Origin of the sequence: Psychrobacter raelei, assembly GCF_022631235.3 — a bacterium.
GTDB classification, from domain to species: domain Bacteria; phylum Pseudomonadota; class Gammaproteobacteria; order Pseudomonadales; family Moraxellaceae; genus Psychrobacter; species Psychrobacter raelei.
In genome coordinates this window covers 57,672-519,044 of sequence record NZ_CP093310.2, presented here as the reverse complement: position 1 = coordinate 519,044, position 461,373 = coordinate 57,672, and the positions used below count along the sequence as shown (strand labels likewise).

At 45.1% G+C, this 461,373-nt stretch carries 361 protein-coding genes, 10 tRNA genes, 1 other RNA gene, 7 pseudogenes and 2 other annotated features; of the genes and pseudogenes, 178 read left to right on the top strand and 201 right to left on the bottom strand.

Annotated features, from left to right (window positions below):
- Positions 1 to 79: 79 nt before the first annotated feature.
- The 3 genes and pseudogenes from topA to MN210_RS02115 all read right to left on the bottom strand — a co-directional run.
- The gene (gene topA / locus MN210_RS02125) at positions 80 to 2,734 is read right to left on the bottom strand and encodes a type I DNA topoisomerase (protein WP_110816081.1); all 2,655 of its coding nucleotides are present in this window, start codon (positions 2,732 to 2,734) and stop codon (positions 80 to 82) included.
- Positions 2,735 to 2,934: 200 nt separating this feature from the next.
- Positions 2,935 to 3,498, bottom strand: coding sequence for a hypothetical protein (locus MN210_RS02120; RefSeq protein ID WP_011959680.1), 564 nt, complete (start codon positions 3,496 to 3,498; stop codon positions 2,935 to 2,937).
- 213 nt (positions 3,499 to 3,711) lie between these two features.
- Positions 3,712 to 4,353: pseudogene (locus MN210_RS02115) on the bottom strand (ParA family protein); the annotation flags it as partial.
- 501 nt (positions 4,354 to 4,854) lie between these two features.
- On the opposite strand from MN210_RS02115, the gene MN210_RS02110 reads away from it, so the two are divergent.
- Together MN210_RS02110 and MN210_RS02105 are read left to right on the top strand one after the other, a co-directional pair.
- Entirely contained in the window at positions 4,855 to 5,961 is a 1,107-nt protein-coding gene (locus MN210_RS02110; protein WP_338412473.1) for an RNA-guided endonuclease InsQ/TnpB family protein, read from the top strand.
- Positions 5,962 to 6,065: 104 nt separating this feature from the next.
- Positions 6,066 to 6,557 carry a DUF2799 domain-containing protein gene (locus tag MN210_RS02105; RefSeq protein ID WP_241879059.1) on the top strand — a complete coding sequence of 164 codons (492 nt, stop codon included), beginning with the start codon at positions 6,066 to 6,068 and terminating at the stop codon, positions 6,555 to 6,557.
- Positions 6,558 to 6,735: 178 nt separating this feature from the next.
- Here the strand turns inward: MN210_RS02105 and MN210_RS02100 are convergent, their stop codons facing one another.
- From MN210_RS02100 to MN210_RS02090, 3 genes are all read right to left on the bottom strand, one after another.
- Complete coding sequence (locus tag MN210_RS02100; RefSeq protein WP_110816079.1) at positions 6,736 to 7,950, bottom strand: multidrug effflux MFS transporter; 1,215 nt, start codon at positions 7,948 to 7,950, stop codon at positions 6,736 to 6,738.
- Between the two features lie 317 nt (positions 7,951 to 8,267).
- Positions 8,268 to 9,095 (bottom strand): crotonase/enoyl-CoA hydratase family protein, encoded by an 828-nt coding sequence (locus MN210_RS02095; protein WP_338412472.1) that lies wholly within the window; start codon positions 9,093 to 9,095, stop codon positions 8,268 to 8,270.
- Between the two features lie 52 nt (positions 9,096 to 9,147).
- On the bottom strand, positions 9,148 to 12,621 hold the full coding sequence (locus tag MN210_RS02090; RefSeq protein ID WP_338412471.1) for a histidine kinase dimerization/phospho-acceptor domain-containing protein: 3,474 nt from the start codon (positions 12,619 to 12,621) through the stop codon (positions 9,148 to 9,150).
- 179 nt (positions 12,622 to 12,800) lie between these two features.
- On the opposite strand from MN210_RS02090, the gene cysM reads away from it, so the two are divergent.
- The 5 genes from cysM (at position 12,801) to mutM (ending at position 20,344) form a co-directional block, all read left to right on the top strand.
- Complete coding sequence (cysM, locus tag MN210_RS02085) at positions 12,801 to 13,748, top strand: cysteine synthase CysM (protein ID WP_110816076.1); 948 nt, start codon at positions 12,801 to 12,803, stop codon at positions 13,746 to 13,748.
- 121 nt (positions 13,749 to 13,869) lie between these two features.
- Entirely contained in the window at positions 13,870 to 14,679 is an 810-nt protein-coding gene (locus MN210_RS02080; protein ID WP_338412470.1) for a 3'-5' exonuclease, read from the top strand.
- Between the two features lie 251 nt (positions 14,680 to 14,930).
- Complete coding sequence (rlmD, locus tag MN210_RS02075) at positions 14,931 to 16,481, top strand: 23S rRNA (uracil(1939)-C(5))-methyltransferase RlmD (protein ID WP_241879057.1); 1,551 nt, start codon at positions 14,931 to 14,933, stop codon at positions 16,479 to 16,481.
- A 243-nt stretch (positions 16,482 to 16,724) separates the two neighbouring features.
- A complete protein-coding gene (locus MN210_RS02070; RefSeq protein WP_413775365.1) occupies positions 16,725 to 19,418 on the top strand; it encodes a RelA/SpoT family protein in 2,694 nt (897 codons plus the stop codon).
- Positions 19,419 to 19,420: 2 nt separating this feature from the next.
- Positions 19,421 to 20,344: a bifunctional DNA-formamidopyrimidine glycosylase/DNA-(apurinic or apyrimidinic site) lyase gene (gene mutM / locus MN210_RS02065; RefSeq protein ID WP_338412469.1), complete on the top strand. Its 924-nt coding sequence runs from the start codon at positions 19,421 to 19,423 to the stop codon at positions 20,342 to 20,344.
- A gap of 102 nt (positions 20,345 to 20,446) precedes the next feature.
- On the opposite strand, the gene mscL is transcribed toward mutM, so the two are convergent.
- The 3 genes from mscL to MN210_RS02050 form a co-directional block, all read right to left on the bottom strand.
- Positions 20,447 to 20,878, bottom strand: coding sequence for a large conductance mechanosensitive channel protein MscL (mscL, locus tag MN210_RS02060; RefSeq protein WP_011959669.1), 432 nt, complete (start codon positions 20,876 to 20,878; stop codon positions 20,447 to 20,449).
- Between the two features lie 340 nt (positions 20,879 to 21,218).
- Positions 21,219 to 23,066 (bottom strand): translational GTPase TypA, encoded by a 1,848-nt coding sequence (typA, locus tag MN210_RS02055; RefSeq protein ID WP_011959668.1) that lies wholly within the window; start codon positions 23,064 to 23,066, stop codon positions 21,219 to 21,221.
- A 200-nt stretch (positions 23,067 to 23,266) separates the two neighbouring features.
- Entirely contained in the window at positions 23,267 to 24,478 is a 1,212-nt protein-coding gene (locus MN210_RS02050; RefSeq protein WP_241879054.1) for an OmpA family protein, read from the bottom strand.
- 485 nt (positions 24,479 to 24,963) lie between these two features.
- Here MN210_RS02050 and MN210_RS02045 point away from each other — a divergent pair, with 485 nt between their 5' ends.
- A complete protein-coding gene (locus tag MN210_RS02045) occupies positions 24,964 to 25,563 on the top strand; it encodes a pilus assembly FimT family protein (protein ID WP_241879053.1) in 600 nt (199 codons plus the stop codon).
- Positions 25,564 to 25,616: 53 nt separating this feature from the next.
- Here the strand turns inward: MN210_RS02045 and pdxJ are convergent, their stop codons facing one another.
- From pdxJ to nhaA, 11 genes are all read right to left on the bottom strand, one after another.
- Entirely contained in the window at positions 25,617 to 26,384 is a 768-nt protein-coding gene (gene pdxJ, locus MN210_RS02040) for a pyridoxine 5'-phosphate synthase (protein WP_241879052.1), read from the bottom strand.
- 100 nt (positions 26,385 to 26,484) lie between these two features.
- The gene (gene recO, locus MN210_RS02035) at positions 26,485 to 27,192 is read right to left on the bottom strand and encodes a DNA repair protein RecO (RefSeq protein ID WP_338412468.1); all 708 of its coding nucleotides are present in this window, start codon (positions 27,190 to 27,192) and stop codon (positions 26,485 to 26,487) included.
- Between the two features lie 87 nt (positions 27,193 to 27,279).
- Positions 27,280 to 28,299: a GTPase Era gene (era, locus tag MN210_RS02030; protein WP_011959663.1), complete on the bottom strand. Its 1,020-nt coding sequence runs from the start codon at positions 28,297 to 28,299 to the stop codon at positions 27,280 to 27,282.
- Positions 28,300 to 28,436: 137 nt separating this feature from the next.
- Positions 28,437 to 29,258, bottom strand: a complete 822-nt coding sequence (rnc, locus tag MN210_RS02025) for a ribonuclease III (RefSeq protein WP_110816069.1) — start codon at positions 29,256 to 29,258, stop codon at positions 28,437 to 28,439.
- Between the two features lie 146 nt (positions 29,259 to 29,404).
- Positions 29,405 to 30,550, bottom strand: a complete 1,146-nt coding sequence (gene lepB, locus MN210_RS02020; RefSeq protein ID WP_110816068.1) for a signal peptidase I — start codon at positions 30,548 to 30,550, stop codon at positions 29,405 to 29,407.
- A gap of 158 nt (positions 30,551 to 30,708) precedes the next feature.
- Positions 30,709 to 32,511 (bottom strand): translation elongation factor 4, encoded by a 1,803-nt coding sequence (lepA, locus tag MN210_RS02010; RefSeq protein ID WP_011959660.1) that lies wholly within the window; start codon positions 32,509 to 32,511, stop codon positions 30,709 to 30,711.
- 344 nt (positions 32,512 to 32,855) lie between these two features.
- Positions 32,856 to 32,932 (bottom strand) — tRNA-Met (locus MN210_RS02005).
- Positions 32,933 to 33,070: 138 nt separating this feature from the next.
- Positions 33,071 to 33,474: RNase P RNA component class A (gene rnpB, locus MN210_RS02000), an RNA gene on the bottom strand.
- 92 nt (positions 33,475 to 33,566) lie between these two features.
- Entirely contained in the window at positions 33,567 to 33,956 is a 390-nt protein-coding gene (locus MN210_RS01995) for an MliC family protein (protein ID WP_011959659.1), read from the bottom strand.
- Positions 33,957 to 34,253: 297 nt separating this feature from the next.
- Positions 34,254 to 34,826, bottom strand: coding sequence for a DUF2799 domain-containing protein (locus MN210_RS01990; protein ID WP_227535396.1), 573 nt, complete (start codon positions 34,824 to 34,826; stop codon positions 34,254 to 34,256).
- A 141-nt stretch (positions 34,827 to 34,967) separates the two neighbouring features.
- Positions 34,968 to 36,167: a Na+/H+ antiporter NhaA gene (gene nhaA / locus MN210_RS01985; RefSeq protein WP_011959657.1), complete on the bottom strand. Its 1,200-nt coding sequence runs from the start codon at positions 36,165 to 36,167 to the stop codon at positions 34,968 to 34,970.
- Positions 36,168 to 36,567: 400 nt separating this feature from the next.
- Here nhaA and MN210_RS01980 point away from each other — a divergent pair, with 400 nt between their 5' ends.
- Positions 36,568 to 37,323 carry a TSUP family transporter gene (locus tag MN210_RS01980; protein WP_338412467.1) on the top strand — a complete coding sequence of 252 codons (756 nt, stop codon included), beginning with the start codon at positions 36,568 to 36,570 and terminating at the stop codon, positions 37,321 to 37,323.
- 93 nt (positions 37,324 to 37,416) lie between these two features.
- On the opposite strand, the gene MN210_RS01975 is transcribed toward MN210_RS01980, so the two are convergent.
- On the bottom strand, positions 37,417 to 38,790 hold the full coding sequence (locus MN210_RS01975; RefSeq protein ID WP_110816064.1) for a dicarboxylate/amino acid:cation symporter: 1,374 nt from the start codon (positions 38,788 to 38,790) through the stop codon (positions 37,417 to 37,419).
- 514 nt (positions 38,791 to 39,304) lie between these two features.
- Between MN210_RS01975 and MN210_RS01970 the strand changes: the two genes are divergently transcribed.
- On the top strand, positions 39,305 to 40,264 hold the full coding sequence (locus MN210_RS01970) for a LysR family transcriptional regulator (protein ID WP_011959653.1): 960 nt from the start codon (positions 39,305 to 39,307) through the stop codon (positions 40,262 to 40,264).
- Between the two features lie 18 nt (positions 40,265 to 40,282).
- Here the strand turns inward: MN210_RS01970 and crcB are convergent, their stop codons facing one another.
- The 4 genes from crcB to MN210_RS01950 all read right to left on the bottom strand — a co-directional run bounded on the left by crcB (position 40,283) and on the right by MN210_RS01950 (position 43,177).
- Positions 40,283 to 40,654 carry a fluoride efflux transporter CrcB gene (gene crcB / locus MN210_RS01965; RefSeq protein WP_011959652.1) on the bottom strand — a complete coding sequence of 124 codons (372 nt, stop codon included), beginning with the start codon at positions 40,652 to 40,654 and terminating at the stop codon, positions 40,283 to 40,285.
- 13 nt (positions 40,655 to 40,667) lie between these two features.
- Positions 40,668 to 41,711, bottom strand: a complete 1,044-nt coding sequence (gene tsaD / locus MN210_RS01960) for a tRNA (adenosine(37)-N6)-threonylcarbamoyltransferase complex transferase subunit TsaD (protein WP_338412466.1) — start codon at positions 41,709 to 41,711, stop codon at positions 40,668 to 40,670.
- Between the two features lie 292 nt (positions 41,712 to 42,003).
- The gene (locus tag MN210_RS01955; RefSeq protein WP_241879046.1) at positions 42,004 to 42,591 is read right to left on the bottom strand and encodes a c-type cytochrome; all 588 of its coding nucleotides are present in this window, start codon (positions 42,589 to 42,591) and stop codon (positions 42,004 to 42,006) included.
- 160 nt (positions 42,592 to 42,751) lie between these two features.
- A complete protein-coding gene (locus MN210_RS01950) occupies positions 42,752 to 43,177 on the bottom strand; it encodes a hypothetical protein (RefSeq protein ID WP_241879045.1) in 426 nt (141 codons plus the stop codon).
- Between the two features lie 665 nt (positions 43,178 to 43,842).
- On the opposite strand from MN210_RS01950, the gene rpsU reads away from it, so the two are divergent.
- A complete protein-coding gene (rpsU, locus tag MN210_RS01945; RefSeq protein ID WP_007394316.1) occupies positions 43,843 to 44,058 on the top strand; it encodes a 30S ribosomal protein S21 in 216 nt (71 codons plus the stop codon).
- Between the two features lie 284 nt (positions 44,059 to 44,342).
- Complete coding sequence (locus MN210_RS01940; protein ID WP_011959648.1) at positions 44,343 to 44,792, top strand: GatB/YqeY domain-containing protein; 450 nt, start codon at positions 44,343 to 44,345, stop codon at positions 44,790 to 44,792.
- Between the two features lie 35 nt (positions 44,793 to 44,827).
- Here MN210_RS01940 and MN210_RS01935 read toward each other — a convergent pair whose 3' ends face one another.
- Positions 44,828 to 46,429: a M48 family metalloprotease gene (locus MN210_RS01935; RefSeq protein ID WP_011959647.1), complete on the bottom strand. Its 1,602-nt coding sequence runs from the start codon at positions 46,427 to 46,429 to the stop codon at positions 44,828 to 44,830.
- Between the two features lie 444 nt (positions 46,430 to 46,873).
- Here MN210_RS01935 and MN210_RS01930 point away from each other — a divergent pair, with 444 nt between their 5' ends.
- The 4 genes from MN210_RS01930 to thiS all read left to right on the top strand — a co-directional run bounded on the left by MN210_RS01930 (position 46,874) and on the right by thiS (position 49,207).
- Positions 46,874 to 47,248 (top strand): sulfurtransferase TusA family protein, encoded by a 375-nt coding sequence (locus MN210_RS01930; RefSeq protein ID WP_241879042.1) that lies wholly within the window; start codon positions 46,874 to 46,876, stop codon positions 47,246 to 47,248.
- Positions 47,249 to 47,556: 308 nt separating this feature from the next.
- A complete protein-coding gene (gene rpoH / locus MN210_RS01925) occupies positions 47,557 to 48,423 on the top strand; it encodes an RNA polymerase sigma factor RpoH (protein ID WP_197708920.1) in 867 nt (288 codons plus the stop codon).
- Between the two features lie 167 nt (positions 48,424 to 48,590).
- Positions 48,591 to 48,956 carry a DUF423 domain-containing protein gene (locus tag MN210_RS01920; protein WP_241879041.1) on the top strand — a complete coding sequence of 122 codons (366 nt, stop codon included), beginning with the start codon at positions 48,591 to 48,593 and terminating at the stop codon, positions 48,954 to 48,956.
- A gap of 50 nt (positions 48,957 to 49,006) precedes the next feature.
- On the top strand, positions 49,007 to 49,207 hold the full coding sequence (thiS, locus tag MN210_RS01915; protein ID WP_011959643.1) for a sulfur carrier protein ThiS: 201 nt from the start codon (positions 49,007 to 49,009) through the stop codon (positions 49,205 to 49,207).
- A 236-nt stretch (positions 49,208 to 49,443) separates the two neighbouring features.
- Here the strand turns inward: thiS and hpf are convergent, their stop codons facing one another.
- Positions 49,444 to 49,842 carry a ribosome hibernation-promoting factor, HPF/YfiA family gene (gene hpf, locus MN210_RS01910; protein WP_155586646.1) on the bottom strand — a complete coding sequence of 133 codons (399 nt, stop codon included), beginning with the start codon at positions 49,840 to 49,842 and terminating at the stop codon, positions 49,444 to 49,446.
- Between the two features lie 494 nt (positions 49,843 to 50,336).
- The gene (rpoN, locus tag MN210_RS01905) at positions 50,337 to 52,082 is read right to left on the bottom strand and encodes an RNA polymerase factor sigma-54 (RefSeq protein ID WP_338412465.1); all 1,746 of its coding nucleotides are present in this window, start codon (positions 52,080 to 52,082) and stop codon (positions 50,337 to 50,339) included.
- Between the two features lie 506 nt (positions 52,083 to 52,588).
- Here rpoN and MN210_RS01900 point away from each other — a divergent pair.
- Positions 52,589 to 53,473 carry a nitrilase-related carbon-nitrogen hydrolase gene (locus tag MN210_RS01900; protein WP_338412464.1) on the top strand — a complete coding sequence of 295 codons (885 nt, stop codon included), beginning with the start codon at positions 52,589 to 52,591 and terminating at the stop codon, positions 53,471 to 53,473.
- 106 nt (positions 53,474 to 53,579) lie between these two features.
- On the opposite strand, the gene MN210_RS01895 is transcribed toward MN210_RS01900, so the two are convergent.
- The 4 genes from MN210_RS01895 to lptM all read right to left on the bottom strand — a co-directional run bounded on the left by MN210_RS01895 (position 53,580) and on the right by lptM (position 57,569).
- Entirely contained in the window at positions 53,580 to 54,587 is a 1,008-nt protein-coding gene (locus tag MN210_RS01895) for a tyrosine recombinase XerC (protein ID WP_338412463.1), read from the bottom strand.
- A gap of 29 nt (positions 54,588 to 54,616) precedes the next feature.
- Positions 54,617 to 55,498 carry a diaminopimelate epimerase gene (gene dapF, locus MN210_RS01890; protein WP_241879039.1) on the bottom strand — a complete coding sequence of 294 codons (882 nt, stop codon included), beginning with the start codon at positions 55,496 to 55,498 and terminating at the stop codon, positions 54,617 to 54,619.
- A gap of 281 nt (positions 55,499 to 55,779) precedes the next feature.
- On the bottom strand, positions 55,780 to 57,117 hold the full coding sequence (gene lysA, locus MN210_RS01885; RefSeq protein ID WP_110816054.1) for a diaminopimelate decarboxylase: 1,338 nt from the start codon (positions 57,115 to 57,117) through the stop codon (positions 55,780 to 55,782).
- 107 nt (positions 57,118 to 57,224) lie between these two features.
- Complete coding sequence (gene lptM / locus MN210_RS01880; RefSeq protein ID WP_338412462.1) at positions 57,225 to 57,569, bottom strand: LPS translocon maturation chaperone LptM; 345 nt, start codon at positions 57,567 to 57,569, stop codon at positions 57,225 to 57,227.
- Positions 57,570 to 57,993: 424 nt separating this feature from the next.
- Between lptM and MN210_RS01875 the strand changes: the two genes are divergently transcribed.
- From MN210_RS01875 to MN210_RS01855, 5 genes are all read left to right on the top strand, one after another.
- Positions 57,994 to 59,196 carry an acetate/propionate family kinase gene (locus MN210_RS01875; protein WP_011959635.1) on the top strand — a complete coding sequence of 401 codons (1,203 nt, stop codon included), beginning with the start codon at positions 57,994 to 57,996 and terminating at the stop codon, positions 59,194 to 59,196.
- 124 nt (positions 59,197 to 59,320) lie between these two features.
- Positions 59,321 to 61,468 (top strand): phosphate acetyltransferase, encoded by a 2,148-nt coding sequence (gene pta, locus MN210_RS01870; protein WP_011959634.1) that lies wholly within the window; start codon positions 59,321 to 59,323, stop codon positions 61,466 to 61,468.
- A gap of 277 nt (positions 61,469 to 61,745) precedes the next feature.
- The gene (gene nadD / locus MN210_RS01865; RefSeq protein WP_338412461.1) at positions 61,746 to 62,561 is read left to right on the top strand and encodes a nicotinate (nicotinamide) nucleotide adenylyltransferase; all 816 of its coding nucleotides are present in this window, start codon (positions 61,746 to 61,748) and stop codon (positions 62,559 to 62,561) included.
- 195 nt (positions 62,562 to 62,756) lie between these two features.
- On the top strand, positions 62,757 to 63,131 hold the full coding sequence (gene rsfS, locus MN210_RS01860; protein ID WP_413775364.1) for a ribosome silencing factor: 375 nt from the start codon (positions 62,757 to 62,759) through the stop codon (positions 63,129 to 63,131).
- Between the two features lie 227 nt (positions 63,132 to 63,358).
- Positions 63,359 to 64,096: a pantothenate kinase gene (locus MN210_RS01855; protein WP_011959631.1), complete on the top strand. Its 738-nt coding sequence runs from the start codon at positions 63,359 to 63,361 to the stop codon at positions 64,094 to 64,096.
- Between the two features lie 118 nt (positions 64,097 to 64,214).
- Here the strand turns inward: MN210_RS01855 and MN210_RS01850 are convergent, their stop codons facing one another.
- The 19 genes from MN210_RS01850 to MN210_RS01760 all read right to left on the bottom strand — a co-directional run bounded on the left by MN210_RS01850 (position 64,215) and on the right by MN210_RS01760 (position 84,007).
- Entirely contained in the window at positions 64,215 to 65,315 is a 1,101-nt protein-coding gene (locus tag MN210_RS01850) for an alkene reductase (RefSeq protein ID WP_011959630.1), read from the bottom strand.
- A gap of 302 nt (positions 65,316 to 65,617) precedes the next feature.
- A complete protein-coding gene (locus MN210_RS01845) occupies positions 65,618 to 66,097 on the bottom strand; it encodes a hemerythrin domain-containing protein (protein ID WP_338412460.1) in 480 nt (159 codons plus the stop codon).
- 237 nt (positions 66,098 to 66,334) lie between these two features.
- Positions 66,335 to 66,997: an RDD family protein gene (locus tag MN210_RS01840; RefSeq protein WP_338412459.1), complete on the bottom strand. Its 663-nt coding sequence runs from the start codon at positions 66,995 to 66,997 to the stop codon at positions 66,335 to 66,337.
- Between the two features lie 232 nt (positions 66,998 to 67,229).
- Positions 67,230 to 67,306, bottom strand: a tRNA-Arg gene (locus MN210_RS01835).
- A gap of 139 nt (positions 67,307 to 67,445) precedes the next feature.
- Positions 67,446 to 67,535 (bottom strand) — tRNA-Ser (locus MN210_RS01830).
- 236 nt (positions 67,536 to 67,771) lie between these two features.
- Positions 67,772 to 68,338 carry a YggT family protein gene (locus tag MN210_RS01825; protein WP_011959627.1) on the bottom strand — a complete coding sequence of 189 codons (567 nt, stop codon included), beginning with the start codon at positions 68,336 to 68,338 and terminating at the stop codon, positions 67,772 to 67,774.
- A 113-nt stretch (positions 68,339 to 68,451) separates the two neighbouring features.
- On the bottom strand, positions 68,452 to 69,300 hold the full coding sequence (proC, locus tag MN210_RS01820) for a pyrroline-5-carboxylate reductase (RefSeq protein ID WP_241879035.1): 849 nt from the start codon (positions 69,298 to 69,300) through the stop codon (positions 68,452 to 68,454).
- Between the two features lie 296 nt (positions 69,301 to 69,596).
- Positions 69,597 to 71,174: a tRNA lysidine(34) synthetase TilS gene (gene tilS, locus MN210_RS01815; protein ID WP_338412458.1), complete on the bottom strand. Its 1,578-nt coding sequence runs from the start codon at positions 71,172 to 71,174 to the stop codon at positions 69,597 to 69,599.
- 112 nt (positions 71,175 to 71,286) lie between these two features.
- Positions 71,287 to 72,426 (bottom strand): formate dehydrogenase accessory sulfurtransferase FdhD, encoded by a 1,140-nt coding sequence (locus tag MN210_RS01810; RefSeq protein WP_338412457.1) that lies wholly within the window; start codon positions 72,424 to 72,426, stop codon positions 71,287 to 71,289.
- Positions 72,427 to 72,457: 31 nt separating this feature from the next.
- Positions 72,458 to 74,794, bottom strand: a complete 2,337-nt coding sequence (locus tag MN210_RS01805) for an FdhF/YdeP family oxidoreductase (RefSeq protein ID WP_338412456.1) — start codon at positions 74,792 to 74,794, stop codon at positions 72,458 to 72,460.
- 325 nt (positions 74,795 to 75,119) lie between these two features.
- Positions 75,120 to 75,329, bottom strand: coding sequence for a cold-shock protein (locus MN210_RS01800; protein WP_011959622.1), 210 nt, complete (start codon positions 75,327 to 75,329; stop codon positions 75,120 to 75,122).
- 257 nt (positions 75,330 to 75,586) lie between these two features.
- The gene (locus MN210_RS01795) at positions 75,587 to 76,099 is read right to left on the bottom strand and encodes an IS630 family transposase (protein WP_303623974.1); all 513 of its coding nucleotides are present in this window, start codon (positions 76,097 to 76,099) and stop codon (positions 75,587 to 75,589) included.
- 41 nt (positions 76,100 to 76,140) lie between these two features.
- Complete coding sequence (locus MN210_RS01790) at positions 76,141 to 76,644, bottom strand: winged helix-turn-helix domain-containing protein (RefSeq protein ID WP_241879271.1); 504 nt, start codon at positions 76,642 to 76,644, stop codon at positions 76,141 to 76,143.
- 236 nt (positions 76,645 to 76,880) lie between these two features.
- Positions 76,881 to 77,687 (bottom strand): acetyl-CoA carboxylase carboxyltransferase subunit alpha, encoded by an 807-nt coding sequence (locus MN210_RS01785; RefSeq protein WP_011959621.1) that lies wholly within the window; start codon positions 77,685 to 77,687, stop codon positions 76,881 to 76,883.
- Positions 77,688 to 77,739: 52 nt separating this feature from the next.
- The gene (gene ppx, locus MN210_RS01780) at positions 77,740 to 79,260 is read right to left on the bottom strand and encodes an exopolyphosphatase (RefSeq protein ID WP_110816046.1); all 1,521 of its coding nucleotides are present in this window, start codon (positions 79,258 to 79,260) and stop codon (positions 77,740 to 77,742) included.
- A 319-nt stretch (positions 79,261 to 79,579) separates the two neighbouring features.
- Positions 79,580 to 80,884: a glutamate-1-semialdehyde 2,1-aminomutase gene (gene hemL, locus MN210_RS01775; protein ID WP_338412455.1), complete on the bottom strand. Its 1,305-nt coding sequence runs from the start codon at positions 80,882 to 80,884 to the stop codon at positions 79,580 to 79,582.
- Between the two features lie 213 nt (positions 80,885 to 81,097).
- Positions 81,098 to 81,253, bottom strand: coding sequence for a cytochrome bd-I oxidase subunit CydX (gene cydX / locus MN210_RS01770; protein WP_011959618.1), 156 nt, complete (start codon positions 81,251 to 81,253; stop codon positions 81,098 to 81,100).
- 26 nt (positions 81,254 to 81,279) lie between these two features.
- The gene (gene cydB / locus MN210_RS01765; protein ID WP_110816044.1) at positions 81,280 to 82,419 is read right to left on the bottom strand and encodes a cytochrome d ubiquinol oxidase subunit II; all 1,140 of its coding nucleotides are present in this window, start codon (positions 82,417 to 82,419) and stop codon (positions 81,280 to 81,282) included.
- Complete coding sequence (locus MN210_RS01760; RefSeq protein WP_011959616.1) at positions 82,409 to 84,007, bottom strand: cytochrome ubiquinol oxidase subunit I; 1,599 nt, start codon at positions 84,005 to 84,007, stop codon at positions 82,409 to 82,411. Before MN210_RS01760 ends, cydB begins: the two co-directional genes overlap by 11 nt.
- A gap of 657 nt (positions 84,008 to 84,664) precedes the next feature.
- Here MN210_RS01760 and cydD point away from each other — a divergent pair.
- A complete protein-coding gene (cydD, locus tag MN210_RS01755) occupies positions 84,665 to 86,503 on the top strand; it encodes a thiol reductant ABC exporter subunit CydD (protein WP_338412454.1) in 1,839 nt (612 codons plus the stop codon).
- Entirely contained in the window at positions 86,496 to 88,313 is a 1,818-nt protein-coding gene (locus MN210_RS01750) for an amino acid ABC transporter ATP-binding/permease protein (protein WP_338412453.1), read from the top strand. The genes cydD and MN210_RS01750 overlap by 8 nt, the downstream gene beginning before the upstream one ends.
- A 144-nt stretch (positions 88,314 to 88,457) precedes the next feature.
- Here MN210_RS01750 and ppk2 read toward each other — a convergent pair whose 3' ends face one another.
- The gene (ppk2, locus tag MN210_RS01745) at positions 88,458 to 89,567 is read right to left on the bottom strand and encodes a polyphosphate kinase 2 (RefSeq protein ID WP_011959613.1); all 1,110 of its coding nucleotides are present in this window, start codon (positions 89,565 to 89,567) and stop codon (positions 88,458 to 88,460) included.
- Positions 89,568 to 89,892: 325 nt separating this feature from the next.
- On the opposite strand from ppk2, the gene MN210_RS01740 reads away from it, so the two are divergent.
- On the top strand, positions 89,893 to 90,777 hold the full coding sequence (locus MN210_RS01740) for a DegV family protein (protein ID WP_155586659.1): 885 nt from the start codon (positions 89,893 to 89,895) through the stop codon (positions 90,775 to 90,777).
- A gap of 151 nt (positions 90,778 to 90,928) precedes the next feature.
- Here the strand turns inward: MN210_RS01740 and MN210_RS01735 are convergent, their stop codons facing one another.
- On the bottom strand, positions 90,929 to 91,279 hold the full coding sequence (locus MN210_RS01735; RefSeq protein WP_110816040.1) for a zinc ribbon domain-containing protein YjdM: 351 nt from the start codon (positions 91,277 to 91,279) through the stop codon (positions 90,929 to 90,931).
- Positions 91,280 to 91,524: 245 nt separating this feature from the next.
- Here MN210_RS01735 and ygfZ point away from each other — a divergent pair, with 245 nt between their 5' ends.
- Positions 91,525 to 92,268, top strand: coding sequence for a CAF17-like 4Fe-4S cluster assembly/insertion protein YgfZ (ygfZ, locus tag MN210_RS01730; RefSeq protein WP_110816039.1), 744 nt, complete (start codon positions 91,525 to 91,527; stop codon positions 92,266 to 92,268).
- A gap of 152 nt (positions 92,269 to 92,420) precedes the next feature.
- On the opposite strand, the gene MN210_RS01725 is transcribed toward ygfZ, so the two are convergent.
- A complete protein-coding gene (locus MN210_RS01725) occupies positions 92,421 to 92,978 on the bottom strand; it encodes a Spy/CpxP family protein refolding chaperone (RefSeq protein ID WP_110816038.1) in 558 nt (185 codons plus the stop codon).
- Positions 92,979 to 93,324: 346 nt separating this feature from the next.
- Between MN210_RS01725 and MN210_RS01720 the strand changes: the two genes are divergently transcribed.
- The 4 genes from MN210_RS01720 (at position 93,325) to MN210_RS01705 (ending at position 98,141) form a co-directional block, all read left to right on the top strand.
- The gene (locus tag MN210_RS01720; protein ID WP_338412452.1) at positions 93,325 to 93,996 is read left to right on the top strand and encodes a response regulator; all 672 of its coding nucleotides are present in this window, start codon (positions 93,325 to 93,327) and stop codon (positions 93,994 to 93,996) included.
- Positions 93,997 to 94,109: 113 nt separating this feature from the next.
- Positions 94,110 to 95,756: a sensor histidine kinase gene (locus MN210_RS01715; RefSeq protein WP_338412451.1), complete on the top strand. Its 1,647-nt coding sequence runs from the start codon at positions 94,110 to 94,112 to the stop codon at positions 95,754 to 95,756.
- 1,381 nt (positions 95,757 to 97,137) lie between these two features.
- Positions 97,138 to 97,890 carry an IS5 family transposase gene (locus MN210_RS01710; protein WP_011959606.1) on the top strand — a complete coding sequence of 251 codons (753 nt, stop codon included), beginning with the start codon at positions 97,138 to 97,140 and terminating at the stop codon, positions 97,888 to 97,890.
- A gap of 47 nt (positions 97,891 to 97,937) precedes the next feature.
- Entirely contained in the window at positions 97,938 to 98,141 is a 204-nt protein-coding gene (locus MN210_RS01705) for a CsbD family protein (RefSeq protein ID WP_011959605.1), read from the top strand.
- A gap of 870 nt (positions 98,142 to 99,011) precedes the next feature.
- Here the strand turns inward: MN210_RS01705 and MN210_RS01700 are convergent.
- A complete protein-coding gene (locus MN210_RS01700; protein ID WP_110816035.1) occupies positions 99,012 to 101,219 on the bottom strand; it encodes a carboxy terminal-processing peptidase in 2,208 nt (735 codons plus the stop codon).
- A gap of 230 nt (positions 101,220 to 101,449) precedes the next feature.
- Here MN210_RS01700 and nagZ point away from each other — a divergent pair, with 230 nt between their 5' ends.
- Complete coding sequence (gene nagZ / locus MN210_RS01695; protein ID WP_338412450.1) at positions 101,450 to 102,520, top strand: beta-N-acetylhexosaminidase; 1,071 nt, start codon at positions 101,450 to 101,452, stop codon at positions 102,518 to 102,520.
- A 164-nt stretch (positions 102,521 to 102,684) separates the two neighbouring features.
- Here nagZ and MN210_RS01690 read toward each other — a convergent pair whose 3' ends face one another.
- Positions 102,685 to 104,298, bottom strand: coding sequence for an OmpA family protein (locus MN210_RS01690; protein ID WP_338412449.1), 1,614 nt, complete (start codon positions 104,296 to 104,298; stop codon positions 102,685 to 102,687).
- A gap of 445 nt (positions 104,299 to 104,743) precedes the next feature.
- Here MN210_RS01690 and MN210_RS01685 point away from each other — a divergent pair, with 445 nt between their 5' ends.
- Positions 104,744 to 105,364 carry a rhomboid family intramembrane serine protease gene (locus MN210_RS01685; RefSeq protein ID WP_241879019.1) on the top strand — a complete coding sequence of 207 codons (621 nt, stop codon included), beginning with the start codon at positions 104,744 to 104,746 and terminating at the stop codon, positions 105,362 to 105,364.
- Between the two features lie 186 nt (positions 105,365 to 105,550).
- On the opposite strand, the gene hemA is transcribed toward MN210_RS01685, so the two are convergent.
- Positions 105,551 to 106,906, bottom strand: a complete 1,356-nt coding sequence (gene hemA, locus MN210_RS01680) for a glutamyl-tRNA reductase (RefSeq protein ID WP_011959600.1) — start codon at positions 106,904 to 106,906, stop codon at positions 105,551 to 105,553.
- Between the two features lie 345 nt (positions 106,907 to 107,251).
- On the opposite strand from hemA, the gene MN210_RS01675 reads away from it, so the two are divergent.
- Positions 107,252 to 108,091 (top strand): DUF72 domain-containing protein, encoded by an 840-nt coding sequence (locus MN210_RS01675; RefSeq protein WP_338412448.1) that lies wholly within the window; start codon positions 107,252 to 107,254, stop codon positions 108,089 to 108,091.
- 98 nt (positions 108,092 to 108,189) lie between these two features.
- On the opposite strand, the gene MN210_RS01670 is transcribed toward MN210_RS01675, so the two are convergent.
- Positions 108,190 to 108,819 (bottom strand): superoxide dismutase SodB, encoded by a 630-nt coding sequence (locus MN210_RS01670; RefSeq protein WP_011959598.1) that lies wholly within the window; start codon positions 108,817 to 108,819, stop codon positions 108,190 to 108,192.
- Positions 108,820 to 109,508: 689 nt separating this feature from the next.
- On the opposite strand from MN210_RS01670, the gene rdgB reads away from it, so the two are divergent.
- The 13 genes from rdgB (at position 109,509) to mmsB (ending at position 127,380) form a co-directional block, all read left to right on the top strand.
- Positions 109,509 to 110,153: an RdgB/HAM1 family non-canonical purine NTP pyrophosphatase gene (gene rdgB, locus MN210_RS01665; protein ID WP_241879017.1), complete on the top strand. Its 645-nt coding sequence runs from the start codon at positions 109,509 to 109,511 to the stop codon at positions 110,151 to 110,153.
- A gap of 399 nt (positions 110,154 to 110,552) precedes the next feature.
- Positions 110,553 to 111,890, top strand: coding sequence for a trigger factor (gene tig, locus MN210_RS01660; RefSeq protein WP_011959596.1), 1,338 nt, complete (start codon positions 110,553 to 110,555; stop codon positions 111,888 to 111,890).
- A 558-nt stretch (positions 111,891 to 112,448) separates the two neighbouring features.
- Entirely contained in the window at positions 112,449 to 113,075 is a 627-nt protein-coding gene (gene clpP, locus MN210_RS01655; RefSeq protein WP_041773439.1) for an ATP-dependent Clp endopeptidase proteolytic subunit ClpP, read from the top strand.
- A 204-nt stretch (positions 113,076 to 113,279) separates the two neighbouring features.
- Positions 113,280 to 114,557 (top strand): ATP-dependent protease ATP-binding subunit ClpX, encoded by a 1,278-nt coding sequence (gene clpX, locus MN210_RS01650; protein ID WP_011959594.1) that lies wholly within the window; start codon positions 113,280 to 113,282, stop codon positions 114,555 to 114,557.
- 358 nt (positions 114,558 to 114,915) lie between these two features.
- Positions 114,916 to 115,845 (top strand): SDR family NAD(P)-dependent oxidoreductase, encoded by a 930-nt coding sequence (locus tag MN210_RS01645; protein WP_338412859.1) that lies wholly within the window; start codon positions 114,916 to 114,918, stop codon positions 115,843 to 115,845.
- A 198-nt stretch (positions 115,846 to 116,043) separates the two neighbouring features.
- Entirely contained in the window at positions 116,044 to 117,252 is a 1,209-nt protein-coding gene (locus tag MN210_RS01640) for an MFS transporter (protein WP_193564690.1), read from the top strand.
- Between the two features lie 225 nt (positions 117,253 to 117,477).
- Complete coding sequence (locus MN210_RS01635) at positions 117,478 to 119,490, top strand: propionate--CoA ligase (RefSeq protein WP_338412447.1); 2,013 nt, start codon at positions 117,478 to 117,480, stop codon at positions 119,488 to 119,490.
- 127 nt (positions 119,491 to 119,617) lie between these two features.
- Positions 119,618 to 121,006, top strand: coding sequence for a GntP family permease (locus MN210_RS01630; RefSeq protein WP_110816025.1), 1,389 nt, complete (start codon positions 119,618 to 119,620; stop codon positions 121,004 to 121,006).
- 150 nt (positions 121,007 to 121,156) lie between these two features.
- Entirely contained in the window at positions 121,157 to 122,644 is a 1,488-nt protein-coding gene (locus MN210_RS01625; RefSeq protein ID WP_241879014.1) for a CoA-acylating methylmalonate-semialdehyde dehydrogenase, read from the top strand.
- Positions 122,645 to 122,860: 216 nt separating this feature from the next.
- Entirely contained in the window at positions 122,861 to 124,027 is a 1,167-nt protein-coding gene (locus MN210_RS01620) for an acyl-CoA dehydrogenase family protein (RefSeq protein ID WP_338412446.1), read from the top strand.
- Between the two features lie 206 nt (positions 124,028 to 124,233).
- A complete protein-coding gene (locus MN210_RS01615; RefSeq protein WP_241879010.1) occupies positions 124,234 to 125,016 on the top strand; it encodes an enoyl-CoA hydratase in 783 nt (260 codons plus the stop codon).
- Positions 125,017 to 125,065: 49 nt separating this feature from the next.
- Complete coding sequence (locus MN210_RS01610; protein WP_338412445.1) at positions 125,066 to 126,349, top strand: enoyl-CoA hydratase/isomerase family protein; 1,284 nt, start codon at positions 125,066 to 125,068, stop codon at positions 126,347 to 126,349.
- An 89-nt stretch (positions 126,350 to 126,438) separates the two neighbouring features.
- Entirely contained in the window at positions 126,439 to 127,380 is a 942-nt protein-coding gene (gene mmsB, locus MN210_RS01605) for a 3-hydroxyisobutyrate dehydrogenase (protein WP_338412444.1), read from the top strand.
- Positions 127,381 to 127,473: 93 nt separating this feature from the next.
- On the opposite strand, the gene MN210_RS01600 is transcribed toward mmsB, so the two are convergent.
- The 3 genes from MN210_RS01600 to argS all read right to left on the bottom strand — a co-directional run bounded on the left by MN210_RS01600 (position 127,474) and on the right by argS (position 131,124).
- Positions 127,474 to 128,232 (bottom strand): IclR family transcriptional regulator, encoded by a 759-nt coding sequence (locus MN210_RS01600; RefSeq protein WP_338412443.1) that lies wholly within the window; start codon positions 128,230 to 128,232, stop codon positions 127,474 to 127,476.
- 87 nt (positions 128,233 to 128,319) lie between these two features.
- A complete protein-coding gene (locus MN210_RS01595; protein ID WP_241879009.1) occupies positions 128,320 to 129,147 on the bottom strand; it encodes an SPOR domain-containing protein in 828 nt (275 codons plus the stop codon).
- 147 nt (positions 129,148 to 129,294) lie between these two features.
- The gene (gene argS / locus MN210_RS01590; RefSeq protein ID WP_338412442.1) at positions 129,295 to 131,124 is read right to left on the bottom strand and encodes an arginine--tRNA ligase; all 1,830 of its coding nucleotides are present in this window, start codon (positions 131,122 to 131,124) and stop codon (positions 129,295 to 129,297) included.
- A 284-nt stretch (positions 131,125 to 131,408) separates the two neighbouring features.
- On the opposite strand from argS, the gene MN210_RS01585 reads away from it, so the two are divergent.
- Entirely contained in the window at positions 131,409 to 131,639 is a 231-nt protein-coding gene (locus MN210_RS01585) for a DUF2788 domain-containing protein (RefSeq protein WP_011959582.1), read from the top strand.
- 34 nt (positions 131,640 to 131,673) lie between these two features.
- Here the strand turns inward: MN210_RS01585 and MN210_RS01580 are convergent, their stop codons facing one another.
- The 5 genes from MN210_RS01580 to cmoA all read right to left on the bottom strand — a co-directional run bounded on the left by MN210_RS01580 (position 131,674) and on the right by cmoA (position 136,210).
- On the bottom strand, positions 131,674 to 132,846 hold the full coding sequence (locus MN210_RS01580; RefSeq protein WP_241879008.1) for a DUF1176 domain-containing protein: 1,173 nt from the start codon (positions 132,844 to 132,846) through the stop codon (positions 131,674 to 131,676).
- A 127-nt stretch (positions 132,847 to 132,973) separates the two neighbouring features.
- Complete coding sequence (gene cmoB, locus MN210_RS01575) at positions 132,974 to 134,035, bottom strand: tRNA 5-methoxyuridine(34)/uridine 5-oxyacetic acid(34) synthase CmoB (RefSeq protein WP_241879007.1); 1,062 nt, start codon at positions 134,033 to 134,035, stop codon at positions 132,974 to 132,976.
- Positions 134,036 to 134,205: 170 nt separating this feature from the next.
- Positions 134,206 to 134,781, bottom strand: coding sequence for a hypothetical protein (locus MN210_RS01570; RefSeq protein ID WP_241879006.1), 576 nt, complete (start codon positions 134,779 to 134,781; stop codon positions 134,206 to 134,208).
- A 25-nt stretch (positions 134,782 to 134,806) separates the two neighbouring features.
- Complete coding sequence (locus MN210_RS01565) at positions 134,807 to 135,373, bottom strand: bifunctional adenosylcobinamide kinase/adenosylcobinamide-phosphate guanylyltransferase (protein WP_241879005.1); 567 nt, start codon at positions 135,371 to 135,373, stop codon at positions 134,807 to 134,809.
- Positions 135,374 to 135,385: 12 nt separating this feature from the next.
- Positions 135,386 to 136,210: a carboxy-S-adenosyl-L-methionine synthase CmoA gene (gene cmoA, locus MN210_RS01560; protein WP_338412441.1), complete on the bottom strand. Its 825-nt coding sequence runs from the start codon at positions 136,208 to 136,210 to the stop codon at positions 135,386 to 135,388.
- Positions 136,211 to 136,348: 138 nt separating this feature from the next.
- Here cmoA and msrA point away from each other — a divergent pair, with 138 nt between their 5' ends.
- From msrA to MN210_RS01540, 4 genes are all read left to right on the top strand, one after another.
- The gene (gene msrA / locus MN210_RS01555) at positions 136,349 to 136,876 is read left to right on the top strand and encodes a peptide-methionine (S)-S-oxide reductase MsrA (RefSeq protein ID WP_011959578.1); all 528 of its coding nucleotides are present in this window, start codon (positions 136,349 to 136,351) and stop codon (positions 136,874 to 136,876) included.
- 156 nt (positions 136,877 to 137,032) lie between these two features.
- Positions 137,033 to 137,725 (top strand): class I SAM-dependent methyltransferase, encoded by a 693-nt coding sequence (locus tag MN210_RS01550; protein ID WP_338412440.1) that lies wholly within the window; start codon positions 137,033 to 137,035, stop codon positions 137,723 to 137,725.
- Positions 137,726 to 137,795: 70 nt separating this feature from the next.
- On the top strand, positions 137,796 to 138,761 hold the full coding sequence (locus MN210_RS01545) for a D-hexose-6-phosphate mutarotase (protein ID WP_241879003.1): 966 nt from the start codon (positions 137,796 to 137,798) through the stop codon (positions 138,759 to 138,761).
- 308 nt (positions 138,762 to 139,069) lie between these two features.
- Positions 139,070 to 140,494, top strand: a complete 1,425-nt coding sequence (locus MN210_RS01540) for a lytic murein transglycosylase (RefSeq protein ID WP_110816011.1) — start codon at positions 139,070 to 139,072, stop codon at positions 140,492 to 140,494.
- Between the two features lie 99 nt (positions 140,495 to 140,593).
- Here the strand turns inward: MN210_RS01540 and MN210_RS01535 are convergent, their stop codons facing one another.
- The 3 genes from MN210_RS01535 to MN210_RS01525 form a co-directional block, all read right to left on the bottom strand.
- Positions 140,594 to 140,884, bottom strand: coding sequence for a hypothetical protein (locus MN210_RS01535; protein ID WP_241879002.1), 291 nt, complete (start codon positions 140,882 to 140,884; stop codon positions 140,594 to 140,596).
- A 203-nt stretch (positions 140,885 to 141,087) separates the two neighbouring features.
- Positions 141,088 to 142,110: a glutamate racemase gene (gene murI, locus MN210_RS01530; protein ID WP_338412439.1), complete on the bottom strand. Its 1,023-nt coding sequence runs from the start codon at positions 142,108 to 142,110 to the stop codon at positions 141,088 to 141,090.
- A 72-nt stretch (positions 142,111 to 142,182) separates the two neighbouring features.
- Positions 142,183 to 142,833: a DUF1285 domain-containing protein gene (locus MN210_RS01525; protein ID WP_338412438.1), complete on the bottom strand. Its 651-nt coding sequence runs from the start codon at positions 142,831 to 142,833 to the stop codon at positions 142,183 to 142,185.
- A gap of 464 nt (positions 142,834 to 143,297) precedes the next feature.
- On the opposite strand from MN210_RS01525, the gene MN210_RS01520 reads away from it, so the two are divergent.
- Positions 143,298 to 144,965, top strand: coding sequence for an electron transfer flavoprotein-ubiquinone oxidoreductase (locus tag MN210_RS01520; RefSeq protein ID WP_011959571.1), 1,668 nt, complete (start codon positions 143,298 to 143,300; stop codon positions 144,963 to 144,965).
- A 109-nt stretch (positions 144,966 to 145,074) separates the two neighbouring features.
- On the opposite strand, the gene MN210_RS01515 is transcribed toward MN210_RS01520, so the two are convergent.
- A complete protein-coding gene (locus tag MN210_RS01515; protein ID WP_155586682.1) occupies positions 145,075 to 146,583 on the bottom strand; it encodes an alanine/glycine:cation symporter family protein in 1,509 nt (502 codons plus the stop codon).
- 636 nt (positions 146,584 to 147,219) lie between these two features.
- Here MN210_RS01515 and MN210_RS01510 point away from each other — a divergent pair.
- From MN210_RS01510 to MN210_RS01500, 3 genes and pseudogenes are all read left to right on the top strand, one after another.
- Positions 147,220 to 147,462: pseudogene (locus MN210_RS01510) on the top strand (DUF4212 domain-containing protein); the annotation flags it as partial.
- A gap of 4 nt (positions 147,463 to 147,466) precedes the next feature.
- Positions 147,467 to 149,335, top strand: coding sequence for a sodium:solute symporter family protein (locus MN210_RS01505; RefSeq protein WP_338412437.1), 1,869 nt, complete (start codon positions 147,467 to 147,469; stop codon positions 149,333 to 149,335).
- A gap of 222 nt (positions 149,336 to 149,557) precedes the next feature.
- On the top strand, positions 149,558 to 150,088 hold the full coding sequence (locus MN210_RS01500; RefSeq protein WP_241878997.1) for a hypothetical protein: 531 nt from the start codon (positions 149,558 to 149,560) through the stop codon (positions 150,086 to 150,088).
- A 103-nt stretch (positions 150,089 to 150,191) separates the two neighbouring features.
- On the opposite strand, the gene MN210_RS01495 is transcribed toward MN210_RS01500, so the two are convergent.
- Together MN210_RS01495 and mazG are read right to left on the bottom strand one after the other, a co-directional pair.
- Positions 150,192 to 150,503 carry a ComEA family DNA-binding protein gene (locus tag MN210_RS01495; RefSeq protein ID WP_241878996.1) on the bottom strand — a complete coding sequence of 104 codons (312 nt, stop codon included), beginning with the start codon at positions 150,501 to 150,503 and terminating at the stop codon, positions 150,192 to 150,194.
- A gap of 34 nt (positions 150,504 to 150,537) precedes the next feature.
- Positions 150,538 to 151,407 carry a nucleoside triphosphate pyrophosphohydrolase gene (mazG, locus tag MN210_RS01490; RefSeq protein ID WP_338412436.1) on the bottom strand — a complete coding sequence of 290 codons (870 nt, stop codon included), beginning with the start codon at positions 151,405 to 151,407 and terminating at the stop codon, positions 150,538 to 150,540.
- Positions 151,408 to 151,568: 161 nt separating this feature from the next.
- On the opposite strand from mazG, the gene MN210_RS01485 reads away from it, so the two are divergent.
- Both MN210_RS01485 and MN210_RS01480 read left to right on the top strand, forming a co-directional pair.
- Positions 151,569 to 152,837, top strand: coding sequence for a nucleotide sugar dehydrogenase (locus tag MN210_RS01485; RefSeq protein ID WP_338412435.1), 1,269 nt, complete (start codon positions 151,569 to 151,571; stop codon positions 152,835 to 152,837).
- Between the two features lie 91 nt (positions 152,838 to 152,928).
- Positions 152,929 to 154,392: a phosphohexomutase domain-containing protein gene (locus tag MN210_RS01480; protein ID WP_338412434.1), complete on the top strand. Its 1,464-nt coding sequence runs from the start codon at positions 152,929 to 152,931 to the stop codon at positions 154,390 to 154,392.
- Positions 154,393 to 154,520: 128 nt separating this feature from the next.
- On the opposite strand, the gene MN210_RS01475 is transcribed toward MN210_RS01480, so the two are convergent.
- The 12 genes from MN210_RS01475 to sdhC form a co-directional block, all read right to left on the bottom strand.
- Positions 154,521 to 155,861: a UDP-glucose/GDP-mannose dehydrogenase family protein gene (locus MN210_RS01475; protein WP_241878994.1), complete on the bottom strand. Its 1,341-nt coding sequence runs from the start codon at positions 155,859 to 155,861 to the stop codon at positions 154,521 to 154,523.
- A gap of 92 nt (positions 155,862 to 155,953) precedes the next feature.
- Positions 155,954 to 157,645 carry a glucose-6-phosphate isomerase gene (pgi, locus tag MN210_RS01470; protein ID WP_338412433.1) on the bottom strand — a complete coding sequence of 564 codons (1,692 nt, stop codon included), beginning with the start codon at positions 157,643 to 157,645 and terminating at the stop codon, positions 155,954 to 155,956.
- Between the two features lie 136 nt (positions 157,646 to 157,781).
- Positions 157,782 to 158,660: a UTP--glucose-1-phosphate uridylyltransferase gene (locus MN210_RS01465; RefSeq protein WP_425605626.1), complete on the bottom strand. Its 879-nt coding sequence runs from the start codon at positions 158,658 to 158,660 to the stop codon at positions 157,782 to 157,784.
- Between the two features lie 206 nt (positions 158,661 to 158,866).
- Positions 158,867 to 159,742: a succinate--CoA ligase subunit alpha gene (sucD, locus tag MN210_RS01460; protein WP_011959559.1), complete on the bottom strand. Its 876-nt coding sequence runs from the start codon at positions 159,740 to 159,742 to the stop codon at positions 158,867 to 158,869.
- A 57-nt stretch (positions 159,743 to 159,799) separates the two neighbouring features.
- Entirely contained in the window at positions 159,800 to 160,969 is a 1,170-nt protein-coding gene (gene sucC / locus MN210_RS01455) for an ADP-forming succinate--CoA ligase subunit beta (RefSeq protein ID WP_011959558.1), read from the bottom strand.
- 215 nt (positions 160,970 to 161,184) lie between these two features.
- A complete protein-coding gene (gene lpdA / locus MN210_RS01450; RefSeq protein WP_011959557.1) occupies positions 161,185 to 162,642 on the bottom strand; it encodes a dihydrolipoyl dehydrogenase in 1,458 nt (485 codons plus the stop codon).
- A gap of 221 nt (positions 162,643 to 162,863) precedes the next feature.
- Complete coding sequence (gene odhB, locus MN210_RS01445; protein ID WP_011959556.1) at positions 162,864 to 164,093, bottom strand: 2-oxoglutarate dehydrogenase complex dihydrolipoyllysine-residue succinyltransferase; 1,230 nt, start codon at positions 164,091 to 164,093, stop codon at positions 162,864 to 162,866.
- Positions 164,094 to 164,300: 207 nt separating this feature from the next.
- Positions 164,301 to 167,177, bottom strand: a complete 2,877-nt coding sequence (locus MN210_RS01440) for a 2-oxoglutarate dehydrogenase E1 component (RefSeq protein ID WP_338412431.1) — start codon at positions 167,175 to 167,177, stop codon at positions 164,301 to 164,303.
- Between the two features lie 760 nt (positions 167,178 to 167,937).
- Positions 167,938 to 168,648: a succinate dehydrogenase iron-sulfur subunit gene (locus MN210_RS01435; RefSeq protein WP_011959553.1), complete on the bottom strand. Its 711-nt coding sequence runs from the start codon at positions 168,646 to 168,648 to the stop codon at positions 167,938 to 167,940.
- 128 nt (positions 168,649 to 168,776) lie between these two features.
- Positions 168,777 to 170,627 carry a succinate dehydrogenase flavoprotein subunit gene (gene sdhA, locus MN210_RS01430; RefSeq protein WP_241878993.1) on the bottom strand — a complete coding sequence of 617 codons (1,851 nt, stop codon included), beginning with the start codon at positions 170,625 to 170,627 and terminating at the stop codon, positions 168,777 to 168,779.
- A gap of 206 nt (positions 170,628 to 170,833) precedes the next feature.
- Positions 170,834 to 171,217: a succinate dehydrogenase, hydrophobic membrane anchor protein gene (sdhD, locus tag MN210_RS01425; RefSeq protein WP_011959551.1), complete on the bottom strand. Its 384-nt coding sequence runs from the start codon at positions 171,215 to 171,217 to the stop codon at positions 170,834 to 170,836.
- Complete coding sequence (sdhC, locus tag MN210_RS01420) at positions 171,217 to 171,594, bottom strand: succinate dehydrogenase, cytochrome b556 subunit (RefSeq protein ID WP_011959550.1); 378 nt, start codon at positions 171,592 to 171,594, stop codon at positions 171,217 to 171,219. Before sdhC ends, sdhD begins: the two co-directional genes overlap by 1 nt.
- Positions 171,595 to 173,122: 1,528 nt before the next feature.
- Between sdhC and gltA the strand changes: the two genes are divergently transcribed.
- On the top strand, positions 173,123 to 174,403 hold the full coding sequence (gene gltA, locus MN210_RS01415) for a citrate synthase (protein WP_110815995.1): 1,281 nt from the start codon (positions 173,123 to 173,125) through the stop codon (positions 174,401 to 174,403).
- Between the two features lie 213 nt (positions 174,404 to 174,616).
- Here gltA and MN210_RS01410 read toward each other — a convergent pair whose 3' ends face one another.
- Positions 174,617 to 175,576, bottom strand: a complete 960-nt coding sequence (locus tag MN210_RS01410) for a hypothetical protein (protein ID WP_338412430.1) — start codon at positions 175,574 to 175,576, stop codon at positions 174,617 to 174,619.
- On the bottom strand, positions 175,573 to 176,247 hold the full coding sequence (locus MN210_RS13280) for a hypothetical protein (RefSeq protein WP_425605625.1): 675 nt from the start codon (positions 176,245 to 176,247) through the stop codon (positions 175,573 to 175,575). Before MN210_RS13280 ends, MN210_RS01410 begins: the two co-directional genes overlap by 4 nt.
- Before the next feature lie 411 nt (positions 176,248 to 176,658).
- Here MN210_RS13280 and MN210_RS01400 point away from each other — a divergent pair, with 411 nt between their 5' ends.
- From MN210_RS01400 to MN210_RS01290, 23 genes are all read left to right on the top strand, one after another.
- Entirely contained in the window at positions 176,659 to 177,978 is a 1,320-nt protein-coding gene (locus tag MN210_RS01400; protein ID WP_338412429.1) for a replication-associated recombination protein A, read from the top strand.
- A gap of 220 nt (positions 177,979 to 178,198) precedes the next feature.
- Complete coding sequence (ribBA, locus tag MN210_RS01395; protein WP_011959545.1) at positions 178,199 to 179,317, top strand: bifunctional 3,4-dihydroxy-2-butanone-4-phosphate synthase/GTP cyclohydrolase II; 1,119 nt, start codon at positions 178,199 to 178,201, stop codon at positions 179,315 to 179,317.
- Positions 179,274 to 180,557, top strand: coding sequence for an alpha/beta fold hydrolase (locus tag MN210_RS01390; protein WP_338412428.1), 1,284 nt, complete (start codon positions 179,274 to 179,276; stop codon positions 180,555 to 180,557). The genes ribBA and MN210_RS01390 overlap by 44 nt, the downstream gene beginning before the upstream one ends.
- Positions 180,558 to 180,634: 77 nt before the next feature.
- Positions 180,635 to 182,863, top strand: a complete 2,229-nt coding sequence (locus tag MN210_RS01385) for an ATP-dependent helicase (protein ID WP_338412427.1) — start codon at positions 180,635 to 180,637, stop codon at positions 182,861 to 182,863.
- A gap of 214 nt (positions 182,864 to 183,077) precedes the next feature.
- The gene (locus tag MN210_RS01380; protein WP_241878988.1) at positions 183,078 to 184,181 is read left to right on the top strand and encodes a polysaccharide biosynthesis/export family protein; all 1,104 of its coding nucleotides are present in this window, start codon (positions 183,078 to 183,080) and stop codon (positions 184,179 to 184,181) included.
- A 56-nt stretch (positions 184,182 to 184,237) separates the two neighbouring features.
- Entirely contained in the window at positions 184,238 to 184,669 is a 432-nt protein-coding gene (locus MN210_RS01375) for a low molecular weight protein-tyrosine-phosphatase (protein ID WP_338412426.1), read from the top strand.
- 77 nt (positions 184,670 to 184,746) lie between these two features.
- Positions 184,747 to 187,005: a polysaccharide biosynthesis tyrosine autokinase gene (locus tag MN210_RS01370; RefSeq protein ID WP_338412425.1), complete on the top strand. Its 2,259-nt coding sequence runs from the start codon at positions 184,747 to 184,749 to the stop codon at positions 187,003 to 187,005.
- A gap of 59 nt (positions 187,006 to 187,064) precedes the next feature.
- A complete protein-coding gene (locus MN210_RS01365) occupies positions 187,065 to 189,047 on the top strand; it encodes a polysaccharide biosynthesis protein (protein ID WP_338412424.1) in 1,983 nt (660 codons plus the stop codon).
- A 40-nt stretch (positions 189,048 to 189,087) separates the two neighbouring features.
- Positions 189,088 to 190,374: a Vi polysaccharide biosynthesis UDP-N-acetylglucosamine C-6 dehydrogenase TviB gene (gene tviB, locus MN210_RS01360; protein WP_241878981.1), complete on the top strand. Its 1,287-nt coding sequence runs from the start codon at positions 189,088 to 189,090 to the stop codon at positions 190,372 to 190,374.
- A 73-nt stretch (positions 190,375 to 190,447) separates the two neighbouring features.
- The gene (locus MN210_RS01355) at positions 190,448 to 191,473 is read left to right on the top strand and encodes an NAD-dependent epimerase/dehydratase family protein (protein ID WP_338412423.1); all 1,026 of its coding nucleotides are present in this window, start codon (positions 190,448 to 190,450) and stop codon (positions 191,471 to 191,473) included.
- Between the two features lie 9 nt (positions 191,474 to 191,482).
- Positions 191,483 to 192,778, top strand: coding sequence for an oligosaccharide flippase family protein (locus MN210_RS01350; protein ID WP_338412422.1), 1,296 nt, complete (start codon positions 191,483 to 191,485; stop codon positions 192,776 to 192,778).
- Between the two features lie 42 nt (positions 192,779 to 192,820).
- Complete coding sequence (locus MN210_RS01345) at positions 192,821 to 193,918, top strand: glycosyltransferase (RefSeq protein ID WP_338412421.1); 1,098 nt, start codon at positions 192,821 to 192,823, stop codon at positions 193,916 to 193,918.
- Between the two features lie 51 nt (positions 193,919 to 193,969).
- Positions 193,970 to 195,937 (top strand): asparagine synthase (glutamine-hydrolyzing), encoded by a 1,968-nt coding sequence (gene asnB / locus MN210_RS01340; protein ID WP_338412420.1) that lies wholly within the window; start codon positions 193,970 to 193,972, stop codon positions 195,935 to 195,937.
- A gap of 198 nt (positions 195,938 to 196,135) precedes the next feature.
- Entirely contained in the window at positions 196,136 to 197,494 is a 1,359-nt protein-coding gene (locus MN210_RS01335) for a phenylacetate--CoA ligase family protein (RefSeq protein ID WP_338412419.1), read from the top strand.
- Positions 197,487 to 198,623 (top strand): EpsG family protein, encoded by a 1,137-nt coding sequence (locus tag MN210_RS01330; RefSeq protein ID WP_338412418.1) that lies wholly within the window; start codon positions 197,487 to 197,489, stop codon positions 198,621 to 198,623. The genes MN210_RS01335 and MN210_RS01330 overlap by 8 nt, the downstream gene beginning before the upstream one ends.
- A gap of 53 nt (positions 198,624 to 198,676) precedes the next feature.
- Positions 198,677 to 199,819, top strand: coding sequence for a glycosyltransferase (locus tag MN210_RS01325; RefSeq protein WP_338412417.1), 1,143 nt, complete (start codon positions 198,677 to 198,679; stop codon positions 199,817 to 199,819).
- Positions 199,816 to 200,745: a polysaccharide deacetylase family protein gene (locus tag MN210_RS01320; protein ID WP_338412416.1), complete on the top strand. Its 930-nt coding sequence runs from the start codon at positions 199,816 to 199,818 to the stop codon at positions 200,743 to 200,745. The genes MN210_RS01325 and MN210_RS01320 overlap by 4 nt, the downstream gene beginning before the upstream one ends.
- Positions 200,738 to 201,784 carry a GNAT family N-acetyltransferase gene (locus tag MN210_RS01315; protein WP_338412415.1) on the top strand — a complete coding sequence of 349 codons (1,047 nt, stop codon included), beginning with the start codon at positions 200,738 to 200,740 and terminating at the stop codon, positions 201,782 to 201,784. Before MN210_RS01320 ends, MN210_RS01315 begins: the two co-directional genes overlap by 8 nt.
- A gap of 12 nt (positions 201,785 to 201,796) precedes the next feature.
- The gene (locus MN210_RS01310) at positions 201,797 to 202,936 is read left to right on the top strand and encodes a glycosyltransferase family 4 protein (protein WP_338412414.1); all 1,140 of its coding nucleotides are present in this window, start codon (positions 201,797 to 201,799) and stop codon (positions 202,934 to 202,936) included.
- 17 nt (positions 202,937 to 202,953) lie between these two features.
- Entirely contained in the window at positions 202,954 to 203,568 is a 615-nt protein-coding gene (locus MN210_RS01305) for a sugar transferase (RefSeq protein ID WP_241878966.1), read from the top strand.
- Positions 203,569 to 203,571: 3 nt separating this feature from the next.
- Entirely contained in the window at positions 203,572 to 204,231 is a 660-nt protein-coding gene (locus MN210_RS01300) for an acetyltransferase (protein ID WP_241878965.1), read from the top strand.
- 95 nt (positions 204,232 to 204,326) lie between these two features.
- Positions 204,327 to 205,535, top strand: a complete 1,209-nt coding sequence (locus MN210_RS01295; RefSeq protein ID WP_338412413.1) for a DegT/DnrJ/EryC1/StrS family aminotransferase — start codon at positions 204,327 to 204,329, stop codon at positions 205,533 to 205,535.
- 105 nt (positions 205,536 to 205,640) lie between these two features.
- The gene (locus MN210_RS01290; RefSeq protein ID WP_338412412.1) at positions 205,641 to 207,101 is read left to right on the top strand and encodes a capsule assembly Wzi family protein; all 1,461 of its coding nucleotides are present in this window, start codon (positions 205,641 to 205,643) and stop codon (positions 207,099 to 207,101) included.
- An 88-nt stretch (positions 207,102 to 207,189) separates the two neighbouring features.
- Here MN210_RS01290 and MN210_RS01285 read toward each other — a convergent pair whose 3' ends face one another.
- Positions 207,190 to 208,533, bottom strand: coding sequence for a Na+/H+ antiporter NhaC family protein (locus MN210_RS01285; protein ID WP_338412857.1), 1,344 nt, complete (start codon positions 208,531 to 208,533; stop codon positions 207,190 to 207,192).
- 331 nt (positions 208,534 to 208,864) lie between these two features.
- Here MN210_RS01285 and MN210_RS01280 point away from each other — a divergent pair, with 331 nt between their 5' ends.
- The 3 genes from MN210_RS01280 to modB all read left to right on the top strand — a co-directional run bounded on the left by MN210_RS01280 (position 208,865) and on the right by modB (position 212,108).
- The gene (locus tag MN210_RS01280; RefSeq protein ID WP_241878964.1) at positions 208,865 to 210,061 is read left to right on the top strand and encodes an amino acid aminotransferase; all 1,197 of its coding nucleotides are present in this window, start codon (positions 208,865 to 208,867) and stop codon (positions 210,059 to 210,061) included.
- A gap of 173 nt (positions 210,062 to 210,234) precedes the next feature.
- Entirely contained in the window at positions 210,235 to 211,161 is a 927-nt protein-coding gene (gene modA / locus MN210_RS01275) for a molybdate ABC transporter substrate-binding protein (protein WP_241878963.1), read from the top strand.
- Positions 211,162 to 211,361: 200 nt separating this feature from the next.
- A complete protein-coding gene (modB, locus tag MN210_RS01270) occupies positions 211,362 to 212,108 on the top strand; it encodes a molybdate ABC transporter permease subunit (RefSeq protein ID WP_241878962.1) in 747 nt (248 codons plus the stop codon).
- A gap of 155 nt (positions 212,109 to 212,263) precedes the next feature.
- Here modB and MN210_RS01265 read toward each other — a convergent pair whose 3' ends face one another.
- The 11 genes from MN210_RS01265 to MN210_RS01215 form a co-directional block, all read right to left on the bottom strand.
- Positions 212,264 to 212,779, bottom strand: coding sequence for a molybdenum cofactor biosynthesis protein MoaE (locus MN210_RS01265; protein ID WP_241878961.1), 516 nt, complete (start codon positions 212,777 to 212,779; stop codon positions 212,264 to 212,266).
- A gap of 31 nt (positions 212,780 to 212,810) precedes the next feature.
- Positions 212,811 to 213,053: a molybdopterin converting factor subunit 1 gene (gene moaD / locus MN210_RS01260; protein WP_011959514.1), complete on the bottom strand. Its 243-nt coding sequence runs from the start codon at positions 213,051 to 213,053 to the stop codon at positions 212,811 to 212,813.
- Between the two features lie 223 nt (positions 213,054 to 213,276).
- Complete coding sequence (moaC, locus tag MN210_RS01255; protein ID WP_255016751.1) at positions 213,277 to 213,855, bottom strand: cyclic pyranopterin monophosphate synthase MoaC; 579 nt, start codon at positions 213,853 to 213,855, stop codon at positions 213,277 to 213,279.
- Between the two features lie 224 nt (positions 213,856 to 214,079).
- Positions 214,080 to 214,895: a molybdenum cofactor guanylyltransferase gene (gene mobA / locus MN210_RS01250; protein ID WP_338412411.1), complete on the bottom strand. Its 816-nt coding sequence runs from the start codon at positions 214,893 to 214,895 to the stop codon at positions 214,080 to 214,082.
- Between the two features lie 4 nt (positions 214,896 to 214,899).
- Positions 214,900 to 215,427, bottom strand: a complete 528-nt coding sequence (gene moaB / locus MN210_RS01245) for a molybdenum cofactor biosynthesis protein B (protein WP_011959511.1) — start codon at positions 215,425 to 215,427, stop codon at positions 214,900 to 214,902.
- Positions 215,428 to 215,512: 85 nt separating this feature from the next.
- Entirely contained in the window at positions 215,513 to 216,808 is a 1,296-nt protein-coding gene (gene moaA / locus MN210_RS01240) for a GTP 3',8-cyclase MoaA (protein ID WP_425605624.1), read from the bottom strand.
- A gap of 316 nt (positions 216,809 to 217,124) precedes the next feature.
- A complete protein-coding gene (locus MN210_RS01235; RefSeq protein ID WP_338412409.1) occupies positions 217,125 to 218,435 on the bottom strand; it encodes a molybdopterin molybdotransferase MoeA in 1,311 nt (436 codons plus the stop codon).
- A 66-nt stretch (positions 218,436 to 218,501) separates the two neighbouring features.
- Positions 218,502 to 219,167, bottom strand: coding sequence for a molecular chaperone TorD (gene torD, locus MN210_RS01230; protein ID WP_338412408.1), 666 nt, complete (start codon positions 219,165 to 219,167; stop codon positions 218,502 to 218,504).
- A gap of 120 nt (positions 219,168 to 219,287) precedes the next feature.
- The gene (gene torA / locus MN210_RS01225; RefSeq protein WP_338412407.1) at positions 219,288 to 221,810 is read right to left on the bottom strand and encodes a trimethylamine-N-oxide reductase TorA; all 2,523 of its coding nucleotides are present in this window, start codon (positions 221,808 to 221,810) and stop codon (positions 219,288 to 219,290) included.
- A gap of 56 nt (positions 221,811 to 221,866) precedes the next feature.
- Complete coding sequence (torC, locus tag MN210_RS01220) at positions 221,867 to 223,102, bottom strand: pentaheme c-type cytochrome TorC (protein ID WP_201544371.1); 1,236 nt, start codon at positions 223,100 to 223,102, stop codon at positions 221,867 to 221,869.
- A 154-nt stretch (positions 223,103 to 223,256) separates the two neighbouring features.
- Entirely contained in the window at positions 223,257 to 223,409 is a 153-nt protein-coding gene (locus MN210_RS01215) for a periplasmic nitrate reductase, NapE protein (RefSeq protein WP_083757354.1), read from the bottom strand.
- Positions 223,410 to 224,615: 1,206 nt separating this feature from the next.
- Here MN210_RS01215 and MN210_RS01210 point away from each other — a divergent pair.
- From MN210_RS01210 to MN210_RS01200, 3 genes are read left to right on the top strand one after another with little or no spacing between them, the layout of a single operon-like run.
- A complete protein-coding gene (locus MN210_RS01210) occupies positions 224,616 to 225,173 on the top strand; it encodes a hypothetical protein (protein ID WP_028859618.1) in 558 nt (185 codons plus the stop codon).
- Complete coding sequence (locus MN210_RS01205; RefSeq protein WP_338412406.1) at positions 225,160 to 227,406, top strand: hypothetical protein; 2,247 nt, start codon at positions 225,160 to 225,162, stop codon at positions 227,404 to 227,406. The genes MN210_RS01210 and MN210_RS01205 overlap by 14 nt, the downstream gene beginning before the upstream one ends.
- On the top strand, positions 227,403 to 230,534 hold the full coding sequence (locus tag MN210_RS01200) for a tyrosine-type recombinase/integrase (RefSeq protein WP_338412405.1): 3,132 nt from the start codon (positions 227,403 to 227,405) through the stop codon (positions 230,532 to 230,534). Before MN210_RS01205 ends, MN210_RS01200 begins: the two co-directional genes overlap by 4 nt.
- On the opposite strand, the gene MN210_RS01195 is transcribed toward MN210_RS01200, so the two are convergent.
- Both MN210_RS01195 and MN210_RS01190 read right to left on the bottom strand, forming a co-directional pair.
- Complete coding sequence (locus MN210_RS01195) at positions 230,523 to 230,864, bottom strand: transposase (RefSeq protein WP_081794455.1); 342 nt, start codon at positions 230,862 to 230,864, stop codon at positions 230,523 to 230,525. The genes MN210_RS01200 and MN210_RS01195 overlap by 12 nt on opposite strands.
- Positions 230,861 to 231,172, bottom strand: a complete 312-nt coding sequence (locus MN210_RS01190) for a transposase family protein (RefSeq protein WP_081794454.1) — start codon at positions 231,170 to 231,172, stop codon at positions 230,861 to 230,863. Before MN210_RS01190 ends, MN210_RS01195 begins: the two co-directional genes overlap by 4 nt.
- Before the next feature lie 135 nt (positions 231,173 to 231,307).
- Between MN210_RS01190 and MN210_RS01185 the strand changes: the two are divergent.
- A pseudogene (locus MN210_RS01185) lies at positions 231,308 to 231,509 on the top strand (transposase); the annotation flags it as partial.
- An 88-nt stretch (positions 231,510 to 231,597) separates the two neighbouring features.
- On the opposite strand, the gene MN210_RS01180 reads toward MN210_RS01185, so the two are convergent.
- From MN210_RS01180 to tnpA, 7 genes are all read right to left on the bottom strand, one after another.
- A protein-coding gene (locus MN210_RS01180) for an IS3 family transposase (protein ID WP_406947902.1) occupies positions 231,598 to 232,817 on the bottom strand; the annotation gives its coding sequence in 2 pieces (ribosomal slippage) (positions 231,598 to 232,541 and positions 232,541 to 232,817; 1,221 coding nt in all).
- Positions 232,426 to 232,542, bottom strand: a sequence feature (AL1L pseudoknot). Its footprint overlaps the gene before it by 117 nt.
- A gap of 244 nt (positions 232,818 to 233,061) precedes the next feature.
- Positions 233,062 to 233,370, bottom strand: a complete 309-nt coding sequence (locus tag MN210_RS01175) for a hypothetical protein (RefSeq protein WP_028859934.1) — start codon at positions 233,368 to 233,370, stop codon at positions 233,062 to 233,064.
- 244 nt (positions 233,371 to 233,614) lie between these two features.
- Positions 233,615 to 256,261, bottom strand: coding sequence for a GA-like domain-containing protein (locus MN210_RS01170; protein WP_338412404.1), 22,647 nt, complete (start codon positions 256,259 to 256,261; stop codon positions 233,615 to 233,617).
- A 111-nt stretch (positions 256,262 to 256,372) separates the two neighbouring features.
- Positions 256,373 to 257,110 carry an OmpA family protein gene (locus MN210_RS01165; RefSeq protein ID WP_338412403.1) on the bottom strand — a complete coding sequence of 246 codons (738 nt, stop codon included), beginning with the start codon at positions 257,108 to 257,110 and terminating at the stop codon, positions 256,373 to 256,375.
- A gap of 520 nt (positions 257,111 to 257,630) precedes the next feature.
- Positions 257,631 to 259,388, bottom strand: coding sequence for an IS66 family transposase (tnpC, locus tag MN210_RS01160; protein WP_338412402.1), 1,758 nt, complete (start codon positions 259,386 to 259,388; stop codon positions 257,631 to 257,633).
- Between the two features lie 42 nt (positions 259,389 to 259,430).
- Positions 259,431 to 259,775, bottom strand: coding sequence for an IS66 family insertion sequence element accessory protein TnpB (gene tnpB / locus MN210_RS01155; protein WP_115342990.1), 345 nt, complete (start codon positions 259,773 to 259,775; stop codon positions 259,431 to 259,433).
- Positions 259,772 to 260,167, bottom strand: coding sequence for an IS66-like element accessory protein TnpA (tnpA, locus tag MN210_RS01150; protein ID WP_172462162.1), 396 nt, complete (start codon positions 260,165 to 260,167; stop codon positions 259,772 to 259,774). The genes tnpB and tnpA overlap by 4 nt, the downstream gene beginning before the upstream one ends.
- Positions 260,168 to 260,240: 73 nt before the next feature.
- Here tnpA and MN210_RS01145 point away from each other — a divergent pair, with 73 nt between their 5' ends.
- Together MN210_RS01145 and MN210_RS01140 are read left to right on the top strand one after the other, a co-directional pair.
- The gene (locus tag MN210_RS01145) at positions 260,241 to 260,798 is read left to right on the top strand and encodes a hypothetical protein (RefSeq protein WP_115342992.1); all 558 of its coding nucleotides are present in this window, start codon (positions 260,241 to 260,243) and stop codon (positions 260,796 to 260,798) included.
- A 73-nt stretch (positions 260,799 to 260,871) separates the two neighbouring features.
- A protein-coding gene (locus MN210_RS01140; RefSeq protein ID WP_115342982.1) for an IS3-like element ISPpy1 family transposase occupies positions 260,872 to 262,037 on the top strand; the annotation gives its coding sequence in 2 pieces (ribosomal slippage) (positions 260,872 to 261,145 and positions 261,145 to 262,037; 1,167 coding nt in all).
- A 114-nt stretch (positions 262,038 to 262,151) separates the two neighbouring features.
- On the opposite strand, the gene MN210_RS01135 is transcribed toward MN210_RS01140, so the two are convergent.
- Positions 262,152 to 262,625, bottom strand: a complete 474-nt coding sequence (locus MN210_RS01135) for an SMI1/KNR4 family protein (RefSeq protein WP_028859983.1) — start codon at positions 262,623 to 262,625, stop codon at positions 262,152 to 262,154.
- Between the two features lie 205 nt (positions 262,626 to 262,830).
- Between MN210_RS01135 and MN210_RS01130 the strand changes: the two genes are divergently transcribed.
- Positions 262,831 to 263,826, top strand: a complete 996-nt coding sequence (locus tag MN210_RS01130; protein ID WP_338412830.1) for an IS4 family transposase — start codon at positions 262,831 to 262,833, stop codon at positions 263,824 to 263,826.
- A gap of 460 nt (positions 263,827 to 264,286) precedes the next feature.
- On the opposite strand, the gene MN210_RS01125 is transcribed toward MN210_RS01130, so the two are convergent.
- The 3 genes and pseudogenes from MN210_RS01125 to MN210_RS01115 form a co-directional block, all read right to left on the bottom strand.
- Complete coding sequence (locus tag MN210_RS01125) at positions 264,287 to 264,574, bottom strand: hypothetical protein (protein WP_028859325.1); 288 nt, start codon at positions 264,572 to 264,574, stop codon at positions 264,287 to 264,289.
- A 304-nt stretch (positions 264,575 to 264,878) separates the two neighbouring features.
- Positions 264,879 to 266,027: pseudogene (locus MN210_RS01120) on the bottom strand (Arm DNA-binding domain-containing protein); the annotation flags it as partial.
- Positions 266,028 to 266,044: 17 nt separating this feature from the next.
- Entirely contained in the window at positions 266,045 to 266,260 is a 216-nt protein-coding gene (locus MN210_RS01115; protein WP_028859326.1) for a hypothetical protein, read from the bottom strand.
- Between the two features lie 195 nt (positions 266,261 to 266,455).
- Between MN210_RS01115 and MN210_RS01110 the strand changes: the two genes are divergently transcribed.
- Positions 266,456 to 266,698, top strand: a complete 243-nt coding sequence (locus MN210_RS01110) for a helix-turn-helix domain-containing protein (RefSeq protein ID WP_028859327.1) — start codon at positions 266,456 to 266,458, stop codon at positions 266,696 to 266,698.
- 400 nt (positions 266,699 to 267,098) lie between these two features.
- Here the strand turns inward: MN210_RS01110 and MN210_RS01105 are convergent.
- Together MN210_RS01105 and MN210_RS01100 are read right to left on the bottom strand one after the other, a co-directional pair.
- Positions 267,099 to 267,174: transfer RNA gene (locus MN210_RS01105), tRNA-Gly, on the bottom strand.
- Between the two features lie 136 nt (positions 267,175 to 267,310).
- Positions 267,311 to 267,386, bottom strand: a tRNA-Gly gene (locus tag MN210_RS01100).
- Positions 267,387 to 267,671: 285 nt separating this feature from the next.
- Between MN210_RS01100 and MN210_RS01095 the strand changes: the two genes are divergently transcribed.
- From MN210_RS01095 to MN210_RS01070, 6 genes are all read left to right on the top strand, one after another.
- Positions 267,672 to 268,475, top strand: coding sequence for a M48 family metallopeptidase (locus MN210_RS01095; RefSeq protein WP_110815962.1), 804 nt, complete (start codon positions 267,672 to 267,674; stop codon positions 268,473 to 268,475).
- A gap of 221 nt (positions 268,476 to 268,696) precedes the next feature.
- Positions 268,697 to 269,029: a BolA family protein gene (locus MN210_RS01090; RefSeq protein ID WP_241878932.1), complete on the top strand. Its 333-nt coding sequence runs from the start codon at positions 268,697 to 268,699 to the stop codon at positions 269,027 to 269,029.
- A gap of 64 nt (positions 269,030 to 269,093) precedes the next feature.
- Positions 269,094 to 269,453, top strand: coding sequence for a SirB2 family protein (locus tag MN210_RS01085; RefSeq protein WP_338412401.1), 360 nt, complete (start codon positions 269,094 to 269,096; stop codon positions 269,451 to 269,453).
- A 70-nt stretch (positions 269,454 to 269,523) separates the two neighbouring features.
- Positions 269,524 to 269,934 (top strand): hypothetical protein, encoded by a 411-nt coding sequence (locus tag MN210_RS01080; RefSeq protein ID WP_110815960.1) that lies wholly within the window; start codon positions 269,524 to 269,526, stop codon positions 269,932 to 269,934.
- Between the two features lie 72 nt (positions 269,935 to 270,006).
- Complete coding sequence (fabF, locus tag MN210_RS01075; protein WP_338412400.1) at positions 270,007 to 271,338, top strand: beta-ketoacyl-ACP synthase II; 1,332 nt, start codon at positions 270,007 to 270,009, stop codon at positions 271,336 to 271,338.
- A gap of 68 nt (positions 271,339 to 271,406) precedes the next feature.
- On the top strand, positions 271,407 to 272,228 hold the full coding sequence (locus MN210_RS01070) for a hypothetical protein (RefSeq protein ID WP_241878929.1): 822 nt from the start codon (positions 271,407 to 271,409) through the stop codon (positions 272,226 to 272,228).
- A gap of 82 nt (positions 272,229 to 272,310) precedes the next feature.
- On the opposite strand, the gene uvrC is transcribed toward MN210_RS01070, so the two are convergent.
- The 6 genes from uvrC to rpsP all read right to left on the bottom strand — a co-directional run bounded on the left by uvrC (position 272,311) and on the right by rpsP (position 278,526).
- Entirely contained in the window at positions 272,311 to 274,155 is a 1,845-nt protein-coding gene (uvrC, locus tag MN210_RS01065; protein ID WP_110815958.1) for an excinuclease ABC subunit UvrC, read from the bottom strand.
- A 143-nt stretch (positions 274,156 to 274,298) separates the two neighbouring features.
- Positions 274,299 to 275,813, bottom strand: coding sequence for a DUF3360 family protein (locus MN210_RS01060; protein ID WP_011959497.1), 1,515 nt, complete (start codon positions 275,811 to 275,813; stop codon positions 274,299 to 274,301).
- A gap of 287 nt (positions 275,814 to 276,100) precedes the next feature.
- Positions 276,101 to 276,517 carry a 50S ribosomal protein L19 gene (gene rplS, locus MN210_RS01055; protein WP_241878927.1) on the bottom strand — a complete coding sequence of 139 codons (417 nt, stop codon included), beginning with the start codon at positions 276,515 to 276,517 and terminating at the stop codon, positions 276,101 to 276,103.
- A gap of 273 nt (positions 276,518 to 276,790) precedes the next feature.
- Positions 276,791 to 277,552: a tRNA (guanosine(37)-N1)-methyltransferase TrmD gene (trmD, locus tag MN210_RS01050; RefSeq protein ID WP_011959495.1), complete on the bottom strand. Its 762-nt coding sequence runs from the start codon at positions 277,550 to 277,552 to the stop codon at positions 276,791 to 276,793.
- Between the two features lie 90 nt (positions 277,553 to 277,642).
- A complete protein-coding gene (gene rimM / locus MN210_RS01045; RefSeq protein ID WP_110815957.1) occupies positions 277,643 to 278,173 on the bottom strand; it encodes a ribosome maturation factor RimM in 531 nt (176 codons plus the stop codon).
- A gap of 89 nt (positions 278,174 to 278,262) precedes the next feature.
- A complete protein-coding gene (rpsP, locus tag MN210_RS01040) occupies positions 278,263 to 278,526 on the bottom strand; it encodes a 30S ribosomal protein S16 (RefSeq protein ID WP_011959493.1) in 264 nt (87 codons plus the stop codon).
- A gap of 121 nt (positions 278,527 to 278,647) precedes the next feature.
- Here rpsP and MN210_RS01035 point away from each other — a divergent pair, with 121 nt between their 5' ends.
- Positions 278,648 to 280,108, top strand: a complete 1,461-nt coding sequence (locus MN210_RS01035) for an ATP-binding protein (protein ID WP_110815956.1) — start codon at positions 278,648 to 278,650, stop codon at positions 280,106 to 280,108.
- 71 nt (positions 280,109 to 280,179) lie between these two features.
- On the opposite strand, the gene MN210_RS01030 is transcribed toward MN210_RS01035, so the two are convergent.
- The 13 genes from MN210_RS01030 to MN210_RS00970 form a co-directional block, all read right to left on the bottom strand.
- Entirely contained in the window at positions 280,180 to 281,871 is a 1,692-nt protein-coding gene (locus tag MN210_RS01030) for an ATP-binding protein (RefSeq protein WP_338412399.1), read from the bottom strand.
- A 490-nt stretch (positions 281,872 to 282,361) separates the two neighbouring features.
- On the bottom strand, positions 282,362 to 283,078 hold the full coding sequence (locus MN210_RS01025; RefSeq protein ID WP_110815954.1) for a response regulator: 717 nt from the start codon (positions 283,076 to 283,078) through the stop codon (positions 282,362 to 282,364).
- A 175-nt stretch (positions 283,079 to 283,253) separates the two neighbouring features.
- Positions 283,254 to 283,670: a F0F1 ATP synthase subunit epsilon gene (locus tag MN210_RS01020; RefSeq protein WP_011959487.1), complete on the bottom strand. Its 417-nt coding sequence runs from the start codon at positions 283,668 to 283,670 to the stop codon at positions 283,254 to 283,256.
- 130 nt (positions 283,671 to 283,800) lie between these two features.
- On the bottom strand, positions 283,801 to 285,228 hold the full coding sequence (atpD, locus tag MN210_RS01015) for a F0F1 ATP synthase subunit beta (protein ID WP_011959486.1): 1,428 nt from the start codon (positions 285,226 to 285,228) through the stop codon (positions 283,801 to 283,803).
- Between the two features lie 38 nt (positions 285,229 to 285,266).
- Complete coding sequence (gene atpG / locus MN210_RS01010) at positions 285,267 to 286,148, bottom strand: F0F1 ATP synthase subunit gamma (RefSeq protein ID WP_011959485.1); 882 nt, start codon at positions 286,146 to 286,148, stop codon at positions 285,267 to 285,269.
- Positions 286,149 to 286,243: 95 nt separating this feature from the next.
- A complete protein-coding gene (gene atpA / locus MN210_RS01005; RefSeq protein ID WP_011959484.1) occupies positions 286,244 to 287,788 on the bottom strand; it encodes a F0F1 ATP synthase subunit alpha in 1,545 nt (514 codons plus the stop codon).
- A 163-nt stretch (positions 287,789 to 287,951) separates the two neighbouring features.
- Complete coding sequence (locus tag MN210_RS01000; protein ID WP_110815953.1) at positions 287,952 to 288,581, bottom strand: F0F1 ATP synthase subunit delta; 630 nt, start codon at positions 288,579 to 288,581, stop codon at positions 287,952 to 287,954.
- Positions 288,582 to 288,795: 214 nt separating this feature from the next.
- On the bottom strand, positions 288,796 to 289,266 hold the full coding sequence (locus MN210_RS00995) for a F0F1 ATP synthase subunit B (protein ID WP_011959482.1): 471 nt from the start codon (positions 289,264 to 289,266) through the stop codon (positions 288,796 to 288,798).
- A 104-nt stretch (positions 289,267 to 289,370) separates the two neighbouring features.
- Entirely contained in the window at positions 289,371 to 289,616 is a 246-nt protein-coding gene (gene atpE / locus MN210_RS00990) for a F0F1 ATP synthase subunit C (protein WP_007394515.1), read from the bottom strand.
- Between the two features lie 34 nt (positions 289,617 to 289,650).
- Positions 289,651 to 290,517 (bottom strand): F0F1 ATP synthase subunit A, encoded by an 867-nt coding sequence (atpB, locus tag MN210_RS00985; RefSeq protein WP_241878926.1) that lies wholly within the window; start codon positions 290,515 to 290,517, stop codon positions 289,651 to 289,653.
- Between the two features lie 355 nt (positions 290,518 to 290,872).
- Positions 290,873 to 291,322 carry an ATP synthase subunit I gene (locus tag MN210_RS00980; RefSeq protein ID WP_338412398.1) on the bottom strand — a complete coding sequence of 150 codons (450 nt, stop codon included), beginning with the start codon at positions 291,320 to 291,322 and terminating at the stop codon, positions 290,873 to 290,875.
- Between the two features lie 105 nt (positions 291,323 to 291,427).
- On the bottom strand, positions 291,428 to 292,078 hold the full coding sequence (locus MN210_RS00975; protein WP_007394843.1) for an IS1595-like element ISPssp3 family transposase: 651 nt from the start codon (positions 292,076 to 292,078) through the stop codon (positions 291,428 to 291,430).
- A 118-nt stretch (positions 292,079 to 292,196) separates the two neighbouring features.
- Entirely contained in the window at positions 292,197 to 293,174 is a 978-nt protein-coding gene (locus MN210_RS00970; protein ID WP_241878924.1) for a metal ABC transporter substrate-binding protein, read from the bottom strand.
- Between the two features lie 195 nt (positions 293,175 to 293,369).
- Between MN210_RS00970 and MN210_RS00965 the strand changes: the two genes are divergently transcribed.
- From MN210_RS00965 to gluQRS, 6 genes are all read left to right on the top strand, one after another.
- On the top strand, positions 293,370 to 293,948 hold the full coding sequence (locus tag MN210_RS00965; RefSeq protein WP_227535356.1) for a transcriptional repressor: 579 nt from the start codon (positions 293,370 to 293,372) through the stop codon (positions 293,946 to 293,948).
- A gap of 117 nt (positions 293,949 to 294,065) precedes the next feature.
- A complete protein-coding gene (locus MN210_RS00960) occupies positions 294,066 to 294,899 on the top strand; it encodes a metal ABC transporter ATP-binding protein (protein WP_338412856.1) in 834 nt (277 codons plus the stop codon).
- A 113-nt stretch (positions 294,900 to 295,012) separates the two neighbouring features.
- Complete coding sequence (locus tag MN210_RS00955; protein ID WP_011959476.1) at positions 295,013 to 295,807, top strand: metal ABC transporter permease; 795 nt, start codon at positions 295,013 to 295,015, stop codon at positions 295,805 to 295,807.
- 39 nt (positions 295,808 to 295,846) lie between these two features.
- Positions 295,847 to 296,869: a metallophosphoesterase gene (locus tag MN210_RS00950; protein ID WP_338412397.1), complete on the top strand. Its 1,023-nt coding sequence runs from the start codon at positions 295,847 to 295,849 to the stop codon at positions 296,867 to 296,869.
- 163 nt (positions 296,870 to 297,032) lie between these two features.
- Positions 297,033 to 297,467: an RNA polymerase-binding protein DksA gene (dksA, locus tag MN210_RS00945; protein WP_011959474.1), complete on the top strand. Its 435-nt coding sequence runs from the start codon at positions 297,033 to 297,035 to the stop codon at positions 297,465 to 297,467.
- 31 nt (positions 297,468 to 297,498) lie between these two features.
- The gene (gene gluQRS, locus MN210_RS00940) at positions 297,499 to 298,440 is read left to right on the top strand and encodes a tRNA glutamyl-Q(34) synthetase GluQRS (protein ID WP_338412396.1); all 942 of its coding nucleotides are present in this window, start codon (positions 297,499 to 297,501) and stop codon (positions 298,438 to 298,440) included.
- Between the two features lie 206 nt (positions 298,441 to 298,646).
- Here gluQRS and ftsW read toward each other — a convergent pair whose 3' ends face one another.
- A complete protein-coding gene (gene ftsW, locus MN210_RS00935; protein WP_110815947.1) occupies positions 298,647 to 299,855 on the bottom strand; it encodes a putative lipid II flippase FtsW in 1,209 nt (402 codons plus the stop codon).
- 121 nt (positions 299,856 to 299,976) lie between these two features.
- Positions 299,977 to 301,539: a UDP-N-acetylmuramoyl-L-alanine--D-glutamate ligase gene (murD, locus tag MN210_RS00930; protein WP_338412395.1), complete on the bottom strand. Its 1,563-nt coding sequence runs from the start codon at positions 301,537 to 301,539 to the stop codon at positions 299,977 to 299,979.
- A gap of 574 nt (positions 301,540 to 302,113) precedes the next feature.
- Here murD and MN210_RS00925 point away from each other — a divergent pair.
- The 4 genes from MN210_RS00925 (at position 302,114) to MN210_RS00910 (ending at position 306,708) form a co-directional block, all read left to right on the top strand.
- Entirely contained in the window at positions 302,114 to 303,616 is a 1,503-nt protein-coding gene (locus MN210_RS00925) for a SulP family inorganic anion transporter (RefSeq protein ID WP_110815946.1), read from the top strand.
- A gap of 144 nt (positions 303,617 to 303,760) precedes the next feature.
- Positions 303,761 to 304,621 (top strand): universal stress protein, encoded by an 861-nt coding sequence (locus MN210_RS00920; protein ID WP_011959468.1) that lies wholly within the window; start codon positions 303,761 to 303,763, stop codon positions 304,619 to 304,621.
- Between the two features lie 386 nt (positions 304,622 to 305,007).
- A complete protein-coding gene (locus tag MN210_RS00915) occupies positions 305,008 to 305,346 on the top strand; it encodes a P-II family nitrogen regulator (protein ID WP_007394533.1) in 339 nt (112 codons plus the stop codon).
- Positions 305,347 to 305,454: 108 nt separating this feature from the next.
- Positions 305,455 to 306,708: an ammonium transporter gene (locus MN210_RS00910; protein ID WP_011959467.1), complete on the top strand. Its 1,254-nt coding sequence runs from the start codon at positions 305,455 to 305,457 to the stop codon at positions 306,706 to 306,708.
- 157 nt (positions 306,709 to 306,865) lie between these two features.
- Here the strand turns inward: MN210_RS00910 and MN210_RS00905 are convergent, their stop codons facing one another.
- Complete coding sequence (locus tag MN210_RS00905; RefSeq protein WP_011959466.1) at positions 306,866 to 307,342, bottom strand: YcgN family cysteine cluster protein; 477 nt, start codon at positions 307,340 to 307,342, stop codon at positions 306,866 to 306,868.
- A 269-nt stretch (positions 307,343 to 307,611) separates the two neighbouring features.
- On the opposite strand from MN210_RS00905, the gene MN210_RS00900 reads away from it, so the two are divergent.
- From MN210_RS00900 to MN210_RS00885, 4 genes are all read left to right on the top strand, one after another.
- On the top strand, positions 307,612 to 308,352 hold the full coding sequence (locus tag MN210_RS00900) for a dienelactone hydrolase family protein (protein ID WP_338412394.1): 741 nt from the start codon (positions 307,612 to 307,614) through the stop codon (positions 308,350 to 308,352).
- Between the two features lie 222 nt (positions 308,353 to 308,574).
- On the top strand, positions 308,575 to 309,546 hold the full coding sequence (ylqF, locus tag MN210_RS00895) for a ribosome biogenesis GTPase YlqF (RefSeq protein WP_011959464.1): 972 nt from the start codon (positions 308,575 to 308,577) through the stop codon (positions 309,544 to 309,546).
- A 129-nt stretch (positions 309,547 to 309,675) separates the two neighbouring features.
- Positions 309,676 to 310,950: an A/G-specific adenine glycosylase gene (mutY, locus tag MN210_RS00890; protein WP_338412393.1), complete on the top strand. Its 1,275-nt coding sequence runs from the start codon at positions 309,676 to 309,678 to the stop codon at positions 310,948 to 310,950.
- 162 nt (positions 310,951 to 311,112) lie between these two features.
- Complete coding sequence (locus MN210_RS00885; RefSeq protein WP_011959462.1) at positions 311,113 to 312,450, top strand: lytic murein transglycosylase; 1,338 nt, start codon at positions 311,113 to 311,115, stop codon at positions 312,448 to 312,450.
- A gap of 152 nt (positions 312,451 to 312,602) precedes the next feature.
- Here MN210_RS00885 and MN210_RS00880 read toward each other — a convergent pair whose 3' ends face one another.
- A complete protein-coding gene (locus tag MN210_RS00880) occupies positions 312,603 to 313,496 on the bottom strand; it encodes an acyl-CoA thioesterase (RefSeq protein ID WP_011959461.1) in 894 nt (297 codons plus the stop codon).
- A gap of 587 nt (positions 313,497 to 314,083) precedes the next feature.
- Here MN210_RS00880 and plsB point away from each other — a divergent pair.
- A complete protein-coding gene (gene plsB / locus MN210_RS00875) occupies positions 314,084 to 316,936 on the top strand; it encodes a glycerol-3-phosphate 1-O-acyltransferase PlsB (RefSeq protein WP_338412392.1) in 2,853 nt (950 codons plus the stop codon).
- Positions 316,937 to 317,270: 334 nt separating this feature from the next.
- Here plsB and pnp read toward each other — a convergent pair whose 3' ends face one another.
- From pnp to tpiA, 14 genes are all read right to left on the bottom strand, one after another.
- Entirely contained in the window at positions 317,271 to 319,385 is a 2,115-nt protein-coding gene (gene pnp / locus MN210_RS00870) for a polyribonucleotide nucleotidyltransferase (protein WP_338412391.1), read from the bottom strand.
- Positions 319,386 to 319,805: 420 nt separating this feature from the next.
- Positions 319,806 to 320,072, bottom strand: coding sequence for a 30S ribosomal protein S15 (rpsO, locus tag MN210_RS00865; RefSeq protein WP_011959458.1), 267 nt, complete (start codon positions 320,070 to 320,072; stop codon positions 319,806 to 319,808).
- Positions 320,073 to 320,227: 155 nt separating this feature from the next.
- Positions 320,228 to 320,389 (bottom strand): hypothetical protein, encoded by a 162-nt coding sequence (locus tag MN210_RS00860; protein WP_338412390.1) that lies wholly within the window; start codon positions 320,387 to 320,389, stop codon positions 320,228 to 320,230.
- Positions 320,390 to 320,427: 38 nt separating this feature from the next.
- Complete coding sequence (locus MN210_RS00855; protein ID WP_162853835.1) at positions 320,428 to 320,592, bottom strand: hypothetical protein; 165 nt, start codon at positions 320,590 to 320,592, stop codon at positions 320,428 to 320,430.
- A gap of 93 nt (positions 320,593 to 320,685) precedes the next feature.
- Positions 320,686 to 321,213 (bottom strand): type 1 glutamine amidotransferase domain-containing protein, encoded by a 528-nt coding sequence (locus MN210_RS00850; protein ID WP_241878917.1) that lies wholly within the window; start codon positions 321,211 to 321,213, stop codon positions 320,686 to 320,688.
- A 702-nt stretch (positions 321,214 to 321,915) separates the two neighbouring features.
- Complete coding sequence (gene truB, locus MN210_RS00845) at positions 321,916 to 322,950, bottom strand: tRNA pseudouridine(55) synthase TruB (protein ID WP_338412389.1); 1,035 nt, start codon at positions 322,948 to 322,950, stop codon at positions 321,916 to 321,918.
- Positions 322,951 to 322,972: 22 nt separating this feature from the next.
- Positions 322,973 to 323,395 (bottom strand): ribosome-binding factor A, encoded by a 423-nt coding sequence (locus MN210_RS00840; protein ID WP_011959453.1) that lies wholly within the window; start codon positions 323,393 to 323,395, stop codon positions 322,973 to 322,975.
- A 196-nt stretch (positions 323,396 to 323,591) separates the two neighbouring features.
- Positions 323,592 to 326,309 carry a translation initiation factor IF-2 gene (infB, locus tag MN210_RS00835; RefSeq protein ID WP_011959452.1) on the bottom strand — a complete coding sequence of 906 codons (2,718 nt, stop codon included), beginning with the start codon at positions 326,307 to 326,309 and terminating at the stop codon, positions 323,592 to 323,594.
- Positions 326,310 to 326,326: 17 nt separating this feature from the next.
- Positions 326,327 to 327,814 (bottom strand): transcription termination factor NusA, encoded by a 1,488-nt coding sequence (gene nusA / locus MN210_RS00830; protein ID WP_011959451.1) that lies wholly within the window; start codon positions 327,812 to 327,814, stop codon positions 326,327 to 326,329.
- A 291-nt stretch (positions 327,815 to 328,105) separates the two neighbouring features.
- Entirely contained in the window at positions 328,106 to 328,606 is a 501-nt protein-coding gene (gene rimP / locus MN210_RS00825) for a ribosome maturation factor RimP (RefSeq protein WP_241878916.1), read from the bottom strand.
- Between the two features lie 143 nt (positions 328,607 to 328,749).
- A tRNA-Met gene (locus MN210_RS00820) sits at positions 328,750 to 328,826 on the bottom strand.
- Between the two features lie 373 nt (positions 328,827 to 329,199).
- Positions 329,200 to 329,284, bottom strand: a tRNA-Leu gene (locus tag MN210_RS00815).
- A gap of 278 nt (positions 329,285 to 329,562) precedes the next feature.
- Positions 329,563 to 329,880, bottom strand: coding sequence for a preprotein translocase subunit SecG (gene secG / locus MN210_RS00810; RefSeq protein ID WP_011959449.1), 318 nt, complete (start codon positions 329,878 to 329,880; stop codon positions 329,563 to 329,565).
- A gap of 165 nt (positions 329,881 to 330,045) precedes the next feature.
- Positions 330,046 to 330,843 carry a triose-phosphate isomerase gene (tpiA, locus tag MN210_RS00805; protein WP_201545875.1) on the bottom strand — a complete coding sequence of 266 codons (798 nt, stop codon included), beginning with the start codon at positions 330,841 to 330,843 and terminating at the stop codon, positions 330,046 to 330,048.
- Between the two features lie 335 nt (positions 330,844 to 331,178).
- Between tpiA and MN210_RS00800 the strand changes: the two genes are divergently transcribed.
- From MN210_RS00800 to coaE, 4 genes are all read left to right on the top strand, one after another.
- A complete protein-coding gene (locus tag MN210_RS00800) occupies positions 331,179 to 332,441 on the top strand; it encodes an ATPase, T2SS/T4P/T4SS family (RefSeq protein WP_338412388.1) in 1,263 nt (420 codons plus the stop codon).
- 70 nt (positions 332,442 to 332,511) lie between these two features.
- Positions 332,512 to 333,744 (top strand): type II secretion system F family protein, encoded by a 1,233-nt coding sequence (locus MN210_RS00795; RefSeq protein ID WP_425605623.1) that lies wholly within the window; start codon positions 332,512 to 332,514, stop codon positions 333,742 to 333,744.
- A gap of 83 nt (positions 333,745 to 333,827) precedes the next feature.
- On the top strand, positions 333,828 to 334,748 hold the full coding sequence (locus MN210_RS00790) for a prepilin peptidase (protein ID WP_338412387.1): 921 nt from the start codon (positions 333,828 to 333,830) through the stop codon (positions 334,746 to 334,748).
- Positions 334,749 to 335,287: 539 nt separating this feature from the next.
- Positions 335,288 to 335,995 carry a dephospho-CoA kinase gene (coaE, locus tag MN210_RS00785; RefSeq protein WP_083757352.1) on the top strand — a complete coding sequence of 236 codons (708 nt, stop codon included), beginning with the start codon at positions 335,288 to 335,290 and terminating at the stop codon, positions 335,993 to 335,995.
- Between the two features lie 103 nt (positions 335,996 to 336,098).
- Here coaE and rlmB read toward each other — a convergent pair whose 3' ends face one another.
- Together rlmB and MN210_RS00775 are read right to left on the bottom strand one after the other, a co-directional pair.
- Positions 336,099 to 336,884, bottom strand: coding sequence for a 23S rRNA (guanosine(2251)-2'-O)-methyltransferase RlmB (rlmB, locus tag MN210_RS00780; RefSeq protein ID WP_338412386.1), 786 nt, complete (start codon positions 336,882 to 336,884; stop codon positions 336,099 to 336,101).
- Between the two features lie 202 nt (positions 336,885 to 337,086).
- Positions 337,087 to 337,419 (bottom strand): pyrimidine/purine nucleoside phosphorylase, encoded by a 333-nt coding sequence (locus MN210_RS00775; protein WP_011959442.1) that lies wholly within the window; start codon positions 337,417 to 337,419, stop codon positions 337,087 to 337,089.
- Between the two features lie 648 nt (positions 337,420 to 338,067).
- Here MN210_RS00775 and MN210_RS00770 point away from each other — a divergent pair.
- The 6 genes from MN210_RS00770 (at position 338,068) to xerD (ending at position 343,141) form a co-directional block, all read left to right on the top strand.
- The gene (locus tag MN210_RS00770) at positions 338,068 to 339,879 is read left to right on the top strand and encodes a DNA repair protein RecN (protein WP_011959441.1); all 1,812 of its coding nucleotides are present in this window, start codon (positions 338,068 to 338,070) and stop codon (positions 339,877 to 339,879) included.
- A 123-nt stretch (positions 339,880 to 340,002) separates the two neighbouring features.
- Positions 340,003 to 340,569, top strand: coding sequence for a YqgE/AlgH family protein (locus MN210_RS00765; protein WP_011959440.1), 567 nt, complete (start codon positions 340,003 to 340,005; stop codon positions 340,567 to 340,569).
- Positions 340,570 to 340,706: 137 nt separating this feature from the next.
- Positions 340,707 to 341,240 carry a Holliday junction resolvase RuvX gene (gene ruvX, locus MN210_RS00760; protein ID WP_338412854.1) on the top strand — a complete coding sequence of 178 codons (534 nt, stop codon included), beginning with the start codon at positions 340,707 to 340,709 and terminating at the stop codon, positions 341,238 to 341,240.
- A gap of 89 nt (positions 341,241 to 341,329) precedes the next feature.
- A complete protein-coding gene (locus tag MN210_RS00755; protein WP_338412385.1) occupies positions 341,330 to 341,815 on the top strand; it encodes a hypothetical protein in 486 nt (161 codons plus the stop codon).
- A gap of 53 nt (positions 341,816 to 341,868) precedes the next feature.
- Entirely contained in the window at positions 341,869 to 342,162 is a 294-nt protein-coding gene (gene tusA / locus MN210_RS00750; protein ID WP_110815933.1) for a sulfurtransferase TusA, read from the top strand.
- A gap of 40 nt (positions 342,163 to 342,202) precedes the next feature.
- Positions 342,203 to 343,141: a site-specific tyrosine recombinase XerD gene (gene xerD / locus MN210_RS00745; RefSeq protein WP_110815932.1), complete on the top strand. Its 939-nt coding sequence runs from the start codon at positions 342,203 to 342,205 to the stop codon at positions 343,139 to 343,141.
- Between the two features lie 100 nt (positions 343,142 to 343,241).
- Here the strand turns inward: xerD and MN210_RS00740 are convergent, their stop codons facing one another.
- From MN210_RS00740 to rsmH, 7 genes are all read right to left on the bottom strand, one after another.
- Entirely contained in the window at positions 343,242 to 344,204 is a 963-nt protein-coding gene (locus MN210_RS00740) for a putative RNA methyltransferase (RefSeq protein ID WP_241878909.1), read from the bottom strand.
- 175 nt (positions 344,205 to 344,379) lie between these two features.
- Positions 344,380 to 345,501, bottom strand: a complete 1,122-nt coding sequence (gene mraY / locus MN210_RS00735) for a phospho-N-acetylmuramoyl-pentapeptide-transferase (protein ID WP_011959433.1) — start codon at positions 345,499 to 345,501, stop codon at positions 344,380 to 344,382.
- Between the two features lie 315 nt (positions 345,502 to 345,816).
- Positions 345,817 to 347,334, bottom strand: a complete 1,518-nt coding sequence (locus MN210_RS00730) for a UDP-N-acetylmuramoyl-tripeptide--D-alanyl-D-alanine ligase (RefSeq protein WP_241878908.1) — start codon at positions 347,332 to 347,334, stop codon at positions 345,817 to 345,819.
- 57 nt (positions 347,335 to 347,391) lie between these two features.
- Positions 347,392 to 349,101: a UDP-N-acetylmuramoyl-L-alanyl-D-glutamate--2,6-diaminopimelate ligase gene (locus MN210_RS00725; protein WP_338412384.1), complete on the bottom strand. Its 1,710-nt coding sequence runs from the start codon at positions 349,099 to 349,101 to the stop codon at positions 347,392 to 347,394.
- Between the two features lie 104 nt (positions 349,102 to 349,205).
- Positions 349,206 to 351,308, bottom strand: a complete 2,103-nt coding sequence (locus tag MN210_RS00720; protein WP_155586747.1) for a peptidoglycan D,D-transpeptidase FtsI family protein — start codon at positions 351,306 to 351,308, stop codon at positions 349,206 to 349,208.
- The gene (ftsL, locus tag MN210_RS00715) at positions 351,301 to 351,759 is read right to left on the bottom strand and encodes a cell division protein FtsL (protein ID WP_110815927.1); all 459 of its coding nucleotides are present in this window, start codon (positions 351,757 to 351,759) and stop codon (positions 351,301 to 351,303) included. The genes MN210_RS00720 and ftsL overlap by 8 nt, the downstream gene beginning before the upstream one ends.
- 153 nt (positions 351,760 to 351,912) lie before the next feature.
- Positions 351,913 to 352,932 (bottom strand): 16S rRNA (cytosine(1402)-N(4))-methyltransferase RsmH, encoded by a 1,020-nt coding sequence (gene rsmH, locus MN210_RS00710; RefSeq protein WP_338412383.1) that lies wholly within the window; start codon positions 352,930 to 352,932, stop codon positions 351,913 to 351,915.
- Between the two features lie 444 nt (positions 352,933 to 353,376).
- On the opposite strand from rsmH, the gene gltX reads away from it, so the two are divergent.
- A complete protein-coding gene (gene gltX, locus MN210_RS00705) occupies positions 353,377 to 354,894 on the top strand; it encodes a glutamate--tRNA ligase (RefSeq protein WP_338412382.1) in 1,518 nt (505 codons plus the stop codon).
- A gap of 126 nt (positions 354,895 to 355,020) precedes the next feature.
- Here gltX and MN210_RS00700 read toward each other — a convergent pair whose 3' ends face one another.
- On the bottom strand, positions 355,021 to 355,527 hold the full coding sequence (locus tag MN210_RS00700; protein WP_338412381.1) for a YgjP-like metallopeptidase domain-containing protein: 507 nt from the start codon (positions 355,525 to 355,527) through the stop codon (positions 355,021 to 355,023).
- Between the two features lie 206 nt (positions 355,528 to 355,733).
- On the opposite strand from MN210_RS00700, the gene MN210_RS00695 reads away from it, so the two are divergent.
- From MN210_RS00695 to MN210_RS00685, 3 genes are all read left to right on the top strand, one after another.
- Positions 355,734 to 356,618 carry a pirin family protein gene (locus MN210_RS00695; RefSeq protein WP_241878899.1) on the top strand — a complete coding sequence of 295 codons (885 nt, stop codon included), beginning with the start codon at positions 355,734 to 355,736 and terminating at the stop codon, positions 356,616 to 356,618.
- A gap of 146 nt (positions 356,619 to 356,764) precedes the next feature.
- Positions 356,765 to 356,840 (top strand) — tRNA-Ala (locus MN210_RS00690).
- Between the two features lie 132 nt (positions 356,841 to 356,972).
- A tRNA-Glu gene (locus MN210_RS00685) sits at positions 356,973 to 357,048 on the top strand.
- A gap of 207 nt (positions 357,049 to 357,255) precedes the next feature.
- Here the strand turns inward: MN210_RS00685 and MN210_RS00680 are convergent.
- Entirely contained in the window at positions 357,256 to 358,794 is a 1,539-nt protein-coding gene (locus MN210_RS00680) for a Do family serine endopeptidase (protein ID WP_338412380.1), read from the bottom strand.
- Between the two features lie 704 nt (positions 358,795 to 359,498).
- On the opposite strand from MN210_RS00680, the gene MN210_RS00675 reads away from it, so the two are divergent.
- Positions 359,499 to 361,781, top strand: a complete 2,283-nt coding sequence (locus MN210_RS00675) for a cation:proton antiporter domain-containing protein (RefSeq protein ID WP_201544530.1) — start codon at positions 359,499 to 359,501, stop codon at positions 361,779 to 361,781.
- A gap of 144 nt (positions 361,782 to 361,925) precedes the next feature.
- Here the strand turns inward: MN210_RS00675 and tmk are convergent, their stop codons facing one another.
- A complete protein-coding gene (gene tmk, locus MN210_RS00670; protein ID WP_201544529.1) occupies positions 361,926 to 362,552 on the bottom strand; it encodes a dTMP kinase in 627 nt (208 codons plus the stop codon).
- A 96-nt stretch (positions 362,553 to 362,648) separates the two neighbouring features.
- Positions 362,649 to 363,830 (bottom strand): endolytic transglycosylase MltG, encoded by a 1,182-nt coding sequence (gene mltG, locus MN210_RS00665; protein ID WP_011959421.1) that lies wholly within the window; start codon positions 363,828 to 363,830, stop codon positions 362,649 to 362,651.
- Between the two features lie 184 nt (positions 363,831 to 364,014).
- On the opposite strand from mltG, the gene MN210_RS00660 reads away from it, so the two are divergent.
- The gene (locus tag MN210_RS00660) at positions 364,015 to 364,914 is read left to right on the top strand and encodes a DNA adenine methylase (RefSeq protein WP_338412379.1); all 900 of its coding nucleotides are present in this window, start codon (positions 364,015 to 364,017) and stop codon (positions 364,912 to 364,914) included.
- Here the strand turns inward: MN210_RS00660 and MN210_RS00655 are convergent.
- Positions 364,911 to 365,591 carry a hypothetical protein gene (locus MN210_RS00655; RefSeq protein WP_241878895.1) on the bottom strand — a complete coding sequence of 227 codons (681 nt, stop codon included), beginning with the start codon at positions 365,589 to 365,591 and terminating at the stop codon, positions 364,911 to 364,913. The genes MN210_RS00660 and MN210_RS00655 overlap by 4 nt on opposite strands.
- A 2-nt stretch (positions 365,592 to 365,593) precedes the next feature.
- Positions 365,594 to 365,815, bottom strand: coding sequence for a helix-turn-helix domain-containing protein (locus MN210_RS00650; RefSeq protein WP_241878894.1), 222 nt, complete (start codon positions 365,813 to 365,815; stop codon positions 365,594 to 365,596).
- Between the two features lie 90 nt (positions 365,816 to 365,905).
- Between MN210_RS00650 and MN210_RS00645 the strand changes: the two genes are divergently transcribed.
- Together MN210_RS00645 and MN210_RS00640 are read left to right on the top strand one after the other, a co-directional pair.
- The gene (locus tag MN210_RS00645; RefSeq protein WP_201544525.1) at positions 365,906 to 366,160 is read left to right on the top strand and encodes a hypothetical protein; all 255 of its coding nucleotides are present in this window, start codon (positions 365,906 to 365,908) and stop codon (positions 366,158 to 366,160) included.
- A gap of 3 nt (positions 366,161 to 366,163) precedes the next feature.
- Positions 366,164 to 366,985 carry a DNA-methyltransferase gene (locus tag MN210_RS00640; RefSeq protein WP_338412378.1) on the top strand — a complete coding sequence of 274 codons (822 nt, stop codon included), beginning with the start codon at positions 366,164 to 366,166 and terminating at the stop codon, positions 366,983 to 366,985.
- On the opposite strand, the gene MN210_RS00635 is transcribed toward MN210_RS00640, so the two are convergent.
- Both MN210_RS00635 and MN210_RS00630 read right to left on the bottom strand, forming a co-directional pair.
- Complete coding sequence (locus tag MN210_RS00635) at positions 366,957 to 367,928, bottom strand: aminotransferase class IV (RefSeq protein ID WP_338412377.1); 972 nt, start codon at positions 367,926 to 367,928, stop codon at positions 366,957 to 366,959. The two genes, MN210_RS00640 and MN210_RS00635, sit on opposite strands and share 29 nt — an antisense overlap.
- Before the next feature lie 83 nt (positions 367,929 to 368,011).
- A complete protein-coding gene (locus MN210_RS00630) occupies positions 368,012 to 368,707 on the bottom strand; it encodes a hypothetical protein (RefSeq protein ID WP_011959416.1) in 696 nt (231 codons plus the stop codon).
- A gap of 572 nt (positions 368,708 to 369,279) precedes the next feature.
- Here MN210_RS00630 and aroE point away from each other — a divergent pair.
- Positions 369,280 to 370,077, top strand: coding sequence for a shikimate dehydrogenase (aroE, locus tag MN210_RS00625; RefSeq protein ID WP_241879764.1), 798 nt, complete (start codon positions 369,280 to 369,282; stop codon positions 370,075 to 370,077).
- 72 nt (positions 370,078 to 370,149) lie between these two features.
- On the opposite strand, the gene MN210_RS00620 is transcribed toward aroE, so the two are convergent.
- On the bottom strand, positions 370,150 to 371,253 hold the full coding sequence (locus MN210_RS00620; protein ID WP_338412376.1) for an FUSC family protein: 1,104 nt from the start codon (positions 371,251 to 371,253) through the stop codon (positions 370,150 to 370,152).
- A gap of 483 nt (positions 371,254 to 371,736) precedes the next feature.
- Between MN210_RS00620 and MN210_RS00615 the strand changes: the two genes are divergently transcribed.
- Both MN210_RS00615 and MN210_RS00610 read left to right on the top strand, forming a co-directional pair.
- Complete coding sequence (locus tag MN210_RS00615) at positions 371,737 to 373,557, top strand: acyl-CoA dehydrogenase C-terminal domain-containing protein (protein WP_338412375.1); 1,821 nt, start codon at positions 371,737 to 371,739, stop codon at positions 373,555 to 373,557.
- A gap of 166 nt (positions 373,558 to 373,723) precedes the next feature.
- Positions 373,724 to 374,212, top strand: a complete 489-nt coding sequence (locus MN210_RS00610) for a hypothetical protein (RefSeq protein WP_241878888.1) — start codon at positions 373,724 to 373,726, stop codon at positions 374,210 to 374,212.
- A 4-nt stretch (positions 374,213 to 374,216) separates the two neighbouring features.
- Here MN210_RS00610 and MN210_RS00605 read toward each other — a convergent pair whose 3' ends face one another.
- The 3 genes from MN210_RS00605 to rapA all read right to left on the bottom strand — a co-directional run bounded on the left by MN210_RS00605 (position 374,217) and on the right by rapA (position 378,149).
- A complete protein-coding gene (locus MN210_RS00605; protein ID WP_241878887.1) occupies positions 374,217 to 374,591 on the bottom strand; it encodes a 5-carboxymethyl-2-hydroxymuconate Delta-isomerase in 375 nt (124 codons plus the stop codon).
- Between the two features lie 65 nt (positions 374,592 to 374,656).
- The gene (gene ybaK / locus MN210_RS00600) at positions 374,657 to 375,124 is read right to left on the bottom strand and encodes a Cys-tRNA(Pro) deacylase (protein ID WP_011959409.1); all 468 of its coding nucleotides are present in this window, start codon (positions 375,122 to 375,124) and stop codon (positions 374,657 to 374,659) included.
- Positions 375,125 to 375,266: 142 nt separating this feature from the next.
- On the bottom strand, positions 375,267 to 378,149 hold the full coding sequence (gene rapA / locus MN210_RS00595) for an RNA polymerase-associated protein RapA (RefSeq protein WP_110815916.1): 2,883 nt from the start codon (positions 378,147 to 378,149) through the stop codon (positions 375,267 to 375,269).
- Positions 378,150 to 378,756: 607 nt separating this feature from the next.
- Between rapA and MN210_RS00590 the strand changes: the two genes are divergently transcribed.
- Positions 378,757 to 379,722, top strand: coding sequence for a D-2-hydroxyacid dehydrogenase (locus tag MN210_RS00590; protein WP_338412374.1), 966 nt, complete (start codon positions 378,757 to 378,759; stop codon positions 379,720 to 379,722).
- Positions 379,723 to 379,795: 73 nt separating this feature from the next.
- On the opposite strand, the pseudogene MN210_RS13275 reads toward MN210_RS00590, so the two are convergent.
- Positions 379,796 to 379,864, bottom strand: a pseudogene (locus tag MN210_RS13275) (IS3 family transposase); the annotation flags it as partial.
- Between the two features lie 59 nt (positions 379,865 to 379,923).
- The gene (locus tag MN210_RS00585; RefSeq protein WP_338412373.1) at positions 379,924 to 380,808 is read right to left on the bottom strand and encodes an EamA/RhaT family transporter; all 885 of its coding nucleotides are present in this window, start codon (positions 380,806 to 380,808) and stop codon (positions 379,924 to 379,926) included.
- Between the two features lie 486 nt (positions 380,809 to 381,294).
- Between MN210_RS00585 and MN210_RS00580 the strand changes: the two genes are divergently transcribed.
- The 3 genes from MN210_RS00580 to MN210_RS00570 all read left to right on the top strand — a co-directional run bounded on the left by MN210_RS00580 (position 381,295) and on the right by MN210_RS00570 (position 384,992).
- Complete coding sequence (locus MN210_RS00580; RefSeq protein WP_110815912.1) at positions 381,295 to 383,205, top strand: ABC transporter ATP-binding protein; 1,911 nt, start codon at positions 381,295 to 381,297, stop codon at positions 383,203 to 383,205.
- A gap of 173 nt (positions 383,206 to 383,378) precedes the next feature.
- The gene (locus MN210_RS00575) at positions 383,379 to 384,326 is read left to right on the top strand and encodes an alpha/beta fold hydrolase (RefSeq protein ID WP_338412372.1); all 948 of its coding nucleotides are present in this window, start codon (positions 383,379 to 383,381) and stop codon (positions 384,324 to 384,326) included.
- Positions 384,327 to 384,353: 27 nt separating this feature from the next.
- Positions 384,354 to 384,992 (top strand): alpha-ketoglutarate-dependent dioxygenase AlkB family protein, encoded by a 639-nt coding sequence (locus MN210_RS00570; RefSeq protein WP_011959402.1) that lies wholly within the window; start codon positions 384,354 to 384,356, stop codon positions 384,990 to 384,992.
- Between the two features lie 63 nt (positions 384,993 to 385,055).
- Here the strand turns inward: MN210_RS00570 and MN210_RS00565 are convergent, their stop codons facing one another.
- The 3 genes from MN210_RS00565 to MN210_RS00555 form a co-directional block, all read right to left on the bottom strand.
- Positions 385,056 to 386,045 (bottom strand): NADP-dependent oxidoreductase, encoded by a 990-nt coding sequence (locus tag MN210_RS00565; RefSeq protein WP_338412371.1) that lies wholly within the window; start codon positions 386,043 to 386,045, stop codon positions 385,056 to 385,058.
- Between the two features lie 142 nt (positions 386,046 to 386,187).
- Positions 386,188 to 387,492 carry a hypothetical protein gene (locus MN210_RS00560; RefSeq protein WP_241878880.1) on the bottom strand — a complete coding sequence of 435 codons (1,305 nt, stop codon included), beginning with the start codon at positions 387,490 to 387,492 and terminating at the stop codon, positions 386,188 to 386,190.
- A gap of 402 nt (positions 387,493 to 387,894) precedes the next feature.
- Positions 387,895 to 388,848 carry an MBL fold metallo-hydrolase gene (locus MN210_RS00555; protein WP_110815909.1) on the bottom strand — a complete coding sequence of 318 codons (954 nt, stop codon included), beginning with the start codon at positions 388,846 to 388,848 and terminating at the stop codon, positions 387,895 to 387,897.
- Positions 388,849 to 389,363: 515 nt separating this feature from the next.
- On the opposite strand from MN210_RS00555, the gene MN210_RS00550 reads away from it, so the two are divergent.
- The gene (locus MN210_RS00550; RefSeq protein ID WP_338412370.1) at positions 389,364 to 390,632 is read left to right on the top strand and encodes an alpha-hydroxy-acid oxidizing protein; all 1,269 of its coding nucleotides are present in this window, start codon (positions 389,364 to 389,366) and stop codon (positions 390,630 to 390,632) included.
- A 152-nt stretch (positions 390,633 to 390,784) separates the two neighbouring features.
- Here the strand turns inward: MN210_RS00550 and MN210_RS00545 are convergent, their stop codons facing one another.
- Both MN210_RS00545 and hisA read right to left on the bottom strand, forming a co-directional pair.
- Entirely contained in the window at positions 390,785 to 392,398 is a 1,614-nt protein-coding gene (locus tag MN210_RS00545) for a mechanosensitive ion channel domain-containing protein (RefSeq protein ID WP_338412853.1), read from the bottom strand.
- 172 nt (positions 392,399 to 392,570) lie between these two features.
- A complete protein-coding gene (gene hisA, locus MN210_RS00540; RefSeq protein WP_011959397.1) occupies positions 392,571 to 393,350 on the bottom strand; it encodes a 1-(5-phosphoribosyl)-5-[(5-phosphoribosylamino)methylideneamino]imidazole-4-carboxamide isomerase in 780 nt (259 codons plus the stop codon).
- A gap of 389 nt (positions 393,351 to 393,739) precedes the next feature.
- On the opposite strand from hisA, the gene MN210_RS00535 reads away from it, so the two are divergent.
- The 14 genes from MN210_RS00535 to MN210_RS00470 all read left to right on the top strand — a co-directional run bounded on the left by MN210_RS00535 (position 393,740) and on the right by MN210_RS00470 (position 407,831).
- The gene (locus MN210_RS00535; protein ID WP_155586763.1) at positions 393,740 to 395,104 is read left to right on the top strand and encodes a Na(+)-translocating NADH-quinone reductase subunit A; all 1,365 of its coding nucleotides are present in this window, start codon (positions 393,740 to 393,742) and stop codon (positions 395,102 to 395,104) included.
- Between the two features lie 5 nt (positions 395,105 to 395,109).
- Positions 395,110 to 396,342 (top strand): NADH:ubiquinone reductase (Na(+)-transporting) subunit B, encoded by a 1,233-nt coding sequence (locus MN210_RS00530; protein ID WP_011959395.1) that lies wholly within the window; start codon positions 395,110 to 395,112, stop codon positions 396,340 to 396,342.
- Positions 396,326 to 397,189 carry a Na(+)-translocating NADH-quinone reductase subunit C gene (locus MN210_RS00525; protein ID WP_155586764.1) on the top strand — a complete coding sequence of 288 codons (864 nt, stop codon included), beginning with the start codon at positions 396,326 to 396,328 and terminating at the stop codon, positions 397,187 to 397,189. The genes MN210_RS00530 and MN210_RS00525 overlap by 17 nt, the downstream gene beginning before the upstream one ends.
- Before the next feature lies 1 nt (position 397,190).
- Positions 397,191 to 397,865, top strand: coding sequence for an NADH:ubiquinone reductase (Na(+)-transporting) subunit D (locus MN210_RS00520; RefSeq protein ID WP_011959393.1), 675 nt, complete (start codon positions 397,191 to 397,193; stop codon positions 397,863 to 397,865).
- Positions 397,865 to 398,473 (top strand): NADH:ubiquinone reductase (Na(+)-transporting) subunit E, encoded by a 609-nt coding sequence (gene nqrE, locus MN210_RS00515; RefSeq protein WP_011959392.1) that lies wholly within the window; start codon positions 397,865 to 397,867, stop codon positions 398,471 to 398,473. Before MN210_RS00520 ends, nqrE begins: the two co-directional genes overlap by 1 nt.
- A 64-nt stretch (positions 398,474 to 398,537) precedes the next feature.
- Positions 398,538 to 399,776 carry an NADH:ubiquinone reductase (Na(+)-transporting) subunit F gene (gene nqrF, locus MN210_RS00510; RefSeq protein ID WP_011959391.1) on the top strand — a complete coding sequence of 413 codons (1,239 nt, stop codon included), beginning with the start codon at positions 398,538 to 398,540 and terminating at the stop codon, positions 399,774 to 399,776.
- Positions 399,777 to 399,924: 148 nt separating this feature from the next.
- Entirely contained in the window at positions 399,925 to 400,725 is an 801-nt protein-coding gene (locus tag MN210_RS00505; protein WP_011959389.1) for an SDR family NAD(P)-dependent oxidoreductase, read from the top strand.
- A 208-nt stretch (positions 400,726 to 400,933) separates the two neighbouring features.
- A complete protein-coding gene (locus tag MN210_RS00500; protein ID WP_425605622.1) occupies positions 400,934 to 402,025 on the top strand; it encodes an FAD:protein FMN transferase in 1,092 nt (363 codons plus the stop codon).
- A 139-nt stretch (positions 402,026 to 402,164) separates the two neighbouring features.
- The gene (nqrM, locus tag MN210_RS00495) at positions 402,165 to 402,509 is read left to right on the top strand and encodes a (Na+)-NQR maturation NqrM (RefSeq protein ID WP_425605621.1); all 345 of its coding nucleotides are present in this window, start codon (positions 402,165 to 402,167) and stop codon (positions 402,507 to 402,509) included.
- 200 nt (positions 402,510 to 402,709) lie between these two features.
- Positions 402,710 to 403,999, top strand: a complete 1,290-nt coding sequence (locus MN210_RS00490; RefSeq protein ID WP_338412369.1) for an MFS transporter — start codon at positions 402,710 to 402,712, stop codon at positions 403,997 to 403,999.
- Between the two features lie 60 nt (positions 404,000 to 404,059).
- A complete protein-coding gene (locus MN210_RS00485) occupies positions 404,060 to 405,364 on the top strand; it encodes a valine--pyruvate transaminase (protein ID WP_338412368.1) in 1,305 nt (434 codons plus the stop codon).
- 105 nt (positions 405,365 to 405,469) lie between these two features.
- Positions 405,470 to 406,087, top strand: coding sequence for a GNAT family N-acetyltransferase (locus MN210_RS00480; RefSeq protein WP_241878874.1), 618 nt, complete (start codon positions 405,470 to 405,472; stop codon positions 406,085 to 406,087).
- A gap of 136 nt (positions 406,088 to 406,223) precedes the next feature.
- Complete coding sequence (locus MN210_RS00475; protein ID WP_241878873.1) at positions 406,224 to 407,024, top strand: arylesterase; 801 nt, start codon at positions 406,224 to 406,226, stop codon at positions 407,022 to 407,024.
- Positions 407,025 to 407,129: 105 nt separating this feature from the next.
- Positions 407,130 to 407,831: an ABC transporter ATP-binding protein gene (locus MN210_RS00470; protein ID WP_241878872.1), complete on the top strand. Its 702-nt coding sequence runs from the start codon at positions 407,130 to 407,132 to the stop codon at positions 407,829 to 407,831.
- Positions 407,832 to 407,856: 25 nt separating this feature from the next.
- On the opposite strand, the gene MN210_RS00465 is transcribed toward MN210_RS00470, so the two are convergent.
- The 5 genes from MN210_RS00465 to MN210_RS00445 form a co-directional block, all read right to left on the bottom strand.
- The gene (locus MN210_RS00465) at positions 407,857 to 408,957 is read right to left on the bottom strand and encodes an HpcH/HpaI aldolase/citrate lyase family protein (protein WP_425605620.1); all 1,101 of its coding nucleotides are present in this window, start codon (positions 408,955 to 408,957) and stop codon (positions 407,857 to 407,859) included.
- A gap of 84 nt (positions 408,958 to 409,041) precedes the next feature.
- Positions 409,042 to 410,241, bottom strand: a complete 1,200-nt coding sequence (locus MN210_RS00460; RefSeq protein ID WP_338412367.1) for a cysteine protease StiP family protein — start codon at positions 410,239 to 410,241, stop codon at positions 409,042 to 409,044.
- A gap of 118 nt (positions 410,242 to 410,359) precedes the next feature.
- Positions 410,360 to 411,214 (bottom strand): HAD hydrolase family protein, encoded by an 855-nt coding sequence (locus tag MN210_RS00455; RefSeq protein WP_338412366.1) that lies wholly within the window; start codon positions 411,212 to 411,214, stop codon positions 410,360 to 410,362.
- Positions 411,215 to 411,216: 2 nt separating this feature from the next.
- Entirely contained in the window at positions 411,217 to 412,497 is a 1,281-nt protein-coding gene (locus MN210_RS00450) for a phosphoribosyltransferase domain-containing protein (protein WP_338412365.1), read from the bottom strand.
- Between the two features lie 141 nt (positions 412,498 to 412,638).
- Positions 412,639 to 413,757: an ATP-grasp domain-containing protein gene (locus MN210_RS00445; RefSeq protein WP_338412364.1), complete on the bottom strand. Its 1,119-nt coding sequence runs from the start codon at positions 413,755 to 413,757 to the stop codon at positions 412,639 to 412,641.
- 312 nt (positions 413,758 to 414,069) lie between these two features.
- Between MN210_RS00445 and MN210_RS00440 the strand changes: the two genes are divergently transcribed.
- Positions 414,070 to 415,308: a TerD family protein gene (locus tag MN210_RS00440; RefSeq protein WP_110815895.1), complete on the top strand. Its 1,239-nt coding sequence runs from the start codon at positions 414,070 to 414,072 to the stop codon at positions 415,306 to 415,308.
- Between the two features lie 143 nt (positions 415,309 to 415,451).
- Here the strand turns inward: MN210_RS00440 and MN210_RS00435 are convergent, their stop codons facing one another.
- The 5 genes from MN210_RS00435 to MN210_RS00415 form a co-directional block, all read right to left on the bottom strand.
- Complete coding sequence (locus MN210_RS00435) at positions 415,452 to 416,069, bottom strand: TerD family protein (RefSeq protein WP_338412363.1); 618 nt, start codon at positions 416,067 to 416,069, stop codon at positions 415,452 to 415,454.
- Between the two features lie 56 nt (positions 416,070 to 416,125).
- Positions 416,126 to 416,878, bottom strand: coding sequence for a TIGR00266 family protein (locus MN210_RS00430; protein WP_011959374.1), 753 nt, complete (start codon positions 416,876 to 416,878; stop codon positions 416,126 to 416,128).
- A gap of 89 nt (positions 416,879 to 416,967) precedes the next feature.
- Complete coding sequence (locus tag MN210_RS00425) at positions 416,968 to 417,543, bottom strand: TerD family protein (RefSeq protein WP_011959373.1); 576 nt, start codon at positions 417,541 to 417,543, stop codon at positions 416,968 to 416,970.
- Positions 417,544 to 417,843: 300 nt separating this feature from the next.
- Entirely contained in the window at positions 417,844 to 418,932 is a 1,089-nt protein-coding gene (locus MN210_RS00420) for a DUF475 domain-containing protein (RefSeq protein ID WP_011959372.1), read from the bottom strand.
- A 154-nt stretch (positions 418,933 to 419,086) separates the two neighbouring features.
- On the bottom strand, positions 419,087 to 419,662 hold the full coding sequence (locus tag MN210_RS00415) for a TerD family protein (RefSeq protein ID WP_241878868.1): 576 nt from the start codon (positions 419,660 to 419,662) through the stop codon (positions 419,087 to 419,089).
- 347 nt (positions 419,663 to 420,009) lie between these two features.
- Here MN210_RS00415 and MN210_RS00410 point away from each other — a divergent pair, with 347 nt between their 5' ends.
- From MN210_RS00410 to MN210_RS00400, 3 genes are all read left to right on the top strand, one after another.
- Positions 420,010 to 420,759: an SDR family oxidoreductase gene (locus MN210_RS00410; protein ID WP_338412362.1), complete on the top strand. Its 750-nt coding sequence runs from the start codon at positions 420,010 to 420,012 to the stop codon at positions 420,757 to 420,759.
- A 204-nt stretch (positions 420,760 to 420,963) separates the two neighbouring features.
- Positions 420,964 to 423,618 carry an ABC transporter permease gene (locus tag MN210_RS00405; RefSeq protein ID WP_338412361.1) on the top strand — a complete coding sequence of 885 codons (2,655 nt, stop codon included), beginning with the start codon at positions 420,964 to 420,966 and terminating at the stop codon, positions 423,616 to 423,618.
- A gap of 472 nt (positions 423,619 to 424,090) precedes the next feature.
- On the top strand, positions 424,091 to 424,681 hold the full coding sequence (locus MN210_RS00400; protein ID WP_011959368.1) for a cytochrome b: 591 nt from the start codon (positions 424,091 to 424,093) through the stop codon (positions 424,679 to 424,681).
- Between the two features lie 239 nt (positions 424,682 to 424,920).
- On the opposite strand, the gene MN210_RS00395 is transcribed toward MN210_RS00400, so the two are convergent.
- The 3 genes from MN210_RS00395 to MN210_RS00385 all read right to left on the bottom strand — a co-directional run bounded on the left by MN210_RS00395 (position 424,921) and on the right by MN210_RS00385 (position 428,069).
- Positions 424,921 to 425,304, bottom strand: coding sequence for a hypothetical protein (locus tag MN210_RS00395; protein ID WP_338412360.1), 384 nt, complete (start codon positions 425,302 to 425,304; stop codon positions 424,921 to 424,923).
- A 118-nt stretch (positions 425,305 to 425,422) separates the two neighbouring features.
- On the bottom strand, positions 425,423 to 426,442 hold the full coding sequence (gene lplA / locus MN210_RS00390) for a lipoate--protein ligase (protein ID WP_041773394.1): 1,020 nt from the start codon (positions 426,440 to 426,442) through the stop codon (positions 425,423 to 425,425).
- A gap of 22 nt (positions 426,443 to 426,464) precedes the next feature.
- Positions 426,465 to 428,069 (bottom strand): GMC oxidoreductase, encoded by a 1,605-nt coding sequence (locus tag MN210_RS00385; protein ID WP_110815887.1) that lies wholly within the window; start codon positions 428,067 to 428,069, stop codon positions 426,465 to 426,467.
- A 270-nt stretch (positions 428,070 to 428,339) separates the two neighbouring features.
- Here MN210_RS00385 and MN210_RS00380 point away from each other — a divergent pair, with 270 nt between their 5' ends.
- The 5 genes from MN210_RS00380 to acnA all read left to right on the top strand — a co-directional run bounded on the left by MN210_RS00380 (position 428,340) and on the right by acnA (position 436,684).
- The gene (locus MN210_RS00380; protein WP_338412359.1) at positions 428,340 to 429,233 is read left to right on the top strand and encodes an alpha/beta fold hydrolase; all 894 of its coding nucleotides are present in this window, start codon (positions 428,340 to 428,342) and stop codon (positions 429,231 to 429,233) included.
- A gap of 506 nt (positions 429,234 to 429,739) precedes the next feature.
- Entirely contained in the window at positions 429,740 to 430,810 is a 1,071-nt protein-coding gene (locus MN210_RS00375; RefSeq protein WP_011959363.1) for a Cj0069 family protein, read from the top strand.
- A 282-nt stretch (positions 430,811 to 431,092) separates the two neighbouring features.
- Positions 431,093 to 432,949 carry an amidohydrolase gene (locus MN210_RS00370; protein ID WP_338412358.1) on the top strand — a complete coding sequence of 619 codons (1,857 nt, stop codon included), beginning with the start codon at positions 431,093 to 431,095 and terminating at the stop codon, positions 432,947 to 432,949.
- A gap of 89 nt (positions 432,950 to 433,038) precedes the next feature.
- Positions 433,039 to 433,398 (top strand): DUF1622 domain-containing protein, encoded by a 360-nt coding sequence (locus MN210_RS00365; protein WP_011959361.1) that lies wholly within the window; start codon positions 433,039 to 433,041, stop codon positions 433,396 to 433,398.
- Positions 433,399 to 433,903: 505 nt separating this feature from the next.
- Positions 433,904 to 436,684, top strand: coding sequence for an aconitate hydratase AcnA (gene acnA, locus MN210_RS00360; RefSeq protein ID WP_338412357.1), 2,781 nt, complete (start codon positions 433,904 to 433,906; stop codon positions 436,682 to 436,684).
- 66 nt (positions 436,685 to 436,750) lie between these two features.
- Here the strand turns inward: acnA and MN210_RS00355 are convergent, their stop codons facing one another.
- The 4 genes from MN210_RS00355 to hisB form a co-directional block, all read right to left on the bottom strand.
- The gene (locus MN210_RS00355) at positions 436,751 to 437,194 is read right to left on the bottom strand and encodes a PACE efflux transporter (RefSeq protein WP_011959359.1); all 444 of its coding nucleotides are present in this window, start codon (positions 437,192 to 437,194) and stop codon (positions 436,751 to 436,753) included.
- Between the two features lie 91 nt (positions 437,195 to 437,285).
- Entirely contained in the window at positions 437,286 to 437,621 is a 336-nt protein-coding gene (locus MN210_RS00350; RefSeq protein WP_227535337.1) for a hypothetical protein, read from the bottom strand.
- A 358-nt stretch (positions 437,622 to 437,979) separates the two neighbouring features.
- The gene (gene hisH / locus MN210_RS00345; RefSeq protein WP_011959357.1) at positions 437,980 to 438,615 is read right to left on the bottom strand and encodes an imidazole glycerol phosphate synthase subunit HisH; all 636 of its coding nucleotides are present in this window, start codon (positions 438,613 to 438,615) and stop codon (positions 437,980 to 437,982) included.
- A gap of 4 nt (positions 438,616 to 438,619) precedes the next feature.
- Positions 438,620 to 439,246, bottom strand: coding sequence for an imidazoleglycerol-phosphate dehydratase HisB (gene hisB, locus MN210_RS00340; RefSeq protein ID WP_241878852.1), 627 nt, complete (start codon positions 439,244 to 439,246; stop codon positions 438,620 to 438,622).
- 237 nt (positions 439,247 to 439,483) lie between these two features.
- Between hisB and MN210_RS00335 the strand changes: the two genes are divergently transcribed.
- From MN210_RS00335 to MN210_RS00315, 5 genes are all read left to right on the top strand, one after another.
- Positions 439,484 to 439,918, top strand: coding sequence for a hypothetical protein (locus MN210_RS00335; RefSeq protein WP_241878851.1), 435 nt, complete (start codon positions 439,484 to 439,486; stop codon positions 439,916 to 439,918).
- Positions 439,919 to 440,012: 94 nt separating this feature from the next.
- Positions 440,013 to 440,088: transfer RNA gene (locus MN210_RS00330), tRNA-Phe, on the top strand.
- Between the two features lie 127 nt (positions 440,089 to 440,215).
- Complete coding sequence (locus MN210_RS00325; protein ID WP_110815881.1) at positions 440,216 to 440,710, top strand: DUF4385 domain-containing protein; 495 nt, start codon at positions 440,216 to 440,218, stop codon at positions 440,708 to 440,710.
- A 36-nt stretch (positions 440,711 to 440,746) separates the two neighbouring features.
- The gene (locus MN210_RS00320; RefSeq protein ID WP_413775362.1) at positions 440,747 to 441,439 is read left to right on the top strand and encodes a phosphoglycolate phosphatase; all 693 of its coding nucleotides are present in this window, start codon (positions 440,747 to 440,749) and stop codon (positions 441,437 to 441,439) included.
- Between the two features lie 89 nt (positions 441,440 to 441,528).
- The gene (locus tag MN210_RS00315; RefSeq protein ID WP_011959352.1) at positions 441,529 to 442,137 is read left to right on the top strand and encodes a class I SAM-dependent methyltransferase; all 609 of its coding nucleotides are present in this window, start codon (positions 441,529 to 441,531) and stop codon (positions 442,135 to 442,137) included.
- A gap of 190 nt (positions 442,138 to 442,327) precedes the next feature.
- Here MN210_RS00315 and MN210_RS00310 read toward each other — a convergent pair whose 3' ends face one another.
- Both MN210_RS00310 and MN210_RS00305 read right to left on the bottom strand, forming a co-directional pair.
- Positions 442,328 to 443,677, bottom strand: coding sequence for an LptF/LptG family permease (locus tag MN210_RS00310; RefSeq protein WP_338412356.1), 1,350 nt, complete (start codon positions 443,675 to 443,677; stop codon positions 442,328 to 442,330).
- A complete protein-coding gene (locus MN210_RS00305; protein ID WP_338412355.1) occupies positions 443,674 to 445,074 on the bottom strand; it encodes an LptF/LptG family permease in 1,401 nt (466 codons plus the stop codon). Before MN210_RS00305 ends, MN210_RS00310 begins: the two co-directional genes overlap by 4 nt.
- A 530-nt stretch (positions 445,075 to 445,604) precedes the next feature.
- Between MN210_RS00305 and MN210_RS00300 the strand changes: the two genes are divergently transcribed.
- From MN210_RS00300 to MN210_RS00285, 4 genes and pseudogenes are all read left to right on the top strand, one after another.
- Positions 445,605 to 447,251: a leucyl aminopeptidase gene (locus tag MN210_RS00300; RefSeq protein ID WP_110815878.1), complete on the top strand. Its 1,647-nt coding sequence runs from the start codon at positions 445,605 to 445,607 to the stop codon at positions 447,249 to 447,251.
- Between the two features lie 15 nt (positions 447,252 to 447,266).
- Positions 447,267 to 447,767: a DNA polymerase III subunit chi gene (locus MN210_RS00295; protein WP_338412354.1), complete on the top strand. Its 501-nt coding sequence runs from the start codon at positions 447,267 to 447,269 to the stop codon at positions 447,765 to 447,767.
- Positions 447,768 to 448,307: 540 nt separating this feature from the next.
- Positions 448,308 to 449,528, top strand: a complete 1,221-nt coding sequence (gene sstT, locus MN210_RS00290) for a serine/threonine transporter SstT (protein WP_011959347.1) — start codon at positions 448,308 to 448,310, stop codon at positions 449,526 to 449,528.
- A gap of 195 nt (positions 449,529 to 449,723) precedes the next feature.
- A pseudogene (locus tag MN210_RS00285) lies at positions 449,724 to 450,107 on the top strand (RNA-guided endonuclease InsQ/TnpB family protein); the annotation flags it as partial.
- A 40-nt stretch (positions 450,108 to 450,147) separates the two neighbouring features.
- On the opposite strand, the gene MN210_RS00280 reads toward MN210_RS00285, so the two are convergent.
- A protein-coding gene (locus tag MN210_RS00280) for an IS3 family transposase (protein WP_406947902.1) occupies positions 450,148 to 451,367 on the bottom strand; the annotation gives its coding sequence in 2 pieces (ribosomal slippage) (positions 450,148 to 451,091 and positions 451,091 to 451,367; 1,221 coding nt in all).
- Positions 450,976 to 451,092 (bottom strand) — a sequence feature (AL1L pseudoknot). (Overlaps the previous gene by 117 nt.)
- A 49-nt stretch (positions 451,368 to 451,416) precedes the next feature.
- On the opposite strand from MN210_RS00280, the pseudogene MN210_RS00275 reads away from it, so the two are divergent.
- Positions 451,417 to 452,142: pseudogene (locus tag MN210_RS00275) on the top strand (RNA-guided endonuclease InsQ/TnpB family protein); the annotation flags it as partial.
- 44 nt (positions 452,143 to 452,186) lie between these two features.
- Here MN210_RS00275 and MN210_RS00270 read toward each other — a convergent pair.
- From MN210_RS00270 to MN210_RS00260, 3 genes are all read right to left on the bottom strand, one after another.
- Positions 452,187 to 452,516 (bottom strand): chaperone modulator CbpM, encoded by a 330-nt coding sequence (locus MN210_RS00270; protein WP_338412353.1) that lies wholly within the window; start codon positions 452,514 to 452,516, stop codon positions 452,187 to 452,189.
- Between the two features lie 39 nt (positions 452,517 to 452,555).
- Entirely contained in the window at positions 452,556 to 453,575 is a 1,020-nt protein-coding gene (locus MN210_RS00265; RefSeq protein WP_110815874.1) for a DnaJ C-terminal domain-containing protein, read from the bottom strand.
- A gap of 231 nt (positions 453,576 to 453,806) precedes the next feature.
- Positions 453,807 to 455,801, bottom strand: a complete 1,995-nt coding sequence (locus MN210_RS00260) for an ABC-F family ATP-binding cassette domain-containing protein (protein ID WP_155586783.1) — start codon at positions 455,799 to 455,801, stop codon at positions 453,807 to 453,809.
- Positions 455,802 to 456,060: 259 nt separating this feature from the next.
- Between MN210_RS00260 and erpA the strand changes: the two genes are divergently transcribed.
- From erpA to MN210_RS00235, 5 genes are all read left to right on the top strand, one after another.
- Positions 456,061 to 456,390 carry an iron-sulfur cluster insertion protein ErpA gene (gene erpA / locus MN210_RS00255; protein WP_011959343.1) on the top strand — a complete coding sequence of 110 codons (330 nt, stop codon included), beginning with the start codon at positions 456,061 to 456,063 and terminating at the stop codon, positions 456,388 to 456,390.
- Between the two features lie 421 nt (positions 456,391 to 456,811).
- Positions 456,812 to 458,392 carry a glutamate--cysteine ligase gene (gshA, locus tag MN210_RS00250; RefSeq protein ID WP_241878844.1) on the top strand — a complete coding sequence of 527 codons (1,581 nt, stop codon included), beginning with the start codon at positions 456,812 to 456,814 and terminating at the stop codon, positions 458,390 to 458,392.
- A 235-nt stretch (positions 458,393 to 458,627) separates the two neighbouring features.
- On the top strand, positions 458,628 to 459,143 hold the full coding sequence (locus MN210_RS00245) for a disulfide bond formation protein B (protein ID WP_011959341.1): 516 nt from the start codon (positions 458,628 to 458,630) through the stop codon (positions 459,141 to 459,143).
- Positions 459,144 to 459,201: 58 nt separating this feature from the next.
- A complete protein-coding gene (mpl, locus tag MN210_RS00240) occupies positions 459,202 to 460,713 on the top strand; it encodes a UDP-N-acetylmuramate:L-alanyl-gamma-D-glutamyl-meso-diaminopimelate ligase (protein ID WP_110815871.1) in 1,512 nt (503 codons plus the stop codon).
- Between the two features lie 339 nt (positions 460,714 to 461,052).
- On the top strand, positions 461,053 to 461,301 hold the full coding sequence (locus tag MN210_RS00235; protein ID WP_110815870.1) for a GlsB/YeaQ/YmgE family stress response membrane protein: 249 nt from the start codon (positions 461,053 to 461,055) through the stop codon (positions 461,299 to 461,301).
- Positions 461,302 to 461,373: the final 72 nt, after the last annotated feature.

The following is a 461,373-nucleotide window of genomic DNA, read 5'->3' as shown; positions in this document are numbered from 1 at the left end:
TTGTTATCTAACAGCGCTATCATTTGACATAAAAAATCCCAGTCAATTGACTGGGATTTTTTATGGCTGTGGCTAAAGGCTACTCCTCTACCCACTCGCCTTTACGCCAGTAAACGCCCCAACGCGTGGCCTTGCCTGTTTTTAAGCTCTCAGAGCCAATGTACTGCTCTTTTTGCTTACGTGACCAGCGCAAAATGGTAGGGTTGCCCTCCGGATCTTGATCTGGACCATCAAACAAATACTGGAACTTATCATCCATCTTGTCCTTAATGGTGCGCAGCTCAGACAGCTTAGGGGGACGCGTCTCGCGCACTTTAGGGAACTTAGAGGCCGCTAAGAATAGACCGGCAGCCCCCTCTCGTAAGATAAAGTGATCCTCATGCTTGGTCGACTTAAGCTCTGGCATATCAATAGGATCCATGCGCGGCGGTGCAGGCTCACCATTTTTGAGCACTTTGCGGGTATTATCACACTTATTACAAGCAAAATAAGGACCAAAGCGGCCGGTCTTAAGCTCCATCTGACCATCACATTTATTACAGTCAATGGTCGGCGCATCAGAGCCTGGCACCTCGAACATACCTTCTTCTAATAAATAGCCATCACAGTCTGGGTTGTTACCACAGATATGCAGCTTGAGGCCACCATCCACAATATAGCCATCCATCGCTGTGCTACACTTAGGACAACGTTTTTTCTCCATCAACTCTTTGACTTCAGCGCTTTCATCGATTTCGCTGTCATCTAAGTTGGCAAAGGCTTCTACCGGCATTAGGTTTTTGGTACCCTTACAGCGCTCTTTGGGTGGCAAGTTGTAGCCAGTACAGCCTAAGAATACACCGGTTGAGCCATTACGCAGCTGCATTGGTCGGCCACATAAATCGCAATGCACGTCGGGTACATCGGTGGGGTCATTCGGGCGCATACCGTCTTTATCTTTGGCATGCTCAAGCTTAGTCTTAAAGTCCCCATAAAAGTCATCTAACACCGCTTTCCAATCTTGATCGCCTTGTGCCACATGATCAAGCTCATCTTCAAGCCCCGCAGTAAAGGTATAATCCATCAGCTCAGGGAAGCTTTCGGTTAGACGGTCGGTGACAATATCACCCATCTTCTCAGCATACAGACGCTTGTTTTCTAAGCGAACATACCCTCTGTCTTGAATGGTTGAGATGATAGAGGCATAAGTTGATGGACGGCCGATGCCTTTTTTCTCAAGCTCTTTAACTAAGCTTGCTTCCGTATAACGCGCTGGCGGCTTAGTGAAGTGCTGACTGGGATCTAGTTTTATTAAATTAAGCTCATCGCCTTGTTTGACATCAGGCAATAAGGTGTCATCGGTTTTGGCAGGTGGCATAACCTTGGTAAAGCCGTCAAAGGTCATGGTGCGACCGCGGGCTTTTAGCTCAACATCGCCCGCCTCTACCAATAGATTAACCGACTTATATTTTGCCGGTAGCATCTGACAGGCCACAAACTGACGCCAAATCAGCTCATATAAGCGAATGGCATCACGATCCACCCCTTTGAGCTGGGTAGATTTTAAATTGGCATTGGTCGGACGAATGGCTTCGTGAGCCTCTTGTGCGTTTTGTTTGCTGCCATAAAAATTAGGCTTTTCTGGCAAGTATTTAGAGCCGTAATTCTCTTCAATAAAGCCGCGCACACTGGCCAAGGCATCATTGGATAAGAAGGTTGAATCGGTACGCATATAAGTAATGTGACCAGCTTCGTACAAGCGCTGAGCTAGCATCATGGTCTTTTTGACAGGAAAGCCCAAACGTGTGCTGGCCGCTTGCTGTAAAGTAGAGGTAATAAAAGGCGCACTCGGCTTAGATTGAGTGGGCTTCTCTTCACGCTCTTTGACCACGAAGGTGGCCGGTTTTAATACGGCCAGTACGGCATCAGTCTGCGCTTTGTTGCCAAGCTTGAGTACTTTGCCTGCCTGTTTGACGGCCTCTAAGCGAATGGGAGTATCTGCAGCCACATTGGCATTATCGCTACCTTTCATGGTGGTATCGGCGTGAATTTGCCAATACTCTTCTGGAATAAAGGCACGGATTTCACGTTCACGCTCGACCACAAGCCGAGTGGCTACTGACTGTACTCGCCCAGCCGATAAGCCACGGGCAATTTTTTGCCACAGTAGCGGCGAGACCATAAACCCAACCACTCTGTCTAAGAAGCGGCGTGCTTGCTGCGCATTCACCCGGTCAATATCAAGCTTACCGGGCTCTTTAAATGCATTTTGAATGGCCGATTTGGTAATCTCGTTAAACACCACACGCTGATACTTGCTGTCATCTCCGCCGATAACCTCACGCAAATGCCAAGCAATCGCTTCCCCTTCTCTATCCAAATCCGTTGCCAGATAAATCTTATCGGCATCTTTGGCCAAGGCTTTAAGCTCTTTAATCACTTTGGTTTTATTAGGCAGCACTTCATACACAGCTTTCCAGCCGTGCTCAGGGTCAATACCCATTCTACGTACCAAAGCCTGCTGCGCTTTGTCTTCTTTGCTTAGCTTTTCATCCGTCTTGGTCGCTTTTTTCTTAACGCCACTGCTGGTGGGCAAGTCACGCACATGACCAATACTTGAGCGTACAATAAAGTCATCACCCAAATATTTGTTGATGGTTTTTGCTTTGGCAGGAGACTCCACAATGACCAGTGATTTGCCTTTTGCACTGGCCGCGGGGGTCGAGGTTGTTTTTTTAGCTGTGGTTTTAGCCATTGATATCAAAGTCCTAATTAAACTTTCTTATAAATTATATTTTTTATAGTCTGGTGAGCTCAGCCAAAGATCTGCTTTAAATGTCTGGCTTTGGCCTAAATCTGCATTGACGTTACACTGCTAACAGTTGCGCTGTCAACAAGGTTTTTCAAGAGCAAGCAGTAACTAAAGTGTCAATTGACTGGATTTATGAGCTTATATCAGCCTTTATTAGCCAGCTTTTGCGCCCATTGATACATGGCGGCTTTGAGCGCTAATAAATCTGGCTCAATGTGCTGCGGATCATAATTGGGATTGGTATTGGGCTTCACATAACCGCTGTCCTCCCAAAATACCACCAAGCTATTGGCCTTGGTATAAACGGCTTTTACAAGCGGGGTGATGCTGGCTGGCAAATTGAGCGGTTCATGGTCTAAGCGATAAGTCACATCCTGCGTACCAGCGTTACCCTGCGCGCCATCATTAACCTCTATTTGTGTACCACTGGTACTGTCCGGACGCAGCTCACCGTCTATGACTTGATAACGGGTTTCAGGGAATTTCATGTCATCTAGAATTAAGGCATACTGCCCCATCATCCCCTTGCCATACTCATTATTGCGGCCCCGAATCCAATCAGGGCAGGCAACGAGTTTGGGGTTTAGTTCCAAGCGGCGCGCCGTCATCCGCAGCTTATCCAAGCGCACATCGACGCCACTAGGCTTTAAGGCCATAATGCTGCCTAATACAAATAATCCAATAGCAATCGCTACCCAAGTTCCCATATTTTTTCCGTAAGTTGTAAGAAGTAACAAATAGCGCGCTAGTTTATTAGGTTTTTGCTTTTATTCATACCACGTTGAGTTATCCTTGGTTTTTTTTGACGATTTTCCGGCCTTGTGCATACCTGTGTTGCTTTTTGCTTGGGGCAGTTTTTCCAGACTAGCGGGAATCTCACTGCCTGCCAATACCTCTTCGTACTTAGTAGCCACTTTGGGCATCAGCGCATCCATCACCGGCTGCCACTGTGCTTGAATGTCTCGGTAGCGTTTTTGAGTATGATCAAAAATGGCCAATCCTTGCTCAGCCAACTGTGGATATAAGCTTCTTTCACTAATCCAGGCTAAGGGCGGCTGGCCTATATTTTCAAAAAATCTCTGCAATGTTAAATTGGTGCTACTTTGTGACCGCACTCGGTTGGCTAGCAGATGAATATCGACCTTACCTTTACGGATACGCTTGATATCTTGAATGGATTTTAAAAACTGCTTGGTACTGTCAGCATCGAAGATAGACGGTAACACTGGAATCAAAATAGCACGGGCTTCACTGATTAGCGACTCTGCGCGATCGCCACTTAAAGAGCCTGGCGCATCGATAATCAGCCAGTCTTTTTTACCTAAGGTTTTGGCCACTTTTTTGGGCAAGTCACCAATATCTTCTTCATCGCACCAATCTACTGCATAAATTTTTGCGGCGGTATCGGGTCGCTGCTTTAGCCAACGTAGGCTTGATCTTTGGGGGTCGGCATCAGCTAAGGCGACGGTCTGACCTTGATTGGCCAATGCCGCAGCTAGCGTAATGGCGACAGAGGTTTTACCACAGCCACCTTTTTGATTTGCTATTAATACAGTTTTCATAATCGTTGCTCATTTTATTTTTTATCTGTCGTTTTAATCTGCTGTTCTCAGCGCTTTTGTTAAAGTCATACTGTTTTACTGTCCTATCCCTATTTATATCTGTTTTTTATAAGGGTGTCGACTTGTTATCTCTTAATTTCGCGCCCGTGCCCTGTCGCCTTATTATGTCATGACCTAATAGCGGCTTAAGTCATTGATAATACCTTATTTCTATCGCTTATCTTGCTAGCACAACTTTAGAGTATAACTTGATAGCGTGTTAAGATTTTTTGCCACTTACACAATTCTACCGGTATTCGCTCAAAGCTCAAGTAAATATCAACAACGCTTTTATGGCATCAGCAGCAATACACCGCAATACATGAGCTGTGTTGACAGCTTGGTTTATCACCGGTCGCCGTAAAACTACCCACTTCAGGGGGTGGATATAAGGCGACACACACTGTCGTGATCAGTATTTAAAGTATTGCAAGTTAAAATTAACCTCGCCATACTAACCCTATGAAAACACTCAAGCTACGCATCAAAGACAAACACGTAAACCAGCTAAACAAAATAGCTGGTAGTGTTAACTATGCGTGGAACTATGTTAATGACGTAAGTTACAAACACCTACAAAAGACTGGTAAATTCTTTTCAGCCTACGACCTTAATGAATACACCAAAGGTAGTGGTGAGTATTTAGGCTTGCACTCGCAAACGTTGCAAGCCATTAACGAAACTCACGCCAAATCTCGTAAGCAATTTAAAAAAGCCAAACTAAATTGGCGAACCAATCGTCCCGATGCCAAGCGAAAAAGTTTAGGCTGGATTCCTTTTAAAAAATCTGCCATCAAGTATCTACATACCAGACAAACGGGGAAGAAAACACTTAAATCAACCATACAGCTATCGCTCTGTAAAGGTCAAAAGGTAATCATAGACGTATTTGATAGCTATAATCTAAGTCTATATCAAATCAACACGCTTGAGATAGTGCAAGACAGCCGTAATCGTTGGTATGCCTGTATTACCGTCAAAGATTTTCCTAGACAAGTAAGTGGCAAAGGCAGCGTTGGTATTGACTTAGGCTTAAAGGAATCTGCTACCACATCAAACGGTGATAAGCTGACAACTAAACAAACGCAAAAGTGGGCGAATAAATTAGCAGTAGCCCAGCGTGCTAATAATAAAAAACGTGTCAAAGCAATCCACGCCAAAATCAAAAACACAAGATTAGACTTAACTCATAAATTCACCACCAAGCTTGTGCAGGGCAATGCTTTGATAGTGGTTGGTGATGTTAAATCACGCTCATTTACCAATTCGATGATCAAACTGGCTAAATCGACATACGATGCAGGTTGGTTTGAACTCAAAAGACAACTGGAATACAAATGCAAGCATGCAGGTTGTCAGTTTGAGATGGTAAATGAGAGTTACACTACCCAGACCTGCTCGTGCTGCCTTAAAATAAGTGACAGTAGCTTAAGCGGTAGAGCAGGTCTTGGAATAAGAGGATGGAGGTGTGCTGAGTGTGGCACATGGCATGATAGAGATATCAATGCTGCTAAAAACATCCTTGCGGTCGGGCTTGACCGTCTTGTAGAAGGAATCCCCTCACTTTAGGGAGGGGAGGAAGTCAACATCATCTTTATAATAACAGAAGCACAATAGCCGATAAGTGAATAACGTGGCACTATAAGTAATGGCTTTTTTTAAGGAGCAATAAGATGACTTTTTTGCAAACCACGTTACTGACCACCGTATTCGGTACGGCTATGGTTGTGCTGTCTGGTTGCGCGACTACCCAAGCACTATCGCCGCAGCAGTGTCAGGCAGGCAACTGGCAAGATATTGGCTATGCTGACGGGCTGGCTGGTCGCTCGGGCGCCTATTTCGGTAGGCATATTGAAAACTGTAGTCCGGTGGCCAATAGTGCACCAAACCGCGAGTTGTGGGAGCAAGGTCGTCAGCAAGGCTTAAAGCAGTTTTGTACCGAGCTTAATGCTTATAAGCTTGGCCGTGAGGGTTATGCTTGGCAGCCTGTTTGTCCGCTTGAGAACATAGAAAAACTAGAAGAGGCTTATAATCAGGGTCGCTACTATTATCTGCGTCAACGGGATATGGAGTACTTGAGTGCGCCTTATCCTTGGGGCTACGGGCGTTATGGCTACGCTTCACCTTATAGCTGGCGCAGTCCTTTTTGGCGTCCAGGCTGGTGATACGTCAACGCACTGTTGATGCGTACTCTGGGCAACTCCCACCAAGCCAAACGGTGATGGTGGGTAGTCTTTGCGGCCCATAGTACCGCCAATTTAGGCGCTATCTACAAAACGTATTTTTTGCGTCAAAGCAGCTGCTGATGGCTGCATGTTGCTGGCGTGACCCCGTGTCTTACCTCTACTCTAGGTTTAAATTCTTATCCATGCGATAAATCAAAAAGGTGCCCAAACACATTAAGATTGACATGGTGGCCCCAAGCTTAAACACAGGGTTTACCGGAAATAAGTTGAGCAATAAGCCGCCAAAAATACCCACACAAAACATTAATGAGCCTTGTAAGGCACTGGCCATACCGGCGCGGTGTTTTTGAAACGCCAAGGCAATTGCTGAGGCATTCGGCTGAGTTAACCCCAAACCGGCAATACAGAAGAAAATACAGATAAGTACCAATGGCAACCAAGCCTCTGCACCATAAATCACACCTAACAACAACAGTCCTATCGCAGCAACTGCCTGCATAACTGCCCCAAAACGCAGTAAGCTAATCAGACGAAACCTATTGGTTAAAAACTGGTTCACCTGAGTGAGTGCCACAAAACCTGCGGCATTCATACCAAATATTAAACTAAACTGGCTCTCCGTTAGCCCATAGCCATCCATTAATAGCTCGGGCGCTGCACTGATATAAACAAACATTGAGCCCATTAATAGACCGGCACCAATAGCCGGAAACCCAAAAGAGGGATCTTTTAGTAAGTCTAGATATTGACTTAAAATGGTATTCAAAGGTTTGTAATTTCGGTTTTCTTCAGTCAAGGTTTCTTTAAAAAAGAACTTGGTCAGCAGCAAGTTTAGTACCCCAAAACCTGCCAAGAACCAAAAAATCACATGCCAATCAAAAAAGCGTAAAAATGCGGCACCCAGTGAAGGCGCTAAAATTGGCGCCAGTCCCATCACCAATACCATAATAGAGAAGGCTTTGGCCATTTGTTTGGGCGGCAAGGTATCACGAATGGCGGCTCGGGTAACCACCGCCCCAACACACGCCCCTAAAGCTTGCAAGGTGCGCGCTGCAAACAGCACATATTGACTGTCGGTGGTGGCACAAATCAGCGAAGCAATGACATACAAGGTCATACCAAAATACAGCGGCTTGACTCGGCCAACGCGGTCACTTAACGGCCCATATATCAGCTGGCCGAAGACCAAGCCGGCAAAATATGCCGGTACTGAGTTTGAAATCTGAGCGGTACTGACCCCAAAATCCTCAGCCATTGTTGGCAGCGCAGGTAGGTACATGTCGATAGATAATGGGCCGATGGCCACGATAAGCCCCAGCATCATAATCCATGCTACAGGCAGTTTTGGCGTAGAATTTTGAGTATTTGACATAAATCTCACACAGAGCTAAAGGTTTAATATAGGTATTACCTATTTATTTTATTGTGATGTTATTAATACACTTGATATCACCAATATCAAAAAGCAACCTTATGATGATACCCAATTTAACACAGGTAGCCTACTCTTATCCTTTATATAGTCAACGAAATTTACGCATGCTTACCGAACTACAAAGTGATGTTCACCCCCGCTGTAAAATTAACCTTTAAAAACCAAAAAGCCCAGTAGGTTTTATCGCTTACTGGGCTCATGACTGGGCTTTTATTTTAAAAATAACGCAGTGCTCACTACCGGCTATGTCGCCCCTAACTAAATTGACGCTTTAAAAACTGCACACTATTGTCTTTGGCTTTTTTTATCGCTAATTTACGGTTTTTGCCCCCGCCCATCAGCTTAAGTTGCCACATTTTTTCTTGATACAAAGCACAAAAGCTTTGTTTGGTCATCTGATTAATGACCCGTTTACTGGCCAATACGGCATCAGGTGAACGGGTGGCAATCTCTGTGGCCAAAGCGTGCGCACGCTCATAAGGAGTATCGTCAATGTGAGTGACTAAGTGCAGCTGCTCAGCTTGATTGGCATCAATTAAGCGCGCGGTCATGGTCAGCTCTTTTAGGACATCTACTGGCAACACATGAAGGGCTGACTGAGTCAATCCCATGTCGGGCACTAAGCCCCATTTGGCCTCCATAATTGCAAACTGACAATCGGGGGTGGAGATACGAAAATCACAGGCTAAAGCCAGTTGCATGCCTGCCCCAATACAATAACCTTGGGTAACCACAATCACCGGCACTGGCACTTCACGCCATATTAAACATACTCTTTGAAAGATACTTTGGGTAGGCTTTAGCAGCTCATACAAGCCCATCATGGCATTTTTGGGATTGTTTAAGTCACTAAGATCAATCCCAGCACAAAAGCTATCACCTGCCCCGTTGATAATCACTGAACGGATGCTACGGTCTTTTTTTAGGCGCTCAGCCACATCGATAAGCTCACGCATCATACGCAGGCTCATGGCGTTTTTTTTGTCCGGGCGATTGAGCGAGACGGTCAACACCTCATCGGCCTCACTTAACGCCAATGTGGTGTATTTTTCATTTAATTTTTGACTGAATAAAGATGACATATTAGCTCTCTGCTTAGGATTAGTTAAGGTCAGTTCCGTTAACTTTATAGGGTTAGATCATTTTCCAAGTCATATCATTTTCACTTAATGCTTTCTCATCACTTTCTTGCATCTGCTGAGTAATATAAGCATCTAAATCCAAAGCTTGCAACATTTTTAGGCTAGAAATAAGGACTGTATAGTACTCCTCAAGCATTGCAAATTGCGACGGTATGGTATGCTGCACATTAAGCAGGCATTTGTCTTCTAAATCTTGGCTAGCTTGACGGATTTGCGGTACCCCAGAGTAACGACTGGCGCCTAAGATACGATGGGCAATCTGTGCCAATTGCTCACGGTCTCTATCTTCCCACGCTTGCTGCAAGGCTTGTAGCTCATCGGCGACAGAATCTTGCATCATATGTAGCAGCTGCTTGGCCAAGTCCGGCTTATTGGCCGAGCGCATGAGCGCATCCTTCCAGTCCACAATAAGTAACTCATCTTGCACCTGCTCATGCTCATCTTGCTTTTGTTTTTGTGCCAAGTTAGGCTCAGGCTTTAAGGCCGGATTTGCGGCCTCAGCACCCCGCCCCAGCCAGCGCTGCAGAATTTGTAATAGCTGCGGGCGACTAATGGGCTTGCCCACATAATCATCAATACCAGCGGCAATAAACTTGTCTTTACCATCGGCCAAGCCATGCGCCGTTAGCGCAATAATAGGCAAGCGTTTGTGGTAATTTTTATGCTCTTTTTGCGCATCGGCCTCCAACTGACGAATCTTTTTTGCTGCCTCATCGCCTGACATGCGCGGCATTTGTACATCCATAAATACCAAATCAATGGTAGTAGGCTGTACGGGCAAGCTTGAGCTTTGAGCGTCTTTTGGGGTTGCGCCTGTCGCCTTATCCTCTAAGGCGGCTGCCTGCTTACTGTCGTAAGTGTCATACATGAGCTGCTTGCCAATAATCTCTACGGCATCATAACCACTGTTGGCGGTAATCACCTTAATACCCAGCTCGCTTAACAAGGCATCTAATACCAGTAAATTGGGCAGATGATCGTCGACAGCCAAGATGGTCACTCCTTGCCAAGTTGGAGGGGCCACCAAGGTTGAGACATTGGTAGTGCGGGTGTCTAACATGCTATATAACTGGCGCTTATCTAGCGGCTGATACAGCCCCATCGCCTTGTAACGCTCAAGCAACGTGGCATCTAGCGCCACTTGATAGCCATAAATGGCCAGCTTACCTTGATAATGCAGACGGATTTGCTTTAATAATGCGGCCCGATCTTCACGAGTTTCACTCTCACCGCCATCAATCACCACCCAATCCCAGCGGTTGCCCTCCTCTTTTAACTTCTCAAGAGCACCGGCCAAAGAGCGTGCCATGGTCACATTGATATTGAGCGGCCGCACTGCCGCCATAAACACTTGAATACTAGAAGGATGGTTAATCCATACCAGCATATCAAAGGGTTTGTCATCATCACCTTGAGTTTGTGCGAACGGGCGTAACATGGGGAGCTGGAGCTGCTCATCGGTCAATTCTTGCTCATAGCCGACGCCAAACTCTTGGTCAGATAACTCATCTATATCGACATAAGAGGGAATACTAAACCAGAAGGTTGCGCCGGTTCTCATCGGGTTCTTATTCACCGATCCTGCCGATAAACCTGGCTCAGGTAGCACCAATTGCGACTGGGCGGCATTGTTATCATTGTCATAAAAACCAATTTTACCGCCCATAAGCTTGGTTAATTGTTTGGAAATCACCAGCCCTAGACCCGTGCCGCCATATTGACGGGTAATGGATGGGTCGCCTTGGCTAAAGCTTTTGAACAACTGGCTTTTGGCTTTTTCAGATAATCCATGTCCAGTGTCTTGTATCGCAATATGTATCATGCTACCGCTGTTGTCTTTGTCAGTGGCCACTTTGGCATGATGACTCTTGGCCTCGTCTTCTGCCTGTCCACTGGCTTCAATCACGCTGGCATCTTCAATCTCATCGATGCCGACTCGCACCACCACTTCACCCACATCAGTGAATTTAATAGCGTTACCCACTAAGTTGGTTAGTACCTGCTTGACCCGTAGTGCATCCCCAATGATGGTATTGGGTACATCATTGTAGTAGAGCACTGCCATGCGCAGGCCTTTTTCAGCAGCCAGCGGCGAGAGCATATCCATCACATCATAAATGGCAGAATATAAGCTAAACTCATGTTTATCTAGCACCAGCTTGCCGGCCTCAATCTTTGAGAAATCTAAGACATCATTCACGAGTGCCAATAGATGTGCAGAGGATTTACGAATGGTCTGCACATACAAATCCTGCTCAGCCGTCAGATCGCCATGTCGAGCCAATAGGTTAATAAAGCCATCAATACTGTTGAGCGGCGTGCGCAGCTCATGGCTAATATTGGCCAAAAACGCCGATTTGGCTTGGCTACTGGAGATGGCCTGATCGCGTGCTTCACGAATAAAGATGTTTTGCATTTCCATCTCATCAAAGGCATCTCGTAAGTCATCTTCAGTCTGATCTGAGTGATCCTTGAGCTCTTGAAAGTCGCCATATAAGCGGCGCAATGTCTTGAGCAGATCTTGTTGCAACTGGTTGAGCTCGCCACTTGACTGGGTATTGACTGGCAGATACATGTTCTCAGGAGTGATTTGCTGCAAATGCAGTCTTAAATCATAAATAGGGGCAATCCAGCGCTTGGCATAGATATTTAAGCTCAGCAGCAGCATTAATAAAGTGAATAATCCGGTAATACCCAGCCCTAGCCACACCTTCAGCCGAGCAATGGTCAAGGGCTCATTGTCCATATCAACAAATAGCCAATACTGCATGCCTTCATAATTGCCCAGTGAGCGGCCGTACGCTGTGCCAATCTCAGTCGGGATACCTGAAATAAAGCCTTGCTGATCGGCCTTGTATTGCTGACTCATCTGCTCCCAAGAGGTGGTGCTGATATCGCCCGACGCTGCCAACACCTTGCCATTAGAATCAATGATTGCCACACGCTGCACGTGCTGATTGTTATTCATAGAAGATAAAATAAAGCCAATCCGCTTTTTTACATCATCTAGTGATTTTAGGCTTTGCTCAACCTCAGGCTCATCGGCCATGGCTTTCGCATCAATCAGCTCATCGGGCAAAGTCATCTTAACGACAGCATCCGCGGCCCTATCCCCTGTGCTTTGTATTTGCGCCGCCGGCTTTGGCAGCACTTTGTCAGAAGCAGCTTCCGTATCCACTTGCCAAGTAGATGGCCCCTCATTGGCTTGACGGCTTGAATGTTGAGGGGCTACTTGCTGCTCAGTTAGGCTTTGATTGCTAAGAATAACTGGCAGCAGTTGTTTTACCATGGGTTCATAGCGAATTAAAGCGGCAGTCGCCAGTGTGTGCTGCTCAGATTTAATGGCTTTGCTGGACTCTTTTTGGACTAAATACGCCCCCACCGCAGCAAGAATAACTATCGGCAAAAACACCAGCAAAATAAGCTGAGCATAAGCACTGCTAAAATCGATTATTTTTTTTCGCATAAAGAATAAGGCTATTTTGAGGGCAATAAACCAAGAAAGAATAAGCGCCAAGAGCGCCGCTAGATTAAGTGTAACAGGTTTTCAACGTATTGCAGATAACCTGAGAGGGCGCAAAATGTTATAATCTTTTGCACTTATCATCATACAATACCTACCGCCAATTTGTACTGAGGGCCTTTATGTCAAATACGTCGCAAAATTCTGTGAACTTTATCCAACAAGTCACCACTTTATCAGACTGCTTAGGCAACACGCCTTTAGTTGCACTACAGCGTCTACCCAAGCTTGAAGGGATAGATACTTCGGTACAAGTTTTGGCCAAGCTTGAAGGCAACAACCCTGCCAGCTCAGTAAAAGACCGCCCTGCCTTTAATATGATTTTACAGGCCGAAAAACGTGGTGAAATTAAGCCAGGTGATACGTTAATTGAGGCCACCAGTGGCAATACTGGTATTGCTTTGGCGATGGTAGCTGCCATGCGTGGCTATAAAATGATTTTGTTGATGCCCACCAACTCCACCCAAGAGCGCAAAGATGCCATGGCCGCTTATGGCGCCACTTTAATTGAAGTGGACGAAGGTATTGAAGCCGCTCGTGACCAAGCTTTGCAGCTACAGGCTGAGGGCAAAGGCATCGTCTTAAACCAATTCGCCAACCCAGATAACAGCGCTGCTCACTACCAAACCACAGGACCTGAGCTGTGGCGTCAAACTGGCGGACGTATCACCCACTTTATCAGCTCAATGGGTACCACAGGAACCATATCAGGCACCGGTAAATATCTCAAAGAGCAAAACCCAGATATCCAAGTTATTGGTTTACAGCCCGATGCAGACTCTGCCATTGCCGGTATTCGCCGCTGGCCTGAGGAATACAGACCAGCCATCTATGACCCCACAGTGATTGATCGCACCATAGACATCAGCCAACATACTGCAGAAGAGTACATGCGCAAATTAGCACGCACCGAAGGCATTCTAGCTGGGGTTTCTTCAGGTGCAGCCGCTTGGGCAGCGCTACAAGTGGCCAAAGAGATTAAAGACACTCAGCCAGACGCTGTGATTGCCTTCATCGTCTGTGACCGTGGTGATCGATACTTATCTACTGGGTTATTTACCGCCCAATAGCTGTGGTTTATATTGCTTTAGCTTATTGTGCTTTAGCCACTTTCATATCATCTTTGCTCGATGTGCCCTTGTATATCAAAGACAGCTTGAACGGCTCTCTTAAAAAAATAGGTGAACTGCCATGCCCGACTTTTCTAAAACCCCCGTTTTGGTGTTTGATATTGAAACTGTGGCAGATATTGAAGGGGCACGCCGGGTGTATCCGCAGCTGGCCAAACTCAATGATGACGATACCTTAACAGCGCTCACCAGCCTACGACTCCAAGAAGCAGGACATGACTTTATGCGCCTGCCGCTTCAAAAAATTGTCTGTATCTCTGTGTTGTATATCAAAGATGGCCAGTTCTCTTTGTTTTCATTGACCGCAGATACTTTAAGCGAAAAAGAGATTATATCCACCTTCTTTCGTGCTTTTAAAGACCTAAATAGCTTGCCACAACTGGTGAGCTGGAATGGTTCAGCTTTTGATATTCCTGTACTCATTTATCGGGCCATGCAATATGACTTAAGCGTACCGCTGTTGTTCGAAGAAGGTCATCGCATCACTAATATGCGTTATGATAATTACGTCAATCGCTTTCACACTCGGCATTTGGACTTGATGGACCGCTTTAGTCAATATGGTGGCAGTCGCCGAGAGTCCATGACTATTGTTACTAGCCTATATGGTCTACCAGGAAAAATGGCCGTAAAAGCCAGCCAAGTGGCGCAAATGGTCGCTGATAGTCAGTGGCGTGAGCTGAGCCTGTACTGTGAGTCTGATTTGCTAAATACTTGGCTTATTTATCTGCGCTGGCTGCGCTTAACTGGTGTCTTATCCTCTAGCGACTTTGATATGTGGCAGGCGCAGACTCGGGATTATCTGACCAAAAAGCTCGATGATAACAATCAGGTTCAGCATCAGCTGTTTTTGGATCACTGGCAACGGTAACTCTTCTTAGTTGTTAATTATCTATCGTAAAACTAAGCTCATTTCTACACTGACAGCGCATGGCTAAATGACGTTTTATGCCCTGAGTGCTGACTTTTTAATCATTGTTAAGCGCTTTTTCGTTCTATGCGAGGTAAACACAGTTGTGATTATTGATAATACTGCGGCCTCGGGTTATGCGTTTATGTGTTAAAATCACCCCCACAGTTCACCCCCTTATTTTTCAGCACATTTAACAGATAGGCAGGTTTATGCAGCCCACCGATACCAACAACATTTCTTCTAAAGCCAACAGTAGCGCTGACCATGCGTCATTGGCCGCAGCACCGAGCAAGAAGCTCTCTAAGCCCAGCTCGCGTGTGCGTCGTCGCCTAAAAGATGCGCCACCTCTTGCCTTCAAAATTGACGGCTTATCCCATGACGGACGTGGTGTGGCTATTTATGGCAATGAGTTTGGCGTAGAAGATGGCCACAGTGAAGACAAACATGGCAAAAAGGTGTTCGTAAGCTTCGCCCTGCCCGATGAGTCAGTCAAGGTACGCTTGACCAACAGCCGCAAAAGCTTTGAAGAAGGCGATGCGGTTGAGCTTATCGCTAACCCTCATCCTGAGCGCCAAACCCCGCCTTGCCCACACTTTGGGACCTGTGGCGGCTGTAGCTTGCAGCACTGGCAACCTGAGGGCCAAATTGCCTTTAAACAGACGGTATTGGCTGAGCTACTTGAACACCAAGCCAATATCCAGCCCGATAACTGGCTGCAGCCAGTGGTGGCTGATCGCCTAGGCTATCGTACCAAAGCGCGTATGGGTGTGCGTTATGTGGCCAAAAAAGATACCGCCTTGGTCGGCTTTCGCGAACGTAATAGCAACTTCTTAGCCGAGCTAAACGAGTGTCACATTCTTGATAAGCGCATTGGCTTTGAGCTTGAGAATCTCAAGAGCTTAATCAGCAGTTTAGAGGCGCGGGCGCACATTGCCCAGATTGAATTGGCGATGGGTGAAGCCATCCCTGAGCTTAAAGATGGCAATCAACCTGTGGCCTTAATTTTACGTCATTTAGAGCCGCTATCTAAAAGTGATATTGATCAGCTAAAGGCGTTCTTTAAAGCACGCAATTGGCAGCTATATTTGCAGTCTAAAGGCCCGGAGAGTATTGAACGTATTGCTCTACATGACACAGACGATGTCAGTGAGCAGTTTGGCCGCTTGTATTATCAATTACCTGAATTTAACTTAACTTATGAGTTTATTCCAACCGACTTTACCCAAGTTAACTTATCGGTTAATCGCAAGATGACCAAGCTGGCTTGCGACTTGTTGGATTTAAAACCTGGTGAGCGTGTGCTTGATTTATTCAGTGGTCTAGGCAATTTTAGTCTGCCTTTAGCCCGTTTGGTGGGCGGTGAAGATGGCTCACAAGGTCTGGCCATTGGGGTAGAAGGCTCAGATGCTATGACAGCACGTGCCGCTGATAATGCCAAACGCAACGGCATTAACAACACTGAGTTTTATAATCAAGACTTAACTCAAGACTTTAGCGAGCAGCCTTGGGCGCAGCAAGGTTTTGATGCCATCTTGATTGACCCGCCTCGCTCAGGTGCTTGGGAGGTTATGCAGTATCTACCCCGCTTTAACGCCTCACGCATTGTTTATGTGTCTTGTAATCCTGCCACTTTAGCACGGGATACCAAGGCGTTACTTGAGCAAGGCTACCGTTTAACAGATGCCGGCGTAATGGACATGTTCTGTCATACAGGTCATGTAGAATCTATTGCACGTTTTGAAAAATTACAAACCGTTTAGCGTTTAGAACTTTCAACCTAATCTTATATGACAAATGCGCCTAAGCTAAGGCATTAAAACCTTTATTATCAAATTGGGTTTTGCCTTAGTATGGGCCGCGCTCATGTTACCTTTAGTTCACAACAGTTCACACAGCTAAGCTTGAATTTTTATCTGTAAATAAGATAATAATAAATAAGAGTTAGGTAACAGTAAGCGCATGGTCATTGGAAGTGGGCGACATTGTGTCAGCCCCGGTGTGGTGTGCTAAGGGAGGATTACTTGGTAAAAGTTCGTGAAGGGTTGCCCCTTATTGACGGTCAGACAACAACAGAAGATAGTGCCTCCCTAGCTGCACAAATGATTGCTCAGCAGCAGCACGGCTATTACAATCCCAGCCGCTTATCTTTTGAGATGCTCAACGAAGATCTAAAAAAACAGTTAGCAACCTCAAAGCTGACGACGGCTATGGATCGCTCAATACAAGCGGATTATTTGCCTCTAAATGATGCCGCCTTAGTCAAGCGACTTCAGCTTGATACCCTCACCTATTGTCATAATGACAGCAATAATAACAATGCTACCAATGAGATAGGCATACCCGGTAGTATGTCAACTCAGCACAGCCCTGCCAAAAATGAAGCCCCCACAACTGATGAGCCAAGCAAAGATAAGAAGCTGGCTGATAATACGATTATTGATCTGCCCGCTTGGCTAAAAGCGGTGTCTTTACGGGTTAATATTCCTGAACTTCCTCATTTGGCCAAAGCCTGTGATTTAATCGGCACAAAGTCTAGCCTAGGAGAAGAGGACAACCGCTCTAGTGCCTATATGACAGGTATCGGCATGACCGATATCTTAACCTACCTCTACCAAGATGAAGATGCGCTCACCGCAGCCATGTTATATCGAGCGGCTCGTACCCAGCTGATTTCTCATGAGCGTATTCAAGAGATATTCGGCAATGAAGTCGCCACACTCGTCAGAGATGCACTGGCCTTGGGACAGTTGTCAGAAACCATAGAAAGCAACAAACGCTTAGAGGATCACTTCGCTAATAATCAGCGTGAGCAGCTGTCAAATATTTACAGCATGCTTATTTCAATGACCAATGATGTGCGTGTGGTGCTCATTAAACTTGCAGAACGTACCTTTGCTATGCGTGAGCTGTCCTATGCCAGTGAAGAGCGTCGACAGCGTGTGGCACGGGAAGTTATGACCATCTATGCCCCTTTGGCACATCGCTTAGGTATTGCTCAGATTAAATGGGAGCTTGAGGACTTAGCCTTCCGTTATTTGGCGCCTGAGCGCTATAAAGAAATTGCCAAATTACTGTCCGAAAAACGCAGTGAGCGTGAAGAATACATTGAGCGAGTCCAAGCTCAGCTAGAAGCGGCTTTGGCTGAAGCTGGCATTAAAGGTGAGGTTTCAGGCCGCGTTAAGCACATTTACTCCATCTATCGCAAAATGAAATTAAAAGGCTTGTCGTTTCATCAGCTTTATGACATCCGTGCATTGCGCGTTTTGGTCGACACGCAAGCTGAGTGTTACCATACTTTAGGCCTAGTACATGGCATGTGGCGTCATATTCCTGAGCAATTTGACGACTATATTACCAACCCTAAAGCCAATGGTTATCGCTCGCTACACACAGCCGTGATTGCCGAAAACAAATCACTAGAGATTCAAATACGTACCCATCAGATGCACTTTGAAGCTGAGCTGGGTATGTGCGCCCATGTCAATTACAAAGAGGGCGGCAAAAACAAGCAAGATGCTTATTTGAGTCAAAAAATCAACTCACTACGCCAGCTGTTACTGGCTGGCAGTGATACCACCAATAAAAATTTAATCCAAGACGGGATTAACAAAGGGCCACATGAGGGCTTAACTGACGAGTTTGACCATGAGCTTGATGAAGAAGAGCAATTGGTTGACTTTGGTGAGCTTGAGCATATTTATGTGTTTAGCCGAGATGGGGACATTACTGAGCTGCCTAAAGGCGCTACCGTGCTTGATTTTGCCTACTATGTGCATACCCAAGTGGGTAACCGTGCTCAGGCAGCACGGGTTAACCAGCGCTATGTACCACTCACCTATCAGCTCAAAACCGGTGAGCAGGTGGAGATTATTACCAAGTCTTCCCGTGAGCCCAATCGGGATTGGTTAGTGCCCTCACTTGGCTATATCCAAACCAGTCGTGCCCGCTCAAAACTGCGCCAGTGGTTTAACAAACAAGACCGTGACAAAAACATCGATATTGGTAAGCAAATGCTGGCCAAAGAGCTGACTCGTCTGTCAGTACACCCCAACAGCATTAGCCTAAAAGATTACGTTAAACATTTTAATAACGTCAACTCCCCCGATGATATCTTGGTAGGATTGGTTACCGGAGAAATTGGCCTACACCAGTTAACAGGTCATATCTCCCGTGAGCTTGATCTGGTTATTGATAATGAAGAGCAAGACTATGCGCCCAGCGTACATCCTAAAGTCACCGGTAAGCTCGATGCGTATAAGATCAATATTGATGGGCTAGATAATATCGAAATGCGCTTTGCCAATTGCTGCCAGCCAGTATATGGCGAGCCTATTGCCGGCTTTATTACCCAAAGTAGTGGCGTCTCTATTCATAACCGCGGCTGTGCAGAATATGCCCGCTTAATTGAACGTGAGCCTGAACGTCAGATTTCAGCGTCCTGGGTCTCTCAGCAGACCAGCTATCAGCCGGTTGAGATTATTATCGAAGCTTACGACAGACGGGGCTTACTGAGAGATTTGACCCAAGTGATTGACAAAGAGAATGTCAATATTCGCGGCGTGGATACCAATAGCGATGATGACAACGTGGCACATCTAAAATTTCGCTTAGAGGTCACCGGCTTATCTCAGTTATCAAAGCTACTGGCCAAGCTTGAGCAGCAGCCTGGAATTTTACACGCCAGAAGAGCAATCTAGTTATGCCTGAATTACCTGAAGTCGAAACCACTAAAACCAGCCTTAAGCCTTTGCTCAAGAAACAAGTGGCGCAGGTTGACGTGTATCAGCCCAAATTGCGCTGGCCGGTACCAGATGATATTCATCGCTTACAGGGCTATACTTTGCAGCAAGTAGAGCGCCGTGCTAAGTATTTAATTTTACAATTTCAACGCCTCCCCTCTCAAAGTGGCGCTAAAACAGCTAATATGCCTGATACCAAGTCGATAATCATCCACCTAGGTATGTCAGGCAGTCTGCAACAATTCCCAGTTGGCACGGACAAGCGCAAACACGATCATTTAATTATGCAATATAAAGCGGATGATACAGAGCCAGCCATACAGCTGCACTATCATGACCCTCGCCGCTTTGGGGCAATTTTATGGTTCGATGACTATGCCGAAAAACTGTTTGATCATCTAGGTATAGAGCCCTTAGATGACCAATTTTCAGGCGCCTACCTGTTTGATAAGATTCATAGAGTCGCTGAGAATGCCATCCGCAGTTGTCATAACAAACCGCTGTTAAAGCCCATTAGTCGGCCTATCAAAGCGGTGATTATGGATCAAGAAGTTGTGGTCGGAGTCGGTAATATTTATGCCACAGAGAGTTTGTTTTTATCAGGCATCCATCCTATCACCCCTGCCGATCAGCTGAGTAAAGTGCAGTTAGCTGAACTGGTAAAATACATCAAAGAGATTTTAAAACGGTCAATCACTCAAGGTGGCTCAACTTTAAAAGACTTTACCGTAGCCAGTGGTACAACCGGATACTTTCAGCAAACACTGTTGGTCTATGGCAAATATAAATCACCTTGCCCGACTTGTGGTGCTGGTATTGATAAGGTAGTGATAACCGGCCGCGCCAGTACCTTTTGTCCCACTTGTCAGCCTGAGCCATCTTAATCTCGCTTACAGTCACCTAACATTAAAAAAAGAGACTAACCTAGGTTAGTCTCTTTTTATGTGGCATCTAACTTGTATCAAGTTACGATAGCTACAAGCGTGCTATTTGCTTAGTTTCTGGCTAATTTCACGTAGCAATAACACTTCTTCTGATGGAGTCTCTTCAACCACCTCTTCCACTTCATTCTTACGACGCATTTTGTTCATGCCTTTAACCATCATGAAGATAATGAAGGCTAAGATTAAGAAGTTAATCAATACTGTGATGAAGCTACCGTAGGCCAATAAGGGAACACCGGCTTCTTTTAGCGCATCATAAGTCATGGCCACGCCTTCAGGCGCATCACCTAATAAGATAAACATGTTCTTGAAGTTTAGTTCACCACCGGCGATAAATGCAACGATCGGCATGATGATGTCTTCAACCAGTGAATTTGTGATGCCTGAAAAAGCACCCCCAATGATCACACCCACTGCCAAATCCATGACATTACCCTTTAGGGCAAACTCTTTAAACTCTGACATCATACTCATAAATTTTCTCCAAAAATATAAAGCAAACAAAATAGCACCGACTAATATAGTAAGCACACTTAACGTGCTTAGCGCTTAAAAGCAGTACTTAAATAGGGATTAAAACTGAATAGAAACCCATCAAGACAGACGGAGTTATCTTACTGGTTACTGTTATATGTTAAGGTTTATTAATACATAATAAAAAAAGGTTAACATAGACATTGCGCCTATATTAACCTTTTGAAAATGCGGTTCAGTAGTCAAAATGTAAAATTTTTCTTCATTTTTATCGCAAAAAATAAAACCAAATCACACTTTTATACTAATGCATTTTTAATAACCCAGATAAGTTACTGAATTATTTCTCTTTTTTACGGCCGTGACGCTTACGCTCACTTTCAGACAAATATTTCTTACGTAAACGAATAGACTTTGGCGTTACTTCAACCAATTCATCATCTTCAATAAACTCAAGTGCTTGCTCTAAGGTAAACTTAATAGCAGGTACCAAAGTCAATGCTTCGTCAGTACCACTGGCACGTACGTTGGTTAACTGTTTAGCCGTGGTTGGGTTTACTACCATGTCATCACTGCGTGAGTTTAAACCAACAATCATACCTTCATAAACTTCAAGCTGAGGTTCAGCAAATAGTTTACCGCGTTTTTGTAGGTTAAATAGTGCGTAACCTAAGCAAACACCGTTCGCCATTGAAACCAGTACACCGTTAGTGCGGCCACCCACTTCACCGATCTTTTGTGGACCGTAATGTGAGAAACTTGAGGTGAGAATACCTGTACCTGAAGTCAAGGTTAAGAACTCTGAGCGGAAGCCAATTAGGCCACGAGCAGGCATAACTGCTTCAATACGCATACGACCTTTGCCGTCTAATTGCATGTCAGTCATTTCGCCCTTACGTAGACCTACTTGCTCCATGATAGCACCTTGATGCTGTTCTTCTACATCAAAAATAACGTTTTCATAGGGCTCTTGTAGTTTACCGTCTACTTCTTTTACGATAACTTCTGGACGAGACACACCAAGCTCAAAACCTTCACGGCGCATGTTTTCAATCAATACAGATAAATGAAGCTCACCACGACCAGAAACTTTAAACTTCTCAGCTGATTCAGTATCTTCCACACGTAATGCTACGTTATGAATCAACTCACGCTCTAAACGCTCACGAATATTACGTGAGGTCACAAATTTACCTTCACGACCGGCAAATGGAGAGTTGTTGACTTGGAAAGTCATAGAAACTGTAGGCTCATCCACGGTTAATGGTGGTAATGCTTCTACATGGCTAGGATCACAGATGGTATCTGAGATGTTTAACGCGTCAATACCTGTAATACATACGATATCACCAGCTTGAGCATCATCAACATCAATACGATCTAGACCATGGTAGCCCATGATTTTTAGAATACGACCGTTACGAGTATTGCCGTCTTTATCAACCACAGTAACTGGTGTGTTGGTTGAAATACGACCACGCTCAATACGACCAATACCAATTACACCAACGAAGCTGTTGTAATCAAGGCTTGAGATTTGCATACGAAATGGTGCGTCAGCATCCACTTGAGGTGGCTCTACCACATCAACAATGGTCTCAAATAATGGCGTCATGTCATCAGCAAGGTTATCAGGACTTAAACCAGCGATACCATTTAGTGCTGAGGCATAAACCACATGGAAATCTAACTGTTCGTCAGTGGCACCTAGATTGTCAAACAAATCGAATATTTGATCCATTACCCAATCAGGACGTGAGCCTGGACGGTCAATTTTATTAATTACAACGATTGGCTTCAAACCTTGTTCGAATGCCTTTTGAGTTACGAAGCGAGTTTGTGGCATAGGGCCATCGATAGCATCTACTACCAATAGTACACAGTCAACCATAGACATAACACGCTCAACTTCACCACCGAAATCGGCGTGACCTGGGGTATCTACAATATTAATGCGGTATTCAATACCATTTGTGGGATGCTGCCATTTAATGGCTGTGTTCTTGGCAAGAATCGTAATACCACGTTCTTGCTCAATTGCGCCTGAATCCATTGCGCGTTCCGCAATATTTGCACGGTCACCAAAAGTACCAGATTGATGTAATAGTTTATCAACTAAGGTAGTTTTACCATGATCGACGTGCGCTATGATAGCGATATTGCGTAAGTTTTGTATTTCGTTAGACATATTTTAAAGACTCAATATTTTTCGGGTAATAACCAGTAACTCTTTTTCACCGCTGCAGTATAGCATTATTATATAACAGTTAATAAACTGATTTTAAAAATGCTTTAAGAAAAATGAAGAGGTTACTCATAATATAAAACAAAAAAAGCCACCAATGTGGCAGCTTTTTTTTAAATAACTACTAAAACATAGACAAGATTCTATTGAACGTTCATGTCTTTAGTTTGATCAACAGTCATGGTTTTGTTACCAGTGATAACAGCATATACACGACGGTTCATTGCACGACCTTCTTCAGTGTCGTTTGGTGCGATTGGACGGTCATAACCGTAACCAACTGTGCTTAGACGGTTAGGAGCAACACCAAATTCGTTGGTTAGCATTGTCTTAACAGCGATAGCACGGGCTTCAGATAGACGCTGGTTGTAGCGAGCTGATGGGCCAGTTTTTGAAGCGTGACCTTCGATGCTAGCTGATGAGTTTGGATACTCACGCATTTTTTCAGCTACTTTAGCGATTTCTGGTTTGTACTGCTCTTTGATAACTGATTTGTCGTTATCGAAGAATACACGTAGTTCCATTTTCAGTTCGTCGTCGATCTGAACTTGTACTGGGCAGCCGTTTTCGTCAACAACGGTGTTAACTGGCGTGTTAGGGCACTGATCTAGTCTGTCGATTACGCCATCATTGTCGCTGTCTTGGTCTGCTTCAACAACGATAACTGGAGTTGGTTCAACGGTGGCTTGTGGTGGTGCTACTACTGCAGGTGCTAAGTGACCGCCTAGAACAACTTCTAGACCAGCAAGAGCCATACCTTCCCACCAGTTGTTGTCGAAGTTATGAATCGCACGCGCTTCACCACGTAGGCTTAATGCGTCATTGATGCGATACATAGCACCTAGACCTAGGTTACCGATAGTGTCTTTGGTTTCTGCTTTACGGTTGCTGTTGTCGCTGTCATATTTAAGTTTAGACTGACCAGCACCAATTAGAGCGTATGGACGGAAAGCTGTGTCACGGTAGCCTGTGAACTGATCAAAGCCCACTAGGAAGTTACCAGAGATCATTTCTTGTTCCATATCGCCAACTTTGGTGTCGCCGATTTGTGCATCAGTGTTAGAAACACCGTATTCAACTTGGAACTGAGTAGAAGGGGTTAGTTCGATACCAATAGCGGCACCAGTGTATAAACCGTCTTCTTGAGCTACGCCACCTTTGGTGTCGTCAGCATTTTTAAAATCACCGGCGTTACCTTGTGCGCCGAACAACTCACCTTGTTTTTCTTGAGTTTTGTTAGCTTCACTGTAGTGATAACCCAGTAATAGTGGACTTACAGTTACACCAGCAGTAGCCATAACTGGTGCAGCAACAGCAGCAGCTAGGATTGCTAGATTAATTTTGTTAAGTTTCATAAACTTCCTCCAAAGGGACGGTTTGTGTGCAAAAAACACTTAATATCTCTAATATATATACCCTAACTTATCAAAGAAAAGCCGGATACTAATTTATACTTTCGCATAATAGCTTATATATAAATTAAATAAGTTACAACATATTTTTGTGACCCAGCCATCTAGTACACATGATAATCACACAAAAAAACGCACCGTTACATTGTAATTTTTTCTAAAAAATACTGCTAAAAGAAAATGATAATTACTTAACTAAACGTTCTAGTGATGTGATTAAATGATATGTAATTAGATACAACTAAATGTGATACACAATTCATTGAAACCAATTCTAATACATTAAGTGCGAGAGTTCTATCCTAAACGCTAAGTTTTTCACCAAATGTAACAAAATTTGACAATAGGATATATTCTATTACCTTAGCATTATAATGGACTTAAATTATGATTGGCTCAAAACTCAATATATTAAAGGGCTAAGCCATATGAGCCATCTTAAGAATGCTTCGATAAATGGCTTTGATCATGTTATAAAAGCTTCAAATAATCTGCCTATTTATCAATCCGGCTTCACGTTAATTGAGGCCATAATTTCAGTGCTCATATTAGCCACTATCAGCTCAATAGCCCTACCCTCCTTTGTTACCGCTCAGCAAAGATGGGAAGCACATAAGATACGATCTGATATTATCAATACTTTTCGTGTTGCTAAAGCTCACAGCTTCACCCAGCGCACCAATACAGTGATGTGTTTGGCCGATATTCATCAAGTGTGTCACAAACAAGCCGCTCACTATTTACTGGTCTTTAGCGACAGTGATGACAATCATAAATTTGACTTGCAAGCAGATCAGCTCTTGTTAAAGCAAGCTTTGAATTTAAATTATGGGCGGGTGTATCTTAATGCAGGGCGGCGTCACTATATTAAGTTCTTTGGTGATAGCGGATTACCACGCGGACATTTTGGTCACATAAAGTACTGTCCTAATAATGGTAATAAGCAAAACATGTATCAGATATCAATAAACCAACAAGGCAACCATCGATTCAAGCCTTATCGCTTTAAAAAGACTGGCTGCCCATAAAGGATCGCTCTTTTTTTGTCTACTTTTGTCTTAGTCCATTCTTACTGTACTGTTCATTTATGACCGGCTTCTATGGCCTGCTTCATGGCTTTGACAGCGCTCTCAAGCCCCATAAATACGCTGTCTGCAATTAGGGCATGACCTATGTTCAACTCGTAAATACCGTCAATGGCAGCAATAGGACCCACGTTATCTCGCGTCAAGCCATGGCCTGCGTTAACAATTAATTTATCATTAGCGGCTAAAGCATAAGCTGTGGCTTGCTGAATTCTCAGCAACTCTTTTTGGGTTGACGGCTCACTCGTAAGCGTGGCTTCTGAATACTGGCCAGTATGCAGCTCAATGGCATCAGCGCCACAAGCAATAGCTGCATCAATTTGAATGGGCTCAGGGTCTATAAACAAAGACACTTTTGTGCCATTTTGTTGCAAAGACGCCACATAATGCTTTAGGCCATCTACTTGAGCGGCGACATCTAGGCCACCTTCTGTCGTCAGCTCTTCACGCTTTTCAGGTACCAAACAGACCCATTGCGGCTTGACCTCTAACGCAATGCTTAGCATCTCTTGGGTAGTGGCCATCTCTAAATTCATGCGTGTGGTTAACAAAGGTCTCATGCGGTAAACATCGGCATCTTGAATGTGACGTCTGTCTTCTCGCAAATGCAAGGTAATACCATCAGCACCTGCTTTTTCACACAATAAAGCAGCTTCAACAGGATCAGGATAAGCCACGCCGCGTGCTTGACGCAAAGTGGCCACATGATCAATATTAACGCCTAATAAAGGTCGAGATGCCGTAGATTGAGTACGAGTAGTCATAAGATATCACCCTATAAAAAAAGCAATAAGTGGCTGTAATATGCCTTTATTGCCTAACACTTACCCTTTTGCAAGTACAGGCAATATGAGAAACTGTGACTTATTGATAACGAAAAAACTGCTGCCAAAGTATACGACTTTGCAGCGGCTGATAGTCAAAAAGGTGGTCAATTAATTGGCGATGGATTTGTGACCAATCATTGACAGTATGGGTGGTTATTCCTGAGCGCATGGCGATAATAGATCGCCCTAGCAGTGCAGATGATGCCTTGATATGAGCGCAGTCTAAGTTTTCATCAGACTCAAGCTGCTTGACCCACCCCCTGTCTGGGGCAAAACGGTATAGCGGCTCAGCCTCAATGGGGTATTGATCACAGTCTTGATCCAAATCAATGGCAAAGCCTAGCTCATTAAATAAAACCTGCTCGTAGGCGCGCAGCACCATCTTTAAGTCATCTCTACTAAGTACACCCTGTAATTGCCGCATGGTCTGGCTATATTGCTCATAAATAATCGGCACACTGTCTTCAACGGGCAAGAGCTTAAGGGTAATCTCATTCACATACAAAGCAGCATATTGCTGCTGACCCATGAGACTTGGCACAGACTCAGCAATGTGTACTTGCTGCAGGGTTTTTAAGGATTTTTTTCCGCTAGCAAAGAGCGTTAAAGGCACAAACTGCGGGATACCCTTTTTGGCCACCCCATGCAAAACACCATGCTCTTTTGTCAACAGATAATAAATGCTGCGTTTTTCTTGAAAGGGCCGCTGATGTAAGCTATACGCTTGTAGGGGTTCATTACGCATGGCTGTCATCCTCAAAAAACTGACTAACTAAGCACACCCTTAACGCACCTGTCTTGATAGTGATCGCCACTTGGCTCAGGCTCAGTATTAGTACCCTAAGCTGCTGAGCGCACGCGCATCATCTGACCAGCCTTGCTTCACTTTTACCCACAAGTTAAGCATAATTTTGCGCTCAAACAAAGCTTCCATATCTTCACGAGCGGCTGTACCCACTTGTTTAATGCGGCTGCCTTTATCACCAATGATAATGGCTTTTTGGCCATTACGTTCAACAAAAATAGTGGCATCAATAAAGGTTACCGCTTTGCGCTTACGGCCAGTTTTTGGATCAATGTGCGCCGGCTCATCTTTGAATTCGTCAATTTGTACCGTTAAATCATAAGGTACTTCATCACCTGACTGACGCATGATTTTTTCACGAATGATTTCGCTGGCCAAAAAGCGCTCACTGCGATCGGTGATTTGCTCAGTGTCATAAATGGGTGCGCCTTGAGGCAGATGTGAGCGGATCACTTGCTGCAAACGCTCTAGGTTTTGGTTCTTTAAGGCAGAAACCGGAACAATATCTGCAAAATCAAAGTTTTCATGATAGGTTTCAATAAGTGGCAGAATTGAGCCTTTATCTTTAATGGTATCCGCCTTGTTAATCACCAGTACCACAGGCGTATCGGTCTCACCAATCTTCTCTAAGGTCAATAAGTCATCTTCACGCCACTGATCACCATCTACCACGAACAATACTAAGTCAACGTCCACCAACGCAGAAAAAGCAGCTTTATTCATACGCTCATTAATCAAGCGGACTTCATTGCTGTGAATACCTGGAGTATCGACAAACACCGCTTGCATATCTTCATGAGATAAGATGCCATGAATACGATGACGGGTTGTTTGCGGCTTACGCGAAGTAATAGATAGCTTTTGACCCAACATGTGGTTCATTAGCGTTGATTTGCCGACGTTTGGACGGCCCACGATGGCCACATAGCCTGCGCGGTAATCTTCTGGCAGGGCATTGTCGTCGCCAAAAAAGCTGTCTAGTAAGTTATCTGTCCCCAAATTTGTTTCAGGAGTGATGTCTTGATTGTCTTGTGGTGCATTTGCCATATATCTGTTTATCCGATGTCGTTATATAAAAGCGCTATATTAGTGGCGCTTTGAATGTGAGTTGATTTATAAAAAATAAAAGATTTATAAAAAATAAAATTAGGAAGAATAGAGGATTTTTATCAAGTCAGCCTAAGCTAAGCTTTGACTTTAATAATGCGGTCGTTAACCAATTTATTGAGCTGATTAATCATTTTTTCAGCCGTCTTTTGTTCCGCAATTCGGCGGCTTTCACCAGACTCTACAATGGGCGTAGTGTGCGGTACATCTACCTCACAGCGCACAATAAATACTTGGTTGGGCGCATTGCCTTGCGTCTCGAGCAAGTCATAATTGGGCAGCTCAAACTTATAGCCTTGTAACCATTCTTGTAGCCGGCTTTTGGCATCTTTTAGCACGCGTTGATCATTGACGTTGTCTATCAGCTCCGCAAACCAATCTAGCACACAGGCTTTGACCGTATCCACGCTTTGACTGTCTAAATAAATGGCGCCAATTAAAGACTCCACCGTATCTGCCAAAATTGAGGCACGCTCTCGGCCACCGCCTTTTCGCTCACCCACACCCAATATCAAATACGACGATAAGTTAAGCTTTTGTGCCACGACTACCAAGGATTCTTGGCGCACCAAAGTGGCACGCATGCGAGTCAAACGGCCTTCATCTTGTTTGGGGTACTGATAGTACAAAGCTTCACCGATAATCATCCCTAACAGGGCATCGCCTAAAAACTCCAAACGCTCGTAGTTTATTTTGCCATCAAAAGAGCGGTGCGTCAGTGCAAGCTTAGCCAAACTGGTGTCGTTAAAGCTATAACCGAGCTGTTTTTGTAAGCTTAGCAGTCCCAGCTCAAAGCTGGTATAGCGCTGTTTGGGCGACTGCTTGCTCGTATGGGCTATTTCAGCCGTTTCTGTCATCTTACTGTTATCACCACTGGCTTTTCTAAAAACTTTTGGCATATTAATTAGGCACGTTAGCCGCCGTTATTCTCTCAAGCTTTTATATAAACTTATAAAAATTTGGATTAAATACAGCAGCACTTGTTGAATAAAGTGAAAAAATAAATTAAAAATCAGTCGCTCTATCGATCAACCTCTAGACTTGATTAATCAATAGAACGGTTATGACTAAAGGTAGGTAGATTACTTAGACCCGGCTTTTTATGCATCCACACGTAGACCGCTTTACCCGCTAGGTTTTCATCAGGGACAAAGCCCCAATAGCGACCATCTTCACTGCGATCTGAGTTATCTCCCATCACAAAATAGTTGCCTTCAGGCACCTTGACTTGCCAACTGCCTTCATGAGTAATGGGCTGTTGTAAAAAGTTAGAATATTCTGAACCAAGTAAATTAGGCGCTAAGTAGCGGCGCAAATAACGATGCTCACCCAACTTTTCTTGAAAATAACGGGCACCCTGCTCTTCATTGCGCGCCACCGCCACCGCATCTTGTGGTGACAAATCCCACTCACGGCTTGGGTCACTGCCTTTCACCGGTGTATAAAGTTGATCAACCATAGCTTCATCAGCCGTAAAGCTAACCGGCTCACTCGGCACTACCTGGCCATTTACTGAAAGCTTGCCTTGGCTAAAGCTGACCTCATCACCTGGCAAGCCAATGATACGCTTGATGTAATAAATCTTCGGGTTTTGTGGATAGCGAAACACCACCACATCACCATGCTCAGGCTCACCCACATCAATAACTTTATTATAAGTGAGCGGCAGACGAATACCATAAGCGTATTTGTTCACCGCAACAAAGTCACCGGTATATAAGGTCGGTACCATAGAAGATGACGGAATATTAAAAGGCTCAACAATAAAAGAGCGCACAATCAATACTGCAGCCAACACCGGAAAATAATCATATGCCCAGCGTACCAAGAAATTCTCATTTTTTGACTGCTTTGGCAAATTGGCTGTGGTTGCGATACTGGCCTGACGCTTGGCTTCGCGGTATTCTCTATGTGCCTGTTTAACGGGCATAGGGGCATCATCGATATCAATATTATCAACATCTACCGTGCTGTTATCCTTAGGCACAAGATTATGCTCAGCCAAAGCGGTCAAATAAGCGTGCTTCTTTGTGGCAAGGTTGGCTTGGGCAGCTTGGCTTTCTTTACTATGAACGCCGCCTGCCAGACCACCGCCACGCTTATGTTGCTTTAGCCATAGCTTATCGAGCAGCCATACCACCCCTAAAATTAAGGTTATTGGCACTAAAATCACATTAAAATCAAAGTCCATACTGCTGCCTTAACCGCTTCATTATCATCCTAAGCCTACGTTGCAATTTGTCACACGTTCTAACGACAGGCTTGTGCTGATGCTTCTTACTGTGTTGATATTAAGATAGCAGTGCCTACAACCTAGGCTCTGCCCCTATTCATTTTGTGTTAAAAAGCTTATTGGTTGTCCACCTGTAGTACCGCTAAGAAGGCTTCTTGTGGAATCTCCACACTGCCCACCTGCTTCATGCGTTTCTTACCTTCTTTCTGCTTCGATAGTAGTTTCTTCTTACGAGAAACGTCACCACCATAACATTTGGCAAGTACGTCTTTGCGCATGGCTTTTACTGTACTACGCGCAATAATCTGGCTGCCAATGGCCGCTTGGATAGCGACATCGAACATCTGACGCGGAATCAGTTCTTTCATTTTTTCGACCAATTGACCACCGCGGTAACGGGCCTGTTCTTGGTGACAAATCATGGCCAAAGCATCCACCTTGTCGCCGTTGATTAACACATCTACTTTAACCAGCTTATCGACTTCATAACGATCAAACTCATAGTCTAAGGAGGCAAAACCACGAGAAACAGATTTTAAGCGGTCAAAGAAATCCATAACCACTTCACCTAGTGGAATATCAAAAATCAATTGAACTTGTTTGCCCATAAAGCGCATATCAACTTGCGTACCACGGCGCTCCATACACAAGGTCATGACGTTGCCTAGATAATCTTGCGGCACCAGAATATGGCAGCGAGCGATAGGCTCACGGAACTCTTCAACAAAGCCTGGATCAGGCAGTCTTGATGGGTTGTCAATCAGCAAAATCTCGCCATTTTTCTTTTTGATCTCGTAGATCACAGAAGGCGCTGTGGTAATCAAATCAAGGTTGTACTCACGCTCTAGACGCTCTTGAATGATTTCCATGTGCAGCATACCTAAGAAGCCGCAGCGAAAACCAAAACCTAGTGCATCTGAGGTATCTGGCTCAAAGAACAAGGCAGAGTCGTTAATCTGCAGCTTTTGTAGCGCTTCACGGAACTTCTCAAAATCACTTGAATCTACCGGGAATAGACCGGCATACACCTGCGGGGTAATCTGTTTAAAACCTGGAATTAAGTCCACATCGGGTGTTTTGGCATGGGTCATGGTATCACCCACAGGCGCGCCATGAATGTCTTTAATACCAGCAATCACAAAGCCCACTTCGCCAGCTTCTAATTTACCTGTCTCTAGCGGCTTTGGTGTAAATACCCCAATTGAGGTGACCAAGTGTGAATCCATCGTAGATTTAATTAAAATCTTATCGCCTTTACTGAGGCTACCTTGACGCACACGTACCAAGGACACAACGCCTAAGTAGTTGTCAAACCAAGAGTCAATAATCAAGGCTTGTAGCGGCGCATCACGGTCACCGGTCGGTGCAGGAATACGCTCAACCAACGCTTCTAACAGCTCATCGACACCCAAACCTGATTTGGCAGATACCCGAGGTGCATCATCGGCCTCAATACCGATAATATCTTCAATCTCTTGAATAACACGTTCAGGCTCTACTTGCGGCAAGTCAATTTTATTGAGCACAGGCAATACTTCAAGGCCCAAATCTACCGCGGTATAGCAGTTGGCTACTGACTGCGCCTCAACGCCTTGTGCAGCATCCACTACCAACAGCGCCCCTTCACAAGCCGCCAAAGAACGTGACACCTCATAAGAGAAGTCAACGTGGCCTGGGGTATCAATGAAGTTTAGCTGATAGCGCTCACCATTGGGGTGATCATAATACAAAGTCACCGATTGCGCTTTAATGGTAATACCACGCTCACGCTCAATGTCCATTGAATCTAAGACTTGGGCCTGCATTTCACGATCCTGCAGCGCACCACAAGTCTGAATAAAGCGATCGGCCAAGGTGGATTTACCATGGTCAATATGGGCGATGATTGAGAAATTTCGAATATTTGATAATGCGGTCACGTCTTGCGGCTACCTAGTTGTTGGGTTCATTAATAAAATAAAAAATGAAGTAAAAAATATAGTAAGGTTAGCTATTCTAGCAGCTTTAACTCAGCTTGTAAGTGATAGAAATGCAATGCTGAGTGACAGAAGTCAAAAAAGATTGGTTTTGTGGCCTAAGCTGAGAGTTACCACCCATGATAGTACCTAAGATTTTTTATGGTCAGGCATTCTGGCGGTGAGAATTAAAGAGCCTATGCGGCAAAAACTGAGTGACTAACAAAACGATGAGACATAAAAAAAGCCAACTACTTAGCTTAATATGGCAAAGTAATCGGCTATTTTAGGCACGGTGGCCAAATATATGGTGGCGATGAAGAGACTTGAACTCTTGACCTCACGATTATGAGTCGTGCGCTCTAACCAGCTGAGCTACATCGCCATTTGAGGGCAGTATTATCCCTAAAACATTGTTAGCCGTCAACCCCTAAATTAAAAATATTTTCAATTTAGAGAATAATCTCTGCTACTTCGTTAGCTAGCCGCTATTATATACACTTTTTTTAGGGAAAATATAAAATATTTTGGTAAACCGATAAGCCGGGTTCTGTCGTGAACGATCATTCATCTAGGCGCACCGTTGCCAGTACGCTCGAGCAACCTACCCGTGTCCCCTGCAGGCGACAAGTAATGGACACCTATTTGGTCTTGCTACGCGTGGAGTTTACCTTGCCATGAACTGTTGCCAGCCACGCGGTGCGCTCTTACCGCACCCTTTCACCCTTACCTCACCACTTTACAGCTAGGCTGTAGAGCTTAAATTGAGGCGGTCTGCTCTCTGTTGCACTTGTCGTCGGGTTACCCCGCCCAGCCGTTAGCTGGCACGCTGCCTTATGTAGCCCGGACTTTCCTCCCTTTTGTCTTAAATAATCACACTTAACGCATCAATATTTAACTTAAAACGGCGATCGTCTGGTTTACCAAGCGGCAGAGTATAACAGAGCCCAAAAAAAACAGCCACTACTTTAATTAAATAGTGGCTGTTTACAAGCGGATTTATTTTAAAATCTAGCTAATTATCTACGCTCACATTGTACAGCGTATTCATTACCATCTGCCCATTTTAGGCTCATAATGCCATAGTCTGCTTTGGTGTGCCAATCATAAGTCACATTTGGACTATCACTGTTTACATAGCGAGCGCCTGACCCTGAGGTAGCAATATTCATGGTTAAGGTCTGGTTGTTCCAGTTGGCTTTAGGTAGGCTTGCATTGATCATCGCTTGTTCACCATCCATTGAGTACTTAGCTTGGACAGTAGCATTATCTTCACAAACAAACTGCTCTGGCGCCATACGGTCATAAGCTTTGTTGGTGGTCTGCTGAGTTGTAGTCGTGGTGGTTGGGCTAGTCGCACAAGCGGCCATAACTAAGCTTAGAGGTAATAAAGTTAATAACTTTTTCATAAACGAACTCCAGTAGCGGTTGTTATCAATTAAGGTAACGAAATAAAAAATACAACAATTAGCATCAATATCTTGCTATGTTCAAAACCAATTATTCAAAAGCCAATGACACAAATAATAGGCAATAAGATAATTAATCTGCTTTCTATTATATCCACACTAAAAGCTGTGTCTGTTACCTCTTGTCAGCTCTGTTAGTGTTCTCTTCATGATTTTGATTAAGTTATGTAACAAAATAATTAATCTGCTTTAACTGTTGAGTTTTTTGTGTCCTCTAAAGGCTGATCTGTATACGTCTCAATAACCATATTTGAGCTGTAACTGCGCCAGTGATTGCTTGATATTTTCGATACGCTGATTGACCTGACTTGCCTTATTAGGCAGCTCTACCAAATAAGTACGCGCTTGTTTTTCAGTAGCAAAATTAAGATTGTCACCACCACGCAGCTTTTCATACTCTTTTTGATAGTTATGCAGTCTGTCCTCCTCGATACTCAGCTGTTTATTTAAGGAGTAATAGTGGCGGCCGTCGGCATTAATACGCTCCAAGTTGGCGGTCACATTGGCTGGGCAGACTGCATTCATCTGTGCACCTCTACGGCCGATTTGGTAAGCATTGGTCGCCGTACAATATTGGGTCAAACCCTCTTTTCGGCCCTGCGCCCACGCCTCGTAATCTGTGGCCACCCCTGCTTTGGCACAAGCTTTGTTGTGATTGTTCAAATAATCAGCAGAGCGCCCTGCTGCCCCATCGGCGTAACCGATAGCCTGCCAATTGCCCGTGCGGCACTCTTGCTCTGATAACGTTGCACAGCCTGTCAGCACTGACATCCCAACAGCCATGCTTAGCAGTAGATATCCTTTTTTCACAATATTTTACTCCCTTATAAAAGCGGCCAACAAAGGCGTATGCCCTTGCCGGCCGGCTGTGTTGGCTTGTATGAATACAAATAACACCGTTATCTGCTACCACTGACCGAATCTTGGGTCAGCAACCTTAGCTTATGGCTGCTATCGAGTTAAATCCAGTGCAGTGATGCCAGTGGCAGTGTCTTCTTTTAAAGTACGCTTTAGCAGCATGTAGCCGGCAATGCCTGAGATGATAGAGCCTAGGATAATACCCAAGCGCGGATCGAAACCTTCGGTAACGCCGCCAAAGGCTAGGCCACTGATAAACAAGCTCATGGTAAAGCCCACACCGCACAGCAAAGAAACACCATAGATTTGCTTAAAGTTGGTGCCATTAGGCAATGAGGCTAGGCCTGCTTTAATAATGCTCCAAGTCATCAGCATAATACCCACCTGTTTCCCGATAAATAAACCGGCCGCAATGCCAAAGGGCACTGAGTGTAACAGCTGACCAAATCCAGCACCTTGCAATGAGATACCAGCGTTTGCAAAGGCAAATAGCGGTAAAATCGCAAAGGCTACCGTGCCATGTAGGTCGTGCTCTAAGTCTTCAAGGGGCGAGTGCTCAGGGTCATCTGTATTCACCATAGGGATAAATAGCGCTAGGATGACCCCCGCCAAAGTGGCATGAATACCGGATTTTAATACCGCAATCCACATGATAATCCCAAAAAATAAATAGGGGGTAATTGCCGTGACATTACGGCGATTGAGCAGGTATAAAAACGGCAAGCACAATCCTGCTATCAATAAAGATAACAACGACAAGTCACTGGTATAAAACAAAGCGATAATTAAAATGGCGCCAATGTCATCAAAGATGGCAATTGACACTAAAAATATCTTTAACGAGTTCGGTACACGGCTACCAAGCAAACTTAAGATACCAATGGCAAAAGCGATGTCTGTGGCAGCAGGAATTGCCCAGCCTGCCAAGTACTCGGGGTGGCTGGCATTAAAAGCGACGTAGACCAAAGCTGGCGCTATCATGCCCCCGACGGCCGCCGCCGCAGGCAGGACAATTTGATTGATATTAGATAATTCACCAATCAATACCTCGCGCTTAAGCTCTAAGCCGACTAAGAAGAAGAACACCGCCATCAAACCATCATTAATCCAATGATGCGCATCTTTGCTGATAATTAGCTCGCCCACCTGAACCACCACAGGGGCGTGAATAAAAGACTCATACCAATCATGTAAGGGAGAGTTGGCAACGATCATGGCTGCGATGGCTGCCAGTGCCAGCACAATGCCTCCTGCCGCCTCATACTCAAAGAATTTTTTTAGTTTCTGGTACACCGTATATCCTCACTTTCTTACCAATGGGCAAACTCTATCGGCCCATCAAATGATTTAGTTTATTGTTTTAACGAATAAGTTAGTTGCAATTATGGTAGCAGAAAAGTGGCCAGCAACGAGATAAAATTTAAGTACAGCTTTAAATACGCTTATGGTTACTTATGACAAAGCTACTCGGCATTTATCTTGAATAGATAGGCAGCTCGGCGCCTAACTGACCTGATTGGCGTGCTATAATTTGCTGCATTTTTTGGGCCCATTTATCAAAATAGGTCGCTAAAAATTTTCGTTTAGTATCCTCTTAGCACCCTTTTAGCACCCTTAGCTAACGACCTTTGTTATAGGTCTTAGCTGTAATGCTGTTGATTTTTTTTGTCTACCCCACTTGTGGATGTCATGTATGGACTTTTCCTTAACCCTTGAAGTAATTTTAATGTTAACTGCCGTAGCAGCCGTGGCAGGATTTATTGATGCCATAGCCGGTGGCGGCGGACTGCTCACCATTCCCGCTATGTTATTGGCCAATATCCCCCCAGTTATGACTTTGGGCACCAACAAGCTTCAGGCCGCCTCTGGGGCGCTGACCGCCTCCATTACTATGATAAAAAAAGGCGTGGTGAAGCCAGCCACTATGAAAATGGCCATTGCCGGCGCTTTTTTTGGCTCGGTATTGGGCACCATCGCTGTGCAGATGTCACCACCGGATATGCTTGAAAAGATCATTCCATTTTTGATTGCCGCTATTGGGATTTATACCTTATTTGCGCCAAGCTTGGGGGATGTGGAGGCTGAGCCTAGAATTAAGGAGACCACGTGGCAGCGTGTGGTGGCACCCTTGATAGGCTTTTATGATGGCTATGTCGGCCCGGGCACCGGTATGTTTTTTGCGCTAGGTAATGTGGCACTGCGGGGTAGAGCCATTATTGCGGCCACAGGAACTGCCAAAGTGCTTAATTTATCGACCAACATTGCCTCGCTGATTTTCTTTATCTTAGGCGGTAATGTGCTGTGGAAAGTGGGTCTGGCGATGATGGTGGGTCAAACCATAGGCGCTTATGCTGGCTCTCACATGGTGGTCAAAGGCGGTAGCAAGCTGATTCGGCCGGTTATTGTACTGGTCTGTCTGGCCATGGTGACTAAGTATGTTATAGGATAAAGGCTATCTGCTTGAATTTTAGGTAGCCGCTAAATCAGACCAGACATAAAAAAAGCCCCAATTGGGGCTTTTTTTATGAGTTACCGTGAGTGCTTAGCCTTTTTTTAGGTCATCATACTCGCTGCCCATAATGCCATCACTCATCACATTAGCAAACTCTTGCTCGCTTTCTGGATCAATGTGGCCATCGAATACCTCTTTAGTACCCGCTTCAGGATCGTTATACACATCAATGTCCATCTTGCCTTCTGCTTTTGCCACAATGGCAGTCACAGCCGCATCACCACCGACGTTTACTGCAGTACGTAACATATCAAGCAGACGGTCTACACCTAAGATAAGACCGATACCTTCGATAGGCAGACCCACTTGAGCAAACACCATCGATAGCATGATCAGGCCCACACCAGGTACCCCAGCTGTCCCGACTGAAGCCAGTACTGACATTAGGATAACCATCAAATACTGGCCCGCACTTAAATCAATACCATATAAATTGGCGATAAAGATAGTGGCGGTACCCTGCATAATGGCCGTACCATCCATGTTGATGGTCGCACCAAAAGGAATGGTAAATGACGCCACCGAGTTATCCACACCCATACGCTTGGTCACTGTGCGTAAGCTAACGGGGATGGTGGCGTTTGAGCTTGACGTACTAAAGGCAAAGATCTGCACTTCGCGCATTTTTGATAAAAAGGTTCTCACCGATAATCCGGAGGTAAGCTTTAGGATAATCATCATGGTGACGAAGAAGTGGAACGCCAAAGAGCCAACCAACACGGCGACGTAACCAAATAACGAGAGCATCAAGTCTAAGCCTAAATCAGACATGGCTTGGACCAACAAGGCAAACACCCCGTAAGGCGCTAGGTTCATAATGATGGTTACCATTTTCAAGATAACTTCATTAATAAGCTCTAGGCTTTGTACCAGACCTTTGGCCGGCTTGCCCACCATCAAAATACTCACCCCAATTAAGATGGCGAAGAAAATGATAGACAGCATATCGCCATTGGCCATGGCACTGATTGGGTTAGAGGGAATAATATTTGAGAAAACATCAATCAATGGTGGTGCATCTTTGGCTTCAAAGGCATTCTCAGGCTTTAGGTTCATGCCTTTACCGATACCAAAGATTGAGCCGAGGCCAATAGCAGTTGCGATAGCAATAGCTGTGGTGACCATATAAATAAAGAAGGTTTTGGTACCGATACGGCCCAATAGACGGATGTCGCCAATACCACATACCCCACAAATAAGTGAGATAAGAACCAAGGGTACCACCAACATTTTTAGTGAGTTTACAAACAGCTTACCGACAATACTAAACAAGCCATTTACTAGATAGGTATTAACAAACCCACCTTCGGCATTCAATCCTGTATAGTTAAAAATCAACCCTAGGATGATACCCAATAACATAGCCACCAGAATCTTACTGGTTAAACCCATATTTTTCCACATAACTTTGTCCTTAAAGCAAGACCTGTCTAGCAAGTTGTTTGACCATCATTAAAACACAATAACTTATCAATCCCTTACTAATCATGGTCTGCCGAATAAATTCATAAGTACAACAAGCAATGTTGTACCGAAACATCCGCGATAACTCGCCTTATCATCCCTATAGAGTTAAAGACAGTTGCAGGCCACACTCCTTGTGTCTATCAAGCCACCTACTTTTTAATAATCAGATTAGGGCACTTCAAATAGTCTTTATAGGCGCCAATGCAGCGTTCTATAAATAGTTACCCTAATGTAAAGTAATGTGTCTCGACCGTATGCCGCCAATATAAAGTAAAAGTTACCCTTATCGCAAGTTATTTTTATAATACACACCCATACACATTCTAAGAAGTGATAACTTATCGCCCGTCTTATTAAATGGTACAGGCCAAGTCAATAGATTAAGCGGATGAATATACAGGGGGGAATGCGGTAGAATAGAGACCACTCTAATAACAATGATTTAACCCTTATGCTTGAGCTTCGTCATCTACAAACACTAACTGCCTTACGTGCCCACGGTTCACTTGCCGCTGCCGCCGATGAGCTGCACGTTACCGCGTCTGCAGTCTCGCACCAATTAAAAGAGCTGGAGAACTATTATGGGGTAAAACTGGTCAATCGCCGTACTCGCCCCTTAACCTTCACGCCGGCAGGAAAAGTAGTGCTAAAGCTGGCAGACAGCATATTACCTCAAGTCACTCGTACCAAAAACAACCTAAAAAGACTGGCACATGGGCAAGCCGGCCGATTGCGACTGGCTTCTGAATGCCACAGCTGCTTTGATTGGCTGATGCCGATTTTGAATCAGTTCCGGCGCGAATGGTCAGATGTGGAGCTAGATTTTGCCACAGGCTTTGAGCCTGAGCCGCATCATCTGCTCAGTGAAGGCGATATCGATTTGCTGATTACCACCAGTGATTTGGATATTGAAGGGATTTGTTATCAGCCGCTTTTTAGTTACGAAAGCCGATTGGTATTGTCGCCGACGCATCCTTTGGCCAGCAAAACAAGTATCGTACCTGATGACTTGGTTGATCAAACCTTGATTGCCTATCCGGTAGAAACCAAAAGGCTGGATGTGATTGCTAAGTTTATGGCGCCTGCTGAGGCCAGCTTTGCCAAAATTCGTACCACTGAACTGACAGCCATGCTGATTCAGTTGGTAGCAAGTGAGCGCGGCGTGGCTGCTCTACCTGACTGGGTAGCTGCAGAATATGAGAAAAAAGGATGGGTGGTCACTCGACCTTTTGTGGCGCCTGAAGGCTCAGATAATAGGCTTAACCCCATCACACATCCCAGCAGTCGAGCACACTCTTTGCCAAAAACTGGGATTTATTGTCAGTTATTTGCCGCCACCCGCCAAAGCAGCCAAGACACCGCTTACATGCAAGGCTTTGCCAAATTACTTGAGGAATTGGTTAAGCCTTAAGGCTGCAATCAACTACTTTTAGAAGCATAAACGGGTGAGGTAATAGCCCATGGCGGTCGCGGTTAATGTCAACAACACATGCACTGCGATCAGTACCAATCCAGCCATAACCTTACCACTATTAAGCAGTGCAAACACCTCACTGCTAAAGGTACTAAAGGTTGTAAGACCGCCTAAAAAACCGGTCATCACAAACAGCTTAACATTGGGATGCCACAGCTGGCCCGCTTTCATAAATACCACCATGGCCATCCCAATTAATAGCCCGCCAAGCACATTAGCGCCCAGCGTGCCCAGTGGAATCCAGGCATGCAAAGGATTAAGTCGGCCCAGCAGTGCCCGCAAACAAGCCCCAAACGCTGCGCCCATACCGATGGCTATCCACTGCATCTGGCCTCTCCTGTTATTGAGCTAAAGCGGGCAAATCACTAATGTTCCAGCGGGGTACACAGCTGACAGACAGCGCATCTTGTTGACCTGCTTGCAATCTTTGATAGCCGGCATAGGCAATCATTGCCCCATTATCGGTACACAGCTCTAACGGCGCATAATGTACTGTGGCACCAATTTTGGCAAGCTGCTGCTCCAAAGTTTGACGCAGATGCAAATTGGCACTCACCCCGCCAGCGATAACCAGTTGCTTCATACCAGTCTGCTTTAAGGCTTTGACGCATTTTTTGACTAAGGTATCGACCACTGCGTGTTGGAAGCTTGCGGCAATATCGGCTCTGACTTGCTCGTCATTATCTGAGCCTGGGGTATCTTTAACCAGATTGTGCACCGCCGTTTTCATGCCGCTAAATGAAAAGTCCAGTCCTCGGTGCAACATAGGTCGGGGCAGCTCATATTTTAGAGGGTCACCTTGTTCTGCCAGACGCGCCACATTTGGGCCACCTGGGTAAGGCAATCCTAGCATCTTGGCAGCTTTGTCAAAACACTCACCGGCGGCATCATCGATACTTTCACCTAATATTTCATACTCACCGATACCATGTGCGGCCACTAATAGCGTATGCCCCCCTGATACCAACAAAGACACAAAAGGGAACTTTGGCGGATTAGGCCCCAATAAAGGCGATAATAAATGCCCCTCCATATGATGAATACCAATGGCTGGCACGTCTAAGCCATAAGCTAGGCTACGACCAAATAATGCCCCAGTCATTAAGGCGCCAATCAGACCTGGGCCTTTGGTATAAGCAATGGCGTCAATCTCATCTTTACTGATATCACACTGCGCCAACAGCTCATCAAGTAGTGGCACCAATTTACGAATATGGTCACGACTGGCAAGCTCAGGCACCACGCCACCATAGGTAGCATGCAGCTCAATTTGTGAATACAGTACTTGACCCAGTAGGCCATTTTTGCCCTCAGCCAATAGCTCGCTATCAAAGATAGCCAAGCCTGTCTCGTCACAGGAAGTCTCTAAACCTAATACTTTCAATTAGCACCTACTTGTTAAGTGATTAAAGGGTATATTCTGAAGCGGCTTGTGCTTATCTTTATCACTTATTAACGGTCTGGTTGCGTCTAACCCTCTTACTATTAATAAATGATTTATGCCACTATTTAATTTATGCCACTATTTAATCAGTGATAAAAAACCGCCATGGTGAATACACAATGGCGGTAGTTTATCAGATTATCAAGGCGATTTTTACCGCCGAACGTTGCCGATCAGCAGGTCATGGCTTCTTAGGCGGTGCGCAATAATGCCTCTACCCTCAAACGGCCATTTAGCTGGCGTGCTCAACCATATAATCTACAGCAGCATGCACCTCTTCGACACTTGCCGTACCGTCTGCTTGGGCTGGCATGGCTTTAAATCCTTCAGCAGAATGCTTATATAGCACCTCTTTACCTTGCGCAATACGCGGCGCCCAGTCCGCATTATTACCAAACTTAGGTGCATTTAATAACCCCGGCTCATGGCATTGCTTACATTTTACTTCATACAATTTTTGGCCGGCATCTGCAGCTAAAGGCGCAGACTGTGCTGGTGCAGCTGCTGTTGTCTCCTCAGCAGGTTTAGCTTCTGAGCCCTCACTGTCAGCAGTAGGTGCTTGCTCAGTAGACTCTGAAGACTCTATCGTCTCAGAAGCTTCTGCTTCAGGTGCCTCGCTTTGGGTGGCTGCAGGATCAGCAGGAATGCTTTCACTCGCACTAGGCTCAGCTTGGTTCTGTGCCTCGGTATCATTACCGCCACTACAGCCCACAGCCAAGCCTAAAGTTAGGGCGCTAATAAGAAGCCAGCCACTTTTGGCTGAATAAAGCTTGGGTGCCACTTTTGATTGAGCGTTGTTTTGATTGTTAATGGTTAGCATGAGAAACCTCGCCTTTGCTAAATCTGGTTAAAAGTCCATGTTACATCTATAGTAGCGTCCGTGATGGCGCCCTATTTAATCTTTAATACCACATCCTGTCACGCCAAAACCACTCATCTACTGCGCCCGCTTTAGCACTTATTAGCACTCGCCTATTGTGCTATTTAGCCTCAGGTGCCATGTCAGCAGCAGGAGCCGCGGCATCGGCTGTAGTATCTGTAGTAGCAGGCGCTGTCGCACTGTCAGTCGTCGCAGTAGCATCTGTTGTGGTAGTGGCTGCACCTTCAGCCGTAGGCGCAGCAGCATCAGTACCTGCAGCATCAGCGGTAGCCGTACCTTCGGCAGCATCAGTGGCAGCTGGGGCTGAAGAAGCTGGCGCAATATCTTCAGGTTTTAATGGCTCAGGCTTAGGCGCATTGGCTTTAGCCATTTCCGCCGCCTCGTCTAGTTTATCAACCGCTTTGGCTTCATGTTCACCGCCACCACAGGCTGTCAAAGTTACTGCGGCACTTAACATAATAGAAGCCAGTGCGGTCACACGAAAAGTGGCTGATTTTTTTGGGGTTTGCTGAGCAATTAATGACATTACGAACTCCTAAAAGGATTGTAGATACGCTAAGCGCAAGTTATGTTAATAAAGCTGTCTTATTTAAGTTAAAACAGTCAAGCTAGGACATAAGCGTTAAGTATCTAGATGCATCGGTTGATTAAAATAAGGACAGTAGCCTAATGATATCAGGCATAAAGGTCTGCTAAATCGACTCTGCAATAATATCACAACCGCTGGCCTCTCACTATCACCCAGCTAAGATTTTAGCGCATTGACTACAATAATTTGTCCGATCTCACTACCCAAGCGGTCGCCAAAAATCAGTTACTTCTATGAGGACATATCAAAAAACAATTATAATCATTCATTATAAATGAATGTTTTATCGCATTATAAACTGTTTAAATATTTGCTTCAAACCTATTTATTGTAAATGGCCTGTCTTTTTTTTGCCAAGCCTAGAAAAAATAAAGCCTATAAAGCAGTCACCCTATGAGCATTGGCGGCTGCAGCACATTGACACAAGGCACATTTTTTAGTATAATCTCGCTCTTAATCTAATATACGTATTGAGATTATTAAGTTTTTATCCTAGTAATAGCTGATGCCGCATCCTTTTGAGACACTGCGGCTAATACCAACCACACAGCATTACTAATGCCCTTAGTCTCTTATTTCCACTACTTATTTAAGGAGTCTGCATGCCTTCAGTTAAGGTTAAAGAAAACGAACCTGTTGATATCGCTATCCGTCGCTTCAAGCGTGCCTGCGAAAAAGCTGGTGTTTTATCTGATGTACGTAAGCGCGAGTTTTACGAAAAGCCAACGCAAGAGCGTAAGCGTAAAAAGGCAGCAGCCGTAAAACGCTACAAAAAGAAATTACAGCGCGAGTCTATCCGTACCACTCGTATGTACTAATCAGTAGCCATTAAAGCTTATTGCTTTAAATACTGATTAAAAAACCACCTTATTTTGTCGCCCACTTGCATGCATTGCTAATGGCGCCATAATATAGGTGGTTTTTTTGTGCTAAGATTTTGGCAAATAGCTTGTTTATGCCCTTATGTTTTTGTCTACTTTTCTTACAAGAGCCCACTAGACAGCTTTGCGCCTATGGGCTTAATCTAGCATGACTGTCTGTCAACATTTACTAAAGTTAAGGCAATCACGCCCTTTTATAATCATAACAATAGGACACTATTATGAGCGCGTTAAAAGACACCATTACCGAACAAGTCAAAACCTCTATGAAAGCTCGTGAGCTTGAAAAAGTAAAAGTACTGCGTAATGTTCAATCAGTCATCAAACAAATTGAAATTGATCGCAAAGTTGACTTAGATGATGCAGGGGTATTAGAGATTTTACAAAAGCAGCTCAAGCAGCGCCAAGAGTCATTGCATGTCTTCCAAGATAATGGCCGTGATGATTTGGCTCAAAAAGAGCAGTTTGAAATTGATATTATCAATCAGTTTATGCCGCAGCAGATGAGTGATGAAGAATTAGCAGCACTTATCAATCAAGAAATCGCAGCCCAAGGCGCAAGCTCAATGCAGGACATGGGTAAGGTTATGGGCGCCTTAAAAACCAAAACTGCTGGGCGTGCTGATGCGGCGGTCATGTCACAGCTGGTCAAAAAAGCATTAATGGGCTAGTACTAACAGCGACCTAAAGCTATCATCAATAACAGCTAAGGACGAACCTCCTTGGCTGTTTTTACTTGGGCAACTTCGCTATCAATACTGGCCAGCAGTGGACGGCTATTAAAGCCTGAGCTTGAGCCGGAGGCTTTACTAAAGCTCTGCACCAATGTTTTAGCCTGCTGCAATGACACCAAGGCATCGTTATACTCTCCTTGCCACAGCTCACCTTTGGCTCTATAGCGCAAAGCATTGACGGCTGAGATTTGACTCAACGTGGTATTAGACTGCCGGTTGCTAGTGGCCAGTAGCTCATAGGCTCTTTGCATTCTAAATAAGGCTTCAACATCATATTCACGGCTTTGAACCAATGGCTTCATTAAGCTGATCACCTCATTATATTTACCCAATTGCAGCCAAGCATCTGCCAATAACATCTTGGTATCACGGCGCTCAGGATACAGATTATAATAAGGAGTAATCAGTGACTCTGTACGTTGCCAATTGCCCTGCATGCCGGCCACTTGGCCTTGACTGATAGCAAGCAGCACGTCAAATGCCATTTTGTCTTTGGTCGAGCTGATAGCCGTATTCTTCAGCTTTGAGAATTGAGCCGCCGCCTCATTATAGCGCCCCTGCTTACCATACCAAAAAGCCAGCGCCATCGTGGCACCTGTACTTTGCTTTGCAGCCGCCAATAAATCGCCTTCAGTCACTTGATTACTCAACACCTTTAAACGCCACTTTAAAAGATCAAAGGTCAGCGGATCACTTTGGTTGTGCAGGCCAACTGTGGCATAGCTATTAGCACGGCTTTGTGCTTCACTTAATCGCTCAGAGCTTAGCGGATGGGTCATGATAAAACTGGGCAAATAGGCGTTTTTGACCATATTTAATTGCGTTTTTTGATTTAAGGTGGCAAAAAATCGCGGCATGGCTCTAGGGTCATAGCCGGCTTTGGCCATAAGCTGCATACCGATGCGATCTGCCTCACGCTCATTACTACGACTAAAGGCCATTTGCGCATTTAACGCGGCGGTCTGACTGCCCATCATCACCGCCGCCGCTGCATCTCCATCAGCGGCAGAGGCAGCGATTGCAGCCAATAAACCGCCAATTTGCATCATTAACGCTTTTCGACTGGCCTCATCTCTATGCTCATAATGGCGCTGACTTAAATGCGCCACCTCGTGGGCAATCACACTGGCCACCTCATCCATACTATTGGCATCAATAACGGTGCCAGTATGAATACCCATGACTCCGCCGGGAATGGCAAAGGCATTAATACTGGCATTGTTAATAACCATCAAAGCAAGTGGCGCTTGGCTACGTGCTTGGGCATTAATCTGCCAAGCCAAGCTCTCTAGCTGCTCCTGTGACCACGGATCATTTAACAAGGGTGCACTTTTGCCAAGCTGCTGTAGCGACCACTCGCCCAGCACTTTGTGCTGATTGGCTTCAATAAAGCGTCCACCCCCACTGCCCAGTTCAGGCAGGCTAAAATTTGGATTATCAAAGCCTATCGCTGAAGCGGAGGTGGCATTGATAGCTGCAGTTGGCGCCGCCGTGGCCATCAGCGGCAAACCAAGCAGTAATAAAGGGACAGCGGCTGTGCAGTAACAGCGATAAGTAACTTTTACAAATCGCACGGCTGCCCCGCTTTGCTGACTGTCACGCTGATGAGAAGTGACAAAACGTCTAAAACCTGACGGTAAGTTCAATAGATTCAACCTCTATTTGTTATCCTTGCTAATAGTGATCATACGCTTGTCTGCCTGTAACTTTAGCAAACAAAGCGCTGCGGCTGCTTGAATTTTAGCGCTTTTATTATTATCTATAGCCATTAACGATGCAGTTATATTGAGCTATTGTCAATATCTTATGACCTACATCCCGTCTATAACCGCTAACCTCGTATGCACTTATTATAGTAAAAGGTGATTTTCCTTTGATGATAACATCATAACCGGTTAACCTTATGCCATCGTCTCTGGGATGTAATTTTTTATAATACCCTGCCCTTTTCAGCGCAGTGTATAACCCCTTTATAACAACCCACAACTTCTTTTATTCATTAGTGAAACTACTTATTTATGATAAATAATACTTTAAATCCGCAACTTGAACAGCTTTTGAGCGAGCAAATGACGCCTTTATCTAGCGCCGATCAGAACACCATCGCTGAGGTTAGCCAAGCGGCGCCCATTAGCGCCTTGGTCGATGGTCGCGGCCTTGCCTGCCCGATGCCGCTACTAAAAACCAAGGTTGCCTTACGCAGTATGCAGCCTGGGCAGAGCATCTATGTTCTGGCCACCGATCCAAATTCACAACATGATTTGGCCGCTTTTTGTGACCATGCCAATTTGCAATTAGCCCTGAATACCAGTAGTGTTCAAGGGTCAGTCGATAGTTTAGAAAAACTCGATACAATCTTTCACCTCATCATTACCAAAACCAATGGTAACTAGGGTGCGCTATCCTTTACAATAGATCTCAATAAAGTTATTACTTTGAAGGTCAAAACATGGCTACTCCAAAAAAAACCAAAACAACTAAAAAAGAGACGGCTAAAAGCAGCCCACCTACAGCGGTCACCTCTGAATTAGATCCAATCGATTTAGATATCGATGCGGATTTAGATGACGATGATCTGGCTCTAGATTATGACGAGCTTGATGATGGGATAGACGATGATCTGCTGACCCCCGAGCTTGCCAAAGCCGATGACTGGGTAAGCGACTATCCCAACACCAGCACGCGCGACTTAGTGCCTGCGATGCCGGTGAACCTATCAGCACCCGGTATCAACTTGGGTGCTTATATGAATTCTGTGCATCAGATACCTATCTTGACCACAGAGCAAGAGCAAGAATTGGCGCATCGTTATTACGACGATGGCGATGTGGAGGCAGCGCGTATCTTGGTTATGTCACACTTACGCTTTGTGATTCATATTGCGCGCAGTTATTCAGGCTATGGCTTGCCGCAAGCAGACTTAATCCAAGAGGGCAATTTAGGCTTAATGAAAGCAGTAAAACGCTTTGACCCCAATAAAGGCGTGCGTCTGGTGTCTTTTGCTGTGCACTGGATCAAGGCTGAAATCCATGAGTTTGTGATTCGTAACTGGCGTATTGTCAAAGTGGCCACCACCAAGGCACACCGTAAGCTGTTCTTTAACTTACGCAGTCTAAAAAAGACCAACAATCAGCTGACTTTAGAGGAGGCCGATGCCATTGCCGCAGACTTAAACGTCACCCGCAAGCAAGTGCTGGAGATGGAGTCGCGTCTGACCTCTTATGATGCATCATTTGAAGCACAGTCCACTGATGATGAAGACGGCCACTATGCGCCTCAGCTTTTCTTGGAAGATGGCGTTGATCCGGCAGAGATGGTGGAAGATGCTGACTGGGAAGAGAACAACACCAATGCCTTGATGGATGCTATGGATACTTTAGATGAGCGCTCTCGTGATATCGTTGAACAGCGCTGGTTGTCCGAACAAAAATCCACCTTGCATGAGTTGGCAGCGGTGTACAATATCTCAGCTGAGCGCGTGCGCCAAATCGAAAAAAATGCCATGGATAAAATCCGTGAGGCCATGACCATCGACAGCGTCATTATGCCAAGCGATGATGCTTATTAAGCAGATACAGCATTTATGCAATAAAGGCTTTTACTGGTGAGACAGTGAGAGCCTTTGGCATATCTGGGATATCCCCTTATCATTGTCAATTAGACTTAATTTTCTTAATTTTATAAGGCATTTATAAGATTAATCAGACTTAATATCTCAATAACAGGGCACATATTATGAACTGGATTGCTATTGCAGCCATTAACTTGGCAATGGCGGTTGCATTAGGCGCTTTTGGCGCTCATGGCATTAAGGCCATAGCATCAGCAGAACAGCTGGCGTGGTGGCACACAGGTGCCCAGTATTTGTTTTATCATGCGCTAGGCTTGTTACTGGTCGGTCTGCTTATCAAGCTGGGTTATACCACTCAGACTACAGCATGGCTATTACAAATTGGGATTATTATCTTTGCAGGCAGTCTATTTGCGATGACCTTGGGGGCACCACGTTGGTTTGGTGCGATTACACCTATTGGCGGCAGTTTAATGATTATTGGCTGGGTGTGGCTGGCCATCACCGCCTTTAGGTTGGTACCTCGCTAAATAACAACATCTTAAACTTGGACAGTTATCACTAAAGACAGGGATTAACCATGTACACCATTACCGTCAACGGGCAAATAATTAGCACTGAGCAAGACAACGTAAAAGCTGTATTAGATGAGCTTGAGCTTACCCAAGGTCGTTATGCAGTAGAGATTGATGGGGCGCTTATCCCTAAGTCTGAGCTTATGGCCACTGTGTTAGTGCAAAATATGAGTATTGAAGTGGTACAAGCTGTCGGCGGCGGCTAAATTGGGGACTGAGCACTTTTTATAGATCTAGTTATATCTCAAGTCGTATACCAATCCAAACACACCTTTAAGCTATCAATAAAGCCCCTACTCTTTCGAATAGGGGCTTTATTAGTTATAACTTGTCCTGTTTATGACCTATTTTTACTTTTTTAACCGCTTTTAGGGGTATCAGTCTTAAGATTATCAAGCTTAAGGTTATCAAATAATCCTAAGCTATCACCCTAAGCTAGAACCTAATAAGCAAAAGACTCTTCGGCGGCGGGCTCTACTACCGGTAGGCTAGCAACCAAGCGCTCTCTACGTTTAGAAGAGCGGGTCTTACGGTCAATACGTGTTTTATATTTACGCACTTGCCGGTCTAATTTATCTGCCATTTCATGGATGGCCTTATACATATCATCATCATACGACTGTACAAACATTTCTTGACCCGCTACCCGCATCAGCGCTTCTGCTTTGTGGTTATTTTTACCACTGTGGCTGGCATCTGTACGATGATTGTCCAGCGAAAGAATCACTTTAATGCTTTGAATTTGATCGAAATGGCGTTCAACTTTTGAAAGCTTGTCCATAACCATGTCTTTCATAGCGTCAGTAATAGTGATGTGATGGCCAGTAATTGAAATGTTCATAATGCTTACATCCTTTTTTGATTTGAGCAGCTACCGCTGACTCAAGGAGACTTTTTTATAATGACCGATTCAATGGCATTTTTTTAGTAAATGGCATTTTTCCTGTCTAAGTCATTGTGTAAACCTTTGTATTATCTAAGCTTTTTAAAAAACCTATAAGATAGCACTCCAGCATTATTGGTTGTAGCGTCTTCTAAAATCCGTATTAGAATCGCTTGCCCGCAACTTAGGTTAAGTTAAACATTTGTTGGGACAGCTTTAATTTGACATGAAAAACACATTTGCACAAGAACAATTATTGTAAATAAATGTAAATAAATAAGGTTATTTTCTCCATATCATTTATAATCTGAAATTTTTTTATTTTTTAAATAACGGCTATTGCTTGTCTAATGGGGCTTTGTGACGATTTGATGAGGTCTACGCCTCGGTTATGTTTAGGCTAAAACAGCAAAAACTTATTTTCAAAAAAACTCACCACTAAGCGCTAACGACTAGAACTTTAACTTGCGCTGTGTAGAAGAGCCAATATTCATGGCTTCTCGATATTTGGCCACTGTGCGCCGAGCAATATCTATACCTTGCTGCTGTAAATGCTGCTTAATGGCACTGTCCGACAACGGCTTTTTGGGGTCTTCAGCGTCAATTAATGCCTCAATCATGGCACTAATGGCTGTGGAGGAGACGTCACCTTGATCACTTGAGACGTGGGAGGAGAAAAAGTGCTTGAGAGAGAACAGCCCTTGCGGGGTTAAAATGCTTTTACTGGTGGTCAACCGTGATACGGTAGACTCATGCAGACCTACCTCTTCAGCGACTTCCTTTAAAATCAATGGCTTCATGGCAGTGGCACCTTGTAATAAAAAATCTTGCTGCATTTTTATAATGCAGGTGGCCACTTTAAGTAGGTTGTGATTGCGCTCTTCGATGCTTCGGATAAATAAGCGGGCATCCATTAGATTATCACGCAGATACACGTTGTCTGGGCTGTCATCCCCGCGCTTAACCAAGCTTGCATATTGCTGATTGATTCTTAGCTTAGGCAGGGTCTCTGGATTCAGCTCTACCTTCCACACCGCCTCACCGCCGCCTTGGTTATGCACCAGTTGTACAATCACATCAGGGATATCATACACCTCAGGAGTACTGCCATAATCTGGCTGCGCTTTAGAAAAAGCCAATCCTGGCGCGGCATTCAGGGTACGAATCAATTCGAGTGCGGGGCTGATTTCATTGTTTTTTAGACCCGTGCGACTCATCAATTCTTTAATATTGTTACTCACAAGCAGTTGATGCTCATCTAGCAGACGCAGCGCTTGACGCATATAAGGGGTATTCTCATCCAGTGCACGCAGCTGAATTTGTAATGATTCGGCCAAATTGCGCGCCCCCACTCCCAATGGCTCACAGCTTTGAATCAGCTCGATGACCTGTTGGATATGTTCTAACTCTATTTTTTGCTGCCACTGATAGAAGCTGGCCATTTCATCAAAGCTGTCTTTTAGCTCAGCCATGTCTATTTGAATAAAACCGTGATCATCCAAAGCATCAATCAAATAATCAGCGATAAGCGACTGCACTGAGGACAGCTTGCTAAAAGTGAGCTGCCAGCGAATGTGGTCTTGTAAACTGACGGAGGTTGCACCTTGATAATCGCTCATGCCTTGGGTGTCTGGTGCGGCAAGTCCAGTGGGGCTATGGGTATAGATATCATCCCACTCAGTGTCTATCGGCAGCTCACCGAGACTGGTGTCTAGGTTTGATGCTTCAGCCTTAAGATCGTTATCTGCTGTGGTGGTGATACTGATTAAAGCTTGGTTTTGCTCTATATCCCCCTCCGCTTTATTTGTGTCATCCAGCGCGTTCTCGTTTAAGTCGTTTAAGTCATTTAAGTCACCTAAATTACCTAAGCCATCGCCATCTAACTCGCTAAATACATCCTCAGTCGCCCCTTCTTGATACTCTAAGCCATAGTCGTCATTATAAGGGTCATACACCTCCTTTTGTGCTTCGGCATCAAGCTCCAACCGAGTCAGCTCCTCAATACTGTTAAAATCCTCAGCATCAATATCATCATCCTCTACCCGCTCTAATAAAGGATTGCTATCAAGCTTCATCTGCACCTCTTGCTCAAGCTCAAGGCTCGATAACTGCAACAGCTTAATGGCTTGCTGCATCTGAGGTGTCAGCTTTTGGGTGGTGGATAGATTAAAGCCTAAATTAAAGGAAGTGCTTATCATAAGGGTATTTATCTCAATTAGGGAGGAGTGCTGGCCGACTCAGGCCGGACACGCCGCTTTATTAGTAGCACATATTATTTAGAAAATCACGAAAATTAGTTAGTTGTAATAAACGCATTAACACAAACTGCTGCCATAAATCAGCGGTAATATCTGGGCGATGGGCTTTTTAAAAAATACCTTAAGTCTTTGTTTTAGTAAACAAGCTTATTGATTATTTATGGTTGTTTTTTTGGTCAAGCTAGCCTACTAATGTTTGGGGGCTTGACATGGATAACCCGTGGCTTTGCTCTACAAACACACCGTTTAATGCCAGCGGTTCTAGATAGATTCTAACCAGCGAACATGCTACTCTAAATACAATATTGAACCAAAAAACAAATAAGCTGGCCGTGAGTTTTTAAGGTAACTATTGCTAGTTAAACTACAAATTGCTAGTTAAACTACAAATTGCTAGTTAAGCCACAGGCTATTTGAACCACAGATAAAAGGACAAGGCGATTATAATGGACCCTATCATTGGATGTGTGCAGCTGAGCAGTCAGTTTGATATCGAGACCAATTTAGCGAATATACAACGTGCTGTAATCGCCGCTAAGCAGCAAGATGTCCACCTATTGGTGCTGCCTGAGAATGCTTGCCGGATGGGGGGACAGCAGCAGCTTGCCGAGCGCTTCGATGAGCTGTCTCAGTGGTATGCCACATTGGCCTTCGAGCATCAGATGTTCATTGTCGCTGGCAGTTTGCCTTGTGCGTATCGTCCTGATGGTACGCCAGTACCTGGTGAACGCTTGCGCCAAGTCAGTCAATTATTCTCGCCTGAGGGCAAGCGAGTGGCACGTTATGACAAGATTCATTTATTTAAAGCGCAAGTGGCCGATAACACCGGAAGCTATGATGAGGGCAGAACTTTTGAGCCTGGTGATACCACGGTAGTCGCACAGTGCGATATGGACAACCTGCTTGGCCAATCAGCTCAGACTCAGCCTCTGTCTGTGGGGATGATGGTGTGCTTTGATCTGCGCTTTCCCGCCTTAGCGCAAAAGCTGCGGCAATCAGGCGCCGAGATTCTAACCGCACCATCCGCCTTTACTTATCAAACGGGTAAGGCGCATTGGCAGTTGTTATTACAAGCACGTGCCTTGGATGCTCAGTGCTTGGTGGTAGGCTCAGCTCAAGGCGGCACGCACGATATCCCCAGTGGGCAGCGGCAGACTTGGGGGCACAGTAGCATCATGAATGCTAATGGTGAGCAGCTGGTCGGCACCAATCAGACCAAGCTTATGCAGCCTGAGCAGGGATTTGAATTAATTACTGCTCCCTTTGAGCGCACAAAGCAGCAAAATTGGCGCCAAAACATGCCCATCCATCACTGTCATCGCTTGGCATAAACCCTAAATAACAAAGCCAGATGGCAGGTGGCTATCTGGCTTTGTTATGGGTAAGTACTGGGTTATGGGTAAGTACTGGCGGTATGTTAGCCACGTTGGTTAAGCGTTAACGAGGCGTTTTTTTCTCCTGCGAGGCTCGAGGATGCGCTTTATCATACACTTGAGTCAGTCTATCAAAGTCTACATGGGTATAAATCTGCGTGGTGCTGATATCACTGTGGCCAAGCATCTCTTGCACTGCCCGCAAATCGCCACTGCCTGACAGCATGTGCGAGGCAAAACAGTGGCGCAGCAAATGCGGATACATATTTTGGGCAATACCAGCTCGGGCAGCGGCAACTTTTAGGCGCTGCTGCACCGCTCGTGTGGTCAATCGAGTACCATGTTTTTCACTGATAAATAAAGCTCTATCACCACGCTCTTCCCACAGATTGCGATGTGGCAGATACCTATTAATGGCCTTTAATGCTTGGCGCCCCACTGGCACTAAGCGGGTTTTATTACCTTTACCTGTCACCCGCACCTCGCCACGCTCCCCTTTGGCATCGATACGCAGATCAGCCACATTCAGCCCGACCAGCTCCCCCACACGTAGGCCACTACTGTAGAGCAGCTCAAACATCGCTTTATCCCGTATCCACAGCCGAGCCTGCTCTGGTGTATCTGGCATGGGCTGCTCAAGTAGCTGAGCAATTAAGTCGCCATCAGCAATACTGGGCAGCGGCCGAGGCGCACGCTTGAGCTGATAACCGGTGGTGGGATTGATGCGGGCTTGGCCTTGCTCAATAAGCCAGCTATAAAAGTGGCGAATGGCCGACAGCTCTTGCTGCACGCTAGAGATGGCCAGCGCATCAGTATCTAAGCGCTTAGCGATATATTTGGCCAATTGCCGTTTATCACAGCGGGTCCAGTTGAGCTGGGCCTGCGCCAAAAAGCAGGCCAGTTGATACAGGCCTGCATAATAGGCATCAATGGTATGCGCTGACATCTGACGCACCGACAGCTCGCTTAACCACTGCTCCACTGGTGGCAATAAGGCCTCTAGCTCAGCAAAAACAGGTTTGGTGACCAAAGAATCCTCTAGCTGCTGCTGCTCCAGCACTTTATTTGTCATGACTGTGGTTGACCTGACCTTGCTTGCACCTAGCTTAATGGCTTAAGACCGGCCTGCGCCATAATACCATCAGGACTAAACACACCCTCATAGACGAAAGCGGTCGGGCCGGTCATCATCACAGAATAGCCAGGTGACCAGCGAATCAGTAAACTGCCGCCATAAAGCTGCGCTCTAATCTCCTCGCCCTCATCTAGCCAGCCTTCGCGAATGCCTGTAGCGACCGCCGCACAAGCACCTGTACCACAGGCTTGGGTCTCGCCCACACCGCGCTCATAGACACGCAGACGAATGTGACGCTGGTTCATCACCTGCATAAAGCCAACATTGACCCGCTCAGGAAATGCCGGATGCGACTCAATGGCTTTGCCAAGCTTCTCAACATCGGCCGTCAAGATATCATCGACCTTAATAACCGCATGTGGGTTGCCCATATTGGCCACATACAATTGTACCGGCGTCCCCTCGACATCTAGGTGATAAGCGTTTTGTATTTTAGTAATGGCTTTGGGCGTAAAAGGAATCTCTGCCGGCTCAAAGCGCGGCTTGCCCATATCCACCTCTACCCAGCCGTAATTATCAGTCGATAACGTCAAAATACCTGACTTGGTTTCAACCCGAATACGCTGCTTGAATGACAGTTTGCGCGCCTGTACAAACCGGGCAAAACAGCGTGCCCCATTACCACATTGCTCCACCTCACTACCATCTGAATTAAAGATGCGGTAGCGAAAATCAACATCTGGACGCATGGGTGGCTCAACCACCAACAGCTGATCGAAGCCAATACCTAAGTTGCGATCAGCCAATAATGTAATCAGCTCTGGTGTCAGCTCCAAACGCTGAGTGACCAAGTCAATGACCATAAAGTCATTGCCCAGCCCATGCATTTTTGTAAACTCCATAAGCATATTTTATATTCCTTAGATTCTATTTATGGCTTATCTTAACATGCACAATATCACAATGATAATGCCTAACTGTGCTGTATTGGCAATTGGCTTATCTGCCCTTAAGTTTTGCTTAGCGATACAGCACACAGCAGTTATTAGATTGCCAATGAATACAAGGGCGGCGCTGAATGATGCGCCAAAAAATAAAAAAACCTGCACAGTAAATGCAGGTTTTTTTGTCAATTATCAATGCACGTTGAGCAGATAATTATGATTAATTTTTTTAATGCGTTGATGGCTTAATCTATATCAAACGTTGATTCCGCCTCAAATAACTGTGCTACGGTCTCACGGGCGCGTACCACTTGGTGCTTATCCCCTGACACCATAACCTCAGCAGGACGTGGGCGCGAATTGTAGTTGCTACTCATCACAAAGCCATAAGCGCCAGCACCGGTAATGGCCAAGATATCGCCAACTGCTAGGCTTAACAGACGTTTTTTGGCCAAAAAGTCGCCGGTTTCGCACACAGCGCCGACAATATCCCAGCTCTTCTGTGATGCTTGCGACGCTGTTTGTACCGGAATGACCGCCATTTCGGCTTGATACAGCGCTGGACGAATTAAATCATTCATAGCCGCATCAACAATAGCAAAGTCTCTATGCTCAGTGGGTTTTAACACCTCAACCTTGGTAACCAGCATGCCAGCGTTGGCAACAATACTGCGGCCCGGCTCAAAAAATACTTTTAACCCAAGCTCTTGTAGTTTTGGTAATAAAGCGGCGGCAAACTCACTGACCTTAGCCACCTCTTCATCAATATAGATAACGCCCAAACCACCGCCCAAATCAATGTGCTGTAGCTCAATGCCTACTTGTTTGAGCGCTTCAATCAGCTCACACACCTTATCCAAAGCGGCCACAAACGGATCAATTTCGGTCAACTGTGAGCCAATATGGCAGTCGATACCGACAATCTGTAAGTGCTCTAGGCTTGCGGCATGTTGATATGCTGCCACAGCGATGTCATGACTGATACCAAATTTATTGTCTTTTAGGCCGGTTGAAATATAAGGATGGGTTTTGGCATCGACATCTGGGTTGACCCGAATGGAGATCGGCGCCTTAACATTCAGCTCTGCTGCCACCGCATTTAGCGTATCAAGCTCACTTAATGACTCTACGTTAAAGCAGCCAATACCTGCTTTAAGCGCCGCTGTGAGTTCAGTGACGGTTTTGCCCACACCTGAGAATACAATTTTACTGGGGTCAGCGCCCACGGCCAGTACTCGAGCCAGCTCCCCTGAGGACACCAAATCAAAGCCTGCACCGGCTTTGGCCAATACCGACAACACCGCTAAGTTTGAGTTGGCTTTGACCGCATAGCAGACCTGATGGTCAATGGCTGCAAAACTGGTAGTGTATGCCGTATAAGCATCCAAAATTGCCTGCTTTGAATACACATACAAAGGCGTACCATACTGCTCAGCCAACTGCTGTACAGAGGCTTGCTCCACAAACAAGGTCCCTTGCTGATAGCTTAAAGTGGGCAGTTTTTTGACAAAGACTTCAGGATTGATGCGTAGACCAGATTCGCTATGTTGTACGGCGGCTTGAGATAAGTCGGGGTTGCTCATAATATAAAGGTGTCCAAGTCAGAGAGTATAAATCAACAAAAAAGCAGTTTAATCAACTTATTAAACCATTAATGTCAAAACAGGTAAAGCGGTGCACCCAAAGCAAATTAATAATCTTCAGGATCCTGCTCAGCCGCTTGTTCAACTTGCTCGCGGGTTTGTGCCTCTTTTACCTTATTAGCCTCACTCTTATTGCCTTTATAAATCATAAAATCAGTATTGCTAGGCGCCTCTTCGGGCAAATATAACGCCCCTTTTTGACCACAGCCGGTTAACATCAGCGTCCCCAACATCATAACCATAGTTATAATAGGGGTATTGGGTTTTTTACGCGCCTTTTTTTGTGCATTTTTACCGCTCATTTGAGCACCATTATTGTCAAAATATAGGCGCTCACAGACTAAATCAGTTAAGCTTGAGTTAAATAAAATTTTTGAGTAACGGTTTGCCATGAGCAGCTTCCTATGGGGGCCCAACTAGGCCTATATTGCTAAATTAAGTGTAGGCTATGGTACCAAACTTCTGAAAATTTGCCTAAAGGGTTTTGATGGTTTTTCATAAGCCCTCTAAAGAAAGTTTTTATTTTTAAGCACTTACCCGCTGTTTTTAAAATTAATCTGAGCTATACTTAATATAGGCGCATACCATAAGTCGCTCATAGCTGTATTTAGGGCACTCTCCAACTCAGTTATATTTTATTTCGTGTAGAAATTATAATAAATTTGGCTTGGCCAAATATAAAGCCACACCCAATAGGATGTTATGTGTTGGTAGAAGATAATGTAGGGCGTTATGCGCCTATGGCTTAAAGAGCACACCTCTTGTGGTGTATTTTTTTGCTTACTTTCTTTTCACTTTTTAATGTAAGGACACAAAATGAGCAATACCATTATCAGTAACCCAACGTTAGTCGTTAACTGCGGATCCTCTTCGATCAAATATGCTTTAATTAGTGAAGACAATCAGCACAGAATCACCGGCTTAGCCGAAAACCTAGGGTTAGATAATGCCCGTATTGTTCACAAATGCCTTGAAGGTAAAAAAACTGAGGTGACCATTCCAGGTGCCAACCACCAAGCGGCTTTGGTGCGTATCATGGATTTGTTGGGCGACCAATCTCCTATCGCAGTAGGTCACCGTGTGGTGCATGGGGGACGCGAGTTTAGCCATGCCGAAAAAGTTACCCCGCACGTTATCGAAGAAGTCAAACGCCTAAAAGCTCTAGCACCGCTACACAACCCTGCCAACGCCATTGGTATTGAAGCGGTTCAAGCCATCCATCCTGAGCTGCCCCAAGTAGTGGTATTCGATACCGCTTTCCACCAAACCATGCCGCCCAAAGCCTTCCGCTATGCCATTCCAAAAGAGATGTATGAAAAAGACTTCATTCGTCGTTATGGCTTCCATGGCACTTCACACGCTTATCTGTCTCACCGTGCAAGCGAGTTAACCACACAATCAGGGCCACACGGCTGGCTGATCGCTCACTTAGGTAATGGCAGCTCGGAAACAGCGGTCTATGATGGCAAAAGCTTAGACACCAGCATGGGTCTTACCCCACTTGAGGGGTTAATGATGGGAACCCGCTGCGGCGATGTCGACCCAAGCTTACACATTCACCTCAAGCGCACGTTGGGGCTAAACCTAGAGCAAATCGACACTATTTTGAACAAAGAAAGTGGGCTACTTGGCATCTCTGGTGTCTCAAACGACATGCGTACTGTTGAATCCATCGCTAATGATGACTCACATCCCAACCAACAAGACGCCAAATTAGCGGTAGAGATGTTCTGCTACCGCGCTGGTAAATATTTAGCGTCATTGTCTTGCGCCCTACCTGATATGACGGGTATTGTATTCTCAGGCGGTATCGGTGAGAACTCAGCCACCATCCGTGCCGGTATCTTAAATGTGATGCGTCATTTTGGTCTAGATATAGATCAACAAAAAAATGCTGAGTTATATGGCGGAGAAGAAGGCAGTTTTCATACCGCTGACAGCCGCTATGAATTATGGGTCATTCCAACTGATGAAGAGTATCAAATCGCTGAAGAGACTCGAGCCGTATTGGGACTATAAGCATAAACCTGCCTAGCGATGGGCGGGCAGGTTTATATCACAAAGCTGATTTTTGGCTTGATGCACTTTTTGAAAACAACTCATTTAAAAATAACTCATTTAAAAAATAACTAAGGATTGATTGATGCAAACTATTTTGCTGGTCCCTACCGGTCGTGGTATTGGCCTTACATCTGCAGGTCTTGGTCTGATTAAAGCGTTCGATTACTTGGGCATAAAAGCTGGCTTTATGAAGCCATTTTTGCAAGATGACTCGTATGATTCACAGCACACCTTAGACAGCTCAAGTGAGCTTGCGCACAAAGCTTTTGGCTTAACACCGCCTGAGTCTATCCCCCGTGAGCGTGTTGAGCGCATGATGAATGCGGGCAATGTTGATGACTTAATGGAAGATGTGGTTACCAATTTTCATAAGTTAGATGACGGCTACGGCGTGGTGGTCTGTGAAGGCTTGGTGCCCACAGAGGAAGTCAATTACGCCTCGCAAGTCAACTATGCGTTGGCCACTGCGCTTGATGCCAAGGTTATTTTTGTGAGCATGGCTGACCTTGAAAACCCCAAGCAATTGGCGGATAAATTAGACTTACACGCGCGTGCGTTCGGCGGCTTAACCGGTGAGCGTACTTTGGGCAGTATCTTAATGCGTGCCAATAACGTACCCAATACCTTTGATACGCAGCCAGTCGCACCAGGTGAGGCCACACTTGAGCTGGATGCTGAATTTATCGAAGCGATGCAAAAGTACTCTCCAAACTTTGCCACCGAAAAATATCATCTCATTGGTGTGGTACCGTTTAGCAACAGCTTGTCTGTGCCGCGCACATGGGACATCGCCCAGCAGTTAAATGCCACTTGGCTTAACCAAGGTGAGGCAAAACAGCGCCGTGTGTTAAAAACCAGCCTAGCGGCGCGTACCATCTCGCGTGTGGGTGAAATCTTCAACCGCGGCACCTTGATTGTGACCCCAGGCGACCGTGATGACTTGTTATTGGCCACAGCCATGGCTGCCATGAACGGTATCCCCATGGCCGGTATCGTATTAACCGGTGGTATCATCCCCAACGATACTGTATTTGAGCTGTGTCAGCCTGCGCTAAAAACCGGCTTGCCCATTATGAGCGTACCGACCAATAGCTTAGAGACAGTGACCAACTTATTTAACATCAGTAATGAGATTCCACGAGATGATGTGGAGCGTGCTGAGACTGTGACCCGCTTCGTGGCTGCGCACTTAGATTTAAATTGGCTGAAGTCTTACTTTGAGCGCGACTATAAGCCTCGCTTGTCTCCCTCAGCGTTTCGTCATCAAGTGGTCAAAAAAGCACAACAAGCCAAAATGCGTGTGGTGCTCCCTGAAGGCGAAGAGCCACGCACCATCGAAGCGGCCGCCATCTGTCAAAGCCGCGGCATTGCCCAGTGTGTGCTTATCGGTAACTCTGATGAGATTGCCCAAGTGGCCAAAAACCGCGGCGTAGATCTGCCAAAAGACATCGAAATCATCGATCCGGCCACCCTCAATTTAGACAAATACGTTGCCGCTTTTGTTGAGCGCCGTAAAGGCAAAGCCTCTCCAGAGCAGGCCGCTGAACAGCTAAAAGACACCGTGGTATTGGGCACCACCATGCTGCATATGGATGAGGTGGATGGTCTGGTGTCGGGTGCTATTCATACCACTGCCAATACCGTACGTCCGGCTTTCCAGTTAATTAAGACAGCCCCTCAGTACTCTCTTGTCTCCTCTATCTTCTTTATGTTATTGCCTGAACAAGTGGTGGTCTATGGCGACTGTGCCATTAACCCAGACCCCAATGCTGAGCAGCTAGCAGAGATTGCCATTCAGTCGGCCGCCTCTGCCAAAGCCTTTGGTATTGAGCCCAAAGTGGCGATGATTAGCTACTCAACCGGCGCCTCTGGTACCGGCGACGATGTAGAAAAAGTCAAACAAGCCACTCAAATTGTACGTGAACGTGCGCCTGATTTAATGGTAGATGGCCCACTACAGTATGATGCAGCCTCTGTGCTTAGCGTGGGCAAACAAAAAGCGCCTGACTCACCTGTAGCGGGTCAAGCTAACGTGTTTATCTTCCCTGACTTAAACACCGGCAACACCACTTACAAAGCGGTACAGCGCAGTGCCAACGTCGTCAGCGTCGGCCCGATGCTACAGGGCTTAAACAAGCCTGTTAACGACTTATCACGCGGCGCTTTGGTTGATGATATCGTGTACACCATCGCCTTAACCGCCATTCAAGCCAGCAGCTCTGAGATTTAATCACTGTTGGTATCGCTAATAGCTACAGGCATTTTAATGGCAACTGCCAGAGAGATAACCTGATAGCCTAAAAATAGCCGGCGCTTTGCCGGCTATTTTTATTGATACTATTACATATTAGCCAAGCGGTTTGGCAGACAAGCGACACCCCATCTTACCCTATGGATTTTTTTGCTTTAACCTTTTTTGCTTTAACATAGAGGCGCTGTGATAAGCTACTGTGTCTGTTGATGGCCAAATTGGTCTTACTATCGCTAGATTTTCGACTGGATATGTCATGCCTGCCCCTACTCTTGCAACCACAAACACAACCACAACTACAACCCCAGCCTCTAGCCCTTCATCTTGTCGTCATTTAGAGACGGATGCTTATCCGCGCCATGCTTGCGCCACCCGGCCCATCCAAATTTATTTGGGCGGCTCATTTGATCCGGTGCATAACAGCCATTTGGCTCTGCTTGCCCATGTTTATCAGCATCTACACACAGCCAAGCCCTCCTCAAAGCTGAGTGCCTATTTTATGCCCACCTCACGCTCACCGCTCAAAGACAACAGCAGTCGTCCTGAGCATCGTATGGCCATGTTACAGCTGGCTATTGATGAGATGACTGCAGCTAAAGCGCAGGCGGCAATCAGTCCCGCTGACTTTGGAATCTGTGACCACGAAATTTGGCAAACCCCGCCCACCTATAGCATTGATACGCTCAGAGCATTGCGTCAGGCCAATCCTGAGGCCAGCTTGGTGTTTGTCATTGGCGCCGATAATGTCCAAAGCCTGCCCCAATGGCGAGATGGCGACCGGCTTATTGAGTTTGCTCATCTGTGGGTAATCCCCCGTGATCACTTACAAACGCACCAACACATTGCTAATTTACTGCCAAATAAACTAAAATCTGCGCTCACTGAACATATTGAGGACTTGAAATACGCCGCAAAGGGCCATATATACATAGATTCGCACCGTGTTGACCCCATTTCTAGTAGCGCCATACGCCAAGCTATAACTGAGGGCAGCTTTGATATTGCAAAATCTGCTTTGCCACGCTCTGTTTATTCGTATATTATGAAAAATAATTTATATCATTCTTACTGAGTTAATGGCTGTTACAACACCTCTACGTGCAAACCTTATACCCTCTTAATGACCTAAATTTTCAACCCAAGCTTGTATAACTTTCTTTTAGCCTAGTCTGCTTTAGCCGAGCGCTTTTGGCAGCAAGCGGATATAAGAAAACCCAAAATAATTTATAGGATAGCTATGACATTAGACGCAACCCAAAGAACCCCCATGAGTGACGAGAGACTACAGTTTTGTCTAAACATGGTTCAAGAAACTTTAGATGACCTAAAAGCTAAGAACATCACCGTACTGCATGTGGCCGATTTAACTGACGTCACCGATTATATGGTTATCGCAGATGCCACCTCGAAGCGCCACGTCAGCGCCTTGGCAGATGAAGTGGGCGCCACCGCAAAAAAATCAGGCTTTATGCCACTAGGCCGTGAAGGTGAGAAAGACAGCGACTGGACCTTAGTAGATTTAGGCGGTGTTATCGTACATATCATGACTCGCCAAGCACGTGAGTTTTATGATTTAGAAGGTCTATGGTCTTCACCAGAAGAGCTTAAGAAGTTAGTAGCGCGTGATTTAAGCGAGCGCTAGAGCATCTATTCAGCGACGCCCAAGTCGTTATTGTGTTATGAAAGGCGCCTTATGGCGTCTTTTTTTGTCTTCGCTTTGCCTCATTTAAGCATAAACTGCTATTATTGGCCTCTTTTTAAAAGCTTGTTCGTCTCTTATTGCTCCCTTGTTTATTTAAGGGGGCTATTTCAGGACTTTTTGTGGCCACACATGCCCTGTCAGGCGAACAAAACCGTAAGGATGCAATTATGGCAAAGCTATGGCTTGACTTGGGAAACACCCGATTAAAATACTGGCTCACGGATGATGTGGGACAAATCATCACCTCAGATGCCAAGCAACATTTGCAGGCGCCCGCTGAGCTGTTAATCGGTCTAACTGACCGCTTTGCCAATTTGGCACCTGAGTTTATTGGTGTGTCCTCGGTACTTGGTAACGAGGTGAACGCGCAAGTGGCTCAGTCGCTGTCTACGCTCGATATTGCTTTTGAATTTGTGCATGTGGATGCCTGCCACCCACTGCTCAGTAGTGATTATGATGCCAGTCAATTGGGGGTGGACCGCTGGTTGCAGATTTTGGGCGCGGTAGACAATAAAAAACGCCAATGTATCGTAGGCTGCGGTACGGCTTTGACCATAGATTTGACCGATCATGCCCATCATTTGGGCGGCTATATTTTCCCCAGTATTTATCTGCAACGTGAAGCTTTATTCTCTGGCACCAAGCAAATTAGCATTGTTGAGGGCACTTTTAATAGCATCAGTGAGGGCACCACGACCTCAGATGCTGTGCACCGCGGGATTTTGTTGTCCATTGTTGGTGCCATTAATGAGATTGCACGCCGCAGCCCCAACTATGAGTTTATCTTGACAGGAGGAGATGCGCCTATTTTAGCTCAGCACCTCACCGTCCCCATTCATATCCGTGAAAGCCTATTGCTAAACGGGTTAATGCGTTATTTTGATGAGCCAAGCCGCCAAAACTAATCGTCAAAAATCAAATACTTAGCCAAAAAAATCCCCAGCCTATAAGCCTAGACTGGGGATTTTTTATGTGCGCTGCTATTTAATATAGACCGCTATTAAGAGCGCGTCTATGACACGCTTATTGGCTCATAAATGGATAGTCAATATAGCCTTGTAGACCACCACCATAGAAGGTTTGAGGATGCTGCTCGTTTAACGCGGCATCTTTTTGGAGACGCTCTGCTAAATCTGGGTTGGCAATATAATCACGACCAAAGGCCACCGCATCAATATAGCCCGCTTCAATTAAATCCTGCGCTTTTTGGGCGCTATAGCCACCAGCGGCCACGATAGGGTTGTTAAAAGCCGCCCGTAGTTTTTGTCTAAACGCTTCTGAGTAAGGCGTGCCACCGGCCCAGTCTGGCTCAGACATATGCAGATACATAAGGTTACGGCTGTTGATTTGCTCAACCAACCAAATCGCCTCATCTTCGTTATAACCCACATCAACGTTGTTAAAGCTGCCCAGTGGCGAGATGCGAATGCCCACATGATCTTGGTCCCAAGCAGCCACACAAGCATCGATAACCTCAAGCATTAAGCGGGCGCGGTTTTCACGGCTACCACCATAGTTGTCTGTACGCTTGTTGGTATGCTCCGCCCAGAATTGATGTAATAAATAACCGTGGGCACCGTGGATCTCTATACCATCAAAGCCGGCTTGCTTGGCATATTGGGTCGCTTGAGCGAAATCTGCGACGACTTGTTTAATCTCCTCTAAGCTTGCCATACGAGGCGTTGTGGCCTCAACACGGATAGGAGCACCTTGGTCATCACGTAAGGTAGTACGGACACCAACATCAACATCAGAGGCTGAAATAGGCGCCTTATTATCAGGCTGTACGCTGTTGTGTGATACCAGGCCGGTGTGCCACAGCTGCACCACAATTTTGCCGCCTTTGGCATGTACAGCATCGGTAATGACTTTCCATGCTGCTACCTGCTCCTCGTTATGCAGACCTGGTGCACCTGCGTAGCCTTTGGCCTGCAACGACACTTGAGTGGCCTCTGTAATAATCAGACCTGAGCCTGCACGCTGTGAGTAGTATTCAGCGGCTAATATGGTGGGCATATCACTGGGCTCAATAGAGCGCAGACGGGTCAAAGGCGCCATAAATACACGGTTTTTAAAGGTTTGGTTGCCCATCTTAATGGGGTTAAATAACGGGGCGTATGCCATGCGACTTCCTTTTTAGTTATTCATAAAGTTTCACTGTCTTACTGCACTAAACCTATCGGTTTATGAATTGGATAATTTAGCGCCATAATGGCTCATAGTTAACACAAAAGCCATCACTATTAAGGCTTAATAGCTAATGGCAACCGTATAAGGGCAGAAAGATGAGCGGGAGTGGCTGCTATTATGGCGGTTATCTTTTTAAATTTAAAGCAGATTAGACCGGTCGTTACAATTTATTTGTATACTGACCATAAAAAACCCACTAAAAAGTGGGTTTTTGAACTTGCTTTGGGCACACAAGCTTAATCATTGGCATGGATTTTTTCAAATTCATCATGCTCTACTTGATACAATGCCCCCAGACGCTGCTGCAAGTCGCTATCCAAGATTTTGCGGGCTTGTTTAAAGAATTTTTGTTCTTCTTCAGTTAGGTGATGGCGTACTTTTTCAATTAAGTCAGCACAGGTGGTGTCCCAAGTCTCTTGACTGATACGACCATCGTCTAGCGTTTCCATCATCTCGTCCATCTCATGATGCTCGGTGATGGCATGACGTGATAAATCTAGGCCTTCATCGTGCTGCATTACCGGAATATACAGATGGCGCTCTTCAGCCGCCGCATGCGCTTGCAGCTCAAGTTTCAGCTCTTGATAGAGTGCTTTGCGCTTATCGTTATCGCTTTGTTTTTCTAATTGATCACACAGATCGCGCTGAATGTCATGCTTAGCAATTAACGCAGCAAAAATATCTTGATCAAAGTCCACACCACTACTGTTACTCATCGCTCTCTCCAAAATTTATCCATAAATGCTTCAAATTAGCCCAGCTGGCTATAACCTAAAAACCTATATTATAACCAGCGGCTTATCAAATTATTATAGACATAACAGGTGCCAATTGCTGTCTTAGTTAGACTAAGTTTTGTGTGGGCGTGTGACTAATGAAAGCCATTCTTATTTATGCCGTATTCACCACCCAAAACCTGGCGTGATTTTGGCCAAAACAGGATAAACAAAAGGCTATTTTTTCTTTCTAAGCGATTTAAATAAGCCCTCGTGATGGATTTTAGGCATTTTTAGGGTCACAGTACCAGAGAGCATGTCATGTACCGCCAACCCACCTCGATTAAACAGGCAAAACAAGTAATTAAACATCAGACCAAAAAAGGCACTAAACAGCATCGCTGAACGTGAATTATGAAAAGCATAGCCAATCATGCCGCATATCACAGGTACTACGCAGGCTGCTAAAATACGCTTCACCGTTTTAGACCAAGTCAGCAGTTGGCCTTGGCTATCGACCGTCTTTAAGCGCCACGTCTGCATGCCTAGCGTCTGCCCTGCTCTACGCCAAAATAGCCCATAAAAGCCAATTAAGGTCACAATAAAGGCTGGCGTTAGCACCAGATTGCGATACCACGCAGGCAAAGTCTGCGCCTGATCTGAGGTCACCCCCGTCTCCATCGTCATCATAGTGCCAAGCACCGTCAATACCGTCCCCACCAAAAACAACAAGGCCAAGATCAACATGCCATCATAGACAATGGCAATAACACGAATGGCTGCTTTGGCGATTTCAGGCTCACCTGAGACGCTAACTCCCTCAATGCCTGTAGGACGTAACCCCTTTTCAGAGGATGCTGTGGGAGGTTTAGACAGGTTAGAACGACGTTGTTTTGACATGGTTGTACAGACCACCCGATATTTATAAGTGACAAAAGAAGCAAAGCCGCTATTGTAGCGTATTTTACACAAACTGGTAGTGGCGATACACCCAGCTGTTTTTTCAATAAGGAGACGGTTAGGTAGACAAAGAAAAGAGAGAGGAGAGAAAAGAGAAAGACTGCGCTGCTGAAAAACCAACAGGCATAAAAAAATCGCCAAACAAGGGCGATTGATTTAAGGTAATGTTAGATGGTGCGCCTGGAGAGATTCGAACTCCCGACCCCTTAGTTCGTAGCCAAGTGCTCTATCCAACTGAGCTACAGGCGCATATTTATCTAACTTACTGTGCTAGCAACTGTTGGTGTGTTACCACTCGTTGTTAACAGGATGGCTATTATAGCCAGTTTTTTTTAGTAGTCAACCTTTTTTTGAATTTTTTTTAAAAATTTAAATCTTTCAAAAAAAATGGCGGTGAAGGAGGGATTCGAACCCTCGATACGCGTTAACGTATACACCCTTAGCAGGGGTGCGGTTTCAGCCACTCACCCACTTCACCGAAACTGCTAAAACGACAACATTTGATCATTGGCTAACTTAACCAGTTACCTCATGTTGTGGGCGAGTATTATAACAAACTAAATCGACTTTGCAAGCCAGATTTCAAAGTTTCTGCAAACTTTATGCAAATAAAGCCCATATCGTCTCATTTATTGCCCTACTCGCCCTATTTTATTGCCTTTTCATTTCTTCCCCATCACAAATAGCATTTAGGGAAGAGAGGTGTGTTGGCAATTAGCCAATCATCGGCAACAAGTTGTTGGCAATGATCTGAACGAAAATCTCAATCAACAGTAAACCAAAAATAGCTATCATAGGCGATAGATCTAACATACCTAAGCTTGGTGTGATGCGGCGAAAAGGCGCTAAGATGGGCTCAGCCATTTGCATAATCAGCTCAAAGATAGGGTGCATCTTTTGGGTAAATACCACTATCCAGCTAATAATAATTGAGCCAATAATCAAATAACGTGCCACACTCAAGAAGCTTAGAATTAACTGCAGTGTGCCCTCAAAGAACAAACGAATGGGCGTGTAACTGTGACCCACAATCGCTGCATTGCCTGAGATGTCAATGAGCTTTAATAAAAATAGCAGCATCACCGCCGCTAAGTTCACCCGTCCTGCACCAACGGTAGGGAAGATACGACCAAACAGATCCACAATTTGAGTGGCTTTATACGCAGGCTCAACATAAGGATGATTGCGCTCAAGACCTGCAAATTGCAGCATAAAGCGGATAAAAACCAGTAGCATGGCAAAGTTTACAACCATGTTAAATAGGGCATACGAAAGACTCATTCAGCGTACTCTTACTCATTCGTTATATAAAGGGGCGACGACCAGGTTTATTTAGTTGCTTAAACAATAACTGTGCGCTTAAAGCAAAGCGGTAAAAAATTAGCGCTATATCATTAGTCGGCCAGCTCTTGGCTAATCTGTTCACTACGCGTGTAACAAGCCTGCATCGCTTTTTTAATGATACCGGCAAAATCATCTTGCTGTAGTGACTCAATAGCCGCTTGCGTAGTGCCGTTTGGAGAGGTCACTTTACGGCGCAGTTCAGCGGGTGCTTCGCCGCTGGTGATGGCCATTTGAGCGGCACCCAAAGCAGTTTGCATCGCCAAAGCAGCCGCCTGCTTTCTATCTAGTCCCTGCTCCACACCTGCTTCAATCATCGACTCAATCATATAAAAGAAATAAGCCGGCGCTGAGCCAGATACGGCCGTTACGGCATGCAGCTGCTCTTCTTGTTCTACCCAGCTGACCAAGCCTGAAGCGGCCATAAGTGTCGCGGCAAGCTGCTTGTCGGTCTCACTAATGCTGTCATTGGCATAAAGACCGGTTGCGCCTTTTTGAATCATAGCTGGGGTATTGGGCATAGCGCGGACAATGTTCTGATAGCCACCAAGCATTTTACTTAAACTGTCGGTAGACAAACCTGCCGCCACAGAAATAACCAATTGTCTGTCCAAGACGTCAGCAAAATCAGCCACCACTTTATCCATAACTTGAGGCTTAACTGCCAGCACAATCACATCCGCTGTTTTTGCAGCAATTTGGGGATTGTTGGTATCGGTCGTGCCTGTCGGATCTACGGTGTTTATCTTTTGGCTTTTTAAGGCATCGCGAATATCTTGTGAAGGGTCGGCTACGGTAATATCGTTTGGCTTAATGCCTCTTGCTAATAAACCACTAATAAGGGCTTGGGCCATATTGCCGCCACCGATGAAGCTGATTTTTTTACCTTTAAGCTCTGACATGATTGCTCCTGTTGGTTTCACGCACCCTAATTTTTTGGGCAAAATTAGACTTCCGGTCTAACACTACGCGTCACATCTGTGTGTTTATTTTGGCGCACAAAATTTGTACTGATATGGCTGCTAGTGTATCACATCACTTTACAGATTATAGTATTGACGCAGCAGGCAAATGCTCGCGGCGCTTTTCTTAAGATTTTAATGAATAGATATGGTTATGATTTCGCACTTAAGTTAGGCGGATATGATTTTATTTAAGCACTTAAAACTTTGACGTTTAGACATCAGCTATTTAGACATTAACACTCTAAAATCTGAGTGCTTAGAACCTCAGTGGCCAAAAGCTGATTAATTAAAGCGGTAAACTGACTTTGCAGCACCCAAATTCTATCGATACAGATAATAAATAAGGGGACAGCAGTGGATGAGTCCTGCAAAATACCATCAGAGCCCATCATATCTAAGCGGCACAGCACCACAGAGCCACGCATAAAGCTTGGCTGATCTAAAGCTTGTAGCAGCTTTTTGCCCGACTTACGCCCACTACGCCCCGCCAGAGCCAGTTTAATTGTCCGAGGCAAGGGCTCAAAGATAAGCTCAGAGGGAGTTACTTTAGCATCCGCGCTATTTAACAAACGGGCTAAATGTGCCATCAACCCCCTCACCCCAGTTAATTGCCAATCAAACTCTAGCCCCGACTGCTTTAAAGATAAAACATCGGTATCTGCTAGGTTTAAAGATAGCTCCTCAGCATTGTGCGCCAGCGGTAAGTGTATTTGATGCGGCATCATCTGTAGCCACTGGGCATAGGCGTGCTGTAAGCGATACAGTTTATTTTGATAACGGCGTACTTGATACTGCTCACTGCCAACATCGAAATAAAGACAAGTTTGGTGGTTGCTGTCTTGGCGAAAGCTAAGTGCAAGCACCTCATCCACTAGGCGCTTTGAGGGCGGCAATTGATTAGGGTACGGGGCGAGCCAGTGATGAATAAGCGCCGCTTGCCGTGGTGCAGATAACCCTGCCAGCTTATCTAAGGCAATCACAGACTGCTGCTCAGTAGCGGCTAGAGCCACCTGCCCCAAATCCTGCGTCACTTGCTCATCAATACTGTCACTGGCCTGCTGCATAAGCTGCGCCGTACGCGCCATGGCCTCAGATGCTTGCGGGTAGCGCTCAGTGATATGCGGCAACAACACACTGCGTAGCCAAGCTCTATCATTTAGCGTCTGCAAAGCAAGCTTTGATGGCGACTGTGCCACATTGGTCGGGTCATCGATATACTTTAGATTGTGGCGCTGGGCATATTCAGTAATCTGAGCTCGGCTAATCTCTAGCCACGGCCGCCACAAAAATATGCGCTGACGCGGCTTATTAACATCTGATGGCAACTGCGCAGTATGAGCCTGCTTTGAGGTCCACTCACGCATGGCGCCCAAACCCGTCACCCCGGCTCCATTAAACAGCCGCATCAATAAAGTCTCGACCTGATCATCTTGATGATGGCCCAGTATTAAGACATCATCTTGATTCATCAGCTGCATCATGGCTTGATAGCGACCATCGCGCGCCGCTTGCTCACTTTTATGAGTTAAATTAAGACCAATAATTTGGCAGGCCATATCATGCTGCTGCGCCCACTGAGCCACTTGCTGCGCCCACTGATCATTGGCAGCTTGCATCCCATGATTGACATGAATGAGCTGCGGCAAAAAAGGCAGCCGGCCTTGATCGAACAAAGTACGGCACAATAGCGCCAGTCCTAAAGAGTCACGCCCCCCACTACAAGCCAGCCAAACCCGTTTACCAAGTAGCTGTGCGTGATGGGCATGAAAGCTGTCCATAAAGGCCTGTGAAATACAGACAGGGGTAGTCATAATAAATTGCGGCCTCTTAGCCAGTCTGTCAACCATTGCACTGCAAGCGCTGCTCTACAAAAAACTAATCTGCAAACAGTAACGTATTAAAATAACGGCTTAAAAAGCACGCCTACACATTATCACCATAATAAGTCACTCTATTATCTCGCAAAAAGCCGGCTAAGCCCAGCCCATAACGCTGTGCCACCCGTACCGCAGTACTGGTTGGTGCTGACATACCAACCAACCAAGGCAGACGACAACGCACTGCTTTTTGAACCAGCTCAATCGACAGTCTTGAGGTCATGACCACAAACTCTAACGCCACTTGATTGCGCAGCTGCCACCCAATAAGCTTATCCAGTGCATTGTGTCGACCGACATCTTCAAACAAGTACAGCTCTCCTTGATACCAAGTTGCTGCTGCATGTACTGCGCCCGTTAGCTGATGCGTGGCTTGGGTCGACTCAATTAGTGCTCTAATTTGTAATAACTGCTCTAGGTTTGGACGTGTCTGCTTGTCGGCACTGCTATTAGGCGAGCCATTATCAGCACGGCCATTAATAGCGTTATCACCACGACCATACGCCGCTTGCTCTACGCTGACAGGCTGTACTGGATAGTTGGGGGAGCTTGATGCTTCATCGCTTGTAGCATAACGACTATAGGCGCTTAGATCCGGCAAAGCCTGCTGCAATCCGGTCATTCCGCACATTCCGCAGCCTGTACGCCCAGTCAGTTGCCGGCGCTGCGCTAAAATACGCTGATGGCAGCGCTGATTGAGCACTAATGTGACGACGTACGCTTCATAATCACTGAGCAGATGTGCCCAGTTTACGGCAGCTTGTGACTCAATAAGACGTGACTCCTTTGCGGGTGCGAAAGCCTGTAAATCCTCAACACTATTAATGGCGGTAATCTCCCAGTCGAGCAGCTCACCACTGTGCTGTATCAAGCCTTCACTGTACAAAAACCCCAGTGCCAGATGCTCAAGCTGAGCGGGGCTAGCCATCAGCACCGCATAATGAATGCCATTGATGACCAAAGCCACTGCCGCCTCTACTGCTAACGTAGCCAGATGGGTCTCAATCTGTAATGGCTGAGCATCTTTAGTGGGGGTACGACTGCTAACACAGCTGCCACCACCTATAGACGCCTCATCACTGTGCGTAAAACGGTGCATTTGCGCACTGTGCTCTCGAGTCAAGTGGCGTTGTAACTCCGCCGGCACGCCTATCTGTGAGTCAAAATGTGCTGCTGTATTGTCCATATCGCCTTAATTAGTGTTAAATCGGTCATCATTAAGCGGTCGCTGTAGTGCTGGGCTCGGATATCGCTTGTTGTTGTTCATCTAAGTCTACCTTTTTTAAGGTAACCGTAACCGACTTGTAGGAGGGCGTTAAAGACTCCAAGGCATGACTGTCTAAGTCTATCAAGTCATTACACTCAGGATAATAAGCCGCCACCGCATTGGCCGCAATGTCCATTTGGGTCAATACCAAAGGGCCTAAGCTGCGAGCGCCGCCTTGACTGTCGACTCGTGATACCACTACTTTATCACCCGCTTGCCAACCCAGACGGCTTATCTCATCAGGGTGCATAAATAGCACATCACGATGCGTGGTCTGACGATACCTGTCCTCAAGACCAAAGATGGTGGTATTAAACTGATCATGGCTGCGTACTGTGGTCAGCTGCCAGACCATCTGCGCTCTGGCAGGATCCGCTTTGGTATCTGCTTGGCTGGCCATCTCATCTGCCACATACGTAATGTCGTATTTTGGCACCTCAAACTGCGCTTTACCCGACTCAGTCTCCCACTTATGATGACGGGCTGGGTGATACAGATGAAATCCGCGCTCCACTTCACGAATGCGCTGATTAAAGTTCTCAAAGCCTTTGATTGCCTGAGAAATATAATTGCGTGTCACATCATAGTCTTCTGCCATCATCGACCAATTAATAGAGGTGTCTTTACCAAAAAAGGCGTTCGCTATACCGGCCACAATCTGTGCCTCCGACTTTAGATGATCGCTCATTGGCTTTAGGCGGCCTTGAGTTCTGACCACTTGACACATCGAATCCTCAATAGTGGCAAACTGCTCTCCGCGGCTAGTAATATAGCGTTCAGTGCGGCTTAAGCACGGTAGAATTAAACTGTCCTCGCCTGGATACAGCATGCTTTCATTAAGCTTGGTACCCACAAAGACATTGAGCTGATTGTCAGTTAAAGCGTGCTGGATGGCATGCGTATCAGGCGCAGCCACTGAGAAGTTGCCACCCATACTCATAAATACTTTTATCTTTTTTTGTATCATGGCTTTAGCACCGGACACCACATCGTAGCCGTGCTCTTGTGGCATCGGGCGCTCAAATACCTGCTGTAATCTGTCTAACAGCGCCTGAGATGGGCGTTCATGAATACCCATAGTGCGATCGCCTTGCACATTGGAGTGGCCACGTACCGGAGAAGCGCCGGCACCCGTTATGCCTATCATACCCATCATAAGCAGCAAGTTGGTAATCATGGCCACATTGTCATCACCTTGGACGTGCTGGGTAATCCCCATACCCCAAGTGCAAATGGTCGCGGGGCTATCCGCCACCAGCTGTGCAAGACTCACAATCTTAGCTTGGTCAATGCCGCAGCCACGCTCAATATCTGCCCAGTTTTGGGTCATAACCCATGCTTTTAAGGCATCAAAGCCTGAGGTATGCTGATCAATAAATTCATGGTTTATGTTGTCATTCTCAATCAGCCATTTGGTAAGGCCCGTGAGCAGTGCCACATCACCACCAATTTGGATTTGGATGACCTCATCTACCATGGGGTCACTGCCACCACTGACCATATGGGTCACTTTTTGTGGATTTCTAAAGCGGCTAAGCCCTTGCTCGCGCATCGGATTAATCGAGATTATGCGGCAGCCTTGCTCATGAGCGTGTGCCAGCATCTCGAGCATACGGGGATGATTGGTAGCCGGGTTTTGGCCGAACATCAATATCAGTTTGGCCTGCTCGAAATCTTCTAATACTACAGTCGCTTTGCCCACGCCCAGCTGACGACTGAGCATTACTGAGGTTGGCTCATGGCACATGTTTGAGCAATCAGGTAAATTATTGGTGCCGAAGCTGCGAACAAACAGTTGAAATAAAAAGGCCGGCTCGTTGGTCACTCGTCCCGAAGTATAGAACATCGCTTGATGCGGTGACTCAAGACGGTGTAAGTATTCAGCCACACGCTCAAAAGCGGCCTCCCACGCAATGGGGACATACCTATCTTGACTGGCATCGTATTGTAAGGGCTGAGCCAAACGACCTACTTGTTCAAGCTCATGACCACTATAGCCTTGCAGCTCGCTGACGGTATGCTTGGCAAAAAAATCAGCATCGGCCTTAGCACTCATGACCTCACTGGCTAATACCTTAATGCCCGTCTCGCAGACATCTATGGTCTTATGCGATTTGTGATCAGGCCATGCACAGCCTGGGCAATCAAAACCGCCATTGGGCTGGTTGCTGCCAAACACACTTAAGCTGCCGCGCAAAAAAGCCTTATAATCCATAAGCACACGAGAAGAATCAATCAACGCCGACCAACCCGCAGCGGGGTGGTTATAAACCGGTATCTTTCGCATAACAATCCTTATTACCAAAAACAGTGTTTATTAACCCAAGTTTAGTATAACGCCTTATATTTACTGTATTGTATGAGTCGTATTCACACAAAGGCTGGCTAAAGGCCATTTGGCCAATATGCTAACTAACCAGTATACAAGGCGGTATTTATATTGGCAGGTCGATTAACAAAAATCTTCAAAACTGTCTGGCCTTGACCGAAAATTATAAATAATTAAGACGAAAAAAAACGAGCCAAAGGCTCGTTTTTTTTGATTCATCTAATTTTGATTCATCTAAAGTAATGAGTGTTTAATGATCACCACTTTAAATCATCATCGCTAATTAGATAGCTGTGATACCGTGGGCTTGTGGGCCTTTAGCACCTTGAGTTACGGTGAACTCAACTTCTTGGCCTTCAGCTAAGGTTTTGAAACCTGAGCTTGCGATTTCGCTGTAATGAGCGAAAACGTCTGGACCAGTTTCTGGAGCGATAAAGCCAAAACCTTTAGCTTCGTTAAACCACTTTACTGTACCTTTGATAGTATCTGACATATATATAATCCTAATTTTAAAACATAATGACCAATTTGGTCGGTAACGCTCTGAGCAACTACGGTAAATCTTAAAACGGAGGATTAATGCTAATACTACGAGGTAATGATTTGTTGTGGGCTTCTCTCAAGCAGGAGCCTAGTATAGGGTGACAACTCCCCTTTAGCAAGCTTTATTTTAAAATAACTTAAAATAATACCGATTAAATTTAAAAAAATTTTAAAAATATAACCTAGACCGTTGTATTTATACCAATTCTAAAAAATAACACTCAAATCGCACCACTCCCGCTGAGTGATAGACCTAATTAAGTTAGTCTCATTACACAATGCATTCCAAGCGTCACATGCCGCATCGACAATCACATCATAACTCTCAAAACAGCGATTAGATAACCAATGCTGTTTAAGGTACTGCCATACCTGTTCAGCAGGGTTAAGTTCAGGTGAGTAGGGAGGCAATTTAAGCATGGTCACATTATCTTTATCCAAGCTTGGTTGGTGCCATAGCGCCCCATCCATAACCACCACGGCATGCCGACCTTCAGGAACAGCTTTACTAATTTCCTCCATATGCAATCCCATGGCTTGCTTATTCACATAAGGTAGAACAAGTCCAACACTCTCACCTGTCGCCGGATTAAAGGCACCAAACAGATAAGTCGATTCAAACTGCTGTTGCCTGACTATTCGAGGTCTTTGTCCTTTATAGTGCCAAACCCTTGTGATAGAACCTTGTTGTCCAATACGTGTTTCATCCTGAAACCATATATCAACTTGCTTGATATCAACACCATCAGGTAGAACTTGCTTTACCTGCTCAAGGAAGTTTTTTTATATGCCTCCATAACTTTAGGATCTGCCTTAGGATGCTGACTACGCGCAGATATCCAGCTCATACCAATACGTTTCATGAGAGGGTAGATCGCTTTAGGGGTATAGTTGGCGTTAAATTGCTCCTTGGCGATTTGTGCGATGTCTTTTGCGGTGAGCCTACCACCACCTCTTTGCTGCTGAGCTTCTACTATCGCTTGTTTGAATGGTTCTATGTCTTTTTCTGCTAAAAGACTCTTTCTGCCTCTGCCAGCTGCGTCATAGACACTAGTGATACCATGCAACCAGTATTTCCTTCTTATGGTATAGACGCTTCTAGGGTTATAGCCAAAGTTCTCTGCGACGGTCGCTATAGGATGACCTTGACTCAGTTGATGCAGCATGAGTAGTCTGATTCGCGCTCTGGCCTTGCCTTCTGTTTTAGACAATTGCAGAAAATCGTGGTCTGTGAGTTTATGATTTCTAGGGGTCTTTTTCGGCATATGATTCTATTATGTTGTTGAGTTGGTTGTATTGTACCTTATTTCTTAGAATTGGTATTATTACTCTAACACGGGTTTTTAGGCAAAAAAAAAGACAGGCCTAAGCCTGTCTTAACGCATCTAACTATATATTAATACCCTAATGATATTAATACCCTAATGTTAATACCGTAAAAAAGCCTGTGACCTCACTTTTGCTTAAGCAGATGGGCTGTCATCACATGGCGTCAGTTAATTTAGCCTTCTACTAAATTTAAAGTAGAGTCAAAGCCTTTTAAACGCTGATAACGCTGCTCAACTAAGCTGACACTGTCTAGCTGTTTTAGCTCTGCTAACTGCTCAGTAAGCAGTTTTTGTAATTTTTCCATAACTGGTTTGGCATCAACATGCGCGCCTTCCCCTTCTGGAATAATGGCATCAATCAAGCCCATATTATACAAGTTACTTGCATTGAGCTTCAGTGCTTCAGAAGCTTCAGGGGCTTTTTCGGCAGTTTTCCATAAAATAGAAGCACAGCCCTCTGGTGAGATGACCGAGTAAATACTGTGCTCAAGCATATTTACCTTATCACCCACACCAATAGCCAATGCACCACCTGAGCCACCTTCACCAATAATGGTGACAATAATTGGCGTCTTTAGACTACTAAAAGTGGCAATACTCTCGGCAATGGCCTGAGCCTGACCGCGCTCTTCAGCACCCACACCCGGATAAGCACCTTGGGTATCGATAAAGGTCATTACGGGTAGGTTGAAGCGCTCAGCAAGCTTGACTAAGCGAATGGCCTTACGATAGCCTTCAGGATAGGCCATACCGAAGTTGTGGGCGATACGCTCACGGGTGCTGCGACCTCGATGTTGACCGATAATTAATACCGGCTCACCATTAAAACGGGCCAGCCCGCCTATAACGGCTCTATCATCAGCAAAAGCGCGGTCGCCATGCAGCTCATCAAACTCAGTAAATAGCTGACTCACATAGTCTAAAAATAGCGGGCGCTTTGCATGCCTTGCCAGTCCAACACTTTCCCAAACAGAACTCATGATTTATCCTTAAATTATAATTATATTATTTTATAGTGTGATGTTTGATGGATTAGTAGGCGCCAGCACAAGTCACACTAAGCTCAACGCCCCACTTTTTAAATTGATCAATATCGTCTTTTAGATCAAATACCAGTAACGCATAATCTTCGGAGTCCGATTCTACACTAACTTGCCAGTGATTTTTATCAATAACTGTCAGTTTGAGCGCACTTTTATCTAGATCATTACGGCTACGATGTACCAACACGGCCAGCCTTAATAAGAGGCACAAATATACCAAACTCGGGCCCCCTACTTCCAGCGCTTGTTCAAAATTTTCGGTTTTTAGTTTGCGTCTGTGATTGCGTGCCAACTGTGACATTCGGCCTTGATCCACTTGGGAGAATCCAGGAATATCTGAATGCAGCAGCAAATAGGCGCTGTGATGATGATAGCCGCTATGACTGATTGCCAGACCAATCTCATGTAAATACGCGGTGCGGCGCAGCAGGTCATTGTCTTCGCCGCTTAGCCCTAAAGCGTCATGGGTCTGATCATAGAGGTTCTCACAGCTTTTCACCACGCGCTGAGCTTGTCTTTTATCAACAGAATAGCGCTCAATTAATGCCTGTACACTGCGATCACGCACATCTTCACTAGCGAAGCGGCCGAGCATATCATACATCACCCCTTCACGCAGCGCCCCATCTGAGTAGGCAATGGTTTCAATACCCAGTACCTTCATCGCCGCACGCAGTACCGCCACACCAGCAGGGAATACTGCTTTACGGTGCTCTTTTACCCCTTCTAAATCAATGTCTTCTACACGGCCAATTTTTAGTAAATGCTTTTGTAGGTTTTTCACACCTTGGTAGGTAATGCGCTCTTGCTCATCCGACCAACCTTGAGAGACCAAGACATTACGCACAGCTTTAATCGTACCGCTTGAGCCCACCACACTGGTCCAGCCGGTTCTTTGATAGGTGGTGCTAATGCGTAAAATCTCTTTGCGCGCATCGGCTATGGCTTCTTGAAAAGCGCTTTCGGTAATATCGCCAGACTCAAAGAACCACTGGGTATAGGCCACACAGCCCATTTGTAGACTTTCGGTCAATAATGGATCGAACTCTTGACCAATGATAAACTCAGTTGAGCCCCCACCGATATCAATGACCAAGCGCTTATCACTACTGGCATTGGTGTGCGACACACCCAAATAGATCAAGCGTGCCTCTTCTCGTCCAGCAATGATTTCAATGGGCTTTGGTAAGATTTCATTGGCACGGCGGATAAATTCATCAGAGTTTTTGGCCTGACGCAAGGCGTTGGTGGCGACAATACGCAGTCTATCAGGCGATACTGAATCAAGCCGCCCCATAAACCTGGCCAAGCACTCTAGTCCACGCTGCTGAGCGTCTTCGCTCAAGATTTTATTTTTATCCAGGCCGGCAGCCAATTGCACTTTTTCAGACATAGAGGCAATTTTGCGCACCTCTCCATGATCTAAGCGAGCAATAGCAAGGTGAAAGCTGTTTGAGCCAATATCAATGGCCGCCATGAGTTCATCATTCGCTAAAAAGTTATTTGGCATAGGCGGGTGTCTTACCTTAAGTGAATGCAACGATTAAAAGTTAGTGGCTATTTTTGAATTAAATCATGTTTTGAATTAAATCATGCCCTATTTTGGCAGTTTTAAATCAGCACTATGGGCCAATTATACCAATCTAGAACGAAGCCTTGCCCCATTCTACCAAAGTCTTAATATAATTGGCCAAGTCCATTTACATTTAAGCAAAAATCCTTTTTTCAAAGCGCCTATTACCGCTTTAAAAAAAAGGCCTTTTTTATTCCAATCCGCAAAAAACATGCAAGCGACTAGAACAAAAAAGGCCCAACAGCGCATCAGCGATTTATGACGCAGCTGACATCTCAGCGAACACGTCATCAGCGGCTTTGATGGTCGCATCTAAGTCTTCGGTCGTGTGTTTTGAAGACATAAAGCCCACTTCATAAGCCGATGGTGCCAGATAAATACCACGATCTAACATACCATGGAAGAAGGTGTTAAATTTATCCATATCACAAGCGGTCACCTCATCGAAGTTTTGGGGAACACCCGTGGCCTCATCTTTGACGAAGAACAGGCCAAACATACCGCCAAGCTTAGTTGAGCGTAGCTTAATGCCATGCTTGTGTGCCGCCGCTTGGATACCCTCTACCAGATAAGTGACTTTATCAGCCACGCCCTCATAGAAGCCTTCCACAGTTAAATCTTCAAACATAGCGATACCGGCACGCATCGCCAATGGGTTGCCTGACAGCGTACCTGCTTGATACACGCCGCCCATAGGTGCTATACACTCCATGATTTCACGCTTACCACCAAAGGCACCTACTGGCAGGCCAGCACCGATGATTTTACCAAAACAGGTTAAATCTGGCTCAATACCAAAGTGTGCTTGAGCGCCTTTTAGGCCCACGCGAAAGCCCGTCATTACTTCATCAAAAATCAACACAGCGCCGCCTTGAGTACACTGCGCACGTAAAGTATCGTGGAATTCTTGACTCGGTACGATCATGTTCATGTTGCCCGCAATAGGCTCAACAATCACACAGGCAATCTCATCACCCCATTTCTCAAAGCAGTCTTTAATCGCTTGTGGGTCATTGTATGGCAAGGTGATGGTGTGCTTGGCAAAGTCTGCAGGCACCCCTTGTGAGGTAGGCTCGCCAATATCTAACATGCCAGAGCCCGCTTTTACTAATAGGCTGTCTGAGTGACCATGATAACAGCCCTCAAATTTAACAGTCTTGTCACGGCCAGTGTAGCCACGAGCCAAACGAATGGCACTCATGGTGGCCTCTGTGCCAGAGCTGGTCATACGAATCATCTCAACACTTGGAACGATATCACAAATGATGTCCGCCACTGAGGTCTCAAACGTGGTTGGGGTACCAAAGCTTAGACCATCATCGGCCGCAGCTTTTACCGCTTCAATCACTTTAGGATGGGCATGACCCAAGATCATAGGGCCCCATGAGCCGACATAATCAATATACTCATTGTCTTCGGTATCATAGATTTTGCTACCCGCTGCTTTGTGCATAAATACTGGTGTGCCGCCCACGCCAGCGAAAGCGCGCACAGGAGAGTTTACCCCACCTGGAATGTGTTTTTTGGCTTGCAAAAAAAGTTGTTCGTTCTTTGTACTCATTTTTATATTCATAGTCTCACTCATTACAGTCACTCTTAATTTTATGGATAAAAAAACCTTATTATCTTTTTTGATTTTAAAGGTTACGGTTCTAAAAACAGGGGCGAAAAAAAGGGCATCAATACTTATGTCGACTATCTTAACAAAAAAAAGTGAGCTCTGATGAGCCCACTTTGTATCTTTGTCGATTTAACCTTTATTTGAGCTTAGCGCTTATTTAAGCGTTTTGTTCAAATTTGGGTTTTCACTCGGTTTAGGCTTGGGTTTATAAGAGTCAAGGCGGCCTTGCTCATGCTCAAGCCAAACGGCATTGACAATCGCCAATAACACAGCGAATCCAAGCCCTAATATCCATGCAAAATACCACATAATTTTCTCCTAGATAAGTAGATAGCTTAGTACGAAGTGTGATCGTTTTCGCGAATATAGGCCACAGTTACTTTACCGCGCATCACGCTATACGCCCAGCTGGTATAGAACACCACTATGGGCAGTAGCAGCACCACGACATACAACATCACCATTAACGTTAAGTGACTTGAGACACTGTCCCAGATGGTTAAGCTGGCATTGGGGGTAGTCGATGATGGCATGATAAACGGAAATAGTGAGACGCCTGCGGTCATGATAACCCCAACAATGGCCAAGCTTGAGGTAACAAAAGCGGTCAATGTCTTACGCGCTTTTAAGAGCACAGCGGTCAATAGTGGCATAATGATACCCAGTGCTGGGAAAGCCCAAGCCATTGGGTATTTTGCATAGTTTGCCATCCATGCACCCGGCTGTACCACCACCTCTTTGGTCAAAGGATTGGCCAAAGCAGCTGGATCAATCTGAGAGGTAATCGCGTAGCCATCAATAGATTGGATCCACACGCCTGCACCCACGAACAACACCACCATGACTATCGCTGAAATCATCGCGTATTTGACCGTGCGATCTTGGATAACGCCTTCGGTACGGTGTGCCAAATATGCGCCGCCTTGCATGATTAATAGGGTCACACTGACCAGACCACACAATAAAGCAAAGGGGTTTAATAGCTGGAAGAAGCTACCTGTGTAGGTAGAGCGCATCATTTGATCGAAGCTAAAAGGCACGCCTAAGAATAAGTTACCGAAGGCCACACCAAAGACCACTGCTGGCACAAACGAGCCGACAAACAGACCCCAGTCCCAAGCATTACGCCATCTTTGATCCTTGACCAAGTTGCGGTATTTAAAGCCCACAGGACGGAAGAACAGCGCCCAAAGTACCGCCATCATCGCCCAATAAAACCCACTAAAGGCTAAAGCATAAACCATAGGCCAAGCGGCAAACAGTGCACCACCGGCGGTAATGAACCACACTTGGTTGCCTTCCCAGTGAGCACCGATACTGTTAATTACCACACGGCGCTCGTCATCATTTTTACCAACGAAAGGCAGTAAGGAGCCTACGCCCATGTCGTGACCATCCATAATGGCAAAGCCGATAAGCAATACGCCAACCAATAGCCACCAGATTAATTTTAAAGTTGCATAATCAAATAACATCGTTGACCTCCTTATTGCTATGCACTGGGGTCACATTACGTGGGGTTTCCCCATCATAACGGCCGGTGCCTAAACTGGCTGGGCCTAGCTTGACATACTTCACCATCAGATAGACTTCGATAATTAGCAAGATGGTATAAAAACCGACAAAGCCTGCCAATGAGCCATAAACGTTGGCCACACTGAAGTTAGTTACTGATAAATAGGTCGGAAGTACCCCATAAATAGTCCAAGGCTGACGGCCATACTCGGCCACGAACCAACCAAGCTCAATGGCAATCCAAGGTGCAGGCAACATAATTACCGCCCACTTTAATAGCCAAGTTTTTTCTGCAAAGTTGCCTTTAATGGTATGCCACATGCTCACTGCAAATAACGCCAGCATCAAGAAGCCTAGCCCCACCATACCACGGAATGACCAGAACATAGGCTTCACCGCTGGAATGGTGTCATCCACCGCTTTTTGGATCATATCAGGGGTAGCTTGAGTGACATCTTCGGTGTATTTTTTAAGCAATAAGCCAAAGCCTAGGTCTTCTTTTACCGCTTCAAACTGGGTCTTTAAGGCGGCATCTTGTGGATTTTCACGTAGCTGCTCAAGTAAGTCCACTGCCTGCATCCCATTCATAATGCGGCCTCGGTTGACCTCTTTAATCTCATGAATACCTGGGATTTCTTTATCTAAAGATCGCGTACCGATAATGCCCATCGCATAAGGAATTTGGATTTGCCAATCGTTTTTTTGCTCTTTTTCATTAATACCTGCAATCAGGTTAAAGGACGCAGGGGCAGGCTCGGTGTGCCACATGGCTTCAATGGTCGCCATCTTGGTTTGCTGAGCGGCGCCAATAGAGTAGCCTGATTCATCACCCAACACGATAACACTTAAGATTGAAGCCATACCAAAGGCTGAGGCTACCTGAAAGCTACGCTTGGCAAAAGGCACGTCACGTTTGCGTAGTAGGTATAAAGCTGAGATGGATAAAACGAACATAGAGGCGGTGACATAACCGGCTGATACCGTATGTACGAATTTGTTTTGGGCATCAGGGTTAAATAAGATGGTTGCGAAGCTGTCCATCTCCATACGCATGGTTTCGTAGCTAAATGATGCGCCTACAGGGCTTTGCATCCAGCCGTTGGCAATCAAGATCCACAGCGCAGACAAGTTGGTACCAAGCGCCATTAGCATAGTGACAATCAAATGCTGAGCGCGCGAGAGTCTATCCCAACCGAAGAAGAATAGGCCCACCATGGTAGATTCTAAGAAGAAGGCCATAAGACCCTCAATGGCCAGTGGCGCACCGAAGATGTCCCCAACGTAATGAGAATAATAGGCCCAGTTGGTCCCGAACTGGAACTCCATGGTAATCCCTGTGGTCACCCCTAAAGCGAAGTTAATACCAAAGAGCTTTCCCCAGTATTTGGTCATGTCCTTCCAGATTGGATTACCGGTTGTGACATAGACGGACTCCATAATCACCAGAATCCAAACCATACCCAAGGTTAACGGAACAAATAAAAAGTGGTAAAGCGCTGTTACCGCAAATTGCAAGCGGGATATATCAACGAGATGTTCAGTAATCATACCAAACCTCCTAAAAAGAAGGACTAATTCACACCATCATTTGAGCTGCACAACATAGGGCCCACTGTCCACTCACATCCTTGCTCATCCGCCCTAATTACTCATCCTACTATGCACTAAAAACCAACTGAGTGATCAATCCTGCGTTACCCATAATTTTTAACATCTTTCAGAATCGTTAGATGTCAGGAAAATACTAAAACATTACCCACTCACCTTACTAAACTCAAATGGTAAACAGGCAAACCTTTTACTACACTATACGCCTATACAGCTTGGGTACTGATAAAATATATTTATCAATACTATTTAAGAAACTTAACTTGATTGTTGGCCAGACAATGAGCTGAATGGCTCATTCTTTGAAAACCATATTTTAATTATGGAATTAATCTGGGGATATAATACATAATTATATAATGTTTCGCTAGGGCTGGTTTGGCCTTTTATGTATCTGCGACTTCGGCTAATAATTATTAAATTTTCTACACTCTTATATTATCAATAACTTAGATACATTAGCACACAGTGGCTACATTTGCTTTTGATTGCAGTAAGCTTACAATAATTGGTAAATGTTATACCTAATTTACGCCCTTCTCTTTTATGTTTTGTATTTAGTAACTTTCTGTTTTCTTACCTAAGATTGATGACACTATGGCAACACTTTCTACTGCCGAAAAAGACTTTTTAAAAAAGCTGGTAAATACAGTGCGTCGCCCGTTAACGATGGCGTGGCTACTGACGGTTATCAGCAGCTTATTATTTGTGTGGCAAGCGTGGCTATTGGCCAGTTTATTTAGCCATTGGTTGAGCAACTATTTTAATCAAGTGCCGTTATCAAGCGGGGTGTCGGGCAGCTGGTTTGTGGGGCTGATCATCTGCTTTGCCCTGCGCCCACTGCTCAATACTGGACGTGAGCTGCTCAGCACTCAGGCAAGCTTACAAGTGCGCAGTGATTTACGCAGCTCGCTACTTATCACTATGGCCAAGCTTGGACCCAATCTGCGCCACTTCGGCAGTGATGGCAGCCTCTCTAGCCAAATCATTGATCAGACCGATGCCTTAGATGGATTTATCAGCCGCTTTAGTGTCCAAAAACAAGTCACGGTCAGCACCCCACTTATCTTGCTTGTCGCTGTGGCTTGGCAAAGCAAATTTGCCGCAGCCTTGTTATTGATGACCGCGCCTTTGGTGCCTATATTTATGATTTTAATTGGCCATTTAACTGCCCGCAAAAGCGCCGCTCAGTTTGGCGCCCTGTCGCAATTAAGCGGCCGGTTTTTGGACTGGATCCGCGGTATGCCCACCCTTAAGCGGCTACAAGCGACACCTATTGCTGAGCATGATTTGGCTATAAGCAGCGAAGACTATCGCCGCCGCACCATGGATGTGTTAAAGATTGCCTTTTTAAATGGGGCGGTGCTTGAGCTTTTGGCAGCGCTCAGCATTGCCTTGGTCGCGGTCTATTTAGGCTTTGGGCTAATGGGCATTTTGCCGTGGGATAAAGGTGATGTGCCAGTACCTTACTTCGGTGCCTTATTCATCTTGCTGCTGGCACCTGAGTTTTATGTACCGCTGCGTCAATTGGGCGCAGACTATCACGCCAAAGCTGAAGCAGAAGGCGCTGTCCAAAGCTTGCTACCTATTATTAACGCGGCCGAATCTGCCAATGCTGTCGTTATCCCTCAACAGCCAAACACACCCCCTACTTCTACCACGACATTACCGCAAAGCTTTGGCCTACAGTTAAGTAAGGTTAGTATTCAGACAGCGGTGGTGGATATCCAAGCGCCACAGGAGGATTCAGCGCCCTTAGCTGATAATGACTGTACGGCTGCTGTATATCGCAGCCGTCTGGCGCCGTTAACGGTAGAGATAGAGCCGGGAGCGCGCGTGGCCTTAGTGGGCGAAAGCGGCAGCGGTAAGTCAAGCCTGTTACAGGCTTTGATGGGCTTTGTCAGCTACCAAGGTGATATCACCCTTTATAATGCTGCTGAGAATTTTAGTCAAAACTTACAGCACATCGCGCCGGAGCAGTTACACCGAAAGCTTGGATATTTGGCTCAGCAAGTGGCGCTGATGCCGCTAAGCATTGCTCAAAACCTACGTCTTGCCAATCCTGATGCCAGCGATGCTCAGTTGATTGAAGTACTCAAACAAGTTGAGCTGTGGTCATTAATTGAACGACTACCACAAGGCATGGACACCTTGTTAGGCGAGCGAGGACAGGGATTATCTGGGGGACAACAGCAGCGGCTGGGCATCGCTCAGTTGTTATTAAGAAACGACAGCTTGTGGCTGCTTGATGAGCCTACCGAACATCTAGATCCTGATACGGCGCAGCGCATTCATCAGCTTTTGCAGCACGTGAGCCTCGGTAAAACGGTGATTTGGGTCACCCACGCCAAAGAACAGCTGCCTTGGCTGGATAAGGTGATTGCCATCAGCGCTCCGGTTACAGCAAGTGTGGCACAAGGAGCAGACCATGACTAAACATCCGATGCGCTCACACAGCGAGCTTGATAGCGCAGCCCGCCACGCCCCTGCTTTTCGTCTTCGAGATATGTTCAAGCCCTCGTTTGACTTATGGCTCATCTCTTGGGGCTTAGGGCTGATCACTGCATTATCTATGATAGCGCTGCTGATGATCTCTGGGTGGTTTATTACGGGTGCGGCGCTGGCTGGAATGATTGCAGTCGGCTCGCACAGCTTTAACTATATGCTGCCGGCCGGCATTATCCGGATGCTGGCCATGGCACGTACTGCTGGGCGCTATGGCGAGCTGATGGTGTCACACCATGCGGTGTTTGATTTATTAAAAACGCTGCGCCTTCGCTTTTTTAACCGCTTAGCTGCACTACCGCTTACTCAGCAGCGCAGTGCCCTACAAGCCTCACAATATATGCACCGATTGGTCAGCGACATCGATAAGTTGGACGAATTTATCTTACGCGTTATCTCGCCTTGGCTGATTGGCGGCTTAAGCGTATTGCTATTGGGGCTTTTTATAGGCTGGGCACTTCCGATTGCGTCAAGCTTTAAGCTCATTATTTATGTGCTGCTGGCTTTAAGCCTAGTGATTGCCTTACTGGCCAGTTATAACGGCATCGCTCAGGCCAAGCAGTTATCTCAAGTCTCTGAAGCGCGTCGCCAGCAGCTGCTATCGCCGCTGGCCATTATCACCCAGCTGCTACTTTGGCAGCAGTGGCAGACGCAAACTCAAGGCTATGTGGCACAAGACAATCAGCTTCAAAAACTACAATGGCAAGCGCAAAAGCGCCGCTCTGTTTATATGCTACTGATTCAGTGGCTGTTTTATTTGGCAGTGCTGACCGTATTGTTCGCCATCTATAGCGTCACTCAAGGCGGCTCTGAGACAACCTTGCTGCCTAAGCTGCAATCGGTGATTGAGGTGCCATTGGTATTGGCAGTGACCTTGGGGCTGCTCGGTATTCAAGAGATTGTCGTGCCGCTGGGTCAGCATTATTTGGCTTTAGGCAATAGTATCGCTGCCAAAGACCGGCTAAATGATTTGTTATCAAGCTCAAGGCCGACCCCTACCCCCAATCAAACTGGCCAAGCTGGCGCTAACACTAACACTAACACTAACACTGGCACGGTCTCTACCTCTGCACCCAAGCCGCTGCACCGCTTACCCCAAGCGCCGTTACAAGCTGAGCTGATTTATGTCTCAGCAAAGATTGAAGGGGCCTTAGTCGGGGCAAAAGAGGTGAGTGTGACGGTCAACTCAGGTACGCCGTTGATTATCAAAGGCCCTTCTGGCTGTGGTAAATCGACCCTGCTGCAAGCCTTAGCTGGTGAGCTGCCGCTGCAGTCAGGTGAGATTCAGTTAAATGGTAAAAACTGGTTTGAGTATGACTGGCAAGACCAATTGGGCTACTTAGGACAGCAGCTTGATATCTTTGATCAAAGCTTGGCGGCCAACCTGCGCCTAGGCAAACCTGAAGCCAGTGATGAAGAGCTAATCGCCGCCTTAGATAAGGTGGGGCTACTGGGCTGGCTACAAGCGCAGCCACAAGGGCTGGACACCGCTTTGGGCGAATATGGTGCCGCCATCTCAGGCGGGCAAGCACGCCGCATTGCTTTAGCGCGTCTGCTGTTAAAGCCGCGTCGCGTACTATTATTAGATGAGCCTTTTGCAGGTCTTGATGCGCCTACCAGAGCACAGCTGTGGCAAAACGTGCGTGAGCATCAACAGCAAAACCTACTTATTGTGGTCAGCCATCATCAGTGGGATATGGGGCTCTGTGACAGCATCAGCCTACCTGAGACCCAGCTTTAAGCCAGCTGCTGGGCTTGGCCAATTGCTATGTTGACTCAGATACGGGCGAATTTAATCTTTTATCGTATCTATCGTATTTATCATATTTATCTTATGGCCTTCATCCCACCACCTGTAAGGTGGTGGGACTTCGACCAATTTGTTTTAAATCTCTAGGTCCGATTTTTCTCCCAATTCATATAATGCACCTGCACGACCGACAATAAGCGGATCAACATTCCCCACCTGACTCTTGTCTCTGCCATCGTAGGGAAGTCTATTTAACACATAGCGCATGGCATTAAGACGGGCACGTTTTTTACAATCTGACTTGATGACAATCCAAGGGGATTCTGCGGTGTCAGTATTATAGAACATGGCTTCTTTGGCCAAAGTGTATTCATCCCATTTATCCAGTGAAGCCAAATCAATGGGAGATAACTTCCACTGCTTTAAGGGATGTGCTTCACGCTGAGCAAAGCGGCGACGCTGCTCATCACGGCTCACTGAGAACCAAAACTTGATTAAATGAATGCCCGAGTCAATTAAGTGTTTCTCAAACTCAGGAGTTTGGCGCATAAAAGTAGCGTACTCTTCTTCCGTACAAAAGCCCATTACCCGCTCAACGCCAGCGCGGTTGTACCATGAGCGGTCGAAGAACACCATCTCTCCAGCTGAGGGCAAATGCTGCACATAGCGCTGGAAGTACCACTGCCCCATCTCACGCTCGGTGGGTTTTTCTAGCGCCACAACTCGTGAGCTACGAGGGTTTAAATGCTCCATAAAGCGCTTGATAGAACCGCCTTTACCCGCCGCATCACGCCCCTCAAAGATAATGACCACTTTTTTGTCATTTTCACGCACCCATTTTTGTAGCTTTAAGAGCTCAACTTGCAGGTGATACTTTTGTTTTTCGTAGTTTTTACGCGATAAGCGGTTTTTATAAGGATAGCCGCCTTCACGCCAGTTATCAGATAACTCATCGTCTCTTTTGGTGCCTGTTTTGACAGCATTGGCCAACGCATGATTGGCAAATAGATTTTTTAGCTTTTCTAGGTCATCTGGAGAAGCATCATGAATGAGCGATTGAATGCGATCTGATATCGCCTCGATATTGCCCTCTGCTAGTTGTTTTAGCAGTACCTGATCAATGACTTCTTTGGTCTTTATACGTGAGCTGTCTTTTTTCTTTTGGGTTTCATACTTTTCAATCTTTTTGGGATTGGTCACATAAGCGTCGCTAATTTTCTCAGACTTATTACTTTTTTTTGACATAGTCGCCCCTTGCTGTTAGCTTTAAAAAAAACATTACATAGTTTTATTTAATTATTATAGCAAGTATTTATAGTGGCTATTATCAAATCCTACTACTCATTACATGTTTTATGCTTATCTCAACTAAACCCTTAAAAATTTTATGGTTTAAACTATCAAGCTAAATTTTAACCGCTAACATAGCGTCGTTAAGCAGCTAGAAGCCAATGAAATGCTGATAATGAGTATGGCTGCTTGGTGTTGCCTCTATGCGAACTGAATTTAACCCTCTATAATCCAAAGCAATGAGCGCTTTATCTCGATTATGGAAATACTAGGTGCCCCTATGAGTCGCATTGTTTTAAGCACATCCTCCTCTGGGCTTGATGATATGGATATCAAACATAACATTGAGCTTATTCGGTTACGCATACACGTCAATAATGTTGAATTTATTGATGGAAAAAATATCAGTAGCGAGCGCTTGCAGCATCTTATGAATGAGGTGAGCCATTCCCCAGTACACACCTCTCCAGCGCCTGCGCATGAAGTGGCTATGATGCTAAGCGGCTTACAAAATAAAGGCGTAAAGGAGGTGTTTATCACCACCTTATCATCACAGGTTAGTGACAGCTATCAGATTATCAGTGAGGTCGCCCAAAGCTTTAAAGACAGCATGGACATCTACGTCTATGACACTAAGGATTTGAATGCGTGTGAAGCGCTACTTGCCTTAGAAGCAGATTATTTGATGCAGCAAAACTATGCTATGCAAGACATCGCCTCACGCTTAGATGCCCTACGCCGCAGCCATCATATGCTATTTGCTGCCGATGATTTATCCTACTTAATAAAAAACAAAAAGGTGTCTACCACAGCAGGATTTTTTGCCAATTTATTTAGCATCAAGCCGGTGTTGCAAGTCTCTGATGCAGGTGACGTGGTACCGATTAGCAAAATCCGCAAAATAGACAAAGCCTTTGAATATATGGTCAACCAGTTTGAAAACGTGATACCGCGCGCCGATTCTTTCGCTTATGTCCTAAGCGCCGGACGACCCGATTTAGATAGCCGTTTTATTGCGATGCTCAAGCAAAAAACAGGCGTGACAGACATTGCGGTATTGCCAGTATCCGCCATATCCTTAGCCAATCATGGCCCTAGCGGCTTAGGCCTGTGTGTCTTTGAAGGCGATGTGCCCTCTGCTGCCAAGTTGTTTGCTAAATTTTAAGCTTGTAATACTAGACAATCAGATACGACAACTAAAAAACCTCGCCAAGACTGAACTAAACCGTCCAAGATTTGGGGGTCAGTTCATCGTAACGAGGTTTTTTGAGGGTATAAGTATCGGTGCCTGTCATGACACGATAAGGCAGTTAAGACTAGGCTTTTTTCACCACAGATGACTTAAGCTTCATTTGACCAAAGCCCTCTACTTTGCAGTCGATGTCATGATCATCAGGCGCGTCATGGATGAGACGAATACTTTTTACTTTGGTTCCCACTTTAAGCGGTGTCGATGACCCTTTTACCTTTAAGTCCTTGATAACAGTTACAGCGTCGCCATCTTGTAGCTCATTACCTACGGCATCACGGATAACGTTTTCAGTCTCTGCACTGTTACCGTCTGCTTCGGCAGCTGTCCATTCATGGGCACACATAGGACACACCAATAAAGCGCCATCTTCATACGTTAAATCAGAATCACAATTAGGGCAATTAGGTAAGCTCATTTTATCCTCATTTGAATCATTGAATTAATTTCGCTTAGTATTGTAGCGCAAACCACAAAATTTTGCTCAAACAGCGGTTGAAATATCTCAGCGTTGCCAAAATTAATCTCTCAATACCCCAAACTGTCATTACCCATTAAACCGCTTATAATAAAAGATGCCAGTACACAGCTGAATAAACCTCAAACAAAATATCTATTAAATCCAGTTCACTAAATAAGACATCTACTAAAAAGGATAGAGTTATGAGTAACTTAAGCTTTAAGCAAATCACGCTACAAGGTGATGATGCTGCAAAATTTCTTCAAAGCCAGATCACAGTAAACGTTAATAGGCTCACTGCAAGCTATCAGCCGGCGGCCATCGCCAATCTCAAAGGCCGCATTGAATTTGGACTTTGGATAAAAAAACAAGATGACAAACAATTTGATATCGTCATCAGCAGTGATTGCTTAGCACCGCTTCAGGCGCATCTAAAAAAATTTGGTGCCTTCTCTAAATTTACTATCTCAGAGCCCATCGACATCTATCCCTATGTGGGGGATGAAGCAGGACAAGCACAGCCCACCTTTAGCGAAAACGCTGATGAGCAGAACATGACCGATTGGATGTCTGCCAGTATCGCTACTGGTAACTACTGGATTACTGAGGCAACTCAGACGTTATTTCAGCCGCAAGAGCTACGCTTGCATCAGCGTGGCGGCGTAGACTATGACAAAGGCTGTTATTTGGGCCAAGAGGTCATCGCCCGTATTTACTTTAAAGCGGCGCCAAAAGCCTTCTTGCACCGAGTAAAAGGCACAGGAGCTGCCCCCAAAGCAGGCGAGAGCTTGGACAAAATTCAGGTGGTTAATGCCATTGATTTGGCCGATGGTTCAGGCTATGAGGCCTTAGTAGTGGCGCGTCCAGAACAGCTTGAGCAGGCGCAGCAGTTACACGTATTGGACTTACCACCAGCGCTACAAGCTAGCGTGGCACGTGACGCTTAAGCCAAGCACCGCTTAGGCCACTGTCTAAGCTATCAGATCTAAGCTGACTCAGGTCAGATACCATAAAAAGCGATCCGAGGATCGCTTTTTGTTAGCTAGATTGTATCAAAATTAACCCAATGAGCTCAGCTAATCCCATTGTCTAACCTTAATTATTGAGCGGTTTGGCCTTTGTGCTCGCCTTTGGCTTTGTTTTTGAACTTAGCTTGACGCTCTTCACGCATCTGTTTTAGCGTCGCTTTTTGTTCAGGGGTTAAGATTTGTGCCATTGCGTGCTGAGCTTGAATGCGCTCAACGAACTGCTGCTTAGCGATGGCCGCCTGCCGATCGGCTAGCGTGTTTAAGGCAGTGGCATTGATAGTAGGACTGTTAATCAAAGCTTCGGTTTGAGCACGGGTCTGCTGCATCTGTGCTTGACGCTGTGCACGCTCACCTTGACGTTTTTCCATTTGCGCTTTTCTTAAAGCCTGCATCTGTGCTTTTTGCTGCTCAGTTAGGTTTAGCTTCTCAAAACCTGCACCTTTTTTGCCCATACGGCCCATTTCGTGACCACCTTTATGGCCTTTATACTGACCATGGCCACCTTGTTTATGCTGCATTTGAGTGGCTGGATTGGCTTGTGACTCTGAAACAGCGCTGGCTTGCGTGCAGCCTACCATTGCCAAACTACCTGATAGGGCCAATACTGAACCTAGTACGAATTTTTTCATATGAATCTCCATAATTTACTATTTGTTGGTGGGCCAAGCTTACTATCTAGCACTTGTCTCATCGTTATCTACACATTAAATAACTGGCGTAATAAGTGATTAAATAGGCCGGTTACACGGGTCGCTCAGAGCAGGCCTGCTGTCTATGTGTGCCATAATAAGTCAATCCAACGTAACGTAGGTTGATGAAACTTTAAGAAAGGTAACAATTGCAACAATACTTCTCATCGCACTTGCTTGTGCTAAGAGCCATGTTTAGTATTCTAGGCACAGGCTGATTTTGCGGTTTTGCTCAGACAAGCCTCTTTTTGTAGACGCTTATTGACTCACTTTTTAGGAATTTTGTATGACACATATTTTATTAGGCGATGACGATAAAGAGCTGACCGATTTGTTACAGGAGTACTTGACCAATCACGGTATCCGCTGTGACTGCGCTTATGACGGGGAACAGGTGCTCAATAAGATAAAATCTCAGCCTTATGATTTAATCGTGTTAGATATCATGATGCCCAAGATTGATGGGTTAAATGTGCTGCGTCAATTACCGACTCTGACCCAGACGCCCGTTATTATGCTCACGGCTAAAGGTGATGAAATTGACCGTATCATTGGCCTTGAGCTGGGCGCAGATGATTATATTGCCAAGCCTTGTAATCCACGTGAGTTGTTGGCTCGCATCAATGCTGTTATCAAACGCACCACTATGCAGCAAAGCGATATTGTACCGCTGGAGCATGAGCGCCTACAGTTGGATCAAGTGCACCGTATCTGCACGGTAGATGGCGAGACGCTGCAAGTAACCGGAACTGAGTTTGACCTGTTGGTGGCCTTATTACAGCAGCAAGGCAGTGTGGCAAGTAAGGAGTGGCTGTCACAAACTGTGCTACAGCGCGAGCTACAGCCTTTAGATAGAAGTCTAGATGTGCATGTCTCACGGCTTAGAAAAAAACTACAACCTTATCATGAAGACCCAATAAAAGCGGTGCGCGGTAAAGGCTACCAACTGGTTTTATAATCTTATGCTACCGGTTACGGCTTTATGTTGGCGTCCATTCACCCTACATCTAAAGTCACTGCTTTTATTTTTTGATGTTTTTAGCTCTCTAGTCTCTTAATCCGTAGGTTTTCATGAGTAACTCTACTACCAAACCACCTTTGCATCATAAGCTTAACCAGCCCCTAACCTTATTTTGGCGGCTTTTTTTGAGCATGCTCACCATCTTGCTGCTGACCTCAGCCCTGTCTGTGGGTATTGAACGCTGGATGAATGCCAAAGAGCTCAATAACCGGATGCAATTACAGATAGCACGCTTGCTTGTTGCTCGTCAAAATACTATGGCGGCGTTAAGCGAGGATGATTTAGACACAGTACGCCAACTGTATCGTGACGAGCGCCGGCTCATGGCGCAAATGCGTATTATCGATCAACAAGGACAAATTTTATTTCCAAAGTTTGGCCGCTTTCGCTCTGAGCATGAGCCTTTAGGCCCTCCTTCCCCGCCAGATAGGGACTCTCATAGCAGTCCACCTCCAGAATTACCACCCCCCTTATCTGAGCCATCTTGGCAACAGGTCAGCGCAGACGTGCTAAATTACCCAGAGCTTCAAGACACTACCGTGACCTCTGCCAGTGGTCAAACTTACACCGTGCAGCTGCAGCCTCGATTGTCGCTGCGTGATTTGGCTTCACTGCGTAAGGACCATACTTTAATCCGAGTGGTGCTTATTTTGGTGTTTAGTATTTTAGTGTGTTATTGGCTCAGTCAGGCACTCACCCGCCGTATTCATAGATTACAAAAGGCGGTGCACTTAATGAGTGAAGGCCGATTTAAGGCTGGTGAGGAGCTGACCGACTTGGGCAATGATGAGCTTGGGGCACTGGCTAAGGATGTCTCTAAGCTATCGACTCGCCTAGCTGACAGTGAGCTTGCGCGTAAGCAGATGCTCAGTGACATATCTCATGAGCTGCGCTCGCCGCTGGCTCGATTAGAGGTGGCCACAGAACTCACGCGCGACTTTGCGCCTGAGGCCAGTCATTATTTGGATCGAATCGAAAAAGAGTCAGCACGGATGAATGAGCTTATCGAGCACATCATTCGTATTCAGTCACTACAGATGCGTCAGTATGCTTTGGATATTGAAGCCTATCAGCCGGTGAACTTGTATGCACTGCTCGATGAAATAAGAGAAGATGTTTGCTTTGAGTTTCAAGATAAAGGGGTCACCTGGCAGTGGCAAACATCACCCACTATCTTAGGCCTCAGTACGTCCTCACACCCTAAGCCCTCGGCTGTCAGCTCAAGTCATGAATCACGATCAGCTGCAATCAGCCGTCAAGCTACAGCTTACACCCTACTAGGTGATCAAGAGCAGCTACACAGCGCATTTGAGAACATTATCCGTAATGCCTATACTCACACAGCGCCAAATTCAGTTGTGACCGTGGTGCTGCAGTCAATCATCGATGAAAAGACAAAAAACCCAGCCATAAAACTGCAAGTGATGGATGCTGGTGATGGGGTTGCAGACACCGATTTACAACGCATTTTTCAGCCGTTTGTGCGCCTTAGTGCGTCACGAGAGCGCTTAAGTCAAACGCCCACAGCGTCTGTCAATTCGCCGCAAAAATACAGTGGATATGGATTGGGTTTGGCAATAGCTCATGCCATTGTCATCGCGCATCAAGGCACACTGGTCGCTTACAATCGCCAAGATGGACACTCCGGTCTGGTTATTGAGGCCATTTTACCTATTCACAGCACGTTTGAATCGTAGCCCTTGAATCGTAGCCATTGAATCGTAGGCTAAAGCTACAAATAAAAGCAGTAGACACAACAAAGCCGCATAACTTTCGCTATGCGGCTTTTGCTGTTAGTCCTCCTGACAGTCTATATTAGCTACCCCATCCTAGAATAGTTAATCATAGCGAGCATCCTGCTCTGGTAATGCGCCCTATCCCTGCAAGCCTGCGCAGTATAGGTCATGTTGTGTCCTTACCCCTTCATGACGCTGCACCAACCTAGATGCTTTGTTCATGACTGTTATCTTTAATGGCTAAAACCAATTAACCCTTGAAGACAATTATTTATCCTTAGTACGGAAGATTTCATTGCAAACAATGTCACCACTCTATCCTTGAGTCACCATCCTTGATGCCGTACAGCTATAGTCTCAAATTAACCTTAGTAGCATAAGACGCAAAAAGCGCTTTGTGGTGTAAGCTTATGCTTACAAAATTAACAACCTTATCCTGTTATCTCCCCCTCTTGTGTGCTTTATTGTTGCTAAACGCGCCTCATACCCAGAGTTAATAAGGGGTAAGCGCCAATAAGATATGTAAGCTATCTGGACTTTTCTACGGCTCATCTTTATGCTTTATTTTTTGGGCGCAAACAATAGCTGGGGTTATCTATTATATTTATCCATCAAAATAACAAAGCCGCAAAAACAACAAAGCCGCACAACTTTCGTTATGCGGCTTTCGCTGGTTGTCATCCTGACAGTCTGTTATTGACTACCCCATCCTAGAATAGTTAATAATAGCGAGCTTCCTGCTCTATTTACGTCATTTACTCTTAACTTAATATCACATCCTGTGATTATCTCGTCTCAAGTTGGGTTTCCCTACTTAACTCATAAAGCTTGAAATAAATTTCTCGTCTTTACTTGTTAACCTTCATCCTTAATACGGTAGCGGTTAAGCACTCAATCCTTTGAGTCATCATCCTTGATGCCGTGAAGCTATAGTCTCAAATTATGTAGGTAAGTGTAAGTCGCCAAAGCGTCATGTGTTGTAAGCATATGCTTACATCGGTATTTAAAGGGCTGCGTCAACATAATTGTTAGCTAAAGTCACAATAGAAACCAAAACCTCATAAGAAGCCACTGATAATAAACACAGTTGATACACAGCATAGCTCACTAAAGCGCATAATGATTGAGCAGGTTAAGACAAGACTTACCTTAACCTAGTGAATTTTAAGATTTTTGAATAGTGGCTTTTGAATATAGCCAAAATATGAAGTAAAAGTCATCGCATATTTTTTTACCCATAATAACTCATTAGGGCGTGTTGAACATTGGGTATAAATTAATGGCAAAAAAAATAGCGAACGGTTAATCTTTAAGTTCTCACACAAAAAAGATATCGTTCGCTATGCCTCGCACTATGCTCAAAGATGAACACTGGACAAGACTGAAACCTATATTACTAGAACTTAATATCTATGACAAAGGAAATCTTAGACAAACGGTTGAAGGCGTGCTTTATCGCATGCGTGTTGGCTGTCCTTGGCGCGACTTACCCGAGTATTTTGGCAAGCCCAATACCATCTATAAAGCTTACCAGCGCTGGTCTCGCAGTAATAAGCTGATTGCATTATTTACGTTACTGATCAAAGACGCAGACCTTGAGTGGGTCTTCATTGATGGTACTCATATCAAGGCGCATCAGCACAGCAGTAGTGGCAATGAGAACCTACAATCCATTAGCAAAAGTGTGGCAGGCCGCGCGACCAAGATTCACTTAGCAGTTGATGCTCATGGCAATCCGATTACCTTTCTTTTATCAGATGGCACAACCCACGATGTCAAAGTCGCACCTGATTTAATAGATAAGGTTAATTTGAGTAATACAGAGGTTTTATGTGCCGATAAAGGCTATGATTCTGATGCGCTACGAGCCCATATTGAACAAGCAGGGACGCAGGATAACATCCCTCGAAAACGAAACACTCAGTATTCTAACGACCATATGGACTGGGACTTGTATAAAGCCAGGCATCTAGTAGAAAATGCTTTCGCTAAGCTAAAGCAGTATAGGGCGGTTGCCACCAGGTTTGATAAGCTCAAGCAGAGTTATGAAAATACGGTCGCTCTTGCTTGTGCTTATATCTGGCTCAAATTATGAATGTTCAACACGCCCTAATAAATTATTAATAAAAACAAGGAACGATCATGAATAAAGATACCTTTAAAGGCGAATGGAAGCAGCTAAAAGGCAATATCAAACAACAGTGGGCCGAACTGACTGACGATGATTTGACCCATGCTGAAGGCAGCTTTGACAAATTAGTAGGTAGAATCCAGGAGCGTTATGGTGACACTAAAGAAAAAGTTGAGCAGCAAGTACATGACTGGCGTACCAAGCACGACGTCTAAGTCGTGGTTATTGACTCATTAATTTTACCAGTTAGCATTTTATTAATTAATCATTTCATCAATTAATCATTTCATCAATTAATAAAGGAGGCTATCTGCCTCCCAGCAAGCTGTATGATCGCCATGAATGAGAAAAAATGATCTATTTTAGGTCGTTTTTTCTGTTGAAAGTGGACTGCTTACGGCACTCAATGAGCTTTAAGCTGAGCATACATATAGGTCAAAAACAACAAAGCCGCATAACTTTCGCTATGCGGCTTTTATTGTTGTCATCCTGACAGTCTATTGTTACCTGCTCTATCCTAGATTAGGTCACGCAAGTGAGCATCCTGCTCTGATCATTCCTTTTCTTTTTATCCTTAATTCTCACATCCTATGAAAATAAAGTAAAAAGTATGTATCCTTACCAAACCCATGACACAGTATCAATCTAGACACTCTGTTCATAGATGCTAATTAGAAAATTTAACCGAAGTCAAATTTTGTTCTTAGCGATTTATCCATAATACGGTAGCGGTTAAGCACTCAATCCTTTGAGTCATCATCCTTGATGCCGTGAAGCTATAATCTCAAATAAGCGCTGTGCGCGTAAGTCGCCAAAGCGTCATGTGATGTAAGCATATGCTTACAAGGCCTTATTTTTTGAGTAAGACACGATTAAAAAAAATTGGTTAGCCCTTTTATTTAGGGCGTTAAGCACCCTAACTTGTTGTTAAGGGTACAAAAATTTGATGACTCATTTTTTAAAAATATAAGTCGAATAAGATAAATCGTCCTTAGTACAGTGCTAAAAATACAGTGCCAAACCGCAAAAAAGCCCTAGTATTTTAAATACTAGGGCCTTGAGACGTCATTATTCTTGATTAGTGACTACTTGGCGCTGCGTAGCTCATCGAACTTTTGTAGCTTACGGGCATCAAGCATCAGCTTGGCCGCTTCAATCACGTATGCCTCTTCTTCTGGTAGCTTAGGACGCTCATCATTTTTTAGACGACTGCGCTCTTCGAACATGGCTTCGACAGCAGCTTGATACTCAGTCCAGCTGGCATAAGGCTTTTGACCGGTGGCCTTACGACGTGCGTTTTCTGCATCTAAAGTTTTTTGCTCAATCTGTTTTTGATGTGCGCGGCGCTCAGTGATATTTAGCTTAACCGCATTTTTGTCATCTTCCATATTGCGTAATTTATTTAGCGTATCTAGATAAACAAACTGCGGATTGGTGGTTTGACGAATCTTCGACTGCTGATTTAAGGTCGCTAACGTCTTACTGCTAAATTTGCCTTCAGGCTTATAAGGCGAGGTCTTGATGGTATCCCAAGCCATGGCATTTTTTTGGTCGCGCTCACTAAACTCAGCACCTTCATAGATATTGACTAAAGACACATCAGGCACTACCCCTTTATTCTGGGTACTGCCGCCTGTAATGCGATAAAACTTACGCTGAGTCAACGTGGCTGAGCCTAAGGCCAGACTATCTAACTGAATCTGAGCTGAGCCCTTACCGGTGGTGGTACTACCCACTACTAAGCCGCGGCCATAGTCTTGAATGGCAGCGGCGAAAATCTCAGAGGCAGAGGCTGATGCCATATTGGTAATGACCACCATATCGCCTGAATACAGCTGCTTACCACCATCTTCGTCTTGATAGACTTGCACGTTACCCTGGTTGTCACGAATCTGAACCAGCGGCCCTTCTTTAATAAATAATCCCAGCATTTTAGCCACTTCATCTAAGGAGCCGCCAGGGTTATTGCGTAGATCGACCACCAGGCCGTCAATGTTTTCTTTATTAAGCTTCTCAAGCTCTTTTTGAGTGTCAATACTCACGCTGCGGTAGTTTTGACCACTGCGGCGGGCTTGATAGTTTAGATAGAAGCTTGGTATTTCAAGCACACCGATACGTTTTTCTTCCGTGCTGCCTTCAGGTTTTACCGTAATCACCCGATGAGTCACGCCCGCATCTTCTTGCTCAATCACATCACGGGTGATGACAATGGTACGTGCTGAGGCGTCAGGACTATTGGGCTGCTTAACTTTGATGGTCACATCTGTGCCACGTTTGCCGCGGATTAAGGCCACCACTTCACGAGTTGACCAGCCCACCACATCTTGCATATTCTCGCCATCTTTGGCCACAGCCATGATCAAATCATTGGGCTGCACTTTGCCTGATTTGGCAGCGGGTCCACCATCAACCAGGGTCACAATCTGGGTATAATCTGGGTTTTTACGATAAGGGCGAATAGACACGCCAATACCTTCTAATTGCAAGTTGGACTGCACTTGCATCTCGACCGACTGCACAGGGGCATAATAGTTGCTGTGCGGATCATAAGTTAAGGTGGCTGTATTTAGCACCGACTCCATGATCTCATCGCTCTTAATGCGCTGTAGCTGCTCTTGCTGACGATGCAAACGATTTAACAAAATCTCTTGCGGACTTCTGTCCTCTCCTAAGATTAAGTCGTTACCTTTGGTCAGCTCAGGGTTTTTGGTATACAGCTCATCACGAGCCTTGTCTTCTTCTTGACCCAAAGTTAGATTGATAATCTGCAAAGTTAATTGACGGCCCCAATAGCCTTGTTGCTCTGAAGCACTCTTAAAGCGGGGTTCTTTTTCACGGTCAAGCACCACAGAATCATTGCGATTAAGATTGACAGGCTTACTTAAGAACTTATCGGCGAAGTTATAGTACTCATTTGATCGCTGGGTATAACGATTAAAAATTGCCTGTACTGCGCTGAGATCGCCCTGCTTTAATCTATCGGCAAAAGTTGCACCGTATTTGGTGGTTAATTCATTAATATCTGATTGCAAAAATAGAGTATGATTGGGGTCCAAACGGTCAAAATACATATCCAACACTTTACGGCCCATCGCCTCATCAAAGCGCTTATTGGAATAATGCGCTCTGTCTAATAAAGCGGCTACTTGGCGTGTGGTAAGCTTTTGCTCGGGTGTGGCAACAAAGGCGCTTTTATCCGCAGCCACAGCAGAGCTATAGCTGTGTGATAACACCACACCGGCCATACCAATGGCGGCGGCACTTAACACCAGCTGGGTTGGTTGAAATCTCATCAATTACTCTCTCTTATTCTTGTTACATTATGGATATAATGCCTTGATATTAGCATAACAAACTGCCCTTGAGTGTCTAAAACTGTATAAGCATTCTTACCTAATTTTATTACTGACGGTTTTGAAGCTCAAATGACGCCGGCAGTTGTTGGATATTGCTGTAATAATATGCCTAGGGTAATAATAACCAATTCATTTTTTATTTGAAATAAATTCTAAGGGGAAGCTTTATGTATGGGCCATTAATGATAGATGTGGCAGGCACCGAACTGACTGCCGAAGATCGCGGCGTCCTAAGCTGTGAGCAGGTGGGGGGTGTTATTTTATTTGCCCGTAATGTCGAGACCCCCGAGCAAGTACGGCGGTTATGTGATGAGATTCATCAACAGCAGCCCGATATCATCATCGGTGTCGATCAAGAAGGCGGACGGGTGGCAAGACTGCGTAAAGGCTTTACCCCGCTACCAGCAATGGGAAAACTGGGTGATTTATTTGATTCAGACCCTTGTGGGGCGCTTAGCTTGGCTTACGACTGCGGCTATCTTATGGCCGCAGAGGTGATGGCGGTGGGCATTGACATAAGCTTTGCGCCCGTGCTTGATATCAATGGGGTCAGTCAAGTTATCGGCGATCGCAGCTTTCATGCGCGCACCGAAGCCATCGTGGCGCTTTCTTCTCAGTTTATGCGAGGTATGAAAGCTGCAGGCATGGCAACCACAGGCAAGCACTTTCCAGGTCATGGTTCCATTGCCCCTGATTCACATGTGGCAGATGTCATTGACAATCGCAGCTTTGAGCAGATTAAAGCGGTAGACCTGCAGCCCTTTATTCAGTGTCAGCCTTGGCTTGATGCCCTTATGCCCGCCCATGTTATCTTCTCTCAAGTAGATGATAAGCCGGCAGGATTCTCCAAAGTATGGCTACAAGACATTGCCCGAGAGCAATTGGGCTTCAATGGGGTGTTATTCTCAGATGACTTATCTATGAAAGCGGCACACGTGGCCGGTGATGTCAGTGCTCGAGTTACCGCAGCTTTAGAAGCTGGCTGCGACATGGCCTTAGTGTGTAATGATAGAGAGGCAGCGCTGCAAGCCATACAGACCGCAGCCCAGTTGCCCAAGCCCAATCAAACCCGGCTTGAAGCGATGCGTAGTCAGCTGCCTACTTGGCAAGGCTCACTAGAGGCCACTTGCGCCCAATTTGATTATTGGGCAGTGGCGAAACAAAATATTACGCAGGCTTTTTTTAACGAATCACTAGTGGCTGCGCAAGCAACCGATCCTACTGATTATAAGCACTAAAGCCTTTAAAACTGATAACTGTATAACAGACAACCCATAAAAAAGACCGCCTTTAAAAGGCGGTCTTTTTATGTCAGCTGCTTGACCAACCACAGCAAGCAATACTGACGATACATTATTTATGGCTACTTATTTTATAGCGCTTAAAGCTAACCACTTACTGATTACTGAGCAGTGTCAGCTTGTGGCTCAGTTGTGGCCTCAGCAGTAGGTGCTTTGATATCTGCACTGTCTGATGGTGTTACAGTAATCGGTGTATCCATACCCGCTACACTTTCATCATATACCGTAAACTCGATACGACGGTTGCGGAATTTACCATTTTCTGTTTCGTTAGTGGCCATAGGGTCTGTTTCACCCATACCTTTGGTCATTAGCTTAGCAGCATCGGCACCTTTAGATACCAAGTAGGCTTTTACCGCTTCTGCACGGCGCTGAGATAGATCTTTGTTATAAGCATCATCACCATCGCTGTCAGTATGACCTAAGATTAGCAGCTGCATATCAGGTACTTGCTTCATAACTTCAACCGCACGATCTAGTACCGCTTGGTTTTCAGCTGGGATGTCTGTTTTATCTACTGCAAAGTTGATAACTTGTAAGCTTAGTGCACGAGCCACATCTTTTGGATCTGGATTTTCACCTAGGTTATCCATAGCTGTCGTGGCATCTGCGATACTTTGTTTCACTTCAGCATCAAAGTCTACAGGACCGGTTGCAACGACATTAAGCTCCGGAGCAGCGGCTTTAATATCAGCCACTAGCTTGTCTAGCTGAGCTTGATCTGGCGCATCAATACGCACATCATTGCCTTCGATAATCACGTTAGCATTAGGTGTGTTTTTGATGAGAGGTAAAATAGCAGCTAAGTGCGGTGCCGCTGGCATGTCAGTGGCAAAGCCATCATCGATGTCTGCGCGGCAGTTATCACCACCTGTGCCAAACACATCTTTTACAGCCGTCATTATTGTGTTGCTTAACTCTTCATTACCTGCATTGATACGACAAGCGAATAACTCATTGCCTTCGCCAGTAGCAAGACTTAACACTGCAGGTGCTAGCGCGGTATTACCGGTAACTGCAGGTTCAGCAGGCTGCTGTACCGTTTGCTCTGGTGTAGCCACAGGTGCAGGATCTTTTTGGCAACCTTTTAATAGTGCCCACGCTAGCGCCGCTAGGATAATTAAACCAATAATAGGCAATAATGCTTTTAAGAAGCCGCCACTTTCTTTTTCTTCACGTACCAAAGGCTCAGTACTAGTGGTATCAGAAATACGATGGCCAGCAGGTGTCGCTGTGGTATTGGTTGTGGTGGCATGAGCGGCATGAGCACCGGCTGCACTAGCGCCTAGGCCTAGTAGACCGGCAGGCAGAACGCTGGTTGCCCAAGTAGGGATATGATTACGATATGACTCTAGGTTATCACGTAAAAACTGAGGAATAGGTACACTACCCGCTAAGCTTTTGATTTCATTAAAAGCCAAAGGCGCTGCTGAAGCTATCAGGCCCTTTACTGAAATGGTATCTACGTTATTATGAGCCGCTAATTCTTCAGCAATGTGATTTTTTTGGCCTTCATCAGTCCATAGACGATCGAACAGACCTAAGTCATCACGATGAATCTCTTGTGAGCCTACACGAGTAAAGCTCTCCTGATCGGCTAGTTTAGCGATGAATAAAGCGTAAAACTGCTTTAATAAGCTTTCGTTTTGTGGGTTATGATTGTCAGCCAGAACAGCTGGGGTAACGGTACGAGCCAGGTGACCAATAATATCCATGAGTAACTCTCCTAAAAAATTAAAAAATATTGGGTAAACAGCAGTTAAAGGGAGCAGATTAATTGTTATTAACTTAACGTCTAATGAACGCCTAAAGCCGAGGTTGTTTATAGTTATTACGACCAATTAAACCCTATTGATGTATTTAACTAAAGCGCTGTTTACCAAACTTGCATACTACAATACGCTATCTTTTTTCAAATTCCGTTATAGTAAAGTAAAGTCTAAGTTAAGGCTTGTTACAGAAACGTGAAATGGTGACAAACTGATAATAAATGAACCTAGAATCTCACACTAAAGCTGGTGTAAATAACAACTACCCTCTTAGATAAAAAGTATCCTAGCCCAATGATGAGTTGATATAACCCTATAGCACCATCAATTTGGCTTATATCGCTGCATATATCATGTATCATAGGACATCTCATTTTAGTAAGGACATCTTTTGAACAGTTTACTTAGTAGCCATACCACCTTGATTATTATCATCACCGTTATTGTCAGCTTATTGGCCTGGCAAAACAAAGAGATGATGAGCAAGCTTATTTTTTATCCACCTGCGGTGAATAAAGGCGAATGGTATCGCTTTATTACCCACGGCTTCGTTCATGCTGACAGTACTCACCTACTGTTTAACATGTTTACCTTATATTTCTTTGGCCGCGCAGTAGAACGCTTTTTTAATCAATTTTTAGGCGGTTTTGGGTTTGTTGCTGTGTATTTAGGCGCCATTATGGTGGCCATGATACCCAGCTATTTGCAGCACAAAAATGATCCACGCTATCGCAGTCTTGGCGCTTCGGGCGGGGTATCGGCCATTTTATTCTCCTTCATATTAATGGCACCTTGGAGCATGCTGTATTTGTTTGCTATTGTGCCCATCCCAGCCATCGTATTTGCCATCGCTTATGTTGGCTATAGCATTTATGCCAACAACAAGGGCAACTCAAACATCAATCATCTGGCTCATTTATGGGGCGGTGCCTTTGGTGTGGTGGCCACCATTTTATTATCGCCCAGTGTTTTGGGTCACTTCTTTAATGCCTTGATGCATCCAAGTTTTTAGCAGTGCCTAATGACACCGTGACTCACAATCAAGTATCTAAGTTAGTGACAACGTTAGTGACGTCCAAAAAAAAGTTAGTGACGTCCACAAAAAAAAGGAGCGCTAAGCGCTCCTTTTTTGTGGACAATGGGTGTGTTTATTAATTTAGCGTTTGACTCGGCGACTTAAAAGCGTGATGTGACCAGCTTACTTTTTGCGATAAGCATCTTTCAGACCCAGAATAATCAAATCAATCGCTTCGTTATTGCCGTCACGAGCAGCTCGGCGCATTAAAGAAGATGGCGCATGCACTAACGTCTGAGTAAGACGGCGGGTCAACTCTGTCATGACCTCCTCTGCAGTCGCCTCTGAGGTTCTCAGCTCATGCAATGCTTCATTTAATACAGCTTCGGCCTTTTGTGCAGCAAGGGCACGGTAATCATGGATATCTTGACCTACTTTGCGTACCTGGAAACGGCGCTCAATCTCAACCACCAAGTGACTAACCAAAAGCTCTGCCTCTACCGCCGCCTGACGACGCTTCTCTAGGTTGCCGGCAATCACATGTTGCAAGTCATCAATAGAATACAAGTACACATCATCAAGCTTACCTACGCTTGAATCGATGTCTCTAGGCACTGCTAAATCTACCATGAGCATGGGTTTATAGCGGCGTTTTTTTAATGCGCGGCGAGTCATGGCCTTGTCAATGAGCATGTCCATACTACCGCTACAGCTGCTCACGATATCGGCTTGATACAACAAAGAGTCCAGCTCTGTGAGCGGGTGCACTTCAATCTGTATACCCAAGTGCGCAAGCTCTTGCGCCAAAAGATTGGCACGCTCCGGCGTACGGTTACAGATTAAGATACGTTTAACCCCAAGCCCAGCGATATTCTGTGCCACCAAGCGGTTCATTTCACCTGCGGCAATCAATAAAAAGGTAGTTTCTTCCGGACGATCGAAAATTTGGGTGACAAGCTTAGAGGCCGCGTAGCCCAAGGAGATGGCCTGAGTACCCACATCCGTCTCATTTCGCACTCTTTTTGCCGCAGCGAATATTTGCTCCACGACCCAGTTTAGCTGATTGGTCAAAAAACCTTGTTCTTTGGCTTGGTTGACCGATCGTTTGATCTGACCGAAGATTTGTGGCTCCCCTAAAATCATAGAGTCCAGACCGGCTGCTACGCGCAGCATATGGGTGAGCGCTTGACCATCGACGTAGTCATATAAATAAGGGCGGGTCTCTTCAAGAGGTACTTGCTTAAAGTCTGCCAGCCACGTGATCAGTTGCTCCGTTAAATCAACGGTGCTCACAGGCTCATCAGCCAGCGACAAATCGCTTTGCTTACTCAAGGCAGCATCAGAATTGGCAAGTAACTGGGTGCTGGGCGCTAAAGCATAAATCTCAGTACGGTTACACGTTGAGATGATCAAACTGCCTGCGGTGATTTGTTGCAATTGTGCTTGCGCCACCTGGATGTCGCCGCCCACAAATGCTAACCGTTCACGCAAGGCGACGGGGGCAGTTTTATGGTTCACACCGATGACAACAAGATTCATGTAAAATCTACCCATTAGTTAGAGATTAAGCCGTCAACATTCCGTGCAATTAGCCTTTGCTAACTGCATACCATGAATGGGCATTCACTGTGATACCTGTACGGACAGACACGCACCCATTTATCACCGCTTAATAAATGCGGTAGTATAACAGATGCTCTAAACCGGTAATTATAGCATTGAATGCCTATTCAATCACGGTCTGTACAGTTTATCCTATACAGCCGGCTGATTAATAATGACCCCTAGCGGAATAAACGTTAAATATCAACACGATTCAATAAAAGCGTGGGCAATATATCCCCTCATCACCGTCAGCTTCGACTGGCTTAGGTTACTTTCATTATGAGCGCACAAAATACTTTTCACCCCACTGTCTATCTTGGCACAGGGGGTTATAGCGATACAGATATGCTGGGTACGCTCTATCCACTTGGTACCAAAAAAACCGACTTTTTAAGCGAATATGCCAAGCACTACGGCGCGGTCGAGATTAACAGCAGCTTTTATGCTCCGCTCGGACAAAAGGCGTATGAGGGCATGCTGAGAAAATCGGAAGCTAAGATAAAATTTGCCATAAAACTGCATCAAGACTTTAGTCATACCCTAAAAGCCACGCCCGAGCATGCCGAGGCCTTTATTGAGGCAATTCAGCCCTTAATTGAGGCCGACTGTTTAGCGCCTTTATTAATTCAGTTTCCACACGGCTTTGATCGTACCCATGAGCACCGCCTGTATTTGGCCAAGCTTGCCGATTGGTTTCATGACTATCCACTGGCTGTTGAGTTTCGTCATGCCAGCTGGCACATCGCTCAAGTAGAGCACAGCTTTCAAAAATTTGGGCTGATATGGTGCAGTGTCGACTACCCTCAAGTTAAGGGTCTGCCCAACTCTCGGCTGCTATTCACCCAAAGCACTGTGCAACACAACACAGCTAAGCGTATCGGCTATTTGAGGATGCATGGCAACAATCTCAACTGGTGGGATGCTATGTCAGCCAGTGAGCGTCATGATTATCGCTATACGCCTCAAGAGATGCAAAACTGGGCTCAAGCCATTGCCAATCAGCGCCAGCACTTCGATGAGTTGTACGTGTTTTTTCAAAACTCCACCAACGCCCATGCTTATTATAATATCGCCATGCTACGTGAAGCATTACAAGCCTTGCAGTTTCAAGTGCTATAAGCGCTATCAGTGCTGAAAGTACTGCTGGTATAAAAAAAGGATACCCGAGGGCATCCTTTTTTATTGAGTCTAACACTGAAACATTGAGAGTAAATAACTTATTCTTCAACGCCTGCGTCTTGACCTTTGTACTTAGCGTTTGCGTAATCCCAGTTAACCAACTTCTCTAGGAAAGTGTCAACATAGTCAGGACGACGGTTACGGTAATCGATGTAGTAAGCATGTTCCCATACGTCACAAGTTAGAACCGCTACTTTACCGTGTGCTAGTGGTGTATCAGCGTTGGCAGTTTTCATGATAGACAGTTTGCCGCCTACAGAATCTGCTACCAACCACGCCCAACCTGAACCGAACTGTGAAGTGGCTGCGTTTTTGAACTCTTCACGGAACTTGTCGTATGAACCGAAATCTTCTTCGATTTTTGCTTTTAGATCACCAGTAGGTTCGCCGCCACCATTATCTGGAGTCATGCAGTTCCAGTAAAAAGTATGGTTCCAAACTTGAGCAGCTTGGTTGAACATGCCTTGCTTGCTGTCATCTTTAGCAGTGGCAGTGATGATTTCGTCAAGCGCTTTGCCTTCAAGACCAGAACCTGGTAGCAATTCATTTAGCTTGTTGACATAAGCAGCATGGTGCTTGTCATGGTGAAATTCTAAAGTTTCAGCACTGATGTGTGGCTCAAGTGCGTCTTTTGCATAAGGAAGATCTGGTAGAGTAATGTTTGACATATTATATTATCCTTTGGCTATGTTAGCCTGTTCTTAACAATCTTTTTGACTGTTATGATGCTCATGCTAAAACGCATATCACATCAGGCTAAGTGGCTTGTTTTTATTAAAAATTCCTAATGTCGTAATGTCTTTACTACTCATCCGCGCTCTTATATGAAACATTGAAATCGCACAAATATAAGCGAATAATTGAAAGACCATTACTAATATATGCACTCTTAATTAGTCAATCAAGTGTGCATTACTACTACAATCATAACCAATCATAACCTCTAAACGAGCATAGTCTCTAAACGAGACCTAAACAATCTAGCTGGTTGAAAGCTGATTACTTTAAGCTGATATTTAACTACCAACTAAAGATTATGATCGCTAAGTCTTGCCGTATACTATAGCAAAGCAAATCATCAAACTCAGTTACTGAATGTTATATCTTGCGTTAATTTATTAATTTCTACGATTAGTAAAATCAATCACACCTTGGTTTATCGACAAATGTGTGGTTTTCATGATGATGTAAAATGACAAAGTCCATGACAGATAAAGTTATCAAATATAATCAAAATAAAATCTAACCTTTTATCTCATACTGTAATTCATCATCCTCTTTTATAACATTATTTATCCGTCTTTTGACAAGCAATCTTGTAATAAACATTCTTTTAATAAGCAATAGGATTATAGCAATGAATGACCAAACAAATGGTTCAACAACCCAAGCCATGCAGTGGATATTAGCCAGTAATAATAAGGGCAAACTCAGTGAGTTTAAGCGTCTGTTTAATCAGGCCAATCTTAATATTGATATCGTACCTCAAGGTGAGCTTGATATAGAAGACGCGGTTGAGGACGGCTTAAGCTTTGTGGAAAACGCCATCATTAAAGCGCGCCATGCCAGTCGTTTAAGTGGCAAACCCGCTATTGCTGATGACTCAGGGCTATGTGTACCTGCCCTAGGTAATGCGCCTGGTATCTATTCTGCACGGTATGCCGGCGAGCACGGCAATGATGCCAAAAACAATACTAAGTTGATTGAGGATTTACAGCCCATCCGCCAGCAAAGCCCTGAGCAGCCTATTAAAGGTTATTTTGTGTGCGTACTCGCTTTAGTTCGCCATGCTGATGATCCGCTACCTATTATTGCACAAGGCTTATGGCAGGGTGAGATACTTGATGCGCCTCAAGGTGAGCATGGCTTTGGCTATGACCCGCTATTTTGGGTACCTGAGCTGAAATTGACTGCAGCACAAATGCCGGCCGAGCAAAAAAATGCCATCAGTCACCGAGGACGCGCCATGCAAAGCTTGCTACAACAGCTGTCCGCACAGTAGCGCTACACAGCTTATAATCGGCTTTAAAACTGAGTAATTTTTACTTTATTTTTACTTTGATAGGCTGATAGACTATACTGTTCTACTTTTATAATTTTATAGCGGTACCAGTTGTACCACGGCTACACCATAAGCTGTGCGTGCTTTGCTGCTATTTAGCCTTAAGTGTGTGCCCCTTGAGTCACCAAGGCCACCTCCTTCTAGATCAGATGGCTAGTGGGATGCGTGGTATTTACTCACAGATGAGTCACCACTTTTTGGCTATCTATTTATTAAAACCAGTTTTAGCGTTATATTCTTGGCAATTCTCATGCTCTATATATCAAATTGATTGATCTGATATAAAATGGGTATTGCTTATCATTAAAATCAAACGATTAACATACAGGGTTAATAACCATGGCAAAAGATCTACAAGTAACGACCAGCAAGGTCAATGACAACCAAACACAACTTACTGTAAAAGTGCCTGTTGAACAAATCCAAAACAAAGTGGAAGGCCGTATCCGCAATGTGGCAAAAACTGCCAAAATTGATGGTTTCCGTAAAGGTAAAGTGCCTGTTTCACACATCCGTGCCCAATATGGTGCTGGTATTCAGCAAGAAGTGATCAACGATGTGATCCGTGACACCGTATTTGAAGCTATTAAAGCTGAAGACGTGCGCGCTGTTGGCATGCCAAACATTGATGATGTAAAACTAGAAGATGAGTTCTTAGTATATCAAGCCACGGTTGAAATCTTCCCAGAAATCAAAGTTGAAGGCATGAGCGACATCGAAGTTGAGCGTCACACAGCGACCATCACTGATGAAGACGTTGACACCATGATTGAAAACCTTCGCAAACAGCGTCAAGAATTCGCTGAAAAAGAAGGCGCTGCCGATGAAGGCGATCAAGTTACTTTTGATTTCGAAGGTTCTATCGACGGCGAAAAATTTGAAGGCGGCTCAGCTGAAGACTTCAAACTTGTGTTAGGTAGCGGCCAAATGATTCCAGGCTTCGAAGACGGTATCAAAGGTCTTGCTGCTGGTGAAGAAAAAACCATCGACGTGACCTTCCCAGAAGATTACCAAGCTGAAAACTTAGCGGGTAAAGAAGCTCAGTTCAAAATCAACGTGAAAAAAGTTGAAGAAGCCAAACTGCCAGAAATCAACGACGAATTCTTAGAATTATTCGGCGTAAAAGAAGGCGGCGTAGAACAGCTTAAAACTGATGTTCGCAAAAACATGACGCGCGAAATCAAAAACGCTGCCCGTAATCAAGTCAAACAAGCTGCCTTTGATGCGCTACTTGAAAAGAACGAATTTGACGTACCAAGCGCTATGGTTGACCAAGAAGTTGACCGTCAACGTAACCTAATGATGCAGCGCTTTGCTCAGCAGTTCGGCGGCAATGCTAACAGCATCGACAAAGACATGTTGCCACGTGAGCTATTTGAAGAGCAAGCCATCCGTGCGGCCCGTCTTGGCGTTCTAGTATCACGCGTTATCGAAGAAAACGATCTGAAAGTTGACCAAGAGCGTGTTGAGACTTTCATCAAAGAAACGGCTGAAAACTACGAAGATCCTCAAGAGGTTATCGAGTACTACACCAATGATGCACAGCAGCGCGCTAACATCGAGTCTGTAGTATTAGAAGACCAAGTGGTTGACTTCTTACTTGAGCAAGGCAAAGTCACTGACAAAGAAGTCGGTTACCAAGAGCTTCTAGCCTCTCAGCAACAAGGCATGATGTAATCATTCAAAAGTTGTTTTGGCGTTAGGCCTTAACTTTTGAAACCAAAAATGCCCCAGCTAAATTAGTTGGGGCATTTTTTATGGCCTGTCACATTAGTTATGGTCTATCACACTAGTTATAGCATGCCGCAATAACTGACGGTCAGTGGAGGCAACTCCCTTTCATCAGCCTCAGGCTTGCATGAGCTGACAAGATGAGCTTTATGATGCTTTATGACACTATGTGATAAAGTGGGGGAACCCATTAGCCCATTAAAATTATGTATTAATCGGTCATCATCAAGTAAGATAACCAGGTTAATATAAGCTTGGCGCTTGATTTATCGCCAACCACCCCAAAATATAACTATATCAGACAGGCTCAAGCCGACATTCGGCGCTATAAAAGCCTGATTAACACAGCCGCTTACTTAGAATGATCATCAAAAAATTGTAAAATTGACCAATCCACAGGGAATATATATGACTCACCAAAACACCCAACAAGATATCGAACGTATTATTAACAACCCTCACTTTGAGACATTAGTTGCTGCCCACGATGCGGTATTAAGAAACATGCGTGATGCGACGGTTAGCGTTCCGCAAGCAGCATTAGTGCCTATGGTTGTGGAGCAATCTGCCCGTGGTGAGCGCTCATTTGATATCTACTCGCGCCTACTTCGCGAACGGGTTATCTTTTTGACCGGTCAAGTTGAAGACAATATGGCCAACCTAATTGTGGCGCAGATGCTGTTTTTGGAAGCAGAAAATCCAGAAAAAGACATCCATTTATACATCAACTCACCCGGTGGTTCAGTGAGTGCGGGTCTGGCCATGTTCGATACCATGAACTTCATCAAGCCTGACGTATCAACCATTTGCATGGGCGGCGCTTACAGCATGGGTTCATTCTTATTGGCCGCTGGTCAAAAAGGCAAACGCTATGCCCTAGCCAACTCACGTGTGATGATTCACCAGCCCTCAGGTGGCGCACAAGGTCAGGCAACTGATATCGAGATTAATGCTCGTGAAATCCTAAAAATCCGTGACCGCCTAAACCGCATCTTAGCTGAGCGCACCGGCCAGCCACTAGAAAAAATTGAAAGAGATGTTGAGCGTGATTACTGGCTAGATGCTCAAGAAGCCAAAGCATACGGCTTAGTTGACGAAGTATTAGAGCGTCGCCCAGAAGAAGCCAAATAACCCCGTACCCCGTGTAAGCTCTGCTAATGATCAATATGGATGATTCGCAGAGCCGGAAGCAGCCAGATAAATGGCTGCCTAACCGGTTAAAATCGTATTAAATTTACCCCTCCTGCACCCACCTTGAGTGATGGCCCTGTTATTAGGCTTATGGCATTCAAAGCTGGGTTTTGAGGGCGAAGCACTTATTAAGGAGCGCCAAGCATGGCAAAGGACAAAACACCACAGTGTTCATTTTGTGGTAAAAAGAAAGACGAAGTTGCCCAGCTGATTGCAGCGGATGACGCCAATATCTGTAATGAATGTGTGGCGCTATGCACAGACTTAATTGAAGAGGGCGACTTAAATACTGTCGACTCAGAAGACGGTGAAGTGAACACGTGGCTGACCAAAAAGCTGCCTACGCCAAAAGAGATTCGTGAACATCTAGATGGTTATGTGATCGGTCAAGAAACCGCCAAAAAGGCATTATCAGTGGCCGTTTATAACCATTACAAACGCTTAAAAGTAGCCGCTAAATTGGCCGAAGATAAAAAGCAGGCCAAACTGGGCGCTGATGATGCCATGGTTGAGCTGTCAAAAAGTAACATCTTGTTGATTGGTCCTACCGGCTCGGGTAAAACCTTATTGGCACAAACCCTAGCACGTATGCTGGATGTGCCGTTTGCGATGGCCGATGCCACCACCTTAACCGAAGCCGGTTATGTGGGTGAAGACGTTGAAAACATCGTACAAAAGCTGTTGCAAGCTGCTGATTATGATGTCGAAAAAGCGGAGCAAGGCATTATCTACGTCGACGAGATTGATAAAATCAGTAAAAAAGGCGAGAACATGTCTATCACCCGTGACGTATCGGGCGAAGGCGTGCAGCAAGCGCTACTCAAATTAATTGAGGGCACGGTTGCTGCCATTCCACCCCATGGTGGCCGCAAACATCCCAATCAAGAGCTTATCCAAGTTGATACCAGTAATATCTTAATTATTGTTGGCGGTGCTTTCTCAGGTCTTGATAAAGTCATTCAGCAGCGTACCGAGAAAACTGGCATTGGTTTTAACGCTGAAGTTAAGTCAAAAGATGATGGTAAGCAATTGTCTGAACTGTTTAAGCAAGTAGAGCCTGAAGATCTGATTAAATTTGGTCTTATTCCAGAATTAATCGGCCGTCTACCAGTCATAGCAACGCTTGAAGAGCTCGATGAAGAAGCATTAATGCAGATTTTAACTGAGCCGAAAAACGCCATTGTTAAACAGTACCAGTACTTGTTTGAAATGGAAGATGCTGAGTTAAGCTTCACTGAAGCGGGACTAAAAGCCATTGCTCACAAAGCAATGGAGCGTAAAACAGGTGCCCGTGGTCTGCGCTCAATCGTAGAGAACGCACTGCTAGATACCATGTATGAGCTGCCTTCTATGAGCGATGCGAAGCAGGTTGTGGTCGATGAAGATGTTATCAATGAGGGCGCAGCCCCTAAGATTGCTTAATCAGCCCTTAAACTGTAATAAGCCTTTATGACCGCTGTTATCTTAGCGTCCCTAGCTTTGTCCAAAAAACGCTTGCCTTAATCGGTGAGCGTTTTTTTATGGCTATTTTCTGATGCCACTTCTTAATTGTCACTTTCTTATGCTACTTCTTAATTGTCACTTTTTTATTGTCACTGGCTATCAACTGGCCTATGATGACAGGCACAAGTGCAATAATTTTAAGCAGCTTTACATACACTGCCCAATGAACGCTCAAGGATGATACCGCATGTCAATTCGCTTGACCCTCCCCCAATCTTCATTAGTCCATCAAGTCACTCAGCCCTTAAAACAGCGCTTATCCCCCATTGCCCCCTTTATGGCGCCATATATAGACCAAGATGTCATTACTCATTTCTACCAAGGCCATGTGGCAGCCATTACCGGTGCAGGCTCAGGCATTGGTCGAGCGCTGGCTTTAAACTTGGCTCAGGCCGGCTGCAATCTGGCCTTATCTGATATTAACGCCAAAAACTTGGCTGAGACTGAGCAGTTATTAAAGCCGTTTGAGATTAAGATCACTACCCAAGCTCTAGATGTCTCTGATAAACAGGCTGTATTTGGCTGGGCCGATCACGTCATGCAAGATCACACTCAGGTAAACTTTATTTTTAACAATGCTGGCGTGGCATTGTCGTCTACAGTTGAGGGTGAGAGCGTTGAGGATATTGAGTGGGTAATGGGCATTAATTTTTGGGGCATGGTATACGGCACCAAAGCCTTTTTACCGCTGATTAAACAAAGTATGCAGCAAGCGGGCAACGCCAAGCACGGTCACATTATTAACATCTCAAGTCTATTTGGTATTATTGCTCAGCCAGCACAATCTGCCTATAACGCCAGCAAATTTGCCATCCGCGGCTTTAACGAAAGTCTACGACAAGAGCTTGATATCGAGCGCAGCAGTGTGTCTATTACCTCAGTGCATCCTGGCGGCATCAAGACCAATATTGCCAACAACGCCCGTGGTAACGAAAGCGTCAGTGCCTTGGGCATGGCAACCGGTGTTAAGGGCCTTAAAAGCTTTAACAAATTGCTTAAATTTGACCCCGATATGGCAGCAAAGATTATTCTAATGGCCGCTGCCAAAAATCAGCCCCGCTGCCTGATCGGTGATGACGCCAAGTTAATTGATTTGCTGCAGCGCCTTTGCCCCTCGCATTATGGCAAAATCATGAATAAAGCCAACAAACTTGCTGCCAAAGCCAAAAAATCGCGCCGCAAGCGCACAACTACGCAAAAACAATAGTTCAAATGCACCAAGCGCTATACAATGATGAGCTATCTTAGTTAGGTCTGTCTTGCACTTGCAATAAGAGCCAGTGCCTGCCAGTTTATGTGCTGCTGCCAATAAACCCTAACTGACGACTCACCTTGATAAATCAGCTTGTACTGGGCATGGCATTGATGCTTGGTGTAGCCTTGTTACAGACAAATTGGTTATTTTATGCAGACTGACTCTTCCACCCCCTTTAACTCTCTTCAAGCACCTTCTTTTGTACTAAAAATGACCGCCATGCTTATTGGCGTCTTTGCGTTTTTGCAGGTGTACTCTATTCAGTCAATTTTGCCGGTGCTGATGCTTGATTTTAAGGCCAGCGAAGTGCAAGTCGGTATGGCGGTAGGCGCCACAGTGATGGCCGTGGCAATCATGTCGCCCTTTTTGGGCATGCTCTCTGACGCGGTAGGACGCAAATCTATTATTGTCGGTGCGTTGTTATTTTTGGCGATACCAACAGCGCTGATTGCGCACAGTCAGAGTATAGAGAGTCTGACCATTTGGCGCTTTTTGCAAGGCTTATCGGTGCCGGGCATTACAGTGGTGACCATCGCCTATTTGGGCGAGGAATTTAAAGGTCATGCGGTTGCAGAATTAATGTCTTATTATGTCTCAGGATCGGTACTGGGCGGATTTTTAGGGCGTTTTATTTTGGGTCATCTGCATGAGTGGGTTGGCTGGCGTATTGCTTATTATTTTATGGCTGTATTAACTGTGGCCGGCGCGCTTTGGGTGGCTAAGACCTTACCTGCCTCACAGCATTTCGTTGCCAGCCCCAAGTTTCGCACCTCGCTGACCACTTTGGGCAATCACTTGACCAACCGCTATGTGGTCTCCGCCTCACTGCTTGGGTTTTGTGTGTTATTCTCATTGGTAGGCTGTTTTACCTTTATTAATCTGCATTTGGCACAGCAGCCCTACCATTTAACTACCGGACAGCTGGCCAACATCTTTGCGGTATATTTAATTGGTGTCATCATTACCCCTTTATCTACCAAGCTGTTGCAGCGCTTCGGCTCAGTGCGCACCATCATTACCGCGGTATTGATGTCTATGTTGGGCGTGCTCATTACGCTTAGCGGACCGCTGTGGCTGATTTTAATTGGTATTAGCATTATGTCATCGGGGGTGTTCATTACCCAGTCAGCGACCATAGGCTATATCGCCACCAATGTGCACCATGGCCGTTCATTGGCCTCAGGTATCTACTATATGGGCTATTACGCTGGCGGCACCGCAGGGGCCTGGTTATGTGGTCTGGCTTATGCTTATGGCCAATGGCACTTTACGGTCTGGGTGTTATTGACGGTACAAGTAATCGCCTTATTAATTGCCTCTATTGGCATGGTAAAAACCTTGAATAACCCGGCAGATTAATGACCATTTAAGCGGCACTTAGCCATGAAAACAATAATTTTAATTGACCGACGACAACCAATTTTGTTAAATTGAATATCACTAAAACGATAAAATATGTATCGTTTATAACAATGACCGCTAACTGTCATTTCTTTTATGTATTAGCAAGGACTGCTAACAGAGCCAGTGGCCTATCAACGTGGGCCAACTTGCGCCTATTTTTAATCAGCTAAGGACAGCACCATGAATCACTCCCACTCTCCCTACGTCACCTCCGCCACCGAATCTTTTGCTGAACTGCATCAAAACTCGCTTAGCGACCCCAATGCTTTTTGGGGCAAACAGGCCGAGCGCATTTATTGGCATAAGCCACCACAGCAAGTCTTAGATGACAGTAATCTGCCCTTTGCCAAATGGTTCGTCGGCGGTGAGACCAATCTTTGTTATAACTGCGTTGATCGTCATTTAGAGGCGCGTGCTGAGCAAGATGCCTTCGTCTGGGTGTCCTCTGAGATTAACCAAGAGCTGCTTGATAACCACCCTGGCGTCGCCGAAGCCTTTAAAGCACTTGATAATCACGTCGAATTTTATACCGATTATGCCAAACGACGCTTGACTTACAACCGCTTGTATAAAGAGGTCAACTACTTCGCCGATGTCTTACAGCGTTTAGGGGTGGGCAAAGGTGACCGCGTCGTGATCTATATGCCGATGATACTAGAGGCCGCTTACGCCATGCTGGCGTGTACCCGTATTGGTGCCATTCACTCGGTCGTCTTTGGCGGATTTGCAGCGCATAACTTAGCGGTGCGTATGAGCGATGCCGAGGCCAAACTGGTAATCACCGTAGATGCCGGTCTGCGTGGTGGTAAGGTCATTAACTATAAAAACTTGGTCAATCAAGGCGTCGAGCAAGCTGAGCATAAGCCTGAGCATGTGCTGGTCGTCGACCGCGGGATTATGCCTTATGAGCGCCAAGCCATTGATGTAGATTATGCCACTGAGCGCCGTATCAGCTGTGACAATCGCGCGGTGGTAGAGCCGGTGTGGCTTGAATCTAATGAGCCCTCTTATTTGCTGTATACCTCAGGCACCACAGGTACCCCAAAAGGCGTTCAGCGTGACACTGGCGGCTATGCAGTGGCACTGACCACTACCATGGATTATATCTATGATGGCAATCCAGGCGAGACCTTTTGGGCCATCTCAGATATCGGCTGGGCAGTCGGACACTCCTACACCATCTATGCACCCCTGCTTGCCGGCCTAACCAGTATTATGTATGAAGGCCTACCGCACAACCCAAACCCAGGGATCTGGTGGCGTATCGTTGAGGCCAATAAGGTCAATATCCTATTCACTGCACCTACTGGGGTGCGCATGCTCAAAAAACAAGATGAATCTTGGCTGACCCGCTATGACACCAGCAGCGTCAAATCCTTTTTCTTAGCCGGTGAGCCTCTCGATGAGCCCACAGGCGAATGGCTATCGGGTCATTTGGGCGTCCCCATTATCGATCACTATTGGCAGACCGAGACCGGTTGGCCCATCTTAAGCCATGTGCCCAAATTTGACTATAAAGCGCACAGACCCGGCACCCCAGGCTACCCCATGTATGGCTATGATGCCAAAGTGCTCAATGAAGAAACCGGCGAACCTTGCCAGCCCGGTGAAAAAGGTCTGCTTGCCATCTCAGCACCACTACCGCCTGGCTGCTTAACCACAGTGTGGCGCAATGATGAACGCTTTATGAAAAGCTATTACAGCCTATTTAATGGCAAACAGTACTCAAGCTCAGACTATGCCATGATTGATGAGGATGGCTACTATCATATTTTAGGTCGTACCGATGACGTCATTAACGTCGCCGGCCACCGCTTAGGCACCCAAGAGATTGAAGCTGCCATCAGCGAGCACCCTGAAGTTGCCGAAGTGGGTGTGGTGGGCATCAAAGATGAGCTAAAAGGCGAGCTGCCCATCGCATTTTGTATCCTGCGCGACCCATCAATTATTGAAGAGACCGAAAACCGCTTCCGTGTCGAGCAGCAAATCATGGGTGTGGTCGCCAAGTCTTTAGGTGCACTGGCTCGACCTGCCGCCATCTATTTCCCCAAAGCCCTACCTAAGACGCGCTCCGGCAAGATTCTGCGCCGTGCCATCCGCGCCCTTGCTGAAGGACAGGACACAGGTGACATGTCCACCTTAGATGATCCGACAGCCATTGATGCGGTGAAAGCGGCTATTGAGAATTATTAAGCACTCGCTTAGATACCAAGTATTCACCCAATATTTATTATCAGTCACTAAACTTTATCGTTTGGAGGGAGTGCTGTCTGAGCACTCTGCTTTATGGACTCGCAATACCATTTAGAAGGAACTAAATATGAGTATTTTTGCGATTTTATTATCTTTAGCCTTACTTATGTATTTTGCTTATAGAGGCGTAAGCGTATTGGTTCTTGCACCTATATTAGCAATACTCGCCGTAGTGTTAAGCGGTCAAGGCAGCGAATCAATGGGTATATACACTCAGGTCTTTATGGAAGGTATGGGTGGTTTCGCAGTTAAGTATTTTCCATTATTTATATTAGGGGCTATTTTCGGAAAATTAATGGAAGACTCTGGCTATGCCTACAGTATTGCTCAATATATCGTTAATAAGTTAGGCGACAAACATGCATTACTTGCTGTCGTCATTGCTTGTGGCATATTAACCTATGGGGGTGTATCAGTTTTCGTAGTAGCTTTTGCTGTTTACCCTATTGCCGCTGAACTATTTAAACAAGTCAATATTCCTAAACGCTTTATTCCAGGTGCTATAAGTATCGGTGCATTCACCTTTACGATGACTGCACTTCCTGGATCACCTGCCATTCATAATGCTATTCCTATGCCTTACTTCCAAACCGATGCCTTTGCAGCACCAGGACTAGGTCTCATTTCTGCAGTTCTAATGTTAGGTGGTGGGATGCTTTGGATGAATCATCAGTTACGTTTAGCTCATCAAAATAATGAAGGATATGGAACTCATACCTTAAATGAAAAAGAATTAGATTTGGGTGGGAAAATTCCTAATTTCTGGGTTGCCTTACTACCTATCGCTATAGTCGTAGGAGGAAACTACTTATTTTCTAAAATAATTATTCCTTTGTGGGATAACAGTTATCTTGCAGATGAAAAATTTGGTGGGGTTACCTTAAGCTCAGTTTTAGGACTTTGGTCTATTATTATATCTTTAGCCATTGCTTGCTTATTTGTTATAGCATTTAATTTTAAGCGCATTAAAAACATAGCAGATAGTCTAAACAAAGGCGCAACAGGATCACTTTTACCTATCTTTAATACCGCCTCTGAAGTAGGTTATGGCTCTGTCATTGCTAGCTTAGCAGGTTTTGCAATTATCCAACACTTTTTGATGGGTATTGCCCCAAACAATCCAATTATTTCAGAAGCAATTATTGTTAACGTCTTAGCGGGTATTACTGGATCAGCATCTGGAGGTCTCGGTATTGCTTTAGAGGTTATGGGCGCCAACTATATGCAGCTTGCCCAACAGTACAACATAGACCCTCAGTTAATGCATCGTATAGCAGCTTTGGCTTCTGGTGGTTTAGATGCTTTACCGCATAATGGCGCAGTAATCACTATGTTGACTATTTGTGGCCTGACACATAGAGAATCTTATAAAGATATCTTTGTCACTGCTGTAGTGGTTCCAATTATCGCTTTAATCGTAGTAATTATATTAGGAACTGTATTTGGCTCTTTCTAACCATTTTTACCTGAAATAAATTATTTCAAAACAACATATATATTGCTTCACTCTATAGCACATAAAATAGGGTATATTTTAAAAAATTTTTCTTGTAAAGTGATATGCTTTGTATCATTATATAGAAACCATTAAAGATAAGGACATCTCATGCATCACGTTAAACAACTCATCAACGGTCAATTCGTCGACTCTAACACTCAAGAATGGATTGATTTAACCGATCCTGCCACCCAAGAAGTCATTGCCAAAGTACCACAAACCACCAATGACGAGATTAACGAAGCCGTCGCGGCTGCCAAAGAAGCGTTTAAAACCTGGCGCAAAACACCGATTACCACACGTGCCCGCATCTTCTTAACCTATCAAGCCCTTATCCGTGAGCACATGGATGAGCTGGCTGAGCTATTGACCTCAGAGCAAGGCAAGACTATTGCCGATGCGCGCGGTGATGTATTCCGTGGTCTAGAAGTGGTTGAACATGCTGCGGGTATCGCCAATTTGCAAATGGGCGATTTCGTTGAAAACGTCGCAACTGGCGTGGATACCTATAGTATCTGGCAACCGCTTGGTGTGTGTGCCGGTATCACCCCATTTAACTTCCCTGCCATGATTCCGCTGTGGATGTTCCCAATGGCGATTGCCACCGGTAATACCTTTATTCTTAAGCCATCAGAGCAAGACCCAATGGTCACCTTGCGTTTGGTTGAGCTTGCCATTGAAGCCGGCGTGCCAAAAGGCGTACTAAATGTGGTACATGGCGGCAAACCAACGGTAGATGCCATCTGTGATCATCCAGACATTAAAGCGGTGTCTTTTGTGGGTTCAACCAACGTCGGTCACCATGTGTATGACCGTGCCAGCAAAGCCGGCAAACGTGTCCAGTGTATGATGGGCGCCAAAAACCACGCGGTAATCCTACCTGATGCCAACAAAGAGCAAACCCTAAACCAATTAGCCGGTGCCGCCTTTGGTGCTGCTGGTCAGCGCTGTATGGCGCTGTCGGTTGTGGTGTTGGTCGGTGATGCTAAAGACTGGGTTGATGAGATTAAAGCCAAAGCAGAAGGCTTGGTGGTATCCGCCGGTAAGCATGACAAGGATTTAGGCCCACTAATTAGCCCTCAAGCCAAAGAGCGGGTTGAGCGTTTGATTCAAACCGGTGTCGATGAAGGGGCTAAGCTGCTATTAGACGGCCGCGGCATTACTGTGGAAGGTTATGAGAACGGTAACTTTGTGGGTCCAACCATCTTTGATAACGTTACCACCGACATGCAGATTTATAGCCAAGAAATCTTTGGCCCTGTGCTGTGCATCATGCGTGCTGACTCTCTTGATGAAGCGATTGAGATTATTAATGCCAATCCAAATGGCAATGGTACCGCTATCTTCACCCAATCTGGTGCAGCGGCGCATAAATTCCAGCAGGATATCGATGTGGGTCAAGTAGGCATCAACTTACCGATTCCTGTGCCGCTACCTATGTTCTCATTCTCAGGCTCACGTGCCAGTAAGCTTGGCGACTTAGGCCCTTATGGTAAACAAGCGGTACAGTTCTATACTCAGAGCAAGACGGTAACTGCGCGCTGGTTTGATGATGAAGCCAGTAAAGGTAAAGTAAATACCACGATTTCGATGTAGATTTGACGCAAACTCGGATGGTGATTGAGTCGGTAACGTTTATACACTCTCTAATAGTTATATAAATATGCCGATCAATCACTATCTGGCTTACGCTTCATTATCGTTTGAGGCGGCTCATATATTAGCGACCCCACTATATTTTACTTGTTATACTTAGGTTAGAAACACAATACTAAAAGCACGACCTCATTAAACTGTTAAACAGGATGCATCATGGACTTTGCATTGACCGACGACCAATTGGCGTATCAGCAAACCGCACGCCAATTTGCCCAAAAGGAATTGAAACCCAACGCTGCCGAGTGGGACAGAAACAGCCACTTTCCTGTAGACGTGATCAAAAAAACCGGCGAGCTTGGATTTTTAGGTCTGTATACCAATCCAGATTATGACGGACTCGGCCTGCCTCGTTTAGACGCTGCCATTGTTTTTGAAGAGTTGGCATGGGGCGATACCGCTGTTGCCGCCTACATTAGCATCCATAATATGGTCACTTGGATGATTGGCGAATATGCCAAAGACGACGTTCGTGCCGACCTCGTTCCTAGACTGGTCAGCGGCGAACTGCTCTCAAGTTACTGTCTCACCGAACCCAATGCCGGCTCCGACGCAGGCTCTTTGACTACCAAAGCAGTCAAACAAGACGGCGAAGATTATTATCTACTCAGCGGTGAAAAAACCTTTATCTCAGGGGCAGGCTCAACCGATATTTTAGTAGTCATGGCACGTACTGGCGATGCCGGCCCTAAAGGCGTGTCTGCGTTTGTGGTCGATGCGCACAGTGACGGCATCAGCTACGGCAAAAACGAGCACAAAATGGGCTGGAAAGCTCAGCCTACCCGCACCATTCACTTCAAAGACGTCAAAGTCCCTGCCAAAAACTTGCTTGGCAGTGAGGGCGAAGGCTTTAAATTTGCCATGAAAGGCCTTGATGGTGGCCGTATTAATATCGGTATCTGCGCCGTCGGTACCGCTCAAGCGGCATTAGAGACAGCACTGAACTATGTGCAAGAACGCAAACAGTTTGGTAGCGCCATCGCAGAGCTGCAATCGGTGCAATTTAAACTGGCTGATATGCTGACCCAAACCATTGCCGCTCGTCAGATGCTATATTTGGCCGCCAATAAAGTCGATAAAAAACATTCAGACGCCACCACTTACTGCGCCATGGCCAAACGCTTAGCGACAGACTTAAGCTTTGCAGTCGCCAATGAAGCACTGCAACTGCATGGTGGCTATGGTTATCTCAATGAATATCCGCTGGAACGCCATGTCCGCGACTTGCGTGTGCATCAAATTTTAGAAGGCACTAACGAGATTATGCGTGTCATCGTGTCACGTAAAATGTTGAGTGACGGCGCGTTGGACAGCTTACGTTAATTAGAGGGTCAGTGCCGAATAATAAAAGGTATATATAGCAGCTTATTGGCTACAATAATCGTAACAGAAGATACGTAAACTAAAGCGGTATGACGACTGGAACTCATTTATTTGCACTGTCTGAGAGATAAAGCCAGAGGCTTAAAAAATGATGCCCAGTCGCTTAGTAAACATACGAAATAGTGAATATAAAAAATAGGGATATTATGAGCAATTACACCAACCTAGATCTTAAGATTGACGGCCATGTGGCCACCCTTACCTTAAATAACCCACCGGCTCACACTTGGACAGCTGGCAGTCTAGCCGCTCTAAAACAGCTGGTCACTGATTTAAATAACAATGATTCGGTCTATGCCCTAGTCATCCATGGCGATGGCGAAAAATTCTTCTCAGCCGGTGCCGATTTAAATACCTTTGCGGATGGCGATAAAGGCAACGCGATTTCAATGGCAATTGCCTTTGGTGAAGCGTTTGAAGCGCTATCGAACTATCGCGGCGTGAGCATTGCCGCCATTAATGGCTATGCGATGGGCGGCGGTCTTGAGTGTGCGCTCGCCTGTGATATCCGTATTGCCGAGGCACATGCGGTAATGGCGCTACCTGAAGCTGGGGTTGGCTTATTGCCTTGCGCCGGTGGTACGCAAAACCTACCTTGGCTGGTCGGTGAAGGCTGGGCAAAGCGTATGATTTTGTGCGGTGAGCGTGTCGATGCAGACACTGCGCTGCGTATCGGTCTAGTCGAAGAGGTGGTCGAAAAAGGTGAAGGCTTAAGCACAGCACTAAAACTTGCTCAAAAAGTTGCCAATCAATCACCAGTTGCAGTCACCTTATCCAAACAACTGGTGCAGTCAGCTCGCCACACACCGCCGGCTTATAACCTGATTAATGAGCGTGAAGCGTTTGTCAAATTGTTTGATACTGCCGATCAAACCGAAGGGGTCAATGCATTTTTACAAAAGCGCAAACCCACTTGGCAAAACAAATAGCTTGCACACATAGCCCTTCTTGCTCATGGTTTATAACAAGGTGACCGACATGTCCGATAACATCGCATCAACTGCTGCTTCTACTGAAGCCTCTGTCCTATTTACTACACATACCACTCAGTCAGGTCATGTGATTGGTGAGATGACGCTTAATTCGCCCAAATCGCTGAACGCCTTGAGCATCGATATGTGTCAGCTAATGAGCGCGAAGCTCACACAGTGGCAAAATGATAGCAAAGTTGTGGCTGTGCTACTGCGCGGTTCAGGAGATAAAGCATTTTGCGCCGGTGGTGATATCCGTAAGCTGTATGACAGTATGCTAGATAATCCGCCGATGCCTAACCCTTATGCCACTGATTTTTTTGGTAGTGAATATGCGCTATACCGCCAAATGCATTTTTATGGCAAGCCCATTATCTTATGGGGCAATGGCATCATCATGGGCGGCGGCATGGGTCTAATGGCCGCTTGTAGTCACCGTATTGTGACTGAGACCACCAAGTTTGCCATGCCAGAGATTAGCATTGGTCTATTCCCTGATGCCTCAGGCAGTTGGTTCTTACAGCGCATGCCAGCCAAAACTGGACTGTTCTTAGGCTTAACTGGCGCCTTGTGTAATGCTCGTGATGCCAAGTTTGCAAGCCTTGCTGAATATGCCCTGCCAAGTAGCCAATATCAACAAGTCATTGACACCTTAGCAGCGGCCGCATGGGAAGATGCCCCAGCCTCCAGCGCGCTTTACAGCCAAGCGCATCGTGTCGCTCATCACAGCTTAGCGGAGCTTGAGCGGTCGGCTAATGCTGCAGATAATGCAGATGTTGTATTCAAACCCAGCAAATTGGCTGAGCACTGGGCCAGCATTCAGACGCTGATGGTCAGCGGCGGGCTCAAAGAGATTGATGCACGCTTACAAGACGATGCTGCCTTGGCCGAAATCGATCCAAACTTCGCCGAAGACAGCTGGACTCAGCGGGCATTGGCCACTTATCGTGCTGGCTGCCCAGTGACTGCCGCGTTAACCTATGAGCTGTTTCACCGCGTTAAAGACTTATCGCTTGAGCAGATTTTGTATGTAGAGGCCAATGTGGCAGTGCACTGTGCCAATAATCCAGACTTTAAAGAAGGGGTACGCGCGCTGCTTATCGATAAGGATAAAAACCCTAATTGGTCACGCACCCTGCAACACTGTTTAAGCCAAGAAGGTCGCGCTTATATCAATAGCCACTTTGACAACCCTTACCCAAAAGGTGAGCATATTTTCCAAGAGTGGCTCAGCTCTGAGTGCAAAGGCTCATTGATGGCACAGAACCTAACCCATGAGGCGCAAAGCTAACACCACGCTTACTTTGGGCTATAAAAACTGCTTAACCCCAAATTTATAACTTAAATGATTTCTTTATTTTTTCATCAAGGAGCGATGATATGACCCAAAACACCCCCAAAGACACCTCCAAAATTGCATTTATTGGTCTGGGCAATATGGGCGGCCCTATGGCAAAAAACTTGCTAAAAAACGGCTACCAGGTCACCGTCTATGACCTATCAGAGGCCGCGCAGCAGCAATTATCTGACGCTGGCGCGTCAACCTCAAGCTCACCGAAACAAGCAGTGCAAGGTGCAGATGTGGTGATTACCATGCTGCCGGCCAGCAAACATGTGAATACGGTCTATCTGGGTGATGCTGAAGCAACACAGCTGACCGCCGACGGGCTACTGTCAGAATTACCCAGTGGCACCTTAGTCATTGACAGCTCTACCATTGATGCTGCCGCCGCCAGAAACGTGGCTCGTATCGCCACCACCAAAGGCATCGATATGGTAGATGCTCCGGTGTCAGGGGGAACCGCAGGTGCAGAAGCCGGCACGCTCACCTTTATTGTAGGCGGTGAAGACAGTGCCTTTAACCGCGCTGAACCTATCTTAAAGGCCATGGGCAAAAACATATTTCATGCCGGCAGTAATGGCGCCGGACAAGTGGCCAAAATCTGTAACAACATGCTGTTGGGCATCCTAATGAGCGGTACAGCAGAAGCTTTAAACTTGGGCGTCAAAAACGGATTAGATGCCAAAGTATTGTCAGATATTATGCTACAAAGCTCAGGACGCAACTGGACACTAGAGGTGTACAACCCTTATCCTGGTGTATCTGAAACTGTACCATCTAGCCGAGGCTATAGCGGCGGATTTATGAGTCAGCACATGCACAAAGATTTGCACTTGGCCTTACAAGCCGCTGAAGACATCAATGCCGAAGTGCCCATGGGCGCCCAAGCTGCAGCCTTGTATGATGAGCATATCAAAGAGCACAATACAAAAGACTTCTCGAGTATCATGGCTCATTTTGACAGCAGTGTACTTCGTTAACTTTAACATTTAACGGTCCCTCTGCTAAAACAATAAGCCCAAGTCACTGACTTGGGCTTATTGATGTGTATGATACTTGTGGTGAGGGCGGTGTTAGCTTTGTAGCTCATATACCAAAGCCTGGATATCCAGCGCCGCTTCCTGCAAGCGAGGCACCGACTGCATCATGTCCTCAAGTGACACCCGAACGGTCGGTGCGTGCATATATAACGAGGCCAAATAGCGATCTTTTTTATCCAAAATAGGCACAGAGACTGCGACCATCTCTGAGATAAACTCTTCATTGTCGATACCGATACCCGTCTTAGCAATCGCATCAAGTTCAATATTAAGCTTATCAACATCGGTGATGGTGTTTTTGGTGAATTTATCCAAGCTTAAGTTTTGTAGCATTTTATCGCGCCGCTCAGGCGATAATTGACTCAGATACAGCTTACCGGTTGCGGTACACCACATCGGCGACTTAGCGCCCACAGGTAAGTAGATTTGTAGCGGCAAATCCGTCTTCGCCCGGTTGGTATAAATCATATGCATATTGTGCGGCACACTAATCCCGCACGTCTCTTTCACATCACGCACCAAACGCTGCAAGATGACATGACGCTCACTATAGAACTGACGCTGTTGCCACAGCTCAACGCTTAAATTGCGCACTCGGCGTCCCGCAATGATGCCGCCGGTAATGTCTATGGTGACAAACCCCTCATCTACCAGCTGCTGTAGCAGCCGATGGATGGTGGGCTTGGGGATATCGAGCTGTTGTGATAACTCTAAAGGTGTGATGGGCTTTGCCGCATAAGAGACCGCCTCAATGATTTGCAGCACTCGAGTAATAGAGGAGACTTTGGGCATGATCCATATACCTTTAAATGTAAGAAATACCTTTGAATATAAAAACTAACGGGCTTACTTAATGTCTCTCATTGGCTTAGAGACGACTCAGCGGCGCTGCTCAACAATTAACGAGTCAATGCCATTATTTTGTAGTTTTTGCTGCGCGGCCACGACATTTTGACGACTGGTCATGGTGGGTGACACCACTTGGTAAAACACCTGACCATTGTTCATTTTGCTTTTAACCACTTTGGCATCTACGCCTGCCATCAGCACTTGGGCGCGGCGTTTATCTGCTTCATCAGCACTACTAAAGCTGTTAATTTGCAGAATATAACTCGGTGGTCTGCTAGCAGCGGCAGGCTTAACTCCAGCTTGAGTCACTCGGTTGGCTTGGCCTGTGCTCTGACTGGTTTGGTTGCCACTACTGGTGGCCGGCGTGGGGTCATCATAAGTCCCCTCCTCCTCCACAATCACAATGTCATTATCCCCACTGGCTGCCGGCGCATTTGGTTTTACCGGTGTCTGAGTAGAGTTGTCTTGTACCCCGGCCAAATCATCAATAGATTGAATGCTATTATCACGAGTTTGGGTACTTGGCGTGGTTACCACCACATCAGGTTGTAACACATCTGGGGCAGTCGTGGTCTGCGTATCTTGATCAAACACCGCTTCATCTGGCACGCTGATCATCTCTTGATCGGGCAGCAAATCATAAAACTCAAAGTCATTGGTCTCAGACTTAGGCTGATTGATCGGCTCAACGGTTTTTTGCTCCGCTTTGGTCTCGCTACCTAAGTCAAACGGGTTCCAAAGATACAGCACACCCAAACACATGACAGTCAATATGGCGCCAACGAACATCCACAGTAAGCTTGCAACCCCACCGCCTTGTCGCTTTTGTACTGCGCCTTTAGGTTTTTTTGCTAACATAAATTTTCTCCATTTATGAATCAGTCAGGCCATGCTCGTTGGCAATTTATAAGTTAACCATTAAGTCACTAACATGAGCGAGTATATCAAATAACTTATAATGCTAAATTAATCACTTAAGCAGCTTTTTATTCTACCAAAAGCCTGCTACATGCTAGTAGGTGCAGACAAGCCCAGCAAGCTTAAGCCGTTGGCCAATACCTGACGCACCGCCTTTGATAGGCGCAAGCGAGCCTGCATCATATCCAGCTCCTCTTGGCTTGGTGTCTCATCAGCAATAATGCTCACCGGCAAGATACGATTGTCGTTATACCAAGCGTGGAATAAGGAGGCCAAGTCTTTTAGGTAGTTGGTCAATACGTGTGGATCGTAACCAGTGGCTGCACGCTTTAAGGTCGCAGGATAAGCGGCCAGCAGTTTAATCAGCTCACTTTCGGCGTCTGCGGTTAGTAAGTGTTGTTGCGCACTGCCTTGAGCGTCGTCCACATCGAAACCCTTGGCTGCTAATTTTTCAAGTACGCTGCACACGCGGGCATGAGCATATTGAATGTAATACACGGCATTGTCTTTGCTCTGTGATTTTGCCAATTCTAAGTCAAAGTCAATGTGCACTTCAGGCTTACGCGCCACATAATAAAAACGGGCGGCATCATTACCCACTTCTTCACGCAGCTCACGCAGCGTCACAAACTTACCTGAGCGTGATGACATTTGGATTTTTTCTTCACCGCGCCATAATGCCACGAACTGAACTAAAATAACTTCCAAACGTTTTTCATCGATACCCAGTGCAGTCAAAGCGGCACGAACACGGGCGATATAACCATGGTGGTCAGCGCCCCATACGTTAATTACCGTGTCAAATCCGCGCTCAAATTTGTTTTTGTGATAAGCGATGTCCGAAGCAAAATAAGTGGTTAGGCCATTAGCACGGCGTACCACACGGTCTTTTTCATCACCGAAGTCGGTAGAACGGAACCAAATGTTGCCGTCTTTTTCATACAAATGGCCTTTGCTGTCAAGCTCAGCCAAAACCGGCTCAATTTCATCTGCTATGGATTTTTCGCTAAACCAGCGCTCAAAACGCACCCCAAACTCATTAAGATCGTCTTTGATATCTCCCAAGATTTCACTCAAAGCTGCATTTAAGAAGACAGCATAGTTATCGCCAAGTGCTTGCTTGCTATTGGCAATTATCACATCAATGTGTGCATTTTTATCCCCTGAGACCACCTCTTTTTCACCGGCGTCATTCACCTCAGAGACTTCATCTTCTGGTGCATTTGCGCTGATATCAGCATAGCTGTGCACATAGGCGTCGTTTTGCTGGGTCTTAATGGTTTGTGCAATGTCGGTCACATAATCGCCTTGATAACCGCCCACTGGAAAGTGGATTTGCTCGCCATTTAACTGTAAATAACGTAAATAAGTACTGGTGGCCAAAATATCCATCTGACGACCGGCATCATTGACATAATATTCACGAGTCACCTCATAGCCCACAGCTTCAAGCAGGTTTGCCACACTCATACCAAAGGCGGCACCGCGGCCATGCCCCACATGCAAGCTAGAAGTTGGGTTGGCAGATACGAACTCAACCTGAATCTTTTTATTCGCAAATTCATCGGTTAAGCCGTAATTCTGATTTTTAGCAAAAATGGCATCCAATACCGCAAATTTTGCATCAGTATTTAAAAAGATGTTGATAAAGCCAGGCCCTGCAATCTCTAGCTTAGCAATGCTGTCATTGGCTGGTAAGGCCGCTGTCAACTGCTCCGCTAAGGCGCGTGGGTTGGATTTGGCGGCTTTAGCAGCGGTTAGGGCGATATTACTGGCATAGTCGCCGTGCTCAGGGCTTTTGCTGCGCGTGATCTGGCTGTTATTCTGCCAATCGGCCGGCAATACGCCTTGATCAATCAATACTTTGGCGGCGCTATCTAGTAATGCAAAGATTTCATCAATTTGAGCTTGCGACATAATTTATTAAACTCTGAAGTTAAGTGAATTTGGGATTGAGATAAGGTTTTGATACAAAATTTGAAAGGGTACTCATATATTTGGAGCAACCCTTTAATATATCAAGGTTAGCTTACTTTTTCCATCAACTTTCATTTTTGTTGTTTTGTTATCAGTCGCCCACCAAAATGGCATTATGGGGTCACTCTCCTCTATAATGGGGCACTCTAGACTGACTTATCACACTCTGAGCACTGTTTTAGACAGTACCCTCCTATTTTTATCATTATTTTTGGAATGCATTTATGCTTGCTGCCGTGTTTGCTATTGCCGCTGAAACCGTAACCAAGTGGGGCCTCTACGTCTTACTGCCTATTTTTATCGCCTTTTTGTTCTTTATTATGTGGGACATTTCCAAAAAATCTGATGCAGGTCGTGCCGGCACTTTTTGGATTTTTTTGGCCTTAGGTGCAGGCTTCGTCGGCTTTTTATTAAAGCTGGTGCTAGAAGTTGTGTTCGAAAAGTGGGTGCTTTAGAGTCCCTAATTCAAGTCAGCCCAAGCGTCACCGGCTAGTTGGCTATCGACGCTTGGGTACTGTTATGCTCGATAATCTTAGTGACATGAGTGGGTAATTGCCATGCACCACCTGCAAAGCCGCGGCACATACCTGTAGTTGCTTCTGTGGCAAGTACAAAAGATTGGCCATTCCATACCCACTGTTTTTGTCCCCAACAGTCCCCTATCCCGCGAGCTTTATGAATTGCCCAAATCTCACCGTCAGAATACTCTGAGCCAGAGGTGGTGATAAGCTGAGGCGAACTCGGTTTGGCATGGTCTATCAGCCAATACCCATATCCCATATTATAAGCACCACGCCAGCACAAATGACTGGCCAGCGTATGCGTGGCATCTACCCGCTCAAAGCTCCAGTTAAGATCCTCTGTGGCATACTCCCTAAAAGATTGAGACTGCTCAGACTTAGGATTTGCCAGTTCACACGCCCCCATGTCATCTGAGCTGCCAATTAATGGTTTAGAGCCTACCCTCACCCATTTTTCAATATTAGCGTTAAAATAGTTAAGCGCTGAGGGCGACAGTGTCGTTTGTTTTGCATCAGCATAGGCGAACGCTTTATGAATAATGGGTTTTGCTACTGCTGATTTGGGCACTTGTTTATTCAGATGGCTATGACTGACTAAAGCCAATGCGTTACCGACTCGCCCTTGTGCCTCATCTAATTTAAGCAGTACCGCACTCATACCTTTATCGCTAACTTGCCAACGTTTACTACCCACATTAGAGACGGCGACTATGTCTATTTTAGTATTTTGACGCGCTCGCCTAAGTAGCGCTTGGGCCTGCTTTTGGTTTAATTGATAAACACCACCACCTGCCCCATCTGAACCAGCGCTGAGCTGCCCATAAAACTTATCGTTTAACCAAAGCTCAATCTCGTTGTTGCCGTTATCATCTTCTTCGCTTGCAAACTGCACCTCAACTTTCGGGGTGCTCTGCTTGGGTATCGCCGTGATTAAAATTGAAGCCGGTCTGTCCAGATTATCTTCACTTGAATAACCCGCCGCTCGGCAAGTTAACGTATTATCACAGACCAATTGCCAGTCGTCTTTGCTGTAGCCCCCATCCTCAAATGGCTTGCCATAGCCCTCTGCGGCCAAAGCTGGTAACGTGATCAGCGTCGACAATCCAAATAAAGCAGTGCTTAGCAAATGCAATTTATTCATAGGGCATGCTCCTATTGTGTCGCCTAGACAAGAGATGTCGACGAGCATTGATTTATATGTTAACTGTAGCACGGTACATGCAGTTGCAATAAGCCCTTTAAATGAATTGCCAAATAAGTGGGGCGGGCTACTTAGTGGCGATTAATGTTGCTCGCATGGGCGCCGGATACCCTTCAACCGTTTTGGTGGGGTCATTGGGATCCAAAAAGTCTTTGAGCGATTGATAGCTCATCCAGTCTGTGGCGCGCTGCTCTTTGGTCGAGGTAATATCAATATCCACACACTTAACCTCACTAAAACCAACCTTTTCTAGCCAGCCGGTTAACGCTGCTACAGAGGGAATAAAATAAACATTATTCATCTTCGCATAGCGATTGTGCGGCACCAGTACGGTATTGGCATCGCCTTCGATAACTAGGGTTTCTAACACCAGTTGCCCACCATTTATCAGCTGGTTTTTGAGTTGAATCAAATGCTCAAACGGTGATTGACGGTGATATAGCACCCCCATACAAAATACGGTATCAAACAATTGATTGCCTTGATCTGAGCTTGAGGGTAACTGCTCTAAGCCAACAGGAATATAGTGAGTGCGGTAGCCGACGCCTGTTCTATCACTGTCCATATCAGTATCGAAGCCTGCCACAAAGTGACGAATGGCCATAAACTGATGATAAAAAAGGCAAGAGGGATCAATGATAACCACTTGCTTAGCCCCTGCCCCTGCCATGCGCCAGCCGTGATAGCCTGAGCCACCACCGACATCAAGCACATAACGGCCTTGTAAAGTACCTAAATGAGGCTTTATGCGATTCCATTTCCAATCACTGTGCCATTCAGTGTCGATAAACACCTTATTGTCGCCAGATCCAATCTGAAACGGGCCTTTGCGCCATGGCATTAACTGTTTCATAAGCGCGGTTATTTGCTTGCTTTGACCGTCAGTCAAATCGGCATCAATGGTTAGAATATCGCTGTTCAAATCGACGTTTTTGACCGTGATTTGTGGCAAGTTTTCTACCGCAGATAGGTAAGCTGGCGCGTGAGCATAGCGGCGTTTGTCTTTAACGTCACTGAGCCATTGGGGTAAGTTTACCAACCACTGGGTAGCAATAGGGCGATATTTCGCGCGCCCTATCAAAGCAAGGTACAGTTCACGTTCGGCAGTTTCGATGGTTTGGTTTGTCATAGGTGGGTCATTGTGTTTGTATGTTTAATTTGGCGTTATGTTTTTATATTTAGTAGTGAGCTTGGTAATGAAGGTCGCTATTATAAAGGGTAATGCGCTTAGGGTGAACTTTGAAAAAATTTTGGGCGAAAATATAAATGCAACCAATGGATAGAGTAGTGCTACTTAAATTAAATCTCCGTCGTTATGACATACCCTTTTATCTTCTCATCTTCACTACGCAAATCATCATATTCAAAACCACCTAAATCACATTTTTCTGCTTTAAAGACAATGTTACCAGACTCTAACCAATGCAATGCATTTTTAGTATCGTAAACAATATCGGGATAATAACTTTCAACAATATCGTTAACATCACCATGTGAATCCGAGGTTTGGGCATGCATAACCCAGAGCCCGTAACTCAAGCCTAGCTTCTGTAAAAACTCATATCCTATAAAATAAAACTCATATAACATTCGAATAGAGTGAATATAATCACCGTCTCTATTAATAATTGAATATAAGCATTCTTTTATTAAATCTGCTTCAAATTTATGAAAACCAACATATTTTGCAAAGCTAAGCTGAAATGCTTTAAGACTATACTCATGGCTATAATCAAAAGAAATCAGTTCAAGGTATAAGTCTGGATTTACAGACGCCAAATCCTCATTTTGATACATCCATTGCTCAAAGTCTTTTAGGCTCAACTTTCCGGTAATAACTTGATGAATCTTTTGTTCAAGTGAAAATGGCACCATATTATGACCTTATTTAATATACTTCTCACTTCAAAACCACAGGCAACCCTGACACCACCAAAGTCGCTTTATCCGCCACTTGTGCCAGATATTGATTAACCCAGCCTTGTAACGACACAAACTGTCGACTCTCCGCGGTGCTGGCATGTAAGCTCATACCAATCTCGTTGGAGATAATAAACAGTGTGGCCTTGTGTTGATTGGCAAAAGTGGCTAGAGAATCAATGTCTTGTTTGGCTAAAATCAAACACTTATCAACATCATAGTCATAATCCATCACATAATTGGTCAACCATAAAGTGACACAGTCGATAACTATAACGAGCGGTTGGTTATACTGCTTTAAATCAGACTTGTGCTGATTAAAATAGCGCTGTAATGCTTCTGTTAAATTCAAATCCGCTTCAATGGTCGTCCATTGACAGCTCGACTCTGCTCTGTCATGGACATGGCGCTGAACACGCTTGGCAAAATTCTCATCGAGTACCCGAGAAGTCGCCAGATAATAAGGCGTGGCGCTCACCTGCTCAGCTAAGCGCTCAGCATAACTGCTTTTGCCTGAGCGCTCGCCGCCGGTTATGTAGTGAATCACTTAAACGCCACCCTACTTAAACGCAATCATAGACGCAAAGTTTAAAAACTGGAACCAGGTCAAACTACGATTAAAGCCTACTTCTGCTAGACGCTGATGATGCTGATCTAAAGTGTCGGTAATTAATACATTTTCTAACGCATTACGTTTGCCGCTAATCTCAAGCTCGCTATACCCATTGGCACGCTTGAAGTCATAATAGCGCTCAACCAACCACGCATCATCTTGCTCATCGCCGGTGTGGGTCTTTTCAGTCAATACCAAGATACCACCGTCATTTAAGGCGTTATAAATGCTTTGCAGTACTTGGGTGCGGTCGGCAGGCGGCAAGAACTGCAAGGTTAGGTTTAATATCACCATGTCGCAAGGCTCAAGCTCAAATCCGCGAATATCAGCCGTAATGACTTCGATATCGTGCTCTGGATAGTTCTGTTGCAGCAATACCTCAGCTTTTTGAGTCATTGCCGGCGAGATGTCTACCGCTTTAATTTGTAGCTCTTCTTTGCCAAAGCCGCCTTTTTCATTCAGCAGTGCCATGGTGGCTCCGCCCAGCGAGCACCCAAGGTCATAGACTCGGCTGACCCGTTTGCCCTCAGCATTTACTTGGCCAGCCTGGCAATGACGCTTGGCAAAAATCGGCAACATTGCCAGCATTTGCCCGTATCCTGGTACACTGCGGCGAATCATATCAGGAAAACAGGCCACCACTTGCTCATCAAATGAAAAGCGCGCGGCCTTGTCTAACGGTGTGGTAAACACATTGTCATACACCACATTTTCTTCGACAAGGATATTGGACTGAGGGTGCTTAGCATCGACATCTGTTGTATTAGACATATCAAGTCTCTTATTCAATTTTGAACACACTGTATTATAACATTACTGTTTTTAACTTATCGGCTGATTGTATTTTGTTAGAATTAAGACCGAGCTCGTTAATAAGTGAATAAAATAAGCGAATAATAAGGACAAACCATGCAAACAATTATTTTAGGCGGCGGCTGCTTTTGGTGCACCGAGTCTGTTTTTCAGTCGGTAAAAGGGGTGCAAAAAGTCACCTCAGGCTATATGGGCGGCGAAGATGCCAACTTGGCCAATTATAAAGACGTCTGCTCTGGCACTACCGGACATATCGAAGTGGTGCGCGTTGATTTTGATGACACTATTGTGCCTTTAGAGGTGGTGTTAGATATCTTCTTTGCCACGCATGATCCTACCACTCGTGACCGTCAGGGCAATGACATCGGTAGTCAATATCGTTCAGTGGTTTTCTATACCGATGAAGAAACTCAAAAACCAACCATCGACCGTACCATCAATAAACTGCGTGACATGGGACTTGATATCGTCACTGAAGTGCACCCTGTTCATGAATTCCATGTGGCAGAAGACTATCATCAAGATTACTTTAATAAAAACCCAACGCAAGGCTATTGCCAAGCGGTTATTCCGCCTAAGTTAGGCAAACTACGTAAAGAATTTAAGCAATATATGGCCAAATAGGGCTGCGTGTTAACGCCTTTATGTTGAACACTGTTGCTGGCATCATGAATCATGGCGCCAGCATTTTTTTGTGAGTCAATATATAGATAATGGGTTATCATTAATCTCACTGTATTGTCTCACCACAAAAATACCTTTGTTACTAAGCGAGTCATTATGAATCCTGAATTTTGGCAAGAAAAATGGCAAAACCCGCAGCCAGGCTTTCATCAAGCAAAGCCAAACCAGCTTTTGGCCAGCTACTTTAAGTCTCTTAGCCTAGCTCCTGCCAGCCGTGTTTTTGTGCCTTTGTGTGGCAAGAGCATAGATATGCTTTGGCTGGCTGAGCAAGGCTATGATGTGATTGGCTCAGAGCTGATAGATAGCGCAGTACAGCAGTTTTTCTCAGAAAACAATATCGAGATGAGTATCACTAAGCATCCTAAAAATGAGTCTATGAATATCTATCAAGGCCAATATGCCGGACGACTGATCCAAATCTTTGCAGGGGATATCTTTGAGCTGAGCCCTACTGATGTGGGCACTATCGATGCCGTTTATGATAGAGCCGCTTTGGTGGCCATGCCCGATAAAGCGCCCACTCACTTGCGCCGTCAATACGTACAGCAAGTCATAAAGCTGACCCAAACTGCGCCGCAATTGCTGCTTAATTTTGCGCTGAATGCGCCAGCGATGGATGAGGCCACGCGTCTGAGCCGCCAGCAAGGTGGGCCGCCTTTTGTGGTATCAGATGACGCCATTTATGGTTACTATCAAGAGGCGTATCAGGTTGAGTTTTTAGGTCAAGATGCTTTTGAACCGACTGACCGCTTGATTAACCAAGCCTGGCGATTAATTAACCAATCGTAACCGGCCTATCTCCCTGCATTTATAGCGCCTCTCTCCCTGCATTTACCACAGACTTGATGACTCTCTACCTATGCCGCATACTATTTTGTCCAGCCCAGCCGCCACAGTTAAACGTATTAAAATTGGCGCACTAGATGCCCTAGATATCCGTGCTCCGGCGTATCAAGCGGTTGTATTACTGCAAGGTGCTCAGCTGATTTATTTTTCTAGCGGCAAGCTGCCCACAAAAGACTTTGAGCAATTAGCGCCGCAGCATGTTAGCGATAACTGGCTGTGGGTCAGCGCGCAGGCCCAATACGACACTCAAGATTCAGTGCGAGGCGGTGTGCCTCTATGTTGGCCGGTATTTGGGTTGTTTAGTGCCAATCCTGAAGCGGTTAAAACAAGCTTTAAAGATAGCCCGTATGATGTAACTCAGCATGGCTATGCCCGCACACAGATTTTTGATTTTGAGCGCTTTGGCAGTGAGATTGGTGATAGTAAGAGCTCAGAGCTGGTATTAACGCTGACAGGGTCTAGCTCGCCCAAGCTAGATTTGACAGTGACATTTAGCTTTAATGATCAGGGTGTTAACATTAAGCTGACCACCCAAAACCAAGAGGCGCATACTGTGCATTTCTCGCAGGCGCTGCATACCTATTTGCCCACTGCAGATATTACGCAAACGGTGATTGGTGGCTTTGATGGTGTCAATTATAGTGATACGCTACAGACAGATGCGACAAATGGTGGCTGGCAAACCAAGACCCAGCAAGGTGATATCAGCTTTGAGGGTGAAGTTGACCGTATCTATCACGGCGCGCCAGACATCACCCTCACCACCCCTACCCAGCGCTATCAGCTTATCGCTACAGGCAGCAATAGTACGGTTGTTTGGAATCCGTGGATCAAAAAGGCCAAGCAGGTCAGCCAATTTGCCGAGGATGACTACCTACGTATGCTGTGTATCGAGACCGCCAATGCCCATTTGGATGCCGTCACCTTGCAATCAGGCCAAACCCACAGCTTAAGCTTAAGCCTATCCCAAGCTCATTAGCCTGCCCACCTTAACCTCACCTTGTCCCGTCGTTTTGTTATGGTAACCAAACTGCTGTATACCTTTTATTTACGCTGTATTTTGGTTACCCTAACCTGGCGCTGTTTATAATCTTATAAACCATTTAAAAAGCCCATGCCTTAAGTTGGCTGGATTTGCTTACTCGTTTTTTATCAATGTGTTAATAAAACGGTTAATAACATAGCCCCCAATACTTAGGGTGCCTAACCTTACCGGATAGACTTTGGTCACTTAGGACACCCAACAAATATCTCATAACCCGTTACTTTATTTTAAGGAATTCCTTTATGCTGCGTACCCCTCTTGCTGCTACCTTGACCACGGCCCTTGGCATTTCTTTGGCGGCCACCTCAGCACACGCCGCCAAGCCGCCGGCCCCTAACTTATCAAATGCTGAATTTCAACAGTGCTTAAGTGGCCTAAAAAACTCAAGTACTTTTCGCGGCGTAAGCAGCTCAACTTTTGAAAACTATCGCCCCATCGAGCCGGATCCGAGTGTGATTGCTTCGTTAAACTATCAACCTGAGTTTCAAAAAGATGTGTGGGATTATCTGTCATCACTGGTGGATAAAGAGCGCGTTGAAGATGGTATTCGTGCCAAGCATGAGATGGCAGATACCTTACGCCGCATTGAGGCGCGTTACGGGGTGAAGCCTGAGCACGTGCTGGGCGTGTGGGGTGTCGAGTCAAACTTCGGTCAAACCTTAGGCAAAAAAGATCTGTTCCAGTCACTGGCTACTTTGTCTTGCTTTGACCGCCGTCAGTCTTATTTCCGCGGCGAATATGCCAATGCCCTAAAAATCGTACAACAAGGCGACATTCGTCCACAAGATATGACAGGCTCTTGGGCAGGCGCTTTTGGTCAGACTCAGTTTATGCCCGGTACTTTCCTTGATTTAGCGGTAGACTTCGATGGTGATGGCCGCCGAGACTTGGTCAACAGTAAGGCTGATGCGCTGGCATCAACTGCCAACTTCTTAGCCAAACGTGGCTACCGCAGCGGAGAGCCATGGGGTTATGAAGTAAAAATTCCACAAGGATTCTGGGGCAGCAATAGCCGCAAAGACAAAAAGTCTATGAGCTACTGGCGCGACAAAGGCTTCACGTTAGCCGATGGTCGTCCTCTACCTTATGACTTAAGCAGCGCAGGTTTACTGTTACCTGCCGGCCTAAATGGCCCTGCCTTCTTAGTGGGTAAGAACTTCGATACCTTCTACTCTTATAATGCTTCAGAGAACTATGCGTTAGCCATTGCCCACCTGTCTGATTTGATCACTAAAGAGGACAGCAGCAAGACCGACTTCATCACCGCTTGGCCGACCGATGACCCAGGCATCAGCCGTCAGCAAGCCAAAGACATTCAGCAAGCACTGCTTAATGCCGGTTATGACATTGGAGAGGTTGATGGCATCATCGGTGATAACACCCGTCTGGCCATTCAGCAATATCAGACCAGTAAAGGCGTATTCCCTGCCGATGGCCGTGCCGGTCAGAAGTTCTATCGCTTGATTATGGGCAATACTGGAGGTAGCGCCAATAACCCACGTCCGGCGTCAACCTACGCCTCATCCTCTTATCCGGCGCAGCCAAGCCAAGCGCCTAGTGCGACCAATGACAGCATCACCCGCTTAATTGAGCAGCAAGATGGCTATCGCCGTGAGCTTCAAAGTGATGGCACCATCCGTTTAATTAGAGTCGATAAAGGTCAATAAGCCCAAGGCCATACGTGAGTATTTAACTAAATACTGCCAACAATACCGCCAACAAAAAGCCATGCAATTGCATGGCTTTTTTTAAAATTATGTTGATGATTAAACGATAGGTGGCGGCGTCGGTTTACCGTTTTCACCATCCCAGTTTTCACGGGCTTTTTCATCTAAGTCTGCTGGGGTTTTGGGCTCCCACTTGCCGTTTTCTTTCCAAGTGGCATCTCCCCAGTCCTCTTCTTCTTCATCATCCCACGTTTTATAGTTCTCGCTTGGGTCAATACCACGGCGCTTCATATCAGCAATTTGCTCTTCTAGCGTGTGGCCGCCTTCTGCTTGATGTAGGACTTGTTCTAGATGATCGATTTCGTTTTTTAAATTGTCTTGGTTGCTCATAGTGTTGTCCTTAGACCTTGAGAGTCGCTTATTTTTAGATATTATTAGTTTAGATATTATTAGTTTAGATATTATTAGCATGGGATATGATGAAATTCTACTTTAAGCTTAGCGCAACTACAATGACAACACGTATACTTTATATTACTAATCCGAGGGTTTGGTAAAGCATGTGGTAAAACATAGGGTAAATGACGATCGCTTTACACCGGATAGATTAATCGCTGCACCATAGTTGATACCTGTGCCAAATCTGCTTTGGGGTCGGAGACGAAAAATGCCAGCTTGGGCACCGCTAAGCTTGACGCGTATTGCGGTTCTAAATCGCTAAGACGGTCTGTGTGACGTTGTGTGGTATGCCCCACAGACAGCCCTTGCATGCTGTGTAGGACAGATTGAGTGGGCAAAAGAAACTTATGGCCCAAGCGCGCAATACTGGATTCGGCCGCCGCTTGCTGCTGCAGCAAGGCTTTAACTCGGGCCGCAATGGCAGCACCTGAATCGACTACTTTAATATCCAGTCCTTGCTTGGCTACCTCAGCTAAAACAAACTCTCTAAAAAATGGATAATGGGTACAGCCCAGCACCAGATGATCAACTTGTTGCTGAGCAAACTGATACAGCTGCTGCTTTAATCGCATCGGCGTATCACTGTCCATGGGCATGCCCGCCTCGACCCAAGGCACCAATTCAGGATCAAACCATTTAATCACGGTCACTTGCGAGGGCCGCGCATACTCATCAATAACTGTATTTAATAGCGGCCCATCCAAGGTAGCCTTGGTGGCCAGTACCGCCACATTTTTGCTGGTACTATTTAATACGGCAGGCTTAAGTGCGGGAACCAACCCGACAATAGGTATGTGCGGGTATTTTTGCCGTGCCAAATGCAGCGCATGCGCCGACGCACTGTTGCAAGCAATCACTACCAGCTTACAGCCTGCAGCCACCAGCCAGTCAACTGCCGTCAGGCTTAGCTGCTGAATTTCACTGCTTGGCCGAGGCCCATAAGGCACATTTAAGGTGTCGGCATAATAAATAAAATGCTCTTGGGGCAGTGCCTGCTTCAGGTGCATATACACCGACAACCCCCCCACACCTGAGTCAAAGATCCCTATGGGCGCGGGGCCACTAACAGAAGGCGGCATCTGCGCCTTATCGTCATCGGCAGCCACTTTTTGACTGGCATCTTGGGATTGGTTGATAGCTACAGCTTGAGTTGTCATGGCCTAGGCTTACTACGCTAAAGGTACTTGAGCCGCTGCAGTCACCTCTACTGCGGCCCAAGTACACATAAGTTAATTGGCGACCGTCATCGAATAAGCGTTACCACCACTTTGTAGGATTAGGCTGGTTTGAGCGTCCTGCTCAGTCAGCTCTCCTAATTTCACCAGGTGCATTAACACCGTGCGTGACAGCAAACCCTTCATGCCAAAGCGCACCTCGATATAAGGGCGCTGCTCGCCTTGATACTCGCCCATTTGTAGGGGATGATCCTCATCTAAATGGACCACATCGCCGGTGCTGGTGATAAATTCTATGGTCTGAGTACCCTCTTGTTCGATGACATTGACTTCAGTGATTAAAAAAGGCACATCTTCTACCTTAATGCGCAGTTTTTCAACTGGAGTTTTTAAATAATACGCACTATTTTCGTCAGTCCCTTCTCGCCAAAGTACGGTGGAGAACAAGTCCACCAAGGATTGACGGCTAATTTTGCTGCCCTCATGCCACCACTCCCCATTGGCTTTAATCACCAAATCCATCTCGCCCACACGCTCAGGATGCCACTTATCCAGCGGCGGAATAGAGCGGCCACGGCGGTCTGTGACTTGATGTTTAAGATACTCCGAAAGCGAGTCTATACTGGCTTTGGCTAAAGTGCTGTTTGTCTCTGATTGGTTATCTGGGTTTGCCGTTATTTTTGGATTAGAACAAGACTGTGACATATTAGGCTACCTTTATTTGATAGTTATTATCTGTTATTTATTATCTGTTGTTGCTATCTATTGTTATCGGCGCTGATCATTTGTGTATTATTGACTCACTTGATACTAAGATTATGAAATTTTACTGATGAGTCAAACTGCCGTTAGCTTGACACAGACAGCTGTTACAAGGCCTATGCAGGCGACAGCGACATTTACTTTACCACGGCTGAGTCACAAATCGTGTCGTCTTTATCCAACTTTTATTTTATAATGGGTAACCAACTGCAACCCTTTTTTTATATTTCCGCCAGCCTAAGTCATAAGAACTTATTTTTATACCCGACTGTGGTCGCTTATTGGGATACAATTGGGTATATTTACAGGAGTTCAAACAAACATTTGCTAGCGATTAAATTAACATAATCCACACCAACTATAGGGTCTGGTGTTGGCATTATTGAGCCAGCTATAAGGAGTCTGAAATGCAAGATGAACAAATAGAACGTGAATCGATGGAGTTTGACGTTGTTATCGTTGGGGGTGGTCCCTCTGGGCTATCTGCCGCTATTCGCCTGCGTCAACTTGCGCTTGAAGCTGGCCTAGATGAATTTATGGTTTGTGTGGTAGAAAAAGGCTCTGAGTTCGGTGCTCACACTTTATCTGGCGCTGTGATTGAGCCTCGTGCTATTAACGAGCTTATCCCAGATTGGAAAGAAAAAGGCGCGCCTTTAAATGTTCCAGTGACCGAAGACCGTGTGTATTATCTCAATTCAGCCACCCGATCTATCAAGACACCGGACGCATTGATACCTGCGCCTATGCACAATGAAGGCAACTATATTGTGTCATTGGGCAACGTGGTACGCTGGCTGGCCGAACAAGCCGAAGAGCTTGAGGTTATGATGTTCCCAGGCTTTGCTGCCTCTGATATCTTGTATAACGATGATGGCTCAGTACGTGGTGTATTAACGGGTGATATGGGTGTGGCCGCTGATGGCTCACACAAGTCAGGCTATGAGCCAGGCTATGAGCTAAATGCCAAATACACCATCTTTGCTGAAGGCTGCCGTGGTCATTTAGGTAAGCGCCTTATTAGCCGCTTTGGCCTAGACAAAGACAGCGACCCACAGCATTATGGCATCGGTCTAAAAGAGCTTTGGGAAGTTGACCCAAGCAAGCACGAGCCAGGCGTGGTTATGCATGGTTTAGGATGGCCGTTAACTGAGACCGGCTCTACCGGTGGCTGGTGGTTGTACCATGATGAGAATAACCAAGTCAGCTTCGGTTTGGTGATCGACTTGGCCTACCACAACCCTTATATGTCGCCCTTTGATGAGATGCAGCGTCTAAAAACACACCCAGTGATTAAGCAGGTATTAGAAGGCGGTAAGCGTCTGTCTTATGGCGCGCGTGCATTGACCAAAGGTGGTCTCAACTCATTACCTAAGCTGACCTTCCCAGGCGGTGTCTTGGTCGGTGATGATGCCGGCTTCTTAAACCCTGCTAAGATTAAAGGCACGCACACCTCAATGAAGTCAGGCATGTTGGCTGCTGAAGCCATTTTTGCGGCGCTTCAATCTGGTCGTCAGCATGATGAAGTCGACAGCTACAGCAAGATGTACAAAGACTCTTGGTTGTATCAAGACAATCATGAAGCGCGCAACTTCTCGCCAGCTATTCACCGTATGGGTCCACTTATGGGCGGTGCATTCACCTTTATTGAGCACAACTTACTCAAAGGCAAAATGCCCTTTACCGTTCATGATACCACCCCTGATTACAAGGCGCTGGATAAAGCGGCACAAGCCTATAAGCCAGATTATCCAAAGCCTGATGGTAAGCTGACCTTCGATAAGCTGTCGTCTGTGTTTATTTCAAACACCAACCATGCTGAAGATCAGCCAAGCCACTTAAAGCTGACAGACCCAACGGTCCCCGTGACTGTCAACTTACCGATTTATGCTGAGCCGGCACAGCGTTACTGCCCAGCTGGCGTGTATGAAATCGTAAAAGACGCTGAAGGTGCTAAGTTCGTCATCAATGCCCAAAACTGTGTGCATTGTAAGACCTGTGATATCAAAGACCCCTCACAGAACATCACTTGGGTCGCACCAGAAGGTGGCGGTGGCCCCAACTACCCCAACATGTAATCCATCAAAATTAAGCATAAGCTATTGCTTTACCCTATCGCTAAAAAAACCCAGTCACTGACTGGGTTTTTTTGTAGCAAAATAGCGTGTCAATTAATTAATTGATGAGTTAATCCTTCCACGCATCACGGTTGGCTTCATCTTTTAACTTCACAAATTGATCTGGATCAAAGGTGATTTGATCAGGGGTCTTGCCCTCTTTTACCTGGCGCTCATAGTCACGTAATACGCGCAGTGCCACAGGTGATAAGATGATGATCGCCACCAAGTTGGTTAAGGCCATTAAACCCATAGATAAATCAGCAAAGTTCCAGATGGCAGGCAAGCTGGCCACTGAGCCAATAAATACCATGGCCAATACCATAAAGCGGAAAATCATAATCGCAGACTTAGCACTTTTTTCACCGGATATGAACTCTAAGTTTGACTCACCATAGCTGTAGTTGGCAATGATAGAGGTAAAGGCAAAGAAGAAAATAGCCACTGCAATAAAGTAAATACCTGAGTCGCCCACATATTGAGATAAGGCCAGCTGAGTGAGTTTAATACCTTCTTGCTCAACATTGGGATCATTCACAACGCCCGATAAGATAATAATCGATGCGGTAGCGGTACAAATAACCAAGGTATCGATAAACACACCCAGCATTTGCATAAAGCCTTGTACGGCAGGGTGATCAGGATGACTCTTGGCCGTTGCTGCTGCGTTTGGTGCAGAACCCATACCCGCCTCATTTGAGAACAGACCACGTTTGATACCGTTAATCATTGCTTGAGCGATACCATAGCCAAGTACCCCGCCAGCGGCTTGTTCTAAACCGAAGGCAGATTTGACGATTAGGGCAATGGCAGCTGGGAACTGACTAAAATTAGTCACAATAATAAACAGCGCCAATAGCACATATAAGATGGCCATTACTGGTACCACTTTACCTGCCACACGCGCCACTGAACGAAGACCACCGAAGACCACCGGTGCTACCAATACCACCAATACCAGACCAGTCAACCAGGTTGGTGCACCGAACGCTTGATGCGTGGCTTGAGCGATGGTGTTGGCTTGTACGCCATTGAAGGCCAGACCAAAGGCCACCAACAAACATAATGAGAAAAAGATCGCCATCCAGCGCTGACCCAAGCCTTTTTCGATATAGTAAGCTGGACCACCGCGGTATACATTATCATTGTGTGGCACTTTATAAGCCTGCGCCAAGGTCGATTCAATAAAGCTGGTCGACATCCCCAAAATTGCAGTAATCCACATCCAAAATACCGCACCTGGACCACCGATATAGACGGCAATGGCCACACCCGCTAAGTTACCCGTACCCACACGAGCAGCCAGTGAGGTCATTAAGGCTTCAAATGAGCTAATCCCCCCATCTTTACGGCCCTGACCTGAGCTACGCAGTAGATTCCACATATGACCAAACTGACGAAACTGTACAAATCGGGTGGCAATGGTAAAAAAGATACCGGCACCAATTAGAATAAAAATTAATAAACCATACCAGGGGTTGTCCATGATTAGCCAAGAGTCATTACCCCAGATAATCCCATTTCCCCAATTTACAAACGCATTAAAGCCTTCTGCGAAGACGTTCGTTGATTCCACCATAGCAATTCTCCTTGTGTCTAAACCCTCCAAGTGCTTAATGCAACTGGCTTTGGCTTGATTTTCTAATACTTAAAAAGCCAAGCAAAACCCAGGCACCAAGCTTTATTCAATATAGGCAAGGTTTAGAGCAATTAAGTGTGCTTAATTTTAATACATGATACGTGGAGACGCCGTTTGCATCGATTAAGACTCGCAAATGGGCTGGCGCCAACGCCCCCATCTCTAGATAATCAGATAGTGACTGCCAAGCCAAGTGTCAACTTGTACAGACAAGCCGGTCATTCTAAGAAAATGTCGAGCTGAGTACAACAAATACTGTGAAAAAACTAAACTTTAATTGAGAAGGCTTAGCTATTTTGAAGAATAAAATATATATCTTGAACGGATGCTTATCGTGAAATTATTTAACTAAAAAATGCAAAATATGAAAATAGTTGATTGCTATCCCAAGATTACATCTGTAAACTTAAATGAGTCTGTAACTAACCTGATACATTTTAGGTCGTTTTAGAGATGAATTGAAAGGTTACTTACACACTTTCACAAGAAACTATCAGGCTGCAGGAAGCAGTCTCCCACTAGAGGGGCCACCCCCTACTGACAAAAGGAGTTTGTCTTATGAATCCCTCATAAGATTCGTCAGGCTATTGGAAAGCCAACGTCCGTCTTATCCTCATCTGTTTGTTTATCTGGGCTTTTTGCTCATATGGTTGCGGCATCTTATTTCGTCCTCTTCTGGCCGGTATTAAGTTTGGCGGGGCCGATCTTGGGTTTTGGTTTGCACAACAAGGCTCAATCATCTGCTTTATCCTTCTTATCTTCTTCTACGCTTGGCGTATGAATAAGTTAGACAAACAATATGGCGTAGACGAGGAGTAACCCTATGAGCCAATTTACTATCAATCTTATATTCGTTGGGGCTTCTTTTCTGTTGTACTTTGGCATTGCCATTTGGGCGCGTGCAGGCTCTACAAAAGAATTCTATGTGGCCGGTGGTGGCGTTCACCCTGTGTTAAACGGTATGGCAACGGGCGCTGACTGGATGAGTGCGGCGTCCTTTATCTCTATGGCAGGCCTATTGGCAGCCGGCGGTTATGGTGCCTCCTCCTATCTGATGGGCTGGACCGGCGGCTACGTGTTACTAGCCATGTTACTTGCGCCTTATTTGCGCAAATTCGGTAAATACACCGTGCCAGATTTTATCGGCGATCGCTTCTATTCAAAAACGGCGGCTTTAGTGGCCGTGGCCTGTTTGATTATTGCCTCTACCACTTATGTGATCGGTCAGATGACCGGTGCCGGCGTTGCCTTCTCACGCTTTTTGGAAGTGGACAATACCACCGGGCTTATTATCGCCGCAGTTGTGGTTTTCTTCTACGCTGTATTAGGTGGTATGAAGGGCATTACCTACACTCAGGTGGCGCAGTACGTGGTACTGATTATCGCCTACACCATTCCTGCTGTCTTTATCTCACTTGAATTAACCGGCAACCCGATTCCTGGTCTAGGTATGTTCTCAAACCATACTGAATCTGGCATTCCGCTACTGACTAAACTTGATCAAGTGGTCACAGACTTAGGCTTTACCGCCTATACCGCCGATGTACCTAGCAAGCTTAATATGGTGCTATTCACCTTATCACTGATGATCGGTACCGCGGGTCTGCCCCACGTTATTATTCGCTTTTTTACCGTTCCTAAAGTAGCCGATGCGCGTTGGTCGGCAGGCTGGGCACTGGTCTTTATTGCCTTATTATATTTTACTGCCCCTGCTGTGGGTGCTATGGCACGTTTGAACCTGATGGACACCGTCTATCCTCAAGGTGTTGATGCCCCTGCTCTGCCTTATGATGAGCGTCCAAGCTGGATGCAGACTTGGGAAGAGACCGGTCTTATCAAATACAATGACCTAAATGGCGATGGCCGTATTCAGCTGTATAATGATTCAGGTCTGGGCGCCGCTAAGGCGGCACTGGCCACAGCACAAGCAGAAGGTGGCGATGTTGCTGCCGCCACTACCGCCGTTGAAGAAGCCACTACCGCGCACGCTGGCGAGTTAGAGGGCAAGTTTGTCACTGCCGGCTGGCAAGGTAATGAGCTTGATGTGAACAATGATATTTTAGTACTGGCCAACCCTGAGATTGCCAATCTGCCACCTTGGGTTATTGGTCTAATTGCAGCAGGTGGTTTGGCTGCAGCACTATCTACGGCTGCCGGTCTGTTACTGGCCATCTCCTCTGCCATTAGCCATGACTTGGTAAAACGTAACTTCAATCCTGACATCACCGATAAAGGTGAGCTGTTGGTAGCCCGTATTTCAATGGCGGTGGCCATTGTGGTGGCAACTTACTTAGGTATTAACCCACCTGGCTTTGCCGCGCAAGTGGTGGCATTAGCCTTTGGTATCGCGGGTGCGTCTTTATTCCCAGCACTGATGATGGGTATTTTCTCAAAGCGTATCAACAACTACGGCGCTATCGCAGGGATGCTGGCGGGTCTAATCACTACCTTAGTTTATATCTTCGTGTACAAAGGTTGGTTCTTTATTCCACATACCGCCAATCTTCCTGACACTGCAGAATACTGGCTGTTCGGTGTATCACCCATGTCATTTGGTGCCATTGGTGCGCTGATCAACTTTATTGTGGCTTTCTTAGTGTCATCAATGACCCAAGCGCCTCCTGTACACATTCAAAAATTGGTAGAAAGCGTACGCTCTCCTCGTGGTGCTGGTGCTGCTATCGATCATTAATGTTAGACAACCGCGGTATATTTATATGAAATTAAACGCACTCAGTGGCTGGCCCACTGAGTGACCAACACAAGATGAATAGGTCAGTAAATCGACTTATTCATCTTTTGTTTATTAGCACGAGTGTTTATTGGTGCTAGTATTGATTGGTGCTAGTAGTTATTAGTATGAGTGTTTATTGCCACTGGCCATTTTTGACCCACTTATTTTGGACCCCTGCTTATGATTTATGAATTTATTGCCACCGTAACTGCAGGCTTTGGTATGGCCGGTATTGCCATGATTATACGTCACTTGACTAAGCTTGCTGGCAAACAAGCCCCAAAATGGCTGATTCCCATTTTTGCTGGTATCGGTATGTTAGGGTTTCAAATTCATCAAGAATACCACTGGCAACAGCAGCAAATAGATAGACTGCCTGCACAGGTAAAAGTGGTCAAAACCGTCGAAGGTCAAGTGTGGTATCGCCCTTGGAGTTACCTAAAACCGCAAGTGATCCGCTTTATGGCCGCAGAGTCAGGCAAGCCTGTAGCCACAGATATCACATCAAGCACAGACGACATCAGAAGCACCAACATCTACTTATTTGAAAGACGCATCAGCACCAAAGTCATTGCGCAGCTGGTTAATTGCAGTCAGCCTGCCATCACCAGTGTCACCATCGCCCCTCCTTTGTCTGCAACCAACTTTCAACAGCTGCAATGGCAACCGTTGGCCGCTGATGATGACCTATTACAGGCAGTCTGTCAGTAAGGCTCATGTCAGTAAGGCTCATGTCAGTAAGGCTCATATAAGTACGGCTCATATAAGTAAGGCTCATATAAGTAAGGCTCATCTGATGAATGCCATGCATGGTCTACTCTATACTCATTCGGGCACGGTTTTTGGCAACGGTTTTATCCCCGATGCCTTTTACCTTTGCCAAATCATCCACCGAGCCAAACGGCCCAAAAGCGTCTCGATACAAGATAATTTGCTGCACTTTATTGCTGCCAATACCGGTGAGCTGAGTCAGTTCACCTTCGGTCGCGCTATTTAAATGAACCGTCACGCTTTGCTCTGCCAATTGCTGATTTTGCTGCTCATTTATTAGGTGTGCATAGGCTTGATGGGCATCGGCAAAGCATTGCTGCGCCCAAGCACCGGGCATTAACACCGCCTGCATCATGCAAAGCATTCCCAAAATTAAAGCGCTAGTACGCCTATTCATGCTGTTTGGCAAGCTCCCATAGCGCATCCATCTCCTCTAAACTGCTGGTTTGTGCCGTCTTACCTTGCTTGGCCAGCTGGGCTTCAATAAATCCAAAGCGTGAGCGAAACTTATGCACGCAGGTCAAAGTGGCCGCTTCTGCATCTAAATTAAGCTTTCGTGCCACATTGACTAAGCCAAACACACAGTCGCCAAGCTCTTTTTCAAGCGCTTGCTTATGCACCGCATCCATGCTCTCACCGGCTTGCGGCAGAATTTGCTTTAACTCGCTAATCTCTTCTTCCAGCTTCTCTACTGCGCCCGCCACTCCTTCCCAGTCAAAGCCCAATTTGCTGGCCGCTTGTTGTAAGCTTTGCGCCTGCATTAAAGCACTGCCCGCCTTGACCGCATCTAGGCTTCGTTTGGGTTTGCCACGGCGTTCACGCTCTGCATTCTCGATGGCTTTAATCTCATCCCAGCGTTTTTTTACTGCCGCCTCATCGGGCAGTTGATCGGCCTCAAACACATGGGGATGGCGACGAATCAGTTTACTTTGTAGCGTATAGATCACATCACCTAAGTCGAATTGCTGCTGCTCGGCATAGATTTGGCAATGAAAAATAACCTGCAGTAGCACATCACCAAGCTCACCTTTGATGTCCTCAATATCGCCCTCTTGAATGGCCTCTGCCAGCTCGTATGCCTCCTCTATCGCATAAGGGATTAAGCTGTGATTGGTCTGCTTAATGTCCCAGGGACAATCAGCGCGTAGTCTGGCCATCAAAGCCAACAAGTCGTGTATATTGGCCGTTGGCTCAGGCACGCCCATCACAGGTTTTGGCGCTATCATTTTTTTATCGTGCATATCAGGTGTCTTTGACATAAGGGTGGACTCTCGTTGTTCATATTATCTGCTTATGGCAGCGTTTTTAATTTGTCATATCAGCAGTGTATCATTTTGAAATTGTAATTATGACCCCATCAGAATATAGTAAACTGTAACATTAAAGATCCAATAACGTTAAAACACACAAGAATAAAGATATGAGCAACTCTGACAGCACTGAAACTGCCTCACATTTACACCCCTCATCTGCGCACGCTGCTGCTATTGGCTTATCCAAGATTGTGGTCATCGGTGCAGGCTATGTGGGCCTATCCAACGCTATTTTATTGGCGCAGGCTCATTTACATACCCAAGTAATGCTGTTTGATATCGACCAAAACAAAATACAGTTATTACAACAAAATAAGTCACCGCTACAAGACACCGAGATTTGTGATTATCTGGCGCATAAGCCGCTCAACCTAACTGCCACGATGCAGGCGGTGATAGAGGATCAGGGCATTTATCAGGCCAGCGATTTGGTGATCATTGCCACCCCGACGAACTACGATGTGGCCTCAGGCAAGTTTGATACCTCCTCGGTTGAAGCCAGTATTGCCGCAGTTCGACAGCAAAATGCGACGGTACCCATCGTGATTAAATCAACCATTCCGATTGGCTTTACCGACAACATGCGTCAGCAGTTTGATAATCAAATTTTGTTTATGCCGGAGTTTTTGCGCGAGGGCCAAGCGCTGTATGACAATTTATATCCGTCTCGTATTATTGTGGGCGCAAGCTTAGAGCAGCAAGATTTGGCATCAGCCTTAATGCATTTATATCAACAAGCCAGCCTAGCGCCTGAGGTGGCGACGCTGATGATGCCGCCGACGGAAGCTGAAGCCGTCAAGCTATTTGCCAACAGTTATCTGGCCACCCGCATTGCGTTTTTTAATGAATTAGACAGCTTTGCTGAAAAGCATCAATTAAACAGCCAGTCCATCATCACCGGCGTCGGCTTAGACCCACGTATTGGCCAGCATTATAACAACCCCTCTTTTGGCTATGGCGGCTACTGCCTACCCAAAGATACCCAGCAGTTAAAGGCTAATTATGCCGGTATTCCTGCCAACTTAATCCATGCTGTGGTCGATGCCAACAACACCCGAAAACGTTTCATCGCCCGTCAAATCATCGACAAAAACCCCAATCAAGTGGGTATTTATCGCCTGAGCATGAAAAAAGACGCTGATAATTTTAGAGACTCGGCGGTACTCGATGTGATCAATACTCTAAAGCAGCATGGGGTCAGCATTAGCATTTATGAGCCGGCTTTAGAAACTGACAGCTTTGAGGGCTGCCCAGTGATCAATGATTTGGCGCAGTTTAAACAGCAAAACGATTTGATTGTTGCCAACCGCTGGCATGATGAGTTATCCGATGTGAAAGACAAGGTTTACTCACGAGATGTGTTTGGCTATAGTTAATCGCCGCAGCGACTCTGTGACCAAAAATTAAGTCCCCCTGATTCAGTTAATTAAGTTTACTAATTTTATACGCGATTAAAAAAGGCCACCAATGACCACAAATCCTGTTATTTCTGCTAATAATCTGCCACATCGTCCTATTACCTCGTTTAAAGCTTATGACATTCGTGGTGAGCTGGGCGTTAACCTTGATGAAGACATTGCTTATCGTATCGGCCGAGCTTTTGCCCAGATTTTGGCCAGTCAAAAAGCCGACAGTGAAGGTAATGACACCTTAGAGAACAGCATTGTTATAGGCTGCGATATCCGTGACTCGAGCGAGACGCTCAAGCAGGCTACCATTCGGGGCATCATCGATGCCGGCGTCGATGTCATTGACCTGGGCATGACCGGTACCGAAGAGGTGTATTTTGCCACCAGTCACTATCATGCCTTAGGCGGCATTGAAGTTACCGCCAGTCATAACCCAATTAACTACAACGGGCTAAAACTGGTGCGTGAAGGCTCAAGACCCATTAGTGCCGACTCTGGCCTAGCAGAGATTCAAGCGTTAGCAGAGCAAGGTGATTTTGCCGCTATCACTCACGCAGGCACAGTGGTAGAAAAGTTTGATAAAACCGCCTATGTCGATCATTTAATGCGCTTTATCGATACCAATAAGCTGGTGCCATTAAAGATTGTCATCAACTCAGGCAATGGCAGTGCAGGTCCCACCGTGGACTTATTAGAGCAGCGTTTACAGCAAAAAAACGCCCCCATTGAAATCATCAAAGTACATCATACACCCGATGGTAGCTTCCCTAATGGCATCCCTAATCCCATGGTTTTGGCCAACCGTGAGTCTACCCAGCAAGCGGTGATCGACAATAAAGCGGACTTAGGTATTGCCTTTGATGGTGACTTTGACCGCTGCTTTTTATTTGATGCCCAAGGCGAGTTTGTAGAAGGCAGCTATGTGGTCGGTATGTTGGCACAAGCCTTTTTACAAAAACATCAAGGTGCCGCCATCGTCTATGACCCGCGTGTCCTATATAATACCGAAGCGCTTATCGAAGAAGGTAAGGGTAAAGCGGTCATCAGTAAATCCGGCCATTCGTTTATCAAGCAAGTGATGCGTGAGTCTGGCGCAGTTTACGGCGGCGAAATGAGCGCCCACCACTACTTCCGTGACTTCTTTTATTGCGACAGCGGCATGATTCCTTGGCTGCTTACCATCGAGCTGTTATCGACCACCGGCAAGTCTCTAGGCCAGCTGGTCGATGAGCGTATCCATGCTTACCCCAGCTCTGGTGAGATTAACTTTAAGCTCACTGAAGCTAGCAGTGATGACATCATTAAGGCCATTGAGGCATATTTTAGTGTACAAAACCCTCAAAAGAACACTTTAGATGGCTTAAGCCTAGACTTCGGTCAGTGGCGCTTTAATATCCGTGCCTCCAACACAGAGCCACTGATTCGCTTAAATATAGAAACCAAAGGCGATGAGGGTCTGCTTACTGAGAAGACAGCGGAGATTAAACAGTGGCTTGCCACACAAGGCGCTCAAGTTGCTTAGCTGTTTAGCTGCTTAGCAGGGCATCCAATGATTACCCCGTTCAATCAGCCGCTAGATAGGTAAATTAAAACCCCGCGACTTACTAAGTCGCGGGGTTTTTTAGTGACATAGATTTAAAATTAGGGTGGTTATTTACTGCGGCCAATTCCTTGATACGTCCCTACTAAAGCGGCCACTTGAGTTTTTGCAAAGGCATTTTGGGCATCAAAGACTGGCACCACCACCTCATTAATGGCACTGATAGGTAGACGCTTGGTGCTTGGCCAAGACAGCACAAATAACGCATCGCTATCGGCCAACTTATCGGTGGCAGAGTCAATAAACTGTAACAGCGGCTGATCAGGGTATAGACTTGCCAGCTCAGACTGTGCCTCTAGCGCATAGATATGGGTGGTAATGTTATATGACCACAATAGGCGTAGTAACGGATGAATGGCAGAGGCGGAAGTGCGCCCTGAGCCTGCTTTATAGCTTGCACCCCATATGCTCACCTGTTTGTTTTCAATGGCACCATCAAAATGCTGCCAGAATTTACGGAAAATCAGCTCTTTTTGGTCATCATTAATGATATTGACCGCCTGCATTAGGCGGTGTTCAACCTGAGTATTTTGTAAGGTTTGCTGTAGGGCGCTAATCTCAGCCGGCAAGGTTTGACCGCCAAAGCCCCAGCCTGCTTTTAGATAGCTGCTGCCGATACGGGTATCTAACCCCATAATATTGGCAACCTCAAGGATATCTACGCCCTGCTGATCGGCCAGTCTCGACCATTCATTCATAAAGCTAACTCGGGTGGCCAGCATGCTCATAATGGCACTACGAGAAAACTCAATGGTGGCAATATCGCTAATATAGCGTTGCTGAGCCTGCGCTATTAGCGGCTGCAGCACCGCCACTTTATCGATAGAATCTGCAGTCTTCTCACCCATCAGCCACAATTTTGGCGATAGCATCGAAGGATAGGCACTGCCGTCTTGTAAAAACACAAAGGGGACATAATACACCCATGGTCTTTGGCACTGCTTGGCCAGGCTTGCAAATACCCCTAGGGTGCTGATACCACTGAAAATAACTGGCGTTTGACTGGGTACTTGGCTGTCATTCAGCTGACTGACCCATGCTTGCTGCACCCCATCCAAAGCGTGCCAGCTGCTGGGCAAATCGCCATAAAACAGCCAGTAGAAGCTGGCCTTAGTATCGCTAAATAATTGGCTTGCAAGCTGTGGCATGTCCTGCACAACAATGCTGTTTTGATTGAGATACAGCTGCCATAGCGCTTGCTGTTGATGCTCAAAGGTGTAAGTCTCAAGCGTATGCTGCAAGGCTTGTTGGTCTGCATACAGGCACACCTGATTGCCAAGACTGACCATGACTGTCGCGGTGGTGATGGCATCGATAGAATGACCCACGATAACGCAGTGGTCGGTAACGGCTTTGCTAGGGGCAGCAGGCGAATGAGTTGACGTTGCCATGATACGCATATCCTTAATATTTTTTAATGGTAATAAAGTCAGTGGGGCACATTGGGCCCAGCAGTGATGGCCAACAGCAAGCTTTTCTGCGCTTAGCTGTCTAATTGCTGATTAATGTGCTGCAGCAATGCTTGAGTCGAGCCATCAAAGGCTTCTGCAGCAAGCTGAGCCTGTTTATGAGCGTCATCTGCTGCTGCGTCAGAGGCCACAGATGTATCCAATCGAATATGAGCAAACACCTCATTGGCCACCTGTTTGCCCATCTCCACTCCCCACTGATCAAAGGGGTTGATGTCCCAAATACTGGCCATGACAAATACTTTGTGCTCATACAGCGCGATTAAGGCGCCAAAGCTGGCTGGCGTCAACTCATCAAGTAGCAACGTCGTCGAGGGCTGATTGCCACGGTAACGCTTAAATTTATCAAGCTCAGTGGCCACCTGATCAGGCTTAGGCGCTAAAGCATCGTTACCAAAGGCCAGTACTCGGCTTTGTGCCAAACAGTTGGCCAAAGATAACGCATGCTGCTTTTTGAGCTCGTCAGCTTCACGACTTTGATAGTAATTAACACAGGCAATAAAGTCACAAGACACCTTTTGAGTACCTTGGTGCAATAGCTGATAAAAAGCATGCTGAGCATTCGAGCCAATCTCACCCCACAAGATAGGACAGGTGGCGTAAGGCACAGGCTGGCCGCCATGCGTGACCGACTTACCGTTACTTTCCATCTCAAGCTGGGTTAGGTAACTTGGAAAATATTTTAAACGGCCATCATACGGCAATACGGTATGGGCATTAATCCCCAAAAAGCTGCTGTTCCATACGCCGATAAGCCCCAGCAAGACGGGTAAATTATGCTCAAAGTCCGCGTGCTTGAAGTGCTCATCCATAGCGTGAGCACCCGCCAGCATTTCATAAAATCGCGGCATCCCAATGCGGATGGCCACAGCCAGACCAATGGCTGACCACATAGAGAAGCGGCCACCTACCCAGTCCCAAAGCTTTAATTGATGCTCTTTGGCAATCCCCCACGCACTTACTCGCTCCGTATTGGCTGATATCCCAATAAAATGACGGCGCAACAAAGTGGCTGGACTGGCGCCGGTGGTCAATAGCCAAGCTCGGGCTGTCTGCGCATTCGATAAGGTATCGACGGTACCAAAAGACTTAGATGAGATGATAAACAGGGTGGTCTCTGGATTTAGCTTATCGAGCAGGCTGCCCAATTGCGTGCCATCCATGTTAGACACAAAGTGCACTCGAATATTACTGTCTGCCCATTCATCAAGCGCGGTATTGGCCATCACCGGACCCAAGTCTGAGCCGCCTACCCCAATATTGACCACATCAGTGATGGCTTTGCCTGAATAGCCACGCCACAGACCGCTACGAATGCGATCAACCAAGTCTTCTGCTTTGGCCAAGCTGTCATGTACCTCAGCCACCACATCCACCCCATCTACGGTTAGACGAGCCGACTTAGGCAGACGCAATGCGGTGTGCAGGGCTGCACGTTTTTCACTGGTATTGACCTTATCGCCTTGGTACAAGGCAGCCAGCTTTTGTGGCAATCGGCATGCTTTGGCCAACTCAAACAGCTCTGCTTTCACCGATTCATCTAAGCACTGCTTGGAGTAATCAAAAAACATGCCTTGAGCACTGAGGCTAAAGTTGGTGCTTCTATGGGCGTCTTTGGCAAATAACTCATTGATTGACCAAGGCTGCTGCGCTAATTGCTGAAGCCTTTGCCATTGGGGCAGCTGATTGGGCAAGGTTTTATCCATAAACAGAGTACTCAAAAATTAAGTGTTACAAAAAGCGTTTAATGTCTGTAGCCCTAACTTCATAGACAGCTAAAGTCATGTTCGCACAGTGCTATTTATCAGGTTTAGGTCGTTATAAGTCTTAAGGCTGGCTGGCTTAGGCTTGTAGCTGCTGCTGAGCAAAGTAAATAAAGGCCTGCATATAGCTGGTCATATCACCGGCATCAAAGCTATCACCGAGCATGGTCGTGACATCAACACCTTGAGTACTAATAAGCGCATCAATGGCGTCCGTTAGCTGAATCTCACCGCCCACAGAGGGCTGAGTATTGGCCAAGTAGTCAAAGATAGTGGCGTTAAATACATAGCGTCCCACTACCGCCAGATTAGAGGGGGCATCTGCTAACTGCGGCTTTTCGACAAAACCTGCCACTGCAAAATTGGCGTTTTTGTCTCCTGTTAGCTGCGACAATTGATCAGCATCTTTTAGCTTAGCAATGCCATATTTTTGTACATCCTCATCAGCAACATGGCTAACTAGGATTTGTGAGTGATGGGTTTGCGCAAAGGCTTGTATCATATAGGCCAGATTGTCTTTATCCATCTTGGTAGTAAATGGGTTTAGCACCACATCAGGTAGCAGCACCGCAAAAGGATTGTCACCGACAATAGGACGCGCCTTTAAAACCGCATGACCCAGACCTAAGGGCTTACCTTGACGAATCACAGACACTGAGACATCCTCAGGCAGCCAGTTTAGGCTATCGGCCAGCTCATCTTTTCCCTTAGCGCGCAATTGATTATCAAGCTCAGCATTGACATCGAAGTAGTTCTCAATGGCGCTTTTTTGAGCATGGCCCACTAAGACGATGTGTTTAATCCCTGCCGCTATCGCCTCTTCTACCACATAATGAATGGCTGGACGATTGCCGAGTGGTAGCAGCTCTTTGGGCACAGACTTTGATAAAGGCAACATACGGGTACCGAAGCCGGCAACAGGGATAACGGCATGAGTAACGTGAGTGGTCATAAGCATCCAATTTAAAATATCAGTTTAGTTTTTTATAAACATAGAGTAAGCCCTAATTATCACTCTATTGTAGCAAACTTAGCGCTCAGCACCACCAATAAGCGTACAAAGCTTAATAAAAACTTGGTCAGATCATTAAATATGCGACAAAAAAAGAGCACCCCGAAGGATGCTCTTTGAGTTAACTTACCGTTAACACCGAGACGGGCAAATTACCAACCAGTAACTTGTTTAACCGTCTCACCAATCTTAGAGGGGTCACGAGTGTACGCGATGCCCGCATCTTCGAATGCTTTGAATTTTTCTTCTGCAGTACCTTTACCACCAGAGATGATAGCGCCAGCATGGCCCATACGCTTGCCTTTAGGGGCAGTCACACCAGCGATGTAACCGATAACTGGCTTAGTGACGTGCTCTTTGATGTAAGCGGCGGCTTCTTCTTCAGCAGTACCACCGATTTCACCGATAAGTACGATGGCTTCAGTTTGAGGATCTTCTTGGAACATCTTCAAGCAATCGATTTGGTTCATACCTGGGATTGGGTCACCACCGATACCGATACAAGTTGACTGACCGAAGCCAAGCTTAGTGGTCTGAGCCACAGCTTCATAAGTCAAGGTACCAGAACGTGAGATGATACCTACTTTACCTGGCAGATGGATGTGGCCTGGCATGATACCGATTTTGCACTGACCTGGGGTGATAACACCTGGGCAGTTTGGACCAACCATTTTCACATCGCCAGCTTCTTCGATGTAGCGCTTGGCTTTTAGCATATCTAAAGTAGGTACGCCTTCAGTGATAACAACGATTAGCTTAACGCCTGCGTCTACCGCTTCGATGATTGAATCTAGTACGAAAGGTGCTGGTACATAGATAACTGACGCGTCAGCTTGAGTTGCTTCCATCGCTTCTGCCATGGTGTTAAATACAGGCAGACCTAGGTGAGTTTGACCGCCTTTACCTGGGGTAACACCGCCAACTACTTTGGTGCCGTATTCGATGGCTTGTTCTGAATGGAAAGTACCGTTTTTACCAGTAAAACCTTGCACCAATACTTTGGTGTCTTTATCAATTAATACACTCATTATTTACTCCTAGTAGGATTCACTTATTATAGGTTTGATACAGTTGTGATAGGCGAATTATGCCGCTTTTACAGCATCAACAATTTTTTGTGCAGCATCAGATAGGCCTTGAGCTGAAATGATTTCAACGTCAGACTCATCTAATAGCTTAGCGCCCAATTCAGCATTGTTACCTTCTAAGCGAACCACAACAGGTACAGTAACGTTAACTTCTTTAACTGCCGCGATAATGGCTTCAGCAATCATGTCACAACGTACGATACCACCGAAGATGTTGATTAGAACGCCTTGTACGCTTGAATCTTCTAAGATGATTTTGAAAGCTTCAACAACGCGATCTTTGGTTGCGCCGCCGCCAACGTCTAGGAAGTTAGCTGGCTTGCCGCCGTATAGCTTGATGATGTCCATAGTCGCCATAGCAAGACCGGCACCGTTAACCATACAACCAATGTTACCTTCTAGAGCCACATAGTTTAGGTCAAATTCAGCAGCTTTAAGCTCACGCTCGTTCTCTTGTGATGGGTCATGAAGTGCTGCGATTTTTGGCTGGCGGAATAAAGCGTTTGAATCCACGCCGATTTTGCCGTCAACACAAGCCAATTCACCATTTTCACGAACGGCCAGTGGGTTGATTTCAATCATATCAAAGTCGTTTTCAACGAACGCTTTGTAAGCGCCAGTCATTAGTTTAACGAATTGATTGATTTGTTTGCCTTCTAGGCCCAATTTGAAACCTACTTCACGCGCTTGGAAAGGCAATAGACCGACTAAAGGATCAACGGTAATGCTAAAGATTTTCTCAGGAGTCTCTTCAGCTACTTTTTCAATCTCAACACCACCTTCAGTTGAGGCCATGAAGGTTACGCGGCGAGTAGCGCGGTCAACAACGGCACCAAGATATAACTCAGTTTTTACTGGGTACATGTCTTCGGCAACTAATACGAAGTTTACAGGCTGGCCTTCTGCATCAGTTTGGTAAGTCACTAGGTTAGTACCGATTAAGCTTTCAGCAACTTCTTTGGCTTCTTCACGAGTTTTAACAAGCTTAACACCGCCTGCTTTACCACGGCCACCAGCATGAACCTGTGCTTTAATTACAGCTACGTCAGTTGGGGTTTTATCAAAGGCTTCAGCCGCTTCTTCACCGTTATAAGCAATGATGCCTTTTTGGATAGGTAGTCCATAGCTCTCTAGCAATAGTTTTGCTTGATACTCATGTAAATTCATAAAGTTATCCTTTAGTTTTTTTATTTAGCAGGGTAAAGCTGATTTAAATGTTTTGGCAATAGCGGCAAATAAATGACCTAATACCACGGCCGTTTACTGCTTTATGGCTTAAAACAATTACACTCAGCAACTCACTTTAGTAACAGACTTTGTCAAATCACTCATAGACTATTAACCGCCTATGAGTGATTTATTGGTGTCTATAACTGTTTTTGTTATTTACGTTTTTTACGCTGAATCGCATGGATAGCACGGCCATCAGCAGATAAAGCAGCTTCGTGTACCGCTTCACTGATGGTTGGGTGAGCGAAGGTCATTAACTGTAGGTCTTCAATGCTTGAAACAAATTCCATCGCAATCATACCTTGGTGAACGATATCGCCGGCACCAGCACAAATAGCATGCATACCCAATAAGCGGTCAGTCTTAGCGTCAGCCACTACTTTAATGCTACCTTGAGCTTCGCTTTGTGCTAAAGCACGACCGTTAGCCGCTAGGTTAAATGAGCCAGTTTTTACTTCATAACCTTGCTCTACCGCTTGCTGCTCAGTTAAGCCTACCCAAGCGATTTCTGGATGGGTATAGATAACGTTGATAATAGTATCATAGTTCACTTGTGCTTTTTCGCCATGGATACGTTCAACGGCCATCATGCCCTCTTCCATCGCTTTATGCGCAAGCATTGGGCCACGTACCAAGTCACCGATAGCATATACGCCATCTAGGTTGGTTTTGCACTGATCATCAACTTCAACCAAACCGCGGTCAGTTAGCGTGATGCCTGAATCTTCACCCAGTAATTTTTCAGAGTAAGCACGGCGACCCACACAAACGATTAGCTTGTCGAAGGTTTCCTCAGCAGACTCACCGCCTTTCTCGCTGGTCACAACCACTTGACCATCTTTTATTTCAGTGCCGGTTACTTTGGTATCAACGCGGATATCTAGGCCTTGTTTTTTAAGCAATTTGCCCGCTTCTTTAGCAATGTCTTTGTCAGCTGCTGCTAAGAATTCAGGTAGCGCTTCATATACCACCACTTCAGCGCCAAGACGACGCCATACAGAGCCTAGCTCAAGACCGATAACACCAGCACCAATCACGCCTAGACGCTTAGGTGTTTCGGTGAAATCTAGCGCACCTGTTGAGTCAACGATAATGCCTTCTTCGTTGTTGACTGGCGCAACAGGGATATCAATAGGCACAGAACCGGCTGCTAAAATAACGTTTTTAGCGGTGATAACAGTCTCAGACTCATCTGCTAGCGCCGTAAATTTAACTTTTTTGTCGCTGCCTTTACCGTCAACTAGCGTACCCCAGCCTTGTAGCCAGTCTACGCCGTTGCCTTTAAGTAGCATGGCAACACCGCCGGTTAACTGCTTAACGATGCCTTCTTTACGCTCGATCATTTTGGCCACGTCAATCTCAACATCGCTGGTAGTGATACCATGCTCTGCAAGCTCGTGTTTGGTGGCTTCATAACGGTGTGAAGAGTCTAGTAAAGCTTTTGATGGGATACAACCGACGTTTAAGCAAGTACCGCCCAATGCAGGCTCACCTTTATAAACGCGTTTTTCGATACAGGCTACGCTCATACCCAATTGACCGGCACGAATAGCGGCTTCATAACCACCTGGACCACCGCCAATAACTACTAAATCATAATTGTCTTTCATAGTATATTCCGTCTTTTAATCAAAGAATTGTAAAAGCTCTTTATTTATAGTTTGAATTATGAAATGACCTACTTAGCTATGCTTGTTAAGTCTTTAGCGAAGCTTCGAGCCTCTGAATCAAAATCATTACTCAAAAAACTGTGTGCTAAATAACTTAATAATCAATCAATCCATAACGAAAAAGCTTGTATCAGAATCTCTCCGATACAAGCCTGTTGACCTTATAGGTCAAGTAGTAGCATTGCTGGGTCTTCAACCAACTGCTTGATGGTGACTAAGAACTGTACCGCATCTTTACCATCAATCATACGGTGATCGTATGATAACGCTAGATACATCATAGGTAGGATCTCAACTTGACCATTAACTGCCATTGGGCGCTCATTGATCGCGTGCATACCTAAGATGGCAGTTTGGGGTGGGTTCAAGATAGGCGTTGACATTAATGAACCAAATACACCACCGTTAGTGATCGTGAAGGTACCACCTGTCATCTCTTGTAGTGATAATTTACCATCACGGGCTTTACCAGCGAAGTCGCGGATGCCGCCTTCGATGTCTGCCATGCTCATACGATCTGTATCACGTAGTACAGGCACCACCAGACCACGGTCTGAAGATACCGCAACACCAACGTCATAGTAACCGTGATAAACAATGTCATCACCGTCGATTGACGCGTTAACAGCTGGGAAGCGTTTTAGTGCTTCAGTAGCAGCTTTAACGAACATAGACATAAAGCCTAGACGAGTGCCGTGACGTTTTTCAAACTGATCTTTGTACTTAGCACGTAGATCCATTAGAGGCTTCATGTTCACTTCGTTGAACGTGGTCAACATCGCAGTTTCTTGAGAAGCAGCTAACAAACGGTTGGCCACAGTCTTACGTAGACGAGTCATAGGCACGCGTTTTTCAGTGCGCTCACCTACTGATTCTGCGACAGGACGGCCACTGTCAGACTTGATAGAGCTATCCGCTTTCAGTGTTGGGCTGGCCATATCTTGCTTAGTCACACGACCGCCACGGCCTGTGCCTTCTACATTTTTAGGATCTACACCAGACTCTTTGGCTGCTTTACGAACCGCTGGGCTTTGATCTTTATGATCGTCGGCGCTGTCAGCACTTGCGGCAGGCTTAGCTGCTGGTTTTTCTTCAGTAGCCGTGTCACTGCTTTCTTCTGCTTTGTCTTCAGAGGCACCAGCAGCGCTGCCTGTTGCACCAGCTTCAAATTCAGCGATTAGCTCGTCAGACAACACAGTGTCGTCTACTTGCTTAACAATTTTAGTTACCACACCGTCATCTGGAGCAACCACTTCTAAGACCACTTTATCTGTTTCGATTTCAGCTAAAATGTCATCACGGTTAACTTGTTCGCCTTCGCTTACGTGCCATTCTACGATGGTACCGTCAGCAACTGACTCTGGGAATACGGGCGCTTTAATTTCTGCCATGGGAATTGCTCCTGTTATATTAATATAAAGTGTTAATGACTTATTGATAAGGGTTAAATAAGCACATTATTTTTATGATTGGCAAATAAACAACTTATGCATAAAGCTTTTTGGATTAAGAGGTTGTTTACGGTAAAAAATAAATTCGGTTGGTTCTAAACAAATGCCGAAGGTCTAAGCAGTTACCCGCTTAGACCTTGTTTTGGCTTATTTTAGTTGGTCTACTGAGACACCAAGACCACCGGCAACCAGCTCACGCTGCTGACGCACATGGATTGAAGGAAGACCAGTTGCTGGCGCTGCTGACGCAGGACGCGCGACAGGGTCTACCACACGTGCCTTGGTCACACGAGGCTGATTGTCAGCTTGTGGGCCAAAGATACGGAACATATGCGGTGCTAAATAGTACCATGCGCCTTGGTTTAATGGCTCTTCTTGACACCATACAATCTCTTCAAGGTTGGCATATTTTTGAACCTCTTCTACCATTCTTTGTTGTGGTAATGGGTACAGCTGCTCGATACGAACGATGGCCACATGGTCTAGGCCCAGCTCACGACGCTGCTCTAGCAGGTCATAATAGACCTTACCACCACACATGACGATACGAGTTACTTTATCGTTATCTAGCTGATCGATCTCTGGTAGTACGGTTTCAAATTTACCGCTAGCAAGCTCTTCAAGCTCTGAGGTCGCAAGTTTGTGACGCAGTAAGCTCTTCGGTGACATCACCACTAGTGGCTTACGAATTGGGCGTACCGCTTGACGACGTAAGGCGTGGAAGATTTGTGCAGGTGTGGTTGGGGTAATCACTTGCATGTTGTCTTCAGCACACAGTTGCAAGAAGCGCTCTAAACGGGCTGATGAATGCTCAGGACCTTGACCTTCAAAGCCATGTGGTAGAAGCATGGTTAGACCACACACACGCTGCCACTTGGTTTCACCACTTGAGATGAACTGGTCAATCACGACCTGCGCACCGTTTACGAAGTCACCAAACTGAGCTTCCCAAATGATAAGTGCTTTTGGTACTGTCGTTGCATAGCCGTATTCGAACGCCAATACCGCTTCTTCTGACAACAATGAGTTGTAAGTGGCAAAGCGAGCTTGGGTGTCATTTAAATGCGCTAGCGGCACATACATATCACCATTTTCAACGTTGAAAATCTCTGAGTGACGATGTGAGAAAGTACCACGGCCCACGTCTTCACCGGTAATACGCACTAAGAAGTCTTCGTCTACTAGTGAGGCATAAGCTAAGGTCTCAGCAGCACCCCAGTTTAAAGGCTCTTCACCAGTTTGCATCGCTAAGCGCTGCTCGACTACTTTTTGAACTTGACGCTGAAGCTTAAAGCCTTCAGGCATTTCTGCCATGCGGCGACCATAGGCTTTTAGTTTTTCGATATCAACACTGGTATCCCAGTCATCTTTTAGCTCATGACCTAAGTAGGGGCTCCAGTCCACATACAGCTCTTCATTAGGCTGCTGTACTAAAGAGTTAGCAACATATTCGCCTTTATCTAATGCTTCACGGTATTCATCTTCAAGCGTCTTGTCGTCGCCTTCAGAGATAACACCTTGTGACATTAGCTTTTGGGCATACTGAGTACGCGTGGTTGGCAGTTTTTTGATGATCGAGTACATCAGTGGCTGAGTGGCTGATGGCTCATCGGCTTCGTTGTGACCGTTACGGCGGTAGCAGAATAAGTCAATCACGATGTCTTTGTGGAACTCGTGACGATAATCTAATGCCATTTGAGCCGCAAATACGACCGCTTCAGGATCATCACCATTGACGTGTAAGATTGGTGCGTGCACCATTTTAGCGATGTCAGTACAGTACTCTGTAGAGCGAGCATCTTCTTGACGGCTGGTAGTAAAGCCCACTTGGTTGTTAATAACAATGTGAACGGTACCGCCTGTGGTATAAGCACGGGTCTGTGACATCTGGAAGGTTTCTTGAACCACACCCTGCGCAGCAATCGCAGCGTCACCATGTACCACCAACGGCAATACTAAGTTACCATCTTTGTCATTGCGACGAACTTGACGGGCACGTACTGAGCCTTCAAGTACAGGAGAAACGATTTCTAGATGTGATGGGTTAAAGGCCAATGCTAAGTGCGCCTCACCACCTGGTGTCATCACGTTTGATGAATAACCATTGTGGTATTTTACGTCACCTGAGCCTTTTTCTGGCATGACTTTACCATCGAACTCATCAAATAAATCCGCTGGGTTTTTACCCAAGATATTAACCAATAGGTTTAAGCGGCCGCGGTGAGCCATACCGATAACCATCTCTTTGGTACCGTAGCCACCAGCACGCTGGATAATTTCGTGAACCGCTGGAATAAAGCTTTCACCGCCCTCAAGACCGAAGCGCTTAACACCGGTGTATTTACGTGCTAAGTATTTCTCTAGGCCTTCGGCCGCAGTTAGACGCTCAAGAATCTCTTTTTTCTTCTCGTTGTCAAACTTGATGTAGCCTAGGTTGGTTTCCATGTAGTTTTCAAACCAACGCTTCTCGGTGCTGGTCGTCACGTGCATGTACTCAAGACCGATGTGGCCACAGTACACACGCTCCATGATTTCAATGATTTCGCGTAGGCTCGCCTCGCTCTTACCAATGTTTAAGTCACTGGTTGAGAAGATGGTGTCTAGATCCGCCTCTGATAGACCATGATACGCTAAGGTTAGGTCTTCTACATCCGCACGTGGCTGTAGACCTAAAGGATCAAGCTTGGCACGGCGATGACCACGACGGCGATAAGCTGAAATTAGCTTTTGTACGCCCATATGTCTTGGATCAACGCAGTTGGCATCTAAGCTGCCTGAGGTAGCAGGAGCTGCAGCGCCTTTATTAGCCGTTTGATTACGGGCTAACAGTAAGAACTGATCTTGGATGGCATGATGCAGGGCATCATTGTCGCTTTGATAGTTTTTGAAATAAGCTTGCCAATCAGCATCTACACTACTTGGGTCTTGTAAATACTGCTCGTATAGAGACTCGATATAGGTAGCGTTGTCCCCTGCAAGCTCTGTAGCATCGGCTTTTAAGGCATCATTAGTCATAGTATTCATAGTCTTTTCTTATTTACATTAAAGTTTAATTAAAATAAAACACATTTATTTCATGCTATCGCTATGGGTGATTCACGTCTTTTATGAATAGTCTGCTATAAATAAAAAAACTGGGCCATTTTCTAGCCAGATTTATTTGCATTATTATAAATCAAACTGACTTAACCTTAGTCTCGTATCTATAGGATATTAATAAAATATCAAGGGCAAAGCGGATATTTTTATCAAAACCTGTGATCTACTGCTCATTACCCAGGTATTCACTGTTACTAAAGTATTAACCGTTAACGTTTGTCTCAGCCTTCAGCTCTTTGGCCAATGCGCTTGCCAAATCTCATCAGGGCGTCATGGTTAAATTTCAGTCAAGCCTTACAGCCAAAATGGCCATAGTGCTCATTAAATTAGGCAGTGATCTAATAATTTGAATAATTATGGGTTAGCGTCTGAAATATTGCACATAGTGTGCCATATCTATTGAAGTATTGTCTGTTGTTACTAGGTGGTTATCCCTTAACAGGATACAGTTGCACACTGAGTATAAGGGTAACATGGAATCGAACCGAGCAGCGTTTGTTTCTTCAATAGTATGTATTTAGTTGCTAAATGATGATTATTCGAATGTGTCTAATTTTAACAAAAAAAGACCCCTATCAACAAATAGAGGTCTGTCGTATTCACGTAAGTAATGCTAACCGATAACTTAAACCTGTAATATTAATTAATGCTATTAATTACTGTGTTAAAACGGGCTAATTAGATATTAACCGGCCTGCTCTAATAACAAGTTACGTAAATGACCGATAGCACGGGTTGGGTTCAAGCCTTTTGGACATACGGCCACACAGTTCATGATACCACGGCAACGGAATAAGCTAAACGGATCGTCCATACGAGCAAGACGCGCTTGTGTATCACTGTCACGGCTGTCTGCTACGAAGCGATAAGCGTTCAATAGTGCTGATGGGCCTAAGAACTTATCAGGGTTCCACCAGAATGATGGGCAGCTGGTTGAACAGCACGCACATAAGATACACTCATACAGACCGTTTAGCTTCTCACGATCTTCTGGAGACTGTAGACGCTCAGTAGGCGGTGCAGGCTGATCGTTGATTAAGTACGGATGTACTTTTTCATACTGCTCATAGAACTGGTTCATATCCACAACAAGGTCACGCACAACAGGCAGGCCAGGTAGTGGGCGAATGGTAATTTTCTCAGGCAAAGTGTTCATGTTAATCAAACATGCCAAGCCGTTTTTACCATTGATGTTCACCCCATCAGAGCCACAAATACCTTCACGGCATGAGCGTCTAAAAGTGATGGATTCATCTTGTTTTTTCAAACGTAATAAAACGTCAAGTAACATACGATCTGAGTCTAACAGCTCAATCGTATAAGTTTGCATGTAAGGGGCTGCGTCCTTATCAGGATCGTAGCGGTAAATCTCAATGGTGCGAGTACCTCGGCTCATAGTGCTAACTCCACACGGCGTAAAGCTGTTTTTGCATAACCTGTCACAGTATCTGTAAAACAGCTTTACTAATTTAAAAAATTAAATTCAAATAATTAACGTTAAACGACGGCAAACAAAAGCGGTAATTAGTAAACACGCACTTTAGGTTCAACGTAATCAACAGTAAGCGGTACTTTACGAACCGGCTTATAAACAATCTTATTGCCTTCTGAGTACCAAACAGTATGCTTCATCCACTCGTTATCGTTACGGCCGTTTGGTGCGATTGGATCATCTTCTGGACGATCATAATCTAACACGGTATGCGCGCCGCGACATTCATGACGCTTGGCCGCTGATAGCATGGTGGCTTTGGCCACTTCGTAAAGGTTAGCAACTTCTAAGGCTTCAATACGCGCGGTGTTGAACACTTGCGACTTATCTGCCAAATGAATGTTATCTACTTTATCTTTTAGAGCCAATAACTTCTCAACACCTTCATCCATCAACGCTTGAGTACGGAATACACTGGCGTGTTTTTGCATTAGGGCGCGGATTTCATCAGCCACTTCTTGAGCGTTATAGCCTTGTGTTGACTGTTGTAGCTTATTCAAACGGCCCACAGTGAAGTCTAGTACACGTGGGTTCATTGGATGGTAGTTATGATCTGAGCTACCGAAGTTATCAATGATGTGTTTGCCCGCAGCACGGCCGAATACCACCAAGTCAAGTAATGAGTTGGTACCTAAACGGTTGGCACCGTGAACACTCACACAAGCACACTCACCAATGGCGTATAAGCCTTTAACGATTTTGCCTTCTGTGTATAGGCCTTCTTCATCCACATGACCTTCAAGATCTGGCACGATAACCTGACCATGAATGGTGGTTGGAATACCGCCCATCATATAGTGAATGGTTGGGATAACTGGAATAGGCTCTTTGGTAATGTCGACGTTGGCAAAGTTCTTACCAATCTCGAATACAGAAGGCAGACGCTTCATAATGGTCTCAACACCTAAGTGAGTCATGTCCATTACGATGTGGTCTTTGTTTGGACCACAACCACGGCCTTCTTTAATCTCTTGGTCCATTGAGCGTGATACGAGGTCACGAGGTGCCAAGTCTTTAACCGTTGGTGCATAACGCTCCATGAAGGCTTCACCATCTTTGTTACGTAAGATAGCGCCTTCACCGCGGCAACCTTCAGTCAGCAGTACACCTGCACCGAATACACCGGTGGGGTGGAATTGCCAGAATTCCATATCTTGTAATGGAATACCAGCACGTACTGCCATACCTAGGCCATCACCGGTATTGATGTAAGCGTTGGTAGAAGCTGAGAAGATACGACCTGCACCACCGGTTGCTAATACGGTATTAGTGGCTTGGAATACAGCAACAGTGCCGGTTTCTTGCTCAATGGCTACCACACCATTGATGTCGCCTTTTTCATCTTTAATGAGATCGAGCGCGATCCATTCGATGAAAAACTCAGTACCCGCTTCTAAGTTCTTTTGATATAGAGTGTGTAGCAATGCGTGGCCAGTACGGTCAGCGGCCGCACAAGCACGTTGTACCGCTTTTTCACCGTAGTTTGAAGTGTGACCACCGAATGGACGCTGATAAATCGTACCATCTGGGTTGCGGTCAAACGGCATACCCATGTGCTCAAGCTCATACACTACTTTTGGCGCTTCACGGCACATAAATTCGATAGCGTCTTGGTCACCCAACCAGTCTGACCCTTTTACGGTGTCATAAAAGTGGAAGTGCCAGTTGTCATCACTCATGTTACCTAAGCTTGCCCCGATACCACCTTGAGCTGCAACGGTGTGCGAGCGGGTTGGGAATACTTTGGTAATAACAGCTACTTTCATGCCGCCTTCTGCTAATTGCAGCGCTGCACGCATACCTGAGCCGCCACCGCCAACGATAACAGAGTCATAATTTAGGGTTTTAATATTACTAATTGTATTGTCTTGTCTAGTTGCCATTACGTTTTCCTAATGAATACGTTAGTCGTCATATAAGCTGGCGATGGGCGCTATAGATATCACTATCATAGCCTCACATTACCAGACAGGCTCACTTAAATCTAAAGTCGCTAACAGGTGCTTAAGCCCCCAAACCTAAATCAGGGCAGTCCGTGCTATATACAATACTGATTAACAATATAGCCAAAACCGCCCAAACTGGTCTGTTAACCTAGGTTTAGTAAACCTGGACCCCAGAAAATCATGACGCCCCAGAATAGGTATACCAAAATTGCGATAATCATAGCAGCTTGAAGCACAAGGCGTAGGCCAGTAGATTTAACATAGTCGGTAAATACCGTCCACATCCCTACCCAAGCATGAGCCGCTAGCGCAATAATTGCGACCAAGCTTAATAGGCGCATGGGCAGGCTCATAATGAAGCTAACCCACTGCTGGTAGGATACATCACCATTAATTAAGAAAAACCCTACCATTACCACAGCATATATGGCCAATACGACGGCACTGATACGCTGCATTACCCAGTCGCGCGAGCCAGAGCCGGTTAGGCCTGTCGCACTTTTAATTCCAGAATCATTTCTTCTCATTAGAACATCACCCATACAAATGACAGCACTATCAAGATAGCGGCAATAACAAAGCTCACAATTGACGCAGTTCTACCTGACTGAAGCTCTTCGTTAAAACCCATGTCGGCAAATAAGTGCTTAATACCCATCACAAAATGGTAAGCCGTTGCTGCGACAAAGATCCACGCAACAAAGCGCACAAGCACATTGTCAAACACAGCGAGAAAATCTTGAGGAGAATATAATGAGGTTTGCAAAAGCCACAGCATCACCGGAATTAATAAGAAAAGAATAATTCCTGAGATACGATGTAAAATCGAAGCTCTGGCCGTCGGTGAACTGTTAACGCTTATCACTTGGCTAAGTGGCAGATTAATCGGTCGGTTGCTTTTCACAGCGGGCGTCCTTTTGCGGTTGACACTCGTGGATACGCTTTTAACGCCAAAAAACCAAGATGTAATGTGATTAATAAGGGCTTGTCAAACACTCACCTAGTTAATTCATTACCAGCTCTGACGCATAAAACGGACACGAGACGGATAAGTTAAGGAGTTGCTAACTGGCTAAATTCATACCTAGCCGTACTGTAAAGCTTACAGCACTCTAAATATATTTTAATGTTAAAAAAGACTTAGAGCAGTTGGAGTTGATGCTAAAGCTTACGCCGTCACTCAAATCCTCCTACCCTGGTAGGCCCATCCAATCAAAAAACCAGACAGAGTGTTAACAAATACAGAATTGAAGCTTGAAAGGCGTTGGCGGCTGACATAAAGCTAACTTATTGTAATCACAAATAATTTTATACGAAAAATTTATAATTAATATTAAATATACCTTAATACTACTTAGGTCTGATTAGATATTAATTAGAAATCTGGGTAAATTCTCTGTGACCAATCAATTAAATAAATGACAAGCCAGCATCTATAACGCTGTAATTATAGAGTTTGTTGCTGTCAATTACAAATAAATTGCCAAATTAACGCTTTGTGAGGCTTTATTACCGACTATTACCCATTGCTGCCGGTTAGATTGTCTGTGTTGTTTATTTACTGGTCAAAATCAGTGCAAGGCCTGAGCGCTGCGGCTAAGTTGGTATAGAACTTAAGGGTTATTGACTGCATTAGGCGCTATCAATCACAGCCGCTTTGGTCGAATTTGCCCCGCCAATATGGACACAGCACCGCTTGGTTTTGGCCAAACTAATACGTAACTAAATGTTTCTAAAAACCGTCCTTACCGTTACGCCAAAAACTTGAAAATCCACTGGGTGCTCACGCTTTAGTTATCACCCTTTACAAAGTAGGGCTAAACACTGACAAGACGACGGCCGCCTTGATAGATTAAGGGCAACCTTAAAATTAAATCCGGCACCCTCTTTGTTTTACTTTAGATTTAACAACATTATTTTTCACCACACCTGTCAAAAAATCAGTGATGAATCTGCGCTAAGGCTGTGCTGCAAATCCGGCAATATGGTCAACAATCATTGACTAGCGGGGGGAATCTGCGTTATAAATGTTTTTTTCAATTGTCTGTATTAACTGGTAGTATATCAATCGTCCCTGTTAGCAGCCTCTCTTAGTGTTGTCACAAGGACTGTGTGCAGATAGTAAATCATTGCCACTGCCCGCCAGTTACTTCATAACAATAGTATTACCCCCATAATCTTGTGTTAAACAACCTATCTCTTAAAAAGATAACCTGTTGTTAGCGTTGGTTTTTTAAGAGATTTAACGCAAGCTTATATGACCAAGTTTCTTCCAAGAAAATACGTAGACCCTACGTAGAGTAATAGTGTCATACCCTGATAGCGGGTGTTCTTTATAAAATACCAGTTACTGTCATTCGATGGGTAGCTGGCTTAGTTTTAGGCTATCACCCCAAAAACTAATTATTTATTCCAACAATTAAGAGGATCTTATGGCTAACGAAACTGCATATTTAAAGGTAGATGGAAAGGAATATGAATTACCTATTATTGAGGGCACTTTAGGCCCGTCAGTAGTTGACGTTTCAGCTTTCCAAACCGCAGGCTACTGGACCTATGATCCAGGCTTTAAAGTAACTGCTCCTGTTGAGTCAGAAATCACTTATATTGATGGCGATAAAGGTGAGTTATTGCACCGTGGTTACCCCATTGATCAACTGGCTGACAATGCTGAATACTTAGAAGTGTGTTATGCCCTACTACATGGCGAGCTACCAAACGCTGAACAAAAAGCGGACTTTTATGAAAAAGTACGTAGCCACACTGGCGTTCATGACCAGCTACGTAAGTTCTTCGAAGGCTTCCGCCGTGATGCTCACCCTATGGCCATTATGGTCGGTGTGGTAGGTGCGTTATCTGCTTTTTATCATGACAACCTAGATGTGACTGATGAAAAACAACGTGACATCACCGCCATTCGCCTAATTGCAAAAATGCCAACCATTGCGGCAATGAGCTACAAGTACACCAAGGGCGAACCGTTCATGTACCCACGTAACGACTTTAGTTACGCAGAAAACTTCTTATACATGATGTTCGCTACCCCTGCAGATGTAAACTACAAAGTGAACCCTGTTCTAGTGAAAGCTATGGACAAGATCTTCACTCTACACGCAGACCACGAGCAAAACGCTTCAACCTCTACTGTTCGTCTAACCGCCTCTACCGGTGCCAACCCTTACGCTTGTATCGCAGCGGGTATCGTAGCGCTATGGGGCCCATCACACGGTGGTGCTAACGAAGCGGTACTACAGATGCTTGATGAAATCGGCACCGTAGAGAACGTTGATGAGTTCATGGAAAAAGTTAAGCGTAAAGAAGTGAAGCTAATGGGCTTTGGTCACCGCGTTTACAAAAACTTCGACCCACGTGCCAAAGTGATGAAAGAAACTTGTGACGAAGTTTTAGAAGCGCTAGGTATCACTGATCCTAAGCTTGAACTAGCGATGAAACTTGAAAAAATCGCTCTAGAAGATGAGTACTTCGTAAAACGTAACCTATATCCAAACGTTGACTTCTACTCAGGTATCATCCTAAAAGCGATCGGTATCCCAACCTCAATGTTTACCGTTATCTTCGCTCTAGCACGTACGTCAGGTTGGATCAGCCACTTGTTAGAAATGCACTCAGCACCATTCAAGATCGGTCGTCCACGTCAGTTATACACTGGTAAAACCAAACGTGACTTCGTAAAACTTGAAGACCGCAAATAAGCGAGTGTTCGTTTAAGATTTAAATTTAGCTTCTGCTAAAAAAAGCGTCCGATATGACTATCGGGCGCTTTTTTATTGGGTATTCAATTTAAGCTTTTTTTGAATGGCCGCTTTTAAATGGCCATTTTCGAATAACTGCTTTTAAATGGCTGCTTTTGAATATCTGCTTTTAAATGGCCAGTCCATAAACACCTGCCCACCACACGCACTCGCCTAGTTAAACGTCTTCAGCTTTTGTTCATAGTTTTTGATTTGCTCATCATACGCGGCAATTTTGTCATTGAACTCTTTGGCCAACGCATCAAACTCAGCCTGCTGCTTCTGCTGAGCCTCAATCTGCGACTGTTTGAGCGCTTCAAGCTCGGCGCTTTGCTGACGCTCAATCTGATCCCATGCCTGATACTGTTTGAGCATTCTGGCCAATGCCGTACTTTTTGCCACCAAATGCTCAGCCAGCTCAGTATTATGAAACACGCCTGGGGTTAACGTGGCGATATTAAGCAAAGTATCAATGGCCTGAGCTGGTAGCGGTATGCCCTCCTCCAGATACAACGACTGCATGGCCACGTTATAACGGCTGCTAATCTCGGTGGGCGTTAGCTGCTCAGGCGGCTTAATGGCCAAATCTACAAGCGGTAAGCTGGGTAGCTCTTGGGACGGCTCTGCCTCTTGCTGGGTCGCCGCCTGTGCCTCACCGCTGCCCGTTATGCCTGTCATGTCAGGGTCAGTGGTTTTGGTGGTCGCTTCAGAACCAGAGCCAGCTTCAGAGCCAGTGCCAGTTCCAGCTTCAAGGCCAGTTTTTGGATTGGACGCGTCGACCTGTTTGGTAGCCACCTCCTGCTCTGCAGCATCTGCCGCTTGCAGCGCTTCATATTCAGCCTGCTGGCTTTGCTGTAGATCCAGCATTTTGTTCACAAATTCTGCCTCAAAGGTTTTCACCTGGGCAGCAGCTTCTGCACTCATTGGCGTGGGTGTCTGGGTATCTGAGGTTTGCGCCGCCTCGCTGCTTTGGGTGCTATTGTCGGGGGCTTTATTGGCGGCCGACTGCTCAGCGCTAGGCTGGCAAGCGGCCAGTCCCAAGCTTGAGAGCAGCGCCAATGCCATAAAAGATTTTTTTGTGGGCTGTGATTTGTTATTGGACGGCTTGACAACATCTGATGTGATAAAGCTCATGTGTTGGTCTCCTGGGTGCTTAGCTTATCTACTTGAGCATCGGCCTGAGTCTGATGCTGGCGCTGCGCTTGCAACAACGCACTATTGCCAAGCGCTTGGTTTTGCAAAAACGGAATACACGCCTGCCAGGCGCTACAGTCTTTGCCCTGCTCTCGGCGCACAAAATAATCCTGCACCATGCGTGCTTGCTGCTCAATACCGTAGCTAAAAAACGGTCTGCCCTCAGCAAGTCTGTAATCGTATCGGCGGTTCATCATGGCCCCGCGCACCACCTTAAGGCCTTGCTGCAGTTGCCACACGTGGGTAAGCTCATGAATCAGCCAGCTTTTTTTACCCAAAGACTGTTTGCTAAAGTCCTCGATCCAGTCTTTTGGATTAAAATAAATATTGCCATTGGGGCTTACCGCATAGGTTTTTAGCACCCACCACGCGGTTTTTAATCGCACTTGTGAGACATCAAAGTCAGCACCGAATACCGAGTGCGCCATGGCAATCTCATCAGCATTTAACGGCCGACTTTTTTGCTCAGCCACAGGCGTTAGCTGACTTAAACGCAAGCTGCTCACTGAGCGATGCGCTAAGGTTTTTAATGGGGTGATGGCTTTTGACGCTATTTTTAAGGGCGCTATTTTTAAGACTGCTATTTTTGATAGCCTATTTTTGGGCAACATAGACGGATTCTTTATAAATTAAGGTATAGATTAAGGTGATGGATATGAAAAAGATGACCACACTCTAATAATGAGTGCAAGCGGCCATAACTACAAGTGAACGCTTCGGATATCTCACGCTAATCCCACAGTTTTAATAAACGCTTACCAAGGCTTAACTTAGCTATACTTAGCTTGCAATTAGGTGGGACTTAGCTTGCAATTAGGCTGATTTTGGGCTGTAATCGTGACTGATTGACACGCCTTCACGCTAATTGCACTGAAGTTTACAACGCGACAAGGCATACTAACACGCATTGTCCTGTCATCTTATAGCAACTGTTTTATGCTATCTTCCTATGCTATGGATACCACAAAGACTGTCGCTACGCATGTTAAAAACGTTATAAAACAAGGTAATCATTGCCCATTATGGCCACTCACCCCCACTCTGCTATTTATCCTGATATTCCTCTGGCTCAGCGGCTGCGCCCTAAGCGCCTAGATGAGGTCATTGGACAGACCCATCTTCTAGCGCCGGGTGCGCCCATCCAGCGCTTTGTCGAGCATGGTCATCTGCCCTCGCTTATCTTGCACGGGGAAGCGGGTATCGGTAAGACCACCATTGCCATGCTGTTGGCCGATGCCGTGGGTCGCCCGTTTTACCCGTTATCAGCGATTAACACGGGGGTAAAGCAGCTGCGAGAGGTACTCGATGCAGGCTGTAGCTCTGGTCAAGGGGGGCTGGATTTTGCGTCGCCTGTGGTGTTTATAGATGAGATTCACCGCTTTAACAAGGCGCAGCAAGATGCGCTGCTGGGAGCGGTGGAATCAGGCGACATTACCTTAATTGGTGCCACTACCGAAAACCCCTCGTTTAGCGTTAATAATGCGCTGCTGTCACGCTGTCAGGTATATCGCTTGCAGCCACTCGATGACACCCAGATTGGTGAGTTGTTGCAGCGGGCGCTTAGCCAAGATGAATTTTTATCTCAGCTCAGCATTGATCTGCAAGCGCTGCCACAAATAGCCAACCTGGCCCAAGGCGATGCCCGCAAAGCGCTTAACTTATTAGAGATGGCGGTACAGGCCTCTGACCACAGCAAGCAGCCAATTGTGATTGATGATGCGCTGTTATCAAGCGTGGCACAGACCACCTTGCAGCGCTATGACAAAGATGGTGACCAGCATTACGACATTATCTCAGCGATGATTAAGTCGGTGCGTGGCTCAGATCCTGATGCTGCTTTGTACTGGATGGCGCGGATGCTGGTGGCTGGCGAGCCGCCGGAGTTTATCGCTCGGCGCTTGGTGATTTTGGCCAGTGAAGATATCGGAAATGCCAACCCCAATGCTTTGCTGCTGGCCGATGCCGCCTTGCGCTCGGTAAAAACCATTGGCATGCCAGAGGCGCGGATTATCTTAGGCCAAGTGGTGGTGTATCTGGCCACCTCCGCTAAGAGTAACAGCACGTATTTGGCCATTAACAAAGCGATGCAATTGGCACAACAGGATCAATCACCTGTGCCGATGCACCTGCGCAATGGGGTCACTAAGCTGATGCAAAGCCAAGGCTATGGCCAGGGCTATATTTATCCGCATGATTACCCCAATCATTATCAGCCGCAGCAATATCTGCCTGACAACTTGGTGGGTACTCGCCTTTATGAGTATGCCGATAACCAACGTGAGCAGCACAGTTTACAGTTTATGCAGTGGTTGCAGACGCAGGCACCCTCTAATAACCCCTAATAAACCAAATAAGCAATAAGGGTACGCGTTGATGATAATCAGCCGCTCAATAAGCAATAAGGGTACGCGTTGATGATAATCAGCCGCTCACAGATTTTTCAATCACATTGATTGACTGTAGTGAATGGCACTGAGACTCAGTTACAGGTACAATGGTTGCTATAATTGGCCCTTAACTGAACGAACAATATTTAACGAACAATAAAAGAGACAACACATCATGGCACTAGATAATATTAAAGACATCATTGAAGACATTCGTGCCGGTAAAATGGTCATCTTAATGGATGATGAAGACCGCGAAAATGAAGGTGACCTGATTATGGCCGCCACTCATGTCAACCCTGAAGCGATTAACTTTATGATTACCCATGCCCGCGGCTTGGTGTGCTTGACCTTGACTGAAGAGCGCTGCCGCCGTCTTGAGCTGCCGCTGATGAGTGACCGTAACGAGGCCAAATTCAGCACCAACTTCACCGTGTCTATCGAAGCGGCTGAAGGCGTAACGACCGGTATCTCTGCTGCTGACCGTGCGCGTACCGTGCAAGCGGCGGTATCTGCCACAGCCAAGGCTGAAGACATTGTGCAGCCTGGCCATATCTTCCCCATCATGGCGCAAAAAGGTGGTGTATTGCACCGTGCTGGCCATACAGAAGCTGGCTGTGACTTGGCACGCCTAGCCGGCCTTGAGCCTGCCGCTGTTATCGTAGAAATCATCAATCCCGATGGCACCATGGCCCGCCGTGATGATTTAGAAAAATTCGCCGCTGAACATGATCTAAAAATCGGTACTATTGCTGATCTTATCAACTACCGCATTGCCAATGAGCAAACGGTCAATGAAGTCAGCAAACGTCCGTTTGAAACCGACTTTGGCACCTTTACCCTATATCAATTTAAAGAATACGGTGCGTCAGAGACTCACTTAGCCCTTGTCAAAGGCAATCCTAGCGAAGGCGTGAGTACCGTGCGTGTGCATGGCTTCCATCCGCTACGTGATTTATTTGCTGCCAAACGTGATGCCACCGGCCGCAGTGGTTGGAGTATCCAAAACTCTTTACAAGAAATCAGTCAGTCTGAGCGCGGCGTACTGGTCTGGATTGGCAACAATCAGCCGGTTGATCTGGGCGAAGCGCTTGAGCTTGCCAGCAACAATCAGTCTGTCTCTACGCTATCCAATCAGCCTTACCGCAGCATCGGCGTGGGTGCACAAATCTTACGTCACCTAGGTGTACGTGACATGCGCTTATTATCTACCCCGCTCAAATTTAATGCGTTGTCAGGCTTTGATTTAAATGTGGTCGAGTGCATTGACTCACCTGATGCGCCAAATGCTTAATACGCTCAAAAACAAGGCATCTGCTTTCAAGGCATCTGCTTTAAAGCCGTCTTCGATGACGGCAGCCTCTGCCAAGATGCCTAAATCTAAGCTTAAGCCTTTGCTCTCAAAGACGCTACTTACCAAGCCTTTGGGAGTGGCAACTCAGCTGCTGCAGCCGTATCATATTCAGCTGCAGCACTGGGTCAGCTACGATGGCAGTCAAATCCCTGTGACTATCGTTGGTAATCCATCCGCCACACCTGTACTCTTGCTACATGCGTTTGGCATGGACGCCCGTCAGTTTTTACCCTTTGTGCTGCCGCTGGCTGGCCAATACTGCTTTTATCTGCCTCACTTTCGCGGCTTTGGGTTAGCTGCTGCCACGCCCAGCAGTGAGTTTAACTTTATCGAGCAGTACGCCGATGATGTGGACGTTATTCTGACTCATATTTGCAGTAAACATCAGGTCAAGTCGGTCGATGTGGCCGCCATCTCTATGGGCGCTTTGGTCATGTGGGCGCATTTTAATCGCCATGCACAGCATTCGCAGACAGACAGCGCACAGGCAGAAGATAAACTAGCAGGTAAGCTACAAGGCAAAGCAAAAAGCAACTTTGAAACCAAAGCAGAAGCCACGTTTGAAACTGCATCCAAAGTTAAGCGTTATTTAAACATTGATCAATCGCCTATTGTGCACAATCACGCTGACTGGCAAGGCGGGGTGTTTGGGGAGAAGCAGGCCGAAGTCTTTAAACAATTTGATACAGTACTGCAAGCAACTTTGCCTTATGTGAATCAGCAAAGCGCCAATGGTCAAAGTGCTAATGGGCAAACGACCCTGGCATTTACCCAATTACCGCATCAGGTAAAACGGCAAATCACTCAGATGGAAACTGCATTTTCATTACTGTCAGCCGGCCGCGTTGCGTCGCAATTATTTATTAAAGCCAGTGGTTATCTGCCCGATCATAAGCTGGCGGTTTATCAGCACCCCACTTGGCAACAAAAGCTGCGTGGTCTGCAGGCCTATCTTGAGCTACCGTATGATTACCGAGACGCTCTGCCGGTTACCCAGACTCCGGTGATCATGCTGATTGGCGCTCAGTCCCAGCTGTATGATCCCAAATGGCAACGCCAGGTGGCCAATATCTTGCCCAATGCTCAGGTGATTGAGATTGCAGGCTCTGGTCACGCCATTCCTCTGGATGCACCGCTGCAGTTCTCACGTGTGTTAAAGCAGTTTTTGGTTTCAGCTTAGAGCTTTTGATTTCAGCTTAATTAAAAAGCAGGCTTAGCAGATGCCCTAATATTTACTATATTTTACTATTGGACGCTATGACCGACTCTTTATTTTCGACCCGCCATTACAGCTACCCTACCCTTGATGACACCATTCGTCAAAAAATGGCGCATTTACAGCAGTCTATCGCCAAGCTGGAGTCGAATTTAATCACCCCAGAGTCCATGGATAAACACTTATCAAACACAGTAGATGATCATAAAATAGCTGATCAGACAATAGATAATGAGCACTCAGCTTCACACAACAGCGTATTGGCATCAAGCGAGGTTGATTATGCTGGCGAGCTCAACCCAAGCCAGCTACTGGCCGCCACCACCACCGAAGGTAAGGTATTGGTCATTGCTGGCGCCGGCTCTGGCAAGACCAAAACCCTCACCTTCCGCACCAGTTATTTGATTGAAAGCGGTGCGTCTCCAAGCAGTATTCTGCTGCTGACCTTTACTCGAAAAGCAGCCAACGAAATCAAGGGCCGTGTCAAAAGCTTGTTGGCCGAAAGCTTGGCCGATAATCGCGCGTTAAGTGGCCTGGATCTCAATGCCATTACCAGCGGCACCTTTCACTCTTTTTGTAATATGCTGCTGCGCCGCTATTCAGGCTTACTGGGCATCAACCCTAAGTTTACGATTTTGGACACCGGTGATAGCGAAGATGCGCTGGATATGATTTGCAAAGAGCAAGGCATTGTGCGCAAAAACATGAAGCAGGCTTTTCCGCGCAAAAAGACCCTACAAAATCTAATCTCCACCTCTCGCAACCGTCATATCTTACTGCGCGATTTGATTGAAAATGACTATCCTGATATCGCCATCCATATTCCGCTGATTGAAGATCTGGCGATGGCGTATCACAAGTATAAGCGTGCCAATCATTTATACGATTTTGACGATATTATTAGCCAGGTGGTTTATCATCTAAAAAATAACCTGCAATTTCGCAAGCTGATTCAAGACACCTACCGTCATGTCATGGTAGATGAGTATCAAGATACCAACATTCCCCAAAAGCAGTTAATCGACTATCTCTGTGAGCCTGATAATGTGTCGCTGATGGTGGTCGGTGATGATAACCAAAGTATATATGCGTTTCGCGGCGCCAATTACGAAAATATCCTACTGTTTGCTGACGGTTATCCCGACGCTAAGTTGATTAAACTTGAACAAAACTACCGCAGCACGCCTGCCATTTTAGACTACGTCAATGCGCTGTCTGAACACATCACTTTGGGCTATCAAAAAAAGCTGTTTTCTAACCTAGCGATTGAAGGTGAAAAGCCGACACTTTGCCGGCGCAGTAATGACAAGCAAGAGGCGGTTTATATTGCTGATAAAATTATCGAGCTTAAGCCAGAGTATGATTTTAATAATTTTGCGGTACTGAGCCGCACCTCGTTTCAGTCCAACGAGATTCAACTGCAGTTTATGCAGCGCAATATCCCCTTTATCGTGGTGGGCGGTATCAAATTTATTGAAAAGCGTCATATCAAAGACATCTTGGCGCTGGTGAAAATTTTATACAACCCCAATGACACCATTGCTTGGCACCGTATTTTAACCTTGTTCAGTGGCGTTGGTGATGTGACTGCATCTAAGATTACCCAGGCCATTACCAGCAGTAATGACTCGTTACAGCCGCTACTCGATCCCAAGCTGACCAAAAACAAAGTGCCCATTAACGAGCTGTATCATGTGCTCATTAAAGCGCAGCAGCAAGCCACTGTCGCCGATATCTTGCAAACCCTGATCGACTTTTATGCGCCTATTTTAAAAACCTTGGAAGACAATTGGCGGGAACGCTCTGAGGACTTTCGAGTACTGATTAATTTGGCGCAAGAGCACAGCAGCTTAGATAACTTTTTGGAGAATTTAGCACTCGATCCGCCCAATGACTCGGTCGCGGTAATGACTAATCCTGAGGACAAAGAGGCCGATGCGGTGACTATTTCTACCATTCATAGCGCCAAAGGTCTTGAATGGCCGGTGGTCTTTATTAATGCTTTAGTCGATGGCCTAATGCCGCATCACCGCTCTTTGCATGAATTTGAGGCGTTAGAAGAAGAGCGTAAGCTGTTTTATGTGGCCTGTAGCCGCGCCAAAACCCACCTATATTTAACCGCCCCTGATTATTTCTCAAGCTTCGCCGGTTACTTCGATAAGATATCCCGCTTTATTGCTGAGGTTCCAGAAGATACTGTAAAAGCTGATGCTGCAGAATCTGTAAGAAAATCTGATGAATCTCAATCGAATGACCCCGAATGGTGGTAGCAAGCACAACTGACCATATAATTCCCTACTTTTATAGTACGTATTCTGTCTTTTTATAGTAAGATATCAGCATATTTGGGCAGCACTCTTAATTTAATGTTAAAATAACGGTAATAATGGGTGCATTTTGCCAACATAATTGCCGCTCATAGAATAGTTTTTGTCCAGTAGCTTTCTGGGCAAAGTCGGTCGGAATAAAGGTAGAGAAGTTAACATGAATGTTTTAAAAAGCCCAAAATCACTGTTTGCCAGTACCTCTCTTGCGGTGTTGATAGGCTTAACTTCAGGCTGTGCCAGCGTCAACTCAGGCTTGCAAGCAGGTGAGCTGCCACCACAAGGTGTCTTTATCGCTGAAAACGGCATGCAATTCAACGTTCAGCCCTTAAGCTTAGCTGGCTTACCCGCTTCACCTGTTTATTCAAGTAGACGTAATAGCGGCTCTAGCATGAAGAATGCTCGCGTACATGAGCTATTAAATGGACCACGCAGTAGCGAATATCGTCTAGCACAAGGGGATGTACTTACCATCTCGTTGGGTGATTACCCTCAAATTCCAAAATCTGATATTGGCTACCCTATAGATCAGCAAGGCTATATCCAGTTTCCCTTGGTAGGTCGAGTAAAGGCCAGTGGGCTTTCTGTACCTCAGTTTACCAGTCAATTACGCAACCAGTTACAACGCTATTTAAAATATCCTGATCCACAGGTTCAAGTTTTAAAATATCGTAGTAATAACTTCTTTATTGATGGCGCTGTAAAGCAATCAGGTGAGTTCAGTATGGATGATAGACCTGTATCTTTATATGGCGCTATTTCAATGGCTGGAGGTGTTGCGCCTGAAGGTGATTCAAACAATGTTACTTTAACTCGTAACGGTACCACTTATGAGCTTGGTTTGAATGACCTAAAAAGTATGGGGGTTTCTGCGAATCAAATCTATCTAAGAGACGGCGATGCTGTACATGTCAATAGTCGTGATCGTAATAAAGTCTACGTATTAGGCGAGTTTGGCAGCGTCAAACCTGTAGAGATACCAGACCAAGGGTTAAGCCTGACTCAAGTCTTAGGTGAAGTAGAAGGTCTAGATGCCCGTACTGCAGATGCTGCCAAGCTTTATGTGATACGTGATCACGGCAATGCTTCTTATACGGATATTTATCATGCCAATCTACAATCTGTTACTAACTTAGCATTAGCCAACCGCTTTGAAATGCAGCCCAATGATATCGTCTATGTAGACCCTACAGGTCTAACCCGATGGTCAAGATTTATTGGTGCTATCCTTCCTTCAGCCTATGCTCTTGATAGACTTAACTAAAGTATCTGTATATTACATCAAATAGGCTAAATAGAAGTAGGTTGAGGATTAATCTTATGGCGTTTGAAAATATCTTGGTAGTGTGTGTCGGTAATATCTGCCGTAGTCCTATGGCAGAAGCGTTATTAAAGCAGCGCTTTCCTGACAAAAACATTGATTCTGCAGGTGTTGGGGCTTTGGTCGGTCATGGAGCCGATCCCGCTGCTATCGAAATTATGCAGCAGCAAAATATTGATATTACCGGTCATATCGCTAAGCAAATAGATGAAGATCTGGCTCTAAAATATGATTTAATACTCACCATGTCTGACGGACAAAATAAGTGGATTGAAGAACGCTTCCCTTTTTGCCGCGGTAAAACCTTTAAACTGGGTCATTGGCGTGATAAAGATATTGCCGACCCTTACAAACATGAGATGAGTGCATTTAAAACGGCATATCAAGATATCGTAAAAGGTATAGAGGATTGGCAGGATAAAATAAATTAACTTAACGCTATTTTTATTCTCGATATAAAAACCTGCCCATTGTTTAACTAGCAACTAATAAATAGTGAAAAAAACCTATGACTCAAACTGTGCCTCCCTCACCTAATGACAAAGCTATTAAAGATGACAACGAAATTGATTTAATGGCGTTACTATTGGCTTTGTTGCGTGGTTGGAAAACAATTTTAGCGGCTGCATTATTGGGGCTTTTATTAGGCGTTACCTATAGCCGTTATGTACAACCTACTTACCAAACCGATGCATTATTACAAATTGATAATAAATCAAAAAGTATTGCAGCTTTAGGTGCTAACATATCTGAGTTAGTGGGTGAAGAGTCTACTCCTGCAGAGACCGAGCGTGAGCTTATTAAATCACGTATGGTTCTACAGCCTGTAGTAGAGAAGTTGCACTTAGATATTAAGCTGCATAACCCAGAATTAAGTACTTGGGATCGTATCCTACACTCAAAAACACCGACTCAAACCAGTACAGAGCAAGGAGTCGTACTAGAAACAAGTAATGGAAGGGCACAAATTAGTCGTTTCGAGGTACCTTTAGCTTATGCAAATAGACCTTTTAGCTTAGTTAAAACATCTACAGGCTTCACTCTAAGCCTTGAGCTCAATGAAGAGGTAGTAGAATACAAGGGTAATATCGGTACGCCCACCACTTTTAAGACGCCAGACGGTGATATCACTATAGCAGTAAGCGCCTTACCTGCGACCGGTCATCCTGTTAACTTAACTAAAGTATCGACCCCTAACGCCATTGATGCTCTAAATAATGCTTTAGCTGTAGCGGAACGTGGCCAGAAAACTGGCATTATTCAATTAACCTTAACAGGAGAAGATCAAAAACAAGTTAGCCGTATATTAACAGATATTATTGAGTCCTATACCGCCCAAAACTTAGCTCGAGGCTCTCAACAAACCAGAACTACTATCGAGTTTATGGAATCACAGATTCCACAACTTAAACAAAAGCTTGAACAATCAGAAGAAGCCTTCAATAAATTCCGTGAACAGTATGGCACTATTGATGTTACTCAAGAAGCAGGTATTTTAATAAATGAAAGTGCTGCTATAGAAAAGCAAACCAGTGAGCTCAATCTAAAAAAAGCAGAGCTGCTTACTTATTATACTGAAGAGCATCCATTAGTTATTCAGATTAATGATCAACTCTCGGCTTTAAGTGAAAGACGCAGTCAGATCAAAGAAGGCATTTCTCGCTTACCTGAAATGCAGCGTGAATTTCTCCAGTTATCTCAAGACACTGAGATTAACCGCGAAATTTATCTAACCATGCTCAAAAACTATCAGCAATTGAAAATTGCTCAAGCCGGTGAGATTGGTTATGTAAGAGTGGTTGATATGCCTATCAATACTTATAAAGCTATTGCACCCAAAAAAGCACAAATCTGGGCCATTGCTTCATTGCTAGGCTTGCTTCTAGGGAGTTTATTAGTTCTTATTAAGAGCTTGCTACGTAATCCCGTTAAAGATCCAGAGCGTTTGGAAGCTAAAACAGGCGTACCCGTTATTGCCACCATTCCTCGTTCAAAAACATCTATCAACTTGATGAAAAATAACAAGAACAGTCGCCGCCTACTGGCCATGGTGGATCATGACGGGCTCAGCTATGAGGGTATTAAGAGTTTACGTACCTCTTTAATGTTTGCTATGCCGAAGGTAAGTAAGATATCAGCCGTATTAGGCACTCAATTAAATGATGCTAATAGTAAACAAGGTAAAATCATTGTTATCTCTGGTGAGGCGCCAAATATCGGCAAGTCTTTTATCTCTTCAAACTTAGCTGAAACTTTCTCTCAGCTGAATAAAAAGGTACTGATTATAGATGGTGACATGCGCCGCGGTGAATTGCATAAAATATTCACCATTACCCAAAATAATGGTTTAGGGGATTATCTAACGGAGTCTGCAGCGCACATAGCAGATTTTATCCAACCTACCAGCTTTGAGTTTATTGACTTTATGCCGCGTGGTAAGCATCCACATAACCCGGCGTCTCTACTATCAACAGATAAGTTTTCCAATATGTTAGCGCAGCTGGTGAATATCTATGACTATATTATCATTGATACACCGCCAGTATTAGCAGTCTCCGATGCTATTATTACCGCTCAGTATGCAGATAAAGTACTCATGGTGACTCGCTACAATCATTCTATAGAAGGACAGCTGGCCTATGCAGTTAAGCAGATGGATAAGGCAAATATTACGGTTGATGGTATTGTGTTAAATGACATGGTACAAAGCATTACCAGTAAGTATAGTTACCACTATAGCTATGCTTATGGCAACTCGAAAGATTAGTTTTAGTAACTTACTCTCTGCTAGTCTAGTCTCATAGCGAATATAACAGTGATATAACCATGCAACACAAAGATAAAGACACTCTGGCTAACACAGTAGCTGCTAATCCTGCTTCTTCAACTAAACTTAATGTCCTAGCAGAGAGCTTACTAGATTTATCCAGACCAATAAAACAGGCCATTTTATTAGTTGGTGATTATATCATCTCTATTATTTGCCTATTTTTAGCACTATCACTTCGTCAAGGCGTGCTCGATGTTAATGCTAGCCCTTTACTGGTCGCTTTATATGCTTTAGTACCGATTTTAGGCTTATATGTGGTTGGATTTTACCGCGGTGTAACTCGTATCTTCTTCGATACCGATATGCGCCGCGTGCTTAAGCTATTTGTCATTATTTTAATTGTATTTACCGTTGTCTACCTTTTTGACTTTATCACCAGTATCCCGCGCTCAGTCCCGCTATTGTATTTGTTTATGCTGTTTATCTGGCTGTGGGGCAGCCGGCTGTTTCTACGCGACTTATTACTGCGCTTACAAGGCAAGCCGGTTTATCAGGATTTACATAAAAGCGGTATCGAGCGCGACAATGTGCTTATCTATGGTGCTGGCTCATCAGGCACTGCGTTATTAGAAGCCTTACAAGACTCTCCTCGCTATCAAGTGGCTGCCTTTATTGATGATGACAATCGCTTAACGGGCGGGCATATCTTAAATAAAAAAATCTATCCCGCTACCGATATTGAAAGCTTGGTTGAAGACCTAAACATCGCCCAAGTATTTTTGGCGATGCCTTCGGTTAATCGCCAGCGTCGTCGTGAGATTATTAACGATTTAACCAATCTGTCTGTAAAAATCAAAGAGCTACCTAGCCTGCAAGATATAGCTGAAGGTAAGGTGACAGTCAGTACCATGCGCCGCGTCGATATCTTGGATGTATTAGATCGACAAACAGTTGATCCCGACCCTGTATTATTAGCTAAGAACATTAAAGGTAAGAATGTATTGGTAACGGGTGCCGGTGGCTCAATCGGCAGTGAGCTATGTCGCCAAATTATAAAAAATAAGCCTAAATGCTTGGTATTATACGAATTGTCTGAATACGCTCTGTATGCCATTCACCAAGACTTATTAGCTTGGCAGACAGCTAATCCAATGACTAGCGATAGTTCTCCTACACAGATCATCGCTCTATTGGGTAATGTGAACAACCAACAAAAATTAAACATGGTATTTAACGAATATGCGATTAATACCGTGTATCATGCGGCAGCTTATAAGCATGTGCCTATCGTAGAATATAACCCCTTTGAAGGCGTTATCAATAATGCCAAAGGTACGTATCATTGTGTCAAAGCAGCTAGTGAATCAAATGTAGAAACCTTTGTACTTATTTCAACCGATAAAGCGGTACGCCCTACCAATATCATGGGCGCTTCGAAACGCTTAGCGGAGCTGGTTTGTCAGGGCTTTAGTAATCAGCATCCTAAGACGAAAATCAGTATGGTACGCTTTGGTAATGTATTGGGCTCATCAGGCTCAGTGGTGCCTCTATTTACCAAACAAATCGCTAAAGGTGGCCCTATTACGGTCACTCATCCTGAAGTGACTCGCTACTTTATGACCATCCCAGAGGCTGCTAATTTAGTAATTCAAGCTGGTGCTATGGCAAAAGGCGGTGAAGTCTTCGTACTAGATATGGGCAGACCAGTAAAAATTGTTGATCTAGCGCGCCGCATGATTCACCTAAGTGGCTATGAAGTTAAAGATGAGAACAACCCTGCTGGTGATATAGAGATAGTCTTTAGTGGTCTACGCCCAGGCGAGAAGCTTTATGAGGAGCTGATCATCGGAGATGACAATATTGAGGCCACTCAGCATTCATTAATTATGCAAGCCCGTGAGCACAGCTTTGATCTCGCTGATATTGAGGACACGCTATCTGAATTGGCATCTAGAGCTCAATACCATGATGTGGGCTGGTTAAAGCAGCAATTTACTCATTATGTAGAAGGCTATACGCCAGAGTCTAATCTAAATTAAATAACCTTTATAAAATTCTATAAAAAGTAAAAGGACAGTTATGTTAAATGTTAACGATATAAAAATTGCAGTAATCGGCTTGGGCTATGTGGGTCTACCCTTAGCCGTTGAGTTTGGTAAAAAGAATCCAGTTATCGGCTTTGATATCAATCAACACAGAATCAAAGAGCTAAAATCAGGAACAGATCATACCTTAGAAGTCAGTGATGAAGAGCTCGCCAGTGCCAAACAACTGCAGTTTAGCTCAGACATCAATGAACTGGCTGAATGCAACTTTTATATCGTAACCGTACCTACCCCTATCGATGAATATAAACAACCTGATTTAACGCCTCTAATTAAAGCTTCTACTGCCATTGGTAGTGTGCTTAAAGCTGGCGACATTGTGGTATATGAGTCAACTGTCTACCCTGGTGCTACAGAGGAGGTCTGTATTCCTGAGCTAGAGCGAAGCTCGGGTCTCACTTTCAATAAAGACTTCTTTGCAGGCTATAGTCCAGAGCGCATTAATCCAGGCGATAAAGAGCACCGCGTTACTAACATTCTTAAAGTGACTGCAGGCTCTACTCCTGAAGTAGCAGATCTAGTAGATGATGTTTATAACTTGGTCATTACAGCCGGCACTCATAAAGCACCTTCTATCAAGGTAGCTGAAGCAGCTAAAGTTATTGAAAATACTCAGCGCGATGTCAATATTGCCCTAATCAATGAACTAGCCGTTATCTTTAATAAAATGGGCATTGATACTGAGGCCGTATTAACTGCGGCAGGTACTAAATGGAACTTCTTACCCTTCCGTCCAGGTCTGGTCGGTGGGCATTGTATCGGTGTCGATCCTTACTACCTCACTCATAAAGCTCAGGCCATTGGTTACAACCCAGAGATTATTTTGGCAGGTCGCCGCTTGAATGACAGTATGGGCGAATATGTGGTTACCCAATTAGTCAAAACTATGATTAAAAAGCGCATTCAGGTTGAAGGCGCAAGAGTTCTCATCCTAGGTCTAAGCTTCAAAGAGAACTGCCCTGATGTGCGTAATACCAAAGTGATTGATATCGTGCATGAGCTAAAAGAATATAACATCGATGTTGATGTGTTCGATCCTTGGGTTGATGCTGAAGAAGCTCAACATGAGTATGGTATTAGCCCTATCAATGATAATACTAACTTAGAGAATAATAGCTACGATGGTATTATCTTAGCAGTCGCACATCATCAGTTCGTAGAAATGGGCGTAGAGCAAATTAGAGCTCTCGGTAAATCTAATCATGTACTTTATGACTTAAAATACCTATTCAATAGTGATCTTAGTGATATTCGTTTGTAATATTATCTTGCTTATAAGTTAAACTCTAAGTAATAGATAGACTAAAATTTTAAAAATAAAAGAGTAAAGTCCTATGACCCAATATAAAAAGACTCAACAAGACTTAATTGCTGCGCCTAAGACCTGGCTTGTAACAGGGGTGGCTGGTTTTATTGGCTCGAACCTGCTTGAGACCTTATTAAAGCTAAATCAAACAGTAGTGGGTCTGGATAACTTCGCTACTGGCTATCAGAAAAACTTAGATGAGGTTCAAGGCTTAGTATCTAGTGAGCAATGGCAGCGCTTTAGCTTCATTGAGGGTGATATTCGTAGCTTTGCAGACTGCCAAAAAGCCTGCTCTGGCATAGACTATGTGCTACATCAAGCCGCCCTTGGTTCAGTACCTCGTTCACTTGCGGACCCTATCACCACCAATGACGTCAATATCTCAGGCTTCTTGAACATGCTAACTGCTGCCCGTGATGCAGAAGTAAAAAGCTTTACCTATGCCGCCAGTAGTTCAACTTATGGTGACCACCCTGGCCTACCTAAAGTAGAATACAAAATTGGTAAGCCCTTATCTCCTTATGCGGTCACTAAATATGTAAACGAGCTGTATGCTGATGTATTCGCTCGCTCTTATGGATTTAAGAGTGTTGGCTTGCGCTACTTTAACGTCTTTGGTCGTCGTCAAGATCCAGACGGCGCCTATGCTGCAGTAATCCCTAAGTGGACTGCTGCCATGATCAAAAACGATACGGTATTTATCAATGGCGATGGTGATACCAGCCGTGACTTCTGCTATATCGAAAATACGGTACAAGCTAATATCTTAGCCGCTACTACGCAAAATTCAGAGGCTATCAACCAAGTATATAACGTGGCTATAGGCGATCGTACTACACTTAATGAGCTGTTTAATGCGATTAAGTCAGCATTAGCAGATAACGGTGTAACTTACGAGCAGGAGCCGACTTATCGCGACTTTAGACCAGGCGATGTGCGTCATAGTCAAGCCGATGTCAGTAAAGCCAATAGCCTACTTGGATATGAGCCGAAATTTAATATCTCTCAAGGTATTGATGAAGCGATGGCTTGGTATGTTAGGAAACTAAAGTAGTCAGTTTCTATGAAATCTAATATATTCAAAAAACTTAGCAATAACAACTTAGCAAGAAATGTATTAATAGTCGCTAGCGGGACTGCTGCCGCCCAAATTATTGCTTTGATCTTAATGCCTATTATTACACGACTATATGGGCCGGAAAGCTATGGAAAACTAGGTGTTTTCATCACAGTAATAACGATATTAACACCTATCTCCACAATGGCATTACCTAGTGCAATCGTATTACCTGAAAAAGACTCTGAATCTAGGGCAATTGCTCGGCTTTCGCTTATTATTGCTCTGCTAGTCTCTACAATACTTAGTTTAGTGTTTATAGCAGCTAATGACTTATTAGTAAATCTCTCAACCTTCCAAAACCTTGGTAATTTGATTTGGTTTTTACCTTTAGCACTTTTATTCACCTCATGTCAAGATGTTTATACTCAGTGGATCATTAGAAAAAAAGAATTTAAAGATTTATCTAAAGTTTCAGTTAGTCATTCATTATTAAATTATGGGACACAAGCACTTATAGGTTTTAAATACCCTTTTACTTATATACTGATTGCAATTCATACTATTGGAATATTCGTTAGAGCTTTAATGCTATATTATTTTAGTAAAGATATTAGAAGCACTTCATTAAAGAGTGATCGTAATAGTAAACCTTCAGCCTTGAGAATACTGAGGAAGTACTACGACTTCCCAATGTATAGAGCCCCTGAAATGTTGCTCAGCGCAATATCCCAAGGTATGCCAGTTATTTTATTATCCACATACTTTAGTTTAACTATTGCAGGGTTTTATACACTTACACGAACAGTATTAGCCATTCCCATAAATTTATTAGGCTCCTCAATACAGAGTGTATTTTACCCACATTTTAATGAAGCTGTATTAAACAACTCTAAAACCACAAGTCTTTTAATGAAGCCTACTTTGACCTTACTATATGTAGGACTGGTACCACTTGTGCTAACCATATTCTTTGCACCTTTTGCTTTTTCTTTAGTCTTTGGAGATGAATGGTACGAAGCTGGCAAGTATGCACAATGGCTATCAATATGGTTTTTATTTACATTAGTCAGCCGACCGAGTATTTCCGCTATTCCTGTATTTAAACTTCAAGGATGGTTGTTGATATTCGAACTAATATCAACAATAGTGAAAATTCTGGCTTTGTTTATTGGTTATTACTATTTCAATAACCCAATCGTAGCCATATCACTTTTTAGTATTACTGGCTCGCTTGCTTTCTTAATTCTAATATTAAAAGTTTTTAAGCATGCAGCAACTTTGGATAATAAAATAAAATAGTAATTCATATCTTATAAATAAAATGACTATCTAGGAAGTTATATGAATAAAATTGCTTTATACATCCCATCAATGAACGGCGGTGGTGCGGAAAGAGTTATGTTAGCTCTTGCTAATGGGCTAGCTGAAAAAGATATTCAAGTCGATTTATTACTAAATAGAGTAGATGGCCCGTATCTGAAAGATGCATCAAAAAAAGTTAATATAGTTAATTTAAACACTTCAAGAACCCTTAGAAGTATATTGCCTTTAGCTAAATATCTACGTACAGAGAGGCCTAATGCTATTTTATCAGCTATGAACTACGTTAATATTGTAACAGTAATGGCTAAGTTGATTAGCAACTCGGATACCAAAGTTATTGTTAGCGAACACATCAATCTAACAGAATCCAATAAGTCATCAAGCACTATCACACACCATATCCTAAAACTTCTAATGAGCTACACTTATAACAAGGCTGATAAAATCGTAGCAGTATCTAATGGTGTTGCAGAATCCCTAATTCACGAAATTAATATAGAAGCGAATAAACTTACTACTATTTATAATCCAATTTTTTCAGAAGACTTAGTTAGACGTTCTGATGAGCCAGTTTCACATCCCTGGCTTAATGAAAACGCACTTCCATTGGTCTTAGCTGTAGGTAGGCTTACTCATCAAAAAGACTTTGCTACACTAATACATGCTTTTAAAAAAGTACTAAAAAACAAGGCCTGTAATTTAATTATTCTTGGAGAAGGAGAGCTTAGATGTGAATTAGAAAAATTAATCAAAGACTTAAATCTACAAGATAACGTACAACTTCCTGGGTTTGTTAATAATCCTTATGCATGGATGTCTAAAGCGGACCTCTTTGTACTCTCTTCAATATATGAGGGTTTTGGTAATGTCTTAGTAGAAGCTATGGCATGTGGTACCCCTGTAGTTAGCACAGATTGTCCTAGTGGCCCGAGTGAGATCTTGGAAAATGGTCGTTGGGGAAGCCTTGTTCCAACCAATGATCCTGATAGTTTAGCTGAAGCTATATTAAAAGCTTTGAATAATACTAAATTTAAATCAGAATTAGTAAAAAAACGAGCCGAAGATTTCAGTGTAGACAACTCCTTAAGTGGCTATATAGCAGTTTTTGCTCCATAGTAAAAACTTATTCTATCCTAAAAATTAATTGTAAACTAAGGAGCTTACATTATGTGTGGATTAACTGGCTTTCTAAAGGGCGCTTCTTTTTCTATGAGAGAAGATAGCTTAGTTATTTTGAAAACAATGACAGACTCAATAGTTCATCGAGGACCAGACTCAGAAGGTCATTGGATAGATAAGGATAATGAAATCGCTTTAGGTCATCGCAGATTATCTATATTAGATTTGAGCGATGCAGGACATCAGCCAATGCAGTCTGATGACAATAGATACGTCATTACTTTTAATGGTGAAATATATAACCATTTAGAAATTCGTTCAGAAATCGAGTCTAAATTTTCAGGAATCTACTGGAATGGTCATTCCGATACAGAAACGCTTCTAAAATCAATCGAGGTGTTTGGCTGGGAAGGTACTTTAACAAAACTTATAGGCATGTTTGCAATCGCGCTATGGGATAAAAAGAAAAGTGCGCTCTATTTAGCACGTGATAGATTTGGAGAGAAACCACTTTATTATGGCTGGCAAGGTGACACCCTTTTATTTGGTTCTGAATTAAAACCGCTCACCTTACATCCAGCTTTTGAAAAGAAGTTAAATAAAGGTGCTATAGGCCTGTTACTTAAGCACGGCTATATACCTACCCCCCACTCTATCTGGGATAATATATTCAAGCTACCCGCTGCGCACTATCTTATTATTACTGGAGGCGATACTAGTCCAAAACCTATTTGCTATTGGTCATTTAAAGATTTAGTAGAAAAGTCTGATTCCAATAAGTTGGATATTGGTGATGATTCTGCAGTAGAAAATCTGGAGAATCTATTAACAGAAAGCATCAAAAGACAGATGATCTCGGATGTTCCTTTAGGTGCCTTATTATCTGGAGGAGTAGACTCTTCATTAGTAGCTGCACTAATGCAAGATATCTCTGATATACCTATTAAAACGTTTAGCATTGGCTTTGAAGATCCAAAGTTTGACGAATCTAAACACGCAGAGGCTGTAGCTGATCATTTAGGTACGGATCACACCACTCTAATCATGGGACCAGGTGATTTATTAGACTTAGTACCTGAGATTGCGAAAATATACGATGAACCATTTGCAGATAGCTCACAGCTACCTACTACTATTGTATCAAGATTAGCCAAGCAGCATGTTACAGTGGCTTTAAGCGGTGATGCAGGTGATGAGACTTTTGGAGGATATAGCCGTTATTACTTAATACAAAAGCTATGGAAAAATTTAGACAAACTGCCTCATCCCCTACGTAACAAGCTGAGCACATTACTGACTACGATAACGCCTGAGCAATCTAATTTATTACTAGGTTGGCTCTTTAGCAGAGTTAAGCAAGCAGCGCTACCTGATAAGCTATATAAACTTGGGGAGCGCCTTGAAAATGTGGACTCATTCGAAAGTTTATACTTGGCATATGTCAGTGAAATTAATAACCCAACAAAATTAGTTAAAGGGTTAGATAGCTTGCCTCAATACTTACTAGGTAGTATTAACGAATGGCCTGAGCTAAACAATCCTATTGAGAAGCTGATGGCTTTAGACACCCTCACCTATTTAACCGATGATATTTTGGTAAAGGTGGATCGTGCAGCTATGTCCGCTTCATTAGAATTAAGAGCACCGTTCTTAGATCATAACTTAGTAAAGTATGCATGGCAGCTTCCTTTTGAATTTAAATATAGAGATGGTCAAACTAAATGGATTTTACGTCAAGTCTTATATAAGCATGTACCTAAAGAATTAATCGAAAGACCTAAACAGGGCTTTGGCGTGCCTTTAAATGATTGGCTCCGCGGACCACTAAAAGATTGGGCTGAAGATTTACTTAGTGTTCAGTTTTTAGAAGAACAAAATATCTTTCATACCGATGAGATTCGTAATATGTGGCGTCATCACTTATCAGGTACTAGGCATTATGGCGCAAGGCTATGGTCAATATTAATGTTCCAAGCTTGGTATAAAGAAAACTTTGAACTAAATAAAACTCCCTAGTATGTAATTTTAAACGATTGTTTTTTAATTAATAAGGTGTCAGTTGTGACTAATAATCGTACTAAAACTTTACTCTCAGACTGTTAATATATGCACAAAAAACTCAAGCATTTAGCAAAGATAAATTTATATTGAACCCCCTAACAAGAGCATTTACATAAGTAATCTCCAAACTTATGCAAGTTATCGGATTTAGCTATGAGCATTAAAGAGAAGTTATTTTCTAAGACTCCATATTTCATTCAAAACTCAGCTATTGCTTTGTTTAATAACTACCAGTATAAGATGCGTCATGGCGGCGTTTACAATGCTTTTAGAGATTATTATGCAAGAGCTGAATTAATGAATGAGTTTGAACTTCATAGAGAAATTGATGCGAAAAAAAATGAATTCTTTAATTATGTTGAAGCTAAATCTCCTTGGTACAAAAATTATAACTTTAATGAGTTTCAGTCACTACCAATTTTAGAAAAAAGTGATGTGATTAATAAATTAGCATTAATCCAAACTATTGATGAGAAAGATGGTGTTATAAGCTTAACTGGAGGAACAACCGGCGCCTCCATGAAAGTAGTTTATACTAAAAGTGATATGCAGGAACGTTTTGCGATATTAGATCACTTTAGAGCTAAGCATGGCTATGAGTTAGGCAAGAAAACGGCTTGGTTTTCAGGTAAAAACCTAATCTCTGAAAAACACCTGAAAAAAAACATCTGCTCTCACTACGACTTTCTAAATAAAATTAAATTCTATTCGACATTTCACATAAACCAAAAGAATTTTGATACTTATTGGAAGTCATTAAATAAGTTTCAGCCTGAATTTATTGTAGGCTTCCCTTCTAGTGTCTACGAAATATGTAAAATTGCTGATAAAAAAGGGCTTAAGTTGAAAAGAAAAGTTAAGGTTTTTTTCCCAACAGCAGAAACTGTACTACCTGAGCATAGGAAACTGATAGCTAAAGTGATGGGCTGTAAAACGGTCGATCAATATGCTTCATCAGAGGGCGCACCTTTCATCTTAGAATGCGCAGCAGGATCTTTGCATATTCACCCCTTAACAGGCATATTTGAAGTTGTAGATGAAAACCTAAAACCTTCTCTAGAAGGAGAGATGCTAGTTACTTCTTTCACAACACATGGTACTCCGCTTATTAGATATCGTATAGGAGATGGCATAAAACTAGCGCCTTCAAATATAAAGTGTGACTGTGGCTCAAGCTTTCCATTAGTTGAACGAATTGATGGTAGAACTACAGACTATGTTCTCTCGCCGACACATGGCAAGGTTAACCTAGGGAATATTAGTAATAGTACGAAAAATATAGAAGGTATAGTTAAGTTTCAAGTAATTCAGAGTAGCCTTGATAAGGTTAAGGTTTTAATAGTATCAAATGACAGCTTTACTCAAGCTCAAAGTCAAAAATTTAAAGCTGCACTAGAAGAAAGATTCGGCCCAAAGCTGTTGATTGAAGTAGAGCTAGTAGAGGAAATAACTAAAGAAAAAAGCGGTAAATTCAGATTAGTAAAAAACTTACTAGGTTCAAAAAATGTTTGAGTATAAGTTAGATTTTTACCAGAACCTATTAACTCTCACGATACTAATATTAGGGCTATTTCTAGTATTAGTCATTGGTGCCAAAAAAAAGGGGGATGTGGCCAAAATTCTCATACTATATGTATGGCATACTCTATTTGCAGCTATATATTACCTATTTTCACTATCTAATGTTTCAGATGCAAAAGGCTATTATAGAAGCTCAATAACTGAAGACTCTTTCCAGTTTTATCCAGGTAGTCCTTTTGTCAATTATATTGCATCAATATTTTCTCGTGGTATAGATGCAAGCTATCTGAATACAGCTTTAGTCTTCAGTATAATAGGAGCGCTTGGTCTTGTCCTTTTCTACCTGTCTTTAAAGAAATATCTAAACTCCTTATCATCGTATTGGTTTTTGATACTGCTGTTACCATCGATGAGTTTTTGGACCTCATCACTGAGTAAAGACTCAATATCTTTTTTTGCTGTATGTCTTTTGATTTATGCTATAACTACAAGTAAAAAGACTATACTACTATCATCTATTGCTTTTTTTGCGATGTTTATGGTTCGGCCTCATATTGGAGCATTGATTCTAGCTTCATATGTTATATACTTCATTATTAGAGCCAAAGTACACATTCTTTTTAAGGTTATAACTATCCCTGCCATATTAGCAGGGTTATTACTTTCTATCAGCTTTGTAGAACAGTATATAGGTTTAGACGAGTCATCTGCTGATGGCTATATGGACTATATTGATAAAAGAGAATCAGTTAGTCAAACAGGTGGTTCAGCAGTAGATATCAGTTCAATGAGCTATCCCATGAAAATGTTCACTTACACCTTTAGACCCCTACCGTTTGAGGCTCACAGTATAACCGCCTTGGTCAACAGTATTGAGAACACCCTACTTCTATTTGCCTTTATATATATTGTTATTAAAACCAGGTTTAAGCTTAGACCCTTTATACAAGATAAGAATATGTGGCTTTTTGCTTACTTAATGCTTACTTCTTCGGTGCTTGCCCTGACCACAGCAAACTTAGGTATTGCTACTAGACAGAAATGGATGTTTATGCCAGTTATTATATACCTACTAATTTATGTTTTTCATCAATACAGAACAGATTCCTTAAAAAACTAGCTAGGTGAATACTAAAATACTTTATTTGAATATTTTAAAAATAAGACAATACTATGAAAGTTATCCATATAATTACAGGTGGCAATGGCCGCGGTGGAGCAGAAGGTGCTCTTCTAAGACTTGTGAATCAGACATCTGATTCTATAGAGCATACTGTGTATACACTACAGGATATGCCTGACTATGCCCCTGATTTTTCAAAGGTTGGAATCAATTTAAAATCCCTAAATATAAAAGCTCCTAAACAGTTTGTTTTAAACCTAGCAAAGTTTAAAAAGGATATTCGTGAAATTCAACCTGACGTCATCCAGACTTGGATGCGCCATCCTAATTTCATGTTTGGGCTTATAGGTAAAAGTCTAGGTATCCCAGTTGTATGGAATATAAGACAAGGCACTCTTAATAGAAAAACTTTAGGCTTTAAAAATACAGTTATTCTAAAAGTTAATGCAGCCTTGTCTAAGAACATACCAACTAAAATAATAAACTGCTCTTTACGCTCTATTAATCTACATAAAAAAGAGGGTTATGCTGACAAATTCGTATATATTCCTAATGGCAGCTACATTGAGAAAAAGCTTTATTCAAAAGAATCTCCTAACTCAACAGCCTCTATTTTTACTTTAGGGCATGTCGGTAGATATAGCACAGCAAAAAACCATAAGCTCTTTATACATGCCTTTAGTCAATTTCATTCCGCTTATAAGGATACTTACGCCTTAATGGCAGGGCCAGGCGTAACCCTTAGTAACATAAACTTCGAGGAAAATTTCGCTTCGATACTAAATGATTCGTATGAGTTATTGGGCCAAATAGATACAAGAGAGGAACTTTCTGATATTTATAAGAGAATGGACTGCCTAGTATTAAGTAGTATTACTGAGGGCTTCCCCAATGTACTTATTGAAGCTATGAGCTTTGGTGTACCATGCATCAGTACCGATGTCGGTGATGCTAGAGAAATTATTGCAGATACAGGTTGGATTGTTCCGTCAGACGATCAGGAAGCACTAGAGAATGCTTTGGAAGAGGCTTATCACGAATATATGAGCTCCCCAGAGAAATGGGCAGCTCGCAGAAAGAAAGCTTATGACAGAGTTATCGAAAATTACTCAATCGAGAAAATGTGTGAGCGCTATATTGATGTATGGAATGAAGCAATAAATCAAAGTAACCATACCCGGAGAAAAAAATGAGTAAAGGGGTTTTTACCTTGTCGCTTGACTGTGAGGGGCTATGGGGAGTTGCTGATCATCTAGGCTCCTCTACGCAATCTATTAATCAAAACAGCCTCAGTGAAGTTTATTCGTATATTGATGACGTATTATCACACCACTCAATTAAAGCCACTTATGCCTTCACCACCCTCTTCACCCAGGATGAAGCTAACATCCTAAAATATAAAGACAGTATACAATCTTATATTAATGAGCAAGATGAATGGTATAAACATATCTTTAATACATTACATAACGGAAATTTGGACGGTTGGCTAGGCAGAGAATTCTATTTGCAAGCTAAGAAAAATAGTCATGAAATTGCTTGGCATGGTTTTACTCATCACCCATTAGGCGAAACTACCAAAAAAAATATCGTTAAATTTGAAGTCTCAGAGTCTCTTAAGGTATTTGAAAAAGAGAGTTTAGATGTGACTTCTATAGTATTCCCACGTAATGATGTGGGTCATTTAAATTTACTGGGTAACTCGGGCTTCGATGTGTATAGAAAAGGTGTAATAGAGCAATCTAGATTACATTCTAATAAATACTATAGAGTCCTTGACGAATTTAATGTATTAAAGTCATCACAAAAGTTTAAGTCATCTAAATCTAAAAAGACGCCTATGATAAGCTTGCCTGCAGGTTACTTTTTGAACTGGCCCAGTGGTCCAAGGCGACTCATACCTAGTGAGGTTACTTATAGACGATGGGATCACATATTAAGATCTGCGTCACGTCGCTCTGCACAGGCACATATGTGGTTTCATCCTCATAATATGATTACAGCTCCTAAAATGCGTGATACGTTTGAAAGTATAATAAAAAATATTTCTACTAGAATTGATAATGGTGAAATTCTAAATCTGACAATGGAAGAATGCAAAAGGTATTACAATGAATAATAAATGGATAGACAATGAGCAGGACCTAGAGCTGGTTAAGCAACTCTTTAATAACAATGATAGCCCTCGTACCCTACAACATTTGAAATGGCAATACATAGATAGTTATTGTCAAGAAGGTAGACTGGTACTAGGAGGCATTGATCCAACCCTATTAAAAGGCCTAACCGGTATCTATGCTATTTTTCAAAACAGATTTATATCTGACAATCAAAAAGTTACTGCCTCACAATCTCTAGATACCTTGGTTGCTCCTGAAGCCAGAGGTCAGGGGCTGTTTAACAAGTTAGCCTCACAAGTTTATGATGAGGCAAAAAACCGAGGTATCGCTTTTGTTTATGGATTTCCAAATGGTAACTCTGCCCATGGCTTCTTTAATAAACTAGACTGGATAAACTTAGACCCCATTCCTTTTCTAGTTTTACCCTTACGTTCACATTACATCTTATCAAAGATGCCTATTATAAATAAGGTATCTAATTTATTACCTAATATTACATATTTAAAGAAGATTAAGTATCAGACTAGTTTCGATATAGTCGAAAACATACCCATTGATTCTAATTACGATCAGCTATGGACTGCTTTTTCTAAAAAAATAAATACAGGCCTTATTAGGGACGCTAAATATGTCAATTGGCGACTCTCTCGCCCTGGTGAAGATTATCAGAATGTTGCTATACTCGATAACAAGGGTGAAATGCAAGCTATTTGTATTTACTCCCTTAAAGAGAAGCATGGTGGCTTAATAGGTTACATTATGGAGCTTATATACTTAGATGATAAATTAGGCTCTATTGCTTTGAATAAAGCTTTACAAAACTTAAAAGATAGTCATTGCGATGCAGTATTAGCGTGGAACTTTAATCACTCGCCTAACCATGCTGCATACAAAGCTAATGGCTTTTTACCACTACCTGAAAAAATCAGACCTATAGAACTACACTTTGGGGTTAGAATCTTTAATGAGAACCTGAGAGAAACCTTAAGCGATAGAAACAAATGGTACTTAAGCTATTTTGATTCTGATACGGTATAGGTGCGGTTAAAAATGAAATTTCTAATTATAGCCAGCTATCCAGGCTCTATCCTAAAGTTTCGTGGCGCTTTGATTGAAGCACTACAGAACAAAGGGTTTGAGATACATATTGCAGCCCCTGAATTTGGTAACCACCCAGAAGATGTTACAGCGCTTAAGAACCTAGGTTACAACCTTCATAATATACCACTGCAACGAACTGGCACGAATCCTCTAAAGGATGCTGCTGCGTTATCTGCACTATATTTAATAATGAAGAAAGTTACACCTAGCTATGTTATGAGCTATACAATCAAGCCTGTCATCTATGGAACACTAGCAGCCTGGGCAGCAAAGATTCCTAACCGCTATGCCCTAATAACGGGGTTAGGCTATGCCTTTCAACAGGTTGAAGAAACAGGTCATCGTAGTAAACTACAGAAACTTATACATGGACTGTATAAGCAGGCTCTAGCTAAGACGTCCAAAGTATTTTTTCAGAATCCGGATGATTTAAACCTGTTTAAACAGCTAGAGCTTATTTCTTCTGCTACGCCTACTGCAGTGGTCAATGGATCGGGGGTAGATATTTCCGAATATGAAATTGCACCCTTACCTATCACAGATGATCAAACTACCGAACTCAGATTTCTGATGATTGCACGCCTGCTTGGAGATAAAGGTGTCAGAGAATATGTTCAAGCTGCCAAACGTATTAAGGCAAAATATCCTCAAACTCAATTTGACTTGGTCGGTTGGATTGATGACAATCCTGATAGTATAGAGCAGCAAGAGTTAGATAGCTGGATTAAAGACGGAACTATCAACTTCTGGGGTAAGCTTGCAGATGTTAAGCCCGCCATCGCTGCCAGTTCCATCTATGTTCTACCCTCCTATAGAGAAGGTACGCCTCGTACAGTGCTAGAGGCCATGGCCATGGGTAGACCAATCATTACTACCGATGCACCAGGCTGCCGAGAGACGGTAACAGATGGGGTTAATGGCTTCTTAGTACCTGTTAAATCAGTAGTTGGATTAACAGAGGCTATGGAGAAATTTATAACTGATCCTGGTTTAATTAATACCATGGGTAAAGCGTCTCGTAAAATTGCTGAAGAAAAATTCGACGTACACGCTGTCAATAACTTTATGCTCAAAGAAATGGGGCTATAGCTTACAAGGTCATTCATATGCTCAAAAGACTAATCGACATTACTGCCAGTAGCGCTGCATTAGTAGTACTATCCCCCGTCTTAGCGGCGACTGCTTATAAAGTTAAAAAGAACTTAGGCTCTCCTGTCTTATTTAAACAGACTCGTCCGGGGTTAGATGGTCAGCCATTTGAAATGATAAAGTTTCGCACCATGAAGGACTCGACTGATAAAGACGGTAATCTATTACCAGATAGTGAACGTCTGACGCCATTCGGTCAGAAACTACGCAGTACCAGTCTTGATGAGCTGCCTGAGCTTTGGAATGTGCTAAAAGGTGATATGAGCTTGGTTGGCCCTCGCCCACTGCTTATGGAGTACTTACCTTTATATAACAGTGAACAGGCTCGTCGACATAAGGTGCGCCCAGGCGTAACAGGCTATGCTCAAGTCAACGGTCGAAATGCGATTAGCTGGGAAGATAAATTTGCGCTAGATACTTGGTATGTAGATAATCAGTCTTTATGGTTGGATATCAAAATTCTAGCAAAGACCGTTAAACAAGTGCTTATTAAGGATGGTATTAGTGCTGAAGGCGAAGCCACAATGAGTAAGTTTACTGGTACAGCTGCTACTAATGAGCTGGCTCAATAGATTATGGATTATCTATATGGTATATATGGCGCTTCGGGCTGTGGTCGCAGCTTGATGCCTGTTGCTGTTGAGCAACTAAAACGTGATGGCTTATATGAACAAGCCAAAATTGTCTTTATCGATGATGCTCTAGAAGAAGATACGTTAGTCAATGGCTATACAGCCATGAATTATAAAAAATTTAAATCGATTAAAGTCAGGAACAAGCAAGTTCTTATTGCCATTGCTAACAGCTCCATTCGTGAAAAAATTGCCGATAAGCTTGCTGCGGATAATATCCCTTTGTGGACTATCTTAGCGGATAGCAGTATCATCATGGACGCAGTAGAACTAAAAGAAGGGGCAGCACTCAGCCCTTTTGTCACTATAGGCTCTAATGTGCGTATTGGTAAATGCTTTCATGCAAATTTATATAGTTATGTAGAACATGACTGTGTTATCGGCGACTATGTGACCTTTGCACCAAGAGTTAGCTGTAATGGTAATATCCATATCCATGACCACGCCTATATCGGTACAGGAGCTGTCATCAAGCAAGGCATTCCTGATAAGCCTTTAGTTATTGGTAAAGGTGCTATCGTTGGTATGGGCGCTGTAGTCACTAAAGACGTTCCTGCTGGTGCAGTTGTGGTTGGTAACCCCGCCAGACCCTTGGTAAAATAACCTATTGTATCGTTAAATTTGAACCTCCTGATGTTAGAACTCAGTGATTTTCTACTATAAATGCTATTAAAAACTGTAAAGGTATAGTAATCCCCATGCTAAACACTCAATTCCAACCTTGGCCTAGTTTTACCCAAGAAGAGGCTGATGCTGTCAGCCGTGTGCTACTATCAAATAAAGTCAACTACTGGACGGGTAATGAGAGCCGTGAGTTCGAGCGTGAGTTTGCTCAGTGGGCCGATAGCAAATACGCAGTAGCGGTGGGTAACGGTACTTTAGCCCTAGATGTCGCCTTGCAAGTATTAAATTTACAGCCAGAGGACGAAGTGATTGTTACCCCACGCACCTTTATCGCCAGTATCTCAAGCGTGGTAAATGCTGGTGCTAAACCTGTATTCGCTGATATTGATGCTGACAGTGGTAACATCTCACCCAAAACTATTGAAGCAGTTATTACGGACAAGACCCGTGCCATCGTTTGTGTCCATTTAGCAGGCTGGCCATGTGATATGGATGGTATCATGGCATTAGCGGAGAAACACAATCTGTATGTGATTGAAGACTGTGCTCAAGCACATGGTGCCAAATACAAAGGTCGTAGTGTCGGTAGCATTGGTCACTTCGGCGCTTGGAGCTTCTGCCAAGATAAAATTATGACCACTGGTGGTGAAGGCGGTATGGTTACCACCAACGATGAAGCACTATGGCGCAAGATGTGGGCCTATAAAGATCATGGTAAGAGCTATGCTGCCGTGTATGAGACCGAGCATGCCCCAGGTTACCGCTGGCTACATGAAAGCTTCGGTACCAACTGGCGCATTACCGAGATGCAATCTGTTATCGGCCGCATCCAATTAACAAGAATGGCTGAATGGACTACCAAACGTACTGCAAATGCCCATGCTATTCTGCAAGCCTGCAAGCCTTGGGAACAAAAAGGCTATCTCAATGTGCCTGTGATGGAGCAGACGCCAGGCTTTGAAGATTGCACTCACGCTTACTACAAACTGTATGTCTATGTTCGCCCAGAGAACTTACCTGAAGGCTGGTCACGCGATCGTATTATCGACGAAATCAATACATTAGGAGTCCCTTGCTACTCCGGCTCTGCCTCTGAAGTATATTTAGAAAAAGCTTTCGATAATACAGGCTTACGCCCAGAACCAAGATTACCTGTGGCCAAACAATTGGGGGAAACGAGCTTAATGTTTTTGGTACACCCCACTCTATTAGATAGTGAAATTGAAAAAACCGTTGACGCTATTAATACTGTATTCTCGAAATTAGATATGGATAGACTTTAGATAAGTTATCTATGCCGCCTATAATAGTAGCTTTACTTAACTATTATCATTATTATAAGCCACCAGACAATTTTTAAACCTCCCTATTGCTCAAGGCCCTACCCTATGAAAAAGACCTTTACATTGAAAAAGCTGAGTGTGCTACTAAGCCTAAGCTTAGTAGGTACACTGGCTAGTGCTCAGAACTTACAGATGAATGACATGAGCTTAAAGTCAGAGCTAGACTGGCTAAGAGCGCAAGGCGTGATTCAAATCAGTACCAGTACTTGGCCTTTGACCGCCAATGAAATTAATAGAGCATTGGCTAAGGCAGATATTCGCACTGCTGAGCAGCAGCAAATTGTGCAGTCTATTCGCTATACGCTAGGTAAAGAGCCAAAGTCTTTAGTGAACACTAAAGTGTCAGCTTATGCGCAAACTGATAGAGAACAGCTACCACAAAGCTTTGCTGACGATAAGACAGCCAACTTCCAAGCCAGCGCACAAGCCAGCTTGAGTGAAGAGGATTGGGAAGTCAACCTTCGGGCTAATGTCAAAGACAAAGACATGATTGATGATGAAGACTTAAGCTTTGAAGGCTCATACCTGGCGGGCAAGTATGCCAATCAGTGGCTTATTGCGGGTCAAATTCCTACTTGGTGGGGACCAGGGCATGATGGCAGCCTTATCCGTGGTGATGCCAGCAAACCTGTCGTCGGTGTCACTATGCAGCGTGATGTCCAAGCAGCACCGAGCCATCCTTATCTAAACTGGATAGGTCCTTGGCAATATCAACTATTCGCCGGCCAATTAGATGATTATAAAGCTGTCCCTGATACAAAACTAATCGGGATGCGTCTAACGGCTAGCCCAACAGAATGGCTAGAAGTCGGCGCTTCACGTACCTTTATGTGGGGCGGCGATGGACGTCCTGAAAGTGCCAGTTCATTTTGGGATGCGTTAAAGGGTAATAAAGATAATGGGGGTCGCGATGGGGGTGACCCAGCTAACCAATTGGCCGGGTTTGATGCTCGTGTTAACCTAGCACCTTTGGTTAATGCACCCGTAAGTGTCTATGGACAATACATTGGTGAGGACGAAGCTGGCGGCCTACCTGCCAAGAATATGTATTTAGCAGGTGCTGACTTTGCTTCGAGCTTGAATACATCAACTATGGGCGCTATGCCTTATCAGTTATACACGGAATGGACGGATACCCGTACCAGTGGTAAGGTTGGTAATGCCTCATATAATCACTCAACGTATACCGATGGCTACTATCAACATGGATACCCTCTCGGATATGCTCTGGGTGGAAACGCTGAGAGCATTGCTGTAGGCGGTAAGCTATGGGTAAACAACCAAAACTTTATTAACACTAAGCTACAGCATGCCAAAGTCAACCCTAGAAACCACACTACTAACCAAGCTTTCCCAGAGTCAGACAAGCTAACTGTATTAGATGTTGCTTGGGAACACCAGCTAAATCCAAAAACTACCATTTCTAGTCGTGCCTGGGTATCTGACTCAGATATCCACTCAACTGATGTGGGCGGCGGTATTGGTGTTGAGTTTGCTAACTTTTAGCCTTTAATAATATCTTTGTATTTGAAAAGCTCTCAACCTTAACGGTTTAGAGCTTTTATTTTATATACTAGATATATTTCCCTTCTGTCTAAACGTTATCATCCAACCGGCTAATAGTCACCCCACTAAAGCCAAATAAAATAGTCAGCAGCAGCGATAAATAACAAAAGAACGCATACGGCAGATATTCTAACACTGGCACCTCAAGCGCTTGGCTAATAAACACCCCACACACACTCCATGGCACCAAAGGATTAATCACCGTACCCGCATCTTCAATGGTACGTGATAAGTTCTTAGGATGTAAGCTCAAACGCTCAAAAGTCGGGCGAAATGCCGTCCCTGATAACAAGATACTTAGATACTGCTCGCCAATAAGCACATTGATGCTAAGAGCTGACATAGCCGCTGCAAAGATGGCCTGGCCGGCTGTGGCCAATTTATCGCGCATGCCAGCCAGCAAAGCCGGCAAAATACCCAGTTTTTTTAACAATCCGCCCAGACTTAACGCTAAGATCACAATGGTCTGCGTAAAGAACATACTTTGGATACCGCCACGAGTCAACATACCCCCTACCTCGCCCAACTCTAAATTTGCAGCAGGCGCATATCCGGCAAACAGATAACCACCCAATTGCTCGATACTGGGTGAGCTGTGTATATAAGTAATCATCAAGGCACTGATAATGGTGCAAATAATGGTATAGATGGCATTGACTCGAAACATGGCCAACACTATTAATACCACAAACGGCAGTACGGCATAGCGGTGTACCAAGCCACTGGCGACAAGCTGATTTTGTAGTACAGTGACTTGGCCTAAATTGGCGATTTGCATCGGTCCGGTTAACATCCAAAACAGCAGCACGCTAATGATCCAAGCTGGCACCGTGGTATACATCATATTGCGTAAGTGCTCAAACAGATCAATACCCACCACAGACGACGCAATGGTACCGGTATCAGACAGCGGCGACATCTTATCACCGAAGAAGGCCCCAGAGACCACCGCGCCTGCCGCAATGGCCACATTGGCATCAAAGGCATTACTCATGCCGATAAAGGCCACGCCAAGCGTCGCTACCGTGGTCAAGCTGCTGCCTAAGGCAATACCAATAATAGAAGTGAGCACAAAGGCTGAAATATAATAAAACCGTGGAGAAATCAGCTCAAAGCCGAAGTACATCAAGGTGGGAATGGCCCCAGACATCATTAACGCCGCCACCATAAGCCCGATAAAGAAAAACAGATAGATAGCGCCGCTGCCACTGACCACCCCATCTGTCATCGCCGACTGTAGATGGGTAAAGCTCAATCCTCTTAGCCGCCCCATTAATAACAAAAAGCAAATCGCTAATAATAATGACAGATGCGGCACCCAGCCAAAGCCAATCATGGTCACGCCCATAATTAAAACCACCCATCCAGCCATCACAAAGGCTTGGATGGGCGACAGCTGTGGATCGGGCTGCGGCGAGTGGCTTGATAGCTGAGTGAAAGTAGGGTTAGGTGTTGACTGGGGGTGATGAGTAGAGTCGGTGTGATCAGGCTGAGCGGGGGTATTTGATGACATACACTATCCGTTTGATAAGCGACGTGGCATAAAAAGCGCCCATAATAGCAATTTTTTGAGCAATTACATAAGCTTTGGCACAATAAGCGTGCAAACAATTGGATTATGGCTCAATCTAACATTGAGTTAACCGCCAATCTAGTTTATTCTTTTAGAGTGTGTGACCTACAACCTTCTGAAAGGAAATAAAATGTTTGAACGTGTCGATTTTTATGCTGGTGACCCAATCTTAGGCCTTATGGTTGAATATGCTAATGACAGCAACCCCAATAAAGTAAACCTTGGCGTTGGCGTTTATTATGATGAAAATAACGTATTGCCAGTGCTTGAGTGTGTAAAGACTGCTGAGCAGCGCATTGCTGACCCTATCTCTGCCCGCCCTTATTTGCCTATGGAAGGCTTACCTGGCCATCGTAAAGCGTGCCAGGACTTATTGTTTGGTAAGGACGCACAAGTATTACAAGACAAGCGTGTCGCGACCATTGCGACCATCGGGGGCTCAGGCGCTCTAAAAGTCGGTGCAGACTTTATCAATGCTTGGTTCCCTCAAGCCAAATGCTACGTCAGCGACCCAACCTGGGGCAACCACATCTCTATCTTTGAGGGTAGCGGCATCGAAGTGGGTAAATACCCCTACTATGACAAAGCCACCGGCACTGTCAAATTTGACGAGCTTATCGCCTTTTTTAACACCTTAAACAAAGACGACGTGGTGCTATTACACCCCTGCTGCCACAACCCTACTGGTGTTGACTTAACACAAGCCCAGTGGGATGAGCTACTACAAGTGGTTCAACAGCGTGAGCTTATTCCGTTTATGGACATCGCCTATCAAGGCTTTGGCGAAGACATGGACAGCGATGCTTATGCCATCCGTAAAGCGGTAGATATGGGTCTGCCCTTATTTGTCAGTAACTCATTTTCAAAGAACTTATCACTTTATGGCGAGCGTGTCGGCGGCCTATCTGTGGTCTGCCCAACTGAAGAAGAAGCCGAGCGTGTATTCGGTCAGCTTAAATTCACCGTTCGCCGCATCTACTCAAGCCCACCATCACATGGCGGCCGCGTTGTAGACATCGTGATGAATGATGAAGCGCTGCACAAACAGTGGGTTGGTGAAGTTTATGGCATGCGTGATCGCATCAAAGCCATGCGCTTAAAGCTAAAATCAGTACTAGAGACCAAAGTACCAGGTCGCAACTTCGACTACCTAACCACGCAAAATGGTATGTTCAGCTTCACAGGCCTAACTCCTGAGCAAGTAGAACGCCTAAAAACTGAGTTCGGTATCTACATGGTGTCAAACTCACGTATGTGCGTGGCCGGCTTAAATGGCAACAACATCGACTATGTGGCCAATGCCATGGCAGAAGTCTTAAAAGACTAATAGCCAATCTGATTTAAACATTAAGTATCAAAAAGCTGAGCAGTTGCTCGGCTTTTTTTAATTAGCGACCTACTCTAAAGTGTTATTGGTAAAGCTTAAGAATTCAGGCAGAATATAACTCATATAACTCATATAAAACTGCCCACACCCTTCTCCCTCACTGTAGATTACTTATGAAAACATCTTTAAAACTTATCGCTACCCTGCCCACTTTATTGCTGCTGGCCAGTTGCTCTGGCACCAATAGCCCTGAAAAAACCGACGCCGCCCCGCAGGCTGATAGCAATACCAATAAAGCCCAATCTAGCGAGGTCATGCGCATTGCCGCCGCAGCCAACTTAGCTGGCGTATTACCGGCAGTGATTGACGCCTATCAAAGCGAAGAGGCTCATAACCCAGATGCTACGAGTACTCCCAAGCCAAAGATTGAAGTGACCTATGCCTCATCGGGTAAGCTGTTTGCACAGATTAACTCCGGCGCACCTTATGATTTGTTTTTATCCGCTGATCAAGACTTCCCGGCCAAATATGCTCAGCAGCAAGCCACTGCTAACGTCACTGTACAGCCACCTTTTACCTATGCACGCGGCCAATTGGCGCTGTATAGCAGCAACCAAGATATCAGCACCGTTAAAACCTTAGACACAGCCAGCCTGCAGCAGTTATTCATCACTCAGCCCAATCAAAGCAAAACGCCCATTAAAATTACCCTAGCCAATCCAGAGCTGGCACCTTATGGGGCATCGGCCAAAGCCTTTTTACAGCAGCAAGGCATTTATGACAGCCTAAATGGCAATAAAACCATTATCCAAGCAGAGAACATTGGTCAGGCCTTCCAATATGCGCACACCGCCAGTACCGACTATGGGTTTGTGGCGTTATCCCAATTGATCAGTGCCAAGGTGGCCCCCTCAAACTATCTAATTCTACAGCCAGGCAGCTATCCGGCCATCTTGCAAGACGGTATCGTGGTAAGTGACAGTGCCGCCGCCATCGACTTTAGCCATTATTTGCAGTCCAAGCCGGCGCAAAAACTGTTTGCAGACGCCGGATACTTACCGGTAAATGCAGGCCATACTGCCTCTGGCTCAGCAAAGTAGCGAGCATAGTAGCCAACATAAACATAGTAGCCAATATGGTAGCCAGCATAGCAGCAAGCAACATAGATGAACTAAATTAACCAGATGACAAGGCCATAACCGTTTAACGCCCGCTTAGCACTAGGTAAAGCGGGCAAATATTGCTATGCTGTATGAGTTCCTTTCATTTACTGCTTTAAGCCTGTGGTCTTGCTGATTTTATGTCACCTCTGTCGCCTCAACTCTCTGACATGCTGCTTCCGCTATGGTTAAGCCTCAAGCTTGCTGCCATCACCACCTTGTGCTTACTGCTGTTTGCGACTCCACTGGCCTATTGGCTGGCCAAGCCCTCCTCTAGCAACCTGATCGCGCGTATTAAGATTATGCTGATAGGCATTATCGCCATGCCTTTAGTGTTACCACCTACAGTGCTTGGCTTTTATTTGCTGCTGCTGCTCAGTCCCAACTTTGCACTGGGTAAATGGCTTATGGCACATGACATCGGCGCTCTGGCATTTACCTTTAAAGGCTTGGTGGTGGGCTCCATCATATATTCACTGCCCTTTTATATGCAGCCGGTGTATGCCCAGTTTTTACGTATCCCCAAAAGCGTAAGTGACATGGCACTGCTGCTTGAACCCAGCCGATTGCGCCGATTTACCGCCGTATCCTTACCTCAAGCTAAGACTGGCATTATCTTAGGCAGCCTGATTAGCTTTGCGCATACCATTGGTGAGTTTGGGGTGGCGCTGATGATTGGTGGCAGTATCGCCGGAGAGACCAAGGTCATCTCCATTGCCATCTATGAGCAGGTCGAAGCGCTTAACTATGACATGGCACACACCATGTCACTGTTGTTGGTGTTACTAGGCATCATACTGGTGGGTCTGATTGCCAGTATCAATCGTCAGGTCAATGAAGGCTCATTAACAACGACAAATCACTCGCCGCCTAAGCCCAAAAGATAGCTACTCTATAGAACAGTGACCCATAAAAAATCCAGCATAAGCTGGATTTTTATTAGTTATTGGATCTAAGACTAAGTTTCTTAAATTAACTCTGTTTTATTAGCCATTGTCACTTAACCATTGTTACTTAGCCATTGTTTCTTAACCATTGTCACTTAACCATTGTTACTTAGCCATTTAGAAGACTCATCTTGATAATACTCTTGCTTCCATACCGGAATATCGGCCTTAATGGTGTCTAATATCCATTTGCAAGCATCAAAGGCAGGATAACGGTGCTTAGAGGACACCCCAACCCACACCGCCATATCACCAATTCCTAACGCCCCTATGCGATGAATCGCTACCGCATTTTCGATATCGAATAAGCGCTTGGCTTCCTCAATAATCAGTTTGCCTTGGTTAATCGCCAATTTTTCATAACCGTAATAGGTCAGGCGGGTCACTTGGCTGTCGTTATTGTGATTGCGTACCCAGCCCTCAAAGGTGGCCAAAGCGCCGCACTGATCATCTTGCAGCATATCTTTTAGGCGCTCAGCATCAATGGCCTCATCAAGCAGCGCAAAGCCTTGAGACTGTGCCAGCTGATATACCTCCTCTACGCTGTGCGATATGCTACTTGCCTGCTGATGCGGCTGATTGGCCGTGTCCAAAGCAGATTGACTGTCCATGTGTTACTCCAACAATTATTTATCTAAACGGCTAACCACCGGCCACAGGTGGAATAAAGGCAATGGTATCGCCATCATTAATGACATCATCCCAACTGGCAAACTCATCATTAATGGCCACACGCACCTTGGCAGGCTCAAGCGTAAAGCCGTGATCTTGTGTTAACTTTGCATAAAGCTCAGGCAAGCTTAACTTACCCTCTACGCTTAATTGCTGCTGACCTTGTTGCGCTTTTTCTGCCAAGCTTGCAAAAAACAAAACCGTAATATTCATAGTGTACTCAGCCTATTTAGTCGCTTTTTAGTGATACAGAAAATTAATACAAAAAATTATTGATATAAAAAAACAGTTTAACGCTATGTGACTGGTCGTTATTTTATTGGTATCTGGCCACACCTGTTGGATGCTCCTAACATAACGACCAGTGACAGCTACCTCATCTATTTAGCGTCAAAGCAAATTCAATCCAGTTCAATTCAACCCATTTTAAGCTCAGCTAAGTGCTTTGATAGTCAGACTTGCCACCAGTCTTAGTCACCAAGCGCATGTCATCGATAATAATGTCGTGCGATAACGCCTTAGTCATATCATAAATGGTCAAGCAGGCCACACTCACCGCCGTTAACGCCTCCATCTCCACCCCAGTCTTATGGGTGACACGCACTGTGGAGGTAACCTTGATGGCGCATGCCTCATCCTCATAGCTAAAGCTTAAGCCCACCTTATCAAGTGGCAGCGGATGACACAGTGGGATTAGATCATGGGTGCGCTTGGCGGCCATAATACCGGCGATATGAGCCGTCTGAGTGATGCTGCCCTTCTTGGTCATGCCATCGGCCGCTTTTATCTGGCTATAGATGTCTTGTGGAAACACCACATAACCCTGCGCCACCGCTTCACGCGTGGTCACTGTCTTATGTCCCACATCCACCATATGAATATCGCCATCGGCATCTAAGTGCGATAGCTTGTGGGCATGCGTTTGAACAGAGTTGCTTGCTAAATCTGGCGTGCTTTGTTCAGAAGTTAATTCAGAAGTTAATTCAGAATTTGATTCAGAGTTTAATAGTGACATAAGAGCTTTGACCTAAAATGTTCAGCTTAACTGGGTTAAATTTTATTGAGAAAGTGGCTATAGCTTGCAACAGCTTTGAATAACCTTAGCCTTGAATAATCTTGGCTTTGAGTAACTTTGGCTGGTTTCAAGGCTGGTTTCAATATTCAACATTCAACATTTAATATTCGGCATTTAACATTTAACATTTAACATTTAATAGTCGATAACCGTACGAGCTTTATTTACAACTCCTCACAAGCCAATTGAAACTGCTGCGGGGTATTTAAATTAGAGCGCGTGTACCAAGCTTGCGGCATGGGCAGCGACTGGCTGATGGGGTCAATAAAGCGCATCACTCGGCGCTCGCCGCTGTCTAAATAAGACTTTAGTGATGAAAACAGACTTAACTGATACAAGCCCAATAACGGATAGTCTCGCTCGTTATCGGCCAGACAATACATTTGCGGCGGTGCATTATCCTCATTAACGGCATCAACACTGCTTGATACGCTTTGAGCCTTTTTTTCAGTCAAATACTGCCAAATATCAACGCCATTTACTAAGCTATCGCAGCTGACCACCAGCATCCATTGTGAGCCAGCATCAGAGTGGCTACCTATATCAGTAAAGCGACTATCCGTCTGGTTATCTTGCAACAGCTGCTGCATGCCGGCCAAGATAGCGCCCAGTGGCCCTGCTGAATGCTTCTCATTGGCATTGGCATTGGCTTTAGCCTGTAACGAGCGGCTGCACGGCTGATAATCGGCAATATGACGAATACCGCCCGCTGTATTACCGCCCTCTTTATTACCGCCCTCGTTATTAGCAACACTGTGCTCAGCCTGTATGTGCGTAGCAAACCCCTGCCCGTTATCAGCAATTAAAATTGGCACCCCAAGCTGCGACGCCCTGCGCACATGATACTGTAGCAAGGTGTCACCACAAGGCAGCTTTAATAGCGCCTTAGGTGCGCCCATACGCGTCGATAAGCCGCCGGCGAGGATAACCACCCCCGCTAAAGGCTTTGCGTCCAGTCTGCGCAGCAAGGCGTCTGTCATATAACTAATCGTGGCCTGGGTTAACGCGCATTAAATGCGGCACAAAGTTACAAGGGCCAGTGCGGCTGTCTAACTGATCTTTGATAATCTTGGTCCAACCGGTACGGCAAGCGCCTGATGAGCCTGGCAGACAAAAAATCACTGTGTTATTGGCCATACCAGCAATGGCGCGCGATTGCACCGTTGACATGCCAATCTCATCCTTGGAGATCAAACGGAACATCTCACCAAAGCCGTCGATTTTTTTGTCAAATAACACGCTGACCGCTTCAGGCATGCTGTCACGGATATAAAACCCCGTACCGCCCGTGGTCATCACCGCATGCACCTCAGGATCAGCAATCCAGCCACTAATCACGGCTCGGATTTTGTAAATATCATCGGTAATTAACTGACGATCAGCCAGGTTGTGCCCCGCTTCTTGCAGCGAGTCCACCAGATACTGACCTGACGTATCTTGCTCTAACGTACGGCTATCAGAGACGGTCAATACCGCCACATTTAACGGAGTAAATACTTTTTCTTTTGACATAAAAGCGCCTTAAATAACAGGGAAAACAATTAAGATTTAAACAGATGTCTTGCAAACGTACCTTTTGGCTTAGCCGCCAATCCTGTTAACCACCAATCATCGATAAGTTGTGCATAATGCCACTGTCGGATTCTGCCAAGTGATGGTGCTCAGGTTTTATCGGCATAAATTCATGGAGTTTTTGTACCAGACCCGCCACATCTTGCTGCTGTAAATACTGACGGATATCATAGTTGCCTTGATCAAATAAGCACAAATGCACCTTACCCAGGCTGCTGACCCGCAGTCGATTACAGCTGTCACAAAAGTGCGCCGCATAGGGGGCAATCATACCAATACGGCCCACATAATCGGGGTGAGTGTACTCTATGGCTGGGCCATCATTTTGGCCTCTATCCTGCGCTTGCCAGCCATGACTTAGCAAATAATCAGTAATCAGCGCTGACTGTGCATGCTGCGCAAAAAATAGATCACTGTTGTCGGTGGTCTGCATAAACTCGATAAAGCGGTAAGTAACCGGACGCGTTTTGACATAGTCTAGGGCCGCAAGCAGACTGTCGTAAGCGGTCTCTTCCATCAAGATACCATTGAGCTTGAGCTTAATATCAGTCGTCTCTAGCAGCGTATCCATGTCCTGTAGCAGCTGCGGCAACATATCAAAACCGGTCATTTGCTTAAACGTGGCCGGATCAAAGCTATCAACACTGATATTTAATTGATCAAGGCCGGCTTGTTGCCAATTGGTGATGTGCTTGCCCAGTTTATAGCCATTGCTGGTCATCGCCACAGTTTGGATGCCGGGCGTGGCTTTGACTTGCTCAATAATTTGAGTGACATCTTTTCGGATAGATGGCTCGCCACCGGTTAAACGCACCTTTTTTGTGCCCACTTGAGCAAAAGCCTTAATCAATACCTCAATCTCTTGCAAAGTCAGCTCATTATCCGGACGCCTGCCTTGATAGCCATTGGGCAGACAATAGCCACAGCGAAAATTACAAAAATCAGTAATCGACAGGCGCAAATAGGTCAAGCGCCTTGAGAAGCCATCGGTCAATAGAGCATCATGGTCATTGGTTTGGGGCACATGACTGCTGACAGAGGCAGCCGCTGCGCCTTTGGTAGATCTCAGTGTGGTCAAGGTACTGTGCGCAAGCTGGGTAAAGGGCGACATAAAGTCAGCTGGCTTTATCGCTTTTGGCCAGGCAAAAGAGGTGCTTGCAGCAGAGGGTGTAGTAGAATGGGTAAGCGCATTAAAAGAGTTAACAGTAGGATGCAAGAGCGCATGAGCAGATGACAGCGGAACATGACCATCAAACATAACTGAATTGGGGGAAGGTGTGTATAGCCTAGCTTTCCCTAGGTTGGAATTAAGAAGGGTCATATGGGGTACCGTAGTCATTAGTAGTGAATGTGCTCTAAGCGTTGCCTCAGGTTGTGAATGAAAACTTAAAAAAGTTGCGATAACGTCATTATAACAGGTTACGGCCTAATAGATACTTACCCTAAAGGAAGCCCTGCTAAAGGCCAGATACCTCTTTAGGAGTATTGATGGTGGTTAGAGGTATTGATGGTGGTGACCGCTATTTAATAAACAAACATTAGATAAGCGCTATAACCCAGCATAGCGCCTAGCTAGGGCATATATAGCACCTAGATAGCGCTTATATAGCGCACAGCCAGTTCCCTATTAGCAGCCATTAACTCCAAGGAAACAGCTGCACCGTCACCTGTTCACCGGCGCTCATACTGCCCGACTGCTGGGGCAACACAATCAGACAATTAGCATGGCTTAACTGCTTGATGCGGTGCGAATCTTGTTTGCCAGCAGGGGTCACCACATACTCCCCCGCCTCGTTTTGACTGACAATACCGCGCTGAAAATCGGCGCGGCCTGGCGACTTTTTGACATCGCTAGACAAGGTAGCAGTAACGGTCAATGGTAGCGGCATGTCTGCCACATCGATACCCGATAAGCGCCATAGGGCAGGAATGATAAATTGCAAACTGCCCACCACAGACGATAACGGATTGCCGGGCAATCCAAAGTATAACACTGGCACCGAAAGGTCTTTGTTTAATTCACCAAACACAAAAGGCTTGCCCGGCTTCATCGCCACTTTATAATGATTAATCTGCCCTAAGTCTTCAATCACAGTGGTTAAAAAGTCATAATCGCCCACCGACACCCCAGCGGTTGAGATCACCACATCACATTCTTGCATCGCCGTTAATACCGCCTGCTTGGTGCGCTCTAAGTCATCGGGGATGATGCCATAATCATGAATCTGTATGGGCAAATGCGCAAGCATACTCTTGAGGGTTGGCGTATTAGAGTTGTAAATCTGGGCCAAGCTTTGTAGCGGCTCACCGACTGCGACCAGCTCATCTCCTGTGGCTAAGATACCCACAGTCAGCGGCTGATACACCTCGACTTGGGCCACGCCTAAATTGGCAAGTAAGCTAATATCAGCGGGATTCAAGCGTTTGCCAGCGTGCAACACCACCTCACCGGATTCAATCTCCTCGCCTTGGCGGCGGATATTATTGCCGGCCACCGCCGTTTTGGTGAGCTGAATCTGATAGCTTTGGGATTTATCAATGCTATCTTTGATAGCCGCAAAATTGGTGTTCTCTTGCATCACCACGGTGTCACAGTCGCTGGGCACTACGGCGCCGGTAAAAATGCGCACGCCTTGGCCTGGCTGTAATTGTGCCTCACCAGTTACACTACTGCCGCTAAAAGGCGCGCCGGCTTGTGACTCGCCCACAATCTCAATGTAACTGCCCGCGTCAAGAGTACTGCCACCGGCAAGCGCATAGCCGTCCATGGCCGATAAATTCTGACGCGGCACATCAAAGGGCGAGATGATATCGGTCGCTAAAATATGATACTGACTGGCCAATAGATCACGGCGCTCTGTGGTGCGCTGCGTCAAGCTTGAATCGGTGTGATTGTAACTATTAATACGCTCAGTAATGGCAGCTTGTAGCTCAGCAACAGTGATCATAAATACGCTCTCTTTGATTAATCGGGTTATTCACAGGCTTGATAAGTCCTAACATCATACCCCATTCTACTCGGCCTCGGCCATGTCTTCCAAGGCTTGTCTGTCTTCTTGTACAAAATGCAGCAGCAAGTCAATGATGGCGGGATACACTTGGGTTTTTACCCGAATGTGTTGGCAACGCGCCGCAAACTTAGGCAGCCAGCTGAGCAACGCATCCTCTAAAAAGTGCTGTTGCTGTACAGCCATCTCGATAAGGTTCACCTGCTCATCGACGCTGCTTTTAATCCACAGGCTCATCACTTGCAAATAAATACTTAAATGATCTTTGGGCTCACGAAACTCAGGGTGTAGGTCGAGCTTATGACTGGCCAAAAACTCACTCATTTGCTGCGCCGGCTTGCCATAAAGCATCTGATCAGACTCAAGATAATAAGAGGCGTACGGCGGCGCACTTTGATGACCACTTAACAAAAACAGGTGGGCAAAGTCTGCAGCGAGCTCTAATGCTCTATCTGGTGCTGGGATAACTTGCAGATTATCCAGTGCTGTTTGTAGCGCCGCGCTTTGCGGCTCAAGATTAAGATCAATAAAAGCGGCATGCAGGCGTGGATATTGGGCTTGCAGCTGCGTTAAATTGCTCTTAGTTAACTCACGGGCGAACAGCTCGGCAAACCAGCGATAAAGCGTGGCACGGGCAGTATTGGCTGCCTGCCATTGTTGACTATTATTCATTTTAATTCCATTACACTAAAGAGTTATGGGTGGTCGCAACAAGCGGCATAACCACAAAGTAAGGGCCCTGCTTAGCGCTTAAGCAAAGCCCTTGTCAGCACTGACCGCTTATATCAGCGACTAGCCTTTGTCTTCTGCCGCTGGCGTGCCGTCTGGATTGACATAAGTGGGACCACCAAAGGAGGTCACCGCTGGCGCTTTGCCGACGAATTTTTCAATCTCAACCAAGCAGGTATTGGCACTTGGGCCCTGCGCCAACATCGAAGTCCCGATATCTAGCGTCAAGGTATTGGGATCTCCATAGGTATCCAAGGCGCCAATTTCAGGGCCTGTCGGGCCATACCAAGCGCCTTCTTGAATACGAATGACGCCAGGTGGGAAGTTATCAGAGATGACGGCGCCTGCAAGCAGTTGCCCTCGATCATTAAACACTCGGACTAAGTCACCATCGCTAATCCCTCTTGCTCTGGCATCTTCAGGGCCGATATAGCAAGGCTCACGGTCTTGAACGGTATACGTAGCACGGCGCTCCTCAGACTCACAGGTCTGTGAGTGCAAGCGGGTGTCTGGGTGCACAGATTGTAGCCATAACGGATACTTATCTGAGCCTGGGCCACCGTGTGAGCGCTCGGCTTTTTCCATCCAAATAGGATGACCTTTACAGTCTGCATAACCGTAGCTGGCAATCTTGCGGCTGCTGATCTCGATAAAGCCTGATGGCGTGCCCAGTGCGTTGACTTCAGGGTCTTCACGGAAGTCTGCGTGACGTACCCAGTTCTCCCCTTCTGGGAACAACACATAGCCTTTTTCCCAGAACTCTTTGAACTCCGGCATAAAGAAGTCTTTTTTTAGGTTCTCAGCACGGCAGTCTTCATAAATCTGCTCAATCCACTGCATCTCATTCATCGCACGGCTATACTCAAGCTCGCGGCCCATACGCTTGGTGAACTCATACCAGATTTCAAAGTCAGACTTAGAGTGATACAAGGGGTCTACCAGCTTGTGCATCGCAATCACGCCTCGGTTACTGTACGAGCCATAAGCGTCAATGTCGTTACGCTCATAAGGAGTACAGGCCGGCAACACGATATCAGCGAAGCGGCAGGTGGCGGTCCAGTTGTAATCAACGGATACCACGGTCTCCATATTGCGATAGCCTTTTTTCATGCGGTTGCGATCTTGGTGACGGTGCCACTGGTTACTGCCCGTAAAGATTCCCATTTTCAGCGGTGGTAGGGTCACTTCATGGCCATTAAAGTTAATCTTCTTGCCAGGCTCAAGCAGACAATCCACCATACGCGCAACCGGAATGACAGAGCTGTAGCCATTGTAATTGTTATTGTCATATTTAGGCTTACGGCCAGTGTCTAAGTTTAGTGGGAACGCGCCTGGCATAGAGGCGCCAGAGGTCGGCACACCCACAGAGCTGTAGTGGTGTGAGTAACTGATACCGCCGCCTGGCAGACCTATTTGACCCAGCATCGCTGCGATAATCGCCCCCATCCAATACGGCTGCTCACCGTGCTGCTGACGCTGAATGGCCCAGCCAAAGCAAAGCTGAGTACGGTTTTTGGCCATTTTACGTGCCAATTCGCGAATTCTATCGGCTTTTACACCGCAGATTTTCTCAGCCCACTCAGGGGTCTTCTCCACCTTGTCTTCGGTCTTACCCATCAAGTAAGGGGTGAATTCTTCTAACCCCAACGCATACATGTCGATGAACTTTTTGTCATACAGCTTCTCGGTGTATAACGTGTGCGCCAGACCCAGCATAAATGCCACGTCTGTCATAGGGTTGACGAATTGATGCTCACACTCTAGGTAGTTTTGCGTCTTGCTCTTTACCGGATCGATACAGATGACTTCGATCTCTTTGTTGCGAACCTTGTCACGTAAGATCTCGTAGTATTCATAAGCTTCGTGGGTCTCGGTGTTCCAGCCGACCTGTAAGTTTTTGATCGGGTCGTTGGCCCAGAAGATAATCACTTTGGCATTTTCTAAAATCAGTGGCCAAGACGTGCCTTGCGAATACACCTCAGTGGAGCCCAAGATATACGGCAAAATCATCTGACCGGCACCAGTTGAGTAATCGCCTGCTGTCCCTACACTGTGGCCGTGCATAGCAATGGCACGCAGCATATGGTTACCACAGCTGTGTACGTTACCTACCGAGCGCCAGCCCACGTTCGCGGTGTGTAGTGCCCAAGGCCCGTAGTCTTTTTGAATGCGCTCAAGCTCTTGATACAAGATGTCTAACGCCTCATCCCAGCTAACACGCACAAAGCGGTTGTCGCCGCGCTGTGAGGTGTCGCTGTTTTGACGGTTTTTGTACCAGTCGACGCGAATCATCGGATAGCGTACCCGTGAAGGGCTGTAAATAATGCCCGGTACGCCATCTAAAATCTTAGTGGGATATTGATCAAACTCAAATGGTTTGATTTCCACCAGCTTGTCCGCCTCGACTCGAGCACGAAAAGCGCCCCAGTGTGCGCCGGACATTTTCCAGCCACTAAAGTCTTGCGGTTTGTCACCTGTGGCTGAGGTCAATACGCTGTCATCGGCCAACAGCGGCGTAGGGAGTAGCGCCGTACCCGACAAAGCCGCCAGCGATTTTAAAAAGCCCCTGCGATTGATATTTTTCATAATATAACCCTTATTATTCTGCCTATTCTTGTGTGTCTTATTATGCGCATGGTGCCTTATGGACGAGCCATCTGAGGCGTATTCTCAGGTGAGCCTGGGGCATTTTTGGCACCCGCAAAGTCAGATGAGTTCAGCTGTAGGTATTTGAGTACTAAGCCGCCAGTATCTGCGTCAAGGTTGGTAAATCCAACCATACCACTCCATAACCCTGGCCACTGGTTGGCATCATGCGAGGCTGGGTTTGGTTGACGGTGACACACACTACAGTTCTCTGCATAAGTCTGTCCGGCGATGTCCCAAGCGGGCTCTAGACTCTTCATTAATAGGCCATCTTCTACCCAGAAGGTACCGCTGACTTTTTGCCATTCAAGACCGGTTAAAGGATCCTCTTTGGACTCTTTTACCTTCACAATACTCTCATCACGAGACAGCTCTTTTTCAATGACGGCATCGACAATGTTTAGGCCAAAGTGAGTGTACCAAACTCGGCCGAAGCCCTTGTTCTTACGCCACATATCCAGCTCAATTTGAGTCATGCCTTTTTCGTGGGCAATAACTTTTGCAGGAGCCGCCACTTCAATGGTGCCCGCTTGCTTGGTTTTTTCAGCATCTAAATATAAAGGTTGCGGCACGATGTTATAGTAAGTTTCGCCCACATTAATCTTGGTGCTGCCCGCCTCAGATACCAAAGAGTCGAACGCTGGGTTATGCATGCCTTCCATAACTGGTAATTCGTGCGCAATCCCTTTGTGACAGTCAACACAGCTGGCATCACGCTCAGCGGCGCTACGCATAATCATCTGTGAGGTCACGCGCATTTTGCTAAAGTCCATGCTGTCATAGTCGTGACAAGCGCGGCACTCTTTTGAGTTATTCGCCTTAAACCGAGCCCATTCACGCTGCGCTAATACCCCGCGGTGTGCCAAGAACTTATCGCGTGTACCGATATCGCCCATAACGTGTGACAACACTTCACGCGAGGCCTGCATCTTACGGGCAATCTTATCGGTGAACTGGTGTGGCACGTGACAATCTTGACACTCAGCACGCACCCCAGTGCGGTTTTGCCAATGCACCGTTTTTTGTAGCTCAGGCAGCATGTTGTCTTTCATGGTATGACAAGACAAACAGAACTCTTCGCTATTTGTCGCTTCTAGCGCTGAGTTAAAGCCTGCCCAAAACCATACCCCGCCTACGAAGCCGATGATAATCAATACACCAAGCCCAATTTTTGCAGCCGGTTTAAATAGAAGCTGACGCAGCCAACCAAATAGGCGTTTAATTGCGTTCATGATGATTCCTTGCCATTGTTTGCATCAATTGCTATCCGTAAATAGCTCACTCGCTGATTAGGTGCTTGATGCCTTTTAATAATCAGTAATGCGCATTGGCCAAAGCCGATACGCGCTCATTGATAGCCCATTTATCTCAATAAACTGGCTGCGTTTACGTGGGTGGTCCCCAAAAAAACATCTGGCCAAACCACACAATAAAGCCATACGCACAGACAAATAATATGGCCAAAAATGGCAAGGCGATAAAAGACATAAGTAGCGCGGTAAGCCACTCACGCTTGATGGGTTGCTCTTTTGATTGCATACAACTCCCCTTTTTGTTTCTTTATTTTCGATAATGTTTGTTGTCGATAATGACTGCTGACTGGCTAATGGCTGTCTGATAGTGGCTAACCGATAAGGTCAAAGATAACGACCCGTCAGTGTTAATAATTCATAAGCGCGAGAAGGCTTACTGTGACGGCAGATAGCAATTGCCGTTGGAGGTAACATTGCTTAGCCAATAAATGAGGCGCGGTATTGGAGCAGAAGGTTTTAAGACGCGCTAAGCACAGTCCTTGCGAATGCGCTGTAACCACATAAAGTTTAAAAACTATAAATGTTACTTTATGTAATCTTTAATTTTAAACTAAACTTAATATATGATTAATATAAGTTTAGATATATTAAAGCGATGCTAATGGCCTATCATAAAACTCGATGACGCTATGACAGTCATCCAATCTATTTGTCTTGTCTGATAATCACTTATTTTTTGTGCCCTGACCGCATATGGTTATAAAATATATATACAATTTGATAATATCCTTATTATAATTAAGGTAATAGTAAATAGCCACCAAATTTTGCCATTTTTGTGAAAAGCTGCTTAATTTTTATAGAAAAACACCAAGCATAAATATTTCTAATTTGTGAACGAAATAGTAAGGTTGTATTGCACATCGTGTGTGTTTCGCAAAACTGCTATAAACACAGCCCGTCAGGCAGCGTTGTTGTATGGATGAGTAGATGTATGGATGAGTAGGTATATGGGTGGTTAGAGGTATGGACGGTTAGGTGTGTGAGTAGGTAGATAAAATGAGATAGATAGATAGAGAGTAAGATAGAAAGAGATACGTGATTAAAAAATATCGAATAAACTGGGTGTGAGTAGTAGATCGGATCAGACAGTCTCAAAAATTGGGCATAAAAAAAGCCCCACATAGTGAATATGTGGGACTTTTTTTGCTCTAAGAGCGAATTTGGAGCGGGAAACGAGATTCGAACTCGCGACCCCGACCTTGGCAATGTCACCCACCAAAGTTACTTAAAATCACTTTAACCTATAACCCTTTATATTAAAGGTTTATAGGTTTTTTTATTTTTATTTTACTACATGCAATTTAAAGCACTTTAAAATATTTATATATTTTTTGTCACGTTTATTTTATAGTATATTGACACCAACCTAAAATTACATCGGCCCTCCCCTACCCTTTATTTTCGCAAATTAATATATGGCTATACTAAAATGACCAAAACTAAAAAGGCCAAAATTAGGCAGTCAGTGAAAACCATCAAAATTGATGATCGATTTTTGGTACACAAACTTGCTAAAGTGCCATACAAGATTTTCTGTGAATCAGTCCATGGTAATTTAGTTATGGCCAAAAATAAGGTTGAACCTAAAATACCGTTAATCGAAATAACTGAATATAGAAACAACTATCTTTTTTTTGATGACTTTGAAACGCTTAGTTCAATTTCGTATGGAGATAAACTATCTATCCGGCGTATAGATATCAGTAATGCTGATATTGAAAGACGGGCATGGGAGTATTTGTTGAACCACTTAGTAATGTCAGAGCCACTTAATTTTGAGCTTTTACATAGTTTTAAAAATATTATCCCGAAACATATTCAAGAATACTTTTTTGGTGGGAGCTTCACTATTCAGCACATATTAGATATAAGAGGAATGCCACGTTATAAATATGATTATCGCTTGCAAAAGCATGGTGGATTAAATACTCATCAACTCCCTTCTTTTTCTGATTTAATTCAAGAGGTACGTAATGATCTTAAATGACATGGTTAATACGCTAATACCTCCAACAGAAGATGAATATACTGACGACCTAAAAGGCTTTTTTTTAACAATTGCTAGCATAGCCCCTTCTGATTTTACGGGCATATCTGTAAGATTTGGTGTTGAAGTTAGACAACCCACTATCTTGACCAAAGACACGCTCAAAAATATATTCGAGTCCTACAGTGGCAATTTAACTAAGACTGAAAATCTAACTCGCACATTTTTAGCCAGCACGCATCAACTTCAAACACTTGATATAAAAAACCCTTCTCAAGAATGGCTATGGATAGCTAAACTTTGTCACCTGCTTATTTATTTTGTAGAACACGATTTACCACAGCGGATAAAAGAGACGACAACTGAAGCGAGAAAATGGATCAATCCATCAAGCCATAATCACATCATCTGGCAATATTGCTATAAGGAACTGCAAAGCGACACCTTAGAAAAAACTTATTATAACTTTGAGTCTTATCATCAGCAGCTTGAAAAACAGAACGATCCAAATCTCATTTCATTTTTGAAGATATATAGAACTATCGATTTTGCATTCAATAAAAGAAACAAAATAACTCGCAATATCACTGGTAGAAAAAAACGTTCGATAAGCAAGCTTAATGAACCAAAAACTGAATATGAGTATATAGATAATATTGATGAAGATACTGATGAATTAGTATCGACAACTATCTATGAGGAAACTGATGATCATAATGATGTTAATCGTGAAAGGCTGGATAATCCAGTACCAGACTTTACCTATATAAAACAAAGCACAGTAACAAATACTGAAAAGTATTCAGCCAATCTAATTTATCGTCGTACTCAGTCTAAATTTGCTCATGCCAATAAAAATGAGCGATTTATCAGTAGTAATATTAGGCTACTACCAATCAGCGTTATACAAAATATTTGCACTAAATTGTGGCAGTGGTTTGAAGATAATGGTCCAGATAGTAAGAGAGAAACAAAAAGAGCGATAGTATATTTGCTTCTATCATTATATACAGGTCACTCTGTGTCACAGTTGGCGCAAGATATAAATGAAAATAGTAAAAGTATTATCGGAATCAGTGCGCGAAAATCAAATTTTGATTTTATTATTCATCTTGATATCACCCCACTTCGGATCAAAACACCAGGCGTACAATTAGTCATCGCTAATCGTGTGACTCAATTTCAACTGCCTATTCCTATAGCATTAGGTACATTCTTAACCTATAAGGGCTATCCAGATAACCATCTTATTAATGAAATTATAGCCAAATTAAAAAAGGAGTTAGAACTGCCTTTACTAAGCCTAGGTCGTATTGAAAAATCTCTATACACTATTCTCACGCAGGAGGTGACAACCACTCAAATCGCGTCAATCATTACCACTCGTAATACTAAAAAACGGGCGGACCTTTGGTACTGCTCACACCCTATTGAAGAAGTTAAGCAAGCATATGCCAAGGCCATTGATATACTAACTAAGCGCTGTCATAACCGACAATTAGCATTTAACTATTTAGATGAGGTTAAACTAACAAAAGATTCAATTGGTAGTCAAAATAGCCCAGACTACCCTATTGTAAGTTTATTTATCGAACATCTACGTAAAAAGGTTATCACCACTACTGATTTCATCAAAAAGTTTAACGCTTACAACTTATGGCTTTGGCATATCTCACTGTTATTAACCTCTGTAAGAGCAGTAGAGGGTGCGCCAGGATTTATAAATCAGTTCAACTTAACTGCTGGGTTAGCATGGATTTCGGATAAAGAGGAACGAGCAACTAGTAACTCTCAACGGTTGATACCTATTTGTTCTTTTTTAGCATCTGCCATTGAAAGCTTTATGTCGTATTTAGAACAGTTTGCAACCAGCTATAAGTATTTAGAGCCACAATTAAGAAATGACGTTTTAAAAATACTCAACTCAGAACGACCATTATTAAATTATATTGACTCTCATAATGAATTCCATTCACTACGTCCTGGTATTGTTGCAAAAGAACTGTCAGACAATCTAAGATTTAAAGTTGACTGGACACGCCATGTTGGTCAACGATTTTTGCATGAACAAGGAGTAGACGAGTCTCTTGTCCTCGCGATTTTTGGTCATGAAATGATGGGTCAAGAAGCATGGCGCAAACAATCCTCTCTTAGTATTGGTGACATCATAGCTGTTAAAGATATCTACCAAAAACTAGCCGATGAGCTTCAGCTTGAGCAGGTAGCTTTATGAGTTCAAATATAAAAAATAGTGACAATGAGTTGTTTGGTCATGAAAGACGATCATCCCAACGCAAAAAACAACGTCAAGAAGCAATAGAGCAGTGTAAAATTCTTTGCGAAACCTTATGGCAAACCTTTTGTGTTCAAAACACACAAGAAAATATCAGCGATGACGATATCAATCAGCTATATGATGATATTCTGGAGCAGTTAAAAAAATGCGTTCCAACAAAATTTATTCCGTTTGCTTTGTTTGAACGCAAACGTTTTTTCGAAAAGATAAATCAAAAACGTAAGACCCTTAATCTTCCTCCTTTCCCAGAGCCTGTCATAGCATCTCGAGTCAGTCGCCCTAAGAATATTAATGATTTAGATAGCTTTTTATATTTATCGCAAGCTCAAGAGGTAGCAAACAATGCCATTGACACGTGGTGTCAAAAAAACAAATTCTCATTACTTGATAGTATTAGCTGGTTTTTATTTTCATTAGTTAGTTTTGCTGGATACAGTGATGACAAAATACTTAAAGCCATTTATGAATATATGGCTGAGGACAAGCCTGTTTATCAGTTGTTTGATGATATGTTGTGTTTACCAATTAAAATTGAATCACCTTTTTATGCTAATGAAATTAAAATACTTAATGATTCACTACAACAGTTGTACATTACTCGATTAGTTATTATTGATGATATTAGTCGTTTATGGTTGTACAAGATACAACATCAAACAGGAAGTGATTCTTTCCCTAAGTATCATCAAGTTATAAAGCGATTGGGTGAGTTTACAGGCGAGGGATTTACAGTAAAGTCTATTCATAAGTCTGAATACCTGAAGCATAACTCAGTATACTGGCAAACCCTCCCAAAGGTTAGACTCGATATACAACTTGTTCAAGTTCTATTAGGCAATCAAAACCAAACATCCATAACTCAAGAACAGTTACTGCGCTATTTTCAAAAAATAAAACAACCTAAAGCTGTACTGTCTAACAATGATATAGAAAAACTAACTATTGAAAGCAAAGATGAACTGAGAAGTACTGACGATAATTCACAGCAATTCAAGTCAGATATCGTAAAAGATGTTCGAAGCATACTAAATTCTGACGCCAAAAAAATTAGAGCCAAACTAGAACAACTGCTAACTGAACCTTTATTTCCAAATCAAATACGATTAGTGACTTGGATAATAGATTTGCATACCACTGGTAATAAAATCAGTACTTTAAAAAGGTACTTATCAGACATAGGTAATGACTTTATTGCAAGCACACGTGATACTGATTTTTTTGGATGGTCAAAACATAATTATCACTTCATATATGATGAAATTCTTGCGAATAAAAATCAGAATAGGATTGGATATACAACCACTGTAATTTGCTCATTACATAGTAGTTTAAAAAGACATTTTAAGGCACCTGACATCGATTTACGAGGTGGTGGCGATCCTCAAATCGTCTCAAGCTACCTAATTCCATATCAGGTTTATCAAGTACTACAAAGTAGCATTTCAAACCAACATGGTATAAGCGATTATTATAAGCAGCTCTTAAATATAGTGGTGACACTACTATATCGTACTGGAATGCGAATTAGCGAGATACTCGGTCTTCAGGTCAAGGATATCGAATATGACAATCAAAGCTTTAGTGAGTACAATATTATTGTACGATCCAATCCATACCGCTCCTTAAAATCTGATGACGATACAAGGCGTATTTATTTATCAGTACTACTGCTAGATGACGAGCTTGAGCAGTTTAAAAAGTTTTTAAATTCTAGACGTACTCAAAATATTAATTATTTATTTACTTATCAATATCAGTCAAAGATACTCTCTCGACATAGCATTGAGCAGCCTATTAAAAAAATATTAGCAGATACTATATATCGTGATATTACCTTACATGCCTTTAGGCATAATGCCATCTCTAATATGGCGGTTATTTTGCGTAGTGATTACAATATCGCAAAGTATTTTATTGACTATAATGAAAATCAACTTACTACCATTAGACAGCATTTTTTAGGCAAAGTGCGCAAGGTTTCAACAAACTACTGGGATGCTTTGATGGAATTTGCAGGTCATGCTGACTTAAATACAACCTTTAGCTCCTACATTCATACAGCAGATATTATTGCCAGTTATCAGCTACAACAAGCAAACTTAACACTTCCTTCACATATTGTTTACAAGTTGATTAATACTAATCGAAACAAGCTCTATCAGCATAATAAACTAGCTGTTGACGCCAAAGAAAATACAGTCGATTTAAGCCAAATCAGACATTACATAAATAGGAAGATTAAGCTTGAACAATTAAGTACAACCATAACTATTTGTAATAAGGTCAATAAAGACTCTCATGATTCAAATACTAGTAGCAACAATCAAAAAGTTTCGGCTGTTTTCGGCATTTATAATCGTGAAGTGATTGAGAAGCTACTTCATGATATTGAAGACGGACAGCCTGTTAGCGAGGCAAGTAGTTTAAACTTTAATTATGATGATGCACTTAGGTTATATGAGCGTGCGTTAAATTTAGTGACTGATTCAAAAGGTAATCTCAATCACAAACTAATATCTAAAGATCGCAAGCAGAAGTCAGAGCATATATTAATTGCCCCGACACCCCTCCATTATCGCGAAGATAATGCATTACTGCAATTATGTTTTGATAATCTTGAAACGCTATATGCTGACCCATCGAGCAGGCGAGATGTAAAAGACATGCTAAAAGTGTTCTATGACAAAGTGAATACCTCAAAAAGTGAAATTCGTTTTCCTTTTAAAGAAAAGCAATTGTTTTACAAGTACTTAAAGGTTATGTGCCGGATATTACCTAGTCATTATTGGCGAATAAATGTCTGTAGTATCAGGTATAAGTCTCAAAACAATGAAAAGAAAAAAAGAACGATGAGCTCTTTGGTTGACAGTGAAGATACACTTAATAAAACTGAAGATCTCAAAGCTAATTATCCAGATTTTAGAGGTACTATCACCACTGATGATAATTACAATGGCTATGCATTATCCGTTATTAGCCCTGTAAAATCTAAGAAAAATCAATCTTCAGCTTTAATGAAGTATGTGCTACATTTTTTATTGATAGTTGAAGGGTTAAGTGGTTAATGGATTTTTTCGTAAGCATCCGACCAACCCCCTATTGGCTTGTTTGTCTGCTTTAGTCAATGGATTATGCTTGCTATGCTTTAAGGGTAATACGCTATTTTTATGATATTGTTGAATGCCTTGATAGCCTAAATCTATTTTGAGTATTTTATCTTGGCTGATAGCTAAGTAAGTATGTTTAAACAAGGTAAAATCGTGGCAGCTTCCTGTCGAAAAATCGTTGCAAATAATCTTTTGGCTATGTTGTTTATCAACAGCCACTTGAGCCTTTAGGGTGTGCCTTTTCTTTTTACCTGAATAGTATCGTCTTTGCCTTTTTTTTGACGTTATACGGGAATTTCAGTGGCATCAATCAGTACAACCTCGGTATTTGGATTTTGCCACAACTCTTTTTTACTCGGTAGCGATAGGTTGGAGTCTTTAACTAAGGTGCTTTCAACCCATTTTATGGTTTTACAGACGCTGCTTTCTGATATTTCATAGTCTTGAGCAAGGTGAAACTTAGTTCGGTATTCTCTATAGTAGCTAAGAGTCATAATTAACTGGTCTGCTACGCATAGTTTGGGTTTTCTTCCCCCTTTGGCATGCTTTATGTTATAAGCTTGTTTGAGTATGCTATGTATAACATTCAAATACATCTGGGGTAATGCCTGTGTAACGACGAAATGCTTCAGGTGCTTTTGTTTTTAGGTTCTGGTACTTCATAACCCCTATTAGTTATTATGGGTTTATACCAGTTTATCATACCCAGTTTGAGGTTTCGAAAGAGGTCTAAAAAAGAGTTACTTGGTATATGGTTATCAGAGAATGAGGGCACTAAGTCCTCGCTAGGTATTCTAACTGAGCAACAGAACCGAGGGGTGCAAGACATCCTCTCATTGCCTGTATTGATGGTTTATGGGACTTCCTTATGCTATTAATACTGTTTACCCCAATGCTCAGGTTCAGCTATATATCGTACACATAGTACGTCACTTTCAATGGGAAACTTACGAGTAGAAATAAATAGTGAACACTAACAACATGAACCGCCCCGACTATATCGGAGAGTTGATTGCTTGAGTCAGGCAGCTTTGTCTGACTCATTAAGGCTATCATAGTATCGTCTCTCAAACTCAAAAGGCGACACATAACCAATCGTACTATGAATGCGAGTTTTGTTAAACCAATCGACCCATTCAAGGGTTGCTAATTCAACATCATACGCATCCCGCCACTGCTGTTTTAAATATTCAATCACCTCTGTTTTATAAAGCCCGTTAACCGTTTCAGCTAACGCATTATCGTATGAATCACCGGTTGTACCAACAGATGCAATAACGCCAGAATCAGCCATCTTATCCGTATAGCGAATGGATAAGTACTGAACGCCGCGATCACTATGATGAATGACATCTTTAGGATGGTTTCTGTCTGCAATGGCTTGATTTAACGCTGCCATCACCATATCCGTGTTCATTCGATCTGATACTTTCCAACCAACGATAGCGCGAGCAAACACATCAATGATAAAGGCAGTATAGACCCAACCACTCAATGTTTTAACGTAAGTAAAGTCAGCAACCCATAGCTGGTTAGGGCGATGGGCATTAAAGTTACGATTAACTAAATCATCAGCACGCTTTTGATCATCACGAGACTTAGTGGTTACCTTACCCTTACCTCGCCAAATACCCTGCATACCATGCTGACGCATTAACCGCTCTACAGTGCAACGTGCAGGATGTATACCCTCTGCCTTCAACTGTTTCCAGACTTTACGAGCGCCGTATCGGCATTTGCTGTCCTTCCAAATACGTTTAATCTCATTAAGATAGAAGTCGTCATGCTGACTACGCTGTGAACGCTTTTCAGGACTTTCTTCTAGCTCTTTAACACGATAGTATGTGGATGGAGCAATCGGTAGTACTCTACAGATTGGCTCGACTCCATATTGTTGTTTGTGGTCGTCAATAAAATCAACCATTACTTGGGTTTGCGGTCGAGCTCCGCCTGGGCGAAAAAAGCGGCTGCTTTCTTTATAATCTCATTGGCTTGCTTTAACTCTCTGTTCTCACGTTCAAGCTCTTTGATACGCTCCGCTTGGCTTTGAGCTTGAATGTTTGCAGGAATGGTTTTATCTACGTGCTTTTTATGCCATGATCGTAGGGTCTCAGGTGTGCAACCTATCTTTGGTGCTATAGCTTTGATGGCTGACCAGGTGGATGGGTAGTCGTCTTTAGCTTCAATTAGCATACGGACGGCTCGCTCTTTCATTTCAGGGGTATAGTTTCGTGTTTTCATTGTCGTATTCTCTCAGAAAATTGAGTCTCCGACAATCCCGGGGCGGTTCAATCGTATAGAAGGAAAATAAATAATGACAGAAACTTGCCTTACAGCAAAACCTTCATCTTATCTGCTGATGGAAGACTTAGAGACACAAGAAAAAGTTATCGACTTAGGTAAAAAGTTACTTGCCAGTTTCAGCAAGGACGATGACGATGTAATCATAGCATGGATGGCAAACTATCTTGCAGAACAAATGCTATTAGGCAATAATCCATGCGCCGACAAGCATACCCACCCCCATAAGGATAATAATTGCTGGCAGACCGACCTTAATCACTCTTAAAAATCGAGACTCCATACCCTCCCAGCTACGACCACGCGCAGCCATGAATAGTGCTGTGATTAAAATACCACAAGCGAGCGGAATATGAGGGGTAAAGTCTTTGAAGATGAAGAACTGCACCATGAGTATCATGGCAGTTAGTACAAGAGGGGCAATATCTAATAGAAAGTTGGATGAGGCTCTATAGCCCTTTACCTCAGGATCGTAGGGCTTTTTTTTGATCATAAACGTATAGGTTCTCCTTAGTCTGATTTACGCTATCTTTAAGTAATACAAGACAACTGTGATATTTAACTAAGCAGTAAGGGTATTAAAATTTTTAATTGATATCAAGTTTTAGGCTAAAAAAATCTATCTTGGGTTTGCATAGACAGGATAGACAGACCAAATATTGATATATCTGCAAGCATAAAAAAACCGCCCTCAGAGTGAGAGCGGTTTTTTTGTGAAGCAAAAAGATTAGATTGGGTTAGATGACAACTTTAATATCGGTATCGATATAGATGGTAGCTTTTTGGCTAAAGTAGGTGGCTTCATAGATGGTGTAATCTCCAACAATAGATCCTTTAGTCCAATTTTGACCGGCAAGATTCTTAGTTAAATTGACCGTATCCAGAGCATCACCATCAATGCGGATATTATTGTAACCATTGCTACGAGCATCATCATTTCTAAGGTTTAGAATGTTTGCATTATTGCCAACTCCTAGGTCTAATACCTCAATAGCTGAAATATTACTTGAACTTAAAGTATTACCACCACCAGTGATGTGAAGGGTGTCTGTACCATCACCACCATTTAAGGTGCCTCCTGTAAAGGTATTAATACTTATCGTATCATTACCGCTAGCGAGATAGATATTACCACCTGACATGGTATCGATAGTCACTGTGTCATTACCCGCTCCAGTATCGATATCGCCACCCGAGTGTGTTGTCACGTCAATAGTATCATTACCATCACCTAAGAACACATTACCAGCTGACTTATTCGCGATACTTACATCGTCTCTGGCGGTACCAAGGTCTATAGTGCCTCCAGTCATGGAACCGCTAATACTCACATCGTTACCACCTTGCGAAGACTTAATAGTGCCAGACTGTAAATTACTGATATTGAGGATATCGGTGTTACCCAATTCAACATACCCAGCTTCCATATTATTAATATTAATAATATCTTGGTCAGTATCATTCCCTGAGTATATATTACCTATACGCAATACTCCTAAATCAAGATTGTCAGCACCAGCACCAAGTCTTAAATTAGGGGTACCTGTACTAGCTAATGTCTGACCCAGTCTTTCCATGTTGACGGTGTCATTACCCTCTCCCATATCAATAGTAGAGTTTCCTCTAACTTGGTTTACCTGCAAGTGATCTATGCCAGAACCCATACTAAGCGTGCTATTTACTATATTGCTAGAAATTTTAACAATATCATTACCAGCTCCTGTTCTAACGAGTGCGTTATCATCCAAAGCAACAGCTATTAATGTGTCATTATCAGTGGTACCAGGTGTCAAGGCATCTGGACCCGTAATCACTGTGGCTTGTCTCTGAATAACACCTACATCAATGACGTCATTTCCAGACCCGGTATCGATTTTAGCGTTCCTACCATCGACAATACCAGAGATAGTAATGTTATCTTGGCCACTCCCAGTAATAATCTCACCATATCCTGCTTCACTGGCTAAACTTGCTATTAATCTTCCCTTAATATTAATAGTATTATCGCCATCACCTGCATTGATATTACTAACCCATACGCCTCCTCTACTATCATCATTAAGTGTTTGACCAATATTAATCGTATCATTCCCAGAGCCTGCAGTAATAGTTGTACGCTCTTTAAGGTAGTTGCCTACTGTTAGTAAGTTGTTACCATTACCTAGTCTTACCTCCGTATCACTAATATAGGTACCTACGTTTGCTGTATCATTGCCCTCACCTAAGTTCACAATGGCAGTTCTAACATAGCTTTCTATGTTTAGAATGTCATTGCCAGAGCCTAAATCAACTATTGGCCTACCACCGTACCCTCTGATTCTAAAGCCTTCGTAAGTATCATCACCTTCTCCCATATAGACATGTGTTCTAAGAGACTGACGCCCTGAAAGGGTGAAGAAATCATTACCATTACCTGTAAGTACAGCAAAATCAATTAATGGGGCAGCTATGGCTTGCATATTGCCGTCGACAATGATTAGCTTATCAGTATTATCACTATCAAACACTATGGCTTCTACATTCTGACCTGTTCCATCAGTTTGAATTTCACCTCTTTGGTTAATGTTGATAGAGTTTTTGCCATTAGAATTATATCTATTATAAATAGTCGCACCCAATGGCTCATCACTAGCAAGGAAAGCAGCGCCACCTGTCGTTTCATCAAACAGATAGAACTTGGCAAAACTCTCATTTGGCAACTTATTACCGGCCTTATCAACAAACATAAGGTTTGCATATAAGTCCTTGGTTTGATTGCGATTTGCACTGCTATTGGTTGTCTCAGCACTGCCTGTCGTAGTATCCCCATCATTAGCAAAGTCAAACTTACCTGCTAACTCAGAGATTGCTAGCTTCCAGTTACCATTTGCGTCAGCCACAGTACTGACATCACCTGCATCAAAGATGCCATTCCTATTGACATCGAAGATAACGGTACCACCTACTTCACCAGTCCCACCGATAACTTGAATATTAGCTTGGTTGTTTTCGCTGTCATTGGTTCCATCAAAAGCATTTTCTTCTTGTACCAATGATACTGTCGGTCTACCCGCTAGAGTATCTAAGGTAAACTCTGTAGATAACGTAGGCTTGACGGTACCTGCCACAACTTGAGCATCTACACGATAGTCATTACCAAGCGCTTGTGTTTGCGCCAAAGTAAAGTTACTCCAGGTATAGGTCATGCCATCGGCACTGACTTGTGCTTGACCCATATCAAGTATGACAGGCTCGCCCTGTGTTGGGGTCAAGACAACCTGTACAGCTTCATCAGCAATACCAGAAGTAGCTGTACGAAGTGGTTTCTCGAGAGTGACAGTAATCGTTGGTGTTGTATCGTTGGTTAGTCCCTGTAAAACAGCAGGGTCAGTTTGTACACTGCCATCACTATTGTTAGCAACAATACCGGTATACACACCATTAACACCATATGCAGAGTTCTGATTAGCGGGTAAATTCTCTACTTCTTCGTTAGAGTCATCTGTGACTTCTACAAAGACAACTCTGGTTGCTAATATCGTTGCAGGTAAATCTATAATTTGAGTGATTGAATCATTATTTGCACCACTGTTATCACTTACCATGATTGTTAGCTGACTTGGCAAGTCATTGCCGGCATTAATATAATCCACACCTGCTTCAGTCAAAGTGATTACACCTGTACTCTCATCAATCGCAAAATACCCTTGATTATTATCAGGTAGGCTGTACGTTAATACATCACCTTCATCAATATCGCTACCATTTGCATCAGCAATAGACATGCTGGTATCAACATAGCCCTGATAAATCTCAGTAACTATATCAACTATATCAACAACGTCAAGCTTTGGCTGGTCATTAGTACCTGTGATCGTCACTGTGACTGTGCCAGTACCTGTGCCGTCTTTACTCGTTACAGTAAAGATATCCTCAACAGTCTGTCCTTCACGTAATGCCTGTACTTCTGGTTTACCGTTATCCAGCGCATAGCTCCAGTTACCATTTTCATTGACACTAAACGTACCATATGCACCTTGTTTTGTTTGAGGCTGAGCAAAAGCTTCGCCTTCGTCTAGATCTGTAATGGTGACTGTACCGCTGATGGTTGTTTCTGCCGCATCTTCTACAACAGCACCTTGTGCGTCTGTCACAGTTGCAGGATTGTTTTCTTTATCTTGGTCTGTAATGCCAGGCACAACAATGCCGTCAATCACATCTAAGCGATCTTGGAAGCTATCTTTACCTGTGCTCTCTGGTAGCTCATCAACCTTAGCTTGTGCTTTGTCTTTCGCCTCAGTCACCGCGTTGTTAAGATCAGTCAGGTTCTGATTCTCTTCAGGGGTGATTAGACCATCTTTGTTGGCTTCAACTAAGGCATCTTCTGCCGCTTTCTCAGCCTCTTCAGCAGCTTTAACTAAGTCTTCAACCTCTGCTTGTAGCGTGTCATCTAAACCATCTTTATCTTGGTCTGTAATGCCAGGCACAACAATGCCGTCAATCACATCTAAGCGATCTTGGAAGCTATCTTTACCTGTGCTCTCTGGTAGCTCATCAACCTTAGCTTGTGCTTTGTCTTTCGCCTCAGTCACCGCGTTGTTAAGATCAGTCAGGTTCTGATTCTCTTCAGGGGTGATTAGACCATCTTTGTTGGCTTCAACTAAGGCATCTTCTGCCGCTTTCTCAGCCTCTTCAGCAGCTTTAACTAAGTCTTCAACCTCTGCTTGTAGCGTGTCATCTAAACCATCTTTATCTTGGTCTGTAATGCCAGGCACAACAATGCCGTCAATCACATCTAAGCGATCTTGGAAGCTATCTTTACCTGTGCTCTCTGGTAGCTCATCAACCTTAGCTTGTGCTTTGTCTTTCGCCTCAGTCACCGCGTTGTTAAGATCAGTCAGGTTCTGATTCTCTTCAGGGGTGATTAGACCATCTTTGTTGGCTTCAACTAAGGCATCTTCTGCCGCTTTCTCAGCCTCTTCAGCAGCTTTAACTAAGTCTTCAACCTCTGCTTGTAGCGTGTCATCTAAACCATCTTTATCTTGGTCTGTAATGCCAGGCACAACAATGCCGTCAATCACATCTAAGCGATCTTGGAAGCTATCTTTACCTGTGCTCTCTGGTAGCTCATCAACCTTAGCTTGTGCTTTGTCTTTCGCCTCAGTCACCGCGTTGTTAAGATCAGTCAGGTTCTGATTCTCTTCAGGGGTGATTAGACCATCTTTGTTGGCTTCAACTAAGGCATCTTCTGCCGCTTTCTCAGCCTCTTCAGCAGCTTTAACTAAGTCTTCAACCTCTGCTTGTAGCGTGTCATCTAAACCATCTTTATCTTGGTCTGTAATGCCAGGCACAACAATGCCGTCAATCACATCTAAGCGATCTTGGAAGCTATCTTTACCTGTGCTCTCTGGTAGCTCATCAACCTTAGCTTGTGCTTTGTCTTTCGCCTCAGTCACCGCGTTGTTAAGATCAGTCAGGTTCTGATTCTCTTCAGGGGTGATTAGACCATCTTTGTTGGCTTCAACTAAGGCATCTTCTGCCGCTTTCTCAGCCTCTTCAGCAGCTTTAACTAAGTCTTCAACCTCTGCTTGTAGCGTGTCATCTAAACCATCTTTATCTTGGTCTGTAATGCCAGGCACAACAATGCCGTCAATCACATCTAAGCGATCTTGGAAGCTATCTTTACCTGTGCTCTCTGGTAGCTCATCAACCTTAGCTTGTGCTTTGTCTTTCGCCTCAGTCACCGCGTTGTTAAGATCAGTCAGGTTCTGATTCTCTTCAGGGGTGATTAGACCATCTTTGTTGGCTTCAACTAAGGCATCTTCTGCCGCTTTCTCAGCCTCTTCAGCAGCTTTAACTAAGTCTTCAACCTCTGCTTGTAGCGTGTCATCTAAACCATCTTTATCTTGGTCTGTAATGCCAGGCACAACAATGCCGTCAATCACATCTAAGCGATCTTGGAAGCTATCTTTACCTGTGCTCTCTGGTAGCTCATCAACCTTAGCTTGTGCTTTGTCTTTCGCCTCAGTCACCGCGTTGTTAAGATCAGTCAGGTTCTGATTCTCTTCAGGGGTGATTAGACCATCTTTGTTGGCTTCAACTAAGGCATCTTCTGCCGCTTTCTCAGCCTCTTCAGCAGCTTTAACTAAGTCTTCAACCTCTGCTTGTAGCGTGTCATCTAAACCATCTTTATCTTGGTCTGTAATGCCAGGCACAACAATGCCGTCAATCACATCTAAGCGATCTTGGAAGCTATCTTTACCTGTGCTCTCTGGTAGCTCATCAACCTTAGCTTGTGCTTTGTCTTTCGCCTCAGTCACCGCGTTGTTAAGATCAGTCAGGTTCTGATTCTCTTCAGGGGTGATTAGACCATCTTTGTTGGCTTCAACTAAGGCATCTTCTGCCGCTTTCTCAGCCTCTTCAGCAGCTTTAACTAAGTCTTCAACCTCTGCTTGTAGCGTGTCATCTAAACCATCTTTATCTTGGTCTGTAATGCCAGGCACAACAATGCCGTCAATCACATCTAAGCGATCTTGGAAGCTATCTTTACCTGTGCTCTCTGGTAGCTCATCAACCTTAGCTTGTGCTTTGTCTTTCGCCTCAGTCACCGCGTTGTTAAGATCAGTCAGGTTCTGATTCTCTTCAGGGGTGATTAGACCATCTTTGTTGGCTTCAACTAAGGCATCTTCTGCCGCTTTCTCAGCCTCTTCAGCAGCTTTAACTAAGTCTTCAACCTCTGCTTGTAGCGTGTCATCTAAACCATCTTTATCTTGGTCTGTAATGCCAGGCACAACAATGCCGTCAATCACATCTAAGCGATCTTGGAAGCTATCTTTACCTGTGCTCTCTGGTAGCTCATCAACCTTAGCTTGTGCTTTGTCTTTCGCCTCAGTCACCGCGTTGTTAAGATCAGTCAGGTTCTGATTCTCTTCAGGGGTGATTAGACCATCTTTGTTGGCTTCAACTAAGGCATCTTCTGCCGCTTTCTCAGCCTCTTCAGCAGCTTTAACTAAGTCTTCAACCTCTGCTTGTAGCGTGTCATCTAAACCATCTTTATCTTGGTCTGTAATGCCAGGCACAACAATGCCGTCAATCACATCTAAGCGATCTTGGAAGCTATCTTTACCTGTGCTCTCTGGTAGCTCATCAACCTTAGCTTGTGCTTTGTCTTTCGCCTCAGTCACCGCGTTGTTAAGATCAGTCAGGTTCTGATTCTCTTCAGGGGTGATTAGACCATCTTTGTTGGCTTCAACTAAGGCATCTTCTGCCGCTTTCTCAGCCTCTTCAGCAGCTTTAACTAAGTCTTCAACCTCTGCTTGTAGCGTGTCATCTAAACCATCTTTATCTTGGTCTGTAATGCCAGGCACAACAATGCCGTCAATCACATCTAAGCGATCTTGGAAGCTATCTTTACCTGTGCTCTCTGGTAGCTCATCAACCTTAGCTTGTGCTTTGTCTTTCGCCTCAGTCACCGCGTTGTTAAGATCAGTCAGGTTCTGATTCTCTTCAGGGGTGATTAGACCATCTTTGTTGGCTTCAACTAAGGCATCTTCTGCCGCTTTCTCAGCCTCTTCAGCAGCTTTAACTAAGTCTTCAACCTCTGCTTGTAGCGTGTCATCTAAACCATCTTTATCTTGGTCTGTAATGCCAGGCACAACAATGCCGTCAATCACATCTAAGCGATCTTGGAAGCTATCTTTACCTGTGCTCTCTGGTAGCTCATCAACCTTAGCTTGTGCTTTGTCTTTCGCCTCAGTCACCGCGTTGTTAAGATCAGTCAGGTTCTGATTCTCTTCAGGGGTGATTAGACCATCTTTGTTGGCTTCAACTAAGGCATCTTCTGCCGCTTTCTCAGCCTCTTCAGCAGCTTTAACTAAGTCTTCAACCTCTGCTTGTAGCGTGTCATCTAAACCATCTTTATCTTGGTCTGTAATGCCAGGCACAACAATGCCGTCAATCACATCTAAGCGATCTTGGAAGCTATCTTTACCTGTGCTCTCTGGTAGCTCATCAACCTTAGCTTGTGCTTTGTCTTTCGCCTCAGTCACCGCGTTGTTAAGATCAGTCAGGTTCTGATTCTCTTCAGGGGTGATTAGACCATCTTTGTTGGCTTCAACTAAGGCATCTTCTGCCGCTTTCTCAGCCTCTTCAGCAGCTTTAACTAAGTCTTCAACCTCTGCTTGTAGCGTGTCATCTAAACCATCTTTATCTTGGTCTGTAATGCCAGGCACAACAATGCCGTCAATCACATCTAAGCGATCTTGGAAGCTATCTTTACCTGTGCTCTCTGGTAGCTCATCAACCTTAGCTTGTGCTTTGTCTTTCGCCTCAGTCACCGCGTTGTTAAGATCAGTCAGGTTCTGATTCTCTTCAGGGGTGATTAGACCATCTTTGTTGGCTTCAACTAAGGCATCTTCTGCCGCTTTCTCAGCCTCTTCAGCAGCTTTAACTAAGTCTTCAACCTCTGCTTGTAGCGTGTCATCTAAACCATCTTTATCTTGGTCTGTAATGCCAGGCACAACAATGCCGTCAATCACATCTAAGCGATCTTGGAAGCTATCTTTACCTGTGCTCTCTGGTAGCTCATCAACCTTAGCTTGTGCTTTGTCTTTCGCCTCAGTCACCGCGTTGTTAAGATCAGTCAGGTTCTGATTCTCTTCAGGGGTGATTAGACCATCTTTGTTGGCTTCAACTAAGGCATCTTCTGCCGCTTTCTCAGCCTCTTCAGCAGCTTTAACTAAGTCTTCAACCTCTGCTTGTAGCGTGTCATCTAAACCATCTTTATCTTGGTCTGTAATGCCAGGCACAACAATGCCGTCAATCACATCTAAGCGATCTTGGAAGCTATCTTTACCTGTGCTCTCTGGTAGCTCATCAACCTTAGCTTGTGCTTTGTCTTTCGCCTCAGTCACCGCGTTGTTAAGATCAGTCAGGTTCTGATTCTCTTCAGGGGTGATTAGACCATCTTTGTTGGCTTCAACTAAGGCATCTTCTGCCGCTTTCTCAGCCTCTTCAGCAGCTTTAACTAAGTCTTCAACCTCTGCTTGTAGCGTGTCATCTAAACCATCTTTATCTTGGTCTGTAATGCCAGGCACAACAATGCCGTCAATCACATCTAAGCGATCTTGGAAGCTATCTTTACCTGTGCTCTCTGGTAGCTCATCAACCTTAGCTTGTGCTTTGTCTTTCGCCTCAGTCACCGCGTTGTTAAGATCAGTCAGGTTCTGATTCTCTTCAGGGGTGATTAGACCATCTTTGTTGGCTTCAACTAAGGCATCTTCTGCCGCTTTCTCAGCCTCTTCAGCAGCTTTAACTAAGTCTTCAACCTCTGCTTGTAGCGTGTCATCTAAACCATCTTTATCTTGGTCTGTAATGCCAGGCACAACAATGCCGTCAATCACATCTAAGCGATCTTGGAAGCTATCTTTACCTGTGCTCTCTGGTAGCTCATCAACCTTAGCTTGTGCTTTGTCTTTCGCCTCAGTCACCGCGTTGTTAAGATCAGTCAGGTTCTGATTCTCTTCAGGGGTGATTAGACCATCTTTGTTGGCTTCAACTAAGGCATCTTCTGCCGCTTTCTCAGCCTCTTCAGCAGCTTTAACTAAGTCTTCAACCTCTGCTTGTAGCGTGTCATCTAAACCATCTTTATCTTGGTCTGTAATGCCAGGCACAACAATGCCGTCAATCACATCTAAGCGATCTTGGAAGCTATCTTTACCTGTGCTCTCTGGTAGCTCATCAACCTTAGCTTGTGCTTTGTCTTTCGCCTCAGTCACCGCGTTGTTAAGATCAGTCAGGTTCTGATTCTCTTCAGGGGTGATTAGACCATCTTTGTTGGCTTCAACTAAGGCATCTTCTGCCGCTTTCTCAGCCTCTTCAGCAGCTTTAACTAAGTCTTCAACCTCTGCTTGTAGCGTGTCATCTAAACCATCTTTATCTTGGTCTGTAATGCCAGGCACAACAATGCCGTCAATCACATCTAAGCGATCTTGGAAGCTATCTTTACCTGTGCTCTCTGGTAGCTCATCAACCTTAGCTTGTGCTTTGTCTTTCGCCTCAGTCACCGCGTTGTTAAGATCAGTCAGGTTCTGATTCTCTTCAGGGGTGATTAGACCATCTTTGTTGGCTTCAACTAAGGCATCTTCTGCCGCTTTCTCAGCCTCTTCAGCAGCTTTAACTAAGTCTTCAACCTCTGCTTGTAGCGTGTCATCTAAACCATCTTTATCTTGGTCTGTAATGCCAGGCACAACAATGCCGTCAATCACATCTAAGCGATCTTGGAAGCTATCTTTACCTGTGCTCTCTGGTAGCTCATCAACCTTAGCTTGTGCTTTGTCTTTCGCCTCAGTCACCGCGTTGTTAAGATCAGTCAGGTTCTGATTCTCTTCAGGGGTGATTAGACCATCTTTGTTGGCTTCAACTAAGGCATCTTCTGCCGCTTTCTCAGCCTCTTCAGCAGCTTTAACTAAGTCTTCAACCTCTGCTTGTAGCGTGTCATCTAAACCATCTTTATCTTGGTCTGTAATGCCAGGCACAACAATGCCGTCAATCACATCTAAGCGATCTTGGAAGCTATCTTTACCTGTGCTCTCTGGTAGCTCATCAACCTTAGCTTGTGCTTTGTCTTTCGCCTCAGTCACCGCGTTGTTAAGATCAGTCAGGTTCTGATTCTCTTCAGGGGTGATTAGACCATCTTTGTTGGCTTCAACTAAGGCATCTTCTGCCGCTTTCTCAGCCTCTTCAGCAGCTTTAACTAAGTCTTCAACCTCTGCTTGTAGCGTGTCATCTAAACCATCTTTATCTTGGTCTGTAATGCCAGGCACAACAATGCCGTCAATCACATCTAAGCGATCTTGGAAGCTATCTTTACCTGTGCTCTCTGGTAGCTCATCAACCTTAGCTTGTGCTTTGTCTTTCGCCTCAGTCACCGCGTTGTTAAGATCAGTCAGGTTCTGATTCTCTTCAGGGGTGATTAGACCATCTTTGTTGGCTTCAACTAAGGCATCTTCTGCCGCTTTCTCAGCCTCTTCAGCAGCTTTAACTAAGTCTTCAACCTCTGCTTGTAGCGTGTCATCTAAACCATCTTTATCTTGGTCTGTAATGCCAGGCACAACAATGCCGTCAATCACATCTAAGCGATCTTGGAAGCTATCTTTACCTGTGCTCTCTGGTAGCTCATCAACCTTAGCTTGTGCTTTGTCTTTCGCCTCAGTCACCGCGTTGTTAAGATCAGTCAGGTTCTGATTCTCTTCAGGGGTGATTAGACCATCTTTGTTGGCTTCAACTAAGGCATCTTCTGCCGCTTTCTCAGCCTCTTCAGCAGCTTTAACTAAGTCTTCAACCTCTGCTTGTAGCGTGTCATCTAAACCATCTTTATCTTGGTCTGTAATGCCAGGCACAACAATGCCGTCAATCACATCTAAGCGATCTTGGAAGCTATCTTTACCTGTGCTCTCTGGTAGCTCATCAACCTTAGCTTGTGCTTTGTCTTTCGCCTCAGTCACCGCGTTGTTAAGATCAGTCAGGTTCTGATTCTCTTCAGGGGTGATTAGACCATCTTTGTTGGCTTCAACTAAGGCATCTTCTGCCGCTTTCTCAGCCTCTTCAGCAGCTTTAACTAAGTCTTCAACCTCTGCTTGTAGCGTGTCATCTAAACCATCTTTATCTTGGTCTGTAATGCCAGGCACAACAATGCCGTCAATCACATCTAAGCGATCTTGGAAGCTATCTTTACCTGTGCTCTCTGGTAGCTCATCAACCTTAGCTTGTGCTTTGTCTTTCGCCTCAGTCACCGCGTTGTTAAGATCAGTCAGGTTCTGATTCTCTTCAGGGGTGATTAGACCATCTTTGTTGGCTTCAACTAAGGCATCTTCTGCCGCTTTCTCAGCCTCTTCAGCAGCTTTAACTAAGTCTTCAACCTCTGCTTGTAGCGTGTCATCTAAACCATCTTTATCTTGGTCTGTAATGCCAGGCACAACAATGCCGTCAATCACATCTAAGCGATCTTGGAAGCTATCTTTACCTGTGCTCTCTGGTAGCTCATCAACCTTAGCTTGTGCTTTGTCTTTCGCCTCAGTCACCGCGTTGTTAAGATCAGTCAGGTTCTGATTCTCTTCAGGGGTGATTAGACCATCTTTGTTGGCTTCAACTAAGGCATCTTCTGCCGCTTTCTCAGCCTCTTCAGCAGCTTTAACTAAGTCTTCAACCTCTGCTTGTAGCGTGTCATCTAAACCATCTTTATCTTGGTCTGTAATGCCAGGCACAACAATGCCGTCAATCACATCTAAGCGATCTTGGAAGCTATCTTTACCTGTGCTCTCTGGTAGCTCATCAACCTTAGCTTGTGCTTTGTCTTTCGCCTCAGTCACCGCGTTGTTAAGATCAGTCAGGTTCTGATTCTCTTCAGGGGTGATTAGACCATCTTTGTTGGCTTCAACTAAGGCATCTTCTGCCGCTTTCTCAGCCTCTTCAGCAGCTTTAACTAAGTCTTCAACCTCTGCTTGTAGCGTGTCATCTAAACCATCTTTATCTTGGTCTGTAATGCCAGGCACAACAATGCCGTCAATCACATCTAAGCGATCTTGGAAGCTATCTTTACCTGTGCTCTCTGGTAGCTCATCAACCTTAGCTTGTGCTTTGTCTTTCGCCTCAGTCACCGCGTTGTTAAGATCAGTCAGGTTCTGATTCTCTTCAGGGGTGATTAGACCATCTTTGTTGGCTTCAACTAAGGCATCTTCTGCCGCTTTCTCAGCCTCTTCAGCAGCTTTAACTAAGTCTTCAACCTCTGCTTGTAGCGTGTCATCTAAACCATCTTTATCTTGGTCTGTAATGCCAGGCACAACAATGCCGTCAATCACATCTAAGCGATCTTGGAAGCTATCTTTACCTGTGCTCTCTGGTAGCTCATCAACCTTAGCTTGTGCTTTGTCTTTCGCCTCAGTCACCGCGTTGTTAAGATCAGTCAGGTTCTGATTCTCTTCAGGGGTGATTAGACCATCTTTGTTGGCTTCAACTAAGGCATCTTCTGCCGCTTTCTCAGCCTCTTCAGCAGCTTTAACTAAGTCTTCAACCTCTGCTTGTAGCGTGTCATCTAAACCATCTTTATCTTGGTCTGTAATGCCAGGCACAACAATGCCGTCAATCACATCTAAGCGATCTTGGAAGCTATCTTTACCTGTGCTCTCTGGTAGCTCATCAACCTTAGCTTGTGCTTTGTCTTTCGCCTCAGTCACCGCGTTGTTAAGATCAGTCAGGTTCTGATTCTCTTCAGGGGTGATTAGACCATCTTTGTTGGCTTCAACTAAGGCATCTTCTGCCGCTTTCTCAGCCTCTTCAGCAGCTTTAACTAAGTCTTCAACCTCTGCTTGTAGCGTGTCATCTAAACCATCTTTATCTTGGTCTGTAATGCCAGGCACAACAATGCCGTCAATCACATCTAAGCGATCTTGGAAGCTATCTTTACCTGTGCTCTCTGGTAGCTCATCAACCTTAGCTTGTGCTTTGTCTTTCGCCTCAGTCACCGCGTTGTTAAGATCAGTCAGGTTCTGATTCTCTTCAGGGGTGATTAGACCATCTTTGTTGGCTTCAACTAAGGCATCTTCTGCCGCTTTCTCAGCCTCTTCAGCAGCTTTAACTAAGTCTTCAACCTCTGCTTGTAGCGTGTCATCTAAACCATCTTTATCTTGGTCTGTAATGCCAGGCACAACAATGCCGTCAATCACATCTAAGCGATCTTGGAAGCTATCTTTACCTGTGCTCTCTGGTAGCTCATCAACCTTAGCTTGTGCTTTGTCTTTCGCCTCAGTCACCGCGTTGTTAAGATCAGTCAGGTTCTGATTCTCTTCAGGGGTGATTAGACCATCTTTGTTGGCTTCAACTAAGGCATCTTCTGCCGCTTTCTCAGCCTCTTCAGCAGCTTTAACTAAGTCTTCAACCTCTGCTTGTAGCGTGTCATCTAAACCATCTTTATCTTGGTCTGTAATGCCAGGCACAACAATGCCGTCAATCACATCTAAGCGATCTTGGAAGCTATCTTTACCTGTGCTCTCTGGTAGCTCATCAACCTTAGCTTGTGCTTTGTCTTTCGCCTCAGTCACCGCGTTGTTAAGATCAGTCAGGTTCTGATTCTCTTCAGGGGTGATTAGACCATCTTTGTTGGCTTCAACTAAGGCATCTTCTGCCGCTTTCTCAGCCTCTTCAGCAGCTTTAACTAAGTCTTCAACCTCTGCTTGTAGCGTGTCATCTAAACCATCTTTATCTTGGTCTGTAATGCCAGGCACAACAATGCCGTCAATCACATCTAAGCGATCTTGGAAGCTATCTTTACCTGTGCTCTCTGGTAGCTCATCAACCTTAGCTTGTGCTTTGTCTTTCGCCTCAGTCACCGCGTTGTTAAGATCAGTCAGGTTCTGATTCTCTTCAGGGGTGATTAGACCATCTTTGTTGGCTTCAACTAAGGCATCTTCTGCCGCTTTCTCAGCCTCTTCAGCAGCTTTAACTAAGTCTTCAACCTCTGCTTGTAGCGTGTCATCTAAACCATCTTTATCTTGGTCTGTAATGCCAGGCACAACAATGCCGTCAATCACATCTAAGCGATCTTGGAAGCTATCTTTACCTGTGCTCTCTGGTAGCTCATCAACCTTAGCTTGTGCTTTGTCTTTCGCCTCAGTCACCGCGTTGTTAAGATCAGTCAGGTTCTGATTCTCTTCAGGGGTGATTAGACCATCTTTGTTGGCTTCAACTAAGGCATCTTCTGCCGCTTTCTCAGCCTCTTCAGCAGCTTTAACTAAGTCTTCAACCTCTGCTTGTAGCGTGTCATCTAAACCATCTTTATCTTGGTCTGTAATGCCAGGCACAACAATGCCGTCAATCACATCTAAGCGATCTTGGAAGCTATCTTTACCTGTGCTCTCTGGTAGCTCATCAACCTTAGCTTGTGCTTTGTCTTTCGCCTCAGTCACCGCGTTGTTAAGATCAGTCAGGTTCTGATTCTCTTCAGGGGTGATTAGACCATCTTTGTTGGCTTCAACTAAGGCATCTTCTGCCGCTTTCTCAGCCTCTTCAGCAGCTTTAACTAAGTCTTCAACCTCTGCTTGTAGCGTGTCATCTAAACCATCTTTATCTTGGTCTGTAATGCCAGGCACAACAATGCCGTCAATCACATCTAAGCGATCTTGGAAGCTATCTTTACCTGTGCTCTCTGGTAGCTCATCAACCTTAGCTTGTGCTTTGTCTTTCGCCTCAGTCACCGCGTTGTTAAGATCAGTCAGGTTCTGATTCTCTTCAGGGGTGATTAGACCATCTTTGTTGGCTTCAACTAAGGCATCTTCTGCCGCTTTCTCAGCCTCTTCAGCAGCTTTAACTAAGTCTTCAACCTCTGCTTGTAGCGTGTCATCTAAACCATCTTTATCTTGGTCTGTAATGCCAGGCACAACAATGCCGTCAATCACATCTAAGCGATCTTGGAAGCTATCTTTACCTGTGCTCTCTGGTAGCTCATCAACCTTAGCTTGTGCTTTGTCTTTCGCCTCAGTCACCGCGTTGTTAAGATCAGTCAGGTTCTGATTCTCTTCAGGGGTGATTAGACCATCTTTGTTGGCTTCAACTAAGGCATCTTCTGCCGCTTTCTCAGCCTCTTCAGCAGCTTTAACTAAGTCTTCAACCTCTGCTTGTAGCGTGTCATCTAAACCATCTTTATCTTGGTCTGTAATGCCAGGCACAACAATGCCGTCAATCACATCTAAGCGATCTTGGAAGCTATCTTTACCTGTGCTCTCTGGTAGCTCATCAACCTTAGCTTGTGCTTTGTCTTTCGCCTCAGTCACCGCGTTGTTAAGATCAGTCAGGTTCTGATTCTCTTCAGGGGTGATTAGACCATCTTTGTTGGCTTCAACTAAGGCATCTTCTGCCGCTTTCTCAGCCTCTTCAGCAGCTTTAACTAAGTCTTCAACCTCTGCTTGTAGCGTGTCATCTAAACCATCTTTATCTTGGTCTGTAATGCCAGGCACAACAATGCCGTCAATCACATCTAAGCGATCTTGGAAGCTATCTTTACCTGTGCTCTCTGGTAGCTCATCAACCTTAGCTTGTGCTTTGTCTTTCGCCTCAGTCACCGCGTTGTTAAGATCAGTCAGGTTCTGATTCTCTTCAGGGGTGATTAGACCATCTTTGTTGGCTTCAACTAAGGCATCTTCTGCCGCTTTCTCAGCCTCTTCAGCAGCTTTAACTAAGTCTTCAACCTCTGCTTGTAGCGTGTCATCTAAACCATCTTTATCTTGGTCTGTAATGCCAGGCACAACAATGCCGTCAATCACATCTAAGCGATCTTGGAAGCTATCTTTACCTGTGCTCTCTGGTAGCTCATCAACCTTAGCTTGTGCTTTGTCTTTCGCCTCAGTCACCGCGTTGTTAAGATCAGTCAGGTTCTGATTCTCTTCAGGGGTGATTAGACCATCTTTGTTGGCTTCAACTAAGGCATCTTCTGCCGCTTTCTCAGCCTCTTCAGCAGCTTTAACTAAGTCTTCAACCTCTGCTTGTAGCGTGTCATCTAAACCATCTTTATCTTGGTCTGTAATGCCAGGCACAACAATGCCGTCAATCACATCTAAGCGATCTTGGAAGCTATCTTTACCTGTGCTCTCTGGTAGCTCATCAACCTTAGCTTGTGCTTTGTCTTTCGCCTCAGTCACCGCGTTGTTAAGATCAGTCAGGTTCTGATTCTCTTCAGGGGTGATTAGACCATCTTTGTTGGCTTCAACTAAGGCATCTTCTGCCGCTTTCTCAGCCTCTTCAGCAGCTTTAACTAAGTCTTCAACCTCTGCTTGTAGCGTGTCATCTAAACCATCTTTATCTTGGTCTGTAATGCCAGGCACAACAATGCCGTCAATCACATCTAAGCGATCTTGGAAGCTATCTTTACCTGTGCTCTCTGGTAGCTCATCAACCTTAGCTTGTGCTTTGTCTTTCGCCTCAGTCACCGCGTTGTTAAGATCAGTCAGGTTCTGATTCTCTTCAGGGGTGATTAGACCATCTTTGTTGGCTTCAACTAAGGCATCTTCTGCCGCTTTCTCAGCCTCTTCAGCAGCTTTAACTAAGTCTTCAACCTCTGCTTGTAGCGTGTCATCTAAACCATCTTTATCTTGGTCTGTAATGCCAGGCACAACAATGCCGTCAATCACATCTAAGCGATCTTGGAAGCTATCTTTACCTGTGCTCTCTGGTAGCTCATCAACCTTAGCTTGTGCTTTGTCTTTCGCCTCAGTCACCGCGTTGTTAAGATCAGTCAGGTTCTGATTCTCTTCAGGGGTGATTAGACCATCTTTGTTGGCTTCAACTAAGGCATCTTCTGCCGCTTTCTCAGCCTCTTCAGCAGCTTTAACTAAGTCTTCAACCTCTGCTTGTAGCGTGTCATCTAAACCATCTTTATCTTGGTCTGTAATGCCAGGCACAACAATGCCGTCAATCACATCTAAGCGATCTTGGAAGCTATCTTTACCTGTGCTCTCTGGTAGCTCATCAACCTTAGCTTGTGCTTTGTCTTTCGCCTCAGTCACCGCGTTGTTAAGATCAGTCAGGTTCTGATTCTCTTCAGGGGTGATTAGACCATCTTTGTTGGCTTCAACTAAGGCATCTTCTGCCGCTTTCTCAGCCTCTTCAGCAGCTTTAACTAAGTCTTCAACCTCTGCTTGTAGCGTGTCATCTAAACCATCTTTATCTTGGTCTGTAATGCCAGGCACAACAATGCCGTCAATCACATCTAAGCGATCTTGGAAGCTATCTTTACCTGTGCTCTCTGGTAGCTCATCAACCTTAGCTTGTGCTTTGTCTTTCGCCTCAGTCACCGCGTTGTTAAGATCAGTCAGGTTCTGATTCTCTTCAGGGGTGATTAGACCATCTTTGTTGGCTTCAACTAAGGCATCTTCTGCCGCTTTCTCAGCCTCTTCAGCAGCTTTAACTAAGTCTTCAACCTCTGCTTGTAGCGTGTCATCTAAACCATCTTTATCTTGGTCTGTAATGCCAGGCACAACAATGCCGTCAATCACATCTAAGCGATCTTGGAAGCTATCTTTACCTGTGCTCTCTGGTAGCTCATCAACCTTAGCTTGTGCTTTGTCTTTCGCCTCAGTCACCGCGTTGTTAAGATCAGTCAGGTTCTGATTCTCTTCAGGGGTGATTAGACCATCTTTGTTGGCTTCAACTAAGGCATCTTCTGCCGCTTTCTCAGCCTCTTCAGCAGCTTTAACTAAGTCTTCAACCTCTGCTTGTAGCGTGTCATCTAAACCATCTTTATCTTGGTCTGTAATGCCAGGCACAACAATGCCGTCAATCACATCTAAGCGATCTTGGAAGCTATCTTTACCTGTGCTCTCTGGTAGCTCATCAACCTTAGCTTGTGCTTTGTCTTTCGCCTCAGTCACCGCGTTGTTAAGATCAGTCAGGTTCTGATTCTCTTCAGGGGTGATTAGACCATCTTTGTTGGCTTCAACTAAGGCATCTTCTGCCGCTTTCTCAGCCTCTTCAGCAGCTTTAACTAAGTCTTCAACCTCTGCTTGTAGCGTGTCATCTAAACCATCTTTATCTTGGTCTGTAATGCCAGGCACAACAATGCCGTCAATCACATCTAAGCGATCTTGGAAGCTATCTTTACCTGTGCTCTCTGGTAGCTCATCAACCTTAGCTTGTGCTTTGTCTTTCGCCTCAGTCACCGCGTTGTTAAGATCAGTCAGGTTCTGATTCTCTTCAGGGGTGATTAGACCATCTTTGTTGGCTTCAACTAAGGCATCTTCTGCCGCTTTCTCAGCCTCTTCAGCAGCTTTAACTAAGTCTTCAACCTCTGCTTGTAGCGTGTCATCTAAACCATCTTTATCTTGGTCTGTAATGCCAGGCACAACAATGCCGTCAATCACATCTAAGCGATCTTGGAAGCTATCTTTACCTGTGCTCTCTGGTAGCTCATCAACCTTAGCTTGTGCTTTGTCTTTCGCCTCAGTCACCGCGTTGTTAAGATCAGTCAGGTTCTGATTCTCTTCAGGGGTGATTAGACCATCTTTGTTGGCTTCAACTAAGGCATCTTCTGCCGCTTTCTCAGCCTCTTCAGCAGCTTTAACTAAGTCTTCAACCTCTGCTTGTAGCGTGTCATCTAAACCATCTTTATCTTGGTCTGTAATGCCAGGCACAACAATGCCGTCAATCACATCTAAGCGATCTTGGAAGCTATCTTTACCTGTGCTCTCTGGTAGCTCATCAACCTTAGCTTGTGCTTTGTCTTTCGCCTCAGTCACCGCGTTGTTAAGATCAGTCAGGTTCTGATTCTCTTCAGGGGTGATTAGACCATCTTTGTTGGCTTCAACTAAGGCATCTTCTGCCGCTTTCTCAGCCTCTTCAGCAGCTTTAACTAAGTCTTCAACCTCTGCTTGTAGCGTGTCATCTAAACCATCTTTATCTTGGTCTGTAATGCCAGGCACAACAATGCCGTCAATCACATCTAAGCGATCTTGGAAGCTATCTTTACCTGTGCTCTCTGGTAGCTCATCAACCTTAGCTTGTGCTTTGTCTTTCGCCTCAGTCACCGCGTTGTTAAGATCAGTCAGGTTCTGATTCTCTTCAGGGGTGATTAGACCATCTTTGTTGGCTTCAACTAAGGCATCTTCTGCCGCTTTCTCAGCCTCTTCAGCAGCTTTAACTAAGTCTTCAACCTCTGCTTGTAGCGTGTCATCTAAACCATCTTTATCTTGGTCTGTAATGCCAGGCACAACAATGCCGTCAATCACATCTAAGCGATCTTGGAAGCTATCTTTACCTGTGCTCTCTGGTAGCTCATCAACCTTAGCTTGTGCTTTGTCTTTCGCCTCAGTCACCGCGTTGTTAAGATCAGTCAGGTTCTGATTCTCTTCAGGGGTGATTAGACCATCTTTGTTGGCTTCAACTAAGGCATCTTCTGCCGCTTTCTCAGCCTCTTCAGCAGCTTTAACTAAGTCTTCAACCTCTGCTTGTAGCGTGTCATCTAAACCATCTTTATCTTGGTCTGTAATGCCAGGCACAACAATGCCGTCAATCACATCTAAGCGATCTTGGAAGCTATCTTTACCTGTGCTCTCTGGTAGCTCATCAACCTTAGCTTGTGCTTTGTCTTTCGCCTCAGTCACCGCGTTGTTAAGATCAGTCAGGTTCTGATTCTCTTCAGGGGTGATTAGACCATCTTTGTTGGCTTCAACTAAGGCATCTTCTGCCGCTTTCTCAGCCTCTTCAGCAGCTTTAACTAAGTCTTCAACCTCTGCTTGTAGCGTGTCATCTAAACCATCTTTATCTTGGTCTGTAATGCCAGGCACAACAATGCCGTCAATCACATCTAAGCGATCTTGGAAGCTATCTTTACCTGTGCTCTCTGGTAGCTCATCAACCTTAGCTTGTGCTTTGTCTTTCGCCTCAGTCACCGCGTTGTTAAGATCAGTCAGGTTCTGATTCTCTTCAGGGGTGATTAGACCATCTTTGTTGGCTTCAACTAAGGCATCTTCTGCCGCTTTCTCAGCCTCTTCAGCAGCTTTAACTAAGTCTTCAACCTCTGCTTGTAGCGTGTCATCTAAACCATCTTTATCTTGGTCTGTAATGCCAGGCACAACAATGCCGTCAATCACATCTAAGCGATCTTGGAAGCTATCTTTACCTGTGCTCTCTGGTAGCTCATCAACCTTAGCTTGTGCTTTGTCTTTCGCCTCAGTCACCGCGTTGTTAAGATCAGTCAGGTTCTGATTCTCTTCAGGGGTGATTAGACCATCTTTGTTGGCTTCAACTAAGGCATCTTCTGCCGCTTTCTCAGCCTCTTCAGCAGCTTTAACTAAGTCTTCAACCTCTGCTTGTAGCGTGTCATCTAAACCATCTTTATCTTGGTCTGTAATGCCAGGCACAACAATGCCGTCAATCACATCTAAGCGATCTTGGAAGCTATCTTTACCTGTGCTCTCTGGTAGCTCATCAACCTTAGCTTGTGCTTTGTCTTTCGCCTCAGTCACCGCGTTGTTAAGATCAGTCAGGTTCTGATTCTCTTCAGGGGTGATTAGACCATCTTTGTTGGCTTCAACTAAGGCATCTTCTGCCGCTTTCTCAGCCTCTTCAGCAGCTTTAACTAAGTCTTCAACCTCTGCTTGTAGCGTGTCATCTAAACCATCTTTATCTTGGTCTGTAATGCCAGGCACAACAATGCCGTCAATCACATCTAAGCGATCTTGGAAGCTATCTTTACCTGTGCTCTCTGGTAGCTCATCAACCTTAGCTTGTGCTTTGTCTTTCGCCTCAGTCACCGCGTTGTTAAGATCAGTCAGGTTCTGATTCTCTTCAGGGGTGATTAGACCATCTTTGTTGGCTTCAACTAAGGCATCTTCTGCCGCTTTCTCAGCCTCTTCAGCAGCTTTAACTAAGTCTTCAACCTCTGCTTGTAGCGTGTCATCTAAACCATCTTTATCTTGGTCTGTAATGCCAGGCACAACAATGCCGTCAATCACATCTAAGCGATCTTGGAAGCTATCTTTACCTGTGCTCTCTGGTAGCTCATCAACCTTAGCTTGTGCTTTGTCTTTCGCCTCAGTCACCGCGTTGTTAAGATCAGTCAGGTTCTGATTCTCTTCAGGGGTGATTAGACCATCTTTGTTGGCTTCAACTAAGGCATCTTCTGCCGCTTTCTCAGCCTCTTCAGCAGCTTTAACTAAGTCTTCAACCTCTGCTTGTAGCGTGTCATCTAAACCATCTTTATCTTGGTCTGTAATGCCAGGCACAACAATGCCGTCAATCACATCTAAGCGATCTTGGAAGCTATCTTTACCTGTGCTCTCTGGTAGCTCATCAACCTTAGCTTGTGCTTTGTCTTTCGCCTCAGTCACCGCGTTGTTAAGATCAGTCAGGTTCTGATTCTCTTCAGGGGTGATTAGACCATCTTTGTTGGCTTCAACTAAGGCATCTTCTGCCGCTTTCTCAGCCTCTTCAGCAGCTTTAACTAAGTCTTCAACCTCTGCTTGTAGCGTGTCATCTAAACCATCTTTATCTTGGTCTGTAATGCCAGGCACAACAATGCCGTCAATCACATCTAAGCGATCTTGGAAGCTATCTTTACCTGTGCTCTCTGGTAGCTCATCAACCTTAGCTTGTGCTTTGTCTTTCGCCTCAGTCACCGCGTTGTTAAGATCAGTCAGGTTCTGATTCTCTTCAGGGGTGATTAGACCATCTTTGTTGGCTTCAACTAAGGCATCTTCTGCCGCTTTCTCAGCCTCTTCAGCAGCTTTAACTAAGTCTTCAACCTCTGCTTGTAGCGTGTCATCTAAACCATCTTTATCTTGGTCTGTAATGCCAGGCACAACAATGCCGTCAATCACATCTAAGCGATCTTGGAAGCTATCTTTACCTGTGCTCTCTGGTAGCTCATCAACCTTAGCTTGTGCTTTGTCTTTCGCCTCAGTCACCGCGTTGTTAAGATCAGTCAGGTTCTGATTCTCTTCAGGGGTGATTAGACCATCTTTGTTGGCTTCAACTAAGGCATCTTCTGCCGCTTTCTCAGCCTCTTCAGCAGCTTTAACTAAGTCTTCAACCTCTGCTTGTAGCGTGTCATCTAAACCATCTTTATCTTGGTCTGTAATGCCAGGCACAACAATGCCGTCAATCACATCTAAGCGATCTTGGAAGCTATCTTTACCTGTGCTCTCTGGTAGCTCATCAACCTTAGCTTGTGCTTTGTCTTTCGCCTCAGTCACCGCGTTGTTAAGATCAGTCAGGTTCTGATTCTCTTCAGGGGTGATTAGACCATCTTTGTTGGCTTCAACTAAGGCATCTTCTGCCGCTTTCTCAGCCTCTTCAGCAGCTTTAACTAAGTCGTCAACTTTTTTATTATTATCAACGGGCGGAACATACCCATTAGAGCTTGAGCTACCACCACCACTGCTTAAAGCAGCACCAACGATACCGGCACCCGCTAAGCCGACTAGCCATGGCAGCGTATCAAAGCTGCCTTCGGTAGCCCCAACCCACCAAGGGGCTACTTGACTTTCACCGCCAAGCGCTTGACCTTCTATATCGCCAACTTGTAGCTGAGTAACATAATCTACCACTTCACCTGAATCAGGTACATAGTAGTAATACTCACCATCTTCTGCCAAGCCTATTAACGCACTATTTGTATCATCATAAAACCCTTCAATAATCAAATCACTATCTTGGGCATTATCTTCCATTGACACATGTAAATCATTACCCACACGCTTAGTCACAATATGGTTTGGTGCATGGCCTGTGGCTGGATCAAAAAGTTCATAGTTTACTTTTTGAACAGCTTTAATCACAGTGGGCTGGCCGTCTTGAGTTACCACAGTATGTTCTGCAATGGTTTGAGTAGCTGTGTTTACTTTTACGATAACTGTTTTCATGATATTTCCTAAATTTTGATTTGTATTGATTATTGTGTAGTAAGGGACATTAAGTATTTTTGTATCTCACTAATTACATTAGATAAAAGTGAAGTGATTAAAATAGTTTTATTAAGAGGATAATTTCAAGTTATAACCAGCTGCTCCTTTACTATCGGTATGACTCTCTAAATGTACAGTAGCCTCTGGGTTGGCCTGCATATACTCCCCAAGCAGTTGTATTTTTTGTTGATATTTTCCTTTTATCTGAGCACTATCAAAATCAAATAGCACATCAAGATTCATCGGTTTCTGAGTCTCCATTACAGGTGTGGTCACTGGATGAGTTGTAATGGTTTGAGTGGGTGGTTGCATACAGTTATCAGTGACAACTCGGCTGATTTGATGCGTTTGCTCAATAGAGCCTTTAAGTAACTCTATGGCTTCAGAGGTATTAACCGCTCTAATTACTGGCGTAACTCCTCTTTCTACATGACTGACTTGATAATAATAAGTGCGCTTAGGCTGTAGACTTACAATGAGGCTTTGATTCGCCAAGTGATTGTTTTTTTGGTCTGTAAGCTCAGCACTTAACACATTTTGGCCAGTACAAACCTTAATCTGTGAGTAGTGCCCCGCCTGTAACGACGTTTGAAAATAATTCTCTATACCAACAACGACACTGTCTTCAAAATCTATAGCGCCAGCGGCATCTATTGAGGTGGCTTCGGACACACCTGTAGGCGTGCGAAATATAACAATACGACTCTCATTAGCGGCTAATGCACTATCATCAGGAGTCGTAAATACTTGACCCGTTTTAGTCCAGCGAGCCGTGTCGACTTGACGAACGCCATCCGTCGTTGACACAGGTGTACTTGCTATACTTCCTATAGGGTTATCCGCTGAAGCCATAAAAGCTGTAGATTGGCAGCCTGTTGCTAACATTGTGATTAATACACTTGGTATTAGTAGGGTTTTAAATATCATAAACTTACCTATTAATTATTTAAGCTATTCAACTTCAGTTTATTAAACTGAATTAGGCTTCGGGTCTAAGCATAAAACCTTACATATTTCGAATAACAAAACTTAACAATTGCAATTATTAGTTTGTCAATAAAGATTATTGTACTTATTAGTAATATCCGTCTAGGCTGCTAGAGTGTTAAACTCACCTTACCGCCTAATAATATAATACAGGTTATATATCAAAGTTCAATTAATCATTAACAACTCTATGGTTTTATTTAAAAAAATTAATACAAATCAATAATATGGATAATGTAAAAAAAATTTACGAGAAGAAATATTGCTAACAATAAGAAATAACAGCTTCAAAATTAGTAATGTTTATTTACACCATACAAGGTAAGCATCCGACCAACCCCTATTGCGGTGGCACCCAGCGATGAGGCAACAACTCATCCAGACTCTCTTGAGTAGGCAGGCGTCTTAGCACGTCTGTCAAATAAGCAGACACATCCAAGCCATTTAAGCGAGCTGACTGAATGATGGACATAATATTCGCAGCCCGCTGCCCGCTTCGCAGCGAACCGGCAAACAACCAGTTTTTACGCCCAAGTGCCCATGGACGCATCTGATTCTCCGCCCAATTATTATCAATCGGCAGCCTGCCATCATCTAGATACAGAGTCAGCGCCTGCCAACGTTTCAGGCAATAATCCATCGCCTTACTAATACTGGCATTTTTAGTGGTTAACTGCCTTTTTTCTTGTAACCATTGGTGCAGCTTATCGGCAATCGGTTTGGCTTTTTTTTGCCTGATTTGCCGAACTATTTGGGGATCTCTTGGTATTGGGGGTGTATTTTTTTCAAATCGCTCATCAATCTCACGTTCAACAGCATACAACTGCCTAAATAACGTTAATGCCTCAATGCTCACGATACTTTGCCCAGTGATATGCAGTTCATGAAATTTACGCCGTGCATGGGCCAGACAACCGATTTCTGTCACACCTTGATGAAATAAGAACTTATACCCGCTGTAATCATCGCAAACCAGCTTACCGCGCCACTTATCTAAAAAGGCTTTAGGGTGCTCATTACGACGACTTTCAGCAAAGTCATAGACCACCGCTTTTAAGGAGCTGTGCTGTGGCGTAAGATACGCCCAGACATAGCCTTTTTTTAATGATTTACCACCTACCTTTACATGGTTCTTCATGATAGATACCGGGGTTTCATCGGCATGTAAGATAGGCTCAGACAGTAATAGCGCGTGCAAGCGACTGACTAAAGGCTCAAGGGCAACGCCGCAGCGTCCTACCCAGTCTGCCATAGTAGCATCGGGGATATTTACCCCACTTCGCTGATAGATAATATTCTGCCGATATAGGGGCTGATGGTCTGCATATTTGCTAATAAGGATGTGTGCAAGCAGCTCTGGGGTGGCGATGCTTTTGTTAATAATCTGCTTGGGGGTAGCCGCTTGATGAATGATGTCACACTCACGGCATACCCATTTAGGGTAGATGTGACGCTCAATATAAAACTGCTTAGGGATAATGCCAAGTTTGTCTTGTTTATCCTCCCCAATTCGCTTCATTTGACAGCCGCAGTCACAAACGGTGGTGAGTGGTTCATGAACCAAGGTTTTGACCTCAAGGTTGTCAGGAATCACTGTGTATTTGGCACGCTTTGTTTTTTTAGGCTGATCAGTAGCTGAAGCTGGCAGCTCATCTGTGATCTCTTTGCCGGCTTTAAGCTCAGCCTCATCGATGAGGGTTTCTGCCTCAGTACGATCAACCGCAGGCAGCTTGGCAAGCTCATCTTGGCTTAAGCCGCTAAGGTAGTCATCTCGGATTTGTTCAAGCTGCGCTAAGTCCTCTTGCGCCGCCTCATAGTTTAAGTGGGTTTGTCTGGCAGTGATGCCTTCGCTTTTTTGTCCATAGAGCCGGTGAATAAGCCGCTTTTGTTTTTCGATGAGTTCAAGCACTTGTTCATATAGCTTGTGGTTTTCCTCAACCACTTGGTTAAAAAGCTGCTGTAGTTGATCGTGACTTGTGTTTGTTTGATCAATTTGTTGCTGCAGGTGCTCATTACGCTGTTCAAGCAGGTGGATTTTCACCAAAAGCTCGGCGTAAATGGGGTCTTTTGATAAGTCGGATAAGTTGGCAACAGTCATGGCGATATGTTGCCAGAGTTTTATTTGCCTGTCATCTGCTATTTATAGGATGGGGGTTAATTTATCTTTGCCCATGTTACGCCAAGGCAGTCCACTGATTAAGGCATTAAATTGTTCACGGTTGATGCTGATGCCAGTTTGAGTGGTGGCAAGCTGTTTGGTTAAGCCATGAAATTTATTGTCATCAAGCTGACGGCTACAAAGCCATACGCCAAGCCCATCATGAATGAATACTTTTAGGCGTGTGCCTGCTTTGTTGTAAAACAGGTAGGCACAGTGAGGGCGAATGCTTTGGTGCTCGGTGAGGATGTAGGCCAGTAGTTTGCCACTACCACATCGCATGTCCATAGGCGTGGTGGATAGCCAGATGTGAGTGATGGGTATCATTGCAGTCCTCGTAGTAGGTCAATCAAGCTTTGAGTGTCTATTTGGGCAATGTTGAGGCTTATACCTCCAGATGCTCGAGCTGTGATTTGCAGTTTGATGTTTTGTATGACGGAGGCTGAGCCTAGATGCGCACCTTCAGGCTCAAGATGAATTGGAATAAAGTGCGGCTTTGGATCATGAGACCTGTTTATAGCGCCAGGTAATGTGTCAGCTTGAGCATGTGCCCGCTGATACTGGCGTTTCCAGTTATGTAGAAGGTTTTGGTTAATGCCATGCTCTCGAGCGATACTGGCAATTGATCGACCTGAGTCTGTCGCTTCTTTTACTAAAAGCGCTTTAAACTCAGCGCTGTAAGTTCTTCGTTTGGGTGTATTAGGAGATTGTGTTGTCATGTTAGTGTCCACGATTATTTGTTCATGGACACTATCTCGCATTTTTTAATAGAAAAAAAGATGGGATGGTCAGATGCTTACGCTATTAGCAGAAAATGGTTGCAATGAGGCTAAAAAAGAATGTTTTGATACGATATTGAAGTTATGGGAAAAACGAGCTGTAATGCCTCAAGGTTATCGACCATTCAAGAGTTTTGAAAGTCTTATGAATGTTTTAGACTCATTAAAAATAGAAAATAGACCTAGATACGAAATATCAAAAATTATAGATGAATGCAGTTATAAAGTGAATAATGACAGTCCAGAAAATCAATGGCTAGAATCAGTAAAGTTTGTGGATGATTCTGCAAAACAGTTGATTAACTATTGTCTTGAACAAGCAATTAAAGAAGCGGTCGATGATGAAACAAAAGAATGGCTACAAACATTACAAGACATTCCGTTTGATAATGAAATATTAGAGTTTATAAACTTTTATTCTGATGAAGAAACGGATGAAGAAAAATATACAGAAAATTTAATAAAAAAAATCCGACAGATAAAAGACCTTGAGCTATTATGTCAGAAAGTCAGTGAAGATATTAAAAAATTCGGTGGTGGTTCAAAAAGTAGGCTGACATTAGACATATAATACTCCCGGAAAACTAGACCAAAAAATTGTAGCAAATAAGATAGAATATCCTTTAGAAAAAGAGGTCTATCTAATGACGAAAGTACGTAAGCGTCACAATGCTGAATTTAAAAGCAAAGTCGCCGTTGAAGCCATCAAAGAACACAAGACCCTCAACGAGTTAACCGCAGAATATGGGGTTCATGCAACCCAAATCAGCAACTGGAAAAAGCAGGCTTTGGCAGTTATCCCTACTGCATTCAATACCAAACAGCAAGCCAACGAACAAGCCCAGCAAGCTATTATCGATGAACTACATAGGCAGCTAGGGCAAGTTATAAGCGAAAGAGACTGGCTTAAAAAAAAGTCCTTACAGCTACCCTGAGCACTCGTAAACAACTGCTAGAACCTGATAACAAGGATTTTAGTGTTCGTAAGCAATGTGAATTACTCGGTATCAACCGCTCAAGTCTGTACTATCAGCCAAAGCCCATCAGCGAGCTTGATATTACCCTGATGAACTTGCTTGACCAGCAGTACACCAAGACCCCATTTTATGGGGTTAAACGCATGACAGCGTATTTGAGGCAACTAGGCTATCAAGTGGGAGAAAAGCGAGTTAGGCGCTTACTACGGCAAATGGGGCTAGACGCTATTTATCAGCATCCTAACACGAGTAAGCCTCACCCTGAGCATCAAGTTTACCCGTATTTGCTTAGGCATGTACCGATTAGCCGTTGTAATCAAGTATGGAGTACTGATATCACCTATATTCGCTTAGCCAAGGGATTCGTGTATTTGATGGCGGTAATAGATTGGTACAGTCGTTATGTTCTAGACTGGTCGCTATCTACCACGCTTGAGGCGGATTTCTGCGTGGATACGGTGAGTAGTTTACTGCACAATGGGTTACGCTGTGAGATTTTTAATACGGATCAAGGCTCTCAGTTTACCAGCCCAAGATTTACTAGACCGCTCATTGAGCAGGGTATTGCCATCAGTATGGATGGTCGCGGTAGGGCACTGGATAATATCTTTGTGGAAAGGCTTTGGCGGTCAGTGAAGTATGAATGCGTGTATTTGCGACAGTTTGAGACAGTCAGTCAGGCAAGAGCAGGTTTGAAAGAGTATTTCGAGTTTTACAATCATGAGCGTTTACATCAGTCGCTCGATTACCATACTCCTGCACAGGTTTATCTGGCTAACAATAGTTCGGATAATGAATCGTTTTATCAACCCAATTCTATCTTAATTTTATGATAATTTGGTCTAGACATTGGGGAGCACCTTATTCCTTAAAAAACTCTTCTAGTAATATATGGATCTTTTATCTAATACTATTCTTTAAAGTTTCAGTCAAATAAATACAAGACTTTAGTCGTCTTCTATTTCATGATCGCCGTATTCGTATAGCTCATTTAAAAACGTATCAAGACTTGAAGATAAATAATGAACATTTGACATATCTGGTTTATTGCCATCTGCTTCAAACTCATGATCCCAAAAATATATTTTTCCTAACTCTTTTCCTGATAAACCTACTAGGATTAAGTTACCACCTGGATCTCTAGCTATAGGAAATAAGTTATTAGGGACCCTATCCCTAAACATATCAAATGTATAGGATAAATTATAATAGTATTCTTTTAATCCTATACCTAAAAAATAACTTATGCTAGAAGCATCTGTTTTATCATGAAATACAAAAGTTTCTGGATATACCTTACCCCCATTATATTTCATTAAAAAAGATCTAAACTCTTGAGGTAAATTAATAGAGTACTGCTTTTCAAAAGCTTCTATTTCAGAATTAGTTAATTGTCCAAAACCCGTGATATTCGTTTTCATATTTGATCCTATATCAGTAATAAAAATAGCTCTGCACACGACAAAAAAAACAAAAAAGTCTGTTAAAGCAAAGGCATAATAGTGATTTTTAAGACGAATCAGACCATGCCAAACTTTAACAGACTTAGTGAAACTTTAACCCAAAACCTGAGTATGAACAAGGCAAGAATCACATGTTTGAGCCTAATGATAATAGCCCTGATTACTGCTCAAAGCAGTAATCTTAAAAAAAATAGCAAGACACCTCCCTAAGGGTGGCAAGACCGACAGCCACTATCGCAGACTACAGCGATTTTTTGCCGAAGCGAGGATAGACTACGATCAATTAGCTTTAATGATATATCGACTATTTGGGCTAGGCAAAGTCACCTTAACCATTGACCGCACCAACTGGAAATGGGGTAAAAGTAACCTCAACATCTTTATGCTAGGGGTGGTATATAAAGGGATAGCCATCCCCTTATACTGGCAAATGCTAGATAAGCGAGGTAATACAAACCATCTTGAACGCTGTGAACTTATTGAGCGGTTTATCAAACAATTTGGCAAAGATAACCTTGAGATGATAGTAGCGGACAGAGAGTTTGTTGGCGAAAAATGGTTTAACTGGCTCACCAATAATCACATACCCTTTGCCATACGGATTAAGAAGAACAGTAAAGTTAAGAATCATCATGGCAAGTTGGTACAGATTAAAGAGTTATTGCGCCATGTTAGCCATCAAGAAACATATCGACATGGGCGAATACTGACTGTCGATGGTTGTTTGGTTCGAGTATTTGCCAAGCGTGATAAAGACTATGGTTTAGTGATTGTCGCAACCAATCAACTAGAAACAGTGGATGCGATGACAAGCTATGCTAAGCGTTGGGAGATTGAGACTTTATTTGCTTGTTTAAAGGGGCGTGGCTTTAATCTTGAAGATACCCACTTAACCCATCTTGATCGGGTCAGTAAATTAGTCGCAGTGAACGCCTTAGCATTTTGTTGGGCTTATCATGTCGGTATTTATAAAGACAAAGATAAGCCGTTAAAACGCAAGTTGAAGTCAAACGCTCGACCTCAAGCCAGTTTGTTTGTGCTTGGCCTGGATGTGTTGATTGAGGGCCTGCGCTTGGTGTTTTTTAACAATGATAAGACTGTACTTCGACAGTTAGTTAGCTTTTTAACCCCTAAACCTATGAAAATTGGGTGGGGATAATTTTTTTGTCGTGTGCAGAGATTAAGAACATAATTTATTAAATATATTTGGCTCAATATGAATTAATGGATATTGCTTAAAAAAAGCAGATAGCTTTTTGCTCTCTGCCTTTTTTATCGAACAACTAGTTATTTTCCAACCAATACCTGCCCTCTTGAAAAGCTAATACAGGCCTCACAAAACCAAGAAGTCTTTGAACGCATATAAGGAATATCAGCAGGTACCTCTATTGGACAGCAACTACCACAGTATTGGCAACGTACATCATCAATATAAACATGACAAGTGCTTATAGCTACGAAAAGCTCATTAGGCGAAACATTATATTCCTGACATAGCTTTTTGACATAGGCAATATAACCGCCATTATTATCAAAAGACCAGTAATCCTAACATAGCTGTTTGACAGCTTCACACGTCATAGGACTATAGATAAGTTTCAAGCTCATACCTCTTCTCCTTATCGATAGTCAGTCTGTGGAATAAGCTGATAAAGTCGACTTTGCAACTCTAAAAGCAGCTCATCGGTTATATAATCTTCTTGAGTCTCTAATTGTTTTTGGACCCAGACCCTAAGAGCCGTATGATCGTCAAAACAACTATCCACATCTAAAAAGCGAGCTAGTCCATTATCTTTTTGAATACAATATTCATGTATCAATATATTGGCAAGCCTATTGGCTTCATCACTGAAATAACCTTTTGGTTTGTGATCTGCAAGAAGCTCATCATAATTAATTATTTTCATGGGTCTGCTCCTCGCCTTTCTGGTCAAAATTAACTGACTTATCTTGTTCGGTGGCAACCCTATTTAAGTAATAAAAAGGCCTAAAGTTATTCGTCACATCAGAACCTGTAAATCCAGTGTCGATTGTGTCTATCTTTGCATCTTCCTCTGATTCAGATTCTAAACTTACTTCTACCTCAGTAATGTCGCCAGATATATGATTATCATTAGAGTTTATCTCGTCACTATCTAACTGATTACCATTTATAACTTTTGTGTCGCTATTCGTTGTATGTGGGCTGACAAGCCTCTCCTTACTGGCAAGTAGCAAATTATCTATTGCAGAGCCATCCTGACGGGTAATATCTGGCACATAACGGCTATACACCCTAAATAACATTTCTGTACTACTATGTCCCATTTGCCGTGCTATCCATTCAGGATTTTCACCAGCAGCAAGCCAAAGCGTTGCTGCTGTATGTCTAGTTTGATAAGCCCGTCTGTGTTTAAGACCTAATAACTCAAGAGTTGGCTTCCACACTCTTCGATTAACATTGCGATACTCAAGAGGATTGCCTTGACTATTACAAAAAACAAAATCAGATTTACCATAAGTACGTCTTTTTTGTTCTTGCAGAGCATCATAGACAATTTGCGACATAATGATTTCACGTTGCGATCCAACGGTCTTAGTTGGTCCAAGCTCTCCATCTACAAGAGCCTGTTTAATTGAAATCTCTCTTCTATGAAAATCAACGCAATCCCATGTCAGTCCATCAATCTCACTGGTACGCATTCCTGTAAAGAATCTTATAGTGTAATAAGGCTTAAATTCTTTACGTACAACATTAATAATCCGCCATACTTCATTTAACGTGAAAGGATTAACTGTTGGACGATACTGTTTTAGATTTTTAATATTTTTAAAAGGCATCTCAAACTCGTAGCGTTCTGACGCTTCTTCTAGTATCATACGAAGAGGTATCATGATCTCGTTGATCCGTGTTACCGACAGACTTGATTGGCCATCTTTACCGTAACGAACTTTGGCGAGAGAGCTACGGAAGGCCATCAAGTCTGGCTTCTTTATAACGTGTATTGCTTTATTACCAAAACTGGGTATCAAGTACTTATTAAGAATAATCTTGACCTTTTTTCGATAAGAAGGCCGCCATTCAATCATCTTTTCTTCAAACCAAATATCGGAAAATTCTCTAAAACTTGGATTACGACTGATACAAGCCTCTGACCTATCAGATAACTTCCGCATCTCTTCTGCTTTTTCACTTTTAGGAAAATAGGCAGCATAATCGAATATTCCAAGCGTTATTTCTGCTTCCATCTTTTTAAGTATTTTATCTAGTTTTTTGCGATTAGCAGGGGTATCTGCAAAAGCTGTCTTTTCTCTACAGCGTACCCCCATATATCTAAAATCAACAACTAACTTGCCAAAGCGTGCTCTCATAGTAGCCATAGTTTATCTCCTTAAAATTATTGAAGAGCCATTCCATTAATAGTACTCATTACTGGCTTGCACATATCCTCCTCGATACGCTCCCAAACATACAAAATCTTTCTACCGCCAAACGGACGTATGTAATGAATATTTTCAATTAATACGCTGTCTTTTAGTTGATTACGTATTGTGCGTGGATCGTATTTGATACGTTCTGCAAGCTCATCTGTTGTTAAATATGTATTACTCATAATTTTTACCTTTTTTCAGTTAATAAATACCTGCATTAAGTGCTAGAATGTAAAATGAATTTAAACTTTAAGAAAGTATAAATTCTTCTATTCGAATAATTATTACCTGTTTAATGGTAATAATTACTCTATTTACGTACTATACAATCTTTTTACCCCAATGTAAAGCATTTTTACCCGAAAAGAGGTAATTTTATGATCAAAAATAATTTCCCCGTCATTCTTGCTGAAAAAAGGCTTCGAGTAGCAGATGTCGTGAGAGCAACAGGCATGAGTAAATCAACTCTTCATAAACTATATAATGACGAGTCTTCTAGGATTGATTTCAATACCATAAATCAATTGTGTGAGTTTTTAGATGTCCAGGTAGGTGACTTATTTGTTTATGAGCCAGACTCTAAGGAAGTTGATAAAGGAGAGGTATCGAATGAGGATTAAAAGGGGAGAGTTGGTTAATTTTAACTGAAGTCCAATAACGTTATAACTATTTGATTTTTAATAAAAAAATTATTTATCTGGTCACGTTTTGGTCACGCTTTTTTTGATAGCTACGTATCTAATCTACCAAAATATGAAGTCATATTTGGAAAAACATTTTTATTAATATAATATTTGATTCCAATCTATAAAATAGAAAGGTCGGGGTCAATTTTACGGTTGGAGTTTTACTACTTGGGCACGAAAGGGTCACGTTTTGGTCACGTCTCCATCGACTAAGGTTTTTAATGTTAAGATATGATTAATAAATTCCTTTATACCTGATAGAAAATTCCCTATTAATCTACTGATTTTAAAGACAAAAAAAAGCCTCACTATGAAGTGAGGCTTCTTTAGAATATGGAGCGGGAAACGAGATTCGAACTCGCGACCCCGACCTTGGCAAGGTCGTGCTCTACCAGCTGAGCTATTCCCGCATTTGGTAAGATCGTGCTGACTAGCTAAGACAGGTATTATAGATTAAAAATAGAATCTGTCAATACCGGCCATTTGAAACGTGTGCTTAAGGCTAAAACAACGTATTACTAAATAGGTAATCGTATTAAAGCAAATTGGAGCGGGAAACGAGATTCGAACTCGCGACCCCGACCTTGGCAAGGTCGTGCTCTACCAGCTGAGCTATTCCCGCTTAATCAGTCGCTTAGACCATAGTCATTGCTGCGTCTTGATAGGTGGGCTATTATAGATTAATTTTGTACAGTGTCAACACTTTTTTTTGGTTTATCGCATTTTTTCGGTTGAAGGGCAAAAAACTCTGTCAAACCGTAACTCTACATTTACAATAAACCGCTGTTTTATTACCTTACCAGACATAAAATTTCGTTACTATAGCGACAATATTGATGACTTGGATACTCATTGCGCCTTGGCTATTAATGGCTTGCGCACTACTTTCCTTATTGAGAGGATAATAATGAAAAACTTTTTAATTCGCAGCACCCTTGCCGCCTCTTTATCGGTTATGGCATTAACCGGCTGTAGCTCAACCACCAATTCAGGCCTTATCGGCAGTGACCGCCAGCAGCTGTTATTGGTCTCAAGCGATCAAGTACTACAAATGTCAGCGCAAAGTTACAATCAGCTGCTACAAAAAGCAAGCAAACAAAAAGTACTCGATACCAATGCCGCCCAGCTTGCCCGCCTAAACAGCATTGCACGTAAGCTCATTCCACAAGCAGAAGCTTACCGCGGTGATGCCAAAAATTGGCAGTGGGAAGTGCATACTATTAACTCACCTGAGTTGAACGCTTTTGTATTACCCGGTGGTAAAATCATGTTTTACTCAGGCATTATCGATAAGCTAAAGCTGACTGATGCTGAGATTGCCGCCATTATGGGCCACGAAATGGCACACGCCTTACGTGAACATGCCCGTGAGCGTATGTCGAGTCAATATGCTACCCAGACCGGCATTGGCCTTGCCGCCAGTATCTTTGGCCTATCACAAGGTCAAGCTGAGCTGGCCAATATTGCCGGTGACCTAGGTATTGCCCGTCCGCACAGCCGCACCCAAGAGTCAGAAGCGGATCAGATCGGTCTGGTGCTGATGGCCAAAGCTGGCTATGATCCAAATGCGGCCATCAGCCTATGGAAAAAAATGCAGGCAGCCAGCCAAGGCGAGCCACCACAATTCTTAAGCACTCACCCTTCAAGCTCTAGCCGTATTGCTACCTTGCAAGCGCTTATCCCCCAAGTGATGCCTTACTACAAAAAGTAAGCGCTTAATCTACCCTGCTACGCTTATTATAACCACAGCCAACTGCCTTGCATTGGCTGTTTTTTTGTCCAAATAACGCCTCAGTGATAAACTCGTAGCAATTTGTTTGCACTTGTACACTGGAGTATAAGACCCATTAACTGCTAATATAGGCATATTAAAACTGTGCACACTTAAATTAATGATCACAGTTATAGGCCGTATCGTTTAGGAGATATACTTTGCAAGTTCATAATCAGCTTATTGAACGTCTTAACGCACTTAGCCCTACGCATGTTGATCTGGTTAACGAGTCTATGAATCATGCCGGCTATTTTGAAGGCAAAGAAAGCCACTTTAAACTCACCATAGTCAGCCCTGAGTTTTTGTCAAAAAGAGCCGTGGCACGTCACCAGCTCATCTATGCACAGGCCGGTGAGTTAATGACCTCTCAAGGCGGCAGCATTCATGCCCTAGCGATTCATGCGTATACCCCTGAAGAGTGGGATAGCTTATTACAAGAGCAGCAATCTGTACCTGCTAGCCCCTTGTGTGCAGGACAAAACAAAGGTTAGCGTCTTTATTTTGGCTTAAATCTAATTAACTATACCGTCCCATACCCATCGGCTTGAGGAACTTATGAAACACATGCACATGTTGATGGCTTTTATAACCATTGCATTATTTTTGTGGCAAAGTTATTTGGTGTTGGCCAAAGGTGAGCGTTTCGATAAAAAAGGCAAAATTGCCACTCACATTGTCTACACGTTATTGATTATTTCAGGCGCAATCACGGTGATGCCACTTCTGTCTACTGGGGCGCCATTACAGTGGGTGGCGGCCAAAATTATATTACTCCTTGCGGCAATAAGTGCTAGTATTAAGGCCTTTAGAGCCACAGCGACAGTTGCACAAAGTAAGGCGGGCATTTTCATTGCCTTAGTGGCTTATATCGGTATTGTTACCTTAGCTTTCGTAAAACCGAGTAACTTTTTTTAGCCGTTAACAAGTTAGCCGTTAACACAATGGTTACCCCGCGACGAACCCAACAGCAAATCTAGGAACCCTTATGCCAAAACTTACTCTTAATGCGCTACTGGCCTCAAGTGCTCTGCTCGGCACCTTGGTATTAACCGGCTGTGCCAGCACTGGCAATGTCACCCCGCAGTACATTCCGCCCAGCACCTATCAAAACTATGACTGTGCAAGCTTGTCTCAAGAATACAATCGAATCAACTCTTATATTAATAATGAAAAATCCAGCGCTTCGGGCATCACCACCACAGGTGTGGGCGTCGGTGTATCGGCAGGACGCTGGGGCATTTCACCCAACATAAATATCGGCCTGGGCAAAAGCAATAACAATGCTGCCCGTGATGCCAAGCTCTCTCGTCTTTATGGCGAAAGCGATGCGGTCGTACAATCTGCCCGTATCAAAAACTGTGCCTTTGCGGCCAAATTAAAGGTGTATGGTGAATAAACACCAACATTAAACAAAAACTAGGCAATAAATAAACAACAAAGCCAAAGCTAAGGATAAGGCGATACCATCATGAGTCTACCTATAAATAATAATAATCCAACAACAAAAGCCCCCCATTATGAGCGCAGCGACCATCAACGTGTGGTAATCACAGGCATGGGCGCCATCACGCCTCTTGCCCTGGATGTGGACAGCACTTGGCAGCGCCTCATTGCGGGTGAAAGTGGTATTAAGCCCATTACCCATTTTGATGCGTCTACTTATCGCTCACAATTTGCCGGCACTATTGAAGGCTTCGATGTCAGCCAATATATGGCCGTAAAAGAAGCACGCCGTTATGACAGCTTCGTCCACTACGGCGTAGCGGCAGCGGGTATGGCCTTAAAACAAGCCGGCTTTATCGATACCCTGTCTGCTGAGCCTGCTCCAGTGCAAAACGTAGACCCTGATCGCTTCGGTGCCATCATTGGCTCAGGTATCGGTGGTATCCAGATTATCGAGGACAACCGTGATGCGCTGGCCAATCAAGGCGTGCGCCGTGTGTCTCCGTTTTGCTTGCCAGGCACCATTATCAATATGGCCTCAGGTATGGTGGCCATTAAGCACAACTTACGTGGACCAAACTTAGCCACTGCCACTGCATGTACCTCAGCCTCACACGCCATTGGTCTGGCCGCCCGTCTTATCGCTTATGGCGACTGTGATGTGATGCTCGCTGGCGGTAGCGAAAAAGGCTCAAGCCCGCTGGGTATGGCAGGCTTTGCTGCAATGGGCGCTTTGTCTACCCGCAATGATGAGCCAACTCGTGCCAGCCGTCCATTTGATAAGGACCGTGATGGCTTCGTATTGGGTGATGGCTCAGGGGTACTGGTGTTAGAAAGCTTGGCCCATGCCAAAGCACGCGGCGCTAAAATCTTAGCAGAGCTTGTGGGCTTCGGTATGAGCGATGATGCGCATCATATCACTGCGCCGCCGACCGATGGTAACGGTGCTGCCCGCTCTATGGTTATGGCCATCAATGATGCGGGTATTAAGCCCTGTGACATTGGCTATATCAATGCGCACGGTACCAGTACCCCAGCCGGTGATATCGCTGAGTCTCAAGCCATCGAGACCGTCTTTGACGCCTGTAAAGACAGCATCTTGGTCAGCTCCACTAAGTCTATGACCGGACATCTATTGGGCGCTGCCGGTGCCATTGAAGCGGTATTTAGTGTTAAGGCTCTATTAGAGCAAGAGGTGCCGCCCACCATTAACCTTGATAATGTCGATGAGCAGTGCCGTCTGGACTATGTGGCGCACAAAGCCCGCTCTGTCACAGATCTTAATTACACCATGTCCAATAGCTTTGGCTTTGGTGGTACCAATGGTACACTAATCTTCGGGCGCTGGTCAGAGTAGCTTTACACGCCTGCTGCTTATTGGCTTGATTTACCCTTATTGTCTAATCCAACAGGAGACCTGTTAGCATGTCACAAGTCGCGTTCTCGCATCAATTTTCACACCGCTGGAGCAATGCGCCTCAGCCTGTGAAAGAGGCCTTATTTCAAGAGTTTGATGATATCGTCCGTCTGTTAGAGGCTGAGACCGACTTAGACAGCTTTGAGTTTACTGTGCCGGATTTGCATGAGCATATTGAAGCCATTTATGCCGAGGTCGAAGCTGAGCATGCCGCAGCTCGCCTGCAGGCAGAGCAGTTAGAAGCTGAGCGTCTAGAAGCCGAGAGACTAGAATATGAAAAGCTTGAAGCTGAGCGCTTAGCGTTTGAAGCACAGGCAGCTAAGCAGCATGCTTTAAGTCAGCAACAGGCTGAGCAGGCTGCCGAAGCACAGATTGAGCAAGACCATTCGGCAGATAACTTAGCCGAAAGCCGCTTACTAGACACCATCTCAGAATCTAGCCTAGCTGCTGACAGCACAGCTGATACCCTCGATACCCTCTCTGACTTGGATCAAGAAGGCTTAAACCAAAGCAAGCTAGATCAGAGCAATCTAGACCAGAGCGAGATTGAAACCGAGGCGTATCAGCAAGCGGCGGCGGTAGAAAGCCCGGTTGCAGCTGACACGGCAGCAACCGATAAGGGTGAAACGAGCAAGCACGTCACTGCCCCCGATACCAGCACCCCGCCCGCTTTTGAATTTGCGGCGCTCAAAGGCGAGCTTGATGAGGAGTTTATCAAAGGTCTTGAGGCGCATATCGATGACTACTTAAGTGAGCAGTTGGCCGATATGTCAGAGAATTTAAAAGCTTGGCTGCGTGATCAAATCATGCACCGTTTAAGCAGCAAGTAAGTCTTAATCACATCCCAGCACAGCACAAACAACAAAGCGGTAGGCCTCAAGCCTACCGCTTTGTTGTTTGTTGCCGCTCAGTCTACTCGTGCAACACTTTATAAATGGTGTTGGCCATCACTTTACCAATACCGTTTACCCCTTCAAGCTCTTGCTGCGATGCGCCCAGTAGCTGTTGCAGCCCGCCAAAGTGGTTGAGTAAATCACGGCGGCGCTTCTCTCCCAGACCTGGAATGGCTTCAAGTACCGATGATGAGCGGCGTTTATCGCGTTTTTTGCGATGCGCCGTGATGGCAAAGCGGTGCGCCTCATCACGAATATTCATAATTAAATGCAGCGCCTTAGAGTCCATCGGTAAGTCGAGCGGCTCATGCTCAATAAAGTGCAGCACCTCAAGACCCGCTTTACGTCCCTCGCCTTTGGCCACCCCAATCAGCAAGGTGTCATTTAAAAGGCCAAGCTCAGTAAGCACATTTTTGGCCATAGACAGCTGACCCTTACCCCCATCGATGAGCAGTACATCTGGCAAAGGATGCTTCTTATAACGACGGGTAATCGCCTGCGCCATAGCAGCATAGTCATCGCCATCTTGCACCCCATGAATGGCGTATTGTCGATAATCACGTTTACGGGCGCCGCCTTGATCGAACACCACACAGCTGGCAATGGTCGCCTCACCCATGGTATGTGAAATATCAAAGCACTCTATGGTGTCTATGCTGCTTTGGCTGACCGGCTCGAGCACCTCTTTTAACGCAGCAAATCTGGCATGCAGCTCCAGATAATCGCCAAGCTTGGTCTTTAACGCATTGTGCGCATTTAGTTTGGCCAAATCCAGCCACTCTGCACGGTGCTCGCGCACATTGGTTTTGATGACCGTCTTGGCCTCAAAGTGGGTGCTTAGCGCCTCTTGCAGTGCCATCTGATCCGGCAGCTCGTGGCTAATGATAATCTCTGCTGGCAAGTCATCGGTAACTTGAAAATAAAACGAGGTGATAAAGGCGGATAAGTTGTCATTGATCGGCTCATTGCTATCGACATCGGGGAAGTAGTTTTTGCCGCCCAATACCCGCCCGCCACGCACGGTTAGCACATTAACGCAGGTCATACCTGCTTGACTGGCAATGGAGATAACATCGGCCTCCCCTTGCACCGTATATACCGCTTGGCGTGATTGTACTTCACGCAGCATGGAGAGTTGATCACGATAAAAGGCTGCTTTTTCGAAGTCTAGCGCTTCAGCAGAGTGTTCCATCTTCTCAATCAAGGTGGTGTGAATGTCGCTTGAGTCCCCCTTTAAAAAGCGGATGGTGTTTTGTACATCGGCTGCGTACTCTTCAGCAGACACCAAGCCGACGCATGGGGCGCGGCACCGTTTAATCTGATACTCAAGGCAGGGACGTTTGCGCTGACGAAAAAAGGTATTGGTACATTGGCGCATCTGAAACATCTTTTGCATCAGCACCAAGGTTTCTTTGGCAGCGTGTGCTGAGGGGAAGGGCCCAAAAAACTTGCCCTTTTGATGCTTGGCCTTACCGCGGCCATAAGCCAGACGCGGATAAGGCTGGTCAGCGGAGATAAACACATACAGATAGGATTTGTCATCACGCAGCAGCACGTTATAAGGCGGACGATGCTCTTTAATCAGGTTTTGCTCAAGCAATAACGCTTCAGTCTCACTGCGGGTAATGATGGTCTCGATGTCATGAATACGAGACACCAGCGCACGGGTCTTAGGGTGGTCAATGGTTTTGGCAAAATAGCTATTGACGCGGCTTTTAAGCGATTTGGCTTTACCGACATACAAAATATCGCCGTTTTTACCCAGCATCTTATACACCCCTGGTAAATTAGGCAGTCTTTTTATCAGATGCTTTAGACGGGCTTGCTTGTCATCGGCTTGAGCCGTTAACGACGGAGTCACCATAACGTATTAAACCAAAAATTATTAAAGATACCTTTATTTATGGGGCTTTTGGGGCATTATTGCAAGCACAAAAAAAAGCTGGCATAACGCCAGCTTTTTACAACCTTTTTGCTATACGTGAGGCTTAGACTTATGGTGAGGCCTTAGTGTCTAAAGCTTGGCATCAATGCAGGGATACCTGGCAACATACCTACCATGGCCATAACCACCGTTAATAGTACGAACATAAAGGCGGGAATAATCCAGCGGCTCATTTTACTTAGGCCTGCGCTGCGCTCTTTTGAGCCAATAAGCCCTAAGTTGTCTAGTAGCATAGTTAAAGACCAACCAAAGGCTGGGTTTACCAAGGCAGAGGCGAATACTACGATGGCTGCAGATTGAGTGGTTTTGCCCTCACGTGTCATCTCCATGCCCGCTTCAAGTAGCGGAATGAATACGCCCACAATCAGCGCCACACACATCACAGGCTCCCAGATGGCCAAATCCATAGGATAGCCCCAAATCGCTGCGATCACACAAAAAACAGCGGTCAAAATAGCGCCTGCTGGGATGGGACGCTTCGCAATTGCTGCAGGCACAATATAAGTTCCCCAAGATGAGGTAAAGTTTGCGCCGCCTAATACCGAGCCCACCACCTGACGGATAGAAGCACTGGTCATGGTGTCATCAATGTTCATCACCACACGCTCCGTGCGCTTGGGATAGCTAATTTTTTGGAATACCTGATGGCCCAAGAAGTCAGGTGACCACATGGCTACTGCCAGTACCGCGAATGGCAATACCACCATAAAGCTCTCTAAATTGGGCAGACCCAACATCCATCCTGTGTTTTCACCCCACCAGTACATCGGACTCATATGTGGCATACCTGGCGCAGTCTCAAATGCAAAAGGCGCACCCAGTAAGAAAGCAACACCGCCACCCAATAAGCAGCTTAAAGGAACCGCAAGCCAGCGCTTATTGTAGTTTTCCAGTACCGCATACAACACAATGGTGCTCAAAATTACCACAAAGGCAATGTGCGGCATATTGATGTCTTTGGACCAGTTAAGCAGCTTGGTCACCTGAGAGGTGGTACCAATAAAGCCCAAGTACAATAGCAGACCGCCACACACCCCTTTACTGGTCAAGTTGGCCAGCAGACTCCCCCCTTTACTAATGGCGAGCAAGATACCAAACAGACCAATTAACAGACCAAAGGCCATCGGGTGACCGCCTGCCAACACCACAATAGGAATAAGCGGAATTAAGGGGCCATGGGTACCGGCCAAGTTGGCGGTAGGAAGAATAAATCCGGAGAATAGCACCACGAAAAACGAGACAATAAGTAACTCATAACGCACGTTTTCTAGAATAAAGGCATCACCCAAATTAAGAGCACCGGCGAAAGTCGCGGCAATGGCGCCCACCATGACCACTTTACCAATGGTGGCTGCTAAAGCAGGAATGGTATCTTCGAATTCAAAGCGATAATCACGAAATGGCAAGTTGGGTTTCCAGCGCTTAGGCTGCATGATTTGTAATTCGTGATTAAGGTAGTCATCGCGACTGGCGAAACTTGAACTGGGCTTGTGCAGCTGCTCATAAGTACCGGTTAAAACAGGACCCTCATCAGTGATAGAGTCGTGTCCTGAATTAGGCAATGAGTCATTACTCATAGTATCTCCTTATACTAATAAAAAAATATCTTCCGTACGCTTAGGATGTTAAAAGGAATAGATGTATAAATTCATACAGTACATGTGTAAGCTTATTGTATTCTAACTGCACAAATAATACGAGTGCTATTTATCGCTAAATCACTGATTTATAGAATAAAAATTGTCTAGTCAAATGAAAAAGCCCCAATCAATTAAGACTGGGGCTTTTTCCTAATGGCTGTTAAGGGCCATTAGCTCTTTTTGGTATACAACTAATTAATGCTTTAACCTAAAGTAGGATCAGCTTAGATGCCTGGTGCAGTTTCTACTGCTTCTGGAACGTTCGCGCTAGTTTTAGTCTGAACGCGTGCAGATAATTTCTCACGGATACGTGCAGATTTACCAGAACGCTCACGTAAGTAGTAAAGTTTCGCACGACGTACAGCACCACGACGCTTCACTTCAATGCTATGAATGATTGGTGAATGTAATTGGAAAGCACGCTCAACACCGATGCCGCTTGAGATTTTACGAACGGTAAATGCAGAGTTAAGACCACGGTTACGCTTAGCGATTACCACACCTTCAAAAGCCTGAAGACGCTCACGGTCACCTTCACGAACTTTTACTTGAACAACAACTGTATCACCAGCAGAGAAGTTAGGACGCTCAAGTAGTTGTGAATTTTCAACTGCTTGTACTAATGGATGTATATTACTCATGAGATTGCTCCTCACATGGGACGGCATAGGCTAACACGCATACCACCCGTTTATAATAATCACCCCTTAAGCTCAATACGAGCGGACTGGGGAAACAGGAATAAGAAATCGGTTTTCGATTGTTATTGATATTGAACCAATAACCCTAACGGCTTAGGCCATGATATTAAGTTGGTTTATCATCGGGTTTAGCCAGCTAGTTTAGAATCTGGGATAATAAAAAACAGTAAAGTTAGCACTTAGACAAAGCATATTGAAAGTTCTATCGGCTCTCTACTTCATCGTTTTGTTAACTTTTTTGAGCAAGCGGGCTTGCTCGGCGTTTGGGGTAAAGGATTGCCACAAGTCAGGACGCCTTTGTTTGGTGCGCTCAACTTGCTGCATAAACCGCCACGTTGCGATATTGGCATGGTGTCCAGATAATAACACCTCTGGCACTTGTAGCCCCTCAAAGTCATGAGGCTTGGTATAGTGCGGACAATCTAGCAACCCTTCAACAAAGGAGTCTTGCTCAGCCGACTTTGCATCACCCATAACATCGGGCAATCGGCGTATGACACTGTCCATCAATACCATCGCAGGTAGCTCACCACCGGTCAATACAAAATCTCCAATAGAGATCTCCATATCAACATAACGCGCTAACAGTCGCTCATCAATGCCTTCATAGCGACCACACAACAGAATCATAGCCTCATAATGACGCATAGAAACCACTGCAGCTTCATCTAGTTTATCGCCTTGCGGAGACAGATAGACAACCGGACAGTGCTCTGAATCTGTGATACAGCCGTGTAAGCTTGCTTGCGACTTGGCATACGCTATGGCTTTTGCCAAAGGTTCTGCCATCATCACCATACCCGGACCACCACCAAAAGGGCGCTCATCGATACGGCGATAATTGTCTGTCGTAAAATCGCGAGGATTTATGCAGTCGATAACCACTTGCTTATTTTGAACCGCTCTACCGGTGATGCCATACTCACTTATCGCGGTAAACATCTCAGGTAAAATGGTGATGACAGCGAAATACATTAGGTCACCTCCATCTTATTAATGCGTCAAAATACAGACAATCGTTGAATAACTAGGAATCATTGTTAAGCCTTAATCTAAATTATGGGCTTAAAAATCACGTTCCCAATCTACAACCATCCGTCCGGCAGCCAAATCAACCACATCGACAGTTTGTTTGTGCCAAGGAATCATGCGCGGCTCATCATCGATACTGTCTTGACTCGGCACTACCTTCATAATCGGGTGTGCGCCAGTTTCGAACAGCTCTTTGACTGTGCCTAGGCACTCATCTTGCTTATTAATGACACTTAAGCCCACCAAATCAGACCAGTAGTACTCGTCCTCTTCAGTGCCAGGTAAGCTGTCTTTATCAATCCAAATACTAACCCCGTTCATCGTTTCGGCGACATTGCGATCAGGGACTTGCTCAAATTGAGCCACAATACCTGTGCCTTGTCGGCGCCACTGAGTCACGGTCAGGGGTTTAAAGCCTGTAGCCGTTTTCATCCACCAAGGCGAATAACTAAAAATAGCTTCTCGTTCCTCAGTTTCACTAAAAACCCATAACCAGCCTTTAATGCCGTATGGTTTTTTTAGTTGTCCTATTTTCATAAGACTGTCAGCGTTTGGTTTGGTCATAAGACTTGCTCAGCCACAATTAATAAAAAAACAATTACTCAAAACTTGGTTGCAATGAGATACACTCCCATTGCAAGGCAAATGATGTCTTAAGCAGTTGCTTCTTCAGTTGTTGGCTTATAACCTTTAGCCAATGCTTTAACGCGATCTGAAGGCTGTGCGCCTTTTTCGATCCAAGCATTGTAAGCGTCCATGTCTAGACGAAGTTCAACTTCTTGACCTTTCGCTAGTGGGTTGTAAAAACCTAAGTTTTCGATGTAACGGCCATCGCGTGAACGACGTTGATCAGCTACAACAACTTGATAGAATGGGCGTTTTTTGGCACCGCCCCGTGCTAAACGAATAACAACCATTTGAGTTCTCTCTTCCGTAGGTATACCAAAAAGGGCATAATTATATCAGAATACTAATGACTTGGAAACCTTTACCTTAATTAAAACTGTAACCAACAATAAACTACTAAGCGATATCCCAATGACCCACTCAGCCTCTCGTTCCATACGCTCACGTTTTAGACTGAAGCCTTATTCCAACACTTGGCAGACCACCCTTGCTGTGATGCTGGTAGTGACCGTCAGTGTGGCGGTTTCAATCTGGTTTTTTTGGCGCAGTTTGTATTTGCCCGAGCTAAAAAACCATGCTCGTTACCTAACCACTGAGTTGAAGCTGGTCAATGCAACGCGTCAGGATTGGGCAGACAATGAGGAGGTTAGCCGCTGGATTTTCGCCCACAATCATATTGCGGTGGTTGAAGATCCCAGTCAGTTTCCTGATGTTTCAGATAAAGCTGTGGTTGAGTTTTTTACCGATGTTATTCAGCAAGAAATCAGCCAGCAGCTAGGCCGTGACAGTGTGGTTTATTTTAAGTTTAAACCCACGCCGCAGCTCTGGGTTCAGGATACAGCATCACCGGAGTTTTGGATACGTGAACCTGTTATATTTTATGCACAGTATAGCCCAAGTTCGCTGATTTTCTTCTTATTGGGCATTCCGCTATTGGCATTGGTGACCATTTTATTATTGGTACGTCAATTAAACCGTCCGCTGCGTAAGCTACAACAAGCGGCGACCAACTATATCAGTTTGGGTAGCGCCACGACCCTACCCACCAATACAGGCACCACTGAGATTCGCCGCGTAAACATGGCCTTTAACCGCCTATTTACGACACTAAATCAGGCTCAAAAAGAGCGCACCATTATGCTTGCCGGTATTTCACATGACTTGCGCACGCCCCTGACTCGAATGCGGCTTACCGCTGAGATGCTGCCCGATGAGTTTTTTCGAGAAGGGCTGATTTACGATATCGAAGATATGGATGCGATTTTAGAGCAGTTCATCTCCTTTATGAAAGATGGCTCCGATGAGGCGGTCAGCTTAACCAACTTGGACAGTATTTTTAAAGAGGTGATGGTGCAATTTGCACCCCTTGAATTCATCTATCAATCCGATGGACTGCGCGAGGTGGCGGTCAGACCCATGTCTATCAAGCGTCTTATTATTAATTTAATCGTAAACGCTCAGCGCTATGGTAAGCCGCCCATTTATTTGACCGCTACCATTACCCCAACCTTTAATTCGCAACAGGTGGATCCAGATGACGAAACCTCAGTGTCCACGCCAGGTATGGTACGCAAGGCTAAGGAGCAATTAATCATTTGTGTGCGCGACTGCGGCCCTGGGGTAGCAAATGATCAATTAGAGCGCATTATGCAGCCCTTTGAGCGTGGAGAATCGGCTCGGACGACTCAGGGTAGCGGACTGGGTCTTGCCATCGTACAGCGCATTACAGGGCTACATCATGGCACGGTAGAAGCCATCAATCATCCTGAAGGCGGACTGCAAGTGTGTGTGCGTATCCCACTGCTATCTCAGACCCAGCCTACGGACTGGGAGCCTAACGATGAGGATGACGTAGAAGCCTATCATGAATAAGGCCTGCATGAATAGGGCCCGCATGAGCAAGACCAGTATGAGTAAGACCAGACAATAGGACAGCTAATGGATTAGCTGTCGCTGTCTATCAGTTTACGAGCGCCTTTTTCTTGCGTTAATTGATCGGCTGAAATGGTCTGGGTTAACGGCTTAATCGGCCAATTCATGGTAAAGCGAGCGCCGCCCAATTTCGGACTTTCATCCACAGACATGGTGCCATTAAACCAAAACGCAATACGTGACACGATAGACAGCCCGAGGCCATAGCCCCCTGAAGCGCGCGTGCGACTGTCATCTAAGCGCGCAAAAGGCACGAATACCTTATCGCGATCTTCTTCTGGAATACCGTGGCCATCATCTTCTACCGACACAAAAGCCTCGCCTTTACGTACGCCGGCGCTAATAACAATCTTCGACTCAGCATAACGCAAGGCATTACCCGCCAAGTTCTGCACCACACGGTGTAGGTAGCGTCTGTCTGCCACCGCAGTCACCTTGGCTGTCGGTGCTATACCCACTATCTCAATAGGCTTACCTAACGCATTGGTCTCACGCACAATCTGATCGACCAGCTCTTTTAGGCTCACCGGCTCAAGGTCTAGCTTAGGCGAGCCTTCTTCTAACTTAGCGTAAGTTAAAATCTCATCAATAAGACCATTTAACGACTCAATATCTTCATCGATATAGTCGCGTTGCATCTCTCGAGATTCTTGATCTTCAGTATCGGCCAACATATCTACCGCAAAGCGAATACGTGCCACAGGGGTGCGCAGCTCATGTGACACCGCTCGGGTTAGCTCCCGCTGTGACTCAATAAGGCGCTTGATGTGCTCGGTCATGGCGTTGAAGGTAGCCGCCAATCGAGCAATCTCATCTTGACCCACCACCTGCACGCGGGTATCTAAATTACCATCGCCGACCTCATTAACACCGGACTGAATCAGTTGCAATTTGCGCTCAAGTGGGAAAATCAGTGCATAAACTCCCAAACTAATAAGGAACATGCTAATAAGCACCACACTGATAATCAGATTAAAGGGGAACCACTTAAACAGACTAACCGGCCCAATAACCAACGCCATATTCTCAAGCTCAGAGGGCGCTATAATCTTAATAGAGGAGTCATCAGAGCGGGTACTGTCACGAAATAGCATGACCACTTCATCACGGTCTAGTCGGCGCAGTTGATCATCATCTAGTTCAAGCTTATCGACATTTTCAATGCTAAGTGGAAACGCGAATTTTTCTGAAATTTCACTAAGACGCTGACGCTTGCTTTCAAGGTCAGGAAAGTAGGACAAATCATTTAAAAGCAGCACTGCCATGGCACGCACTTGTTGCTCAGTGACTTTGCTAATACGCACAGTAATGACATTATCTTCACCCTCGATAGGATGAAAGATGTCGGCATAGGCCGGCTGAGCGACATAACGTACCACTGTTTTTTGTTGCTCTAAACGCTTAAGCTCACTGGCCTTAAAGTCGATATTTGACTCTGGCTGAATACTAAAATTATTACCAAATAATTGACTGATATCATTAAGCCAATATTCGCGCTGGGTCTCAGAAGCTTGCTGCTTTAGACCCGAGCTGACCAAATACAAAGCGCCTGTGGCCACGTTTTCTCTATAGGTTTGAATACGCTCTTTATTGATGGTGTCCACCAACAGCTGGGCAAATAAGGCAACAAAAAGACAAACCAATAATAAGCCGGCATAGATGCGCAGAAAAATACTATGTTTTAAGGATGAGAATATTGGCATATGACATCTAATAAAATTAATTTTATCCTAGTTTACCCTAATTTGGATTTTTAACCTACCGATGACCAAGCTGCTACCAGTGTCTACTAAAGCTACCCGTTTATGAGTTAATATTGGTAGTTAACAACATAGATGAGTGGGTAAAGACTTAAAAAATAATCGGTTGGCGTTAAGTGGTCGCTTAGGAGGAAATGATACTCAATTATAAGGGCAGTTCCGACTACTATGGTTTGAAATTTTGTTGTCAGGGCACAAGTTTTGTAAAAAAACTGTCAAAATAGGCCATTAATTAGCACAAAGTACACAAAAGCCAGTCGAACACAACCGCTATGCTAAAGATCACTCAAAAGCCAAACACAAAAAAGCCAGCTATTATAGCCGGCTTTGTGATAAATCACAGCTAATCAGACAGCAGATAGCAGTTAGGCCCTATGTCAGCTTTATATCACCGCATGAGCAACGCCATCTGTAGCAACTATTTAGGTAGAAATTAGTTGCCTTCTTTAACGAACAAGTAGCCTTTACTGCGTACCGTTTTGATGCGTTTGGGATTTTCTGGATCATCACCGATTTTTGGACGAATACGTGAGATACGTACGTCAATTGAACGGTCTTGACCATCATACTCAATACCACGCAGACGCTCAAAGATGTCTTCACGTGATAAGATGCGACCTGCATTTGAGGCCAACAGCCATAGTAAGTCATATTCAGCACTGGTGAAGTCAACCAATTCGCCATTTAGGGTTACTGAGCGGCCACCATTGTCGATAACCAGCTCACCAAACTCTAAGCGCTGTGGTACTTCTTCTGAAGGCGCATTCTCCGAGCGGCGTAATAAAGCGCGGATACGAGCCAATAATACGCGAGGCTGAGCAGGCTTAGCGACATAATCGTCAGCACCCATCTCAAGACCCAAGACTTGGTCCATGTCTTCTGTACGCGCAGTCAGCATCAAAATTGGGCTGTGGTAATGTGGACGTACTTCACGGCAAACGGTTAGACCATCGCTACCTGGCAACATCACATCTAATACAACCAAATCAGGCTGTTCATTGATAATGCGGCGGATAGCACGGTTACCGTCAGTTTCGATGGCGACATCCATGCCGTTTTTAACCAAGTAATCTTGGGTTAACATAGCAAGACGTTCATCATCTTCTACAATTAAAATCCGTGGGGTTTGTTCTTCTTCAATATTAGACATTATTCTTCCTCAAAACAGTTATCAATGTTTACTGTGATTGCCTTCTCTACTTAAAAGTATGCATTACATTTAGTATATAGATTAACTATATTGTCATAAAAAAACAGCCTAGTATAGGCTGTTTTTTTATTTTAATAAGTATTTAATATGTATACACTACTAGGCAGTATAAGCCTTAAGCACGGTTACGATATTTTCTAATCGTTTGTAGCTGGGCAACAGATTCTGCCAAAGAGGCCAATGCCGCATTGGTCTGTAAAGTCTCAGTCTGATTAGCCAGCATTTGCTCTGCTTTTTTACGAGCTTCAACAATCTTAGCTTCATCTAAGTCATGGGCACGCACTGCAGTGTCTGCAAGTACGGTCACAAGCTTAGGCTGAACCTCAAGAACACCGCCAGACACATAGATGACTTCTTCATTTCCATCAGGTGTTTGAATGCGCATTGAGCCCGGTTTTAATAGTGTGATGAGCGGGGTATGACCTGCTAATATACCAACTTCACCTTCACTACCCGTCGCAATTAACATACTGATTTCACCAGCATATATCTCTTCACGAGCACTGACTACTCGGCACTGTAAGGTTGCCATGCGACTCTCCGTTATTCACTCATTAACTTACTAATTTGATATAAATGTCTTAAATTGCGATAGCTGATCGCTAATCTGAGTGTGACATACTTTATATGAAATATGCCACACCCTGTTTAGCACTATCTCATTAAGCTGCAGACTTCATTTTCTCAGCTTTAGCAACCACTTCATCGATGCCACCTGCCATGTAGAACGCTTGTTCTGGAAGGTTGTCATACTTACCGTCTAAGATATCACGGAAGCTTGAGATGGTTTCACGTAGCGTGACATATTTACCAGGTGCGCCGGTGAATACTTCTGCAACGTGGAACGGCTGTGATAAGAAGCGCTGGATCTTACGAGCGCGGTATACCACCATTTTGTCATCTTCTGAAAGCTCATCCATACCAAGAATGGCGATGATGTCTTTAAGCTCTTTATAGCGCTGTAGAACTTCCTGAACACCACGAGCAACGTTATAGTGCTCTTCACCGATAACCAGTGGATCTAGCTGACGAGAAGTTGAGTCTAGTGGATCAATCGCAGGGTAAATACCTTGAGAGGCGATATCACGGCTTAGTACCACTGTCGCGTCTAAGTGAGCAAAGGTTGTTGCTGGTGATGGATCGGTCAAGTCATCCGCAGGTACGTATACCGCTTGGATAGAGGTAATAGAACCCGTTTGAGTTGATGTAATACGCTCTTGTAGTACACCCATCTCTTCAGCGAGTGTCGGCTGATAACCTACCGCTGATGGCATACGACCTAATAGTGCTGATACTTCAGTACCGGCTAGTGTGTAGCGGTAGATGTTATCAACGAATAATAGAACGTCTTTACCTTTACCGTTTTCATCTTTTTGATCACGGAAGTATTCAGCCATGGTTAGACCAGTTAGTGCAACACGTAGACGGTTACCTGGTGGCTCATTCATCTGACCGTAAACCATCGCAACTTTAGAGTTGGTGAAGTTTTCAACATCAACAACGCCCGCTTCTTGCATCTCGTGGTAGAAGTCGTTACCTTCACGAGTACGCTCACCCACACCAGCGAATACTGATAGACCTGAGTGCTTAAGCGCGATGTTGTTAATTAATTCCATCATGTTTACGGTTTTACCAACACCGGCACCACCGAACAGACCAACTTTACCACCTTTAGCAAATGGGCAAAGTAAGTCAATTACTTTAATGCCCGTTTCTAAAAGGTCAGTGCTGTTAGCTTGCTCATCATATGATGGCGCTTGACGGTGGATAGACCACTTGTCTTCAGAATTAACTGGGCCTTGCTCATCAATGGGGCGACCCAATACGTCCATAATACGACCTAAGGTGGCTTCACCCACAGGTACGGTAATAGGGGCACCAGTATTGGTTACTGGTAGACCGCGTTTAAGACCTTCTGTCGATCCCATTGCAATAGTACGTACAACACCGTCACCCAGCTGTTGCTGAACTTCTAGTGTGGTATCAGTACCATCAACGACTAATGCATCATATACTTGAGGCACGTCAGTGCGGTTAAACTCGACGTCAATAACTGCGCCAATAATTTGTACTATACGACCGCTACTCATGGCGTTCTCCTTGAACTTCTAAAATATAGGTATGTCAATTAGGAAACAGCAGCAGCACCGCCGACAATCTCCGAAATCTCTCGGGTAATTGCCGCTTGACGCAGCTTGTTATAAACTAACTGTAAATCATTAATTAGGTCACCAGCGTTATCAGTTGCTGCTTTCATCGCAACCATACGTGCCGACTGCTCAGAGGCAATATTTTCCATGACCGCTTGATAAACAATTGATTCGATATAACGATTAAGCAAACCATCAATCAATGTCTTCACATCAGGCTCGTAGATATAGTCCCAGCTAAGCTCTGTATTGATACCAGCATCTGCAGAGTCAATAGCACTGTCTGGTAGAGGAACCAATTGGGTAACAATAGGTTGTTGCGTCATCGCGTTAACAAACTTATTGTAAACCATGTAAATACGATCTAGACGACCATTAGCATAATCATCAAGCATGGCTTGAACAGGAGCATTTAACTGCTCAAATGTTGGATTATCGCCATAATCAGTGACTGCTGAAGTTACTTTACCGCCAAAGCTCTTAAAGAAGCTGACGCCTTTAGAGCCAATTACAGCAAACTCAGCTTCAACAGACTGATTTTGAAATTCTTGAACGTGGTGCATTAACTTTTTAAACAAGTTAATGTTTAACCCACCTGCCAAACCACGATCAGAAGTCACTAGAATATAGCCAACACGATTTACCGAACGGTTAGTCATATAAGGATGCTTATAATCTGAAGAAGCATTCACTAAGTGTGAGACCACACGGCGCATACTTTCAGCATAAGGACGACCAACTTCCATACGCTCTTGGGCACGGCGCATTTTACTGGCGGCTACCATCTGCATCGCACGCGTAATCTTCTGCGTACTCTTGATGCTGGTAACCTTAGCACGAATTTCTTTTAAACTTGCCATAACATTTCCAATTCGGCGGGGTTTAAATGAGGATTAATCTTGAAACGTCACACTTCAAATAGTGCGACCAGCTAAGCTGATCGCACCCTTGTTACTTAGAAAGTGTGGTTTTGTAAAAACGTTTCAACTGAAGATTTTAATCGGCCCGCAATATCATCATTATAGTTTGCAGTGTCGTTAATCTCTTGCATCAAGTCAGCTTGCTCGTCATACATGTAACGTAGGTAAGCCTCTTCCCATGCACCAATTTTCTCAACAGGAATAGCGCTTAAGTAACCTTCGTTCGAGGCGAAGATAACCGCGGCTTGTTCCGCAATTGACATTGGTTGATACTGCTTCTGCTTCATTAATTCGGTAACACGCTCACCGTGATCAAGCTGTTGCTTGGTCGCATCATCAAGGTCAGATGCAAACTGAGCAAACGCTGCCAATTCACGATACTGAGCCAATGCAGTACGAATACCACCAGATAATTTCTTAATGATCTTAGTCTGAGCGGCACCACCAACACGTGATACAGAGATACCGGCGTTAACTGCAGGACGAATACCTGAGTTAAACAGACTTGATTCTAAGAAGATCTGACCATCAGTAATAGAAATTACGTTGGTTGGTACGAATGCAGATACGTCACCTGCTTGAGTTTCAATAATAGGTAGTGCGGTTAAAGAACCGGTCTGACCTTTTACTTCACCGTTAGTGAACTCTTCAACATACGCTGCGTTTACGCGTGATGCGCGCTCTAATAGGCGTGAGTGAAGATAGAAAACGTCACCTGGATAAGCTTCACGACCTGGTGGACGACGTAGTAGTAGCGAAATCTGACGATAAGCTACCGCTTGTTTTGATAAATCATCATAAACGATTAGCGCGTCTTCACCACGGTCACGGAAGTATTCACCCATAGTACAGCCAGAGTATGGCGCGATGTACTGAAGTGCTGCAGGCTCAGAAGCTGAAGCCACAACCACAGTTGTGTAGGCTAAAGCGCCAGTTTCTTCAAGCTTACGTACTACGTTTGCGATGGTTGAGCGTTTTTGACCGATGGCTACGTACACACACTTAATGCCAGAGTTTTTCTGAGCAATAATGGCGTCGATGGCCATAGCAGTTTTACCGGTCTGACGGTCACCAATGATAAGCTCACGCTGACCACGACCGATTGGAATCATGGTATCAACCGCTTTATAACCGGTCATTACTGGCTCATCAACAGATTGACGAGCGATAACACCAGGGGCGATTTTTTCAACTTTATCAGTTAGCTTAGCGTTGATTGGGCCTTTACCATCAATAGGGTTACCTAAGGCGTCAACCACGCGGCCTAATAATTCAGGACCTACTGGTACTTCTAAAATACGGCCAGTACAGTAAGCTTTTTGACCTTCTTGAAGACCTAGGTAATCACCCAAAACAACCGCACCGACGGAGTCTTGTTCAAGGTTCAATGCCATACCATAGACATCGCCTTCAAACTCAATCATCTCACCGTACATCGCATCTTCAAGACCATGAATCTGAACAATACCATCAGATACTTTGACAATAGTGCCTTCATTTTTAGCGGTTGCACTCGTATCAAGGTCTTGAATACGCTGCTTAATCAGTTGACTGATTTCTGCTGGATTCAATTGTTGCATTGCCTTGTTTCCTTTAATTTGTGATTGCCTGCTTACTCGCCGGTTTATTAGTACTTAGTAACTGTTATTATTAGGCAAAAGTTACTGTTATAAGTACTTTAATAATAGCCTGTATGTATACAGTAAGCCGTGTTGGGCCACTATTATTATTTTTAATTATGCGTTAAGCAGTTAGCTGTGTTTTTAACTGTTTTAATTTTCCACGCACCGAGTCATCAACAAGCTTGTCGCCAATTTTAACAGTGGCACCCGCTAATAAACTAGGATCTACATCTTCATGAATAATAACAGATGCTTTTAAAGATTCTTCTAAGCGCTTTTGAATCATGACACGCTGTGTCTCACTTAGCGGATAAGCAGACGTCACATATGCGTTGACTTGTTTGAGTGCTTGAGCACGATGCAAGCGAAATTGCTCATATACCTGAGGTATTAAGCTCAAACGTTCTTGCTCGGCCAATTGGTGCACAAAGTTTTTGATTTGAGGGGTTGCGGCCGGAAGAGCTTGGTTAGACTGCGCCTCATCTTTATGACTTTGAGTGCTAAGAAGCAAAGACTTAAGCGGTGTCTCCTCAGTTGAGGTTACTTGCTCGTCATAGATGCTAACTAACATGTCAGCTTTTTGCTCAGCAGTAATAGCGGGGTTTTCTAGCATTTGCACAAAGGCAGAATCACCAACCACGCTGCTTGCGATAAACAAGAAATCTTCCCACTCACCAATGACTGAGTTTTCATGGGCATAGTCAAATGCTGCTTTGGCGTAGGGTCTCGCTAGTGTAGATAATTCAGCCATTATGTCCTCTTAGCCATATTTTATGTAAAACTTTATATAAAACAAACCAGGTATGAGAAATTGATTATTGATAAGAGTTAACCCCTACTGTGGACTAAGGTGATAACGAACAGTCAACAACATCGCTGTGGCAAACTGCAGCATTATTAGCGCTTAGCTCAGCCGATTGACATCAACTGAAAGAACAATAGTGCTTTTAATTTAACTCTATCGATTATAGCTTAGCAGCCAATTCATTAAGCATATTGGCATGCGTTTGCTGATCAACTTTTTCTTTTAGAATTTGCTCAGCACCAAGTACGGCAAGCTCAGAAACCTGAGTACGTAAACTTTCACGTGCTTGATTGATCTCAAGATCGATTGATTCACGGGCTTGTTGACGAATACGTTCGCCTTCCACTTGGGCTTGCGCTTTTGCTTCTTCGATAAGCTGGTTAGCGCTTTTGTTCGCTTGCTCAATCAGTGCAGCAGCTTTCGCTTTCGCTGTCGCAAGTTCTTGCTCAACTGATTGTTCAGCACTTGCTAAGTCTGCTTTTGCCTTCTCGGCTGCATTAAGACCATCAGCTATCTTTTGCTGACGCTCACTAATAGCACCCATAAGAGCGGGCCAAATGAACTTCATGCAAAACAGAACAAAAATTGCAAACGCTATGGACTGACCGATTAGGGTAAGATTAATATTCACACGATCACCTCTTTATTAATAAAAATCAGTATCATTGACCACTCGGTATCTGATAAAAATTCAAAATTACTTCGAATGGTCAACAGGGGTCACTGATGTTTAAATTAAGCTAGAGGGTTTGCGAATAATAATAACATCGCAATACCAACACCAATCATTGGTACCGCATCTAGAAGACCGGCTACAATGAACATGCGAGTTTGCAACTGTGAGCCAAGCTCAGGCTGACGTGCTACGCCTTCTAGAAACTTACCACCTAAGATAGCAAAACCAATGCCTGTGCCTAGAGCACCAAAACCGATTAGTAATGCAACTGCGATAACTGTGTAACCACCTAATACTGGATCCATTGATGTATCCTCATTTACCTAAGAAAAACTTTAATTAATGTTCGGTTTGTGACGCTAGTGATAGATAAACTATCGTTAACATCATAAATACGAACGCCTGAAGGGTAATAATTAATATATGGAAAATTGCCCAAGGTACTGATAGTGCCCACTGAATCCAAAATGGCATTAAGGCAATCAATACGAAGATCAGCTCACCTGCGTACATGTTACCGAATAAACGTAGACCAAGTGAAATTGGTTTGGCAATTAGAGTAACAAATTCTAGGATGAAGTTGATTGGGATTAAAATAATCTTTGCAATTGGGTTTTTAGCGCTGAAAGGATGAAGGGTTAGTTCACCAACAAAACCGCCTAGACCTTTTTCTTTGATGCTGTAATAAATAATCAATGCAAAAACTGAGAACGACATACCTAAAGTGATGTTCGGATCAGTAGTTGGTACGATTTTAAAGAACACATGATGGGGATCATGGCCCATAGCAGCACCCACTTTTTGGGCAAGTACTGGAATGTAGTCGATGGGCATTAAGTCCATCAAGTTCATCAAGAAGATCCACACAAAGATTGTTAATGCTAATGGCGCAATTAACTGTGATGTGCCGTTATAAGAATCGCGAACGTTGGTATCAACAAACTCAACAATCATCTCGATTGCTGCTTGTAGCTTGCCTGGAACACCTGCGGTCGCCTTTTTAGCAACCAACCAAAATAATGCGCAAAACACGATACCCAGACCAATTGACCAAAGCATTGAATCCAAATGGATGGCCATAAAGCCCATCTCACCGGCTTCTTTTGCAGTATGAGCTACTTTCCAGCCTTCGCCAGGCAAGTAGCCATAAGTCCAGTTGGTCAAATGGTGAGCAATATAATCAGTCGAGGTTATTTCAGCTGCCATAATCTTAGCTTCTTATAAGTGTGTGTTAACCTTTAATTTAATTAGCAAAAAATAGTAATTTCGAACTCTTTGCTAATTAAATTTCGGCGCTCAAAAAATCACTACTTATATTAAAGTAGAGAGGTAAAAGTGTAAAGAAAACGTTTATTTTATTTAATAAATATTTCCAGATTGTAAACCTGTTACTTTATCTTACTCAAAACTGCCAGCGTATCATACACTATTTACGCCTTTAGTTGACAGTTTAAAAGCAGATAATGCTAAGCACTAATTTAAGCTTAACTGTATTAAGCTTGCTCACCTTCTCTTTGATTACAAAGTTTAGACAGCGGTGAATGCTTTGAATACACAGACCCTAACGGATTTTCCATAAGGTTAAAAACTGCCCTATCTGCATGGTCATAAATCCCACGACGATAGCAGCGGCTGAAAGCGACTTAATAGTCATAAAAATAAGACTAAATCCAGCAATAACGATCACCCATTTAACAATTTGACCAAAATATAAACTGCCTACTATATTTTGTCTGGCTTGAGCACCGCTATAGCGAAATATAAACCAAGCAAAGACTGTTTGGGCTACCCAGTTTAATAACGCCCCTAAAGCCACGCTTTTGGCGATAATAAACGCATAAGCGCTGTCATTGCTTGTCGTATTATTAAAAAAAGCAAAGTCAATTATCCAGGCAGCACCGATAATCACTAGAAGAACGAGGGCTCTAAGCCGAGCTTGTCGTCGTAGTTTTTGGCGTTGCAGCTCTTTTCTTTGCGATGCGCGTAGTGGCGCTTTTGATTGAATTGACATGGCTTTTCTGTAATACAAAACGCCGACTATTATAGAGAGCGCTTTTCCCTAAAGCAAGGAAAAAATATCGTTTTGTCAAATACTTTTTGGGGCTGTCCTAGATAACTAGTTCAAACCCTGTTTAACCCATTGTTTTAATTGTAGTAATTGCGACTTTGGGTCACTGTGATTAAAACGCCACTCACATTCCTTTAAATAGAGGTGAAAATGTTCTTTTGGAACTCCGTTAAACTTACGTAGATGCCGTTTAGCTTGGTTCCAAAAGTTCTCTATACCATTAATGTGATTCTTGTCATTAACAAAGGTTTTGGAGTGGTTGATACGATAATGAGTAAACTCACTGACATCTAATGCGTTATAGCTTTTAAATGAGTCAGTATAAACAATGCTATCAGGCTTCACTTTTTCTCTTATGATGGGGATCAAAGTATCTGCTTTAGCATTGGGTATAATACAAGCGTAGACCTTGCCATTACGCTTTAATAGACCAAACACGGGCACTTTGCTACCAGCACCTCGCCCTCGCTTGCCTTTACGAGTTCCACCAAAGTATGATTCGTCTACTTCGATTTCGCCTTCAAATAGACCAGGGTCTTGACTATTCTCGTAAATAAGCAGTCTTAGCCTATGAAAGTAATAACTGGCTGTCGTTTTATTAATACCAATTAGGCTTGCTGCTGTTCTCGCGGTAGAACCGGCAACAAATAACTCGATTAGTCTGCTTTGTTTATACCAACTTAGTTTACTCTTTCTCATAGTGCTATCCTAAATAATTTTACTTATCTAGGACAGCCCCTACTTTTTTTATACAACACTGTAAGCAATATTTAACAGCAACCTTAACAATACTCAACGTCAGCTTATACCGCTCGCTCTAGCCAATACACGTATTGATGTCTTTGGCCAAAGCTTGCCAGCCTGAGATAAAGTCAGTGGCGCCGCTCATGTCTTCTTGTTGCACTGTACTATTAATAGGTTTTAGTTTGCTGAGCACGCCTTGATTACTGTCTGCTTGCAACAGCATACACATGGTAGGCTTGGGGCGATTTTGTTTTAACCAATGAAATTGACTGGCTTTGGGTGGTAGGTGATGGTCTGAGGTAAGCGCCCCTGCTAAGCGTAAATTAAGGGCCGGCTCTATATAGTGAAAGGCATCATGATACGCCCAATAAGGTCGAGGCGATTTGCTGCTGACGAAAGCCTGTTGTACCGCACTGTCCATTTGCTGTGCGAAGCGTTGCACGTTGGCGGCATAAATCGCTTTGTACTCTGGATTGGCACGACTGTAAATTGCGCCCAGTGCTCGGGTGATGGCTTTGGCATTATTGGGGTCTAGCCAAATGTGCGGATCTAAAGTGCCTTCAATGGGCTCTGCTTTGACATCACGCAGCGGCTCACGATGAAAAGCCTTTAGGCCAAATAAGCTAATACTATTATGAGTTTTTGCCAAAGGCTTGGCCAAATTGGACTCTAGCTGACTGCCAAACCAGATCACATAACGGCTGTCTTGTACCTTCTTCATATCGCTGGGGCTTAGGCTGCCATGATGGCCCACATCACCTGGATCTAATAAAAGCTTGCCTGAGGGCGCGCCCTTGGTGACCGCTTCACTGAGTAAAAACAAAGGATAGTTACTAATGGCAATCTGGGTATTGTCGCGTATGGCAGCTGGCAGCTGGTCAATCCCTATAGGGGCGGCGGCTGTTGATAGCGCCGCATTGGCAGAGGTTGTCAGTGCTGCACTGGTTAATAACAGGGCCCCTACCCCGCGTGCTAACTGCTTTAAACGCACAGATAATGACTGTTTTGATAATAAAGAGTGTAAGGCGGTGTTAGGCTGAGCTGGGAACATACTATTCTCTGTGATAAGGCAATTAATGATAAGCAGCTGGCAAATACTAATGACGCAGTGGCGAGCAGACGCGCGTAAGTAAAATAGCGTCAATAAACAGTATTCTCTATCTATACACAGATATGTTATACTATAACTAATATAATTTTAAGCATTTTTACAAATTTATTGTAAGGCCCACTTCTGAGGTGAGTTATGAGCGTATCTAGTAATGCCCCTGACGCAGTAATTAGCGCCCCCTGTGACCATCATGGCCCACACTTGCATGATGTGCATGCTTTAACTCAAGCCGAGATTGAGAATCGGCTATTGGCTGCTGAGCAACTTTGTGCGACTAAAGGCGCCCGTTTTACACCCTTAAGACGCACCGTTTATCAGCTGATTTTGCAATCTGATAAGCCGCTTGGTGCTTATGACTTAATCCAAAGCCTGCAAGACAGCCGCGCCCAAGATCAAGGCAATAAAGCCAAGATGGTGGCGCCGCCGACCATTTATCGAACCTTAGAGTTTTTGTTAGAATTCGGCTTTATTCATCAATTGACCTCACTGAATGCCTTTGTACCCTGTTGCCATCCCCGCGATGAGCACAATGCCGTATTCTTATTATGCAATGACTGTCAGCGGGTACAAGAATGTAGCGGCATGCCCGTTCAGGAGATTTCAAGCTACGTGAAGCAGCAAGCTGGCTTTGAGGTCAAACAAAGCGTGATGGAGCTTAAAGGGTTATGCCATACCTGCTCGCCAAGCCTAGCCGATGCGGTAGTGCAAGGATAGTCTATGAGCCTTATAAAAGAGCCTAACCCGCCTAAGGCCAGTGTTATACCCAGCGCTGGGATAAATATCACAAAGCTTGCCGCTGAGGTTAATGCTTCTGAGTCAACCTCAGTATTAATGCATTTGGACAACGTAGGCTTTAGCATTAGCAGCCGAGGCTTAGATAGACAAGAAGGTGTCTCTGAGCCGGCCAAAGGCAAACTCTCCGGCTGGCTTAAAGGTGCCCGCTCTGCCGAAGCTGAGTCCTTAACACTGGCTGATGACCCAGCACAAAAGGTGCTGCTAAGCAATATCAGTCTTAGTATTGAGCGCGGTGAGAAAATCAGCGTCATCGGCCCCAACGGCGCTGGCAAGTCCACCTTAATGAAGCTTATTTTGGGACTATTGACCCCCACTTCAGGACACATCAAACGCCATCCCAAGCTTGAGATTGGCTATGTACCCCAGAAATTTAGCATACCCGCCATACTGCCGCTACGAGTGCAAGACTTATTGGCACAGACCAAAAACCGGCTGACTGCTGAGCAGCAGGCTTTTTTGTATCAGCGTCTGTCCGTTACGCCTCTTCTTAAGAAGCAAGTTATTCATCTGTCAGGCGGTGAGACCCAGCGTATTTTGCTGGCACGCTCATTGCTCAGTAAACCCGACCTGCTTATCTTAGATGAGCCGATGCAAGGCTTAGATCCTGAAAGCGAGCGCTGGCTGTATGAGTTTATCGATGACTTACCACCTTTTTTGCAGTGTGCCATGGTGGTGGTCTCCCATGATTTACACTGGGTGATGCGTGGCAGTCGCCGAGTCATTTGTCTCAATAAACACATCTGCTGTGAAGGGCAGCCCAGCGATTTGGGCGTATCTCAAGAATTTAAAAAGCTTTTTGGTCATCAATACGAGCAGCCCTATATTCATCAGCCGCACGAGTGTCAGCATCATGCACCGCATGAGCGTTGAGCCTAGGTGCGATATATCTTTGGCCGTTTGAAACTGGGCTGTTTAATCATGGGCTGCCGCTTGCGTGTTGCGAGTCCTACTTCTTCTGTAACCTTTGTGGAATAACCGCGTTTATGCTAACTGAATGGCTTGATATCATTGCGCCTGCTTGGATTGCTGGCAGCTTATTGGCCTTATTATCGGCGCCTTTGGGCTGCTTGGTATTGTGGCGGCGTATGTCGTTTTTTGCTGATGCGCTCGCTCACGGTACGTTATTTGGGGTGGCACTGGCCGCCTTATGGCATCTGCCCTTTGGCATAGGGATTGCTTTGGTCAGTGTGTTGGTGGTGGTCGGCCTATTGTGGCTCGAAGATGTGCGCCTGCCCAATGATGCGCTACTGGCTGTCGTCTCGGTAACCTTATTGTGTCTGGGACTGCTCACCTTAACGCAGCTAACCCAGATGCAATCTAATGTGCTCAGTTATTTATTTGGCAACCTGCTTGAGGTAAGCTGGACTGATTTACCATTATTGTCGGCCTGTGTCGGCGTGGGTATTGTTGTTTTGGCTGTGATTTGGCGTCCGCAAGTGATTTTGGCCACCCATCCTGATTTGGCACAAGTGGCGGGTATTAAAGCCACCCGTCAGCGCTTGTTTTTTATGGGCGTGTTGGCCGGATTTTGTGCGCTGGCGCTCCAAGCGGTGGGCAGCTTATTAATTAGCGGTCTGCTTATTTTACCGGCGCTGACTGCCCGATTATTCGCCCATTCACCGAAACAAATGGTGATTATCGCCGTCATCTTGGCACAGCTTGCTGTCACCGGCGGGGTTTGGGGCAGTGTTTTACTTGATATTCAAACCGGTTTGGCCATTGTATTGGGATTAGCCTTGGCATTTTTTGCCGCTTTTGTCGCATCTCGCGCCCTCTAGTCGCCTTTTGGTTACGGTTTAATTTTTTGGGAGTTTGCCATGGCGCCATTGCCTCACTCTGTTAGCCCACGTCATACACAAGTCGCTGACAACGGTCGTCTTTCCGAGCCAACCGACTATCATCCGCCCACTGAGATAAGCACAGACGATGGTACGGTCAATATATTACAGTTGACCGATTTACATCTGTATTTTGACACGCCCAAAGCTACCCATGAGCAAGATATCAACAAAGACTTGGCTCATCAGACTATAACCGGTATTTGTCAAAATAGCAGCGCCAAGCGTGGCAACCCCCACAGTGCGGATGCGATTAACCATAGTGTCACACCAGTTATCCATAATTACGCAAGCTTCGAGGCATGTTTGACACAAGCGTTGAGCGAGGATGTGCGCTGTGATTTAATTGTCGTTACCGGAGACTTGGTGAGTGAGATCCATCCGCAGCTCTACCAGCATCTGTATCAAAGACTACACCAAAGTGGCATTCCTTTTGCTTGTATCGCTGGTAATCATGATGTCACCGATGAGATTGGTAAGGATCTGCCTTTTGAGCAGCGCAGCTTTGAGCCGCATGAGCCTGACTCTAGATTACTGTCTCGCTATAGTATGAAGCTTAATGGCTGGGAAATACTTTTTATAAACAGCAGTGTACCGGGGCAAATCTTTGGCCGTATAGGTAACAAAAATCTGTACTGGCTCTCTCAAAAATTAGCAAATAGTCATCATCCTGTCATAATTGCCATGCATCATCACCTGCTTCCAATGCACTCCGCTTGGATAGATGCGCACATTACCCAAGATGCTACTGAGTTTTGGCAAACCGTCGCCCCCTTTAATGCCTTAAAAGCTGTGGTAGGCGGTCATGTGCATCAAAGCTCAACGAGGAGCTACCAAGGCGTGCAGTTATATAGCACGCCCTCAACAGGCTATCAATTTAAGCCTGGCTGTGATGACTTTACTTTGGATGATGAGGCAAAACCCGGCTATCGCTGGCTGAGCTTAAAAGCCAATGGTACCTTGCAAAGCTGGGTAGTTAGGCTTGAAGATAATGCAGAATAATCAACTTCAAATTTATAGTAACCCCATGATAATTGCCGCCTTACTATTGAAAAAAGGGGCAAAAGACCTCATATAATTGTCCTAGTAATAAAAAAAGAAATGTGATATAAGAGTCAATTATTTTTATTTGGCACCCCCTACAAAATGGATATAGGAAACTGTCATGAATCAAACTGCTACTGACGACCTAACTTTTAAGCCTTATGAAGCTAAAGCAGATGAAGAGTACATGTCAGATGCCCAGCTTGAACATTTTGAAAATATTCTTAAGACATGGAAAGCACAGCTGGTAGGCGATGCTGAAAGTACTAAGACTTATATTCAAGATGAGTCGGCTTCATTATCAGACACCAACGACCGCGCCACTCAAGAAGAAGAGTTTGCGTTAGCGCTGCGTACTCGTGATCGCGAGCGTAAGCTTATCCGCAAAATTGACAAATCATTGGCTGAGATTAACAGCGGCGATTATGGTTTTTGCCAAACTTGTGGTGTAGAAATCGGTTTGCGCCGCTTAGAAGCACGCCCTACCGCAACACAGTGCATCGATTGCAAAACTTTGGCTGAAATCAAAGAACGTCAAAACTGGGGCCATTCATAATCAATACCGATTGCCCCGTTAAGTTTTTGTGATGCCAGTATCAATACTCAATAGGCCTGCCGCTACTTTTACGAAGCCAGCTGTGGGCCGTTTTGCTCCCTCCCCCACAGGTGCGCTGCATTTGGGCTCGTTAACCACAGCCATTGCCAGCTATTGTCATATCAAATCTATCGGCGGCCGCTGGCTGCTACGTATCGAAGACACTGACCATCAGCGCTGTTTGCCTGAATTTAGCCACCAAATCTTACTCGATCTAGAGCGCCTAGGACTACACTGGGATGGCGAGGTGTGGTATCAATCTCAGCGTGAAGCCATTTATAATGAGCTGCTCGAAGACACCTTATTGCCGCGCGTTTATGGCTGCCAATGCTCACGTAAGCAGTTAGCGGGACATGAGATTTATCCCAGATACTGCTTGCCTGAGGCTTCCTTACGCCGCCATTTTGACCAAAAAAGCCAAAGCTTGGCAGGCAAAAAGGTACGCATTGAGCTGCCTGATTACAGTATTGGGTTCTTAGATGGCATTCAAGGCATGCAGTGGGCCAATCCGCAGCGAAGCTTAGGTGATGTGGTACTGCGCCGCGCTGATGGCACCATAAATTACTTTTTGGCCGCCAGTGTCGATGATGGCCTACAAGGCATTACCCATGTGATGCGTGGCCTAGATATCTTGCCGCTCACCTCAGCCCAAATTGCAATTATGCAGTACCTGACGCTACCAGCAGTCGCGCACTGGTATCACCTGCCCTTGGTGGAAAATCAGTACGGCCAAAAGCTGTCTAAACAGAATCTAGCCACCCCCATTGATACCTCAAGCAAGCACCATTGTCAGCGGTTAATCCAGCACGCACTGCTGTTGTTAAAACAGCCTAAAGTCGAGATAGATACCCCTGAGCTGATGCTCAAGCAAGCCACTCAGCAGTGGCAACACACCCCGCTACACAACCAAAGCCGCTTAGGCCGCAGCTCATAAGCTGTGCCAAATGCGGCTCTCTATGCCCGATGATATGCCACCCTTAGCCCAGCCATGCGCGCTACCGGCGAACCGCTCTCCCTTATTTTAAAAATCACAGCAAAAAAATAAGCTTAATAGATTGCTATTAAGCTTATTTTTGTCTTGAACAAAACGGCTAATTTATCCCAGCATCCCCATTAGCATGGACACTTTAATAGCCTCTATTAATAGTGACGGCACTGCGCTGACGGGATTTGTGGACTGAGTTTATAGATGTTTAGTAGTAAGCCAACCATGATTAAACTCACCAACATAGAGGAACCACCATAGCTAAAGAAAGGCAGAGTCAGGCCCTTGGTCGGCATCAGCCCCATGTTCATGCCTGAGTTAATAATGCCCTGACCGATAAAGATGGTCGCAAAGCCAAAGGCAGTATAACTTAAGCGCATCTGGCGATTTTTTAGCGCAATATAGCTGATGCGCATCGCACTGACAATAACCATCGCCTCCAAAAACAATACCGTCAATACGCCAACAAAGCCCAACTCTTCGGCAGTAATCGCCAATAAAAAGTCAGTATGGGCTTCAGGCAAATGCGCCAATTTTTGGACACTCTCACCATAGCCTACCCCAGTAATTTCACCACGGCCAAAAGCAATCAAACTGCGGGCCAACTGATAGTCAGAGCCTTGGATATCATCAAAGGGATCTAAGAAGGAGCTGGCTCGCGTCATGCGGTATTCTTGGAACATAACCGCATAGGCGGCCCCAATTAATACCCCAATTAATAAGAAAATAGACTGACTGCGCGGCGCTCCCGCCACAAAAAATATGGCCAAGATGGTACCAATGATGATGACCAAAGACCCAAAGTCAGGCTGTGACAAAAACAGCGCCGCTAAGATTGTCACCACGATACCCATACGGGCAATACCACCATAGCCTTGACGCACTTCATTACCACGGCGTACCACAAAGTCTGCGGTGAACAACACCATGACCAACTTAACCAGCTCAGCGACTTGGAAATTAAAAGAGCCCAGCTCAATCCAGCGCTTTGAGCCATTAATAGCATCACCAAACGCTAAAGTTGCCAACAGCAATAATATGACCACCACCAACGCTGAAGCCAGCGACAGCATGTCATAAATCCAAGGCAGGCGCACCTTATAGGCCATAAAGCCGGCCACCAGACCCATGGTCATATACATTAATTGGTGGTTAAAGAAGTACAACTGGTCAATATCGTGCATATTGGCAAAAGGAATGGAGGCCGATGCCACCATAATTAGGCTCAGTACCATCAAGCTACCGACACTGGCCAGCAGCACGCTACTGGCTGACGGCCATGAAAATACGCCTGTTTTGTCACGCTTACGTTTGGAGAGAGCATTGGGGGTATAACCCGATGCATTAGCAGTATTTTTTGCCATAGAAGATCAACTGTACTTAAAACTGTATGTTAAATGAGAATAAAGACCAAGCCTCTATCTTTTTATAAGTACCTAACACGTGATAAAGCGCGATATGTTAGGCAATTATTAAACGGTCAAACTAATCTTTGAGCTTAACTACCAGCTCACAAAAGTGCTCACCACGCTTAGCATAGCTAGGATACTGATCTAAGCTGGCACAAGCAGGCGATAATAAAACGGCAGTTACTTGTGATAGGCTGCTCGATAATAAGCTGTTTGCTTTCGTCATTGCCTGAGCCAAGTCATGGCACTGATGAGTCTCGACGTCACCACTTAAATTGGCCTGCTGCAAATGCGACTCTATTAGCTCGGCATCTTGTCCTATTAGTAGGATTTGGCTGACGTATTTATTAATTAAAGGCACAAGCTCGCCAAACTGCTGACCTTTGCCCTGCCCGCCTAAAATCAGCATCAACTTGGTCTTAGCGCCACTTTGACTGCCATACACTGAGCCTAAACCCAAAATGGCCGCCAAAGTTGAGCCGACATTGGTGCCTTTAGAATCATTGAAATAATCCACGCCCGCCACATTATCCACAAATTGACAGCGGTGTGGCAGTCCAGAAAACTCTTGTAACGTTTTTAACATGCTCTGTTTTGGCAAGCCGGCAAGCTCCCCAAGCGCCAAGGCGGCTAACGCATTAACCAGATTATGCTTGCCTTTAACTTTGAGCTGATCTGCGGCCAATAACTTCTCAGTGCCTTTGGCCAAATAAATGCGCCCATCGCCTTCTGTAATTAGACCATATTCGCCCAAATCAGGGGCGCCAGATCCGACACTTAGACGCGGCGTATTATCCGCAATTAAAGGGCGAGACAAGGCATCATCACGGTTAACCACGACCGACTGTGCCCCTTGGAAGATACGGTGCTTGGCTTGATGGTAGCCGAGCATATCGCCATGACGGTCTAAGTGATCCGGCGACATATTAAGCACAGTGGCCACTTTTGCGCCAAGATTGGTCACTGTCTTTAACTGAAAGCTCGACAACTCTAATACCGCAAGCTGCATGGCCTCCCCAAGCGCCTCATCTTCTAATAGGCTCAGTGCCGGTACCCCAATATTGCCACCAACGCCCACATTCACGCCCGCATCTTTGGCCATTTGACCCACCAAAGTGGTGACGGTACTTTTGGCATTAGACCCGGTAATGGCAACAATCGGCGCCTTGCACGCTTCTTTAAACAGCTGAATATCACTCACAATGGCAATGCCAGCCTGTTTAGCCGCCGCCACAGCCGGTGTCGCCAGCGATACCCCTGGGCTAATAATGATACGTGAGGCTTGTAACAACAGTTCTGCATCAATGTCACCAAATGCACGAATGCTGATATTCGGCTCTAACTGCTCAGCAAGCTTAGGGGCGCTATTGCCATCAGTTACCGCCACCTTATAGCCGCGGCGGGCCAGATAGTTGGCTGTGGCCAAACCTGATTGACCCAGACCGATTACCACCTGTAGCCCCTCGCCTTTTTGAATCAGGCCACCACTTTGTGGCTCAGTTTGATCTGTATGCGCAGGGGTGTAATGCGACACCGCATCTTTTTCGCTACTATGGCTTCGATGAGGCGTGCGGGTATGTGACACATAGTCTGTGCTTTGTTGGTTCTGGGATGGGGTAACGGTTGGGTCAGTACTCATGGTCTGTCCTTGTCTCTTTATTGTGATATGATGCACCCATTTTTTTGTAGCAATTGGTAACTATGACTGCCACAATAGCACTCATAACTTCCTAGGCTTACTTAGTTTGGCCAACTTGTGGCGCGCTGTGTGTGTCCACAGGGCGGCTTAATAATGATAAAATAGCCACATAGGTCAGGGTGTGGGCACAAGGTATTTATTCTACCATGACCCCTGCCTCAATAGACTTAATTTACTGACGTTTTGTTGCACTAAAAAGCGTTTTTTTTGGCATTAAGGTCAATAAAAATCTGCTTAAATGACAAAGCCTTTGTCCCATACTGGCGGATACTTCTCTTTGGCAGTCAACTGTAAAACTATAGTTAACTGTGAGTTGAACGTCATTTCATCTTAGCACCACTTTTGTGCTGTGAATATTTTATGAGAATCTTGCTGCCGGAGCGCATGCGCTATAAAACGTATGTTGCTTAATACAGTCTACCCTAAATTTGGCACACTGTTTAGCACCGCTACGTGATCTTATGAAAATCACAGTGATTTGATAGATAACCTAACAAATAATCGATTCAAACCTATGACAGTACTTTCAATAAATACGCTACGAGACGAGTGGTTTTCAAATGTGCGGGGCGATGTGCTTTCTGGACTGGTGGTCGCCTTGGCCCTCATTCCAGAAGCCATTGCCTTTTCTATTATTGCAGGCGTAGATCCGAAAGTGGGGCTATACGCTTCCTTTTGTATCGCCGTCGTCATCAGCTTCGTCGGTGGCCGCCCCGGTATGATTTCAGCAGCCACCGGAGCAATGGCCTTGGTCATGGTGACCTTGGTGGCAGATCATGGCTTACAATACCTGCTCGCTGCCACTTTATTGTGCGGTGTCATTCAGTTTTTTATGGGGGTATTTAAGCTCGGTAACCTCATGCGCTTTGTGTCGCGCTCTGTGGTTATTGGCTTTGTTAATGCACTGGCCATTTTAATCTTTATGGCGCAGCTACCAGAGCTCAACCCTGCGGTAGATAGAGTCGGCTTACCGGTGTATATCATGACCGCAGCAGGTCTGGCCATTATCTATGGTTTTCCGCTGATTCCAAAAATCGGTAAACTTATCCCCTCACCGCTGATTTGTATTGTTGGCTTGACTGCCGTGGCGTTGTACATGGGATTAGATATCCGTAACGTCGGCGATATGGGCGAGCTGCCTGATACGCTGCCGATGTTTTTGTTGCCTGATATCCCTTTAACCCTAGATACCTTGCTGATTATCGCCCCCTACTCCATCGCTTTGGCTATTGTCGGTCTGCTTGAGTCGATGATGACCGCAACCATCGTTGATGACTTGACCGATACCACCAGTGACAAAAACCGTGAGTGCCGTGGCCAAGGTATTGCCAACGTTGCGTCAGGTTTTTTCGGTGGTATGGCTGGTTGTGCCATGATTGGTCAGTCTGTGATTAACGTAAAATCAGGCGGCCGTACCCGCTTATCGACTTTTATCGCAGGCGTTGTGCTGCTCATTATGGTGGTGTTCTTAAGCGACTGGGTGAGTCAAATCCCAATGGCAGCGCTGGTCGCCGTGATGATTATGGTATCTATTGGTACCTTTAACTGGGAGTCGCTGCGTGAGTTTAAGACCCATCCTGTCTCTTTTAACGTGGTGATGGTGGCCACCGTAATTACCACAGTATTTACGCATAACTTGGCGTATGGGGTATTGGTTGGGGTGTTGTTATCTGCGCTGTTTTTTGCCAATAAAATCGGGCAATTTTTAAGCGTATTAAGTGAATACGATGAAACCAATAACACCCGTTATTACTATGTTCACGGCCAAGTGTTCTTCAGCTCCACCACTCAATTCTTAGACAGCTTCGACACCAAAGAGGCGCTTGATCAAGTGGTGATTGATGTCAGCCAAGCGCATTTTTGGGATGTGACTGCGGTTGATACCTTAGATAAGCTGGTGATTCGTTTTCAACGCGAAGGGATTGATGTTAAAGTGGTGGGACTCAATAGTGCCAGTCGCACCCTAATTGATAAATTCTCAGTGCACGATCGCCGTGATATTGGTCTGTTAGATTAATGACCATGAGCTTATTTATTTGATGCTTATAAATAGATAAACACTGAGTTTATTAAAGTTTTGGTTATAAATCCTGCTTTGGCATTGCCTGAGTGGGATTTTTAGTTTACGTTATCTCTATGCCTGTTAAGCTGAGTGAGTGATATGAGTAATTTACGCCCTGATAGTGTGATTGCCTGCCTAGATTGTCCCAGCCACGTCCAAGCTGTGCTCAATGCCAGTCTGTGGGCGGCCAAAATGCTGCAAGCACCCGTAGGCTTGCTACATGCTGCACCCAGCGTACACCGCAAAGCAGCTGTGGATTACTCCGGCTGCCTGGTGGCAGATGATGGCAATCACTTGCTAAACCAGTTGGCTTTAGAAGAAAAAGACAGCAATGGTAAGCTACGTGATCAAGGCAGACTACTGTTAAAGCAGGCCGAAAGCTACTGCGAGCAGCAGCAAGGTCGGTATCAGCACCATTTGTATACCTTGCACCGCCACGCTTCCATTGCCGAAAGCTTAGATTATGTCGATGAAAGTGCACAATTGGTGGTCATTGGTCATCAAGTCACCTGTAAAGATACGTTGTCACAATTGATTCGTGCCAGCCGCTGCCCCACCTTAGTCACTCATGAAACCTTTAAAGCCCCCAAGACAGCTTTGTTCGCCTTCGACAATCGACCCACCTGTCATGCACTACTAGACTGGCTATGTAGCAATGCCTTGGTGCGCAATACCAGCTTGCATGTGGTTATGGTTGGTGAAGAGAATGAGCGCAATAAAGATGCGCTACGGGAAGCCTATGCCCGCCTTACCCAGTCAGGTATCCAGTGTAAAAAGGCGCTGATTGAAGGCCGTGATGTGACGGCAGCCTTGATGTATTATCAGCAGCAACATGAGCTGGATATGCTCATTACTGGCGCCTTTGGCGAGTCAAGACTGCATGAGTTTTTGCATGGCAGTAACACTCGAAAACTCTTAAGTGCCAGTCGCACCCCTTATTTACTCTACCCTCGAATGTAGCCTGTGTGATGGCTTATAGGCCATCGCCTTATCTAGGCTTGATTGAGTCTAAAACGAGACACTCCTTTATGATCTTTAATTTCTTAACAAGAAACAGCTAAATCTAGCTTTCACAAATTAGTCACTAATGGCTAACCTTATACAATCAAACTTCGCTATAATAATTCGGTTATTGGCTGATATGGTGCAACATATTTTGGTGCATTATAGGGTTTTATGCACTATTTTGATGCAATTTAAGCCCCAAAAACGTCTTCCCCCTTCGTTTTTGGTTGGCACAATTCTTGAAACAATGACATCAAAGTGATCAGTGCTTGTGGTATCGATAAATGGTGACATTCACCTATCACGCCAGACACTATCAGAATCATTAATAAGGACTTCCTATGAAATTGATTACAGCTGTATTAAAGCCTTTTAAACTAGATGATGTGCGTGAAGCACTCTCTGAAATCGGTGTAAAAGGTGTAACCGTCACTGAAGTTAAAGGCTTCGGGCGCCAAAAGGGTCATACTGAACTGTACCGCGGTGCAGAATATGTGGTCGACTTTTTACCCAAAGTAAAAGTAGAAGTTGCGGTGACTGACGAGATGGTAGAGCCTGCCATCGAAGCGATTACTCGCATTGCAAGCACTGGCAAAATTGGTGATGGTAAGATTTTTATATCCCCACTTGAGCAAGTTATTCGTATCCGTACTGGCGAAACGGGTCCTGACGCTATCTAAGCTGTGATTATGACAGCGCTCATTTCGGTTATTTAAGAGCAACGTCTTAAATGACCACTATAAATGATATTAAGCCACTATCCGATCGCATTCCAAGGGGGAATCATCATGGAAAACCAGATTTTTGAACTACAATACGCTCTCGACACCTTTTATTTTTTAGTGTGTGGCGCCTTAGTCATGTGGATGGCGGCAGGATTTGCCATGCTAGAGGCAGGCCTAGTTCGCTCTAAAAACACCACCGAAATTTTAACCAAAAACATCGGCCTTTTTGCTATTGCTTGTACCATGTACCTCATTTGTGGCTATCATATTATGTATGATGGCGGCTTCTTCTTAAATGGTATTGCTGGCGGCGAAACGCTCGTGGCTGATGCTTTAGCAGACTCTGCAAAAAATGGTTTTGAGGGAGATGCGGTTTATTCAGCTGCCTCTGACTTCTTCTTCCAAGTGGTCTTCGTCGCTACCTGTATGTCTATCGTATCAGGCGCAGTAGCAGAACGTATGAAGCTGTGGGTATTTTTCGCCTTCGCTATTGTGATGACCGGATTTATTTATCCTATGGAGGGTAGCTGGACTTGGGGCGGCAATGCGGTACCTTTTATTGGTGAGCTAAACTTCGTCGATTTTGCAGGCTCAGGCATTGTTCATATGGCGGGTGCAGCAGCGGCCCTAGCAGGCGTGTTGTTACTTGGCGCTCGTAAAGGAAAATATGGCAAAAATGGCGAAATCCGTGCCATTCCTGGGGCAAACTTACCCCTTGCTGCCTTAGGTACCCTTATCTTATGGTTAGGTTGGTTTGGCTTTAATGGCGGCTCTGTATTGAAGCTTGGTGATATTGCCAGCGCAAACTCGGTAGCAATGGTGTTCTTAAATACCAATGCTGCTGCTGCAGGTGGCGCTATCGGTGCTCTATTACTTGCACGCTTAATCTTTGGTAAAGCTGATTTGACTATGCTCTTAAACGGTGCGTTAGCAGGTTTAGTTGCCATTACTGCAGGTCCAGATACCCCAACACCACTACTGGCCACTGTGTTCGGTATGATGGCAGGTATCATTGTGGTTTGCTCAATTCTAATCTTAGACAAAATGAAAATTGATGACCCCGTTGGTGCTATCTCAGTGCATGGCGTGGCCGGCTTCTTTGGGGTGATGATTGTGCCACTGACCAATGATAGTGCCACGTTCCTAGGTCAATTAGGCGGCGCTGCGGTTATCTTCGGTTGGGTATTTGTGTGTAGCTTGATTGTTTGGAGCGTGCTTAAAGCGGTGGTCGGTCTACGTATCTCTGAAGAAGAAGAGTATGAAGGCGCTGATATTGCTGAATGTGGTCAAGAAGCTTATCCTGAGTTTGTTAACTAGACTGCGTTAACCAAGTTATTATCTACCAGTTATTATCTACCAGTTATTATCTATAAGTCAGTTAACAACGACAGTCGATGACACCTGAATTTAAAACAAAAAAAAGGCGCCTTAGGGCGCCTTTTTTTGTGCGTGACTTACTTAAATTTCATCACACCTAAGCCTGTATCCAGCGCACAATGCGCTCCTCCAACTCATCTTCATTTACAAAATCTTCACTGACACAGCGGCCTGCCACCCCCACGCCTGCCCGACGCATACCCTGTCGGGTCAATTCAATATCTTGGGTAAGCAGTAAGTGCCAGCTGGGCAGCCCCTCTCCCAAGTAAATACGTTTATAAGCACAATTGCTGGGCAGCCACATCATGTCTGGCAGCTTATCTGCGGTCAAAGACACACACTCAGGCACGAACTGCTGACGGTGCTCATAGTTGGAGCAATAGCCGGTACTACAATCAAGTAGCTTACACGCCACATCCGTGTACTCTACTTCGTATGGCTCATCTGGATCGTCCAAAAACTTCTCCAAACAGCAGCCCCCACAGCCATCACATAAAGCCTCCCATTCAGCTGTGCTCAGCTCATGTAGCGGATAATGTTGCCAAAAATTAGCTCTTAACTGCGCTTCACTCACGATAATTCCTCGTTATATGGTTCAGATTAGTGCCACCTAACAACACCAGCACGATTTTTGTGATTGACATGTGGCCTAACGATAAACAGCAGCCTAATCGATTCACGCAGGCGAATCAATACAAACCGATAGCAAAGAGTAAACCGTGTTCACATTTCTTTAATCGAAACAGGCCGCTATCTTTGTTATGTTATGAGGGGTTATAACGCAAATATTTAATCAACTGCTTCTCATAAAAACAATAACCCCATAATCAATAAGGAAATAACATGAGTATCAAAACCTACGAAATCAAAACCACAGCAGACTATGGCATGGAGCTTATCAGCTATATAACACTACCTGAATCAGCCACTGATGAGAGCTCAGTGCCCGGTATTTTAGTAGCGCCCGAATGGTGGGGGGTGGTCGAGCACCCTCGCGAAGTGACTGAACGTCTGGCCAAGGCAGGTTTTGCTGCCATTGCGATGGACATTTATGGTGAAGGTAAACTGACCACTGATGCCGCCCAAGCCAATGAATGGATGACTCAAATGTTAGAGGATCAAGACAAGCTGATGGGCCGCTGCCGCGCTATTTTAAATGACTTTGCCGATCAACTGCCCGTAGATGGCAAACGCCTAGGCGTAGTGGGTTATTGCTTCGGAGGCAAAATAGCACTGGATATGGCCCGTGAAGGCATGCCAGTAAAAGCCGTCGCCACTTTCCACGGCAACCCTACCCCAAAACAGCCTGCCGAAAAGGGTAAGTTTACCGCCAAAGCGCTCATCGCTCATGGCCGTGATGACAGCATGGTGTCGATGCAGGCCATTGATGGCTTAAAGCAAGAGCTTGATAATGCGGGTGTGGACTACACCGTAGACGTCTATGATGATGCCAAGCATGGCTTTACCAACCCTAATGCAGACAAACGCGCTGAAGAAAACGGGGTAGACTTGGGCTATAACGAAAAAGCGGCGAACCAAAGCTGGGATAAGATGATTGACTTTATGACGGCAAATTTAAAATAGGCAGCTGTCGGGGCACGCTCTGACTTTGCCAAAATTAGCCATCTTACATTTTGGCTATATCTGTAATGAAATAAAGGCGCTCGCTGCCACAGTTGAGCGTCTTTATTTTGTGCTGTATTTGTCTTACATAGCAATGTGCCAATCTCAGCCACAGCGCATCTTAAAGCCGAATAGTGTAAACTTAAGCGAATGCGCAAAAACTAGATAAAGGTTAATTGAGTAATGATACAAAACCCAAGTATTCAGTGGTTCCCAGGCCACATGAACAAAGCCCGTAACGAAATCAAAGAAATCATGCCCGATATGGATGTGGTCATTGAAGTTATTGATGCCCGCATTCCATTTAGTAGTGAAAACCCCATGGTCGCTGCCCTACGTAGTAATGAGGCAGGCTTTCAAAAACCGGTGATTAAAATTCTCAACAAAGCGGATCTTGCTGACCCAGAACTCACACAGATTTGGATTGAACAATTAGAACAACAAAGCCAAGTTAAAGCCATCGCCTGTGATGACAACAAGGCTAATGACGTCAAGCGTATCATACAGATGTGTAAAGACCTTATACCCAATAAAGTCGGTACAGGACGTCAAATTAAAGTGCTGATTATGGGAATTCCTAATGTCGGTAAATCAACGCTGATCAATACGCTGGCAGGTCGTAGTATCGCCAGAACCGGTGACGAGCCAGCGGTCACCAAGTCACAACAGCTGATCAAAATTGATGACGACATCATGCTCTATGACACGCCAGGTATGCTTTGGCCAAAAATTGAAAACCCCAACTCAGGCTTTCGCTTAGCCGCCACAGGGGGTATCAAAGATACCGCTTTTGACTTCTCTGATGTGGCCGGCTACACCGCTGAATATCTCATTAAGGCCTATCCTGAGCTGCTAAAAGAGCGTTATAAAATTGATGAGCTGCCGCAGAGCGATTGGGAGTTCTTCGAGATGGCTGGGCGCAATCGCGGCTTTTTGAAAAAAGGCGGCGTGGTAGATACTTACCGGATGTCTGAGATTTTGATTAACGAGCTGCGTAGTGGTCAACTGGGGCGTATTACGCTTGAGACGCCTGCCATGCGTATCGAGGAGGACAAGTTGGTTGAGCAGCTGCGCGCCGAGGCCGAAGAGCGCAGATTGGCCAAGATTGAAGAAAAAAAGCTACGCAAAAAACGGGCGCGTAAGAACCGTAAATAGGTGGATGATGCGTTAACAGTTTTCGTATTCTGAGTTGGGTTATTGAGTTAACCCAGCTCTTTTTTGGTCATGCAAAATTCTAATTTGCCCCCATATAAGTAGCTTAACCTTAATAAGACAGTCGCCTTTATGAGCCAGCCAATCGCTAACGTAAACACCAATATTAATACCAGCACCAGTACTAATACCAACACCCATCTCAAGCCACACACCTTTAATCACAGTGACGCTGAGCTCACCGACTTTGCTCCGCGCATTCTAAATTGGTTTGATATAAGCGGTCGTCATGACTTGCCATGGCAACAGCATAAGACAGATACCCCAAACCCCTATATCGTTTGGTTGTCTGAGGTGATGCTACAACAAACCCAAGTCACCACAGTTATTCCCTATTTTCAGCGTTTTATAACGTCGTTTCCCACCGTACAAGATTTGGCCAATGCTCAGTGGGATACAGTGGCTGAACACTGGGCAGGGCTTGGCTACTATGCCCGTGCTCGCAACTTGCACAAAGGCGCCAAGCAGCTGGTCGAAATTATTAAGACAACAGGCCGCTTTCCACAAACCGTTGAAGATTGGGAGGCGATTTCAGGTGTGGGTCAGTCTACGGCTGGGGCGATTGTGGCCATGGGCCTACATGGCTATGGGGTGATCTGTGACGGTAACGTCAAACGGGTGATTACCCGCTGGGCCGGTATTGATGGCGATATCACTAAGTCTGCGACCAATAAAGCGTTGTGGGCTTTAGCTGAGCGTCTGACCCCTACTGAGGATAGCGGACATTTTGCCCAAGCGATGATGGATATGGGCGCCACCTTATGTACCCGCCGTCACCCAAGCTGCGAGGTCTGTCCTATAAATAGTGACTGCATTGCTTATGCAGAGGGTAAGCAAGAATTTTATCCTGTTAAAGCCAAAAAGAAAGCCAAACCGAGCAAGTTTAGCAAGGTGATATTGATTCAAAATGTGCAGGGTGAATTGTTATGGCTACAGCGTCCTGATAGTGGCATTTGGGGCGGTCTGTGGGTATTGCCGATGCAATTTGAAAAAAAGACACAGGGTAAAACAGTGATTAGCACCAGCTTGCAAGAGGCAGCATATGAATCAGAAAATACGTTGGCCGAGCAGATTATCGATAAATGGATAGCCGATAATAACGGACAGCTACAGCTGCAATCCATCAGTGCAGAGCTATTTGATGACGCACCTATCAAACATACGCTGACCCACTTTCATTGGTATTTGCAGCCGCAAGCACTGCCTTTGACGCCCGCTCAAAGCCAAGAGCTGATTGCAACACTGGCGGACGCTGGCATTCACTTTGTTTGGCAGACTGCCACGTATGCCAAGGCCCATCTAGGACTGCCTAAGGCGATGCTCAAAATATTACAAAGCTTAGCGTAGGCTGTTTCAGAGCGGCAGCCCTTATGAGCGCCGCCTCTAGGCTCATAATCACAGTTACTTTAACATACTGAGTCACCATCGACTTTAACGGTATTTATTGTTAAAGTGTTTTGACCACAAACTTAAAAAATATTCAGTGACAAATAATTGAGACTCTTTAGTATGTTAAATAGCCCCTCTCTACCTCATCAAATCGACACTCAGCCCAGCAAAAAGTTGACCTTATTAAAAAGCACCTTGGCGTTGGTACCCGCCATCATTTTGGCCAGTTGTGCCAGTCAAGCACCAATACAGCAAGTGCCCATTCAAAAGCCAGCCCCTGTGATTGTGGTTAAGCCGCAGCCTACCCCGCAGCCAAAACCCCAGCCTGCGCCGCAGCCACAAGCTAGCTATAGCAGCTTCTCAGAGTGGAAATCAGATTTTAGCCGCCGTGCGATGAGTCAAGGCTATAGCGCTTATGATGTCAGCCGTATTTTAGACTCTGCTCAATTAAACCAACAGGTTATTTCACTGGATTCAAACCAAGCAGAATTCGTTAAAATGCCTTGGGATTATGCCGATTCAGCAGTATCGGGCGGCCGAGTTAGCAGTGGTAAGAGCAAGTTTAATGAGCAAAGAAGCCTATTGTCTCGCCTTGAGTCACAATATGGGGTGAATGCAGAAATCATCGCTGCCATTTGGGGCATGGAGTCCTCTTATGGTGCAGTCACCGGCAACAGCTATATCCCAAGCTCGCTGGCCACGCTCGCCTTTGAAGGCCGTCGCCGTCAGTGGGCTGAAGATCAGCTATTGGCCTTAATGCAGCTTATCCAGCATGGTGATATCTATCCCTCTCAGCTGAATGGGTCTTGGGCCGGTGGTATGGGTCATACCCAGTTTATCCCTGGCACTTGGCTGGCCCAAGGCGTAGATGGTGATGGCGATGGCCGTCGTAGCCCTTGGGTTACTGCTGATGCCTTATCTTCAACGGCCAACTACTTAAGCAACTCAGGCTGGATGCGCGGCTTATCCCCATTTTATGAAGTGACTCTGCCCGCCTCATTTGATTACAAGCTGTTGGGGCAAAAAATGCCCGGTTCAACGTGGCGCTCTATGGGCATTACCCCTATTGACGGTGCCTATTTAGATGCAGGCACGCCATTTGAAATGTGGCTACCTGCCGGTAAAGACGGCCCTGCGCTACTATTAAGCCCAAACTTTGATGTGATTAAAGTGTATAACAACTCCTCCAACTATGCGCTGGGTGTTAGCTTATTGGGCCGCGCCATCAATGGTCAGCCGGGTATCCAAAAAGCTTGGCCTCGTTATGAACAGCCGTTAACCAGCGCTCAAGTACGCAACTTACAGCAGCGTTTAACCAGTGCCGGCTATGACACCAAAGGTATCGACGGTATCATGGGCACCAATACCCGTAACGCTTTTGCCAAATGGCAGGCGGCCAATGGCCAAACTGCAGATGGCTTTGTCACTCAGCGCAGTGCATCCGCTTTAATCTGGTAATGCTGTAGCCGTTATCAGATAGCCCCATCGTCAAGGCTTTTAATCGCTAAAATTGGGGCAAAAAAAGCCGCTTATCTTGATTTAAGATAAGCGGCTTTTTCGATGTAGTTTTATGATGACACACAGAGTAGATTGTCTAAAAGCTTGTATCGCTATCCACGAAGGCGCATTAAACCCTCTTGCTGTACGGTCGCTACCAGATTGCCATTTTGCCAAAACTGACCATGGTTTAAGCCTTTAGAATGAGAGGTGGTGTCACTCCACATGTCATACAACAGCCACTCATTAATATCAAAAGGGCGGTGAAAATGCATTGAATGATCAATACTGGCAGCCTGCAAACCTTTGGTCATAAAGCTGATGCCATGTGGCATAAGGCCTGTGCCTACCAGATAATAGTCTGATGAGAACGCCAATAGTGCTTGCTGGATGGCGACCGGCTGTTCGCCAAGCTCACGAATTCGTAGCCAATTGGCCTGTCTTGGTACCATAGGCTCAGGATATACGGGATCACGCGGCTTAACCGGTTTAATTTCCACATGACGCGGACGCATAAAGCGCTCACGTAACGGTTCAGGCACGCTACCCACGTGATGCTCTTTTAGCGACTGCTCAGACTCTAAATCCTCCGGCGGCGGATAGGCAGGCATTTCTTCTTGATAGTCTAAGCCACCTTCCATGGGAGAAAAAGAGGCAATCATAGAGAACACCACTTGCTCAATCATATTGCCATCATTGTCTTGTTTCATCTGTACCGCGGTTACTTCACGCGCTGACAGACTGCGCCCATCACGTAAGCGTCGTACCTGATAGATAACTGGCTGACCGATACTGCCGCCACGCAAAAAATAGCCATGCAAAGAGTGGCAAGGCTTATCCTCATCTAAAGTTTGAGCGGCTGCCATTATTGCCTGTGCCAGTACTTGACCGCCAAAGATACGCTTCCCTACGTAGTCATAACTTTTGCCTTCAAAGATATTTTCCGAAATCTCGGTCAGTTTTACCGTATCTAATAGTTGATCTACCAGCTGTTTATAATCAGGCATTTATCTCTCCAATGACCCTAAATTGATAAGACCCCGGCCTACTAAAGCAAACCAGATGCCTTGGAATAATCGACAACATGGTCGCCTATTTTAAGTGAGCAAACAAAGCAAGTGGGCAAACAAAGCTATGACGTTGACCCTAGCCTGTCCGTGTGGATAGGCTTATCTACTAACCCCTATCTTTTAGCTTACTTGCCTAAATACGGCTGCTAAGACTGCCATATATCACTTAAAAAAGGATAATGATAATGCTTATCATAGTGGTTTTTTGCCACTGAATAAAGACGTTTGTTGCCTTACTAAACCCAGTAGCATATCGGTATTGAGGTCGGTGTTGTGCTAAAAAGTGTAACCTCATCGCCTACTATTGGCTAATCCCTACTTATTTCGACGGACAAATCACTGAAATAATTACCAATTATTTGGGCTGTTTTTGCCCAAAATTTTAGTCAGGATATAACAAGCAGCAACCGAATCAATCCTCTATAATAAGAGGGTAATTAAGCAATTTGAGAGTACAAGTGTACTACTTTATTTATTTTCATGGCAATATAGCCCAATCTTTTTTATAGGTTTAACTAAGACTTATGCTACCTTCTCGTTTAATGCATTCTTTAAAGCAGCGCCTAAAAAAACAGCGCCAGACCCAAAAAAGTAACCGAGATAACTCGTCGGATGCTCAGCGCTCAGCGCTTAGCTTTCAAGAGCAAGCGGCGCAGGCCGGTGCGGCCATCTCACGCTCAGGTCGCTCAGTAAACCAGCTTTACCGCAAGCTATCTGGAAAGAGCTTAGAGCTTGCTGTAAAGCCGAAAGTTATCGGAGAGCTGCCTGAAATTAATACTGAAGAGGGTGCACTGACCTTTTATGTCTTACGTGAATACTCTCGCTCTAATAGCGTCTTAGTTGACTTACAAACCAAAAAGCATGGCTTCCCGCCCGCCTTGGTTGGGGTGGAAGACAGCGTGCATCATATAGATGAGAATGCGGCTGTCATTTTCCTTAATCACCCTGATGCCAAAGGTCGAAAAGTATCTCCAAGACTGGCCAGACTGGTCTCTGCTTGCCGCCAAAACTCAGCACCTAAGATTAACTTAGTGCCAGTATCTATTCTTTGGGGACGTGCACCAGAAAATGAAGATTCCTTATTTAAACTGCTAATGGCTGACAACTGGGAAGAGCCCACCATTGCTAAGCAGCTGTTTAATATTGGGGTGATGGGCCGTGATACTTTTGTGCAGTTTCATCCACCCCAGTCTTTGCATGACATTATTGAGACTTTCTCGCAATCAGGTGCCGACCATATCCCAGGCGATGAGGCAGAAAAAGTGGCCAATGATCTCTTTGATGATGCCAAATTGGCCGATACAGCTCTGCCAAAGAGCGAAAAAGAGCTACTACTACAAGCCAAAAAGAACATCGAGGCTCTACCCACCTCGACGGCTTTGCTCACTGCCACTGAGGCCAACTTTAGCTTAACCTTATTGGTACAGCATAAGCTCAATGGATTCTTAGACAGTCAGCGTCAAAGCATGATTGGCCCTGACTTATCAGACAAGCGTAATTTGGTCGATAAATTGATCCGTTCACCGGCCATCAATCATGCCTGCGAGCAAGAAACAACCGCCTCTAATATCAGTATAAACGAAGCCCGCCAGCTGGCGCGTGGCTATGCCAATGAGATTGTAAACGACTACAATTACTCGGTCGTCAAATTCTTCTACAAGTTTTTAGACTGGCTGTGGACTCAGCTGTATGACGGTGTAGAGGTGCATCACTTCGAGCGGGTACGCAGTCTGGCTGCCACCCATGAGCTGATTTATGTACCCTGTCATCGTAGCCATGTGGATTATCTGCTATTGGCCTATATTATTTTTGAAAAGGGGCTGGGTCTCCCCTATGTGGCCGCAGGGAACAATTTAGATGTGCCTGTCATCGGTCCCTTATTACGTAGTGCAGTGGCGTTTTATATTCGCCGTAGCTTTAAAGACAATGAGCTTTATAAGGCTGTATTACGTGAATATCTACACACACTTATCCAGCGCAACACGCCTATTGAGTACTTCATTGAAGGCGGACGCTCACGCTCAGGCCGTCTACTGCCACCCAAGTTAGGTATGCTAGCGATGACGGTGCACAGCCATCTGCGTGGCTCCAACAAGCCATTGGCCTTTATTCCGACCTACATCGGTTATGAGCGTATTATGGAGGGTGGCACTTATATTGGCGAGCTTAAAGGCAAGCCAAAAGAATCTGAGTCGCTATTAGGCTTATTAAAGGTCAGTCGTAAGATTGAGCGTATTTTTGGCCATGTACATTTAAGCTTTGGTACCCCGCTGCATATGGAAGACTTTATGCAAAAGTTCGATGTGGCGCCCAACAGCTTGCCGGCCGATCGCACCAATACACCATTAGACACCAAAGCTGCGGCTATGGTGGATAATTTGGGTGTGAAAATTATGCAAAACATCAACAAGGCTGCGGTAATTAACCCCATCTCTTTATTGTCTTTGGTGTTATTGTCTACGCCCAAAGCCGCTTTAGATGAAGAAAGCTGCCGTGAGCAGATTGCCTTGTATCAAGCCATTGCCAATGGCTCTCCTTATGCTGAGGACACCATTATTACGGATATGTCAGCTCAGTCGATTATCGATTATGGCATTAAGCTTAAGCTTATCGAGCGCACCCCGCATATCTTAGGTGATATGATTAAAGTGATGCCCAAGCAAATTGCTATTTTAAGCTACTTCCGCAATAACATTTTGCACGTGTTTATTATCTCCTCCTTCTTAGCTGCGCTTATCTATCGTAATGGCCGCATCGAGCGCAAACATTTAGACAGTATCGTCACTCAGTTGTATCCCTTCTTACAAAGTGAGCTGTTTTTATACCGTGCCGCCCGTAACTTACCAAGCTTAATTGATGAAAAGCTGAGTAACTTAATCGAACTGGGTATCATTGTTGACTTGGGCAATGGCATCTTGGGCACCCCTGAGAAAAACAGTGAACAGTATCAGCAACTTGATATGCTTGCCTCTCCAGTTTCACAAAGCCTTGAGCGCTACTTTATGTCACTGGCGCTCTTGGCTCAGCAAGGCTCAGGTAATTTAACTGCTGATCAAGTGGTCGATTTGTGCCATCTTTTAGGCCAGCGCTTATCGGTACTGTACGCTGACGATATCCCTGACTTTTTTGATCGTGCCTTATTTACCAGCTTCTTAAACGCACTCCTTCGTCTAGATTATGTACAAAAAGATGCCGAAACTGGAGTATTAACATTTGATGAGCGTATTAATAACATCGCCCGTCATGCTCATTACATTTTAAACCCAGACATCATGCAAATTTTGCAGCACGTGGCAAGCTTAGATGAAGAAGAAATCAACCACGCCATTAGCGAAATTAATAACAAAAAACTGATTAAATTTAGTCGTAAGCGTTAGTGAATTTTTTGCGATATGAACGGAACCTACATCCATATCTTATTTAAAAAAAGGACAGTCTATAGGCTGTCCTTTTTTTTATTTTATAAGCAATGCTTAACCATAAATTATTGATATAAAATAATTTTTCTATTTCTAGTATATATTTATCACCATATGAGACTATATTTAAGTTTGAATATGGTAACGTCTTTTAAAAGTCATCAAGATTTGGATTATTGAGCATAAAAAAACCAGATACACGAGTATCTGGTTTTTTTAATTTATCCACTTATTTTTGGATGGGATCTACTTTGATAGGCGCAATGTTTTTTACGCCTAACCTTGAATAGACTTAAGCTTGAGTCTGCTCTTGCTCAACGCCTTTCATGGTTAATTTGATGCGACCACGGTTGTCTACATCTTGCACCAACACATTGATTTGCTGGCCTTCACTTAGGTAATCCGATACGCTCTCTACACGCTCATCAGCGATTTGTGAGATGTGTACCAGACCATCAGTACCTGGTAAAACCGTTACGAATGCACCAAAGTCTACAACGCGCGCAACGGTGCCTTTGTATACTTTGCCCACTTCCACTTCAGCGGTGATGGCTTCGATTTGACGGATGGCTTCTTTGGTCGCGGCTTTGTTTTCACCAAAGATACGAATGGTACCATTGTCATCAATATCGATAACCGCACCGGTGTCTTCGGTTAATTGACGGATGGTTGCGCCGCCTTTACCGATCACATCACGGATTTTATCAGAATTGATTTCGATGACCGCATAGTTTGGTGCATGCGCATTAATTTCAGTACGGCTGGCTGGCAATACTTCGTTCATGGCATTTAAGATATGGATACGGCCGGCATGAGCTTGCTCAAGTGCTTTTTCCATGATATCTGAGGTGATACCTTCAATCTTAATATCCATCTGTAAGGCTGTGATACCGTCTTTAGTACCGGCCACTTTAAAGTCCATATCACCTAAATGATCTTCATCACCTAGGATATCTGATAAGACAGCAAAGCGGTCGCCTTCTTTGACCAGACCCATAGCGATACCAGCTACTGGGGCTTTTAACGGCACACCAGCGTCCATTAAGGCAAGGCTGGCACCACAAACTGACGCCATTGAAGACGAACCATTTGATTCAGTAATCTCAGACACCACACGGATAACGTATGGGAAGCGGTCGCTATCTGGAAGCATGGCTTGAACACCACGGCGAGCCAGACGGCCATGACCAATTTCACGACGCTTTGGCACGCCTTCACGGCCAGTTTCACCCACTGAATAATGCGGGAAGTTGTAATGCAGCATGAAATGATCTTGGATAGTACCCGCTAGCGAGTCAATCAAGTTTACATCACGTGAATTACCTAAAGTCGTGGTGACTAGAGCTTGCGTCTCACCACGGGTAAATAGCGCTGAACCATGGGTGTAAGGCAATACGCCTACTTGAATATCTAGCGCACGAACGGTATCTAAATCACGACCATCGATACGTGGCTTACCTGACAAAATGGCGTCACGAACGGTGCGATATTTTAGATCATTATAGATTTCTTTAATTTGAGCTTCTTTTTCAGCAAACTCTTCTGACTCAGGGTCACCTGCTAAGGCGTCAATAGCTGCAGCCTTGATCTCATCTAGTTTTTCGTAGCGTGCTTGCTTATCGCTAATGGCATAAGCTTCAGCCACTTGCTCACCAAACTGTGTGGTTACTTTTTCTTTTAACTCAGCATTTAGCTCAGGTGCCACAAAATCTTGTTTTTGAGTTCCCACGGCTTTGGCCAGCTCAGCAATATTATCGATAACAATTTGCTGCTGTTCATGACCGTACAATACAGCGCCCAGCATTTGGTCTTCAGACAGCTCAGCAGCTTCTGACTCAACCATTAATACCGCTGATTTAGTACCCGCCACTACTAAGTCAAGATCACTGCTCTTTAACTCTTCAATTGAGGGGTTAAGCAAGTATTCGCCATTGATAAAGCCTACACGGGCACCACCAATAGGGCCATTAAACGGCGCATCTGAGATTGAAAGTGCAGCTGAAGCACCAATCATGGCAGCGATATCAGCATAGTGCTTTTTATCACTTGAGATGACTGTGGCAGTAATCTGGATCTCGTTGACATAACCTTCTGGGAATAAAGGACGGATGGGACGGTCAATGAGACGTGAGGTTAGGGTTTCAAACTCAGTAGGACGGCCTTCACGTTTGCCATAAGCGCCTGGGATTTTCCCAGCAGCGTACATTTTTTCTTGATAGTTGACGGTTAGCGGGAAGAAGTTTTGACCTTCTTTAGCATCGCTTTTTACAACCACAGCGACCAATACTGATACGCCGCCCATATGAACCAATACTGAATTGGCTTGTCGTGCGATACGACCGGTTTCAATAACAACTTGTTCGTTGCCGTACTGGAACTCTCGAGAAATGGTATTAAACATTGACATTAATTTTTCCTATTTTTTATAAACTTCGGATACGAATGAATAAATTCGTCTATTGCGACTTAGTGTTAGCCTCTAACGTTTAACTGCTCTTATCCAAATACCTGCTCTCATCCAAATATGATGAAATACACAGCTTTTTGGTAAACACCTTATACGTTAGAAGCCCAAGGTCAGCAACTAGACGGCTTCTTATTTTACAGGGATTTGCCATACTTGACCAATAAAAGTCATCCCCTCCCTGTGGGGCATTTAGCTAAGCGACTTTATAAAATCTTAGGCTGGCTAAATGTTTAGATACAAAAAACGGCGTGAAATATTCACACCGTTTTTTGTTTCGTAAGGCATGAGCGCTTTAATTTAAAATCTACTGTGACATCAAGCCCAAATAAGCAGTGCTTGAGGCCAAGATAGAAATTAAAATTAACGACGCAAACCTAGTTCACTAATTAGTGACGCGTAACGAGTTAAGTCTTTACGTTTTAGGTAGTCTAACAGCTTACGACGTTGGTTAACCATACGGATTAGACCACGGCGGCTGTGGTGATCACCTTTATGCTCTTTAAAGTGAGCTTGAAGATCATTGATACGAGCACTTAATAAAGCGATTTGTACTTCTGGTGAACCAGTATCGCCAGGGGCGCGCTGATATTGAGCAATAACTTGTTGACGATCGGTGTTAGTTAACATAACTATCTCCTGCAATGCATTGATAAAATAAAGTCAGTTTCATTGGGGACATCCCTGCATTACTAGAGATGACCTAAAAAAATGACTAAGTAAGCCTATCATTATAACAAAAAACTACTCTGAAGTGAGTAGTTTTTTTTATGGCCTAAAAGCGCCTATTTTTCGGCATCGGCCTCGGTAGCATGACGACCTAAAGCTTGACTGTCTTCTTCGGCAGTAGTTGCTTCGGCTAATGAGTCAGGCGTTTGGCGCTCTTCTAGCGCCTCTTCAATGGCATCACCATTTAAGGGGGTAGCGCCTTGTTGAGTATTACTCATATCGTTCTCCTAAATAAAGGGCTAATAAATGCTGAAATCTATTTATCGTTACCCTGCGCTAAGTTATCTGCGATACCTTCAGCGGCCTGTTCCTCTGATTTGTCTTTATTTTCACCCAAATTACCTTCTACTTGGTTCTTTAGACCGGCTAATTCGGCGTCCGACTGCTGCTGTTCAAATTTATTATCATTAGACTGTGTCATAATATATTCCTTATATGATGATTTTTCTCAATGTATGGGTTAGAAAAATTGAGTATGGGTTAGAGGGATTGATAAATTAACCAGCTATTAAAGTTAAGACAGTGCCTTATCAATAGCTGCTACGAAGTCTTCGATATCATCTGGCTTACGTGACGTAATAATATTGCCATCTTGCTGTACAGATTTATCCACGAAAGTACCGCCTGCATTTTCTATATCAGTTTGCAGTGACGGATAAGCGGTTACTGTTTTACCTTTTACCAAACCGCTATTCACTAACAGCCAAGGTGCATGACAGATGGCCGCTACAGGCTTGTTGGCATCGTAAAACTGTTTAACAAAATTTTGGGCACTCTTGTCGATACGAATGGTATCTGCATTAACGGTTCCACCTGGTAAAACCACCGCGTCATAATCCTCAGCGCTGGCCTCACTTAAAAATAAGTCAGCAGTAAAGGTGTCTGCTTTGTCCACATCCTGCTGCATGGCCTGAACCGTTTTATTATCATTGGTGGTAATCAGTACGGTCTCATAACCTTTGTCCTTTAACAAGCGATCTACGTCAGCATATTCGGCTTGCTCAAAATGAGAGTTTAATAAAAAAGCGATACGCTTACTCATGGTTTAGATCTCCGTTATTTGTTAGTCTAATTATCTTTATTGATTAATTTATAGGTTGCAATCTATCCGTTGATAATTGGTCATTTAGTCACAGGTAGTTTTATACTTTTATTATCCCCGTTCTCATCTGCTGTTCTTCTTTTGTTTTTCTTTTTTTGTTGTTCGTCTTTTGCTTTTTTTCTTGTTTTGCTATTGATGTTCTATAAGTTATTATAAAAATAAGTATTTATATCATTATTATTGTCAGCTGGGATATGCTTTTATAGTTGTTATTCATAGTGTTAATTATGTTTTATCGCCTAGCTTTATTTGGTTGATTTTTTTGTTGTGAATTTCTTCTTTTCTTTCTTTTTTTGTTTTGTTTTTTTAGTTTTTATTGAATGTCTTATTCTAAGATACATCCATGTGTGTTCATTTTTTGAACTTATTTTTTATAAGACCGGCGCGCTCCTTGTCAGTCTTGATATTAAGAATACAAGCTAAATATCAAGGCGAAAAGATACCAGTTGCAAGGAAATGTATTGTATTGTGAGCTGTGTTTAAACTCAGTAAACTGTTTAAAGGGTGAATTATGATAAAAAGCATCTATCTTAAGCACAAAAAAAGCCCATACCAATGGGTATGAGCCGTATTTTGCAAAACTTACTGATAGCTTTAAAGTAATTAATAGTTTACCTAGTATTCACTACCATTAACCAATCATTAACGTTGAATCATTTTTTTGGGCTGTAAGCGGCCGTTTAGCTCTACTGCCCCCAAGCCTAAAAACTCGCCTTTAGGGTTCACAAGCTTGATATCTACTGAATCTAACGCCTCGTCCTTACCACTATCATCTGCATCACTGTGCCGTTGACTTAACATGGCCTGTATATAATCAGTGATGTCCTTATCAAGCTGAGGCTTGATATTAAGACGTTGCCCCATATGCAGGCGAGCACACTGACTGTCAGACACCTCAAGGGTCGGTATGCCATTGATACAGGCATCAATACCCAATAAATAAGCCAAGCGCTGCTCGTGAGATAGATCCTCAAGCGCCTCAAGACTTACTGCTTCGGCAATATCAAAATGTCCCACTTGAGTACGGCGCAGAGCAGTTAAATGCCCAAGCGTGCCTAACGCTGCGGCAATGTCTTCTCCCAGCACTCGAACATAGGTGCCTTTTGAGCAAGTGACATTTAAAATCAGCTCGTCGGACTGCGCGCCCAAGGTTAAGCTTATTGCTTGAATAGTGATAGGCCGTGCCGGACGATCAATCTCAATACCGGCGCGGGCATACTCATACAGTTTTTTTCCGTCTTTTTTTAGCGCAGAATACATGGGCGGTATTTGTTTAATATCTCCCATAAACTGCTGCGCCACAGCCTCTAGCTCAGCCGCAGTTAGCTTAGGTACAGCCGCGGTAGCAATGCTCTGCCCTTCTGCATCTCCAGTATCGGTTTGTATGCCAAGCTTAATAGTGGCCTGATACGCCTTATCAGCATCAAGCTGGTAGTGACTAAACTTAGTCGCCTCCCCTAAGCATACAGGCAATAAGCCGGTCGCCATAGGATCTAGAGTCCCAGTATGACCGGCTTTTTTGCTGTCGTGCAAAGGTGACTTAAGCAGATACTTAACCTTAGATACCACCTGCTGCGAGGTCAGACCTTGCGGCTTATCGATTAAAATAACCCCTGAAACTCGGCTTTTTTTGAGCGGAGCAGCAGGCGCTGATTGAATGATCTCTTCGGTCATCATATCTACTCTAAGTTGATTTTGATTAAGAACGGTCTTCACTGTCTAAGCGGTCTGCATCATCGTCTGCTGATGTCTGCTCCGTCTTAGTCACTGCCTTATTAATCAGGTCCATCATGTAGTTACCGCGCGCTGTTACTTCGTCATAATGGAATCTTAAGCGAGGTGTGGTACGGGTCTTTAAGCTGTGACTTAACTCAGTACGCAAAAATCCTGCCGCTTTATTAAGCACTTTTAGGCTCTCTTCATGACTGTGCTTGCTCATCGCATCATTAAGCTCAGGCTCCATGATGGTGACATACACGTCTGCATAGCCCAAGTCAGAGCTGACTTTGACACTCGAGATGGTCACAAACCCTGTCAAACGAGGATCATTAACATCATCACGGATAAGTACAGCAAGTTCACGCTGAATTTGATCGCCCAAGCGCTGTAAACGTTGGTTCATGGTTATATCCTTCAATGTCGTTATCAGGCTTAGATGACCTTTATTTGGCCAAAATTGTGATAACGGATAATAAAATAGCCAAAAGAGTTATCGAACAACTCAATAAATGGGGCTTGTTAAAAAGCTGTTAAAATTTTACTAAAAAAAAAGACCTAACAGGATGACCTGATAGGTCTTATGCTACAAGAAAATCAGATTAGATGGTGCGCTGAATTTCTTGGATTTCGAATACTTCGATCTTATCGCCGACTTCTACATCGTAGCCGCGAACCGCAAGACCACACTCCATACCAGAGCGTACTTCGTTCACGTCATCTTTGTAGCGACGTAATGATTGCAATTGACCGGTAAAGGCCACTTTGTCATCACGTAATACGCGGATAGACTTGTTACGGTATATGGTACCTTCAACCACCATACAACCGGCAGCTGCACCGAATTTACTAGAGCGGAATACATCACGTACTTCAGCAATACCCAAGATTTTTTCGCGATGCTCTGGAGACAACATACCACTCATTGCCGCTTTAACATCATCGATTAGGCCATAGATAACGCTGTAGTAGCGAATATCGATACCAGCTTCGTCAGCTTTGCGCTTGGCCGCATTATCGGCACGGACGTTAAAGCCTAATAATACCGCTTCGCTTGACTCAGCTAATGTCACATCAGACTCAGCAATCGGACCAACACCTGAGCTGATAACCTTAACTTTAACTTCGTCAGTTGACAGATCTTCTAAGGCTGCAAGTAGCGCTTCTAGTGTACCGCGTACGTCTGTTTTTAAGATGATGTTCAAGAATGACAAGTCATCTTGGCCCATCTGCTCAAACATACTCTCAAGGCGCATTTTGTTTTGACGCTCAAGTTGACGCTCACGCTCACGAGTGGCTCGGAATTCAGCAACTTCACGTGCTTTTTTCTCATCAGAGACTACCAAGAATTCACTACCTGCCGCAGGTGTATCCGGTAGACCTAAGATTTCTACGGGAATAGAAGGGCCCGCTGATTTGACACGTTTGCCGGTCTCGTCAGTCATCGCACGTACTTTACCGTAGAATTCACCAGCAAGTACTAGGTCACCTTGGTTTAGAGTTCCTTTCTTAACTAAGATAGAAGCAACTGCACCACGGCCTTTTTCTAGACGAGATTCAATAACCACACCTTGAGCGGCGCCGTCTGTTGGGGCTTCAAGTTCCATAAGCTCAGCTTGTAGGTTAATCAGCTCTAACAGCTCATCAATACCTTCACCGGTCTTAGCAGAGATTTTCGCCATAGGCACATCACCGCCCCACGCTTCAGTAACCACTTCTTTTGTGGTTAACTCATTTAATACGCGATCTGGATCTGCAGTGCTCTTATCCATCTTGTTAATAGCAACAATTAGCGGTGTACCTGAAGCACGAGCATGGTCAATAGCTTCTTCAGTTTGCGGCATCATACCGTCATCAGCAGCTACTACCAAAATAACGATATCGGTCGCTTGAGCACCACGTGAACGCATGGCGGTAAACGCTGCGTGACCTGGGGTGTCTAAGAAAGTAATAACGCCGCGATCGGTCTCAACGTGATAAGCACCGATATGCTGGGTAATACCACCGGCTTCACCCGTTGCTACTTTGGTTTCACGGATTTTATCAAGCAGCGAGGTTTTACCATGGTCAACGTGACCCATAATGGTAACCACTGGCGGACGTGTCTGAACATTACTGCGGCGCTCTTCTACCGCTTCTTGTAAGTCGTCTTCAACCTTGGTATCGCTTACTGGAATTGGGTTGTGACCCATTTCTTCAACGATTAAGCTGGCCGTGGCCTGATCAATCTCTTGGTCAGCACTGACAATCTCGCCCATCTTCATAAGCAGTTTAGTCACTTCACGGGCTTTCACCGCCATGCGCTGCGCTAAGTCTGAAACAACGATTTGCTCGCCGATTTCTACATCATGCACAATCTTCTCAACCGGCTTCTCAAACTTATGCTGAGAGGCTTGGCTTGATTTTAGACCATGCTTACGGTTGCGAATTTCACGCTCTTCTTGACCTTTACGGCGACGGCCACGAGTGGCAGTGCTGGCAGATCCACGTTTAATTTCACGACGCTCTTTTTCAAAAGACTCTTCTAACGCTTCACCCACCAGACCTTCGGCCAATGGCTCATCCTTACGAACTTCTGCCACGGGATCTTTGTCGCTGTATTTGCCAGCCATTTTGCGCATCTGCTCAAGGGTCTTCTTCTGAGCTTCTTCGGCTTGCTTACGACGGGTTTCTGCTTCAATTTGACGTAGACGTTCTTCTTCTGCTTCACGGGTTTCGCGGGCTTTACGCTCAGCGGCCGTTTCTACTTTAGGTTTGGTCTGAGCCACTTTCTTCTTAGGCGCTTCTTTTGCCGCAGCAGCAGCTTTACTGCCTTTTTTCACCACGACAGTAGATAACTCTTCTTTTTTATCGCTTGAAGAAGAACCGCCACCTAAGTTGGCACGCATGGCTGCCAAAGTTGCTGCTTGACGTTCTTCAGCTTCTTTTTTGACCTGCTCACGCTTTTTGGCTTCTTCTTCGGCGCGTTTTTTGGCTTCTAAAGCCGCTTGTTCACGCGCTGCAATTTCTTCAGCCAGTTTATTAGGATCTGGCTTTTCAAATACTTTTTTCTTACGCACTTCTACATTGACGCTTTTTGACTTGCCCGAGGAGCCAGTCACACGAGCGGTGCTCGTCGTTTTAGATTTTAGGCTAATACGACGCTTCTCTTTTTGTCCGTGCGATTGTTTTAAGAATGCTACTAACTGTTCTTGCTCAAGCTCGGTGACCAGGTCATCCTCGCCACGAGCAGGCAGCCCAGCATCAGTCAGTTGCTTTTGTACTGCACTGACTGTCTTGCTTACCATGTCTGCTAATTCTTTGACGGTCTTATCTGCCATTTATAGTCACCTATTTATTATTCTTCATTAAACCAAGATTCACGTGCTTTCATGATCAACTCACCAGCAGTTTTCTCATCAAGACCTTCAATGTCTTCAAGATCAAATACTGCCTGTTCTGCTAAATCATCTAACGTGATGATGTCACGTTGAGCCAGCTTGTACGCCCAGTCGGTCGTCATGCCGTCCATTGTGAGCAACTCTTTGCTTGGCTCTTTCATATTTTGCTGTTTAACCAGTTCATCAGCAATGACTACTTCTTTTGCACGCTCTTGAATCATTTCAATTGCGTCGTCGTCAAGACCTTCGATGTCATAGAAGGTTTCAACAGGCACATAAGCCACTTCTTCAATACTGGTAAAGCCTACATCTACTAGCGCTTGAGCTAAGTCTTCATCTACTTCTAGACGATTGTAGAACAGCTCAAGATAGGCTTTTGTTTCGTTTTGTTGACGTTCAAGGTATTCCGCCTCAAGCATCATGTTTAACTTATAACCGGTTAGCTCAGAAGCCAAACGTACGTTCTGGCCTTGGGCACCAATGGCGCGCGCTAACTGATCGTTGGCGGTAAAGATGATGTCTGCGGTCTTGGCATCTTCATCTAAAATAATACTGCTAACATCTGCAGGCTCAAGTGCACTGATGATATATTGCGCGGGGTCATCAGACCACACGATTACATCAATACGCTCGCCATCAAGCTCAGACTGTACCGCTTGGATACGGGTACCACGCATACCAATACACGCGCCTACAGGATCAATGCGATGGTCATTGGTTTTTACTGAAATTTTCGCACGAACCCCAGGCTGACGAGCCACATCACGGATTTCAATGATTTGTTCGTTAATCTCAGGCACTTCTTTGTTCATTAACGCCACCAACATATCTGGGCTGGTGCGCGATAACAATAACTGTGCGCCGCGGTTGTCACGGTTCACATGGTATAGGATAGCATTAATACGAGACTTTACACGTAATTGTTCACGAGGCAGCATTTGATCACGAGATAAATAGCCTTCAGCATTATCCCCTAAATCAATAATATAGCCATCACGCGTTTGTTTTTTAACTTCACCATACATCATCTCACCAATTCTTGGCTCGAAGGCATCGGCAGTTAATGCACGCTCTGCTTCACGAATTTTTTGGATAATCACTTGCTTGGCCTGAGTGGCGGCAATACGTCCAAATTCGATAGATTCGATTTGCTCTTCTTTAATGTCACCAATAGACCATTCGTTTTCATCTAAATCACTGATGGCTAATTGACATGCTGGCATTTCGTGGTCTTCGTCGGCAACCACAGTCCAATAGCGATAGGTATCATAATCACCGGTATCACGGTCAATTTCAACCCTTACTGCCACTTCTGGCTGCTCGGTATAAACTCTTTTTTTGGTAGAAACCACCAAAGCCTCTTCAATTGCCTCAAAGATGTCTTCTGGATTTAGGCCTTTCTCGTTACTGACGGTTTCTACTACCGTTAAAATTTCTCGACTCATTACACACCTATCCTCGCCTACTTGTCATTTAAAGTAGCAAAAAATTATTAAAATTTATTTTTTATCTTAGGCCTAAAAGCTGCGATGTTTAATCTCATTCAAAACGCGGCCTACTATTTCCTCATTCTATCTAGTCTCTACACGCTATATAAGCACATAACTTATCGATAGTTGGCATACCTTATAAATAATTAAGACATGCAGATTAGATTAGACTGAATTAATAGTAACTGACGATGTCAAATCAAGTTAAATATGACAGTAAGCTTTCAACCAACTTATACCCTAAGACTACAGATCTTGATAGATTAAATTTGCTTTATCAATATTATCAAGGGCAATATCATAGCGCTCACCGTCAGCGGTCACGACCGATAACTGCTTGTCATCTAATTGCTCAAGCTTACCGGTTACTTTGCGGCGTTTTGAACTTCCAGTACCCACAGCTTGAATCAAGCGTAGATTGATGGTCTGACCCATATAATCTGTCATTTGCTCAGGGGCAAAGAAAGGTCGATCAAGACCTGGAGAGGACACTTCAAGTACATACTCGCCCGCAATGGGATCATGCACTTCAAGAACACCACTGACTTGGTGGGTGACGGCAGCACAATTTTCAATAGTAACTTGTTTATCGGCTGCTTTATCTTCTGGCAAGGCTTCAATATAAATGCGTAATAGCGAACGCCCACCTTGCGGTAGGAACTCCACACCCCATAGTGCCACATCACAAGCTGCAACAGCTGGTGCAATAATATCGGTTAACTGGGTGACTTTGTTAGATAGCTTCATGACTTATTTGTTTAGTCCATAAATAGAAGTATCTATTATAAATGCATATTATGACTATTAGGCAATATTAAAAATAACAGATACAAAAAAACCCACAAACAATATGGTGGGTTAAATGAAAAAGGTAAGATTGAAATAAAAAATGGTAGCGGGGGCTGGATTTGAACCAACGACCTTCGGGTTATGAGCCCGACGAGCTACCAGACTGCTCCACCCCGCATCAATCTAGGCTGACTATTATATGGAGTTTATTAGGGGTTGTCAAGCATTAAACTAATTTAAATTCAAAACTTTAACCACTACCCTGATAACGCCTATTCTAACAGCTTTACCTGATACATCTTAACACATTTGGCCAGCTATATCGCCGTAACTTATCTTATTATAAGCTTTTATAGCAAAAGCTGATTTTGATAAGTGCTCACGCTTATTTGCTGTCCACAGCCATCATAACCGGCTGTCCTATATTGTCGTTACTACTTGTATATAAGGCATATATGGCTTATTTTCAATAGCAATGTCGATAAATCTGCTAATTTAATCGGATTTAACAGACACATCATACAGTATAGGTACGTGCTTTGTCTTTATATTGGTGCGATTGGAGGGACTTGAACCCTCACGGCTTGCGCCACCACCCCCTCAAGATGGCGTGTCTACCAATTCCACCACAATCGCATTGTCTAATTCAATCTGCTCTCTATTTATTTTGCTTCTGACTGATTTTTACTACCCAAGCTGTTATTGAGGTTAAACAGATCGGTAATCACGATATCTCAGATAGCAACGCTACTTTTTTATATAAAATCTATATAAAAGAAGATAGTGCCCATAGATTGCTTTAATATTTATTAAATTAGGTGGCACATTCTACTCGTCTTTGACAGTGGGTGCAACCTATTTAGTTTACCACCAAGGCCAACTGAGCTGCAGCGCTTTGTTTTAGCTATGCTAGCCTATTCAGCAGGAGCCGGCGTAGGCTCAGGGGCCGTCACTGGTGCTTGCGATGCGGCCGGAACATCTAAGCGATACTGACCTTCAGCCTGTTTGCGTGCATGCACCGCCAAAGTTAGACTGGTAGTAAAGAAGATAATCGCTAAAATGGCTGTGGCACGGGTCAAAAAGTTGGCACTACCGGCTGCTCCAAATACTGTGCCTGAAGCCCCTGCGCCAAATGAAGCGCCCGCATCAGCTCCCTTACCGTGTTGAATTAAAATCAACCCAATCATGGCAATAGCAACAATAATGTGAATCGCTAGAATAATGTTAAACATGCTTTGCCTTACTTAATCTTAAGAGTTAAAGAGGATAATGTTATCAAATATAAGGGAGTGTTTATCCCCAGTTTTACCACAACAACTATCTATTATGACAACGTTCATGTCACCGTTTATCAGGGCAGAGCGCCAAGCTATCAAGCCTAGCGCCGCTTATTTTATCTAGTTATTAAAGCATTTAGCAATCGCAAGAAAGCTGTCTGCCTGCAGGGCGGCACCGCCAACCAACACCCCATTGATCTGGTCTGAGGCAGCAAAATCTGCAGCATTCTCAGGCTTAACGCTGCCACCATAAATCACTGGGGTGGTATCAAGCTTATTATCAAATGAATGCAACTGCTGACGGATAAAGCGATGTATTTGTGTCACCTGCTCTACGCTTGGTACCTTACCGGTACCAATGGCCCACACCGGCTCATAAGCGATAATCAGGTTTTGCTCGGCATATCCCGCCTGCTCAGGCTTTAATTGCTGTAAAAAGTCAGCAATAACTTGTAACTGCTCATCCAACACTTGCTCAGTGTGACCCGCCTCAAAGTCGCTCTCTGACTCACCAATGCACAAAATCACGCCCAAGCCTTGCTCAGCGCTATTAAGCAGCTTTTTTAGCAGTACGGCGTTGCTTTCTTTATAGTACTGACGGCGCTCAGAGTGACCGACAATCACCCACTGTACGCCCATATCTTTTAGCTGCTTAGCCGAGACATCACCAGTATAAGCCCCTGATTCAGCACTGAGTGCGCTCACATCTTGCGCAGCCAGCTTAAGAGTAGATGAGTTGGCGTTAAGTGCCTGCTGCACTGGGCTTAAATGTAAAAAGCTTGGGGCCAACATAAGATGGCAATTATCCATGCTGCGGGTTTGAGCGTCAACGCCTTCTACTAAGTCTGTCACCAAGTGCTGTACTTGCTCAAGCGACGTAGGATTTAGCTTCCAGTTTCCGATAACCCAAGACTTCATAACACGCTCACCTAAAAACCAATTAATCAAAAGGGCCTATTAAGCCCCGAATAAATAAAACCAAAATAACAAACAACATTGTGACAGCGCATTGTTTAGGTTTAGCTGTCTAAAAATATGATAGCCCTAAATTATATCATAGTCTTATCTAACAGATTTAGCCTTTGTTGTTTTGAAAACGCCAAAATTTAAAATTAAAAACTGTGTTAACCTAAGCTAACTCAATTTACTCTGGCTAAGCCGTTAATTTTAGGCCAATTGTCTGAACAAACCACCCGATCTTAACTGTAAGAGGTTGCTAATGCCCCTTACGCCTACTCAGACAAGGATGCGATATGTCCCGGCCCCCTTCGCTTAATCAACTAGCTGCCGCTCCCTCTGCGACTCTAGCACAGGCAGAGCATGGCGCGCATCAGCCTCATGATTTACAGCAAGATCCGGTAGTTCAGCTGGTACAGGATTTATTGTGTCAGGCAGTAGATAAAGGCGCCTCTGACCTACACTTTGAGCCCTATGAGCATACGTTTCGGGTACGCTTTCGTATCGATGGCGTCATGCAGCAAGTGGCCACACCAGCGCTTGAGCTGCAAGCTAAGATATGTGCCCGCCTAAAGATTATGGCACAAATGGACATATCTGAGCGGCGTATGCCTCAAGATGGCCGTATTAGGCTGCAACTAAATGGGATGCCGACACTAAACTTTCGTGCCAATGCTCTACCCACTTTGTTCGGTGAAAAAATTGTGCTTCGGGTTATTAATCCAGCCGCCTCTATCGCTGGTATTGATAGCCTCGGGCTTGAGCCTGAGCAAAAACAGCAGTTTTTACAAGCGCTACAGCAGCCGCAAGGTATCTTATTAATTACCGGCCCCACAGGCTCTGGCAAAACCTTATCGCTCTATACCGGTCTAGATATTTTAAACACGGTGGCCACCAATATCTGCACTGTAGAAGATCCGGTTGAAATTAATTTAACAGGTATCAATCAGGTCACCGTCAATCCTAAAGTCGGACTGAGCTTTGCGGTGGCCTTAAAGTCATTTTTGCGCCAAGACCCCGATGTATTAATGGTGGGTGAGATACGTGATTTTGAAACCGCGGATACTGCCATTAAAGCGGCACAAACTGGCCATTTGGTGCTCTCTACCCTGCACACCAACTCAGCTGCTGAAACCTTAACTCGCCTGCATCATATGGGCGTAGCTTACTTTAATATTGCTACCGCCATTAGTCTGGTAGTGGCGCAGCGTCTGGCAAGATGCTTGTGCCGCCACTGCAAAATCCCTTGTGTGGTTCCTAAGGTAAGTCTCATTGAGATTGGCTTTAGCGCCGAAGAGTTGGCACAGCCTGAGCATATCATCTATAAGGCGGTGGGCTGTGATAAGTGCTGTGAGGGTTACAAAGGGCGCATCGGTGTGTTTGAGGTGATGCCCATGAACACGGCGCTTGCACAAATGATTATGCAAGGTGCTAATGCCATTGAGATAAAAGCGGCTGCCACCGAGCAAGGCTTTTTTGACTTAAGGCGGGCCGCTATTTTGAAAGTGCTTCAAGGCATCCTTAGCATTGAAGAAATGACCCGCATGACGGCCCAGTAATGCAGCGTTGGCTACCTTATCTATCTGGATCTATCTGACACTCTTATTTTCTTTACTTGAGGTATCTGTTGTGAGCCCCGTCCCCAATCAAACCAAACTCAAAACGCTTGAGTTTGTGTATCAAGGCATCAACCCTCAAGGTATGAAGGTAAAAGGCATACTGACCAGTAGCAGTATGGCGCTGGCCAAAGCTCAGCTGCGCAAACAAGGCATAGTGACCCAGCGCATTCGGCGTAAGCCTAAAGCGCTTTGGCGTCGGCAAAAGAAGATAACCGCACTTGATATCAGTCTGTTTGTGCGGCAATTGGCGACGATGACCAAGGCCGGCGTGCCCATAGTACAGGCCTTTGAGCTTATTGCTCAAGCACTTGATAAACCCAGTATGAAGCAGCTGGTTTTACGGGTAAAACAGCAGCTTGAGACTGGTATGTCCTTAGAAGATAGCCTGCGGGCCCATCCAAAACAGTTTGATGACCTGTTTTGTGCTTTAGTGTCTGCAGCAGAGCACTCCGGCACGCTAGATACCTTACTTGAGCGCATCGCTGATTACAAAGAAAACAACGAGCTGCTTAAAATTAAGCTAAAAAAAGCCATCAAATATCCGCTAGCCGTCATGCTGGTGGCGATGATTGTCAGTATTATCTTATTGTTAAAAGTGGTGCCGGTGTTCGCAGACCTATATGACTCTATGGGGTCACAGCTGCCTGCCTTTACCCAATTTGTAGTCACTTTGTCTCATATCATGCAAAAGCTTTGGCCAATTTTTTTGCTACTGACGATAGCGGCTGTAATCACTTTTAGGCAGGCCCAAAAACGCAGCCTAGGCTTTAATCAGTGGCTCGACAAAGCGATATTAAAGCTGCCCATTTTTGGTAGCATAGCCTATCAAGCCATTATTGCCCGCTTTTGCCGCACCTTAGCCACCACTTATGCTGCAGGTGTCCCGCTGTTAGAAGCACTAGGTGCCACTGCCGCTGCAACTGACAATCATGTCTTTGAGACGGCCACCTACCAGATGAGACAACAGGTAGCTGCTGGTCAACGCCTTGAGCGCTCCATGCGCAACAGCCAGCTTTTTCCAGCTCTTGCCGTACAAATGGTGAGTATCGGCGAGGAGTCTGGTAGCTTAGAGCAGATGCTTAATAAGGTGGCTGATTATTATGAAGCTCAGGTGACCCATGCCGTTGATGGGTTAACCGACCTAATGGAGCCCATTATCATGGTGATCATTGGCCTGCTGGTCGGCGGGTTGATAGTGGCGATGTACTTACCTATTTTTCAAATGGGCTCAATCCTTGGCTAGCGGCAGTGTTTTATTGAGCGCTAAGCCCTTATTAACCTTCTGATGAATCATGTCTCAATTTTTATAAACAATAGGCTGATGTTATGCAGTTTTGGCAAGTCTGGCAGTTTTTTGAACCGCACAATTTAGCGACGCCTGATGTATTTGCTCTTGGTGTATTTGCCATAGTGGGCTTGTGTGTGGGCAGCTTATTAAATGTGGTGATTTATCGCACCCCATTAATACTGCAGCGGCAGTGGCGACTGGGCTCACTACAGTTTTTGCAATCGCAGCCTGATGTGCCAGCGGATGCGCTAGCGCCTGTGGCTGCCTGCATCACCCAAGATATGCCATTGTCGCTGTGGCGCCCAAGCTCACAGTGCCCGCAGTGTCATACGCCCATTGCTTGGCGTCACAAATTGCCTATTATCAGTTGGCTGTGGCTAAAAGGCAGATGCGCCTCTTGTCGCCGCCGCATTGGTTTGCGTTATCCGTTGATTGAGCTTCTGACCGCCGTGCTGAGCGTTTTGGTGATTTACCAATTGGGCATGTCGCTTGCCGGCCTTTGTGCCTTGGTATTTTTGTGGTTATTAATTGCGCTGGTGGGGATTGATTTTGAGACGCAGTATTTACCCGATAATCTGACCTACCCCTTAGCTATCTTGGGGCTTATGGTGAACAGCCACAGCGTTTTTGTGTCGCCAAGCTTATCTATTTGGGGGCTAATCTTAGGCTATCTTAGTCTATGGGTGGTGGTGAAAGTATTTTATTTATTTACCCGCAAGCAAGGTATGGGCCAAGGCGATTTTAAGCTACTGGCGGCTCTGGGAGCTTGGCTTGGGCCATTTATGCTGCCATTTGTCATCTTGCTATCTTCCGTGCTCGGCACTATCATGGGGCTTATATTGCTAAAAAAACGACGGGAGAGCCAGCCCTTTGCTTTTGGTCCTTATTTGGCGTTAGCGGGCTTGGTTGCACTGTTATATGGTGAGGCGTTGATGCACTGGTATTTGCGACGCTATTAGCCTAGGGGATTACTAATTTAGAATGCTACGAACTTAGGATTCTATTAGCTTAGGATTCTATTAGCTTAGAATGCTACGAACTTAGGATTCTATTAGCTTAGGATTCTATTAGCTTAGGACGCTGCTGGCTTAGGGCTTTATTGGCTTAGTGCACGCCTCATTTGGGTGACTACCCAAGGCTATCGGCAGATTAACGATAAAAACACAGTCACTAGTCATCCTCTATAGATAACACCCCACAGAGTCACCATTAACACCCTGTTGAGATTGAGTACACTAATTAATACAAAGCTGCCGTAAAAACATGCTACTTTTATCAGCCAGTTAGCCCTGAGTCAATAAGCCAGAGTTAACCGCTTCTTTTATCGTAATTTTAGTAGCTGTTTTCTCGTAAGTTTAGCAGCAGATTTCAATAACACCGCTAAGCTTTTGGTTTTGATAGCTGCTTGGGGCTAAATATACGCCATAGCAAGCGTAAGCTTTAGGCCACAATCCCAACCCCGTTCAATCTTATAGAACACCCGCTTTAAGGTATTGCCATGACATACGCCAGCGCCGCCACTTTGGACTCTTATATCAATGATGCTCAAGAGGAGCCTGTGATTGACCCGCCACAAAAATTTGAAACCTTTTATGTCAGCAAGCCCATTATCGGTCTAACCGGCGGTATTGGCAGTGGTAAAACCGCCGTCTCTAACTGGTTCGCCACTCAGGGCATCGACGTGGTAGATGCCGATGTGGTCGCCCATCAAATTATGCATAAAGGCAGCCCCACCCTACAAGCACTGGTAGAGGCCTTAGGAGAGTGGGTTGTTGATGCGCAAGGAGAAATGAACAGACGCGCAGTTCGCGAGCATGTGTTTGCCAATAACAAAGCACTACTAACTTTAGAATCGATCACCCATCCTGCCATCCGTCAAGAAATCAAAAACCAGCTCAGTCAAGCTCAGTCGGCATACGTTATCTTGTCAGCGCCCTTGCTGCTTGAGAGCTATGAAGCAGGCCTGGTGTCTTTGTGTGATAGAGTACTGGTGGTCGATGCCTCCGAGGAGACGCAGCTTAAACGTGCCAGCAGCCGAGATACCCAAAGCATAGACAAGATCAAAGCCATTATGGCCAATCAATTGACCCGAGAGGCCCGTATCGAGCAGGCCGATGACGTGGTGTGTAACAATGGCGACTTAGATGCGTTGTATGCGCAATTACTGCCGCTGCATCACAACTATTTAAACCTAAAAAAAATGTAGCCTCGTGCAATAAAGCCCCGTGCCTTGACACACAAAGGGCGCGCTTATGCTAAGCGCGCCCTTTTTGCCTCTTAAGCTGTTGTCTGTCTTAATCAGACTGATATTAAGGCTGATGACGCTGACGGCTCACTTCATACAAGACCATGCCCGTGGCCACACTGACATTCAAGCTTTGTAGTGAGCCATGCTTATTACCAGTCATGGGAATGTACACCAGCTCATCACAGCGCTCGGTGGTCAAGCGGCGCATGCCCTCACCCTCTGAACCCATAATGATGGCCACCTTACCCTTTAGGTCCACATCTGGCAGAGCCTTAGCGGTGGCGTCAAGCGCCGTACCATAAACAAACACCCCTGCTTGCTTTAAGTTCTCAATACAGCGTGCCAGATTAGTCACAGCGATGACTGGCATGATTTCCATGGCACCTACCGATACTTTGGCCACAGTTGGTGTGAGGCTCGCTGAATGGTGCTTAGGGCAAATCACCGCATCAACACCCATCGCCGCTGCCGTACGCAAGCAGGCACCTAGGTTATGCGCATCCGTAATCTGGTCTAACACCAAAAATAGGGCATCATCTGATTGAGCAAGACTTGTAATCTCACCTTCATCGGCCATGGCTAACGGACGGGCATTGAGTACCACACCTTGGTGCTGCGGACTACCGCACAATGCGGTCAGCTTATCACGGCTGGCCTCCTGGATGCTCACCCCCATCTGCTCAGCCAATTGTAAAATCTCTTCAAAAGTAGAGTCGGCTTCGTCCTGAGTGCTGCTGTCTTTGTGAGCACGGCCTTGCTGAATAAATAAAGCCATGGCGTCGGTAGGACGGTGCGACAACAAAGCGTGAATTGCGTGAATGCCATAAAAATGGACGGGCTTTGCCATAAAATAACCTTTTTAAACGATGGATTTTAACGGTGAGGGCAGCCATACGGCGCAACTTGATGACTGCGTTTCTCGCTTATTATAAGACACAACGCGATGACTTTGTGGCTTAAATAACAGCCCAGAAGACACAAAAGCACCCTAAGTGGCAGCCTAGGATGCTTAAAACAAATACCAATAAGTGGGTGGTAAGCCGCTTGTCCTACCCTTCTAGGTGACAAATATACTGCACAATTTGTTCAGTACGTAGCGCAAAGCTGCTGTCCCCTGCGACAACAAAAGCTTGGCCAGCGCGATAATAAGTAAACTCATCCTCTCCGGTGATTTTTACTTCACACTCTCCTGAGGTAATCTCCATTCTCTCTGAGGTGTGGGTGGCGAATTCATACTCACGGACATGCTCATCACAAGGTAGTATGATGCCCAGCATTTTTTTGCTGCCATCTTCAAATAATACCGTGTGGCTACTACAGCGTCCATCATAAGAGATGGTTGCATTCTTTACGACAGAAACCTGGTCATAAGTCGTCGGCATGATGACTTCCTTAATCTTAATCTACTTTATGATAACCATGGGCTAAAAATCAGATATCGCTAAACTTACAGCCCTACTCTTGTTGATGCTATTTTTTGTTATTCAATCCTACCACAATATTGCTAATATAATTGTGACAACAAATCAGTTTTTTAGTTAATGGCTATTCCAAACTGTCATTAGCCATTATCTGCTCGCTCTACGTCCTATGTCGCTCAACGTTATGATCGCAGTCGCTTGCACAATACCTATAGTAAAACTGTACTTTGGCTAAACACAGGCGCTGCTCTCTTAACCTACCCATATCCTTTTTTTACCAGCAGCCATGCCTCAATATGGGCATCAATTCACAGCCGTTATCAACAGATTTCTACCTTGCATTTTTACAGCAATACCTTTATATAACGGGCACACGACCTATTATTTTACGATTATAAAGTTGCTTATATTCAAGTTAAATCAGACTTAGATTGTGTGACTTTATGCGCCTAAAAGCAACAAATAATTGGTTATCTAAAGCAATATAAAAGTCACGATAAAAGCTGCGCACCGTTTGCTTTTATACCTTCATAGATATACGATACCCTAACTAATTTCGTCCTTTTTTTAGTGTTTTTTGATAACAAACACCCATTTTTGAGATTGCTGATGCTAACTTCGCTGACACTGCAAAACTTTGCCTTAATCAATCACCATGAGCTCTCCTTATACGACGGTTTTAACGTTATTACTGGAGAAACTGGCGCGGGTAAATCCTTATTATTAGATGCGCTCTCCTTATGTATTGGCGGCCGAGCAGACACCAGTATGGTACGTCATGGCAAGGACAATGCTGATATCTATGCTCAGTTCGAATTTGTGCTACCGGCTACAAAAAATCGCTCAACTACAGCCAAAGATAGTGCCAATAATAATACCGAACCCAGTGCCAACTCTAACGACAAAGGCACAGTGGCACTGATACAAGACTGGTTTGAGCGTCACGAAAGGGAATTTGACGGTGAGATATTAATTCGTCGCCAATTAAGCAGCAATGGCCGCTCAAAAGCTTGGCTTAACGGAGTGCCTGTCAGCTTAACCGAATTAAAAGAGCTGGGCGCTATGCTGGTTAATATTCACAGTCAGCACGCTCAGCAAGCTTTATTAAAGCCAGCATTTGTGGTGCAGTGGCTCGATAATATCGCCGGTCTTCAGCCCTTAGCGGCACAAACTGAACACGCATATCGAGCCTATCAGAAGCTAAAACGCCAAGCTGAAGAGGTCGCTGCCAAAGAGGCGCATCGCAATGACCGTATTGAGCTGTTAAACAGTCAATTGGCAGATATATCACCGTTATTGGCGGTTGATTATGAGCAAGTAGAAGCGGAGCATGATGAGCTATCAAACCTAGAAGCTTTGATGCTTGAAGCCAGTCATGCGGTGCAATTATTAGACAATGATTCTGATGACCCAGATGCCATGGACCTGCTGGGTAAAGCCATCCGCTTATGTGACAATCAGTCGGATGTCAGCCCCACGTTTAGTCAAGCCAGCGAATCGCTACATTTGGCGCAGCAACACGTCAGTGAGGCCGCCGCCTTATTGACCGATTATGCTGAGCAGCAGCTGCCGGACCCTGAGCGTCTCGAAGAGCTGAACGCTTTGATTAGCCTTGGCCACCGCTTATCACGCAAACATGGGCTTCCAGCAAGCAACTTGGTGCAAGAGGCACAAATCTGGCAGCAAGAGCTTGATGGCTTGGTCAATCAGCCAAGCTCTGAGGTACTAGAGGCACAAATTCAAGACGCTTGGGCCGAGTTTAAACACCTCGCTTTGACGTTAGATACCGCGCGTCAACAAGTGGCACCCAGCATAGGCGAGAAGCTGGTGGCTCAATTACAGCCGCTGGCGCTACCCAATGCCCGCTGTGAGTTTGTATTTACCCCAAAAGATGAGAGTCATTATAACGCTCAAGGGGCACACGATATTGAGCTGATGTTCAGCGCTAACGTGGGTATGCCGATGCAGCCTCTATACAAGATTGCGTCAGGGGGTGAGTTGTCACGTATGGCGCTGGTGATGCAGGTCTTACTGGCCACTCACCAGACATTAGATGGTCAGTCTGCGCACTCTCAAAATCAACACAGTGACTTTTCTGAGCCGATGCTGGTGTTTGATGAGGTGGATGTGGGTATCAGCGGCGGCACCGCTCAGGTAGTGGGAGAACTGCTGCGTCAATTGGGCAGCCGCCGTCAGCTGTTGGCCATTACCCACCAGGCTCAAGTTGCCGCTCAAGCACATCAGCACATCTTGGTACAAAAGCATCATGATACCAAAGAGGGCCAAACCACCAGTCAAATTGATATCATTAGCCATGACGCTCAAGTGGATGAGCTGGCACGCATGTCAGGTGGGGTTAATATTACTGAAATTACCCGTGAGCATGCGCGCAGTCTCTTAGCTGATGTCAGCAGTGAGTAGTACATGCCTTCAATCTGCTAAGGGCTTTTGCTTAAGCTATCCACGGGGCTAGCCGTTGCTTTTGTGCCATTTTGACCCCACCTTAAGACATTATCCTTTTTTTATATTGAGCTTTGTGTATCTATGACCCTTGATAATTTGACCCATCATTTTTTAATCGCCGCACCAAGTATGCCCGATGAGCGTTTTGCACAGAGTTTGGTGTATATTTGTCGTCACGACCGGCATGGGGTGCTGGGCTTGGTGGTCAATCGTCCCATTTTTGACACTCAAGTGGGCCATTTGTTAGACAACCTAGACATCGAAGTCACAGATACCTCAGTGATGTATGACACGCCGCTAGATGGTGGGCCTGTGTACCCTGAGGTAGGCTTTGTGCTGCATACCGGCCAACCCACATGGGCGTCCTCTTTTCCCATTTCAGAAAACGTGTGCATCACCACCAGCAAAGATATCCTGCAAAATATCGCAGCAGGTTCAGCCGGTATCGGCCACTATCATCTGTGCTTGGGGCACGCCAGCTGGCATGAGGGGCAACTTGAAAAAGAGATTTCCCAAGGCGACTGGCTGGTAAGCCCAGGCGATTTGTCCTTATTATTTGAAATACCCTTCGAAGAGCGCTGGCGTCATGCGGCAGAAAAAATCGGGGTACATTTAGATTTTCTAAGCGACGAGGTCGGCCGCGCCTAATTTGGTCTTTGCCGTCCTAAGCCACGGCGCTGTTACTTTTTATGTTGTGCCAAATGATGCTTTATCAAAGCACAGCCAATGATGGCACTGTAAGCTCGAAATTAAGACACCCTACCGATTAAGCGATATTTTTGCCTATGTTAAATGATGCGTCAAATAAAGAAAATGCAAATAGTGACGTGGCCGCTGATGCTGCTGCTCACCCAGAACAAACCGTGCTTTTGGGGCTAGATTATGGGGTCAAAAAAATGGGCATGGCGCTTGGCAACACCGTCACTCAAGATGCACGCCCCTTTGATATCTTGGCGATGAACAATGGCCAACCTGCTGACTGGGACAACCTACTGGGTATTATTGATACTTGGAGGATTGGACGGGTGGTGGTGGGCCTACCGCTAAATATGGATGGCAGCAGCTCAATGATTGCCAAACGCGCCCACAAGTTTGCTCGCCGCTTGGCGCATCGCTTAATGGAGCAGCGCATTCATGTACCTGTGCAGTTATTCGATGAGCGTCTGACCTCAGTAGAAGCGCGTGAGATGGCATGGGAGCTTGGCCTCATAAAAAACGAGCGTGACCCCATCGATGATATCTCCGCCTGCCTGCTGCTTCAAAGCTACTTGGCCAATCCCGATCACGCCGAAGACATTGCCACTTACAAAGCAGACTAAGCGATTGGATTGTGCCATTGAAAGCCCCACTGATCCCTTAGCATTAACTCGCCCTTTTTTATTGCTCAATAACCTATAAGCCTACAGCCATGAGTACAGAGACTAAACATCACCCCACCCCTTCAACCACTGCGGCCAATGGCAGTGTTGCTGGATTTCCGGTGTTGGCCATTGAGCGGCTGCGCGGTGCTCAAAAAATAAACCGCTTATCTATTTTTGTTATTGTTTTGGCCATCTTTGCCTTTGTGGTATTTGGAACACTAGCCAGCCTAAAGATGTTCCATGGCAGCCAGCACATGTATTGGTTGTTCCATTACCTGCCTTATGTCCTGGTGGGACTCACCATTCCGTTTACTTTATATCAGGCTTTTTTGGTCTACCGTTATCGTTTAAGTCAGCCATCCATGTTGGTGACCAGCGTCGGCGGCGCAAGCTTGCTGCTTATTATTTGTCTGCTGTTCTCTTTATCAGACTGGCTGTGGCTGGCTATGGCAGCTTGGATTGGGGTGGCCTATTGGTTTCAGGCCACATTTAAGCGCTTTTTTAAATTTATTAAGGACAAACAAGGCGAGTAAATTGCGCCCTTTTTTTTACTTTTTGACAATATACTGATAAAAGGTTTCCCACTATGAGTATTGCCGATACCACTCCAGAGCACCCTATTGAGCACCACTTAGATACCCAAGGCCTGATTTGTCCAGAGCCAGTGATGTTGTTGCACCGCACTGTTCGTAAGGCTGAAGCTGGCGATTATATTGAAATCTTGGCCACCGATCCTGCGACCACCCGCGATATTCCCAATTTTTGTCGTCACCTAGGTCATAACTTAATCTCCCAATCAGAGGCAAACAATCCAGCCGGCGACCCTGAGCGACATACCGATACGCTTTATCGCTATGTGGTACAAAAAAAGCAAAGCTGATGTTGTTGACACAAATTAAGTCAGATGTAGAGAAGATAACATGAGTCGTGATCGCGCTGTACAACCCAGACAGCCCAAAGCCCTTGCGGTGGATGATGAGCCCGCTTATATCACCGAGTTTCGTCAGGCGATGCTAGCACGTGGTCTGTCTACGCGCACTCGTAATGCCTATGTGCGTGATTTAAAGCTGTGCGAGACCACCCATTCTAAAGCGCTAACGCTGTGGTCAGACATGGATGTGATGCAGTGTTTAACGGCGCTAGATAGACAAGGAAAAACGCCACGCACCCAAGCGCGTATGCTCTCAAGCTTGCGTCAGTTCTACTTATGGATGGTGGGCAATGAGCGCCGTGAAGACAACCCGTGCGAGCGTATCAAAACACCCAAGATTGGCCGATCTTTGCCCAAGGATTTGTCCGAAAACGATGTCGAAAGCCTGCTGTCTGCCCCCGACACCAGTACCGCCCTTGGTCTGCGTGATAAGGCCATGCTTGAGGTGCTCTATGCTTGCGGGCTTCGGGTCAGTGAGCTGATGAACTTATCTTTAGAGCAGGTCAATTTAAATGCCGGCTGGCTACAAATCACCGGTAAAGGCAATAAAACCCGCTTGGTGCCTTTGGGTGAGTATGCCAGTGACGCCTTGGATGATTATTTGACTCATGCCCGAGGCGAGCTGGTGGCACATTTAAAATCAGGTAACTGCCAAGCGGTGTTTTTGACCACCCAAGGCGGCTATATGACCCGCCAGAACTTTTGGTACATGATAAAAAAATATGCCAAACAAGCAGGTATCCAAAGCGACTTATCTCCGCATACCTTGCGGCACGCTTTTGCCACGCATTTACTTAATCACGGTGCTGACTTACGTAGCGTACAGCTGCTACTGGGCCACAGTGACTTATCTACCACTCAGATTTATACCCATGTGGCCACGGCTCGATTGCAGCAGCTTCATGAAGCGCATCATCCCAGAGGCTAGTTGATTGTGTTTGCTAAGCTGTAGCGGTAGATTTATACCCCTGCGTCTTAAATTGATACCTACTGCTTAGACAGACCCAGCGTTAACTTTGAATAACCGCCTAAATTTTTACCAATTCATACACCACAAAGCGAGCGGTAGTCTCAAATGGCTGACGGTCAGTAGAAGCCAATAACGCCTCTCGCCTCCCAGCACGTGCCCGATATGAATACGGGGTCATGGTTAATAAATCTGCCAAAGCCTGAGCATCTAATATCAAATCAGCCGCCACAGTATGCGTTGCCACTTCTTTAAAGTACGGCAACAGCTCCTCTAAGAACTTATCTGAATCATGCGGGCGTACCTCATCAAACAAGGCCTCGCGCATACTTTGTAAATGCCCAGCATCAGGTTTGGCAATAATCAGCCGTCCGCCTAAGGTTAAGACACGCGCAAATTCCTCCGGCAATATCGGGCTAAAAATAGTACTGATGGCATCTAAGCTGGCATCGGCTAGCGGCAAATGCGAGGCACTGGCCACCATCGGATACATAGCAGTGGCACTCAAACGATCTGCCTCAACCTGATACCACAGCCCAGAGTGTTGTTTGGCGACTCTGGCCGTTGTGGCGACCGCCGGTTTGCTGATATCTAGTGCTACCAAGCAAGCGTGATTATTTGGTGTTGCCGCTAGAGCCGCAGCAATAGCACCGGTGTAATAGCCCTCTCCGCAGCCCACATCGAGCCAAGTCTTTGCCTTTGCTTGAACCGGTGGCGCTGCAGCTTCTAAGCTGGGCATGACCAAACTGGCGATAAGCTGCTGCAAAGGCTGATAAAAGCCTTGGTTTAAAAATCGGTGGCGAGCGTCAATCGACTGTTGGCTATCACCGGGATCTTTGGATTTTTTATTTTGCACAGGTAATAAATTCACGTAGCCTTGGCGCGCCACATCAAAGGGATGACGGGTCCCTTTTTCATTTTGACTGCCATCACACAGCCAAGTCTTGGCATTGATTAGCAAAGGTGACTGGCAATAAGGACACAAAAACTGCGGTTGATAACGTGGTGAGGGTTGAGAGTTCATAAGTCAAAATCCTATTACCAAGTCTGAAAGTAACCAGATACAATTTAAAGTAAAACAAAACGGGTGCCAATATGACACCCGTTATTAACTGCTGTATATGGGACTATTGCTTCAATTATTGCTTAAACTATTGCTTGAATAAATGATGAATAGTAGCCCTGATTAACCTGCTGTATTAACGCAGCTTTAAGGTCATCAGTCCTAGCACTACCAACAAAATAGCAATAATCCAAAAGCGCACCACAACTTGGGTCTCTTTCCAGCCCAGCTCTTCAAAGTGATGGTGCAGTGGCGCCATTAATAACACACGTTTTTTGCGTAATTTGAACGAGCCCACCTGTAGAATAACTGATAAAGCTTCCGCAACAAATAGACCGCCCATGATGGCAAAGGCTATCTCTTGGCGGGTCATAACGGCAATGGTACCTAGCATAGCACCCAGTGCCAATGCGCCCACATCGCCCATAAATACCTGCGCCGGATGCGCGTTGTACCATAAAAAACCAAGGCCTGAGCCAATCATGGCTGCACAAACAATGGTCACCTCAGAGTTATAAGCGATATAAGGCACATGCAAATAATCAGCGAAGCGCACATCACCCGATACATAAGAAAATACACCCAGACCTGCAGCGACAAAGACCACAGGTAAAATGGCCAGACCATCTAAGCCATCCGTCAAGTTGACGGCATTTGATGACCCATTAATCACAAAATAGGTAAAGATGATGAAGCCTAAGCCCAGCGGTAGCGCTGATAAAGGCACTATCCAGTTTTTAAATAGGGGAATTAACAAATCCACCATGGCTTTGGTTTGAGCAGGGTCAGGCTGCTGGCTAGCGATATAATACAGCGAGCTGCCTACAAATAACGCACCCACTGACAGCCAAAAATACTTTTTACGGGCGATTAGGCCTTTGGGGTTTTTATACTTAATTTTTAACCAGTCATCGGCCCAGCCCACAGCCCCAAAGATGACCATGACCACCATTAAAATCCAAACATAGGGGTTGGCTAAATTGGCCCAGCATAAGGTCGAAAAACCAATCGAGGTTAGGATCAGCACCCCGCCCATGGTGGGTGTTCCTGTTTTTGCTAAGTGGGTTTTGGGGCCATCATCACGTACAGCTTGGTCATATTTTACACTGCGAAGATAAGCGATGGTGCGGGGGCCTAAGATGATGCTAAAAGCAAGCGAGGTAATAACGGTGAGTAAAGTACGCAAGGTTACCGAAGATACCGCCGAGAACGGTGAATAGAATTGACTCAACCAACTGTCAAATAACCAATATAACACCGCCTACTCCTCATAAATTTTTAAAAAATTATGTGTGTTTTTAGCCCCTAATCACCACAAATAAAAATGACATCGCCGCAGCCTATGCCAAAGCGATATCGCAAATTTGAAACTGGGACTAAAAATCACGACTAACAAACCAGACAACAGCCGCCATTTATGACAATAAACTTTGGCTATCGTAAAAATAAATCAAATTATCGCAAAAATGACCAACAAAAACAGGTTTAATCCAACTTTTCACCAAAAATGCACATAGCCTAGAATCAATCGACGTATTAAATAAGCTATTTTTGGTTATAAGCTACCCGCCACCTATAGAGATGAGGGGCTTGTACTAATTTGTGTTAAATCGTCAATCAAGGTTTCCATCGTGGTGGTGCGCGAGCCTTTAAATAATAAGGTACACACTTGGCCCTGCTGCTGTTGCGTCTGAACCAGCTCAATAAGCTTGGGCAATAAGTCAGCTTTGGTATCAAAGGCGTATGCCTGTATCATGCCTTGACTGCTGGCTCCAGCTACCGTGTCTTTGGCAAACTCACCGGCACACAACATATAGTCCACCGCTTTGTTAGCAATCGCTTCACCCAATTTATAATGCTCGCTAACCGCGTCATCACCCAGCTCACCGATGTCACCCAGTACCAAAATTTTGGTGCCTTCTTGAGCCGCCAGTACATCAGCAGCGGCGCGCATAGAATTGGGGTTGGCATTGTAAGTATCATCAATGATGTGATGTTGACCCAAGCGCTGTCTACCCAGTCGGCCTTTGCTGGATTTGGCTTGGTTTAGACCTTGCGCAATTAATTCAGCCGACACGCCAGCGGCGTAAGCACAAGCAGCCGCCGCTAAGGCATTACTGACATTGTGCTCGCCGGCCATAGGCAGCAGGACGGATACCATGGCAGGTGCTTTGCCCTCAATAGCAAAGTGTAATTGGAAGCGGCTTTGTAGCGCAGTGGTTTTAACCTCAGTAGCATAGACTGCAGGCAGCTTTGCCGTCCGCTGCTCAAGCGAATGCCAACCAAAGCCAATAACGGTATCGGTATGCTGCTTGGCGACGCTCATTAATTGATCGCTATAATCATCATCACAAGGCACAACTGCCGTACTTGCTTGCGTCAGCGGCTGATAAATCTCCGCTTTGGTCTTGGCGATATTGTCACGGCCACCAAACTCTCCCAAATGCGCTGTCCCAATATTTAGGATGCAGGCCACATCTGGCTTGACCATGGCAGCAGTATAAGCAATCTCACCGACATGGTTAGCGCCCAGCTCAAGCACTGCATAACGGTGCTGCTGCTCTAATTCTAGCAGCATCATAGGCACCCCAAAGTCGTTATTGAGATTACCTCGGGTCACCAAAGTTGTGCTTTGCGCATCGGCAGAAGCGGCTTCAACTTGAGCAAAGATATGACGCAGCATTTCTTTGACAGTGGTCTTGCCACTAGAGCCGGTTAACGCGATCACCTTTAAATTAGGATGCTGCTGACGGCGATAAGCGGCAATTTGACCAAAAGCCAATCGAGTATCATCCACCTTAAGCTGCGGCACATTAACCTCTGCTAGCGGCTGACTGACAATAGTGGCAATAGCGCCCTTCTCCACGGCACTCGCCACAAAGCTGTGTCCATCAAAGTTCTCACCGACAATGGCAAGGAAGATATCACCTGCTTCGATTTTTCGGGTATCGGTGATGATACGAGTGGCACGTAAGCTCGATGAATCTGCCGCTTCAAGCCCTATCCACTCCCCGTTTAGTTGAGCCGTTGCGGCAAGTAGCTGCTCAGGTGTCCAAATAAATAGTCCATTCTCGGGGTGTCGTTGGCTCATGATGATTGCGTCTCGTTAATTTAATGGGTCAGGATATAAAATATGAAGGTGATAAGGTTAGCGGCTTGAGGTCTCTGAACTGTGCGCCGCAATTAATGCCTGCTGTAGCACTAAGCGGTCATCGAAGTCATAACGCACGCCTTTGATTTCTTGATAAGTCTCATGCCCTTTACCAGCAATGACCACGATATCATCTGCGGCAGCGTGCTCTACGGCATACTCGATGGCCTGTTTTCGATCGGCAATGACTGTGGTTTTGGCATGCTGCTCATCACTCATCCCTTGCTGCATGTCCTGCAAGATCATTTGCGGATCTTCACTGCGCGGATTGTCAGAGGTTAATACCACTTTATCGGCAGTGGCCAAGCCCGCCTGCGCCATGAGAGGGCGCTTACCTTTATCGCGGTCACCGCCGCAGCCAAAGATGGCCCATAAGTTACCGCTGCAATGCGATTTTAAACTGGTCAGCACTTGGGTTAACGCATCCGGCGTGTGCGCATAATCGACAATAAACACCCCTTGCTCAGGCTGTGAGCCTTGCTCATCTAAGCTCACACGCTGCATACGGCCACTGGCACCATGCAGCTGTTCGACTAAGGCGGGGATGCTCTCAGGCTCGATACCTAACGCGATCGCTCCGGCGACAGCTGCCAATAGGTTGGCCACGTTAAAGCGGCCTAATAAGGGGCTGTGCAACGTCAATGGCCCAAAGCTGGTTGCGGCCTCAATTTTCACCCCATCTAAGCTTGGCTCAATGGTTTTGGCGATAAAGTAGGCATCACGTTGCAGATCGCTTTTTTCGATAAAATCGCCCTGTAAGCTGTACAACCAGACACTAACCCCTGAGTTTTGCGCTGTCTCAATCATCAGCGGCGCAAACTCATCATCTGCATTAATCACAGCATGTGTTAACTGTGGAAAATAAGCTTTATCAAATAAGCGTGCCTTGGCTTGGGCATAATCTTGCATATCTGGGTGATAGTCTAAATGGTCACGGCTTAAGTTGGTATACAGTGCCACCGTGACTGGTACGCCTTGCAAGCGCTGCTGATCGAGACCATGTGAGCTGGCCTCTAGGGCTAATAAATCCACCCCTTCATCACCCATCTTACGTAAGAAGCCTTGTACCGCTAGCGCATCGCCTGTGGTATGGCTGGCCTGTACGAGACTGTCTAGACGACCGTTACCCGCGGTACCCATCACTGCACTGTTTTGTAATTGAGCGACCTCTGAAAACTGGCACAACTGAGCCATTAACTGACTAATGGTGGTTTTGCCATTGGTGCCGGTCACAGCGATAACTTGCGGCAGTGTTTGTGCCAAAGACTGTGCATCACCGATCTGTGAGAGCGCATCATCAGACAAAAGACTCAACTGAATCAAAGTGCCCAGTACATCACGGATAGCGGGCACAAATAAAATAGGACAGTCTGGACTTGAGTCGCTTGGTTTATTTAATCCCTCTAAGCCTAACTGCTGTGGGTCAATCTCACTAATGATAAATGCCGCTTGCGGTAAGGCAGTTTGGACATACTGCTGGCTTTTTTGCAAAGGCTGAGTCTGACTTTTTAATAACACAAAGGCTGCCGGTGCGGACGACGCATCACGCTTTGCCAACTGACGGCTATCGAGCGCAAACTTTGAGAAAGGCACATCAAGCACTGCCGGTACGCTCAGTAGCTGCAAGGTGGACTGATGCTGCGGTAATATCTTGACGGCGGCGTGAACTATAGAGCGTAAGTGAGGAGCAGGTTGGGTATGTGTCATCCTAGAGGGCCTTATAATTTACTTGTGTTTATTGACCAAAGCGCTAACGGTGGCCTATTGACCAGTTAAGCGGCCAACTGCCACAGTTGGCCGCCTAAAAACGGCTATTCTGCCTTTAAGGGTTTGTCTAACGGCACGTTATACAAACGCAGCGCTTCTTGCATCACGTTTTTAAAGACAGGAGCAGCAACGATACCGGCATAATAGGTCTGACGGGGGTCTTCAACTAAGATCACGGTCACCAAGCGCGGGTTGGACGCCGGAGCGATACCTGCGAACACCGTACGGTATTGATCGGTGTAATAGCCGCCTTTTGGATTGACTCGGCGTGAGGTCCCTGTTTTACCTGCAATGCGGTAGCCATCAATGGCAGCGGCCGTTGCCGTACCACCTGGCTGAGTCACGGTTTCCATCATCTTGACCACGGCCATGGCATCTTTTTCATCGAGGACACGTTTGCCAGCAGGTTTTTGGTCTTGTTTAACCAAAGTCAGTGGATGCATCACCCCGCCTGAGCCAAGCGCTGCATAAGCTTGAGCAATTTGCGCCAGCGTTACTTGCAGGCCATAACCATAGCTCACCGTCGCTCTGCGTGAGGTCTCGTTCTCTTTAGGCGTTGGAATGATACCTGGCTGCTCACCTGGGAACTGCAGCGCTGTTTTTTGACCAAAGCCGAAGTTCTTTTGCATATTGGTAATGGCATCAGGGGGTAACGATAAAGCAATCTTAGTCGAGGCCACGTTACTTGATTTTTGGATCAAGGTAGCCATCGTAATTGAGCCTAAGTTATTGTGGTCACGGATGGTATACCCCTTGACACGGATAGAACCTGGGCTGGTGTTAATTAATGAATTCTCGGTATATTTACCAGATTTTAAAGCGGTAGCCACTGTAAAAGGCTTCATTACTGACCCTGGCTCGAATACATCGAGCACTGCCCGGTTACGTTGGTTATTACCGGTCATTTCATTTAAGTTGTTGTTGTTAAATGAAGGCCAGGTCGATAAGGCAAGCACCTCACCGGTGTGTACATCCACCACCATACCAGTTGACCAGCGTGCTTCTTGCACACGGCCCACACGCTCAAGCTCTTTGTATAATAAGTACTGCAAGCGAGAATCGATAGACAGTGCAACGTCTTGACCCGGAACCACAGGCTTAATTTGCTCCAGCTCTTCAATGCTGTTTTGATAGCGGTCTTTTAAGACACGCACCTTACCATCTTGCCCTGCTAACTGCTTTTCAAACTGACGCTCAATACCGGCACGGCCTTCATAACCACTATTGGGATCATTGGCATTGTGGCCCATAAAGCCCAGCAGCTGTGCATTGGGCTGTGGCTGCGGATAATAACGGCGAAACTCTTGGTTTTCATACACCCCTGGGAAGTTTAACGCCATCACCGCATCGGCAATCTCTGGGGTGACCTTATTTAATAAAGGTAGATAATGTGAGCCTGCCCCCTTGGGCATTGCTGCTTTTACTGCCTCTTCATTAGTAGCATCAACGCTCTTATCAATGGCTACAGATTGCTGCAGACGCTCAAGCGACATGCCTGACACGCTGGCCAATTGTGCCAAATCCATCTCTTTTAGCTTTTTTAGCAAACGCGCTTGGGCTTCGGGGTCATCGGCATTTTTTTGGATGCGTTTTTGCAGCTCGTAATAGGCTTGGGCATAGTCGTATGGGCTAAATGACACGCTGGCCAAAGGCGCACTGACCGCCAATGGCTGTAAGTTGCGATCAGTAATCATACCGCGATACGAATGCTGAGTGCGCTCACTGGTAATGATTTCATTGCCTTTATCAATGAACTTTTGGGCATTGAATATTTGCAAATACATCGCTCGGCCGATGAGTACTACCAAAAAAATTGCCGCAAATCCCCACATAATCTTAAAACGGATAAGATCACTTTCTATGCTGCCTCGGCTTGAGGCGCCCACGGTGGTCGATTTAAATATTTTGCCGCTGCGGTGCTTAACACTGGTGTAGACCTCACTGTCGCTTTGGTCTTTTTTCCAAAACTTAAGCTTAGACAGCCCTGAGTTAGGCTCAGCCTTATTATTGGCTTTGCTTGTTTTATTAGCAGCTGTTTTCTTTGGGGTGACCAAAGGCTCGGTTACCTTACCGTGTAATGGCTTATCGGTACTTTTTTTGGTAGTGCCTTTTTTGGTAGTCGGACGATTAGAAGGCTTCTTACTCATCTTTGCCCCCTAGTGATGGTGCGGTGGTGGTGTCGGTCTCTTCAGACTCGGTTTTGGGTTGTTCAATGTTCAATCTATCCCCAGGCTTAGCGGCCATCGGCTGCAAAATAAGCTTGTCTTTATTAGAAGGAGAATACATGCTCAGCTGAGTCACAGCACGGCTGGCTATTTGCGGCGTGGCACTAAAGGTTTGCTGTTCAATGACCAAACGCTGATTTTCAATTTGCAAATTGCGGTGCTCAACCTTCATTTTTTGCAGCGCCATATAATCTTCATGATACTGCTGCACCTGTTCAGACGTCAGCACCGCTGTCCAGATAATGCCGATCGCCAGCAAAATCATGACCGTGCCATAGACGCTCACCCCGCGGTAGCGCTTGGTCAAAAACTCGCTGATTTCCAACGAGTCTTTATCAATTTGGGTCGAGCTTTGGGTATTATTATTTGCCATATAGTGACTGATATTATGACCGCAGCGGTCTTTAAGGATAAAAAAAATGACTCAGTAAAACAGCCGCTTTATGGAGTTTTGGGGCGTTAATTGACTTAATCATACCCCGGTTAGCGCATCCATTTAACTGAATTTATATTGCCTAGGTTCGCCCTAACTGTGTTGCGGGCTAGGGTCGGTATTATATGGGGTATCGGTGCGTGTTGCTACTCTTAACCAAGCACTTCTTGAGCGATTATTCACGGTGACCTCCGCTTTGCTTGGTGCGATACGTTTGGGCTTACTAAAATAACGTGGACGCTGCGGCGGCATCGGTAAGTTTTCATCTTCAGGATACTGACCTCGGCTGTGGCGCTGCAAAAACTGCTTAATGCGGCGGTCTTCTAAAGAGTGAAAGCTGATCACCGCAAGCTGACCTTGGGGGGCAAGCAGCGTTAGGCTTTGCGCCAAAAAGCTATCTATATCGCCCAGCTCATTGTTAATAAAGATACGCATCGCCTGGAAGCTTTGGGTCGCCGGATGTTTGCCTTTTTGCCACTTGGGGTGCGCCTGCTTAATCACCTCCGCAAGCTCTAAAGTCGAGGTGTACTGCGTCATGCCCTTGATGGCACGAGCAATACGTCGGCTGTGACGCTCCTCACCGAAGTCGTACAACACATCGGCCAACGTCTCTTCATCCACTGTTTGTAGCCATTCGCCTACCGACTGTCCTCGGCTGGTGTCCATACGCATATCAATGGCACCATCACGCATAAAGCTAAAGCCGCGGCTGCCATCATCAAGCTGTGGTGAGGAGACGCCCAAATCAGCCATAATACCGTCAACTTGGCTCACCCCGCGGCTATTTAAGCACTGCGTCATATCAGCAAAGCTGTCGTGTACCACTATCACCCGCTTATCTTCTGCGGCCAAATCATTGGCCACATCAATGGCCTCTGGATCTTTGTCGAACACAAACAGCTTGGCATCATCACTTAAATAGTTAAGCAAAAGCTTGCTGTGCCCGCCACGGCCAAAGGTCGCATCGACATAAATCCCGTCATGCTTGGGGGTGTTATCATTGAGCGACTTTTCGCCCAAGACTGCCGCTACCGTTTCAAACAGTAACACCGTTTCGTGGCTAAACTCTGATTTTGAGGTGGAGCGTGGTGCGGAGGTAGGGACATCGGTCACAGTAACTAGTATTCCTAAAAAACGTAAACCAACCTGATAGCCATCAACATCGCAGACTTAGCTTATCAGTGTGGTTAAAACAGGCAAGTAATAAATAAGGTATTTTAACCATCCATTATCGCAAGCTATGTCACCATGTCAAGAAAAGTAAGATAAGTTAACCAAACAAAATATGTTACCTCTTTTTTCAGGCACCAAACCCACTTTTAGCGCCGCCTCATTGCTGAGCACTGGCCGCTTATTTTGAGCTTAAAAAAGCCTATTCATCACAATAAAAAGTCAAAAACTGGCCAAAAAGCTTAGCTAGTGCGGGCATAGAGCCAAGATTATAAGCGCCAAATCAAACCTGCTATAATAAGCGTTAAAGTTCATTTACTGCTGCAAATTTTTTGATAAATCGTAACCAAATTTTAAAACCACCCAACATAAACTTAAGAGAGCATCATGACACAAACCACAGCCCAGCGCTCTGTCCGCACCCGTATCGCCCCCTCACCCACCGGCTTTCCTCATGTAGGCACTGCCTATATCGCCCTATTTAACCTAGCCTTTGCCAAAGCACATGGCGGTGAATTCATCCTACGTATTGAGGATACCGATCAAAGCCGCTCAACTGAGCAATCAGAGCAAATGATTTTAGACGCCTTACGCTGGGTCGGTCTAGACTGGGCGGAGGGTCCTGACAATGGTGGTCCGCATGCCCCATACCGTCAAAGCGAGCGCAGTGAAATTTATAAACAGTATGCTCAAGAGTTGTTGGACAAAGGTCATGCTTTTCGCTGCTTCTGTACCCCTGAGGAGTTAGATGCCATGCGTGCCGAACAAATCGCGCGTGGTGAAAACCCTCATTATGACGGCCGCTATGCCAACTTACCTCGAGAAGAGTCTGACAAAATGGCTGCCGAGGGTAAGCCATTCGTTATTCGGATGAAAGTGCCCACCGAAGGCGTGTGTAAAGTACAAGACATGCTACGCGGCGAAGTGGAAATTCCTTGGGAACAAGTGGACATGCAAGTGCTGTTAAAAACAGACGGCCTACCCACATATCACCTAGCCAACGTGGTGGATGATCACTTAATGGAGATCACTCACGTTATCCGCGGTGAAGAGTGGCTAAACTCAGCGCCTAAGCATCAGCTATTGTATGATTACTTCGGTTGGGAGATGCCTGTGCTGTGCCACATGCCACTGCTGCGTAACCCAGATAAATCAAAGCTGTCTAAGCGTAAAAACCCAACGTCTATTACCTATTATCGTGATGCCGGCGTGTTGCCAGAAGCGCTACTAAACTACTTAGGTCGTATGGGTTACTCAATGCCTGATGACAAAGAAATCTTCACCCTTGATGAGATGATTGAAAGCTTTGACATCACGCGTGTGTCATTAGGTGGCCCTATCTTTGATCTTGAAAAGCTACATTGGTTAAATGGTGAATGGCTACGTGCGCTAACCCCAGAGCAGTTAAAAAATAAGATTTTGGACTGGGCAAATGATTCAGACAAATTAACCGCCATTGCAGCGGCGATTCAGCCCCGTATCCATCTGTTGTCTGATGCCGTGAACTGGGGTGGCTTTTATTTCCAAAATCTGCCAAGCATTACCGCTGAGAGCTTCGAGCACAAAACGCTCACACCTGAGCAAATCATGGAAATCCTGCAGATTGCCACTTGGAAACTTGAAGCATTACCTGAGTGGAGCGAAGACAATATCTTTAAAACACTTAAAGGCTTAAGCGCTGCGCTCGATATCAAGCTGCGTGACATGATGGCGCCGTTCTTTATTGCCATTGCTGGCAGCACCTCATCGACGCCTGTGATGAACTCTATGTATGTGATTGGCGCTGATATGACCTTAACTCGCCTGCGTCATGCCGTTGAAGTTTTGGGCGGTATTGGCAAGAAAAAGCTGAAAAAGCTTGAGAAAACCGCAGCGGATATGCCAGACTTTTTGGCAGCTGAGTAACCGTTAACTTAGACAAAAGCAAGTTTAAACGGTCCCCAAAAAAGGACTGAGATCTGTATTGTACAAGTCTCAGTCCTTTTATTTTGAACCAAATGCGCTCATTACTTTAATCAAAGTCAGCTGCGTCTAGCCCCTCTTTTTACTCTCCAAATCCCGCCATAATAGCCACAGCCTCATATCAAGCTCTACTTGGTGATACTGCGGCTGCATATGACAACACATCTGATAAAAAGCCTTATTGTGGTCGCTCTCTTTGAAGTGTGCCAACTCATGCACCACAATCATCTGCAAAAACTCAAACGGCGCCTCTCTAAAAATGCTCGCCACAGTAATGCTATTGTGCGATTTAAGCTTGCTGCCCTGCACCCGAGACTGATGGGTGTGAATACCGAGCGCATTTTTTAGCACACTCAGCTTACTGTTATAGCTCACCTGAGATAAGGTGCCAACATTGCGCATATAACGGTTTTTTAGCTCAGTGACGTATTGATACAGTGCCTTATCACTTTGGATCTGGTGCCGATTGGGATATTTTTGCTGCAAATAATCACCAAGCTTGTTTTGGGCGATTAAGGTGCGCGCTTGGCTTTGAACTTGCTCGGGATAATGGGCAATATATTTTAATGCAGTCACCTAAGGCTCTCTTTTTACAGGTTATAACTGGGCGGGTGGATGATTTGAAAAAAGAAAATCATTTAATAAGAATTTCTTAATTTAAAAGCGCATATCATTATGTTACATTAACAATATACAGTAACAAAGACACCAAACTACGATACCTTGAATTCTATAGTATAAGACATCAAATAGAAGATATATCAATCATTAGGAGAATAACAATGACTACCTCTGTAAAAAATGATGTGACCATTACCCAACCTCGTCAAGTTGAGCAGCTATATGCTGGTGTAGACACACAAGATGGTGCAGGCGTTAAATTAACCCGCGTACTGACTCACCAATTACAGCATCGCCTTGACCCTTACTTGATGCTCGATAACTTCAAAAGCGATAACCCAGATGACTATATCGCAGGTTTTCCAAGCCATCCTCATCGCGGCTTTGAAACCGTAACTTATATGATTGAAGGCCGTATGCGTCACAAAGACAGTGCCGGTAATGAAGGCTTGCTTGAAAATGGTGGTGTACAGTGGATGACCGCTGCCAGTGGCGTGATTCACTCTGAGCTACCTGAGCAAGAAGATGGCGCGATGGAAGGCTTTCAGCTATGGCTAAACCTGCCAGCTAAAGACAAAATGAATGCCCCTTGGTACAAAGACTTCCAAGATGCTGATTTGCCAAAATTTGTGACCGAAAATGGCACAAAAGTAACCGTCATTGCCGGTGAATCCAATGGTGTAGAAGGTGCGGTTACTCGTGAGGTGACTGAGCCTACGTATCTAGATATTCATTTGCCGGCCGGTGCCAGCTTTAGTCACCATATTCCAGCCAGCCACAATAGCTTTGTGTTTGTCTACCGTGGTAGCGCCAGCATTGAGGACAAGCGTATACCAGTTAAAAACATGGCCATCTTAAAAAACGACCCGAATGCTGATGGGGTGACTATCCAAGCCGGTAATGAAGATACCAAAGTCATCTTGGTAACTGGTCGTCCTTTAAATGAACCGATTGTACAGTATGGCCCATTTGTAATGAACAGCCAGCAACAGATCATCCAAGCGGTGAACGACTTCCAGCAAGGCCGCTTCGGTGAAGGTGCTTAATTTGTCTCTTATCAATTGTGTATAACGGTTGATAACCAAAGGCCACGGCTAGTCCGTGGCCTTTTTTTTGCAAAAAATACAAATTAATTGAAAATAGGTGTTGACAATGCTTGAGATATTGCCTAAAATACGCCCACTCTTAGAGAGGGGCTATAGCTCAGTTGGTAGAGCACTTGCATGGCATGCAAGGGGTCAACGGTTCGACTCCGTTTAGCTCCACCATATTTTCTAAGACAGTTGATAATCAAAATATTTAATATATAACGAGTATCAACGGCACCAACGTAAGCACCTAGGCAACGCTATTTATAGCACCTTACGTTGTAAAACTATTTCATGTTTACATGATTTTGTGTCCCGTTCGTCTAGAGGCCTAGGACCCCGCCCTTTCACGGCGGTAACAGGGGTTCGAATCCCCTACGGGATACCACCTATTCGAGCTTATCCTTAATCTATTTAAGAGATAAGCACTAAACCTCCAATCAGAACGATTGGAGGTTTTTTTACGTCGGTGTATTAGTCCAGCACCTTATTACCAGTAAACGCCCCATCCCCATCAATAGCCCCAAAAAAAGCGATGCCACCCTATAAAATGACATCGCCTTCTTGCAATAGGCAATACGAATAAGCGTCAGTGCTAATCCAAACGCAGACCGATAATGGCTGGGATACCTTGACGCACCACCTCAATGGTCACCACGCCCGCTTCAGGTAATTGACGTAGCGCCCGCTGGAAGTCATCGATACTCTTAATCGACTTCTGATGCAGGTTAGTGATAACGTCACCGGCTCTTATACCAGCTCTGGCTGCTATCCCTGTAGGATCTACCTCGGTTACCAATACCCCTTCTCCGTCCAGCTGTGCCAAGCTTTCACGAGGCAGCGCCTGAATGCGCAAGCCTAGACGAATTTGGCTGTTATTAGACTTAGTGACCACCGCATCTGGTGCCACATCATCGGGCGCTGCTGATAACTTACCAATGACTGCAATCTTTTTGCCTTGACGCAATACATCGGCTTTAAAGCTCTCACCTGGCTTACTGCGGTTAATGATGTTTAAAAGGTCAGAGGATTCTAAAATCATTTTACCGTTGTAATGGGTGATGATATCGCCCGCCTTTAGGCCAGCTGCTTCTGCTGGCGACTTAGGGGTAACCTTAATCAGTAGCGCCCCTTGCGGCTTACTTAGGCCATAAGCTTCGGCCAAGTTGCGGTCGATGTCTTGAGGGAATATACCCAGATAAGCGCGTGACACTGTGCCGGTTTGTTTTAGCTGCTGATAAATATCCATCGCCTCATTAATGGGGATAGAAAAAGACAGTCCCATATAGCCGCCAGTACCACTGAATATTCGAGAGTTAATGCCAATAACTTGGCCGTTACGATTAAATAGTGGACCGCCTGAGTTGCCTGGGTTTAGCGCCACATCCGACTGGATAAAGGGCACGCTAATATCCCGTGAGAAGTTACGCGACTTGGCACTGACGATACCGGCCGACGCTGAATAATCAAAACCAAAAGGCGAGCCAATAGCCAATACTGGCTCACCCACTTTTACCGCATTGGAGTCACCGGTAGGCAGCGCAGGATAAGACTTACCTGGCTGGGCTTTTACCTTTAATACCGCCACATCGGAGCGCTCATCACTGCCGACCAAAGTGGCATCAAGCTCGGTGCGGTCATTTAAGGTGACCGTAATCTTATCTGCCCCCGCAATCACATGGTGGTTGGTCAACAGATAGCCATCTGAGGTCACAAAAAAGCCCGTACCATAGTTGTATTCAATGGCCGGGGCTGTTTGGGCACCTGGAATGCGAATGCGGTCGCCGAAGAACTGTCGCAGCAGCTCAACAGTTTGAGCCTTGGCAAGCTCCTCTTCACTCACCTTAGTCACTACGTTGACTCTAGCAACGCCTGGGCTCACCTGCTCCACCAAATCTGAGAAATCTGAAGCCACAACCGCGGCCTGTGCTGCCGTAGGTATAGTCGCAGAGGTAGCCAATAAAGCTGTGCCTGCGGTTAGCCCCAAACTACCTATGCCAAAGCCACTCAGTGCCAGCACAGAGCCTGCACCGAACGCTTTAAGCTTTTGTTGGCTTTTTTGTAAGCTTTGAGACAAGTAAGTTGTTTTTAATGCGCTAACTATCGTTTTTGGTCTGTTGGGCGTATTTTTCATTGTTGATTCTCCAAGTGAGTCTGTGCTCAAAGATCCGCTGACAAGCAAAATATACTGGCCCGCTTAGGTCTTAATGAGTAAAGGTGTGTGCTTAGGCATAACCGCAGGGTCATCAGAGACGAGGTGATACTCTATTAGACAACCATTGAGCTTAATTAAGGTTATAACCCTAGCAATACACCGACCGAGCATTACTTTTTTTATATGAGTGACGTTTATACTATATTGTAACTGCTTTATATGCTACATGACTTATATCATAGATTTTCAACACGCCAATTACACATGCTTTTTATTTTGTTACCTAAAATCTAGGCGCAGCTGATGCCAATTTGACTTTACAAAATCATCCTGAGCGTTAGCCCTTTTATTTTAGGCAATAGCGCCTATTTTTTTTGAAAAAAAGGGGTTGTTTTTACTCAAAATCAACGCCAGTTTTAACCAATTTTAGTCACCGTTTTATGGCAACTGCCCCATTGTATCGGATGTGTTACTTTATTTCGTGATATGATAACCTCATTAAAACTCAGTATTTGTTACGCTGGTTATCTTTATATTGTAGTTAGCAAAGCCTAGTCGTTACTCACTAGGCTTTTTTTTCGGTGTCGCTTTTATATACCATTGACAAGTAGCAGGGAACCTAGATATTTTTTAGTTTCGCCCGCTTTTGGTCTAAATGACACTGCAAACACAAGGAATTTTTCATGGATACCGCCTTATTATTATCTGGCGTGGTTGGGCTTGGCATTGCAGCGCAGTGGCTGGCTTGGTATTTAAAACAGCCGTCTATTTTATTTTTATTGCTCATTGGCATCTTTGTCGGTCCAGTTATGGGTTATTTCGACCCTGATGCGGTCATTGGCGATTTATTATTCCCTTTTATCTCTTTGGGCGTGGCAATTATTTTATTTGAAGGCTCATTGACCTTAGAGTTTGAAGAGATTAAGCAGCACGGTAAAGTGGTACAAATGTTGGTGTCCTTAGGGGTAGTGATTACTATCGCTGTGGTGGCATTATCCACCTACTTGTTGTTTGATGTCGATCCGCTTATCGCTTTATTGTTCGGCTCCTTAGTCTGTGTGACCGGGCCGACGGTAATCATGCCTTTGCTGCGCAGTGTGCGGCCCAACAAAACCATCTCCAATATCCTAAAATGGGAAGGCATCATCATTGATCCGGTAGGCGCAATCGCCGTGGTCTTGGTGTATGAATATATCATCTCAGGCGGAGAGGCCAACAGTATCTTCTTATTCGCTGAGATTGTGGTTATTGCCACCGCCATCGGTATGTTTGGGGCATTCGTATTGGCCAACTTGATCAAGCGCCATATGATTCCTGAGTTCTTACACAACGTCTTTACCTTAGCTTTTGTGCTGCTACTGTTCTCTTTATCCAACCATTTAGAACATGAATCAGGTCTACTGGCCGTGACGGTCATGGGTGTGGCTCTAGCTAACTGGAAAGGCTTTCCGCGTGAGCAAATCTTGGAGTTTAATGAGTCATTAACCGTCTTACTCATCTCAGTGTTGTTCATCGTACTCGCTGCCCGTGTAGAGCTAAACAGCTTATTGAGTGTGGGCTTCCAAGGCTTGGTGCTGTTGGCCATTGTGATGTTCGTGGCACGCCCTTTATCGGTGTGGGCATCGTCTATGGGCTCGAACTTAAAGACCTCTGAGAAGATGATGATCAGCTGGATTGGGCCACGTGGTATTGTGGCTGCTGCCATCTCCTCTTTGTTCGCCATTCGCTTGCAAGAGTATGATATTCAAGGTGTTGAGCTGTTAGTACCCCTAGTGTTTATGGTGATTATCGGTACTGTATTGATCCAAGGCTTGGGTGCCAAAATGGTGGGTAACCTATTGGGCGTGCGTGAGCCTGCCAGCAATGGTGTACTGATTGTCGGCTCAAACCCTGTGGCCTTAAAAGTGGCTGAATCTCTACAAGACCAAGGCTTCGATGTATTGGTGGCGCACAATAACTACACCAATATTGCTAAAGCACGTATGTCTGGCCTACGCACCTACTTTGGTAACCCCATCTCAGACCATGCCGATCGGCATTTGGATTTGATTGGTATTGGCCATTTATTTGCGATGAGCACCGATAAGGAGATGAATACCTTATCTGAGCTGCATTACCGTCATGAATTTGGCGAACAAAAAATTTACCGTCTAAAATTCACCGAAGATAAGGCCAAAACCGAACGCGAAACCCGCCGTGCCAACTTCACCTCACGCTGGCTGTTCGGTAAAGATGCCACCTATACCAAGATGGCCAGTATGCTGTCTAAAAAGGCACGCATCAAAATTACCAACATTACCGACAGCTATAGCTACAGCCAGTATCGCGCCGATAATAAGCAATTTGTCCCCTTATATACCATTGATAAAGAAGGTCATTTGCATGTGATTACCGACAGCTTTGAAAATGACATACCTCGTGATCACAAGCTGGTAGCGCTCGTCATTGAAGATGAAGTACAGCCTAAAACAGTCGATGTCACAGAAAAGCAAAATCAGGCCCGTGCTTTGGCCGACTTGCAGTTTGAGTCTACCTCCAAAGCGCCTGAAAAACGCAAAGAAAAGACCCTTAATGAAGATGTGCGTGACCCCAACTATGGCGCCCAAGCGGCCACGACTCCTGCCAAAGCTGAACCTAAACTGGCCGCCTCTGACGCCCAAACGGCAGCCGTTGATAGCCAAGTGGTTCAAGACACAGCTCATGCAGACACGGCATCGAAGTCGGCAGCCTCTACGCTACCGGCCACTCAGCTTGAGGCAGATCTGGCCAATAAGCTTGAGCAAAGCCTACAAAAGCACTCTGACAGTGCTGCAGCTGCCCCCAAAGTGAGCAAAGCGGCCTCCGTAAAATCACTACAGTCACAGGACAATGGCAATTCACAAGCACCCAGACAACCTGATGGGTCACTAGATCCGCAGCGCCTGCCTGATACCCATGCCAAAAATAGCTCAGATAAATTGTCTTAAAACCAGGTTACACACCGCAAAAAAAAGAGCAGCCCGAATACGAGCTGCTCTTTTTTATGACTCAAAACTTAGCAAACTAAAGCTTGGCAAGAGGTGAAGTCGGTCATTGAAGCAAAGGCAAAGCCTCACCCTTAGGCTGCCTCGCTATAGCTGCTGGCTGACTGCCTGCCAAATTCTATCCGCCACTTGCTCTACCTCACCTTGAGCATCGATACGCTGAATGCGCTGCGGCTGTGCTTGCTGCTGAGCCTCAAAACCTTGATAAACACGATCAAAGAAATCAAGTTGCTGCTGTTCAAAGCGGTCAGCTACACTACGTTTGCCGGCGCGCTGCATGCCCTCGGCGACTGGCAGATCTAACCACAAGGTAATGTCAGGTAAACGCGGTACAAACCCTGCAATAAGAGCCTCGATTTTATGTAGCATATCGGCATTCCCAAAGCCTCGTCCATAGCCTTGATAGGCCACAGTAGAGTCAATAAAGCGATCACAGATCACCCATTTGCCTGCGCTTAATGCCGGCATAATAACTTGCGCTAAATGGTCACTGCGCGCAGCAAACATCAATAACAGCTCAGTGTCATCATTAATCTGAGTACGTGTGTCTAACAACAACTCACGCAGCTTCTCAGCAAAGGGGCTTCCGCCTGGCTCACGGGTGCGGACATACTCGATGCCTTGAGCTTGCAAGCGCTCACACAAGCCATTAATCGCTGTGGTTTTTCCTACCCCTTCGGTGCCTTCAAAGCTTACAAACTTACCTAGACTCAATGTCGATTACCTCGTTGTTGCCAGTATCACCCTTGTTAATATCAGGGTGTTTTTCCCCACATATAATAGGCGTACTTGTTGTTCGCCTACATCTATTTATTGACCGCTTTTTTGTTGGCGCATCACCGCCAAATACTCTTTTACCGCTTGGTTATGCTCCGCATAAGTCTTGGTGAACTTATGACCGCCGGTACCCGTCGCCACAAAGTACAACACATCACTGTCAGCTGGATGTAGCGCAGCGTCAATAGATGCCGGTGAGGGTAGCGCAATGGGGGTGGGTGGTAAGCCGTCGATTTGATAGGTGTTATAAGCGGTCTTTTCATTGATATCAGCACGGCGGATGTTGCCCTCATAACGCTCACCCATACCATAAATAATGGTAGGATCCGTCTGTAGGCGCATCGGCTTATTCAAACGGTTTACAAACACCGCAGACACCAATTCACGCTCACTATCGACACTGGTCTCTTTTTCGATGATTGAGGCCATAATTAAGGCTTCATAAGGCGACTTATACGGCAGACCTTTAGAGCGGCTCGCCCACGCCTCATCCAGCGCTTTTTGTTGGCGCTGGTACAAATCGGTCAAGATCTGCTTGTCGGTCACCCCTTTGGCATAGTGATAGGTGTCTGGGGTAAACCAACCCTCTAGATTATCAGCAAACTCTCCCTCTGGGGTGACAGCATCGATACCCAGCAGCTGCTTCAAATTGGGTTTGGGCTTGCCGTCTTTTTGTAGTACCTCTAAGGTGACACCCGGCGTGTTTGCAATCACTTTATATAAATCAGCGGCAGTCTTGCCCTCGATAATCTGAATGGCCACCATGTCCACTTTCTCGCCTTGTTTAAAAGCATCAATAAGCTGCTTTAAGCTGGCATTGGCAGGCACTTCATAGGTTCCTGCCTTTAGTGGCGTATCGACGGCCGACTTGATATAAAGCTTGGCCAAGCTGGCTGAGAACATGGGCACATCGCGCTGAAACTGTGGTAAGAAGCCATAGTAACTTTGACCCTCTTCCACCACTAAGTCGCCGGCAGGTCGATCAGAGTGACCAAACAGGGTCTGATAAGCCATAGCCACCACAAAAGCAGCCATTAATCCCAGTACCAGCAGCAGCTGATAGCTACGATTGGATGTGGGTTTTTGCGGCGGCTTTTTATGACGAGAAGGGTCATCACAGACTAAGGAGACGTCAGTGTGAGGTGCTTCATTTTGGTCAACATCTGATGGATTGTGCGGGGTATTGCTGGGATTTTTTGAATTAGAATCGCTCATAGCCACTCACGAGGTAAAAGTTTGCTAGAATTTAGCACTGTATGCTCGGATATTCAATGGGGATTAGTCATCTAAGCGCAAGTTTAACCTTTATCTGAAAAAAGCATTCAAGGTTGCTTGAGATTTGATTACTTATTATTTGCTATAATGTTGAGCTATTTGATTTTCAAAGTGGGCGCAGCTAATGGCAAAACCGTTTATAAAATGGGTAGGTGGTAAAAGCCAACTTATACCTGAGATTACAAGCAGACTCCCTGAGTATATAGAAGCGGGTCAACCTTACCAATACGTTGAGCCTTTTGTTGGTAGTGCAGCTGTCGCCCTGCATTTACTAGATAGTCAAAACCCGCCTACCAAAGTAATATTGAGTGATATTAATACTGATCTGGTTAACTTATACAAGGTGGTTCAGTCACATCCTCAGAAACTATTAAACTACCTTCAAACACTTCAAGATGAATATGATCAATTAGAAGATAAAGAAGCTAAAAAGCCTTATTACTACGCAAAACGTGAAGAGTTTAATCTTAGAGAAACAGATGCTATAAAACATGCAGGCTTATTCATGTTCTTGAATAGAGCAGGCTTTAACGGGCTATATCGCGTGAACAGTAAAAATAAGTTTAATGTGCCTATTGGCAGCTATAAACAACCAAAATTTGTTTTTGAAGAAGTTATTCATAGATGTTCTGAGTTACTCCAGAATGTCGAAATCCTTAATATGAGCTTTGAAGACACGATACAGACAGCACAAGACTCTAATAAGGAACAACTGCCAACCTTTGTTTATCTTGACCCACCTTATAAACCATTAAGTGAGTCATCTAGCTTTACTTCCTATGCCAAGGACAGCTTTAACGATGAAGACCAAGTAAAACTAAAGCAGGCTTGTGACTTGTTAGATAATCAAGGGTATCAGTGGCTTCTTAGCAACTCAGATACTACTAACCTAGATCCTGAAAATAGGTTCTTTGATGAACTATACTCAGAATATACTATTGATCGCGTTTCAGCTGGTAGAAGTGTTAATTCAAAAGGCAGCAAACGTGGCAAAATTAATGAGCTACTGATTAGGAATTATTAGAGAATTATATTGCTTGGTATCTCACCACTTTGTACTGCAAGCATAAACTGTCTCTTAAAGTAAAATGCATGATTCTTATTAGATACTTCACGTCCTAGCTTCTGTGAATATATGGGGTTGTAAGTACCATCTTTCTTCATTGAGTCTTTACTTCTAATTTGGATATATTTACCGTTAGCTGTGTGTATAAAGCCATCTGAAGAATTTTCTAAATCATCTAAAACTTTTTCTTTAATAGTTAGAAAGTCCTGCAAATATAGGTTTTTTAATACTTCATTATTTCTAGAGTCAATGTGGTGAGCAGGCAAAAAATACCAATCTTCAGGGTCACTTCCTACTGGCTTTACTACAGGTAAATAAAGCAAGTTACTAATTTTATCTAACAAGCGATTGCTTTCCAAATCCTCAAAAAACAAAGAATCGAAGTCTCGTGATATTTGCGTAATAAACATTGTCTGATCTGGGGTTCCATCGATACGTGTCTTGTTAGTTTTCAACTCACCATCATCAAAATCTGTTAAGTCACTATTATTAGGCATATCGAGTAATGCCTGTAGGAACTGTCCTGTATTACCTTTATTAATAGAGAATCCAGAGATATCCTCTTCTAATTTTAATTCCGAAAAAGGTTTATTGTATAACTTAGGCAGTTTATCAAAGACTTCTTCTAGCCGCATATCTATTCTTCCTCTATATTAAGCAACTCCGACAAACTCATACCAAACGTTTTAGCAAACACCTCTATGTTAAGCAGCGAGGGGTTTCGCTCTCCACGCTCAATCATTCCCACATAATTACGATGAAAGCCTGCCCTCTCAGCCAATTGTTCTTGGCTAAGTCCACGCTCTTTACGTAAAGATCGAATACGTTGTCCGAATTTAATTAAAATTGGTTCTTTCATTTGCTTTATTCTCGAGAGTTCGTTAGACTTTAACTACACACAATAAGTGTCATTTTTAAATCAGGTAAATACTTACCTTAAGGTTCTGCTATGCTTAATATCGAAAATATCACTATTAATATTCAGCAAACACCCACTCAAAACGTACCTGATGAAACTTTAGGCTCACAGAGTCCTGTAGTAGTAAGAGAGGAGTTAGTTAATACCTTAAGAATAATCAGTGAAGATCCTAGATTTCTTGGCCAGCAGGTTCTAATTCCTGAAGACTGTGAACAATATGGCTTTGCAGAAGGTACATTCGATCTCCCAACACTGCTCCATTTTTTAGCAGATATGTTGGAATAACATATGCAAACTCCATACTTTCAAAGCAATAATAAAGACTTCACTCTTTATCAAGGTGACTGTTTGTCAGCTCTTGATAATGCTAACCAACCAGTAAATATGATTTTCGCTGATCCTCCCTATTTCTTATCTAATGACGGTCTAACCGTTAAGAATGGCAAGGTTCAATCCGTTAATAAAGGGAAATGGGATAAATTTACAACAGACACTGAGACTTACGACTTTACCTATGAATGGTTAGCTAAAGCTCGTGAAAAAATGGCAGATAATGCGACTATTTGGATAAGTGGTACCCACCATAATATATTTACACTAGGCACTATATTGCCGCAGCTCGGATTCAAAATACTTAATGTGATTACTTGGGAAAAAACGAATCCGCCACCTAATTTCTCATGCCGCTTTTTCACACACTCTACTGAATTTATTATCTGGGCAAGAAAACATCCTAAAGTTCCACATTATTTTGACTACGATCTTATGAAAAAGCTTAATAACGATAAGCAAATGAAAGATGTCTGGCGCCTACCAGCTATCGGTAAATGGGAGAAAGGCTGTGGAAAACATCCGACACAAAAACCTCTGCCTCTATTGGCTCAAATTATTCTAGCTTCTACCCAAAAAGAGGATCTCGTTCTCGATCCATTCACAGGCTCATCAACAACTGGTATTGCGGCTAATGTGCTTGAAAGAAATTTCATCGGAATAGATAAAGAAGATGAGTTTATGAAGCTAAGCGAAGACAGGTATCATGATTTACAACAGGAAGGGCGTAAGCAATTTTTTAAACAACATTTTAATCGCCTACTAAATAAGGCTCTATAGACAATTCTAACCACTGATTACCCACAATAAGCTCACGCACTGGCATCACCCCGCGCACCGCATTACAAAAGAACAAGGCTTCTAGACTGAGTAGATCGGCATCTTGCAAAGCACGAAGAACCACGGGTTGTCCTAAAGCTGCCAATCTATCGATAATCACTTGGCGCATGGTACCGCGCACTCCCGATGCCTCAATGGGCGGCGTAAACCATTGATGCTTGATATGATCATCATCGCTGGTGAGTTGATAAAACACATTGCTCATCACCCCTTCGACCCAGTTGCCAGCCATATCGGCCACCAAGGCCTCTGTCAGCTTGGGGTGTTGCTGCTTCATGCGCTGCAACTCGCCCGCTATCATCACCCCGTCTAAACGATTTAGGCTTTTAAGTCCGGCAAGTGGCGCAGGAAAATTGGCAAGACGTGACTGCAAGCAAGTGGCAATGGTCGCAGGCTGCTGCAAAATCACCTGCCCAAGTGAGCCAGATAAATGAGCAGAGGGCGCCTTAATGCCTAGGGGTAAGTCTAAGAACCGAGCTTGCTGCTGAGCCAAGATATCGCTTGGCATAATCCCCACCCAAATAAGCGCCTCATTGTGTTCAGTTGACGCACTATAAGCATAGCCACGCACAGACTGCGTAGGGCGTGAGATGATAATTTTGATAAGACCATGGGTTATGTTAGCGGCGCACGCTTGTAGTGCTTGCCATAGCGCCTCGCTGGTGGGGGTAGGCAAAGATAAGTTGAGTGCGTGGCAGTGTGATTGCAAGCGCGCTTGATGGTAGGACTGCCATAGCAGTGAACCATCATACACACCCATGGTGGTAAAAAACCCATCCCCATACGCCAAGGCCCGAAGATTGGGGGCCGTATCAGAAGCAGACTTATCCCAAGCCACTAAGCCGGTATCACTCATCTGATACCACTGCATGGCGTGCGACATAGACGTATCCTTAGGGTGATGAGTAATGGGGTTATCGATGCTTTTCACACGGGGTTATTGGGCGACAAACTGCCGCTACACAGCTATTTTTTTAACACCAACATACAGCTATAAAACTCACATTTGGCCAGCTCAACTTGACGCTCACCGATCTTTTTATTTTTGGTAATTTGGCCCGATAGCATGTTAGCAACCAGTTGACTGCCTTCAGAGCCCATAAGCTCGGCGGCTACTTGGTACATTTTTTTGGCATGGTCAATGCTCATTTTCTTTTCGCTGTCTGAGTCATTGGGGTTGGCATAGTACCAGCCGAATTCTAGGTATTCTTGTGAGTCTATAATGTCTAGATAAGGCTCATCGCCTTTCATAAAGCGGTATTTTATGGCGGTGTTACTGGCGTAATCTAGGCTATTTTCATCTGTTACCGTCACTTTGCCCAGTTTGCGCTGCAGTTGTTTTAAATCTGTGGGCTCAAGGCGTTTGCTGTCATCGCTCTTCCAGTTTTCGACATCGTAGCTCACCGGCTTACCCTCAGGAACCACAGCGGCCTTGGTGCGATTGTTTGCCATATCAGGCGTACTCTCGGCTGCTCCAGAATCGGCCAAAGCTTGCTCCGCGGTGGTCTCTACGCTGGTGGTGCTCTCCTCTACCTTGCTACACCCCGTAACCAATAAGCAGGCGGCCAGACCCAAGGCGCCTATACGAGTAGCAAGGCCTTGAGCGGAAGACTGTGGTAGAGAAGCGTTGGCTGGCTTGTTCGAAATAATGCTGAAAATCATTCACGCACACCTTTTCACTTATATTGTAAAACCGTTACCCACCTTGGTAACTTTTCAATGAATCCTTCACAATAAAGGCATCACTTTTAGGGCATTGGGACTGTATTGCTAACTGATAATGACGCCCATAATAGCATTTAGCCGTATTATTGCCCTAGCATCAAATGGGGGTCAATTATCGAGCCAATTTGATACAGCAGCGAATGCTTAGTGTATCCAAAACCCCCGCCATTGCATAGTGGAAAAAGCATGAAGCCTCAGTAAAACCTTACAGGGGGCTGTCACGACGATAGTGGGTTTGTTATATTAAGTTTTTTGTACTAAATTATAGTCACCCATAAGCAGCGTAGCATAATAGTTGACTTGCTTGAGCCTAACACGGCCACACACTTTTTTGATATTTTTCGATACGTTTGATATTTTTCGATACTATAATCAAGCCACAGTGCACTATCCCACCGATTTTTTTACTTAAAGAGTGCCTTATGACCCCATCTGACATCAGCCGTAACCTTACTATTAATTCAAACTCCGACGCCAAACGCTCAGTTGATGCTCAGACGCAGCATTTTATGGTGATTGGTAATCCCATTGCACACAGTAAATCGCCACAAATTCATCAGCAATTCGCTAAGCAAACCGGACTCGATATTCGTTATGCGCGTCAATACTGTCCTGACGATAAGGCCAGCTTTACGGCAGTGGTAGAAGCGTTTTTTAATGGCGGCGGTGTGGGCGCTAATGTCACGGTGCCTTTTAAGCAGATTGCTTATCAGATGTGCGCCGAGCAAGGCGGCTTGTCTGCACATGCTCAGGTGGCAGGCGCCGTCAACACCTTGTTACTCAAAGATGGTAAGCTGTTTGGTGATAATACCGATGGTCAAGGTCTGGTCAATCACTTACGGCAATTGGGTTGGCCGCTACAGGGCGCTAAAGTGGCGATATTGGGCGCAGGCGGTGCATCACGAGGTGTGGTATTACCACTGATTGAAGCGGGTATAAGCGAGCTGACCATTGCCAATCGCACGCTCAGTAAGGCTGAAGATTTGATAGACCAGCTTTGTAGCGCCCATCCTTTGATTGCAACCATTGCCCCTACAAGCTGCACCATCGAGGCACTCACGGGTCAATACGATTTAATCATAAATGCCACCTCCATTGGCTTATCTGGCGACAGCCTGCCACTTAGTGAGGCACTTAGATGCGGCTATGCTTATGACATGATGTATGGCCGTGAGCTGCCCTTTTTGACCCATTTTCACTCACACTCCGCCCAAGTCTCTGAGGGCTACGGTATGCTAATCGGTCAGGCGGCTTTAAGCTTTACTCAATGGACCGGTAAGGCGGTAGATAGCAATTTATTCATTTAATTCTTTATTTAATTCTTTATTTAATTATCCAATTTTGGCTGCTCTGGGCTTCGTTGTATCGTCAAAAAAGATCTATTTTTGCAGTCGGATTTTGTCTTGAAAAACTTTGGCCTCAAGTGTCATCAGCGGTCGCCTTAGCCAAGTTGACTGCATAACCACACCGCCCAATAAAGCGACCACACAACCTAATAAAGTATCCAAAAACCGCGCTTGCATTATCCCTTGATAAGCCATTGCCCCTACTTCGGTATGGGCGGCGCTCTTACCATATTCCGCAATAAATATCGTCAAAGGGGTGATCATAATAACTGCCGAAGCATAATGGCGAGACACCAACGTCTCTATCCACAATAGTAGGCAAAAAATCACCAACGCCACCCCTACATTGCTCCATGAAAACGACAATAAAAACGCGGCGACAAACACCCCAATGCCGGTCCCTAAAACACGGTGCAGTTGCCTGATCCACATCGTACGTAACTGCATGCCCTGCATGATAATATAACAGCTTACAGGCACCCAATAAGGATAAGGCATATCTAGCCACAGCGCCAATTCAAGCGACAACACCACAAAAAAACAGACGATTAAGCTTTCAGTAATTAGCCCAAGCTCATAGTAGTGCTTAGAGGGCGCAGGCTCAGATGCCACCCCCACCACCGCTAAGTTATAAAACAAAGACATGACCCAAGCATATAGCGCACCGGCGGCTACCACGCTTATCCTACCTGGCATATCCTCCCATCCCCCAGGCATAAATATGGCGATGACAGATGCCATCAGCACAAACATACTACCCGGCGGAGGCAGATGCATGTAGCGACCTATGGCCACCACGATAAAACAAAGTAGCGTGAATAAAGGCCATTTTAATAACTGAACCTGATGCGCTATGAGGCCCACACTAAAGCTTAGCACCATGATAATGCCCATGAGCAATAGCAAGCCTTGGCGTTGGCGCAAACTCCCTGCAACGGGCTGGTTTAGGATAATCATAGCGCCCAATGACGCCAAAATACCCATTGGCAAGTTATGGTATAAAGCACCAATAAGAATGGTAGAGGCAATAATTAGTGCTGCAGAGAGGCTGACATGCCAAGGCTTGGCACTTGGCCTAACTGTGAATAGATGCTCAGCCTCGTGCTTGGCGATTTGTTTTAAACGTTTAATTGACATAAAAGATGCGGACTCTTAATTATAAAAATGTTATTGAAGGCATATATATCGAATCAAGAAACAAACTAAAACCAAAAATGACACTTTAACTACACCGAAATGTGGCGAGAATCTAAAAGCTATAGCATACTGATTGACAATTAATATTAATTAAACGGTGAGTCATTAAAGTTATCATCTACCTTAACTGTTTTTTATTGCTTATAAAACCCATCAAGGGTTGTTTGCCGCCTTATGCTTTGTGTTGGCTCTAATTTAAGAGTATTTATAGTTAATTTTTATTTAATATTGGACGCAGCTGTGCTTATTAAATTTAACTTATGGTTATGATACAAGTATACACACATGAATAATAGTTATAAATAATAGGCTTTTATATAAATTGCGCTTATACTAACTTTCATTATTTCATTATAAAGCCTTGCATTATCCAGTGGTGATAATGTTTTACAGCGACACTTAAAAAATAAAAGAGACTGCCTTATGTTAAGTTATAAAGCCCCCCTTCGTGACATGAAGTTCTTATTAAACGATGTTTTTGATTTTCAAAAGCATTATAAAGACTTAAGCAATGGTGCCAATGCCGACCCTGAAACGGTCGATATGATTTTGCAAGGCATGGCCGACTTTGCCGAAAATATTCTTAGCCCTTTATATCAGCCAGCCGATGCTGAAGGCTGCCATTTTGAAAATGGTGTGGTAACGACGCCTAAAGGTTTTAAAGACGCTTATAACCAGTTCGTTGAAGGCGGCTGGCAAGGTATCTCGTACCCAGAAGAGTACGGCGGCATGAACCTACCCATGTCTTTAAACCTTATTAAATCAGAGATGATGGGTACCGCAAACTGGCCTTGGGCGATGTATCCTGGCCTAACTACTGGCTGTATCAACACCTTAATGCAGTACGGTACTGAAGAACAAAAAGATACTTACTTGCCAAAATTGATAGAAGGCACGTGGTCAGGCACTATGTGCTTAACTGAGCCACAAGCGGGCACTGACTTGGGTCAAGTAAAGACCAAAGCTGTGCCACAAGAAGATGGTAGCTATACGCTGAATGGCACAAAAATCTTCATCTCAAGTGGTGAGCATGATTTAACTGACAATATTATTCATATTGTACTGGCGCGCCTTCCTGATGCGCCTGAAGGTACCCGTGGTATTTCACTATTTATCGTACCTAAATTCAATATCAATGAAGAAGGCGAAGCCGGCGAGCGCAATGGCGTAAGCTGTGGCTCTATTGAACACAAAATGGGTATCGCCTCTTCAGCCACCTGTGTTCTAAACTTCGATAATGCTAAAGGCTACTTAATTGGTGAGCCAAATCGTGGTCTAAAAGCCATGTTCACCTTTATGAACACCGCACGTATCGGTACCGGTATCCAAGGCTTAGCTCATTGTGAATTGGCCTTCCAAAATGCCTTACCATATGCCAAAGAGCGTCGTTCAATGCGTACCCTTTCTGGCACAAAAGAGCCTGAAAAAGTAGCCGATGCGATTATCAACCACGCTGATGTGCGCCGTATGTTATTGACCATGAAAGCTTTCGCTGAAGGCGGTCGCTCAATGATCTATCATGCTGCCCGTTATGCCGACAAGATGTCACAGGGTGTGGCTGAAAATAACAACGAAGAATTTGAGAAGTGGGATGACAAATTAGGTTTTTATACCCCCATTTTAAAAGGCTTCTTAACTGAGCTGGCTATTGAAGCGGCTAAAGAAGGCCAGCAAGTTTATGGTGGTCATGGCTATATCAAAGAGTGGGGTATGGAGCTTATCGCTCGTGATGCTCGTATCTCAACCTTATATGAAGGTACTACTGGCGTTCAAGCATTAGACTTATTAGGCCGTAAGGTTATCTTACAGTCAAAAGGTAAAATCATCCGTGATTACACCTCAAGCATCATGAAATGGTGTGGTGAGTATGCACTGGATAAAAACATGCGTAAATTTGTTTGGGCATTAACCAAGCTATGTGCCGAATGGAATACGCTAACTGTACGCCTAATGCTAAGTGCCCGTAAAGACCGTGAAATCATCTCAGCAGCTTCTGTGGATTACTTAATGTACTCGGGCTACATCATGATGGCTTATCACTGGGCACGTATGGCTGCTGTCGCTTATGACAAGCTTGAAAACGGTGGTGTAGAAGCCCCTGAATTCTACAAAGCCAAAATTCAAACTGCTGAATTTTACTTTGATAAGATCCTACCACGCACCTCAGGTCATGCTGAGAGCATGGTAGCGCCAAGCTCGTCTATGACTGACATGGACATCGAGCACTTTGCTTTCTTAGACTAATCCATCGGCTATTTGGCCACTAGATTAAAAAAACCGCCCTATTTATTAGGGCGGTTTTTTTACCTCTACAATTTTTTACTTCACACCAAAGCAAGCTCAGCTCATACTAAACAGCTCGCCTTTTATCAGCCGATTAACTCATTTTTAGTTAACCCGAGGACAAGTTATGGCTATTATTCACCCCATTAACGCATCACATAAACACAAATTAAGCCGTAAAAGCCGCAGCAGCATAAGCGGTGCTAAGCTTTGTTTATTGGCGCTGCTAGGAGTAAGTCAGCTCGGTGTAGCGGCTTCTATCAAGCCTCTGCACTTCGAGAAAGGGGCGGTCAGCAGTAAAGTATCTGGGATATTAGCGGCCAAGCAGCAAGATACTTGGTATCAGTTTAAAGCACAAAAAGGTCAGTTTGCCTTAATCAATATTACCCCACTAAAAGGCACTGCAGAAACGGCAAATGTCGGCGTACTGCACATGCCCTCAGGTCAGCAAGACGGCAGTAAGGGCGGTATCGTCTATCAAAACTGCTTGCCCGAGACGGGTACCTATAAGCTGCGCATTGCCCGCAACTTAATGGCAACTCAAGGCGGCAAGGCCGGCTATCAAGCTGAAGTGATTATCCTGCCCACCTACGCCAGTCAAGACCTCTGTCAGTAGTGGACTACGGCTGCACGCGCACCTTACTGTAAGCTGCGCTAAGCTCAATGACTTCAACACAGTACTGAATAGTAACTCGGCCAGACTGCTGTGCTTCAAGCTCTTGCTGCAAACAGATGCGTAGCTTCTCAGCCAGCTCATCACGAATCTGCTGGCTGCGTCCGGGCATCAGTCTTAATTGCAGATAAATAAACCCCTCTTGCTGCTGATCATCCTCCATACCAACTAAGAAAGTCTCTACATCAAGCAGGCGCGCTTTAATGGCTTGCGGCTTATCAAAATGGCCAGTTTCCCATAGGCAGCTGTTGATCTGTTTTAGTAAGCGCTCAGGGCGATTAATGGTAACGTTGGGGGTGGCTTGAACAATAACATGTGGCATTAGGATATTCTATATAAGGTAAGTTGAAATCAAAAAAACGACATAAGTGACTTAAATCTAAAGTATTAATCAATAATATCGGCAAATTTAGCAGTCAGTGCCTGCGCCAATTGCGCCGGCGGTAACTCAATCTCCAGCCCACGTCTGCCGCCGCTGACATGCATCGTCGTCAGCTGCTGGGCGGACTCATGAATGACAGTTGGCAGTCGTTTTTTTTGTCCTAAGGGACTGACGCCGCCCAGCACATAACCGCTGCTGCGCTCGACCACTTTGGGGTCGGCCATTTGCACCTTTTTGCAGCCCATAGCCTTGGCCATTTTTTTGAAATTGAGGGTGGCAATTACCGGCAAAATGGCCACCGCCAATTTATCACTCTCAGTGGCCACCACCAAGGTCTTAAACACGTGCTCGGGTGGCAGACCCAGCTTGTCAGCGGCCTCTAGTCCATAAGACTCAGCGCTGGGATCATGCTGGTATTCATGTAGTTGATAATCGAGTTTGAGTTTTTTGGCTAAATTCACAGCTGGGGTCATATGCACTGCCCTCTACAATATCATTGAAGTGGTTTTAGAGTAACGCATTACACCAAAAACTAAAAGCCCCACTGATAAGTGGGGCGTCTAACAACTTCGATCAGGCTAAATTGTCGCTGATTTTTTTTGGTAGAGACTGAGTCTAAGGCTTAACCGCCACCAACACTCGAATGCTATCTGGCACCAATGACAAATTGGTCAAGGCCTGCTCACCTTGTGCTTTAAGCGATTCAAGGCGCTCAATCTCTTCATCACGCACGTTGGGGTTCACTTGCTGTAGCTGTTTTAGGCGGTTAATCTCACGCTCCCAAATTTGACTAAAGCGTGCCAAAGCCTGAGCGCTAATCGTGTCAAGCTTACCTTGAGCAATGGCTTCAGCATCATGGTAACGCGATTCAATCACTTGGCTGCGCACTTTCACCACTTGGCGAGCACGGTTTTTGTCCAGGCGCTCAATGTGTGGCAAGATCATATCTGCGGTGATGCGCTCTGACAAGTCCCCGCCTTGCTCCCCTAAGAACACTCGCAGCATTTGGGTGGGCAAGTTGGCAGTTAAGTTCAGTACTTTTGGCGCAATGGTGGTGACTCTAAAATTCACCTCAAGCAGCAGCATGCCCTCAGGCACTGTGTTGCTCTTTAACATGGCCACTGTAGTGTTACCAAAGGTACCAGAATTGGCCATGTCATAAATGGCCAACATCAGCGGATGCTCATGGGTCAAGAAGTCCATGTCTTCACGCATCAGTGCCTGGCTACGCTTAAAGGTTAGCGTCATACCATCTTCAGAAATGGGTAGATTATCCACATCAGTATGCTGGCTGTTTTCGGCCTCTGGTGGATGGATAATCCAAGATCCATCACGCTGTACACTGTGATCTAGATTGACTGAAGAGAAGAAGCGGTCTAAGAAAGCCGGCAATAGGTTATTGGCATCAAAGTCGCTCATCGCATCAGCGATACGGCCTGCCACACGTGGACGACACGAGTTGTACTCAAGCAGACGGTCACGGCCTGATTGTAACTCTGCCTCTAACGCTTGACGTACTGCACCTGCCTCAGTGATTAAATCCTCTAATGCTGTTCGGTTCTCGGGTGTATCAGCCCCTTCAAGCAGCGGCTTGAGATCCACAATAAACTGCTCTTGTACCGTCTGCGCTGTGGGCGAGATGTGGTTAAAGATGTTCAGCGCCGCATCGTACCATTTATACATACGCTCTTGGGCAGTGCCTTGCACGTAAGGGACATGTAAGGTGATCTTTTGGCTTTGACCGATACGATCTAAGCGGCCGATACGCTGCTCTAAGGTATCAGGGTTGGCCGGTAAATCCCATAAAATCAAGTGGCTGGCAAACTGGAAGTTACGCCCCTCTGAGCCAATCTCTGAGCACAGCAAAATCTGTGCGCCGGCATCATCGGCAAAGAAGGCTGCCGCCTGATCTCGCTCAAGCAGACTCATTTGCTCAGTAAAGATGGCTGTCTTGATACCGGCATGTAGGCGCAGAACCGCCTCTAAGCTCTCAACAGTGGCGCCGCTTCTGGCAATCAGCAGAACTTTTTTCTGCTTGAGCTCCTCTTTTAACAGACTAATGAGCCAAGGCACACGCGGATCATCTTCTAGCCAGCCGCCATCGGGTTGATTTTCTTCACCCCAAAGCTGCTCACGTAATTTGCCACAAGTTTGATAATTGCCCTGCCAGCTGTCTGGACAAGGCAGTGGATGCGGACGACTGGTACGACCATGGAAGCCTTGGACGCTATCACGCGTATTGCGAAACAGCACACGGCCTGTACCATGACGGTCCAATAACTGGTTTAGCGCATAGGTGCGCAGCTTGTCATCTTCATTAATGCCGGCCAGCTCTTCTGGGTTAGGCATACCTAATAAGTGGGTCAATGCGTTGATTTGACCGTCAGTCAGTGGCTTGTCATCCATCAACACTTCAGCCACTGCCGCAGTGTCAGAAAAAGCCGCTTGACCGGCGATAAAATCATCCAAATCATCAAAGCGGTCAGAATCTAGCAAACGCAAACGCGCAAAGTGACTCTCAACGCCTAACTGTTCTGGGGTAGCAGTCAATAATAGAACACCGGGTGTCTCATGCGCGAAGTCTGCTACTAGCTCATACTTATCATTACCGCCCTGCTCGGGGTCCCAGTGCAGATGATGCGCTTCATCGACTACCAATAAGTCAAAGCCCGCCTCCATCGCCTGCTCATACAAATCATGATGATCAAGCAGCAAATCTAAGCTTGCAATGATGCACTGCTCAGTGGTGAACACATTTTGATCTGGGTTGTGCTCTTTAATAGCCGCAGTACGCACCAAGTCAAATAGGGCAAAGTTTAGGTTAAAACGGCGACGCATCTCAACCATCCACTGATACTGTAAGCTGTCAGGTACCAAAATCAGTACGCGCTGCGCCTTACCTGTTAGCAGCTGCTGATGGATAATCAGTCCCGCTTCGATGGTCTTACCCAGACCCACCTCATCTGCCAATAACACACGGGGTGCAATGCGCTTACCCACTTCATGAGCGATATATAACTGATGCGGAATAATATCCACACGGGCACCCATCAAGCCTTTAAGCGGGTGACCGGCTAAGGCTGACTGCATACGCAAGATATCTTGACGTAGCTCATACCAATCCCCACGCTCAACACGACCTGCCAATAAGCGCTCTAATGGCTTAGCTAGGGTGATATTGGCTGCCAAACGGGTCTCCATAATACCGCGCGGATGGCCGTCCACATGATACTTAATCACGCCCATCACCTCATCAACGCCGGTGACAATATGGGCATTACCATCTTGATCGGTAATTTCATCGCCCACCTTAAAGGTCACTCGGGATAAAGGCGCAGAGTTCTTGGCATATACCCGGGTCTCTTCACTTTGGGCAAATAAGATATGCACGCAGCGGTCGTCAACATCAATAACCACGCCTAAGCCAAGCTCGGCTTCGGTGTCGGATAAATAACGTTGACCAACGGCGAATTCGGGAATTAAAGCAGCTATTGTCATAAATCTATCAGTTCTTTTATTAAATGTGGAGTTTGCTTAGGCACAAGCCACAACGATATCTAGCACGCTGTCAGTTATGTCTTATTATAAAGGATTATAAGCACTATCTACGTTAATGAGGTCAAAGTTCGTAAATTCTATACCTAATCTTTAAAAAGCCCTTTAGAGTCAGGCAGGGTTTTACGGCAACTTATAATAAACAATGTAAAAGGAATCAATTTTACGCCTAATTTGACTCTTTTTTAACCAATTTTGCGTCTGTTTGGCTGATTTAATCAAATTTTGTTCACTATCTGCCGATTTTAAGGCAGTTTTGGGCGCTGTCACCTTACCATCTATTAAGATACTAAGCGATGTAGGCTGGCCATTGTCTTTAAAGACGCCCTTTTGAACTTGGCGCCACAATGTTAGGATGAGCCCTTACAGCCATAATTTTGTATCAACAACTGTTTATACCCCCACTGTACACAATAATAAAAAATTTAAATGGCCATTGTTCTAGACCAGCTCATTAATCAAGGTATCAGTTAATGCATCAGCCAATGTATCAGTTAACAGATGAATGAATGGGCCACTCAATAAGCCATTTAGTCATAAGGAGCAACAAATGAAAGCGGTTTTTTTAGACAGAGGCACTTTTTTGGAAGGATTGGCGCTGCCAAAACCTCAAGGTATTGATGAGTATCAAACCTTTGATGAGACGCCCCAAGACGATCAGTTAATCATCGAGCGCTGCCAAGGGGCGCAGATTATCTTTACCAATAAGGTAAAAATTAGCGCTGAGGTTATCGCCGCTTTACCGGACCTAAAGCTCATTCAATTAACGGCCACTGGCATGAACAATGTGGATGCTGACGCCTGTAAAAAACAGGGTGTTGAGCTATACAATGTCGCCGGTTATGCCGTAAAAAGTGTGCCAGAACATACCTTTATGTTAATGTTGGCGGCACTGCGCTCCGGCGTCCATTATCACAACAAAGTCATCGATGGCAGCTGGGAGGCCTCAGGCAACTTCAGCCTGATGGATGTGCCATTAATTGACTTAGAGGATACCACCTTGGGCATTATCGGTGTCGGCACCATTGGCAAACGAGTCACCGAAATTGCCAAAGCCTTTGGCATGACTGTGCTTTGGGCCGAGCATCAAGGTCAAGCGCCGCGCAATGATGAGTATACCGACTTTGACACTGTGCTCGAGACCTCTGATGTGATTAGCCTGCACTGTCCATTGACCGAAAAAACAGCGCACCTCATTAACGCTGATACTTTGGCCAAAATGAGCAAAAAACCCTTGGTGGTGAACGTGGCACGCGGCGGAATTGTAGACTCAAAAGCCATGGTTGAAGCGCTAGAGCAAGGTCAAGTACTGGGCTACGCCACTGATGTGTTTGAACAAGAGCCGACCACTCAGGAGGATCCATTATGGCAATTGGGGCAAAAAAATCATCCACGCCTGATTTTTAGTCCGCACAATGCTTGGGCCAGTAAGGCTGCGCAGCAAAAGCTGTGGGATATTTTAACCAAACAGGTCAGTGAGTTTATTACCACACACAAACACTCAGTGTCATCCTAGCTATTGAGCAGTAGCCGTTTATCAAAAAAGCCCCATAGCATTGAACTGAACCCCAAATGTTGGACGGTTTAGCTTAGATCAAGGACTGAGTTCTGTATTGCACAGGACTCAGTCCTTTTAGTTTAAGTTGAATACGCTCATGGTAAGAGAGCTCACACCGTGGCGACCTAGGCTACCTAGGCTACCTAGCCCATAAACAGACTACGCCCAAAACAGCACAAACACGCAAGCCATGGCCAGTAAGATACCCACAATATTAAGCTTACTGAGTGACTCTTTAAAGCCAAATACGCCAACCAAAGTGGCCACAGCAATAACCCCAACGTTCATACCCGTAAACACCACACTTGGCGAGTCAGACAGCACTTGGTGCGCTTTAACATAAGCATAGATATTACCCGTATTTAATGCCCCAAGCAGCACGCCTGCAATCAAGGCTTTGCTGTCCCACACGGTCTTTTTGGCAATCAGATACATAAATAGCAAGACAGCAGATAGACCAAAGGCCATAAATAAGGTCAACGCAAAAGCAGCCCCTTGCTTGGCCACTTGCTTAAATAAGATATCAATCACCCCATAACCCAGCCACACCCCCAGCAGCCATAGCCCAACTGGTCTTTTTATTGGTGCCGTATTGGGTGTTGAGGAGTAGACAGATTGTCCAACCACCGCCGGCTCCGGATGACGAGTAATGAGCGCCAATAATGCCAAAAACCCAAGCGCTATGCCCAAGGTGCGCTGCGTGGTCAAGGTTTCACCAAATAAGACAAAGGCGGCAACAATAGGAATAATCAGTGACAGTCTTTGCGCCGCGTCAGTAGCGATAATGCCAACAGACTCAATGGCTCGGCCTAAGATGACAAACACCAAAGGCAGTAATATGCCCAGCAGCAGAATAATACCCCACGCATCACCAAGCTGCCCTATTCCTGAAAAGTCTGGCTTGAGTAATACAAATGTGAGCAAAAATGCCACAGGATAACCGGCCGCGATGGTCTGGCGGATATCTACTTGTTGATGACGAAGCACTTTGAGCAAAATAGAAACTGCCACACTGCATAGCACAGCGATAACCAGATATGTCATAGTTTTTGAGCCCAATTCATAAAAATAGCGAAGAATGTAACAATTTATTTCGAAAGATACAAGATATTTTGCTCGACCTAATTTTGACACCTCATATCACAGCTTAACGCAAAATCAGCCTTGGCAGTCAGCAATTTATTAAAATAAGCCCTTGTTTCTGGCCGGTTTATCCCTATCTAGTACAAACTATCTGTCTTATGCCCATATCAGCTCTGATTATACGGACTATCAGACCTATACTTATAAAGCCGGCTTTGTAGCCGACTTTTTAGGGTTAAACGTGTAGTTGTTGTTCATATACCTATTGCTTGTTCAAATACAGCATCTAGCTTTTGTGCTACTCAGCTTTTTACCTGGTATCGCATCGATATGCGACACTCAAAAAAAGATAGTGCTGCGTTGTCATATTATTCCTCTACTATGACGATTTGTGCCTTCTAAAACCACTATCTTTCATCACAACCAACATCGATCCTGCTGACTTTTATGAAAAAGCTCTTTCACTATTTTGAAACCCGTCTTTCAGCTTTCCCAGAGAACAAGATCCCGCTACCCAAAGAGGGACTGTTTAAGTTTTTGTGGGCCTGTACCTATGGTCTGCGTGGCTGGCTGCTGTTATTTATGATTCTCACCGCCGGTATCGGTATGTACGAGGCCATGCTGTTTGCGTGGATTGGCAATCTGGTCGACTGGCTTGGGATGTATACCCCCTCTAGTCTGTGGGCAGAAAAAAGCGGACCATTAAAGCTGATGGCTGTGGTGCTGATTATCAGTCCATTTTGGGTCGGCTTTGCCGCTTTGGTTCACTTCCAAGTTATCCAAGGCGTGTTCCCGATGCAGATGCGGTGGCGCTTTCATAAGCGTATGCTGGGTCAGTCAATGCAGTTTTACCAAAATGAATTCTCAGGACGCGTCTCTGCTAAAGTGATGCAGACAGCGCTTGCGGTGCGCGATACCGTGATAACTGTGGTGGATATGATGATTTATGTGCTGGTGTATTTCGTCACCAGTGGCATTATTTTATTCAAGCTCGATAGTCTACTGCTTATCCCCTTTGCGCTATGGTTGGTGTTGTTTGGGTTTACGCTTTGGTATTTTTTGCCCAAATTAAAGCAAACAGCCAGCATTCAGGCCGATGCACGCGCCCTGATGACTGGGCGCATTACCGATGCTTATGCCAACATTATGACTGTCAAGCTATTTAGCCACTCTCAGCGTGAGCTAAGTTATGCCAAATCAGCGATGAAGCAGTTTTTGGCCACAGTACATGGTCAGATGCGCTGGGTGACGGCGCTGGAATTTGTGAACCATCTCATTAGCGTCATCTTAATTGGCAGTACCGCCGCCATTGGTCTGCACTTATGGCAGCGCGGTGATGTGGGTGTGGGCGCTATTGCCGCAGCTACCGCTATGGCACTGCGCTTAAATGGCTTAACTCACTGGATTATGTGGCAAATGGCCAGCTTGTTTGAAAGCGTGGGTACGGTGCAAGATGGTATTCGCACGTTGTCTGCACCGCAAAGCGTGGTGGACAAGCCCGGTGCTCCGGATATGGTGGTCCGTGAGGGTCATATTGAGTTTAAAAACGTCGACTTCGGCTATGAAGGCAGCGACCTGAGTATCGCCACAGAAGACAGCAAGCCTGAAGCATCAACCAAGCACAAAAACTACATTAAGCTGCTCGATAACTTTAATCTGGATATCAAACCTGGTGAAAAGATTGGCTTAGTGGGGCGTTCAGGGGCGGGTAAATCGACCTTGGTTAATTTGCTACTGCGCTTTTATGATGTCGATGGCGGACATATTATTATTGATGGTCAAGCCATTGATGCGGTGACGCAAGAGAGTCTGCGCCAACAGATTGGTATGGTCACTCAAGACACCTCGCTTTTGCACCGTACAGTGCGTGAGAACATTGCTTATGGCCGCCCGACTGCCACAGACGCTGAGATTATCGCGGCATGTAAGCAGGCACAGGCTTGGGACTTCATCCAAGGCCTGCACGATGCCAAAGGCAATACCGGGCTTGATACACAGGTTGGTGAGCGTGGGGTTAAGCTATCAGGGGGGCAACGTCAGCGTATCGCTATTGCCCGAGTTATGCTAAAAAATGCGCCCATTTTATTGTTAGATGAGGCCACCAGTGCGCTCGATTCAGAAGTTGAGCACGCCATCACCGAAAGCTTAAACAGCATGATGATGGGCAAAACTGTGATCGCCATTGCCCACCGTCTATCGACCATTGCCGCGCTAGATCGCTTAGTGGTCATGGACAAAGGCTGCATTATTGAGCAAGGCAGTCACGAAGAGTTGTTGGCGAAAAACGGTGTTTATGCCAGTCTGTGGCAAAGACAAAGTGGCGGCTTCTTAGGCGATGATGAGGACATAGCGACGTAAGCTTAAGTTTAGCATGAGACTAACCTAGGTTCATGATTGGTAGGCTCATGATTGGTAGGCTTATGATTAGTAAGCTTATGATTAGTAAGCTTAGGATTAGATAAGCAAGCCTGTTAGCGCCGCTTATACTATTACACAGTTGGCTAGCAAACAGCTAAAAAAAGGATGCACACATGAAAGGACTTCAGGTCAATGACACCGCCCAATTTGAGCATAGTATCAAGCTTTCGGGCAAACAGGCCCGCTACTATGACTTTGCTCAATTACATACTGCCTCTGACAGCACGGTGTCAGATATTGAGTCATCAAATAATCAGCCGCAGCCCAAACCTATGGCTCATTTTTATGGCGGTAATGGCTTTACAGTGGGTGTGTATCAGCCGTTACTCAGTGCACTAAGTGACCAGTTTCATGTGACCAGCTTGGCGATGCGTGGCTACTGGCATGACCTACCCCAAGATAAGGTGATGACTCGGGAGCAAGACGCTGACATGCTGATTGAATTCTTAGAGCAAACCCAAAGTGGCCCGGTCATCGGCATCGGTCATTCCCAAGGCGCTACGGCTACTGCACTGGCAGCAGCCAAACGCCCGGATTTGTTTTGTGCTATTTATTTAATTGACCCAGTGACCTTTACCAAAGCGCAATCGCTGTTGTATAGCCGTATACCCAGACGTGTGTTATTAACTCGTCAGCCCTTTAAAAGCACCAAAGTCAAACAAGCAGACTGGGAGAGCGTCGAGGCCTACTATCAACATCTGCGCGCTCAGTCACCTTTTCGCCGTATCAGTGATGAGAACTTGCGCCTGTTTGCTGCCAATAGCTTAATTGAAAAGCCTGAAGGCGGATTTACGCTATTGTTTGGCCCACAATATGAGCTGGCCAGCTACTTTGGCACGCCCTATATTACCCCTGCCCTAAAAAAACTTAATCAATTAAATCTGCCCTACCATCTGATTTTGGCCAAGCCCACCATGTTTGTCAGCGATGATGTCCGCAAAAGCTGGCAAGGCATTGTGCCCCGCGACCGGATAACCACCTTAGCAGACTATGGCCATTTAGTGCCGATGGAAGCACCAGAGCAGTGTGCCAAGCTTATTTTTAAGCTGCAGTCACGCTAGCTGCGTGTGCCATAAAGATACAAGCTTATGAGCACTTTATTTGCACCAGCCCCAACCGATAATCTGTTGCCCTATGACGGAATTGTCAATGATTTGGGGCGACTCATCACTGATGATAAAGCGCTGTATCAGCAGCTGCTTGCCGAGTTGCCTTGGCAGTCTGACAAAGTTACTTTGTTTGGCAAGACCCATATAACCACTCGGCAGATTGTGTGGATGGGAGATACCCCAAGCGCATCCACACAGGCCCTTAGCTATACTTACTCAGGACATACCCGCCCTATTGAGCCTTGGCATCCGGCTGTGTTTCACGTGAAACATATGATTGAACAGCAATTACAACCGCTAAAAATTTGCACTCAATTTAACAGTTGTCTGCTAAATTACTACCCTAGTGGCGAGGAGGGCATGGGCTATCATGCCGATGATGAGCCTGAGCTTGGGTATCAGCCAATTATCGCCTCACTGTCATTGGGTGCCACCCGTAAATTTGTGTTTAAGCATAAAAAAACTCAAGATAAAGTCGAGCTTTATCTTGAGTCAGGACAACTGGTCGTGATGCGTGGTGATACTCAGCAGTACTGGAAACACAGTATCACTAAGACTAAAAAGGTGGATACCGGGCGGATAAGCTTAACCTTCCGCCATATGCTTAACCATCCTTAATGCATTCATACGGTAATCTGCTGTGTCTTAGACAATTGGCTTGCATCACACTTAAATAAAGCCCTACATCTCCAGCACAATCTTACCAAAGCTGTCCCCTGTCTCTAGCGCCTGATGTGCGTCGGCAGTTTTTGCCAATGGATAAGTATCTTGGATCTGAAGCACAAGCTTACCTTGGGCAATCTGATTTAAGACTGCGGCCAAGTCTTGAGCATTGGGCTTAGCAATAAAGCCTTCTACTTGTAGCTGTTTATCCGCCCCCGCTTTTTTTAGCTCATCGGCCCAAATCGAAGGCAATACCACCACACGGCCACCGGTCTTGACCACGGCTAATGCCTTTTTACCCGCTTCACCGCCCACCAAGTCTAATAATAAATCGGCCTCAAGCTCTGGAAAAGCTTCTTGTTTGGTGTAGTCGATCCAGCCTTCAAGTTTGCTTAGGTCAATGAAACTACCGATTTTTTGATACTTCTCAGCCGAGCAAATAAGGGTAATCTTAATACCTTTTTCCTCGATGGCATTCACCAGCATTTGTAAGGTGAGATGGCCCACCCCGCCGGCAGGTGCACTCATAACCACATGCTCACCTGGTTTAATATCAGCAAAATCAATCATTTGCTTGGCAGTGGTGCCGACGCAAGGCAGCGCACCGGCTGTCTTTAGATCGACCGCTTCAGGCACTTTTGTCAACACTTGAGCGTCCACAGTATTATATTGAGCATAGCAGCCGCCTTGGAAATTTAAGGCAGCCACCTTATCTCCTGGCTTAAAGTCCGCTACGGTACTGTCGACCACCTCGCCTGCCATATCAAAGCCCAATATCGCAGGCTGATTGGCAGCAAACTGATTGTCTTTGATACTTTGTGCGCCCCAGCCCAAACCTTGACGGGTTTTATAGTCGACTGGGTTAATGCCGGCGTATGCAATCTTGACTAAGACCATACCTGTATCAAGACTAGGCACCACCATATCTGAGCGATACTGCAAAACATCTGCCTCACCAAATTCTGTGATGATGATGGCCGATTGTGTCTGTGGGTACGTTGAAGACATGACATACTCCTTGTATTGTTATTGCTTTAGTGAGTGGTAGTCGTACAGCATAATACCGTTACGCTAAGAACTCTAGCCTAACTCTGTATATCGATGCCATCTTGACTGCCACCTTGCCTAAAGCATCACTACAATGTCTGCATTAAGCCTCTTTTAAAGACTCAGGTACGTCTGCACCGTCTTCGATGTCTAGGCGTTTGCTTTTCTCGCCTTTGGCAACAATCCCACCGCCCACTTGTATGGCATGAATTTTACCGCCCTTATTAACTTCTACTGTATTTACCTCATTGCCTTGGGTCTCTAAATTACCACCAATATTAATTTGCTCAGCTTCTCCGCCCTCTTTAACCGATAAGCCAATGGCTTTTAGGGTAGATAATACCCCTTTCACCAGTGACTGGCCTTCACCACCGTGGGTAATCACATCACGGTGCACAGTCAGCTTGCCAATTTTACGGCTTAACTGAATACCAATTGAGCCATCGCCGAAGGTTTCGATGCTGCCAAATTCGATATTATCCACTGTCCCATCATACTGGTTATAACCACGTGCCCCTAGACCATAAGTCTTCACATCGCCTTTTACCACAAAGTTACCCACAGTACCGAAGTTTACGAACCCTATACCGCTTGGGCCGTACGAGATAACATCTTTTTCTGACAGCCAGTTATCCACATGTCCCCAAGTATCTAACACCATATCGCTAACGCCATAAGTTACGATGGTCTCATTATGGGTGAGCTGTTTGACAGTGGCGCCATAGACAATAAAGATTGCGGCAGTAATGATATCGGGTACGCCAAACGGCAATTTACCATTTGAATACACCGCACCGGTGGTAATGCGATCAGCCACAACCGTACCACCCTCATCACCAAAGCCTGAAACAAATAAGCCTGAGCCTAATACAGGGGCATTTTTACGACCAATCGTAATATTGTCTATCGTTAAATCAATCCGGCTGTCTTTTTCGCTATTAAAGTTATACACAGTCAGCGCACCTTGAAGCACATTGACGCCGTACTTTTGCGGCTGCTCTGGGTAATGGCGCGCATCACAGGCGATAATGTCTACATCTTTAATGCTGACCTTGGCCGACTTAGTACCTGGACGGGTGATGAATGACAATTGCCCGACTAGGCCTAGATTTTCAAATTGAAAGCTGCCCAAATCTTGTTCTTGCAAGATGTTATAAATAGCACGGTGTGAGGCATCGGCCTGAATGTTTAAGTCTTTGATGTGGTTATTCTTGGTTAAGGCAATACCATCGGTACGCGAAAACGATAAGGTTGGCAGCTCGCCGTTTTCTTGTGCCTCACCTCGCAATATCACATTAGGGGCTAAGGTAAACGAGCTACTAACCAAGATGCTTCGGCCGATGACCAGCTCTTGTTCACCTTTCATGACTGCTTGGACTAATTCATTGTAAGTTGTAATGTGACTCATGGTATTTGCCTTTTTATTTATTTATTGATTGCTGATTATTAAGTTGTGAGTTATTCGTTTATGGGCATTTAATTGACATCCGCCCTCCCTAAAGTCACCCCTAATCTAAAACTAACTATAATTAGATACGTTAAATGGGTTCTTTTACGGCGAAGGTTAATAAATAAGATAGCTGAGTTTTATTGTTTTTTTTGCAAAAAAATGTGGTAGTTATATTAATATATGATTAACAAAGGTTAAGTAAAATTTGACATAGCTCATACCTACTCTTTGTTCAGACAAATTTTAGACACAAAAAAAGACGGGCCTAACCGATACCCGTCTTTTTTAGTTTTCGATATTGTAGCGTTAAGGTGATAGACGATAAGTCTTTATCACTTAGATTTTAATTATAGAGGTGGCCTACCACATACCACGGCGATGGTTCGTTACCCAGCGGTGCATACCTAGGACATTTAGGGTTTTCATGTTACTAAAGTTAGTCCACTCTTGTACTTCAGGACTAAATTTTACGTTACGATATAACTGATCCCAAGTCTGGCCTCTACGGGTTAAGTCGAGTACTTGTTGATGCAAATCTACCATATAGTTGCGTAAGGCCACTTGATCCGCTTTAGTGGCTGGGGTGTAGTGACCAATATCAATGATATCCACATCTTGAGCCACTACCCAATCTAAAGTATCAATCCAGCCTGGATAATAAAAGTCTAAGAAGTCATTGTATGGCATGGTCTTATGCTGACACACGTCGGTACATTGTAGCGCTTTCTGACGGGGGAATAACACCATGGTCATGCTGTCTGAGTGGCTTGGCGCTACGTGATGTAGCTCTACTTTTTCGCCGCCCAAAGTAATGCTCATGTCCTTGTCAAAGACTTTATCTGGCACGGCATAAGGTAGTTTTTCACCAATAATTGGCTCAAGTGCACGCTGATTAGCGACCACTGTTGCACCTGCTCTTTGAAACACATCCGTTCCAGCCATATGGTCAGCATGAGCATGAGTCACTACCACATATTTGACGGGTACTTTAAAGCGCTCATTAATCTCTTTATTTAACCATTCAGCCGCACAAGTCGCGCCGGCATCAACAACCAAAGCACCTTCATCGGTAATCATAACGATGCCACTGTGCACGGCCAAACCTTTGCCGTTGGTATGGCGATATAAGTTGTCTTTTAGATGCACGAGAGTAGGTGCCGCATCATCACACATGCCTACAGTAAAGTCAGGCAACACAGGACGTGCACCAATCTTCGACTTATCAACCGCCACTCCGGTATCCGAGGCCGCTGTTGCAGCCAATGACAAGGTTAACCCTGCCAATGCCAACATAGATTTTTTCAAAAAACTCATAATAAACCTCCAAAATTTTATAATAGGTAATGAAATTAAACCACTACTCATAATCTTTAACTTATAATGTAGACTATATCTTAGTGTGTTTAATTCCTGAAGTTTTATTTCATTATGTTAACTTGTGATTCATTAAGTAACTTATGATTAACTTTTGTAAAAAAATATAGATGGATTAATAAAGATTTTAGAGCTTATACCTTGTGGTAAAAGGTCTATAGATTTGTTACTCTATTATATCAGCAATCTTTCATTAATAAAATTTAACATAGTGCAAGGATTGTTTATACAAGGTAAAATAAAAACCTAAGCATAATATATCCCTTATACCGAATAACTGAGTTTTCAGCTTGCTGAAAAGACGCCTAGAAAAATATAAAAGCGTTAGTTATAAGGATTATAATAAATTGCTAAGTAAATGATTACACCCCTTTGACAGCGTAACCTAACAGCTGTTTTATGCTTGTTTAATAAACCTTTAACCTTGGTTTTTTACCTAATTTGAGGATACTATCATGACAACTTCTAACAAATCAGCTGAAGCGTTGGCTAACAAATCACTTTCCAGACGTCAGCTAATCGGCGCTGCCGGTATTGGTCTAAGCGCCACTGCCCTACCGTTAATGAGCACTCAAGTGTTTGCGGCGGCGAATGATGCCAAGACGCCACCTGCGCCCTATCTTGCCAGCACCGCAGAAAAGAAATTAAACGTCATCAGTCTAGACCGCTTGGAAGTTGAAGCGCGTGCCGTCATTCCTAGAGCCGGCTATGAATTCGTATCAGGGGCAGCTGGTGAAGAATGGACCTTACGTGAAAACCGCCGTGCTTTTAACGACTATCGTATCGCAGCTAAGCGCTTGGTCGGTCTATCAAATAATGACATTAATATCAAAACCCGCCTATTGGGCTTAGATTTAAACTCACCCATCATGGTTGCGCCAATGGGTGCTCATGCTATGGTGCATGAAAAAGCTGAGCAAGATACCTCACGTGGTGCCGGCCTAGCCAAAACTTTATATTGCTCTTCTGGGGCCTCAAATGCCACGTTAGAAGAGATTGCAAGTGCCACAACTGGTCCAAAATGGTTCCAGTTGTACTACAACAATGATGAAGCTGTGACACGTCAGCTACTTACTCGTGCCAAAAAAGCAGGTTACTCAGCCATCATCTTGACTGCCGATGCCTTAGGCCCAGGTCAGCCTGATAACTTTAAAGCGATGGGCAGCCCATTCCGTCCTGACAAAAACTTCGGTAACCATGATCCGAAAAAAGGCGGCTTTGGTAACTTCTTTGATCAAAAAACCTCTTTAACCACCAAAGACATTAAGTTCATCAAGAGCTTCACCGGTCTACCTGTCGTTGTTAAAGGTATTTTACGCCCTGATGATGCGGATAAATTTATCCGTGCCGGCGCCGATGCCATCCAAGTATCCAACCATGGTGGTCGTCAAATCGATGGTGTACCTGCCAGTATGACTGCGCTACCGGCCATTGCTAAGGTTGTAAACAACCGTGTGCCTATCATTTTAGATGGTGGTGTACGCCGTGGTATTGATGTTGTACGTGCTTTGGCAATGGGTGCAGATGCTGTGGCCGTTGGTCGTCCAGTATTATATGGTCTAGGCTTAGGCGGCGCGCAAGGCGTTCAGTCAGTGCTTGAGTTCTTAGAGCAAGATTTAAAAACAGCCATGCTACTTAGTGGTGCGGCCAAACTGTCTGATTTAAACCCAAGCTACATTGATATCGTTGGTGAGAATGAGAAATACGACACTTATAATGGCTAAGAGCTGATAATTAAGCGCTAAAAGCCTATAGGTGTGAATACCAAAAAAAGCTGAGCCCCGATATGGGAGCTCAGCTTTTTTTTGGTTCTGACGGTATATTAAGGTGTTGACTGTACATGAAGGTGTTGACTGTACATTCAAATGACAACGGCTTACTCTTGCGGACTATTACCATCTAATAAGTCTTTATCACCGCTGTGGTCTTGGATTTCCTCTTCTACTTTTTGCATCAATTTTGGATCAGGCTTGGCATCAAAGATCTCTTTGACCGCCTTATCACCCAGTATCTGCTTGGCGCGCTGCTTGGCTTGCTCTTTTTGTACGGTATCTGGTTTGGCTTGATTATTGAGTGCCGCTATTTGTTTGCTCAGCGCTTCAATCAGCTTAGGGTTATTTGCCACAAAGCTGTTGTCATATTCAGTAGACTCTGCTGATTCACCGGATAAGGCGCTATGCAATTGCATGATGGCATGCTCTACATCTTGGTTAAAGCGCAACCGATAAATCGGTTCAGGTAAGCTAAAGCCATGGTCCTCAAGAGCATGCTTGGCTTCACGAATAGCGATACTACGAGCTTTCATGATATCGGTATCGGTTTGATCGACCCATACTTGAAATTCAAGCATGATATTGGAGTCGCCGACTTCAGTAATAATGCACACAGCTTTTGGGTTATCAAGGACGAAATCCAGACTGTTAACTGCCTCTAAGCCTACCTTGATTGCTGCTAAGGGGTCATCATTAGCATCGACGCCCAACTGAAAGGTAAAGCGGCGCTCGGGGTTTTTGGTGTAGTTTAAGATAGTACCTTTAAACACCTCTGAATTTGGCAACCGCAATTGATTGCCATCTGAGGTCATCAAAATGGTGGCCCGACTGGTCAGACGTACCACAATGCCTTGCTGACCATTAATACTGACCAAATCTCGCGCCTGAAAGGGCTGACGGATACTGAGCATCAAAGAGGCAATATAGTTCTCAATGGTGTCTTTTACTGCAAAGCCCACTGCAATACCGATAACACCGGCACCTCCGAGCAAGGTGCCAATGATGGCCTCAGCCCCCATCAGGCTTAAGCCGAGCAACAGCGCAATAACAAAGAACAGCACCTTAACCGTTTGTGCCAGCAGTTCGGCAATAAAGGGATTGGGAGTGATGCGCTGCCATAGCGACTCACGCCGTGCCAGCCAAGACCCAAACCAGACCACCGCAGCAAACACTAAAATGGCCACTACCAGCAGCGGTAACGCCTGGATAAAAGCACGGATTTGCTGGTTTAGCGAACTAATTACCGGCGTGACATTGTCTTGCACATCCAGCGTACGACTAATGCGGTCCTCGACGGCCACCACATCGTTGACCCTATTGGCTAAGCTAATGGCTTGCTGCGCCTTTTTTTCATTGGGCACTTCACCCGATATACTGACCACACCTTGGCTAACCGTAACGCTAAGCGCTTTTAATCCTTCAATCTCAGAGTAGATACCGCTAATGCGCTGCTTGATATCTTGATCATTGACCTGATCAGGCTTGGTGGCAATCACGGTGTCTTTGTCGGTTATATTGCCCGCGGTAGGCACATTGACCGCACCCGGTGTCTCAGCTATGTCTGGCTTATCTGAGTCCACCGGTTGCTGCTCAATCTCTTGATTACTCTCCACCGGCTCGGCACTGACGCTTGAGGCCTCACTGTTAGTACCTTGCTGCTCTGCTTCAGTTAGCGCTTGCGCCGGCAAGCACCATAGCCATGCACTAACAAGGAGCATCACAGCCCCTAGCCTGCCCCTATCAGCGGTGATGGGTTTTAGGCGCAAGCCAGATTCAGTGGTGCGGTGGCTATGAGACAGCTTTAAAAAAAAGGGCATTGTTCTCCGGTTACTCTGATGTTTTTAGGTTGAGGGTCTGCTTATCTGAATATCTACTGGGCTATGGGGTACACTACTTATCCAAATAAGCCTGAGCCTCGCCCAAATCTAGGGTGCCTTCATAAATAGCCCGGCCTGTAATGATACCCTCAATGCAGTCGCCATAGGGTTTTAGCAGCTCAATGTCTTTCATATCAGTCACGCCGCCTGATGCGATAACCGGCAGACCACCAACACGGGCCAAATTCACGGTTTGCTCGACGTTCACGCCTTGCATCATGCCATCACGCGCAATATCGGTATATACGATAGAAGATACGCCAGCATCAGCAAAGCGCTTAGCAAGCTCAGTGGCCTTAGTATCGGTGACATTGGCCCAGCCATGGGTAGCAACCATGCCGTCTTTGGCATCAATGCCGACGATGATATGACCGGCAAACTCTCGGCAAGCCTCTTCCACAAACTCGGGGTTTTCAACCGCCTTGGTACCGATAATAATATAGGTCAGTCCCGCAGCCAGATAATGCTCAATGGTCTGTAGGCTGCGTACACCGCCGCCAAGCTGTACAGGTAGGTTCGGATGCGCCTTAGCGATTTGCATCACCACATCTTTGTGCACCGGCACACCATCAAAGGCACCGTTTAGATCCACCAAATGCAAACGACGGGCACCCTCATTCACCCAGCGAGTGGCCATCGCCACAGGGTCGTCAGAAAATACTGTGTCATCTTCCATACGGCCTTGCTTAAGACGCACGCACTTGCCATCTTTTAGATCAATGGCAGGAATAAGAAGTGGTGCCACAGCGGTCGTTACATCGGTATTTTGGGTAAAAGGAGATTGAGTACGCATATCAAAGGCCTTAGCTTAAATAGTAAGCGAGGAAAAATATAGGGTGAGTAAAAAGCATTTTTAGGTTACATTTGTAGCCTCAAACTGCTTAAATTAGCAAACATACTGGCAATTTTAGGGTAATTTAACGTATAATCCTAGGTTATATTGTATATGTATTTTGGTAGCCAGTCGCCACTGTCTTCTATGCTAAGAGGTTAGCACAGGTATAACTATTCGTAAGCATTTTTCCTAAATCTCGCGGGTTTTATAGTTCTGAAGTGCGTTTTTGTCGTACTGCTGCTACATCTTATCTTTGCAAGATCATATCTCGGTCACTGCGCCGTTCTTGACTTGTGCAAACCCGACAGGACGTCTGGCCTTTCTTCGCTTATGGAATAAGTTCGCTTATGATTACCATCAAAAAGGGGCTTGATTTGCCCATTGCTGGCGCTCCCAGCAGTGAAATCACCCAGCATTCGCCAAAGCACGTTGCACTTGTGGGCTACGACTATGTCGGTATGAAGCCCACAATGAACGTTAAAGAAGGTGATATTGTCACAAAAGGCCAACCTGTTTTTGAAGACAAAAAACGCGTTGGTGTGATCTACACCGCACCCGCCTCAGGTAAAGTCGTTGCTGTTAATCGTGGCGACCGCCGAGTATTTGAAAGCCTCGTCATTGAGATTGATCCCAATGCTGGCCCAAATGCTAATGAGGTGACGTTCAAGCAATATGCCTCAAACGAGTTGGCGGGATTAGATGCTGAAGCTGTGCAAGCGCAATTAATCAAATCTGGTGAATGGACGGCGTTTCGTACTCGCCCTTATAGCCGTACACCTGAAATTGGTGCGCGTCCACAAGCTATCTTCGTCACTGCAATGGATACCAATCCATTAGCCTTCGACCCGATGCTGCTTATCCAGCAAGAACAGCAAGCCTTCGATGATGGTCTTGCCGTTTTGTCGACCTTATCTCCCAAAACTTATGTGTGTCATCACGGCAATGCCAATTTGCCAAAAGTCGCCAAAACAGCGCCTGGCAACAGCACCGAATATCATGCTTTTGCAGGTAAGCACCCTGCAGGTAATGCCGGTACCCACATTCACTTTTTACACCCCGTCAGCCGTGATGTCACGGTGTGGACCATTGGCTTTCAAGATGTGATTGCCATTGGTAAGTTGTTTACCACAGGCCGCTTATATACCAGCCGTCTTATTAGCTTGGCAGGCCCTGCGGTGGCCAAGCCACATCTGGTGCTTACTGAGCGCGGTGCCGAGTTAACTCAGCTGACTCAAGGTGAATTAATCTCTGGTGACAACCGTATTATTACCGGCTCGGTATTGTCCGGCCGTAAAACCATTGGCACCACCGCTTATTTGGGCCGTTTTCATAACCAAGTAAGCGTGTTACAAGAAGGCTATGAGCGCCCAGCGTTCCACTTCTTTAGCCCAGGCTTTAACCGCTTCTCAAAACTGCCTATTTATATCTCGCAGTTTTTTAAGAGCAAAAAATACAACTTTACCACGACCACAAATGGCTCTCCTCGTGCCATGGTGCCCATTGGCGTCTTCGAGGAAGTCATGCCACAAGACTATTTGCCAACCCAATTACTACGTGCCCTAATTGTTGAAGATATCATCTCAGCAGTAGACCTCGGTGCTTTAGAGCTTGATGAAGAAGACTTGGCACTTTGTACCTTTGTATCACCGGGTAAATACGAGTTTGGCGACATCTTGCGTGATAACTTAACTCGCATCGAGCTGGAGGGCTAACGCTGATGAAATTTTTACACAATATGTTTGACCGCTTAGAGCCTAATTTCACTAAAGGTGGCAAACTTGAGAAATACTACGCTGTGTTTGAAATGTTCGATACTTTCTTACGTCAGCCAAGCAGCACAACCCATTCAGCGGCGCACGTCCGTGATGGTATTGATCTAAAACGCATCATGATTGTGGTGTGGTTATGTACGTTCCCTGCCATGTTTTGGGGTATGTACAACGTCGGTCATCAAGCGTTAATGGCCATTAGCCAATTAGGGCTACAGCCTGAAGGCTGGCGCACGGCTATTACCAACATGGTCGGCTATGATCCGAACAGTATGTGGGCCGCCTTCGTTTATGGCGCCATGCAGTTTTTACCCATTTATATCGTAACTTTCGCAGTCGGTATCTTTTGGGAGATCGTGTTCGCTGTGGTGCGTGGTCATGAAGTGAACGAAGGTTTCTTCGTCACCTCAGTGCTATTTGCACTGTGTTTGCCACCTGATATTCCTTTATGGCAAGTTGCCCTTGGCATCAGCTTCGGTGTGGTTGTCGCTAAAGAGGTGTTCGGTGGTACCGGCAAAAACTTCTTAAACCCTGCCCTATCAGGTCGTGCGTTTTTGTATTTTGCTTACCCCGCTTACATGTCAGGCGATACTGTTTGGACGGCTGTTGATGGCTTCTCAGGGGCAACACCTTTAGGTCTAGCGGCCATCGGTGTGACACCAGATAAATTCGTCGACGCTTACGGCTCAGCCATTACGTGGATGGATGCTTTCTTAGGCAACATGCAAGGCAGTATTGGTGAAGTATCTACTCTAGCTATCTTACTGGGTATGATTGTGCTTATCTGGACTCGCATTGCCTCATGGCGCATTATCGCCGGCTGTGTGGTCGGTCTGGTAGCCACTTCAATGGTATTTAACGCTGTCGGCTCAAGCGACAACTTAATGATGAGTCTACCTTGGTACTGGCATTTGGTATTGGGCGGTTTCGCTTTTGGTGCGGTATTTATGGCCACCGACCCTGTATCAGCTGCTCACACCAACAAAGGCCGCTGGGCATATGGTATCTTGATTGGCTTTATGACGGTGTTAATTCGCGTCATCAACCCCGCCTTCCCAGAAGGCATCATGCTAGCCATCTTATTTGCTAACTTGTTTGCGCCTTTGTTTGACTACTTTGTCACTCAAGCAAACATCAAACGTCAAACGGCTCGGAGGATGCGTCATGTCCCAGCAGACTAAGAAAAGCTCAAACTCAAACATGACCACCATTATGGTGGCCCTAGTCTTATGTTTGGTGTGTTCCGTAATGGTATCCGCCGTAGCAGTAGGCTTAAAACCCGCTCAAGTAGACAACCAGCTACTTGACCGTAACAAAAACATCTTGGTAGCAGCCGGCTTATTTGACCCAGCGAAAGACACCAACCAAGATGTCGAAGAGCGCTTTAAAGATTTTGAAGTAAAATTGGTGGACCTACAAAAAGGTCAGTACGCAACCGAGCAAGAGCTAACGACTGCCGGTATCACAGATATTGACAAGTACGATGCCGACCAAGCTTCTAAAAACAAGGCGCTAAGCATCGACTTAGGTAATGATGACCCAGCTGGTATCGGCTCAACGCCAAAATTTGCCAAAGTTTATGTAAAAAATGATGCCAATGGCAAACCTGAGCTGATGGTACTTCCGGTACATGGCTATGGTCTTTGGGGTACCATGTACGGCTTCTTAACCTTAGAGGGCGACTTAAATACGGTAAAAGGTATCAGTTGGTACGCTCATAAAGAGACCCCAGGTCTTGGTGCTCGTATTGAAGAAGATAAATGGCGTGATCAGTGGAAAGGCGTTCATGCTTATAATGACCAAGGCGAAGTGGCCACAGGGGTTACTAAAGCCGGTCAACCTAAGCCAAACGAAAACTGGGTAGATGGCATCAGTGGGGCAACCTTAACCAGCGCCGGTGTAAAAAACCTTATCCAATTTTGGTTGGGTGACCGCGGTTACAAACCATTTTTAGACAACTTACGTAGTGGCACTCCGAACAACACAGCTAACGCTCAGACATCAACCACTGCGGGCGAGGAGGCATAACATGGCTACAGAAACTAAAAAAATCTTAACCACGCCGATTTTTGACAATAACCCCATTGCGTTACAAATCTTGGGTATTTGTTCGGCACTGGCAGTAACAACCAGCGTAAAAAACGCGTTGGTTATGTGTATTGCTTTGACCTTGGTAACGGCTTTTTCAAGCTTTTTTATCTCAACCATCCGTAATCGTATTCCCTCAAGCATCCGTATTATTGTACAGATGACCATTATTGCCTCACTGGTAATCGTGGTGGATCAGATTCTAAAAGCAGTGGCTTATGATGTGAGTAAGTCACTTTCGGTATTCGTTGGTTTGATTATCACCAACTGTATCGTTATGGGCCGTGCTGAAGCGTTTGCTATGAGTAACCCTCCTGTACCAAGCTTTTTAGATGGTATTGGTAACGGTCTTGGCTATTCAGCGGTATTGCTATTTGTGGCCACTATTCGTGAACTCTTAGGTAATGGCAGCATCTTAGGCATTACCCTACTACAACCCGTCACCGATGGTGGCTGGTATGTGCCAAATGGCTTATTACTACTTCCCCCTTCTGCTTTCTTTATTATTGCGATGTTTATCACAGTAGTACGTATCTGGAAGCCTGAGCAAGTAGAAGAGCCTGAGTTTGTTATTAAGCCGCAGTCGAAAGGCATGGCTCACGGAGGAGGTCACTAATGGGACATTATGTCAGCTTATTTATCACGTCTGTTTTTATTGAAAACATGGCGCTTGCCTACTTCCTAGGCATGTGTACCTTCTTGGCGGTATCGAAAAAAGTATCTACTGCCATTGGTCTTGGTGTGGCCGTTATCGTGGTAATGAGTATCACCGTACCACTAAACAACCTACTGTTTCAGTTCATCCTAAAAAATGGTGCGCTGGCTTGGGCAGGTTTCCCAGATATCGACTTAAGCTTCTTAGGTCTGCTAAGCTACATCGCTTTGATTGCCGCTACCGTTCAGATCCTTGAGATGTTCTTGGATAAATTTGTGCCCTCACTATACAACGCACTTGGGGTGTTCTTACCGCTAATCACTGTAAACTGTGCCATCATGGGCGGCGTACTGTTCATGGTTGAGCGTGACTACAACTTCACCGAATCTTTAACTTATGGTGTGGGTGCTGGTTTTGGTTGGGCATTAGCGATTGCTTTATTAGCGGGTATCCGTGAAAAGCTAAAATACTCAGACGTACCTGCCCCACTACGCGGCTTAGGTATTACTTTTATTACTGTCGGATTGATGTCGCTTGGATTTATGTCATTTGGTGGCATGTCAATTTAACCGATTTACATTGCCCGTTTAATAGATAACAAGCGATTTTAATATTTAAAAAAGGACAAAAATCATGGAGTTATTTGGTACCGCCATTGGCGGCGTCGCCATGTTTACCCTGATTATCATGAGCTTGGTAGCCATTATTTTGATTGCCCGCTCAAGATTGGTCAGCTCAGGGGATGTCACCATTCATATTAATGGCAATCCTGACAATGATGTGGTAACCCCAGCCGGTGGTAAACTATTACAAACTCTCGCCAGCGAAGGTATCTTCTTATCATCCGCTTGTGGTGGTGGTGGAACCTGTGCCCAGTGCCGCTGTAAAGTCATCGAGGGTGGTGGTTCTATTCTGCCTACTGAAGAAGGTCACTTCACTCAAGGCGAAATCCGTGACAACATGCGTTTGGCGTGTCAGGTTGCGGTGAAGCAAGACATGAAAATCGAGATTGACCCTGAATTCTTTGATGTACAAAAATGGGAATGTGAGGTTGTCTCGAACGACAACGTGGCCACTTTTATTAAAGAGCTGGTATTAAAAATTCCAGATGGTGAAGAGGTCAACTTCCGTGCCGGTGGTTATGTACAGCTTGAGGCGCCGCCGCATGAAGTGCATTATAAAGACTTCGATGTTGCAGAAGAGTATCGCGGTGACTGGGATCATTTCGGCTTATTTAAATATGTCTCAAAAGTAGATGAGCCAGTGATCCGTGCCTATTCAATGGCCAACTATCCGGATGAAAAAGGCATTATCAAGTTTAACATCCGTATTGCCAGTCCGCCGCCTCGTGGCCCTGAAGGTATCCCACCAGGCAAGATGTCATCTTACGTATTTAGCTTAAAGCCAGGTGATAAGGTCACTGTATCAGGTCCTTATGGTGAATTCTTCGCCAAAGACACCAAAGCTGAGATGGTATTCATCGGTGGTGGTGCAGGTATGGCGCCAATGCGCTCGCACATTTTCGATCAGTTAAAACGTCTGCATTCAGATCGTAAGATCAGCTTCTGGTATGGTGCACGTTCGGTTCGCGAGATGTTCTATGTTGAAGATTATGACATGTTAGCGGAGCAGTTCGATAACTTCGAATGGCACGTGGCACTGTCTGATCCACAGCCTGAAGACAACTGGGAAGGGTATACTGGATTCATTCACAACGTGTTGTTTGAGGAATATCTAAAAGACCATCCAAACCCAGAAGACTGTGAATTCTATATGTGTGGGCCACCGGTGATGAACGCCGCGGTTATCGACATGCTACACAGCCTAGGTGTCGAAGATGAAAACATCTTATTGGATGATTTCGGTGGTTAGTGAGCGGGATGAATGCCTGCTGACAAAGAGCCACTGCTCTTAAGCCGATAAACTGTGATAAATTAAGAGCCTCAATGGAGGCTCTTTTTTTATGGCCACTATTTATAAGATCTGCCCTACTAACTCTGTCACATAAGAAAGGATGCTTATGAAAACCAAACTAAATAACCTAACCATTTGGATTACTGGTGCCTCAAGTGGGCTGGGTGAAGCGCTGGCGATAGAATTCGCTCGCCGCGGTGCCACAATTATATTAAGCGGGCGCAATAAACAAAAGCTCGAGGCCGTTAAAGCCAAATGTAAAAAACCGACAAAACACGTCGTGGTGCCCTTTGATATCTTAGACGTCGCACAAGCTGAAGCGGCTTATGCCACCGTTATCCAAAATGCGGGACATGTCGATTGGCTGATTAATAACGCGGGGGTCAGTCAGCGCTCATTAATTATGCAGACCAGTGAGGCCGTTGAGCGCCAATTGATGGAGATCGATTATTTTGCTCAGACCCGACTAACGCGTTTGGTACTACCAGATATGATTGCCCAGGGTGGCGGCAAGGTGGTGATGGTCTCAAGTGTGGCCGGATTATTAGGTACACAATATCGCGGTGCTTATGGTGCGGCCAAAGCGGCCATTCACATGTGGGCCAATAGCTTGCGTGCCGAATTAAGTGAGGACAATATTAAAGTGGCCACCATATTCCCAGGCTTTATCCAGACCAACGTCTCCATCAATGCCCTGACTGCCGATGGCAGCGCTCAAGGCACGATGGATGACGCCACTGACCAAGGCCTAAGTGCCAAAGCCTTTGCCAAGCAAGCGGTAAAAGCCTTGGTTCAAGACGAGGAGTACATTATCGTCGCAGGTCAAAAAGAGAAGTTTGCCACCTTAGTCAACCGGGTATCACCGCCTAAGCTGTATAAACTTATCCGCGGCGCAAAAGTTAAGTAGTAAAGTAAAGCTAAGTAGTAAAGCTGCCACAAATCCCATTAATAGCGTTAAAATATACCCCCTCCTGCTGATATAAGACGACCTTATATCAGCCCCTCTCCTTTATTTTTATAAAAATATACTTATGACGCCTTTATTCTCCGCACTGTTATCACCCACCGGGTCATCCTCTAACTTATCTGCTTCAAAAGCCATAATGGGCACGCTTATGCTGTCCACTACTGTGATGATGAGCGGCTGTGATCAACCTCCTACCTATGACTATATCAAGGGTGAGACCATGGGAACCAGCTATCACATCACTTTCCAAAACCCAAAGGGGGTGAATCAAGACGAGATTCAGCAAGCCATCGATAAGCGTCTACAGCAGATTAACCTCAGTATGTCGACTTACATGCAAGACTCGACCATCTCTAAATTCAACCGTTTGGGCGCCGGTGAGTCAATCACGGTAGATGCTGATTTTATAAAAGTATTGAATGATTCTAAACAGGTGTATCAACAATCAGGCGGCGCCTTTGACCCTACTGTGATGCCGCTAATTAATCTTTGGGGATTTGGCACAGTAATGACGGCCGAAAGATTACAAAACCCGCCAAGCGCCTCTGAGATAGCCACAGCCAAAGCCCTACTCGACTTTAAAGGTATCAAGCTCACCGAAGATAAGCTTAGCAAAGACAAGCCAAACGTGGCGCTGGACTTCTCAGCTGTCGCCAAGGGCTATGGGGTCGATGTGATTGCTGAGGTGCTGCACAAAGACTATAAAATTAATAACTACATGGTGGAGATTGGTGGTGAAGTGTCCACCTCAGGGGTGAACCAAAACGCCCAACCTTGGCAAATTGCCATTGATGCGCCCATCATAGACAGTACCGTCAGCGAGCGTTATACCTTAGCGGCCATTCGTCAGCCCCTCTTAAGCAACAAGCTGCATCTGGCCACCTCGGGCAACTATCGTAACTCGGTGGTGTTCGATGGGCGCCGCTACAGCCATACCATTGACCCCACCACCGGCCAGCCCATTGCCGGCGGTGCGCCCTCTGTGTCTGTCGTGGCAGATAGTGTCTCTTTGGCCGATGCTTGGGCGACTGCTTTGACCGCCATGACCTACGAAAAAGCGCTAGCCACCGCTAAGCAGCATAATTTGGCAGTGCTATTTGTGATACCCAAAGATGGTAAGATCCATGATGAAGTGCCCTCTCTTGAGGAGATTAAAAAGAACAAAGCCGACCCTCTAGCTTACTGGGAAGTGGTCGAGACTCCGGCTATGAAAACGCTACGCTCTGGTCAAAAAGACTAAATATCTAGAGCTATGAGGTACCGGGTTTATAAGCACTATAGCTTAGATTAAGATGGCGGCGAATTGATCGCACCCGTCGCGATTTTAATCAGCCCCGCCTATTTAAGCCAAATATGGTAGAATAGATACCCAAAGATCGATGACAAATCTAGCTTGTGGCACAGCAGTAAGAGACTTAGCAACAGACTCTATAGTCAGCCCTGCGCCCAAGCCTCTTAATCTAAGTGAGGTTATTATGCTCGCTCAACTTCTTCCTATGCTGCTGATTACCTTCGGCGTCTTTGTCCTATTTTTCTTGATGATGGGCATCGGCTATATGGTAAAAAAAGAGCCTTTACGCGGCTCTTGCGGACGTGTGGCCAACCTGATGGGAGATGAAACCTGTCAGTTCTGCGGTAACGATCCTAATTTGTGTGAACAGATTAATGACGAAAAAGCTTTTGATAGTAAAAAGGCGGCAGACCTAGGTAAATCGGCCTTATGAACCATACCGGATAAGTCAAATCTGCCATAAAGCCCCAAAATCTCAGTAAAACCGCCAGAGAATATAGACTGTTATTAATGTTCAAACTTTCTGGCTTAGGTTCCCCCGATCATTTCTGTTATAGTTAAACCATCGCCTATGCGGTGGTTTTTTTATGCCCGCTAACCTCTACCCCGTCTGTCACAAGTAAGTGGTCTATTATGTCGCATTCTACCTCTGCCCAAAACAGTCTCAGCTCTAAGGCGACGACGCCTAACGCCTCCCAGCCCGCCCATACTTTGGGTCAAAAGACACCACCTGCGGTATTTTGGCTGGTGGTCATCGCCATATTACTGATGGCGAGCAATATGCGCTCGCCCATCGTGGCACTCGGTGCCATAGCGCCTGTGGTCCAAGACGCACTCAATATCAATGCCACCCATATTGGCTGGCTGGGCGCTATTCCTATGCTAATGTTTGCACTCGGCGCCTTAATCTCTCCGGCGATAGGCAAACGCTTTGGGCTTGAGAATACCTTAATTGCGGTGCTATTCGTCATTACTGCCGGTATTATCATGCGCTCAACTTGGGTCAGCTGGCATGGCTTCTTGGTGGGTACGGTATTGCTGTCATTGGCCATCGGTTTTGCCAACACCTTAGTGGCACCGGTTATCAAGCAGCGAACCCCGCACAATATTGCGTTAGTGACCGGATTATTTAGCTTAACCATGTCGGTGATGGCGGGGATAGTCTCGGGACTGGTCTATCCATTGACTGAGCGGATCGGCTGGCAGTGGGCGCTGGGTGGTTGGGCAATATTGGGTATTGCTGCCATTATTGCGTGGGTCATCTTACGTTTAAGGCTTGGATCCTCTCATAAGCTGCCGGCAGCGGTAATGAACTCAGAGCAGCAAGCTCAAGAGGACATCTGTATTTGGAAATCAGCACTGGCCTGGCAAATGGCGGTTTTTATGGGGCTACAGTCCTTGTTATTTTATACCGTGGCCGCTTTTTTACCCTCCATCTGGATCAGTAAAGGCTTAAGTGAGGTTGAGGGCGGTAGCATGGGCTCGGTGTTCCAGTTTATGGCGCCCATTGCCATTATCGGTATGACGTGGCTAATTCGCCGCGGAATGCAAATTCAGACTGTGGCCATTGCCGCCACGGTACTCAATGTCATTGGCCTAGTCGGTATTACTTATCTATCACCTCACTTAGCTTGGCTGTGGACCGCTATTATGGGGCTTGGCTGTGCCAGTATTTTTACCCTATGTATCATGCTGTTCTCTTTACGCACTTATAGCCCAAACCAAGCCAGTAAACTGTCGGGGATGGCTCAGACCGTGGCTTACTTGGTGGCTTTCGCCGGTCCTTTTGGCGCAGGCTGGCTGCATGAAGCAACTGGCGGCTGGGATGGCCCTTTATTATTTATATTAATACTGACCATCATTAACTTAATTATCGCTTGGCTTGCCAGTCGTCCTATTATGATTGACGGCAAGCCCGCTTAGCGACTACTCTAAGTCAATAATTTTAACTTTTAATCTAAAAATAACTTAAACGGTACTGTTATGAAGTTTTCAAAATACGGACAGCAATTCACCCAAACCAGCGCCATCTCTCAACTTATGGACGACCTAGGCGACGCTCTAAAAAGCCCAACACCTGTCAATATGTTAGGCGGTGGTAACCCAGCACGCATTGATAAAGTGAATGAAGCCTATTTTGAGGTCTATAAATCATTGGAAAAAGGCGGCATTGAAGGCGGCGCCATCGAATCAGTGGGTAACTACTCAAATCCGCAAGGCGATGCCAAATTTATCGAGGCCTTGGTGGCTTTTTTTAACCGTCATTACCACTGGAACCTTACCACTGAGCATATCGTGCTGACCAATGGCTCACAAAATGCTTTTTTCTATTTGTTTAACTTGTTTGGTGGTCAATTCGAAGACGAAAAAGGCAATACCACCACCAAATCTATTTTATTACCACTAGCCCCAGAGTATATCGGCTATAGCGACGTGCACATTGATGGCAAACACTTTATTGCTATAAAGCCTGAGATTGAAGAGGTTGAGCACGAGGGCGAAAGCGGCTTTTTTAAATACAAAATTGACTTTGATGCCTTAGAGAACTTGCCAGCACTAAAAAATGGGGAAATTGGTGCAATCTGCTGCTCACGCCCCACCAACCCCACCGGCAATGTGCTGACCGATGAAGAAATGGCACATTTATCGCAGCTTGCCAAACAGTACGACGTGCCTTTGATTATCGATAATGCTTATGGTGAGCCCTTCCCCAATATTATTTATCCTGATGTGAATCTAAACTGGGATGAGAATACGGTTTTGTGCTTTAGCTTGTCTAAAATAGGCCTACCTGGCGCCCGTACCGGTATCATTATTGCCGCCCCAGAAGTGGTAAAAACCGTGAGCGCCATGAACGCTGTGGTCAATCTGGCCCCCACTCGCTTTGGGGCTGCCATTACCGGACCGCTACTTAATGACGACAGCCTAAAGCAGCTGTGTGATGAGACCATCCAGCCCTTTTATGCAGCAAAAGCTAAGCTTGCCATCGAGCATTTAAAACAGCAGCTGGGTGAGTATCCAGTGTTCATTCACAAGCCTGAAGGGGCGATTTTCTTGTGGGTGTGGTTCAAGGACTTACCCATTAGCACCACAGAGCTTTACGAGCTGTTAAAACAAAAAGCCACGCTCATTGTGCCAAGTGAACACTTCTTCCCAGGCTTAGACATCAGCGATTATCCGCACGCCCATCAGTGCATCCGGATGAGTATTGCCGCCAGTGATGAAACGTTGGCATCGGGTATTAAAGTCATTGGTGAAGTGGTACGCAGCTTATATGACGCCCAATAACAGGCTGTTTTACATCCGCTGTTGTTACATCAGTTCTTGTTGCATCCGCTGTTGCGACATAAAGCTGATGCTAACACTTACTGCCCTGTCTAGGAAATAATAGCCATGCCCTCTACTACTGAGACGGTGCCTCACAGCGCTATGAATAAATTGTTTGGTACCGATAGCACCGAGGTGTATCTGATAAGCCAAGAGTGGGCGCAGCCCTTGCAAGCGTATCTGACGGCCAATGAGACACGGCTGGCACCTTATGAGCCCGCCCGTGAGCCCGATTGTTACACCTTAGATGGCGTACAAGCACGTATTGCAGCGGCACTAGATATGCACCGTCAACGCCAAGGCATCTCTATGTTACTCACCTCAAAAAACAGCACACAGGTGATAGGCGTGATTAACTTTAGCGGCTTTATGTATGGGGTATTTCAGGCCGGATATGTGGGCTATTCGATAGACTCAGACTATGAAGGCAAAGGCATTATGAGCGAGGTGCTCAGTCAGGCGCTTGAGTACGTGCGCAAGCACTATGGACTACACCGCATTATGGCCAATTATTTACCTGATAATCATCGAAGTGCGCGGCTGTTAAATACGCTTGGTTTTGAACAAGAAGGCTATGCCAAGTCTTACTTAAAGATTAATGGGCAGTGGCGTGATCATGTGTTAACTGCCTTAGTCTTTGATGAAAGCCACTCTACAACCACCAGCACTATAGAGGGTCAGTAGTGCATCTATGCTGTGTGCGCCAATTTCACACGCTCATAACCATTCATAAACAGCCAAAGCGCCTACCCCCTGTTAGTATGAGCTCACATAAGATTTCATTATTTTGTCATTCATACTATTGGGATAAAAAAAAGCCATGTCGATGCCGTTTTTTAAGCCATTATCCGCTGTTGTTATTGCAAGTGCTCTGTTAATGGGCTGCCAGCCCAGCTCAAATGATAAGACGGCCACTCAGTCACAAGCTGAGTCTGCGCCCACAGCCAAGACCCAGACCAACACCAGCGCACCCGCCGCATCACAATCCACCACAAGCGTACAAAGTAGTGCTCCAGCTGAAGTTATTGAGCAGCCAATTACCATACTGGCCCTCGGTGACTCACTCACAGAAGGATTAGGATTGCCCGAAACTGAGGCCTACCCCGCCCAATTAGAAGCGGCATTAAAACAGGCCGGTTATGTCAACGCCAAAGTCATTAACTCTGGCTTAAGCGGCGAGACCAGCACCGGATTGGTGAACCGCTTAGACTGGGTATTAAAAACCAAACCTGACATCACTATTTTGACCACAGGCGCCAACGATGCCATGCGGGGTATCGATGTGGCGACTATCGATAGCAATATTCGCACGGCCATTAAGCGCTTACAGGACCAGGGCAGCGTGGTGGTGCTTGGCGGTATGCAAATCTATGACAACTTAGGGGATGACTACGTCAAATCGTTCTCGGCCATTTATCCTAACATTGCTAAAGACACCAGTGTGGTGTTTATTCCTTTCTTTTTGGACGGCGTTGGCGGTGATGCCAGCCTCAATCAGGCCGATGCCATTCACCCCACCAAAGAGGGCTACGCGCGTATCGTCAATAACAACATCTTGCCGGTGCTTAAACCGGCGCTTGAAAAGGTCGCAGCACAAAAACAGACCCAGACCTCTCAATAGCGCACGCTATAAATAAGCCACCTTGATTAATTACTTTGCCTAATTAATTTGCTTAATTACTTTGCTTAATTACCTTGTTATTTGTCCCCTGACTAAAGAGACTTTATGAGCAGCCAAATCGATAATCCAAACAGCGATGTTAAATCCTCGCCCCTACTGACGGCACGCAACCTAAGCAAAAGCGTGATAATCGGCGATACCAAGACCGACATCATAAAAGGTGTCGATGTGTCGATTGACGCTGGTGAGTTTGTCGTCATAATGGGAAAATCAGGGTCAGGCAAGTCAACTTTGCTGGGGCTACTGGCAGGACTTGATTATCCAGATAGTGGAGAGATTTGGCTTGATGGCCAAAACCTCACTACCCTAAGCGAGGATGAATTGGCACAAAAACGTCAGCAGGATATGGGATTTGTGTTTCAGTCATTTCATTTATTACCAACCTTAACCGTGGCTGAAAACATCGCGTTTCCGCTGGATATTGCACGTCGTCCTGACCTAGAGCGGGTGGTGCAATTATTGACAGCGGTTGGTCTTACCCACCGCCGTGACAGCTTACCCCATCAGCTTTCAGGCGGTGAACAGCAGCGCACAGCAATCGCCCGCGCTCTGGTCGCCCGTCCCAAAATCATCTTCGCTGATGAGCCCACCGGTAACTTAGATGAACAAAATGCGCAGCAAGTGATGCACTTATTATTGGAGCTACAGCAGCAGTCTGGGACGGCCTTGGTGGTGGTGACCCATGACCCAGCGATGACTGAGCATGCCGATCAGGTCATTACCATTCATGATGGGCGGGTAGAATAGTCTACAAGCATACGCTGCCACCAGCCTACAACATCTGATTGGCCAATACCCCAAATATCTGAGCCCGCTTAACCGTCTGTACTGCCCAAGCATAATGGGTGGCAGGCTCGAGCATGGTATTGTTGTGTTTAAATACCGCTTTGGCATCTTGAGCTAAGATAGCTTGCGCCTCCTCTAATACCCGCGTAGATACCGAAAAAGCCTGCTGTACCAAGGCAATTTGCGCCGGATGAATGACCGTCTTGCCCACCAAGCCGAGTGAGACATCGGTGGCAAGCTCTTGGATAAACAAAGCGGTATTATCAAAGTACTCACACACAGGTGCCGTCAAATAATAGCCTTGTGGCACAAAAGTCCCAATTAGCTGATGCATCAAGGTGCCCACAGGGGTCTCATAAATGGTCTGAGTGCTGGGTCGACGCAAGCGCAGGGCAGAAAATAAATCATTGCCGCCAATGCGTAATGCAAATACCCGCTCATCAAAGGCATGCGCTAAGGCCGTGGCTAGGGCCTGATTGTGTGCCGGATCAAATAAGCGGCCGGTCTCTAAAGTGGGCATTAATAGACTGTCCTCTTGCACCTGCTGGCAGGCCAAGCGCCAATTAGACAGACTGTCCATGTCCACTTTGGGCAGCACGTAGCCATCGACCAGATTAATGTTTGGCAAGGCGGCCAGCTGCATTAGCATCTGCGGATTGCGCGGGCGAATAAACACCAGCGGTCGATTGCTCTTTTGTACTGCTGATATTTGAATGCCTGTGGTCTCATCTATCTGATTTACACACTGACTGCGCGATACGCTAAGCGGCGTATCTTGTTGAACACTGGCCCAATGTGACAATAGCTTTTGTATGTTACTCCAAGCATAAGGCACATCGCTTTCGCTCACCGCATCCTCTAAGCAGATAATGACGCTGTCTAAATTTGGCAGTTTGCTGCGGCTAATCACCGCCCAGATATCCTCGCGTGTGGCAGGCATGTACAGGCTTGCCCCTAACTGATAAGGGTGCAATGGGCTCTCGGATATGGCACTTACTGAGCTCAAAAAATTCGGCTCATTCATGGCGATATTGGGCGCATTACTGTCAGAGACACCTGAGGTAATTAAAGGGGGTAACGGGGTCATGATATACACTCTAAGATTAGAAAAACTGCGATTAGATATAAAGCTTATGCGATAGGATTTGGTTTTTTTTGATATGTAGCAAGGCTATTGGTCACGTTTTTTGATGATGGTGACCGCTTGATACGGCAAAATCTGCTCGCCAATCACCGTCACAGCCACCCCCTTTTGTTGACACAAATGCCTTAATAATGCCGTGTCAGGATGATCGGCACTGGCCAATAACACTTGCTCAGGATCACGCCGCATCACGGCTCGGGTAGCCTCAGCAATGGTCGGCTTAATACGATTGATGTTACTAATCTGATAGTGATTGGCCAACGTCTCAATAATAGGCTGCGCATGATAACGCGGGGCTGCATAAGTCGGCAAAGCGGTTGTGTTGGCATTTTGCAAAAGCAGCTGATGGCGCATGTCTTCTATGGCCTCGATAAAGCTTAAACTGTGATCTTTATGCGCCAAATTATGATAAATCACGCTTTGATGTAAGCCGGATGTTAAGTCGTGATTGGGGTCGCTATACAAGGTTCGTGATATCAGGCCAGAGACGGTACTGCCAAGCAGACCTGAAGGTATCAGCCAATCCTCATTACTGGCCGATAACCACGCCACGCCCGCAGGGTCAGCAAGGGTTAACAAGGGAACCACACCACGGCCTTGATGAAACACATTGCTAAAGCTTGCATCTGCCGTCCAATGCTTATCCAAATAAGCCTTTAAGCTGCGTGACAGCTCACCATAAATGGCCCCTTTACCGGTCCAGCCATCGACGAAGACTATTGGACTTGTGGGGTGAGCGCTCAAGATTTTGGTGAGGGCCACCGGATCTAGCCCTCTATCACGGATAATACTGACGCCATAATGCTGACTGGGCAAATGATAAGGTGCGCCACCATCGCTTAAAGCCCGCTGTAACAAAACCCCTATCGGCAATCCTGCCCGCACCAAACTCACCAAAATCAGTGGAGACCGGCTATTTGTCTGCGTCTCAAACAAGCTTTTTAAAGTGGTACTAAGCCGAACAATATCCTGCGCCAAGCGTAACTTTCCTTGCTGTAACGCCTGTTGATACATCTGCTCATGGGCGTCAGAAGGCGCTTTTTCTAAAGTCAGCATGTCTGAGTAATGCTGCTGTCCGCTTTGAATCAGCGCCTCTTTTTGTGCCACCGGTACATCCCTAACACCCGACTTATCAACAATGTCTAATAACAAAGTCACATCGCTTGGCAGATAGCTGCCACAATACGAAGTAATGTCTGATGGCGGCGTTGTTTTGTGTAAATCCATAGCTTAGCTGCTTTATCTTTTATATTTAAAAATGGTTATATTTAAAAACGGTTATATTTAAAAAGTATGTTTAAACAAGGCGATGTGTTAGCGAGGGTAGATTGAAAATAAGCTGTATTTAAAGCACATGAATGTGGTCATGAAGTTGACCATGATTGGGGGTGCCGTACCAATCAAGCTGCTGCAAAAAAGGTAAATCTGCCAAGCTATCGCCAAAGCCAAAGCTAGGGCGAGCGTGGTCTAAATGCTGCTCAAGCAAGTAGGCTACCGCATGACGTTTATGGATACCCTTGGGCAATATGGCCAAATTATTGGCATTGCTATGGATATAAAAATCATCGGCCAACTGGGGGTGCTCAGCCAGCAGCCACTCACCAAATTGCTGTAAAGCCATGGCATCTTTTTGGTGATGCTTGATGGCCAAATAAATCAGCATCTCGCTCAATGAGTCATCGCTGGAGTCAGTGCCTGGTGCCACAAAATCATCGTGATGCAGCGCCAGTTTTAATGGCCCTTGCTGTCTGTGGTTATACTCCTCAATAATCGCTATTAACTGCTGTAACTTGGCTTGTAGCGGCGCTAATATTGCGCCCATCTGGTGTTGCCAAGCCTTTAATGGCTCCCCTGAGGGCTGTAAGATAAGGGCGCCATGGGTCAGCACTTGCCAGCTGCTAAAGTTAAGCACTACCCGTTTAATCTCATGTCGGTCACGAGCTGTTACCACAATCAGCTCCGTACTTGAGAGTAACCAATTAAAAAACAGCTGCTGGCGCTGGGTCATAAGACTTAATGGCTCACCTTGCTTATTGACGGCGGCATATACCAAATGATGTGGCTCAGCAGTCGGTAGCTGCCACGCTGCAATTTTTCGTTGTGTCTGAAATAAGGTATCATCCAAATCCATCAATGCATAAGGCTTGATGATTAACGAGTCGGGCATAAAGGGCGTTAAGCTATGGGTATTGATCGTCATCGTTAGGGACTCACCACAATCACGTTATCTAAGTTATGCCACAGCGCATCGACACTCTCAGTGGGTGTCTCGACACACAGCACAATGATATCCCACTGCTCAGGGACCACGTTATACACAAAGTTGGTCATACCTAGGCCATAATTATCTTGGAAGCTTAGTACTGCGTCAATGGCACCGCCCAAAGCAATCGGTGATCGGGTCAAAGCGCTAAAGCTCACCTGTGCACGGCTTTGTGATGTCGTCAGCGCCTGCTGCTCTATCCACTCTGCCAACAAAAAAGGCAACCACACAAACTCATTACTTCCCAGCACCAAAATTCGCGTAGACTGAGCATTATCAGTGGTGCCGCTATCCTTAATAAACGGATCGCTGACCACATCAATGCCACGTGCTCTTTGGTAAGCCTGCTTAAAGCGTGCTAAAAAATGAGCAAAGCCCTCGGTGCTGTCTAAGGTAGGTTGACGCCCCCAGTTGCCAGTTGCTAACAGCGGCTGACTGCCGGCGTCAGTGGTATCGACACTGGGCATAGTAATCGGCTGTGGGTCGGGCGCATCGGTCCATTGCCAGTCGCCAGCCATCAAGTGATGACGCTCAAAGGCTATCCCTTCTAAGCGAAGAGCGATATGGTCATCATTGTCTGCTTGTCCTAACGACCAATCCACCAAAGTTACCAAATGTACCTGCTCAAGCTCAGTGAGCCCCGCCTCTCGTAAGGCACTGACCACATTGACACAAGTATTTCCGGTTGAGGCTTCATCATCTACCATAATCAAGGTCTTACTGGCCATCAGCTGCGCCTGTATGTGCGGCTCATCGCTTTGATAAATCAGATGGGTGCTCGCATGGCTATGGTCCTCACTAAAGGTGGTCAGTAGGCTTGCTTGCTGCTGAGCATGACGGGTGGAGTTGAGCAGCAGCGCATTGGGATAACGTTCCTGTAAAGCTTGATGCACGCCTGCTGACAGTCCCACTGCGGTCTCAGCCATACCCACCACCACTATCGGCTCAGGCAAATTATCCGGCACCGTATGAGCCAAATGGCTAAAAGCTTGGCGCATGATCTGGGGCGATACCGGAATATGTCGACCCAGTACTTTGGAGACAAACAAAAACGCCCGCTTCGGATTAATACGCTGCGCAAATCCCAGCAGGTCATCAAGCTGATAGCTGTGCTCACCACTTAGCCGATAGCTTAAGTCAAGCGTGCCTCTGGGCAGCTCTACCCGCTTTTGTTGATAAGACAGTGAATCAGTTGGGGGATATTTGCTATCGCAGGTCATGGTCAAAACTTTCCTTTGGCGCTCTGTAATACACGAATTATATGATGCGTACATCCGGCGCCGTAATGGGTCAGGTATTACAAATTGTCAATGATCAATTTTATGCGAGGGCTACTCGCTTAATGAATACTCACTTAATGGCTACTCGCTGGGCTCAATCAAAACACTACACATAATAGAGCGTACTTGGCAGGGCTTTATTTGTGTCGTGATGAGCGGCAAATCTGGCTTATCTTCAACTCCTAGCCAGTAGCCAAAGGCGATCTGGGTTAAATCGATACCACTGTGTACGGTATACCCTATACCCCCTGAAGGACGCGAGTTAATCTCAAGCACTTTGTGATTGCCCGCCTCATCAGCCTTGGTCTGTACGCTTACAATGCCGTCACAACCAAAGGCACGAATTAAAGGGATAACTACCGCCATTACTGACTCATCATAGCCCAGATGCTGTACCTTGCCGACCTTATAACGGGTCACAGCAGCCAACACTTCACCGCGCTCACAGACCACATCAATAGAGTACTCTTTGCCAGGCAAATAAGGCATGAGCAACATCGGAATCGGCCGCTGTTTTACCATAACGCTGTTAGAATAAGCACTAATAAACTCAGAGGTGGTGATTCTGCGATTATCCGTGAAATACAGATGCTCAAAGCTGTCGTAGCTTGCGCTCTGTACGTCCAATGAGGCTTGAGCATGGGTATCTAGACACCAAAACCCTTGGGCAAATATGCCACTAATTGGCTTCACACAGAGCGGCTGATGACCATGGGTCTCAATCAATTGCTTAAGCTCATCTACTGTATCAAAGCGCCAGCCTTCTGCCGCAGCAATGTTGTGCGCCTGACAATGACTCATAAAGGCAAATTTGTCATCGATTTTTTGTAGCATCTCAGTCGAGGTGGCGCCCGTTAGCAGACGAATACCCGCCTGCTCAAACTGAGCTCGCTGCGCCTCATAAGTGATGCTATTGCGACCTGTTAACAGCACCTTGGTATTGGCCTTAATGGCGTGCTGTAACACAAACTGCCAGCGCGCCAAACCGCTTTGTTGCTCTTGCTTGACGCTTGGCTCGATAAAGACGTGATCGGCAAACTCAAAAGTCTCCGGGCGCTGCGAACGATGTGAGGCAATAACTTCAAATGGCGTTATACTGCGCCGCTTTAATTGCTGTAAACTTTGTAGCATATCACGCTGACTCGACTGCCCTTCAGCAAGCCAAACACTGGGCGCACAACTAAACGTGGACGGACACATAGATAACCCTTTAATAAAAATACCAACGACTCACTGCCTCTATTTAACAGCTGCATTATAGGCACATTTTAGGATAAATAATCGCTTTTTTATGCGTTTATTCTCTCTTTTGCTTCGCCTTTTCGCCTGCCCTTTAACCTGCTTTTTAATTTGCCTTTCGTTAAAGCCAAATCTGCTAGACTACTATCACAGTACCAAAATTATTATAAGTAGACAAAGCTGGTCATCGCCTTAACAAATCATGGCCAAACTTAAGCACAGTAGGCTAGGAAGGCTAAGCTGCCCCCTTTATTCGTTCTATGGAGAGTTATTATGAGTCAAACTTTAATTGCCGGTGCCAATGCGCCGCTACCCACCGATAATATTAGTGTACGTATTTTAAGTGACCAGCCCATTGATTGCGCTGCCTACCGCTTAGCCGAAACTGGCAAGGTGCGCGGTGACGGCGACATGGTGTTTTATGGTCAAACCCGCAGCGATGATGGCAGTGTCAGCCATCGCGGCCACGATACTGATGCGTTTTTTGACATCAGCCTACCTACGCAGCCACAAACTATCCAAAAAATTGCTTTGGCTTTTTCAAGCAATCAGCCTTTATCACAATTGGGCGATATTCAATTGCAAGTGCTCCAAGGTACAACTGTACTGATGACCTGCCATGTACAAAGTGCCAATCGCAGCGAAAAAGCACTTATCTTAGGGGAATGCTATCGCCGCCAAGGCCAATGGAAATTTCGATTTATCTCGCAAGGATTTGATGGCGGATTGAAGCCACTGTCTGAGCATTTTGGGGTAGAAATCGCTGATGAGGCGCCTGCACCTAGTCCTGTAGCAACGCCACCGGCTCAGAACCGAAGCTCACAAATGCCGCCCCCTATTAGCGCACCTGCACCCAGCTCACCTGCGCCGCGCTCGGTTAATTTGTCCAAAATCAGCCTGACCAAAAATCAATCCAGTATTAACCTGAAGAAAAAAGATGATTTTGGCAAAATCACCGTCAACCTAAACTGGAATCGCCAGAACGCTAGCGGAGCTAATACAGCGGTTAAAAAGAAAGGCTTTTTAAACGATTTGTTTGCCGCAAAATCAACCGGTATAGACCTTGATGTTGGTGCGATGGTGCACCTAAATAATGGCGAGCGCACCTTAATTCAGGCACTCGGCGGCCGATTTGGTGATCTTCAAAGAGCGCCTTATGTGTTACTGCGCGGCGATGACCGCACCGGCCAAAGCCTAGACGGTGAATGGCTCGATATCAATGGTGCTCGCTGGAGCGATATCAAAGAGGTGTTTATCTTCGCCTTTATCTACGAAGGGGCACCCAACTGGGCGCAAACCGATGGCACAGTCACCATTTATGTCCCCGACCAACCGCCTATTGAGACGCGGATGACGGAGGGCAATAACGCCTCAGGCATGTGTGCCGTTGCTCGGTTAATGAACCAAAATGGCAGTATTAATGTGGAGCGTATTAACCGCTATTTCTCCGGCCATCAGCAGATGGATGAAGCCTTTGGTTGGGGCTTTAACTGGAAGCGGGCTCGCAAATAAAGTCAGTTGCGGCGCCTGCTCTACTTGTGACATAAAAAAACGCTGACCTAGGTCAGCGTTTTTTTATTAGTTAGCATAAGTTATGGGTTATCTATAGTGCCCGACCCTAGCTTTAGACATGGGTTGGGGTTGGTCACCAATAATTAGGCGTGAGGGGTAATCGCTGGCATTAAGTCATTAAAGGTGCGGCCACTGGCCACTTCACCAATGGCGTGCATCTTCCACTCACCATTATGGCGATAGACTTTGGCCATAATCATAGCGGTATGATTGCCTTGAGAGGATAAGTTATAGCGCGCCACCTCAGCATTGTTACCTGCATCGACGATACGGCAATAAGCGTTTTCAACGGTAGAGAAGTTCTGACCGGTAAAGCTATTGACCGTGAACACCAATGACTTGACATGGGCTGGGATTTTGCTCAAATCCACATTAATAACCTCATCATCACCATCACCGGCACCCGTGCGGTTGTCACCAGTGTGCAAGATACTGCCATCTTTAGAGCGCAGTTGATTGAACCAGATGGCATCAACTGGCTGCTTGTTATCATCAAACATAATGCATGAAGCATCCAGATCAATGCTGTCACCGCCGCCTGACCCACAGCCACCAAATAATGCGCCTAAAAAGCCGCCTTTTTTTGCAGGTGCAGCAGAGCCGGCAACATCCCAGCCTAAGCCCATTTTAATTTGAGTTAGCGTACCACCGGCTTCTTTGCTCAGTGAAATCTTTTGTCCTTTTTGCAGATTAACTGCCATGTTACTTATCCTTGATATATGAATTTATGCAGGCGTGATGGCTGTAAATGTCGGCGTTATAAAATATTATCTAAAAATCCGCCACTGCCACCGCGTCCGCCTGAGCTACTGCCCAAAATGCTTTGTACCCAGCCTCGATAGGTGTCTCGGTTACGTGAACAGATGATGACCTTACCTTGACCTGAGAAATTTAGCACCATCCCCTCGCCACTGGTGACGGAGTTGATAATATTACTCATAAAGCCTTTTTTCTTACTGGTTGAGACCGATAAACTGTACTGCAGATTGGAGTCCCAGCACACCACATGACCATTGTCGATGACCACATCTTTGCCGGGCGTCACCTCAATCTCAAATAAAGAGCCAAAGCCTGAGACCACCAGCTGACCTTGGCCTTGGGTCTGCATCACCACAAATCCGCCGGTATCACCGAATACCGCACCACCTAAGTTGCGCTGGATATTGGCCTTTACTTCAACCTCTCGGGTAGCTGCCACAAAGGCGCCATCACTTAATGTATATTGCTGAGGGCCAATATCCAAAATCTGCATGTCACCATCTAAGGTGGGGGCCAATAAGCAGTCCCCTTCCCCATTTGTGGCAGCAATCTCTTGTTGAAACAGTGATTCATCATTGGCAAATCGGCGCATCAAGGACTGCATCAGACCGCCTTGCAACTTACCCTTTAGCTCAAGATTATTCTCCATCATAACCATCGCATTGGCTTCACAATAAATAGAGTCGCCAGGCTTTAAATTACAATGTAAAAATGGCTCAATTGTGCCAATGAGACTAAAGGTTGCCGCCATGATACTGTCCTTTTACGCCGTTCTTTTACTCAATTGGCTTAGACAGGCAGACACCCCTCTAAGCGTTTATCTATCTGCTGACTCGTGTATTAAACCGCAACACCATAAGAGGCCGCTAATGGACCTAGACCACCGCTGAAACCTTGACCGACTGCACGGAATTTCCACTCACCGTTGTGGCGATAGATTTCACCAAAAATCATAGCGGTTTCGGTGCTGCCATCTTCTGATAGATCAAAGCGAGCAATTTCAGTCGCGCCATTGTCATTCACTACACGAATAAAGGCATCGGCTACTTGACCGAAGTTTTGGTTGCGGGCTTGACCTTCATAGATAATGGCACACACCGCAATTTTAGACACATCGCTAGGCACACGAGTTAGGTCTACTTTGATGGCTTCATCATCACCATCACCTTCACCCGTGCGGTTGTCGCCTGTGTGCTCAACTGAGCCATCACCTGATTTTAGGTTGTTAAAGAAGATAAAGTCTTGGTCGTTACGTACTTTACCTGCATCGTTTAATAAAAAGGCGATGGCATCTAGATCGAAGTCTTGGCCGTCTGTGGCGCGTGGATCCCAGCCTAAGCCGATGGTGATATTGGTAAGACCAGGGGCTTCTTTTGATAAGTTAACGTTGCCGCCTTTGGTTAAGCTAATAGCCATGATATTTTCCTTTATTGTTGTTTAGGGGTTATTTAATTTGTTATCGCTTATTAATAAGGATTAACTTCGCTCACGTGTGATGCTGCCCGCATTCAAAGTACTCAATCGGCAGACATTAAAAAACGAGAGCCGAAACTCTCGTTAACTATACTAACTGACTGGCCGATAAGCAAGACGATTTACCAAAACCCTAAAGGGCTGTTAGACCCTGTTATAAAGCCGTCTTTATTGCGCTTCATGGCATCCATGTTTTGGGTGTCTATCACTTATCGATCCATTACCTCTACTCAAACCAAGCGCTTAGATTTTGCCCGCTTGCTCCAGCTTTTTAAATCTAATAGAGGCCACAACTGCCCAAGCAATAAAGGCAATACCAATTAGACCAGTTACAATCTCTGGCACGTGGAACTTCATAGACAGCAGCATAATCACAGCTAATGCCCCAATGGCATAATGCGCACCGTGTTCAAGATAAACGAACTCATCAAGCGTCCCTTTTTCGACCAAAAAGATGGTCATTGAACGCACGAACATGGCACCGATGGCCAGACCCAACATGATGATAATCACATCATTGGTAATGGCAAATGCACCAATAACGCCATCGAAACTAAAAGACGCATCCAGCACTTCAAGATATAAGAATCCGGCAATACCGCCCTTCATCACTGCGCTACCCACGTTACCCGAACCGTTACTTGAGTTGGCAACGGTGCCATCTTCTAACGCTTCTTCAGCTTCTTCTAAGTCGCCCTCAAGCATACCTGAGACCACTTGAACACCTAGGTACACTAAGATACCCCACACACCGGCTATTAACACCGCTAGGGTTTGTTCTTCATGAACCCAAGACAATGAAATCATTAAAATAGCGAGCGCCACAAACACGCTCATGGCATCCACTTCACCAAACTTCGCCAAACGTCTTTCTAACCAATCAAACCAGTGCACATCTTTATCATCAAACAAGAAGTTTAAGAACACCAGTAGTAAGAACATGCCACCAAAGGCGGAAATCTCTGCATGGTGCGCCATCAATTTGGCTGAGTACTCTGTTGGGTTGTATAAAGCTAGGTTGATAACATCCATCATACCCATGTCAGCGGTCACTGCCACAATAACAATAGGGAACACCAGACGCATACCAAATACCGCGATTAAAATACCGACGGTTAAAAATATCATTTTCCAAAACTTGTCCCAATGCTTAAGCACTGAGGCGTTGACCACCGCATTATCAAAAGATAAAGAGATTTCCATCACTGCCAAAATAGCCGTAATGGATAAAGCAGAGATCAGCCCACCCATACCGCCATGCGAGTAGCCCCACCAGGCGGCCACTATTAGGGCAAGCGTTGTAAAAATAAAATCGAAATAAAAATGTCTCATTACTTATCCTGTCGTAAAAGCTTATTGTCTGTACTAGGTTCTTCAACCTAAAGATAGGCGTCCAAGTGACCCCTTTATGCGCTTATATGAAGCGCATAAAGGGGTTTCAGGGTGCGTATCTCTACCCACCTATAATCTAACCATGATAATGGGTTTAGATTGCAACACCATAGTTTTGACACATCGCTTGTAAACCGCCGGAATAACCTTGTCCGACGGCGCGGAATTTCCACTCGTTATTATGCCGATATACTTCACCAAACACCATGGCTGTTTCAACAGAATAATCCTCAGCCAAATCAAAACGAACCACCTCTACGCCCGTCTCTTCATTGACCACACGGATAAAGGCGTTGGCAACTTGGCCAAAGTTTTGATTGCGTACTTGGGCGTCATGAATGGTGACGGTTACCACCACCTTGTCCACATCTGCAGGCAGGCGAGACAGATCTACTTTGATCACCTCATCATCACCATCACCTTCCCCAGTACGGTTATCACCGGTGTGTTCAACGGCGCCGTTGTCTGACTTTAATTGGTTATAAAAGATGAAGTCATGATCGCCGCGCACACGTCCTGTATTATTTAACAAAAATACGCTGGCATCCAAGTCAAACTCAGCACCTGATGTCGCTCTTTCATCCCAGCCTAATCCAACTAAAAGTTTGTTTAAATTAGGATCAGTTTTTGTCAGGGATAAGTTCCCGCCTTTACTTAACGATAATGCCATAATCATATCCTTATATACTGTCGTTTATTATCAGTGATTATCTTTGCACTAAGCCTAATGCCCCTGATACTGGGTCTGATAGTTGGGTCTGTGCCCAACGGCAAGCCACAGGCTCAGTGCACGCTTTATGATGGCCTATCGTAACGTTTTAAGGGATCAATAAGCAAGGCTAATAAGCTTAAATGCTAACTAAATAATACAATTTAAATTAATAATATAGCCCCCACTGTCACCACAAGGTAGGCTCTAATACCCTCTAGCGTTAACTGTTGGCTAAACCAAATTTAGGCCAACAAAATGCCTGATACTGTAGTACAGTTTAAGTTTTTATCGGGATGCTGATGCTCATGAGCTATAACAAAAATATTCTACTTATCGGTGGCACCAGTGGCATAGGCAAAGCACTCCTTGAACGGCTCAGTACCGACCATAAAGTCACAAAAATATTTGCCACTTATCACCGCCATAAGCCTGATACAAATACGACAGATAAGGTGGTATGGCTTAACATGGATGTCCGAGAAGAGGGCAGTATTAAACAGGCAATTGCTGATATCAACCGTCAAACACAGCATATCGACTGGGTCATCAATGCCGTAGGCTTACTGCATACAAATACCAATCAACCTGAAAAAGCCGTAAGGCAGCTTGATGCAGAGTTTTTTTTACAGAACATGACGCTCAATGCCCTACCCAGCTTATTGATTGCTAAACACATTATATCCTTATTAAAAGCGGGCACCCCCAGTGAATTGCGTCCGGCTATTTATGCCACTATTTCAGCACGAGTGGGCAGTATCAGTGAGAATGAATTAGGCGGCTGGTATAGCTATCGAATGAGCAAAGCGGCATTAAATATGGGTATGAAGACCCTATCCATTGAATGGCAACGCACGCTAAAAAATGTTTGCGTCGCTGTCATTCAGCCAGGCACGGTTGATACCCCTTTATCCAAGCCCTTTCAGGCCAATGTGGCCAAAGACAAACTATTTACGCCTGATGCGTGTGCAAGGCATCTACTAAAAGTGTTGAATGAATTAACGGTAGAGGACACCGGCTGCTTTATCGATTGGGCTGGTAAAACCATCGCCTGGTAACTTAGAGAGATGCTAACTGAGAAAAATCATAGCTCGGCAGTTAATAAGCGGCGGTCATTCAACAAATTAATACAGTCTGTCACCCTTACACTGCTTTGGCTGTAATAAAGCCACTGACGTTAGGCGTTAAATTAGCTAGCATAGTGTTACGACGCCTTATTTTATAACCCATAACCTCCTCAATAGATAATCAGTTGCGCCCTTATGACCTCACACACCACGCCGACGCCATCCTCAAAGCCGTTAAACCCTTATAACAACCTAGGTAGCAAATCTGTACAGCGCAGTTGGTGGCGCAGCTGGATATATCCATTGCTGTTTTTATTGGCCATGGTGCTGTCACTATCGACCTACCTGACCCTCGACTCTATTCAGCAATCAGTACGTGATTACGTGACTGACAATCAGCGCGCTTTGGTCGGTGGTGACTTGATCTTGGAGAGCAAGCAGGCGTGGACACCACAAGTTTTACAAAAGGTTGAGCAGTTTGAGGCGCAGTCTGCTGACCAAAAAGTGGTCTACGATTATCAGTTTAATGCCATGATCTCGAGTGTATCTGAGCCAAAGGCTGCTCAGACGCTCACCCAAAATCAAGTTATCCATCACGCCGCTGCTGAGTCTGCAGCACATACCCTCCTTGCCCGTATTAAAGCCGTATCTTCAGACTATCCCTTGTATGGTGAGGTGGAGCTGGCCTCGGGCAAACCCTTGTGGCAACAGCTGACCCCGCATAGCGTGGTGGTCGAGACCCAAGTATTGACTGGGCTTCATCTTAAGATAGGCGATACGGTCAAGATTGGAGAGGGATTATTTACCATAGCCGATGAACTGGTCACTGAGCCAGATCGCCCGTTGACTGCCTTTGGGTTTGGGGCACGGGTACTGATGGCCGACACTGATTTGGCCATTACTGGTCTAATGGGACAACGCAGCCGAGTCGATTATCAGATTGAACTTGCCGGCTCTGAACCGGCCATTGTTGATGAAAGACAACAGCTTGAGGCGCTATTGGGCGATACCTCCGAGGTTAAGATTACCGATGCCAATGAGGCGGATACCTCAGTGACCCAAGTGTCCGATAATGTGCTGATGTTCTTAAAACTGCTGGTCATCGCGGTGCTGTTTTTATCCGCGGTGGCGCTACTAAGTGTGGTCAAAGCTTTTGTGAGTTTACAGCAAAATGCCAATGCCATACGCCGTGCTCTAGGCGAATCTATTAGCGACATCAAGCACAGCTACTACCGTGTATTCATTGCCATGGCGGTGTTGGCTTGTCTCGTCTCAGGCCTCTTAAGCTTGGGTATGCTAAAAGTTGGGGCTCAATATCTGACCGCCATACTGCCGCCGGATGTAAATCTGTCGATCAAGCTGATTAGCTTGATAAAAATCAGCATAGTTGCCCTAGTCATTACCTTATTGGTAGTGCAGCACAGTCTTTATTCGGTCATGCACACCAAGCCATCTGCTGTCTTAAAGCAAGCCACCGCTAACAGCCGTCAGCATCCGCCGATTTATTGGTATGGTTTGGTGTTGCTGGCAAGCTTTGGGCTAATGGCCTATGAATTTGGCTCATTATTAAATGGGCTACAAGTACTGGGAGGTATGATGCTGCTGGCTGCCAGCTTTTGGCTGATAGGTAAAGGCTGGTTGTGGCTGTTGGCAACGCTTGCCAGCAATGGCTTATTTGGCAAAAAAAGCGGCTGGATGGTGCGCACGGCCGTGCACAATTTATCACGTAAAGGCAATCAGTCCGGACTGTTCTTTGTGACCTTAGCGCTATCGGTGTCGGTACTGTCGATGATTACTCTGCTTAATGACAGCCTAAATACCCAGTTTGTTAAGGCTTATCCAAAGGATGCGCCTAACTTATTTTTTCTCGATATCCAAAGTGACCAGCACTCAGCGCTAGACAGTATGATTAAAGCGCCCATCACCTATTATCCAGTGGTGCGTGCCCGCGTCAGTGAGGCCGGCGGCGTGCCTGCAGCCGATATTGTCGTACCACAAAGCGAGGGCGATGACCCCACTCGGGTATTTAATTTAAGCTATGCCGATTCAGTGATGGAGACGGAGTTTATTACCGATGCGGTTCATCCCAATCAGCTGTATGCGCCACTTGATAAGATGGCCACTGAGGCAGGTGTGGTGCCCTTGTCCATCTTAGATGGTGCAGCCAAGCTATTAAATGTGGGCCTAGGTGATCAGGTGGCTTTTAACATTCAAGGTATCGAGATTGTCGGTCAAATCACCAGTATTCGGGAGCGCTATGAGCGTGGCCCAAGCCCCTTCTTCTACTTTTTATTTCAGCCTGAAGTGCTGGCCGATGCGCCGCAAATTCAGTTTGCCACTGCCAGAGTTGACAGTGCGCAAATTCCGCAATTACAAACTGATCTTGCCTGCAAGTTCCCTGCCATTACCACGATAGATGGTGGCGCCATTGCTAAACAGGTACAAGGTTACGTCAGTCAAATGAGCCGTCTGGTGCAGGTGTTTACGCTACTGGCGATTATTACCGGTATTATGGTGCTCATTACCTCACTGCTGTCTACGTCTCAAGACCGTTTGCGTGATAGCGCTTCATTTCGATTATTGGGGATGCAGACGGCAGATTTGTACAAAATTAACATGCTGGAGATTGGCCTACTTGGGGTGAGTGCTGGCGTGTTTGCGGTGGTGCTTGCCAGTGGTACGGCGTATGTGCTGATTACTGAGTGGTTTAATCTGCGCTTTAGTGTGCCGTGGCTAAGCTTCGGCATTGGCGGCTTGATGTTAGTCGCTGTGCTAATCATCATTGCGGTGAGCTATGTGCGCTTGGTGATTGGGCGTGGGATTATGGCCAGAGTACGAGAGATGGTTTAACAACTAAAGACATCCCTCAAAATATTTTTAGAGGCACTATTAAAGTTTAGAGGCACTATTAAAGTAAAGCTTAGTGTTATCTAAGCGCTTATTATCATCTAAGCGCCAAAAGGCTACCGGCATCAGTCATGCAGGTAGCCTTTTTTATGGCGTCTTTTATTGTGCTTTTACGGCTTTTGCTATGCCCTAACGTTCTGTGAGCTTACGATTGACAGCCCAATACCACTCCATTTAGCCCGCCTAGTTAGACCCTTTGTTATTTGGCGAGTCACTTGTTAATAAGTCAATATATCCTTGATGCCGCTATGGTAACTTTCTAGTAAGAATAGCGTATGTACTAGGCAAAATATTAAGATATTTACAACAATATAGGCCGTACTTTAGTTATATTTCATAGTAAGCTATGCGCAATTTTGGTCAGTGTTATCTTAACTACAATTTCAAAACTTATTGGTACATTTGGAGGAGGTTTATGAGTTTAAGAAACACGAGGAACAACTATGGATCTATTGCAAAATGGATGCACTGGATTATGGCGTTCGCCTTTATTGGCGCCTATGTGGCTGTTTATTTTCGTCATTGGTTCACGGTAGACGAGACCCCCATTAACTGGACGGCACTACAGTTGCATTTATCATTTGGTGTGGTCGTCGGTACGCTGATTATCTTTCGCATATTGTGGCGTCTAAATAATATTCAGCCTGATGAAGAGCCTGGCAGTAAGCTGGCACACTTGAGCGCACATCTGGGTCACTTTGGCTTGTATGCGGTTATGATTATCATGCCTTTAACGGGTTATCTCGGTGCCAAAGTAGATACGGAGTTTTTTGGTCTATTTGTTATCCCAAGATTTGAGAGCACCTCTATGTTCCAAGACTTTATCGCACCGACTTGGAATTTAACTTATGAAGAGTTTGAGGTACCATTTGACTTTCTTCATAAAGAGATTGTTGGTAAATGGCTGGGCTGGATGCTGGTCGTTGGTCATATCTTAGCGGCGCTATATCATCACTATGTCAAAAAAGACCGGACCATTATCAAGATGACGCGTGGAAAAGACTAATCGCTGTTCTTGTGGACAGTTTTTGCTGACTGTTTTTGCGGACCATCAAGCTCTATGAGTGACTTGGTGTTATACATCAAAAAGCCGATTATCCTAAGAATAATCGGCTTTTTTGTGACAGCTTATGCGATTAAAATGGCTATGTTAATACTAGCACCATCTGCTAGCACCAACGGCTATCACCCATTGCCATATTTCTCCATGCTATCTATCAAACGTCTATCTATCAGTGCTATCTATCAGTCAAAAGTCTTGGTTTGCGTCGGCTCTGGCGCTCGTAAGGATGGCGTGGCAGGTAATATGACAGCGCTGCGGAAGTATTTTGATTTACCATCAACCGTTTTATTAACCATGTCGACCACATCCTCGATGACATCATCATATAGACCATGCTGCAACTCTGCTTCAAATGAGGTCAAAGGATGCTTACGTGTGGCAACTCGAACATCTGTTACGCCTTGCTTGGTATAAAAGATATTTACGCTGCCATCACTATTGAGCACACAATTAAGTTGTCCATCGTCCACTTTGAGCTGAATACGCTCTGGCATAAAAATATAGTCTTCAACGTCAGTTAATTGTTTTTCTACTTCTTTTTTAAATAATGATTTTAAATCAAACACAGCCACACTCCTAAGTTTTTTATAAGATTCATTTTATTAATCTATCTTACAAAAGATGTGGCTTGTTTTAGGTTATCAAGTGTAAAACTACGTTTAACATTGGCAAGTTAAACAGTACCTAGGTTACCATTTGCCCCGTCAACCACTGCTCAAAGTCAGTGATTTGTGTTATCCAGCTTGACTCTGAGCCTGCCGCTGGCTGCTGTTTTAAGTCATTCAATCTAGATGTGACGGCATCAACAGTGTATTTTGCACCTGTCAGTGCCTGCTTTAGCGCCTCAATCAGCTCAACATTGAGGGCATCTGAGAAAATCACCACCTCTGTCATGATCGCCTGCGCCACCTCTAAGTGCAGATCAATGATGCCCCACTCAAAGCGGGTCTCGATATGGTGATTAAATTGTGGGGTTTTGCCAAAGCGCCAGTCCCAGTCGGCCATCTGCTCATAGTATCTATTAAGATGAGGCTCCTGCTTTAAGGAATCCTCATCTAATTCCTCAATCTCTACGGTTTTGCCATAGTAATCACAAAACGCCTCAATGATCGCCTGTGATAGTGACTCGTGAGTGATGCTGTCATTAAACTCTACCAAATTTGCCACTCGAGAGCGGACCGACTTGATGCCTTTGGCTTGCAGCTTTAACGGATGCGGATTAAGGTAATCGCCAAGCTTTTGCATATTGGCATTGACCAGTAGTGTGCCATGGTGAAAGCTGCGGTCAGTGGCATGCTTAAAGGCACTGCCTGAGATTTTACGATCGCCCACTTGCATATCATTGCGCCCCGATAAGCTGGCCTCAATACCCAATTTTTTTAGTGCATTGATTATGATGTCAAAGTTGGCCTGCTGATCATAGCCGTCTTTGGGTGATAAAAAAGTGAAGTTGGTATTGCCCAAATCATGGAAGACAGCCCCGCCCCCGCTTTGACGGCGCGCTAAATACACCCCATCCTCTGCCATTTTATCGGTTTTGCACTCCACCCAAGGGTTTTGTGAGCGGCCGATAACCACAGTTTCGCTATTGCGCCATAAAAACAGGGTGTGTGAATGGGCATCTAGCTCTTGGAATATCCAATCTTCGGTGGCCAAGTTAAACCACGGATTGGTCACAGAGGATTTTAAAATACGAAGTTTAATGGGCAAGGTCACAATGCCCTCCTTAAGGGGTCGACGACGAGAAGTCTTGTTGAAGGATATAGGCCATATTACGCTCAGCAAGCCCAGTAATAAAGACATAAGGGTTAACCCCAGCACTGCCAGGAATAAGCGCCCCGTCTTGTACATAAATATTGCGATGGCCTTTGACACGGCCCAATTCATCTGTGGCCTTGCCAAGCACACAGCCACCTAAGGGATGATAGCAGAAGTCATCCCCAAAACCTTGGTTAAACAGTAAGCTTGATACCCGCCCGCCATTCGCCTGAGCCAATTTTTCAATCAGCTCTTTTGCGGCATTCACTGAATACTCATTTTGTGAGCGTTTCCAATTAAGTTTTACGCTTTGCGAGGCTTTATCATAATAATAATGACCACGCTCTGGGTTATCGGTAATTGCCAAGTACAAGGTGGTCCAAGTCTCAAGACCCAACGGCAGCGGTGCCAATTCGGCAAATATCTTGTACTTTGATCCGCCTCTATCACCATCCCACATGTTGATCCCTTTAACCGGAATGGTGGACTGAATCTTACCTGCAGCATGTACAAAATTGCGGCCGGTCATGATATTACCATTGGGCCCCCAATGCTGCCCAATGTGCTCATTAAGCTGAGTCAATTTACCCTGAGCTTGGCTCTTTAGCAGCAGCTCTGAGGTGCCGGTACTGCCGGCATTCAAAAACAATTTATCGCAGGTGTAATATTCTATGGCATCAATGCCGCCGGTTTTATTGAGTACCTGCACCTCAAGTCTTAGCTGATGGTTATCAAGTGCTTGAATGCTATTAACTTTACGTAGGGTTTTGACACTGACATTACCGGTAGCTTCTGCCTGTTTAAGATAGGTCAAATCCAAAGAGTACTTGCCTGCATTATTGCCATAGATCACCTCACCGCCTAAAGCCGATGGGTACACCTCCCCTTTTGCCTCTTTTTGCATATAGTCAAAGTCATAACTATTGCCAAAAAACTCCGTAGTTAGCCCCGCTTTATCAGCCTGACGCTCAGCGGCGCGCGTATATTCATAGTGCTCAGAGTTATTAAAAAAGTCTTCGGGAATTTTACTGACCTTTAAGGTCTTCATGGCACGCGGAAAAAAAGTGTCATACATTTCATTGGCATCAATCCAAGGAAAGGTCTGCTCAAAATGTGACCGTCTAGGCTCAATAGCAATCGCTCCATTGACAATCGAGCCGCCGCCATAGGCCCGACCTGCAAACACCTTCATGTCATCATACTCAATCAAATCGAGCACCCCAGGATATTTTTTAATAGGAATGGGGATGGGAATGGGGGCATTGGGCCAATGACTAAACCAGCTGGAGCGCTCATCAGCGGTAATCATTTTACAAAAGGTATCATGGTTGGGGCTTCTATCCCAGCGCATACCCATCTCAAGGATAAGTACCTTGTGGCCTTGCTCACTCAGGCGCAGCGCCGATACCGCGCCACCATAGCCACTGCCCACAATGATATTACTAAAATGTCCAGCTTGAACTTGAGGCGCCGATAGTGGCTGAGCAGTTTTTGCCAAAGTCTGGCAACCACTTAAAGTAGCCGAAGCACCCAGACCTAACCCCATGGATTGAATAAATTTACGTCGTTTCATTAAATTGCCCCCTTTTTATTTTTACTCATAACCACAGTGTAACAAGATTTACTTACTGTATTTTATAGCAAACGTAGTTTTAGCTAACCTAAAGTATCCGGTAATAAGAACCATAAAATCTATGTAAACTATGGCTGTTGGCACACCAAGGGCATCTATGTTAATGAACAGCCATACCCTAAAAATCAGCTCATAGTGCCAAAAAATCAGCCGCGACCGTCATAAATTGCGCTAAAATACCCCGTTACCCCACTGTTGCCAGAGCACATCATGACGCTTTTTGTCCCAGAGTTTAAAACAGATCCTTTTTTTAATCTTGAAGATAACTGGGCTCAAACTGCCCCCAATGAGCTTACCCACTATTATGACCAAGGCCAAGGCGTCCCCCTGCTATTGATGCATGGCTCAGGTATGGGAACTTCAGCAGCCGTTACTTGGTGGCAGAACCTCCCTTTCATCAGCCAATATGCCCGCTGTATTGCCTTTGACTTTATTGGCTATGGCGAGACGCTGAGCGCAGCCAATACTTCGCCCGATACCGCTTACGGCATTCGTCAATGGGGTGAGCATACCCTACGCTTGATGGATGCGCTGCATATCGAAAAAGCTTGGCTTGCCGGCAGCTCGCTGGGCGGCTGGGTGGCACTGCAATTGGCCATTGATCATCCTGAGCGGGTTTGCGGGGTAATATCTATCGGGACAGGCGGTGCAAAGAAGCCAAAACCCGATACCCGTGCAGCACAGCCTAAACCCAAGGGGCCGCTATCCGCCGAGCTTATCTTGCAAGACTTACAAAAAAATATTCGTAATGACGCCATAATCAGTGACACCTTAGTCAATCTGCGCTATCAAGCGGCGCTAAAAGAGGCCAAGCTCGGTCTGCGCCCCTACCTTATGGCAGCGCGTGATCGGGACCGGGAAGTCTTACCACTGGATTTAGACGCATTGGCTCAGCTGTCTCTACCGGTGCTTTTGGTGCATGGCCGAGACGATAAGGTTGTACCTGTCGCGCGGAGCCTTGAGCTGCTTGAGGCGATTACAACTGCCGATGCCCATTTTTATAAAGGCGCCGGTCACTGGCCCCATATTGGCCGTGCCGATGAATTTAATGGCCTAATGCGTGATTATCTGGCAGCACATCACTTCCCATCACTTAATAACTAAGTCAGCACATAAGCCGCTCATTTTTTGCTATTTATCACTTAAATAGGCTGTTTATCACTTAAATAGGCTATTTATCACTTAAATGGATAGGAGCGAAAAGGGCGGCAAAATCTCAGTTTTTTTAATCGGTATGCCCCTACCGATAGTGCTCATTGTCATCACAGCGTCACATCACTGTATTACGCTTAGGCAGTATCGGCAGTAGGCGGGTTATCCGGTAGCAGATCATATATTGACTGTGAAAAAAATCTAAAAATATTTGCTATTTTGTATTGTTTTCTATACAACTCATCTATAGACTTGCGCGTTCTAAAATCAAACCCTCGAACCACCTTCTTGTTAGACCTCTATACGCGATAACTCCTTAATTTTGAGCGTTACAATCTTCGCCACAGTGACGTGGCACCCTTATTTATTAGCTTATTTATCCCACTGCAGGTGACTTAAGTGGCCTACATTAAATGTAGATTCCTCAATCCAGCAGTTGGCTTTGAAGAGATTTTTATATGAAAAAACACGTCGTTATTTTTGAGGCCCGTGGCGGCTCTGACAAAAGCAAATATGGCTATCGCCGTGATACTTACCCTATTATTGAGTCCTTAAAAGCCCGCGGCTGGAGCGCCGAGGTTATTTTTTATAGTGATGAAAATCGTGGTGAAATCTATCGCTATACCATTGATAAAGCCGATGCTTATGTGAGCCGAATTAATCCAGGCAACCTCAAAGATGAAACCGGTTATTTTCAAATGCTACGTGAATTGGTGCATCAGGGAGTCAAAGGCTTACCGCATCCTGATGTGATGATTAATTATGGCGCAAAAAATGTGGTTGAGCGTCTAAAAGGCACCTCTTTGGTTCCAGAAGATGTGTACTGCTATTATGACTATGATGCACTAAAGCACCAATTCCCCCAGACTTTGGCACGGGGTGAGCGTGTGCTAAAGCAAAACCGCGGCTCAACCGGTGAAGGCATTTGGCGCGTGCAGTTAAAAGACCCAAAAAAATACAAAGACTTGGCAGAGATCCCTGAAGATGCGCTGTTAAAGCTCACCGAAGCTCGGGATAATCATACTGAAGAAAAAACCTTGGGTGAATTCATCGAGTTTTGTTATCAGTATTTAGAGGGCGACAGTGGTCTAATCTTGGACATGCCCTTTTTACCGCGCATCAAAGAGGGAGAGATTCGTGTCCTGATGCTGCGTGATAAAGCGGTCTCTATCGTGCACAAAAAACCGGATCAATCTGCCGATGCCTTCTCCGCCACTTTATTCTCAGGCGCCACCTATCGTTATGATAAGCCTGAGCAGTGGCAGGAAATGGTAGATACGGTGGAGTCGAGCATTCCCATGCTACAGTCACGCTTAGGTGGTTATGCTTTACCGCTGCTGTGGACTGCTGACTTTATTCTTGATACAGATGCCGAGGGCAAAGACGTCTATGTACTGGGGGAAATTAACTCCTCTTGTGTCGGTTTTAGCACCCATTTAGAGCTATCGGAGAATATTGCGGATGAGATTATGAATTTGATTGAAGCTGAAAGTGTGATCAACAGCCGCTTCCCAGCCTTTACCATCTAATCACTCCCACCCTTTATTTCTAAAAGGCCGTTACTCTCAGTAGCGGTCTTTTTTTGTGTCCGATTTTGTAATTTATGAAGCATAACTTCATTTAAAAATGGTTAAATAAATATTAAATTAACAGTGTGAAGTTTTGTTTCTGTTGTTTATAAAAGTTTACCAACCGCTATTTGCGCCAATTTTCTATGTTAAACTGCCTTTTGCTACTGGTTTTTTTCTAAATTTATGACCATTGTTATCATTAAATATGACCATTGTTATCATTAAAATTAAGGGACAGCTATGAACAATAACTTTAAAAAGAAGAACTTAATATTGTTTGCGGGGGCGGCCAGCGTTTTATCCGCTTGCGCCACTCAGAGCACACCGCAAGGCTCATATAATACGCTGCAATCTGCTGATATGATTGTGACTAATGCCAAAGTGGCCGTCATGGATGACAAGCGCACTACGGCTGAAGCCATTGCCGTAAAAGACGGTAAAGTGCTGCGTACCGGTAGCGCTGCTGAGATTTTACGTCTAAGAGATGCGCATACTCAAGTTATTGATGGTCATGGCAGAACCTTAATCCCTGGTCTAAACGACTCTCACCTACATATTACTCGTGGCGGCCGTTTTTATAACTCTGAGCTACGCTGGGATGGGGTGACCTCATTAAAAGAAGCACTGCGTATGCTAAAAGAGCAAGCAGAGCGTACGCCTAAGGGACAATGGGTTCGAGTTATTGGGGGCTGGTCACCGTATCAATTCGAAGAAAAGCGAATGCCAACCATTGAAGAGATCAATGAAGCCACGGGTGATACACCTGCTTTCGTCTTATATTTATACAGCCGAGGCTGGCTGAACAAAGCGGGTATGAAGGCGTTAAATATCGACCGCAATACGCAACCACCAAATAATGACAGCCGCTATGAAAAAGATGCCAACGGTGATCCAACTGGGGTGCTATTGGCAGAACCGAATGCGATGATTCTATATCAGGTGATCGGTAAAATGCCACAGCTGTCTGAAGAAGAGATGATCAACTCTACCAAGCACTTTCATCATGAGTTAAACCGCTTTGGTCTGACCAGTGCCATTGATGCAGGCGGCGGTGGTCATACTTTCCCAGATGACTATGAAGCGTCAAAAGCATTGGCCACCAGTGGTGATTCGTCGTTACGCATCTCTTACTATTTGTTCCCACAAAAAGCAGGTGAAGAAAAACAAGCCTTTGAAAAATGGATGGTCAATAATAAAGCATCTGTGAATGAAGATATCGCCCACGACCATGGCTATGAGTTAAAAGGTGGCGGGGAATATATGACGTGGGCCGCTGGAGACTTTGAAAACTTCTTAGCCGATAAGCCGTTGATTAAAGACAATAAAGGCTGGCGTGAAGCCACCAAAGAAATCATCCAAATGCATGTTGATAAAGGCTGGCCATTTAGACAGCATTCTACTTATGGCGAGAATACCAAGCTGATCGTTGATTTGGTTGATGAGATTGACCGTGAAAATAACGGCAAAATCAAAAATGAGATGCGCTGGGCAATTGACCATGGCGAGACCATTACTGACGACACCCTACGTGAAATCAAGCGCTTGAATGGTGGTGTTTCGGTACAAGACCGCATGGCGTATGCAGGCGAGTATTTTGTTGAGCGTTATGGTGCACAAGCGGCTAAGACTACCCCGCCATTTAAGAAAATCTATGACATGGGCATTCCATTAGGCTCAGGAACAGATGGGACTCGCGTCGCCAGTTATAACCCATGGATATCTCTATATTGGATGACGACAGGTAAGACAGTCGGTGGCATGAAGCTGTATGACAAAGACAACCTATTAGACAGAGACGATGCGCTAGAGGTATACACCAGTGGCAGTGCTTGGTTCTCAAATGAAGAGGACGTCAAAGGCAGCCTAGAACCGGGTAAATATGCAGATTTCGTTCTGCTCTCTGACGATTACTTTACAGTACCAGAAGAAAAAATTAAGGGTATTGAGTCGGTATTAACTGTGGTAGGTGGCAAAATAGCATATGGCGCTGGCGAATATAATAAATTAGATCCGCAGTTACCAGCAGTCATTCCTAGCTGGTCTCCTGTTAAATACTATGGCGGCTATCACAATGCGCAGAAGCCTGTGGCTAAGTAGCAGATAACCCTCCAATTGATGACTAAAGTCGGTCTACCGCGTAGGCCGATTTTTAGCTCGTCACATTGAACTTGCACGAGAGAAATCAAATGCCGTATTTAATAGAATCAATTGACCTTATTGCTAAGATAGTTGAGTTTATCGGCGTCATGATCATGTTTATTGGGCTGATATTGGCTTTTTATAAGGCAGCCATCTCTTCGAACAAGTTCAGTCATGACACTTATCTAGGCGTTCGTCAAGGGGTGGGTAAATCCATCTTATTGGGCTTAGAGGTGCTTATTGCCGCTGATATTATGGCCACTGTGGTTACCGAACCAACCTTGCGCAGTGTGGTGGTATTAGGGGTGATTGTCATCATTCGCACCTTTTTGAGCCTGTCTTTACAAGTAGAATTAGAAGGCCGCTTTCCTTGGCAACATAAAAACACCCCGCAAGATAAAGAGTAGCGTAGGCTACTCTCCCCCATAGCTTGGTTTCATTAGTTGATTTTAATAGTCATAATCGCAACTAAGCCTCCACCTAATAGCGATCTACACTATTGATGCTGACTTTATCATCGCTAATGCGTAGGCTCGGGTCGGCTTTAGCAGTATTTGTTACGATTTCACCACGTTGACACAACGCTGTAGGTCTTAATAACTCTCGCTAAATTTGTTATGTTAGTAGAAGTGATAAATGGCAAAAAGAGCCACTTATTACTAACCGCTTGTCGTCATACTTATCATAGGTATCACTTTATCACAGGCATCACAGCCACTTTTATGATAAATACGTCACAAGCTCACTATTATTTAACGCTTATAAGCTTATCTAAGGCCTTATAAGTGAAGCTTAAAAAACTTCGGCTAAGGAATAGCCCAACACGACTCACAGAAGAGTACGCAGTTAGCCACCTTACCTATCAATGACTTAATACTATAAAAAAGTTAATAACTAGAAAAGGAAGCCATCATGAGTGATATTTTTAACGTCAAAGACAGCTTAACTGTCGCTGGCAAAGACCATGCCTACTATAGCCTACCCAAACTGGCTGAAAAATACCCCAATATTAACCGTCTGCCTTACAGCATGAAAGTGGTGTTAGAGAACCTGCTGCGCAATGAAGATGGTGGACAGTCTGTGGGTGAGAACCATATTGAAGCAGTCGCCAACTGGGACGCAGGCGCTGAGGCCTCAAAAGAGATTGCCTTTATGCCGGCGCGTGTAGTGCTACAAGACTTTACGGGCGTGCCCTCTGTTGTAGACTTGGCAGCCATGCGTGATGCGGTCGTCAAGCTTGGCGGTAAAGCTGATCAAATCAACCCTTTTATTCCCAGTGAACTGGTCGTTGACCATTCGGTACAAGTCGATGTCTACGGCCGTGAAGACTCATTGGATTTAAACGAGAAAATCGAATTTAAACGCAACAATGAGCGCTATGAGTTTTTGCACTGGGGCAAAAACGCCTTTGAAAACTTCGTAGTTGTCCCACCAGCCACCGGTATCGTGCACCAAGTTAACCTTGAGTATTTAGCACGTGTGGTGATGGCCAGTGAACAAAACGGTGAGCTCACCGCTTATCCAGATACCGTCTTTGGTACCGATAGCCACACCACTATGATTAACGGTATTGGCGTGCTGGGCTGGGGTGTGGGCGGTATTGAGGCGGAAGCTGCGATGCTCGGACAGCCCTCCTCTATGCTGATCCCGCAAGTGGTTGGCTTTGAGATGACAGGCAAGCTACAAGAAGGGGTTACCGCCACTGACTTGGTACTGCGTGTGGTCGAAATGCTGCGGGCACATGGTGTGGTTGGTAAATTCGTTGAGTTCTATGGCGAGGGCTTACACAGCATGCCGCTGGCGGATCGTGCAACGATTGCCAACATGGCGCCAGAGTACGGTGCCACTTGTGGTATCTTCCCTATTGACCAGATGGCCATTGACTATCTGCGCCTATCGGGCCGTGATGAAGCACAAATTGAGCTGGTAGAGCAGTATGCTAAAGCGCAAGGATTGTGGCACGATGCCGATACCCCAGCGGCCACTTACTCAAGTAACCTACATCTAGACTTATCTACTGTACAGCCTGCACTGGCCGGTCCAAACCTACCACAGCAGCGCATCAACTTGGCAGATATGCATCAAAAATTTGGCGAAACGCTGCATACCATGACAAAAGATCGCGCCTCAGAAAAAGAAGGCAAAGTACGCTTTGATGAAGAAGGCGGTGAGCAAGAGCAGGCTGAGCGTCTGTCTGCCAAACCGAAGGTGTTCTCAAGCATTGATATCGATAACAAGACTCATCAGCTACATGATGGCTCCTTGGTTATCGCTGCCATTACCTCTTGTACCAACACCTCAAACCCTGCGGTTATGATTGGTGCTGGTCTGGTGGCCAAAAAGGCAGCGGCCAAAGGTCTAAAAGCCAAGCCTTGGGTAAAAACCTCTTTGGCTCCAGGCTCAAAAGTGGTCACTGATTATCTAGAAAAAACCAAACTGATGGATGAGCTTGAAAAAACCGGCTTCTACTTAGTCGGCTATGGTTGTACCACCTGTATCGGTAACTCAGGCCCACTTTTAGAAGCGGTTGAAAAAGGCATTGAAGAGAACAACCTAGTGGCCGCTGCCGTGTTATCGGGTAACCGTAACTTTGAGGGTCGTATCCACTCGCATGTCAAAGCCAGCTATTTGGCTTCTCCACCGTTAGTAGTGGCTTACGCCCTAGCAGGTACGGTTGATATTGACTTGACCACACAGCCTCTAGGTCAAGACCAAGAAGGCAATGATGTGTTCTTAAAAGACATCTGGCCGACCTCAGCTGAGATTAACGAGCTGATTGCCAATAACATTGATGCTGAGATGTTCCGCAAGAACTATGGCGAAGTATTTAACGGTAGTGAGGCTTGGAACGCCATAAGCTCAGCCGATAGTCAGCTATATCCTTGGAGCGATGAGTCAACCTACATCAAGAACCCACCGTTCTTCGAGGACATGACCATGGAGCCTGAAGGCATTAAAGACATCACAGGCGCGCGTATTTTGGGTCTGTTTGGCAACTCAATCACCACAGACCACATCTCACCTGCGGGCAATATCGATCCTAATTCACCAGCGGGTAAATACTTACAACAGCGCGGCGTACTGCAAGCAGACTTCAACAGCTATGGTTCACGCCGTGGTAATGATGCGGTCATGACTCGAGGTACTTTTGCCAATATCCGTATCAAAAACAAAATGATGGGCGGTAAAGAAGGCGGCTACACTTATTACTTCAGCGGTGATAAAGCCACCTTAGAGCAGGGTGAAGAGATGGCCATCTATGATGCGGCGATGAAGTACAAAGAGGACAAACGTCCTTTGGTGGTCTTAGGTGGTGAAGAATACGGGTCAGGCTCTAGCCGTGACTGGGCTGCTAAAGGTACTATTTTGCTTGGGGTAAAAGCAGTATTGACCAGCTCATTTGAGCGTATTCACCGCTCAAACCTAGTGGGTATGGGTGTGCTGCCTTTAACCTTCAAAAAAGGCGAAAATGCAGACACTTATAACTTAGATGGCTCAGAGGTGCTCAGCATCACAGGGCTTGAAAATGGTGAAAGCAGAACCGCCACCGTTACTGCCACACGCGCTGATGGTAGCTCTGAGAGCTTTGAAGTCAATGTGATGCTGCAGACGCCAAAAGAGCGTGAATATGTGCGTCATGGCGGTGTATTACACTATGTACTGCGTCAACTGGCAGCAGAAAACCAAGCTTAATGGCTTAACCTTGTACTGATCTTAGTGTGAATAAAAATGCCCGGCCAATTGGTCGGGCATTTTTATTTAGCGATCAATAGGAAATACTTTGTCATAAGCAATGTTATAAAAAAAGGCATAAACCAAATAAAATAGTGCCATTGCGATATCCATAATGAAGGCCTCCCATAAGGTGATACCCAAATACCAAGCAATGATCGGCATAAACAATAACAACAGTCCGCCCTCAAACAACAGCGCATGTAAGATGCGAATAAGGAGGGTTTTGTGGACACTGCCGCGCAGCTTAACCATGGCATTATCGAATAATATGTTATAAAAGTAGTTCCAAACTGTGGCAACAATAGAGGCCGCCACAGCGATAACCCCCATGGTATGCAGCTCATAGCCAAACACCCAGCTCCCCAAAGGGGCAAACAGCATCAGCCCTAGAATCTCAAAGCCTAGGGCATGACGGATTCTGTCGTTTCTGCTACGCATTTTTTGTTCAGGTTGTACCGCACTTGTCATTCTTATCCTTTATGGCGCATCATTTTATTCTAAAAACTTTTGGGTTAAGCCGACAGCAGCTTATGGTTGAGAGTAGTTGCAATTGATAGTATCAGTCGTCTTTGTTAAATAAAGGGGTCCAGCGATTAATCACATACAGCATCAGCGGCCAAAAACAGGTATTGATAATATCATGGATACTGGCTGCCAAAATATCGCCCGATAGATTGGGATAACTGTGCCTTAAGTCCAAAAACTCACCCATCAGTGCAAACGCTATGGCCACAAGCAGTGCTAGCTTCAGCCTAGTGCGGTGATACCTGACCCATTTTCGGGTCAGCATCAAGGTTATTAAAAACACGCCGATCCCCACATAGATATGCAGCGCATCTCTCTCAAGTCCGGTAAGCTCAATCACTTTTATTTTAAATTGTTGAAAATCGATCACGTTATCGTCCAAAAGTTGCCTCACTTTTGCCAAGCTCTCTTTATAGCGCAAAAGTCTTCTTCAAGACTCGGCCAGTTGCCCTATGGCCTTGAAGGGGAATAATAATGAAGTCGATTAGTATAAGGCAGCGACCCACAAGATGGGTTATGATTTGTTGGGATTTTCTATGTCGGCAAGTAAGCTTGATAGCTAAGTATTTTATACCAGTATTTTTATACAAAAAAATACCCACTGCCGTAAAGCCGATGGGTATTTTGCTATTTTTCTAGTTTGTGGCTGTTTTTTTAGCTGCTGTCTTTTTAGCTGCGAGCCTGATTGCTATTGGCCTTGTTATTGGAATTGTCATGTTGCCAGTTGGTTAGATGTTCCATTCAACGAAGTTTTTTAGCAGTTGTAGCCCATCATTGTGGCTTTTTTCTGGGTGAAACTGGGTCGCAAACAGATTGTCTTTTAACACGCTGGCACAAAACGGCTGACCATAATCACACACCGCCGCCACCACAGAGTTATCTTCTGGGGCGCAGTAATAGCTGTGTACGAAATAAAAATGCGCATGCTCATCAATACCTTGCCACAGCGGATGACTCAAATCCATGCCTTCAATGGTATTCCAGCCCATATGAGGAATCTTGATGGTCTCGCCTTTGGGATCAATCCAGCTAGGGTCAAACTGTTTTACCTGACCTTGCAGGATATCCAAACACTCGGTATGTTCAAACTCAAGCGACTCCGTAAACAGCGCTTGCATGCCGACACAAATTGCCATCACCGGCTTATTAAAGGCCGCTTCTTTGACCACCTCATCAATCCCTTGCTCACGCATCTGTGCCATACAGTCGCGCATTGCCCCTACGCCTGGAAAGACGATTTTGTCTGCTGCACGGATGATGTTTGGATCATTGGTAATAGATACCTCAGCCCCCACCGCAGCCAACGCTTTGCTGGCAGAGTGGAGGTTGCCCATGCCATAGTCTAACAATGCAATTTTGGTCATATAGTTACAATGCCTCTTTGGTAGAAGGTAGCGTGTTTAGCGCACGCTCATCATACTCACAAGCCATACGCAGCGCACGAGCAAAGGCCTTAAAAGTACACTCAATCTGGTGATGGCTATTTTTACCCTTAAGGTTGTCTAAGTGCACTGTCATCCACGCATGGTTAACAAAGCCAAAAAAGAATTCGCTGAATAAATCCACATCAAAATTACCAACGTGCGAGCGGGTAAAAGGAATGTCCATGTGCAGCCCTGGACGACCAGAAATATCTACCACCGCACGGGTTAATGACTCATCTAATGGCGCATAAAAGTGGCCATAACGACGAATGCCCTTTTTGTCGCCCAACGCTTTGGCAAAAGCGTGACCCAAAGTAATGCCGGTGTCCTCGACGCTGTGGTGATCATCAATGTAAGTATCGCCTTTACAGGTGATGTCTAAGTCAAATAGACCATGACGCTTGATTTGGTCTAGCATATGGTCCAAAAATGGCACACCAGTATCGATTTTACCTTGGCCTGTCCCATCAAGATTGACAGTGACGCTGACTTGAGTCTCAGCGGTATTACGCTCAACACTGGCTATACGATTCGGACGGTTGGCTGGGTTTGGATGGATTTCAGTAGTCATGGCAAATAGGCTCACTAATAAAATAATAACGAAGAAACAGTCGCCAAATAGCGTCAGGGAATATAGGATATCTTGATGATAGCAAACGCCTTACCTTTAAACCATAGCAAAACTCTATTTGGCCCATACCCATAAGTAATGTTTGCTAAAATAGCCTTATAGATAAAGGCCCAATGAAGATCTTTATCAAAATCAAACCCTTTATTTCTTAATTTGACTAACCTTTGGATGACTGACATGCCACTAGAAGCCGTTGCGATTAACTCCTTTGATGCACCTTTAATGCGTGAAACCAAGCATGACGGCGAGCTGCGCGAGCGTATTGCCAAGCTATATGAAGCACAAAATGCCAATTTGGGCGATTTAGCAGACAGCGAAGCGGTCATGACTTTATTCGAAAAAGCCTTTAAGCACGGCAATGTGATGTATGTCGGCATGTTTAATGACAAGCCAATTGCCGTGGTCGGCTGCTTTGATGATGGTCAGACCGACACCAAGCGTCTGCAGTATCTGGCACTGCACCCTGAAAATATTAATCGCGGCATTGATGCAAAATTCATTAAATTGGTTTATGATAAGGAAACCAAAAAAGGGGTGCGTCAATTTATGCCCGCCGACACTCAAATTCATAAAATTATGACTGAATATGAGCTAATTCGGGTAAAATCATAAATAAATCGCTTTTTTTTGATATATTTCAAATTATTTATCAAAAAAGGGTTGACAGACCATCGAATATTTAGTTTAATAGCGACCTCATAAAGACGGCTCGATAGCTCAGTTGGTAGAGCAAAGGATTGAAAATCCTTGTGTCGGCAGTTCGATTCTGCCTCGAGCCACCATCTTTATACCGAATACTGCTTTACAGCATAATTAACCCTCAAGCTACTTAGTTTGGGGGTTTTTTTATGGTCAAATGCTTATCTGAGGGCTATACTCTTAAGATACTTGTCACCACAGTGGTGTCTTATGTCACAATTTGACTATAGCCTAGATTACATAAACTTAGACTTACGCAAGCATCCGGAGCTGTACCGTATCGGACGCGGTGAGCAAGGCGTGCTGCTGGTTGAGCCTTACAAATCTGAGATTTTGCCGCACTGGCGCTTTGCCACGCCCGAGGTGGCACTTAAAAGCAGTGATAAAATTTATCAGATGTTTTTAGAGTATCTCGATAACGAGGATTTTGTCGGTGCCGATATGGCGCGCAAGTTTTTGCAGATGGGCTACACCCGAGCCCGACGTTATGCCAATCATAAGGGCGGCAAAAAATACAAAGGCCCAGTTCCTGACGATAAAAAAGGCCAAAGCGGCTCTCATGGACGCGAAGAGCTACCTCGCCAGCCCGAAGACCCCATCAAAGCTGAGTCCGCCCGTATCTTCAAGCACAAGTGGGACTTATGCCGTAGCAACGATACCTACCTTGCTCTAAAAAAAGCGCATAAACAACACTACGAAAAATAGGGATAGCCATCAGTGGCCCCTTAGATTGAGATGATTATGACTATGACCGCAAAAAAGCTGCTTATTTTTGATTTTGACGGCACCTTAATTGATAGCGTGCCTGATTTGGCCGAAGCTACCAATACCATGCTTACCCGTCTTAATAAAACGCCCTATCCTGTCGATATGATTCGCAACTGGGTGGGTAATGGCTCACGTATGCTAGTAAAACGTGCACTGGTAGGCGCTATAGAGGTCGCTGAGGGTCAATTAACCTCAACTGAGGTAGACCATGCCGAATCGGTATTCTTCGATGCCTATGCGCAAATTAGCGGCCAAAACACCGTTGCCTATCCCCATGTCGATAGCGGACTAAAGCAACTCAAGCAGGCCGGCTTTACGTTGGCGCTGGTGACCAATAAGCCCATTCAGTTTGTGCCTAAGATTTTGCAATCCTTTGGCTGGCAGTCCCTGTTTGAGCAAGTACTGGGCGGTGACAGCTTACCGGTCAAAAAGCCCGACCCCGCCCCGCTGTTGCATGTGTGTGAAACCTTAGATATCTCCCCTGAGCAAGCGGTGATGATTGGCGACTCAAAAAATGATATTTTGGCCGGCCAAAACGCCAATATGGATACGCTTGGGCTATCTTACGGGTATAATTACGGCCAAGATATTCGAAGTCTTAATCCCACCGAAGCTTTTGATGACTTTCAAAGCTTGGTGGACTGGCTTATTAAGCATGGCGCATAGCGCTGTGCTGCTTGTTTGTATTTTAACGCTTGTGCTATAGAGCGCTTAGCCGCTGCTATTTTTTGTAATTATTGATACTTAAGGCCCTGATGATGCATAGACCCCCTGCCGATTTATTAGAAAAAGCCAACCACTGGCGTGAAGACATCGCGTTTACTCAAGAGGTGCTGGGCGCACCGATGCACTTCACCACCACTTGGGGTATTTTCTCCCCTGAAAAACTAGATGCCGGCAGCCTGATGCTACTGGACCATATCGACTTCCAAAGCGATGATGATTCTATTGACTTAGGCTGCGGCTATGGCGTGCTCGGCATGACAGCGGCGCGTGAGTGTCCACAAGGTCAGCATACCTTAATTGACAAAGACTTTATGGCCGTAGAATATGCACGCCGTAACTGTCAAAACAATGGCCTGAGCAATGTCGATGTACATTTATCAAATGGCTTTAATCATGTAGATCCCAATAAAGACTTCAGCTTAGTGATGTCTAACTTGCCGGCCAAGGTGGGCAAAGAGCAGCACTATTTATACCTATTAGATGCTTATAGCAAGATGCGCACCGGTGGCCGCTTCTACGTGGTGACCATCAATGGACTGCGTCAGTTTATGAAGCGTGCTTTTACTGAAGTTTTTGGCAATGCCGATAAAGTAAAACAAGGCAAAACCTATACCATCACTCGCGCCATTAAAGAGTAACTAGCACTTAATGCTGCTTAATGCCCGTTTATCCCACGCCGTTATCGTCTAAGCTAACTGCCCTAGATACTAGATAACTACAATAGATCAGCACCATAAAAAAGCCCCTCTAAAAAAATTAGAAGGGCTTTTTTATTACCAACTGTTTTATGGTCAACGCTATTCACACTGTTAGGGCAACTCGTCCCCTTTAGCCTTGACGTCGAATTAAATAAAAACCCAACAGTCCACTACCGATAATGGGCAACAGTACCATTAACAATGGCGGTGCGCCGGTGGCCAAGGACACGAAGCTGGTCAAGTCTTGAATATAGCTAAACAGCAGGCCAAAAATAATTGCCACCACAATACGCAAGCCTAAGCTGTGTGTACGCAGCGAGCCAAATACGAATGAGCAGGCCACGATCACCAAGGATAACACTGAAAAAGGTGACAATAGCTTCTGCCAAAACGCCACCTCATGCTCCAGTGATCGTGTGCCTTGTGAGGCGTTAAAGCGCTTGTGCTCATACAGCTGAGTCAATGACAAATCTTCGGCACGGCGGGTCAGCAGATACACCGAGCTTGGTGAGATGGGCAGGTTAATAACATCTGTCGACTCAGCTTGCTTGGCCACCAAAGGCTGGCTCGTGAGCGCCATTGCTTGTCCTGACTGATCGCTATCCACTGAGGTAGCCTGCGTGTCCGTTAGCTGTGCTGCTGGCTGATTGCCTAAGGTATCTGACTCTAAAATAGCTGCCTTATCGGCCACCTTTAAGGTGGTGACATTATCCAGCTGCCATTGGTAATTGGCCAAAGAATCTGATTGATCTTGCGCCGCTACCACCGGCTTGTCTTGACCCTGTTGCAGACTAGGCACATAAGTGCCACCCGTGGCCTTAGAGACAGCGGTTAAGTTATTGTCCGCATCTAAGTGCCAGCGCTTGACCTCACCGATATTGCCATTGGCATCGGCATAGTCAATAAAGATAATATTGTGCGCCTGCTCGCTGGCTAAGCCCTCTTTATTATCCGTAGTGCTGCCCGCTTCAGTGGGTGCATTTTGTAGTGTCCAGTATCCATTAACTGACGCCAATAAAGCAGTATCTGGCTTACGGATTTGACTCGCTTTGACATTGCTTTGTGGCAATATAAACTGGTTAATCAGCAGCGCTAAAATCACAAAGATAAAAGCCGGCTGCAGCACCCACCCCACAATGCGATAAATGCTTAATCCTGCCGCACGCATGACGATCAGCTCAGAGTTATTGGCCAACAAGCCCAGTCCCACCACTGCCCCAAGTAGGGCACCTGTGGGCATAAACTGCTGCAAAAAGTAAGGCGATCGATAAAAGATATAAGTTAAGGCATCAACATAAGTATACGCATCAGAGATGTCTTCAAGCTCTGCTAAATAAGCAAACACCATCTGCAATGCCCACAAGCCTAGTACGGCAAATAGCATGGCAAACAGGGCGTTTTTTTTGACATAGCGCGAGATAATCCGGCCTGAACGGATGTCTTTTGACGCATCGGAGTGGTCAGTGTGCCTAGGTTTCATGACCGGCCTCCTTGATTGATATCAGGATTAGAAGAATGATTTGTCTGACTTTGTAGCGCCCGTTGGCCGAGTCTAAAGCGTACCCTGTGATGGATACGACTGGCCCAGTTAAGATAAAGTGCCAACACAATAAAGCCAATTAATACCAGCGGATAACTCAGCACAGACAAGGTGCCCTTGGTAATGGCGTTTTTAAGAGAAATAATCACCAACACGCAGCTGGTAAATATCAAAATTGCCGGCAACAGTCGCAGCCAGCGCCCTTGTCTGGGTCTTACTTGAGCTAGGGGCACAGCCAGCATAGGCGCTAGAATAATTAGCCAAGGCAGTGCCAAACGGTAGCCCAATTCTGCTTGGGCGGATAAGATTTGCTGTGGCTCAGGCTCAGTGCTGCCATCTGCTTTGGTAGCCACCTTTTGCCCAGTGGCCGCTTTCCATAGGGCAGGTACCGATTGGGTAGTCACGTTCTCTTCTGTCAAAACATCGGCAGGCGGTTGATTGATACTGATGCGATAACGCTCAAAACCAATTTGGCTATACACCAAGCTATCTGCGCCTACTTCATAACGTCGACCTTGAAACAGATCAAGTTGTGTCTTGCCGCTCTCTTCACTGCCCTTGACCTGAACGGCGCGTTTGGCCAACACGATAATATCGCGATCGTCATCGGCCGTGATTGCAGGCTTTGCTGCCGGTTTATCTTGCGAGGCAGCGACAGGGTTGGTGACGGCGGTAATGGCTTTGTCTTTATCAATCGAGGAGACGGACTGATTGGCGGAGTTTGAGCCCTCAAGCTCTTGCTGGCCTAAGCGCACCGCAGGGGCGTTGGTGGTCGCCTCCGGTACCGTAGCGCCAGGCTTTACCGATTTGGCGGCATCTTTGGCCGTTTGGATTAATATCACATCCTGCAGCTCGGTTTTGTTGTCATTCATGCTGCCGACATACAAATGGTAGTCATCGCTATTGATAAAGGTCTGCGGACGAATAAGGTCAAAGGCACTGCTTAAAGACTGCTGCTGCCAAATACTCTCAGAGTTTTTTACCCCCCAAGGCTTACCATAAAGAGACAGCCCTGCTTCTAACACGAATAACACCAAAATCAGCGGAATCATTAATCGTGCCAGACGGCCGCGTGAGATACCACTGCCGTTGAGTACCGCCATTTCGTGGTCTACATACAGCCGCCCAAATACCAACATTAAGCCAATAAAAAAGGACAGTGGCAATACCAGTTCTAAGAAGTAGGGCAAGTTGTAGCCAATAATAGAAAACAATAGCCCCACATCCAAGCGCCCTTCAGCAGCAATACCGAAGTAACGGATCATTCTTCCGCCTAGCAGTAAAACCACTAAAAACCCCAACACCAAGGCGGTAGTTGAGGCAACTTGTCGGGTCATATATCGGCGTAAAATCACAGGCAAACTCAAATTATTGAAGAAAGATAAATTACAGGGATGAACCAAATCAAGCACAGCTTGCATCAAGTACTGACATGATAGCTATATTCCAGGGCTCAATACCGCTTGATTACATAGGCTATACAGCAAAGCTGTGTTCGCTTATCTTTTAGAAATCAGTCCCTAATAACTGACACGTATTATAATCGTAAGCACTATCGCGATGATAGTGATATTGAGTGTAAGATAGCCCTCATATCCTAGCATGTTTCTGTCAATAATAGGGTTGCCAATAACCGGTCAACTTGATTTACCGTAAAAATAGATAGCCTAGATAAGCGTGCCCAATAAGTGCTAAGGCCCACAACTTAGGCCAATATGTTAAACTATTGCTTAAAGCAAAGCGGCTTATAGCCGACTGCGCCGCGCCTGCTCAGGATATAATAATAACCGCATAACTGCTGTCGCAAATGGCAGGCGATATTCAATAACAAATAGACTTTCATTTTTATAAACACATAGGAATTATCATGAGCTTAAGTATTTCAGTCAGCAAAACCTTGCCAAAGCTTACAACAAAAAAACTACTAAAAAAATCAGCCCCAGAAGCGGTTCAAAGCCACTGCTTAGCAGTGTTGGTAGATGATGATGCCAATCTAATTGGTAGCTTCAAAGGCTTAGAAGCTTATAAGCCCCGTATTGAAGCTTTAATTGCAGCTTCTAACTTTAAAGGCAAGTTGGGCGAAACTGTGGCAGATTTTGCCTTAGCCGCAGACGCCAAAAAGACACCTTTGCAGCTGCTGTTAGTGGGTATTGGTAACCCAGATAAATTCAGCTCAACCTCTATTAAAAAAATTGCCAGTGCACTGTATAAAAACACCCAAAGCCGAGTCACTGACTTAGCCATTGCCATCGGTGATGACTTAGCGGATGACAGCCTACATCAACTGGTACTTGAGCTGCTAAACGCAAGCTATCGCTTTGATAAATACAAATCAGAACAAACAGACGCTGCGTTAAATCAAATCACTTTAGTCTCAAGCAGTGTGGCTCAAGCAGATGTAGATTACGCCGCGGCAGTTCACAGCGGTCAATCATTAGCTCGTGATGTGGCCAATGAGCCTGGCAACGTCTGTTTCCCAGAATACATGGCTGATCAAGCCCGTGCTTTGGCCAAAGCCTACCCTGAATTATTACAAGTCACTGTGCTTGGCGAAAGCGAAATGCAAGAGCTTGGCATGAACTGCTTCTTGTCAGTATCACGTGGCTCAGCACGCGAAGGTCAATTGGTTATCCTTGAATATAAAGGTCAAGCCAATGCAGCACCTACCAATACCACCTCAAGCCTAGCCGATACTTTGGCCAATAACATCAAGGCTGTGGCCGATAAATTACCCAAAAAATCTGCCAAAACCAAAGCCGCCAAAGTGGCTGCAGATGACGTTGTAGAAGAGCATTTCGATGCCCCTATCGTCTTAGTGGGTAAAGGCGTGACCTTTGACTCAGGCGGTATCTCTATTAAGCCTGGTGCGGCAATGGATGAGATGAAATTTGATATGGGCGGTTCAGCGTCTGTATTGGGCACCATCAAAGCCCTATGTGAAGCCCGCCTGCCAATCAATGTCGTGGGCGCGCTGGCTTGTGCCGAAAACATGCCTTCAGGGGAGGCGACTCGCCCAGGCGACATCGTTAAAGCCATGAACGGTATGAACGTTGAAATCTTAAACACCGATGCCGAAGGCCGCTTGGTACTGGCAGATACCTTATGCTATGTACAGCGCTATAACCCACGTGCCATCATTGATGTGGCCACCTTAACTGGTGCTTGTGTGGTGGCATTGGGTCACGTACGCTCAGCGGTATTTAGTAATAACGAAGATGTGCTATTTGATTTAGAAAACGCCAGTGAACAATCAGGCGATCTTATCTGGCACATGCCTATGGATGATGAGTATCAAACCCAGCTTGACTCGCCCATCGCTGATATTCAAAACATCGGTGGCCGTGATGGCGGCGCCATTACCGCTGCTTGCTTCTTATCACGCTTCGTAAAAGAAGACCAAGCGTGGGCGCATTTAGACATCGCTGGTACCGCTTGGGTTTCAGGCAAAGAAAAAGCGGCAACAGGCCGTCCGGTACCGCTATTCATGCAGTACCTAAAAAACCTAGCTCAATAATCAAAGCCATTAGCAATGCAAATTAGTTTTTATGTGTTGGGTGAGCGTTATCTTAACGATAACGCCGCTGCATCAAGCACTGCCTCAGCGGCCAACGCCGAGGCAGTGCTTAACTTTGTGTGCCGATTGACCCAGACAGTTTTGCAAAAAAGCGAGCACAGTTTGGTCATCGTTGACGATCAAGTAGAGCGTCTTAAACAGCTCGATACTCAGCTGTGGTCTTTTGACCCAGTCAGCTTCGTCGCTCATGATTTTATCTTACAAGAAGCCGCTGTCAGCCAGCTGTCGGCACCTGTTAGCTTGGTATCAACGCTGCCTGGGGGTTTTGATGGCGTTATTTTAAACCTTGCTGCCACTCCCCTTCCCTTATCTGTAGAAACGACAGCCGCTGTGCTGCCAGAACGGGTTCTTGAAATCATTACCCCCGATGAGGCAGGCAAGCAACTTGGCCGTGACAAGTACCGTGCCTATCAGCAACTGGGCTTTGAGCTTAACTATTTTCCGATCAATAAATAAAAATCAATAGAGTCGCAGCAGTCTTAGCTTCTCTGTTAACCTCTTTCTTAACGTCTCTTTTCTGGTAACCTCTCTCTTAATTTCTCACGTGACGTCTTTGTTAATTGCTCACAAATCGCTCCCTTAATTTCTCCTTATTCAAGCTCCGCCTCTTTACGACCTCTGTTTTCGATCTTCTATGCAGCTGCACCGCCCGCTTAGTTTTTATTTAACTATCAAAAACTTAAGCTCAACTCATTCCTAAAATCTATTTATTTATCCTAAATTGACTATACCAATTTATAGTTATATGTTGCAGTTGAGTTGAAGTTTTGTATAATCAGTGCATGAATTGATTATGAGATAGGGATCACTTCGCTACGGGCCACGATATTTATTACTACTTAAGATGACGGGCTCTCGAGGCTCTATCGCACAATCACCCTTAGCAAAACGAAAGTATTGCAGCATCAATCAGATTGTTTGACAGGGCTGTTAACATTTTTATTTTTAAATTTTTTGTATTTACTCAGCACGAGTATTTACTAGTATGGAGCGCTTATGAGAGCCCTTATTGATATGTACCAGCGTATTGGCTTGGTACCCCTAATTATTGTTGGGCTAGTACTTGGCATCTTAATAGGCTGGTTAATGCCTTCAGTCGGTGTCGCATTAGGGCTACTCGGTAGCTTATTTGTGGGTGCCTTGAAGGCTGTGGCACCTATTTTGGTGTTTATATTGGTCATGGCAGCCATTAGCCAGCATCAAGGCGAGAGCCAAGTTCATGTTAGACCGGTGTTAATCATGTACATTTTTGGCACCTTTTTGGCGGCCTTAACGGCGGTGGTAGCAAGCTTTGCCTTCCCTACCGAGCTTCTTGGTCTAAACACCATTGAAGCGGTGGCCGACCAAGCACCGCCTTCAGGGTTAAAAGAGGTATTGACCACACTGCTTATGAATTTGGTAGACAACCCAGTTAATGCCATTGCTAATGCCAACTACATGGGCATCTTAGCTTGGGCATTAATCATCGGTCTTGCGCTGCGTAAAGCCTCTGCCACGACCCGTACTATGGTCTCTGATTTATCAGAAGCCATCTCTAATGTGGTGCGCTTTGTTATCGCCTTTGCGCCTATTGGTATCTTAGGCTTAGTGGCCAATACCATTGCTGAGACCGGCTTTAGCGCATTAATGAGCTACGGTCGTCTGCTGACCATCTTGGTGGGCTGTATGCTATTTATCGCCTTGGTGGTTAATCCCATTATTGTCGCCTTTAATATCCGCAGAAACCCATATCCACTGGTCTTCACCTGCCTGCGTGAGTCTGGTATCACCGCTTTTTTCACCCGTTCATCAGCGGCCAACATTCCGGTCAATATGAACTTAGCCAAAAAACTTGGCCTACATGAAGACACCTATTCTGTGACCCTACCTTTGGGCGCGACCATCAACATGGCCGGCGCTGCTATCACCATTAACGTCTTAACCTTAGCGGCGGCCCATACCTTAGGCGTGCCGGTTGACTTCGGTTCTGCGCTACTGCTGAGTGTGGTGGCGACAGTTGCTGCTTGTGGTGCCTCTGGTGTGGCAGGTGGCTCATTGCTACTTATCCCTCTGGCATGTAGCTTATTTAACATTCCAAACGATATTGCAATGCAAGTTGTGGCCATCGGCTTTATCATCGGGGTGGTACAAGATTCTGCAGAAACTGCGCTTAACTCATCAACCGATGTGCTATTCACCGCTGCAGCTGATCCGATAATGAAAAACAAAACCGCTTAATGGCTAGGTTTTAGCACGGTTAAGCCAATAATTAATAAGCCATAAAAAAATCTCAGCACCATAGTGCTGAGGTTTTTTTTATCACCGGTCGCCGTAAAGCCACCCACTTCAGGGGGTGGATATAAGGCGACACACACTGTCGTGATCAGCACTTAAAGTATTGCAAGTTAAAATTAACCTCGCCATACTAACCCTATGAAAACACTCAAGCTACGCATCAAAGACAAACATGCAAACCAGCTAAACAAACTAGCTGGGAGTGTTAACTATGCGTGGAACTATGTTAATGCGTTAAGCTTTGAGCATGTAAGACGCACAGGTAAGTACTTTTCCGCCTATGATTTAAGCCAATACACCAAAGGCAGTGGTGAGTATTTAGGCTTACACTCGCAAACTTTGCAAGCCATCAACGAAACTCATGCCAAATCTCGTAAGCAGTTTAAAAAAGCCAAACTCAATTGGCGAACCAACCGTGTGGATGCCAAACGCAAATCACTTGGCTGGATACCTTTTAAAAAGTCTGCCATAAAGTATCTACATACCAGACAAACAGGTAAAAAAGCACTTAAATCAACCATACTGAACCGCCCCGACTATATCGGAGAGTTGATTGCTTGAGTCAGGCAGCTTTGTCTGACTCATTAAGGCTATCATAGTATCGTCTCTCAAACTCAAAAGGCGACACATAACCAATCGTACTATGAATGCGAGTTTTGTTAAACCAATCGACCCATTCAAGGGTTGCTAATTCAACATCATACGCATCCCGCCACTGCTGTTTTAAATATTCAATCACCTCTGTTTTATAAAGCCCGTTAACCGTTTCAGCTAACGCATTATCGTATGAATCACCGGTTGTACCAACAGATGCAATAACGCCAGAATCAGCCATCTTATCCGTATAGCGAATGGATAAGTACTGAACGCCGCGATCACTATGATGAATGACATCTTTAGGATGGTTTCTGTCTGCAATGGCTTGATTTAACGCTGCCATCACCATATCCGTGTTCATTCGATCTGATACTTTCCAACCAACGATAGCGCGAGCAAACACATCAATGATAAAGGCAGTATAGACCCAACCACTCAATGTTTTAACGTAAGTAAAGTCAGCAACCCATAGCTGGTTAGGGCGATGGGCATTAAAGTTACGATTAACTAAATCATCAGCACGCTTTTGATCATCACGAGACTTAGTGGTTACCTTACCCTTACCTCGCCAAATACCCTGCATACCATGCTGACGCATTAACCGCTCTACAGTGCAACGTGCAGGATGTATACCCTCTGCCTTCAACTGTTTCCAGACTTTACGAGCGCCGTATCGGCATTTGCTGTCCTTCCAAATACGTTTAATCTCATTAAGATAGAAGTCGTCATGCTGACTACGCTGTGAACGCTTTTCAGGACTTTCTTCTAGCTCTTTAACACGATAGTATGTGGATGGAGCAATCGGTAGTACTCTACAGATTGGCTCGACTCCATATTGTTGTTTGTGGTCGTCAATAAAATCAACCATTACTTGGGTTTGCGGTCGAGCTCCGCCTGGGCGAAAAAAGCGGCTGCTTTCTTTATAATCTCATTGGCTTGCTTTAACTCTCTGTTCTCACGTTCAAGCTCTTTGATACGCTCCGCTTGGCTTTGAGCTTGAATGTTTGCAGGAATGGTTTTATCTACGTGCTTTTTATGCCATGATCGTAGGGTCTCAGGTGTGCAACCTATCTTTGGTGCTATAGCTTTGATGGCTGACCAGGTGGATGGGTAGTCGTCTTTAGCTTCAATTAGCATACGGACGGCTCGCTCTTTCATTTCAGGGGTATAGTTTCGTGTTTTCATTGTCGTATTCTCTCAGAAAATTGAGTCTCCGACAATCCCGGGGCGGTTCATACAGCTATCGCTCTGTAAAGGTCAAAAGCTTATCATAGACGTATTCGATAGCTACAATTTGTCTTTGTATCAAATTAACACGCTTGAGATAGTGCAAGACAGCCGTAATCGTTGGTATGCCTGTATTACCGTCAAAGATTTTCCTAGACAAGCAAGTGGCAAAGGCAGCGTTGGTATTGACTTAGGCTTAAAGCAGTCTGCTACCACATCAAACGGTGACAAGCTGACAACTAAACAAACTCAAAAATGGGCGAATAAATTAGCAGTCGCCCAGCGTGCAAACAATAAAAGCCGGGTAAAGGCAATACACGCCAAAATTAAAAACTCAAGATTAGATGCCATACACAAATTCACCACCCAATTAGTTAAGGATAATGCCTTAATTGTGGTTGGTGATGTTAAATCACGCTCATTCACTAATTCGATGACCAACCTAGCTAAATTGACATATGATGCAGGATGGTTTGAACTCAAAAGACAACTGGAATATAAATGCAAGCATGCAGGTTGTCAGTTTGAGATAGTGAATGAGAGTTACACTACCCAGACCTGCTCGTACTGCCTTAAAATAAGCGGTAGTAGCTTGAGCGGTAGAGCAGGTCTTGGAATAAGAGGATGGAGGTGTGCTGAGTGTGGCACATGGCATGATAGAGATATCAATGCTGCTAAGAACATCCTTGCGGTCGGGCTTGACCGTCTAGCTGTAGGAATCCCCTCGGTTTAGCGAGGGGAGGAAGTCAAGGTTATCACTTAAGATATGGCTTTGGCCTATTTTTGCTGAAAGTCGACCTCAATGGTGTACACAGAGTTGGTGGCAGCTTCTTGCTGACGCTTGTACTGACGCAGCTGCTCAACCTCATCTAACAGCTCTAAAATTAAGCCAATAGCCGGAATACTGGCCTCAAAATCTCGGCTCAATCGGGAAGCTCGGCGTACTGTGGCCAGCTGAGAACCGGTGAATTGCTGCTTTTCGGGCACATCATATTCAATGATATTTTCTTCAATCAACGCCAAAACCCAACCGCGCTCAGCCCCACAAGCGGCAATGAGCTCATCTAGGCTCATAATAATATCGTTGAATTCACTAGAGTGTTGCATGATAACTCTCCTCTTATGCTTATATTTTTATTGGCGCTATCAACGCTTTATTTCAGCCTCAGCAAAACTGGCTTTTAGCGCAGCGAATGCCTCCTTTTGGGCCTCAGTGGTCAGCTCAGGATTAACAATATTTAAGGTCAAATATAAATCCCCAGCTTGCTTGGCGGGAATGCCTTTACCTTTCACTCGTAAGTTGCTGCCCGACTTACTGTTTTTGGGAATGGTCACCCCAAGTGTACCCGCGGGGGTACTGATATTAATCTTCTCGCCCAGCGCAGCTTCCCAAGGGGTAATATTCACGGTTTGATACACATCCGCGCCTTCTAGGCGAATATTGGCATCGTGGGTGATTTTTACTTTTAAGAACAAGTCGCCATTTTTGCCGCCGCCATAGCTTGCCGCGCCCTGGCCACTTAAGCGAATTTGCTTACCTTCAGTGATGCCCTTAGGAATCTTAATTTTTAGGGTTTTTTGTTCTTGAATGACACTGCCATTGGGCTGGCGACTGGGTACATTTAATTTAATGCTATAGTCATCGCCGCTGTATACCGAGTCTAAGCTGACATTAATCTCAGCGTGTTGGTCTTGACCGGGCGCTGGGCCTGCATCTTTAAAGCCACTGCCAAAGTGGTCATAGCCCTCAAAGCCAGATTGACGAGAGGACTGAGCACCACCCCTGCCGGCACCAAATGCTGAAAAAATATCATCGAAGCGGAAGCTACCACTGCCAAATGGCGCCCCTTCCCCGAACTGATCTTTTATGTCCTCCCATCTAAAGCCACCTTGTGCTCCAGAGCCACCGCTCCCAAATCCTGCACCGCTACCAAAGCCTGCACCTGCAAAGGGATTGGCCTGCATCGCATCGTACTGGGCGCGTTTTTCTTTATCTCTTAAAGTCTCATAGGCATTATTGATTTCTGCAATTTTTTCATCGGCATCTTTGGCATCACTGACATCCGGATGATATTTGCGCACCAATTTACGATAAGCCTTTTTAATCTCTTGTTCTGAGGCGTCTTTGCTGACACCCAAAACCTCATAAAAACTTTTTTCTGCCATTGTTATTATCCTTATTTAAGCGGTCTAAAGAGTTGCTTTATATCGGTATATATAAGGGTTATTAACTCATATTTCACCGTTGCTTATTGATACTTTTTTGTGCTCGTCGGTTAATTAAAGGCAATGGCTTAGGTTTTGACAGATAAATTTCCACAAAAAAAGAGCCGTTTAACGGCTCTTTTTTTATAACGCTTCATAACAGTTTGGGCAGTATGGTTTTATATACCCACTTTACGACTCATACTGTTCAAGCTCAGTCATCGCCATCAGCATATCCTCTTCAAGCGAAGCTTGCTGCTGCTGTAGCTTGGCCTGCTCATCAAGCAGCGTTAACAGCTCATCTTTGCGGCTGTCCTCATACAGTGAGGTATCAGCCAGCTTCTGCTCTAGTGCCTCTAAGCTTGCGGCCACTTTATCCAGCTGCTTTTCAGCTTGCTCAATACGCTTACGAATGGGGGCAGTGAGCTTACGCTGCTCTGCGGCCAATTTGCGGCGCTCTTCTTTGGTCAACTGATTGTCTTCAGCCGCTGCTTTAGCTGCTGCGGCTTTTTTGGCCTCTTCTGCTTTTTTGGCAGCTGCCGCTTGAACCGTTTTGGCATCACGGCTTTCTTTTGCCGCCTCTTTGGCATCAGATTTGCGCTGCTCAGACAGCCATTTACCATAGTCTGAGACATCCCCTTCAAACTCTTGCAGCTTGCCATTGTGCACCAGATACAGCTCATCACAGACATTGGCAATCAATTCACGGTCATGCGACACCAAGACTACCGCACCAGCGAAGCCTTGTAGCGCCATGGTCAACGCTTGACGCATTTGCAAATCCAAATGGTTGGTCGGCTCATCAAGCACCAAGACGTTGGGCTTTTGCCAGACGATCAGTGCCAACGTTAAGCGAGCACGCTCACCCCCTGAGAATAGCTTGCTTGGGGTATCAATACGGTCACCACGAAAATCAAAACTGCCTAAAAATGATCTTAATTCAGCATCCGAGGTTTTGCCGGCCAAACGACGCATCATAATCAGCGGCGTGGCTTCTGCATCTAAGCTGTCCATTTGATGCTGGTTAAAATAGCCAATATGCAGGGTGTCCGATACTTTATAAGTTCCGGTAATTGGCTCAAGCTCCCCCACCAAGGCCTTGATCAAGGTTGACTTGCCCGCGCCATTCATACCCAGCAGACCAATGCGGGTGTCAGGGGTAATCTCCAGACTGGTGTGGGTCAATAGCGGCTTACCGTTATAGCCAATGTCCGCACCCTTAAGCGAAATCAGAGGTGAGCTCATGTGACTGGGCTCATAAAACTGGAAAGTAAAGGGGTTGTCTGCCATCACAGGCGACAGGTCGGCCATACGCTCGAGTTGCTTTAAGCGGCTTTGCGCCTGCTTCGCTTTAGACGCTTTGGCACGGAAGCGGCGTACAAAGTCTTCTAAATGAGCACGCGTGGTTTCTTGCTTCTCATAAGCTTGCTGCTGCTGCGCCAGACGCTCACTGCGGGTACGCACAAATTGCGAATAGTTGCCGGTATATAAGGTCAAGCGCTGATTTTCGACATGCAAAATAAAGCCAATGGTGGCATCCAAAAAAGTTTGGTCATGTGAGATCAGCAGAACAGTGCCATCAAACTTAGCAATCCAGTCCTCAAGCCATAAAATGGCATCTAAGTCCAAATGGTTGGTGGGTTCATCAAGCAGTAGCAAGTCAGCACGACTCATCAAGGTTTTGGCCAAGTTTAAGCGCATGCGCCAGCCGCCTGAAAAATCATTCACCGGCAGCTCATGCTGAGTGGGCTGAAACCCAAGTCCGGCCATAATTTGCGCCGCTGTGGTCGGCGTACGATAGCCATCAATCTCATCAAAGCGCTGATACAGGTGTGCAATGTCATCATCGCTTAACTCATCAGGCGCCATCATTTTTTGGTTAATCTCATACCACTCTTTATCACCGCTTAGCACATAGTCAATGGCCGGCTGAGCGCTGCCCTCGACTTCCTGCGCCATGTGCGCCACTTCCCAGCCGCTTGGAATACTGATATTGCCCGCATCCACGGTCAGCTCATCGGTGGTGCGCTCACCCATATAGGTTAAGATTACCCCAAAAAGGGTGGATTTGCCGGTACCATTATTGCCGGTCAACCCCACTTTTTGACCCGGATGGATCTGAAAGGTGGCCTCTGAAAATAGCACTCTACCATCACGGCGGACACTAACTTTATTAAATTCAATCATGGATAATAATCACTTTTGGTTATTTCTTCGCAGGTTAAGCCAGTTAACAATTTTTTCAACAAAAAACGGACAAAGGGTCAGCTATGCGACATTGAAAATCAAGCATTATGCCTCATTATGCTATACTGAATGACTAATAATTTAAATAACCGTAAAATCACTGCTAAGTTATTCATCTGCCTCTTTGCTTATTGTAAGACAGGTGCGTGTGACTATTTGATTTTACGTTCAGTGAAGTTTTGCGCTTTACGAGGATACTATGACTACCATTACCCTAACTGACAGTGCGGCTAATAAAGTTCGCAAATTACGTGAAGAAGAAGGCGATAACAACCTTATGCTACGAGTGTATGTCACTGGTGGTGGGTGTTCGGGTTTTTCATACGGTTTTAACTTCGCTGATGAAGAAGGCGAAGATGATGCCAGTTTTGAGAATGCCGATGTTACCTTATTGGTCGACTCACTCAGTTACCAATACCTGCAAGGCTCAACGGTAGATTATACAGAAGGGCTTGAAGGGGCACGCTTCGTGGTAACCAACCCCAATGCGACCACCACTTGCGGCTGTGGCTCCTCTTTTTCTATTTAGGCTGTGACCCACATTAAGCATTGGGTTAAAGCCCTTGGCAACATGAGTGTCACCGCTCTACCACATTGCTTTAACTTCTGACACCGTCTATCGCTTAGCCTGCCATATCTGCTTTTATTTCAAGCAGATAAGTTATGAATACCAAAGACCTGATTGCTAATGACACGTTATTGTGCAAAGTAATGCCATAAAACCGCTACAAGCTGTCTTTATTTAGACTGTAGCGGTTATTTTTTAACTATATTTTGAAGACTTATTACCTATTGTTTTACAATCATTTGTAACCACATATGATTTTTAAATGGGTTTAAGCTACACTTAATCACAATATAAATGGCCAAATATTGCCGATAGAAACAACGCCATATCCACTGAAAATTATAATAACAGTGATGGGCCCCTTTGATTTTGAGACTATAGTATGACTGAAGTAACCGCCCCAAATCACCAGCCTCTAATACCCTCTTGGTTAACCAGCCAGCACTTATCTGGCATGTTGCGTGGTATAGAAAAAGAGGGGTTAAGAATGCAGTCTGATGGATACTTGGCTCAGACGCCGCATCCTCAATCTTTGGGCTCAAAATTGACCCATCCTTATATCACCACCGATTATTCAGAGAGCTTACTTGAGCTGATCACCTCGCCTAAGTCCACTGTGGCCGAGACCCTTAATATGCTGCGTGAGCTGCATGTTTTGGTGTATCAGTCTTTAGAAGATGGGGAGCTGATGTGGCCGCTGTCTATGCCTTGTATGCTCTCATCCGATGACAATGACATTCCTCTGGCCGAATATGGCAGCTCTAATGTCGGCCGCTTAAAGACTTTATATCGCAGTGGGCTTGGCATACGTTATGGTCGCCGGATGCAAACCATCGCCGGTCTGCATTACAACCTGTCATTTGGGGACGATTTATTCAGCGCTTGGCGTGACAACACCCCTAAGTCGGAGCAATTAGAGTCATTGAGCGAATTTAAAAACGCCAAATACTTAGGCCTGATTCGTAACTTTAAGCGCATGAGCAGCTTGGTGCTGTATTTAACTGGCGCCAGTCCCTCAGTATGTCCTTGCTTCTTAACTGGCCGTAAGCACAACTTACAGCTGATGAATAACACCACTTACTATAGTCCCAAAGCCACCAGTCTGCGTATGGGCAAATTGGGCTATACCAACAGTGTTCAAGATCAATTAGACATCCGCTATAACAATTTACCTGAATATATCGAAGGTCTGCGCCGCGCTATCAATACCCCGTTCTCAGGCTTTACCGAGCTTGGTCTAGATGACGATGAGGGCAATCCGATTCAGATTAACGATCATATTTTACAGATCGAAAATGAATACTACAGCCCAATCCGCCCCAAACAAATTGCTGAGTCTGAAGAAGCTCCAAGCCATGCCTTAGAGGCGCGCGGCATCGCTTATGTGGAGTTTAGAGCCGTTGACTTAGACCCCTATAGTGATATCGGTATTCGCTTATCGACCGCCTGTTTCTTAGAAGTATTGGCACTGTACTGCCTGCTTACCGACTCACCTGACTTACTGCCAGAAGAGGATGCGGTACTGGCAGAAAACCTTGAGCGTGTGGTCAATAACGGTCGTGCTCCAGACTTGACCATCCAAACTTGTGACGGTAGCGAGCAAAACCTAAGCGAGTGGATGCAGCAGCACTTAGAGGCCATGATGCCTCTAGCCACGTTATTAGATGCAGAATATGGCGGCAATAATTATCGTGTGGCCGTCACCTTAATGCTAGGCAAAGCGGTATACCCCGATGCCACCTTGTCCGCTCAAGTCTTGGCCGATACCCAAAGACTGGGCAGCACTTGGCAGCTGGGTCATGCCCTAGCCCAGCAGCACCGTGAATCTATCCTGCGCAGCTCATTGAGTCCAAAAACTCAGGCCAAATATGAAGTGTTGGCCGAAAAATCTTGGCTACAGCAGCAGGAGCTTGAAAAAGACGACTCACAAGACTTCTATGACTATATTCAGCATTATAGATAAAGGCTTTTGCGCTCATCATAAGCGTGTCAGGTTTTGCCAGACAATAAGGGTTATTAGGCTGTCAAGAAGCGACCACAAATGATGCAAAGCCTTATCTGAGCTGTTCACAGAAATAATTTTCTGAATCTGGTTTTTGAGTTTAGAATATAACGCTTAATGTTGCCGATATCATTATTAGCTGTATTAGCTAATTATACTGGCTCTCTTTGTTAGTGTTCCTAAGGAGCAAACTTTTATGCAGCGCCTCCTCACTTACCGTGCGTTAAACTTTATTTTGTTCATCGCCTCTGTCGTGGCCATGCTATTTGCCATTATATTTTTGCAAAACTACAAAGGGCTTGAACCTTGCCCCTTGTGTATTTTTCAACGTATCGGCTTGATGGTCATGGGCGGATTTTCGCTGATTGCTGCTGTGGGCCATCCCAAAAAAATGGGAATGCAATTACTGCTGTGGATAGGGTCAATGGCTGGTATCTTATGGTCGGCAGGTGTGGCAGCGCGTCATGTGTGGATTCAACATTTGCCCGCTGATCAAGTACCGGCGTGTGGCCCTGGTCTGGATTACTTCCTTGAGGCGTTACCGATGAAGCAGGTGATTAATCAAGTTTTATCCGGTTCAGGTGAATGTGCTGAGATCAGCTGGAGATTTTTGGGCTTATCTATCCCAGAACAAGCGCTTATCTTGTTTACCGCGTTGATTTTGGTTAACCTACTGGTCTTATGGCGTATTATTAGCAAGCGCACCGCTTAGTAGTGCATCAGCGTTCATTCATTTAGCTTTCATTTATTAGATAGACATCAGAGGTTCCATGCACGTTCATATTTTAGGTATCTGTGGCACATTTATGGGGTCACTTGCATTGTTGGCTCGCGATCTTGGCCATACTGTCACCGGTTCTGACGCCAATATTTATCCCCCTATGTCCACTCAGCTAGAACGTGCTGGGGTCAGTATTCAAGAAGGCTATCATGCCACTCATTTACAGCCTGCGCCTGACTTGGTTATCGTGGGCAATGCCATGAAACGGGGCATTGAAGCGGTAGAGTACATGCTGGATACTGGCATACCCTACACCTCAGGGCCGCAGTTTTTGTCAGAGCATGTGTTACAACATCGCCATGTATTGGCGGTGGCGGGTACTCATGGAAAAACCACCACCACCACTATGCTCGCTTGGGTGCTGCATTACTGCGGTATCGATGCCGGCTTCTTAATTGGTGGTGTGCCTTTGGTCGAGAGCGAGAATGACAATCTGACTAAAGCCTTTGCTCACAGCAGCTACTTGGGCGCTGATAAAAATGCCCAAGGCGGGCGTGGTTACTTCGTGATTGAAGCCGATGAGTATGACTCAGCCTTCTTTGATAAACGCTCAAAATTTGTACATTATCGCCCGCGTACCGCTATCTTGAATAACCTTGAGTTTGATCACGCTGACATTTTTAAAGATTTGGATGCCATTCAGACGCAGTTCCACCATATGATTCGTATGATCCCAAGCTCTGGGCAAATTATTATGCCGGCTCATACGCCAAGCTTAGAGGCCACCATAGACAAAGGCTGCTGGACCCCCATCTGGCGCACCCAGATTGCCAATAACGGGCAGCAAGATAAGAGCGTTCAAGATAAAGCCGTCCAAGATGACTCTATCGCCTGGCAGGCTGAGCTTATCAGCGAAGATGGCAGTCAATTTGCCATTCACTTCACCAATACCCAAGGCGACGTCTTGAGTGGCGAGGTACACTGGGGCATGAGTGGCCGTCACAATGTCGAGAATGCTATGGTGGCCGTGGCGGCCGCTTATGACATCGGTATCAGCGTGGCCGATGCTTGTGCGGCGTTATCGCAGTTCTCTGGTATTAAGCGCCGCATGGAGCTGATCGCAGAGCTAGGCGCTGCTGAGAGTGGCAGCACTTTTGGAATAAAAGTATTTGATGACTTTGCCCATCATCCCACAGCGATTACCACCACCTTAGATGGTGCCAAAAAGAAATTAAAAGGCGCCAAAATTTGGGCCATTATTGAGCCGCGCAGCAATACCATGAAGCTTGGGGTACACAAGGACAATCTGGCGGCTTCAGCACAGCTGGCAGATGAGGTGATCTGGTATGAGCCTGCCGGTTTGGAATGGGGTCTAACTGATGTCATTGAGGGCGCTAATATCAGCAACCAGCAATACGTGATGAATGACACCCAAAAGATCATTGACCATATTTGCGCCAAGCTTGGCCAATCTTCTCAAGATGACGCCATTATCATTATGTCTAATGGCGGCTTTGAGGGCATTCATCAGCGCTTTATTGCGGCACTAAAAAAAGACTAATTTTTAATCACATCAAATACATAAGACGGCCTCATTGGTAACACAATGGGGCTTTTTTATGTATCAACCTCGCTTGAAACAAAACTCTATATAAATTATACAATCAATTACCCAAAAACTGCCAATTTCAATCAATCGCCCAACTAAACTCACATAGCTCGTACGTACTTAACAATTCAGCCTTAGCACCTGTATAAGTTATTGATTAAAATCCTTATTAGAAAGTTCTGTACCGTCTTAGCGACGGTATAAGTAACTTATAAAACGACTATTAAAATTATTAGTTAAACATATTAGATGGTTAAAACACCATCACAATTTTTGTAAGGAAGAGACTTCATGAGTATTATTTGGACAATTATTATAGGTTTGATTGCCGGTTTATTGGCACGTGCTATTAAGCCAGGCAACGATGCTATGGGCTGGATTATGACCATCGTACTGGGTATCGCAGGGGCGTTAGTTGGTGGCTTTATCGCCAGTGCAATTGGCATGAACGCTGATGGCGGCTTTATCGGTCTGGCTTTCTCAGTAATTGGTGCTATTATCTTATTGTTCATCTATGAATTGATCATGAGCAAACGCTAATAGAGCATGATTAAGACGTGATTGAGCGCAAACATCTTATGAGATCAAATGGCTCACTAAATAATAATAATA

What these genes read in the sequence shown, in the direction of transcription:
- coaE (WP_083757352.1), top strand. Translation starts at nt 335,288, where the DNA reads ATGACATACGCCAGCGCCGCCACTTTGGACTCTTATATCAATGATGCT.
- MN210_RS01025 (WP_110815954.1), bottom strand. Translation starts at nt 283,078, where the DNA reads ATGTCTAATATTGAAGAAGAACAAACCCCACGGATTTTAATTGTAGAA.
- modA (WP_241878963.1), top strand. Translation starts at nt 210,235, where the DNA reads ATGAAAACATCTTTAAAACTTATCGCTACCCTGCCCACTTTATTGCTG.
- MN210_RS01110 (WP_028859327.1), top strand. Translation starts at nt 266,456, where the DNA reads ATGATCAAAAATAATTTCCCCGTCATTCTTGCTGAAAAAAGGCTTCGA.
- MN210_RS01115 (WP_028859326.1), bottom strand. Translation starts at nt 266,260, where the DNA reads ATGAGTAATACATATTTAACAACAGATGAGCTTGCAGAACGTATCAAA.
- MN210_RS00630 (WP_011959416.1), bottom strand. Translation starts at nt 368,707, where the DNA reads ATGATTTTCAGCATTATTTCGAACAAGCCAGCCAACGCTTCTCTACCA.
- MN210_RS01625 (WP_241879014.1), top strand. Translation starts at nt 121,157, where the DNA reads ATGCATCACGTTAAACAACTCATCAACGGTCAATTCGTCGACTCTAAC.
- MN210_RS00425 (WP_011959373.1), bottom strand. Translation starts at nt 417,543, where the DNA reads ATGGCTATTAGCTTAACCAAAGGCGGCAACGTTAACTTATCAAAAGAA.
- MN210_RS01280 (WP_241878964.1), top strand. Translation starts at nt 208,865, where the DNA reads ATGTTTGAACGTGTCGATTTTTATGCTGGTGACCCAATCTTAGGCCTT.
- MN210_RS00370 (WP_338412358.1), top strand. Translation starts at nt 431,093, where the DNA reads ATGAACAATAACTTTAAAAAGAAGAACTTAATATTGTTTGCGGGGGCG.
- MN210_RS01475 (WP_241878994.1), bottom strand. Translation starts at nt 155,861, where the DNA reads ATGGCAACGTCAACTCATTCGCCTGCTGCCCCTAGCAAAGCCGTTACC.
- MN210_RS00385 (WP_110815887.1), bottom strand. Translation starts at nt 428,069, where the DNA reads ATGAAACGACGTAAATTTATTCAATCCATGGGGTTAGGTCTGGGTGCT.
- MN210_RS00640 (WP_338412378.1), top strand. Translation starts at nt 366,164, where the DNA reads ATGCAAACTCCATACTTTCAAAGCAATAATAAAGACTTCACTCTTTAT.
- MN210_RS00455 (WP_338412366.1), bottom strand. Translation starts at nt 411,214, where the DNA reads ATGACGATCAATACCCATAGCTTAACGCCCTTTATGCCCGACTCGTTA.
- hemA (WP_011959600.1), bottom strand. Translation starts at nt 106,906, where the DNA reads ATGAATCTTGTTGTCATCGGTGTGAACCATAAAACTGCCCCCGTCGCC.
- lysA (WP_110816054.1), bottom strand. Translation starts at nt 57,117, where the DNA reads ATGAGCAACCCCGACTTATCTCAAGCCGCCGTACAACATAGCGAATCT.
- MN210_RS01095 (WP_110815962.1), top strand. Translation starts at nt 267,672, where the DNA reads ATGAAAAACTTTTTAATTCGCAGCACCCTTGCCGCCTCTTTATCGGTT.
- MN210_RS01735 (WP_110816040.1), bottom strand. Translation starts at nt 91,279, where the DNA reads ATGAGCTTACCTAATTGCCCTAATTGTGATTCTGATTTAACGTATGAA.
- MN210_RS01980 (WP_338412467.1), top strand. Translation starts at nt 36,568, where the DNA reads ATGGACTTTTCCTTAACCCTTGAAGTAATTTTAATGTTAACTGCCGTA.
- erpA (WP_011959343.1), top strand. Translation starts at nt 456,061, where the DNA reads ATGACTACCATTACCCTAACTGACAGTGCGGCTAATAAAGTTCGCAAA.
- MN210_RS00295 (WP_338412354.1), top strand. Translation starts at nt 447,267, where the DNA reads ATGCAAATTAGTTTTTATGTGTTGGGTGAGCGTTATCTTAACGATAAC.
- MN210_RS00270 (WP_338412353.1), bottom strand. Translation starts at nt 452,516, where the DNA reads ATGCAACACTCTAGTGAATTCAACGATATTATTATGAGCCTAGATGAG.
- MN210_RS02090 (WP_338412471.1), bottom strand. Translation starts at nt 12,621, where the DNA reads ATGCGAAAAAAAATAATCGATTTTAGCAGTGCTTATGCTCAGCTTATT.
- MN210_RS01525 (WP_338412438.1), bottom strand. Translation starts at nt 142,833, where the DNA reads ATGTCACAGTCTTGTTCTAATCCAAAAATAACGGCAAACCCAGATAAC.
- MN210_RS01810 (WP_338412457.1), bottom strand. Translation starts at nt 72,426, where the DNA reads ATGGACAATACAGCAGCACATTTTGACTCACAGATAGGCGTGCCGGCG.
- clpX (WP_011959594.1), top strand. Translation starts at nt 113,280, where the DNA reads ATGGCAAAGGACAAAACACCACAGTGTTCATTTTGTGGTAAAAAGAAA.
- MN210_RS02110 (WP_338412473.1), top strand. Translation starts at nt 4,855, where the DNA reads ATGAAAACACTCAAGCTACGCATCAAAGACAAACACGTAAACCAGCTA.
- hisB (WP_241878852.1), bottom strand. Translation starts at nt 439,246, where the DNA reads ATGACTACTGAAATCCATCCAAACCCAGCCAACCGTCCGAATCGTATA.
- ribBA (WP_011959545.1), top strand. Translation starts at nt 178,199, where the DNA reads ATGGCACTAGATAATATTAAAGACATCATTGAAGACATTCGTGCCGGT.
- MN210_RS00970 (WP_241878924.1), bottom strand. Translation starts at nt 293,174, where the DNA reads ATGTTCCCAGCTCAGCCTAACACCGCCTTACACTCTTTATTATCAAAA.
- MN210_RS01540 (WP_110816011.1), top strand. Translation starts at nt 139,070, where the DNA reads ATGCTGCGTACCCCTCTTGCTGCTACCTTGACCACGGCCCTTGGCATT.
- MN210_RS00775 (WP_011959442.1), bottom strand. Translation starts at nt 337,419, where the DNA reads ATGCCGACGACTTATGACCAGGTTTCTGTCGTAAAGAATGCAACCATC.
- MN210_RS00565 (WP_338412371.1), bottom strand. Translation starts at nt 386,045, where the DNA reads ATGTCTTCAACGTACCCACAGACACAATCGGCCATCATCATCACAGAA.
- mltG (WP_011959421.1), bottom strand. Translation starts at nt 363,830, where the DNA reads ATGAGCGATTCTAATTCAAAAAATCCCAGCAATACCCCGCACAATCCA.
- MN210_RS00400 (WP_011959368.1), top strand. Translation starts at nt 424,091, where the DNA reads ATGAGTTTAAGAAACACGAGGAACAACTATGGATCTATTGCAAAATGG.
- rimP (WP_241878916.1), bottom strand. Translation starts at nt 328,606, where the DNA reads ATGAAGCTATCTAACAAAGTCACCCAGTTAACCGATATTATTGCACCA.
- MN210_RS00645 (WP_201544525.1), top strand. Translation starts at nt 365,906, where the DNA reads ATGCTTAATATCGAAAATATCACTATTAATATTCAGCAAACACCCACT.
- MN210_RS00310 (WP_338412356.1), bottom strand. Translation starts at nt 443,677, where the DNA reads ATGAAACCTAGGCACACTGACCACTCCGATGCGTCAAAAGACATCCGT.
- MN210_RS01205 (WP_338412406.1), top strand. Translation starts at nt 225,160, where the DNA reads ATGATCTTAAATGACATGGTTAATACGCTAATACCTCCAACAGAAGAT.
- pgi (WP_338412433.1), bottom strand. Translation starts at nt 157,645, where the DNA reads ATGGATAAAACCTTGCCCAATCAGCTGCCCCAATGGCAAAGGCTTCAG.
- MN210_RS01210 (WP_028859618.1), top strand. Translation starts at nt 224,616, where the DNA reads ATGACCAAAACTAAAAAGGCCAAAATTAGGCAGTCAGTGAAAACCATC.
- MN210_RS01380 (WP_241878988.1), top strand. Translation starts at nt 183,078, where the DNA reads ATGAATGTTTTAAAAAGCCCAAAATCACTGTTTGCCAGTACCTCTCTT.
- MN210_RS01305 (WP_241878966.1), top strand. Translation starts at nt 202,954, where the DNA reads ATGCTCAAAAGACTAATCGACATTACTGCCAGTAGCGCTGCATTAGTA.
- MN210_RS01070 (WP_241878929.1), top strand. Translation starts at nt 271,407, where the DNA reads ATGTCACAAGTCGCGTTCTCGCATCAATTTTCACACCGCTGGAGCAAT.
- proC (WP_241879035.1), bottom strand. Translation starts at nt 69,300, where the DNA reads ATGTCAGAGCTTAAAGGTAAAAAAATCAGCTTCATCGGTGGCGGCAAT.
- MN210_RS01325 (WP_338412417.1), top strand. Translation starts at nt 198,677, where the DNA reads ATGAAAGTTATCCATATAATTACAGGTGGCAATGGCCGCGGTGGAGCA.
- MN210_RS01995 (WP_011959659.1), bottom strand. Translation starts at nt 33,956, where the DNA reads ATGAAAAAGTTATTAACTTTATTACCTCTAAGCTTAGTTATGGCCGCT.
- tnpA (WP_172462162.1), bottom strand. Translation starts at nt 260,167, where the DNA reads ATGACAACACAATCTCCTAATACACCCAAACGAAGAACTTACAGCGCT.
- MN210_RS01370 (WP_338412425.1), top strand. Translation starts at nt 184,747, where the DNA reads ATGACTCAAACTGTGCCTCCCTCACCTAATGACAAAGCTATTAAAGAT.
- cydB (WP_110816044.1), bottom strand. Translation starts at nt 82,419, where the DNA reads ATGTTATTTGATTATGCAACTTTAAAATTAATCTGGTGGCTATTGGTT.
- sucC (WP_011959558.1), bottom strand. Translation starts at nt 160,969, where the DNA reads ATGAATTTACATGAGTATCAAGCAAAACTATTGCTAGAGAGCTATGGA.
- moaC (WP_255016751.1), bottom strand. Translation starts at nt 213,855, where the DNA reads ATGTCACTATTAAACTCTGAATCAAATTCTGAATTAACTTCTGAATTA.
- MN210_RS01610 (WP_338412445.1), top strand. Translation starts at nt 125,066, where the DNA reads ATGTCCGATAACATCGCATCAACTGCTGCTTCTACTGAAGCCTCTGTC.
- rplS (WP_241878927.1), bottom strand. Translation starts at nt 276,517, where the DNA reads ATGAGTAATATACATCCATTAGTACAAGCAGTTGAAAATTCACAACTA.
- MN210_RS00470 (WP_241878872.1), top strand. Translation starts at nt 407,130, where the DNA reads ATGAGCAGCCAAATCGATAATCCAAACAGCGATGTTAAATCCTCGCCC.
- cmoA (WP_338412441.1), bottom strand. Translation starts at nt 136,210, where the DNA reads ATGTCTAATACAACAGATGTCGATGCTAAGCACCCTCAGTCCAATATC.
- MN210_RS01480 (WP_338412434.1), top strand. Translation starts at nt 152,929, where the DNA reads ATGACCACAAATCCTGTTATTTCTGCTAATAATCTGCCACATCGTCCT.
- secG (WP_011959449.1), bottom strand. Translation starts at nt 329,880, where the DNA reads ATGTTTAACATTATTCTAGCGATTCACATTATTGTTGCTATTGCCATG.
- rpsO (WP_011959458.1), bottom strand. Translation starts at nt 320,072, where the DNA reads ATGTTAACTAACACCGATCGTCAACAAGTTATTGCTCAATATCAGCGC.
- MN210_RS00790 (WP_338412387.1), top strand. Translation starts at nt 333,828, where the DNA reads ATGCAGTTTTGGCAAGTCTGGCAGTTTTTTGAACCGCACAATTTAGCG.
- MN210_RS01845 (WP_338412460.1), bottom strand. Translation starts at nt 66,097, where the DNA reads ATGAGTAACAGTAGTGGTGTGGACTTTGATCAAGATATTTTTGCTGCG.
- mmsB (WP_338412444.1), top strand. Translation starts at nt 126,439, where the DNA reads ATGACCCAAAACACCCCCAAAGACACCTCCAAAATTGCATTTATTGGT.
- ftsL (WP_110815927.1), bottom strand. Translation starts at nt 351,759, where the DNA reads ATGGCAAATAATAATACCCAAAGCTCGACCCAAATTGATAAAGACTCG.
- MN210_RS01825 (WP_011959627.1), bottom strand. Translation starts at nt 68,338, where the DNA reads ATGAGTCTTTCGTATGCCCTATTTAACATGGTTGTAAACTTTGCCATG.
- xerD (WP_110815932.1), top strand. Translation starts at nt 342,203, where the DNA reads ATGAGTCGTGATCGCGCTGTACAACCCAGACAGCCCAAAGCCCTTGCG.
- MN210_RS01740 (WP_155586659.1), top strand. Translation starts at nt 89,893, where the DNA reads ATGAGTCGCATTGTTTTAAGCACATCCTCCTCTGGGCTTGATGATATG.
- MN210_RS01955 (WP_241879046.1), bottom strand. Translation starts at nt 42,591, where the DNA reads ATGCTAACCATTAACAATCAAAACAACGCTCAATCAAAAGTGGCACCC.
- MN210_RS01335 (WP_338412419.1), top strand. Translation starts at nt 196,136, where the DNA reads ATGAGCATTAAAGAGAAGTTATTTTCTAAGACTCCATATTTCATTCAA.
- MN210_RS00725 (WP_338412384.1), bottom strand. Translation starts at nt 349,101, where the DNA reads ATGACACATACCCAACCTGCTCCTCACTTACGCTCTATAGTTCACGCC.
- hisA (WP_011959397.1), bottom strand. Translation starts at nt 393,350, where the DNA reads ATGCGTACTCAATCTCCTTTTACCCAAAATACCGATGTAACGACCGCT.
- torD (WP_338412408.1), bottom strand. Translation starts at nt 219,167, where the DNA reads ATGAATAATAGTCAACAATGGCAGGCAGCCAATACTGCCCGTGCCACG.
- atpA (WP_011959484.1), bottom strand. Translation starts at nt 287,788, where the DNA reads ATGCAACAATTGAATCCAGCAGAAATCAGTCAACTGATTAAGCAGCGT.
- MN210_RS01135 (WP_028859983.1), bottom strand. Translation starts at nt 262,625, where the DNA reads ATGAAAACGAATATCACGGGTTTTGGACAATTAACTAATTCTGAAATA.
- MN210_RS01920 (WP_241879041.1), top strand. Translation starts at nt 48,591, where the DNA reads ATGAACTGGATTGCTATTGCAGCCATTAACTTGGCAATGGCGGTTGCA.
- MN210_RS01950 (WP_241879045.1), bottom strand. Translation starts at nt 43,177, where the DNA reads ATGTCATTAATTGCTCAGCAAACCCCAAAAAAATCAGCCACTTTTCGT.
- MN210_RS01615 (WP_241879010.1), top strand. Translation starts at nt 124,234, where the DNA reads ATGAGCAATTACACCAACCTAGATCTTAAGATTGACGGCCATGTGGCC.
- MN210_RS00355 (WP_011959359.1), bottom strand. Translation starts at nt 437,194, where the DNA reads ATGACAAGTGCGGTACAACCTGAACAAAAAATGCGTAGCAGAAACGAC.
- rlmB (WP_338412386.1), bottom strand. Translation starts at nt 336,884, where the DNA reads ATGGCAAAGCCCGTCCATTTTTATGGCATTCACGCAATTCACGCTTTG.
- gltX (WP_338412382.1), top strand. Translation starts at nt 353,377, where the DNA reads ATGACACAAACCACAGCCCAGCGCTCTGTCCGCACCCGTATCGCCCCC.
- MN210_RS01060 (WP_011959497.1), bottom strand. Translation starts at nt 275,813, where the DNA reads ATGAGTAATGACTCATTGCCTAATTCAGGACACGACTCTATCACTGAT.
- cydX (WP_011959618.1), bottom strand. Translation starts at nt 81,253, where the DNA reads ATGTGGTATTTTGCATGGATATTAGGGCTTGGATTCGCTGTGTTATTG.
- MN210_RS01790 (WP_241879271.1), bottom strand. Translation starts at nt 76,644, where the DNA reads ATGCCGAAAAAGACCCCTAGAAATCATAAACTCACAGACCACGATTTT.
- gshA (WP_241878844.1), top strand. Translation starts at nt 456,812, where the DNA reads ATGACTGAAGTAACCGCCCCAAATCACCAGCCTCTAATACCCTCTTGG.
- MN210_RS00460 (WP_338412367.1), bottom strand. Translation starts at nt 410,241, where the DNA reads ATGGATTTACACAAAACAACGCCGCCATCAGACATTACTTCGTATTGT.
- nqrM (WP_425605621.1), top strand. Translation starts at nt 402,165, where the DNA reads ATGACAAATCTAGCTTGTGGCACAGCAGTAAGAGACTTAGCAACAGAC.
- MN210_RS01840 (WP_338412459.1), bottom strand. Translation starts at nt 66,997, where the DNA reads ATGTCAAAACAACGTCGTTCTAACCTGTCTAAACCTCCCACAGCATCC.
- MN210_RS01720 (WP_338412452.1), top strand. Translation starts at nt 93,325, where the DNA reads ATGACACATATTTTATTAGGCGATGACGATAAAGAGCTGACCGATTTG.
- MN210_RS00615 (WP_338412375.1), top strand. Translation starts at nt 371,737, where the DNA reads ATGTTAAGTTATAAAGCCCCCCTTCGTGACATGAAGTTCTTATTAAAC.
- moaD (WP_011959514.1), bottom strand. Translation starts at nt 213,053, where the DNA reads ATGAATATTACGGTTTTGTTTTTTGCAAGCTTGGCAGAAAAAGCGCAA.
- MN210_RS00380 (WP_338412359.1), top strand. Translation starts at nt 428,340, where the DNA reads ATGACGCTTTTTGTCCCAGAGTTTAAAACAGATCCTTTTTTTAATCTT.
- MN210_RS01030 (WP_338412399.1), bottom strand. Translation starts at nt 281,871, where the DNA reads ATGCCAATATTCTCATCCTTAAAACATAGTATTTTTCTGCGCATCTAT.
- MN210_RS00335 (WP_241878851.1), top strand. Translation starts at nt 439,484, where the DNA reads ATGCCACTAGAAGCCGTTGCGATTAACTCCTTTGATGCACCTTTAATG.
- MN210_RS02120 (WP_011959680.1), bottom strand. Translation starts at nt 3,498, where the DNA reads ATGGGAACTTGGGTAGCGATTGCTATTGGATTATTTGTATTAGGCAGC.
- MN210_RS00720 (WP_155586747.1), bottom strand. Translation starts at nt 351,308, where the DNA reads ATGAGTAAGAAGCCTTCTAATCGTCCGACTACCAAAAAAGGCACTACC.
- MN210_RS01285 (WP_338412857.1), bottom strand. Translation starts at nt 208,533, where the DNA reads ATGGCTGGATGGGTGGTTTTAATTATGGGCGTGACCATGATTGGCTTT.
- MN210_RS00680 (WP_338412380.1), bottom strand. Translation starts at nt 358,794, where the DNA reads ATGAAAAATACGCCCAACAGACCAAAAACGATAGTTAGCGCATTAAAA.
- MN210_RS00655 (WP_241878895.1), bottom strand. Translation starts at nt 365,591, where the DNA reads ATGCGGCTAGAAGAAGTCTTTGATAAACTGCCTAAGTTATACAATAAA.
- MN210_RS01725 (WP_110816038.1), bottom strand. Translation starts at nt 92,978, where the DNA reads ATGAAAAAATTCGTACTAGGTTCAGTATTGGCCCTATCAGGTAGTTTG.
- MN210_RS02080 (WP_338412470.1), top strand. Translation starts at nt 13,870, where the DNA reads ATGCCCGACTTTTCTAAAACCCCCGTTTTGGTGTTTGATATTGAAACT.
- nqrF (WP_011959391.1), top strand. Translation starts at nt 398,538, where the DNA reads ATGGAGTTATTTGGTACCGCCATTGGCGGCGTCGCCATGTTTACCCTG.
- MN210_RS00475 (WP_241878873.1), top strand. Translation starts at nt 406,224, where the DNA reads ATGTCGATGCCGTTTTTTAAGCCATTATCCGCTGTTGTTATTGCAAGT.
- trmD (WP_011959495.1), bottom strand. Translation starts at nt 277,552, where the DNA reads ATGTATTTCGCTGTCATCACCATTTTACCTGAGATGTTTACCGCGATA.
- mpl (WP_110815871.1), top strand. Translation starts at nt 459,202, where the DNA reads ATGCACGTTCATATTTTAGGTATCTGTGGCACATTTATGGGGTCACTT.
- MN210_RS01400 (WP_338412429.1), top strand. Translation starts at nt 176,659, where the DNA reads ATGGCCACTCACCCCCACTCTGCTATTTATCCTGATATTCCTCTGGCT.
- MN210_RS00265 (WP_110815874.1), bottom strand. Translation starts at nt 453,575, where the DNA reads ATGGCAGAAAAAAGTTTTTATGAGGTTTTGGGTGTCAGCAAAGACGCC.
- MN210_RS00375 (WP_011959363.1), top strand. Translation starts at nt 429,740, where the DNA reads ATGAAAAAACACGTCGTTATTTTTGAGGCCCGTGGCGGCTCTGACAAA.
- MN210_RS00855 (WP_162853835.1), bottom strand. Translation starts at nt 320,592, where the DNA reads ATGACACAGTCTAATGATAATAAATTTGAACAGCAGCAGTCGGACGCC.
- MN210_RS01635 (WP_338412447.1), top strand. Translation starts at nt 117,478, where the DNA reads ATGAATCACTCCCACTCTCCCTACGTCACCTCCGCCACCGAATCTTTT.
- MN210_RS01975 (WP_110816064.1), bottom strand. Translation starts at nt 38,790, where the DNA reads ATGTGGAAAAATATGGGTTTAACCAGTAAGATTCTGGTGGCTATGTTA.
- MN210_RS00800 (WP_338412388.1), top strand. Translation starts at nt 331,179, where the DNA reads ATGTCCCGGCCCCCTTCGCTTAATCAACTAGCTGCCGCTCCCTCTGCG.
- tviB (WP_241878981.1), top strand. Translation starts at nt 189,088, where the DNA reads ATGTTAAATGTTAACGATATAAAAATTGCAGTAATCGGCTTGGGCTAT.
- MN210_RS01190 (WP_081794454.1), bottom strand. Translation starts at nt 231,172, where the DNA reads ATGTATTTGAATGTTATACATAGCATACTCAAACAAGCTTATAACATA.
- tnpC (WP_338412402.1), bottom strand. Translation starts at nt 259,388, where the DNA reads ATGACTGTTGCCAACTTATCCGACTTATCAAAAGACCCCATTTACGCC.
- mutM (WP_338412469.1), top strand. Translation starts at nt 19,421, where the DNA reads ATGCCTGAATTACCTGAAGTCGAAACCACTAAAACCAGCCTTAAGCCT.
- MN210_RS01535 (WP_241879002.1), bottom strand. Translation starts at nt 140,884, where the DNA reads ATGAGCAACCAAGACAATTTAAAAAACGAAATCGATCATCTAGAACAA.
- MN210_RS00465 (WP_425605620.1), bottom strand. Translation starts at nt 408,957, where the DNA reads ATGACCCCGTTACCCCCTTTAATTACCTCAGGTGTCTCTGACAGTAAT.
- MN210_RS00440 (WP_110815895.1), top strand. Translation starts at nt 414,070, where the DNA reads ATGAGTCAAACTTTAATTGCCGGTGCCAATGCGCCGCTACCCACCGAT.
- lptM (WP_338412462.1), bottom strand. Translation starts at nt 57,569, where the DNA reads ATGGCAAACCGTTACTCAAAAATTTTATTTAACTCAAGCTTAACTGAT.
- MN210_RS01785 (WP_011959621.1), bottom strand. Translation starts at nt 77,687, where the DNA reads ATGAGTTCTGTTTGGGAAAGTGTTGGACTGGCAAGGCATGCAAAGCGC.
- MN210_RS00550 (WP_338412370.1), top strand. Translation starts at nt 389,364, where the DNA reads ATGACAACTTCTAACAAATCAGCTGAAGCGTTGGCTAACAAATCACTT.
- uvrC (WP_110815958.1), bottom strand. Translation starts at nt 274,155, where the DNA reads ATGGTGACTCCGTCGTTAACGGCTCAAGCCGATGACAAGCAAGCCCGT.
- MN210_RS00675 (WP_201544530.1), top strand. Translation starts at nt 359,499, where the DNA reads ATGGATACCGCCTTATTATTATCTGGCGTGGTTGGGCTTGGCATTGCA.
- MN210_RS00650 (WP_241878894.1), bottom strand. Translation starts at nt 365,815, where the DNA reads ATGAAAGAACCAATTTTAATTAAATTCGGACAACGTATTCGATCTTTA.
- MN210_RS00910 (WP_011959467.1), top strand. Translation starts at nt 305,455, where the DNA reads ATGGAAAACCAGATTTTTGAACTACAATACGCTCTCGACACCTTTTAT.
- modB (WP_241878962.1), top strand. Translation starts at nt 211,362, where the DNA reads ATGTCACCTCTGTCGCCTCAACTCTCTGACATGCTGCTTCCGCTATGG.
- MN210_RS00500 (WP_425605622.1), top strand. Translation starts at nt 400,934, where the DNA reads ATGCTGTCCACTACTGTGATGATGAGCGGCTGTGATCAACCTCCTACC.
- MN210_RS01265 (WP_241878961.1), bottom strand. Translation starts at nt 212,779, where the DNA reads ATGGACAGTCAATCTGCTTTGGACACGGCCAATCAGCCGCATCAGCAG.
- atpE (WP_007394515.1), bottom strand. Translation starts at nt 289,616, where the DNA reads ATGGATCCAGTATTAGGTGGTTACACAGTTATCGCAGTTGCATTACTA.
- MN210_RS00980 (WP_338412398.1), bottom strand. Translation starts at nt 291,322, where the DNA reads ATGTCAATTCAATCAAAAGCGCCACTACGCGCATCGCAAAGAAAAGAG.
- hemL (WP_338412455.1), bottom strand. Translation starts at nt 80,884, where the DNA reads ATGAGTACAAAGAACGAACAACTTTTTTTGCAAGCCAAAAAACACATT.
- MN210_RS01170 (WP_338412404.1), bottom strand. Translation starts at nt 256,261, where the DNA reads ATGAAAACAGTTATCGTAAAAGTAAACACAGCTACTCAAACCATTGCA.
- acnA (WP_338412357.1), top strand. Translation starts at nt 433,904, where the DNA reads ATGAGTGATATTTTTAACGTCAAAGACAGCTTAACTGTCGCTGGCAAA.
- MN210_RS13280 (WP_425605625.1), bottom strand. Translation starts at nt 176,247, where the DNA reads ATGTTGCCCAAAAATAGGCTATCAAAAATAGCAGTCTTAAAAATAGCG.
- rsfS (WP_413775364.1), top strand. Translation starts at nt 62,757, where the DNA reads ATGAGTGACGAGAGACTACAGTTTTGTCTAAACATGGTTCAAGAAACT.
- MN210_RS01375 (WP_338412426.1), top strand. Translation starts at nt 184,238, where the DNA reads ATGGCGTTTGAAAATATCTTGGTAGTGTGTGTCGGTAATATCTGCCGT.
- MN210_RS01315 (WP_338412415.1), top strand. Translation starts at nt 200,738, where the DNA reads ATGAATAATAAATGGATAGACAATGAGCAGGACCTAGAGCTGGTTAAG.
- MN210_RS01330 (WP_338412418.1), top strand. Translation starts at nt 197,487, where the DNA reads ATGTTTGAGTATAAGTTAGATTTTTACCAGAACCTATTAACTCTCACG.
- rpoN (WP_338412465.1), bottom strand. Translation starts at nt 52,082, where the DNA reads ATGATAAGCACTTCCTTTAATTTAGGCTTTAATCTATCCACCACCCAA.
- MN210_RS00770 (WP_011959441.1), top strand. Translation starts at nt 338,068, where the DNA reads ATGCTAACTTCGCTGACACTGCAAAACTTTGCCTTAATCAATCACCAT.
- ftsW (WP_110815947.1), bottom strand. Translation starts at nt 299,855, where the DNA reads ATGGCAAAAAATACTGCTAATGCATCGGGTTATACCCCCAATGCTCTC.
- MN210_RS00925 (WP_110815946.1), top strand. Translation starts at nt 302,114, where the DNA reads ATGACAGTACTTTCAATAAATACGCTACGAGACGAGTGGTTTTCAAAT.
- lepB (WP_110816068.1), bottom strand. Translation starts at nt 30,550, where the DNA reads ATGGACTTTGATTTTAATGTGATTTTAGTGCCAATAACCTTAATTTTA.
- MN210_RS00915 (WP_007394533.1), top strand. Translation starts at nt 305,008, where the DNA reads ATGAAATTGATTACAGCTGTATTAAAGCCTTTTAAACTAGATGATGTG.
- torC (WP_201544371.1), bottom strand. Translation starts at nt 223,102, where the DNA reads ATGAACGCAATTAAACGCCTATTTGGTTGGCTGCGTCAGCTTCTATTT.
- MN210_RS01645 (WP_338412859.1), top strand. Translation starts at nt 114,916, where the DNA reads ATGGCGCCATATATAGACCAAGATGTCATTACTCATTTCTACCAAGGC.
- MN210_RS01125 (WP_028859325.1), bottom strand. Translation starts at nt 264,574, where the DNA reads ATGAAAATAATTAATTATGATGAGCTTCTTGCAGATCACAAACCAAAA.
- dksA (WP_011959474.1), top strand. Translation starts at nt 297,033, where the DNA reads ATGAATCAAACTGCTACTGACGACCTAACTTTTAAGCCTTATGAAGCT.
- MN210_RS01930 (WP_241879042.1), top strand. Translation starts at nt 46,874, where the DNA reads ATGATAAATAATACTTTAAATCCGCAACTTGAACAGCTTTTGAGCGAG.
- MN210_RS00610 (WP_241878888.1), top strand. Translation starts at nt 373,724, where the DNA reads ATGGCTATTATTCACCCCATTAACGCATCACATAAACACAAATTAAGC.
- ybaK (WP_011959409.1), bottom strand. Translation starts at nt 375,124, where the DNA reads ATGACCCCAGCTGTGAATTTAGCCAAAAAACTCAAACTCGATTATCAA.
- MN210_RS00435 (WP_338412363.1), bottom strand. Translation starts at nt 416,069, where the DNA reads ATGGCAGTTAATCTGCAAAAAGGACAAAAGATTTCACTGAGCAAAGAA.
- MN210_RS00740 (WP_241878909.1), bottom strand. Translation starts at nt 344,204, where the DNA reads ATGAACTCTCAACCCTCACCACGTTATCAACCGCAGTTTTTGTGTCCT.
- MN210_RS01600 (WP_338412443.1), bottom strand. Translation starts at nt 128,232, where the DNA reads ATGCCCAAAGTCTCCTCTATTACTCGAGTGCTGCAAATCATTGAGGCG.
- ruvX (WP_338412854.1), top strand. Translation starts at nt 340,707, where the DNA reads ATGTTAAATGATGCGTCAAATAAAGAAAATGCAAATAGTGACGTGGCC.
- MN210_RS01545 (WP_241879003.1), top strand. Translation starts at nt 137,796, where the DNA reads ATGCCGCATACTATTTTGTCCAGCCCAGCCGCCACAGTTAAACGTATT.
- aroE (WP_241879764.1), top strand. Translation starts at nt 369,280, where the DNA reads ATGGTGATTGGTAATCCCATTGCACACAGTAAATCGCCACAAATTCAT.
- MN210_RS00485 (WP_338412368.1), top strand. Translation starts at nt 404,060, where the DNA reads ATGAAGTTTTCAAAATACGGACAGCAATTCACCCAAACCAGCGCCATC.
- MN210_RS02100 (WP_110816079.1), bottom strand. Translation starts at nt 7,950, where the DNA reads ATGTCAAATACTCAAAATTCTACGCCAAAACTGCCTGTAGCATGGATT.
- rpsU (WP_007394316.1), top strand. Translation starts at nt 43,843, where the DNA reads ATGCCTTCAGTTAAGGTTAAAGAAAACGAACCTGTTGATATCGCTATC.
- MN210_RS01595 (WP_241879009.1), bottom strand. Translation starts at nt 129,147, where the DNA reads ATGTTAGCAAAAAAACCTAAAGGCGCAGTACAAAAGCGACAAGGCGGT.
- MN210_RS01805 (WP_338412456.1), bottom strand. Translation starts at nt 74,794, where the DNA reads ATGCGAAAGATACCGGTTTATAACCACCCCGCTGCGGGTTGGTCGGCG.
- MN210_RS01000 (WP_110815953.1), bottom strand. Translation starts at nt 288,581, where the DNA reads ATGGCTGAATTATCTACACTAGCGAGACCCTACGCCAAAGCAGCATTT.
- hisH (WP_011959357.1), bottom strand. Translation starts at nt 438,615, where the DNA reads ATGACCAAAATTGCATTGTTAGACTATGGCATGGGCAACCTCCACTCT.
- MN210_RS01675 (WP_338412448.1), top strand. Translation starts at nt 107,252, where the DNA reads ATGAGCGCACAAAATACTTTTCACCCCACTGTCTATCTTGGCACAGGG.
- rdgB (WP_241879017.1), top strand. Translation starts at nt 109,509, where the DNA reads ATGAATGACCAAACAAATGGTTCAACAACCCAAGCCATGCAGTGGATA.
- murD (WP_338412395.1), bottom strand. Translation starts at nt 301,539, where the DNA reads ATGAGTACTGACCCAACCGTTACCCCATCCCAGAACCAACAAAGCACA.
- MN210_RS01505 (WP_338412437.1), top strand. Translation starts at nt 147,467, where the DNA reads ATGAGCCAATTTACTATCAATCTTATATTCGTTGGGGCTTCTTTTCTG.
- MN210_RS00840 (WP_011959453.1), bottom strand. Translation starts at nt 323,395, where the DNA reads ATGAACCAACGTTTACAGCGCTTGGGCGATCAAATTCAGCGTGAACTT.
- MN210_RS00660 (WP_338412379.1), top strand. Translation starts at nt 364,015, where the DNA reads ATGGCAAAACCGTTTATAAAATGGGTAGGTGGTAAAAGCCAACTTATA.
- MN210_RS01215 (WP_083757354.1), bottom strand. Translation starts at nt 223,409, where the DNA reads ATGCAATCAAAAGAGCAACCCATCAAGCGTGAGTGGCTTACCGCGCTA.
- MN210_RS01895 (WP_338412463.1), bottom strand. Translation starts at nt 54,587, where the DNA reads ATGACAAATAAAGTGCTGGAGCAGCAGCAGCTAGAGGATTCTTTGGTC.
- MN210_RS00445 (WP_338412364.1), bottom strand. Translation starts at nt 413,757, where the DNA reads ATGTGTCCGTCCACGTTTAGTTGTGCGCCCAGTGTTTGGCTTGCTGAA.
- MN210_RS00260 (WP_155586783.1), bottom strand. Translation starts at nt 455,801, where the DNA reads ATGATTGAATTTAATAAAGTTAGTGTCCGCCGTGATGGTAGAGTGCTA.
- moaB (WP_011959511.1), bottom strand. Translation starts at nt 215,427, where the DNA reads ATGTCAAAAGAAAAAGTATTTACTCCGTTAAATGTGGCGGTATTGACC.
- MN210_RS00880 (WP_011959461.1), bottom strand. Translation starts at nt 313,496, where the DNA reads ATGCCTGATTATAAACAGCTGGTAGATCAACTATTAGATACGGTAAAA.
- fabF (WP_338412400.1), top strand. Translation starts at nt 270,007, where the DNA reads ATGAGTCTACCTATAAATAATAATAATCCAACAACAAAAGCCCCCCAT.
- rimM (WP_110815957.1), bottom strand. Translation starts at nt 278,173, where the DNA reads ATGACCAAACCAAACGCTGACAGTCTTATGAAAATAGGACAACTAAAA.
- MN210_RS00580 (WP_110815912.1), top strand. Translation starts at nt 381,295, where the DNA reads ATGAAAAAGCTCTTTCACTATTTTGAAACCCGTCTTTCAGCTTTCCCA.
- MN210_RS00405 (WP_338412361.1), top strand. Translation starts at nt 420,964, where the DNA reads ATGACCTCACACACCACGCCGACGCCATCCTCAAAGCCGTTAAACCCT.
- MN210_RS00860 (WP_338412390.1), bottom strand. Translation starts at nt 320,389, where the DNA reads ATGAGTAATACTCAACAAGGCGCTACCCCCTTAAATGGTGATGCCATT.
- MN210_RS00530 (WP_011959395.1), top strand. Translation starts at nt 395,110, where the DNA reads ATGAAATTTTTACACAATATGTTTGACCGCTTAGAGCCTAATTTCACT.
- sucD (WP_011959559.1), bottom strand. Translation starts at nt 159,742, where the DNA reads ATGAGTGTATTAATTGATAAAGACACCAAAGTATTGGTGCAAGGTTTT.
- MN210_RS01500 (WP_241878997.1), top strand. Translation starts at nt 149,558, where the DNA reads ATGATTTATGAATTTATTGCCACCGTAACTGCAGGCTTTGGTATGGCC.
- MN210_RS00300 (WP_110815878.1), top strand. Translation starts at nt 445,605, where the DNA reads ATGAGCTTAAGTATTTCAGTCAGCAAAACCTTGCCAAAGCTTACAACA.
- mobA (WP_338412411.1), bottom strand. Translation starts at nt 214,895, where the DNA reads ATGACAGACGCCTTGCTGCGCAGACTGGACGCAAAGCCTTTAGCGGGG.
- MN210_RS00695 (WP_241878899.1), top strand. Translation starts at nt 355,734, where the DNA reads ATGACTACCTCTGTAAAAAATGATGTGACCATTACCCAACCTCGTCAA.
- tusA (WP_110815933.1), top strand. Translation starts at nt 341,869, where the DNA reads ATGAGTATTGCCGATACCACTCCAGAGCACCCTATTGAGCACCACTTA.
- MN210_RS00900 (WP_338412394.1), top strand. Translation starts at nt 307,612, where the DNA reads ATGAGTATCAAAACCTACGAAATCAAAACCACAGCAGACTATGGCATG.
- odhB (WP_011959556.1), bottom strand. Translation starts at nt 164,093, where the DNA reads ATGGCAGAAATTAAAGCGCCCGTATTCCCAGAGTCAGTTGCTGACGGT.
- lpdA (WP_011959557.1), bottom strand. Translation starts at nt 162,642, where the DNA reads ATGAAAGACAATTATGATTTAGTAGTTATTGGCGGTGGTCCAGGTGGT.
- MN210_RS00430 (WP_011959374.1), bottom strand. Translation starts at nt 416,878, where the DNA reads ATGGCGGCAACCTTTAGTCTCATTGGCACAATTGAGCCATTTTTACAT.
- MN210_RS01435 (WP_011959553.1), bottom strand. Translation starts at nt 168,648, where the DNA reads ATGAGCCGAGGTACTCGCACCATTGAGATTTACCGCTACGATCCTGAT.
- MN210_RS01705 (WP_011959605.1), top strand. Translation starts at nt 97,938, where the DNA reads ATGAATAAAGATACCTTTAAAGGCGAATGGAAGCAGCTAAAAGGCAAT.
- MN210_RS01875 (WP_011959635.1), top strand. Translation starts at nt 57,994, where the DNA reads ATGAGCAATACCATTATCAGTAACCCAACGTTAGTCGTTAACTGCGGA.
- MN210_RS00590 (WP_338412374.1), top strand. Translation starts at nt 378,757, where the DNA reads ATGAAAGCGGTTTTTTTAGACAGAGGCACTTTTTTGGAAGGATTGGCG.
- nagZ (WP_338412450.1), top strand. Translation starts at nt 101,450, where the DNA reads ATGTATGGGCCATTAATGATAGATGTGGCAGGCACCGAACTGACTGCC.
- MN210_RS00605 (WP_241878887.1), bottom strand. Translation starts at nt 374,591, where the DNA reads ATGCCACATGTTATTGTTCAAGCCACCCCCAACGTTACCATTAATCGC.
- cydD (WP_338412454.1), top strand. Translation starts at nt 84,665, where the DNA reads ATGGCAACACTTTCTACTGCCGAAAAAGACTTTTTAAAAAAGCTGGTA.
- MN210_RS01440 (WP_338412431.1), bottom strand. Translation starts at nt 167,177, where the DNA reads ATGAATACTATGACTAATGATGCCTTAAAAGCCGATGCTACAGAGCTT.
- rapA (WP_110815916.1), bottom strand. Translation starts at nt 378,149, where the DNA reads ATGACAATAGCTGCTTTAATTCCCGAATTCGCCGTTGGTCAACGTTAT.
- MN210_RS01750 (WP_338412453.1), top strand. Translation starts at nt 86,496, where the DNA reads ATGACTAAACATCCGATGCGCTCACACAGCGAGCTTGATAGCGCAGCC.
- dapF (WP_241879039.1), bottom strand. Translation starts at nt 55,498, where the DNA reads ATGCTTATGGAGTTTACAAAAATGCATGGGCTGGGCAATGACTTTATG.
- infB (WP_011959452.1), bottom strand. Translation starts at nt 326,309, where the DNA reads ATGGCAGATAAGACCGTCAAAGAATTAGCAGACATGGTAAGCAAGACA.
- asnB (WP_338412420.1), top strand. Translation starts at nt 193,970, where the DNA reads ATGTGTGGATTAACTGGCTTTCTAAAGGGCGCTTCTTTTTCTATGAGA.
- MN210_RS01200 (WP_338412405.1), top strand. Translation starts at nt 227,403, where the DNA reads ATGAGTTCAAATATAAAAAATAGTGACAATGAGTTGTTTGGTCATGAA.
- MN210_RS00305 (WP_338412355.1), bottom strand. Translation starts at nt 445,074, where the DNA reads ATGACCCGACAAGTTGCCTCAACTACCGCCTTGGTGTTGGGGTTTTTA.
- MN210_RS01630 (WP_110816025.1), top strand. Translation starts at nt 119,618, where the DNA reads ATGAGTATTTTTGCGATTTTATTATCTTTAGCCTTACTTATGTATTTT.
- MN210_RS01570 (WP_241879006.1), bottom strand. Translation starts at nt 134,781, where the DNA reads ATGGTGCCATTTTCACTTGAACAAAAGATTCATCAAGTTATTACCGGA.
- atpD (WP_011959486.1), bottom strand. Translation starts at nt 285,228, where the DNA reads ATGAGTAGCGGTCGTATAGTACAAATTATTGGCGCAGTTATTGACGTC.
- MN210_RS00245 (WP_011959341.1), top strand. Translation starts at nt 458,628, where the DNA reads ATGCAGCGCCTCCTCACTTACCGTGCGTTAAACTTTATTTTGTTCATC.
- MN210_RS01320 (WP_338412416.1), top strand. Translation starts at nt 199,816, where the DNA reads ATGAGTAAAGGGGTTTTTACCTTGTCGCTTGACTGTGAGGGGCTATGG.
- MN210_RS01300 (WP_241878965.1), top strand. Translation starts at nt 203,572, where the DNA reads ATGGATTATCTATATGGTATATATGGCGCTTCGGGCTGTGGTCGCAGC.
- thiS (WP_011959643.1), top strand. Translation starts at nt 49,007, where the DNA reads ATGTACACCATTACCGTCAACGGGCAAATAATTAGCACTGAGCAAGAC.
- MN210_RS02095 (WP_338412472.1), bottom strand. Translation starts at nt 9,095, where the DNA reads ATGTCATCTTTATTCAGTCAAAAATTAAATGAAAAATACACCACATTG.
- MN210_RS00480 (WP_241878874.1), top strand. Translation starts at nt 405,470, where the DNA reads ATGCCCTCTACTACTGAGACGGTGCCTCACAGCGCTATGAATAAATTG.
- torA (WP_338412407.1), bottom strand. Translation starts at nt 221,810, where the DNA reads ATGAAAAATATCAATCGCAGGGGCTTTTTAAAATCGCTGGCGGCTTTG.
- tig (WP_011959596.1), top strand. Translation starts at nt 110,553, where the DNA reads ATGGCAAAAGATCTACAAGTAACGACCAGCAAGGTCAATGACAACCAA.
- MN210_RS01295 (WP_338412413.1), top strand. Translation starts at nt 204,327, where the DNA reads ATGCTAAACACTCAATTCCAACCTTGGCCTAGTTTTACCCAAGAAGAG.
- sstT (WP_011959347.1), top strand. Translation starts at nt 448,308, where the DNA reads ATGAGAGCCCTTATTGATATGTACCAGCGTATTGGCTTGGTACCCCTA.
- MN210_RS00365 (WP_011959361.1), top strand. Translation starts at nt 433,039, where the DNA reads ATGCCGTATTTAATAGAATCAATTGACCTTATTGCTAAGATAGTTGAG.
- MN210_RS01585 (WP_011959582.1), top strand. Translation starts at nt 131,409, where the DNA reads ATGCTTGCTGCCGTGTTTGCTATTGCCGCTGAAACCGTAACCAAGTGG.
- MN210_RS00570 (WP_011959402.1), top strand. Translation starts at nt 384,354, where the DNA reads ATGAGCACTTTATTTGCACCAGCCCCAACCGATAATCTGTTGCCCTAT.
- rpsP (WP_011959493.1), bottom strand. Translation starts at nt 278,526, where the DNA reads ATGGTTGTTATTCGTTTAGCACGGGGCGGTGCCAAAAAACGCCCATTC.
- MN210_RS01390 (WP_338412428.1), top strand. Translation starts at nt 179,274, where the DNA reads ATGTGGTCGAGTGCATTGACTCACCTGATGCGCCAAATGCTTAATACG.
- MN210_RS02105 (WP_241879059.1), top strand. Translation starts at nt 6,066, where the DNA reads ATGACTTTTTTGCAAACCACGTTACTGACCACCGTATTCGGTACGGCT.
- gltA (WP_110815995.1), top strand. Translation starts at nt 173,123, where the DNA reads ATGGCTAACGAAACTGCATATTTAAAGGTAGATGGAAAGGAATATGAA.
- MN210_RS01970 (WP_011959653.1), top strand. Translation starts at nt 39,305, where the DNA reads ATGCTTGAGCTTCGTCATCTACAAACACTAACTGCCTTACGTGCCCAC.
- MN210_RS01080 (WP_110815960.1), top strand. Translation starts at nt 269,524, where the DNA reads ATGCCAAAACTTACTCTTAATGCGCTACTGGCCTCAAGTGCTCTGCTC.
- MN210_RS00410 (WP_338412362.1), top strand. Translation starts at nt 420,010, where the DNA reads ATGAGCTATAACAAAAATATTCTACTTATCGGTGGCACCAGTGGCATA.
- msrA (WP_011959578.1), top strand. Translation starts at nt 136,349, where the DNA reads ATGCAAACAATTATTTTAGGCGGCGGCTGCTTTTGGTGCACCGAGTCT.
- MN210_RS01035 (WP_110815956.1), top strand. Translation starts at nt 278,648, where the DNA reads ATGACCCACTCAGCCTCTCGTTCCATACGCTCACGTTTTAGACTGAAG.
- MN210_RS01550 (WP_338412440.1), top strand. Translation starts at nt 137,033, where the DNA reads ATGAATCCTGAATTTTGGCAAGAAAAATGGCAAAACCCGCAGCCAGGC.
- MN210_RS01175 (WP_028859934.1), bottom strand. Translation starts at nt 233,370, where the DNA reads ATGATCAAAAAAAAGCCCTACGATCCTGAGGTAAAGGGCTATAGAGCC.
- MN210_RS01700 (WP_110816035.1), bottom strand. Translation starts at nt 101,219, where the DNA reads ATGAGATTTCAACCAACCCAGCTGGTGTTAAGTGCCGCCGCCATTGGT.
- MN210_RS01365 (WP_338412424.1), top strand. Translation starts at nt 187,065, where the DNA reads ATGCAACACAAAGATAAAGACACTCTGGCTAACACAGTAGCTGCTAAT.
- MN210_RS01465 (WP_425605626.1), bottom strand. Translation starts at nt 158,660, where the DNA reads ATGCTTATGACCACTCACGTTACTCATGCCGTTATCCCTGTTGCCGGC.
- MN210_RS01640 (WP_193564690.1), top strand. Translation starts at nt 116,044, where the DNA reads ATGCAGACTGACTCTTCCACCCCCTTTAACTCTCTTCAAGCACCTTCT.
- ylqF (WP_011959464.1), top strand. Translation starts at nt 308,575, where the DNA reads ATGATACAAAACCCAAGTATTCAGTGGTTCCCAGGCCACATGAACAAA.
- MN210_RS01715 (WP_338412451.1), top strand. Translation starts at nt 94,110, where the DNA reads ATGAGTAACTCTACTACCAAACCACCTTTGCATCATAAGCTTAACCAG.
- plsB (WP_338412392.1), top strand. Translation starts at nt 314,084, where the DNA reads ATGCTACCTTCTCGTTTAATGCATTCTTTAAAGCAGCGCCTAAAAAAA.
- MN210_RS01670 (WP_011959598.1), bottom strand. Translation starts at nt 108,819, where the DNA reads ATGTCAAACATTACTCTACCAGATCTTCCTTATGCAAAAGACGCACTT.
- MN210_RS00920 (WP_011959468.1), top strand. Translation starts at nt 303,761, where the DNA reads ATGAGTAATTTACGCCCTGATAGTGTGATTGCCTGCCTAGATTGTCCC.
- mscL (WP_011959669.1), bottom strand. Translation starts at nt 20,878, where the DNA reads ATGAGTATGATGTCAGAGTTTAAAGAGTTTGCCCTAAAGGGTAATGTC.
- hpf (WP_155586646.1), bottom strand. Translation starts at nt 49,842, where the DNA reads ATGAACATTTCAATTACTGGCCATCACATCACTATTACTGACGCTATG.
- MN210_RS01385 (WP_338412427.1), top strand. Translation starts at nt 180,635, where the DNA reads ATGACCGACTCTTTATTTTCGACCCGCCATTACAGCTACCCTACCCTT.
- MN210_RS01350 (WP_338412422.1), top strand. Translation starts at nt 191,483, where the DNA reads ATGAAATCTAATATATTCAAAAAACTTAGCAATAACAACTTAGCAAGA.
- MN210_RS02050 (WP_241879054.1), bottom strand. Translation starts at nt 24,478, where the DNA reads ATGAAACTTAACAAAATTAATCTAGCAATCCTAGCTGCTGCTGTTGCT.
- MN210_RS00755 (WP_338412385.1), top strand. Translation starts at nt 341,330, where the DNA reads ATGAGTACAGAGACTAAACATCACCCCACCCCTTCAACCACTGCGGCC.
- typA (WP_011959668.1), bottom strand. Translation starts at nt 23,066, where the DNA reads ATGTCTAACGAAATACAAAACTTACGCAATATCGCTATCATAGCGCAC.
- MN210_RS00415 (WP_241878868.1), bottom strand. Translation starts at nt 419,662, where the DNA reads ATGGCATTATCGTTAAGTAAAGGCGGGAACTTATCCCTGACAAAAACT.
- tilS (WP_338412458.1), bottom strand. Translation starts at nt 71,174, where the DNA reads ATGACTACCCCTGTCTGTATTTCACAGGCCTTTATGGACAGCTTTCAT.
- MN210_RS01690 (WP_338412449.1), bottom strand. Translation starts at nt 104,298, where the DNA reads ATGGATATTATTGGTCACCTGGCTCGTACCGTTACCCCAGCTGTTCTG.
- MN210_RS00535 (WP_155586763.1), top strand. Translation starts at nt 393,740, where the DNA reads ATGATTACCATCAAAAAGGGGCTTGATTTGCCCATTGCTGGCGCTCCC.
- MN210_RS02045 (WP_241879053.1), top strand. Translation starts at nt 24,964, where the DNA reads ATGAGCCATCTTAAGAATGCTTCGATAAATGGCTTTGATCATGTTATA.
- MN210_RS01580 (WP_241879008.1), bottom strand. Translation starts at nt 132,846, where the DNA reads ATGAATAAATTGCATTTGCTAAGCACTGCTTTATTTGGATTGTCGACG.
- nadD (WP_338412461.1), top strand. Translation starts at nt 61,746, where the DNA reads ATGCCTGCCCCTACTCTTGCAACCACAAACACAACCACAACTACAACC.
- MN210_RS00545 (WP_338412853.1), bottom strand. Translation starts at nt 392,398, where the DNA reads ATGCTCCTTGTTAGTGCATGGCTATGGTGCTTGCCGGCGCAAGCGCTA.
- MN210_RS00950 (WP_338412397.1), top strand. Translation starts at nt 295,847, where the DNA reads ATGGCGCCATTGCCTCACTCTGTTAGCCCACGTCATACACAAGTCGCT.
- MN210_RS01020 (WP_011959487.1), bottom strand. Translation starts at nt 283,670, where the DNA reads ATGGCAACCTTACAGTGCCGAGTAGTCAGTGCTCGTGAAGAGATATAT.
- MN210_RS01290 (WP_338412412.1), top strand. Translation starts at nt 205,641, where the DNA reads ATGAAAAAGACCTTTACATTGAAAAAGCTGAGTGTGCTACTAAGCCTA.
- MN210_RS01485 (WP_338412435.1), top strand. Translation starts at nt 151,569, where the DNA reads ATGAGCAACTCTGACAGCACTGAAACTGCCTCACATTTACACCCCTCA.
- nusA (WP_011959451.1), bottom strand. Translation starts at nt 327,814, where the DNA reads ATGAGTCGAGAAATTTTAACGGTAGTAGAAACCGTCAGTAACGAGAAA.
- ppk2 (WP_011959613.1), bottom strand. Translation starts at nt 89,567, where the DNA reads ATGTCAAAAAAAAGTAATAAGTCTGAGAAAATTAGCGACGCTTATGTG.
- MN210_RS00730 (WP_241878908.1), bottom strand. Translation starts at nt 347,334, where the DNA reads ATGAGCCAACGACACCCCGAGAATGGACTATTTATTTGGACACCTGAG.
- MN210_RS00765 (WP_011959440.1), top strand. Translation starts at nt 340,003, where the DNA reads ATGACCCTTGATAATTTGACCCATCATTTTTTAATCGCCGCACCAAGT.
- MN210_RS00325 (WP_110815881.1), top strand. Translation starts at nt 440,216, where the DNA reads ATGTCACAATTTGACTATAGCCTAGATTACATAAACTTAGACTTACGC.
- MN210_RS00955 (WP_011959476.1), top strand. Translation starts at nt 295,013, where the DNA reads ATGCTAACTGAATGGCTTGATATCATTGCGCCTGCTTGGATTGCTGGC.
- atpG (WP_011959485.1), bottom strand. Translation starts at nt 286,148, where the DNA reads ATGGCAAGTTTAAAAGAAATTCGTGCTAAGGTTACCAGCATCAAGAGT.
- argS (WP_338412442.1), bottom strand. Translation starts at nt 131,124, where the DNA reads ATGTCGCAAGCTCAAATTGATGAAATCTTTGCATTACTAGATAGCGCC.
- ppx (WP_110816046.1), bottom strand. Translation starts at nt 79,260, where the DNA reads ATGCCAAATAACTTTTTAGCGAATGATGAACTCATGGCGGCCATTGAT.
- MN210_RS00520 (WP_011959393.1), top strand. Translation starts at nt 397,191, where the DNA reads ATGGCTACAGAAACTAAAAAAATCTTAACCACGCCGATTTTTGACAAT.
- crcB (WP_011959652.1), bottom strand. Translation starts at nt 40,654, where the DNA reads ATGCAGTGGATAGCCATCGGTATGGGCGCAGCGTTTGGGGCTTGTTTG.
- MN210_RS00450 (WP_338412365.1), bottom strand. Translation starts at nt 412,497, where the DNA reads ATGACCTGCGATAGCAAATATCCCCCAACTGATTCACTGTCTTATCAA.
- MN210_RS00960 (WP_338412856.1), top strand. Translation starts at nt 294,066, where the DNA reads ATGCATTTGGACAACGTAGGCTTTAGCATTAGCAGCCGAGGCTTAGAT.
- MN210_RS00235 (WP_110815870.1), top strand. Translation starts at nt 461,053, where the DNA reads ATGAGTATTATTTGGACAATTATTATAGGTTTGATTGCCGGTTTATTG.
- MN210_RS01520 (WP_011959571.1), top strand. Translation starts at nt 143,298, where the DNA reads ATGCAAGATGAACAAATAGAACGTGAATCGATGGAGTTTGACGTTGTT.
- tnpB (WP_115342990.1), bottom strand. Translation starts at nt 259,775, where the DNA reads ATGATACCCATCACTCACATCTGGCTATCCACCACGCCTATGGACATG.
- nqrE (WP_011959392.1), top strand. Translation starts at nt 397,865, where the DNA reads ATGGGACATTATGTCAGCTTATTTATCACGTCTGTTTTTATTGAAAAC.
- mutY (WP_338412393.1), top strand. Translation starts at nt 309,676, where the DNA reads ATGAGCCAGCCAATCGCTAACGTAAACACCAATATTAATACCAGCACC.
- MN210_RS00635 (WP_338412377.1), bottom strand. Translation starts at nt 367,928, where the DNA reads ATGTCGCACGCCATGCAGTGGTATCAGATGAGTGATACCGGCTTAGTG.
- sdhA (WP_241878993.1), bottom strand. Translation starts at nt 170,627, where the DNA reads ATGGCAACTAGACAAGACAATACAATTAGTAATATTAAAACCCTAAAT.
- MN210_RS01900 (WP_338412464.1), top strand. Translation starts at nt 52,589, where the DNA reads ATGGACCCTATCATTGGATGTGTGCAGCTGAGCAGTCAGTTTGATATC.
- MN210_RS01850 (WP_011959630.1), bottom strand. Translation starts at nt 65,315, where the DNA reads ATGGCATACGCCCCGTTATTTAACCCCATTAAGATGGGCAACCAAACC.
- MN210_RS00850 (WP_241878917.1), bottom strand. Translation starts at nt 321,213, where the DNA reads ATGAGTAAGCGTATCGCTTTTTTATTAAACTCTCATTTTGAGCAAGCC.
- MN210_RS00505 (WP_011959389.1), top strand. Translation starts at nt 399,925, where the DNA reads ATGAAAACCAAACTAAATAACCTAACCATTTGGATTACTGGTGCCTCA.
- MN210_RS01940 (WP_011959648.1), top strand. Translation starts at nt 44,343, where the DNA reads ATGAGCGCGTTAAAAGACACCATTACCGAACAAGTCAAAACCTCTATG.
- clpP (WP_041773439.1), top strand. Translation starts at nt 112,449, where the DNA reads ATGCGTGATGCGACGGTTAGCGTTCCGCAAGCAGCATTAGTGCCTATG.
- cmoB (WP_241879007.1), bottom strand. Translation starts at nt 134,035, where the DNA reads ATGACAAACCAAACCATCGAAACTGCCGAACGTGAACTGTACCTTGCT.
- topA (WP_110816081.1), bottom strand. Translation starts at nt 2,734, where the DNA reads ATGGCTAAAACCACAGCTAAAAAAACAACCTCGACCCCCGCGGCCAGT.
- MN210_RS00585 (WP_338412373.1), bottom strand. Translation starts at nt 380,808, where the DNA reads ATGACATATCTGGTTATCGCTGTGCTATGCAGTGTGGCAGTTTCTATT.
- MN210_RS01495 (WP_241878996.1), bottom strand. Translation starts at nt 150,503, where the DNA reads ATGATGCAGGCGGTGTTAATGCCCGGTGCTTGGGCGCAGCAATGCTTT.
- MN210_RS00490 (WP_338412369.1), top strand. Translation starts at nt 402,710, where the DNA reads ATGTCGCATTCTACCTCTGCCCAAAACAGTCTCAGCTCTAAGGCGACG.
- MN210_RS00560 (WP_241878880.1), bottom strand. Translation starts at nt 387,492, where the DNA reads ATGAGTCACATTACAACTTACAATGAATTAGTCCAAGCAGTCATGAAA.
- MN210_RS01855 (WP_011959631.1), top strand. Translation starts at nt 63,359, where the DNA reads ATGGCAAAGCTATGGCTTGACTTGGGAAACACCCGATTAAAATACTGG.
- pdxJ (WP_241879052.1), bottom strand. Translation starts at nt 26,384, where the DNA reads ATGACTACTCGTACTCAATCTACGGCATCTCGACCTTTATTAGGCGTT.
- rnc (WP_110816069.1), bottom strand. Translation starts at nt 29,258, where the DNA reads ATGCCAAAAGTTTTTAGAAAAGCCAGTGGTGATAACAGTAAGATGACA.
- MN210_RS01145 (WP_115342992.1), top strand. Translation starts at nt 260,241, where the DNA reads ATGCTTACGCTATTAGCAGAAAATGGTTGCAATGAGGCTAAAAAAGAA.
- MN210_RS00315 (WP_011959352.1), top strand. Translation starts at nt 441,529, where the DNA reads ATGATGCATAGACCCCCTGCCGATTTATTAGAAAAAGCCAACCACTGG.
- MN210_RS01760 (WP_011959616.1), bottom strand. Translation starts at nt 84,007, where the DNA reads ATGATTACTGAACATCTCGTTGATATATCCCGCTTGCAATTTGCGGTA.
- cysM (WP_110816076.1), top strand. Translation starts at nt 12,801, where the DNA reads ATGTCAAATACGTCGCAAAATTCTGTGAACTTTATCCAACAAGTCACC.
- MN210_RS01515 (WP_155586682.1), bottom strand. Translation starts at nt 146,583, where the DNA reads ATGGTGGAATCAACGAACGTCTTCGCAGAAGGCTTTAATGCGTTTGTA.
- MN210_RS00575 (WP_338412372.1), top strand. Translation starts at nt 383,379, where the DNA reads ATGAAAGGACTTCAGGTCAATGACACCGCCCAATTTGAGCATAGTATC.
- MN210_RS00965 (WP_227535356.1), top strand. Translation starts at nt 293,370, where the DNA reads ATGAGCGTATCTAGTAATGCCCCTGACGCAGTAATTAGCGCCCCCTGT.
- MN210_RS01355 (WP_338412423.1), top strand. Translation starts at nt 190,448, where the DNA reads ATGACCCAATATAAAAAGACTCAACAAGACTTAATTGCTGCGCCTAAG.
- MN210_RS00525 (WP_155586764.1), top strand. Translation starts at nt 396,326, where the DNA reads ATGTCCCAGCAGACTAAGAAAAGCTCAAACTCAAACATGACCACCATT.
- truB (WP_338412389.1), bottom strand. Translation starts at nt 322,950, where the DNA reads ATGATGACCGAAGAGATCATTCAATCAGCGCCTGCTGCTCCGCTCAAA.
- MN210_RS01800 (WP_011959622.1), bottom strand. Translation starts at nt 75,329, where the DNA reads ATGTCAGATACTATCAAAGGTACAGTAAAGTGGTTTAACGAAGCTAAA.
- pta (WP_011959634.1), top strand. Translation starts at nt 59,321, where the DNA reads ATGCAAACTATTTTGCTGGTCCCTACCGGTCGTGGTATTGGCCTTACA.
- MN210_RS00555 (WP_110815909.1), bottom strand. Translation starts at nt 388,848, where the DNA reads ATGAGTTTTTTGAAAAAATCTATGTTGGCATTGGCAGGGTTAACCTTG.
- tpiA (WP_201545875.1), bottom strand. Translation starts at nt 330,843, where the DNA reads ATGAAGTCTTGGGTTATCGGAAACTGGAAGCTAAATCCTACGTCGCTT.
- MN210_RS01085 (WP_338412401.1), top strand. Translation starts at nt 269,094, where the DNA reads ATGAAACACATGCACATGTTGATGGCTTTTATAACCATTGCATTATTT.
- MN210_RS00420 (WP_011959372.1), bottom strand. Translation starts at nt 418,932, where the DNA reads ATGAGACATTTTTATTTCGATTTTATTTTTACAACGCTTGCCCTAATA.
- MN210_RS01620 (WP_338412446.1), top strand. Translation starts at nt 122,861, where the DNA reads ATGGACTTTGCATTGACCGACGACCAATTGGCGTATCAGCAAACCGCA.
- gluQRS (WP_338412396.1), top strand. Translation starts at nt 297,499, where the DNA reads ATGCCAGTATCAATACTCAATAGGCCTGCCGCTACTTTTACGAAGCCA.
- murI (WP_338412439.1), bottom strand. Translation starts at nt 142,110, where the DNA reads ATGACAACTCAAGCTGTAGCTATCAACCAATCCCAAGATGCCAGTCAA.
- MN210_RS01310 (WP_338412414.1), top strand. Translation starts at nt 201,797, where the DNA reads ATGAAATTTCTAATTATAGCCAGCTATCCAGGCTCTATCCTAAAGTTT.
- MN210_RS00885 (WP_011959462.1), top strand. Translation starts at nt 311,113, where the DNA reads ATGTTAAATAGCCCCTCTCTACCTCATCAAATCGACACTCAGCCCAGC.
- pnp (WP_338412391.1), bottom strand. Translation starts at nt 319,385, where the DNA reads ATGTCAATGTTTAATACCATTTCTCGAGAGTTCCAGTACGGCAACGAA.
- MN210_RS00975 (WP_007394843.1), bottom strand. Translation starts at nt 292,078, where the DNA reads ATGAGAAAGAGTAAACTAAGTTGGTATAAACAAAGCAGACTAATCGAG.
- MN210_RS00320 (WP_413775362.1), top strand. Translation starts at nt 440,747, where the DNA reads ATGACTATGACCGCAAAAAAGCTGCTTATTTTTGATTTTGACGGCACC.
- MN210_RS01235 (WP_338412409.1), bottom strand. Translation starts at nt 218,435, where the DNA reads ATGATCACTGTTGCTGAGCTACAAGCTGCCATTACTGAGCGTATTAAT.
- MN210_RS01345 (WP_338412421.1), top strand. Translation starts at nt 192,821, where the DNA reads ATGAATAAAATTGCTTTATACATCCCATCAATGAACGGCGGTGGTGCG.
- recO (WP_338412468.1), bottom strand. Translation starts at nt 27,192, where the DNA reads ATGCGTAATGAACCCCTACAAGCGTATAGCTTACATCAGCGGCCCTTT.
- sdhD (WP_011959551.1), bottom strand. Translation starts at nt 171,217, where the DNA reads ATGAGAAGAAATGATTCTGGAATTAAAAGTGCGACAGGCCTAACCGGC.
- era (WP_011959663.1), bottom strand. Translation starts at nt 28,299, where the DNA reads ATGGCAAATGCACCACAAGACAATCAAGACATCACTCCTGAAACAAAT.
- moaA (WP_425605624.1), bottom strand. Translation starts at nt 216,808, where the DNA reads ATGACCCTTCTTAATTCCAACCTAGGGAAAGCTAGGCTATACACACCT.
- MN210_RS00620 (WP_338412376.1), bottom strand. Translation starts at nt 371,253, where the DNA reads ATGTCAATTAAACGTTTAAAACAAATCGCCAAGCACGAGGCTGAGCAT.
- rpoH (WP_197708920.1), top strand. Translation starts at nt 47,557, where the DNA reads ATGCCGGTGAACCTATCAGCACCCGGTATCAACTTGGGTGCTTATATG.
- atpB (WP_241878926.1), bottom strand. Translation starts at nt 290,517, where the DNA reads ATGGCAGCTGAAATAACCTCGACTGATTATATTGCTCACCATTTGACC.
- mazG (WP_338412436.1), bottom strand. Translation starts at nt 151,407, where the DNA reads ATGTCAAAGACACCTGATATGCACGATAAAAAAATGATAGCGCCAAAA.
- rlmD (WP_241879057.1), top strand. Translation starts at nt 14,931, where the DNA reads ATGCAGCCCACCGATACCAACAACATTTCTTCTAAAGCCAACAGTAGC.
- MN210_RS01410 (WP_338412430.1), bottom strand. Translation starts at nt 175,576, where the DNA reads ATGAGCTTTATCACATCAGATGTTGTCAAGCCGTCCAATAACAAATCA.
- MN210_RS01710 (WP_011959606.1), top strand. Translation starts at nt 97,138, where the DNA reads ATGCCTCGCACTATGCTCAAAGATGAACACTGGACAAGACTGAAACCT.
- ygfZ (WP_110816039.1), top strand. Translation starts at nt 91,525, where the DNA reads ATGAGTAACTTAAGCTTTAAGCAAATCACGCTACAAGGTGATGATGCT.